Annotated in this window: 413 protein-coding genes, 5 tRNA genes, 1 other RNA gene and 4 pseudogenes (1 of these 423 cut by a window edge); 234 read left to right on the top strand and 189 right to left on the bottom strand. The window is 70.5% G+C overall.

From position 1 onward, the window contains the following. The 3 genes from AAH991_RS02385 to AAH991_RS02375 form a co-directional block, all read right to left on the bottom strand. Positions 1-115, bottom strand: partial view of a lysine N(6)-hydroxylase/L-ornithine N(5)-oxygenase family protein gene (locus tag AAH991_RS02385; protein ID WP_346223809.1) — the start only. It extends 1,241 nt beyond the left edge of the window; 115 of the gene's 1,356 nt are visible here — the first part of the coding sequence; its start codon is at positions 113-115; the stop codon falls past the left edge of the window. Continuing rightward, positions 102-1,598 carry a pyridoxal phosphate-dependent decarboxylase family protein gene (locus tag AAH991_RS02380; protein ID WP_428833918.1) on the bottom strand — a complete coding sequence of 499 codons (1,497 nt, stop codon included), beginning with the start codon at positions 1,596-1,598 and terminating at the stop codon, positions 102-104. The genes AAH991_RS02385 and AAH991_RS02380 overlap by 14 nt, the downstream gene beginning before the upstream one ends. 86 nt (positions 1,599-1,684) lie before the next feature. Then, positions 1,685-2,728 carry an ABC transporter substrate-binding protein gene (locus tag AAH991_RS02375; protein WP_346223807.1) on the bottom strand — a complete coding sequence of 348 codons (1,044 nt, stop codon included), beginning with the start codon at positions 2,726-2,728 and terminating at the stop codon, positions 1,685-1,687. Between the two features lie 101 nt (positions 2,729-2,829). On the opposite strand from AAH991_RS02375, the gene AAH991_RS02370 reads away from it, so the two are divergent. From AAH991_RS02370 to AAH991_RS02345, 6 genes are all read left to right on the top strand, one after another. Continuing rightward, on the top strand, positions 2,830-3,906 hold the full coding sequence (locus tag AAH991_RS02370) for a FecCD family ABC transporter permease (protein WP_346223806.1): 1,077 nt from the start codon (positions 2,830-2,832) through the stop codon (positions 3,904-3,906). 94 nt (positions 3,907-4,000) lie between these two features. After that, complete coding sequence (locus AAH991_RS02365; protein WP_346223804.1) at positions 4,001-5,029, top strand: FecCD family ABC transporter permease; 1,029 nt, start codon at positions 4,001-4,003, stop codon at positions 5,027-5,029. After that, entirely contained in the window at positions 5,026-5,889 is an 864-nt protein-coding gene (locus tag AAH991_RS02360) for an ABC transporter ATP-binding protein (RefSeq protein ID WP_428833917.1), read from the top strand. The genes AAH991_RS02365 and AAH991_RS02360 overlap by 4 nt, the downstream gene beginning before the upstream one ends. 19 nt (positions 5,890-5,908) lie before the next feature. After that, positions 5,909-8,101 (top strand): penicillin acylase family protein, encoded by a 2,193-nt coding sequence (locus AAH991_RS02355; protein ID WP_346223803.1) that lies wholly within the window; start codon positions 5,909-5,911, stop codon positions 8,099-8,101. Positions 8,102-8,240: 139 nt separating this feature from the next. Further along, positions 8,241-8,777, top strand: coding sequence for a GNAT family N-acetyltransferase (locus tag AAH991_RS02350; RefSeq protein WP_346223802.1), 537 nt, complete (start codon positions 8,241-8,243; stop codon positions 8,775-8,777). A 14-nt stretch (positions 8,778-8,791) separates the two neighbouring features. Next, positions 8,792-9,499, top strand: coding sequence for a (2Fe-2S)-binding protein (locus tag AAH991_RS02345; RefSeq protein WP_346223801.1), 708 nt, complete (start codon positions 8,792-8,794; stop codon positions 9,497-9,499). A gap of 8 nt (positions 9,500-9,507) precedes the next feature. On the opposite strand, the gene AAH991_RS02340 is transcribed toward AAH991_RS02345, so the two are convergent. From AAH991_RS02340 to AAH991_RS02325, 4 genes are all read right to left on the bottom strand, one after another. Further along, complete coding sequence (locus tag AAH991_RS02340; RefSeq protein WP_346223800.1) at positions 9,508-10,425, bottom strand: RNA polymerase sigma-70 factor; 918 nt, start codon at positions 10,423-10,425, stop codon at positions 9,508-9,510. Continuing rightward, the gene (locus AAH991_RS02335; RefSeq protein WP_346223799.1) at positions 10,425-11,651 is read right to left on the bottom strand and encodes an NAD(P)/FAD-dependent oxidoreductase; all 1,227 of its coding nucleotides are present in this window, start codon (positions 11,649-11,651) and stop codon (positions 10,425-10,427) included. The genes AAH991_RS02340 and AAH991_RS02335 overlap by 1 nt, the downstream gene beginning before the upstream one ends. Positions 11,652-11,768: 117 nt before the next feature. Then, on the bottom strand, positions 11,769-12,290 hold the full coding sequence (locus AAH991_RS02330) for a P-loop nucleotide/nucleoside kinase family protein (RefSeq protein WP_346223798.1): 522 nt from the start codon (positions 12,288-12,290) through the stop codon (positions 11,769-11,771). Continuing rightward, positions 12,287-12,502, bottom strand: coding sequence for a hypothetical protein (locus AAH991_RS02325; protein WP_346223797.1), 216 nt, complete (start codon positions 12,500-12,502; stop codon positions 12,287-12,289). Before AAH991_RS02325 ends, AAH991_RS02330 begins: the two co-directional genes overlap by 4 nt. Positions 12,503-12,619: 117 nt before the next feature. Between AAH991_RS02325 and AAH991_RS02320 the strand changes: the two genes are divergently transcribed. Continuing rightward, positions 12,620-13,234: a DUF6461 domain-containing protein gene (locus AAH991_RS02320; RefSeq protein ID WP_346223796.1), complete on the top strand. Its 615-nt coding sequence runs from the start codon at positions 12,620-12,622 to the stop codon at positions 13,232-13,234. Positions 13,235-13,249: 15 nt separating this feature from the next. On the opposite strand, the gene AAH991_RS02315 is transcribed toward AAH991_RS02320, so the two are convergent. From AAH991_RS02315 to AAH991_RS02290, 6 genes are read right to left on the bottom strand one after another with little or no spacing between them, the layout of a single operon-like run. Continuing rightward, the gene (locus AAH991_RS02315; protein ID WP_346223795.1) at positions 13,250-13,918 is read right to left on the bottom strand and encodes a response regulator; all 669 of its coding nucleotides are present in this window, start codon (positions 13,916-13,918) and stop codon (positions 13,250-13,252) included. Further along, positions 13,915-16,497 (bottom strand): sensor histidine kinase, encoded by a 2,583-nt coding sequence (locus AAH991_RS02310; protein WP_346223794.1) that lies wholly within the window; start codon positions 16,495-16,497, stop codon positions 13,915-13,917. The genes AAH991_RS02315 and AAH991_RS02310 overlap by 4 nt, the downstream gene beginning before the upstream one ends. Before the next feature lie 6 nt (positions 16,498-16,503). Further along, positions 16,504-17,367: a potassium-transporting ATPase subunit C gene (locus AAH991_RS02305; protein WP_346224078.1), complete on the bottom strand. Its 864-nt coding sequence runs from the start codon at positions 17,365-17,367 to the stop codon at positions 16,504-16,506. 14 nt (positions 17,368-17,381) lie between these two features. Further along, positions 17,382-19,493: a potassium-transporting ATPase subunit KdpB gene (gene kdpB / locus AAH991_RS02300; protein WP_346223793.1), complete on the bottom strand. Its 2,112-nt coding sequence runs from the start codon at positions 19,491-19,493 to the stop codon at positions 17,382-17,384. Continuing rightward, positions 19,493-21,154, bottom strand: a complete 1,662-nt coding sequence (gene kdpA, locus AAH991_RS02295) for a potassium-transporting ATPase subunit KdpA (protein WP_346223792.1) — start codon at positions 21,152-21,154, stop codon at positions 19,493-19,495. Before kdpA ends, kdpB begins: the two co-directional genes overlap by 1 nt. Further along, positions 21,154-21,243, bottom strand: a complete 90-nt coding sequence (locus AAH991_RS02290; RefSeq protein ID WP_169983891.1) for a potassium-transporting ATPase subunit F — start codon at positions 21,241-21,243, stop codon at positions 21,154-21,156. The genes kdpA and AAH991_RS02290 overlap by 1 nt, the downstream gene beginning before the upstream one ends. 313 nt (positions 21,244-21,556) lie before the next feature. On the opposite strand from AAH991_RS02290, the gene AAH991_RS02285 reads away from it, so the two are divergent. Both AAH991_RS02285 and AAH991_RS02280 read left to right on the top strand, forming a co-directional pair. After that, complete coding sequence (locus tag AAH991_RS02285) at positions 21,557-21,916, top strand: hypothetical protein (RefSeq protein ID WP_346223791.1); 360 nt, start codon at positions 21,557-21,559, stop codon at positions 21,914-21,916. Positions 21,917-22,068: 152 nt separating this feature from the next. Further along, positions 22,069-22,446 carry a DUF3147 family protein gene (locus AAH991_RS02280; RefSeq protein ID WP_346223790.1) on the top strand — a complete coding sequence of 126 codons (378 nt, stop codon included), beginning with the start codon at positions 22,069-22,071 and terminating at the stop codon, positions 22,444-22,446. A gap of 20 nt (positions 22,447-22,466) precedes the next feature. On the opposite strand, the gene AAH991_RS02275 is transcribed toward AAH991_RS02280, so the two are convergent. Then, the gene (locus tag AAH991_RS02275) at positions 22,467-23,072 is read right to left on the bottom strand and encodes a dihydrofolate reductase family protein (protein ID WP_346223789.1); all 606 of its coding nucleotides are present in this window, start codon (positions 23,070-23,072) and stop codon (positions 22,467-22,469) included. A gap of 308 nt (positions 23,073-23,380) precedes the next feature. On the opposite strand from AAH991_RS02275, the gene AAH991_RS02270 reads away from it, so the two are divergent. The 6 genes from AAH991_RS02270 (at position 23,381) to AAH991_RS02245 (ending at position 29,363) form a co-directional block, all read left to right on the top strand. Continuing rightward, positions 23,381-24,517 carry an RICIN domain-containing protein gene (locus AAH991_RS02270; RefSeq protein ID WP_346223788.1) on the top strand — a complete coding sequence of 379 codons (1,137 nt, stop codon included), beginning with the start codon at positions 23,381-23,383 and terminating at the stop codon, positions 24,515-24,517. A 154-nt stretch (positions 24,518-24,671) separates the two neighbouring features. Then, the gene (locus AAH991_RS02265) at positions 24,672-25,946 is read left to right on the top strand and encodes a cytochrome ubiquinol oxidase subunit I (protein WP_346223787.1); all 1,275 of its coding nucleotides are present in this window, start codon (positions 24,672-24,674) and stop codon (positions 25,944-25,946) included. Between the two features lie 82 nt (positions 25,947-26,028). Beyond that, positions 26,029-27,036 carry a cytochrome d ubiquinol oxidase subunit II gene (cydB, locus tag AAH991_RS02260; RefSeq protein WP_346223786.1) on the top strand — a complete coding sequence of 336 codons (1,008 nt, stop codon included), beginning with the start codon at positions 26,029-26,031 and terminating at the stop codon, positions 27,034-27,036. 97 nt (positions 27,037-27,133) lie between these two features. Then, complete coding sequence (locus tag AAH991_RS02255; protein ID WP_346223785.1) at positions 27,134-28,003, top strand: MEDS domain-containing protein; 870 nt, start codon at positions 27,134-27,136, stop codon at positions 28,001-28,003. Continuing rightward, positions 27,993-28,793 carry an STAS domain-containing protein gene (locus AAH991_RS02250; protein ID WP_346223784.1) on the top strand — a complete coding sequence of 267 codons (801 nt, stop codon included), beginning with the start codon at positions 27,993-27,995 and terminating at the stop codon, positions 28,791-28,793. The genes AAH991_RS02255 and AAH991_RS02250 overlap by 11 nt, the downstream gene beginning before the upstream one ends. A 27-nt stretch (positions 28,794-28,820) precedes the next feature. Next, complete coding sequence (locus tag AAH991_RS02245; RefSeq protein WP_346223783.1) at positions 28,821-29,363, top strand: hypothetical protein; 543 nt, start codon at positions 28,821-28,823, stop codon at positions 29,361-29,363. Between the two features lie 12 nt (positions 29,364-29,375). On the opposite strand, the gene AAH991_RS02240 is transcribed toward AAH991_RS02245, so the two are convergent. Continuing rightward, positions 29,376-31,196: a glycoside hydrolase family 15 protein gene (locus AAH991_RS02240; protein ID WP_346224077.1), complete on the bottom strand. Its 1,821-nt coding sequence runs from the start codon at positions 31,194-31,196 to the stop codon at positions 29,376-29,378. Between the two features lie 220 nt (positions 31,197-31,416). After that, positions 31,417-31,812: a winged helix-turn-helix transcriptional regulator gene (locus AAH991_RS02235; protein WP_346223782.1), complete on the bottom strand. Its 396-nt coding sequence runs from the start codon at positions 31,810-31,812 to the stop codon at positions 31,417-31,419. A gap of 44 nt (positions 31,813-31,856) precedes the next feature. On the opposite strand from AAH991_RS02235, the gene AAH991_RS02230 reads away from it, so the two are divergent. Continuing rightward, positions 31,857-32,753, top strand: a complete 897-nt coding sequence (locus AAH991_RS02230) for an NAD(P)-dependent oxidoreductase (protein ID WP_346223781.1) — start codon at positions 31,857-31,859, stop codon at positions 32,751-32,753. A 337-nt stretch (positions 32,754-33,090) separates the two neighbouring features. On the opposite strand, the gene argG is transcribed toward AAH991_RS02230, so the two are convergent. The 8 genes from argG to AAH991_RS02190 form a co-directional block, all read right to left on the bottom strand. Then, entirely contained in the window at positions 33,091-34,539 is a 1,449-nt protein-coding gene (gene argG / locus AAH991_RS02225; protein ID WP_346223780.1) for an argininosuccinate synthase, read from the bottom strand. Between the two features lie 144 nt (positions 34,540-34,683). Further along, positions 34,684-35,769: an ROK family protein gene (locus AAH991_RS02220; RefSeq protein WP_346223779.1), complete on the bottom strand. Its 1,086-nt coding sequence runs from the start codon at positions 35,767-35,769 to the stop codon at positions 34,684-34,686. Positions 35,770-36,100: 331 nt separating this feature from the next. Then, entirely contained in the window at positions 36,101-36,928 is an 828-nt protein-coding gene (locus tag AAH991_RS02215; RefSeq protein ID WP_346223778.1) for an SDR family NAD(P)-dependent oxidoreductase, read from the bottom strand. A gap of 88 nt (positions 36,929-37,016) precedes the next feature. Continuing rightward, complete coding sequence (locus AAH991_RS02210; RefSeq protein WP_346223777.1) at positions 37,017-37,577, bottom strand: histidine phosphatase family protein; 561 nt, start codon at positions 37,575-37,577, stop codon at positions 37,017-37,019. 10 nt (positions 37,578-37,587) lie between these two features. Next, entirely contained in the window at positions 37,588-38,328 is a 741-nt protein-coding gene (locus tag AAH991_RS02205; protein ID WP_346223776.1) for a CbtA family protein, read from the bottom strand. Positions 38,329-38,337: 9 nt separating this feature from the next. After that, complete coding sequence (locus AAH991_RS02200) at positions 38,338-38,526, bottom strand: CbtB domain-containing protein (RefSeq protein WP_346223775.1); 189 nt, start codon at positions 38,524-38,526, stop codon at positions 38,338-38,340. Positions 38,527-38,731: 205 nt separating this feature from the next. Next, positions 38,732-39,037, bottom strand: coding sequence for an STAS domain-containing protein (locus AAH991_RS02195; protein ID WP_346223774.1), 306 nt, complete (start codon positions 39,035-39,037; stop codon positions 38,732-38,734). Then, a complete protein-coding gene (locus AAH991_RS02190; RefSeq protein WP_346223773.1) occupies positions 39,037-43,209 on the bottom strand; it encodes a SpoIIE family protein phosphatase in 4,173 nt (1,390 codons plus the stop codon). Before AAH991_RS02190 ends, AAH991_RS02195 begins: the two co-directional genes overlap by 1 nt. Positions 43,210-43,486: 277 nt before the next feature. On the opposite strand from AAH991_RS02190, the gene AAH991_RS02185 reads away from it, so the two are divergent. Next, positions 43,487-43,819 carry a YnfA family protein gene (locus AAH991_RS02185; RefSeq protein ID WP_346223772.1) on the top strand — a complete coding sequence of 111 codons (333 nt, stop codon included), beginning with the start codon at positions 43,487-43,489 and terminating at the stop codon, positions 43,817-43,819. Here the strand turns inward: AAH991_RS02185 and AAH991_RS02180 are convergent. Together AAH991_RS02180 and AAH991_RS02175 are read right to left on the bottom strand one after the other, a co-directional pair. Continuing rightward, positions 43,797-44,975: an aromatic ring-hydroxylating oxygenase subunit alpha gene (locus AAH991_RS02180; protein ID WP_346223771.1), complete on the bottom strand. Its 1,179-nt coding sequence runs from the start codon at positions 44,973-44,975 to the stop codon at positions 43,797-43,799. The genes AAH991_RS02185 and AAH991_RS02180 overlap by 23 nt on opposite strands. Before the next feature lie 79 nt (positions 44,976-45,054). Next, entirely contained in the window at positions 45,055-45,648 is a 594-nt protein-coding gene (locus AAH991_RS02175) for a TetR/AcrR family transcriptional regulator (protein WP_346223770.1), read from the bottom strand. A gap of 378 nt (positions 45,649-46,026) precedes the next feature. On the opposite strand from AAH991_RS02175, the gene AAH991_RS02170 reads away from it, so the two are divergent. Next, positions 46,027-46,461 (top strand): hypothetical protein, encoded by a 435-nt coding sequence (locus tag AAH991_RS02170; RefSeq protein ID WP_346223769.1) that lies wholly within the window; start codon positions 46,027-46,029, stop codon positions 46,459-46,461. A 72-nt stretch (positions 46,462-46,533) separates the two neighbouring features. Here the strand turns inward: AAH991_RS02170 and AAH991_RS02165 are convergent, their stop codons facing one another. After that, positions 46,534-48,819, bottom strand: a complete 2,286-nt coding sequence (locus AAH991_RS02165; protein WP_346223768.1) for a heavy metal translocating P-type ATPase — start codon at positions 48,817-48,819, stop codon at positions 46,534-46,536. A 426-nt stretch (positions 48,820-49,245) separates the two neighbouring features. Here AAH991_RS02165 and AAH991_RS02160 point away from each other — a divergent pair, with 426 nt between their 5' ends. Then, complete coding sequence (locus tag AAH991_RS02160) at positions 49,246-50,067, top strand: DUF2382 domain-containing protein (RefSeq protein WP_346223767.1); 822 nt, start codon at positions 49,246-49,248, stop codon at positions 50,065-50,067. 192 nt (positions 50,068-50,259) lie between these two features. On the opposite strand, the gene AAH991_RS02155 is transcribed toward AAH991_RS02160, so the two are convergent. Together AAH991_RS02155 and AAH991_RS02150 are read right to left on the bottom strand one after the other, a co-directional pair. Continuing rightward, on the bottom strand, positions 50,260-50,409 hold the full coding sequence (locus AAH991_RS02155; protein ID WP_346223766.1) for a hypothetical protein: 150 nt from the start codon (positions 50,407-50,409) through the stop codon (positions 50,260-50,262). A 110-nt stretch (positions 50,410-50,519) separates the two neighbouring features. Continuing rightward, positions 50,520-51,059 (bottom strand): DUF4396 domain-containing protein, encoded by a 540-nt coding sequence (locus AAH991_RS02150; protein ID WP_346223764.1) that lies wholly within the window; start codon positions 51,057-51,059, stop codon positions 50,520-50,522. Positions 51,060-51,345: 286 nt separating this feature from the next. Here AAH991_RS02150 and AAH991_RS02145 point away from each other — a divergent pair, with 286 nt between their 5' ends. Beyond that, the gene (locus tag AAH991_RS02145; RefSeq protein WP_346223763.1) at positions 51,346-52,791 is read left to right on the top strand and encodes an MFS transporter; all 1,446 of its coding nucleotides are present in this window, start codon (positions 51,346-51,348) and stop codon (positions 52,789-52,791) included. A gap of 17 nt (positions 52,792-52,808) precedes the next feature. After that, a complete protein-coding gene (locus tag AAH991_RS02140) occupies positions 52,809-53,441 on the top strand; it encodes a TetR/AcrR family transcriptional regulator (protein WP_346223762.1) in 633 nt (210 codons plus the stop codon). A 24-nt stretch (positions 53,442-53,465) separates the two neighbouring features. On the opposite strand, the gene AAH991_RS02135 is transcribed toward AAH991_RS02140, so the two are convergent. Both AAH991_RS02135 and AAH991_RS02130 read right to left on the bottom strand, forming a co-directional pair. Continuing rightward, entirely contained in the window at positions 53,466-53,702 is a 237-nt protein-coding gene (locus tag AAH991_RS02135; RefSeq protein WP_346223761.1) for a hypothetical protein, read from the bottom strand. An 80-nt stretch (positions 53,703-53,782) separates the two neighbouring features. Beyond that, a complete protein-coding gene (locus AAH991_RS02130; RefSeq protein ID WP_346223760.1) occupies positions 53,783-54,403 on the bottom strand; it encodes a DUF305 domain-containing protein in 621 nt (206 codons plus the stop codon). 544 nt (positions 54,404-54,947) lie between these two features. Here AAH991_RS02130 and AAH991_RS02125 point away from each other — a divergent pair. From AAH991_RS02125 to AAH991_RS02090, 8 genes are all read left to right on the top strand, one after another. Next, positions 54,948-55,223, top strand: coding sequence for a heavy-metal-associated domain-containing protein (locus tag AAH991_RS02125; protein ID WP_346223759.1), 276 nt, complete (start codon positions 54,948-54,950; stop codon positions 55,221-55,223). 107 nt (positions 55,224-55,330) lie between these two features. Beyond that, positions 55,331-55,612, top strand: coding sequence for a metal-sensitive transcriptional regulator (locus AAH991_RS02120; RefSeq protein WP_346223758.1), 282 nt, complete (start codon positions 55,331-55,333; stop codon positions 55,610-55,612). A gap of 362 nt (positions 55,613-55,974) precedes the next feature. Continuing rightward, positions 55,975-56,238, top strand: a complete 264-nt coding sequence (locus tag AAH991_RS02115; RefSeq protein ID WP_346223757.1) for a hypothetical protein — start codon at positions 55,975-55,977, stop codon at positions 56,236-56,238. 346 nt (positions 56,239-56,584) lie between these two features. Then, positions 56,585-56,914 carry a PadR family transcriptional regulator gene (locus AAH991_RS02110; protein ID WP_346223756.1) on the top strand — a complete coding sequence of 110 codons (330 nt, stop codon included), beginning with the start codon at positions 56,585-56,587 and terminating at the stop codon, positions 56,912-56,914. A gap of 2 nt (positions 56,915-56,916) precedes the next feature. Beyond that, positions 56,917-57,330 carry a DUF1048 domain-containing protein gene (locus AAH991_RS02105; RefSeq protein WP_346223755.1) on the top strand — a complete coding sequence of 138 codons (414 nt, stop codon included), beginning with the start codon at positions 56,917-56,919 and terminating at the stop codon, positions 57,328-57,330. Then, positions 57,330-58,139 carry an ABC transporter ATP-binding protein gene (locus AAH991_RS02100; protein WP_346223754.1) on the top strand — a complete coding sequence of 270 codons (810 nt, stop codon included), beginning with the start codon at positions 57,330-57,332 and terminating at the stop codon, positions 58,137-58,139. Before AAH991_RS02105 ends, AAH991_RS02100 begins: the two co-directional genes overlap by 1 nt. A gap of 9 nt (positions 58,140-58,148) precedes the next feature. Beyond that, positions 58,149-58,910 (top strand): ABC transporter permease, encoded by a 762-nt coding sequence (locus AAH991_RS02095; RefSeq protein ID WP_346223753.1) that lies wholly within the window; start codon positions 58,149-58,151, stop codon positions 58,908-58,910. Positions 58,911-58,975: 65 nt separating this feature from the next. Then, positions 58,976-60,184 (top strand): cytochrome P450, encoded by a 1,209-nt coding sequence (locus AAH991_RS02090; RefSeq protein ID WP_346223752.1) that lies wholly within the window; start codon positions 58,976-58,978, stop codon positions 60,182-60,184. A 26-nt stretch (positions 60,185-60,210) separates the two neighbouring features. On the opposite strand, the gene AAH991_RS02085 is transcribed toward AAH991_RS02090, so the two are convergent. Beyond that, the gene (locus tag AAH991_RS02085) at positions 60,211-60,618 is read right to left on the bottom strand and encodes a hypothetical protein (RefSeq protein WP_346223751.1); all 408 of its coding nucleotides are present in this window, start codon (positions 60,616-60,618) and stop codon (positions 60,211-60,213) included. A 49-nt stretch (positions 60,619-60,667) separates the two neighbouring features. Here AAH991_RS02085 and AAH991_RS02080 point away from each other — a divergent pair, with 49 nt between their 5' ends. Next, positions 60,668-61,999, top strand: coding sequence for an NAD(P)/FAD-dependent oxidoreductase (locus AAH991_RS02080; protein ID WP_346223750.1), 1,332 nt, complete (start codon positions 60,668-60,670; stop codon positions 61,997-61,999). A gap of 260 nt (positions 62,000-62,259) precedes the next feature. Continuing rightward, positions 62,260-62,622, top strand: a complete 363-nt coding sequence (locus tag AAH991_RS02075; protein ID WP_346223749.1) for a nuclear transport factor 2 family protein — start codon at positions 62,260-62,262, stop codon at positions 62,620-62,622. A gap of 169 nt (positions 62,623-62,791) precedes the next feature. Here AAH991_RS02075 and AAH991_RS02070 read toward each other — a convergent pair whose 3' ends face one another. Further along, positions 62,792-63,253 (bottom strand): TspO/MBR family protein, encoded by a 462-nt coding sequence (locus AAH991_RS02070; protein WP_346223748.1) that lies wholly within the window; start codon positions 63,251-63,253, stop codon positions 62,792-62,794. Positions 63,254-63,645: 392 nt separating this feature from the next. Then, on the bottom strand, positions 63,646-63,756 hold the full coding sequence (locus AAH991_RS40635; protein ID WP_507185132.1) for a hypothetical protein: 111 nt from the start codon (positions 63,754-63,756) through the stop codon (positions 63,646-63,648). Between the two features lie 152 nt (positions 63,757-63,908). On the opposite strand from AAH991_RS40635, the gene AAH991_RS02065 reads away from it, so the two are divergent. Genes AAH991_RS02065 through AAH991_RS02055 form a run of 3 tightly spaced genes read left to right on the top strand, consistent with a single transcriptional unit; the run spans position 63,909 to position 66,644 of the window. After that, on the top strand, positions 63,909-64,787 hold the full coding sequence (locus AAH991_RS02065; protein WP_346223747.1) for a potassium channel family protein: 879 nt from the start codon (positions 63,909-63,911) through the stop codon (positions 64,785-64,787). A 60-nt stretch (positions 64,788-64,847) separates the two neighbouring features. Continuing rightward, entirely contained in the window at positions 64,848-65,993 is a 1,146-nt protein-coding gene (locus AAH991_RS02060) for an FAD-dependent monooxygenase (RefSeq protein WP_346223746.1), read from the top strand. A 27-nt stretch (positions 65,994-66,020) separates the two neighbouring features. Then, complete coding sequence (locus AAH991_RS02055; protein WP_346223745.1) at positions 66,021-66,644, top strand: TetR/AcrR family transcriptional regulator; 624 nt, start codon at positions 66,021-66,023, stop codon at positions 66,642-66,644. Positions 66,645-66,671: 27 nt separating this feature from the next. Here the strand turns inward: AAH991_RS02055 and AAH991_RS02050 are convergent, their stop codons facing one another. After that, on the bottom strand, positions 66,672-66,842 hold the full coding sequence (locus tag AAH991_RS02050) for a hypothetical protein (RefSeq protein ID WP_346223744.1): 171 nt from the start codon (positions 66,840-66,842) through the stop codon (positions 66,672-66,674). Between the two features lie 176 nt (positions 66,843-67,018). Here AAH991_RS02050 and AAH991_RS02045 point away from each other — a divergent pair, with 176 nt between their 5' ends. Together AAH991_RS02045 and AAH991_RS02040 are read left to right on the top strand one after the other, a co-directional pair. Further along, a complete protein-coding gene (locus AAH991_RS02045; protein WP_346223743.1) occupies positions 67,019-67,462 on the top strand; it encodes a CBS domain-containing protein in 444 nt (147 codons plus the stop codon). After that, positions 67,459-68,751 carry an ArsB/NhaD family transporter gene (locus tag AAH991_RS02040; RefSeq protein WP_346223742.1) on the top strand — a complete coding sequence of 431 codons (1,293 nt, stop codon included), beginning with the start codon at positions 67,459-67,461 and terminating at the stop codon, positions 68,749-68,751. The genes AAH991_RS02045 and AAH991_RS02040 overlap by 4 nt, the downstream gene beginning before the upstream one ends. A gap of 30 nt (positions 68,752-68,781) precedes the next feature. On the opposite strand, the gene AAH991_RS02035 is transcribed toward AAH991_RS02040, so the two are convergent. From AAH991_RS02035 to dnaA, 11 genes are all read right to left on the bottom strand, one after another. Further along, positions 68,782-70,131: a TrkH family potassium uptake protein gene (locus AAH991_RS02035; RefSeq protein ID WP_346223741.1), complete on the bottom strand. Its 1,350-nt coding sequence runs from the start codon at positions 70,129-70,131 to the stop codon at positions 68,782-68,784. Then, a complete protein-coding gene (locus AAH991_RS02030; RefSeq protein ID WP_346223740.1) occupies positions 70,128-71,357 on the bottom strand; it encodes a cation:proton antiporter in 1,230 nt (409 codons plus the stop codon). The genes AAH991_RS02035 and AAH991_RS02030 overlap by 4 nt, the downstream gene beginning before the upstream one ends. 285 nt (positions 71,358-71,642) lie before the next feature. Next, positions 71,643-71,719 (bottom strand) — tRNA-Ile (locus tag AAH991_RS02025). 169 nt (positions 71,720-71,888) lie between these two features. Further along, on the bottom strand, positions 71,889-72,599 hold the full coding sequence (locus tag AAH991_RS02020) for a DUF3566 domain-containing protein (protein WP_346223739.1): 711 nt from the start codon (positions 72,597-72,599) through the stop codon (positions 71,889-71,891). A gap of 196 nt (positions 72,600-72,795) precedes the next feature. Continuing rightward, on the bottom strand, positions 72,796-75,297 hold the full coding sequence (gene gyrA / locus AAH991_RS02015) for a DNA gyrase subunit A (protein ID WP_346223737.1): 2,502 nt from the start codon (positions 75,295-75,297) through the stop codon (positions 72,796-72,798). Between the two features lie 28 nt (positions 75,298-75,325). After that, positions 75,326-77,272 carry a DNA topoisomerase (ATP-hydrolyzing) subunit B gene (gene gyrB / locus AAH991_RS02010; protein ID WP_346223736.1) on the bottom strand — a complete coding sequence of 649 codons (1,947 nt, stop codon included), beginning with the start codon at positions 77,270-77,272 and terminating at the stop codon, positions 75,326-75,328. Between the two features lie 355 nt (positions 77,273-77,627). Beyond that, positions 77,628-78,161, bottom strand: a complete 534-nt coding sequence (locus AAH991_RS02005) for a DciA family protein (protein ID WP_346223735.1) — start codon at positions 78,159-78,161, stop codon at positions 77,628-77,630. Then, the gene (gene recF / locus AAH991_RS02000) at positions 78,151-79,338 is read right to left on the bottom strand and encodes a DNA replication/repair protein RecF (protein ID WP_346223734.1); all 1,188 of its coding nucleotides are present in this window, start codon (positions 79,336-79,338) and stop codon (positions 78,151-78,153) included. Before recF ends, AAH991_RS02005 begins: the two co-directional genes overlap by 11 nt. 113 nt (positions 79,339-79,451) lie before the next feature. Next, entirely contained in the window at positions 79,452-80,396 is a 945-nt protein-coding gene (gene gnd / locus AAH991_RS01995; RefSeq protein ID WP_346224076.1) for a phosphogluconate dehydrogenase (NAD(+)-dependent, decarboxylating), read from the bottom strand. Positions 80,397-80,512: 116 nt separating this feature from the next. Further along, positions 80,513-81,652: a DNA polymerase III subunit beta gene (gene dnaN, locus AAH991_RS01990; RefSeq protein ID WP_169983596.1), complete on the bottom strand. Its 1,140-nt coding sequence runs from the start codon at positions 81,650-81,652 to the stop codon at positions 80,513-80,515. Positions 81,653-82,176: 524 nt separating this feature from the next. Further along, on the bottom strand, positions 82,177-83,832 hold the full coding sequence (gene dnaA / locus AAH991_RS01985) for a chromosomal replication initiator protein DnaA (RefSeq protein ID WP_346223733.1): 1,656 nt from the start codon (positions 83,830-83,832) through the stop codon (positions 82,177-82,179). 433 nt (positions 83,833-84,265) lie between these two features. Here dnaA and rpmH point away from each other — a divergent pair, with 433 nt between their 5' ends. From rpmH to AAH991_RS01945, 8 genes are all read left to right on the top strand, one after another. Continuing rightward, positions 84,266-84,403: a 50S ribosomal protein L34 gene (gene rpmH, locus AAH991_RS01980; RefSeq protein WP_015772801.1), complete on the top strand. Its 138-nt coding sequence runs from the start codon at positions 84,266-84,268 to the stop codon at positions 84,401-84,403. A 65-nt stretch (positions 84,404-84,468) separates the two neighbouring features. Further along, the gene (gene rnpA / locus AAH991_RS01975) at positions 84,469-84,846 is read left to right on the top strand and encodes a ribonuclease P protein component (RefSeq protein ID WP_346223732.1); all 378 of its coding nucleotides are present in this window, start codon (positions 84,469-84,471) and stop codon (positions 84,844-84,846) included. After that, positions 84,843-85,157, top strand: a complete 315-nt coding sequence (gene yidD, locus AAH991_RS01970) for a membrane protein insertion efficiency factor YidD (protein WP_346223731.1) — start codon at positions 84,843-84,845, stop codon at positions 85,155-85,157. Before rnpA ends, yidD begins: the two co-directional genes overlap by 4 nt. A 4-nt stretch (positions 85,158-85,161) precedes the next feature. Beyond that, complete coding sequence (gene yidC, locus AAH991_RS01965) at positions 85,162-86,112, top strand: membrane protein insertase YidC (protein WP_346223730.1); 951 nt, start codon at positions 85,162-85,164, stop codon at positions 86,110-86,112. Between the two features lie 18 nt (positions 86,113-86,130). Continuing rightward, the gene (locus tag AAH991_RS01960; protein ID WP_346223729.1) at positions 86,131-86,625 is read left to right on the top strand and encodes a Jag family protein; all 495 of its coding nucleotides are present in this window, start codon (positions 86,131-86,133) and stop codon (positions 86,623-86,625) included. A gap of 210 nt (positions 86,626-86,835) precedes the next feature. Continuing rightward, positions 86,836-87,516, top strand: coding sequence for a 16S rRNA (guanine(527)-N(7))-methyltransferase RsmG (gene rsmG, locus AAH991_RS01955; protein WP_346223728.1), 681 nt, complete (start codon positions 86,836-86,838; stop codon positions 87,514-87,516). 319 nt (positions 87,517-87,835) lie between these two features. Next, positions 87,836-88,609: a ParA family protein gene (locus AAH991_RS01950; RefSeq protein WP_346223727.1), complete on the top strand. Its 774-nt coding sequence runs from the start codon at positions 87,836-87,838 to the stop codon at positions 88,607-88,609. Between the two features lie 272 nt (positions 88,610-88,881). After that, positions 88,882-89,868: a ParB/RepB/Spo0J family partition protein gene (locus tag AAH991_RS01945; protein ID WP_346223726.1), complete on the top strand. Its 987-nt coding sequence runs from the start codon at positions 88,882-88,884 to the stop codon at positions 89,866-89,868. A 613-nt stretch (positions 89,869-90,481) separates the two neighbouring features. Here AAH991_RS01945 and AAH991_RS01940 read toward each other — a convergent pair. Then, complete coding sequence (locus tag AAH991_RS01940) at positions 90,482-91,432, bottom strand: D-alanine--D-alanine ligase family protein (RefSeq protein ID WP_346223725.1); 951 nt, start codon at positions 91,430-91,432, stop codon at positions 90,482-90,484. Between the two features lie 294 nt (positions 91,433-91,726). Then, positions 91,727-92,959 (bottom strand): aminotransferase-like domain-containing protein, encoded by a 1,233-nt coding sequence (locus tag AAH991_RS01935; RefSeq protein WP_346224075.1) that lies wholly within the window; start codon positions 92,957-92,959, stop codon positions 91,727-91,729. Between the two features lie 353 nt (positions 92,960-93,312). On the opposite strand from AAH991_RS01935, the gene AAH991_RS01930 reads away from it, so the two are divergent. Next, positions 93,313-93,933 (top strand): GNAT family N-acetyltransferase, encoded by a 621-nt coding sequence (locus AAH991_RS01930; protein ID WP_142573380.1) that lies wholly within the window; start codon positions 93,313-93,315, stop codon positions 93,931-93,933. Between the two features lie 95 nt (positions 93,934-94,028). Here AAH991_RS01930 and trxA read toward each other — a convergent pair whose 3' ends face one another. The 8 genes from trxA to AAH991_RS01890 all read right to left on the bottom strand — a co-directional run bounded on the left by trxA (position 94,029) and on the right by AAH991_RS01890 (position 103,296). Then, positions 94,029-94,352 (bottom strand): thioredoxin, encoded by a 324-nt coding sequence (gene trxA / locus AAH991_RS01925; RefSeq protein ID WP_310741774.1) that lies wholly within the window; start codon positions 94,350-94,352, stop codon positions 94,029-94,031. 78 nt (positions 94,353-94,430) lie between these two features. Beyond that, the gene (trxB, locus tag AAH991_RS01920) at positions 94,431-95,360 is read right to left on the bottom strand and encodes a thioredoxin-disulfide reductase (protein ID WP_346223724.1); all 930 of its coding nucleotides are present in this window, start codon (positions 95,358-95,360) and stop codon (positions 94,431-94,433) included. Between the two features lie 151 nt (positions 95,361-95,511). Next, entirely contained in the window at positions 95,512-96,435 is a 924-nt protein-coding gene (locus AAH991_RS01915; protein ID WP_346223723.1) for an anti-sigma factor family protein, read from the bottom strand. After that, positions 96,425-97,015, bottom strand: a complete 591-nt coding sequence (gene sigM, locus AAH991_RS01910; protein WP_346223722.1) for an RNA polymerase sigma factor SigM — start codon at positions 97,013-97,015, stop codon at positions 96,425-96,427. Before sigM ends, AAH991_RS01915 begins: the two co-directional genes overlap by 11 nt. Before the next feature lie 60 nt (positions 97,016-97,075). Beyond that, positions 97,076-98,578 (bottom strand): protein kinase family protein, encoded by a 1,503-nt coding sequence (locus tag AAH991_RS01905; RefSeq protein WP_346223721.1) that lies wholly within the window; start codon positions 98,576-98,578, stop codon positions 97,076-97,078. Between the two features lie 272 nt (positions 98,579-98,850). Further along, positions 98,851-100,449: a murein biosynthesis integral membrane protein MurJ gene (gene murJ, locus AAH991_RS01900; RefSeq protein ID WP_346223720.1), complete on the bottom strand. Its 1,599-nt coding sequence runs from the start codon at positions 100,447-100,449 to the stop codon at positions 98,851-98,853. A 35-nt stretch (positions 100,450-100,484) separates the two neighbouring features. Beyond that, on the bottom strand, positions 100,485-102,713 hold the full coding sequence (locus AAH991_RS01895) for a hypothetical protein (protein WP_346223719.1): 2,229 nt from the start codon (positions 102,711-102,713) through the stop codon (positions 100,485-100,487). A gap of 46 nt (positions 102,714-102,759) precedes the next feature. Further along, positions 102,760-103,296, bottom strand: coding sequence for an aminoacyl-tRNA deacylase (locus AAH991_RS01890; RefSeq protein WP_346223718.1), 537 nt, complete (start codon positions 103,294-103,296; stop codon positions 102,760-102,762). 142 nt (positions 103,297-103,438) lie between these two features. On the opposite strand from AAH991_RS01890, the gene AAH991_RS01885 reads away from it, so the two are divergent. Continuing rightward, positions 103,439-104,875: a CCA tRNA nucleotidyltransferase gene (locus AAH991_RS01885; RefSeq protein ID WP_346223717.1), complete on the top strand. Its 1,437-nt coding sequence runs from the start codon at positions 103,439-103,441 to the stop codon at positions 104,873-104,875. A 4-nt stretch (positions 104,876-104,879) separates the two neighbouring features. On the opposite strand, the gene AAH991_RS01880 is transcribed toward AAH991_RS01885, so the two are convergent. Continuing rightward, positions 104,880-106,178, bottom strand: coding sequence for an MFS transporter (locus AAH991_RS01880; protein ID WP_346223716.1), 1,299 nt, complete (start codon positions 106,176-106,178; stop codon positions 104,880-104,882). 101 nt (positions 106,179-106,279) lie between these two features. Here AAH991_RS01880 and idi point away from each other — a divergent pair, with 101 nt between their 5' ends. Beyond that, positions 106,280-106,879 carry an isopentenyl-diphosphate Delta-isomerase gene (idi, locus tag AAH991_RS01875; RefSeq protein WP_346223715.1) on the top strand — a complete coding sequence of 200 codons (600 nt, stop codon included), beginning with the start codon at positions 106,280-106,282 and terminating at the stop codon, positions 106,877-106,879. A 72-nt stretch (positions 106,880-106,951) separates the two neighbouring features. On the opposite strand, the gene AAH991_RS01870 is transcribed toward idi, so the two are convergent. Beyond that, positions 106,952-108,031, bottom strand: a complete 1,080-nt coding sequence (locus tag AAH991_RS01870) for an inositol-3-phosphate synthase (RefSeq protein ID WP_346223714.1) — start codon at positions 108,029-108,031, stop codon at positions 106,952-106,954. 13 nt (positions 108,032-108,044) lie between these two features. Beyond that, on the bottom strand, positions 108,045-108,683 hold the full coding sequence (locus tag AAH991_RS01865) for a PadR family transcriptional regulator (protein WP_030508612.1): 639 nt from the start codon (positions 108,681-108,683) through the stop codon (positions 108,045-108,047). Between the two features lie 125 nt (positions 108,684-108,808). On the opposite strand from AAH991_RS01865, the gene AAH991_RS01860 reads away from it, so the two are divergent. From AAH991_RS01860 to AAH991_RS01845, 4 genes are all read left to right on the top strand, one after another. Further along, positions 108,809-109,192: a DUF5318 family protein gene (locus tag AAH991_RS01860; RefSeq protein WP_346223713.1), complete on the top strand. Its 384-nt coding sequence runs from the start codon at positions 108,809-108,811 to the stop codon at positions 109,190-109,192. Between the two features lie 390 nt (positions 109,193-109,582). Next, on the top strand, positions 109,583-112,153 hold the full coding sequence (locus tag AAH991_RS01855; RefSeq protein WP_346223712.1) for a transglycosylase domain-containing protein: 2,571 nt from the start codon (positions 109,583-109,585) through the stop codon (positions 112,151-112,153). A 1,030-nt stretch (positions 112,154-113,183) separates the two neighbouring features. Then, entirely contained in the window at positions 113,184-114,548 is a 1,365-nt protein-coding gene (locus AAH991_RS01850) for a glycosyltransferase family 87 protein (RefSeq protein ID WP_346223711.1), read from the top strand. A 113-nt stretch (positions 114,549-114,661) separates the two neighbouring features. Continuing rightward, on the top strand, positions 114,662-115,912 hold the full coding sequence (locus tag AAH991_RS01845; RefSeq protein WP_346223710.1) for a glycosyltransferase 87 family protein: 1,251 nt from the start codon (positions 114,662-114,664) through the stop codon (positions 115,910-115,912). A gap of 43 nt (positions 115,913-115,955) precedes the next feature. Here the strand turns inward: AAH991_RS01845 and AAH991_RS01840 are convergent, their stop codons facing one another. Continuing rightward, positions 115,956-116,747, bottom strand: coding sequence for a deoxyribonuclease IV (locus AAH991_RS01840; protein WP_346223709.1), 792 nt, complete (start codon positions 116,745-116,747; stop codon positions 115,956-115,958). 185 nt (positions 116,748-116,932) lie between these two features. Between AAH991_RS01840 and AAH991_RS01835 the strand changes: the two genes are divergently transcribed. Beyond that, entirely contained in the window at positions 116,933-117,109 is a 177-nt protein-coding gene (locus AAH991_RS01835; protein WP_193203926.1) for a hypothetical protein, read from the top strand. An 11-nt stretch (positions 117,110-117,120) separates the two neighbouring features. Here the strand turns inward: AAH991_RS01835 and AAH991_RS01830 are convergent, their stop codons facing one another. Beyond that, on the bottom strand, positions 117,121-117,453 hold the full coding sequence (locus tag AAH991_RS01830; protein WP_346223708.1) for a hypothetical protein: 333 nt from the start codon (positions 117,451-117,453) through the stop codon (positions 117,121-117,123). A 181-nt stretch (positions 117,454-117,634) separates the two neighbouring features. Between AAH991_RS01830 and rpsF the strand changes: the two genes are divergently transcribed. The 7 genes from rpsF (at position 117,635) to AAH991_RS01795 (ending at position 122,018) form a co-directional block, all read left to right on the top strand. Further along, on the top strand, positions 117,635-117,925 hold the full coding sequence (gene rpsF, locus AAH991_RS01825) for a 30S ribosomal protein S6 (protein ID WP_142620127.1): 291 nt from the start codon (positions 117,635-117,637) through the stop codon (positions 117,923-117,925). A gap of 102 nt (positions 117,926-118,027) precedes the next feature. Next, positions 118,028-118,567, top strand: coding sequence for a single-stranded DNA-binding protein (locus AAH991_RS01820; RefSeq protein ID WP_346223707.1), 540 nt, complete (start codon positions 118,028-118,030; stop codon positions 118,565-118,567). An 84-nt stretch (positions 118,568-118,651) separates the two neighbouring features. After that, positions 118,652-118,888: a 30S ribosomal protein S18 gene (gene rpsR, locus AAH991_RS01815; protein WP_030508621.1), complete on the top strand. Its 237-nt coding sequence runs from the start codon at positions 118,652-118,654 to the stop codon at positions 118,886-118,888. An 18-nt stretch (positions 118,889-118,906) separates the two neighbouring features. Beyond that, positions 118,907-119,353, top strand: coding sequence for a 50S ribosomal protein L9 (gene rplI / locus AAH991_RS01810; RefSeq protein WP_346223706.1), 447 nt, complete (start codon positions 118,907-118,909; stop codon positions 119,351-119,353). 171 nt (positions 119,354-119,524) lie between these two features. Next, positions 119,525-120,406 carry an ABC transporter substrate-binding protein gene (locus tag AAH991_RS01805; RefSeq protein ID WP_346223705.1) on the top strand — a complete coding sequence of 294 codons (882 nt, stop codon included), beginning with the start codon at positions 119,525-119,527 and terminating at the stop codon, positions 120,404-120,406. Continuing rightward, positions 120,403-121,278 (top strand): amino acid ABC transporter permease, encoded by an 876-nt coding sequence (locus AAH991_RS01800; protein WP_346223704.1) that lies wholly within the window; start codon positions 120,403-120,405, stop codon positions 121,276-121,278. The genes AAH991_RS01805 and AAH991_RS01800 overlap by 4 nt, the downstream gene beginning before the upstream one ends. Beyond that, positions 121,275-122,018 carry an amino acid ABC transporter ATP-binding protein gene (locus AAH991_RS01795; protein WP_346223703.1) on the top strand — a complete coding sequence of 248 codons (744 nt, stop codon included), beginning with the start codon at positions 121,275-121,277 and terminating at the stop codon, positions 122,016-122,018. The genes AAH991_RS01800 and AAH991_RS01795 overlap by 4 nt, the downstream gene beginning before the upstream one ends. 2 nt (positions 122,019-122,020) lie before the next feature. On the opposite strand, the gene AAH991_RS01790 is transcribed toward AAH991_RS01795, so the two are convergent. Beyond that, a complete protein-coding gene (locus AAH991_RS01790) occupies positions 122,021-123,349 on the bottom strand; it encodes an MATE family efflux transporter (RefSeq protein ID WP_346223702.1) in 1,329 nt (442 codons plus the stop codon). Positions 123,350-123,683: 334 nt separating this feature from the next. Between AAH991_RS01790 and dnaB the strand changes: the two genes are divergently transcribed. Further along, entirely contained in the window at positions 123,684-125,006 is a 1,323-nt protein-coding gene (gene dnaB, locus AAH991_RS01785) for a replicative DNA helicase (protein WP_346224074.1), read from the top strand. Positions 125,007-125,094: 88 nt separating this feature from the next. Here the strand turns inward: dnaB and AAH991_RS01780 are convergent, their stop codons facing one another. After that, the gene (locus tag AAH991_RS01780) at positions 125,095-125,649 is read right to left on the bottom strand and encodes a PadR family transcriptional regulator (protein ID WP_346223701.1); all 555 of its coding nucleotides are present in this window, start codon (positions 125,647-125,649) and stop codon (positions 125,095-125,097) included. Between the two features lie 95 nt (positions 125,650-125,744). Between AAH991_RS01780 and AAH991_RS01775 the strand changes: the two genes are divergently transcribed. Together AAH991_RS01775 and AAH991_RS01770 are read left to right on the top strand one after the other, a co-directional pair. Next, entirely contained in the window at positions 125,745-126,302 is a 558-nt protein-coding gene (locus AAH991_RS01775) for a hypothetical protein (RefSeq protein WP_346223700.1), read from the top strand. A 36-nt stretch (positions 126,303-126,338) separates the two neighbouring features. Continuing rightward, positions 126,339-127,643 (top strand): carotenoid oxygenase family protein, encoded by a 1,305-nt coding sequence (locus AAH991_RS01770; RefSeq protein ID WP_346223699.1) that lies wholly within the window; start codon positions 126,339-126,341, stop codon positions 127,641-127,643. Positions 127,644-127,665: 22 nt separating this feature from the next. Here AAH991_RS01770 and AAH991_RS01765 read toward each other — a convergent pair whose 3' ends face one another. The 5 genes from AAH991_RS01765 to AAH991_RS01745 all read right to left on the bottom strand — a co-directional run bounded on the left by AAH991_RS01765 (position 127,666) and on the right by AAH991_RS01745 (position 131,536). Beyond that, positions 127,666-128,400 (bottom strand): metallophosphoesterase, encoded by a 735-nt coding sequence (locus tag AAH991_RS01765; protein WP_346223698.1) that lies wholly within the window; start codon positions 128,398-128,400, stop codon positions 127,666-127,668. Between the two features lie 103 nt (positions 128,401-128,503). Then, positions 128,504-128,968, bottom strand: coding sequence for an SRPBCC family protein (locus tag AAH991_RS01760; RefSeq protein WP_346223697.1), 465 nt, complete (start codon positions 128,966-128,968; stop codon positions 128,504-128,506). A gap of 94 nt (positions 128,969-129,062) precedes the next feature. Further along, positions 129,063-129,845, bottom strand: coding sequence for a helix-turn-helix domain-containing protein (locus AAH991_RS01755; protein WP_346223696.1), 783 nt, complete (start codon positions 129,843-129,845; stop codon positions 129,063-129,065). Positions 129,846-129,914: 69 nt separating this feature from the next. Further along, a complete protein-coding gene (locus AAH991_RS01750) occupies positions 129,915-130,664 on the bottom strand; it encodes an ABC transporter permease (RefSeq protein ID WP_346223695.1) in 750 nt (249 codons plus the stop codon). After that, positions 130,661-131,536 carry an ABC transporter ATP-binding protein gene (locus tag AAH991_RS01745; protein WP_346223694.1) on the bottom strand — a complete coding sequence of 292 codons (876 nt, stop codon included), beginning with the start codon at positions 131,534-131,536 and terminating at the stop codon, positions 130,661-130,663. The genes AAH991_RS01750 and AAH991_RS01745 overlap by 4 nt, the downstream gene beginning before the upstream one ends. A gap of 132 nt (positions 131,537-131,668) precedes the next feature. Between AAH991_RS01745 and AAH991_RS01740 the strand changes: the two genes are divergently transcribed. The 3 genes from AAH991_RS01740 to dnaN (AAH991_RS01730) all read left to right on the top strand — a co-directional run bounded on the left by AAH991_RS01740 (position 131,669) and on the right by dnaN (AAH991_RS01730) (position 134,962). Beyond that, entirely contained in the window at positions 131,669-133,165 is a 1,497-nt protein-coding gene (locus AAH991_RS01740; protein ID WP_346223693.1) for a sensor histidine kinase, read from the top strand. After that, positions 133,156-133,803 carry a response regulator transcription factor gene (locus AAH991_RS01735; protein WP_346223692.1) on the top strand — a complete coding sequence of 216 codons (648 nt, stop codon included), beginning with the start codon at positions 133,156-133,158 and terminating at the stop codon, positions 133,801-133,803. Before AAH991_RS01740 ends, AAH991_RS01735 begins: the two co-directional genes overlap by 10 nt. Positions 133,804-133,870: 67 nt before the next feature. Then, positions 133,871-134,962, top strand: a complete 1,092-nt coding sequence (dnaN, locus tag AAH991_RS01730) for a DNA polymerase III subunit beta (protein WP_346223691.1) — start codon at positions 133,871-133,873, stop codon at positions 134,960-134,962. Positions 134,963-135,039: 77 nt separating this feature from the next. Here dnaN (AAH991_RS01730) and AAH991_RS01725 read toward each other — a convergent pair whose 3' ends face one another. From AAH991_RS01725 to upp, 6 genes are all read right to left on the bottom strand, one after another. Next, positions 135,040-135,729 (bottom strand): FadR/GntR family transcriptional regulator, encoded by a 690-nt coding sequence (locus AAH991_RS01725; protein ID WP_346223690.1) that lies wholly within the window; start codon positions 135,727-135,729, stop codon positions 135,040-135,042. Between the two features lie 151 nt (positions 135,730-135,880). Next, the gene (locus AAH991_RS01720) at positions 135,881-137,146 is read right to left on the bottom strand and encodes a helix-turn-helix domain-containing protein (RefSeq protein WP_346224073.1); all 1,266 of its coding nucleotides are present in this window, start codon (positions 137,144-137,146) and stop codon (positions 135,881-135,883) included. Between the two features lie 195 nt (positions 137,147-137,341). After that, positions 137,342-137,872, bottom strand: coding sequence for a PH domain-containing protein (locus AAH991_RS01715; protein ID WP_346223688.1), 531 nt, complete (start codon positions 137,870-137,872; stop codon positions 137,342-137,344). Next, entirely contained in the window at positions 137,869-138,045 is a 177-nt protein-coding gene (locus tag AAH991_RS01710; protein WP_179155058.1) for a hypothetical protein, read from the bottom strand. Before AAH991_RS01710 ends, AAH991_RS01715 begins: the two co-directional genes overlap by 4 nt. A gap of 71 nt (positions 138,046-138,116) precedes the next feature. Further along, positions 138,117-138,335 (bottom strand): hypothetical protein, encoded by a 219-nt coding sequence (locus AAH991_RS01705; protein ID WP_079314255.1) that lies wholly within the window; start codon positions 138,333-138,335, stop codon positions 138,117-138,119. 176 nt (positions 138,336-138,511) lie between these two features. Continuing rightward, on the bottom strand, positions 138,512-139,150 hold the full coding sequence (gene upp / locus AAH991_RS01700) for a uracil phosphoribosyltransferase (RefSeq protein ID WP_346223687.1): 639 nt from the start codon (positions 139,148-139,150) through the stop codon (positions 138,512-138,514). A 138-nt stretch (positions 139,151-139,288) separates the two neighbouring features. Here upp and AAH991_RS01695 point away from each other — a divergent pair, with 138 nt between their 5' ends. From AAH991_RS01695 to AAH991_RS01680, 4 genes are all read left to right on the top strand, one after another. Then, entirely contained in the window at positions 139,289-139,780 is a 492-nt protein-coding gene (locus tag AAH991_RS01695; RefSeq protein ID WP_346223686.1) for a tRNA adenosine deaminase-associated protein, read from the top strand. A gap of 15 nt (positions 139,781-139,795) precedes the next feature. Then, positions 139,796-140,278 carry a tRNA adenosine deaminase-associated protein gene (locus AAH991_RS01690; protein WP_346223685.1) on the top strand — a complete coding sequence of 161 codons (483 nt, stop codon included), beginning with the start codon at positions 139,796-139,798 and terminating at the stop codon, positions 140,276-140,278. Next, on the top strand, positions 140,275-140,769 hold the full coding sequence (gene tadA, locus AAH991_RS01685; protein WP_346223684.1) for a tRNA adenosine(34) deaminase TadA: 495 nt from the start codon (positions 140,275-140,277) through the stop codon (positions 140,767-140,769). The genes AAH991_RS01690 and tadA overlap by 4 nt, the downstream gene beginning before the upstream one ends. A 61-nt stretch (positions 140,770-140,830) precedes the next feature. Continuing rightward, positions 140,831-140,915 (top strand) — tRNA-Ser (locus tag AAH991_RS01680). 114 nt (positions 140,916-141,029) lie between these two features. Here AAH991_RS01680 and AAH991_RS01675 read toward each other — a convergent pair. From AAH991_RS01675 to ypfJ, 4 genes are all read right to left on the bottom strand, one after another. Next, entirely contained in the window at positions 141,030-142,229 is a 1,200-nt protein-coding gene (locus AAH991_RS01675; protein WP_346223683.1) for a tetratricopeptide repeat protein, read from the bottom strand. Beyond that, the gene (locus AAH991_RS01670) at positions 142,226-143,584 is read right to left on the bottom strand and encodes an AAA family ATPase (protein WP_346223682.1); all 1,359 of its coding nucleotides are present in this window, start codon (positions 143,582-143,584) and stop codon (positions 142,226-142,228) included. The genes AAH991_RS01675 and AAH991_RS01670 overlap by 4 nt, the downstream gene beginning before the upstream one ends. Before the next feature lie 84 nt (positions 143,585-143,668). Next, positions 143,669-143,965, bottom strand: coding sequence for a type II toxin-antitoxin system VapB family antitoxin (locus AAH991_RS01665; protein ID WP_346223681.1), 297 nt, complete (start codon positions 143,963-143,965; stop codon positions 143,669-143,671). Between the two features lie 58 nt (positions 143,966-144,023). Continuing rightward, positions 144,024-144,884, bottom strand: a complete 861-nt coding sequence (ypfJ, locus tag AAH991_RS01660; protein WP_346223680.1) for a KPN_02809 family neutral zinc metallopeptidase — start codon at positions 144,882-144,884, stop codon at positions 144,024-144,026. Positions 144,885-145,018: 134 nt separating this feature from the next. Between ypfJ and AAH991_RS01655 the strand changes: the two genes are divergently transcribed. Beyond that, entirely contained in the window at positions 145,019-146,557 is a 1,539-nt protein-coding gene (locus AAH991_RS01655; RefSeq protein ID WP_346223679.1) for a dolichyl-phosphate-mannose--protein mannosyltransferase, read from the top strand. Here AAH991_RS01655 and AAH991_RS01650 read toward each other — a convergent pair. The 3 genes from AAH991_RS01650 to AAH991_RS01640 all read right to left on the bottom strand — a co-directional run bounded on the left by AAH991_RS01650 (position 146,554) and on the right by AAH991_RS01640 (position 149,533). Continuing rightward, positions 146,554-147,666, bottom strand: coding sequence for an alpha/beta hydrolase family protein (locus AAH991_RS01650; RefSeq protein ID WP_346223678.1), 1,113 nt, complete (start codon positions 147,664-147,666; stop codon positions 146,554-146,556). The genes AAH991_RS01655 and AAH991_RS01650 overlap by 4 nt on opposite strands. Positions 147,667-147,813: 147 nt before the next feature. After that, positions 147,814-148,644, bottom strand: coding sequence for an MBL fold metallo-hydrolase (locus tag AAH991_RS01645; protein ID WP_346223677.1), 831 nt, complete (start codon positions 148,642-148,644; stop codon positions 147,814-147,816). Positions 148,645-148,660: 16 nt separating this feature from the next. Further along, positions 148,661-149,533, bottom strand: coding sequence for a LysR family transcriptional regulator (locus tag AAH991_RS01640; RefSeq protein ID WP_346223676.1), 873 nt, complete (start codon positions 149,531-149,533; stop codon positions 148,661-148,663). Between the two features lie 106 nt (positions 149,534-149,639). On the opposite strand from AAH991_RS01640, the gene AAH991_RS01635 reads away from it, so the two are divergent. Continuing rightward, complete coding sequence (locus AAH991_RS01635; protein ID WP_346223675.1) at positions 149,640-150,365, top strand: SDR family oxidoreductase; 726 nt, start codon at positions 149,640-149,642, stop codon at positions 150,363-150,365. Between the two features lie 79 nt (positions 150,366-150,444). Here the strand turns inward: AAH991_RS01635 and AAH991_RS01630 are convergent. Continuing rightward, a tRNA-Ser gene (locus tag AAH991_RS01630) sits at positions 150,445-150,530 on the bottom strand. A gap of 84 nt (positions 150,531-150,614) precedes the next feature. Between AAH991_RS01630 and ffs the strand changes: the two genes are divergently transcribed. The 10 genes from ffs (at position 150,615) to AAH991_RS01580 (ending at position 159,248) form a co-directional block, all read left to right on the top strand. Continuing rightward, positions 150,615-150,710: signal recognition particle sRNA small type (gene ffs, locus AAH991_RS01625), an RNA gene on the top strand. 43 nt (positions 150,711-150,753) lie between these two features. Further along, entirely contained in the window at positions 150,754-152,934 is a 2,181-nt protein-coding gene (locus AAH991_RS01620) for a DNA polymerase III subunit gamma and tau (protein WP_346223674.1), read from the top strand. Positions 152,935-153,121: 187 nt separating this feature from the next. Beyond that, complete coding sequence (locus tag AAH991_RS01615) at positions 153,122-153,472, top strand: YbaB/EbfC family nucleoid-associated protein (protein WP_079320096.1); 351 nt, start codon at positions 153,122-153,124, stop codon at positions 153,470-153,472. Positions 153,473-153,475: 3 nt separating this feature from the next. Beyond that, positions 153,476-154,075 (top strand): recombination mediator RecR, encoded by a 600-nt coding sequence (recR, locus tag AAH991_RS01610; protein WP_169983653.1) that lies wholly within the window; start codon positions 153,476-153,478, stop codon positions 154,073-154,075. Next, on the top strand, positions 154,068-154,598 hold the full coding sequence (locus tag AAH991_RS01605; protein ID WP_346223673.1) for a DUF5063 domain-containing protein: 531 nt from the start codon (positions 154,068-154,070) through the stop codon (positions 154,596-154,598). Before recR ends, AAH991_RS01605 begins: the two co-directional genes overlap by 8 nt. Before the next feature lie 86 nt (positions 154,599-154,684). Further along, positions 154,685-155,959: an aspartate kinase gene (locus tag AAH991_RS01600; RefSeq protein ID WP_030508661.1), complete on the top strand. Its 1,275-nt coding sequence runs from the start codon at positions 154,685-154,687 to the stop codon at positions 155,957-155,959. After that, a complete protein-coding gene (locus AAH991_RS01595) occupies positions 155,956-157,023 on the top strand; it encodes an aspartate-semialdehyde dehydrogenase (protein WP_346223672.1) in 1,068 nt (355 codons plus the stop codon). The genes AAH991_RS01600 and AAH991_RS01595 overlap by 4 nt, the downstream gene beginning before the upstream one ends. A 143-nt stretch (positions 157,024-157,166) precedes the next feature. Continuing rightward, positions 157,167-157,814, top strand: a complete 648-nt coding sequence (locus tag AAH991_RS01590; protein WP_346223671.1) for a TetR/AcrR family transcriptional regulator — start codon at positions 157,167-157,169, stop codon at positions 157,812-157,814. 58 nt (positions 157,815-157,872) lie between these two features. Further along, the gene (locus AAH991_RS01585) at positions 157,873-158,823 is read left to right on the top strand and encodes an LLM class F420-dependent oxidoreductase (RefSeq protein WP_428833913.1); all 951 of its coding nucleotides are present in this window, start codon (positions 157,873-157,875) and stop codon (positions 158,821-158,823) included. 74 nt (positions 158,824-158,897) lie between these two features. After that, positions 158,898-159,248 (top strand): YkvA family protein, encoded by a 351-nt coding sequence (locus AAH991_RS01580; protein WP_346223670.1) that lies wholly within the window; start codon positions 158,898-158,900, stop codon positions 159,246-159,248. Here the strand turns inward: AAH991_RS01580 and AAH991_RS01575 are convergent. The 3 genes from AAH991_RS01575 to AAH991_RS01565 form a co-directional block, all read right to left on the bottom strand. Next, entirely contained in the window at positions 159,245-160,441 is a 1,197-nt protein-coding gene (locus tag AAH991_RS01575; RefSeq protein WP_346223669.1) for an amidohydrolase family protein, read from the bottom strand. The genes AAH991_RS01580 and AAH991_RS01575 overlap by 4 nt on opposite strands. 69 nt (positions 160,442-160,510) lie before the next feature. Next, positions 160,511-161,296, bottom strand: coding sequence for an SURF1 family cytochrome oxidase biogenesis protein (locus AAH991_RS01570; protein WP_346223668.1), 786 nt, complete (start codon positions 161,294-161,296; stop codon positions 160,511-160,513). A 49-nt stretch (positions 161,297-161,345) separates the two neighbouring features. Then, entirely contained in the window at positions 161,346-161,813 is a 468-nt protein-coding gene (locus AAH991_RS01565) for a winged helix-turn-helix transcriptional regulator (protein ID WP_346223667.1), read from the bottom strand. Positions 161,814-161,893: 80 nt separating this feature from the next. Here AAH991_RS01565 and AAH991_RS01560 point away from each other — a divergent pair, with 80 nt between their 5' ends. Genes AAH991_RS01560 through AAH991_RS01550 form a run of 3 tightly spaced genes read left to right on the top strand, consistent with a single transcriptional unit; the run spans position 161,894 to position 164,490 of the window. Next, positions 161,894-162,424, top strand: coding sequence for a GNAT family N-acetyltransferase (locus tag AAH991_RS01560; RefSeq protein ID WP_346223666.1), 531 nt, complete (start codon positions 161,894-161,896; stop codon positions 162,422-162,424). Further along, entirely contained in the window at positions 162,421-163,011 is a 591-nt protein-coding gene (locus tag AAH991_RS01555) for a TetR/AcrR family transcriptional regulator (protein ID WP_346223665.1), read from the top strand. The genes AAH991_RS01560 and AAH991_RS01555 overlap by 4 nt, the downstream gene beginning before the upstream one ends. Next, positions 163,012-164,490 carry a DUF7059 domain-containing protein gene (locus AAH991_RS01550; protein WP_428833922.1) on the top strand — a complete coding sequence of 493 codons (1,479 nt, stop codon included), beginning with the start codon at positions 163,012-163,014 and terminating at the stop codon, positions 164,488-164,490. A 260-nt stretch (positions 164,491-164,750) separates the two neighbouring features. On the opposite strand, the gene AAH991_RS01545 is transcribed toward AAH991_RS01550, so the two are convergent. Beyond that, positions 164,751-167,759 carry an AfsR/SARP family transcriptional regulator gene (locus AAH991_RS01545; RefSeq protein ID WP_346223663.1) on the bottom strand — a complete coding sequence of 1,003 codons (3,009 nt, stop codon included), beginning with the start codon at positions 167,757-167,759 and terminating at the stop codon, positions 164,751-164,753. Between the two features lie 227 nt (positions 167,760-167,986). Here AAH991_RS01545 and AAH991_RS01540 point away from each other — a divergent pair, with 227 nt between their 5' ends. Then, a complete protein-coding gene (locus AAH991_RS01540) occupies positions 167,987-168,520 on the top strand; it encodes a hypothetical protein (RefSeq protein ID WP_346223662.1) in 534 nt (177 codons plus the stop codon). 62 nt (positions 168,521-168,582) lie between these two features. Here AAH991_RS01540 and AAH991_RS01535 read toward each other — a convergent pair whose 3' ends face one another. Both AAH991_RS01535 and AAH991_RS01530 read right to left on the bottom strand, forming a co-directional pair. After that, positions 168,583-169,239 carry a GNAT family N-acetyltransferase gene (locus AAH991_RS01535; RefSeq protein ID WP_346223661.1) on the bottom strand — a complete coding sequence of 219 codons (657 nt, stop codon included), beginning with the start codon at positions 169,237-169,239 and terminating at the stop codon, positions 168,583-168,585. Between the two features lie 136 nt (positions 169,240-169,375). Further along, positions 169,376-170,950, bottom strand: a complete 1,575-nt coding sequence (locus tag AAH991_RS01530) for an FAD-dependent oxidoreductase (RefSeq protein ID WP_346223660.1) — start codon at positions 170,948-170,950, stop codon at positions 169,376-169,378. A 72-nt stretch (positions 170,951-171,022) separates the two neighbouring features. Between AAH991_RS01530 and AAH991_RS01525 the strand changes: the two genes are divergently transcribed. The 4 genes from AAH991_RS01525 (at position 171,023) to AAH991_RS01510 (ending at position 174,878) form a co-directional block, all read left to right on the top strand. After that, complete coding sequence (locus AAH991_RS01525; protein ID WP_346223659.1) at positions 171,023-171,652, top strand: TetR/AcrR family transcriptional regulator; 630 nt, start codon at positions 171,023-171,025, stop codon at positions 171,650-171,652. 746 nt (positions 171,653-172,398) lie between these two features. Continuing rightward, a complete protein-coding gene (locus tag AAH991_RS01520; RefSeq protein ID WP_346223658.1) occupies positions 172,399-172,866 on the top strand; it encodes an HNH endonuclease signature motif containing protein in 468 nt (155 codons plus the stop codon). A gap of 229 nt (positions 172,867-173,095) precedes the next feature. Continuing rightward, a complete protein-coding gene (locus tag AAH991_RS01515) occupies positions 173,096-173,854 on the top strand; it encodes a glucose 1-dehydrogenase (protein ID WP_346224071.1) in 759 nt (252 codons plus the stop codon). 16 nt (positions 173,855-173,870) lie between these two features. Next, a complete protein-coding gene (locus AAH991_RS01510; RefSeq protein ID WP_346223657.1) occupies positions 173,871-174,878 on the top strand; it encodes an LLM class flavin-dependent oxidoreductase in 1,008 nt (335 codons plus the stop codon). Positions 174,879-174,909: 31 nt separating this feature from the next. Here the strand turns inward: AAH991_RS01510 and AAH991_RS01505 are convergent, their stop codons facing one another. The 8 genes from AAH991_RS01505 to AAH991_RS01470 all read right to left on the bottom strand — a co-directional run bounded on the left by AAH991_RS01505 (position 174,910) and on the right by AAH991_RS01470 (position 181,906). Continuing rightward, positions 174,910-175,296: an SCO5389 family protein gene (locus AAH991_RS01505; protein WP_346223656.1), complete on the bottom strand. Its 387-nt coding sequence runs from the start codon at positions 175,294-175,296 to the stop codon at positions 174,910-174,912. A gap of 96 nt (positions 175,297-175,392) precedes the next feature. Beyond that, complete coding sequence (locus AAH991_RS01500; protein ID WP_346223655.1) at positions 175,393-176,337, bottom strand: ATP-binding protein; 945 nt, start codon at positions 176,335-176,337, stop codon at positions 175,393-175,395. Positions 176,338-176,421: 84 nt separating this feature from the next. Continuing rightward, the gene (locus AAH991_RS01495; protein WP_346223654.1) at positions 176,422-177,879 is read right to left on the bottom strand and encodes a serine/threonine-protein kinase; all 1,458 of its coding nucleotides are present in this window, start codon (positions 177,877-177,879) and stop codon (positions 176,422-176,424) included. 38 nt (positions 177,880-177,917) lie between these two features. Then, positions 177,918-178,310, bottom strand: coding sequence for an RrF2 family transcriptional regulator (locus tag AAH991_RS01490; protein WP_346223653.1), 393 nt, complete (start codon positions 178,308-178,310; stop codon positions 177,918-177,920). 29 nt (positions 178,311-178,339) lie between these two features. After that, positions 178,340-179,302, bottom strand: coding sequence for a sulfate/molybdate ABC transporter ATP-binding protein (locus tag AAH991_RS01485; protein ID WP_346223652.1), 963 nt, complete (start codon positions 179,300-179,302; stop codon positions 178,340-178,342). Further along, positions 179,292-180,089 (bottom strand): sulfate ABC transporter permease subunit, encoded by a 798-nt coding sequence (locus AAH991_RS01480; protein ID WP_346223651.1) that lies wholly within the window; start codon positions 180,087-180,089, stop codon positions 179,292-179,294. Before AAH991_RS01480 ends, AAH991_RS01485 begins: the two co-directional genes overlap by 11 nt. Beyond that, the gene (gene cysT, locus AAH991_RS01475) at positions 180,082-180,876 is read right to left on the bottom strand and encodes a sulfate ABC transporter permease subunit CysT (protein ID WP_346223650.1); all 795 of its coding nucleotides are present in this window, start codon (positions 180,874-180,876) and stop codon (positions 180,082-180,084) included. Before cysT ends, AAH991_RS01480 begins: the two co-directional genes overlap by 8 nt. Positions 180,877-180,886: 10 nt before the next feature. Further along, entirely contained in the window at positions 180,887-181,906 is a 1,020-nt protein-coding gene (locus tag AAH991_RS01470) for a sulfate ABC transporter substrate-binding protein (protein ID WP_346223649.1), read from the bottom strand. A 226-nt stretch (positions 181,907-182,132) separates the two neighbouring features. Here AAH991_RS01470 and AAH991_RS01465 point away from each other — a divergent pair, with 226 nt between their 5' ends. Further along, positions 182,133-183,077: a hypothetical protein gene (locus AAH991_RS01465; RefSeq protein ID WP_346223648.1), complete on the top strand. Its 945-nt coding sequence runs from the start codon at positions 182,133-182,135 to the stop codon at positions 183,075-183,077. A 10-nt stretch (positions 183,078-183,087) separates the two neighbouring features. On the opposite strand, the gene AAH991_RS01460 is transcribed toward AAH991_RS01465, so the two are convergent. Continuing rightward, positions 183,088-184,512, bottom strand: coding sequence for an LCP family protein (locus tag AAH991_RS01460; RefSeq protein WP_346223647.1), 1,425 nt, complete (start codon positions 184,510-184,512; stop codon positions 183,088-183,090). 209 nt (positions 184,513-184,721) lie between these two features. Here AAH991_RS01460 and AAH991_RS01455 point away from each other — a divergent pair, with 209 nt between their 5' ends. Further along, complete coding sequence (locus AAH991_RS01455) at positions 184,722-185,222, top strand: hypothetical protein (RefSeq protein ID WP_346223646.1); 501 nt, start codon at positions 184,722-184,724, stop codon at positions 185,220-185,222. A gap of 3 nt (positions 185,223-185,225) precedes the next feature. On the opposite strand, the gene AAH991_RS01450 is transcribed toward AAH991_RS01455, so the two are convergent. Continuing rightward, the gene (locus AAH991_RS01450; protein ID WP_346223645.1) at positions 185,226-186,239 is read right to left on the bottom strand and encodes a LacI family DNA-binding transcriptional regulator; all 1,014 of its coding nucleotides are present in this window, start codon (positions 186,237-186,239) and stop codon (positions 185,226-185,228) included. Between the two features lie 201 nt (positions 186,240-186,440). Between AAH991_RS01450 and AAH991_RS01445 the strand changes: the two genes are divergently transcribed. From AAH991_RS01445 to AAH991_RS01405, 9 genes are all read left to right on the top strand, one after another. After that, on the top strand, positions 186,441-188,207 hold the full coding sequence (locus AAH991_RS01445; protein ID WP_346223644.1) for an ABC transporter substrate-binding protein: 1,767 nt from the start codon (positions 186,441-186,443) through the stop codon (positions 188,205-188,207). Positions 188,208-188,272: 65 nt separating this feature from the next. Next, a complete protein-coding gene (locus AAH991_RS01440) occupies positions 188,273-189,265 on the top strand; it encodes an ABC transporter permease (protein ID WP_346223642.1) in 993 nt (330 codons plus the stop codon). Next, a complete protein-coding gene (locus AAH991_RS01435) occupies positions 189,262-190,116 on the top strand; it encodes an ABC transporter permease (protein ID WP_346223641.1) in 855 nt (284 codons plus the stop codon). The genes AAH991_RS01440 and AAH991_RS01435 overlap by 4 nt, the downstream gene beginning before the upstream one ends. A 1-nt stretch (position 190,117) precedes the next feature. Further along, the gene (locus AAH991_RS01430; RefSeq protein ID WP_346223640.1) at positions 190,118-191,062 is read left to right on the top strand and encodes an ABC transporter ATP-binding protein; all 945 of its coding nucleotides are present in this window, start codon (positions 190,118-190,120) and stop codon (positions 191,060-191,062) included. Next, on the top strand, positions 191,063-191,980 hold the full coding sequence (locus tag AAH991_RS01425) for an ABC transporter ATP-binding protein (RefSeq protein WP_346223639.1): 918 nt from the start codon (positions 191,063-191,065) through the stop codon (positions 191,978-191,980). Then, on the top strand, positions 191,977-194,361 hold the full coding sequence (locus tag AAH991_RS01420) for a glycoside hydrolase family 2 protein (RefSeq protein ID WP_346223638.1): 2,385 nt from the start codon (positions 191,977-191,979) through the stop codon (positions 194,359-194,361). Before AAH991_RS01425 ends, AAH991_RS01420 begins: the two co-directional genes overlap by 4 nt. Positions 194,362-194,396: 35 nt before the next feature. Then, complete coding sequence (gene manA / locus AAH991_RS01415; protein WP_346223637.1) at positions 194,397-195,518, top strand: mannose-6-phosphate isomerase, class I; 1,122 nt, start codon at positions 194,397-194,399, stop codon at positions 195,516-195,518. Between the two features lie 97 nt (positions 195,519-195,615). After that, positions 195,616-196,671: a polysaccharide deacetylase family protein gene (locus tag AAH991_RS01410; RefSeq protein WP_346223636.1), complete on the top strand. Its 1,056-nt coding sequence runs from the start codon at positions 195,616-195,618 to the stop codon at positions 196,669-196,671. A 39-nt stretch (positions 196,672-196,710) separates the two neighbouring features. Next, positions 196,711-197,496 (top strand): CPBP family intramembrane glutamic endopeptidase, encoded by a 786-nt coding sequence (locus AAH991_RS01405; RefSeq protein WP_346223635.1) that lies wholly within the window; start codon positions 196,711-196,713, stop codon positions 197,494-197,496. 532 nt (positions 197,497-198,028) lie between these two features. Here AAH991_RS01405 and AAH991_RS01400 read toward each other — a convergent pair. Then, a complete protein-coding gene (locus tag AAH991_RS01400; protein ID WP_346223633.1) occupies positions 198,029-198,745 on the bottom strand; it encodes a maleylpyruvate isomerase family mycothiol-dependent enzyme in 717 nt (238 codons plus the stop codon). A gap of 200 nt (positions 198,746-198,945) precedes the next feature. Between AAH991_RS01400 and AAH991_RS01395 the strand changes: the two genes are divergently transcribed. After that, entirely contained in the window at positions 198,946-199,815 is an 870-nt protein-coding gene (locus tag AAH991_RS01395) for a hypothetical protein (protein WP_346223632.1), read from the top strand. A gap of 4 nt (positions 199,816-199,819) precedes the next feature. Here the strand turns inward: AAH991_RS01395 and AAH991_RS01390 are convergent, their stop codons facing one another. Together AAH991_RS01390 and AAH991_RS01385 are read right to left on the bottom strand one after the other, a co-directional pair. Beyond that, entirely contained in the window at positions 199,820-200,602 is a 783-nt protein-coding gene (locus AAH991_RS01390) for an ABC transporter permease (protein ID WP_346223631.1), read from the bottom strand. Next, complete coding sequence (locus AAH991_RS01385; protein WP_346223630.1) at positions 200,599-201,531, bottom strand: ABC transporter ATP-binding protein; 933 nt, start codon at positions 201,529-201,531, stop codon at positions 200,599-200,601. The genes AAH991_RS01390 and AAH991_RS01385 overlap by 4 nt, the downstream gene beginning before the upstream one ends. Positions 201,532-201,662: 131 nt before the next feature. On the opposite strand from AAH991_RS01385, the gene AAH991_RS01380 reads away from it, so the two are divergent. The 3 genes from AAH991_RS01380 to AAH991_RS01370 are packed head-to-tail and all read left to right on the top strand — an operon-like array spanning position 201,663 to position 204,938. Continuing rightward, positions 201,663-202,835 (top strand): sensor histidine kinase, encoded by a 1,173-nt coding sequence (locus AAH991_RS01380; RefSeq protein WP_346223629.1) that lies wholly within the window; start codon positions 201,663-201,665, stop codon positions 202,833-202,835. Further along, positions 202,832-203,512 carry a response regulator gene (locus AAH991_RS01375; protein WP_346223628.1) on the top strand — a complete coding sequence of 227 codons (681 nt, stop codon included), beginning with the start codon at positions 202,832-202,834 and terminating at the stop codon, positions 203,510-203,512. The genes AAH991_RS01380 and AAH991_RS01375 overlap by 4 nt, the downstream gene beginning before the upstream one ends. Positions 203,513-203,525: 13 nt before the next feature. Next, on the top strand, positions 203,526-204,938 hold the full coding sequence (locus AAH991_RS01370) for a dihydrolipoyl dehydrogenase family protein (RefSeq protein ID WP_346223627.1): 1,413 nt from the start codon (positions 203,526-203,528) through the stop codon (positions 204,936-204,938). Positions 204,939-204,945: 7 nt separating this feature from the next. Here AAH991_RS01370 and AAH991_RS01365 read toward each other — a convergent pair whose 3' ends face one another. The 3 genes from AAH991_RS01365 to AAH991_RS01355 are packed head-to-tail and all read right to left on the bottom strand — an operon-like array spanning position 204,946 to position 206,791. Beyond that, positions 204,946-205,578 (bottom strand): TetR/AcrR family transcriptional regulator, encoded by a 633-nt coding sequence (locus tag AAH991_RS01365; protein ID WP_346223626.1) that lies wholly within the window; start codon positions 205,576-205,578, stop codon positions 204,946-204,948. Between the two features lie 2 nt (positions 205,579-205,580). Continuing rightward, a complete protein-coding gene (locus tag AAH991_RS01360) occupies positions 205,581-206,165 on the bottom strand; it encodes a nuclear transport factor 2 family protein (protein ID WP_346224070.1) in 585 nt (194 codons plus the stop codon). Continuing rightward, positions 206,165-206,791, bottom strand: coding sequence for a nucleoside/nucleotide kinase family protein (locus tag AAH991_RS01355; protein ID WP_346223625.1), 627 nt, complete (start codon positions 206,789-206,791; stop codon positions 206,165-206,167). The genes AAH991_RS01360 and AAH991_RS01355 overlap by 1 nt, the downstream gene beginning before the upstream one ends. A gap of 129 nt (positions 206,792-206,920) precedes the next feature. On the opposite strand from AAH991_RS01355, the gene AAH991_RS01350 reads away from it, so the two are divergent. Next, the gene (locus tag AAH991_RS01350; protein WP_346223624.1) at positions 206,921-208,309 is read left to right on the top strand and encodes a cytochrome ubiquinol oxidase subunit I; all 1,389 of its coding nucleotides are present in this window, start codon (positions 206,921-206,923) and stop codon (positions 208,307-208,309) included. A gap of 12 nt (positions 208,310-208,321) precedes the next feature. Beyond that, complete coding sequence (gene cydB, locus AAH991_RS01345; protein WP_346223623.1) at positions 208,322-209,296, top strand: cytochrome d ubiquinol oxidase subunit II; 975 nt, start codon at positions 208,322-208,324, stop codon at positions 209,294-209,296. 63 nt (positions 209,297-209,359) lie between these two features. Here the strand turns inward: cydB (AAH991_RS01345) and AAH991_RS01340 are convergent, their stop codons facing one another. Continuing rightward, positions 209,360-209,767, bottom strand: a complete 408-nt coding sequence (locus tag AAH991_RS01340) for a pyridoxamine 5'-phosphate oxidase family protein (protein WP_346223622.1) — start codon at positions 209,765-209,767, stop codon at positions 209,360-209,362. A 108-nt stretch (positions 209,768-209,875) separates the two neighbouring features. Beyond that, positions 209,876-211,288: a methylation-associated defense system protein kinase MAD6 gene (gene mads6 / locus AAH991_RS01335; protein WP_346223621.1), complete on the bottom strand. Its 1,413-nt coding sequence runs from the start codon at positions 211,286-211,288 to the stop codon at positions 209,876-209,878. A gap of 198 nt (positions 211,289-211,486) precedes the next feature. Here mads6 and AAH991_RS01330 point away from each other — a divergent pair, with 198 nt between their 5' ends. Then, the gene (locus AAH991_RS01330; RefSeq protein WP_346223620.1) at positions 211,487-212,533 is read left to right on the top strand and encodes an NAD-dependent epimerase/dehydratase family protein; all 1,047 of its coding nucleotides are present in this window, start codon (positions 211,487-211,489) and stop codon (positions 212,531-212,533) included. 23 nt (positions 212,534-212,556) lie between these two features. Further along, positions 212,557-212,805: a hypothetical protein gene (locus tag AAH991_RS01325; RefSeq protein WP_346223619.1), complete on the top strand. Its 249-nt coding sequence runs from the start codon at positions 212,557-212,559 to the stop codon at positions 212,803-212,805. A gap of 855 nt (positions 212,806-213,660) precedes the next feature. Here AAH991_RS01325 and AAH991_RS01320 read toward each other — a convergent pair. Together AAH991_RS01320 and AAH991_RS01315 are read right to left on the bottom strand one after the other, a co-directional pair. Beyond that, entirely contained in the window at positions 213,661-214,101 is a 441-nt protein-coding gene (locus tag AAH991_RS01320) for an ATP-binding protein (protein ID WP_346223618.1), read from the bottom strand. An 82-nt stretch (positions 214,102-214,183) separates the two neighbouring features. Then, on the bottom strand, positions 214,184-214,558 hold the full coding sequence (locus AAH991_RS01315; protein ID WP_346223617.1) for an STAS domain-containing protein: 375 nt from the start codon (positions 214,556-214,558) through the stop codon (positions 214,184-214,186). A 190-nt stretch (positions 214,559-214,748) separates the two neighbouring features. Here AAH991_RS01315 and AAH991_RS01310 point away from each other — a divergent pair, with 190 nt between their 5' ends. Next, positions 214,749-215,930 carry a carboxylate-amine ligase gene (locus tag AAH991_RS01310; RefSeq protein ID WP_346223616.1) on the top strand — a complete coding sequence of 394 codons (1,182 nt, stop codon included), beginning with the start codon at positions 214,749-214,751 and terminating at the stop codon, positions 215,928-215,930. Between the two features lie 3 nt (positions 215,931-215,933). Here the strand turns inward: AAH991_RS01310 and AAH991_RS01305 are convergent, their stop codons facing one another. Together AAH991_RS01305 and AAH991_RS01300 are read right to left on the bottom strand one after the other, a co-directional pair. Further along, positions 215,934-217,385, bottom strand: a complete 1,452-nt coding sequence (locus AAH991_RS01305) for an aminotransferase class I/II-fold pyridoxal phosphate-dependent enzyme (RefSeq protein WP_346223615.1) — start codon at positions 217,383-217,385, stop codon at positions 215,934-215,936. A 150-nt stretch (positions 217,386-217,535) separates the two neighbouring features. Beyond that, positions 217,536-218,012 (bottom strand): STAS domain-containing protein, encoded by a 477-nt coding sequence (locus tag AAH991_RS01300; protein ID WP_346223614.1) that lies wholly within the window; start codon positions 218,010-218,012, stop codon positions 217,536-217,538. A gap of 422 nt (positions 218,013-218,434) precedes the next feature. On the opposite strand from AAH991_RS01300, the gene AAH991_RS01295 reads away from it, so the two are divergent. Continuing rightward, on the top strand, positions 218,435-218,803 hold the full coding sequence (locus AAH991_RS01295) for a hypothetical protein (RefSeq protein ID WP_346223613.1): 369 nt from the start codon (positions 218,435-218,437) through the stop codon (positions 218,801-218,803). A gap of 9 nt (positions 218,804-218,812) precedes the next feature. Here AAH991_RS01295 and AAH991_RS01290 read toward each other — a convergent pair whose 3' ends face one another. Next, positions 218,813-220,720 carry a beta-galactosidase gene (locus AAH991_RS01290; RefSeq protein ID WP_346223612.1) on the bottom strand — a complete coding sequence of 636 codons (1,908 nt, stop codon included), beginning with the start codon at positions 220,718-220,720 and terminating at the stop codon, positions 218,813-218,815. A 56-nt stretch (positions 220,721-220,776) separates the two neighbouring features. Here AAH991_RS01290 and AAH991_RS01285 point away from each other — a divergent pair, with 56 nt between their 5' ends. Beyond that, positions 220,777-222,918, top strand: a complete 2,142-nt coding sequence (locus AAH991_RS01285; RefSeq protein ID WP_346223611.1) for a glycosyl hydrolase family 95 catalytic domain-containing protein — start codon at positions 220,777-220,779, stop codon at positions 222,916-222,918. Positions 222,919-222,969: 51 nt separating this feature from the next. Here the strand turns inward: AAH991_RS01285 and AAH991_RS01280 are convergent, their stop codons facing one another. Continuing rightward, positions 222,970-225,120 (bottom strand): cellulase family glycosylhydrolase, encoded by a 2,151-nt coding sequence (locus AAH991_RS01280; protein WP_346223610.1) that lies wholly within the window; start codon positions 225,118-225,120, stop codon positions 222,970-222,972. Between the two features lie 431 nt (positions 225,121-225,551). On the opposite strand from AAH991_RS01280, the gene AAH991_RS01275 reads away from it, so the two are divergent. Then, positions 225,552-226,532, top strand: a complete 981-nt coding sequence (locus AAH991_RS01275) for a LacI family DNA-binding transcriptional regulator (protein ID WP_346223609.1) — start codon at positions 225,552-225,554, stop codon at positions 226,530-226,532. A 61-nt stretch (positions 226,533-226,593) separates the two neighbouring features. Here AAH991_RS01275 and AAH991_RS01270 read toward each other — a convergent pair whose 3' ends face one another. Genes AAH991_RS01270 through AAH991_RS01260 form a run of 3 tightly spaced genes read right to left on the bottom strand, consistent with a single transcriptional unit; the run spans position 226,594 to position 230,155 of the window. Next, positions 226,594-227,505: a carbohydrate ABC transporter permease gene (locus AAH991_RS01270; protein WP_346223608.1), complete on the bottom strand. Its 912-nt coding sequence runs from the start codon at positions 227,503-227,505 to the stop codon at positions 226,594-226,596. Further along, positions 227,502-228,494 carry an ABC transporter permease gene (locus AAH991_RS01265; protein ID WP_428833912.1) on the bottom strand — a complete coding sequence of 331 codons (993 nt, stop codon included), beginning with the start codon at positions 228,492-228,494 and terminating at the stop codon, positions 227,502-227,504. The genes AAH991_RS01270 and AAH991_RS01265 overlap by 4 nt, the downstream gene beginning before the upstream one ends. Then, on the bottom strand, positions 228,491-230,155 hold the full coding sequence (locus AAH991_RS01260; protein WP_346223607.1) for an extracellular solute-binding protein: 1,665 nt from the start codon (positions 230,153-230,155) through the stop codon (positions 228,491-228,493). Before AAH991_RS01260 ends, AAH991_RS01265 begins: the two co-directional genes overlap by 4 nt. Before the next feature lie 466 nt (positions 230,156-230,621). Between AAH991_RS01260 and AAH991_RS01255 the strand changes: the two genes are divergently transcribed. The 9 genes from AAH991_RS01255 (at position 230,622) to AAH991_RS01215 (ending at position 239,090) form a co-directional block, all read left to right on the top strand. Next, positions 230,622-231,113 carry an NUDIX hydrolase gene (locus AAH991_RS01255; protein WP_346223606.1) on the top strand — a complete coding sequence of 164 codons (492 nt, stop codon included), beginning with the start codon at positions 230,622-230,624 and terminating at the stop codon, positions 231,111-231,113. Positions 231,114-231,503: 390 nt separating this feature from the next. After that, on the top strand, positions 231,504-232,151 hold the full coding sequence (locus AAH991_RS01250; RefSeq protein ID WP_346223605.1) for a hypothetical protein: 648 nt from the start codon (positions 231,504-231,506) through the stop codon (positions 232,149-232,151). An 8-nt stretch (positions 232,152-232,159) separates the two neighbouring features. After that, entirely contained in the window at positions 232,160-232,957 is a 798-nt protein-coding gene (locus AAH991_RS01245) for a glycosyltransferase family 2 protein (RefSeq protein WP_346223604.1), read from the top strand. After that, positions 232,954-234,177, top strand: a complete 1,224-nt coding sequence (locus tag AAH991_RS01240; RefSeq protein ID WP_346223603.1) for a 2-phospho-L-lactate transferase CofD family protein — start codon at positions 232,954-232,956, stop codon at positions 234,175-234,177. The genes AAH991_RS01245 and AAH991_RS01240 overlap by 4 nt, the downstream gene beginning before the upstream one ends. Next, complete coding sequence (locus tag AAH991_RS01235) at positions 234,174-234,836, top strand: HAD family hydrolase (protein WP_346223602.1); 663 nt, start codon at positions 234,174-234,176, stop codon at positions 234,834-234,836. Before AAH991_RS01240 ends, AAH991_RS01235 begins: the two co-directional genes overlap by 4 nt. After that, the gene (locus AAH991_RS01230) at positions 234,826-235,581 is read left to right on the top strand and encodes an NTP transferase domain-containing protein (RefSeq protein ID WP_346223601.1); all 756 of its coding nucleotides are present in this window, start codon (positions 234,826-234,828) and stop codon (positions 235,579-235,581) included. Before AAH991_RS01235 ends, AAH991_RS01230 begins: the two co-directional genes overlap by 11 nt. Beyond that, positions 235,569-236,846 carry an MATE family efflux transporter gene (locus AAH991_RS01225; RefSeq protein WP_346223600.1) on the top strand — a complete coding sequence of 426 codons (1,278 nt, stop codon included), beginning with the start codon at positions 235,569-235,571 and terminating at the stop codon, positions 236,844-236,846. Before AAH991_RS01230 ends, AAH991_RS01225 begins: the two co-directional genes overlap by 13 nt. Then, on the top strand, positions 236,843-238,105 hold the full coding sequence (locus AAH991_RS01220; RefSeq protein ID WP_346223599.1) for a glycosyltransferase family 4 protein: 1,263 nt from the start codon (positions 236,843-236,845) through the stop codon (positions 238,103-238,105). The genes AAH991_RS01225 and AAH991_RS01220 overlap by 4 nt, the downstream gene beginning before the upstream one ends. Positions 238,106-238,163: 58 nt before the next feature. Continuing rightward, on the top strand, positions 238,164-239,090 hold the full coding sequence (locus tag AAH991_RS01215) for a glycosyltransferase family 2 protein (protein WP_346223598.1): 927 nt from the start codon (positions 238,164-238,166) through the stop codon (positions 239,088-239,090). Here the strand turns inward: AAH991_RS01215 and AAH991_RS01210 are convergent. Next, complete coding sequence (locus AAH991_RS01210) at positions 239,006-239,812, bottom strand: hypothetical protein (RefSeq protein WP_346223597.1); 807 nt, start codon at positions 239,810-239,812, stop codon at positions 239,006-239,008. The genes AAH991_RS01215 and AAH991_RS01210 overlap by 85 nt on opposite strands. A gap of 115 nt (positions 239,813-239,927) precedes the next feature. On the opposite strand from AAH991_RS01210, the gene AAH991_RS01205 reads away from it, so the two are divergent. Both AAH991_RS01205 and AAH991_RS01200 read left to right on the top strand, forming a co-directional pair. Next, positions 239,928-242,219, top strand: a complete 2,292-nt coding sequence (locus AAH991_RS01205; protein WP_346223596.1) for a polysaccharide lyase 8 family protein — start codon at positions 239,928-239,930, stop codon at positions 242,217-242,219. Between the two features lie 31 nt (positions 242,220-242,250). Continuing rightward, positions 242,251-243,234, top strand: coding sequence for a small ribosomal subunit Rsm22 family protein (locus AAH991_RS01200; protein ID WP_346223595.1), 984 nt, complete (start codon positions 242,251-242,253; stop codon positions 243,232-243,234). Here AAH991_RS01200 and AAH991_RS01195 read toward each other — a convergent pair. Together AAH991_RS01195 and AAH991_RS01190 are read right to left on the bottom strand one after the other, a co-directional pair. Beyond that, positions 243,231-243,542 (bottom strand): STAS domain-containing protein, encoded by a 312-nt coding sequence (locus AAH991_RS01195; RefSeq protein ID WP_346223594.1) that lies wholly within the window; start codon positions 243,540-243,542, stop codon positions 243,231-243,233. The genes AAH991_RS01200 and AAH991_RS01195 overlap by 4 nt on opposite strands. Further along, positions 243,539-247,729, bottom strand: coding sequence for a SpoIIE family protein phosphatase (locus tag AAH991_RS01190; RefSeq protein ID WP_346224062.1), 4,191 nt, complete (start codon positions 247,727-247,729; stop codon positions 243,539-243,541). The genes AAH991_RS01195 and AAH991_RS01190 overlap by 4 nt, the downstream gene beginning before the upstream one ends. Positions 247,730-247,956: 227 nt before the next feature. Here AAH991_RS01190 and AAH991_RS01185 point away from each other — a divergent pair, with 227 nt between their 5' ends. Together AAH991_RS01185 and AAH991_RS01180 are read left to right on the top strand one after the other, a co-directional pair. Beyond that, positions 247,957-249,261, top strand: a complete 1,305-nt coding sequence (locus AAH991_RS01185) for a PP2C family protein-serine/threonine phosphatase (protein WP_346224061.1) — start codon at positions 247,957-247,959, stop codon at positions 249,259-249,261. After that, the gene (locus tag AAH991_RS01180) at positions 249,251-249,610 is read left to right on the top strand and encodes an STAS domain-containing protein (protein ID WP_346224060.1); all 360 of its coding nucleotides are present in this window, start codon (positions 249,251-249,253) and stop codon (positions 249,608-249,610) included. The genes AAH991_RS01185 and AAH991_RS01180 overlap by 11 nt, the downstream gene beginning before the upstream one ends. Before the next feature lie 2 nt (positions 249,611-249,612). On the opposite strand, the gene AAH991_RS01175 is transcribed toward AAH991_RS01180, so the two are convergent. The 5 genes from AAH991_RS01175 to AAH991_RS01155 form a co-directional block, all read right to left on the bottom strand. After that, positions 249,613-249,948, bottom strand: a complete 336-nt coding sequence (locus AAH991_RS01175; protein ID WP_346224059.1) for a hypothetical protein — start codon at positions 249,946-249,948, stop codon at positions 249,613-249,615. 124 nt (positions 249,949-250,072) lie between these two features. Next, positions 250,073-250,450: a hypothetical protein gene (locus AAH991_RS01170; RefSeq protein ID WP_346224058.1), complete on the bottom strand. Its 378-nt coding sequence runs from the start codon at positions 250,448-250,450 to the stop codon at positions 250,073-250,075. A 104-nt stretch (positions 250,451-250,554) separates the two neighbouring features. Continuing rightward, entirely contained in the window at positions 250,555-250,941 is a 387-nt protein-coding gene (locus AAH991_RS01165) for a hypothetical protein (RefSeq protein ID WP_346224057.1), read from the bottom strand. Next, the gene (locus AAH991_RS01160; RefSeq protein ID WP_346224056.1) at positions 250,941-251,315 is read right to left on the bottom strand and encodes a hypothetical protein; all 375 of its coding nucleotides are present in this window, start codon (positions 251,313-251,315) and stop codon (positions 250,941-250,943) included. The genes AAH991_RS01165 and AAH991_RS01160 overlap by 1 nt, the downstream gene beginning before the upstream one ends. 117 nt (positions 251,316-251,432) lie before the next feature. Next, the gene (locus AAH991_RS01155) at positions 251,433-253,718 is read right to left on the bottom strand and encodes a glycoside hydrolase family 43 protein (protein ID WP_346224055.1); all 2,286 of its coding nucleotides are present in this window, start codon (positions 253,716-253,718) and stop codon (positions 251,433-251,435) included. Between the two features lie 220 nt (positions 253,719-253,938). On the opposite strand from AAH991_RS01155, the gene AAH991_RS01150 reads away from it, so the two are divergent. Genes AAH991_RS01150 through AAH991_RS01120 form a run of 7 tightly spaced genes read left to right on the top strand, consistent with a single transcriptional unit; the run spans position 253,939 to position 261,516 of the window. Then, positions 253,939-255,114, top strand: coding sequence for an ROK family transcriptional regulator (locus AAH991_RS01150; RefSeq protein ID WP_346224054.1), 1,176 nt, complete (start codon positions 253,939-253,941; stop codon positions 255,112-255,114). Next, on the top strand, positions 255,114-255,914 hold the full coding sequence (locus AAH991_RS01145) for an ABC transporter permease (RefSeq protein ID WP_346224053.1): 801 nt from the start codon (positions 255,114-255,116) through the stop codon (positions 255,912-255,914). The genes AAH991_RS01150 and AAH991_RS01145 overlap by 1 nt, the downstream gene beginning before the upstream one ends. Continuing rightward, on the top strand, positions 255,911-256,696 hold the full coding sequence (locus tag AAH991_RS01140; RefSeq protein ID WP_346224052.1) for an ABC transporter ATP-binding protein: 786 nt from the start codon (positions 255,911-255,913) through the stop codon (positions 256,694-256,696). Before AAH991_RS01145 ends, AAH991_RS01140 begins: the two co-directional genes overlap by 4 nt. Further along, the gene (locus AAH991_RS01135) at positions 256,693-257,691 is read left to right on the top strand and encodes an aliphatic sulfonate ABC transporter substrate-binding protein (protein WP_346224051.1); all 999 of its coding nucleotides are present in this window, start codon (positions 256,693-256,695) and stop codon (positions 257,689-257,691) included. The genes AAH991_RS01140 and AAH991_RS01135 overlap by 4 nt, the downstream gene beginning before the upstream one ends. Continuing rightward, positions 257,688-259,169, top strand: coding sequence for a sulfatase family protein (locus AAH991_RS01130; RefSeq protein WP_346224050.1), 1,482 nt, complete (start codon positions 257,688-257,690; stop codon positions 259,167-259,169). The genes AAH991_RS01135 and AAH991_RS01130 overlap by 4 nt, the downstream gene beginning before the upstream one ends. Then, positions 259,166-260,584, top strand: a complete 1,419-nt coding sequence (locus tag AAH991_RS01125; protein WP_346224049.1) for a sulfatase family protein — start codon at positions 259,166-259,168, stop codon at positions 260,582-260,584. Before AAH991_RS01130 ends, AAH991_RS01125 begins: the two co-directional genes overlap by 4 nt. Before the next feature lie 2 nt (positions 260,585-260,586). After that, a complete protein-coding gene (locus AAH991_RS01120) occupies positions 260,587-261,516 on the top strand; it encodes a formylglycine-generating enzyme family protein (protein ID WP_444875224.1) in 930 nt (309 codons plus the stop codon). 14 nt (positions 261,517-261,530) lie between these two features. Here the strand turns inward: AAH991_RS01120 and AAH991_RS01115 are convergent, their stop codons facing one another. Together AAH991_RS01115 and AAH991_RS01110 are read right to left on the bottom strand one after the other, a co-directional pair. After that, entirely contained in the window at positions 261,531-263,084 is a 1,554-nt protein-coding gene (locus AAH991_RS01115) for an SMI1/KNR4 family protein (RefSeq protein ID WP_346224047.1), read from the bottom strand. A gap of 119 nt (positions 263,085-263,203) precedes the next feature. Beyond that, positions 263,204-264,916: a fibronectin type III domain-containing protein gene (locus tag AAH991_RS01110; RefSeq protein WP_346224046.1), complete on the bottom strand. Its 1,713-nt coding sequence runs from the start codon at positions 264,914-264,916 to the stop codon at positions 263,204-263,206. A gap of 213 nt (positions 264,917-265,129) precedes the next feature. On the opposite strand from AAH991_RS01110, the gene AAH991_RS01105 reads away from it, so the two are divergent. After that, positions 265,130-266,614, top strand: coding sequence for an AAA family ATPase (locus AAH991_RS01105; RefSeq protein WP_346224045.1), 1,485 nt, complete (start codon positions 265,130-265,132; stop codon positions 266,612-266,614). A gap of 23 nt (positions 266,615-266,637) precedes the next feature. On the opposite strand, the gene AAH991_RS01100 is transcribed toward AAH991_RS01105, so the two are convergent. The 3 genes from AAH991_RS01100 to AAH991_RS01090 are packed head-to-tail and all read right to left on the bottom strand — an operon-like array spanning position 266,638 to position 269,824. Further along, positions 266,638-267,540, bottom strand: a complete 903-nt coding sequence (locus tag AAH991_RS01100; RefSeq protein WP_346224044.1) for a carbohydrate ABC transporter permease — start codon at positions 267,538-267,540, stop codon at positions 266,638-266,640. A 2-nt stretch (positions 267,541-267,542) separates the two neighbouring features. Next, the gene (locus AAH991_RS01095; protein ID WP_346224043.1) at positions 267,543-268,457 is read right to left on the bottom strand and encodes a carbohydrate ABC transporter permease; all 915 of its coding nucleotides are present in this window, start codon (positions 268,455-268,457) and stop codon (positions 267,543-267,545) included. Between the two features lie 2 nt (positions 268,458-268,459). Next, entirely contained in the window at positions 268,460-269,824 is a 1,365-nt protein-coding gene (locus AAH991_RS01090) for an extracellular solute-binding protein (protein ID WP_346224042.1), read from the bottom strand. Positions 269,825-270,165: 341 nt separating this feature from the next. On the opposite strand from AAH991_RS01090, the gene AAH991_RS01085 reads away from it, so the two are divergent. The 3 genes from AAH991_RS01085 (at position 270,166) to AAH991_RS01075 (ending at position 274,719) form a co-directional block, all read left to right on the top strand. Further along, a complete protein-coding gene (locus tag AAH991_RS01085) occupies positions 270,166-272,601 on the top strand; it encodes a beta-xylosidase/alpha-l-arabinosidase (protein ID WP_346224041.1) in 2,436 nt (811 codons plus the stop codon). Further along, complete coding sequence (locus AAH991_RS01080; protein WP_346224040.1) at positions 272,585-273,607, top strand: LacI family DNA-binding transcriptional regulator; 1,023 nt, start codon at positions 272,585-272,587, stop codon at positions 273,605-273,607. The genes AAH991_RS01085 and AAH991_RS01080 overlap by 17 nt, the downstream gene beginning before the upstream one ends. A gap of 128 nt (positions 273,608-273,735) precedes the next feature. Next, on the top strand, positions 273,736-274,719 hold the full coding sequence (locus tag AAH991_RS01075; RefSeq protein ID WP_346224039.1) for an AraC family transcriptional regulator: 984 nt from the start codon (positions 273,736-273,738) through the stop codon (positions 274,717-274,719). Positions 274,720-274,734: 15 nt separating this feature from the next. Here AAH991_RS01075 and AAH991_RS01070 read toward each other — a convergent pair whose 3' ends face one another. The 4 genes from AAH991_RS01070 to AAH991_RS01055 form a co-directional block, all read right to left on the bottom strand. Next, positions 274,735-275,175 carry an ATP-binding protein gene (locus tag AAH991_RS01070; protein ID WP_346224038.1) on the bottom strand — a complete coding sequence of 147 codons (441 nt, stop codon included), beginning with the start codon at positions 275,173-275,175 and terminating at the stop codon, positions 274,735-274,737. Between the two features lie 171 nt (positions 275,176-275,346). After that, positions 275,347-275,757, bottom strand: a complete 411-nt coding sequence (locus AAH991_RS01065; RefSeq protein WP_346224037.1) for a MerR family transcriptional regulator — start codon at positions 275,755-275,757, stop codon at positions 275,347-275,349. Between the two features lie 318 nt (positions 275,758-276,075). Beyond that, positions 276,076-276,303 (bottom strand): hypothetical protein, encoded by a 228-nt coding sequence (locus AAH991_RS01060; protein ID WP_346224036.1) that lies wholly within the window; start codon positions 276,301-276,303, stop codon positions 276,076-276,078. Between the two features lie 236 nt (positions 276,304-276,539). Next, on the bottom strand, positions 276,540-276,986 hold the full coding sequence (locus AAH991_RS01055) for a MarR family winged helix-turn-helix transcriptional regulator (protein WP_346224035.1): 447 nt from the start codon (positions 276,984-276,986) through the stop codon (positions 276,540-276,542). A 55-nt stretch (positions 276,987-277,041) separates the two neighbouring features. On the opposite strand from AAH991_RS01055, the gene AAH991_RS01050 reads away from it, so the two are divergent. Next, positions 277,042-277,407, top strand: coding sequence for a VOC family protein (locus tag AAH991_RS01050; RefSeq protein ID WP_346224034.1), 366 nt, complete (start codon positions 277,042-277,044; stop codon positions 277,405-277,407). A gap of 130 nt (positions 277,408-277,537) precedes the next feature. Here the strand turns inward: AAH991_RS01050 and AAH991_RS01045 are convergent, their stop codons facing one another. Then, positions 277,538-277,954 carry a hypothetical protein gene (locus tag AAH991_RS01045; RefSeq protein ID WP_346224033.1) on the bottom strand — a complete coding sequence of 139 codons (417 nt, stop codon included), beginning with the start codon at positions 277,952-277,954 and terminating at the stop codon, positions 277,538-277,540. A 54-nt stretch (positions 277,955-278,008) separates the two neighbouring features. Beyond that, the gene (locus AAH991_RS01040) at positions 278,009-278,698 is read right to left on the bottom strand and encodes a TetR/AcrR family transcriptional regulator (RefSeq protein ID WP_346224032.1); all 690 of its coding nucleotides are present in this window, start codon (positions 278,696-278,698) and stop codon (positions 278,009-278,011) included. Between the two features lie 168 nt (positions 278,699-278,866). On the opposite strand from AAH991_RS01040, the gene AAH991_RS01035 reads away from it, so the two are divergent. Beyond that, positions 278,867-279,349 carry a DUF1707 domain-containing protein gene (locus AAH991_RS01035; protein WP_346224031.1) on the top strand — a complete coding sequence of 161 codons (483 nt, stop codon included), beginning with the start codon at positions 278,867-278,869 and terminating at the stop codon, positions 279,347-279,349. A gap of 48 nt (positions 279,350-279,397) precedes the next feature. Here the strand turns inward: AAH991_RS01035 and AAH991_RS01030 are convergent, their stop codons facing one another. The 4 genes from AAH991_RS01030 to AAH991_RS01015 are packed head-to-tail and all read right to left on the bottom strand — an operon-like array spanning position 279,398 to position 283,655. Beyond that, positions 279,398-280,153 carry an amino acid ABC transporter ATP-binding protein gene (locus AAH991_RS01030; RefSeq protein WP_346224068.1) on the bottom strand — a complete coding sequence of 252 codons (756 nt, stop codon included), beginning with the start codon at positions 280,151-280,153 and terminating at the stop codon, positions 279,398-279,400. A 53-nt stretch (positions 280,154-280,206) separates the two neighbouring features. After that, positions 280,207-281,115 (bottom strand): amino acid ABC transporter permease, encoded by a 909-nt coding sequence (locus AAH991_RS01025; protein WP_346224030.1) that lies wholly within the window; start codon positions 281,113-281,115, stop codon positions 280,207-280,209. A 1-nt stretch (position 281,116) separates the two neighbouring features. Then, complete coding sequence (locus tag AAH991_RS01020) at positions 281,117-282,073, bottom strand: ABC transporter substrate-binding protein (protein WP_346224029.1); 957 nt, start codon at positions 282,071-282,073, stop codon at positions 281,117-281,119. 13 nt (positions 282,074-282,086) lie between these two features. Continuing rightward, the gene (locus AAH991_RS01015; protein ID WP_346224028.1) at positions 282,087-283,655 is read right to left on the bottom strand and encodes an amidohydrolase; all 1,569 of its coding nucleotides are present in this window, start codon (positions 283,653-283,655) and stop codon (positions 282,087-282,089) included. Between the two features lie 111 nt (positions 283,656-283,766). Between AAH991_RS01015 and AAH991_RS01010 the strand changes: the two genes are divergently transcribed. Together AAH991_RS01010 and AAH991_RS01005 are read left to right on the top strand one after the other, a co-directional pair. Beyond that, complete coding sequence (locus AAH991_RS01010) at positions 283,767-284,642, top strand: LysR family transcriptional regulator (RefSeq protein WP_346224027.1); 876 nt, start codon at positions 283,767-283,769, stop codon at positions 284,640-284,642. A gap of 142 nt (positions 284,643-284,784) precedes the next feature. Further along, the gene (locus AAH991_RS01005; protein WP_346224026.1) at positions 284,785-286,008 is read left to right on the top strand and encodes an amidase; all 1,224 of its coding nucleotides are present in this window, start codon (positions 284,785-284,787) and stop codon (positions 286,006-286,008) included. A gap of 4 nt (positions 286,009-286,012) precedes the next feature. On the opposite strand, the gene AAH991_RS01000 is transcribed toward AAH991_RS01005, so the two are convergent. Continuing rightward, positions 286,013-287,053 carry an Lrp/AsnC family transcriptional regulator gene (locus tag AAH991_RS01000; RefSeq protein ID WP_346224025.1) on the bottom strand — a complete coding sequence of 347 codons (1,041 nt, stop codon included), beginning with the start codon at positions 287,051-287,053 and terminating at the stop codon, positions 286,013-286,015. Positions 287,054-287,359: 306 nt separating this feature from the next. Between AAH991_RS01000 and cuyB the strand changes: the two genes are divergently transcribed. Together cuyB and AAH991_RS00990 are read left to right on the top strand one after the other, a co-directional pair. After that, positions 287,360-288,052 carry a cysteate racemase gene (cuyB, locus tag AAH991_RS00995; protein ID WP_346224024.1) on the top strand — a complete coding sequence of 231 codons (693 nt, stop codon included), beginning with the start codon at positions 287,360-287,362 and terminating at the stop codon, positions 288,050-288,052. A 184-nt stretch (positions 288,053-288,236) separates the two neighbouring features. Beyond that, complete coding sequence (locus tag AAH991_RS00990; RefSeq protein WP_346224023.1) at positions 288,237-290,723, top strand: SpoIIE family protein phosphatase; 2,487 nt, start codon at positions 288,237-288,239, stop codon at positions 290,721-290,723. A 49-nt stretch (positions 290,724-290,772) separates the two neighbouring features. Here the strand turns inward: AAH991_RS00990 and AAH991_RS00985 are convergent, their stop codons facing one another. Further along, on the bottom strand, positions 290,773-291,315 hold the full coding sequence (locus tag AAH991_RS00985; protein ID WP_346224022.1) for a CGNR zinc finger domain-containing protein: 543 nt from the start codon (positions 291,313-291,315) through the stop codon (positions 290,773-290,775). Between the two features lie 139 nt (positions 291,316-291,454). Here AAH991_RS00985 and AAH991_RS00980 point away from each other — a divergent pair, with 139 nt between their 5' ends. Next, complete coding sequence (locus AAH991_RS00980; protein WP_346224067.1) at positions 291,455-292,717, top strand: MFS transporter; 1,263 nt, start codon at positions 291,455-291,457, stop codon at positions 292,715-292,717. Here AAH991_RS00980 and AAH991_RS00975 read toward each other — a convergent pair. Both AAH991_RS00975 and AAH991_RS00970 read right to left on the bottom strand, forming a co-directional pair. Continuing rightward, on the bottom strand, positions 292,680-293,918 hold the full coding sequence (locus tag AAH991_RS00975) for an MFS transporter (RefSeq protein ID WP_346224021.1): 1,239 nt from the start codon (positions 293,916-293,918) through the stop codon (positions 292,680-292,682). The genes AAH991_RS00980 and AAH991_RS00975 overlap by 38 nt on opposite strands. Before the next feature lie 141 nt (positions 293,919-294,059). Further along, the gene (locus tag AAH991_RS00970) at positions 294,060-294,815 is read right to left on the bottom strand and encodes an Atu4866 domain-containing protein (RefSeq protein WP_346224020.1); all 756 of its coding nucleotides are present in this window, start codon (positions 294,813-294,815) and stop codon (positions 294,060-294,062) included. A 215-nt stretch (positions 294,816-295,030) separates the two neighbouring features. Between AAH991_RS00970 and AAH991_RS00965 the strand changes: the two genes are divergently transcribed. Beyond that, a complete protein-coding gene (locus AAH991_RS00965) occupies positions 295,031-295,561 on the top strand; it encodes an Atu4866 domain-containing protein (protein WP_346224019.1) in 531 nt (176 codons plus the stop codon). Here AAH991_RS00965 and AAH991_RS00960 read toward each other — a convergent pair. Further along, positions 295,507-296,493 carry an NAD-dependent epimerase/dehydratase family protein gene (locus tag AAH991_RS00960; protein ID WP_346224018.1) on the bottom strand — a complete coding sequence of 329 codons (987 nt, stop codon included), beginning with the start codon at positions 296,491-296,493 and terminating at the stop codon, positions 295,507-295,509. The two genes, AAH991_RS00965 and AAH991_RS00960, sit on opposite strands and share 55 nt — an antisense overlap. 172 nt (positions 296,494-296,665) lie before the next feature. Between AAH991_RS00960 and AAH991_RS00955 the strand changes: the two genes are divergently transcribed. Together AAH991_RS00955 and AAH991_RS00950 are read left to right on the top strand one after the other, a co-directional pair. Then, complete coding sequence (locus AAH991_RS00955) at positions 296,666-297,118, top strand: MarR family winged helix-turn-helix transcriptional regulator (protein WP_346224017.1); 453 nt, start codon at positions 296,666-296,668, stop codon at positions 297,116-297,118. Positions 297,119-297,416: 298 nt separating this feature from the next. Then, positions 297,417-298,100: a DUF2637 domain-containing protein gene (locus tag AAH991_RS00950; protein WP_346224016.1), complete on the top strand. Its 684-nt coding sequence runs from the start codon at positions 297,417-297,419 to the stop codon at positions 298,098-298,100. A gap of 134 nt (positions 298,101-298,234) precedes the next feature. Here AAH991_RS00950 and AAH991_RS00945 read toward each other — a convergent pair whose 3' ends face one another. Then, positions 298,235-300,547, bottom strand: coding sequence for a phosphoketolase family protein (locus tag AAH991_RS00945; protein WP_346224015.1), 2,313 nt, complete (start codon positions 300,545-300,547; stop codon positions 298,235-298,237). A 210-nt stretch (positions 300,548-300,757) separates the two neighbouring features. On the opposite strand from AAH991_RS00945, the gene AAH991_RS00940 reads away from it, so the two are divergent. The 7 genes from AAH991_RS00940 to AAH991_RS00910 all read left to right on the top strand — a co-directional run bounded on the left by AAH991_RS00940 (position 300,758) and on the right by AAH991_RS00910 (position 307,948). After that, the gene (locus AAH991_RS00940) at positions 300,758-302,872 is read left to right on the top strand and encodes a bifunctional acetate--CoA ligase family protein/GNAT family N-acetyltransferase (protein ID WP_346224014.1); all 2,115 of its coding nucleotides are present in this window, start codon (positions 300,758-300,760) and stop codon (positions 302,870-302,872) included. Beyond that, positions 302,773-303,414 carry an acetate--CoA ligase family protein gene (locus AAH991_RS00935; protein WP_346224066.1) on the top strand — a complete coding sequence of 214 codons (642 nt, stop codon included), beginning with the start codon at positions 302,773-302,775 and terminating at the stop codon, positions 303,412-303,414. The genes AAH991_RS00940 and AAH991_RS00935 overlap by 100 nt, the downstream gene beginning before the upstream one ends. 78 nt (positions 303,415-303,492) lie before the next feature. Next, positions 303,493-304,596, top strand: coding sequence for a 4Fe-4S dicluster domain-containing protein (locus tag AAH991_RS00930; RefSeq protein ID WP_346224013.1), 1,104 nt, complete (start codon positions 303,493-303,495; stop codon positions 304,594-304,596). Then, complete coding sequence (locus tag AAH991_RS00925) at positions 304,593-305,402, top strand: FAD/NAD(P)-binding protein (RefSeq protein ID WP_346224065.1); 810 nt, start codon at positions 304,593-304,595, stop codon at positions 305,400-305,402. Before AAH991_RS00930 ends, AAH991_RS00925 begins: the two co-directional genes overlap by 4 nt. Before the next feature lie 65 nt (positions 305,403-305,467). Continuing rightward, a complete protein-coding gene (locus tag AAH991_RS00920) occupies positions 305,468-306,229 on the top strand; it encodes an NADH-quinone oxidoreductase subunit B family protein (protein ID WP_346224012.1) in 762 nt (253 codons plus the stop codon). After that, positions 306,226-307,515 (top strand): Ni/Fe hydrogenase subunit alpha, encoded by a 1,290-nt coding sequence (locus AAH991_RS00915; protein WP_346224011.1) that lies wholly within the window; start codon positions 306,226-306,228, stop codon positions 307,513-307,515. The genes AAH991_RS00920 and AAH991_RS00915 overlap by 4 nt, the downstream gene beginning before the upstream one ends. Then, positions 307,505-307,948, top strand: a complete 444-nt coding sequence (locus AAH991_RS00910; protein WP_346224010.1) for a hydrogenase maturation protease — start codon at positions 307,505-307,507, stop codon at positions 307,946-307,948. Before AAH991_RS00915 ends, AAH991_RS00910 begins: the two co-directional genes overlap by 11 nt. 90 nt (positions 307,949-308,038) lie before the next feature. Here AAH991_RS00910 and mgtA read toward each other — a convergent pair whose 3' ends face one another. From mgtA to AAH991_RS40425, 5 genes are all read right to left on the bottom strand, one after another. Continuing rightward, positions 308,039-310,555: a magnesium-translocating P-type ATPase gene (gene mgtA / locus AAH991_RS00905; RefSeq protein ID WP_346224009.1), complete on the bottom strand. Its 2,517-nt coding sequence runs from the start codon at positions 310,553-310,555 to the stop codon at positions 308,039-308,041. A 434-nt stretch (positions 310,556-310,989) separates the two neighbouring features. Continuing rightward, positions 310,990-313,524: a cation-translocating P-type ATPase gene (locus AAH991_RS00900; protein WP_346224008.1), complete on the bottom strand. Its 2,535-nt coding sequence runs from the start codon at positions 313,522-313,524 to the stop codon at positions 310,990-310,992. A 127-nt stretch (positions 313,525-313,651) separates the two neighbouring features. Then, the gene (locus AAH991_RS00895) at positions 313,652-314,524 is read right to left on the bottom strand and encodes a hypothetical protein (RefSeq protein WP_346224007.1); all 873 of its coding nucleotides are present in this window, start codon (positions 314,522-314,524) and stop codon (positions 313,652-313,654) included. A gap of 7 nt (positions 314,525-314,531) precedes the next feature. Then, positions 314,532-315,542, bottom strand: a complete 1,011-nt coding sequence (locus AAH991_RS00890; RefSeq protein ID WP_346224006.1) for a zinc-dependent alcohol dehydrogenase — start codon at positions 315,540-315,542, stop codon at positions 314,532-314,534. 99 nt (positions 315,543-315,641) lie between these two features. Further along, the gene (locus tag AAH991_RS40425) at positions 315,642-316,067 is read right to left on the bottom strand and encodes a glyceraldehyde 3-phosphate dehydrogenase NAD-binding domain-containing protein (protein WP_428833921.1); all 426 of its coding nucleotides are present in this window, start codon (positions 316,065-316,067) and stop codon (positions 315,642-315,644) included. A gap of 237 nt (positions 316,068-316,304) precedes the next feature. On the opposite strand from AAH991_RS40425, the gene AAH991_RS00880 reads away from it, so the two are divergent. Continuing rightward, positions 316,305-316,730 carry a CBS domain-containing protein gene (locus tag AAH991_RS00880; protein ID WP_346224004.1) on the top strand — a complete coding sequence of 142 codons (426 nt, stop codon included), beginning with the start codon at positions 316,305-316,307 and terminating at the stop codon, positions 316,728-316,730. Beyond that, a complete protein-coding gene (locus tag AAH991_RS00875; protein WP_346224003.1) occupies positions 316,667-317,092 on the top strand; it encodes a BON domain-containing protein in 426 nt (141 codons plus the stop codon). Before AAH991_RS00880 ends, AAH991_RS00875 begins: the two co-directional genes overlap by 64 nt. A 42-nt stretch (positions 317,093-317,134) precedes the next feature. Here AAH991_RS00875 and narI (AAH991_RS00870) read toward each other — a convergent pair whose 3' ends face one another. The 6 genes from narI (AAH991_RS00870) to AAH991_RS00845 form a co-directional block, all read right to left on the bottom strand. Continuing rightward, complete coding sequence (gene narI, locus AAH991_RS00870) at positions 317,135-317,869, bottom strand: respiratory nitrate reductase subunit gamma (RefSeq protein WP_346224002.1); 735 nt, start codon at positions 317,867-317,869, stop codon at positions 317,135-317,137. Continuing rightward, a complete protein-coding gene (gene narJ / locus AAH991_RS00865; RefSeq protein ID WP_346224001.1) occupies positions 317,866-318,501 on the bottom strand; it encodes a nitrate reductase molybdenum cofactor assembly chaperone in 636 nt (211 codons plus the stop codon). Before narJ ends, narI (AAH991_RS00870) begins: the two co-directional genes overlap by 4 nt. After that, the gene (narH, locus tag AAH991_RS00860; protein ID WP_346224000.1) at positions 318,498-320,153 is read right to left on the bottom strand and encodes a nitrate reductase subunit beta; all 1,656 of its coding nucleotides are present in this window, start codon (positions 320,151-320,153) and stop codon (positions 318,498-318,500) included. Before narH ends, narJ begins: the two co-directional genes overlap by 4 nt. Continuing rightward, on the bottom strand, positions 320,153-323,806 hold the full coding sequence (locus AAH991_RS00855; RefSeq protein ID WP_346223999.1) for a nitrate reductase subunit alpha: 3,654 nt from the start codon (positions 323,804-323,806) through the stop codon (positions 320,153-320,155). The genes narH and AAH991_RS00855 overlap by 1 nt, the downstream gene beginning before the upstream one ends. Further along, positions 323,806-325,026 carry an MFS transporter gene (locus AAH991_RS00850; protein ID WP_346223998.1) on the bottom strand — a complete coding sequence of 407 codons (1,221 nt, stop codon included), beginning with the start codon at positions 325,024-325,026 and terminating at the stop codon, positions 323,806-323,808. Before AAH991_RS00850 ends, AAH991_RS00855 begins: the two co-directional genes overlap by 1 nt. Positions 325,027-325,223: 197 nt before the next feature. Continuing rightward, positions 325,224-326,090, bottom strand: coding sequence for a universal stress protein (locus AAH991_RS00845; protein WP_346223997.1), 867 nt, complete (start codon positions 326,088-326,090; stop codon positions 325,224-325,226). A gap of 189 nt (positions 326,091-326,279) precedes the next feature. Here AAH991_RS00845 and AAH991_RS00840 point away from each other — a divergent pair, with 189 nt between their 5' ends. From AAH991_RS00840 to AAH991_RS00825, 4 genes are all read left to right on the top strand, one after another. Then, positions 326,280-326,693, top strand: a complete 414-nt coding sequence (locus AAH991_RS00840) for an Hsp20/alpha crystallin family protein (protein WP_346223996.1) — start codon at positions 326,280-326,282, stop codon at positions 326,691-326,693. Positions 326,694-326,890: 197 nt separating this feature from the next. Next, positions 326,891-329,152 carry a formate C-acetyltransferase gene (pflB, locus tag AAH991_RS00835; protein ID WP_346223995.1) on the top strand — a complete coding sequence of 754 codons (2,262 nt, stop codon included), beginning with the start codon at positions 326,891-326,893 and terminating at the stop codon, positions 329,150-329,152. Beyond that, positions 329,152-329,937: a pyruvate formate-lyase-activating protein gene (gene pflA / locus AAH991_RS00830; RefSeq protein ID WP_346223994.1), complete on the top strand. Its 786-nt coding sequence runs from the start codon at positions 329,152-329,154 to the stop codon at positions 329,935-329,937. Before pflB ends, pflA begins: the two co-directional genes overlap by 1 nt. A gap of 91 nt (positions 329,938-330,028) precedes the next feature. Further along, entirely contained in the window at positions 330,029-330,340 is a 312-nt protein-coding gene (locus AAH991_RS00825; protein ID WP_346223993.1) for a hypothetical protein, read from the top strand. A gap of 158 nt (positions 330,341-330,498) precedes the next feature. Here AAH991_RS00825 and AAH991_RS00820 read toward each other — a convergent pair whose 3' ends face one another. The 3 genes from AAH991_RS00820 to AAH991_RS00810 form a co-directional block, all read right to left on the bottom strand. After that, on the bottom strand, positions 330,499-330,726 hold the full coding sequence (locus AAH991_RS00820; protein WP_346223992.1) for a hypothetical protein: 228 nt from the start codon (positions 330,724-330,726) through the stop codon (positions 330,499-330,501). Between the two features lie 63 nt (positions 330,727-330,789). Next, positions 330,790-331,653, bottom strand: coding sequence for a universal stress protein (locus AAH991_RS00815; protein WP_346223991.1), 864 nt, complete (start codon positions 331,651-331,653; stop codon positions 330,790-330,792). Positions 331,654-331,783: 130 nt separating this feature from the next. After that, the gene (locus AAH991_RS00810) at positions 331,784-332,290 is read right to left on the bottom strand and encodes a flavodoxin domain-containing protein (protein ID WP_346223990.1); all 507 of its coding nucleotides are present in this window, start codon (positions 332,288-332,290) and stop codon (positions 331,784-331,786) included. Positions 332,291-332,566: 276 nt separating this feature from the next. Here AAH991_RS00810 and AAH991_RS00805 point away from each other — a divergent pair, with 276 nt between their 5' ends. Then, a complete protein-coding gene (locus AAH991_RS00805; RefSeq protein WP_346223989.1) occupies positions 332,567-333,166 on the top strand; it encodes a hypothetical protein in 600 nt (199 codons plus the stop codon). A gap of 215 nt (positions 333,167-333,381) precedes the next feature. Then, a pseudogene (locus AAH991_RS00800) lies at positions 333,382-333,603 on the top strand (histidine kinase); the annotation flags it as partial. 215 nt (positions 333,604-333,818) lie between these two features. Here AAH991_RS00800 and AAH991_RS00795 read toward each other — a convergent pair. The 3 genes and pseudogenes from AAH991_RS00795 to AAH991_RS40420 all read right to left on the bottom strand — a co-directional run. Continuing rightward, positions 333,819-334,460: a response regulator transcription factor gene (locus AAH991_RS00795; RefSeq protein WP_346223988.1), complete on the bottom strand. Its 642-nt coding sequence runs from the start codon at positions 334,458-334,460 to the stop codon at positions 333,819-333,821. Positions 334,461-334,822: 362 nt separating this feature from the next. Further along, on the bottom strand, positions 334,823-337,072 hold the full coding sequence (locus AAH991_RS00790) for a DEAD/DEAH box helicase (RefSeq protein ID WP_346223987.1): 2,250 nt from the start codon (positions 337,070-337,072) through the stop codon (positions 334,823-334,825). Between the two features lie 109 nt (positions 337,073-337,181). Next, positions 337,182-338,018, bottom strand: a pseudogene (locus AAH991_RS40420) (DEAD/DEAH box helicase family protein); the annotation flags it as partial. 416 nt (positions 338,019-338,434) lie between these two features. Between AAH991_RS40420 and pglW the strand changes: the two are divergent. From pglW to AAH991_RS00755, 7 genes are all read left to right on the top strand, one after another. After that, positions 338,435-343,045 (top strand): BREX system serine/threonine kinase PglW, encoded by a 4,611-nt coding sequence (gene pglW / locus AAH991_RS00785; RefSeq protein WP_346223986.1) that lies wholly within the window; start codon positions 338,435-338,437, stop codon positions 343,043-343,045. Then, positions 343,042-346,659, top strand: coding sequence for a BREX-2 system adenine-specific DNA-methyltransferase PglX (gene pglX / locus AAH991_RS00780; protein WP_346223985.1), 3,618 nt, complete (start codon positions 343,042-343,044; stop codon positions 346,657-346,659). Before pglW ends, pglX begins: the two co-directional genes overlap by 4 nt. A gap of 21 nt (positions 346,660-346,680) precedes the next feature. Beyond that, positions 346,681-350,547, top strand: coding sequence for a BREX-2 system ATPase PglY (gene pglY, locus AAH991_RS00775; protein WP_346223984.1), 3,867 nt, complete (start codon positions 346,681-346,683; stop codon positions 350,545-350,547). Further along, positions 350,547-353,384 carry a BREX-2 system phosphatase PglZ gene (gene pglZ, locus AAH991_RS00770; RefSeq protein WP_346223983.1) on the top strand — a complete coding sequence of 946 codons (2,838 nt, stop codon included), beginning with the start codon at positions 350,547-350,549 and terminating at the stop codon, positions 353,382-353,384. Before pglY ends, pglZ begins: the two co-directional genes overlap by 1 nt. Continuing rightward, positions 353,384-354,703 carry a BREX system ATP-binding protein BrxD gene (gene brxD / locus AAH991_RS00765; protein WP_346223982.1) on the top strand — a complete coding sequence of 440 codons (1,320 nt, stop codon included), beginning with the start codon at positions 353,384-353,386 and terminating at the stop codon, positions 354,701-354,703. Before pglZ ends, brxD begins: the two co-directional genes overlap by 1 nt. Continuing rightward, positions 354,703-356,829 carry a DEAD/DEAH box helicase gene (locus AAH991_RS00760; protein WP_346223981.1) on the top strand — a complete coding sequence of 709 codons (2,127 nt, stop codon included), beginning with the start codon at positions 354,703-354,705 and terminating at the stop codon, positions 356,827-356,829. Before brxD ends, AAH991_RS00760 begins: the two co-directional genes overlap by 1 nt. A 227-nt stretch (positions 356,830-357,056) precedes the next feature. Next, a complete protein-coding gene (locus tag AAH991_RS00755; RefSeq protein WP_346223980.1) occupies positions 357,057-358,130 on the top strand; it encodes an IS110 family RNA-guided transposase in 1,074 nt (357 codons plus the stop codon). Between the two features lie 177 nt (positions 358,131-358,307). Here the strand turns inward: AAH991_RS00755 and AAH991_RS00750 are convergent, their stop codons facing one another. Both AAH991_RS00750 and AAH991_RS00745 read right to left on the bottom strand, forming a co-directional pair. Next, positions 358,308-359,237, bottom strand: coding sequence for an inositol monophosphatase family protein (locus AAH991_RS00750; protein ID WP_346223979.1), 930 nt, complete (start codon positions 359,235-359,237; stop codon positions 358,308-358,310). Between the two features lie 19 nt (positions 359,238-359,256). Then, positions 359,257-360,396 (bottom strand): hypothetical protein, encoded by a 1,140-nt coding sequence (locus AAH991_RS00745; protein ID WP_346223978.1) that lies wholly within the window; start codon positions 360,394-360,396, stop codon positions 359,257-359,259. Positions 360,397-360,885: 489 nt separating this feature from the next. Between AAH991_RS00745 and AAH991_RS00740 the strand changes: the two genes are divergently transcribed. The 15 genes from AAH991_RS00740 (at position 360,886) to AAH991_RS00670 (ending at position 372,197) form a co-directional block, all read left to right on the top strand. Continuing rightward, on the top strand, positions 360,886-361,239 hold the full coding sequence (locus AAH991_RS00740; RefSeq protein ID WP_346223977.1) for a hypothetical protein: 354 nt from the start codon (positions 360,886-360,888) through the stop codon (positions 361,237-361,239). Between the two features lie 53 nt (positions 361,240-361,292). Continuing rightward, entirely contained in the window at positions 361,293-361,634 is a 342-nt protein-coding gene (locus AAH991_RS00735; RefSeq protein ID WP_346223976.1) for a hypothetical protein, read from the top strand. Beyond that, positions 361,606-361,890 (top strand): hypothetical protein, encoded by a 285-nt coding sequence (locus AAH991_RS00730; RefSeq protein WP_346223975.1) that lies wholly within the window; start codon positions 361,606-361,608, stop codon positions 361,888-361,890. The genes AAH991_RS00735 and AAH991_RS00730 overlap by 29 nt, the downstream gene beginning before the upstream one ends. A 464-nt stretch (positions 361,891-362,354) precedes the next feature. Next, positions 362,355-362,831, top strand: coding sequence for a hypothetical protein (locus AAH991_RS00725; RefSeq protein WP_346223974.1), 477 nt, complete (start codon positions 362,355-362,357; stop codon positions 362,829-362,831). A 2-nt stretch (positions 362,832-362,833) separates the two neighbouring features. After that, positions 362,834-363,670 (top strand): hypothetical protein, encoded by an 837-nt coding sequence (locus AAH991_RS00720; RefSeq protein ID WP_346223973.1) that lies wholly within the window; start codon positions 362,834-362,836, stop codon positions 363,668-363,670. A 3-nt stretch (positions 363,671-363,673) separates the two neighbouring features. Further along, on the top strand, positions 363,674-364,363 hold the full coding sequence (locus tag AAH991_RS00715) for an SAF domain-containing protein (RefSeq protein WP_346223972.1): 690 nt from the start codon (positions 363,674-363,676) through the stop codon (positions 364,361-364,363). Beyond that, a complete protein-coding gene (locus AAH991_RS00710; RefSeq protein WP_346223971.1) occupies positions 364,357-365,073 on the top strand; it encodes a CpaE/TadZ family protein in 717 nt (238 codons plus the stop codon). Before AAH991_RS00715 ends, AAH991_RS00710 begins: the two co-directional genes overlap by 7 nt. Beyond that, a complete protein-coding gene (locus AAH991_RS00705; protein WP_346223970.1) occupies positions 365,073-366,374 on the top strand; it encodes a TadA family conjugal transfer-associated ATPase in 1,302 nt (433 codons plus the stop codon). Before AAH991_RS00710 ends, AAH991_RS00705 begins: the two co-directional genes overlap by 1 nt. Further along, complete coding sequence (locus AAH991_RS00700; RefSeq protein ID WP_346223969.1) at positions 366,365-367,192, top strand: type II secretion system F family protein; 828 nt, start codon at positions 366,365-366,367, stop codon at positions 367,190-367,192. The genes AAH991_RS00705 and AAH991_RS00700 overlap by 10 nt, the downstream gene beginning before the upstream one ends. Beyond that, the gene (locus AAH991_RS00695; protein ID WP_346223968.1) at positions 367,189-368,070 is read left to right on the top strand and encodes a type II secretion system F family protein; all 882 of its coding nucleotides are present in this window, start codon (positions 367,189-367,191) and stop codon (positions 368,068-368,070) included. Before AAH991_RS00700 ends, AAH991_RS00695 begins: the two co-directional genes overlap by 4 nt. 24 nt (positions 368,071-368,094) lie before the next feature. Continuing rightward, complete coding sequence (locus tag AAH991_RS00690) at positions 368,095-368,307, top strand: hypothetical protein (RefSeq protein ID WP_346223967.1); 213 nt, start codon at positions 368,095-368,097, stop codon at positions 368,305-368,307. A gap of 16 nt (positions 368,308-368,323) precedes the next feature. Further along, the gene (locus tag AAH991_RS00685; protein WP_346223966.1) at positions 368,324-368,674 is read left to right on the top strand and encodes a TadE/TadG family type IV pilus assembly protein; all 351 of its coding nucleotides are present in this window, start codon (positions 368,324-368,326) and stop codon (positions 368,672-368,674) included. 89 nt (positions 368,675-368,763) lie between these two features. Continuing rightward, positions 368,764-369,165: a TadE/TadG family type IV pilus assembly protein gene (locus tag AAH991_RS00680; protein WP_346223965.1), complete on the top strand. Its 402-nt coding sequence runs from the start codon at positions 368,764-368,766 to the stop codon at positions 369,163-369,165. Continuing rightward, positions 369,165-369,581 (top strand): pilus assembly protein TadG-related protein, encoded by a 417-nt coding sequence (locus tag AAH991_RS00675; protein ID WP_346223964.1) that lies wholly within the window; start codon positions 369,165-369,167, stop codon positions 369,579-369,581. The genes AAH991_RS00680 and AAH991_RS00675 overlap by 1 nt, the downstream gene beginning before the upstream one ends. Further along, positions 369,582-372,197 (top strand): AfsR/SARP family transcriptional regulator, encoded by a 2,616-nt coding sequence (locus tag AAH991_RS00670; protein ID WP_346223963.1) that lies wholly within the window; start codon positions 369,582-369,584, stop codon positions 372,195-372,197. It begins immediately after the preceding gene. 381 nt (positions 372,198-372,578) lie between these two features. Here the strand turns inward: AAH991_RS00670 and narI (AAH991_RS00665) are convergent, their stop codons facing one another. Together narI (AAH991_RS00665) and AAH991_RS00660 are read right to left on the bottom strand one after the other, a co-directional pair. Next, on the bottom strand, positions 372,579-373,289 hold the full coding sequence (gene narI / locus AAH991_RS00665) for a respiratory nitrate reductase subunit gamma (protein ID WP_346223962.1): 711 nt from the start codon (positions 373,287-373,289) through the stop codon (positions 372,579-372,581). A 301-nt stretch (positions 373,290-373,590) separates the two neighbouring features. Then, positions 373,591-374,085, bottom strand: a complete 495-nt coding sequence (locus AAH991_RS00660; protein ID WP_346223961.1) for a hemerythrin domain-containing protein — start codon at positions 374,083-374,085, stop codon at positions 373,591-373,593. A 288-nt stretch (positions 374,086-374,373) separates the two neighbouring features. On the opposite strand from AAH991_RS00660, the gene AAH991_RS00655 reads away from it, so the two are divergent. From AAH991_RS00655 to AAH991_RS00645, 3 genes are read left to right on the top strand one after another with little or no spacing between them, the layout of a single operon-like run. Then, on the top strand, positions 374,374-375,486 hold the full coding sequence (locus tag AAH991_RS00655) for a DUF8744 domain-containing protein (protein ID WP_346223960.1): 1,113 nt from the start codon (positions 374,374-374,376) through the stop codon (positions 375,484-375,486). After that, entirely contained in the window at positions 375,468-378,089 is a 2,622-nt protein-coding gene (locus AAH991_RS00650) for a multicopper oxidase domain-containing protein (RefSeq protein ID WP_346223959.1), read from the top strand. Before AAH991_RS00655 ends, AAH991_RS00650 begins: the two co-directional genes overlap by 19 nt. Then, positions 378,086-378,523: a DUF2269 family protein gene (locus AAH991_RS00645; RefSeq protein WP_346223958.1), complete on the top strand. Its 438-nt coding sequence runs from the start codon at positions 378,086-378,088 to the stop codon at positions 378,521-378,523. Before AAH991_RS00650 ends, AAH991_RS00645 begins: the two co-directional genes overlap by 4 nt. A gap of 190 nt (positions 378,524-378,713) precedes the next feature. Here the strand turns inward: AAH991_RS00645 and AAH991_RS00640 are convergent, their stop codons facing one another. Then, positions 378,714-378,848, bottom strand: a complete 135-nt coding sequence (locus AAH991_RS00640) for a hypothetical protein (RefSeq protein WP_346223957.1) — start codon at positions 378,846-378,848, stop codon at positions 378,714-378,716. Between the two features lie 710 nt (positions 378,849-379,558). Between AAH991_RS00640 and AAH991_RS00635 the strand changes: the two genes are divergently transcribed. Continuing rightward, positions 379,559-380,434 carry a CPBP family intramembrane glutamic endopeptidase gene (locus AAH991_RS00635; protein ID WP_346223956.1) on the top strand — a complete coding sequence of 292 codons (876 nt, stop codon included), beginning with the start codon at positions 379,559-379,561 and terminating at the stop codon, positions 380,432-380,434. A gap of 133 nt (positions 380,435-380,567) precedes the next feature. Here AAH991_RS00635 and AAH991_RS00630 read toward each other — a convergent pair whose 3' ends face one another. The 3 genes from AAH991_RS00630 to AAH991_RS00620 are packed head-to-tail and all read right to left on the bottom strand — an operon-like array spanning position 380,568 to position 384,312. Beyond that, a complete protein-coding gene (locus AAH991_RS00630; protein WP_346223955.1) occupies positions 380,568-381,401 on the bottom strand; it encodes a slipin family protein in 834 nt (277 codons plus the stop codon). After that, positions 381,398-382,012: a hypothetical protein gene (locus AAH991_RS00625; RefSeq protein ID WP_346223954.1), complete on the bottom strand. Its 615-nt coding sequence runs from the start codon at positions 382,010-382,012 to the stop codon at positions 381,398-381,400. Before AAH991_RS00625 ends, AAH991_RS00630 begins: the two co-directional genes overlap by 4 nt. Then, entirely contained in the window at positions 382,009-384,312 is a 2,304-nt protein-coding gene (locus tag AAH991_RS00620) for a nitric-oxide reductase large subunit (RefSeq protein ID WP_346223953.1), read from the bottom strand. The genes AAH991_RS00625 and AAH991_RS00620 overlap by 4 nt, the downstream gene beginning before the upstream one ends. A 221-nt stretch (positions 384,313-384,533) precedes the next feature. Between AAH991_RS00620 and AAH991_RS00615 the strand changes: the two genes are divergently transcribed. Continuing rightward, the gene (locus AAH991_RS00615) at positions 384,534-385,007 is read left to right on the top strand and encodes a hemerythrin domain-containing protein (RefSeq protein WP_346223952.1); all 474 of its coding nucleotides are present in this window, start codon (positions 384,534-384,536) and stop codon (positions 385,005-385,007) included. A 29-nt stretch (positions 385,008-385,036) separates the two neighbouring features. Here AAH991_RS00615 and AAH991_RS00610 read toward each other — a convergent pair whose 3' ends face one another. Beyond that, positions 385,037-385,678 (bottom strand): carbonic anhydrase, encoded by a 642-nt coding sequence (locus AAH991_RS00610; RefSeq protein ID WP_346223951.1) that lies wholly within the window; start codon positions 385,676-385,678, stop codon positions 385,037-385,039. Positions 385,679-385,938: 260 nt separating this feature from the next. On the opposite strand from AAH991_RS00610, the gene AAH991_RS00605 reads away from it, so the two are divergent. Beyond that, positions 385,939-386,358, top strand: a complete 420-nt coding sequence (locus AAH991_RS00605; protein ID WP_428833920.1) for a hypothetical protein — start codon at positions 385,939-385,941, stop codon at positions 386,356-386,358. Further along, a complete protein-coding gene (locus AAH991_RS00600) occupies positions 386,309-388,045 on the top strand; it encodes a sensor histidine kinase (protein WP_346223950.1) in 1,737 nt (578 codons plus the stop codon). The genes AAH991_RS00605 and AAH991_RS00600 overlap by 50 nt, the downstream gene beginning before the upstream one ends. A gap of 16 nt (positions 388,046-388,061) precedes the next feature. Here AAH991_RS00600 and AAH991_RS00595 read toward each other — a convergent pair. Together AAH991_RS00595 and AAH991_RS00590 are read right to left on the bottom strand one after the other, a co-directional pair. Then, positions 388,062-388,148 (bottom strand): annotated as a pseudogene (locus AAH991_RS00595) (DNA-binding response regulator); the annotation flags it as partial. Positions 388,149-388,730: 582 nt separating this feature from the next. Further along, positions 388,731-389,171, bottom strand: a complete 441-nt coding sequence (locus AAH991_RS00590) for an ATP-binding protein (RefSeq protein ID WP_346223949.1) — start codon at positions 389,169-389,171, stop codon at positions 388,731-388,733. Positions 389,172-389,731: 560 nt separating this feature from the next. Here AAH991_RS00590 and AAH991_RS00585 point away from each other — a divergent pair. Continuing rightward, positions 389,732-390,559 carry a helix-turn-helix domain-containing protein gene (locus tag AAH991_RS00585; RefSeq protein WP_346223948.1) on the top strand — a complete coding sequence of 276 codons (828 nt, stop codon included), beginning with the start codon at positions 389,732-389,734 and terminating at the stop codon, positions 390,557-390,559. Then, positions 390,541-390,768, top strand: a complete 228-nt coding sequence (locus tag AAH991_RS00580) for a DUF397 domain-containing protein (RefSeq protein WP_205831194.1) — start codon at positions 390,541-390,543, stop codon at positions 390,766-390,768. Before AAH991_RS00585 ends, AAH991_RS00580 begins: the two co-directional genes overlap by 19 nt. Positions 390,769-390,911: 143 nt before the next feature. Here the strand turns inward: AAH991_RS00580 and AAH991_RS00575 are convergent, their stop codons facing one another. After that, positions 390,912-391,397, bottom strand: coding sequence for a TrmO family methyltransferase domain-containing protein (locus AAH991_RS00575; protein WP_346223947.1), 486 nt, complete (start codon positions 391,395-391,397; stop codon positions 390,912-390,914). 75 nt (positions 391,398-391,472) lie between these two features. After that, positions 391,473-392,828, bottom strand: a complete 1,356-nt coding sequence (locus tag AAH991_RS00570; protein WP_346223946.1) for an NsdA family TPR-like regulatory protein — start codon at positions 392,826-392,828, stop codon at positions 391,473-391,475. Between the two features lie 171 nt (positions 392,829-392,999). On the opposite strand from AAH991_RS00570, the gene AAH991_RS00565 reads away from it, so the two are divergent. From AAH991_RS00565 to AAH991_RS00445, 25 genes are all read left to right on the top strand, one after another. Continuing rightward, positions 393,000-393,878 carry an HAD family hydrolase gene (locus AAH991_RS00565; protein WP_346223945.1) on the top strand — a complete coding sequence of 293 codons (879 nt, stop codon included), beginning with the start codon at positions 393,000-393,002 and terminating at the stop codon, positions 393,876-393,878. Further along, a complete protein-coding gene (locus tag AAH991_RS00560; protein ID WP_346223944.1) occupies positions 393,875-395,722 on the top strand; it encodes a hypothetical protein in 1,848 nt (615 codons plus the stop codon). The genes AAH991_RS00565 and AAH991_RS00560 overlap by 4 nt, the downstream gene beginning before the upstream one ends. After that, positions 395,719-396,675, top strand: coding sequence for a thymidylate synthase (locus AAH991_RS00555; protein ID WP_346223943.1), 957 nt, complete (start codon positions 395,719-395,721; stop codon positions 396,673-396,675). The genes AAH991_RS00560 and AAH991_RS00555 overlap by 4 nt, the downstream gene beginning before the upstream one ends. Positions 396,676-396,683: 8 nt before the next feature. Further along, positions 396,684-398,402 (top strand): carbamoyltransferase family protein, encoded by a 1,719-nt coding sequence (locus tag AAH991_RS00550; RefSeq protein WP_346223942.1) that lies wholly within the window; start codon positions 396,684-396,686, stop codon positions 398,400-398,402. After that, positions 398,399-399,451, top strand: coding sequence for a glycosyltransferase family protein (locus AAH991_RS00545; RefSeq protein WP_346223941.1), 1,053 nt, complete (start codon positions 398,399-398,401; stop codon positions 399,449-399,451). Before AAH991_RS00550 ends, AAH991_RS00545 begins: the two co-directional genes overlap by 4 nt. A gap of 96 nt (positions 399,452-399,547) precedes the next feature. Next, positions 399,548-400,060, top strand: coding sequence for a P-loop NTPase family protein (locus AAH991_RS00540; protein ID WP_346223940.1), 513 nt, complete (start codon positions 399,548-399,550; stop codon positions 400,058-400,060). 31 nt (positions 400,061-400,091) lie between these two features. Continuing rightward, on the top strand, positions 400,092-400,937 hold the full coding sequence (locus tag AAH991_RS00535) for a class I SAM-dependent methyltransferase (protein WP_346223939.1): 846 nt from the start codon (positions 400,092-400,094) through the stop codon (positions 400,935-400,937). Then, positions 400,934-401,698, top strand: coding sequence for a phosphotransferase (locus AAH991_RS00530; RefSeq protein WP_346223938.1), 765 nt, complete (start codon positions 400,934-400,936; stop codon positions 401,696-401,698). Before AAH991_RS00535 ends, AAH991_RS00530 begins: the two co-directional genes overlap by 4 nt. Next, the gene (locus tag AAH991_RS00525; RefSeq protein WP_346223937.1) at positions 401,695-402,351 is read left to right on the top strand and encodes a histidine phosphatase family protein; all 657 of its coding nucleotides are present in this window, start codon (positions 401,695-401,697) and stop codon (positions 402,349-402,351) included. Before AAH991_RS00530 ends, AAH991_RS00525 begins: the two co-directional genes overlap by 4 nt. Next, positions 402,348-403,184 carry an aminoglycoside phosphotransferase/kinase family protein gene (locus AAH991_RS00520; protein WP_346223936.1) on the top strand — a complete coding sequence of 279 codons (837 nt, stop codon included), beginning with the start codon at positions 402,348-402,350 and terminating at the stop codon, positions 403,182-403,184. Before AAH991_RS00525 ends, AAH991_RS00520 begins: the two co-directional genes overlap by 4 nt. A 32-nt stretch (positions 403,185-403,216) precedes the next feature. Further along, positions 403,217-404,218 (top strand): NAD-dependent epimerase/dehydratase family protein, encoded by a 1,002-nt coding sequence (locus AAH991_RS00515; RefSeq protein ID WP_346223935.1) that lies wholly within the window; start codon positions 403,217-403,219, stop codon positions 404,216-404,218. A gap of 26 nt (positions 404,219-404,244) precedes the next feature. Next, positions 404,245-405,366, top strand: a complete 1,122-nt coding sequence (locus AAH991_RS00510; protein ID WP_346223934.1) for an adenosylhomocysteinase — start codon at positions 404,245-404,247, stop codon at positions 405,364-405,366. 4 nt (positions 405,367-405,370) lie between these two features. Further along, the gene (locus AAH991_RS00505) at positions 405,371-405,937 is read left to right on the top strand and encodes an NUDIX hydrolase (protein ID WP_346223933.1); all 567 of its coding nucleotides are present in this window, start codon (positions 405,371-405,373) and stop codon (positions 405,935-405,937) included. A 23-nt stretch (positions 405,938-405,960) separates the two neighbouring features. Then, complete coding sequence (locus tag AAH991_RS00500) at positions 405,961-406,776, top strand: 3-deoxy-manno-octulosonate cytidylyltransferase (protein ID WP_346223932.1); 816 nt, start codon at positions 405,961-405,963, stop codon at positions 406,774-406,776. A 475-nt stretch (positions 406,777-407,251) separates the two neighbouring features. Next, the gene (locus AAH991_RS00495; protein ID WP_346223931.1) at positions 407,252-409,156 is read left to right on the top strand and encodes an ATP-binding cassette domain-containing protein; all 1,905 of its coding nucleotides are present in this window, start codon (positions 407,252-407,254) and stop codon (positions 409,154-409,156) included. Between the two features lie 659 nt (positions 409,157-409,815). After that, entirely contained in the window at positions 409,816-410,634 is an 819-nt protein-coding gene (locus AAH991_RS00490) for a hypothetical protein (RefSeq protein WP_346223930.1), read from the top strand. A 668-nt stretch (positions 410,635-411,302) separates the two neighbouring features. Further along, positions 411,303-411,701, top strand: a complete 399-nt coding sequence (locus AAH991_RS00485) for a hypothetical protein (protein WP_346223929.1) — start codon at positions 411,303-411,305, stop codon at positions 411,699-411,701. A 38-nt stretch (positions 411,702-411,739) separates the two neighbouring features. Further along, complete coding sequence (locus AAH991_RS00480; protein ID WP_346223928.1) at positions 411,740-412,168, top strand: hypothetical protein; 429 nt, start codon at positions 411,740-411,742, stop codon at positions 412,166-412,168. Between the two features lie 13 nt (positions 412,169-412,181). Continuing rightward, positions 412,182-412,481: a hypothetical protein gene (locus AAH991_RS00475; RefSeq protein ID WP_346223927.1), complete on the top strand. Its 300-nt coding sequence runs from the start codon at positions 412,182-412,184 to the stop codon at positions 412,479-412,481. A gap of 72 nt (positions 412,482-412,553) precedes the next feature. Then, complete coding sequence (locus AAH991_RS00470; RefSeq protein WP_346223926.1) at positions 412,554-413,636, top strand: DUF4192 domain-containing protein; 1,083 nt, start codon at positions 412,554-412,556, stop codon at positions 413,634-413,636. Positions 413,637-413,641: 5 nt separating this feature from the next. Continuing rightward, positions 413,642-415,138, top strand: coding sequence for an ATP-binding protein (locus tag AAH991_RS00465; RefSeq protein ID WP_346223925.1), 1,497 nt, complete (start codon positions 413,642-413,644; stop codon positions 415,136-415,138). 88 nt (positions 415,139-415,226) lie between these two features. Beyond that, positions 415,227-415,436 (top strand): hypothetical protein, encoded by a 210-nt coding sequence (locus AAH991_RS00460; protein WP_346223924.1) that lies wholly within the window; start codon positions 415,227-415,229, stop codon positions 415,434-415,436. Between the two features lie 250 nt (positions 415,437-415,686). Beyond that, on the top strand, positions 415,687-416,247 hold the full coding sequence (locus AAH991_RS00455) for a hypothetical protein (RefSeq protein WP_346223923.1): 561 nt from the start codon (positions 415,687-415,689) through the stop codon (positions 416,245-416,247). Positions 416,248-416,381: 134 nt separating this feature from the next. Then, the gene (locus tag AAH991_RS00450; protein ID WP_346223922.1) at positions 416,382-417,410 is read left to right on the top strand and encodes a DUF932 domain-containing protein; all 1,029 of its coding nucleotides are present in this window, start codon (positions 416,382-416,384) and stop codon (positions 417,408-417,410) included. 252 nt (positions 417,411-417,662) lie between these two features. Continuing rightward, positions 417,663-418,145, top strand: coding sequence for a hypothetical protein (locus AAH991_RS00445; protein WP_193209123.1), 483 nt, complete (start codon positions 417,663-417,665; stop codon positions 418,143-418,145). 121 nt (positions 418,146-418,266) lie between these two features. On the opposite strand, the gene AAH991_RS00440 is transcribed toward AAH991_RS00445, so the two are convergent. The 8 genes from AAH991_RS00440 to AAH991_RS00405 form a co-directional block, all read right to left on the bottom strand. After that, positions 418,267-418,884, bottom strand: coding sequence for a prepilin peptidase (locus AAH991_RS00440; protein ID WP_346223921.1), 618 nt, complete (start codon positions 418,882-418,884; stop codon positions 418,267-418,269). 97 nt (positions 418,885-418,981) lie between these two features. Further along, on the bottom strand, positions 418,982-420,253 hold the full coding sequence (locus tag AAH991_RS00435) for a C40 family peptidase (protein WP_346223920.1): 1,272 nt from the start codon (positions 420,251-420,253) through the stop codon (positions 418,982-418,984). Then, positions 420,250-421,080 (bottom strand): replication-relaxation family protein, encoded by an 831-nt coding sequence (locus AAH991_RS00430; protein WP_346223919.1) that lies wholly within the window; start codon positions 421,078-421,080, stop codon positions 420,250-420,252. The genes AAH991_RS00435 and AAH991_RS00430 overlap by 4 nt, the downstream gene beginning before the upstream one ends. Continuing rightward, a complete protein-coding gene (locus tag AAH991_RS00425) occupies positions 421,077-423,506 on the bottom strand; it encodes a type IV secretory system conjugative DNA transfer family protein (RefSeq protein WP_346223918.1) in 2,430 nt (809 codons plus the stop codon). The genes AAH991_RS00430 and AAH991_RS00425 overlap by 4 nt, the downstream gene beginning before the upstream one ends. Further along, complete coding sequence (locus AAH991_RS00420) at positions 423,506-425,275, bottom strand: VirB4 family type IV secretion system protein (RefSeq protein WP_346223917.1); 1,770 nt, start codon at positions 425,273-425,275, stop codon at positions 423,506-423,508. The genes AAH991_RS00425 and AAH991_RS00420 overlap by 1 nt, the downstream gene beginning before the upstream one ends. Then, the gene (locus tag AAH991_RS00415) at positions 425,272-426,207 is read right to left on the bottom strand and encodes a PrgI family protein (RefSeq protein WP_346223916.1); all 936 of its coding nucleotides are present in this window, start codon (positions 426,205-426,207) and stop codon (positions 425,272-425,274) included. The genes AAH991_RS00420 and AAH991_RS00415 overlap by 4 nt, the downstream gene beginning before the upstream one ends. Further along, a complete protein-coding gene (locus tag AAH991_RS00410; RefSeq protein WP_346223915.1) occupies positions 426,204-427,691 on the bottom strand; it encodes a conjugal transfer protein TrbL family protein in 1,488 nt (495 codons plus the stop codon). Before AAH991_RS00410 ends, AAH991_RS00415 begins: the two co-directional genes overlap by 4 nt. Positions 427,692-427,972: 281 nt before the next feature. After that, the gene (locus tag AAH991_RS00405; protein ID WP_346223914.1) at positions 427,973-429,175 is read right to left on the bottom strand and encodes a hypothetical protein; all 1,203 of its coding nucleotides are present in this window, start codon (positions 429,173-429,175) and stop codon (positions 427,973-427,975) included. 381 nt (positions 429,176-429,556) lie between these two features. Here AAH991_RS00405 and AAH991_RS00400 point away from each other — a divergent pair, with 381 nt between their 5' ends. The 3 genes and pseudogenes from AAH991_RS00400 to AAH991_RS40415 form a co-directional block, all read left to right on the top strand. Next, positions 429,557-429,976, top strand: a complete 420-nt coding sequence (locus AAH991_RS00400) for an XF1762 family protein (RefSeq protein WP_346223913.1) — start codon at positions 429,557-429,559, stop codon at positions 429,974-429,976. After that, positions 429,973-430,995: a DNA-methyltransferase gene (locus AAH991_RS00395; RefSeq protein WP_346223912.1), complete on the top strand. Its 1,023-nt coding sequence runs from the start codon at positions 429,973-429,975 to the stop codon at positions 430,993-430,995. The genes AAH991_RS00400 and AAH991_RS00395 overlap by 4 nt, the downstream gene beginning before the upstream one ends. 543 nt (positions 430,996-431,538) lie before the next feature. After that, positions 431,539-432,636: pseudogene (locus tag AAH991_RS40415) on the top strand (recombinase family protein); the annotation flags it as partial. 466 nt (positions 432,637-433,102) lie between these two features. Here AAH991_RS40415 and AAH991_RS00385 read toward each other — a convergent pair. Further along, positions 433,103-433,188 (bottom strand) — tRNA-Leu (locus tag AAH991_RS00385). A gap of 211 nt (positions 433,189-433,399) precedes the next feature. Between AAH991_RS00385 and AAH991_RS00380 the strand changes: the two genes are divergently transcribed. The 3 genes from AAH991_RS00380 (at position 433,400) to AAH991_RS00370 (ending at position 437,728) form a co-directional block, all read left to right on the top strand. After that, positions 433,400-434,695 carry a M20/M25/M40 family metallo-hydrolase gene (locus AAH991_RS00380; protein ID WP_346223910.1) on the top strand — a complete coding sequence of 432 codons (1,296 nt, stop codon included), beginning with the start codon at positions 433,400-433,402 and terminating at the stop codon, positions 434,693-434,695. Between the two features lie 111 nt (positions 434,696-434,806). After that, positions 434,807-435,433: a hypothetical protein gene (locus AAH991_RS00375; protein WP_346223909.1), complete on the top strand. Its 627-nt coding sequence runs from the start codon at positions 434,807-434,809 to the stop codon at positions 435,431-435,433. Between the two features lie 204 nt (positions 435,434-435,637). Then, positions 435,638-437,728, top strand: coding sequence for a chaplin family protein (locus tag AAH991_RS00370; protein WP_346223908.1), 2,091 nt, complete (start codon positions 435,638-435,640; stop codon positions 437,726-437,728). A gap of 336 nt (positions 437,729-438,064) precedes the next feature. Here the strand turns inward: AAH991_RS00370 and AAH991_RS00365 are convergent, their stop codons facing one another. Further along, on the bottom strand, positions 438,065-438,256 hold the full coding sequence (locus AAH991_RS00365) for a DUF5703 family protein (protein ID WP_211592314.1): 192 nt from the start codon (positions 438,254-438,256) through the stop codon (positions 438,065-438,067). A gap of 262 nt (positions 438,257-438,518) precedes the next feature. Between AAH991_RS00365 and topA the strand changes: the two genes are divergently transcribed. Beyond that, positions 438,519-441,197: a type I DNA topoisomerase gene (gene topA / locus AAH991_RS00360; protein ID WP_346223907.1), complete on the top strand. Its 2,679-nt coding sequence runs from the start codon at positions 438,519-438,521 to the stop codon at positions 441,195-441,197. Positions 441,198-441,257: 60 nt separating this feature from the next. Here topA and AAH991_RS00355 read toward each other — a convergent pair whose 3' ends face one another. Continuing rightward, positions 441,258-442,409 carry a cellulose binding domain-containing protein gene (locus AAH991_RS00355; RefSeq protein ID WP_346223906.1) on the bottom strand — a complete coding sequence of 384 codons (1,152 nt, stop codon included), beginning with the start codon at positions 442,407-442,409 and terminating at the stop codon, positions 441,258-441,260. Between the two features lie 255 nt (positions 442,410-442,664). Between AAH991_RS00355 and AAH991_RS00350 the strand changes: the two genes are divergently transcribed. The 6 genes from AAH991_RS00350 to AAH991_RS00325 all read left to right on the top strand — a co-directional run bounded on the left by AAH991_RS00350 (position 442,665) and on the right by AAH991_RS00325 (position 450,565). After that, entirely contained in the window at positions 442,665-443,975 is a 1,311-nt protein-coding gene (locus AAH991_RS00350; RefSeq protein WP_346223905.1) for a metallophosphoesterase, read from the top strand. Positions 443,976-444,126: 151 nt separating this feature from the next. After that, positions 444,127-446,196, top strand: a complete 2,070-nt coding sequence (tmk, locus tag AAH991_RS00345) for a dTMP kinase (RefSeq protein ID WP_346223904.1) — start codon at positions 444,127-444,129, stop codon at positions 446,194-446,196. Between the two features lie 6 nt (positions 446,197-446,202). Beyond that, on the top strand, positions 446,203-447,381 hold the full coding sequence (locus AAH991_RS00340; protein ID WP_346223903.1) for a DNA polymerase III subunit delta': 1,179 nt from the start codon (positions 446,203-446,205) through the stop codon (positions 447,379-447,381). 85 nt (positions 447,382-447,466) lie between these two features. Then, positions 447,467-447,979, top strand: coding sequence for a SigE family RNA polymerase sigma factor (locus tag AAH991_RS00335; RefSeq protein WP_346223902.1), 513 nt, complete (start codon positions 447,467-447,469; stop codon positions 447,977-447,979). Then, a complete protein-coding gene (locus tag AAH991_RS00330; RefSeq protein ID WP_346223901.1) occupies positions 447,976-449,574 on the top strand; it encodes a hypothetical protein in 1,599 nt (532 codons plus the stop codon). Before AAH991_RS00335 ends, AAH991_RS00330 begins: the two co-directional genes overlap by 4 nt. 139 nt (positions 449,575-449,713) lie before the next feature. Next, positions 449,714-450,565: a PSP1 domain-containing protein gene (locus AAH991_RS00325; protein ID WP_346224064.1), complete on the top strand. Its 852-nt coding sequence runs from the start codon at positions 449,714-449,716 to the stop codon at positions 450,563-450,565. 220 nt (positions 450,566-450,785) lie between these two features. Here AAH991_RS00325 and AAH991_RS00320 read toward each other — a convergent pair whose 3' ends face one another. The 3 genes from AAH991_RS00320 to AAH991_RS00310 all read right to left on the bottom strand — a co-directional run bounded on the left by AAH991_RS00320 (position 450,786) and on the right by AAH991_RS00310 (position 454,595). Beyond that, entirely contained in the window at positions 450,786-452,576 is a 1,791-nt protein-coding gene (locus AAH991_RS00320) for a family 43 glycosylhydrolase (RefSeq protein ID WP_346223900.1), read from the bottom strand. A 292-nt stretch (positions 452,577-452,868) separates the two neighbouring features. After that, positions 452,869-454,140, bottom strand: a complete 1,272-nt coding sequence (locus AAH991_RS00315) for an OmpA family protein (protein WP_346223899.1) — start codon at positions 454,138-454,140, stop codon at positions 452,869-452,871. Positions 454,141-454,190: 50 nt separating this feature from the next. Beyond that, positions 454,191-454,595 carry a hypothetical protein gene (locus tag AAH991_RS00310; protein WP_346223898.1) on the bottom strand — a complete coding sequence of 135 codons (405 nt, stop codon included), beginning with the start codon at positions 454,593-454,595 and terminating at the stop codon, positions 454,191-454,193. 107 nt (positions 454,596-454,702) lie between these two features. On the opposite strand from AAH991_RS00310, the gene AAH991_RS00305 reads away from it, so the two are divergent. Next, positions 454,703-455,647 (top strand): Gfo/Idh/MocA family protein, encoded by a 945-nt coding sequence (locus tag AAH991_RS00305; protein WP_346223897.1) that lies wholly within the window; start codon positions 454,703-454,705, stop codon positions 455,645-455,647. A 5-nt stretch (positions 455,648-455,652) separates the two neighbouring features. On the opposite strand, the gene AAH991_RS00300 is transcribed toward AAH991_RS00305, so the two are convergent. Then, the gene (locus AAH991_RS00300) at positions 455,653-457,182 is read right to left on the bottom strand and encodes an alpha/beta hydrolase (RefSeq protein ID WP_346223896.1); all 1,530 of its coding nucleotides are present in this window, start codon (positions 457,180-457,182) and stop codon (positions 455,653-455,655) included. Positions 457,183-457,607: 425 nt separating this feature from the next. On the opposite strand from AAH991_RS00300, the gene AAH991_RS00295 reads away from it, so the two are divergent. The 3 genes from AAH991_RS00295 to AAH991_RS00285 all read left to right on the top strand — a co-directional run bounded on the left by AAH991_RS00295 (position 457,608) and on the right by AAH991_RS00285 (position 461,296). Further along, positions 457,608-457,684: transfer RNA gene (locus AAH991_RS00295), tRNA-Thr, on the top strand. 1,539 nt (positions 457,685-459,223) lie between these two features. Further along, a complete protein-coding gene (locus AAH991_RS00290) occupies positions 459,224-459,793 on the top strand; it encodes a hypothetical protein (RefSeq protein ID WP_346223895.1) in 570 nt (189 codons plus the stop codon). An 882-nt stretch (positions 459,794-460,675) separates the two neighbouring features. Continuing rightward, positions 460,676-461,296 carry a hypothetical protein gene (locus tag AAH991_RS00285; protein WP_346223894.1) on the top strand — a complete coding sequence of 207 codons (621 nt, stop codon included), beginning with the start codon at positions 460,676-460,678 and terminating at the stop codon, positions 461,294-461,296. The last annotated feature ends 77 nt before the right edge of the window (positions 461,297-461,373 follow it).

Here is a 461,373-nt window from a genome sequence, read left to right as displayed (position 1 = left end):
AGCCGGGCCGCGCCTCCAGGAACACGCCGTCGAGCTCGGCGATGGGCTCGGTCAGGCAGGCCAGGCCCAGGTTGAACGGCCCCAGCCCGATCGCGACGAAGTCATGCGTGGACATGCGTGACTCCCGGATGGTCGGCGGGCGGGGCGAGCTCGTCCACGTAGCGCCGGGCGTGCCCCGCGAGGAGGTCGAGGACGTGCGCGATGTCGTCCAGCGTGGTCTCGGGGTTCAGCAGGGTGAACTTCAGGTAGTGGCGGCCGTCGACCGTGGTGCCGGCGACGACGGCCGCGCCGGAGGCGGCCAGCGCCTCGCGGGCGTACAGGTTGGCGTCGTCGGCGAGTTCGCGGCCGGGACCTTCCGGCGGCAGGTAGCGGAAGACCAGCGTGCTCAGCTGCGACCGCGTGACGACCTCGAACCGCGGGTCCGCCGTGATCAGGGCGTGCGCCTCGGCCGCGCGGTCGACGACCTCGTCGAACAGCTCGCCGACCGCGTCCGGGCCCATCGTCCGCAGCGTCAGCCAGAGCTTGAGCGCGTCGAAGCGGCGGGTGGTCTGCAGGCTCTTGTCCACCTGGTTGGGGATGCCCCGCTCGGCCATCCGCAGGGGGTTGAGGTAGTCGGCGTGGTGGGCCGTGTGGCGCAGGACCGCGCCATCGCGCACCAGCACGGCGCTGGAGCTGACCGGCTGGAAGAAGGACTTGTGGAAGTCGACGGTGACCGAGTCGGCCCGCTCGATCCCGTCGAGCAGGTGCCGCCGTCTGCGGGAGACCAGCAGCCCGCAGCCGTAGGCCGCGTCCACGTGCAGCCACGCCCCGGCGGATTCACACAGATCGGCGATCTCGGGCAGGGGGTCGATCGAGCCGAAGTCGGTGGTGCCCGCGGTGGCCACCACGGCCATGACCACCAGCCCGGCGCGGCGGCAGCGGTCGAGCTCGCGGGCGAGCGCGGCCGGCCGCATCCGCCGCCGCGCGTCGGTCTCCACGGTCACGACCGCGTCCGGGCCGAGGCCGAGCAGGTTCGCCGCCTTGCGGACGCTGAAGTGCCCGGCCTCGGAGGTGATCAGGCGCAGGCGCGCCGGCGAGGCGGCCGTACGGGCCTCCTCGCGGGCGAGCAGCAGGGCGTGGAGGTTCGACTGGGTGCCGCCGCCGGTGAAGACACCGTCGGCGGCGGGGCCGAAGCCGATCCGGCCGGCCGTCCACTCGATGAGGCGGCGCTCGATGAGCGTGCCGCCCGCGCTCTGGTCCCACGTGTCGAGCGAGGAGTTCACCGCCGACAGGACCGCCTCGCCCAGCAGCGCGGGGATCACCACGGGACAGTTGAGGTGCGCCAGGTAGCGGGGGTGGTGGAAGTAGACGGCGTCGCGCAGGTAGACCCGTTCGAGCTCGTCGAGGACGGCCGCCTGGTCGCGCAGCGGCCGTTCGAGGTCGATCGCGGCGATCCGCGGCGCGAGCCGTTCGGGGGACACGCCGCTGAACGGCCGGTCGGCGCGCCGGATCCGCTCCGCCACGCGCTCGGTCCCGGCGGCCATCGCCCGCCGGTATCCCTCCACCGTGCGGTCGTTGAACAGGTACGCCCGCGCGGCCCCGGCATGGGGGTAGGTCATTGTCATCCTTACCGTGAAAGTTAGGTTAGGCAAACCTAACTTGTGAGAGTCGGCACGTGTCCCCGGGTGGTTTCTCCGGCGTGTGGTCAGCCGAGCTTCTTGGCGTCGCGGATCGCCGTCGCCAGGTTCTCCAGGATCGGGGCGGCTCCGGCGTACGAGAAGCGCGGCACGGGGTCCCATCCGACGACCTGGCCGGCCTTCACGGCCGGCAGCTTGACCCAGGCCGGCTTGGACGTCAGGTCCTTGGGCTGCAGCGCGGTGCTCCGGTTGTCGAGCAGGATCAGGTCGGCGTCGTACTTGTCGGCGTTCTCCCAGCTCAGGTTCTCGTAGTAGCCGCCCTCGCCGGGCTTTTCCGGCTGGACGATCTCGACCCCGAGCTGGGCGAAGTACATGAGGTCGGTGTTGACCTGCGGGTTGGACACGTACAGCACGTCGGGGCTGCCGGAAGCGGCCAGGACCTTGATCCCGGGGTTGTCCGCGACCGCCTTGCGCACGCTCTCGGCGGCGGCCTCGAACCTGGCCTTGGCGTCGGCGACCTTCGGGGCCTTCAGGTCCGCCCCGAGCGACTCGGCCAGCGCGGCGTAGCGCTCGATCGGCTGGGTCATCGGGACACGGGCGGCGCTGACGGCGACGGCCGGGGCGAGCTGGACGATCTTTTCCTTGCTCTCGTCCGGGACGTACCACAGGGCGCCGGGGTCGTACATGTGCGTGACGAGAAGCTCGGGGCGCAGCCCGGCGTACTTCTCGATGTTGAACTCGCCCCAGACGTTGCCGAGGATCGTCACCTTGTTCACGTCGAGGTCGCCGGCCTGCGGGTCGGGCGAGCCGTCGGCGCGCTTCGTCTCACCGAACACGCCGACGATCTTGTCCTGCACCCCGTAGTCGGCGAGCGCCGCCGCCGCACCGGTGAACGCCACGACCCGCGACGGGACGGCCGCGGCCGTGACCGCCTCCTTCCTGTCGTCGGTGAAGGACCACGACGCCGCGCTCCGACCCGCCGTCGCGCCCTGCCCCTCGGCGGAGGGCGCCGGGTCGCTCGACCCGCAGGCGGCGAGCGCCAGCGTGAGGACGGCGGCTCCGCCCGCCGCAAGGAGACCGCGGCGGGGCATGGTGATGTTCAGGTTTCGCACGGTTCGTCTTTCTCTCGTGGGGCACGGGTTCTGCCGACGCCGCCCCTTGGGGTTGATCGCTAGTTAGGTTACCCTTACCTAAGTTCTTGTCCAGAGGGGCGATGAAATTCGTCCCCGGCCCCCCACCGGAGCAGGTCGTGGTCGTCACAGAGTCCTCGCAGATCAGCAGGCCTGCGCGGGCGCCCGGAAAACGCGCGGAAAACGGCCGGCGCGCGGCGGCGCTGCTGGGCTCGGCGATCGCGCTGGCCGCCGTCCTCGTGCTCAGCCTCGGGCTCGGCGCCCGGCAACTGTCGCCGGTGGAGGTCTGGCACGGGCTCGTGGACGCCGACTCGGCCGCCTACACGGTCGTCCACCAGATGCGGCTGCCGCGCACCCTCCTCGGGCTGCTCGCCGGCGCCGCGCTGGGGGTCGCGGGCGGCGTCATGCAGGCGCTGACCCGCAATCCGCTGGCCGACCCCGGGCTGCTGGGGATCAACGCGGGCGCCTCGGCCGCGGTGGCCACCGCCGCGGGACTGCTCGGCGTGGCGTCGTTCCAGGGCCGCGTCTGGTTCGCCCTGGCCGGCGCGGCGGCCGTGTCGGTGCTGGTCTACGCGGTGGGCGGCGGACGCACGGCCACCCCGGCCCGGCTGGCGCTCGCGGGAGCCGCCGTCAACGCGGCGCTCTACTCGTACGTGAACGGGACCATGCTGCTCGACTCCGCCTCGCTGGAGACCATGCGCTTCTGGACCGTCGGTTCCCTCGCCAGCGCGCAGGGCGGCACCGCGGCCATGATGGCGCCGTTCATCGCGGCGGGGCTGCTGCCGGCCATGGCCCTGGCCCGGCCGCTCAACGCGCTCGCGCTCGGCGACGACTCGGCGCGCTCGCTCGGCGCGCACCCCGCCCGGGTCCGCGCGGGGGCCATCGTCGCGGTGACGCTGCTGTGCGGGGCGGCGACGGCGGCCTGCGGGCCGATCGTGTTCGTCGGGCTCATGGTGCCGCACCTCGTCCGGGCGCTGACCGGCCCGGACCAGCGCTGGATGCTCCCCTGCTGCGCGCTGCTCGCGCCCGTGCTGCTGCTCGGCGCCGACGTACTCGGGCGGCTGGTGGCCCGGCCCGGCGAGCTGCAGGCGGGCATCGTCACGGCGGTGCTGGGCGGCCCGCTGTTCCTGTACTTCGTGCGGAGGAAGGTCCGGGCATGAGCGAGCGAATCGGTGAGCACGCCGTGCTGCGCTGCGGAGTCACCTGCGCGCCTCCGGCACGGCGAAACTCCGAGCCGGCGGGCGAGGAGGCGTCATGAGTGTCGTTCGGCCGGTGACCGCCGGCCCCGTGATCGTCCGGCCCAGGGCCGTGGCCGTGGGAGCCGGCTGCCTGCTGCTCGCGGTCGTGTTCGGCGTGCTCGCGATCGGCGGCGGCGACTACCCGATGAGCCCTTCCGACGTCGTACGCACCGTGCTGGGCGGCGGCAGCCCGGCCGAGGACTTCATCGTGCACGGGCTCCGGCTGCCCCGCGTGGTCACCGCGCTGCTCGTGGGCGCCGCCCTCGCGCTGGCCGGCGCGGTCTTCCAGTCGCTCGTACGCAACCCGCTGGGCAGCCCCGACCTGCTCGGGTTCACCCAGGGCTCGGCGGCCGGGGCGCTCCTCGTGGTCGTCACGGGCGGGAGCAGCGCGGCGCTCGCGGGCGGCGCGGTGGTCGGCGGCGTCGTCACCGGAGTGGTCGTCTACGCCCTGGCCTGGCGCGGCGGCCTGCACGGGCACCGCCTCGTGCTGGTGGGCATCGGCGCCACCGCGATCCTCACCGGCGTCAACGGGTACCTGCTCACCCAGGGGCGCCTGATGGAGGCGGCGCGGGCCATGCTGTGGCTCACCGGCAGCCTGGACGGGCGCGGTTGGGAGGACGTCGTCCCGCTGCTCGCCGCGATGGCGGTGCTGGCGCCGGTGGTGCTGCTCGGCTGCGCGCGCCCCCTGGCGATCACCGAGATGGGCGACGACCTGGCGCGCGGCCTCGGCGTACGGGTGCAGGGCATGCGCCTGGTCCTGGTGGGGGCGGCCGTGCTGCTCACGTCCCTGGCGGCGGCGGCAGCCGGGCCCGTGTCGTTCGTCGCGCTCACCGCCCCGCACCTGGCCAGGCGGATGACCGGAACGCCCGGGCCGAACCTGCTCGCCGCGACGTGCACGGGCGCGGCGCTGCTGACGGGCGCCGACCTGGCCGCGCAGCGGCTGTTCGCCGGCCACCAGCTGCCGGTCGGGGTGGTGACGGGGGTGCTCGGCGGCGGTTACCTCGTCTGGCTGCTCGCCGCCCAGCGGAAGGCGGGACGGATATGACCGAGACCATCGTGGACGGGAAGGCAACGGCAGGCATGCACGAGGACGGGCCGCGTCTGAGCGGCAGCGCGCTGACCCTCTCCTACGACAAGAGGGTCGTCGCCGAAGGCCTCGACGTCGTCATCCCCGACCGGTCCTTCACGGTGATCATCGGGCCGAACGCCTGCGGCAAGAGCACGCTGCTGCGGGCGCTGGCGCGCACGCTGCGGCCCGCCGCCGGGACCGTGCTGCTCGACGGGCGTGACATCACGTCCCTGCCCGCGAGGAAGGTCGCCAGGACCCTCGGCCTGCTGCCCCAGACGTCCGTCGCGCCCGACGGCATCACGGTCGCCGAGCTGGTCGGCCGCGGGCGCTATCCCCACCAGCGGCTGCTGCGCCAGTGGTCGGCCGACGACGAACGGGTGGTGCGCGAGTCGATGGAGGCCACCGGGGTCGCCGACCTGGCCGGGCGCCTGGTCGACGAGCTGTCCGGAGGGCAGCGCCAGCGCGTGTGGATCGCGATGGCACTGGCCCAGGAGACGCCGCTGCTGCTCCTGGACGAGCCGACGACCTACCTGGACATCGCCCACCAGATCGAGGTCCTCGACCTGTGCGCGCGGCTGCACGAGGAGCGCGGCCGCACGCTCGTGGCGGTGCTCCACGACCTCAACCACGCCGCCCGCTACGCCAGCCATCTCATCGCGATGCGCGACGGCCGGGTCGTGGCCGCCGGCGCGCCCGGAGAGGTCATGACCGCCCCCCTGGTCGAGGAGGTCTTCCGGCTGCCCTGCCGGGTGATCGACGACCCCGAGACCGGCACTCCGCTGGTCGTCCCCGCCGCCCGCCGCCGCGCCGGGTCCGTGGCGAGGGCCGCGTCGTGAGCACCCCGGCGCCGGTGTCATGAGCAGGGTGTACCGGGACGCCTTCGGCATCCCCCACCTGCGCGCGGACGATCCGTACGAACTGGCCTTCGCCCAGGGACGCGTCACGGCCCTCGACCGGGCCTGGCAGATCGAGGTGGAGCGGCGCCGGGCGACCGGCACGTCGGCGGCGGTCCTCGGGCCGGACGCCGTGCCCTGGGACCGCTTCGCCCGGCAGGCCCGGCTGGCGGACACCGCCGAGCGCTGCCTGCACGCGCTGGACGGCGACACGGCGGCATGGGTCCGCGCCTACGTGGACGGCGTCAACGCCGGGCTCCCCGAGGGGGCGCGCCGCGCGCCGGAGTTCGCCACCGCGGGGGGAAAGGCACCGCGGGAGACGACAGGACCCGAGGCGGCCGGCCCCGACGTGTCTGGCCCCGACGCGACCGGACCCGACGTGCCTGGCCCCGACGCCGCGGGGCTCGCGCCGGGCCGGTGGGAGCCGTGGACGCCGATGGCGGTCTGGCTGTCCCACCACATCCTCTTCGCGCACTTCCCGGCGAAGCTGTGGCGCGAGGCGGTGGCCGGACGGCTGGGTCCCGACGCGATCGCGCTGTTCGCGGCCGACGGATTGGGCACCTCGGGCAGCAACGGCTGGCTCGTCCCCGGCGATCGCACCGTCACCGGCGCGGCCCTGATCGCGGGTGATCCCCACCGGTTCATCGAGGACCCCGGCTTCTACCAGCAGATCCGCCTGGCCTGTCCCGAGTTCGACGTGGCGGGGCTGGCCGTGCCGGGCGTTCCGGGCATCGCCCACTTCGGGCACGCCGGCTCGGTCGCCTGGGCGATCACCAACGCCATGGCCGACTACCAGGACCTCTACCGGGAACGGCTCCGGCGCGTGGCGGGCCGCGTCGAGGCGCTCGGGCCGGACGGCTGGCGTCCGTGCGCCGCCCACGTCGAGGTCGTCGAGGTGGCGGGGGAGAGCCCGGTCGAGGTCGAGGTCGTCGAGACCGGGCGCGGCCCGGTCGTCGTGCCCGGCGGGTCCGGGCGGGAGAGCGCGTGGGAGGCGGTGAGCCTGCGGTATCCGCCCCGGGTGCGCCGCGACCTGGGGTTCGCGGCGCTGCCTGCGCTGCTGCGGGCCAAGACCGTGGCCGACGTCGACCGGGCGCTCGACCGCTGGGCCGAGCCCGTCAACGTCGTGCTCGCGGCGGACGTCGAGGGCGGGCTGCTGCACCGGGTCGCCGGTGTGGTGCCCGTGCGCCACCCGGACAACGCGCTGCGGATCGTGCCCGCCTGGGAACCGGGGTACGAATGGAGCGGCCGTTATGCCCCGATGCCGCGCCGCGCGGTCTCCGGCATCACGGTCATGGCCAACGAGCGCGGGCTCGCCGCGCCCCTCGGCGTCGAGTTCGCCGCGCCGTACCGCGCCGCCCGGATCAGCGGCCTGCTCGGCGGCTCGCCGCGCTGGTCGGCGGGGGAGATGGCGGCCGTCCACACCGACACGCTGGTGCCGGGCGCGGGCCCTCTCCTGGACCTGCTCGCCGGGCTGGACGGGCTCGGCGTCGAGGCCGCACGCCTGCGGGACCGGCTGCTCGGCTGGGACCGGCGCATGGACGCCGGCAGCACCGGCGCGGCGGAGTACGCCGCCGTCCGGGCGGAGGTGGTGCGGCGCCTGGCGGCCCACTCCGCCCTGGCCGCCCTCGCCGGTGTGGACGCGGAGGTGCCCGAGGTCTTCCGGCCGTGGCTCGCGCTCACTCCCCGCGTCGCGTACGCCCTGGAGAACCTGCTGACGACCGACCGGCTGCCCGGGCTGGACCGGGCCGCCCTCGCGGACCTGGCCCGGGCGGCGCTGGAGGACGTGACCGCGCGCGGCGAGGCGACCGGCGTCCGGTGGGGCGACCTGCACCGGCTCGACCCCTGGCGGGCGGTGCCGTTCCCCGCGGCCCCGGACGCGGCGCCGGCGGAGGCGGGACTTCCCGGCGACCACGACTGCGTGCTGTCCACGTCGAGCGTGCCCGGCGTCACCCACCACTTCGCCCGGGGGCCCGCCGCGCGCTACGTGTGGGACCTGTCCCGGCGCGACGGGAGCCTGTGGATCGTCTCGTTCGGCGCGAGCGGCGTGCCGGGCGACCCCCATCGGCGTGACCAGCACCCGTTGTGGCTGCGCGGTGAACTCGTGCCGGTGGTCACGGACTGGGACCTACTCACCGAGGAGCGGCATGACCACTGAGCCACCGACCACTGAGCCACCGACCACTGAGCCACCGACCACTGAGCCACCGACCACTGAGCCACCGACCACTGAGCCACCGACCACTGAGCCACCGACCACTGGGGCGCACACCACGGCCTCCGCACGGCGCGAAGCCGTGTGGGAGCAGGCGGTCGGGGGATTCGGGACCGTCCGCGTCGTCCCGGTGGACCCGCCGGCCGACGCCGACCTTATCCACTCCTGGGTCACCGAGGAACGAGCGCGGTTCTGGGGCATGCTGGACGCGAGCCGCGACCGGGTGCTGGAGACCTACGACCACCTGGACGGTCTCACCACCCACCACGCCTATCTCGTCCACCGCGACGACCTGCCGGTGGCGCTCTTCCAGACCTACGAGCCCGGGGCCGACCCGGTCGGGGAGTGCTACGACGTCCGGCCGGGCGACTTCGGGGTCCACCTGCTCCTCGGGCCGGCGGCGGGGGAGGGCGAACGCGGCTTCACCGGCGCCCTGCTGTCCGTGCTCGTCGCGTACGCGTTCTCCGACCCGCGCCACACCCGGATCGTCGCAGAGCCGGACGCCCGCAACGACAAGGTGATCGCCCGGATGCTGCGTACCGGCTTCACCCTCGGGCCCGAGGTCGACCTGCCGGACAAGCGGGCCCGGCTGTGCTTCCTGACCAGAGACGACCGCTGACACAAGGAGTGCGAGTGCTGCTCGACGCCCTTTCCGACCATCTGGAAGGCCTCGCGGCCGAGCGGGACGGCGTGCTGGGGGTCCTGCCCAGGCTGATCGCCGACGACTCCCCCGGCTGGATCCCCGCCGCCTCCCTCGTGCGGGAGCCGTACGAGGGGCTGCTCGCGCTGGTCGACGAGACGGCGGCCCGCTGGAGCGCGCCGCGTCACGTGGCGGCGGCGCTGCTGTGGAAGACCTACGGCTACTGGCACACGATGCCGATGGCCCTCGGCTGGGCTCTCGGCCGCCGGGTGCCGCTGATGCGCCTGCAGGACACGCTGCTGCGGCCGTCCGCGGCCGGTGTGACGGTGGCGGCGTCCCGGGTGACCGTGGCCGTGCTCCCCGGCGACCCGCTGGCCGGGGCCGACGGCACCGTCGTCGTCCCCGACCTCGCTGCGGCCATCGGGGAGGCGCTCCTCGAGAGCCAGTATCCGTTCGTCAGAGCCCTCAGTGCCGCGACCAAGGTGGGCGAGCGCACCCTGTGGGGGTCCACCGCCGAGGCGTTCGCCCATCCGCTGCTCACGCTCGGGTCGTACGCCGAGGCGGCCCGGCTGCTCGACGAGATCGGGCCGCCCGTGGCCGGGCTGCTCGTGCCCGACGGCGACGGATACCGCCGCCGCACGTGCTGCCTGTGGGTGACGCTGCCGGACGCCGACCCCTGCTCCACCTGCTGCGTACGCTGAGCCGGCGCTCACCGGGTTCCGAGGCTGCGGGTGGTGCCATCGGCGATCGCCTGGAGTTTGTCCGGGTTGGCGACGTTGTGGATAGTGGTGATCCGGCCCTCGGTGTCGAAGTCGAAGGTGACGGTGGCGATCACGCGACCCTGGCCGCGGAAGACGACGCCCGGCCCGCCGTTGACCTCGGCGAGCTCGGCGGTCATGTCGGCGGGCTCGACACCCTGGTAGGCGACGGTGCCGATGGCCGCGAACCAGGCGGCCACCGTCGCCGCGCCCACGACCGGGCGCAGGGCCTGGCGGACCTTGCCGCCGCCGTCGGTCCACAGGGTGACGTCCGGGGACAGCAGCTCCATCAGGGCGTTCACGTCACCGCCGGTCGCGGCGGCGAAGAACCGCTCGGTGACCGCGCGCTGCCGCGACCGGTCGGCGGCGAAGCGCGGCCGCCGGGCCCGCACGTGCTCGCGAGCGCGGTGCGCGGCCTGCCGCACCGCGGCCTCGGAGCGCTCGACCGCCTCCGCGATCTCGGCGTGGCTGAAGCCGAAGACCTCCTTCAGCACGAACACCGCGCGCTCGAGCGGGCTCAGCGTCTCCAGCACCACGAGCATCGCCATCGACACCGACTCGGCGTCCGTGACGGCCTCGGCGGTGTCTCCGCTGGTGAGGATCGGTTCCGGAAGCCACGGCCCCACGTAGGCCTCACGCTTGCGCTGGGTGGAGCGCAGCCGTTCCAGCGCGACGTTCGACACGATCCGCGTCAGGTACGCCTTCGGGTCGGCCACCCGCGAACGGTCGGCCGCCGCCCAGTTGATCCAGGCGTCCTGGACCGCGTCCTCGGCGTCCGCCGCGGTGCCGAGGATGCGGTAGGCCACCGAGAACAGCAGGTTCCGATGCTGAACGAACACCTGCTGGTCGAGGTCGGGAGGCTGGGTCATCACGCCTCCCGCATCCGGGTGAAGCGGCCGCCGCGGGGCCAGAACGCGCCCGAGGCCGGCATCTTCTTCATGCGGCCCCACGTGGCCCAGGGGGAAGCGGTCACCGTCTCCTTATAGCGGACCGCCACGCGGCCGGTCAGATACAGCCGCCGGGGGCTGTCGTCGGGGTGGGTGAACTGCACGACCGCGTCGTGCCGGCCCAGGCTGACCGGCGTGTGGTAGTAGCCGAAGCGGAACGGCTTGGGCCGCTTGCCCTTCAGCGTCCGGACGATCGACACCGCGGCGTGCACACCGGTCGGCATGCCGCCCTGGCAGGTGCCGTGCATGACGCCGTAGCCCTGACGGATCGCCGCCGCGTCGCCCACGGCGTACACGTCGGGGTGGGACACCGAACGCAGGGCGGCGTCGGTCACGATGCGGCCATGAGCGTCGACGGTCAGCCCGGCGACGGCCGGCAGCGGCGACACCCGCGTGCCGCTCGTCCACAGGACGGCGTCGGCCGCCACGGTCTGCCCGCCGGCCAGCTCGACCGCGCCGGGCAGCACCTTCACCACCTCGGCCCCGCTCCGCACGTCGACGCCCAGGCGCTCGAGCGCGGACCGCAGATACGCCCTGGCCTTCGGATTCATGGCCGCGCCCGGTTCGCTGCGGCCCAGCAGCACGACGTTCAGCTCCGGGTGCCGCTCGGCGATCTCCGCCGCCGACTCGACGCCGGTCAGCCCGCTGCCGACGACCGCCACCGTGCCGCCACCCGTGCCGCCGCCCGTGCCGCCGCCGAGCCGCGACAGCCGGTCGGCCAGCATTCCGGCGTCCTGGGCGCCGTCCAGGGTGTACGCGTGGTCCTCGGCGCCCGGCACCGCCGCGGTGTCGGCCACGCCGCCCAGCGCGTACACCAGGGTGTCGTAGGGCAGGACGCGCTCGTCGTCGATCCGCACGGTCTTCGCGTCCGCGTCCACCGCCGTCACCCACCCACGCTCGAAGCGGGCGCCCGTGCCCTCCAGCAGCTCGGGAATGCTCAGCTCGGCGAGCGGCTGCCCGGTCGCCGACATGTGCAGCCGCAGCCGCTCGGTGAACCGCTCCTGCGCGTTCACCAGGGTCACGTGCACGTCGCCGCTCCGCTTGACCCGCGACGCGAGCTGGATCGCCGCGGACAGGCCCGCGTACCCCGCTCCCAGGATCACCACCCGGTGTGTGGCCGCCACGCCGTTCTCATGCCGTGCGCTCATCGCTTCCGCCTCCTCGTTTCGACGCTGACGCACACCAGATGGAAGCGGCCCGCCCGTACGTGACACGCGCCCGATGTGACGCTCGCCACATCTCCCTGTTGAATGGCCCCCGGCGGTTCAGGGCTGGTCGGGGGCGACGGTGGCGGCGATGTGTGCCGCGACGCCGGCAGGCGGGATGCCGGTCGTGTCGACGAGCCGGCCCTCGCGGCCGAGCCAGGGGAGGGCGTCCTGGTAGGCCGTCAGATGGTCCAGCCTCCACCGCGAGTTCGACGGCGTGTCCCCCTCGATCCTCCGCAGGAGCGTGGCCCGGTCGGCGTGGAGCACGAAGTGGCGCAGCGGGACGCCGGCCGTCTCCAGGCCCGCGCGGATCTCCCGCCAGTATTCCTCGACCAGGACGGTCTGCGGCAGGACGAGGACGCCGCCGACCTGGTCGGCCAGCCGGGTGACGGTCTCCACGACGATCGTCCGCCACAGCGTCCAGTCCTGGAAGTCGCCGACCTTCGGCAGGCCCGTGGCATGCGTGAGCATGACGCCGACCTGTTCGGGGTCGAAGAAGTGAGCCCGCGGGATCGTTCGCACGAGTTCCGCCGCCGTGGTGGTCTTGCCCACGCCGAACGTCCCGTTCAGCCAGATGATCACAGATCGGGCCCGGGCCGGCTCTGCTCCGGCGCCACGGATTCGCCGCGGCGTACGGCGGCGGCCCGGGCGGCGAGGAGCACGGACAGGGCCTCGCAGTCGTCCGGGGTGAGCGGCGCGAAGGGGAGCAGATAGAGCCTGCCCCCGGGACCGTCGACCAGCTCGACCGGCAGGGAGCGGGTGGGCACCTCGATCGGCGCGGTGGTGGTGGTCATGATGAGAGCGATTCTTCCGCACCCGACCGACATTCCCGCCCCCTGCGACGGCCGGGAGGCCGGACGCCGAACGTTGATCGCTGCCATGATGTCCGGCAGCAGATGAAAGAGGTCGCCGTGTCGGACATCGACGTGAAATTCGGCTGGTTATCCGGGGACGGGCCGCTGGGCGCCATATTCGGGGTGTCCTTCGTGCGCGGGCTCGCGCCCCGGGAGGTGCTCGTCCGCCTGGGCGTGGACGAGAGCACCATCGACGAGATGACGTTCGAGGAGCTGGACGAGAACGCGGAGGAGTCCCTGGAGAGCTCGGACGGCATGGACGCCGCCTGGGCCGGCGCCGTGCGGATGGGCGACTGGACCGTGCTCGTCGAGCCCGGCGGCTGGCGGGTCGCCGCCGAGGCGGGCGTGCTCGAACGCGTCTCGCGGGGCACCGAGGTCGTGGCGGTCAGCAGGCACGATTACGCCTCCGACGACTTCGCCCACGCGATCGACGGCCGGGTGATCACGCGGTTCGAACCCCTGGCGCCGCATCTGCGGTCCGGCGACGACCCCGACCGGTGGATCGGCGAGATGCGCGACGTGGGGCTCGGCCGCGACGGCTTCGACGACCCCATGCCGCGGGACCCGATCGCCGCCGCGTTCGCTCTGGCGGGCGTCGTCACCGGGGTGGACCTGTCCCCCGCCCTGCTGGAGATGACGTTCCTCGCGGGCACGACGAACCCCGACGACTGAGCCCCGCTCAGGGCGTCAGGGGACGAAGCGGTAACCCATGCCCGGCTCGGTGATCAGGTGGACGGGATGGGCGGGATCCCCCTCCAGCTTGCGCCTGAGCTGGGCCATGTACTGGCGCAGGTAGTGCGTCTCCTTCACGTACCGCACGCCCCACACCTCGCTCAGCAGCTGCCGCTGGCCGATCAGCTTGCCGGGGTTGCGGACGAGGAGTTCGAGGATGCGCCACTCGGTCGGGGTCAGCCGTACGTCGCCGGAGACGGTCTTGCCCGCCAGGTCGACCACGTGGTCCCCGATCCGTACGCGGGCGGGCTCGCTCTCCCGGGGGCCGGCGCGCCGGGTGACCGCCCGCACCCGGGCGAGCAGCTCGTCCACCCCGAAGGGCTTGGTGACGTAGTCGTCCGCGCCCGCGTCCAGCGCGTCGATCTTGTCCTGGTTGCCGGTGCGCCCCGACAGCACGATGATCGGCACGCTGCTCCAGCCGCGTACGCCGTGGATGACCTCGACTCCGTCCATGTCGGGCAGCCCGAGGTCGAGCACGATCAGGTCGGGACGCCGGTCGGCGGCCTCGCGCAGCGCCGAGCCGCCGTCCGCCGCGACGGCGACCTCGTATCCGCGCGCGGCCAGGTTGATCCGCAGCGCGCGCAGGATCTGCGGCTCGTCGTCGACGACGAGGATGCGGCTCACGGCGCTCCGCCGCCGAGCTCCAGCGGCAGCCCGGGCACGTCGCCGGTGTGTACGGCGACGGGCAGGGTGAGGACCATGGTGAGCCCTCCCCCGGGGGTCTCGTCGGGTGACAACCGCCCTCCCATCGCCTCGGCCAGCCCGCGCGCCAGGGCCAGCCCCAGCCCGACCCCGGTGTGGTTGTCCCGGTCCCCCAGCCGCTGGAAGGGCAGGAAGATCCGGTCGTAGGCGTCGCGCGGCACACCGGGCCCACGGTCGATTATCCGGATCTCGGCCCGGTCGCCGTACCTGCTGGCGGTGACGAGCACGCTCTCCCCTGCCGGGGTGTAGCGGACGGCGTTGGCGACGACGTTGGCGAGCACCCGTTCCAGCAGCGCCGGGTCGGCGACGACCTCGGGCAGGTCGGGCGGGATGTCGATCCGCACCTCGGCGGCGAGCGGCCCGAGGTCGTCGACCGCCCGGGGCACGATGTCCTCGACGGCGACCGGCTGGGCGGCCACGCCGAGCACCCCGGCCTGCAGACGGCTCATGTCGAGCAGGTTCGCCACCAGGCGGTCGAGTCTGGCCAGCGACTCGTCGGCGGTCTCCAGCAGTTCGGCGCGGTCCTGCGGGGACCACTCGACGTCGGTGGCGCGCAGGCTCTCCACGGCGGCCTTCGCGGCGGCGAGCGGAGTGCGCAGGTCGTGGCTGACCGCCGCGAGCAGCGCGGTGCGCATCCTGTCGGCCTCCGCCAGCGGCCGGGCCTGCCCGGCCTCCTCCTCCAGCCGTTCCTGCCGCAGAGCCACGGCGACCTGCGCGGCGAACGCCTCGATCACGCGGCGTTCCGAGGCGTCGAGCAGCCGGCCGCGCGCGGCGAGCACGAGGTCGTCGTCGATGTCCACGTCGGCGTCGGCGGCGCCGGGGCAGACGCACGGCTCTCCCCCCGCCGTGGCCACGATCCGCCAGGAGCCGGGGTCGGACCGGTCGTCCGGACCCTGCCCCGCCTCGGGGCGCCGTTCCAGCAGCGTGACCGCGGCCAGGCCGAACGTCTCCCGCGTACGCGCGAGCAGGGAGGGCACGGCGGCCTCGCCGCGCAGCACGTGCCCGGCGAGCGCGGACAGGATCTCGGCGTCCGCCCCCGCGCGGGCGGCCTCCCGCGTACGGCGGGCCGCCACGTCCACGATCATGCTGACCGCCGCCGCGACGAGGACGAAGACGACCAGGGCGAGGAGGTTCTCCGGATTCGCGATCGTCAGGGTGTGCAGCGGCGGGGTGAAGAAGAAGTTCAGCAGCAGGGAGCCGGCGACCGCCGCCGTGATCGCCGGCCACAGGCCGCCGATCAGCGCCACACCCACGACCGTGGTCAGGAACAGCAGGATGACGCTCGGCAGGGCCAGCGTGCCCCGGAAGGGGAGCAGCGCGGCGGTGAGCAGCGGCAGGCCGCCGGCGGCGACGGCCCACCCCGCCAGCCTGCGCCGCCGGGTGAGCGCCGCCCGCGACCACCGCGGACGCTCCCGTCCCTTGTTGACGTGCTCATGGGTGATCATGTGGACGTCGATCGAGCCGGACCGCGCGGTCGTCTCGACGCCCACCCCCCTGCTGAAGATCTGGGCGAACCGGCCGCGCCGGGAGGCGCCGAGCACGAGCTGGGTGGCGTTGACGCCGCGCGCGAACTCCAGCAGCGCCCGCGGCACGTCGTCGCCCACCACCTGGTGGTAGGTGCCGCCCATGCTCTCCACGAGGGCGCGCTGGCGCGCCAGCAGCGCCGGGTCGCCGCCGCCGAGCCCGTCCGCGCGGGTGACGTGGACGGCGAGCAGGTCCGCGCCCTTGGTGCGGGCGGCGACGCGGGCCGCCCGGCGCACGAGCGTGTCGCCCTCGGGTCCCCCGGTGAGCGCGACGACGACCCGCTCGCGCGCCTCCCACGTGTCGGCGATGCCGTGCTCGGCGCGGTAGCGGTCGAGCTGCTCGTCCACCTCGTCGGCGAGCCACAACAGGGCCAGCTCGCGCAGCGCGGTGAGGTTGCCGACGCGGAAGTAGTTGGCGAGGGCGGCGTCCACCTTCTCCGGCGTGTACACGTTGCCGTGCGCGAGCCGCCGCCGCAGCGCCTCCGGGGACATGTCGACCAGCTCGACCTGGTCGGCCCGCCGTACGACCTCGTCGGGCACGGTCTCGCGCTGCGGGACGCCGGTGATGTGCCGCACGACGTCGTTGACCGACTCCAGGTGCTGGATGTTCACTGTGGAGATGACGTCGATCCCGGCGTCGAGGAGCTCGTCGACGTCCTGCCAGCGCTTGGCGTTGCGCGAGCCCGGCACGTTGGTGTGCGCCAGCTCGTCGACCAGGGCGACCCGCGGGCGCCGGGCGATGACCGCGTCCACGTCCAGTTCGGGGAAGGCCGCCCCCCGGTACGTCACGCTCCTGCGGGGGACGATCTCCAGCCCCTCCAGCAGCCGCGCGGTGCGCACCCGGCCGTGGGTCTCCACGAGGCCGACCACGACGTCCGTGCCGCGCTCCCTGCGGCGGTGGCCCTCGCACAGCATCGCGTACGTCTTGCCGACCCCGGGTGCCGCGCCGAGGTAGATCCGCAGCCGCCCGCGTGGCATGGCCGCTCACCTCTCCCTGTCGAGGGCCAGATTGAGCTCCAGCACGTTCACACCGGGCTCCCCCAGGAAACCGAGGGCACGGCCGGTCGTGTGCTCGGCGATCAGTGTGCGCACCCCGCGCACGTCCAGCCCGCGTTCCCGCGCCACCCGGGGGGCCTGCAGCTCGGCGTACGCGACGGAGATGTGCGGGTCGAGGCCGCTGCCGCTCGCCGTCACCGCGTCCGGCGGGACGACCGCCCGGGCGTTTCCGCGGACCGGCACGGTACGCCCTGACGAATAGTCCTCGCCGGGCCTGCCGCACTCGACCCGCACGCCCTGGTACGTGGCGACGAACGGCGCCGCCGGGCACGCCTGGTTGACGCTGACGACCCTCGTGGCCCTGCCGACGGCGGGAAAGACCTTCAGCACCGCGCCCGTTCCGTCCGCGGTGCAGTACGGCCTGGCCCCGCTGACGCCTTCCCGCTCGCCGATCGCCTTCGAGCGCGCGCACACCTGGGTGAGCAGGGAGACCCTGCCCTTCCGCGCGGCCTCGCCGGTCCCGTGGGGGTCGGGCAGGCGGTCGACGACGTCCTGCGGGCCGAGGTTGCTCGCTCCCGAGGCCGCCGGGTCGTAGCCGCCCGCCGAGGGGCGGCTCTGGAAGTATCCGCGCACCGGGCGGGCGGACCGGTCGGTGAAGGACTGGCCGATGAGGGCGCTGCCCACGTCCCTGCCGTCCGCGCGGACGATCGAGCCGCCGGCGCGGTGGGGGAGCAGGACCCGGGCGACACCGGTCACCAGCAGGGGATACAGGACGCCCAGGACCAGCGTGAACACGGCGACGGCGCGGACCGCCGCGAGGTGCCGGCGGAGCGTGTTCGGCAGGCGTTCCATCACGTCTCCAGCCATCAGGACATCCCCGGGAGGAACCGGACCAGCAGGTCGATGAGCTTGATTCCGACGAACGGCGCGAGGACGCCGCCCAGGCCGTACAGGCAGAGGTTGCGGCCGAGCAGCGTGGACGCGCTGGAGGGCCGGTAACGCACCCCGCGCAGGGCGAGGGGGATGAGCGCCACGATCACCAGGGCGTTGAAGATCACCGCGGACAGGACGGCCGACTGCGGGCTGTGCAGCCGCATCACGTTCAGCGTTTCGAGGCCGGGGTGGACCGCCGCGAACATGGCCGGAATGATCGCGAAATACTTCGCGATGTCGTTGGCGATCGAGAACGTCGTCAGCGCTCCCCTGGTGATCAGCAGCTGCTTGCCGATCTCGACGATCTCGATGAGCTTGGTCGGGTTGGAGTCGAGGTCGACCATGTTCCCGGCCTCCTTGGCGGCCGAGGTGCCGGTGTTCATCGCCACTCCCACGTCGGCCTGCGCCAGCGCGGGGGCGTCGTTGGTGCCGTCCCCGGTCATCGCGACCAGCCGCCCGCCCTCCTGCTCCTTGCGGATCAGCGCGAGCTTGTCCTCGGGGGTCGCCTCGGCCAGGAAGTCGTCCACTCCGGCCTCCCTGGCGATGGCTCCGGCGGTCATCGGGTTGTCCCCAGTGATCATCACGGTGCGGATGCCCATCCGGCGCATCTCGTCGAACCGCTCCCGCATGCCCTGCTTGACCACGTCCTTGAGGTGGATCACGCCGAGCACCCGGGCCGTGCCGCCGCCGACCTCGCCCACCACCAGCGGCGTGCCGCCGGAGGCGGAGATCCCGTCCACCAGGTGCCCGACCTGCCCGGTGGGGTGGCCGCCGTTGTCCCGCACCCACTTCATCACCGAGGTCGCGGCGCCCTTGCGGACCTGCCGTCCGTCCACGTTCACCCCGGACATGCGGGTCTGGGCGGTGAAGGCGATCCACTCCGCGTGGGCGAGCTCCCCCGGCCGGCGTTCACGCAGGTCGTAAACCTGCTTCGCGTGGACGACGATCGAACGCCCCTCGGGGGTCTCGTCGGCGAGGCTCGCCAGCTGCGCCGCCTCGGCCAGGTCGAGCTCGGGGACGCCCTCGGCCGGGACGAACTGCGACGCCTGGCGGTTGCCGAGGGTGATCGTGCCGGTTTTGTCGAGCAGCAGAGTGGTGACGTCACCCGCGGCCTCCACCGCCCGCCCGCTCATGGCCAGCACGTTGCGCTGCACCAGACGGTCCATGCCGGCGATGCCGATGGCCGACAGCAGCGCCCCGATCGTGGTCGGGATCAGGCAGACCAGCAGCGACACGAGCACCACCCCGCTCACCCCGTCGGCGCCGAGCGCGGGCGTGTCCGGTACGCCCGGGTTCTGGGCCTTGGAGTAGATCGCCAGCGGCTGCATGGTCACGGCGGCGACCAGGAAGATCATCGTAAGTGCGGCCAGCAGGATGTTCAGCGCGATCTCGTTGGGGGTCTTCTGCCGGTCCGCCCCCTCGACCAGGGCGATCATCCGGTCGACGAAGCTCTCGCCGGGCCTCTGGGTGATCCGTACGATGATCCGGTCCGACAGCACCTTCGTGCCGCCGGTGACGGCCGAGCGGTCGCCGCCGGACTCGCGGATCACCGGCGCGGACTCCCCCGTGATCGCCGACTCGTCCACGCTGGCGATGCCCTCGACCACGTCTCCGTCGCCCGGGACGACCTCTCCGGCCTCGACGACCACGTGGTCGCCCTGGCGCAGCTCCTGGGCGCCGACGACCTCCCACCGGGCGGGGTCGCGCGGATCCGCCAGGCGCCGGGCCACGGTGTCGCGCTTGGCCGCCCGCAGGGTGGCGGCCTGGGCCTTGCCGCGGCCCTCCGCCACCGCCTCCGCCAGGGTGGCGAACAGCACCGTCAGCCACAGCCAGACCGTGATCGCCCAGGCGAACGCCGAAGGGCCCGCGATCGCCAGGCCCGTGGTGAGGAACGCGCCGATCTCGACGACGAACATGACCGGGTTGCGCCACAGCGTCGCCGGGTTCAGCTTGCGTACGGCGTCGGGCAGCGACCGCACCAGTTGCCGGGGATCGAGCAGGCCGCCGCCGATGCCGCCGCTCGCGCGCCGCGCTGACTTGGGCATCAGGACAGTCCTTCCGCGAGCGGCGCGAGCGCGAGGGCCGGCAGGAACGTGAGGGCGACGAGGACGACCGTGACTCCGGCCACCATCCCGACGAACTGCGCGCGGTGGGTGGGCAGTGTCCCGGCGGAGACCGGCACCGGCGCCTGCCGGGCCAGCGACCCGGCCAGGGCGAGGATGAAGACGATCGGCAGGAACCGGCCGAAAGCCATGCACAGGCCGAGCGCGACGCACCACCAGGGCGTGCCCGCCGAGATCCCCGCGAAGGCCGAGCCGTTGTTGTTCGCCGCGCTGGTGAAGGCGTAGAGGATCTCCGACAGCCCGTGCGGCCCGCCGTTCAGCATGGCCGCGAGGCCGGCCCGGTTGCCCATCGCCACGGCCGTGCCGGCGAGCACGAGGGCCGGGGTGACCAGGAAGTAGAGCGAGGCCAGCTTGATCTCGCGCGCGCCGATCTTCTTGCCCAGATACTCCGGCGTACGGCCCACCATGAGACCGGCGACGAAGACGGTGATCACGGCCAGCACCAGGATGCCGTACAGGCCGGAACCGGCGCCGCCGGGCGCGACCTCGCCCAGCATCATGTTCAGCATCGTCATCATGCCGCCGAGCGGCGTGAAGGAGTCGTGGGCGGCGTCGGCGGCGCCGGTCGAGGTCAGCGTGGTGGCGGCGGCGAACGTCGCGGAGCCGGGCACGCCGAAGCGGACCTCCTTGCCCTCCATCGCCGCGCCGGCGGCCCGGGGGACCGCGGCCCCGCCGGAGAGCTCGAAGACGTTCGTCAGCAGCACGCTCACCAGCGCGATCACCGCCATGACGGCGAGGATCGCGTGTCCCTGCCGCACCTGGCCGACCATGCGCCCGAAGGTGCGCGGCAGCGCGATCGGGATCGCCAGGAGCAGGACGATCTGCAGCCAGTTCGTCCATCCCGCCGGGTTTTCGAAGGGATGGGCGGAGTTGGCGTTGTAGAAGCCGCCGCCGTTGGTGCCGAGCTCCTTGATCGCCTCCTGGCTCGCCACCGGGCCGCCGGGGATCGCCTGGGGGGCGCCGGTCAGCGTCGTCACCGTGTGCGGCGACGCGAGGTTCTGCACCACGCCGCCGGCGACCAGCACCAGCGCGGCGACGAACGCGATCGGCAGCAGGACCCGGAACGTGCCGCGCACGAGGTCCACCCAGAAGTTGCCGATGGTGTCGGCCTGCCTGCGGGCGAAGCCCCGCACGAGCGCGACGGCCACGGCCATGCCGGCCGCCGCCGAGACGAAGTTCTGCACCGCCAGGGCGGCCATCTGCACCAGGTGGCCCATCACGGTCTCGCCCGGGTACGCCTGCCAGTTGGTGTTCGTCACGAAGCTGACGGCCGTGTTCCAGGCGACGTGGGCGGGGACCGGGGGCCGGCCGAGACCGAGGATCAGCCTGTCCTGCAGGCGCTGCATGCCGTACACGACCAGCACCGAGACCGCGGAGAAGGCCAGCAGGGCGCGTGCGTAGACCGCCCACGGCTGCTCGGCGTCCGGCCGCACGCCGATCAGGCGGTAGACGAGGCGCTCGGCCGCGCTGTGCCGGGTGCCGGTGTAGACCCGGTAGAGGTAGTCGCCCAGCAGCAGGTAGACGACGGCGAGCACCGCGACGACCGAAAGCACGAGCACGGCCCCTGCCGCTGCCGCGCCCATCAGAAGCGCTCCGGGAACAGCAGGGCCGCCACCATGAACACCAGCAGGGCCGCGGCCACTCCGAGGCCCACGGCGTTGACCACGCTCACAGGCGCTCCACCGCCCGTACGACGAGCCCGACGATCGTGAAGACCGCGATCGTCAGGGCGACGAAGACGACGTCCGCCATCCCCACTCCTCGGTTGTGATTGCTTCGGCGCTCTCAGCACAAGCAAAGTCCGAGATCGGGGGCATATGACCGCTCTTGACGGCTTCCATACGGGTTCGAACCGAGTATTGACGCCCCCTGTACGCGGGCGACGACGGGGGTTTCGGGCGTTCGCGTGCCGGAAATCAACGCGGTTCAACCGGCGGAGCGGCGCCCCCCGAACATCCGTGCCGGTTCCGGGGAGGGGACGCGGCGTGGGCGACGGAAGTGACGTGATCCTGAAGGTCGTCCTGAAAGCCCTGGCCGGCGGCGTGTTCGTGCTGGCCTTCGCGGCGCTGGCCGAGACGCTGACGCCCAAGCGGCTCGCCGGGGTCTTCAGCGCCGCCCCTTCCGTGGCCCTGGCGAGCCTCATCGTCACCGCGGGCATCGCCGGTGTCCCGGACGTCCTCGCCTCGGCTCGCGGCATGTGGATCGGCGCGGCCGGTTTCGTGCTCTACTGCCTGGTCGCCGCTCCCCTTCTGGGCAGGTGGGGCGCCTGGTGGGGGGCGCTGGCCGCGCTCGCGGTCTGGGGCGCCACGGTGGCCGCCGGGTACGCGCTGGCGCCGGAACCGTGAGCGCCGATCGCGACGGTGGCCGGTCTCATGGCGACGGCCGCTCTCGTGACAGTGGCCGCTCTCATGGCGACGGCCGCTCTCGTGACAGTGGCGGCTCTCGTGACAGTGGCGGCTCTCGTGACAGTGGCCGCTCTCGTGACGGCGGCGAGAAGGTGCGGCTGCGCGTCGGCGAGCTCAGGCGGCCGCCGCCGCGCGACTGGGTGGTCCGCTTCGCGTTCGGCGCCGGGGTGTCGGCGCTCGCCGGCGTGGTGTCGGAGCTGGCCGGTCCGCGCGCCGGCGGGCTCTTCCTCGCGTTCCCGGCGATCCTGCTCGCGAGCGTCACCCTCATCGCCAAGGAGGACGGCGTACGCCAGGCCGGGCAGGACGTGTGGGGCGCGACCTTCGGCGCCCTCGGCCTGATCGGCTTCGCCGCCGTGGTGACGACCACGGTGGCCGTCTGGCCCCTGTGGGTGTCCCTCACGGCCGCCACCGTGGCCTGGGCCGCCGTCTCCCTCTCCCTGTACGCCGCCGCGACCCGGCTGCGCCGCTGAGCCGGGTCGCGGACGCTCGATCACCCCCCGGCGGTCGCCTCGGCCGCCCGGCGTGCGGCGGCCGGGTCGGCGAGGCCCTCGCCGGTCGGCTCGTAGGTGAGCAGCACCACGCCGGAGGAGAACGCCTGCGTGCCGGTGAGCCGCAGCGTGGCGGGGCCCGCGGAGTCGTCGTCGAACAGGCGGGCGCCGCGACCGGCGAGCACCGGATAGACGGCCAGGCGCATCTCGTCGAGGAGGTTCTCCCGCAGCAGCCACCGCACCAGCGCCGCGCTGCCGAAGACGAGGATGTCGCCGTCCACCTCCTTCTTCAGGGCCTCGATCCGGGCCGCGGCGTCCGCGCCGATGATCGTGCTGTTGTTCCAGGCGGCCTCGGTCAGCGTGGTCGACACGACGTACTTCGGCAGGGTGTTCATCGCGTCGGCGTAGCCCACCTCGTCGGTCATCGACGGCCAGGAGGCCGCGAAGCCCTCGTACGTGACCCGTCCGAGGAGCAGTGCCCGCGCCGCGCGGATCTGGTCGAGGCCGGCCTGCATCGAGTCCTCGCTGACGAATCCGAAAGCCCACTCGTGCGGGTTCTCGATGATGCCGTCAAGGGTGGTGAAAACAGACAGAACTATGCGTCCCATGGTTCGTATCCCTCATGTCGAATGAGATGCGGCGACGGACGTGCGCCCAGTCGGCCGGGAAGAATGCGTGCGCCGCCACCCGGTGCCGGGATGGGCGGTCACGTCCGCCGCCACGGCGCCCCCGTGACGCCACCGAGCACCTGCGTGCTCCGGCGCCGACGGGCCGTTGTGCAAGGCCACCGTGGCCCGGCCCGCGGGCTCACGTCCACACGTCGGCGGTGTCCCGGACACTTCCGGACGATCTCGGACACCCGGAAAGCGTGCATAGGCTGCCGGGGAGCACAGGGGATCTACGGGATGGAGTGAGCGTGACCGACACCCGGCCGCAGCCGCGGACCGCCGCCACGCCCGCGGAGTTCGTCGCCCTGATGAGGCGGCTCCGGGCGTGGAGCGGGTGCAGTTACCGGCAGCTCGAACGCCGCGCCGAAGCCGTGGGGGACGTCCTGCCGCGCGCCACCCTGGCCGGCGCGCTCAGTCGCCGGGATCTGCCGCGCGAAGACCTGCTCGCCGCGTTCGTACGGGCATGCGGGGCGGGCGACGACACCGTCGCCGAGTGGCTGGACGCCCGCCGGCGCCTGGCCGTCGCCCGCGAGGCGACCACCCCGCTGCCCGGTGACACGCCCGCCGCCCCCGGGGGTGGGACGCACCTCGTGGCCTCCGATGGGACGCGGGCGGCGCCGCCACCCGCGTCCACCCCGCCGGCTCCCGGACATGACGTCTCCCGGCCGGACGAGACCCTCGACATCGGCGCGGGCGGGAGGAACACCGGCCGGGTCCCGGCCTCGCCCGCCGTGGGCGAGGCCCCCGGGCGGAAGGCCCCGGCCCGGCGACTGGTGGCGGGCGCCGCGGCCGCGACCCTGCTCTGCCTGGTCGGAGCCTGGCAGTTCGACCGCATGGCCACCGGGGAGGCGGCCTCCCGCCCCTCCGCGTCGATCCCGGCCGCCGCACCGTCCGGCCCGGTGGGCGGATCGGTGGGCGGACCGGGAGGCGGATCGGTGGCGGCCCGCAGGTGGGTTCAGGTGCGGCCGGCCGCCGATCCGTCCCTGTGCCTGACGGCGGGGCGGGCCAGGGACGTCTCGTACGATCCCGAGGTCGCCGTCCTGGGCCCCTGTGCCACCGCGGTCCCGCCGCGGACCTTCCTCACCCCGGCCGGTGGCGGGCTGGTCCACCTGCAATGGGATCACCCCGACCCGGCGAAGGGCGTCGGCTGCCTGACGGTGATCCCGGCCGGCCCCACGGCGGGCATGCTGCAGCCCTGGAGCGACTGCACCGGCGCCAGGCCCAACCAGCGCTTCCGGCTCGAACCCGTCGGCGAAGACGGCTACCGGATCCGGCCGGCGTCGAGCGACCTGTGCCTCTCAGTCGACGGCGCGCCCGGGGCGGAGGCCGTCGAACGGCCCTGCGCCTCCGCGCCCGGACAGACCTTCCTCATCGGCCCCGAATAGCCATCGCGGCGCGGGTGGAGGGCCTCGCTCCGGCGAGAGGTGGATCAGAGATATGATCCGTCCACTCTTGCGGACTTTGCGAGAAAAGGGCTGATTTGTCGCTTCACCACGCGTCCGGGGCCTCCCTCCTCCGGGCTACGGACGACGGACGCCGATGACGGACGAGACGCTGGCGCGCCTGCAGTTCGCGACCACGGCCGGCTTCCACTGGCTGTTCGTGATGCTCACCCTCGGGCTCGCCCCGCTGATCGCGGTGACGCACACCCGGCACGCCCTCCGCGGTTCACCGCTCACGGAGCGCATGACCCGGTTCTGGGGCCAGATCTACGTCGTGAACTACGTGCTGGGCATCGCCACCGGCCTGGTCATGGAGTTCCAGTTCGGGCTCGCCTGGAGCGGGCTGTCGGAGTACGCGGGCAACGTCTTCGGCGCTCCGCTCGCACTCGAGACGATCGTCGCCTTCTTCGCCGAGTCGACCTTCCTCGGCATGTGGATCTTCGGCTGGGGCCGGCTGCCGAAGGCGGTGCACGTCACGCTGATCTGGCTGGTCACGCTCACCGCGTACGCCTCGGCGTACTGGATCATGGTGGCCAACGGCTTCCTGCAGCATCCGGTGGGACACGAGGTGCGCGACGGCGTGGCCCGGCTCACCGACTTCGGGGCCATGCTCACCAACCCCAACGCGATCAACGCGCTGGTGCACGCCGCGTCCGCCGCCCTGATGACCGGCGGGGTCTTCATGGCGGGGGTGAGCTCCTACCACTTCCTCAAGCGCACGGCCGAGCGTGCGTTCTTCCGTGCCTCGCTGCGCCTCGGCCTGTTCACGGCGGCGCCCGCGGCGTTCGTGGCGCTCTACTACGGGTTCGTGCAGATCCCGACGCTCGTGGAGACCCAGCCGATGAAGGCGGCGACCCTGCGGGGCCATGTCGACGACATCGGCTCCCTGCGGGTCGAGGACGTGCAGGCCCAGCTGGTCCAGCGGTTCGGCGCGGGCGACTACCGGCCGCCCGCCTGGATCGCCACCGCCTTCGACGTCATGCAGGACGTCGGCTACCTGATCCTCCTGCTGATCGTCGTGGCTCTGGTCCTGCTCCACCGGGACCGGTATCTCCGCTTCCGCCCGGCGGCGTACCTGATGCTCGTCGCGGTTCCCCTGCCCTTCGTCGCCGCGCTCGGCGGATGGCTGCTGCGCGAGGTGGGACGCCAGCCCTGGGCGGTGTACGGCGAGCTCACGACCGCGGCCGCGCGGTCGCACGTCGGCTCGATGCTGACGTCCCTGGTCCTGTTCGGCGCGGTGTTCCTCGCGCTGGCGATCGCCGACTGGGCCCTGATCATCCGGTACGCCCGCCGCGGCCCGGCCGACACCGACCTGGGCGGAGCGCCTCGCGACGGGCACGCGGAACGGCCTGCCACGTCGCTCGCCCTGTAGCCCGACCGTCGGCCCGTCCCGTGACTCGTCCTATGGCTCGTCCCGTGACTCGGCCTGTGGCTCGACCCGCCAAGAGGAACCCGTGACTCTCGAACTCGTGTGGCCGGCCCTGCTCGGGCTGCTGCTCGCCGGTTACTTCGTCCTGGCCGGCCTGGACTACGGCGTGCAGCTGCTCGCCCCCACGCTCGGCCGCGACGACGGTGAGCGCCGGGCGCTGCTCAACGCCTTCGGCCCGTTCTTCCTCGGCAACGAGGTCTGGCTGGTGGCCGCGGCGGGGGTGTTGTTCGGCGCCTTCCCCTTCCTGGAGGGGCGGCTGCTGTCGGGGATGTACTTCCTGTTCGCGGCGATCCTGGCCGGGATCGTCGTCGGCAACACCGCCGTGCAGGTGCGGAGCCGCCACCGGAGCGCCTCGGCGCGCCGGGTCTGGGACGGGCTGATCTTCCTGGGTGGGCTGGTGCCCGCCACGGGATGGGGGCTCGTGACGGGCCGGCTGCTCGCCGGGGTGCCGCTCGACGCGCGGAACGCCTTCTCGCTCGGTCCGGCCGACCTGCTCGACCCCTTCGTGCTGCTGTGCGGCGCCACGACCACCGCGGTGTTCCTCGCGCACGGCGCGTCCTTCCTGGCCTGGCGGACCGGCGGCGAGACGGGCGCCCGGGCGGCGCGGGCCGGTCGGCGCGCCCTGTTCGCGGCGGCCGGGGCGGCGGCGGCCGTCCTCGTCGCCGGCTCCTCGGCGCGCCACGCCGTCGTCAACTCCCTTCCCGCCCTCGCGGCCGGCGCGGCCCTGGTGGTCGCGCTCCTCGCGGGGGCCGCCCTGCTGGGCGCGGGACGCACCGGACGGGCCTTCGCCGCCACCTCGTGCGCGGCCGCCCTGCCCGTCGTCGCCCTCGGCGCGGGCCTGCACCCCTTCGTACTGGTCTCCTCCGGCGCTCCCGGCACCGGCCTGCGCCTGACGGAGGCGATGGCGGAGGCGGCCACGCTGCGGATCCTGGTGGGCTTCGCCGCGGTGATGGTGCCCCTGATGCTCCTCGCCCAGGCGTGGAACTGGTGGCTGTTCCGCCACCGGGCCGGCCGTACGCCGACGTACCTGTAGCCCCGTCACCGAGACCGATTCTTGACGTATGCCCATCACTACGATGGGTACCTCGATGAGGCGGTGGGCGGCGGGACCGCCTGAGGATGGTGGCGCGGTGACGGTCAGTGCCGAGGTGCAGATCACTGATTTGACGATCAACGATCACGCGTGTCTGACCTTCGGCGAGCCCGAAGAGCTGCTCGACCTCACCGCGGCGTACGTGCGTGACGGGCTGTCGGGAGGGCTGCGGGTCGTCTGGCTGTGCGAGGAGCCCCAGGGAGCTGCGGCCGAGCTGAGCCGCCGCGGGATCGCCGTGCGGTCCGCCACCGCCGACGGACGGATGGACGTCGTCGCCTCTCAGGACGGCCTGCTGTCCGGACAGGCCTTCAGTGTGGATCACGCGATGGGATGGCTGAGCTCCCAGATCGAGCTGACCTCACGCGAGGGCTACTCGGGCCTTCGGGTGGCCCTCGACATGGGCTGGGCGCTGCGGCCGGTCCACGGTGTGGAGCAGCTGCCCGCCTTCGAGGAGAAGATCGCGACGGTCCTTTCCGACAGCAGCGTGTCGGTCCTGTGCCAGTACGACCGGGAACGCTTCGACCCGGTCACCCTCGCCTCGGTCTCCCCGTTCCACACCCGGGCGGTCGCCGCGGCCACCTACTACGACGACCCGCTGCTGCGGATCTGCCGCCAGTACGCGCCGCCCGGCATCCGGATGGCGGGACAGATCGACCGCGCGGCCGAGGACGCCCTGGCCCTGGCACTGAGCGAGGCGATCAGGACGGACGGCCCCCTCACGATCAACATGGCCGAGCTGTCCTTCATCGACCTGTCCTGCACCCGGACGATCATCGACGTGGCCCGGAGCCTCGCGCCGGCCCGTACGGTCGTCCTGCGGTGCAACCCCGCCATCGTGCCGCGGTTCGTGCTGCTCGGCGCTCAGGGCATTCCCGGGATCAGCCTGGTGACCGCGCATGAGCGATGACGCGGCCAACCTTGCCTCCCCCGTCGCCGCGGGCCCCGGCAGCGGAAATCGGAACGCCGGGACGTCGGTGCTGATCCTCGACCACGCGTTCGACCGCGGGTCGCTCTACCCCCTGCGGGAGACGCTGCAGGCACACGTCGTCCACGCCGGGCTCCCGCACGGGCGGTCCGTGGACCTGGTGCTCACCGTCCACGAGCTCGCCACCAACGCGGTCTTCCACGGCTCCGGAACCGGACGGGCGAGGATCCGGCAGCTCGGCGGCGTGCTGCGGTGCGAGGTCGGCGACCCCGGCTCGTCGGGGCACGACACCGCCGCGTGGCCGGTCAGGCACGGGCACGGGCTGTGGCTCGCCCGCTACCTGTCGGACCGGTTCACGATCGATTCCGGCCCGGACGGCACCCTCGCCACGGCCGACTTCGCCCTCCCCGGCCCCGCGTCGTCATCCGCCACTCCACGGCTGCGCCGTCTCCGGTCGCACACGGTTCTGGAGCTGGACGGCGCCCTCGACGAGCAGGCGGCCCCCAAGATCACGGCGGCGATCGGCGAGGTCGTCTCCGGCACACCGGAGCCGGGGCTGGTGATCGACCTCTCCGCGGTGACCTACTGGGACAGCACCGGCATCACCGCCCTGATCATGGCGCACCAGCGCGTGTCGGAGACGGCGGCCGGGATGCTGGTCCTGACCGGCCTCGCGGCCGGGTTCGCCGAGCGCCTCGACGCGCTCAGCCCGGTTCCGTTCACGACCCGGGAGACGCCCGCGAAGGCGGCCCATCTGTTTTCGCCTTCCTGACACACCCGCATCTGCTGAAATGTGGCGGTGAATCGGGCGAGGCAGTTGCTGGGCGACATGTTGATCCATTGGTACGTGCTCGTCCTGCTCACCGGCGTCTACCTCGCGTTCTCCTATGTGCCGAGCGGTGAGACGGTCTCCTACACCGGCGGCTACGAGCCGCTGCGGGGCGTCCCGATGTCCGCCGCCTACCACTCGGTCCTCGACATCAGCTTCGACGACCACGGCGGGCTGATCGCACGGCAACTGCATCACCGCTTCCAGATACTGCTCGCCCTGGGGACCGTCGTCTGGGCACTGCTCGGCCGGTACCGGTACGCGCTCCCGGTGCTGGGCCTGGCCGCGCTCGGCGCACTCGCCGGCTTCGGGTCCGCCGACGACCTCCTGTCCGGAACCTTCCTGGCCCGGGTGCCGATCCCCGTGTGGTACGGCCTGCACCTCGTGGTGGCGCTCGCCATCGGCGCCCTACTGGTGGTCTCCTCGCGCCGGGAGGCCGCCAGGCAGCCCAGGACGGCCGGCTTCGTGGCGGCGGGCCTCGGTCTCACCGCCGTGCTGCTCCTGTGGCAGTGAACCGGAGAGCCGTCACGAGTGCCCGCTTCCGACGTGGTCGCGGCCGCGCGCGACGTGCTCGGCGGGCCGGGCGCCGGACAGGTGACGGGCGGAGTTCACCAGCCCGACGTGGCTGAACGCCTGCGGGGTGTTGCCGAGCTGCCGGCCGGTGGCGGGGTCGCACTCCTCGCTCAGCAGGCCGAGGTCGTTGCGGAGGCGTAGCAACCGTTCGAACAACTCGTACGCCTCCCGGTGGCGGCCGATGCCGTACAGGGCGTCGGCGAGCCAGAACGTGCAGGTGATGAACGCTCCCTCGGTGCCGGGAAGGCCGTCCACATCGCCGTCGGCCCGCGGCCGGTAGCGCAGCAGGAAGCCGTCGGAGCACAGCTCGCGCCGCACCGCCTCGACGGTGCCCGCAACCCGCGGGTCGTCCCAGGGCAGGAACCCCACCCGGGGGATCAGCAGCAGCGCGGCGTCCAGCCCTCTGGAGCCGTAGAACTGGGTGAACGTGCCCCGCCCGGGGTCGTAGCCGCGGTCGCAGACCTCGGCGTGGATCGTGTCGCGGGTCGCGCGCCACCGGTCCACGGGCCCGTCCAGGCCGAAGCGTTCGACGGCCTGCACGGCCCGGTCCAGGCCGGCCCACGCCATGACCTTGGAGTGCACGAAGTGGCGGCGGTCGCCGCGCACCTCCCACAACCCGTTGTCCGGGTCGTCCCAGTGGCCCTCCAGGAAGTCCAGCAGCGCCCGTTGCAGATCCCAGGCCGGCTCCTCGGCGTGAATGCCGGCCGTCCTGGCCAGATGCAGCCCGTCGAGGACCTCACCCCACACGTCGAGCTGGAACTGCCCGGACGCCGCATTGCCCACCCGGACCGGAGCCGAGCCCTCGTAACCGGCCAGCCAGTCGACTGGGTATTCCGGCAGACGGCGGGCGCCGTCGATCCCGTACATGATCTGCAGGTCGGCCGGGTCTCCGGCGGCGGCCCGCAGCAGCCACTCCCGCCATGCCTTGGCCTCGGCGACGAAGCCGGTGCCCAGCAGCGCCTGCAGCGTGAACGTCGCGTCGCGCAGCCAGCAGAACCGGTAGTCCCAGTTGCGCGGGCCGCCCGGCCGTTCCGGCAGCGACGTGGTGACCGCGGCGACGATGCCGCCGGTCGGCGCGTAGGTCAGCGCCTTCAGCACGACCAGCGACCGGCGTACGGCCTCCTCCCAGCGGCCCCGGTATCGGAAGCCGCGCATCCACGACGTCCAGTACGCCTCCGTGTCGGCCAGGGCCTTCTCCGCGTCCACGGAGCGCGGCACGCGCTCGTGCGACGGCCGGTAGGTCAGCACGAACGGCACCCGCTGCCCGGCGGCCACCTCGAAGTCGGCGTAGGTGGTCATGTCCTCGCCCCGGAGCGGCACCGGAGTCTCCAGCCAGGCGGCGTCCGGACCGGCGACCGCCGCGAGCCGCCCGTCCTGCTGCCGCACCCAGGGCACGACGTGCCCGTAGTCGAACCTCAGCCGCAGCGCCATCCGCATCGGCACCCGCCCGCTGACGCCTTCCACGACCCGCACCACGTCGGCCGCCTCGCCGCGTGGCGGCATCGCGTCGATCACGCGTACGGACCCTTCGGGAGTCTCCCACTCCGTCTCCAGGACGAGAGAGTCGCCGCGGTAGCGGCGGCGCGTGCAGAGCCCGCCGGCGGCGGGGGCCAAGCGCCAGAATCCCGCCCGGTCGTCGCCGAGCAGGGCGGCGAAACACGCGGGCGCGTCGAACCGGGGCAGGCACAGCCAGTCGATCGACCCGTCTCGCCCCACCAGCGCGGCCGTGTGCAGGTCACCGAGCAGCCCGTAGTCCTCGATCCGCAGTGCCACCACGCTCCCCCCTCGGGGGTCGATCTCGCGAACAAGGCCGCGCTACCCGCGCAAAGGGAACGTATGCACTGTGCAAAGAAGTGTCGGCTGCCGAAGGTGTGCGGCCTACCCACCTTTTTGTGGGTACTTGTCCGCGCTGCCGAGGCGGCGTGAAGCTTGGTTGCGGGCGGCAGGAGGGCCGGCCCGGCTTTTCAGGCGGAACGGGGGTGCCGGCGGTGTGTCAGGAGACCGATCGGGACTTCGCCGGCTCCTCCGGGACCGGCGTCTCCTGGGCCGGCGTCTCCAGGGCCAGCTTCTCCAGGCGGCGGTGTCCCCAGTCGGACAGCGGCGCCAGCGCCCGGGACAGCTCACGGCCGAACTCGGTCAGTGAGTACACGGTCTTCAGCGGGCGGCCCTCGTGCACCTCGCGGTGCACCAGCCCGTCGGCCTCCATCTCCCGGAGCGTCTGAGTCAGCACCTTCTCGGTGAGGCCCGGCAGCCGCCGGACCAGCTCGCCGGGACGACGCGGCGCGGATTCCAGGAGCCAGAGCAGGATCGTCTTCCACTTGCCGTCGATCACCGCGATCGCGGCGGTCACCCCGCAGACGTCCCGGTCCCGGGCACGGCTACGCGTCATCGTCCACCCCGTTCAGCACTCTCTCATCGTCATGGAGTCGAGACATGATCCAGCACACCGACCAGTCTGCCGTCACCGTGCTCGGCCTGGGCCCGATGGGCCGGGCCCTGGCCGGCGCCTTCCTGGACGCCGGCGTCCGGACCACGGTCTGGAACCGGACACCGGGCAGAGATCGCGAGCTGTCCGAGCGGGGCGCGGTAAGCGCCCCCACGCCGGAGGCGGCGGTCGCGGCGAGCGGGCTGACCGTGATCTGTGTGGTGAACTACGACGCGGCGGACGCCGTCCTCCGGCGCGACGCGGTCACCGGCGCGCTGCGGGGACGCACGCTCGTGAACCTGACCGCCGACACGCCCGGCCGGGCCAGGAGCACCGGGGCCTGGGCGGCCGAGCACGGCATCGGCTACCTCGACGGCGCGATCATGACGCCGACCACGACCATCGGCACCCCGGCCGCGGTGTTCCTCCACAGCGGCCCGGAGGAGCTCTACCGGCGGCACCGCCCGGTGCTGGACGCCCTCGGCGGCACGCACACCCATCTGGGCGAGGAGATCGGCCGCGCGGCGGCCTACGACATCGCGCTGCTCGACGTCTTCTGGACCGCGATGGCGGGCTACGCGCACGCGCTCGCGGTGGCTCGGGCCGAGGGGGTGACGGCTCGCGAGCTGGCGCCGTTCGCCAAGGGCATCGGCGCGATCCTGCCGCCCCTCTTCGAGCAGGCGGCGCGGGACGTGGACAGCGGCGCGTTCCCCGGCGAGGGCAACCCGATCACCTCGGCGGCCTCGTCCATGGCCCACATCGTCCACGTGTCCGAGGCGCACGGCATCGACGCGAGCGTGATGCGCGCGGCCGAGGGCTGGGCGCGCCGCGTGATCGGACAGGGCCACGGCGCCGACGGGTTCATCCGCATCACCGAGATCCTCGATCCCCGAGTCCACGTCTGACCCGCCGCCCCCGGCGAGCACCAGGCCTCTGGGGAACGAACCGCAATCGCGCCGTCCGAGCGATCACCGGGCGCTGGGGGGGAACCGCAATCGCGCCGCCCCCGGCGATCAACGGGCTCCTGGGAAGCTGAACGCAACAGCGCCGTCCGAGCGATCACCTCAATCGCGCGCAGCCCACGGCGATAACCGGGCGTCTGGCGGGGCGGAATCGCAGGCGCGAGGACGGGGCGCCTGCCCGCGCGGTGGCCGATCCCGCCGATCCCCGTGGTCACGGCGATCGGCGAGGACGTGCCGAGGGCGCCCGGCATGCCGGGCGCCCTCGGCGAACGTCGTGGCCTCAGTCGGTGCCGAGCTCCATCGCGGCCTGGTCGAGCAGCTCCTCCTCCGTGGGAGCCTCGCCGCGAGACGCGATCGCCTCGGCCCCGCCCTCGGCCATCGCGCCGATCAGGCCGGTCGAGGCCGCCTGCGCCGCGCCGATCAGGGCCGGCTGCTGGGTGCCGACCATGCCGAGCCTGGCGTACTGCTCCAGCTTCGCGCGAGAGTCGGCGATGTCGAGGTTGCGCATCGTCAGCTGCCCGATGCGGTCGACCGGGCCGAAGGCCGAGTCCTCGGTGCGCTCCATGGAGAGCTTGTCCGGGTGGTAGCTGAACGCCGGTCCGGATGTGTTCAGCACGGAGTAGTCCTCACCGCGCCGCAGCCGCAGGGTCACCTCGCCGGTCACCGCCATACCGACCCAGCGCTGCAGCGACTCGCGCAGCATCAGCGCCTGCGGGTCCAGCCAGCGGCCCTCGTAGAGCAGCCTGCCCAGCCGCCGCCCCTCGTTGTGGTAGGCCGCGAGGGTGTCCTCGTTGTGGATCGCGTTGACCAGCCGCTCGTAGGCCGCGTGCAGCAGCGCCATGCCCGGCGCCTCGTAGATGCCGCGGCTCTTGGCCTCGATGATCCGGTTCTCGATCTGGTCGGACATGCCCAGGCCGTGCCGGCCGCCGATGGCGTTGGCCTCCAGCACCAGATCGACGGCGGAGGGGAACTCCTTGCCGTTGATCGTCACCGGACGCCCCTGCTCGAAGCCGATCGTGACGTCCTCGGTCGCGATCTCGACGGCGGGGTCCCAGAAGCGCACGCCCATGATGGGATCGACGATCTCGATGCCCGTGTCGAGGTGCTCGAGGGACTTGGCCTCGTGCGTCGCACCCCAGATGTTCGCGTCGGTGGAGTAGGCCTTCTCCACACTGTCCCGGTAGGGCAGCCCGTGGGCGAGCAGCCACTCGGACATCTCCTTGCGCCCGCCGAGCTCGTTGACGAAGTCGGCGTCCAGCCACGGCTTGTAGATCCGCAGCGAGGGGTTGGCGAGCAGGCCGTACCGGTAGAACCGCTCGATGTCGTTGCCCTTGAAGGTGGAGCCGTCCCCCCAGATCTGCACGCCGTCCTCGAGCATCGCGCGCACCAGGAGAGTGCCGGTGACGGCCCGCCCGAGCGGCGTGGTGTTGAAGTACGTGCGGCCGCCGGACCTGATGTGGAACGCCCCGCAGGCCAGGGCGGCGAGCCCCTCCTCGACCAGGGCGGCCCGGCAGTCGACCAGCCGGGCGATCTCCGCGCCGTACGCGGTGGCACGCCCCGGCACCGAGACGATGTCAGGTTCGTCGTACTGGCCGACGTCTGCGGTGTAGGTGCACGGCACTGCACCCTTCTCCCGCATCCACGCGACCGCTACCGAAGTGTCGAGGCCACCGGAGAAGGCGATCCCGACACGCTCGCCGACAGGCAGAGAAGTGAGCACCTTGGACACGACTAGAATATATACACGGGAATGCATGATCATGCAATCCGGTGTGTAGGGGATGTCGCCGGCGACCCGGGTCCTGGGGTACGAGTGCCGGGGGCGCGTGCGCCGAAGGTGCCGGGGGTGCGGGTGCCCTGATGCGGGCCCCGGTCACCCGGCGACCCCGTAGACCTCCTCACTCACGAGTCTGGCCGCGCCGATCACGCCGGCCTGCGGGCCGAGTTCGCTCATCATGATCGGCAGGTTCCTGGTGGCGAGCGGCAGTGAGCGCCGGTAGATCGCCCCGCGGATCTCGGCGAGCAGGACGTGGCCCAGCAGCGTGAGCCCGCCGCCCAGCACGATGAGGCTCGGGTTGAAGAACGACACCAGGCCCGCCAGCACCTCGCCCACCCGCCGTCCGCCGTCGCGCACCATCTGGACGGACGCCGCGTCCCCGGCGCCGACCGCCTCGCCCACATCGGCGGCGGTCAGCGTCCCGGTGCGTTCGAGCAGTTCCCGCAGCAGGGGCGAGCGCCCCGACCGGGCCGCGGCGAGGGCGTCGCGAGCGAGCGCGTCGCCGCCGAAGGACGCCTCCAGGCATCCCGTGTTGCCGCACGCGCAGACGGCGTCCGAATCGGCGACCGGGATGTGGCCGATATCTCCCGCACACCCGTCCATACCGCGATAGAGCTCACCCTTGGCCACGATTCCGCAGCCGATGCCCGTGCCGACCTTGACGAACAGGAAGTTCTCCACGATGCCCGCCGCACCGGCGTGTTGTTCGCCCAGCGCCATTACATTCGCATCGTTGTCCAAAAAAACCGGACAATCGAACCGCCCGCCGAGCAGATCGCGGACCGGATAACCGTCCCACCCCGGCATGATCGGCGGCGACACCGGGATACCGCGGGAGAAGTCCACCGGGCCGGGCACGCCCACGCCGACTCCCAGCGGCCTGTCCACTCCCAGTTTCAGGAGCAGCCGGCGGCTCTGTTCCACGGCGAGTTCGAGCACCGGCTCAGGTCCCCGGCGCACGTCGCATTCGGTGCGTTCGAACGCGAGAACGCGCAGCCGGCCATCGGTGACCGCGGTGGAGACGGAGGTCGCGCCGATGGCGATGCCGACGAACCGGACGCGACCGGCGAGATCGATGACGGTCGAACGGCGGCCTCCGCGTGAGGCGGCCGGTCCGATTTCCTCGACGAGCCGGAGTGCCGCGAGCCGGCCGAGTTCGGTCCCGATCGTCGTTCGTGACACTTCGAAGTGTTCCGACAGCTGAATGCGAGATTGCGGACCGGCGTCCCGCAATCGCGTAAGGATTTTTGCCTGGAGCCGTGTTTCCGCTCGCCCTGGCACCGAAGTCTCCACATCCCAAGTTTCTCATCGGGTGACGCCTCATTCATCATCCGCGCGAAACTCCCGGCCCGGCCGGAAATCCGCCGTACTCACTCATCGGAAGAAGGATTGGGAAGAAGTCCGGCCGGATCCCGCGCACGTCCGGCGCGAAAAATCGCATTCGCGCATGTCGGCGGAACTCGGCGGGCCCGCGGGAGACACCGGGCGCCTTTCGGCAGGCGCCCGGCCGAAGTCAGCCGTCGGCCGACTCGGAGAGGGATCGCCATTCCCGCCAGGTGTCCAGCCGTCCGGCGTAGACCCGCTCGGCGATCGGCAGGCAGAAACCACCGAGGAACAGGCGCAGCGGGGGCCGTTCCGCGTCCACGAGCGCGAGGACCGCCTCCGCCGTGACCTCGGGGTCGATCGGGGTCCTGCCCGCCGCGCCGGCCCGGCGCGCCTCCCTGACGTCGTCGTACGCGGGGATCGGCTCGGTGTGGACGGCCGACGAACCGCTCCAGTCGGTGCCGTAGGGCCCGGGTTCGACGATGGTCACCCGGATCCCGTGCGAGGCGACCTCCTGGGCGAGTGACTCGCTGAACGCCTCCAGGCCCCATTTCGACGCGTGGTACAGCCCGAGCATGGGGAACGCCGCGACGCCCCCGATGCTCGACACCTGCAGGATGTGGCCCCGCCCGCGCTCCCGCATGCCGGGAAGCACCGCCTGGGTGACCCAGAGCGCGCCGAGCAGGTTCGTCTCCAGCTGCTGTCTCGCCTGGGCCTCGGTCACCTCCTCGACCGCGCCGAACAGGCCGTACCCCGCGTTGTTGACGGCGACGTCGATGCCGCCGAAGCGTTCGACCGCGCGGGCCACCGCGGCGAAGGCGGCCTCCCGGTGGGTGACGTCGAGCGACAGCGGGAGGACGGCGTCGCCGAACTCGTCGGCGAGGGGTTTCAGGGCGGAGACGTCCCGGGCCGTCGCGACCACGCGGTCACCGCGCCGCAGCGCCGCCCGCGTCCACACGTTCCCGAGGCCGCGGGATGATCCGGTCACGAACCAGGTGAGTGTGTGTTGGGTAGTCATGCGGACGACACTGCCCAGCACGCCGGCGAGTAGCCCGTGCCGTGGGGTGACCACCGTCCTCGCCGGGCTCGCCGCATTCACCGCCGGCTCACTGCGGGGCCTTCCTGTTGACGTAGGCGACCCGCCAGCCGTCCCGCGTGGCGAGCAACTCGGTGACCGACAGCGGCGCGAGATCGAAGAGGGCGGCGCCCAGCGGATCGAGCCCCAGGGCATGGCCGATGGCCGCCCGGATCGTGCCCGCGTCGCACACGGCGACGACCCCCGGCTCCGCGCGCACCAGGTCGAGCCAGCGGGCGACCCGCCCGGCGTGCGCGGTCAGGCTCTCACCGCCGTGCGGAACCACGTGCGGGTCGGTCAGCCAGCTCGCCAGGGCGTCCGGCTCCTCCCGCGCGACCCGCTCGTACGGCAGGCCGCGCCACCGCCCGACGTCCACCTCGGCGAGCGCGGGCGCAACCCGCGCCTCCAATCCGATGGCGGCGGCGGTCTGGCGCGCGGCGACGGCGGGCCCTGTCCATCCGGCCGAGCCCGCCGTCATCGGAGCCAGGGCGGCGGCGGCCCTCGCCAGGCTCGCCGGGTCGGCGTCCCGATCGGGCAGGGGGAATCGGGCCGCCCGCGTCTCCGGCGTGGTGGCGTGCCGGACGAGCAGCACCGTGCCCGGCTCAGATCGGCGTGGCGGCGGCCGGGACGGCCCGCGCACGACGCGCCGCCCGGTCGCTCACCCACCCGAACAGCACGCCGAAGGCCGCCCAGAAGACCAGCTGCGTCCCCAGCGACGCGAGCCTGAACTGCCACAGCAAGGTGGCGGGGAAGCCCTCGGGCACCTCGTCGACGGTGGGCAGCAGAGTCCAGGCGGCCACGACCGGGACCAGGAACGCCGCCACCGCCGCGGTCCACCGTGCCCAGGGTCCCGCGGTGACCCTGCGCGCGGTCGCAACCGCGATCACCGCCGAAGCGAGCCCGACGAGGACCATCACCACGTAGAGCACGGTGCGGCTGTTGATCGTCTCCGAGTCTCCGACGGCCGGCGGGTTGGCCGGATATTTCACGAATGGCACCAGAATCATCGCCACGAACGCCGTCCCGGCCGCGGCCAGTGCCAGCCCGCCCTCCGACCGAGGGCCGACCCGTCCGCGCAGTCCCGCGTACGCGAGGGCGAAGATCCCTCCCACGGCGAGCCCGTACAGGCCGGTGGCGAGGAACAACCCGGCCTTCTGCACCGGTCTGCCGACCATCTCCTCCTCGCCGTGGTCGTGACCGTGCGCGTCGTGCGCGTCGTGGGCCTCCTCCAGCGCGATCGCGCTCTCGATCCGCGGCTCGCCGAAGGCGAAGGCGAAACCGCCCGCGACGAAGCCGGCCAGCAGGCCCAGAAGCAGGCCCCTGACCACCAGGGTGCGTACCACGCCCCGCGCCTAGTGACAGGGCACGCCGAGCAGATGACGCCCGTCGTGCATGAGCTCGTGCAGATAGGCGCCGGTCTGCGAGATCGCCCCGTTGTCCATCAGGACCAGGTAGGCGATCAGCAGCAGCACCGGCACGGCAAGCAGCCAGAGCCTCAGCCGAGGGATCGGGATGACAGAAGGAGTGGACATTCCACTCATACAGGCCTCCTCAGGGATGACGCGTCCCACCATGCGAGGTCACGAAGGCCCAAGCGACCTGGCTCCCGGGATCTGCGTCCCGGATACAGTGGCGCGTCCGCACCGGCATCTCACCGGATTTCCCTTGGACGATCGTGAAATCTACCGGAACGTATCCCTTCCTCCCGTTCGCGTCAACCCTTCACCGATTTGCCCGCCGACCGCCTCAACGGACGCCGGGACCACCACCGTCCCTGACGTCGGCGAGGTCGGCGAGCCCGGAGATGGTCAGGACGGGGGTCAGCAGGGGGTTGGCGATGAGGGTGATGCGGTCGGCGTGGGCGAACAGGACGCTCAGTCCCGCGCTGTCGAGGTATTCGACGGAGCTCAGGTCGAGGACGACGGGGCCCGGCGTGCGGTCGAGGGCGGCGGCCAGGGTGTCGGTGTTGCTCATGTCGATCTCACCGGCGACGGTCAGCAGGGCGGCGCCGTCAGGGCCATGGCCGGGGGTGAGGGTGAGCGGCGTGGTCATCAGGCGATCCTCATCTGCATGTCGACGGTGGTGCCGGACGGGCCCGGGGTGATGGTGACCTGCTGCATCATGGCGCGCATGAGGGCGACGCCGCGGCCGCGGTGGGTGTTCACCTCGGGTTGCGGAGCCTTCCAGCGGCCGGTGTCGGCGACGGTGAGGCGCAGGTTGTCGACGGACGCCTCGGCCCGGAGGCGGACGATGTCGCCGGGAGTGTGGCGATGGCCGTGCTCGATGGCGTTGGCGCACGCCTCACCGGCGGCGACCAGGACGTTCTGCACGATCTGGGCCGGCAGGTCGCACTGGCCGAGCCAGCTCCGCAGCGCCTTGCGAACGGGCGCGAGCTGCGACGACTCCGCGGGGAACGTCATCTCCAGCGGGGCCGGGTGCCGGTAGAGCAGCAGAGCGACGTCGTCGTCGTAGCCGTCGGCGGGCGCCAGGCGGATCATCACCTGCGTGGCGAGGTCGTCGACCGCGACGTTCCTGCCGTCCTGGACGGCCTGACTGGCCTGGTCGATGCCCGAATACAGCGGACGGCGGCGACGCTCGACCAGGCCGTCCGTGTAGAGCATGAGCGTGGCACGCGCGGGGATGACCGTCTCGCTCTCGGGACGCGTCGCGCCCGGCCGGACGGCCAGGGGAACGGACCGTCCGCCGTCGAGCAGGCCGGTGCTGCCGTCGGGATGGGCGAGGATGCCCGGAGGGTGTCCCGCGCTGGAGTACGACAGGTGCCCCGTCTCCGGGTCGAGTACCCCGCAGAAGACCGTGGTGCACCGGGCCCCGGGGACACCGGCGGCGAACTGGTCGAGTGCCATGAGCACGCGGGCCGGGCTGTCGTCCTGCAGGAGCAGCGCGCGGCAGGCGCTGCGCAGCTGTCCCATGACGGCGGCGGCCTCCACCCCGCGTCCGACGCAGTCGCCGACGACGATGCCGATGCGTCCGCCCGGCAGGGCGATCGTGTCGTACCAGTCGCCGCCGACCTCCAGGGGCCGGGTGGCGGGCTCGTAGCGTACGGCGAACCCGTCGGGCAGCTGGGCGGGGCCGAGGATGGCGCGCTGCAGCGCGATCGCGGTCTCGCGTTGCTGGTCGATCTGGTGGGCGCGGACCAGTCCCTGGGCCAGCCGCCCGGCCAGCAGCGACAGCAGCAGCTGGTCCTCGGCGGTGAACGACCGGTCGCCCAGGTCGACCCACAGCGCCATCGGGCCGTCGGGGTGCTCCAGGAGGACGCCGACCCCGTCGCGCTCGGCGACCGGGGTGAGCAGCGGCCGCTGCGGCATGCCGGCGAGCGTCCGGCGGCGTCCGGCGGGCAGCCCCTGCCAGTCCACGGAGGGGTCCGTCGTGGTCAGGGCCGGCTCTTCGTCGCCCGGGCCGAAGACGGCGGCCAGCACGGACTTCGCGCGCCACAGATTCCGCAGTTCCTCCAGCGCGCCGCTCAGCGCGTCGGACAGGCTCCCCGCCTGGGACAGGCTGGTGCTCAGGGAGGCGAGGGCGCTCTCGCGCTGGATGGCGTAGTGCTCCGCCGTGACGTCGCGAAGGGTGCCGACGACGACACGGCGTCCGGTGTCGGGGTCCTGCGCCTGGTTGAAGGTGACACTGACCCACAGCCGGTGCCCGTCGCTGTGGGTGACGGGGATGGTGTAGCTGCCCTGCCCGGGGCCGAGGAGGCCGCTGAACGCGTCGGCGACCTGCTGGTGGGCCTCGGGATCGCCGGCGGCGTCCGGCCACCAGGGGTGGATCGGCGTGTAGGGCAGGTTCTCGGGGCCGTAGCCGAGGATGTCGGTGAACGCCTTGTTGATCTCGACGACGGCGCCGTCCTCGTCGCAGACGAAGAACCCCTCCTGCAACGAGTTCACCAGTGCCGTACGCCAGCGCGCCTGGTGCTGGCGCAGCCGCGCCATGTCCATGGTGGCCCGCAGCCGCGCGAGCAGCTCCGCGGCGGCGAAGGGCTTGACCAGGTAGTCGTCGGCCCCGGCCTGGAGTCCCTCGATGGACGCCTCCTGGCCCGCCCGCGCCGACAGCAGCACGACGGGCACGGTCGCGGTGCGTGGATCGGCCCGCAGCGCCGCGACCAGGGACAGGCCGTCCAGGCGGGGCATCATCACGTCGCTGACCACCAGGTCGGGGGCGTCCGCGTGGATGGCGTCCAGGGCCTCCATCCCGTCGCCCGCGGTGCTGACCAGGTAGCCGGCGCCCTCGAGGAGACGGACGAGGTAGCCGCGCATGTCGGCGTTGTCGTCGGCGACCAGCACACGCGCCTGGGCCGCGGTGTCCCCCGAGCGGGCCGCGAGGCCCTCGTGGGACACCATCTCCATGGCGGTCCCGGCGGGCTCGCCCCGGTCGTCCGCGGGCAGCCAGCGCAGGGCCTCTTCGACGTAGGGGTCGGCGACGGTGCCGGTGGCGCCGGCGCCGGCCGTCGTGATCGCGTCCTCGGGCAGGTGCGCCGCGCCGTACGGCAGGCGGATGGTGAACCGGGTGCCCTCGCCCTCGGTGCTGTCCGCGGTGATCGTGCCGCCGTGCAGGCCGATCAGCTCCTGCACCAGGGCCAGCCCGATGCCGCTGCCCTCGTTGGACCGCGAGCGGGCGTTCTCGATGCGGTGGAACCGCTCGAACAGTCGCGGCAGCTCCGCCGCGGGGATGCCGATGCCCGTGTCGGTGATGGTCACCACCGCGTGGGCGCCCTCCCCGCGCACCTCGACGCCGATCGAGCCCTCGAAGGTGAACTTCAACGCGTTGCTGAGCAGGTTGAGCACCACCTTCTCCCACATGCCGCGGTCGATGTAGACCGGCTCGCCCAGCGGAGAGCACTCGACCCGGAACTCCAGCCCCGCCTTGTCGATCGCGGAGCGGAACAGGCTGGCCAGTTCGGCGGTGACCGTGGCCAGGTCGACCGGTTCGTAGCTGGCCTGCATCCGGCCGGCTTCGATGCGGGAGAAGTCCAGCAGGGTGTTGACCAGCTTGCCCAGCCGCAGCCCGTTGCGGCGGATGACCTCCAGCTCCTCGCGCACCTGCGCGTCGGCGTCCTGGAGACGGCCCCGCAGCTCCTCCACCGGCCCCATGATCAGCGTCAGCGGGGTGCGGAACTCGTGACTGATGTTGGAGAAGAAGACCGTCTTCGCCCGGTCGAGCTCGGCCAGTTCCTCCGCCCGCCGCTGCTGGGCCTGGTAGCTGCGCGCGCTCGCGACGCCCGCCGCGACGTGCCCCGCGGCCAGCTCGATGAACCCGCGGTACGCGTCGTCCATGCGGCGGTAGCGGTTGAGCGCGGTCACGAGGAACCCGTACGGCGCGCTGCCCTGCTGGAGCAGCGGCACCACCAGCGCCTGTACGGGCGGCTCCGGCCAGTCTCCGGACGGGAGACCGGCGTACGCGGCGCCGTCGAGCGGGACGAGCACCGGCTCTCCCCGGGCCAGCCTCGTCGAGGGCCATATCGCGTCCGGATCGTCGGCCGGCAGGGTGAGGGGGGCGGCCGGATGCCCGGCGGCGATCCCGGTGACCCCCGCCAGCCGCGCGCCGCCGCCCTCCTGGTACAGGTAGGTCAGGGTGAACGGCAGGTCATGCAGGTTGCGGCCGAGCTGCCGGCAGGCGAAGGCCAGCATCTCCTGCTCGGTGCGGACCACGCTGGGATCCGAGCCGAGGTCCCGCAGGGTCGCCATGCGCCGCTCGCCGATGACCCGCTCGGTCTCCTCGCTGACGACGCACAGCATGCCGACCACCGCGCCGGAGTCGTCCCGCAGGGGACTGTAGGAGAACGTGTGGTACGTCTCCTCCGGGTAGCCGGCCCTTTCGAGGAACAGCAGGAGCGCCTCGTCCCAGGTCGCCTTCCCCGTGGCCAGCACGTTCTCGATCCGCGGGCCGATGTCGCCCCAGATCTCCGCCCAGACCTCGCTGGCGGGCCGGCCCAGCGCCCACGGGTATTTCCGGCCCAGGGTGTCGCGGCGGTAGGCGGCGTTGCAGAAGAAGGTCAGGTCCGGCCCCCACGCCATCCACATGGAGAACCGGGTCGACAGCAGGATGCTCACCGCCGTCTGCAGGCTCTGCGGCCACTCGTCCGGCGGCCCCAGGGGCGTCGCCGCCCAGTCCACCGCCGCCAGGTCCCGGCCGATCTCGTCGTCGACGGCGAACACCCCGGCCCCGGCCGCTGCCCGCGGCTGCTGCTCAGCGTCCTCGCAGCGCGTCACTCGACACCCCTCCGTTCACGCCGAGCCCAGCTCACCCGCGCCGGACTCCCGTACCGTGCCGTTGCCACGCGGCGGGCCCGCCGATGTCCGGGGGAAGTCGGTGACAGTGCGCAGCAGGATACCTCTGCCGAAGGAACAGGGATGAACCACCATAGAAAGCACATTGGGGAGTCGCATCCCGGTACGAGACGCACGCTTGCCGCCGGCCTGAGCGGGCGGGTCCTCCACGGCCGCCGCCGAAGCGGGAGACCGTGACCGTTCCTCTACAGTCGCAGCCGTGACCGTCGCGCGTTCTCTCCTGCTGTTCGTCGTCGCCGCGCTCGCCGAGATCGGCGGTGCCTGGCTCGTCTGGCAAGGAGTGAGACAGCAGCGCGGGCTGCTGTGGGTCGGGGCGGGGATCGTCGCCCTGGGCCTTTACGGATTGGTGGCGACCTTCCAGCCGGACGCCCACTTCGGCCGGATCCTCGCCGCCTACGGAGGGGTGTTCGTCGCGGGCTCGCTGGTCTGGGGCATGGTGGTGGACGGCTTCCGCCCCGACCGCTGGGATCTGATCGGGGCGGCCGTCTGCCTGCTGGGTGTCCTGGTCATCATGTACGCGCCGCGCGGCTGAGTCGTGTCCCGGCGGCGGTCCCCTCCACCCACGACCGGTAGGCGTCGAGCACGAGACCGTGGAAGTGGTGCACGCCGTGCTCGGACAGCCCCGAGCCGGCCGGGTCGTAGACGATGCGGCCCTGATCGAAGGCCGGGGTGTTCATGCCGCGCTGGACGCTCTCCACGATCGTGATGTCCTGCTGCTGCAGCACCTCGTCGATGTACCGCACCGCCTCCACCTCGGCGTCCATGAGCTCGGGCGTCTCGAAGTAGAAGTCCCAGGTCTCCAGGGTCCGGTCGGGGCCGGCCGGAATCACCTGCAGGACCATGAAGTTGCCGCGGCCGGGGTAGCGCAGCAGACAGGTGTTGGGCCACAGCCACCAGACCGCGTGCTCCGTGACCGACGCGCCCGCGACGTCGTACGCGGCGTTCTCCTGCTTGCCGGCCTCGGCGAAGTGGCTCGACCAGATGCCGTGCGTCTTCACCTCGTAGGTGTCCATGTCGACGAGGTCGACGAACTCCTTGTGGGCGACGTGGCAGTGGTAGCACTCCAGGAAGTTGTCGATGACGTTCTTCCAGTTGGACGCGATGTCGTAGGTCAACCGCTTCGCGAGGGTCAGCTCGGCCACGTCGGGGGCCCACCTGGCGATCTCGGCCGCCAGGTCCCCGGCCTGTTCGGCCAGGGGCGCGGCGCCCGGGTCCAGGTTCACGTAGACGAAGCCGCCGAACTCCTCCACCAGGACCTGGTCGAGACAGATCTCGCTCTTGTCGAAGTCCGGCATCCTGTCGGCGCGGCGGGCCGCCTTCAGCTGCCCGTCCAGGCCGTAGGTCCACGCGTGGTACGGACAGACGATGGTGCGCGTGGTGCCCGAGCCCGTGAGCAGCTCGTGGGCGCGGTGCTTGCAGACGTTGTAGAAGGCGCGCAGCGCTCCGTCACGATCGCGCACGACCGCGATCGGCATGCCGGCCACGGTGGCCGACACGTAGCTGCCGGGTGACCGGACCTTCTCCACGTGGCAGACCCACTGCCACGTGCGGGCGAAGATCGCGCGGACGTCGGCCTCGAGCCACCGCGGGTCCGTGTACGCCTCCGACCGCAGCGAGAACGACCGTCCGGGGTCAGGGTGGAAACCGGCGCCGACGCGGCGTACGTCGGCCATCGTGACTGGTGCCATGGTGGGAGCATACGAGCGCCTGAACGATCGTTCAATATGCTTCTGAACGTTCGTTCAGAACCGTCGTGGTCGCGGACGGTCAGTCGGCGAGCGCTATCTCCTCACAGCGACGGACGCTCCTGCCGATCGAGTCGCGGTCGAGCCCCAGCAGGGCCGTGAGCCAAAGGCCGTTCTGGATGACGTCGACGTCGGCGGCCCGCTCGGCGCACTCGCCGGGCGACAGCCCGGGGCGGGCCGCCTGGATGAGGGCGGCGAGCCCGGCGCGGTAGCGCTTCTGGGCCGCCGTGTTGATCCGCTCGAAGTCCTCGTGGGCCTGGGCGAGCGCCCAGAGCTGGAGGCGCAGGGACAGGTATTCCGTCGTCAGGAACTCCGGGTCGGCCACCCGCTTCAGCGCGGCCCGCAGCCGCTCTTCCGGCTCCAGGGTGAGGTCCGGCTCGACCAGCGCGATGTCCTGCTCCTCGATGCGGTGCAGGGCCGCCCGGATCAGGCTCGTCTTGTCCTCGTAGTGGTAGTTCACCAGCCCCAGCGAGACCCCGGCCTCACGTGCGACGGCACGCATGCTGACTCCGGATATGCCCTGCAGGGACAGCAGCCGGAGCGCCGCCTCGAGGATCCGCGCCTGCCGGTCGACTTTCTCCTCTGCGTCCACCGCGCGCACCGGCCTCGGGCTCACGTCCACAACCTTAGTAGCGGCAGGAAGGTCCCACCGACGAAGCGCTCCAGGGCCTGGTCGTCAGGGGGAGGCCGGCGGCCCTGCCGTCCTCAGCACCAGCCGCCGCCGAGTAGCGAAGCGCTGAGGTTCAGATCGTACGACTCCCCGCCGTCCGGCCCGGGAACCGTGATCGAGAAGTAGACCTCCTGCCCGGATTGTCTTCGTTCACCTGTCAGAGGCTTTAAGTGGCCGGCCGTTACCGATCGCCTCGACGGGTACGCCGCGATCCGTGAGTGCGCCGGGGGAGTTCGGTACCGCACCGGGTCGTGAGCCGGGCCGGGGAGATGGAGGGGCGTGGTGTTGGGTCTGCCCTTGCACCCACTGTTCGCTCATGCCGTCGTGGCGTTCGTTCCGCTGGCCGCGCTCGGCACGATCCTGATGGCCCTGTGGCCCGCGGCGGCGCGCCGGTTGTGGCCGGCAGTGCTGTTCGTCGCCACGATCGGGCTGATAGCCGTTCCTCTGACGGTCAGCAGCGGCGAGACGCTGGAGGAACAGGTCGGAGAGAGCGAGCTCGTCGAAGCGCATGCCGGGCTGGGTGAGCTGGTGCTGCCGTTCGTCATCGTCCTGTGGCTGGCCGTCGTCGCCACGTGTGCCCGGACCTACGTCACCGGGCGGAACGGCCGGGCGCCGGGCAAACCGTCGAGTCCCAGGCCATGGTGGCGGATCGCGGCAGCAGTGGCCTTGACCGTCCTGGCTCTGGTCGGCGGGGTGGGAAGCACTGTCGCGGTTGTGGCAGCGGGCCACAGCGGAGCGAAAGCCGTCTGGACGAAGTGAGGACACAGATCATCGGTCGCGCCTTCGGGCGTCTGGCATGCGAACAGCGTTGACGTCCCACACCCCCGGCGGTCAGGGGGCGAGGGAGAAGTAGTTCTCCTCCTCCTGCACGAAGTGCAGCCGCAGCACCGAGTGCAGCCCGTACAGGCAGGCGCGTAGATCCTCCAGTTGCTCGGGCCGCAACTGGCCGGCGGTGTCGGCGACTTTCACGTGCGTGGCGATCCGGCGGGCCAGGCGATCGATCTCGCTGTGGGCCCGGCTCATGGTCGCGGTCGCCTCTACTCCGCCGAGGGGATCGGCCAGCGCCGGGTAGAGCTCATGCTCTTCGGCGTACTCATGCGGCAGCAGCCGTTCGGTCAGCAACCGGTCGACCTCCCGCACCGCGCCCAGCACCCGTGGCCCGTGCTCGGTCGCCAGCAGGCCCGCGGCGTCACGCACGGCGTCCAGCACGTCGGCGAGATCGTCATGCTCGGCGGCGAATCGGCGGATCAGGTCCTCGGTGGCCGGCTCCAGCACCGGCCGGGCGCCTCGCCGGGGCAGCACGGCACGCAGCGCGTTGACGATCACCACCACATCGATCCCCTCCTGCAGCAGCGCCCCGGCCGCGGGCGGCAGCCAGCCCAGCAGCGCGGCCGCCATGGCCACCAGCGACATGGCCATGCCGCCCGCGGCCGACTGTACGGCGATCCGCCGGGTGCGCACCGCGATCTCCATGGCGTCGGCGAGCCGGTCCACCCGGTCGGTGACCAGCACCACGTCCGCGGCCTCGGAGGAGGCGGTGGACCCGCGCGCTCCCATCGCCACCCCGACGTCGGCCGCCGACAACGCCGGGGCGTCGTTGATGCCGTCGCCGACCATGACCGTCACCGCCCGTGGGGTTTCCGCTCTGACCGCGGCGACCTTGTCGGCGGGCAACTGCTCGGCCCGTACCTCGTCCAGCCCGACCACCGCGGCCACCTCACGGGCGGGCTCGGCGCGGTCGCCGGTCAGCATCAGCAGGCGGTCGATGCCCGCCGAGCGCAGCCGTCGCAGCGTACGGGGAGCATCGTGACGCAACGGGTCCAGCAGCAAGATCGCGCCGGACAGCACTCCGTCGACGGTGAGCCAGGCGACGGCGGCGCCGTCCAAGGCGGCCCGGTTGTCGGCGGCGCGAGCCCAGCCGGGACGGGCCTCGACGGGTATCACCGTCTTACCGACGCTCACGCGCTGTCCGCCCACCGTGCCGGTCACGCCGCGGCCGGGCTCCTCGGTCACCTCCCGGGGGGCCGACAGCGCCAAGCCGCGGGCTCGCGCTTCCGCGACGATCGCCTCAGCCAGCACGTGAGCGGACATCTGGTCGAGTGACGCCGCCAGCCGCAGCACCTGCGACGGTGTCAGGCCCGGAGCGGCGGCCACCTGCAGAACCCGGGGACGGCCCGTGGTCAGCGTGCCTGTCTTGTCGAGCAGCAGAGTGCGGGCTCGCCCCAGCCGTTCCAGCGCGCCACCGTCCCGGACGATGACGCCCTGGCGCGCCGCCCGCGACAGCCCCGACACGATCGCGACCGGAGCGGCCAGCAGCAGCGGGCACGGAGTCGCCACCACCAGGACCGCCACCGCCCGCACGGCAGAGCCGCTGATCAACCACGCCGCCCCGGCGACCCCCAGGGACAGCGGCAGGAACCAGGCGGCGTACCGCTCGGCCAGCCGCACCACCGGCGCCCGCTGCGCACCCGCCTGCTCGGCCAGCCGGACGATCTGCGCGTAGGTGCTGTCCTCGGCGGTAGCCGTCGCCTCGACGTCGACCGCACCGCCGGCGTTCACCACCCCACTGCGGACCGCCTCGCCGATACCGCGTTCGACGAGGGCCGACTCCCCGGTCAGCGCGGCCTCGTCCAGCATCGCCGGTCCGGTCAGCACCCGGCCGTCCACGGGCACCACCTCGCCCGGGCCGACCACCACCACGTCCCCCGCCCGCACCTCCGCCAGGGCGACGACGACCACGTCGCCGCCGCTGCGGCGGCGGGCGGAGCGCGGCGCACGCTCCAACAGCGCGCGCAGGTCACGCGACGCCCGGCGCTCCGCCGCCGCGTCCAGCGCCCGACCGGTGGCCAGCATCACCGCGATCAAGGCTCCGGCCAGGTACTCCCCGACCGCCAGGGTCCCGGCCAGCGCCAGCGCCGCGATCAGGTCGACACCCGCCCGTCGCTTCCGCAGGGCGGCGAACACCCACACCACCGAAGGCACGACGGCCACCGCGGTCCCCGCCGTCCAGAACCCGTCCGCGACCCCCGAAGCCCCGGCCATCCAGGCCACACCGCCGCCGACCAGCGCACCACCGGTCACCGCCAGGAACACCCGCTCGAGCACCCGATCATCCACGGCACTGAGGAAACGCCACATGGAGGGCCTCCAGACGTCAGGGGCGACGATGGTTCTCCCCTCCATCCGAACGTCCAGCCCCTTTCGGCCGATAGAGCCCAACGGCCCGCACATCTCCGTCCATCGGCGGCAGCGAGCCGCGGGTGCGGCAGGCCGAGGGAGAACGCGGCGCGAAGACGGCCAGGCCGAGGGACACCGCCAGTGCCGGGTTCGTGGTCACGCTTGCCATGCCGGCCAGCGACGTCAAGCCGAGGACCGGTGCGAGGACCAGCACGGCGAGGGTCGCCGGCAGTCGCGCCAGGACGGCGAACGCCTGCGGAGTGTAGGCCGAGATGTCCCGAAAAATGTCTAGAGAAATTGTTTCCATCCTCAAGTGAGCGGTATGTCGGCAAAGGACCGATCAAGCGACAACGCAAGGAGAAGCACGTGATCACTCACGAGCAGATCCCCATGGTGCTCGACCACCCGGTCTACGACCTCAACGGCGACAAGATCGGCGAGGTCAAGCACGTCTTCCTCGACGACGCCACCGGGCAGCCGGAATGGCTGTGCGTCAAGAGCGGCCTGTTCAACATGAAGGAGACCTTCGTCCCGCTGCGCGACGCGGACCTGGTGGCCGACCACGTCGAAGTCCCCTACGACAAGGACCGCATCAAGGACGCCCCCGACGTCGACCTCGACGCCGACGGGCACCTGCCGCCCGAGCAGGAGCGGCGCCTGTACCGCTACTACGACATCGACTGGGACTCCTCCTGGAAGCGCGCCAACCAGCCGGGTGAGACCGGCTGGGCCGACACCGGCGGACGCCGGGAGCGCGAGCGCCTGGGCATCGGCGACGACGCGATGACCCGCTCGGAGGAGCAGCTGCAGGTCGGCACCGAACGGCACCGGACCGGCCAGGCCCGGCTGCGCAAGTACGTGGTCACCGAGCACGAGCAGGTCGACGTACCCGTGACCCGGGAGAAGGTACGGATCGAGCGTGAGCCGATTACCGACGCCAACCGGGACGAGGCACTGAGCGGCCCGGACATCACCGGCTCCGAGCACGAGATGACACTGCACGAGGAGCGCCCCGTGGTCGACAAGCGGGCCGTGCCGGTCGAGCGGGTCCGCATGACCAAGGACCAGGTGACCGACCAGGAACGAGTCGGCGGCGAGGTCCGCAAGGAGCGCATCGACGTCGAGGGCGACGCCGACGAGACCGGCCGCGCCTACGGATCCGGCGACGGCTACGGCTCCACCCGCTGAGCTCGTCCCCCTTTCCGCTCCTCAACCGGCTCCGTTGCCCCGGTGCAGCTCCAGCGCCGCCGGGGCAACGGCGTGCCCGGCCACACGGCAGGGGGAACAGCGGGGGAAGAGCCGGACCGCGAAGCTCGTGGACGGCGGCGACGCCGGCACGCGCCGCCAACGCTGATCGCGGGGGCGGTCCGGCCGCCTGTGTCAGGAGGCGGCGCGGGCGGGCCGTATCGCAGCGGCCGGCGGCTCCTGGTCGTGGTCTTCGCCGCGGTCGATGTGATCGGCGTGGAACAGGCCTTCGGCCAGCAGGCGGCGCACGTGCTCGTCCGCGGCGCTGTAGTAGACCGTCCCCATCGTGATCGCTCTGGCCCGCCGCGCCCGCCGCCTGGCGACGCGCCGCCGGCGAGCTCGCCGAACGCCGGCCCTGATTTTTCTTGGCGGGCACACGCCGCGCACACCGCTGCTCAGTGGTGGTAGGCGTGGACTACGGCGTGTCCCTTGCCCTTGCCGATGATCCACTTGTTGATCGGCGTGGTGACCAGGAAGGCGACGAGCAGGGCAAGCGCCAGAGTGCCCCAGAACAGCGCGGACGTCAGGGTAGCGGTCATGGCGCCCGGGACGGCGAGCATGACGCCGTTGTCCACGATCTCCATCACGATGATGGAGACGGTATCGGCCGCCAGCGCCAGTTTGATCGCGCTGCCCCAGCCCACTCCAGCCCTGCGGAGGGGGAGCAGGGTCAGCAGGTAGCCGAAGAAGAAGGCGAGCACGACGGCCAAGGCGACGGACAGGCCGGTGGTCCAGCCGAGCGCGGTGGAAATCACCAAGCCCAGCACTTCGCCGATGGCGCACCCGGTCAGGCAGTGCAGCGTCGCGGACGCAGCCGTCCGCCAGGACGCTCTCGTTCCGGCCGCGCCGTGATGCGGATGGGCTGCGTGATCCGTGGTCGGCGGGTGCTCGCCGGACTCGCGCTCCATCTGGTCGTGGTGGTGCCGCTCGGTCATCACAACTCCAACCCGTGTGGGTAGCCTCGCTGGCCCCCGAGGGTAATACCCCTAGGGGGTATTGGCAAGACCGCAAGCGGGGCCCGGGCGAAGCGGCGGCCGTGAGTCGCCGCCGCCGACCGGGCGAGGCCGGGCCTGCCGATTCATCGCGGCGATCCACCGCCACTCGAAGTCGTACATCATTGTTCGGGTTATTGGGCTACGCTAAGCCGTACACGCATGTTCGACTTATCCGGTGCGCTCGGGTTCGTCGTGCAGCCTTCACGTCCCCTTCCGGAGGTCGCTCGTGAGCCATCCCGTCTCTGCTCGCCATCCGCATGACGTGCAGGCCCATCCCGAGACCCCACCCGACCGGCGCCGCTGGGCGGCCCTCGCGTTGGTTTGCCTGGCCCAGTTCATGTTGATCCTCGACGTCACCGTCGTGAACGTCGCGCTGCCCAGCATGACCGCCGGCCTTCACTTGGACCGCGAAACGCTCACGTGGGTGGTCACCGCCTACACCCTCTGCTTCGGAGGGCTGATGCTGCTGGGCGGCCGGCTCGCGGACGCGCTCGGCGCGCGACGGACCCTGCTGGCCGGTCTCGCCGTCTTCACCCTCGCGTCGCTTGGGACGGGCCTGGCCGCGAGTGGACCAGTGCTGATCGCAGGTCGTGTTGCACAAGGAGTCGGAGCGGCCCTGCTCTCCCCGGCGGCGTTGTCCATCGTCACGACCGCCTTCCACGGAGCTGAGCGCAACAAAGCGCTGGGCGTCTGGGCCGCTCTGGGCGGCATCGGATCGGCGGCGGGAGTCATCCTGGGCGGCGCGATAACGGCCGGCCCCGGCTGGGAATGGGTGTTCTTCATCAACGTCCCTGTCGGCGTCGTGGTGCTGATCGCCCTGCCGTTCACCGTTCCGGCCCCGGCACGCCACGCTCGGCGGGGGCGGATCGATCTGCTCGGGGCGTTGCTGGTCACCGGGGCGACCGCCTCCCTCATCTACGGACTGGTCGAAGCGGGCGACGCCGGCTGGGGTGGGACCACGACGCTCGTGGCGCTGATCGCCGCCCTGGCGCTGTACGCCGGGTTCGCGATCGTGGAAAGGCGGGTTCGCGCGCCGCTCATGGACGTGCGCATGCTCTCCCGGCGTCCCGTCCTCGCGGGCGCATTCCTCATGCTGGTCGCCAGCGCGTTGCTGATCGGCTTCTTCTTCCTCGGTTCCGTCTACCTGCAGCACGCCCGGGGATACAGCGCCCTCGGCACCGGTCTCATGTTCCTGCCCGTCGCGGTGGCCACCGGCATCGGTGCGCATGTCGGCAGTCGTCTCATCGGGCGCACCGGCAGCCGTCCGATCGCCGCCGCGGGGTTGGCGCTCGCCGCCGCCGGCGCCTGGCTGCTCACCGGCCTGTCCGCCGAGGCCGGCGTCTGGGCGGTCCTGGTCCCGGGCTTCGCCGTGGCCGCGGCCGGCCTCGGCGCGGTGTTCGTCGCAGCCACCACCTCCGCGCTCGGCTACATCTCCCACCAGGAAGCCGGGCTTGCGTCCGGCGTGGTCAACACCTTCCACGAGGTCGGCGGGTCGGTCGGCGTCGCCGTCGTCTCCACCGTCGCAGCCACGGGCATCGAGACCGGCACGATCACCGGCTTCGGCACCGCCTTCATCGTGAGCGCCGTCAGTGCCGCTCTCGGCGTCCTCGTCACCCTGGTCCTGGTCCCACGCGGCAGACCACACCACGTCGCAGGGCCGCACGCGCACTGAGGACCTAGGCTGCATCCATGGTCACGGCACGCGACACCCGTACGGCGGACGGGCGGCGGGACGAGGACGACTCGCCCCGCCGGGCCGACGCCGAGCGCAACATCGCCACCATCCTCGCCACCGCCCTGGATCTGTTCGGCAGGAACGACAACGTCAGCATGGCCGACGTCGCCCGCGCCGCCGGGCTGGGCCGGGTCACCGTCTACGCGCACTTCCCCTCCCGGGCGGACCTGATCGACGCGCTGGTCGTGCACGCGATCAGTAAGGCGGAGCAGGCGACGGACGACTGCCTGGCCCGCTCCCACGGCTCGGCGGACCGGGCGTTGGCGGACCTGATCGATTCGACCTGGCAGGTACTGAACCACTACCGGCGGCTGCGCACCCACGCGATGGCCACGTTGGGAGCCGAGCGGCTCAACCGGCACCACGACCCGGTACGCCACCGCGTCGAACACCTCGTCGCCCGGGGACAGGAGGAGGGCGTCTTCCGCAAGGACCTGCCGCTCGACTGGATGGTTACCAGCCTGTTCAGCCTGATCCACACGGCGGCCGACGAAGTAGAGGCGGGCAAGGTCACGCAGGATGCCGCTCCCCGTCTGCTGACTTCGACGCTGCTCGCCATGCTTCGGCCGCAATTCCCCGCACAGTGAAATCGACATGTCTGCCGTAGACGCTCAGCAAGCAAGTGGCGGCATCATGACGCCCAGGGTCGCCAGTACGGCGGGGACGCCGACCGCAGAGGCGACGGCGAGCTTCCGCAGCGCACCGATCAGGGAAGCCCTTCCGTGATGGTGTGCCGCGTGGTCGTCGGCGGCCAGTTCCAGCAGGCCGGGCGCGCGCAGCAGCAGGGGGCCCGCGAGGTGCCCGAGCAGGAACACGCATCCGGCCAAGGCGATGAGTGCGGCGACCACTCCCGGTTCTCACCTTCTCGCGCCTGGGATCCGAGGAACGGGTGGGCGATGAGGGACCCGTCGCCCACCCGCCGGGAGTCCTACTTCAGGAGCTTCTTCATGGTGCTGATCTCCGCGGACTGACCGGGGATGATGGAGTCGGCCATCTGCTTGGCAGGTTCGTGGACACCGGCTCCCTGCTCCTCCTTGGCCATGGTGATGGCACCCTCATGGTGCTGGATCATCATCGTCAGGAACGCCTTGTCGAATTCGGCGCCCTTGAGGCCTTCGAGCTTCCTCATGTCCTCGGCGGACATCATGCCGGGCATGCCGTGGTCCATATGGTCCATCGGCATGCCGTCCTCGCCGGGAGCCTGAACGCCCCAGCTCTCGAGCCAGCCGGTCATCGTCCGGATCTCGGGATCCTGGGCGGCTTCGATCTGCTTGGCCAGCTCCTTGACCTTGCTGCTACCAGCCCGATCCTCCGCCAGCTTCGCCATTTCAAGGGCCTGATGGTGGTGCGGGATCATCATCTGCGCGAACCGGATGTCCCGGTCGTTGTGGTCCGCGGCCGGGCTGGTGGCAGGAGCCGGCGATTCGGCAGGCATCGCGGACATCGACGACGTGGCGGACATGTCGCGGCCCGCGGTGTCCGTGGAGCCGCAGGCACTGACCAGCAGACCGGCCGAGAGCAGGGCGGCGGGAATGGCAAGACGCTTCATGGATGAACACTCCCCGTGTATAGGTGAAGACAGGTCGCTGCGACTCGACGGCGAGGCGAACCGTCGAGTGCGCCCTCTACACCCGGATCACACAGAGTTGCGTGAGAGTCGGACCTCTGGGACGGGCGGTCGGCCCGCGGGGGAGGGACGACTGCAGGAACAGCCGGATCGGCGGGGCGCCGAAACGGCCTGCACCCACTGAGACGAGGAGAAGTAGCAGGACCGACCCGGCCAGGGCGAGACAGACCTGGCCACCGGCGTGACCCTGGTGGGAAGAGCCGGGTTCGCCGCCGCGCCGGTCGTGGGGTCCGGCCATCGGCATCGCCGCGTCATCGATTTGAGCGGGATGCAGGGCCAGGACGGCGGACAATACCGCCCGGTGGTCCTCCCGGCCATGGCGAGGGAGGGCGCCGGTCATATAGGGCGAGGACGGCCTACAGCCCTCGCCCGGCTCTGTCCAGAAGAGGAAGACTAACCCCTTGGGGGTATGCTACGGTCTCACGACATACCCCCCTGGGGTAGGCTTTAGCGAAGGAGGATGGACATGTGCACTGCATGTGCGTGCGGTACGGAGTCGGCTCAGGTCGAGGCGACCGCTGAGGCGGGTGCGGCGGACGGCAAGGTCTATTCGGTGAGCGGGATGACCTGCGGCCACTGCGTCTCGTCCGTGTCCGGGGAGATCGGCAAGGTCGGCGGCGTCACCGGGGTGGCCGTCGACCTGCCGACCGGCGCGGTCACCGTCAACGGCGAGGGATTCACCGACGAGGAGATCCGCGTCGCGGTGGAGAAGGCCGGCTACGAGTTGGCGAGCCGGTCCTAGCGGATCGAGGCCCGGAGAAGGCCGCGGCCTGCACCCCCGCGCGAAATACCCAACGGGGGTAGGGCGTTGGGCGGGGTCAGCAGACCTCGGCAGAGCGAGGCGGGGAGATGGCCGGATACACGGGGACCAGGGAAGACCACCTCAGGCGACTGCGCCGCGTCGAGGGACAGATTCGCGGACTGCAGCGGATGGTCGAGGAGGACAAATACTGCATCGACATCCTCACCCAGGTCTCGGCCGCCAACAGAGCACTCCAGGCGTTCGCCCTGGAACTCCTCGAAGAGCACATGGCGCACTGCGTCGCCGAGGCCATCGCCAAGGGTGGCAACGAAGCCGACGTCAAGATCAAGGAAGCCTCGGACGCCGTCGCCCGTCTCGTCCGCACCTGACCGATCGAACGAAGGAGAAGCGTCACACCGCCACCGGCATGACCTGCGGCCACCGCGTCAGCCCCGTCAAGGAGGAGGTCGGTCGAGGCGGTGGACGCGCGTAAGAAGGGCCTCCGGCGACACGTCCGGAGGCCCTTCCGCTTCGGAGGGCCTCGTCCCGGACGAACGACGGTCATGCCGTCTCGACTGCATCAATCGGTAGCCCACGGCCACGCGTGTGCCATTCCTTGCGTGAACCCCGGCACAAAAATCTTCTACTCGGTGTGGATTTTTCTCCCGCCGCCTCCATCCCGGCCGTACGGGAGGATAAAAACACACCCCTCGCATCTCGCAGTGATCATGACCAGATAGCGTTTACGCACGTGAACAGGCTCCCCGAACCCCGGTCGCACGATGGTTGGCGGATTCTGCGGAGCGATGCCGGACGGTTGTGGGCGACCCGTGACCGCCCCTTCGGCCGTGCGGCGGAAATGGCAGGCGCCTTCCGTACCGTCGACGCCGACGACCTTGGGCAGCTGCACGCCAAGATCGCGCAGCAGGAACGCATCGCCGACACGGCCCTGTCGGGGAGCGAAGGCATCGCCAGAAGCGACACGTCGGTGAACCCGCAGGCCCTGCCTCACTGACGAGCCCGTCGGCCGCGCGCCCGGACGTCGTCGAAACGCCGACCGTACGGCACGCCGGCGCCAAGCCACCCGTGATCATCGATGGAATCACAGGCTTCGGGCGTCCATTTCCTGCGTCTCGTGTCAGCGGCCGCGTCAGGCCGGTGACGGCGCCGTATCAGCGTGTTCGGCGATGGTGGACTGGATGGGGCGTTCGGGCATCGCGCCATTCAGGCGACGGGCTCGCTCACAAGCAGTGATCAGGGCACATCCATGCCCGAACTACTTGGTGTTGCTTAGTACCGGTAGTCAGCGTTACTGTGTACCGGTACTCAGCAACACCAAGTAGCTGAAAGGGGGCGTCTCCATGGGCAAGCAGGCGACCGAGATGCTCAAGGGAACGCTGGAGGGCATCGTCCTGGCGATCCTGTCCGGCCGGCCCGCGTACGGCTACGAGATCACGGCGTGGCTGCGGGACCAGGGCTTCTCGGACATCGCCGAGGGCACCATCTACGCGCTGCTGGTCCGGGTCGAGCAGCGCGGCCTGGTCGACGTGGAAAAGGTCCCGTCCGAGAAGGGGCCGCCGCGCAAGGTGTACTCCCTGAACGCCCAGGGACGGGAGTACCTCGAAGAGTTCTGGAGGACCTGGAGCTTCCTCGCCGAGAGGCTTGAACGGCTCCGCGAAGGAGGTAAGTAGACATGGCCACAGGGCCGGACGAGTCGAAGAGCCGCTATCTGCAGTACCTGGAGAAGGTCACCGGGTCGCTGGAGGACAAGCGGCGCTACCGGCAGTACAAGGCGCGCATCAAGCAGCTTCCCGAGAGCTACCGAACGGCGGCCGAGGCGATGGAGCGCTACCTGATGCTCCTCGGGCCGGCCGACGGCGCCGGTGCGATCGCGATGTACGAGGACCTGGCCGATCTGTTCGAACAGAGCGCTGCGGACGGAACTCCGATCCGCGACCTCTTCGGGGAGGACCCCGTGGAGTTCGTGGAGGCGTTCGCGGCCAACTACCCGCTCGGACAGTGGAGGAGCCGGGTGCGCAACCGCCTCATCAGCGCCGTCGAGCGCGCCGCCGACGAGGAGCCCGGAAGACAGGACAGGAGCACGTGATGACGACGCAGCAAGCCCCGGCGATCGAGGTGCGGGGCCTGGAGAAGTCCTACAAGGAACTGCGGGTGCTGCGCGGTGTGGACTTCTCCGTGGCGCGGGGCAGCATCTTCGCCCTGCTCGGCTCCAACGGGGCGGGCAAGACCACGGCCGTGAAGATCCTGTCCACGCTGCTCAAGGCCGACGCGGGCACGGCCCGCGTCAACGGCTTCGACGTCGCCACGGAGGCGGCCGACGTACGGAAGTCCGTCAGCCTCACCGGACAGTTCGCCGCCGTCGACGAGATCCTCAGCGGGCGGGAGAACCTGGTGCTCGTCGCCCGGCTGCGGCACCTCGGGAACCCGGGCAAGGTCGCCGATGACCTGCTCGCCCGTTTCTCGCTGACCGACGCGGCCGGGCGGAAGGTGGCGACGTACTCCGGTGGCATGCGCCGCCGCCTCGACATCGCCATGAGCCTCATCGGCAACCCGCCGGTCATATTCCTCGACGAGCCGACGACCGGGCTCGACCCCCAGGCACGCATCGAAGTGTGGCAGGCCGTCAAGGAACTCGCCGCCCAGGGGACGACCGTGCTGCTCACCACGCAGTACCTGGACGAGGCCGAACACCTCGCCGACCGAATCGCGATCCTCCACGAGGGCCGGATCATCGTCAACGGCACCCTCGCCGAGCTCAAGAAGCTGCTCCCGCCCGCCAAGGTCGAATACGTCGAGAAGCAGCCGACCCTCGAGGACGTCTTCCTCACCCTCGTCGGTACCGACGGCAGGAACGGCGCCGCCCGGCCAACACCCCAGGTCAGTACGGACCAGTAAGGAACCACGATGGCCAAGCATTTCTTCGGCGACACCGTCGTCCTGCTGGGACGATCCTTACGCCACATCACGCGCAGCCCCGACACCATCATCACGACCGCGGTCATGCCGATCGCCATGATGCTGATGTTCGTCTACGTGTTCGGCGGCGCGATCAGAACAGGGTCGGACTCGTACGTGAACTACATGCTGCCCGGCATCCTGCTCATCACCGTCGCCTCGGGCATCGCCTACACCGCGTTCCGGCTCTTCATGGACATGAAGGGCGGCATCTTCGAGCGCTTCCAGTCCATGCCGATCGCACGCTCGTCCGTGCTGTGGGCGCACGTGCTGACCTCGCTGGTCGCCAATCTGATCTCACTCGTGGTCGTCGTGCTCGTCGCCCTGCTCATGGGCTTCCGCTCGGCGGCGGGGGCGCCCGCATGGCTCGCGGTCGCCGGCATCCTGATCCTGTTCACCCTGGCACTCACGTGGATCGCCGTCATCCCCGGCCTCTCGGCCAAGACCATGGAAGGCGCGAGCGCGTTCTCCTACCCCCTCATCTTCCTGCCCTTCCTCAGCTCGGCCTTCGTGCCCACCGGCACCATGCCCGGCCCGGTGCGCGCCTTCGCCGAGCACCAGCCGGTGACCTCCATCGTCAACGCCATCCGCGCCCTGTTCACCCAGCAGCCGGTCGGAACCGACATCTGGACCGCCCTGGCCTGGTGCGTCGGCATCCTCGTCGTCGCGTTCGCCTTCGCCATGCGCACCTACCGCCGCAAGATCTCCTAGGCCGTCGCCGTTCATCGCGGCACAGCCTTGGAGCTTCATGAACGCCTAGGAATAGGGAGAAAGACATGGCTGAATCCCTGCACACCGTCACGACGATGCCGACGGCGCGCCGGCCCGGCTGTCCCTTCGACCCGCCCGAGGAGCTGATCCAGGCCCGCGAGCACGGCCCGATCAGTCGCTTCCCCTTCCCGGACGGGCACCAGGGCTGGCTGGTCACCGGATACGACCTGGTCCGGTCGGTTCTCGCCGACTCGCGGTTCAGCTCACGCAGGGAGCTCATGCGTCACCATCCGCTGGTCGACTACGGCGACATCGAGGTCCCCCCGGCGCCGCCCGGCGAGTTCCTGCTGATGGACGATCCGCAGCACGGCCGCTACCGCAAACCGTTGGTGGGCAGGTTCACCGTACGGCGGATGCGGCAGCTCACCGAGCGCGTCGAACAGGTCACCGCCGAGCACCTGGACGCGATGGAGAAGGCCGGCCCGCCGGCGGACCTGGTGACCGCGTTCGCCAAGCCCATCCCCTCCGTCATCATCTGTGAGCTGCTGGGCGTGCCGTACGAGGACCGGGGCTCATTCCAGGAACACATCGACAAGTTCCTCGGCGGGGAGGCCGGCGACGAGGAACTGTTCGCGGCTTACACCGCGACCCAGCAGTACCTCGCCGAACTGGTGGCCGCCAAGCGCGCCACCCCCACCGACGACGTGCTCAGCGACCTCACCGACAGCGATCTGACCGACGAGGAGCTGAAGGGGGTCGCCCTGATCCTGCTGTCGGCCGGGTTCGACACCACCGCGAACATGCTGGCGCTGGGGGCCTTCGCGCTCCTGCGCCACCCGGAGCAGCTAGCCGCGTGGCGCGCCGATCCCGCGCTCACCGACCGAGCCGTGGAGGAGCTGCTGCGCTATCTGAGCGTCGCCAAGACGTTCATGAGGACGGCGCTGGAGGACGTCGAACTGGGCGACCACACCATCAAGGCCGGTACGACCGTCATCCTGTCCTACAACACCGCCAACCGCGACCCCGAGCGCTTCCCCGATCCCCACGTGCTCGACCTCCGCAGGCAGGACGGCGGGCACCTGGCCTTCGGCCACGGCATCCACCAGTGCCTGGGCGCGCAGCTGGCCCGCGTCGAGATGGGGGTCGCGTTCCCCGCGCTGATCAACCGCTTTCCCACGCTGCGCCTGGCCGTACCGGCGGAGGATGTCGACCTGCGCCCGGAGCTCGCGGACATCTACGGGGTGAAGAGCCTTCCGGTCACCTGGAACCCGTGACGGAAGCGAGCGAGGGAGACCGACCGTCACGAGCAGGCCAGGCCGGTTCGCTGTGAGCCGGTCCGGGAGGGGGAGGGCATTTCGAGCGCGGCCGCGGCGACGACGGCGATGCCGGCCGCAGTCCAGGGGATGGGGAAGCCGACCAGCTTCAGTGCGAAGAAGTGGTGGAGCCACGGGGTGGCCGGCACGGCCATGAAGGTGGCGAGCGTTTCGAGTTCGGGGGCGTGCTCACGCCGTACGTCAACGACGGCAGGGTCGAGAGCATCGACATCAACGGGCGTCTGGTGGTGATCGCAGCCGCCGACGAAACCGGGCGCCGCATGGGCCACCGCGCTCACCGGCCCGCCCGGGTTCATCACCGCACCCGACGAACGCACCGTCATCGCCGACCGGCTGCCCGGTTCCGGCGATCCGCTCGCCGGCCGGTTCGACACCGAACGGGACATCGGCATTCTCGCGATCGAGCCGTCCAGCCGGAGACGGATGCGAGTCAACGGTCGCGCTCGCGGCGACGGAAATCAGCTCCTGGTGCACACCGAGCAGGTGTACGCGAACTGCCCGAAGTACATCCAAACCCGCACCTACGTCGACCACTCACCCACGACAAGCAGGACCACGCTCGTCACCGGCCAGCTGACCGCCGAGCAACAACGGTGGATCGCCGCCGCCGACACGTTCTTCATCGCAATCGCCGGTGCCGGTCTAGCCGGGCTGACCGCCGCGCGGGAACTCCGCCGCTTCGGATATGACGGCGTAATCAGCATGGTCGGCGCCGAGCGCCACCGGCCCTACCGAAGGCCGCCCCTGTCCAAGGAATACCTTGTCGATCGCGGCGCCGACGTCGGCCTCACCGGCACCGACGAACTCGGAGCGACCTGGCTCCTGGGTCATGCGGCCACCGGCCTCGACCTGGCCGGCCGCCGACTGCACCGGGGCGCCCTGCCGCCAGTCGCATTCGACGGTCTGGTCATCGCCACCGGAGCACGGGCCAGAACGCTGCCGGGTATCGGCGGTCTCCGGGGCGTGGTCACGTTACGCGGGCTCGACGACGCCCGGGCGCTGCGCGCCGCCCTCGGCACCCGTCCCCGCGTAGTGATCGCCGGCGCCGGGTTCCTCGGCTCGGAGCTCGCCGCCACACTGCGTGGCCTGGATCTGCGGGTCACCCTGGTGGAATCCGACCAGGTGCCGCTCCGCCGGCCCCTGGGTGAGCGCCTCGGCGCCGTCATCGCGGACCTGCACCGGGCTCACGGCGTCGACCTGCGGCTCGGCCGCCGCGTCGTCACCGCTACCGGCTCCGGTCAGGTGGAGCACGTGCACCTCGACGACGGCACGGTACTACCGTGCGACCTGCTTGTCGTGGCTCTCGGCGCAGAACCGGAAATCGACTGGCTGCGCGGTGGCGGCCTACGCCTCGACCGTGGTGTCGTCGTCGACCACCTTGGGCTGGCCGCGCCGCAGGTGGTCGCGGCCGGAGACGTCGCCCGCCGGCCATCCGTCCTGCTCGGTGGGGAGCTCATCCGGGTGGAGCACTACAGCAACGCCGTCCAGCAGGGCGCGCACGCGGCCCGGTCACTGCTCGGCATCGCTGCCCCATTCGACCCGGTCCCGTCGTTCTGGTGCCACCTGTACGGCCACAGGCTGCAGTCCGTCGGCTTCACCGGCGCCGGCTACCAGCTGCGCCTGATCAACCTCGAACCCGATGGTCGATTCCTCGCCGAATACCACCGTGACGGACGCGTCGTCGGCGCGGTGACCGCCGGCTTCGTACGCCACCTGACCTCCTATCACCACCTACTGACCAATGAGTACGCATGACTCGTCCAACCGTCCCGTCCTCCACCGCCGAAACGGCCCGCACCAAGGTCCAGGCCGCCGAGGATGTTCCTCCGTCACGATGCCAGGCGGCTGGCCGAGTTTGAGGACCCCTTCGACGTCGTGTTGGACGGCGGCTACTGGTCCACGTCATCGATCCGACCCGGACGCGGCGACGAGATCCCCACCCTTGCGCTAGTTGTACGCCATCCTTCGCCCCGTATCGTCCCCCTCAGTGATCCCGTCTGTGAGAAGGGACCGGCATGTCCGACGATGAGGTGCGACGCGTTTTCCGATCAGTGGATTCGTTCGATCCTGAGGAGTTCGGGCGACTGCTGGCCGAGGATGCGACGCTGGTGTTCGGCAATGCCGAGCCACTGGTGGGGCGTGGGGCCATCGTCGCCGGGCTGCGGGAGTTCTACTCCACCATCGGCGGCCTGCGGCACCGGCTCGTCCGCGACTGGCGGGTGGACGCCGACATCATCGCCGAGACCGAGGTGACCTACCGGAGGCTCGACGGCAAGGACGCGAGCGCCGTGGCCGTATCCATCTGGCGCACCCGCGACGACGGCCTGATCTCGGACTACCGCATATTCGTCGATCTCGCGCCCGTCTACTCGCCCTGACAGCACCCCGACGGCCGGCGCGGCGTTGCAGTAGACGACCCGCTGGGCACGGATGTCGAAGCCGGCGACAGTCACCCGAAAGGCCGTGGGCCGGCAACGTGCAGCGCCGTACTCCAGTCCGGTGGCGATTGCTCGCTTAGCGAGACCACGGCCCCGCAGATCATGTTCCTCACTGCTTGGAACGCGACGTTCTCCAGAGCGCGGCGGTCCAAGCGATGTCGTAGACGACCCACAGAGCGTAGACGAGCAGCAGCACCAGGGATACGAAGTCGTGTCGTGCCGCGATGATCAGGGCGGACAGCGGGGCGGCGAAGGCCAGCATGCCGGTGAAGCCGGCCAAGGTGCTGCGCAGGCCGAAGAAGACGGCGTTCCACGCCTCATTGGCGACGATGACCACGATGGCCCAGATGATCGCGGACAGATCCTGACGATCCAGGGCCCGGTACAGGACGGTCGCGATGAGCGCGTAGTAGATGAGGCCGACGGCGATGAAGACCCGGTACGGCACCAGCCAGCGCGGCCAGGGCAAACCGCGGAACCAGGCCAACGCCGACGCGGGGATGAGCAGGTTGCCGACGATGGCGGCGAAGAGTGTGATGGCGGCGGTGACCGTGGCCGCGTACCAGTTCATCGTCCTCGCTCCGATTCGGCGGGGGTGGCCGCGAGGACGCGGAGGTCGTCCATGCTCCACTGATCGTCGGTGTGGCGACCGTGGTGGACGGCCGGGACGGTCCCGCCCGGCGCGATGAGGAAGCCGCCCGGCCGCCTGAGCATCCGCGCGCCCGGCCGGGTCCCGCCGGGGTGTCGTCGACGGCTCCCAAATTCTGACATGATCTATAATTTGACAGCGACTATCGTTTTGGTCAACACGCTGCGGCTTCGCCACCGCGGTCCCGAGGTGACAGAAGGGCCCATCCCGACATCGTGCAAGCGGTGATCGCCTCGTCCCGCTTGCGCCAGCCATGGGATCAGCGGTCGCGGCTATTCGCCGGACGGAGCGGGACGGTGGCCACGTATCCGATCTCATCGGGCCAACAGTTTGGGGAACTCGCGTGCCACGAAGCCGTACATGTCGCGCATCAGTTCCAGCCGAGCCCGAGCGATGGGGACATCGCGGGGCTGGCTGCTGCGCACCCTGTACGCGCCCAAGAGCGGCTACACCTGCCGCTCATACGGCGAGTCTGCATCCACCTACAGGGCGTGCAACCTAGGCTCCAAGCGCGGGCCGGTTACGGCCGCCACGAGCCGCCCCGCCGCTTCACATGAGGTAAGCGTGGGAGAGACGAATGGAGTGGTTGGTCTCGCTGCTCGGCGCAGCGCTGATCATGGCCGCCCTTCGAGACCTGTTCCACACGCTCTGGCACCCCACCCGCCATGGAGGCCTGAGCCGACTCGTCATGACGGCGTTGTGGAAACTGGCCCGGCATCTGCGAGCGCGCAGGCGAGTGGTGGGGCTCGTCGGCCCGCTCGCCATGGTGACGGTGGTCGGCATGTGGGCCTTCATCATCATCCTGGGCTGGGCCATCGTCTACTGGCCCCACATGCCCGAGGCGTTCGCTTTCGCACCTGGTTCCGGGCTGTCGCAGGAGCCGGAGCTACTCGATTCCATCTACCTGTCGCTTGTCATGGTCGCCACCCTCGGGCTCGGGGACATCGTGCCTGCCGAAGGCTGGCTCCGTGTGGCCTCGCCTCTGGAGGCTCTCATCGGCTTCGTCCTCCTGACGGCCACCGTCTCCTGGGTGCTGGAGATCTACCCGACGCTGACCCGCCGACGGGTGCTCGCCATCCGGTTGGCGCTGCTGCACCGGTCGGACCCGTCCGTGCAGCAGCTCGACTGCGCTGTGGGTGCCTCGTTGCTGGAGAGCCTGGCCACCGAGGTGGTGCGTGTCCGTATCGACTTCACCCAGTACGCCGAGGCCTACTACTTTCACGACGGCGAGGATCACTCCTCTCTGGCGGCCGAGATCGGCTATGCCGTTCACCTCGCTCAGCGCGGGCAGGCGGCCCGGCGGGCAGATGTGCGTCTGACGGCCACCGTGCTCACTGATGCGCTGAAAGACCTCGCCGGCATCCTCGACCAGCGTTTCCTCCACACGAACGGAACGCCCGCGGAGGTGTTCGCCGCGTACGCGGCCGACCATGGCCGCGCCGTCACTGGGTCCTGATCGCCGGGTTGAAAACATAATTTTAATCTGTTTTTATAGACACAGAAGGGAGAGTGCGACATGCGCGCGATCATCAGTGGAGCAGGAATCGCCGGACTCGCCGCCGCGCTGCGGTTGGCGCAGGCGGGGTGGGAGATCCTGGTGGTCGAGCGGGCGCCGGAGCGCCGCGGCGGCGGCTACGGCGTCACCTTCGGGGGAATCGGGTACGACGGCGCCGAGCGGATGGGCATTCTGCCGGCCCTGAAGGAGCGGGCCTTCGTCACCCGGGAGCTCGTCTACCGCAAGCCCAACGGCGAGCGCCGGTTCGCGGTCGGCGGCCAGACGATCGCCGCCACCATGGGAAACAGATCGTTCAACATCCTGCGCGGCGACATCGAGTCGGTGCTGTACGAGGCGGCGAGGAACACGACCCCGATCCGTTTCGGCACGACGATCACCGCCGTCGACCAGGACGCGGACGCGGTGCGCGTCACCTTGAGCGACGGCGCCGTCGAGTCGGCCGACCTGCTCATCGGCGCCGACGGCCTGCACTCGGCCACCCGCGCTCTGGTTTTCGGCCCCGAGGAGAACTACCGCCTGGACATGGGGCACAGGGTCGCGGTCTACATGATGAAGGAGCGGCCTGCCGGACTGCCGGAAGGGACCACGAGCTCGATCAGCGACAACGGCCGGACGTTCGCCATGATGAGTGTGGGCGACGGCCGTACGGCCGCCTTCTTCGGCTACCGCACCGACCAGGACGGGACAGGGAGTGCTCTGCGGGAGTTGCAGGACGTCTACGGCGACATGGGCTGGCTGGTGCCCCAGGCGCTGGAGGGCCTGAAGCACGCCGACTCGGTCTACTTCGACAACATCGCCCAGATGGTGGTCGACCGGTGGAGCCGCGGCCGGGTCGTCCTGCTGGGCGACGCCGCATGGTGCGTCACGCTGTTCGCCGGATACGGCTCCTCACTCGCCGTCGGCGGCGCCGATCTGCTCGGCGCCGCCCTCGAACGCCACGGCGGCGACGTCATCACCGCGCTGGCGGAGTGGGAGGCGCAGGTGCGGCCGGAAGCCGAGAAGAAACAGAAGCTCGGCCGCCGGGTGAAGGGCGTCTACGCGCCGCGCAACCCCGTCGTACTGGAACTCACCCAGCTGCCGCTGCGCCTGTCGTCGTGGGGCCCGGTACGCCGGATGATAGAGCGCAAATTCCAGCTGCAGGGCTAGGACCGCGAATCTGAAAGGACGAAGCCCGTGCCTCCCGCCTTCTCCGCCGAGGAGCGCGCCCGCATCACCGGGCTCCTCCTGGACAACGGCCGGCGCCTGTTCACCACCCAGGGCCTGCGCAAGACCTCGCTGGAGGATCTGGTCGCAGGCACCGGGATCGCCAAGAGCACCTTCTACGTCTTCTTCGACTCCAAGGAGGCGCTCTATCTGGAGCTGATGCTCGCCCAGATGGCCGAGGTCAAGCGCAAGGTCATCGACCACGCACTGCTGAGCGAGTCCGACATCCGCGCGGGGCTGCGGCGCTTCCTCCACGCCACGCTCGCCGAGCTGGAGAGCAATCCCCTGTACGGCAGGCTGATGACGCATCCCGAGGAGATGGATGCCGTAATCAGGAAGCTCGACCCCGCCCGGGTGACGCAGGCGCAGGAGAATCCCGTCACCGCTCTGGCGGCCTTCCTCGCACAGCACGACGAGGACCTCGTGAACGCCGACCCGGACGTGATCACCGGTGTGCTGCAGGCCGTGCTCCTCATGCCGATGCACCGGAACCGCCTGGCGACCCCCGACCTGTATCCGAAGATCCTCGACCTGCTCATCGACGTCGTCGCCACGGGCCTCACCCAGCCGTCGGAGGATGCTCACGTAGGTTGATCGCCGGTCTCGACGAAACCGGGTGGATCATCGCCCGGGCCGACCAGCCCGGCAGGCCGAGCGCATGCTTATGAGCAGGCCGAGCAGGGCCGCCTGGATCGCCAGTAGTACCGACCGCACGGCCGCGACCGCGAACTTGGCCGCGACGATCGCCATGCGGGTGGTGGGCAGGGCCGGCAGCCACGCGCCGGTGCTCAAGGTCACCTCGTCGGCTGCGGCGACGTCACCGTGCCTTCTTGCTCAGAGCCGAGACGTGGACAGCGGGCACGGGCCCACTCTGCACCAACCAGGCGATCACCGGTAGGGTGGCCACCGGTGAGCCGGGAAGTCTGGTCGGCACGTTCTGTCCCCCTTATGTCGCGAAGGACGTGTACGTGCGCGCCCGAGATCTGCTCGCCCCCTTCCCCACGGTCGGCCTGGACACGCCCGTCCCCGAAGCCGCCGGGCTCCTGGCGCACCAAGACCTGCCCGGCCTCGTCGTGGTCGACGAGACAGGGGCGCCGATCACCATCCTGCCCGGCCCCGAAGTCCTGCGCCTAGCCGTTCCCGCCTACTGCCAGGACGACCCGGCGCTGGCCCGTGTCGTGGACGAGGCGCACGCCGACACCTTCCTCAAGGGCGCGAACGGCCGCAGAGTGCGCGACGCCCTGCCGGATCCGCCCAGGAAACTACCGGTCACCGATCCTGACGCCACTGTGCTGGAACTGGCCGCGCTGATGGCCCGCACCCACAGTCCCCTGGTCGCAGTGACAGAGGACGGTCGGCTGCTGGGCGCGGTGACCCTGCAGGCCCTGCTCGACCGGGTGCTCGCCGCATGAGCATGCTCGCCTGGGTCACCGTGGCGGTGTTCCTGTCGGCCTACGCGCTGATCGCCACAGAGAAGGTCCACCGCGTCGCGGCCGCCCTCGGCGGCGTGGGGATCATGCTGCTCGTCCATGCCACCGATGCCGAGGCGGCCTTCTTCTCCACGCACTCCGGCATCGACTGGAACGTGATCTTCCTACTGCTCGGCATGATGATCATCGTCGGGGTGCTCAAGGAGACCGGGATCTTCGAGTACCTGGCCATCTGGGCGGCCAAACGCGCCAGAGGCCGGCCGTTCCGGCTGATGGCCCTGCTGGTGGTCATCACCGCGTGTGCCTCGGCCCTGCTCGACAACGTCACCACCGTGCTGCTCATCGCGCCGGTGACGTTCCTGGTGTGCGAGCGTCTCGCGCTGCCCGCGACGCCGTTCCTGATCGCCGAGGCGATGGCCTCCAACATCGGCGGCGCCGCCACACTCGTCGGTGACCCGCCCAACATCATCATCGCCAGCCGGGGCGGGCTGAGCTTCAACGACTTCCTCGTCCACATGGCCCCGCTGGTCATCGTGCTGATGCTGGTCTTCATCGGGCTATGCCGGTTGATGTTCGGGCGCTCACTGCGCTACGACCCGCAGCGGGCCGAGGAGGTCATGGCCCTGAACGAGCGCGAGGCGATCTCCGACCGGCGGCTGCTGTGGCAGAGCCTGGCGGTGCTCGCACTGGTCATGGCCGCGTTCGTGCTGCACCCGGTGCTGCACTACGAGCCGTCGGTGGTCGCACTACTCGGCGCGGGCGTGCTCGTGGCGGCCACGAAGATCACCACTCAGCAGGCCCTGGCCGAGGTGGAGTGGCCCACACTGGTCTTCTTCGCCGGGCTGTTCGTCATGGTGGGCGGCCTGGTGGAGACGGGCGTCATCGAGCGGCTGTCCCACACCGCTGTGGAGGCGACCTCCGGACGTACGGAGCTGACCACCATGGGCTTGCTCGGCGCTTCGGCGGGACTGTCGGCGATCGTGGACAACATCCCGTACGTGGCCACGATGAGCCCGATCGTCGCCGATCTCGTCCAGGCGAACGGTGGCGGCGGGCCCGCGCAGGTGCTGTGGTGGGCGCTGGCCTTCGGGGCCGACCTGGGCGGCAACGCGACCGCCGTCGGCGCCGCCGCCAACGTCGTCGTCCTGGGCATCGCCGCGCGCAACGGCACCCCGATCAGCTTCTGGCAGTTCACCAAATACGGACTCATCGTCACGGTGGTGACCGTCGCCCTGGTCGCGCCGTACCTGTGGCTGCGTTATCTGATGTGACCGCCGATGCCTTGAGCGTGCCCGTGCTCGTCAGCCGACGATCATGCCTTCCTCCGGGAGTTCGTACCGCCGCGTGCGCTCTTTCAGGGCGAGCGCGGAGCCCAGCGTGAGCGGGCCGATCCGGCCGACGAACATCAGAGCGACGAGCAGCAGGTGCCCGGCCGGCGGGATGGAGGCGGTGATGCCCGTCGACAGGCCCGCCGTGCCGAAGGCGGAGACGACCTCGAAGAGCACCCGGTCCAGACTGTGCGGAGTGAGCACCAGCAGGATGTAGGTCGAGAACGCGACCAGGCCCACGCCGAGCACGGTGAGGGAGACCGCCTGCCGCTGCGCCGCCTCGGGCAGGCGGCGGTGGCCGATGTTCACCCGGCTCTCGCCGCGCATCTCGGTCCAGACGATGAACATCAGCAGGCCGACAGTGGTGACCTTGATGCCGCCGGCGGTGCCCGCGCTGCCGCCGCCGACGAACATCAGCAGGTCGGTGACCAGCCAGCTGGACGGATGCATCTGGGCGACATCGAGGCTGTTGAATCCCGCGGTCCGCGGCATGACGGCGGTGAAGAACGCCGCCAGCAGCTTGCCCGGCCCGTCCAGCTTCCCCAGGGTGCGGGGATTGGACCATTCGGCGCCGAGGAAGACCAGCGTGCCGCCGACCAGCAGAACCGCGGTCACCGCGAGCGTGACGCGGGTCAGCAGTGACCACCGGCTGGGACGGCGCCAGGAACGGCGCAACTCGAACAGCACCGGAAAGCCGAGCCCGCCCACGATCACCGCCGCCGCGATGGTCAGGCAGATCCACGGATCACCGACGAAGCGGACCAGGCTGTCGGGCCACAACGCGAAACCGGCGTTGTTGAACGCCGAGACCGCGTGGAAGACACCGAGGTAGGCGGCATGACCGGCCGGCTCCGCATATCCCGTCACCAACCTGAGCGTGAGTACGGACGCCGTCACCGCTTCGGACGCCAAGCTGAACAGCACGACCTTGGCCACCACGCGCCGCAGGTCACTCGCGCTGAGCGCCTTGGTCTCCGCCTGCGCGGATAATCGGGCGCGCAGGCTCAGCCTGCGGGAGATCAGCAGGGTGAAGACGGTCGCGAGCGTCATGATGCCGAAACCGCCCACCTGGATCAGGGCGGCGATGACCACCTCGCCGAACGCCGACCAGTGGGCGGCCGTGTCGACGACGGTCAGCCCGGTCACGCACACCGCCGATGTCGCGGTGAACAGGGCCGTGATCCATCCCGCGGGCTTCCCCGAGGTCGTGGCGAGCGGGGTGGACAGCAGGAGGGTCCCCAGGAGGACCGCCGCCCCGAAACCGGTCGTGATGACCTGCGTCGGATGCCGGAACCACCCCAGAACACCCCAGGCCCGCATCATGACTCATTACTGCGGCGTACGTGTCCGCGCAGCCGGCGGGCGGCACCATACCAGGCGGGGACCTCACGCTCGTCGTCGAACCAGCGGGCCACCAGGATGTCGGTGGAGGAGTGCAGCAGGATCGACGCGACGATGGTCACCGCGACGAGCTGGAAGACCTGCTGGGCGGCGACGATGCCCGAGCCCAGCACGATGAGCCCGTAGACGACCGAGGCGAAGCCCTTGGGCCCGAACCAGGCCGTCGCGGCCTGCTCACGCACGCCCAGGCCCGAGCCGAGGAAGGACACCCAGATGGCCACCGGCCGGGCCACAACCAGCGCCAGAATCGCGAACACCCAGCCCACCCAGCCGACCGAGCCCAGCAGCGCCGGGCTGATCAACGCGCCGAACACCAGCAGGGCGCCCAGCTTGAACAGCTCGGCGATCAACTCGCCGAAGTGCTCGAACGACTCGCGCTGCCGCTCGCCGAAGGTCGCCACCGTGATGCCGGCGCAGAAGGCGGCCAGGAACAGGTTGCCGTGCGTGGCCTTGCCGAGCGCCAGCACCAGCAGGCCGATGGCCAGCGCGTTCAGCGGCTCGTAGGCGGTGGAGGCGGAGAACCAGCGAGTGCGCTCCAGTTTGATGGCCAACCACGGGACGGCCACGCCGATCAGCACCCCGACGGCGAGCTCCAGTGCGAGCTCACCGAGGTGCAGGTTGTGCGAGCCCGCGGCGACCGCGAGGAACACCATCACGAACGGCAGGGCCAGCCCGTCGTTGACGCCCGACTCGACGTTGAGCAGCCGGCGCAGCCGGGGTGGCACCTTCTCGTTGCCGACCAGCGCGGCGGCGAACACCGGGTCGGTGGGCGAGAGGATCGCCCCGATCAGCAGCGACTCGATCCAGCCCAGCCCGACCAGGTAGTGCGCGCCGACCGCGGTGATCACCAGCGTGAGCGGCAGGCCCCAGCCGAGCGCCCGCCCGGGCAGCTTCCATGCCTCGCGCAGCTCTGTCCAGCCGACCCGCATGCCGTCGGTGAACAGCACCGCGAACAGCGCGAGCTCCGCCAGCGTGCCGACGATCTCGTCGTCCGGAGCGATCGGCATCACGCCCAGCACGCCATTGCCCAGGACGAACCCGGCGACCAGGAACAACGCCGCGGTGGACAGGATCGTGCGGTTGGCCAGGCTGGACAGCAGCACGGCCAGCAGCAGGACACCGGCGAACGCCGGCAGCAGAGCACTCATCGAACGTCGGCCTCGATGTGGTGCCTACAGGCCGTCATGTGTGCCACCGAGAACCTCCGCCGAGTGCAACGCTGAAAGACGTTGCCGACCAGACTTCCCGGCGCACCGCGGCCTACCGTAACAGCACAATCGGAACCGAGGTATACGGGGCTCTTCCTGCCGGCACAGACGCGAGCAGGTACCGTGAGAACCGGCTTGAACGCATCAGTGCGGGGTCACGACGGTTTGATGACGGCCAAAAGGCCAGGTCCCGGACGTGGGAACTGGCCTCTGAGTAGTGCTTCGTGGTGGGGCTACCAGGACTTGAACCTGGGACCTCTTCCTTATCAGGGAAGCGCTCTAACCGACTGAGCTATAGCCCCGCACCGCGCAACGAACGTTACCGCATCCCGTTTCCGGTGGCGAATCCGTCGTTCCGAACGAGGAAAAGCTTACCGTGTCCGGGCCCCTGGTCGTGCCAGCGGGCGCGGCTCCGTACGGCGGGCCGCTCGGATGGGGCGGCCAGCCGTACCGTGCCTGCTGCGGCCGGGGTCACTCCGCTTCGCTGAAGGTGACCTCGACACCGCCCACGAGGTCCGCGGAGATGTTGTAGATCACCGCGCCGAGGGTGGAGAGCGCGGTGATGAGCACGACGTTCAGCGCGCCCAGCAGTGCCGCGTACCCGAGGATGCGGACCGGCTCGAACCAGCTGCCGATGTCGATGGTGCCGACCCCGTTGCCGGCGGCGCCACCGCTCGTGGTGAGCTGCGTGACGGTCTCGGTGATCGAGGAGAAGACGCCGAGCGCCGACAGCACGCCGTACAGCACGGCGACGGCCACGAACAGCACGACGAAGCACACCAGCGACACGACGAAGCTGAACTTCATCGCCGACCACGGCTCGATCCTGCGCAGGACCAGGTGGGCCTTGCGCGGCGGGCGCAAGCCGGACTTCTTGTTCTTGTCCTTCTCCTTCGGCGACTCGGCGGGGCGGTCCCCGGCGGGGCCGAAGCTCAGCCCGCGTACGGATCCGCCGTCCACCGAGGGCCGGGCGTTGTCCACAGACGGGCGCCCGTTGTCCACAGAGGGTGTGGACGTACCGAGGCCCGTGGGGCGGGGATACTGCGCGGTCGCCCCGCCGACGTCGGACCTGCCGTTCTCGGACGCGCCGTCCGTGGCCGCCTGCCGCTTCCATGGCTGATCGGCGGCCGACGTCCTGATGCGCATGGTGTCGTCGGCCTTCGCCTTGTCGGCGGCGGTCACGTCATCTCCTTCGGAAGCCACCTTGGCGACGCTACCGCCATCGTGCGCCCGCGCGGTAACCCCGTTCGGGGACGACGCCGGGCGGGCGCCCGTCGGTCTCTGCTTGCCGCCGGGTGTCCGCGGCCCGCCGGTGTCACTCATGCCACGCCCTCGCCTGACGCCACGCTGTGCTGGTCGAGTCGCTCTTTACGCTCGCTCATGCCTCGTCTCCTGCCCCGTTGTCCTCGGTCTCCAACGACTCGGCGTTGCGAGCGAGGGCGACAACGCTGTCACCCTCGGCCAGGTTCATCAGGCGGACGCCCATGGTCTGGCGGCCCGACTGCTTGATCTCGCCGGCGCTGGTACGGATCACCCCGCCGGCAGAGGTGATCGCGAAGACCTCGTCCTCGGGACGCACCATGACGGCTCCGACCAGCTTGCCACGGGCACTGACGATTTTCGCCGTCAGCACGCCCTTGCCGCCCCGGCCCTGGACCGGGTACTGGTCGGCGGGTGTCCGCTTCGCATACCCACCTTCGGTCGCGATCAACACGTCGTCGCCGTCGCTCATGACGTTCATCGCGAGCAGCTCGTCACCGTCCACGAAGCGCATGCCGATCACTCCGCTGGTGGCCCGGCCCATCGGGCGCAGCGCGTCGTCGGAGGCGGTGAACCTGATCGACTGCGCGTTCTTCGACACGAGCAGCAGGTCATCACCCTCGGAGACGAGACGGGCGGCGATCACCTCGTCATCCTCGCGCAGGTTGATCGCGATCAGGCCACCGGATCGCGGCGAATCGTATTCGGACAGCCGCGTCTTCTTCACCAGGCCGCTGCGGGTCGCCAGCACCAGGTACGGCGCCACGTTGTAGTCCCGCAGGTCGAGGATCTCCATCACGTGCTCGTCGGGCTGCATGGCGAGCAGGTTGGCCAGGTGCTGGCCACGGGCGTCCCGGCCCGAGTCCGGCAGCTCGTACGCCTTGAAGCGGTAGACCCGGCCCTTGTTCGTGAAGGCCAGCAGCCAGTGGTGCGTCGTGGTGACGAAGAAGTGCTCCACGATGTCGTCCTGGCGGAGCTGCGCTCCCCTGACCCCCTTGCCGCCGCGCCGCTGCGCGCGGTAGAGGTCGGTGCTCGTCCGCTTGGCGTAGCCACCGCGCGTGATCGTGACGACCACGTCCTCCTCGGCGATCAGGTCCTCGATGGACATGTCGCCCTCGTACGCGGTGATCTCGGTCTTCCGTTCGTCGCCGTACCTGGCGACGATCTCCCCGAGCTCGTCCGACACGATCCCGCGCTGCCGGACCTCGGAGGCCAGGATGTCCTGGTAGTCGGCGATCTGCGCCATCAGGCCGTCGTACTCGTCCTGGATCTGCTGCCGCTCCAGCGCGGCCAGCTTGCGCAGCTGCATGTCGAGGATGGCCTGCGCCTGGACCTGGTCGATGTCCAGCAGCGTCATCAGGCCGCCCTGCGCCTCGGCCGCCGACGGCGACCGCCGGATCAGGGCGATGACGTCGTCGAGCCGGTCGAGCGCCTTGAGCAGACCACGCAGGATGTGCGCCCGCTCCTCGGCCTTGCGCAGCAGGAACCGGGTCCGCCGGACCACGACCTCGATCTGGTGGGTGATGTAGTGGCGGACGAACTGGTCGAGCCGCAGCGTCCGCGGCACGCCGTCCACCAGCGCGATCATGTTCGCGCCGAACGTGGTCTGGAGCTGGGTGTGCTTGTAGAGGTTGTTCAGCACGACCTTGGCGACCGCGTCGCGCTTGAGGACGATCACCAGCCGCTGGCCGGTGCGCGACGACGTCTCGTCACGGACGTCCGCGATCCCGGTGACCTTGCCGTCCCTGACCAGCTCGGCGATCGTGAGCGCCAGGTTGTCCGGGTTCACCTGGTACGGCAGGGCCGTGACGACCAGGCACTGCCGTCCCTTGGGGTCCTCCTCGACCTCGACGACGGCCCGCATGATGATCGAGCCGCGGCCCGTGCGGTAGGCGTCCTCGATGCCGCGGCGGCCGACGATCAGCGCGCCGGTCGGGAAGTCGGGGCCCTTCACCCGCGCGAGCACCCCGTTGAGCAGCTCCTCGTCACTGGCCCCGGGGTTGTCGAGCGCCCACTTGACGGCCTCGCCGACCTCGCGGAGGTTGTGCGGCGGGATGTTGGTCGCCATGCCGACCGCGATGCCGGCCGAGCCGTTCACCAGCAGGTTCGGGAACCGCGACGGGAGGACGACCGGCTCCTGCGACCGCCCGTCGTAGTTGGGCTGGAAGTCGACGGTCTCCTTGTCGATGTCCCGGAGCATCTCCATGGCGATCGGCGCGAGGCGGCACTCGGTGTACCGCATCGCGGCGGCCGGGTCGTTGCCCGGCGAGCCGAAGTTGCCCTGGCCGTCGACCAGCGGGTAGCGCAGCGACCACGGCTGCGCGAGCCGTACGACGGTGTCGTAGATCGACGTGTCGCCGTGGGGGTGGTAGGAGCCCATGACGTCACCGACGACGCGCGAGCACTTGAAGTAGCCGCGGTCGGGCCGGTAGCCGCCGTCGAACATCGCGTACAGCACGCGACGGTGCACGGGCTTGAGGCCGTCGCGGACGTCGGGCAGCGCGCGGGACACGATGACGGACATCGCGTAGTCCATGTAGCTGCGCTGCATCTCGGCCTGGATGTCGACCGGCTCGATGCGATCGGCGGGAGGCCCAGGCGGCGTGTTCACTTCCGTCACGAAAAGTCCTTCTGGTCGGCCACGCTGCTCAGACGTCGAGGAAGCGGACGTCGCGTGCGTTGGTGATGATGAAGTTCCTGCGGGCCTCGACGTCCTCGCCCATCAGCACGCTGAACAGGTCGTCGGCCTGGGCGGCGTCGTCGAGGGTGACCTGGCGCAGCACCCGGGTGTCGGGGTTCATCGTGGTGTCCCACAGCTGGGAGGCGTTCATCTCGCCCAGACCCTTGAACCGCTGCACACCGTCGTGGAGCCGGGGGTCGCGCCGGCCGCGGGCGACGCCGTCCTCGATGATCGCGTCCCGCTCCCGGTCGGAGTACGCGTACGAGGCGTCCTCACCCTTGCGGTCCCACTTGATCTTGTACAGCGGCGGCTGCGACAGGTAGACGTGCCCGGCCTCGATCAGCGGGCGCATGAACCGGAACAGCAGCGTCAGCAGCAGCGTGGTGATGTGCTGGCCGTCCACGTCGGCGTCCGCCATCAGGATCAGCTTGTGGTAACGCAGCTTCGAGATGTCGAACTCGTCGTGCACGCCGGTGCCGAGGGCCGTGATGAGCGCCTGGACCTCGTTGTTCTTGAGGACCTTGTCGATCCGGGCCTTCTCGACGTTCAGGATCTTGCCGCGGAGCGGGAGGATCGCCTGGAACTTCGGGTCGCGCCCGCCCTTGGCCGAGCCGCCGGCCGAGTCGCCCTCGACGATGAACAGCTCGCACTTCTCCGGCTCCGACCACTGGCAGTCGGCCAGCTTGCCCGGCAGACCGCTGCCGCTCTCCAGCAGGGACTTGCGCCGGGTGAGGTCGCGGGCCTGCCGTGCCGCGATGCGGGCGCGGGCCGCCTGGAGCGACTTGTTGATGATCTCCTTGGCCTCGCCCGGGTTGCGCTCGAACCAGTCGCGCAGGTGGTCGTTGCAGGCCTTCTGGACGAACGACTTCGCCTCGGTGTTGCCCAGCTTGGTCTTGGTCTGGCCCTCGAACTGCGGGTCGGCCAGCTTCACCGAGATGATCGCGGCCAGGCCCTCGCGGACGTCGTCGCCGCTGAGGTTGTCGTCCTTGCCTTCCTTGAGGAACTTCTGCTCGCGCGCGTACCGGTTGACGATGGTGGTCAGCGCCGCGCGGAAGCCCTCCTCGTGGGTGCCGCCCTCGGCCGTGTTGATCGTGTTGGCGAACGTGTAGACCGACTCGCTGTAGGTGGCGTTCCACTGCATCGCGATCTCGACCGAGATGCCGTCGCCGTGCTCCTCGAAGTCGATCACCGAATTGTGGATCGCGTCCTTCTTCGAGTTGAGGTGCTTCACGAAGTCGGACAGGCCGCCCTCGTAGTGGTACGTGAGCACCTTGGGCTCGCCGTCGATGATGTGGTCGGGCCGCTCGTCGGTGAGCGTGATCTTGAGACCCTTGTTGAGGAAGGCCATCTCCTGGAACCGGCGCGCGAGCGTCTCGAAGTTCCAGGCGGTCGTCTCGAAGATGTCCGGGTCGGGCCAGAAGCTGATGGTCGTGCCGTGCTCGTCGGTCGGCTCGCCCTTCTCGAGCGGCGCCGTGGGCTTGGCGGTCACGTACTTCTGCCGCCACACGTGGCCGTCGGTGCGGACCTCGACCTCCAGGCGCGTCGACAGCGCGTTGACGACCGAGGCGCCCACGCCGTGCAGACCGCCCGAGACGGCGTACGACTTGCTGTCGAACTTGCCGCCGGCGTGCAGCACGGTGAAGACGACCTCGACGGCCGGCCTGCCCTCGGCCGCGACGATGCCCACGGGAATGCCGCGTCCGTGGTCCATCACGCGCACGCCGCCGTCGGCGAGCAGGGTGACCTCGATCAGGTCGTTGTAACCGGCCAGCGCCTCGTCGACGGCGTTGTCGACGATCTCGTAGACCAGGTGGTGCAGTCCGCGCTCACCGGTGGATCCGATGTACATGCCGGGGCGCTTGCGGACCGCTTCCAGCCCCTCGAGAACGGTGATAGAGCTAGCGTCGTAGGACAAGTGCGAAATCCTCCTGCCGCGGACACGCGGCGGGCGGCACCGTGGATTGGCTGCCCCTGCCGTGCCCGTCACCGTCGTGAGTGCCCCGATGCGGCACCCAGGGGAGTCGGCCCATGAGGCCGGGGTGACGCAAACCGGACGTGTCCTTGAGTCCGTTTACATTCTACCGGTCCGACCGACAACAGGTGGCATTCACGGGGGCTGTGATGCCCTGTCGCTTGACGATCATGTTTCCGAGCACCCCCCACACGGAATGGGGGTCGGAGCCTCACACGCGATTTTGGGCCGGTTCGGGCTCTCCACGGGTCGGTCCGGCGCTCGTCACGGCCCTCGGGACGCGTCCACGGCCCCGCGATCAGCCGTACGTGTCGCCGGGCCCGCGGCTCCCGCGTACGCGCAGGCCGCCCTCCGGGCGGTGCCCGGCGCCGGGGCCGTGCACCTTGACCCGGGTCACGGTGCCGTCGCCGAGCTCCTCGTTCAGCCGCCTGACCAGGGTGGACGCGAGCAGCCGCACCTGCGTCGCCCAGGCGGTGGAGTCGGCGGCGACCAGCACCTCGCCGTCCTCGAAGCTCTCCGGCCTGGTGTGGGCGGCCAGTTCCGGGCCGACGATCTCCCCCCAGCGGCCGAACACGCCGCCGACCGCGACCGGCTGTTCCCATCCCCGGGCGGCGAGCAGGTCGCGGATCGCCCGCCCGAACGGCAGCGGGTCACCGGAGTCCCGCCGTGGGGCGCCCGCCCCGGAGCGGCGGCGCGGCTCGGCCCGCGGAAGCTGTCCCCGCTTCAGCGCGTCGGCCTTCGCCTGGGCCAGTTTCTCCCGCGCGAGCGCGGCACCCCGCGCGACCGCACCCTGCGGCGACTGTCCACCGGCTGTGGATATCTCATCGGACACGGGACACGCTCCCTTCCATCACGTCGAACCGGGCGCCGGTCAGCTCGGGGGGCACGTCGTCCGGCACCGCCGCCGTGATGAGCACCTGCTCGGCCGGAGCGACGATCTCGGTGAGGCGCCTGCGCCGCTGGCCGTCCAGCTCGGCGAAGACGTCGTCCAGGATCAGCACGGGGTCGCCGCCGTCCGCTCTCAGCAGGTCGTAGGCGGCCAGCCGCAGCGCGAGCGCGAACGACCACGACTCGCCATGGCTCGCGTAGCCACGGGCCGGCAGCTCGCCCAGCCGCAGCAGCAGGTCGTCGCGGTGCGGGCCGACGAGGGTCACGCCTCGTTCCAGCTCCGACTGGCGAGCCTCCGCGAGGCCCGCCCGCAGGTGCTCGGCCAGCAGTTCCCGGTTTGTCCCCAAGGTGGGGATATCTGTGGATAACCCCGATGGCCGGTATTCGAGATCGGCGAGCCCCGACGACGGGGCGAGAGTGGCGTACGCCTTCGCCACGAGGGGGCGCAGCGCGTCCACCAGGCGCAGCCGCGCCGCCAGCAGTTCCGCGCCGTGACGCACGAGGTGGGAGTCCCAGACCTCGAGCGTGCTCATGACGTCACCCGCGCCCGCCGCGGCGAAGGCCACGTCGTCCTCCTGCCTGCGGCCGCCGCGCCGCCGTCCCGCCCGCGACGCCGCGGCCGTACGGAGGAGGGCGTTGCGCTGCTTGAGCACACGCTCGTAGTCGGCCCGCACGCCGGCGAACCTGGGGACACGGGCCACGAGCAGGTCGTCCATGAAACGGCGGCGCTCCGACGGGTCGCCCTTCACCAGCGCGAGGTCCTCCGGGGCGAACAGCACGGTCCGCAGCAGTCCGAGTGCGTCGCGCGGCCGGGGGACGGGCGAGCGGTTCACCCTGGCGCGGTTGGCCCGGCCCGGGTTGATCTCCACCTCGATCAGCGCGCGCCGGTCGTCCCTGACCACCGCCCCGCGCACGATCGCCCGCTGCGCGCCGTGCCGCACGAGCGGCGCGTCGGTGGCCACGCGGTGGCTCGAGTGGGTCGCGAGGTAGCCCAGCGCCTCGACCAGGTTGGTCTTGCCCTGCCCGTTCGGCCCGACGAACGCCGTCGCCCCCGGTTCCAGCACGAGTTCGACCTCCGGGTACGACCGGAAGTCGGTGAGGGACAGGCTCGCCACGTGCACCCCGCCAGGCTAGTGCCGGTGCCCGGCCTTCGTGTCCCGGCCACGACGCACTGTGGACAAGCGGGTGGGTACGGGTCGGTGATCCACAGGCTGTGGAGAACCGGCGCCGTGGGTCAGCGCTCGGTCTCCACCGGCGGGGTGACGTCGGCGCCGGGGGCGTCGGCTCCCTTGCCGCTCTGACCCTCGGTGGAGGCGACCGCGTGCCCGCCGAACTGGTTGCGCAGCGCCGCGACCATCTTCATCGCGGGGGAGTCGGCCTGGCGCGAGGCGAAGCGGGCGTACAGCGCGGCCGTGATGGCCGGCAGGGGCACGGCGTGGTCCACGGCGGCCTGGACCGTCCAGCGGCCCTCCCCGGAGTCCTCCGCGTAGCCCTTGAGCTCGGTGAGGTCGGGGTCCTCCTCCAGCGCCCGCACCAGCAGGTCGAGCAGCCACGACCGGATGACGGTGCCGTGGCGCCAGCTCTTGAACGTCTCGGGGACGTTGGTCACGGCGTCGCTCGCCTCGAGCAGCTCCCAGCCCTCGGCGAAGGCCTGCATCATGCCGTACTCGATGCCGTTGTGGACCATCTTCGCGAAGTGACCGGCGCCCACCCCGCCGGCGTGGACGAAGCCGTCCTCGCCCTCGGGCTTGAGCGTGTCGAAGATCGGCATGAGCCGGCGGACGTGCTCCTCGTCCCCGCCGACCATCAGCGCGTAGCCGTACTCCAGCCCCCAGACGCCGCCGCTGACGCCCACGTCGACGAAGCCGATGCCGCGGGTGGCGAGGTCGGCCGCGTGCCGCTGGTCGTCCAGATAGTGCGAGTTGCCGCCGTCGATGACGACGTCACCCTCCGACAGCAGGTCGCGCAGCTGCTCGATCGTGCTCCGCGTGGGGGCCCCGGCGGGGACCATGACCCAGATCGCGCGCGGCGCCTGAAGCCTCTCCACGAGGTCCTTCAGGCTGCCGACGTCGCTGACCGAGGGATCGCGGTCGTAGCCCACGACCTCGTGGCCGCCGCGCCGCAGCCGCTCGGCCATGTTCCCGCCCATTTTGCCGAGCCCGATCATGCCGATCTGCATCTGAGCCACCCCTCAACCTCTGCGTCGTCCACAGCGTCGTCCACCGAGGCACGCGTACCCATGCATCGGGGGTCCATGCCCGCAGGAGATCGTACGCCCGGGGTGTCAGGGCCGGGTCAGCTGGACAACCGGATGGGCATGATGAGGTAGCGGTAGTCCTCGCTTCCGCCGTCGTCCACAGGCTTGCCCCCGGTGAGGATGGCGGGCTTGGTCGGCGTGGTGAACTGAAGCCGCGCGACGTCGGAGTCGATCGCCCCCAGGCCCTCCAGCAGGAACTGGTGGTTGAAGGCGATGTTGATCTCGTCGCCGTCGAACTCGACCGGCAGCGCCTCCACGGCCTGCGCCTCGTCGCCGCTGCCCGCCTCCAGGACGACCTCTCCGCCGCGGAAGGCCAGCCGTACGGGGGTGTTGCGCTCGGCGACCAGAGCGACGCGCTTGACGGCCTCGACGAACGAGGCTGTGGACAGATCCGCGCGCGCGGAGAACTCGGTGGGCAGCAGCGAGCGGTACTTGGGGAATTCGGGGTCGAGCAGCCGGGTCGTCGTCCGCCGCCCCGAGCTGGAGAACCCGATCATGCCCTCGCCGGTGCCGCCGGCCGAGCTGAGCGCGATCTCGACCTCGGCGCCGCTGCCGCCCAGCGCCTTGGCGGTGTCCGCCAGCGTCCGGCCGGGGATCATCGCCACGGCCTGGAAGCCGGGCTGCTCGGGCTGCCACTTCAGCTCGCGTACGGCGAGGCGGTAGCGGTCGGTGGCGGCGAGGGTCACGGTGTCGCCCTCGATCTCCATCCGCACGCCGGTGAGCATCGGGAGCGTGTCGTCCTTGCCCGCGGCGACGGCGACCTGACCGACCGCCGAGGCGAACACGTCGCTGCCGACCCGTCCGGCGGCCGGGGGCATGGCCGGCAGGGAGGGGTAGTCCTCCACAGGCATGGTGAGAAGTGTGAAGCGTGCGCTGCCACAGGTGACGACGGCCTTGGCTCCGTCCACAACCAGCTCGACCGGCTGTGCGGGAAGCGCGCGGGTGATCTCGGCGAGGAGCTTGCCGGAGACGAGGACCACGCCCGGCTCCCCGGTCTGCACCTCCAGGGTCACCTCGGCGGAGACCTCGTAGTCGAAGCCGGACAGCTTCAGCCTCTGGTCGTCGGTCACCTCGAGCCGCATGCCGGCGAGCACCGGCACCGAGGGACGGGCCGGAAGGCTTCGTGCCGTCCACGCCACGGCCTCGGCGAGCACGTCGCGATCGATCCGGAACATCACGTGGATCAGCCTCCTGGGTGTCGCTGCTTCGTCAAGTCTTCACTCTCCCGCACCTGTGTGCCTCCAGAACCCCTTCTATGGTTCTTGAGTTCTTTAGAGGGAGAGATACAAGTCGTCTCATTAGGCAGTGTGGATATGTGGATGTCGAGCATTTTCGCAGCTCACGGGAGCTGATTCATCCACTGCCGGTGTGGGGGAGAGGTGGACGGACCCCCTGTGGATTGTGGGTGGACCCGCTGTCCCCACACCCGTTCCCCAGGCGGAGGGCCCTCTGTCCACGAGTAATCCACCATGTTTCCACCGGTTGTCCACGGGGTAAAAGGGACAGCCGAGTCGGCTGTGACGAGTACGCACAGGGCGTCCCCAGCTCGTCCACGGGTGTTCCCCAAGTAGTCCCCAGCTTTTCCCCAAAGTTGTCCCCAAGTGGGGACGGCGTGTTGGAGAGCCGGAGAGGGTGTGGGTATCGACGCGGCGGCCGCCGAGGGCCGAATTTTTTGATCCACAGAGTTATCCACAGCTGTGCACTAAGCGTTGCGTGCGCGCTGCTTGATCCGTGTCGTCAACTCGTTGACCTGGTTGTACATCGAGCGCCTCTCGGCCATGAGCGACCGGATCTTACGCTCCGCGTGCATCACGGTGGTGTGGTCGCGCCCGCCGAACTGCTGGCCGATCTTCGGCAGGGACAGGTCGGTCAGCTCACGGGCCAGATACATGGCGATCTGCCGGGCGGTGACGAGGGCCCGCGAGCGTGAGCTTCCGCACAGGTCGTCGAGCGAGACGCCGAAGTACTCGGCGGTCGTGGACATGATGAGGGAGATGGTGATCTCCGGGCTCGCGTCCTCGCTGATGAGGTCCTTGAGGACGATCTCGGCGAGCTGGATGTCCACGGACTGCCGGTTGAGGCTGGCGAACGCGGTGACCCGGATCAGCGCGCCCTCCAGCTCGCGGATGTTCGTCGCGATGCGGCTGGCGATGTACTCCAGCACGTCGGGCGGCGCGGCCAGCCCCTCCTGAATCGCCTTCTTGCGCAGGATCGCGATGCGGGTCTCCAGCTCGGGCGGCTGGACGTCGGTGATCAGGCCCCACTCGAACCGGTTGCGCAGCCGGTCCTCCAGCGTCACGAGCTGCTTGGGCGCCCGGTCGCTGGAGATGACGATCTGCTTGCTGGCGTTGTGGAGGGTGTTGAAGGTGTGGAAGAACTCCTCCTGCGTCTGCTCCTTGCCCTCGAGGAACTGGATGTCGTCGACGAGGAGGATGTCCACAGCGCGGAAACGGGAGCGGAACCCGTCGGCCTTGTGGTCGCGGATGGAGTTGATGAAGTCGTTGGTGAACTCCTCGGAGCTCACGTACCGCACCCGGGCGCCGTCGTACAGGCTCTGCGCGTAGTGGCCGATCGCGTGCAGCAGGTGGGTCTTGCCCAGCCCGGAGTCGCCGTAGATGAACAGTGGGTTGTACGCCTTGGCGGGGGCCTCGGCGACCGCGACGGCGGCGGCGTGCGCGAAGCGGTTGCTGGCGCCGATGACGAAGGTCTCGAAGGTGTACTTGGCGTTCAGCCGGGCCGGCTCGCCGGAGGTGCGGCCGCCCCGGGCGTCCCACCGGTTCTGCCCGGCACCGGGTACGGGGCCGGACACGGGGCCCGGCCCGGGAACCGGCTCGGGCTTGGGCGCGGGGGGCGGCTCGGGGGAGTAGCCGCCGGGCCGCTGCGGGCGGTCCGGCGGGGACATGTGCTGTGGAGGCTGTGGATACTGCTGGGCCTGTGGATAGTGCTGCCCGTGCGGCTCCGCGTCGCGCCGGATCGGGCCGTCCTCGCCTAAGGGGAAGCGGGGAGCCTGCGAGCCGGCCTGTGGATAACCTGTGGACGGCGACTGTGGACGATGGTCCGCCGCCGGTGCGGGGGCGGGGTCGGACGGGGCGGACATCCCGGCGCCGGGATCCACCATCACGGCGATCCGCACGGGCCGGCCGAGCTCCTGCGACAACGCGTGCACGATCAGCGGGCGCAGGCGTACCTCGATGACCTCCTTGGCGAAGTCGTTGGGGGCCGCCAGGAGAATCGTGTCGTTGATGAGGCCGGAGGGCTGCGTCATCTGCAGGAACGCCCGCTGCTGCCCCGAGACGCCCTCGTCGAGCAGGGTCCTGAGCGCCCGAGCCCATACAGCGTTGAGATCGACGCCTTCCATGGCTCGGCCCCTCCTCCCGTTGCGCGGCCCCGCTCGCCCGCCGCGATCCGTGTCGTGTCAGTCCCGTACGCCTCGCGGCACCGGCCCTCGTCCGCATGCCATCCACATATGATCCACATGATGTGCACAGCCCGCGCGTCCTCCCCGGGCACGTTCACGCTGGTGGGGGGAAGAGCCGGACGGCCGACAGTAGCGGTGTGCGCAACCTGCGTTCAAGGCGTTGTCCACAGCCTAATGGGCCATGGTCGCTCGCCGTACTCGCTTGGCGGCACGGGTGCCGGTTTGACCTGACGTACGGTGGACCCGTAACGTGTCCCGGTCGGCTAATCACGCGACGGCTATTTCGCATGCCCGCGCATCTGACGAGCCGTGACCATGGAATGTACCGCGCCCGCGGAACGCCGCGGACGTACTTGACGCCTGGAGCCCACCCGTGAGCAAGCGTACTTACCAGCCGAACAACCGTCGCCGCGCGAAGACCCACGGCTTCCGGCTGCGCATGCGCACCCGGGCCGGCCGCGCCATCCTGGCCGCGCGCCGCCGCAAGGGCCGCGCCGAGCTGACGGTCTGACAACCACACGCCGCCCGCCCGTGCCGAGCGGAGCGGGCGGCCGTACGTCGATCGAGGAAGGCCCGGTGCTGCCGTCCGCGTCCCGCATGCGGCGGGGTGACGAGTTCGCCGACGCGATTCGCCGTGGGCGGCGCGCCGGGCGTCCCACCCTGGTCGCACACCTGAACCTGCGCGACGCCGACGAGCCACCGCTGGTCGGCTTCGTCGTGAGCAAGGCAGTCGGTGGCGCCGTGGTGCGGAACCAGGTCAGGCGCAGGTTGAGACACCTCGTGCGGAACCGCCTGCCGATGCTGCCGAGAGGTAGCCTTCTGGTGGTACGCGCCAATCCACCGGCTGCGTCCGCGCGCAGCGAGCACCTGGCCGCCGAACTCGACGTCGCGCTGAGTCGTTTACTCCGGCGGCGCGGGTCCGATTCCCGGGCCCCGACGGATGGACGGTCATGACAGCGCAGCAACCGACCCCGGCAGTGGTGCCCGGGGAGGCCGGCCGGCCCGCGACCGGGCCGGTCGCTCGCGTGCTGCTCGCGCTCATCAAGTTCTACCGTGCCTTCATCAGCCCGATGCTGGGGCCGAGGTGCCGGTTCGAACCGTCCTGCAGCGCCTACGGGTTGGAAGCCGTCGCCGTTCACGGAGCGGCGCGCGGGGTATGGCTGACCGTCAGGCGCATCGGACGGTGTCACCCGTTCCATCCCGGAGGTTTCGACCCGGTGCCCCCACGCCGAGTCCGGTCTCACGACGAAACGCAAGGGAGCTAGCTCGGTGGAGCTGCCATTCCTGAACTGGCTGTATACGGCTGTGGCTTGGGTGATCACCCACATCCACGCCGGCTACAGCACATTCATCCCCGCCAGCAGCGGTCTCAACTGGGCGCTGACCATCATCACGCTGACCGTGCTGATGCGTTTGTTGATCTTCCCGCTCTTCATGAAGCAGATGCGCTCGTCGCGCAAGATGCAGGAGCTCGCGCCCAAGGTCCAAGAGCTGCGCAAGAAGTACAAGAACGACAAGCAGCGCATGAACCAGGAGGTCATGCGGCTGTACCAGGAGGCCGGCGCCAACCCGCTGGGGGGCTGCCTCCCGATCGTCGCGCAGTTCCCGATCTTCATCTCGATGTTCACCGTGCTGCGGGCCATCGCGGAGGACCGGGCCGTCTTCGGGATGACCGAGGAGCTCGTGGAGAGCGCCCGGCACGCGCACGTCTTCGGCGCTCCGCTGCCGGCGACCTTCTTCACCAGCGCGGCGGACATCGAGAAGTTCAGCGCCGATCCGCTGGTCACGAAGATCGTGCTGGCGCTCTTCGTCGCCGTGAGCTCGCTCACCACCTTCCTCACCGTCCGGCAGAGCGTGAAGCGCTCGATGGCGCAGATGCCGGACAACCCCATGGCGCAGCAGCAGAAGATCCTCATGTACATCTCGCCGCTGTTCGCCGTCTTCAGCCTGAACTTCCAGCTCGGTCTGATCCTCTACTGGGTGACCACCAACCTGTGGACCCTCGGCCAGCAGCACTGGTTCTACAGCCGCCACCCCATGCCGGTGGTGGACGAGAAGGGCAACATCACCACTCCCGAGCCGACGAACGGGATCTTCACCAGGCTGGTGGGGAAGCCCAAGGCGGCGGAGCAGCCCGAGCCGGCACCCGCCCCCAAGATCGTCCGTCAGCAGCCGACGCGCCAGCCTCGCAGCAAGCGCACCGGCAGCAAGAAGTCGTAGGAGAAGGAGAGTCCGGACGTGACCGAAGCTGAGGAGACCCTCAAGCCTGCTCCCGACATCGACGCCCTCGAACAGGAGGGCGAGATCGCGGCGGACTACCTTGAGGGCCTGCTCGACATCGCCGACCTGGACGGCGATATCGACATGGACGTCGAGGGAGACCGTGCCGTCGTGTCGATCGTGGGCATCAAGGGCGATGAGCTCGTGGGTCCCGGCGGAGAGGTGCTGGAGGCGTTGCAGGAGCTGACGCGCCTGGCCGTGCACCGCCAGACGGGGGAGCGTTCGCGGCTCATGCTCGACGTCGGCGGCTATCGGGAGCGGCGCCGGGCCGAGCTCACCAAGGTGGGCGCCGCGGCGGCCGACGACGTCAAGCGCACCGGCGAGCCGAAGGCGCTCAAGCCGATGACGCCCTTCGAGCGCAAGATCGTGCACGACGCCGTCGCGGCGGCGGGCCTGCGCAGCGAGTCCGAGGGCGAAGAGCCCCGCCGCTTCGTGGTGGTCCTGCCCGCCTGACCGCTTTTCACAGTTCCGACGCGGGGAAGCCGCCGGTCCCACATCCGGGACCGGCGGCTTTTCCGTCCCGTACGTGCCTGTGTCCCTTCCCCTCCTGCTCCCCTCCGGTCGGATCCGGGTGGCCGGCGGACGTTCGTATGCACGGCTGGCCGTCGCCGAGGGGGTAAGGACGGTTACCCTTGGCCCAGAGCGTTCATGAATGAGTGAGTGATGACGGAGAGCAACGAGCTGCCCGAGGCGCCCCCGGTGGCGCGAGAGATCTTCACCGGCGAGGCGTTGGAGCGGGCCCGGCTGTTCGCCGAGTTGCTCGCCGGGCCGGGCGTGGTGCGGGGACTGCTGGGGCCGCGTGAGGTGCCCCGCATCTGGGACCGGCACCTGCTGAACTGCGCGGTCGTGGAGGAGGCGGTCCCGCCGGACTCGACCCTCGTCGACATCGGCTCGGGCGCGGGCCTGCCCGGGCTCGTGCTCGCGATCGTCCGCCCCGATGTGACGGTGACCCTGCTGGAGCCGCTGCTGCGCCGGACCGTGTTCCTGTCCGAATGCGTGGAGGCGCTCAAACTCGACAACGTGGAGGTGCTGCGCGGACGGGCGGAGGAACTCGCCCGAAAGCGCGTCTTCGACGTGGCCACGGCCCGTGCGGTCGCGCCGCTCGACCGGCTGCTGGCATGGTCGATGCCGCTGCTGCACGAGGGGGGAGAGCTGCTCGCGATGAAGGGCGAGCGGGCGCAGGAGGAACTGGACGCCGCCCGTCCCCAATTGGAGGCGTTCGGGGTGAGGCACGTCGAGTTGATCACAGTGGGGCACGGTAGGGTCGAGCCGCCCGCGACCCTCGTTCGCGTCGTCGCCGGACGGTCACCGCGAACGGACACGCGGAGGCGACGAAAGAGGTGAGCCGGTGGCGGACGCCGGATCAGGCGGTGTGACAGCGGGCCTGGGTTGGCCGGAGACCCGGCTCCCCCTACGCTGGGAGATCGCGACAGCGGGCCGGTCCTCCGGGGTGGGCTGGCCTCGTCCCTCCGCTTCGCCGGTCGAAAGGACGACGACCGTGTCCCAGACCCCCCTTAGCCCTGGCGATTCGCCGCTGGTACGAGAGGCACTGAGTTCTGTGGTTTCACGTGAAACAGCCGCACCCCCGCAGGCGGCTGCGCCTTCCGTCGGTTACTCGACGCGCGACGAGGGGGCCTGGCCCCGGCCTTCCCGGTGCCGCGTGATGACGGTGGCCAACCAGAAGGGCGGCGTGGGCAAGACCACCACAGCCGTCAACCTGGCGGCCGCGCTGTCCATGCACGATCAGCGCGTCCTCGTGGTCGACCTCGACCCGCAAGGCAACGCGTCCACCGCGTTGGCGACGGAACACCGGTCGGGGATGCCGTCGGTGTATCAGGTCCTCGTGGACGACATGGCACTGTCGCAGATCGTGAAGCCGGTCCCCGACATGCCGAACCTCTACTGCGCTCCCGCCACCCTCGATCTCGCGGGCGCGGAGATCGAGCTGGTTCCGATGGTCGGCCGGGAGACCCGTCTGCGTCGGGCGCTGGCTTCGTTCGACGCGATGGAGTTCGACTACATCCTCATCGACTGCCCGCCGTCGCTGGGGCTGCTGACCGTCAACGCCATGGCGGCGGCGCAGGAAGTGCTGATCCCCATCCAGTGCGAGTACTACGCCCTGGAGGGGCTCACTCAGCTTCTGCAGAACGTGGAACTGGTGCGCGCGCACCTCAACCAGACGTTGTCGGTCACGACCATCCTGCTCACGATGTACGACGGCCGGACCCGCCTCGCTTCTCAGGTGGCCGAGGAGGTGCGATCCCACTTCGGCGACACCGTGCTCGACGCCGTCATCCCCAGGAGTGTCCGTGTCTCCGAGGCCCCTAGCTACGGGCAGTCGGTCATGACGTACGACCCGGGCTCGAGCGGAGCGCTCGCGTACATGGGCGCCGCGCGTGAGATCGCCTACCGTGCGGCGGCCCTCGCCGGCGCCTGACAACGCCACACAGGGCCGCGTACGGGCGGCACCACGGACCCGAAGCATGCCGTTCATCGGGCCGCGCCGCTGCTCCTTCGCTGCGGTCCTCCCTCCCGCCCGCTCAGCTCCTCCCCGGCGACAGGGAGCGTCGGGCGGATTGTGCACAGCTCGATGCGCGAGACTCATGGGGACGCCGCCACAGCGGTACTCTCTCCTGGTGTGTGCGTGCCGGTGCCCAGTGACCCCGAGTCGCTGGGCACCGCCTTCTGTGCGGGTATGAGGGAGCAGCGGTGAGCCAGCAGCGTCGGGGACTGGGCAAGGGTCTTGGGGCTCTGATCCCCACAGGGCCGATCGTCGATCCGGCGTCCGTGGCGAGCGTTTCGCCCGCCGGCCCACCGGCGGCTGGGCCGGGTGTGGACGTGGCGGGCCTGCGTCCCGTGGAGGGCGCCTACTTCCAGGAGATCGAGGTCGACTCCATCTCCCCGAACCCGCGGCAGCCGCGTGAGGTGTTCGACGAGGACCGTCTCGACGAACTCGCGGCATCCATCAAGGAGGTCGGCCTGCTGCAGCCGGTCGTCGTCCGTGCGGTGGAGGGCGGTCGTTTCGAGCTGATCATGGGGGAGCGGAGGTGGCGCGCCTCGCAGATCGCGGGGCTGGACCGCATTCCCGCGATCGTCCGGAGTACTCAGGACGACGAGATGCTCCGTGAGGCGCTCATCGAGAACCTCCAGCGGGAGCAGCTGAACGCACTGGAGGAGGCGGCGGCCTACCAGCAACTCCTGGACGACTTCGGTGCCACCCACGAGGTGCTCGCCGGAAAGGTGGGGCGGTCCCGCTCGCACATCAGCAATACCCTGCGCCTACTGAACCTTCCGCCCGAGGTGCAGCGCCGGCTGGCGGCCGGAATCATCAGCGCCGGGCACGCGCGGGCGCTGCTCGCGCTCAACGACCCCGCCGCCCAGGAGCGGCTGGCGAGCCGGATCGTGGCGGAAGGGCTGTCCGTACGGACCGTCGAGGAGATCGTGGCCCTGGGCGAGGCGACGGCGGGACCGGCTCCGCGGAAGGCCCGGGCGAAGAAGCCGACCGCTCCGGCGCTCCGCGACCTGGCGGACCGGCTCTCTGACCACTTCGAGACCAAGGTGAAGGTCGACCTCGGTAGCCGGAAGGGCCGCATCGTCGTCGAGTTCTCCACGATCGACGACCTGGAGCGGATCATCGACACGATGGCGCCGGATGCCGCCAACGCGATGCGCAGTAGAGGTATCACCGCCGAATAGGGCGCTGCCCCCAGTCTCGCCGGTCGGGGAGCGGAGCCGAAGGGAGCGAGGACCGCAGCGAAGGTCCAGCGGAGCGGACTTCGCGAGGACCGGAGGCTCCTTCCGGCGCAGTGACCACCCCGCCCAGAGCTCGTCGACACCCGAGGGCCACCTGTTTCACGTGAAACACAGGCCTGAGGGCGGCGTGGGTGAGCTGGGTTGCCGGCACCCCCTCGCCCATGTGCTCACGACGCTCATGGGCCGGGGAACGGAGCGGAAGGGAGCGAGGACCGCAGCGAAGGTCCAGCCCGGGCCCTGCGGAAAGTCTGAGCCTGCGAGGGATTTTCGTGGGTGGAGCGGAGCGGACTTCGCGAGGACCGGAGGTTCCTTCCGGCGCAGTGACCATCCCGCGCAGAGCTCGTCCGTACCGCCAGCGTGCCAAGTTTCACGTGAAACACGTGCCCGGAGGCGCTCAAGACGCAAGGTGAACCCGGTTCTCGGCACCCACGGTCAAGGTCAGCGGTAGTGAACGACCCGGCTCAAGGTCGTGGACGTCAATGCCAAGCCGTTCTTCGTGCCCCTCCAGGCGGAATCGCGGCCTGGAGGGGGTGTTTCACGTGAAACGGCGGCGAGATCAGGCTCGGGTGGCGGCGAGCTCGAGGAGTCCTTTGCACAGCGTGCCGAGGTCTCGGCCCGCCGCTTCTGCGGCCATCGGCAGCAGGGACGTCTCCGTCATGCCGGGTGCCACGTTGACCTCGAGGAAGTACGGCTTGCCGGAGCCGTCGACGATGAGGTCGGTGCGGGAGAGGTCGCGCAGGCCGAGGGCGGTGTGCGCGGCGACCGCCATCCCGGCGCATGCCTCGGCGACCTCGGGGGAGAGCCGGGCCGGCGCGAAGAACTCCGTCTGGCCGGCGGTGTAGCGGGCCGCGTAATCGTACACACCCCGATCGGGCACGATTTCCACCGGCGTCAGAGCGACCGGGCCGTCGCCGAGATCCACCACGGAGACCGCGACCTCCACGCCCTGGACGTACCGCTCGATGAGCGCGGTGTCGCCATAGGCGAAGCAGCCGACCATCGCGGCGGGCAGTTCCTCCGCTGTGCGGACGATGGACGCGCCCAGCGCGGAACCGCCGCGGGAGGGCTTGACGAAGAGCGGCAGGCCGAGCCGGTCGATGATGCGGGCGAGCACGGCCGAGGCGCCGAGGTCGTGGAACGTCTCCTTGGGCAGCGCCACGGAGTCGGGCGTGTTCAGCCCCCAGGAACGGACGACCGCCTTCGCCGTGGGCTTGTCGAAGGAGACCCGGCAGGCGTCTGGCGTCGCCCCCACGTACGGCACGTCGAGCAGTTCCAGCACCGACCGGATGGCGCCGTCCTCCCCGGCGCCGCCGTGCAGCGTGACGAACACCGCGTCCGGCGGGTCCGCCAGCACGGCGGGCACGAAGGTGGCGTCTGCGTCGCGCGTCTCCACGTCCACACCGACCGCCCGCAGAACCTCCGCGACGCGGCGTCCGGAACGGATGGAGACCTCACGCTCGTAGGAGAGCCCTCCCGCGAGGACGAGCACGTGGCCCAGATCGCTCATCGCGCCTCACCGCCCATGCGGACGGCGGCACCGGTTCCGGTCCGCGCCCCCCTCCACGGACGCACGGGGGGCGATCCTTGGGTCATCGTTCGCTCGCTCACGAAGAGGGCCTTTCTCGCCTCGAGAAGTCAGTACGGCCAGCCTGAACAGGCTAGTGCCCCGCCCGCGCCGGTGCGTCCCCCGGTACGCCAAGCCATCCCCGGCAGACGTCGCGCACTTCCATCCATAGCGTAGGAGCCGCCCATGAGGTCCCATGGGCGGCTCCGAAATCGCGGGGGCAGCGGCCTACGCGCTCTAGGCGAGATCCGGGCTGGGAGTGTCGACGCCGGCGTGTCCCGGCGCGGAGCCGGTGCCGAACGTGTCCCGCAGCCTGAGCTCCTGCTCGATGACGCCCGCCAGGCGGCGCACGCCCTCCTTGATGCGGTCCGGCTCGGGATAGCAGAACGACAGGCGCATGTTCCGCGAGCCGCCGCCGTCGGAGTAGAAGCCGGTGCCGGGCACGAACGCGACCCGCTCGGCGACCGCACGGGGGAGGATCGCCTTGGAGTTGAGTCCCTCCGGCAGCGTCATCCAGACGAAGAACCCGCCTGCGGGGCGGGTCCAGGTGCATCCGGGCGGCATGAGCACGTCGAGCGCGCCCAGGAGCGCGTCACGCCGCTCGCGGTACAGCTCACGGAACGACTTGATCTGCTCGCGCCACGGCTGGGTGGCGAGATACTGGCCGACGGCGAGCTGGGTGAAGGACGAGTGCGACAGCACCGCCGACTCCATGGCCAGGACCAGCTTGTCGCGTACGGCGTGCGGGGCGAGGGCCCAGCCGACGCGGAAGCCGGGGGCGAGGGTCTTGGAGAACGAGCCGAGGTACACCACACCCTCGGCGTCGTCGGCGCGCAGCGCCCGCATCGGTTCTCCGTCGAACCCGAGCAGGCCGTACGGGTTGTCCTCCACCACGAGGACACCGGCCTTGCGGCAGATCTCCAGCACCTGGCGGCGGCGCACCTCGTTCAGCGTCACACCGGCCGGGTTCTGGAAGTTCGGGATCGTGTAGAGGAACTTGATCCGGTTGCCGGCCGCATGGAGCGCGTAGATGGTCTGGGCGAGGGCTTCGGGGATGAGGCCCTGGTCGTCCATGGCGATGTGCACGACCTTCGCCTGGTAGGCGCTGAACGTCCCGAGCGCCCCGACGTACGAGGGCCCTTCGGCGAGCACGACGTCGCCGGGGTCGATGAAGATCCGGGTGATCAGGTCGAGCGCCTGCTGCGAGCCCACCGTGACGACCACGTCGTCGGCGTTCGCCTCGATGCCCTCCATGCGCATGACCTCGCAGATCTGCTCGCGCAGGGCGGGGTCGCCCTGCCCGGAGCCGTACTGCAGGGCAACGGAGCCGCGCGTGCTGACCAGATCGGCGACGAGCTCGCTGACCAGGTCGAGGGGGAGCGCGTTGACGTACGGCATGCCGCCGGCGAGCGAGACCACCTCGGGCCTCGACGCGACGGCGAAGAGAGCTCGGATCTCGGAGGCGACCATCCCGGCGGCGCGGGCGGCGTACCGGTCGACGTAGGCGTCAATGCGCGACCCGTGGGCCGCGTTAGTCCGACCGTGATCAAGCTCTTGTGCCACGGTCCACCTCCGATCACGTAGCCAGGAAATCCAGAGTACGGTAACGCGCCACGCCCATCACAACTGGGTATTGACCATCAATGGCCCCTTTTCTTGCATTCCTGTCCCACTGGTTTCGGCCCGGCCAACCCCTTTAATGGTCGTGGGCGGCTGTTCGTGGCGCACCCGCTCCTGCCCTTCCGCTGGGTTACGATGCGACCTGGAGACGCCGTTTTCGCGCGCTTTTCTGGCAGGACTCCTGACGGGGATTGGGGCATCACGTGTCGCGTCGGCTGGTCAACGTCACCCTCGACAATCTCGATGACCTGCCGCGCCGGTGCCGGCGGTGTGTGTTCTGGGAGCTCGACCCCGTCAGCGGCGAGCGCGCGGTGGAGGCGGGCGACCCGGGGCTGGAGAAAGAGGCGTGGATCTCCGCGACCCTGCTCGAGTGGGGGAGTTGCGGAAAGATCGCCTACGTCGACGGGGTGGCGGCCGGATTCGTGCTCTACGCTCCGCCGCTGTACGTCCCACGCTCGGTGGCGTTCCCCACGTCTCCGGTCAGCTCCGACGCGGTGCTGCTGATGACCGCGCACATCGTGCCGGAGTTCACCGGCGGGGGCCTGGGCCGGATGCTCGTGCAGGGCGTCGCCAAGGACCTGACCCGCCGCGGCGTACGGGCGATCGAGGCGTTCGGCGACCTGAAGTGGGAGCAGCCGGGCGGCTGCGTGCTGCCCGCGGACTACCTGCTGTCGGTCGGGTTCAAGACCGTCCGCCCGCATCTGCGCTTCCCCCGGCTCCGGCTGGAGCTCAAGACGGCCGTGTCGTGGCGCGAGGACGTCGAGGTGGCGCTGGAGCGCCTGCTGGGCTCGATGTCCCCGGAGAGGGCCCTGCGGCCCGTCTGAGGCGATCTCAGCGGTCCGGGTGGCCTCTGAGGACACAGGAGCCCCCCGCGCGAGGGGCGCGGAGGGCTCTGCTTCCGGTGGTGCCGCCGGCGGCGTCAGATGACGCCGTCGAGTTCGCGCAGCAGCATGGCCTTCGGCTTGGCGCCGATGATCTGCTTGACGACCTCGCCACCCTTGTAGACGTTCATCGTCGGGATCTGGAGCACGCCGTAGTCCCGCGGCGTGACCGGGTTCTCGTCGATGTTCAGCTTGACGATGGTCAGCTTGTCGGCGTGCTCGGTGGCGATCTCCTCGAGGATCGGCCCGACCTGACGGCACGGACCGCACCACTCGGCCCAGAAGTCGACCAGAACCGGCTTGTCGCTCTTGAGGACCTCGGCCTCGAAGCTCGCGTCCGTCACGCTCTTGATCGCGCCCACGGTATCTCTCCCCTTGCGTGAGTGGTGTGGCGGTGCAGACAACCGCGGGGACGGTCCCCGCATTCCCGGTGCCGGGACTCAGGCGTTCAGCGTCAGCCAGCGCTCGGCGTCGAGCGCCGCCGCGCATCCGGTCCCGGCCGCCGTGATCGCCTGACGATAGGTGTGGTCGACCACGTCCCCGGCCGCGAACACGCCGTCGATGTTCGTGCGCGTCGACGGGGAATCGACCGTGATGTACCCCTCCTCGTCGAGATCGACCTGACCCTTGACGATGTCGGTGCGGGGCTCGTGCCCGATGGCGATGAAGACGCCCCCCACCGGGAGGTCGGTCTCCTCGCCGGTCTTGACGTTGCGCACCCGGACTCCGGACACCCGCTCCTCGCCGAGCACGTCGGCGACCTCGCTGTCCCAGACAAAGCGGATCTTCTCGTTCGCGAACGCCCGATCCTGCATGATCTTGCTGGCGCGCAGCGAGTCGCGGCGGTGGATCACCGTCACCGACTTCGCGAACCGGGTCAGGAAGATCGCTTCCTCCATCGCCGTGTCGCCGCCGCCGACCACCACGATGTCCTGGTCGCGGAAGAAGAACCCGTCACACGTGGCACACCAGGAGACGCCCCGGCCGGACAGCCGCTTCTCGTTGTCCAGTCCCAGCTCGCGGTAGCTCGAGCCGGTGGCGAGGATGACCGCCTTGGCGTAGTAGGTGTCGGTGTAGGTCTTGACGACCTTCGGGTCGGCCCGCAGGTCCACCTCGACCACGTCGTCGGCGACCAGCTCGGCGCCGAACCGCTCGGCCTGCTTGCGGAAGTTGTCCATCAGGTCCGGGCCCATGATGCCGTCCGGGAACCCGGGGAAGTTCTCCACGTCGGTGGTGTTCATCAGGGCGCCACCCGCGGTGACCGAGCCCTCGAAGACGAGCGGCTTGAGGTCCGCGCGCGCGGTGTAGACGGCCGCCGTGTAGCCGGCCGGCCCCGACCCGATGATGATCACGTTTCGAACGTCGCTCAACGGACCCGCCTTCTTCGATCCCGGTGGATGTGCAGTGCCGTCAACAGATCCTAGGCCCCGGTCATTCCCGGGCCGACCCCTGTCATGACGAAGCCCCCCGGAGGTCGCGGGGGGCTTCGTCACTGCTGATGGTACGGCTCTCGCCGCGTGGTCACTTCCAGGAGGCCAGACCCTCGGGGCGCAGCTTGCGGCACCCGGAGTCCACGACGACCACCCGGACGGCGTTCATGCTCTTGTCCTCCCAGAACGCCATGATGGTGGCCTCGTTGCCGTTGTAGAGGGCCTTGTCGACGCCGATGGGCGTGCGGTCGAGCTCGTTCGAGAACCGCTTGACGCAGGTGTCGAGGTCCTCGTCGTCGTTGGTGCCGGAGCCGGGCGCCACGCCGAAATACCCCAGCAGCGGCCCGCGCAGCTCCCGGCTTGTGTAGTTGTGGCCGCTGGCGTAGGTCGAGTAGGTCAGCGCCTGGACCTTGGCCGGGCTCTGGCCGGGCTCGCCCTGGCTCACCACCTGCTGCGCCGGCGAGTCGCCGAACGAGAGCAGCCCGGTGGCGAGACCGCCGCTCCCGATCACCACGGCCGCGGCCGCCGCGGCCACGGCAGGCATGGCCCAAGCGCGCCGTCTGGACGCCTTCCCGCCCGCCGTACGCGTCCCGGAGCGGCGCCTGGCCGGCCGGATCGTGCCGTCGTCGGCGACGACTCCCAGTGGAGCGACCGGCGCGGGCTCGCGCTCCGGCTCCGCGGAATCGGCCACCGTGCTTTCGACCAGAGGCTCGACCGTCTCCCACGGGACGCTCTCCAGTGGAGCGCTGTCCCAAGGGGCGTCCCGCATGATGCGGTCCCAGTCCGGAGCCTCGGCGGCCAGTGCCCGGTCGATGCGCTTGGCGACGCCCAAAGGCATCGCCGGCACCGGCACCGCCGCCAGGACCTCGCGGACCGCGGCCAGGTCGGCAAGGCTCTCCCCGCAGGGGTCGCAGACCGCGAGATGCTCGCGGACCCGCCGGGCCGTCATGTCGTCGAGGAGACCCTCCGCCAGCTCGGCGAGAACCTCCAGGTCGTAGTGCGTGTCACCCGTCACGAAGTTCTGCTCCCTTCCCGGATGAGACGCGAGTGAGGTCGGATCGGTTCCGTAGATGCGAAAGAATCGGGGCGAGTTTCGCGCGGCCCCGCGCACAGCGGCTCTTCACGGTGCCCGGAGGGACCCCCAGCACCGCCGCCGCGTCGTCCACCGCGTACCCCATCATGTCGACCAGCACGAGAGCCGCCCTCTGGTCGGGCGGCAGCAGCTTGAGCGCCGCCGTGACCTCCAGGGACACCTCGCGCTCGCCCGCGTGGTCGGTGGCCGGGGCGTCGCGCTCCGCGGCCTCGATGAGCTCGTCGTCGGCGACCGGGCGCACCGACTTGCGGCGCATGCGGTCGAGACAGGCGTTGACCACGATGCGGTGGAGCCACGTCGTGACCGCCGCCTCGCCGCGGAAGCTGTCCGCCTTGCGGTAGGCCGAGACGAAAGCGTCCTGAACCGCGTCGGCCGCCTCGTCGGGATCGCCGAGCGTACGCAGGGCGACCGCCCACATCCGGTCGCGGTGCCGCCTGACGATCTCGCTGAACGCGTGAGGGTCACCGCCGAGGTGGCGGGTCAGCAGATCGGCATCGGACATCGCGCGCAGCGCGTGCTCAGCCGTCGGGGGATTGTCTGGTGGGGAATTCACAAGTCCCTGCTATGCCGATCCGGGGGAATGCACCGTTACGTCGTAGATAGTGCCACGATACTGGCCGTTGTAGGGGGGAAGTCGGGTGAACCAGATCAAAACGTACTGGCCTGTGGTGGCCTTTTCCGGCGTGAGCGTCACCGAACCCGACGCGCCCTTCTTCTCCGCCACGGTCCTCAGCGAGGACAGCTCCGCCGCGTCGCCCACCTTGAGCTGCACCGTCGCGCCGCCGCCGTTGCCCAGGGAAACGACCACGTCGGCGATGGGGACCGGCTTGCCCATGTCGAGGATGAGCCCGACACCGTCCTTGAGCCGTCCCAGGTCGGCACTGCTGTAGCTGTCGGTGTGCCAGTCGGTGGACGGCTTGCCGTCGATGGCGAGCGGGGCGATCTCCGGCTTCTCGGCGCGGTCGGAACCGAGGGGGTCGAATCCCGCCGCGCTCACCGGCTTGACCGTGACCGGCTTGACCGAGGGGGACGGGGACCGCGCGGCGTCCGACTGGGCCACTCCCCTCGGGGTGTTGCCGAGGTTCTTGCCCACGGTCCAGGCGCCGACGCCGACCGCGGCCATCACGAGCAGGACGATGACGGTCAGCAGGATCTTGCTCGCGGTGCCCGTCTGCGGGCGCGGCGGGGGGACCATCGTCATCTGGGACTGCATGCGCGGCGGCATGGTCGACATGCCCACCCCGTCCGGCGCCTCGCTGTGCAGGTTCAGCGCGGGCGGCGCGGTGGTGACGGGGGCCGGCGCGGGGCGGGGCACCTCGGCGAGGGCCTCGGCCACCTGGGCCGGGGTGGCCAGCGGGGGCTGCCCCCGCCGGGACTCCTGCAGCAGCGCGCGGCAGGTGATGGCATCCAGGTAGCCGGGGACTCCCGCGGTGACCTGTCGTGGCGTGCAGACCTTGCCGTCGTCCAGCGGTGCGGCGGGCAGTCCGCAGTCGGAGTCGCCGGGCCAGTGCCCGGTCAGCGCCGCGTAGAGCAGACGGCCCAGCCCCTCGGCGTCCTCCCGGGCGGGCTCGTCGCTGCTCAGGTCGAGGATCGCGGCGTCGACGGCGAGCCCGAGGAGCTTGACCGTGCCGCCGCTCGTCCAGACCAGGCGGCCGGGGGTGAGGTGCAGGTGGGGGAGGCCGGCCGCGTGCGCGTGCGCCAGGGCCTCGGCCGCCTCGGCGACCAGGGCCGCGCCGCGCTCGGGCTCGACCGGCCCGCTCTCCAGCAGGTCGAGGAGCGAGTCCCCGCTCACCCACTCGCTCACGACGTACGCGGTGCCGTCCTCGTCGGCCGCGTCGAAGACCTGGGTGAGGCGGGGGTCGGTCAGGCGGCTCGCCAGGCGGGCGGCGGTGACCACCTCCTGGACCCGGGGGAAGTCGGGCGCGAACGTGTGGACCGCGACCGGCCGGGCGAGGATCTCGTCCAGGGCCTTCCACAGGGTCGCGCCGGCGGACTCGTGCACCCGGTCCTCGAGGCGGAACCGATCCGCCAGCCGGGTCCCCGGTTCGACCGTGGACATGCTCATACGGCCGCCCCGCTCCGCGGCCCGTCGGCATGCCTCAGCCGATGCCGGGTGGTTCCGCCCACGCCTTCCCGCTTCCGCTCGCCGGTCCGATACTCCAGATCGCGTCCCTGAGACCTCCTGCCTGCCGCCTCCACCGGTCGGACAAGATCTGCGGGACGCACTCCCTGGCGCACCATGCTAGTGCCGTGCCGCTTGTGCCCGCCTTCCCGATGGAAAACGTCCGAATCGGACTTCTGGGTTACCTTCCAGTTGCCGGTCGCTCTTGAGGACTCTTACCGTCCTACCCGGCTTGCGACAAGTCCAATGATGGAGCGGACCTCGGGCACCCGCAGCCGGTGCGCGGCCACCATGTACAGCAGCAGCCCGGCGCCGCCGCCCACCGCGAGCACCACGGCCGAGCTCACCGCGGTGATCGAGGTGATCTCCCGGGCCAGCCACAGGACCGCCAGCGCCAGCGCGGCGGCCGGGATCGCCGCCGCGTACATCCGGCCGAGGCCGGCGGTGACCTCGCGGCCGCCGAGCCCGCCGACCTTCCGGCCGGCCAGCACCCACGCGACGACGCAGAGCACGACGTAGGTGATGAGGTAGGAGAACGCCAGCCCGATGATGACGTACCGGTCGGGAAGCGTGAAGTAGGCGACCAGGCTGAGCGTCGCGTTGATCGCCACGTTCACCCCCGCCATGATCGCCGGCGTCCGGGTGTCGCCGAAGCTGTAGAAGACCCGCAGCAGGAGCTGGAAGATCGAGAACGGCACGAGCGCGACGCCGAACACCTGCAGCACGTGGCCGATGTAGATCGCGTCGGTCGTGGTCATACGGCCCCACGAGAAGATCAGCGTGGTGACCGACGGGCCGAGGACCATCAGCAGCAGTCCCGCGGGAACGATCACGGACGAGACCAGCCGCACCGCCGAGGCGAACTCCGTGCGCACCGAGTCCAGCTCGCCGTCGGCGACGTGCCTGCTCATCCTCGGCAGCATCGCCGTGATCACCGACACCGCGATGATCCCGTACGGGAGCTGGAAGAGCTGGAAGGCGTACGCCCACGCGCTGTTGCCCGCGCCGGGGGCCCGTGCGCCCGCACCGGTCGCGAGCTTGGTGGTGACCCAGAAACCGATCTGCGTGATGCCGGTGTAGGCGAACGTCCACACGGCGGCCCTGGCCGCCTCTCCCAGCCCGGAGCCGCGCAGCCCGAGCCGGGGACGGAACCGGAAGCCCGCCCGGTGCAGCGCGATGATCAGAACCACCGCCTGCGCCACGATGCCGCCGGTCGTGCCGAGACCGAGCAACGCGAGGTCGCGATCGCTCACCTTGTCGATGTCGGACGACGCGACGGCGTAGTAGGCGGCCAGGACTCCCATGACCACGATGTTGTTGAGCACCGGCGCCCACATCGGGGCGGCGAACCTGTCCCGGGTGTTGAGGATCGCCCCGGCCAGCGAACCGATCCCGAAGAACGCGATCTGGGGGAGCATGTACCTGGCCAGCGTGGCGGCCACCTCGACCTTGTGCTCGGTCCAGTTCGAGGCGGTGTAGAGGTCCATGATCGGCCGGGCCAGCAGCACGCCGACGAGCGCGACGGCCGTCAGCACGATCACCGCCAGCGTCATCAGCCGCTGTTCGAACGCCTGCCCCCCGTCCGGGTCGCGCCGCTGCGCCCGGACGATCACCGGCACGATCACGCTGCTCAGCACGCCCTGGAGCAGCAGGTCCAGCAGGATGTACGGGATCATGTAGGCCGCGTTGTACGCGTCGCCCAGGGCGAAGGTCCCGATGGCGGCGGCGAGCATCGCCGTACGGACGAAGCCGGTGAGCCGCGAGACCATCGTCCCGGCCGCCATGATCGCGCTGGCCCGCAGCATCCTGCTCATGGTGTTCCTGGCCGCCTTCCTCCGGATGGTCCCAACTACGGTGACTGGGTGCGCTCGGCCGGGACGGCTCCCGGCCGGTCCCCGGGCGGGCCCTCCTCGTCCTTCGGCCCGGCGAACGGGAACGCCTTGCGCGACCTGCGGCGCAGGACGCGCATCACCACGGCGGCCAGCATGATGACCACGGCCGCACCCACGATGACGAGGGCGATGCCGGTGTAGCCGGTCGCGCGCACGACGACGCGCACCGCGCTGCCGTACTTCTCGTCCTCGTCGGTCAGCAGCTGCACGGAGATGCTCGCGTCGCCGCCCTCGTTGCGGACGATCACCGGGACGTTCACGAGCTGGCTGCGCCCCGCGAGGATCCTCGTGGTGGGGGTCACGTAGACCCCTCCGGGACGGTCGATCGCGAGCCGCGACTTGCTGGCCGAGGTGACCCGGACCTTGATCTGGATGTCCTTGTCCAGGTTGTTGGCCACGCTCACCGGGACCTGGCCGTTGCTTCCCGCGACCGCGCGCGGGGTGTCGAGGACGGACACGTGGCCGATGCGGTCGTCGATCGCCTTCTGCACCTGGCCGGCGAAGGAGACCGCCCGCTTGCCGTCGCCTCGCCAGGAGGCGGAGGCCAGCCGGAGTATGGCCGTGTGGAAGACGTCCGTGTGCTCCTCCGTGACGGTGGCCACGGCGTCGGCCTTGCGCTCCAGCTTGCGTACGGTGGCCAGGTAGGAGCGGCCCAGTTCGGCCTGGCGGTCGCGATCGGTGTAGGTCAGGTCGCCGCGCGGCGTCCCGGCCCGGCCGGGCTTGACCGACTCGAGCGGGGTCATGCGCAGCCAGGGAGCGCCGGAGACGGCCTGCAGGAGGCCGGAGACGAACGCCGGGTCGGGGGTCCACAGGTGCGACTCGGGCGCCGCGATCACCGTGCGGGAGGCCGTCTTCGCCGTCGTGTCCTGCCCGGTCTGCCCGGTCTGCCCGGTCTGGCCGAAGTTACCGGTCTGCAGGCTCTGCTGCTCGAAGGCGATCATCGCGGTCTCGGCGAGGAACCGCTGCCGCGCGAGCATCGCGGCCCCGGGAGCGGACACGTCCCCGCCGAGGAGCTTGCTGAGCGTGGGGTCGGCGAGCAGCGCGGTGACCGGGTTCTCCGCGACGGTGTCGAGCCTGGCCGCGGCGTCGGGAGTGGCCGGCGCCGGGGGAAGGACGGGCTGCCCGTCCTGCGGGGCGGCCCGCGGCGGCAGCGCGTCCCCCGACAGCAGCACGGACGTGACGCCCGACATCGCCAGCTCGTCCACGGCGTCACGGTCGATCTTGCCGCCGGCCGGCCACGCGGTGGTGCCGCGGATCTCCCGGCCGAGCAGTTCGGTCGCCAGCGCGGCCCCGCGCTGCACGGACGCCGCGGCCTGCTTGTCGAGGCCGTGGTGCACGAGCGCCGTCACGTCCGGGTCGGCGTACGGCGTGGCGACGACGGTCTTGTCCGTCAGCGCGCTGCGCAGTCCGTTCAGCCACTGGCCGGCGGCGGGGTCGGCGTTCTTGCGCGTGCCCTTCACGCTCCGGGGGCCGGAGGACAGGACGCGGACGTCGTCGAGCAGGGCGGGGTCGACGAACCAGGTCACCCCGTCGCCGGTGTCCTGCGCGGTCTGGAGCAGCGACGCCAGGCGGCCGGATGCGAGCGAGCCGGACAGGTCGTCGTCCATGAACGTCGCGTCGTCGGCGCGGTGTGGCCGGTCCACGAGCGGCAGGGCGACGGCCAGCTTGACCGTGGGGATCTGCTCGCCCTTGGGGGCGTACGTCAGGAAGGTCCGCTCGATGCCGAGCCGCTGGCCGGTCGCCGCGTCGGTCACCTCGACCTCGAAGGGGTAGACCCCCGGCCGGGGCAGGCCCAGCTCCTGAGGGGTCACGGTGAACCGGAAGGGGAGCTTCCCCGACTGGTCGAGCGGCGTGGCCTGGATCCTGGTGCTCCAGTTGGTGGTTCCGTACCCCTGCTCGGCCAGGTAGGCCGCCATCTCCGTCCGGGAGGCGAACGGCCGGCCCCGGGAGTAGCGGACGGCGACCCGCACGGAGGACCCCGGCGTGCCGGACACGGTTCCCGCGACCGTCACGGGTGCGGCGGCGGTGCGCACGACCTCCGGAGTGATCTCGCTCACGAGGAGCGGATCGGCCGGAGCCGCGGCCGCGGCACGACCCGGAGGCGCCGCGACAGCCGTACCGGCCATGCCCGCGGGGGATGCGAGCAGGGCGGTCAGCAATGTCAGCAGCGCGGCCTTACGGATCATGTGCCGGCCGGCGGTGAGGTACGGCGCACGCCCAGAATGCTATGGCCTATGCCGTCCGCATAGGACTCACCAGGCTCGCGAGACCCCTCCTTTGGGCGGTGCTCAGGTCGACGGGCTTGGCCGCCACCAGGTCGAACAGGTGGATGGCACGCAACCGCAACGCGGTCCGGCGCTCGCCGGTCGCGGTGTGGACGACCTCGTCGGGATCGATGCGCTCCATCAGCCGCTGGTCCACGAGAACGGTCAGATCGTCGGGCAGCAACAGCGGGCAGACCAGGCCGTGCGCGTAGTCGGTCGCGGAGTTCACGGTGAAGGCGGACGCGGGGGTTACCCTGTGGGCGCGCAGGACGGCGCCCACCTCCGCCGGCCCGGGACAGGAGTTCACCGCGCTCACCACGGCCACAGCGTGTGCCCGTCCGCGCGTCGACACCTCGAACAGCGACACGCACAGGCACGTCTCGGGAGTGACCCCCAGCACCTCGGGAAGCTCGTCCGAGCATGTCAACGGGCGCGGAAGACGTACGATCTCATGGTGGATCTGGTGGGCGAGGAGCCAGCGGTGAATCGCGAGAGCGTCTTTCATCTCGTGTGCTCCTTGCGTCGTCCAGCGCCCCCGAACCGTCCGTGGCCTGGTGATCGCTAAGTGTGTCTCCCCTGGGTGACACCCGAACACCTGGGCCATCGGGGGAGAGTTTCTGTTCCGTGACCGAAGGACCTACCCAGCCTTGTCCGTTTCAAATCTGAGCGACAGCCAGCAGCGCGCCGTGAACGAACTGTTCCGCCGGATCGCCCCGGTCGCCGACGAACTCGGTGAACTGTTCTCGGCCCGGGGGCACGAGCTGGCCCTGGTCGGCGGCTCCGTCCGCGACGTCCTCCTCGGCCGTGCGAGCAAGGACCTCGACCTGACCACGGACGCCCGTCCCGAGCGGGTGCTGGAGATCGTCAAGGACTGGGCGGACGCCGTCTGGACGATCGGGATCGACTTCGGCACCGTCGGCGTCCGCAAGGGCGGGTGGCTGCTGGAGATCACCACCTACCGCAGCGAGTCGTACGATCCCGCCTCGCGCAAGCCCGAGGTGATGTACGGCGACTCGCTCGACGGCGACCTCGCCCGGCGCGACTTCGCGGTCAACGCGATGGCCGTACGCCTGCCGCAGCACGAGTTCGCCGACCCGTACGGCGGGCTGCCGGACCTCGCCGCGAAGACGCTGCGGACACCGGGCAGGCCCGAGCAGTCGTTCGACGACGACCCGCTGCGGATGCTGCGCGCGGCGAGGTTCGCCGGTCAGCTCGGATTCACGGTCGCGCCCGAGGTCGTCGAGGCCATGACCGCGATGTCCGGCCGCATCGAGATCGTCTCGGCCGAGCGCATCCGCGACGAGCTCGACAAGCTGATCCTCGGCGCGTACCCGAGGGCCGGGCTGGCGCTGCTGGTGGAGACCGGGCTCGCCGCCCACGTCCTGCCGGAGCTGCCCAAGCTGCGGCTGGAGATCGACGAGCACCATCGGCACAAGGACGTCTACGAGCACACGCTGATCGTGCTGGAGCAGGCGATCGGGCTGGAGTCGGCCGGCCCCGACCGGGTGCTGCGGTGGGCCGCCCTGCTGCACGACATCGGCAAGCCGAAGACCCGGCGCAACGAGCCCGGCGGCCGGGTGTCGTTCCACCACCACGAGGTGGTCGGCGCGCAGATGGCCAAGAAGCGGCTCACCGAGCTGAAGTTCCCCAAGGACGTGGTGTCCGACGTGTCCAAGCTCGTGGAGCTGCACCTGCGCTTCCACGGCTACGGGACGGGGGAGTGGACCGACAGCGCGGTGCGCCGCTACGTCCGCGACGCGGGACACCTCCTCGAGCGCCTGCACAAGCTGACCAGGGCCGACTGCACCACCCGCAACAAGCGCAAGGCGCAGGCCCTGTCGCGGACCTACGACCAGCTGGAGGAGCGCATCTCCCGGCTGGCGGAGGAGGAGGAGCTGGCCAAGATCCGGCCCGAGCTGGACGGCAACGAGATCCAGGAAATCCTCGGTGTGTCGCCGGGCCCGGTCGTCGGCAGGGCTTACAAGCACATGCTGGAGATCCGCATGGACCAGGGCCTGATCGGCAAGGAGGCGGCGAGGGACGCCCTGCTCGCCTGGGCCCGCGACACCGGAATCCTGTCGTAGGCGGTCAGTCGGCGGCGGGGACCGGCGGCCTTCGTGCCGCGGTGGGCAGCACCACCCGGTACAGCACGGCGCCGAGCAGGTAGCCGACGCCGATCACGGCGAGGGCGACATAGGACCTGCCGTCGGGCGGCAGCAGCGCCGCCGCCAGCACCGCGCCGAGGACGGTCATGCCGTTGAACAGCATGTCGTACACGGAGAACGCGCGGCCGAGATAGGCGTCCTCGACGTCGCGCTGCACGACGGTGTCGGCGCAGATCTTCACGCTCTGCCCGGCGACGCCGATCACGAGCCCGGCGGCCACGAACGCCCACTCGTGGAACGTCGCGCACAGCGCGAACTCCAGGACGCCGCAGGTCACGAGCATCATCGGGACCCAGGTCTCGATCCGGAACCGCTCGGTGGCCCACGGCGTGACCAGCACCGCGGCGAAGCTGCCCACGCCGACGGCGCCCAGCACGAGCGTGATGCCCTTCAGCGCGTCGTCGGGGTTCGTGGTGAAGCTGTAGCGGTAGAGCATCACCACCGCCGCCGTCGAGATGCCGAACATGAGGCGGTGGCTCGCCATGCCGGTGAGGGCCGCCGCCGCCGAACGCCGGTGCGCGAGGTGCCGCGCGCCGTCCACCAGGCCGGTCAGCACGTTCCGTACGGCCTCGCGGGCCTGCGGGAGGTCCGGGTCGTACGCGGGACCGAGCAGGGAGCGTCCCATCGTGCGGGCGATCAGCGCGCTCAGCCCGAAGACGACGCCGGAGCAGACCAGCAGCACCGCCACGCCTCCGTCGCCGGATCCGGCGACCGTACGCAGCAGGACGCCGGCGCCCATCCCGAGGAACGTCGCGATGGTGCCCGACGTGGGCGTCACCGCGTTGGCCATCATCAGGTGCTCGTTCGGCACGACGTGCGGCAGCGACGCGCCGAGGGCCGCGAGAAAGAACCGGTTGACCGCGAGGACGCCGAGCGCCGCCGCGTAGAAGACGCCGTCGGAGGCCCCCGCCGCGACGAGGCCCGCGGCCAGCACCAGCAGCGTCCCGCGTACGACCGGCGCGATGACGAGGATCTGCCGCCTCGACCAGCGGTCGATGAACACCCCGACGAAGGGCCCGAGGACGCTGTACGGCAGGAGCAGCACGGCGAGGCCCGCCGCGATCGCGGTCGCGCTGGCCTGCCGGTCCGGACTGAAGAACGCGTAGCCGCCCACGGCGAGCTGGAAGATCCCGTCCGAGAACTGCGAGACGAGCCGAGTGGCGAAAAGCCGCCGGAAGTTCGACCCCCGCAGGACCACCCGCAGATCGGAGACGTAGGACACGGCGCACAGCCTACGCGGGCGATCTCGGCGGAGCATCAGGATCAACCCTGATAAAGCCCCTACGTCACACCGGCATCGAGGTGATCACGTACTCTCGCAGAGTGACCTCACAGGAACATGTCGTGCTGGTCGACGGCGAGGGCAACCCGATCGGCACCGCTCCCAAGTCCTCCGTCCACACCGCTGACACCCCGCTGCACCTGGCGTTCTCCAGCTACGTCTTCGACCGGCGCGGCCGCGTGCTGCTGTCCCGGCGGGCCGGCACCAAGTTGACCTGGCCCGACGCGTGGACCAACAGCTGCTGCGGGCACCCGCTGCCGGGCGAGCCGCTGTCGTCGGCGGTGATCCGCCGCCTCCGGTTCGAGCTGGGCCTGGCCGTCGAGTCCGTCGACCTGATCCTGCCGGGCTTCTCCTACCGGGCGGTGATGGACAACGGCATGGTGGAGAACGAGCTGTGCCCCGTCTACCGCGCCGTGGTCTCGGAGGAGGCCGCGCCCAACGCCGAGGAGGTGGGCGCGGTCCGGTGGGAGCCCTGGACGCGCTTCGCCGCCGAGGTGATGAGCGGAGAGCTGGACATCTCGCCCTGGGCCCGCAAGCAGGTGCCCCAGCTTGTCGCGCTCGGGCCGGACCCGCTGGCCTGGCCGGTCGCCGACCCCGCGGCCCTGCCGCCGGCCGCGCGCCCGCTCAGTACGAATCCCTGAAAGCCGCCGTGACATGCGACCGCCCCGGTCCGATCGACGGAACCGGGGCGGGACGCCCGTGGACGACGGACGTCAGCGCTCGAGCGTGCCGCGGATGAACTGCTCCACGGCCTCGCGGGCGGCGTCGTCGGAGTACTGCTCCGGCGGCGACTTCATGAAGTAGGACGAGGGCGACAGCAGCGGGCCGCCGACGCCCCGGTCGAGGGCGATCTTGGCCGCGCGGACCGCGTCGATGATGATGCCGGCCGAGTTGGGCGAGTCCCACACCTCGAGCTTGTACTCGAGGTTGAGCGGGGTGTCGCCGAACGACCTGCCCTCGAGGCGGACGTAGGCCCACTTGCGGTCGTCCAGCCACGGCACGTGGTCGGACGGGCCGATGTGGACGTCGGCCTTGGCCATCTCGTGCGGGATCTGCGACGTGACCGACTGGGTCTTGGAGATCTTCTTGGACTGGAGGCGGGTGCGCTCCAGCATGTTCATGAAGTCCATGTTGCCGCCGAAGTTGAGCTGGTAGGTGCGCAGCAGCTCGACTCCGCGGTCCTCGAACAGCTTGGCCAGCACGCGGTGCGTGATCGTGGCGCCGACCTGCGACTTGATGTCGTCGCCCACGATCGGGACGCCGGCCTCGGTGAACTTGGCGGCCCACTCGGGGTCGGAGGCGATGAAGACCGGCAGCGCGTTGACGAAGGCGACCTTGGCGTCGATCGCGCACTGCGCGTAGAAGCGGTCGGCCTCCTCCGAGCCCACCGGGAGGTAGGACACCAGGACGTCGACCCGGGCGTCCTTGAGCGCCTGGACGACGTCGACCGGCTGCTCGTCCGACTCCTCGATGATCTCGCGGTAGTACGTGCCCAGCCCGTCGAACGTCGGGCCACGCTGCACGGTCACGCCGAGCGGCGGCACGTCGCAGATCTTGATCGTGTTGTTCTCGGAGGCGACGATGGCCTCCGACAGGTCGCGGCCGACCTTCTTGGCGTCCACGTCGAAGGCCGCGACGAACTCCACGTCGCCGACGTGGTAATCGCCGAACCGCACGTGCATGAGGCCCGGCACACGGCTGCCCGGATCCGCGTCCTTGTAGTAGTGGACGCCCTGCACCAGCGATGAGGCGCAGTTGCCCACACCGACGATGGCTACGCGCACCGAACCCATAGCACTCGCTCCTTTACCTATCTGCCTCGGGCGTGTCCGCCCTCTGGGTCTCTTCCTGTACGGCCTGCGCGGGATCCGGGGGGTGATCCCCCTCGCCGGGAGCCGATCGGCTCCGTCGTTCCGAGTCGATGAGCTCGTTGAGCCAGCGGACCTCGCGTTCGACCGACTCCAGCCCGTGGCGCTGGAGTTCAAGCGTGTAGCTGTCCAGGCGCTCTCTCGTACGGGCGAGAGCCTCGCGGACACGGTCGAGACGTTCCTCCAGGCGGCTGCGGCGGCCTTCCAGGATGCGCAGGCGCACCTCCGCCTCCGTATGGCGGAAGAAGGCGAAGTGGATGCCGAAGCTCTCGTCCTCCCAGGAGGACGGGCCCGACTGGCTGAGCAGCTCCTGCAACCGCTCCTTCCCCTCCGCTGTGATCTTGTACACGATCTTCGACCTGCGGCCGAGGACCGTGTCCTCAGGAGGCTCCTCCTCGGCGATGAGGCCCTCGTTCAGCAGGCCCCTGAGGCAGGGATACAGCGAGCCATAGGAGAACGCACGGAACATGCCGAGCAGCGTGTTGAGCCGTTTGCGCAGCTCGTAGCCGTGTAGCGGTGTTTCGTGCAGCGATCCCAGGACGGCGAGCTCCAGCACACCTCCACGAGAGCCCGTCACTGGAACCACCTCCTGTGTCCGACCGATGTATCGACTCGATACATCCGCAGGATACGTCGGGGCGTCATAGATGGCAACGGGTCAACGGTTGGGCAAGATTTGGCAAAGGGCCGTAATCTGGCCGTATGTGGTCACAGCGGTCGGTCGTGGACTACGGCCTCGCAAAGCGGGCGGCCGTGCAGTCCGTCCGCACCGGCCGCATGCGGGCGCGGGACGTGTGCGACGCCCACCCTTATCTGCTGCGCGCGGCTCGGTTCCATGGAGAGCCCACGAGCCGCATCTGCCCCATATGTGAACGAATGAACGTGACCAACGTCACATACGTATATGGGGAGGAACTAGGACGAGCGGCCGGCCAGGCCAAAGCGCCGGCCGAGCTCACCGCGATGGCCCGTGAATACCGCGAATTCCGGGTCTACGTGGTGGAGGTCTGCCAAGGTTGTTCCTGGAACCACCTGGCGGTGTCGTTCGTCCTCGGAACAGCCGATCCCCCGGGCCCTTCTTCGTAGGCGACCTCCACCACCAGGAGGACCGCCCGCCGGCCTGCCGGCCGACGTCGAATAATTCCCCGAAACACCTGACGAGGACGCGTGACTAACAGCAGCTACGGACCGGAGCCGACCGGCCGTCCCGAGGACGCCTCGGGCTCCGGTGGATCATCCCGCCCAGGGCGCCGTCGTCGCTCGCCCCGGGAATCCGACGAGTACGGCGAGCCCGCTCCGCCGCGACAGCCCGGCAGGGGCCCGGCTCCGCAGCCGCCGCGCGGCGCGCGGCCCGGAGGAACGGAGCAGCGCCGGCGGGAGGCGGCGGCCTTCGAGGACACCGCCGCCATGAACGCGGTGCCCCCGGGTCCACCGCAGAGACCCGCGCAAGGACCGCCGCAGGGAGCCCGTGGACCGGTGGGCCGTGACCCGCGTTACGCCGCCGGCCCCGGTGGACCCGGTGCTCCCGCCGGCCGCCCCGGCGTGCCCGGCGCCGATGAGCGCACCCAGGCGATGAGCATGCCGGCCGGTGGCCGCCGCGGGGACGCCGACGGGCAGAGCACCGAGGCGATCCAGACCGGCGGCCGCCGGCGCAGGCCCCCGGGCCGCGGCGGCCGAGGTCCCGGCGGCCCGGGTGGACCGGGAGGCCCGGGCGGCCCCGAGGGGCCCGGCGGGCGCGGCCCCCGGGATCCGCGCGACTTCGGCGACTTCGACGAGGACGACGAGAAGCCGCGCCGTACGGGCTGGAAGCGCTTCCTGCCGAGCTGGAAGATCCTCGTGGCGGCCTTCACCGTGCTGGCCGTCGGCGCCTTCGGCATGATCGCGGTGGCGTACGCCAACACCCCGCTGCCGAAGGCGACCCAGGCGGAAGCGATCTCCGAGGGCAGCGCCATCTACTACAACGACGGCAAGACGCTGATCGCCAAGGTCGGCACCCCGCGCGTCATCGTGAACGACATCAACAAGGTGCCGCGGCACGTCCAGGACGCCGTCATCGCGATCGAGAACAAGACGTTCCGCGAGGACTCCGGCATCTCCATCCCCGGCATGGTCCGGTCGGTCTGGATGACCGCGACCGGCCAGCAGCTCCAGGGCGCCTCGACGATCACCCAGCAGATGGCCCGCAACTACTACGACGGCCTCAGCCAGGAAGTCTCGATCAAGCGAAAGTTCAAGGAGATCTTCGTCGCGGTCAAGCTCGACCAGGAGATGACCAAGAACCAGATCCTGCTGCAGTACCTCAACACGGTGAACTTCGGGCGCGCGTACGGCATCGAGGCCGCCGCGATGGCGTACTTCAAGAAGCACGTCGACCAGCTCACCCCGGAGCAGGGCGCCTATCTCGCCGCGCGCATCCAGACGCCGGCGCTCGACGCCGACTCCCCGCAGCTGCAGGGCCGGTTCAAGGACGTCATCAACGCCATGGCGGGTCTCGACCCGGGCAAGTACGGAAACCTGCCGAGCACGGCCAAGTTCCCCAAGACCGCCCCCGCGCGCAACAGCAACGACCTGGGCGGTCTCAAGGGCTACATGGTCACCCAGGTCATGAACGAGCTGGAGTCGCGCATGAACCTGTCCGCGGACCAGGTCAGGAGCGGCGGCTACAAGATCATTTCGACCTTCGACAAGAAGCTCATGCAGGCCGCCAAGAAGGCGGTGACCGCCACCATGTCCTCGATGTCGAAGGAGTTCCACGCCGGTCTGGCCGCCGTGGATCCCGAGACGGGACGGGTGGTCGCCTTCTACGGCGGCAACGACTATCTCAAGGACCCCTGGAACGAGCCGTTCCAGTCCAGAAAGCAGGCCGCGTCGGCGTTCAAGCCGTACGTGCTGGCCGCTTGGCTGGACGCCGGATATAGCCTGAACAGCTTCCTGCCCGGAAACCAGACCGTGCCGGAGAAGCTGCCGGGCTTCGAGAAGGGCATCACCAACGGCCACTCGGTGCCGAGCGCCATCAACGCGATCTACGCGACCTCGCACTCGATCAACACGGCCTTCGCCTCCATGGCGTACAAGCTCGACGAGGCGAACGGCACGATCGGTCAACTCAGCGCGGTGAAGCAGATCGCCGAGGAGGCGGGGCTCAGCAAGGAGAGCCTGGACAAGGACATCGCGGACCACAAGTACCAGTTCTCCATCGGCAGCGCCGGCGTGACCCCGGTCGAGCAGGCCGCCGGCTACTCGATCTTCGCCAACGAGGGCAAGCACGTCGACTACCACGTGGTCAAGGAGGTCCGCAAGGACAAGGAGGTCGTCTTCGCCGAGCGGCGGGACGTCAAGCAGGTGATCACGCCCGAGGCGGCGGCCGACTCCGTGGTGGCCATGGAGGAGGTCCTCAAGTCGGGCACGGCGGCGGGCAAGGGCATCGGCCGCCCGGCCGCAGGCAAGACCGGCACCAACAACGACGAGAAGGAAGCCTGGTTCGTCGGCTTCACCCCGCAGCTGTCGGTCGCCGTGGGCATGTACCGCGAGCAGTGCGTGACCAAGAGCGGCAAGATCGTGCAGCCGCTGTACTCCAACTGCCCGACCACCCCGGGTGGAAAGCCCAGCAAGAAGTACGGCCCCAACAACCCGTACACCCACGTCAAGGAAGTGTCGCTGGGCTTTGAAGGCGCCGGCCCGCCGACCACGATCTGGCGGACGTTCATGATGGAGGCGCTCGCGGGCAAGCCGGTCGAGCAGTTCCCGCCCAAGGCCGGCGTGGGCACCCCCGAGAACCTGGTGCCGAGCCCGACGCCGTCGCCGAGCCCGGATCCGGACGAGGGCGGGTTCCCCAACGACATCCCGGACGACTTCCTCGACGACGACGGCTGCTACGACGGCGGCCCGGGATGTGACAACGGCGGCGGTGGCGGCCGGGGCTTCGGCGACGACCCGGGCCAGGGCGGCCAGGACGGCGGCCCAGGAGCCGGCAACGACGTCCCGCTGAACATCCCCGCGGCGATGCCCTCCGGGCCCGGCACCGGCAAGGACGGCAGCGGCGCCTGAACCTCGATCCGCGACTCGGCGCAATCGAAGGGTCGTCTCAACACGGTGGCCACTGTCCGGCGGCAGTCGCGTAGCGAGCCGACTGGGTTTCCGTATTCCTCGGCACTGCGGGGGACGGAAACCCAGGCCGGAAGCCGGCGGATCGCCGACATAGAAAGCTGGCCAAGGTCAGGCGGGTCCGGCGATCTCGGCTGGTGACGGAGATTCTGGTCACGCGATGTCGGGCGGAGCCCGCGCCGAATAAGGGATACGGACATCCTGTGATCGTTGTCACACTCGCTGGGGCGGAATGACGTGGCCGCCGTGCGGGTCGGTGTGGTTGATCTGAGCAAACTTCGAGGAGTGCAAGGAAAGTTACCTTGCCATGTAAGTTATGTCATCAGACGAGTCAAGATCTTTCAGTTGATGATCCAGCGGGCCATCTTGAGTGAGCAGGAAGGCGATCACAAGCCGCCGTCGGGGGGACGTCCCCTCGTCAACGGCACAGTGATCTCCCCCGTTTCGAGGGCTCCCCTCGACCGTCGAAGGGCTTAGGTTTGTTCACTCTCAAGCGCTTGGCCATTGGCACGGCTGTCGCTGCCGCCGCCTTCGCTCTCCCCGCCACGGCGGAGGCAACCACAACCCAGGCCGCTGCCCCCGCAGTTGCCGCAGGGTGGGTAACGCACAGCGGCCCCTACTCGAGCTGGTCCATGTGCGAGACAGCGGCTCTGTACTTGTATGACCTCGACACTTGGGCCTGTCCGGAGGGACCGAAGGGCCGTTGGTACCTGTTGACCTGGCAGTAGCCGACAGACCTGAAGCGGTCCGCATCCGCATCAGGATCTGACCGCTTACCAGACGGCCCGTCTCCGTCTCGGGAGGCGGGCCGTTCGCGTCCTCGACACGCCAACCGCGCCGATGTCCGCTGCCGCCCTCCGACGAACGGACCGGTTTCCGGATCGGGATGGTAGCTCCCGCCGCGGGTCCCTTCCATGCGCGGCTCCATGCGCGGAGTCGCCAATCGGAGGCGTTGGATGGTGCAATACCGAGCATGACGACCCGGACCACGAACGACTCCGCCCCGCTGCCCGGGGTCGCCGCGCGGGCGGTGCCGTACCTGCCTCTCGGGCTTCTCGCGGGGCTCGGCGCGGTTCTCGCGTACCTGTGGAAGTACCCCTGCCGGTTCGGCGGGGCCTGGAACGGCGGTGTCGGGCAGTTCACCCACTTCTGCTACACCGACATCTATCCGCTGTTCTGGGCGGAAAAGCTCAACGAGGGCAAGATTCCCTACGTCGACTACCCCGTCGAGTACCCGGTCGGCATCGGCGGGATCATGGAGCTCGCCCGCCGGCTCGCGGGCGGCGACGGGATCGTGTTCTACGACGTCACCGTGATCCTGATGGGAATCTCGCTGGTCGTGGGCGTGCTGCTGACGGCCGCGCTGGCCGGCCCGGCCCGCCGCTGGGACGCCCTCTGGTACGCCGTCGGCCCGGCCGTCATCCTCACCGCGTACATCAACTGGGACCTGGCCGCGGGGGCTCTGGCGCTCGGCGGCCTGCTGGCCTGGGCCAAGGATCGGCCGTGGCTCGCCGGCGTGCTGCTGGCGCTCGCCGTGGCCACGAAGTTCTACCCGCTCATGTTCTTCGGCGCGTTGTTCCTGCTCACGGTGCGTACGGCCAAGTGGGTGCCGTTCCTGAAGACGGCGGCCGCGGCGGCGGTGACGTGGCTGCTGGTGAACGTGCCGATCATGCTGGTCAACTTCGAGGGCTGGAAGCGGTTCTACGCCTTCAGCAGTGAGCGCGGCGCCGACTGGGGCGGGCTGTGGTTCTTCTTCCAGAAGACCCAGTGGTTCGGCATGGAAAGGCCCGGCTTCCTGGCCTTTCTCGGCGACCCGGAGAAGCTGAACATCATGGCCATGGCCGCGCTGGCGGTGCTGCTGCTGGGCGTCGCCGTGCTGGCGCTCGCCGCGCCGCGCCGGCCGCGCCTGATGCAGCTGTGTTTCCTCGCCCTGGCCGCCTTCATGATCACCAACAAGGTGTGGTCGCCGCAGTACGTCCTGTGGCTGGTGCCGTTCGCGGTGCTGGCCAGGCCCAGGTGGGGCGCGCTGGCCGCCTGGCAGGTCGCCGAGTGCTGGTACTTCTTCTCGATCTGGCTCTACCTGGTCACCCAGACCGGCGAGCCCGCCCTCGGCATCGGCGACGATTCGTACTTCCTGTCGGTCTGGGCCCGCGCGCTCACCATCGTCATCCTCATGGCGCTCGTCGTCCGCGACATCCTGCGGCCCGAGCACGACGTCGTACGCCAGGCGGACGCCGACGACCCGTCGGGCGGGGTCTTCGACGGCGCCGAGGACCGCCTCGTCCTGCGCCGTTCGCTCCTCGCGCGGGGCGCGCGGCAGCAGCCGGAGACGGTGTGAGGGCCTGAAACTTACATCGGATTTGGCGGCCGTCGCGGCGGGCGGGAGCCGTCCGAGCCGGGGCGTCGCGTAACGTCGCGTGAGAGTGCGTGCGACGAACGGGGGAGACGGCGATGCGCCGGAGGCCGCCATGGCTCCTGCTGCTTGTCTGGGCGGCGACCCGGGGGGCGCTCCTCCTCGTCGCGACCCAGACCATCCCCACAGGGCACGGCGAGGCCTTCACCAACGACGTCACGCTCTACCGCGACTGGTCCGGCATCCTGGCCGAGGGAGAGTTCCCGGCGGGGGACGAGAAGTGGCAGTATCCGCCGTTCGCGGCGCTGCCGCTGCTCGCCCCCCGCCTGGTGCCGCTGGACTACCACGTCGCCTTCTCCCTGCTGGCGCTGCTGTGCGACCTCGCGGTCCTGCTCCTGCTGTGGCGGTTCTCCGCCTCGCGATCCTTCGGCCCGCGCCGCGGCGGCGGCCGTACGGGTCCGTGGGCGTGGACCGTCGGCGCGGCCCTGCTCGGCCCGGTGCTCCTCGCCCGGTACGACCTCATGGTCACGCTCGTGGCGGTGCTGGCGCTGACGACGTCGGCCGGCCCGGCGGTGCGCGGGTCGCTCATCGGCGTCGGGCTCCTGGTGAAGGCGTGGCCGGTCGCGCTGCTCGCCGGCCTGCGGCGCTGGCGCGAGCTGCTGACCGCGTCCGGGCTCACGCTCGCCGTCGCCGTGGCGGGATGCGGGGTGACCGCCCTGCTCGTGCCGCACGCGCTGGACTTCCTGACCGCGCAGGAGGAGCGGGGCCTGCAGATCGAATCGCTGGCCGCCACGCCGTTCGCGCTCGCCCGGGCCCTCGGCTGGTGGGACGGCTACACCACCTACCAGCACGGCGCGATGGAGGTCGTGGGCCCCGGCGCGCACGCCGCGGCGCTGGTGAGCCTGGCCGCCACCCCGGTGGCGCTGGCGCTGATCGGTGTGTGGTGGCTGCGCGCGGCCCCGAGCCCGCGGTCGTATCACGACGCCGCGCTCACCACCGTGCTCTTCCTGGTCGCCACCAGCCGCGTGCTGTCGCCGCAGTATCTCGTGTGGGTGGTCGGCGTCGCCGCCGTCATCCTGTCGGTGCGGCGCGACCGGCGCGGCCCGACGCAGCGGCCCGCCGCCCTGCTCGTCCTGGTCGCGGCGCTGCTGACGGGGGTCATGTACCCCTGGATGGAGCTGGACTACAGCTGGACGGGCTCCCTGCCGGGGACGCTCGTGCTGGTCGTGCGCAACCTCGTCGTCCTGGCCGCGGCGGTCACGTCGTACGTGCAGCTGTGGCGCGCCACGCGCAGGCCCCGACGGGTACGGGGCGAGTGGAGCCTTCAGGCAGCGGTACCCACTGCCTGAGGTTCTCAATCCGCAGAGTTGTCCACAGGCTGTGGACGGTCGTCTACAGGTGCTTGCGCAGGTACGCGATGTCGTCGGCCTGGCCCTCGAACGGCGTCTCGACCACGATCGGCGCCCCGGCCGTCCGGCAGACCTCCAGGATCAACTCGGGGTCGATCTGCCCGCTGCCGAGGTTGGCGTGCCGGTCGGCGCCGGAGTCGAAGGCGTCCCGCGAGTCGTTGCAGTGGATGAGGTCGATGCGGCCGGTGATCGCCTTCACCCGCTCCACGAGCCCGGCGAGCTCCTCGCCGCCCGCGTGGAAGTGGCAGGTGTCCAGGCAGAAGCCGACCACCGAAGGGTCGGGGGCGCCGGCCGTCACGGCGTCCCACAGCCGGGCGATGCGCTCCAGCTTGCGCGCCATCGCGTTGCCGCCGCCGGCCGTGTTCTCGATCAGCACCGGGATCGGGCACTCGGTGCGCTCGAAGACCTTGCGCCAGTTGTCGAAGCCGGTCTGGGGGTCGTCGCCGGCGTTGACGTGCCCGCCGTGGACGATCAGGCCCTTGGCGCCGATGGCCGCCGCCGCCTTGAGGTGCGCGTCGAGCAGCTTGCGGCTCGGAATGCGGATGCGGTTGTTGGCCGTGGCCACGTTGATGACGTACGGCGCGTGCACGTAGACGTCCACGTCCGACGCGCGCAGGGCGTCGGCGGTGGCGGGCGTCGCCGGGCTCTTCCACCCCTGGGGGTCGCCGAGGAAGAACTGCACCACGTCGGCGTCGCGGGCGGCCGCGTGCGCGAGCGGGTCGTCCTGGTCGACGTGGGCCCCGATCCGCGGGCGGGCGCCGATGTGGCTGTCCATGCCGTTCCTCCAACACTGCTTGCCTGGATGAGAAAGGGGGCCGCCGACGCGAAGGGCGAACTCTAGGCGCTCTCCAAGAGCGTTTCAAGAGGGCGCGCTGTTTCAGAGGCGCGAATCAGGGCAGTCGCGTGTCACGCGCCCCCAGAACCCGCGCGCGATACTACTTCGTCCTCAAGGAGACGAGCATGAGATATCGCTTAGGCAGCTTCATCCTCCTCATCTACATCCTCGTCGGGCTCTACGTGGCCTGGCTCCACGACTACATCACCCCCACTCTCCTCAAGCAGGTCGCCCAGGCCCTGATCGCGGTCTTCCTGTGGTTCCTCGTGCTGCTCGGCGTCGACCTGCACATCGGCGGCTGAGCCGCCGCTTCTCAGCCGCGCAGTGAGAACCCGCGGGGGAAGAAGCCGCCGTGCGCAATCCCCAGCGCGGCGCCGACGAACGACCCCACGACTCCCACGATGATCAGCGCGCGCTGTCTCGTGGTCGACGAGACGAACTGGGCGTACAGCCCGCCCCAGAACCCGATCGCGCCCACCCATGACGCGATCATGTGGGCCGTCACGATGAAGCCCGTGACGAACGCCACCAGGCCGCACACCAGCGTCGCGATCGTCATCGCGTTCTCCGCCGGGTGCGGCCTGCCGTCCGTGTTCAACGTGAGGTGGACGGGGTGCCCTCTTTTCCGGCCGACGGCGTCTGGCATCGCCTACCCCCTCTCCGACCTCCAGTTTCGCTCTTCGGAACGGGTGAGGCCAAGGGGCTGGTAGCCTTATTCGACTGCGTCTGATAAGGGCCGGGGGCATCGCCGCCCGGCCGAAGCGCAGGGTCCTCCTGTCACGGCAAGGCGTCGTGACCGCAAGAGTCCAGAGGAGGTTGGATCACTCATGCGTCGCTACGAGATGATGGTCATTCTCGACCCGTCCCTCGACGAGCGCACCGTGCAGCCGTCGCTCGACCAGTTCCTCAGTGTCGTCCGCAACGACGGCGGCACCGTGGAGAAGGTCGACGTCTGGGGCCGTCGCCGCCTGTCCTACGACATCGCGAAGAAGTCCGAGGGCATCTACGCCGTGGTCGACCTGACCGCCGAGCCCGCCACCGTGAAGGAGCTGGACCGCCAGCTCAACCTGAACGAGGGCATCCTCCGCACCAAGGTCATCCGCCCCGAGCTTCACTGAGCTCAACTGGCACAACCCCGAAGCCCGGCGGTTTGTCGGGCCCGGGCCGTACTCTGAGCCCTTGACGGCTCAGCTGACGGGATAGGAAGGCGAAAGCGACCGATGGCAGCAGGCGACACACAGATCACCATCGTCGGCAACCTTGTCGACGACCCGGAGCTGCGCTTCACCCCCACGGGGCAGGCCGTGGCCCGGTTCCGCATCGCGTCCACTCCGCGGTTCCTCGACAGGCAGACCAACGAGTGGAAGGACGGCGAGGGCCTGTTCCTCACCTGCAACGTCTGGCGGCAGGCGGCGGAGAACGTCGCCGAGAGCCTCCAGCGCGGCATGCGGGTGATCGTGCAGGGACGGCTGCGCCAACGGTCGTACGAGACCAAGGAAGGCGAGAAGCGCACGGTCTACGAGGTCGAGGTCGACGAGGTCGGCCCCTCGCTCCGCAACGCCACGGCGAAGGTCAACAAGACCACGCGCCAGGGCGGTGGTGGTGGCGGCGGCTTCGGCGGCCCGGCGAACGACCCGTGGGCGACCGCGGCGCCCGCTCCCCAGGGGGGCTTCGGCGGCGGCGGTGGCGGCGGCTTCGGCGGCGGCCCGCAGGGCGGTGGCGGCTTCGGCGGCGACTTCAGCGACGAGCCGCCCTTCTAGGTCGGGCCCTTCCGGTCCCAACCACTGTAAACACAACCGAGCGACCATTCCCGCTTCATGCGGGGCTCTGAGAGGAGCACCACGATGGCGAAGCCGGCGATTCGCAAGCCAAAGAAGAAGGTTTGCCTTTTCTGCCACGACAAGATCTCCTACGTCGACTACAAGGACACGGGGCTGCTGCGGAAGTTCATCTCCGACCGCGGCAAGATCCGTGCCCGCCGGGTGACGGGCAACTGCACCCAGCACCAGCGCGACGTGGCGACCGCTATCAAGAACGCCCGTGAGATGGCCCTGCTGCCGTACACGAGCACCGCGCGCTGAGAAAGGAGACTCAGGACAATGAAGCTCATCCTCACCACTGAGGTCTCCGGCCTCGGCGCCCCCGGCGACATCGTCGAGGTCAAGGACGGCTACGGCCGCAACTACCTCATTCCCCGTGGCTTCGCCATCCGGTGGACCCGCGGCGCCGAGTCGCAGGTCGCCTCGCTGAAGAAGGCGCGTGCCGCCCGCGAGATCCGTGACCTGGGCTCCGCCAAGGAGGTCGCCGGCCAGCTCGGCGCCCTCAAGGTGCGGCTCAAGACCCGCGCGGGCGAGTCGGGCCGGCTGTTCGGCTCGATCACGACCGGCGACATCGCCGAGGCCGTCAAGGCCGCCGGCGGTCCGCAGCTCGACCGCCGTCGCATCGAGATCGGTAACGCGATCAAGAGCGTCGGCACCCACAAGGTGAGCGTCCGGCTGCACCCGGAGGTCGCCGCCACCCTCGATGTCGAGGTGGTCGCGGGCTGACACCCGCAGCAGTCCGTCGAGGGCCCTTCTCCGCACGTCGGAGAGGGGCCCTTCGCGGTTCCGCCGAGGCGGGGGAGATTCCCCTCAGGTAAACAAGGGTTATACGGAACGCTAGTATCTTGCCGTCCGATTCAGCGGATTTCGTGGTAAGTCCCCCCGATGGAGGCTGTGATGCGCCGTCCTACTCTCCTGCTGGCGTCCGGCGCCCTTGTGCTGGCGGCCGCCGCCTGCGCACCGGCGAACGACACCTCCACCACCGCGAGCGGCGCCGCGAGCCCGGCCGGATCCGCGGCCGCGAACGCGTGCGCCAAGGAGAGCCTGAAGCTCACCACCCCGGGCAAGCTCACGATCGGCACCGACAAGCCGGCGTACGAGCCGTGGTTCAAGGATGACGATCCCGCCAACGGGCAGGGCTTCGAGAGCGCGGTCGCCTACGCGGTGGCCGAGAAGATGGGCTTCACCAAGGACGAGGTCGCCTGGACGGTCGTGCCGTTCGACTCGTCGTTCGCCCCAGGGCCCAAGCAGTTCGACTTCGACGTCAACCAGGTCTCCATCACCCCCAGCCGGGCCAAGGCCGTCGACTTCAGTCAGGGCTACTACACGGTCAAGCAGAGCGTGGTGGCCCTCGGCGGCACGAAGTTCGCCTCCGCCACGAGCCTCGCCGAGCTCAAGGACGCCAAGATCGGCGTGCAGGCCGGCACCACCGCGCTGGAGGCGGTGCGGTCGGTCATCCAGCCCGCCAAGGACCCGAGCGTGTTCAACCAGCAGGTCGACGCGGTCAACGCGCTGAAGAACAAGCAGATCGACGCCATCGTCGTCGACCTGCCGACCGCCTTCTACGTCACCGCCGCCCAGGTGGAGGGCTCGAAAATCGTGGGCCAGTTCGCCGCGAACGGCGGGCAGCCCGAGGAGTTCGGCCTGCTGTTCCAGAAGGGCAGCCCGCTGGTGAGCTGCGTGGACAAGGCGCTCGGTGAGCTGAAGTCGTCCGGTCACCTCGCGCAGATCGAAAGCCAGTGGCTGACCGCCGCCGCGGGCGCGCCGGAGCTGAAGTGACCGAGGGGGAGGCCGCCGGCTCGCCCTTGTGGGTGAAGAGCGAGCGGCAGCGTCGCCGGGAGGCGGAGCTGCGCGCCCGCGGGCGGCGGTCGGTCTCGGTCGCCACCGCGTCCACGATCGTCGTGGTGGTCGCCCTGGTCGTCGTGATCACCAAGTCGCCCGGCTGGCCGCGGGTGCAGGCGACCTTCTTCAGTCCCGAGGCGTTCGCGAAGGCACTGCCCGACGTGCTGCGCGGGTTCCTGCTCAACATCGAGATGTTCCTCGTCGCCGAGGTGTTCATCCTGGTGCTGGGGCTCCTCGTCGCGCTGGTCCGCGGCCTGCGGGCGCCGGTGTTCTTCCCGCTGCGCGCGCTCGCCGTGCTCTACACCGACGTCTTCCGCGGCATCCCGACCATCCTGCTCATCTACCTGGTCGGGTTCGGCATCCCGGCACTCGAACTGCAGGGCACGCCGCGCGACCCGGTCACGCTCGGCATCATCGCGCTGGTGCTGTCTTACAGCGCGTACGTCGCGGAGGTATTCCGTGCGGGGATCGAGTCGGTGCACCCGAGCCAGCGGGCGGCGGCGCGGTCGCTGGCGCTCACACAAGGGCAGACCCTGCGTTATGTGGTGCTGCCGCAGGCGGTGCGCCGGGTGGTTCCGCCGTTGCTCAACGACTTCGTCTCGCTCCAGAAGGACACCGCTCTGGTCTCCGTGATCGGCCCACTGGAGGCGCTGCGGCAGGCCGGGATCCATGCCCAATACGACTTCAACTACACGCCCTATCTGGCGGCCGCGCTGCTGTTCATCGCGCTGACGGTGCCGATGGCCCGGTTCACCGATCATCTCGCCGCCCGGGCCGTCCGGCGCCAGACGGGAGGCGGAACGGCATGAGCCTGCTCAAGGTCGAGGGCGTCTGGAAGCACTATCACGGGCTGAGCGTGCTGCGCGGCATTGACCTGGAGGTCGCGCCGCACGAGGTGGTCTGCCTGATCGGAGCCTCCGGCTCGGGCAAGTCGACGCTGCTGCGCTGCGTCAACCTGCTGGAGTCGATCGACGACGGTGCCGTCTACCTCGACGGCACCGAGATCACCGACGTCCGCACCGACGCGGACGACGTCCGCCGCCGCATCGGGATGGTGTTCCAGGCCTACAACCTGTTCCCGCACATGACCGTGCTCGACAACATCACGCTCGCGCCGCGCAAGGTGCACGGCGTGCGGCCGGAGGAGGCCGAGGCCCGGGCACGGGAGCTGCTCGACCGGTTCGGGCTGGCCGACAAGGCGGGGGAGTATCCCGACCGCCTGTCCGGTGGTCAGCAGCAGCGGGTGGCCGTCATCCGCGCGGTCGCGACCGGCCCCCGCCTGCTCCTGCTCGACGAGGTCACCTCCGCGCTCGACCCCACGCTGGTCACCGAGGTGCTCGGCGTGATCCGCGAGCTCAAGGAGACCGGGATGACGATGATCCTGGCCACTCACGAGATGGGCTTCGCCCGGGACATCGCCGACACCGTGTGCTTCCTGGAGGGTGGCGTGCTGCTGGAGAGCGGTCCGCCCGAGCAGATCTTCAGCTCGCCGGAGCACCCTCGCACCCGGGCGTTCCTCCAGCGCGTGCTGGAGGCCCGCCGCATGTGAGATCAGGCGGCGGTCCGCGAGGCCCCGGTGACCATCCAGGCGGTTCCGTACGCGCGGAGGGAGAGCGTGACGAGCCGGGCGGCCATCCAGGCGCCGAGCGCGAGCCACAGGCCGACCAGGCTGCCGGCGACGGCGGCGAACGGCAGGTAGGCCAGCGTCGTCCACAGCCCCGCCCAGGCCAGGTAGCGCTGGTCGCCCGCCCCGATGAGGACCCCGTCCAGGACGAACACGACGCCCGCGACCGGCTGCAGCAGCGCGACCGGCCACAGCACGGCGAGCAGCTCGGCGGCCGTCTCGCCCTGCGCGTCGAACAGGGCGGGGACCAGCGGGCGCGCCAGCAGGACGGCGGCGCAGAAGACGACGCCGCACGCGACGCCCCAGATGACCATGCGCCGGGTGGCCGCGCGGGTGCGCTCGGTGTCGCCCGCGCCCAGCGCCCGGCCCGTGATGGCCTGCCCCGCGATGGCGATGGCGTCGAGGGCGAAGGCGAGGAACGTCCAGATCCGGGCGGCGATCGTGTGCGCGCCGATCTGGTCGTCGCCCATCCGGGTGGCGAGCGAAGTCGCGACCAGCAGCACGGCCTGCAGGCATGCCGTACGCACGACCAGGGCGAACCCGGCGGCGCCCGCGGCCCGCACCCCGGGGAGGTCGGGCAGCAGCGAGGCGCCGTGCGCGCGGGCGGTCCGCACGACCAGCGTGAGGTAGGTAGCGGCGGCCAGGGACTGGGCGACGACCGTGCCCCAGGCCGACCCGGCGATCCCCCAGCCCAGGCCGAGCACGAACCAGATGTTGAGCAGGCCGTTGAGCGCGAACGACGCGACGGACACGGCCAGCGGCGTTCGGGTGTCCTGCAGCCCGCGCAGCACGCCGGTGCCGGCGAGGATCAGCAGCATGCCGGGGGTGCCCAGGAGGCTGATGCGCAGATAGGTGACGGCCTGCGCGGCGAGCTCGCCCGTCGCTCCGAACAGGTGTACGATAAACGGAGCAAGAGGCCAGCACGCCACGCTGACGGCCAGACCGATGATCGCGGCCAGCCACAGGCCGTCCATCCCCTGGCGCATCGCCTGCCTGACGTCCCCCGCCCCCAGCCGCCGTGCGACCGCGGCCGTGGTGGCGTACGCGAGGAACACGCACAGCCCGACGAGAGCGGACAGGGCCGCGCTGGCCACGCCGAGAGCGCCGAGCGCAGGATCGGGGAGGTGGCCGACGATGGCGGAGTCGGTGAGCAGGAAGAGCGGCTCGGCTACCAGTGCCCCGAACGCCGGGATCGCGAGCCTGAGGATCTCCCTGTCGTGGGCACGGCCGTGTCCCGTTCCGGAGGTAAGTGGCATAAGCCTATTTTGCGGCTTACGGAGCCATGCTCGATCGGTATCAAAAACTTCGATGAGTTTCTTCCTTCCACAGGCCGTGGATACCGAAATCCCAGGTGGGAGCGGGCTTCCGGGCTGCGGCCACATCTCTGTCCACAGGGTCGTCCCCAGGGTTTTCACATGTCGCACGCACGGACTGCACACGTTGTCCACAGGGTTGTCCACTGGTCAAGTTGCCGCTCACCCCTGCGCTTGGGGAGACTTGCGCACCGGGTTGGTGATGCTGTGACCACCGGGCAGGGGGTGTGAGGTGAGCGTGCTCGACTTCCCGGGGGGACCGGGAGGCTCCGACTCGATGTTCGAGCGGACGCCGCCGCACAACATCGAGGCCGAGCAGTCGGTGCTGGGCGGCATGCTGCTGTCCAAGGACGCCATCGCCGACGTGATCGAGGTGCTGCGCGCCGACGACTTCTACCGGCCCGCCCATCAGATCGTCTTCGAAGTGATCACCGACCTGTACGGCCGGGGCGAGCCCGCCGACTCGGTGACCGTCTTCGACGAGCTGCAAAAGCGCGGCGAGGTCGCCCGCGTCGGCGGCGGCGCCTACCTGCACACGCTGACCGCGATCGTGCCCACTGCCGCGAACGCCGGCTACTACGCGAAGATCGTCCGGGAGCAGGCCGTCCTGCGCCGCCTCATCGAGGCGGGCACCCGCATCGTCTCCTACGGGTACGGCGGCCAGGGCGAGGAGGTCGACGACCTGGTCGACCGCGCCCAGGCCGAGATCTACAAGGTCACTGAGCGCCGCACCTCCGAGGACTACCTCCCGCTGGCGGAGATCATGCCGTCGGCGCTGGACGAGATCGAGGCCATCGGCAGCCGGGGCGGACAGATGGTCGGCGTCCCGACCGGCTTCCAGGACCTCGACGCCCTGACGAACGGCCTCCACCCCGGCCAGATGATCGTCGTGGCCGCCCGTCCCGCAATCGGAAAAAGCACCCTAGGTCTGGATTTCGCCCGATCCGCGGCGATCAAGCATGGGATGACCACGGTCATCTTCTCGCTGGAGATGTCGCGCAACGAGATCACCATGCGTCTGCTGTCGGCCGAGGCGCGGGTGGCGCTGCACACCATGCGCTCGGGCATGATGAGCGACGACGACTGGACGCGGATGGCCCGCCGGATGGGCGAGGTCGCCGAGGCGCCGCTGTTCATCGACGACTCCCCGAACATGTCGATGATGGAGATCCGGGCGAAGTGCCGCCGCCTGAAGCAGCGTCACGACCTGCGCTTCGTGATCGTCGACTATCTCCAGCTCATGAGCTCGCCCAAGAAGACCGAGAGCCGCCAGCAGGAGGTCTCCGAGCTGTCCCGGGCCCTGAAGCTGCTGGCCAAGGAGCTGGAGGTGCCGGTCATCGCGATCTCCCAGCTCAACCGTGGTCCCGAGCAGCGTACGGACAAGCGCCCACAGGTGTCGGACCTGCGTGAATCGGGGTCCATCGAGCAGGACGCCGACATGGTCATCCTGCTGCACCGGGAGGACGCGTACGAGCGGGAGTCACCGCGTGCTGGCGAGGCGGACCTGATCGTGGCCAAGCACCGTAACGGCCCGACGGCCACGGTCACGGTGGCCTTCCAGGGCCACTACAGCCGCTTCGTCGACATGGCCACCCACTGACGACCGGGCCGAGGCGCCCGGCCGGCCCGCAGCGCCCGAGGCGCGGCGGCGCGGGGCGTCGGACGCCGCCGGGCCCGTGGAGGTTTCGTCACTCGGCCGTGGTGTGCCCGGCTTTCTGCTGCTCCAGCGCCGCCACCCGGGCGGCCGCCCACTCGGCCCAGTCGCGCTGCGCGGCGGTCAGGCGCAGACCCCACTCCAGCGCGATGTCGCCGTACAGGCGCAGCGCGTCGTCGCCCTCGCTGATGACGAACTCGCGGATGCCGCGGAGCTGGTCGTGCTCGTGGACGGCCCGCTCGGCCAGCCGCTCCAGGTAGCCGCGGGCGGCCTCGGCGTCGACCTGGTCGAGGAAGAAGACACGCAGCAGCATGTCGCTGCGCCGGGTCTGGTTGGGTGACACCTCGACGAGCCAGTGGCGCAGCTCGGCGTGACCCTCCTCGGTGATCTCGTACTCCTTGCGCCCGCGCGGGCCCTCCGCGACGACCCGCACCAGGCCCTCCTTCGACAGCCGGCCGAGCTCGGCGTAGAGCTGGCTCTGGGTGGCGGGCCAGACGCTGGCCAGGGAGATCTCGAAGGTCTTCAGCAGGTCGTACCCGCTGGCGGGCCCGGCCGAGAGCAGGCCGAGCATGGCGTGACGAAGGCTCATGGGTCCGATCGTACATTCCTGTGTTGACATGTCGCCAGTGGAGGTTCTACTTTCGACATGTCACTTATGGAACGTCGAACCTAAGGAATCCCCCGGTGCTCCGTTACGTCCTCACCTTCCTCCCCTGGATCGCCTTCGCCGTCCTCAGCACGAACGGTGAGGCCAGGATCGGTGCCGCGGCCGCGCTCCTCGTCTCGGTCGTGCTGCTCGCGGCCGACCGCCGGGCGGGGCGCGGCTGGGACGAGTTGGTCATCGAGCTGAGCTCGGGGGTCTTCTTCGCCGGTCTCACGCTCATCGCGTTCACGGTCTCGCCGGCGCCCTTCGGCGAGTACGGCCCGGCCGTGTCGGTGGCCTGGCTGGCCCTCACCGCCTGGGGGTCGCTGGCCATCGGCAAGCCGTTCACGCTGGGCATCGCCCGCCGGACCACCCCCGCCGAGGTGCACGCGACCCCGCTGTTCCAGCGGGTCAACGCCGTCATCACCGCCGTGTGGGCCGCCGGGTTCACGCTGAACGCGGCCGGCCTCGCCCTGCTGTTCGCCCTGGCCCCGCACGCCACCGCCGCGATCATCGCGGTGAAGGTCTGCGGCTTCGCCCTGCCGGCCCTGTTCACCATCCGCTACCCCCAGATCGTCCGCGCCCGTTACGCCGCCTGAAGCGCCCGCTACGCCGCCTGAAGGGAGTCCCCCGACATGACAGAGCCGACCGCCTCCTACCTGACCGGCCGCCTCGCCCCGGTCCCCGACGAGATCGACGCCCTCGACCTGCCCGTCGAGGGGACCCTGCCGCCCGAGCTCACCGGCCGCTACTTCCGCAACGGCCCCAACCCCCGTCCCGGGGAGGACCCGGGGCACTGGTTCGTCGGCCACGGCATGATCCACGGCATCCGGCTGCGCGACGGGCGGGCCGAGTGGTACCGCAACCGCTGGGTGCGCACCACCCGCTTCGACGGCGCGCCCTACGTGCACGAGCGCGGCGTGGACCTCGCCGCCGTTCCCGCCAACACGCACGTCATCCGGCACGCCGACAAGATCCTCGCGCTGGTGGAGAACGGCCTGCCGTACGTGATGACGCCGGAGCTCGACACGGTCGGCCCGTGCGACTTCGGCGGGCGGCTGGCCACGGCGATGACCGCGCACCCGAAGGAGGACCCGGTCACCGGGGAGCTGCACTTCTTCGGGTACGGCTGGGCCGAGCCCTACCTCACCTACCACCGCCTGTCCGCGGGCGGCGAACTGGTGGAGAGCCGGCCGGTGGACGTGCCCGGGCCGACCATGGCCCACGACTTCGCGATCACCGAGAACCACGTGGTGTGGCTCGACCTGCCGGTCGTCTTCGACTTCGACCTGGTGGGCCGGGGCATGCCGTACCGGTGGGACGACTCCTACGGCGCGCGGCTGGGCGTGATGAGCCGCAGGACCGGCGACGTGCGGTGGTTCGAGATCGACCCCTGCTACGTCTTCCACGTGGGCAACGCGAGCGAGGACGAGCACGGGCGCGTCCTCGTCGACGCCGTGCGCTACTCGCCGGGGGCGTTCTGCGGCTTCTGGCCGACCATCGGCGGCACGGCCAACCCGGCCGCCCACACCGGGGGCGCCGCCCTGCACCGCTGGATCCTCGACCCCGCCACCGGTGTCGCCAAGGACGAGCAGCTCGACGACCTGGACGTCGAGTTTCCCACGATCAACGAGGCGCGCACCGGTCTGACCAGCCGTTACATCTATGCCGTCAGCAAGGGCGCGATCCTGAAGTACGACACCGCGACCGGCGTGAGCCGGGCGCACGAGACCGGCGAGCGCGCGCCCGGCGAGGCCGTGTTCGTCCCCGCCTCGGACGCGAAGGCCGAGGACGAGGGCTGGCTGCTGTCGATCGCGGGCACCGAGCACGGCGCGGAGCTGCTGGTGCTCGACGCGTCGGACCTGGCCCGGGTGGCGTCCGTACGGCTGCCGCGCCGGGTGCCCGCCGGGTTCCACGGCTCGTGGATTCCGGACGCCTGACGGGTCGTCAGGGCACGGGTCGTCAGGGCACGGGCCGGTAGTGCGTGATGATCCGGCCGTCGTCGAGCACGTGCAGGGCGATGGCCGGCGGCAGGTCGTGGTCGACCGGCGGGTGTGCCGAAGTCTCGGACGGCAGCAGCGCGGTGCTGACCACTCCCGGCGCGACCAGCAGCGGCAGCCCGGCGAACGTCGTGGCCGCGGCCGTGTGGGCGTGCCCGGCCAGCACCGCGATGGCGTGCGGGTGGCGGCCCAGGACCTCGGCCAGCCCTTCCGGCCGCCCGAGCCGGATCCCGTCGACGTACGGGATGCCGAGCGGGACGGCGGGGTGATGCATGCCGACGAAGGCCGGCACGCCGGGCGTGGCGGCGAGCACGGAGTCGAGCCAGGCCAGGGTGTCGTCGTCCAGCGCGCCCTCGGGCCGGCCGGGGATGCTGGAGTCGCACAGCGCGATCGTCGCATGGTCGAGGTTGAGCGCCTGGTTGACCGGGTGGTCGCCGTCCTGCTCCAGCAGGACCTTGCGGAGGTGGCCGCGCGCGTCGTGGTTGCCGGGGCACAGCACGAGCGGCACGTCGTCGCCGGAGAGCAGCTCGCGGACGATCTCGTACTCCTCCATCGCGCCGTGGTCCGCCAGGTCGCCGGTGAGCACGATGGCGTCGGGCCGCAGCGAACGGGCATAGGTGAGCGCGCGTGCGGCGCGCGAGGTGTTCCGCTCGCTTCCGTCGATGTGGATGTCGCTGACGTGCGCCAGCACGAGCATGTGCTACCTCCGGGCGATGGTGGGGACTCCAGCTTCTCACGCGAGAGGGCAGCGGTCAGGGTGGCGAAACGTGGCGACGGACCCTCGGGGCGGGTGACGCCGTTCAGGAGCCGTTCGCAGACCTCCCGGAGAGCCGTTCCGCGAGGATCCGGGCCCGGGCGAGCTGGACCTTACGTGCCTGGCCCGCCGCGAAGCCCAGCAGCAACCGGGACGCGCTCACGTCCAGCCGGTCGTCCATCCGGGTGCCGCCGTCCTGCGGGGACAGGTCGAACCGGTATCCCAGCTGTACGCCACCGGGGCTGCGCACCTGCCCGCGTACGGACAGGCCCCCGGCCGTGCGCTCGGTCAGCAGCGTGACGGCGATCGGGTTGTCGTACGACAGGCCGAGGAAGCGGAACCGCTCGACGGAGGTGTACCGCACGACCCCCGGCTCGGACCGGTCGACGTCACGCACGGCCACCACGAGCGGCGACAGGCCTACGTAGCTCTCGGGCGCCGTGAGGTGCTCGAAGACATCCTCCGGCGCGGCGTTCACGTGGAACGTGTTGGTCAGCACCCGTGTGGGCACCCTGCCCTCCCCCCACCCCGGCCTCCCCTTCATTCGGGTCTGGCTCGATGGGGGAATTGTGGCAGGGCCGCATCGCCGGGCGGACGCCGGTTGATCACGAAAGGAGGACGGCGGCCGTCGCGGCGTCGGCCGGATAGAACGACTCGATGGCCAGCTCGGAGACCGTGATGTCGAGCGGGGTGCCGAAGGTCGCCACGATGCTGAAGAACGACAGCTCCCGCCCGCCCCGCCGCACCCGCAGCGGCACCAGGATGTCCCCGGGGCCGGGCAGCTCCACTTCGGGCTCGGGCTGGTCGCAGGGGTAGTCGCGCAGCTCGGCGTACAGCTCGGAGAGCCGGGGATCGGCGGTGAGCGTGATCTGCCGGCGCAGCCGCCCGAGCAGGTGCGCCCGCCACTCGCCGAGGTTGAGGATGTGCGGGGCGAGCCCTTCCGGGTGCAGGCTCGCCCGCAGCACGTTGCTCAGCAGGTCGGGGTCGATCCCCTCGGCGAGCAGGGAGATGCCCTCGTTGGCGTCGACGAGGTCCCAGGCGCGGTCCACCACCACGGCCGGATAGGGGTCGTGGGCCGACAGCAGCCGCCGGACCGCGTCGTACACCGCGGCCATGCCCGGCGAGTCGAGCGGCGACTCGGTGTAGACGGGGGCGTATCCGGCGGCCAGCAGCAGGTGGTTGCGCTCGCGGAGCGGAAGATCGAGATGCTCGGCGAGGTGGAGCACCATGTCGCGGCTGGGGGTGGCCCGGCCGGTCTCCAGGAAGCTGATGTGCCGCGTGGAGATCTCGGCCTGGTTGGACAGGTCGAGCTGGCTCAGCCGCCGGTGCTCGCGCCACTGACGCAGGAGCTCGCCGAACGGCCGTTGATGAAGCGTGGCGACGGTCACGACACCGACGCTATCCGCTCGCCGAACGGCCCGGCGATTACCCGTGAGGTAGCCGCGGGGCCGCGGGGGCTAGTGCCAGCGGAACAGGCGGGCCGCGGCGAGGCCGGCGGCCAGTGCCCAGCCCGCCAGTACGGCGAGGTGGAGCGGCTGCGGGGCGTGCCCGCCCAGGGCGTCCACGAGGCCCTGGCCGAAGGCGCCGGTGGGGGTGAAGTCGCTGATCCGGCGCAGGACCTCGGGCATGAGCGCCCGGGGCAGCCACATCCCCGCGAGGAAGAGCAGGGGGAACATGAGGGCCGCCCCCGCGCCCTGGACGACCCGGGAGTTCGGTGCCACGGAGGCGAGCAGCAGCCCGAGGGCGAGCATGGCGACCGAGCCGAGGACGAAGACCATCGCGAACGCCCAGGGCGCCTTGGGCAGCGGCACCCCGAGGACCAGGTGGCCCACACCCAGCGTCAGCGCGGTCGCCACCACCGACGCCGCCACGTTGACGAGCAACTGGGCGGACAGCAGCGACGCCGGCCGTACCGGCGTGGTGGACATCCGCCGCAGCACGCCGCGCTCCCGATAGAGCACCAGGGCCGACGGCAGCGCGCTGAGCGCGAGCGTCACGATCGACAGCAGGATCATCATGCCCGTGAACGGCGCGTCCACGAAGCGCTGCCCGCCCAGCGACGGGTCGGCGTCCCGGAAGCCGGGAATCGTGCTGCCGAGCGCGAGCAGCAGGCCCACCGGCAGCACGACCACGAAGAACACGGCTGCGGGCTCGCGGAGGAACAGCCGGGCCTCCACCGCCGCGAGCTTTCCGAACGCCTTGGTCATGACTCCTCCTGGCCGGTGAGAACGAGAAACGCGTCGTCGAGGGTGGTGCGCTCCAGGCGCAGGTCCCGCATCCGGGACGCGGGCAGCACGGCGGTGACGGCGCTCAGCAGGTCGGCGGAGCCGGTGACCGTGACCTCCGCGCCGTTCCCGTCGCCGGTCACCGTGACGGACGTCACCTCGGGCAGCGCCCGAAGGCCGTCGACGGGCTCGCCGGTGTGGAAGACCAGGCGCTGCTCGCCGCCCGTGCGGGCGACGAGCCCGGCGGGCGTGTCCACCGCCCGCACGCGCCCCCGGGAGATGACCGCGACCCGGTCGCACAGGCGCTCCACCTCTTCCATGAAGTGGGTCACGAGCAGGACCGTCACGCCGCGGTCCCTGATCCGGGTGACCAGGTCCCACGTCTCGCGGCGGGCCTGCGGGTCGAGGCCGGTCGTGAGCTCGTCGAGTATCGCGACGCGCGGGTTTCCGACCAGCGCGAGCGCGACCGACAACCGCTGGCGCTGCCCGCCCGACAGCTTCGCGAAGGGCACGCGGAGGTCGAGCCCGGCCTCCGCGGCCAGGGCCCGCCAATCGGCCGGGCGGGAGTAGAACGAGGCGTAGAGCGCAAGCGCCTCCCCGACCCGGATCTTGTCGGGCAGCGAGCACTCCTGAAGTTGCACGCCGACCTGTTCCTTCAGGTCCGCGTCCACGGTGACCGTGCCCGCGGTGGGGGTGCGCAGCCCGGCGACGCACTCGACCGTCGTCGTCTTCCCCGCCCCGTTGCGGCCCACGATGCCGAAGACCTCGCCCTCCTTCACGGAGAACGACACGTCCTCGACCGCCACCCGCGTGCCGTACGTCTTGCGGAGGTGGTCCACGGTGATGATTGCCATGCCGACGACGCTAGAAAGAGGGCGGGCGGCCCGGAATGCGCCTGCGAACCCGGTGGGGGTGCACTTTTCCCCACCCCCATCGGGTGGCTCGGGCCACTGTGCCGGCCCGGCGCAAGCCCGCAAACTGGGTGCATGACCTCAGCTCGCCCGACTCTCGTCGCCCTCGGCAGGGGCGCCGCCCTCGCCGGCCTCGCCCTGCTGGGACAGGTCGCGGGCCTGGCGGTGCTGACCGCCATGCTGCTCACCTTCCTGGTCGGCCTGGTGATCGTCTTCCCGCCGGCCGTACGGCTCGCGCGGGCCGTGACCCGCACGCAACGGGGGCTGGCCGCGCGATGGTCGGGCATCTCGATCGACGAGCCCTATCTGCCCGCGCCGCCCCCACCGGTCCCGCAGGCCGACGGCTGGTACCGGGACGGCCGCACCCTGTACAAGAAGCCCACGATCCCGGCCTTCAACCTGCGGTGGAACTGGATGACCAAGGATCCGGCCACCTGGCGCGACTTCGCCTTCCTCATGGGGGATCTGTGGATGGGCGGCCTGCTCGTCGCCGCACCGCTGCTCGCGACCGCGTACGGCGCCGTCCGCCTGGCCACGGGCGACCCTTTGGGCGCGGCCTGGATCCTGCTTGCGGTGAGCACCGCGTACTGGTACGCCCCGTGGGCCGTGCGGGCGCACGGCAGGATCGCCGCCGCGCTGCTCGGGCCCACCGAGAAGGCCAGGCTGGCCCAGCAGGTCAGCCGCCTGGACGCGGCGCGCACCGAGGTCGTCGACTCGCAGGCCGCCGAACTGCGCCGGATCGAGCGCGACCTGCACGACGGCGCCCAGGCCCGCCTCGTCGCGATCGGCATGACGATCGGCGCGGCCGAGCAGCTGCTGGACAGCGACCCGCAGGCCGCCAGGGCGCTGCTGGGCAAGGCGAGCGAGGCCTCGGCGACCGCGCTGCAGGAGCTCCGGCGGCTGGTGCGCGGCATCCATCCCCCGGTGCTGGCCGAGCGTGGTCTCGGTGACGCCGTACGCGCCCTCGCCCTGGACAGTCCGCTGCGCGTCCACGTCACGGTCGACCTGCCGGAGCGCGCCTCCGCACCGCTGGAGTCGGCGGCGTACTTCGCGGTCAGCGAGCTGCTGGCGAACGCCGCTCGCCACGGGGACGCGAGCGAGGTGTGGGTGGACGTGAGCGCGCAGGGCCCGGCGCTGCGCGTGACCGTGACCGACGACGGCCATGGCGGCGCGGACCCCGAGCGCGGCACCGGCCTGCACGGCATCGAGCGCAGGCTCGGGGCCTTCGACGGCGTCCTCGCGGTGAACAGCCCTGTGGGCGGTCCGACCACGGCCGTCATCGAGCTGCCCCGGGCGTTCCGGGTGCGGTCGGCGCCGGTGTCACCGTGGCGCTACTTCGGCCGGATCTGCTGGGCGCTGTGGCCGATCGCGCTGTTCCCGCAGGGGCTGGTCGCGATGGTGTTCAAGCTGGTGGGGTCGCCGGTGAAGTCCTGGTTCCTCGGCCTGTACGTGCCCGAGCCCTTCCAGTGGCCGGTCATCGTCGGCATGATTGCGCTCGGCGGCGGCCTGCTGGCCGTCGCGCTGACGACGACGATGCGGGGCAGGGAGACGGAGGCCGGCGGGTGCGGGTAGTGCTTGCGGAGGACCTGCACCTGCTGAGGGAGGGCCTGGTCGCCCTGCTGCGCGCCCACGGCTTCGAGGTGGTGGCGGCGGTCGAGTCCGGCCCGGAGCTGCTCGCCGCGCTGGTCGGCGAGCGTCCCGACGTGGCCGTCGTGGACGTACGGCTCCCGCCGACCTTCACCGACGAGGGCCTGCAGGCCGCCCTGGCCGCGCGGCGGCGGGTGCCGGGCCTGCCGGTTCTCGTGCTGTCCCAGCACGTCGAGCAGCTGTACGCGAGGGAGCTGCTGGCCGACGGGTCCGGCGGCGTCGGCTACCTGCTGAAGGACCGGGTGTTCAACGGCGAGCAGTTCGTCGACGCCGTACGCCGGGTCGCGGGCGGGGGAACGGCGATGGACCCCGAGGTGATCGCCCGGCTCCTGGCGAGCAACGCGCGCAACGAACCGCTCGGCCGGCTCACCCCGAGGGAGCGCGAGGTGCTGGAACTGATGGCGGAGGGCAGGTCCAACGCGGCGATCGGGCAGCGGCTGTTCCTCAGTGACAGCGCGGTGGGCAAGCACACGGCGAGCATCTTCGCCAAGCTCGGACTGGCGCCCTCCGACGACGACAACCGCAGGGTCCTCGCGGTGCTCGCCTTCCTCAACAGCAAGTAGCGCCACGGGGATTGTCGGTGCGGCCCGCTACCTTGGGAGCGAGTCGTGGCGCAGGCAGGAGGTCGGCATGAAATTCCAGGTGAACCGCGACGTCCTGGCCGACGCGGTGGCGTGGGCGGCCAGGGTGCTGCCCGCCCGGCCCGCGGTGCCCGTTCTCGCGGGCCTGCTCCTGGAGGCGGGAGACGACCTGCGGGTGTCCGCCTTCGACTACGACGTGTCGGCCCGGGCCGACGTCGAGGCCGACGTCGCCGAGCCGGGGCGGGTGCTGATCCCCGGCAAGGTCCTGGCCGAGATCACCCGGAGCCTGCCCGCCCGGCCCGTCGAGATCGCCACGAGCGGGTCCGAGGCGGTGCTCGCCTGCGGCAGCGTGGAGTTCAATCTGCTCACCATGCCCGACGAGGACTTTCCCGCGATGCCGCCGATGCCGCCGAAGGTCGGCGCCGTGGGCGGCGGCGTGTTCGCCGACGCGATCCGCCAGGTCGCGGCCGCGGCCAGCCGTGACGACACGCTGCCCATGCTGACGGGCGTCCGCGTGGACATCGAGGGCGTCCGGGTCGCGATGGCCGCCACCGACCGCTACCGCATCGCCGCGAGCGAGTTCCTGTGGCACCCCGAGCGGGAGGACGTGCGGCACGGCGTGGTCGTGCCGGCGCGGGTCCTGGTCGAGGTGGCCCGGTCGCTGCGCGGCGGCGAGGTGGCGATCGGGCTCGGCGACAACGTGGCCGGCTTCGAGAGCCAGGGCCGCACGACCACCGTGCGTCTGCTGGACGACCAGTTCATCGACTACCGGTCCCGGTTGACCGGCGAGTGGGGCATCCACGCCGACGTGGCGGTGGCGCCGTTCGTGGAGGCCGTCAAGCGGGTCGTGCTGGTCGCCGAGCGCAACACCGCGGTCCGGCTGTCGTTCTCGCAGGGGCAGGTGCAGATCAGGGCCGGGGGCGGCGACATCGGCAGGGGCTCGGAGATCGTGGACGCCGAGCTCGATGGGCCGGACATCGAGATCGCCTTCCAGCCCCACTTCCTGCTCGACGGGCTCGAAGGCGTCGGGACCGAGCGAGCGCGGATTCACCTGGAATCCCCGACCCGTCCCGCGCTGATCACCGATGAGGGGGAGGACCCCGGGTTCCGCTACCTCGTCATGTCGCTGCGGCTCGGCTGACCGCGCTCACCTGAAGGGCCCCGCGGGTGCCGTGGGGAACGGACCCGCCGGGCGGGAGGGGTTCGGGGAGGCGAGGCTCAGGAGGTGAGGGTGGCGGAGTCGGTGAGGGCGATGAGGATGTGCTCCATGCACGCGTGGCCGGCCCGCTCGGCCGCGGTGGCATCGCCGGCGACGATCGCGCGCACGATCGCGTCGTGGGGGATGTAGTTCTGCTCCAAGGAGCCGCCGGCCGCCGCGATGCTCGCTCGCAGCGCCGCCGAGAAGTCGACGTAGAGGTCGATCAGCACCCTGTTGTGCGTGGCCTCCACGACCGCCACGTGGAAGGCGAGGTCGGATTCGACGAACGCCTCGGGGTCGCCGTCCGCCCACGCCTTCTCCCGCGCGGCGAGCGCGGCCTCGATCGACGCGACGTCGCCTTCGGTCCGCCGCGTCGCCGCGAGCCGGGCCGCCTCGACCTCAAGGGCGCGACGGACCTCGAGGATCTCCAGCTGCTCGGCCGCCCGCAGGCGCCTGGCCATCGCGCCGGACAGCTCGCTGGTGGCCCGGACGTAGGTCCCGTCGCCCTGGCGGCACTCGAGCAGCCCGGCGTGGGTCAGCGCGCGGACCGCCTCACGAACCGTGTTCCTGCCGACTCCGAGGTGCTCGGCGAGCACCGTCTCGGTGGGAATCTTGGCGTGCATCTGCCATGAGCCGGAGGTGATCTGCTCCTTGAGCTGGTCGATCACCTGGTCCACGAGAGACGCCCGCTGCGCCGTCCGCAGGCTCACGTCAGCCTCCTTTGGGTTGCCAATCATCCGATGATGGAATGAGTGGTAGACCCTTATTATTCCAGAGCCTCCAGAACAAGTTCGGAGGCCCCGGGAGGCTGGTGCCCCTCCCGCCAATCTTTGCCCCAGGCAAATCTTGTCGGTCGCGGCACTATCGAGCGAGCACCGTCGTGTTCATGGCGCCCGGTATGTTCACCCGGATCCCGACCGCTTCCAGGGCTCTACGATATGCCCCTGACTGCCGGTCGAGGGCGCCGGCCTGGCCCCAGAGGTCGCCGAGCATGCGCCAGGCCCGGGCGGTCTCCCGGTCGGGCGTCACGGTGTCCAGCAGGTCGTGTGCCCGGTCCAACAGGGCAGCCGGATCTTCGGACCGTGCCAACGCGATTTCGGCCAGAACCATGTTCGCGGTGGCCGCGGTGGTCCCCTTGGCGCCGTTCAACAGATGCAGTGCCCGATCGGCGAGTTCGGCTGCGGATTCCGTGTCTCCGATCCGGAACCGTACGGAACTCAGCACCACGAGGCTCCGCGCGTGCTCCTGCCGTTCGGCCGGGAACTCCGCGAAGACCTCGGACGCGGAGCGCGCGAGCGCGTTGGCTCGGTCCAAATCGGCGCCTTCGGGATTCGACGCGGTGAGGCGAGCCCAGTGCATCGCGATGCGGGCGCGGCGGACGGCGATCCGGGCCGGACGGCCGGCGGCGAGAGCGTCCTCGGCGAGCTGCACGGCCAGCGCCGAGTCCTCGCCTTCGGCCGCCGTCACGCTGGCCTGCCACAGCGCGAGGATCTCGGTGCTGCGGTCGCCGGCGCGCTCCGGGCCCGCCGTCGACAGCACCCGCTCGACATACGGCAGGCCGGTCTCGGCCTCGACGAGCGCCAGCGCCAGCTCCACGGCCAGCTCGCCCTCGATCACGCCGAGCCGGTCGACGTGGCCGAGCGCGTGTGCGCCGAGGTCCCGCGCCCGGAGCCGGTCGCCTGCCCGCTGGTAGCAACGGCACAGCGCGATGGTCAAGGGCAGGTCGGCGAGGCGCTCGGGGTGCGCGGCGGCCTCGCGGCGCAGCCGCTCGTACGCCTCGACGGCCCGGCCGACGCGGCCCTGCGCCTCCAGCGCCCGCGCCACACCGAGCCGGGCGTGGGCGGCGAGCATCGCGTTGTCCTCACCCGCCGCCTTGACGATCTCGCCGAAGCGGTCGGTGGCCACGGCGGGATCGCCGTGATAAAGCTCGAGCTCGGCATGTCGGAGGCCGAGCTCGGTGTCGATGCGCTGCCGGGGTTCTATCCCGTGGAGCAGGAACTCGGTGGTGCAACCGAGCCGCTCGGCAAGCAACCGGGCGACGACCGGCGTTGGCGTCCGCTTTCCGGACTCGATGAGTGAGACGTAACTGTCGGATAGGTCGGGTCCGGCCAACTGGGCCTGCGACATGCGCCTGCTCAACCGCAATCCGCGGACGCGGTCACCGATGGTTCCCTGACTCGGCATCTGATCTCACAGGGCGGGGGAAGGGTCAATAGTGTCGCCATAATGGCACGAAGCGACCGAATCGTGTAACCCTCCGTCAAGAATCACGACGGTGAAGGTTCGATCACGGTGACGAGATACCGGACGGTCGGATCGCCGTCAGTCGTCGTCCCCATCCTTGCTGGGGAAGATCATCTGACAGACCTCGAGGTACAAGGTCTCGGGATAGGGGATGTGGGGGACGGTGCGCAGGGCCTGATCCTGGCCGGCCGACTCCATCACGAACTCGCCGTAGCCGAGCATGCGGCCGAGGAGCGAGCGCTGGAAGCTCATGTCGGTGACCTTGCTCAGGGGCATCATCGCGACCTTGCGCGTGATGAGGCCGGTGGTGAGAAGCATGCGCTGGGAGGTGACCACGAAGTAGTCGACCGACCACTCCGCGACCTTCCATACGAAGCGGACCAGCAGGAGGAGCCAGGCCCACCAGACGAGGGCGAGGGCCTGGCTCGCCCCGTTGTCGCTGAGGAACTTGCTGAGGACTCCGGCGAGGACGAGCCCACCGAAGATCTCGGCGACCGGGCGCAGGAGCACGGCGGGGTGGCGCCGCACCATGATGACTTGGTGTTCGTGGGGGAGGAGGTAACGGTTGACCGACGACGGGGCGGAGTCCCCGTGGGTCACAAGTCTCATGTCAGGGTGGCGAAGAACTGCGCCATCGAGTCGGCCGCGCTGACGATTCCGTTGAAGGCTCCGTGGACTGTATGGGCCGCGTCAGTCGGTCTTGTGAGCAGGTAGAACCCTGCCGACACGATGAGCGTCCACTTGATGACTTTCTTCGCTTGCACCGCCGTCACCACTCCCATGACCAATACATTACCCAGACGCCCCGTTTGGTAAAGCGGCTAACCGCGAACGGGTTGAGAGACCGACGGCGTCATCCCCGCTCCGCCGCGGCGGTCGCCAGGACCCGCAGGTGCTTGCGCGCGATGCGCTCGACCAGTGCGGGGTGCGCGTGTCCGGTGACCTCGATGGCGCCGTGGTGGGCGGCCTGAACGCACCGGGTCACCGTCGCGGGCGGATGGACCCCCGCGAACTCGTCCCTGAGCAGGGCCTCGAGCTGTTCGTAGTGCTCGCCGGCCGGATGCTGGATCATCGCTCTCCCTGGTGGCGCGCCGCTCGCGAGAGCGCGAGGTGACGTCGTCATCACAGTGAGTACCCTACCGGGCGCGGAGTGTAACCAAGGGTGAGATGTGGACGGACCGCGCGGAAAGGAAAGGGAAATCGAACCGCGGGGAAATCAGAGCGGGGGCAATACGGACCGGAGGGAGTTCAGACGACGCCGTACAGGCGGTCGCCGGCGTCGCCCAGCCCGGGCACGATGTAGCCGTTCTCGTTCAGCCGCTCGTCGAGGGCCGCCGTCACCACCCGGATCGGCCGGTCGCCGCCGCGGAACGCCTCGTCCAGGTACGCGACGCCCTCGGGGGCGGCCAGCAGGCAGATCGCGGTGACGTCCCGGGCCCCGCGGTCGAACAGGAAGTCGATCGCCGCGGCGAGGGTGCCGCCCGTCGCGAGCATCGGGTCGAGCACGTAGCACTGCCGGCCGGACAGGTCCTCCGGCAGCCGGGTGGCGTACGTCTGGGCCTGCAGCGTGGACTCGTCGCGGATCATCCCGAGGAAACCCACTTCGGCGGTCGGCAGGAGCCGGGTCATCCCGTCGAGCATCCCCAGCCCGGCGCGCAGGATCGGGACCACGAGCGGCGCGGGCCGCGCCAGCCGTACGCCGCTGGCGGGGGCGAGCGGCGTGTCGACCGTGACGTCGGTGACCCGTACGTCCCTGGTGGCCTCGTAGGCGAGCAGGGTGACCAGCTCGTCGGCCAGGCGGCGGAACGTCGGCGAGTCGGTCCGCACGTCGCGGAGGGTGGTGAGCTTGTGGGCGACGAGCGGGTGGTCGACGACGAGGGTCTCCATGGGGACAAAAGTTACCGTCTCCTGGGCGAACCCTCGACGCCGGCTGAGTCTTTGATCACGATTTGGAGTGAGCGCCGTACGGTGGGACTCCGATTCTGCAACGATTGCCTGCGTGAAGAGCGCGCGGTGGGGAAGACGATGACAGACGTGGACACTCTTGACTTCGCCATCGTCGTCTATCGCGAGGAGGACCGCTGGGAGGCGGAGATGCTCCCGGTGGCGCTCACCTCCGATCTGGACGGCCTCATTCACGCCCTCCGCCAGACCCCCAGCATGGGCACCACGATTGGCATGGTCGCCGTAGGGGATGACTTCTTCGTGGCGTTACGGGTCTTCGGCGAGCAGGTGGACGTCTTCCTCTCGGACATCACGGCCGCTTGGGAGTGGCCGCTGGCGCAGCAGGTTCTCGAGTACCTCGACGTGCCCGTGCCCGAGGAGGAGGAGGAGCTCGACAGCGTGCTGCCCGCCGGGGACCTGTCCATCTTCGCCGACCTCGGGCTCGACGAGATGGAGCTGGGCGCGCTGTCCGGCGACCTCGACCTGCTGCCGGACGAGGTCCTGTCCAGCATCGCCGCGCGGCTGGGCTTCTCCCAGCCGTTCGAACGCGCCGTCGACGCCGCCATCGGCTGACCTGGGGAGACGGCAATGCCCTCCAGATCCAACCTCTTCTCCGCCGGCTTCGCCCGCATCGACGGCCGCTGGAGCGGCGCCGAGGTCGACCTCGGCGAGGCCGAGATCGCCGATGACCTGAGCGACGCCCTGCAGGAGTCGCTCGGGCTGAGCGGCGACGAGCTCGCCCTGCTCTGCGTCGAGGTCGAGGACGAGTGGTTCGCGATCGTCCGTTATGAGGACGACCTCGACCCTCGCGTGTACATCTCCGACGCGCACGCCGTGCAGAACGACCCGCTCGGGGAGATCTTCGCCGAGCTCGCCGGCGCCGTGGTGGACAAGGACGCGCCCGACCTCGGCATCCGCCCGGTGGGCGACCTCGAGCTGCTCGGTGACTTCTCGCTGAGCGCGGAGGAGCTCGTGGAGCTCAGCATGGAGGAGGGCGTGCTGCCCGCCGACATCCTCTCCCTCATCGCCGAACGGCTCGGCTTCGCCGACGAGCTCGACCGCCTGCGGTGACCGGCTCGCCGCGGCCGGAGGCGTACGAGGCCGCCATGCGGCTGGCGCTGGCGGAGGCCGTACGGGCGGGCGGGCGCGGCGAGGTGCCGGTCGGCGCCGTGGTGCTCGGCCCGCCGCGGCCCGGCTCGGCGGCACCGCAGGAGGTGCTGGCCGCGGCGGGCAACGACCGCGAGGCGAGCGCCGACCCCACGGCTCACGCCGAGGTGCTCGCCCTGCGCGCGGCGGCGGCCGCGACCGGCGACTGGCGGCTGACGGGCTGCACCCTCGTCGTGACGCTCGAACCCTGCACGATGTGCGCCGGCGCCGCGGTCCTCGCCCGGGTGGACCGCGTGGTGTACGGCGCGGTGGACGAGAAGGCCGGGGCCGCGGGATCGCTGTGGGACGTCCTGCGGGACCGCAGGCTCAACCACCGGCCCGAGGTGGTCATGGGCGTGCTGGCCGCCGAGTGCGCGGCCGTGCTCACCGACTTCTTCTCGGGCCGCCGCGCCTGACCGGGCGGGCGGACGGAAACGGATGCGCGCGCAGTGGTGTTCGTCCGGTAAGCTGCTGCGCGGTGGAGTCGCCTAGTGGCCGAGGGCGCACGCCTCGAAAGCGTGTGTAGGGCAACCTACCGTGGGTTCAAATCCCACCTCCACCGCTCGCCGGAAGAGCCGCCGATCCCGATCAGGGGCCGGCGGCTCTTCCGCGTTCAGGGCCTGTCAAAGCTCAGGGCCTGTCAAAGCGCAGGGCCCGTCAAAGCTCAGGTGTCAGGTCAGACGGCGTTCGTGGCCCGGGTCCGGGTCAGCCGCCGTACGCCCGCGGCCACCCAGATCCCGGCCAGCCCGGCGTAGGCGGCGAGCAGCGCGGCGGTGGCGGAGGACAGGAGCGCCGCCAGGGCGGCGGCCAGTCCCAGGAGGATCGCGTAGCCGTACAGGACGGCGCGGGCGCGCGGCGCGCTCGTGTGCGCCGCCTCCTGCACGGGGGTGACCAGCGCCATGACCGCCGCGCCCGCCACTCCCACCGCCTCCTGGGCGGTCGCCACGCCCGTGACGAGCAGCGCCGCTCCGGCGGCCGGCAGGCAGCAGCACACGAGGGCCGTGCGCGCCTGCCCGCCGTCGAAGAGCAGCCGGGTGGCCGTGGCGCGGGCCAGGCGCAGGGTGGTGACCGCTTCGGCGACCCAGGCCGCCCAGTGCAGCAGCGCGATGAGGACGAACAGGGCGATCACGGGAGGCACGGCGGGCAGCAGGAACAGCATCCGCCATCCGCCCGAGAACCTGCCGCGCAGCCGCGCGAGCAGGCGGTAGACCGGGTTGCGCCGCTTGAGCGCCGCCACCAGGAGGTCCCTGGCCTGGTCGAACCCCGGAGACAGGCGGAGCACCTCGCGGAACGCGTGGGCGGCCTCGGCGGGCGAGCCGAAGGCGAGCTGCGCGCGGCCGTGCGCGAGGTGGGCCAGGGCGCTCTCGGGGTCGAGTCCCAGGGCCCGCCCGGCGGCCTCCTTCGCCCCGGCGGCGTCGCCGTGCCCGGTCAGGGCCACCGCGAGCAGGGCGGCCAGGCCGGCGTTCTCGGGATCGACGGCGAGCCCGCGGCGCGCCGCGTCGGCCGCCTGCGGCCACTGCTCGGCGTGGACGTGCGCCCGGGCCAGCAGTTCCCACGCCGGCGCGTGCTCGGGGTGGAGCGCCAGGCACGTCCGCGCGGCGGCGACGGCCTCGTCCGGATACCCCGCCCGGTGGTACGCGTGCCCGCTCACGTAGTGCGGGAACCAGTGGTCCGGGGCGAGCCGTACGGCCTCCGCGGCCTCGCCGATCGCCTCCGCCGCCCTGCCCTGCCGGGTCAGCGCCACGGACAGGAACGCGTGCCCGTCGACGTTCTCCGGCTCCTGGGCGAGCAGGCCGCGCAGTTCCCGCTCGGCCTCCGCCGGGCGGTTCAGCCCCAGCAGCGTCCGCGCCCGATCGAGCGCCGCCGCCGTGGTCACCACTTGGCGTTGCCGCGCTTGCCGTCGATCCAGGGCATCAGCTCGTCCCAGGCGCCGGAGTCGTTGGCGTGCAGGACGTAGTTGCGCGCCGTCCCGAGCCACTCCTTCACGGCCGTCGGCCGCGTCGCCCGGGCCACCGCGAGCAGGTCGTGCGTCGTCAGCGGGAGGGGACGGCCGGCGGTGATCGACTGATGGAGCTTGGTCTCCACCGCGCGGTCGACCACTCCCTTGAGGTCCGCGCCCACGAACCCGTCCGTCACCTTCGCCACCGCGTCGAAGTCCATCTCGGCCAGCGGTTTGTCACGGCAGAGGATGCGCAGGATGGCGGCGCGGGCCGCGGGGTCGGGCGGCGGCACGAACACCAGCTGGTCGAACCGCCCGGGACGCCGAAACGCCACGTCGATGTACCAGGGCGCGTTGGTGGCCGCCAGCACCAGGACGCCCTCGTTGGCGTTCTCGTCCACGCCGTCGAGTTCGGCGAGGAACTGGTTGACCAGCTGCCGATGGTGCGCCTGCCGCATGTCCGACCGGCGCGCGGCGAGCGCGTCGACCTCGTCGAAGAAGAGCACGCACGGCCGGTTGCGGCGGGCCATCTCGAACATGGCCCGCAGGTTGCGCTCGCTGGAGCCGATGTACATGTCCAGGATGTCGGCCAGCCCGACGTTGACGAACGCCGCGCCGAGCTCGCCCGCCGCCGCCCTGGCCAGGTGCGTCTTGCCCGCGCCGGGAGGGCCGTACAGCAGCACGCCGCCGCCCGCCCGCTTGCCGAACGCGGCGAACAGTTCGGGCTGCTGGACGGGGAGCAGGAGCTTCATCCGCAGCGCGTCCTTGACCGCCTCCATGCCGGCCACGTCGGCGAAGCTGACGCGGGAGCGCTCGACCTCCGCGTCGGCGCCTCCGCCCGCGTACGGCGCACCGGAGGGGGCGGCCTGCGGCGGAGGGGACGGGACGGGCTGCGGCGCGAGCCGGGCGGCCAGAGCCGGGTCGGACAGCGAGGGGTCGCGGGAGACCGCGTCGTGGTACCGGCGTGCCGCGCCGGTCACGTCGCCCTCGCCCAGCAGCGCCCTGGCGGCGATCACGCCGAGGCGTGGCGCGTGGCCGGGATCCGCCAGGAGCGGTTCCAGCACCGAAAGTGCCGGGCCGTGGGCGCTCTGCCGTACGAAGGCCTCGGCGAGGCCGGCGACGACGTCCGGATCCTGGGGCGACAGCACGAGGGCGGCGCGGAACTCGGCCTCGGCCTCGGCGAGGTAGCCCTTCGCCAGAAGCTGCTCGGCGAGATGGCGTCGCAGGGGAAGGTTGTCGGGAGACAGCCGAGCCGCCTCGCGGAGGGCGTGGAGTCCGGCGTCGTCGAGCACCGCCCGGCTCCCTTCTGTCGGGATCAGGTCACGTCAAATGACCGTAAGGTTACCGAAGCGGTCAGACAGTCCGATCTTGCGCCGTCAGGCCTGCAGCTCCAGCACGCGGGCGTGCAGCACCGAACGCTGGTGCAGCGCGGCGCGCAGGGCCCGGTGCAGGCCGTCCTCCAGGTACAGCTCGCCCTGCCACTGCACCACGTGCGGGAACAGGTCGCCGTAGAAGGTCGAGTCGGCGGCGAGCAACGAGTGCAAATCCAGCACTGCCTTCGTGGTGATCAGCGTGTCGAGCCGGACCTGCCTGGGCGGGATCTGCGCCCACTCCCGGGACGACAATCCGTGCTCGGGATAGGGCCGTCCGTCGCCGACCAACTTAAAGATCACGGTACGTAGTTTAGAAGACGGCGCAAAGACTCGCGTCCGAGGCTCCTCCGGGGGGTGCTCAGATGCTGCCCGAGAAGGTGTCGCAGCGTGCCGGGTCACCCGAGGAGTAGCCGTTCGTGAACCACTTGGTCCGCTGGGCCGAGGTGCCGTGCGTGAACGCGTCCGGGTTGACCCTGCCCTGGGCCTGCTCCTGGATGTGGTCGTCGCCGACGGCCGCGGCGGCGCTGAGCGCCTCCTTGATGTCGGCATCGGAGAACGGCTCGGCGTAGAAGCCGGTGTCCACCGCGTTCTTCGCCCACACACCCGCGTAGCAGTCGGCCTGCAGTTCGAGCCGCACCGAGCCGCTCTCCGCGCCCTGGTCCTGGCCGACCCGGTTCATCGTGCCGAGCAGGTCCTGCGCGTGGTGGCCGTACTCGTGGGCGATCACGTACGCCTGCGCGAAGGGGCCGCCCTTGGCCCCGAACCGCGACTGCAACTCGTCGAAGAACGACAGGTCCAGGTAGACGTGCTGGTCACGAGGGCAGTAGAAGGGGCCGACCGAGGAGTCCGCGGCGCCGCAGCCGGTCTGCACCCCACCGGAGAACAGCGTGGTCTTCGCGCCGGTGTACCCCTGGATCTGCTCGCTCCAGTACTTCTGGATGCTGTTGACGACGCCCACGACCCGGCACTTCTCCGACTGGTCGGCGTCGGCGCCGGTCTTGCACTGCTGACTCAGATCGCTGGTCGGCTGCAGACCGGCGGGCTCGCCCCCGCCGCCCGTGATGTTGCCGGGGTTGATCCCGAAGATCAGTGCCACGATGAGGGCGATGATGCCGGCGGCTCCGCCGCCGATGGCCAGGCCTCCGCCGCGGAAGCCGCCTCCACCGCCGACGTCCTCGACCTGTGAGGTGTCGAGCTGCGCTCGGTCATCGAAATCCATCTGCGACGCTCCCGGTAGGGTTCCCGTCTCTCGCCGGGCCTACTGCCCCGGATAGGGGTGATCATGCCAGCGGTCCTGCCATGCCGGATCCGTCTTGCCCTGATCATCGTGATTTGCCGAGTTAGGATCACCAGGTGCCTCGCAGCGCCTTACCCCGGCTGGTGCCGCCGATGCCGGGCGGGCGGGGGTGGCTCGGCCCGCTGGTTGTGGCCGCTTTCGGGGGGTTCCTTCGGTTCGACCGGCTCGGCGTCCCGCACGCGTTCGTCTTCGACGAGACCTACTACGCCAAGGACGCCTACTCGCTGATCAGGTTCGGCGTCGAGCGGCAGTTCGCCGACGACGTCGACCCGGCGATCCTGCGCGGCGGCACGGACGTCTTCAAGACGTGCGGGACGTTCGAGGAGTGCGGCGCCTATGTCGCCCACCCCCCGCTCGGCAAGTGGCTGATCGGCGCGGGAGAGTGGCTGTTCGGCCCGACGCCCTTCGGGTGGCGGTGCGCGGCCGCGCTCGTGGGCACGCTCAGCGTGCTGGTCCTGGCGCGGACCGCCCGCCGGATGACCCGCTCGACCCTCCTCGGCTGCCTCGCCGGCCTGCTGCTGGCGCTGGACGGCCTGCACCTCGTGCTGTCGCGCTCGGCACTGCTCGACGTCTTCCTCGCGTTCTGGGTGCTGGCGGGCTTCGCCTGCCTGGTCGCCGACCGGGACGCGGCCCGCACCCGCCTGACGGAGTGGTACCGCACCTCCGCCCTGACCGGGCCCGCCCCCCGGCTCGGCCCGCGGCCCTGGCGGCTGGCGGCCGGTCTGTGCCTGGGCGCGGCGGCGGCGACCAAGTGGACCGGTCTGCTGTTCGCCGTGGCATTCGCGATCATGACCCTCGTCTGGGACTGCGGGGCAAGACGCGCCGTCGGCCTGCGCCGGCCGTACCGGCAGGCGGCCCGCCACGACTGGCCGCTGGGCCTCGCCTGGCTCGGGGCCGTGCCGCTCGCCGTCTACGTCGCGTCGTTCGCCGGATGGTTCGCCTCGGCCGGCGGGTGGGGCCGCAACTGGGACCGTGCCACCTCGAACGGCTGGGCCTACTTCGTCTTCGACTCGCTGCGTTCGCTGGTGGACTACCAGAGCCAGGTGTTCGGCTTCCACCAGGGGCTGAGCGCGCACCACGACTACCAGTCGGACCCCTGGGGATGGCCGCTGCTGCTGCGGCCGACCCTGTTCTTCTACCAGGCGCCCCCCGGCACGTGCGGTGCGGCGTCCTGCTCGCGGGCGATCCTCGGGACCGGCACCCCGGTGATCTGGTACGCCGCGCTGCTCGCGCTGCTCGCGATGGTGGTCCGGTACGCGGCGACCCGCGACTGGCGGGCGGGGGCCGTCCTGCTCGCGTACGCCGCGGGCTGGCTGCCGTGGTTCTACTTCGCGCTGGCCGACGACCGCACGATGTACCTGTTCTATCTGCTCCCGGCGGTGCCGTTCATGATCCTCGCGATCGTGCTGGCGTGCGGGCTCGTGCTCGGGCCGGCGGGCGCGTCGAATGCCCGGCGGTCCACGGGCGCGGCGCTGGTGGGCGCGTTCACGCTGCTCGCGCTGGTGAACTTCTGGTGGTTGTCGCCCGTGCTCACCGCCGTGCCCGTGCCGTACGACGCCTGGCTGAGCCGCATGCTGCTGCGGAGCTGGATTTAGCGGCGGCGGAAGAGCCGGTCGGTCCACTCGCGCACCCGCGTGGCGATCGCCGGCAGCAGCGTGATGTGGTCGGCGCCCTCCACCGGGACGAACGTGACGTCGGTGCCCGCCGCGCGCAGCTGCCCGGCCGTCATCCGGCTGAGCGCGATCGGGATGACGTCCTCGGTGCCGTGGACGACGTACACCGGCCGTGGATAGCGCGCCACCGGGATCTCGTCGTCGGCCAGCGCCCGGCCGAACGCGTCGGTGGCCGCCGCCGGGTCCTTGAGCACGTCGCCGTTGGTGAGGCCGGCGACCGCCTCGATCATCTCGCCGATGCAGGCCCGCCCGGCGAGGTCGACGAGTTCGAGCCCTTTCGGGGTGAACCAGTCCGCCGCCCGGAAGCCCGGGGTCGTCAGCGGCATCGTGCGGCCGTTGTAGGGGATCGTGTGGTTGACCGGCTTCGCCGGGTCCCGGAACGCCGGGTCTGCCGTCTGCACTCCCCACTGCGTGATCGGGGCCATCGCGATCGTCCCCATGTGCCGCAGCGAGGGGGCGTACGAGGCGGCGAGGGCGCCCGCGAACAGGGCCGCGTGCCCGCCCATCGAATAGCCGACGGACGCCCAGTTCCGGCTCACGGGCGCGACGTGGCGGGCGGCGCGGACGATGTCCACGAGGTCGTACGCCTCGGACCGCCCGTCGATGCCGGGGCTGTCGCCGGGTGTGCCCAGCCCCTCGTAGTCGGTCACCGCCACGGCGTAGCCCGCCGCGAGCAGCGTCTCCTGCACGGCGCGCTCCCAGGGGCTCGGGCCCGTATGGGAGGGGGCGCAGGCGTCGGCGATCCCGCCGAACCCGTGACCGAAGCTCACGACCGGCCAGCCGCCCGCCGGCGGGCGCCCGGCCGGCAGCGCCAGCGTGCCGCTCACCACTGTGGGCCGCCCGTCGTGGCCGGTCGACCGGTACCGGATCGCCAGCGACGTCCCCGCCCCCGCCAGTCGGAGGCTCTCGGCCAGCGGCTCGGTGCGTACCGGCGTCCCCGGCGCCTTCGGCGGTGGCGACGCGGACGCGGGAGCCGGCAGGACGAGCGCGAACGCGGCGGCGAGCGCCGCGGCCTTACGGGAGATCGCCATGGGTGTGTGTCTCCAGAGTCCGTCGGCCGGGCCTGTCCGGGCCGCAGGACCGGAGTGTCCCAGCCACGAACCGGTGGTCAACCGCCGGCGCCCGCCGCCCCGACGGGGCGTGCGACGACGGGCCGCCGGAGCTGAAACTTTCGCGGATCAGCCGGCGTAGACGATGAAATCGGGATAGACGTGGACGCCCGGGCGTCCGCCGATCTCCGTCACCGCGTCGCGGATCTCCCGCAGGTGGCCGACCGTCATCTGCAGCGGCGGCTCGTCGGGCTGGTAGGTGGTGCGGATCGGGTAGTCCACGCCGGGCACGTTCGTCATCTCGATGTGGCAGCCGAGCACGTGGGTGACCGGCCGGTCCGCGGCGAACCTCACCAGGCGGTCGATGGTCCGCTCGAACGCCGGCCAGTCCTCGACGTACAGCCGGCCGCGGTAGACCGTGTCCCCCGTCAGCAGCAGGCCGGTGGACCGGTCGTAGAAGGTCACCGCCGACCTGTGGTGCCCGGGGCTCGACAGCACGTCCAGGACGCGGCCGCCGAGATCGAGGGGGACGGGCACGTCCAGGTCGTCGCCCAGGCCGAAGAACTCGCGTACGCGCTCCGGCGCGGGATGGACGATCAGCGTGTCCGGGCGGCCGGCGAACTGGGCGTCCCCGGCGATGTGGTCGCCGTGGCCGTGGGTGTGGGCGACGAGAAGCCCATAGCCCTCGCGGGGGTGCTCGTCCAGCCAGCCCCGCACGATGGCGTCCACGGTCCGGCGCAGCGGGAAGAACCGGGCGGACGCGGTCGCGCCGGTGTCCAGCAGGAGGGCCCGGGCATCCCCGAACAGCAGGAACATGAAGGGCGCCTCGTAGTTGATCGCCTTGTTCTGGCGCAGGACGAAGGTGTGCTCGTCGTACCGGTGCACCTGGATGTCCGGATCGGCGTTGTGCTTGGCCGACTCGGAGCCGTGGATCCAGCGAGGGAAGTCCATATGTTCCATCCGGCCACGATCCTGTCTACGTGGACGCGAGGCAAGGCGGCTGGAGGCGGGTGGCTGCCCGGACCAGCCCGGCGAGGGCACGGGAGCGGCTGTGCGGCGGCCAGGCGATCACCGTCGTCACCGCCGGCGCGTCCGGCACCGGCACAGCGGCGAGGTCGGGGTGGAGAAAGGCCCGGCACGACTCCGGCAGCACCGCCGCGGCCCGGCCGAGCGCGATCAGCTGGAGAAGCTGCGCGTGGTCCCGGACCTGCGGGCCGGGGCCGTCCGGGTACGTGCCGTCGAGCCTGGGCCAGCGTGGCATCGGCAGCCCGGGCAGCGCGGTGACGTCGGCCATCCGCAGATGTGCCCGGGCACTGAGGGGATGCCCGGCCGGCAGGACCACGACCTGCCCCTCCGTGCGCAGCTCCTCCACGTCGAACCCGGCCGTCGAGTCGAACGGCCGGTGCAGCAGCGCCACGTCGGCCCGCCCGTCGCGCAGCAGCCGCTCCTGCTCGCCGATGCCGCACAGGAGCACGTCGACGGCGACCGCGCCGGGCTCCGCGGCGTACGCGTCGAGCAGCTTCGGCAGCAGGTCGCCGGCCGCTCCGGCCTTCGTGACGAGGACCAGGCCGGGGCTGCCGGCAGCGGCGAGTGCGGCGCGGCGGGCACGGCGCTCGGCGGCCTCGACCGCGTCGAGCGCCGCCCGGCCCTCGGTCAGCAGCACCGACCCGGCCTCGGTCAGCGTGACGGAGCGGCTGGTGCGCTCCAGCAGCGCCACCCCGAGCCGCCGTTCGAGCTGACCGATCGCCCGCGACAGCGGCGGCTGCGCGATCCCGAGCCGCTGCGCGGCCCGCCCGAAGTGCAGTTCCTCGGCGACGGCGACGAAGTAGCGCAGCTCTCGCGTCTCCATGCCGTCACGCTATCTCCCGGGCGCCCGGGATTGATACCCGGGAGGTATCGCCGGCCACCCGATCGGTGTTGGAGGTTCCGGCGCGGTCACGGACAGGATGAGACGCATGAGCGAACAGACGATCGCGCTGGTCACCGGCGCGAACAAGGGGATCGGATACGAGATCGCGGCCGGCCTCGGCGCCCTCGGCTGGCGGGTCGGCGTCGGCGCCCGGGACGACGAGCGCCGGGATTCCGCGGTGGAGAAGCTGCGCGCGGAGGGCGTCGACGCGTTCGGCGTGCCGCTCGACGTGACCGACGACGCGAGCGTGGCCGCCGCCGCCGCACTGATCGAGGGGCGCGCGGGACGTCTCGACGTGCTCGTCAACAACGCGGGGATAACCGGCGGCGCGGCACAGATGCCCACCACGGCCGACCTCGCCGCGGTGCGGGCCGCCGTGGAGACCAACGTGATCGGCGTCATCCGCGTCACCAACGCGATGCTGCCGCTGCTGCGCCGCTCGGCGTCGCCGCGGATCGTGAACATGTCCAGCGCCGTCGGTTCTCTCACCCGGCAGACCACTCCCGGCGCCGAGACGGGCCCGATCGCCGTCGCCTACGCGCCGTCGAAGACGTTCCTCAACGCCGTCACCGTTCAGTACGCCAAGGAGTTGCGCGACACGAACATCCTGATCAACGCCGCCTGCCCCGGTTACTGCGCGACCGACCTCAACGGTTTCCGCGGCGTCCGCACCCCCGAACAGGGCGCGGCGATCGCGATCAGGCTCGCGACCCTGCCCGACGACGGCCCGACGGGCGGGTTCTTCGAGGATGCCGGTCCGGTGCCCTGGTGACACATGACTGGGGTCCGGACACACGAAAGGCCCGGTTGGATGGACCGGGCCTTTCGTGTTCTTGCTGCTCAACCAAGCGCGGAGGATAGGAGATTCGAACTCCTGAGGGGTTGCCCCCAACACGCTTTCCAAGCGTGCGCCCTAGGCCAACTAGGCGAATCCTCCGTCGGACAGCTTAGCTCACTTCCCGCGTGGTTTCGACGTGTCGTGACACGGCCCGCGCACACCTGTCGAGTGGCTAGACTGTCCTAGGACCCCTCGCGCGGCGTCATCCTGTGAACCTCCCCAGGGCCGGAAGGCAGCAAGGATAAGCGGGCTCTGGCGGGTGTGCGAGGGGTCTCTTCAGTTAGCGGGAACGCCGGCCGGGTCGACCCCCCGAGGAGGCGGCATGAGTCTTGCGCTGTACCGCAAGTACAGACCCGGGACATTCGCCGAGGTCAAGGGGCAGGAGCACGTCACCGACCCCCTGCGCCAGGCGTTGCGCAGCGGCCGGATCCACCACGCCTATCTCTTCAGCGGCCCGCGCGGCTGCGGCAAGACCTCCAGCGCCCGCATCCTCGCCCGCTCCCTGAACTGCGAGAAGGGTCCGACGCCCGATCCCTGCGGCGAGTGCGAGTCCTGCGTCGCGCTGGCCCCCACCGGGCCGGGCCACCTCGACGTGATCGAGATCGACGCGGCGTCCCACGGTGGCGTGGACGACGCCCGCGACCTGCGTGAGCGGGCCTTCTTCGCCCCCGTCTCGGCGCGCTACAAGATCTACATCATCGACGAGGCCCACATGGTCACCCGTGAGGGCTTCAACGCGCTGCTGAAGCTGGTGGAGGAGCCGCCGCCGCACCTCAAGTTCGTCTTCGCCACCACCGAGCCCGAGAAGGTGATCGGGACGATCAAGTCCCGCACCCACCACTACCCCTTCCGGCTCATGCCGCCCGCCACCTTGAAGCGGCTGATGGAGGAGATCCTCGACTCCGAGTCCGTGCCGTACGAGCCGGCCGCGTTACCGCTGGTCGTACGGGCGGGCGCGGGCTCGGCCCGGGACACGCTGTCGATCCTCGACCAGCTGCTCGCGGGCGCGGACGAGTCCGGCATCACCTACCAGCGGGCGGTGTCCCTGCTCGGCTACACCGACGGCGACCTGCTGGACGAGGTGGTCGACGCGTTCGCCAAGCGGGACGGCGCGGCCGTGTTCCACGCCGTGCACCGGGTGATCGAGGGCGGTCACGACCCCCGCCGCTTCGCCACGGACCTGCTCGAACGCTTCCGCGACCTGGTGATCCTGTCCAACGTCCCCGAGGCGGCGGGCAGCGGCCTGCTCGACCGGCCGGACGACGAACTGGAGCGCCTCCAGGCGCAGGCGGCGTCCATGGGCCCCGCCGAGCTGACCCGGGCGGCCGAGGTGTTCAACGCCGGACTGACCGAGATGCGCGGCGCGACCTCACCCCGCCTGCTGCTGGAACTGATGTGTGCCCGCGTGCTGCTGCCCGGGGCCGACCAGGGCGAGGCGGCGCTGCTGACGCGGCTCGAACGGCTGGAGCGCGGCGTCGCGGCCGGTGTCCACACCGCCGCGCCCGCACCGGCGGCCCCTTCGGCCCCCGCAGTGGCCGCGCCGACGGCCCCGGCGGCCCCGGCTCCGGCGGCCCCGGCTCCCGCCCCGGCTCCCGCGCCGCAGGTTCAGGCCGCCGCGCGGAGCGCGGACGACTGGCCCACCCCCGTACGGCCCGGGTCCGGGTCGGCTGCCGCACCGCCTTCGCAGGCGCCGCAGGCCCAGGCGCCCGCGGCGGGCGGAGGACCGGTGCAGCAGGCCTGGCCGCAGGTGCTCGAAGCGATCAAGAACCGCCAGCGGGTGGCCTGGATGATCCTCAACGCCCAGGGCAGGCTGCTCGGCGTCGAGGGCAACGTCGTCACCGTCGGCTTCGAGAAGCCTGGCGACGTGCAGGGCTTCCTCAAGGGCAAGCGTGACGAGGTGGTGGCCGCAGCGCTCGGCGACGTGCTCGGCGGCACCTGGCGCGTCGACGTGGTGGTCGGCGGCCCGGGACCCGGCCCGGCCGGTCCCGCCACCCGCGGGCCGTCGGGCCCGCCGGCGCCCCAGACGCCGCAGACGCCGGCGCCGCCTCCTCCGGCTCCCCCGGCTCAGCCCTCCGCACCGGCCGCGCCGCCCACGCCGGCTCCGGCGGCCATGCCGCCCACGGGCGCCACGCCCGCTCCGGCTCCGGAGCGGAAGGCCGCGGCGCCCGCGGCGACCGACGAGTCGTGGCCGGACGCGCCGTCCGACGACTACGACTCGCCGTCCCCGTCCTCCCCGTCCCCGTCCTCGCCGTCACCGGCCTCGCGGTCCGCGCCGAGTCCCGGCCTGGCCGCGGCGCGCTCGGCGGCCAGGGCCGCCGCCCAGACGGGCCCCCGGCAGGCCTGGCCGGAGACGGTGCCGGCCCGTACGGGCGGGACCGCACGTCCGGACGACGATGTGGACCCGCTCAACGACGACGACGCCGACGTGAGCGAGCTGTCCGGCATGGCGCTGATCCAGCGTGAGCTGGGTGGTCGCGTCATCGAAGAGATCGATCACTCCTGAGCGCCTTCCCCGCCGCAGGGACGGCCGCCGCATGGACGGAGACTGGTTGGGTAACCGGTGTCCGTCCGCCCGCGACAGGCCGGCGACCCGCGTGGAACACGCACGCCGCGCCGGTGCGGAAACCGGGGCGACACCGTAGGCTCGGTCGCGACGAACATGTCGCTGGACGCTGAGGAGCGCAACCATCGTGAATCCAGGGGATGTCAACCTCCAGCAGTTGCTGGAGCAGGCTCAGCTGATGCAGCAGCAGCTCGTCACCGCGCAGCAGGAGCTCAGCGACGCCGAAGTGGAGGGCAGCGCCGGGGGCGGCCTGGTCGTCGCCACCGTGAACGGCAGCGGCGAGCTTCTCGAGCTCGAGATCAGCCCGCTGGCCATCGACGCGAGCGACCCGGAGGAGACCGCGCAGACGATCGCGGACCTCGTGCTCGCCGCCGTTCGGGACGCCGTACGCGCCGCGGGGGAGCTGCAGCAGGAGAAGCTGGGCCCGCTCGCGCAGGGACTGGGGGGCGGCCTCGGCGGTCAGCTGCCGGGGTTCTAGAGCATGTACGAAGGGGTCGTCCAGAACCTGATCGACGAGCTCGGGCTGCTGCCCGGCGTCGGTCCCAAGAGCGCGCAGCGGATCGCGTTCCACCTCCTCGCGGCCGACCCGGCCGACGTCAAGCGGCTCGCGCACGCCCTGCTCGAAGTGAAGGAGAAGGTGCGCTTCTGCCGGGTGTGCGGCAACGTGGCCGAGGAGCAGGAGTGCCGGATCTGCCGGGACCAGCGGCGCGATCCGCACGTGATCTGCGTGGTCGAGGAGTCGAAGGACGTGGTGGCGATCGAGCGGACCCGCGAGTTCCGCGGTCGCTACCACGTGCTCGGCGGGGCGATCAGCCCGATCGACGGCATCGGCCCGGACGACCTGAAGATCCGCGAGCTGATGACCCGGCTGGCCGACGGCCAGGTGACCGAGCTGATCCTCGCGACCGACCCGAACCTCGAGGGCGAGGCGACGGCCACCTACCTGGCCAGGCTCGTCAAGCCCCTGGGATTGAAAGTGACCCGACTGGCCAGCGGCCTGCCTGTGGGCGGTGATCTCGAGTACGCCGACGAGGTCACTTTGGGCCGCGCTTTCGAAGGACGGAGGCTGCTGGATGTCTGACGAGTGGAACGACCTGGCCGCACGCGTCGCCGGACACGCGCAGAACTTCATCGACGGCCTCACCCGCCTGGCCGGCGGTGAGGGCGGCGACGCGACGCTGCCGCTTCTCCTGGTGGAGGTGGCCCAGGTCAGTCTCGCGGGCACCCAGCTCGGGGCCGCCCAGGACGTGATCCTGCAGGGCAACGTCGAACCCGCGCTGAGCGACGACCCCGACATCGACCCCCTCCGTACGGCTCTCGCCGCCCGGCTCGGCCCGGTGGACGACTACGCCGAGGTGTTCGACCCCTACAAGGACACCGTCGTCACGCCGTACCGGCTGTCGGACGACCTCACGGCGGTGGCGGCCGACCTCATCCACGGGCTGCGGCACTACCGGGCGGGCCGTCCGCTCGAGGCGCTGTGGTGGTGGCAGTACTCCTACTTCAACACCTGGGGCAACCACGCCGGTGCGGCGCTGCGGGCCCTGCAGGCGCTGGTCGCGCACACCCGGCTCGACGTCGTCGAAGAGGGCACCGCGGTCTGACCGTCCACATGCTGGTCGCTGCCGGTCTCGGTTTGGGACGTCCAAGTACACTGTGAGCTCCACGTCCTGATTCGTTGGAGATTCCAGTGGCGCTCGTTGTGCAAAAGTACGGTGGTTCCTCCGTAGCCGACGCGTCCTGCATCAAGCGGGTCGCCCAGCGGATCGTCGCGACGAAAAAAGCGGGCAACGACGTCGTCGTCGTGGTGTCCGCGATGGGCGACACCACCGACGAGCTGCTCGACCTGGCCCAGCAGGTGTCGCCGCTGCCGCCCGGCCGCGAGCTCGACATGCTGCTCACCTCGGGTGAGCGGATCTCCATGGCGCTGCTCGCGATGGCGATCGCCAACCTGGGTCACGAGGCGCGCAGCTTCACCGGCTCGCAGGCCGGTGTCATCACCGACTCGACGCACGGCAAGGCGCGCATCATCGACGTGACGCCGAGCCGCATCCAGGAGGCCGTCGACGCCGGTCAGATCGCGATCGTGGCCGGGTTCCAGGGCGTCTCCCAGGACAGCAAGGACATCACGACGCTGGGCCGGGGTGGTTCCGACACCACGGCCGTCGCCCTCGCGGCGGCGCTCGGCGCGGACGTCTGCGAGATCTACACCGACGTGGACGGCATCTACACCGCCGATCCCCGCATCGTCCGTACGGCGCGGCAGATCCCGCGGATCTCCTACGACGAGGCCATGGAGATGGCGGCGTGCGGGGCGAAGATCCTGCACCTGCGTTGCGTGGAGTACGCCCGCAGGTTCGACCTGCCGATTCACGTCAGAAGCTCGTTCAGCACGAGGGAAGGCACCTGGGTCGTCTCCGACCCCTACAGCGAAGGAACCGAAGTGGAGCAGCCCATCATCTCCGGGGTCGCGCACGACCGGAGCGAGGCCAAGATCACTGTGGTCGGGGTGCCCGACAAGGTCGGAGAGGCCGCCGCCATCTTCCGCACGCTGGCCGACGCCGAGATCAACATCGACATGATCGTGCAGAACGTGTCGGCCGCGGCGACCGGGCGCACGGACATCTCCTTCACGCTGCCGGCCAACGACAGCCAGACTGCCCTGACGGCGCTGAAGAAGATCCAGAACCAGGTCGCGTTCGAGTCGCTGCTGTACGACGACCAGATCGGCAAGGTCTCCCTGATCGGCGCGGGCATGCGCTCGCACCCGGGTGTCACCGCCAAGTTCTTCGGCGCGCTGGCCGACGCCGGGGTGAACATCGAGATGATCTCGACCTCGGAGATCCGCATCTCCGTCGTCGTGGGACAGAACGAGGTGGACACCGCGGTCGCCGCCGCCCACCGCGCGTTCGACCTCGACGCCGACCAGGTCGAGGCCGTTGTGTACGGAGGTACCGGACGATGAGCCGCAAGCCCACCCTCGCCGTCGTCGGCGCGACCGGTGCCGTCGGCACCGTCATGCTCGACATCCTGACCAGCCGCCGCGACCTGTCCGACGCGTACGGCGAGATCCGGCTGATCGCCTCGCCGCGCTCGGCGGGCAAGGTGCTGAGCGTGCGCGGCGAGGACGTCGTCGTCCGGGCGCTGTCGCCGGAGGCGTTCGACGGCGTCGACATCGCGATGTTCGACGTGCCGGACGAGGTCTCCGCCGAGTGGGCGCCGATCGCCGCCTCGCGCGGCGCGGTGGCCGTGGACAACTCCGGCGCCTTCCGGATGGACCCGGACGTGCCGCTCGTGGTGCCCGAGTGCAACCCCGAGCAGGCCCGCAACCGGCCCAAGGGGATCATCTCGAACCCCAACTGCACGACGCTGTCGATGATGGCCGCCATGGGCGCCCTGCACCGCGAGTACGGCCTGCGCGAGCTGGTCGTGGCCTCCTACCAGGCGGTGTCCGGGGCCGGGGTGGCCGGGCCCGAGCGGCTCTACAGCGAGATCGAGGCCGTCGCCGGCGACCGGACGATGGGCACCGTCGCGGGTGACGTGCGCAAGGCCGTGCCCGACCTGGCGGACTCGCCGTTCCCCGCCCCGCTGGTGCTCAACGTGGTGCCGCTGGCGGGCTCGCTCAAGGACGGCGGCTGGACCTCCGAGGAGCTCAAGGTCCGCAACGAGTCGCGCAAGATCCTCGGCATCCCGGACCTGAAGGTCTCGGCGACCTGCGTCCGCGTCCCGGTGGTGACCACCCACTCGCTGGCCGTCCACGCGACGTTCGAGCGGGAGGTCACGGTCGAGGGCGCCCGGGCGCTCCTGGACGCCGCGCCGACCGTGGTGGTGCTCGACGACCCCGCGAACGGCGTGTTTCCGACCCCGGCGGACGTCGTGGGCACCGACCCGACGTACGTCGGCCGGATCCGCCAGGCGCTCGACTTCCCGAACACGCTCGACCTGTTCCTGTGCGGCGACAACCTCCGCAAGGGCGCCGCGCTCAACACCGCCGAGATCGCGGCGCTGGTCGCCACCGAGTTCGCGTAAGGTCTGCCCACACCTCTGACGGCGCGGCGCGGTACAGTGCCGCGCCGTCGGCGCGCGTGCGCCGGTAGCGCGGTTTGCCGCCACGCGTGGATCATCTTGTCGGTTCATGACCGGACGCGGGCCCGACCCGTACAGTGACGAGCGTGGCCGAGAAGACACGGGAGCTGATCGTCGAGACGGCCCTCCGGCTGTTCAGGGAGCGGGGGTACGAGGCGACCACGATGCGCGCCATCGCCGCGGAGGCGGGCGTGTCGGTGGGCAACGCCTACTACTACTTCAGGTCCAAAGAGCAGCTGATCCAGGCGTACTACGACCGGGCGCAGGCGACGCACGAGGCGGCGTGCCGCGAGGTGTTCGCCGCCGAGCGGTCCTTCGCCGGACGGCTCGGGGGCGTGCTGCGGGAGTGGGTGCGGATCTCCGAGCCGTACCACGAGTTCGCGGTGAAGTTCTTCAAGCACGCGGCGGAGCCCAGCAATCCCCTGAGCCCGTTCAGCGCCGAGTCCGCCCCCGCGCGCGAGTCGGCCGTCGCGCTCTACCGGGAGGTGGTCGAGGGTTCGGCCGGGCGCATGGACGACGAACTGCGCGAGGAGCTTCCGGAACTGCTGTGGCTGCTGTGGATGGGAGTCGTGCTGTTCTGGGTCCATGACGACTCGCCGGGGTGTGCGCGCACCTACCGGCTGATCGACCGGGTCGTCCCGCTCGTCGACCGTCTGGTCGGTTTGTCGCATCTGCCCGGCATCAAGGGCGTGGCCAGGGAGGTCATCGAGGTGGTCCACGAACTCCGGGCGTGACCGCGACGCCATACCGTCCGGTTGGTATGGTCGGGGCGAGACCTTGGAAGGGGTGGCCGTGGACCGCTGGGGCATGACGATTCCGTTCTTCGGGCAGACGCCGGTCGAGTCGAAGGAGCTCATCGCCGAGCTGCCCGCACTGGGCTACACCGACGCGTGGTCGGCCGAGGTGGGCGGCACGGACGGGTTCGTCCCGCTGGCCCTGGCGGCCGAATGGGCGCCGTCCCTGCGCCTGGGCACCGCGATCGTCCCCGTCTACACCCGCGGCCCGGCCCTGCTGGCCATGTCGGCGGCCACGCTGGCCGACGTCGCCCCGGGCAGGTTCGTGCTGGGCATCGGCGCGTCGTCCCCGGTCATCGTGGGAAACTGGAACGCCGGCGAGTTCGACAAGCCGTACGCGCGGGTCCGCGACACCCTGCGCTTCCTGCGCGCGGCGCTGGCGGGGGAGAAGGTCACCGAGAGCTACGAGACCTTCGCCGTGAAGGGCTTCCGGCTGGAGAAGGCCCCCGCGACGCCGCCGAAGATCGTGCTGGCCGCGCTGCGCCCCGGCATGCTCCGCCTGGCCGCCCGCGAGGCCGACGGCGCGATCACCAACTGGTTGTCGCCCCAGGACGTACGGAAGGTCCGGGCCGAGCTGGGGCCGGAGACCGAGCTCACCGCGCGGCTGTTCGTCGTGGTGACCGAGGACGCCGCGAAGGCGCGGGAGATCGGCCGCCGGCTGCTGGCCTCCTACCTCACCGTGCCGGTGTACGCGGCCTTCCATGAATGGCTCGGCCGGGGTGAGGCGCTGCGGCCCATGCAGGAGGCCTGGGCGGCCGGGGACCGCAAGGCCGCGCTCACGGCGATCCCCGACGAGGTCGTGGACGACCTGATCGTGCACGGCGACGCGGCGACCTGCCGTGCCCGCGTCCGGGAGTACGTCGCCGCGGGGCTCGACACGCCCGTGCTCGCCCCCCTGCCTCACGGCGACGTGGCCCAGGCCGTACGGGACCTCGCGCCGGGCTCCTGACGGAACCGGGGGAGCGCCGCCGGACGTTATCGGGAAGGCAAAGCGGGCAGGGGAATCCACCTGGAGGTGTCCTCATGGTGAAGGCAGGACGTGCGGCGGCCACCTGGCGCGCCTACCGCGAGGTCTCCAAGCCCGGCTCGCCGGGGCTCGGGGCCCGCATCCGGGCCGTGCCCCGGATGCTCCGCGCCGCGATCAAGGGCGACTACCCCGGTATGACCAAGGGCAAGCTCGCCATGCTCGGCATGGCCGTGGCGTACATCGTGTCGCCGATCGACGTCGTCCCCGACTTCCTCCTGGGCATCGGCGTCGTCGACGACTTCGGCGTGTTCCTGTGGCTGGCGACCGCGCTGCTCGGCGAGAGCGGCCAGTTCGTCGACTGGGAGCACGGCGACCGGCCCGTCCACACCGGCAAGGTCCGTCGTTAGAGCTGCTCCTGCCGCAGCCAGGCCCGCGAGGGCAGGGGGTGGCCGAACAGGCGTGCGGCGTTGCCGTACGAGACCCTGGCGATGTCGGCGGGAGGCAGGCTGCCGAGGTTGCGGGCCACCGCGCGCTGGGTGTCCGGCCAGGTGGACTCCGCGCGCGGGTAGCCGGTCTCCAGCATCACCCGCTCCATGCCGACGGCGAGCCGCACCGAGCTCAGCGCGCTGTCGTCGAGCGTGCCGAAGAAGAAGTTGCGCCGCAGCACCTCGCTGGGCTTCAGGCCGCCCTCCCAGCTCGGCTCGCCCGCGACCGGGTGGTCGAGCGCGTAGTCGGCCCGCTCGGCCAGCATCGGCAGCCACCCGACGCCGCCCTCCACGATGAGGACGCGCAGCTTGGGGAAGCGCAGCGCCACCCCCGACCACAGCCAGTCGGCGCAGGCGAACATCGCGCTGGCCGGGATCAGCGTGGTGATCGCCTCCACCGGGGTGTCGGGCGACGGCACCGGTGCCCAGGAGGACGCGCCGGTGTGCAGGCACACCACGGTCCCCGTCTCCTCGCAGGCGGCGAAGAACGGGTCCCAGTGGCGGCTGTGGATCGACGGCAGCCGCAGCCGGGTGGGGAACTCGGGGAACACGACGGCCTTGAACCCGCGTGCGGCGTTGGCCCTGATCTCCTTCGCCGCGATCTCGGGATCGGGGAGCCAGGGAAGCTGCAGCGCGATCATGCGCTCGGGGTAGGTGCCGGCCCACACGTCGACGTGCCAGTCGTTCCAGGCCCGCACGAGCGCGAGCCCGAGATCCTGGTCGCGGGTGCGGCCGAACGCCACTCCGGCCTGGCTCGCGAGCATGCCGGGGAAGCACAGGGCCGCCCAGATCCCGGCCCGGTCCATGTCGTCGATCCGGGCCTCGATGTCGTAGCAGCCCGCCCGCATGTCCTCGAAACGGACGGGATCGAGCGTCCACTGCTCCTTGGGCAGGCCCGCGCCCACGTCCAGCCCCGCGCAGGGATAGGTGGCGCCACCGTACCGCCACACCTGGTGGCCCGAGTCGGTCTCCACGACCTTGGGCGCGAGGTCCTTGTACTTCTCGGGGAGGCGGTCCTCGAAGAGATCGGCCGGCTCGATCAGGTGATCATCGACCGAGATGATCACGAAGTCCCGCCGCCTCGGCTCTGGGTCGGTATGCAGCGGCGTCGTCACGGTAGTAAACGGTAGGGCCAAGGGATAACACGGTACAAGCTGCGAGGTCTCCGGTTGGTATCCGTTCGCTCACCTTGCGGCGCGTACGGTCACGCCCTGTGACTCCCGCTCCGTCCGGAGGTCGCGGGCCTCGCGGCGCACCAGCAGCACCCAGCCGCCCACCGCGATGCCGATGAACAGCCACCACTGCACGGCGTAGGCCAGGTTGAGCCCGCCTCCGCCGCCGACGTCCGGCGGGGGCAGGAGCTCCGGCGCCTCGGCCGGCATGGGAGTCTGCGCGGTGAGCTCGACGAACCCCCCGAAGACCCCGTACGGCAGGCCCTTGGCGAGGGCGGGCGTGTCGATCAGCAGGATCTGGCCGGCGGGCAGCCCGGAGCGGTTCCTGATGCCGGTGTTCTCCCGGGTCTCGGCCGGGCGGAGCCGTCCGGTGACCGTCACCTCCCCGGTGGGCGGCGCGGGCACCCGCGGCGGGGCGTCCGCGGTCGCCCCGGCCGGGACCCAGCCCCGGTTCACCAGCACGGCGCCCTGCGGCGTGACGAGCGGGGTGATCACGTAGAACCCCACCCGGGTGTTGAGGGTGCGCCGGCGCACCACGAGCTCGTGGGCGGGGTCGTACCGGCCGGTGGCGGTGACGATGCGGTACCTGTCCCGCTCCGGCACGGTCGCGCCGGGCCGGCCCAGCCGGTCGATCGGCACGGGAGCGGCGCCGAGGTTGGCGGTGATCAGGGCGCTGGTGGCCGACCGCTCCTCGAACCGTCCCCACTGCCACTTGCCCAGGAAGAAGAAGGCGGGGATCAGCGCGAGCACGAGCAGATGCAGCCCGACCCAGCGGCGCGTGAGGAGGAACCGGTACACGCCACCAGCCTAGGCAGCGCCACGACCGGTCCTGCTGTCAGGACGTGTCTCAAGCAGGGGTGCTCAGCCGGGCGCCGGGGCCGGGGCGGGGGGTCACCTCGCGCGGACCCCCGATTTCGTGGCCCTCCTCGCACACGAGGTGCAGTGCGACGGGCGCGCCGCAGTCGCGGTGGGTCACCACGACCGGCGGTCCCTCGGGATCGGCCACATAACGGTCACCCCAGTGCATGAGCGCGATCATGATCGGGTAGAGGTCGAGGCCCTTCTGGGTGAGCCGGTACTCGTCGCGCTGGCGCTGGCCGGGCTCCTGGTAGGGCACCTTGCGCAGCAGGCCCTCGTCGACGAGCCGCGACAGCCGCGCGCTCAGCACCTGCCGGGGCGCACCGGTGCGCGTCTGCAGGTCGGCGAAGCGCCGGATGCCGTTGAACGCCTCCCGGAGGACGAGGAAGGTCCACTTCTCGCCCAGAACGGCGAGGGTTCGCTCGATGGAGCAGTTGTCCACCCGATAACGCCGCATGTCGCGCATCGTAACCACAACCTCCCGCAGACATCTAAGTCTAGTTGACAGACTCAGGTGCGACGGGGGACGCTGAGTCCATGTTGGGAACTCAGGCGAGACCCGTCGTGGACATCCGTGCGGCGTGCCCGGACGACGACGAGGAGCGGGTGCGGCTCTTCCTGCAGGGCCTGTCGCGGGCCACGCTGACGAACCGGTTCTTCGTCGGCCCGGGCCGGCCGAGCGCGAGCCTGGTCCGCGCCATGGTCGCGCGGGACGACAGGCGGGACGCGCTGCTCGCGCTGCACGGCGACGCCGTCATCGGGCACGCGATGAGCCACCTCGCCGACGGCGACGGCGGAGTCGAGGCCGAGATCGCGGTCGTGGTGGACGACCGGTGGCAGAACCTCGGCATCGGCTCGCGGCTCGTGCGCACCCTCCTGCGCCGGGCGTCCGTGCGCGGCGCGGTCGTCGCCGGCATGGACGTCATGACCGAGAACCGGCGGGTGCTGGCGATGGTGCGAAGGACGTGGCCCTCTGCCACAATCGTCACACACGGCCCATCCGTCGAGATCAAAGCGCGCCTCGCATTTGCAGAACAAGGTTCTGTTGGTTCACCATTGACTATGTGAAGAACGCGAAGAGCGCGCGGGACGGCAGGGCCAGGATCATCGAGGGCGCCCTGCGCAGGTTCAGCCAGAGCGGGGTGTCGGCCACCACCCTGGCCAGCCTCCGGCAGGAGAGCGGCGTCAGCGTCGGCAGCTTCTATCACCACTTCACGAGCAAGGAACACGTCTTCGGCGTGCTCTACGCCGAGATCCTCGACATGTACCAGGACGCCTTCGTCGGCGAGCTCGTCCGCCACGAGGACGCCCGCGCCGGCATCGAGGCGATCGTCGCGATGCACATGGCGTGGTGCGGCGAGCACCCCGAGCGCGCCCGCCTGCTGATCAGCGAGCGTCCGCCCCGGCGCAACGAGCCCGGCGGCCCGGAGGTCGCGGAGTCGCGGCGCGAGTTCTTCCGGCAGGTCTCCGACTGGTGGCGGCCGCACATGAAGGACGGCGTGCTCCGTCCCGTCCCCGCCACCATGTGCTACGTGCTGTGGCTCGGCCCGGCGCAGGAGATGTGCCGCCTGTGGTTCAGCGGCGCCCACCAGCCCACGCAGGAGGAGATCCGCGAGCTGGGCGAGGCCGCCTGGAACAGCCTGAAGATGCCGTAGATTCGATCTGTGGACGCCCCTTCTGACCTGGTCCGGCGGCTTCGCGACAGGTTCGTGGAGACCGGATACACGATCGACGGCGTGCGTGAGCGGCTGGGTGACATGGCCGCCTCCGCCCTGGCCCGCGAGGAGGTCGTGCCCGCACTGCGGGCCACCAGGGACGCCGACCCCCTCGCCGCGCTGATCCGCCTGTGGTGGCTGGGCGTCCCGGTCAGCATGGCCGCCGCCGACCTCCCGCTGCAGGACCTCATCGAGGCCGGGCTGCTGGTGCGCCTGGGCGACTCCGTGCAGGCCACCGTGCATCTCCAGCCGTGGGACACCGGCACGGGCGACCCGGCGTACGTGGTGTCCGACCGCAAGGTGCGGCCCGGCGACCCCTCGCTGCGGCCCGACCACGTGGTGGGAGCGGGCGGGGCCTCGGCCAACCTCGCCCAGCTCGGCTGGACCGCGCCGGTCGGGCGGGCGCTCGACCTCGGCACCGGCTGCGGCGTGCAGGTGCTGCACCTGGCGCCCAGGGCGGAGGACGTCGTCGCCACCGACGTGAACCGCAGGGCGCTGCGGCTGGCCCGCCTCAGCTGGGGCCTGTCCGGCGTGACCGGCGTCGAGGCGCGCGAGGGCTCGATGTACGACCCCGTGGACGGCGAGCGGTTCGACCTCGTGGTGTCCAACCCCCCGTTCGTCATCGCGCCCGAGGCCAGGTACACCTACCGCGAGGCGGGACGGCGGGGCGACGAGTTCTGCCGCGACCTCGTACGGCGCACGCCCCGGCACCTCGCCCAGGGCGGGCACGCGCGCTTCCTCGCCAACTGGCTGCACGTCAAGGGCGAGGACTGGCAGGACAGGGTGGGCGGCTGGCTCGCGGAGACCGGCTGCGACGGCTGGGCCGTGCAGCGCGACGTGCAGGACCCGGCCGAGTACGTCGAGCTGTGGCTGCGGGACTCCGCGGAGCACGGCACGTCGGCCTACCGGGAGCGCTACGACGAGTGGCTCGGCTGGTTCGAGTCGATGGACGTGACCGGCGTCGGCTTCGGCTGGATCGCCCTGCACGACTCCGGGTCGCTCGGCCCGCTCGTGCGGGTGGAGGAGATGACGCAGCCGGTCGAGCCTCCGTCCGGCGCGCTGGTCGAGGAGGTCCTGCGCGCGGCGCGCACCGCCCACGAGTTGTCCGACGAGGACCTGCTCGACGCGCGCCTGAAGCCCGCCGAGGGGGTGGTGGAGGAGCGGGTCGGGCAGCCCGGCGCCGACGACCCCTCCCGGATCGTGCTGCGGCAGACTTCGGGCGCGCGCCGTACGGTCACCGTCGGGACGGTGGAGGCGGCCCTGGCCGGGGTGTGCGACGGCGACCTGCCCACGCGGCCGCTGCTCGCCGCGATCGCCGAACTGACCGGCGAGGACCCGGACGCGGTGCTGCGCGACGCTCCCGCGGTGCTGCGCTCCCTGATCTCCGAGGGCTTCCTCCGGGTTGCAAGCCCACGTTGATCGGAGTTTGAACGGCCGGGCCGACAGTGGTCCTGAGCGGGCTTCGGGGGGGTTCGGAGCCCGCGCAGAAAGCCCGGCCGGTCGCCGACGTGAGGCGGCGAGTCGTCACGGGGCGCACCGGTAAGGATCCGGGCCCCCTGCGCGTCCCAGTGACGACGGGCGACCGGCCGGGCGGTTCACGCCCCCACGATTGGGAATCGGTGATCGATGTGATCAACCATGTCCGGATGAGCCGGCTCGACGACGACCTGCGACTCGACTCACGTCTCGACCTGTTCGCGCAGGAGCGCCCGGATGTCGTCGGCCTCGGGCGAGCCGAGCCGGGTGAAGATGTCGAGGGCCTTGACCAGGGCCTGCCTGCCCCGGCCGGTCTCTCCGAGACTCGCGAGGGCCTTGCCGAGGGCGGCCAGTGACTGCGCTTCGCCGTACGGGTGGGTGATCTCGCGGCTCACGGTCAGGGCCTGCTCGGCGTGCCGGGCGGCCTCGGCGAACCGCCCGGCGGCGATGAAGGTGGCGGCCAGCCGGTAGCAGACCCGCTGCTCCCAGACCCGCTGGTTGCTCGCCCGGAAGAAGGCCAGGCACTCGGCGTGGTGGACGACGGCTTCGTTGAGCCGCCCGACATGCGACAGCACGTTGCCGAGGTGGTAGCGGGCCCGCGCCACCCCCGCGCCGCTGCCGATCTCGGTGAAGACCGCGAGCCCGCGCTCGGCCGCGGCGATGGCGTCGCCGGGCCGCCCGAGGCCCAGGTGGTCGCGGGCCGAGTAGCACGACGCCAGCGCCTCGCCCGCCGGGTTGCCCACCTCCCGGTAGACCGCCGTCGCCCGGTCGAACCATTCGAGCGCCTCGGTGTGACGCCGCCGCCGGCCCGCGACGACCGCCAGCGCGTTGCACGTCTCGCCCAGCACGATGTGGTCGCCGGTCTCCTCGCCGAGCGTCCGCGCGGCGAGGAAGTGCGACTCGGCCTCGGCCAGGCGGTTCGCGCCGAACAGCACCCGGCCGAGGACGTAGCGGCAGCGCATCTCGCCGCACCGCTCGCCGGTCCGGCGGGTCGCCGTCAGCAGGGCCGAGGTGCGCTGCTCGAAGTCACGCTGGCTGGTGCCCGACTCCAGCAGCGGCTCCAGCGCCAGCAGCAGGTCGGCCGCCGCGAGCAGGTCCCCGCCCGACTCCTGCGCCTCGGCCGCCTGGGCCACGGCTCCGAACATGTCCTCCGCCTCGGCCGACAACCAGGCCACGGCCTCGTCCGCGGAGGAGAAGGAATGGCCGAGCACGCCCAGGTCGCTGAGGTTGTCGGCGATCGCGCTGCCCTCGTACGCCAGCCGGTGGGCCGCGCCCGCCGACGCCAGATAGAAGCCGAGCAGCCGCCGCAGGGCGAGCGCGCGGGCCTCGGGCTCCTCCGCGTCCTCCGCCTGCCGCCGGGCGAACAGCTTGAGCAGGTCGTGGAATCGGTAGCGGCCCGGCGCGGGCGCCTCCAGCAGGCTGGCGTCGACCAGCGACTCGATCAGGTCCTCGGCCTCGGCCGGGGTGAGGCCGAGCACGGCCGCCGCCGCGAAGGCCGAGATGCCCGAGCCCGCCGGCAGTGACAGCAGCCGGAACGCCCTCGCCTGCCGGGCGTCCAGCTGGCCGTACCCGAGGGCGAACGTGGCCGAGACCGCCAGGTTGCCGATCTTCATCTCGTCCAGGCGGCGGCGCTCGTCGGCGAGCCTGGGGACGAGCGAGGCCACCGTCCACGACGGGCGGGAGGCGAGCCTGGCGGCGACGATGCGCACGGCCAGCGGCAGGAAACCGCAGGCGGCGACCACGTCCATGGCGGCCGCCCGTTCCGCCGCCACCCTCTCGGGACCCGCGACCGCCGCGAGCAGCGACAGCGCCTCCTCGGGCTCCATGACATCCAGGTCGACGAGCCGGGCCGCGGGCAGATCGGCCAGCTTGCCCCTGCTGGTGATGATCGCGGCGCAGCCGGGCGCGCCGGGCAGCAGGTGCTCGACCTGCTCGGCGTCGCGGGCGTTGTCGAGCAGCACCAGCATCCTGCGCTCGGCGAGCAGCGAACGGAACAGCGCGGAGCGCTCGGCCAGGCCGTCGGGGATCACGTCCATCGGGATGCCGAGGGCGCGCAGGAACGCGACCAGCGCCGTCTCGGGCGCGGTGGGCTCGGTGCCGTATCCGCGCAGGTCGGCGTAGAGCTGGCCGTCCGGGAACAGGTCCCCGGCGAGATGGGCCACGTGGACGGCCAGCGTCGTCTTGCCCACGCCGCCGATGCCCGACATCGCCGCGATCGGCACGCCCTCTCCCGCCCCCTCTCCGCGCAGCAGCGCGAGCAGCCGGTGCACCAGGCCGGTGCGTCCGGTGAAGTCGGAGACCGCCGCCGGGAGTTGCGCCGGCCTCGGCATCTCGATCGCGGGGGCGGTCGCGGCCGTCGCGGCGTCATCGTGGCCGTCGGGATGCGAGAGCCGTACGGGAGGGGGTGTGTGGGCGAGGGTGGGATCGGCGGCGAGGATGCGCCGGTGCAGGCCGGCCAGCTCGGCCCCGGGCTCGATGCCGAGCTCCTCCACCAGCGCCTGCCGGGTCTCGGTGAAGACCGACAGCGCCTCGGCCTGCCTGCCGCAGCGGTAGTAGGCGAGCATGAGCTGGGCGCGTAACCGCTCGCGCAGCGGGTGTTCGGCGGCGAGCGCGACCAGCTCGGAGACGATCTCCGCGTGGCGGCCCAGCTCCAGGTCGAGCTCCATGAGCGTCTCGACCGCGCTCATCCGGCGCTCGGCCAGCCGGTCGCGCTGGTGCTCGGCGTACGGGCCGACCGCGCCGGTCAGCGGCTCGCCCGACCACAGGCGCAGGGCCCCGCGCAGCCGCCGGGCGGCCTCCCCGGACTTGCCCGTACGGCGGTCGGACTCGGCGGCGGCGCACTCACGCTCGAAGACGGCGAGGTCGAAGCGGACAGGGCCGGAGTGAGCGGAGTCGAGCCGCAGCGCGTACCCTCGGCCCACCGAGGTCAGCAGCCGCGGCGGCGTCCTCGGGGAACGGTCCGGCTCCAGGACGGTGCGCAGGCGGGAGACGTAGGTGCGCAGCGCGCCGAGCGCGCGTGGGGGCGCGTCCTCGCCCCACACGCCGTCGATCATCTCGTCGGGCGTGACCGGGTGCCCCTCCCGCAGCAGGAGCATGGCGAGGATGGAGCGTTGCAAGGGCGTGCCGAGGTCGAGTTCGTCGCCGTCGCGCCAGGCCAGGACGGGTCCCAGCACGGCGAAGCGCAGGCCGTCCGCGGCGGCGTGATCAGGCATGTGACCTGTCTCCCAATGGCAAGATTTCCGACCAAATGATAGATCGTGTAGCGCGACGGCAGTAGGACCGGGCGCGCCGGTTCAGTCTGCGTTCAGGTGCTTGAAAGCAACCTGCAAACGACGGTGTGATCACTGAAAGCGAGTTGCAGGCAGGCGGGCCTATCACTGAGGTGCAACCCCGACAGCACCCCGCGATCGGGGGATCGTCCTCGAACAGGAGAACCGAAATGCGACGCTCCATCACCCTCGGTCTCGCCGCCGCCACCACCGTCGCCGCCCTCGGGCTGCCGGCCCTCGCGACGGCCGCCAACGCCGCCCCCGCCTCCGCCGCCTCCTCCTCGCACCACGACGACTGGGACTACGACGGCTGGTGGGGCACCTACTGGTCGTCCAACCACCTCGCCAGGGCCAAGGGCTACGTCGACGTGAACTACAACGACGAGGAGTCGAACCGGGTCCACATCACCGGCAAGCTGTACGACAACGACAACCGCACCTACGGGCAGGGCGGCAAGTGCGCGTACATCAAGTTCCGGGTGTCGTCCTGGGACGACGACGAGGACGACTGGTCCTCCAGCTACAAGTCGTACAAGTACTGCGGCGCCGGCGGCTACAAGAACATCAACTTCTGGCGCTACGACGTCGCCCAGGTCCAGGCGAAGGTCTGTCAGATCGGCCTGCACAGCAGCCAGCCCGTCAAGTGCGGCTACTGGCGCGACATCTACAACGCCTACGAGGACGAGTACGGCTACGACGTCTGACCGTCCCCGCACGACGCGGCCCGTCCCTTCCGGGACGGGCCGCTTTGTTGCCTACAGGACGATCACGCTGCTTCCGACGCCGCTTCCATCATGCCCAGCCTCGCGCGAAGACGTTCGCGTACGGCCGGCCACTCGGGACTCAGGATCGAGTAGTACGCGGTATCTCGGACCGTGTCGTCGGCGCCTCGGCTGTCCGCTCGTCGCACACCGTCGAGGTGTGCGCCGAGGGCCTCGATGGCGGCCCGGGATCGGGTGTTGCGTACGTCTGCCTTGAGGGTGATCCGGTGCACCTGCCAGGTCTCGAAGGCCAGGGAGAGCAGCAGATACTTGCTCTCCCTGTTGACACCGGTGCCCTGGGCCGACGCGGCGAGCCAGGTGTACCCGATGTCCGCGACGGACGGGACCTCGCCCACCGCGCCCTTGGATCCCGGCGGCCAGGGCATCGGGCCCTGCCAGTACTCCAGGTTCATCAGACGGGTGGCACCGACCACGCGGTCGGTGTGCAGCCACCGGATGGCGAAGGGCATCGTGCGGCCCTCCGCCTGCTCAGCCATGGCGGCCTCCACGTAGGAGACCATCTCGTCCCGGCCGGCGGGAACCCGAGTGAAGGCGTATGTCGAACGGTCTTCACTCGCCGCGGCGACGAGGTCGTCGAGCACCGCGAGGCTGAGCGGTTCCAGGCGCACGGAGCGCCCGGACAGGGTGACAAAAGCGGGCATGAGCACATGATGGGGGCTGCCGAACACGGCCGATACCAAATGACACGAGACATCTTGGCGGGGGTCTGGTTAAGGGGGGTGACCCCGTAAGAAACCGCAGGTCAGACGGGTGAATCGGGAGTTCTGGGGCGAGCGCTCAGGGTAAAGATTCGGTCAGTGATCCACGCGGTCCGGCGGGCGGGTCCGGCGGCGGCCCGAACCAGGTCTCCAGGGCTGTCTCGAGCCCCTCGCCGCCGGCTCCGCGCGGGTCCCGCGCCCAGGCGACGAACCCGTCCGGGCGTACGAGAAATGAGCCGGGAGCGTGCGGGTCGCGCACGGCCGTCGTGATGGTGGCGACCCGGTCGTCGTAGCCGTCAAGCCCGATCTCGCCCTGGCTGACGAGAAGGCCCCGGCCCTCGTGGAGGTGGTCGGCGACGCGTGAGCCGTCCTCGAACTCGTAGTCGGGCACGCTGCGCCCCACCAGCGGGTGTTCTCCGGCGCCGGGCATGTCGTAGCGCTGCCGGACACCCGAGATCTTCTTGACGAAGTAGGTCGTGCCGGTGACCGTCTCGATCAGGTCGGCGACCACCGCCCGGGCCGCCCGGGCGTGGGCGTCGGGGCGCATGAGGGCGATCTGGGCGCGCGTCCAGTCGAGCACCCAGGCGCCGATCGGGTGCCGCTCCCGCGTGTAGGTGTCGAGGAGCGCCTCCGGCCCCCGCCCTCGTACGACGGCCGCGAGCTTCCAGCCGAGGTTCACGGCGTCGCCCAGCCCCAGGTTCAGCCCCTGGCCGCCAAAGGGCGAGTGGACGTGCGCGGCGTCGCCGGCCAGCAGCACCCGGCCGAGCCGGTAGGTCGCCGCCTGCCGGGCGTTGTCCGTGAACCGGGTGGCCGTCCTGATCTCCTTGACGACCACCTCGGCGCCCGTCACGTGCCTGACGGCGTCCTGCAGCTCCCGGGCCGTCACCGGCGTGGTCCTGCCGTCCCTGCCGGGCGGGGCGCCGTCGAAGCGCGCGACGAGCACGCGGCCCGGAACCGGTCCGTGGGAGTAGACCCCTGTCGGGGTGGCGTGCCACCCGACGCCCAGGTGTTCGGTGCCCTCCATCTCCGCCACGGCCTGGTAGGCGGTGATCTCCGGATCCGTGCCGGGGAACGGGAATCCGGCCAGCCTGCGTACCGTGCTCCTGCCCCCGTCACAGCCCACCAGCCAGTGGCCGTGCACCGGGCCGCCGGTCGTGGTGACCGTGACCCCCTCACCGTCGTCGGTGAAGCCGGTCACCTCCGTGCCGCGCCGCACCTCGACCCCCAGCTCGGCCGCGCGTACGGCGAGGATGTGCTCGAGCTGCTGCTGGGACACCAGGCCGATCCCGGCGGCAGGTCCCTGACCGGACAGATCCGGGTCGTGGGCGTCCAGTCGCTCCGCGCTCAGCATGATCCCGGCGAAGTGACCGGCGAACCTGGGCGGGACGCGGCGTGATCCCTCCGCGGGGCCTCGCCCGCGCATGAAGGCGGCCATCAGCTCCAGCGTCCGGTCGTGGGCCTCCTTGAGCGCCGGCAGCAGGCCGCGCCGGTAGAGCGCCTCGACACTGGGCGTGTTGAGCGCGCCCGCCTTGATCGTCTGGTCGATCCCGGTCAGCCGTTCGAGCACCACGACCGACGCGCCGCCCAGCCGCAGCTCGCAGGCCAGCATCAGGCCGACCGGCCCCCCGCCGACCACCACCACGTCGTACGACATTCGTCCTCCCCGTAGTTGCCGTGGCTAAAAAATTACTGTCAATAAAAGTTTTTAGCAACTAGGGTGGGGCAGGTGGCGGAGACGTTGGGGCTGCGGGAGCGGAAGAAGCGCCAGACTCGATCGCTCATCTCGGACGTGGCCTCGAGCCTGTTCATCCAGCGCGGGTTCGACAACGTGACGGTCGCCGAGGTCGCCGAGGCGGCCGGAGTCTCGACCAAGACCGTCTTCAACTACTTCCCCCGCAAGGAGGACCTGTTCCTCGACCGCTTCCCCGAGGCGGTCGAGCTGGTCACCCGTGCCGTACGGGAGCGTGCCGAGGGGGAGGGCCCGCTCGCCGCGCTGCGCCGGCTGTTCCTCCGCATGCTCCAAGAGGGCCACCCCATCGGCGGCATCAGCCCGGGATATCAGGTGTTCTGGCAGGTGGTCGTCGACTCACCCGCGCTCAGGGCGCGGGTGAGGGAACTGGTCGAGGAGTTCGAGGACGTGCTCGCCGGCTTGTTCGCCGAAGCGGCCGGAGCCGACTCCGTGCAACCGTCCCAGCGGCTCGCGGCCGCCCTGCTCGTCGCCGCCTACCGCACCGTGTACGTCACCAGCGTCGGCAGGATCCGCGCCGGTGACCCCGCGGACGACGTGCTCGCCGACCACATCGCCCTGCTCGACCGCGCCATGGAAGCCGTCGACCGCGCCCTCGCCGGTTTCTGAAGCGTCGGTGCCGTCATCCCCTTTTCGGTTGACCTGCAACTCCAACTATTCAGTTCTCGCGGGTTGCTCGCGCTGAAGCTGGAGTGAAAAATTCACACAGGCTTTCGAATCTAAGTAGTGGGTGTGATGGATCTGTTCGATGTGGATCCCGACCACCCTCGTCGTTCGAACAACACCGACGGCGACTGGTGGGACCGGTTGACCGCCCATTCCCCCCTGTGGTCGACGGAGGGTTCACTCGCCCGCGACGACATCGTGGAAAACGACACGGCCACCGCGACAACGGGCAGTGAGGCCACCGATGGCCGCGCCGCCGGCGCCGTATCCGACGGTGCCGCCGATGATGCCGGCCCAGGTCTTGGGGGGCCGGGTTCTGCCGGGGCGGATACCGCCGGCGCGGACACCGCTGGCGCGGGTGATCGGAGGCGGCCGGGAGCAGCCCTGTCGCCCGGCACACCGAGGAGGCGGCCGTCAACCGGGGCGGCGAGGACGCGCAGGGCAACGAGTCACACTGGAGCACGCCGCAGCGGCAGGAGCCGCAGTCGTGGTGGTCCCGGTGGGGCGAGTGGCGATCATCTGATCCTCCCGGGGATACCTGTGCCCCTCACACCCACGCCGGGCCTCGACCTGCGGGGGACTGCCACCATGCGCAGATTCCGGGAGCGCCCGGCGCGCGGGGACCAGAGCCGGAGGCATCACCGGGACCGGAACCGGGAGCGTCGACCGGAGGTCTGGCGGGAGATCAGGTGGGGGCGCTGCTGGGCGCGGCGTTGAGAAGCGCGTGGGGGACGGTGCCGGGGTTGCTGCTGGCGACCGGGCAGGTGCTGCCCATCTCCAGCCTGCACCGGCTGGCCCGCACCTCCACCCTCGTGCGCCTGGTCATAAACGCCGAGGGACAGGTCCTGGACATGGGCCGCAAGGTCAGATTGGCCACCCCCGCCCAGCGGCGGGCCATCTACGCCCGCTACGCCACCTGCTGGATCGACGGCTGCCCCCTGCCCGCCACCCGATGCCAGATCGACCACGCCGACAACTGGAGCAGCGGCGGGCTGACCGACCTCAAACTGCTCGGCCCGGCCTGCCAGTTCCACAACCGCGACCGCTACCACAACCCCGACCGCTACACCCGCCACAAGGTCGGCAAGGACCGCTGGGCCTTCACCTACCACCGCCGGCCGGGAGCCCGGCCGCTGCGGATCTCGTGCTGTGCGTAGACCCGCTCACCGGGCTGGAGGGAGCGGAATTGGAGAAACGGGACTGGAGGGAGCGAAGCGACTTCGCGAGGACCGGAGGTTACTTCCGGCGCAGTGACCGACTTGGCCAAGCATCGCGGCAGCGATCGACCACGCCAAGGTTCACGGCAGGGAGCATGACCCGCAGGGAGGAGCATGACTCGGAGTAGGTTGCTGTGATCGGATCCTGGTGAGGAGGCATGCGATGTCGATGTCACGGTTCGTCGGGAAGTTCGCGGTGGTCACGGGTGCGGCGCGGGGGATCGGGGCGGCGATCGCACGTCGGCTGGCGGCGGAAGGTGCGGCGGTGGCGTGCGTGGACCTTACGGCGGACCGGTGCGCCTCGATCGTGGACGAGATCACTGTGACCGGGGGGAGGGCGGTCGCGTTCGGATGTGACGTCTCCGACAGTGGTCAGGTCGAGGCGCTGGTGGCGGGCGTGATGGGCGAGTTCGGGCGGATCGACGTGCTGGTGAACAACGCCGGGCTCACCCGCGACAACCTGCTGTTCCGTATGTCGGAGGAAGACTGGGACAAGGTCGTGGACGTGAACCTCAAGGGCGTCTTCCTCATGAGCCGGGCCGTACAGAAGCACATGGTGGAGCAGCGGGCGGGAGCGATCGTCAACCTGTCGAGCCGGTCGGCGCTGGGGAACCGGGGGCAGGCCAACTATTCGGCGGCCAAGGCGGGCATCCAGGGGCTGACCGCGACCATGGCGATCGAGCTGGGCCCGTTCGGCGTGCGGGTGAACGCGGTCGCGCCCGGGTACGTCGCGACGCCGATGACCGAGGCGACGGCCGTGCGACTCGGGGTGACGCCGGAGGAGCACCAGGCCACGATGGCGCAGGCGGTGCCGTTGCGGCGGGTAGCACAGCCGACCGAGATCGCGTCGGTGGTGGCGTTCTTCGCCTCGGACGACGCGTCGTACGTCACGGGCCAGACGTTGTACGTCAACGGCGGCCCGCGGTAGGGGCGCGGCCGTAGGCATGAGGATCGGGGTCTTCCTCGTCGCGGCAGGTTTTCCGGGCAGGGCGCCCGGGGACGTGCTGCGCGGCACGGTGGAGGCGATCGAGGCCGCCGAAAGGGCCGGCTTCGACGACGCCTGGATCGCCGAGCACCACTTCATGTCGTACGGCGTGTGCCCGTCGGCGGTGACGCTGGCGGCCGTGGCGCTCGGCCGGACTTCACAGATCACGGTGGGGACGGCGGTCAGCGTGCTGTCGGCTCAGCATCCGATCGCGCTGGCGGAGCAGGCGGCGATTCTCCATCACGTGTCGGACGGCAGGTTCCGGCTCGGTGTCGGGCGTGGGGGCCCGTGGCTGGAGCTTGAGGTCTTCGGCACCGGCACGGCGAGGTTCGAGCGGGGTTTCCCCGAAGCGCTCGATCTGCTGTGCGCGGCCCTGAACGGCGGCCCGGTGGCGGCGGACGGCGAGTTCTTCCGGTTCCGGGAGGTCTCGATGGTCCCGCAGGCCCGGATGTCGCCGGTCGTCGCCTGCACGTCGGACGGCACGGTCCGGCTCGCCGCCCAGCGGGGGCTGCCCATGCTGCTCGGCTTGCACATCGGCGACGAGGAGCGGGCGGAGATGGTCGCCGCCTACGACGCGTACGCCGCCGACGAGGCGCCCCCGGCAGCCCATGTGGGAGCCGCGCTCGGCTATGTCGCGGACACGACCGAGCAGGCCGTACGGGAGATGCGGGAGTCGTTGCCGCGCTGGCTCGGGCCGGGACTGGCCGGATACGTTCCCGTGGACGGCCGGCCGCCGCCGCGGCGCGACATTCCGGAGTACGTGGACCTGCTGTGCCGGATCCACCCCGTGGGATCCGCGGAGCACTGTGTGGAGAAGATCACCACGACGGTGGCGCGGACCGGGCTGCGGCACCTCATCCTGATGGTCGAGGGCGCCGGGGACCGCGTGCGGACGCTGGAGAACATCGCCCGCCTCGGCGCCGAGGTGCTTCCCGCGGTGCGGCGAAGCGAGCCGGGGGCGGTGTGAACCGGAGCGCCGCCCCCGGCCGGACATCAGGTCAGCAGTCGACCAGTTCCGGGCTCTGGTTCAGGATCTGCGCGCGGGGCGTGACGAACTCGCGGTAGGCGTCGGTGGCCTCCGGCCGGAACACGGCGACGCGGTGGCAGTTCTGGAAGGCCAGCCGTACGCCGAAGTGCCTTTCGAGGGCGCCGCGCATCGCGTCGCTGGCCAGGCAGCGCAGCAGCTGACCACGGGCGGTCTCGTCGGGCGGCGGCACCTGGTTGTCGGCGAAGTCGGCGCCGGACCGGTCCCGCCGCTCGACCAGTGCGGTGATCGTCGCCCAGGCGTACGGCAGGGAGTCGCGGACGCAGGCGACGAAGGCCGCGTCGTCCACCTCACCGGCGCGGGCCTGGTCGAGCAGGTCGTTGGGCACGGACAGCGACATGAGCTGTTCTCCTCTCGGCGTCTGCTCAGAGAGCGGGGACGCAGTTGACGGTAGATCGAACGCGCCGGGTCTCCATGTGGCGCGGAGGCGACACGTTCATTGGGTGGCGACGGCGGGGCCGTACACGAAGCCGGGGTCGATCTGTGCGGCCAGGTCCTGTCCGGTGGCGCGGTTCGCCCACGCGTGGGCGTTCCTGAGGTGGAATTCGGCCGCCTGCCTGCCGAACTTCGGCCAGTCCTTGGGCTGCGCGTCGAGCCGGTCGAGCAGGGTGGCGAGGGCCTGGCGGCCGGCGGGCTCCAGGTCGTCGAGCGTGAACGGCCGGCCCTGCTCCATGCCGCGGATGGCGGGGGAGTGGCCGAACCAGGTCAGCAGGTCGTCGCCGACGTGCTCGCGGAGGAAGCCGACGTCCTCCGGCGAGTGGACCTTGTTGCCCACGACGGCGATCTGGACGTCGAACCCGGCGGCGTGGTCGCGATACTGCCGGTAGACGCTCACGCCCTGCCGGGTCGGCTCGGCGACCAGGATCGTGAGGTCGAACCGGGTGAACAACCCGGAGGCGAAGGAGTCCGCCCCGGCGGTCATGTCCACCACGACGTACTCGCCGGGGCCGTCGACCAGGTGGTTGAGGTAGAGCTCGACCGCGCCGAGCTTGGAGTGGTAGCAGGCGACGCCGAGGTCGTCCTCCTCGAACGGGCCGGTGACCATGAGCGAGACGCCCTCGACACGGCGGGACGGGAAGAACGGGTCGTCCAGCCGGATCAGCCGCGAGCCGCGCCCCGGCGGGGTCGTCTTGACCATGGAGGCCGCGTCGCGGATCAACGGATTGTCGCCGCGCAGGTAGTCCTTGATCTCGGTGAGCATCCCGCCCAGCGGAGGCGGTGGCTCGGCCGCGTCCACAGGCAGGCCCAGGGCCAGGCCGAGGTGCTGGTTGATGTCGGCGTCGATGGCGACGACCGGCCCTCTCCGCGTCGCGTATCTCGCGAACAGCGACGACAGCGTGGTCTTGCCGCTTCCGCCCTTGCCGACGAACGCCACTCGCATACGGCCCCCCAAGATGAAATGAAAACCGTTGTCACTTTCACTCGTGCGTCATCATGACACAGCAGGGAACGGCGCGGGCGGATTTCAGGCCGGTCGGAAGAGCGAGAGCACCTTGGCGAGCGTGGGCCGCAGGGCATCCCACCCGGCGGCGGGGGTGGTCCAGGTGAGCACGCTCGTCGTCGTGCCCGTGGAGATCACCCGGCGGTACTGGCGATACTCCACTCCCTTGGCCAGATGGTCCCGGGCGGACGCCTTGCGCGGAATCCAGGCGAACTCCCAGTCGGCGGCGGGACCGTGCTCGTCGCTCACGGACTCGAGCCGGAACCGCCGGTAGGACTTGGCGGCCGGGCGGAGAATCTCCTCCGCCTCGCCGAGCGCCGCCAGAGGGTCGGTGCCGCGCTGCGCGGTCACCTCCACCGTGAACGCCGCCGCGCCGTCCGGCGAGCGCCACGAGGTCGAGTACGGCCCCTCCTCACGGGTCCAGCCGCGGGGCACGCCGGCCCGCCACCCGGCGCCGGACGTGTGCCACCTCAGCTTCAGCCGCCGGCCGGACGCCGGCGAAGTGACGGACGCCGGCGAAGTGACGGACGCCGACGGGGAGACGGGGGAGGCGACCGCCCCGGTCCCGGCCCGGCCTTCGTGACCGCCGGGCCGCAGCACCGCCCATCCCCCTACCGCGCACGCGACCAGGACGCCCGCCGCCAGTCCGGTGAGGAGCCGGGTACGGCCGGGCCCCCGGCGTACGGGCCGGTCCGGGGCGGGCGGTTCGACCTCGGCGAGCAGGCGGTCGGCGGTCTCCGCGTCGATCCGCCGCCGGGGCTCCCGGGCCAGCAGCCCGGTCAGCACCGCGCGGAGCTCCTCGGGCGTCTCCTCGAGCGGTCCCGGAGGGACGGACGGCGGCCGGCCGGTGACGGCCAGGTGGAGGGTGGCGCCCAGCGACCACAGGTCGGCGGCGACCGTGCGCGGGCCGCCGGCGGCCCGTTCGGGGGCGAGGTACGTCCGGGGCCCCCGGTCGCCGGTCTCCGGAGCGCGGGCGAACGCCGGGTCGGTGGCCGGGATCGACACGCCGAAGTCGGCGAGCAGCACCCGCCCGTCGTGCGCGAGGAGCACGTTGGCCGGCCGGACGTCGCCGTGCCGTACGCCGTCCGCGTGGGCGTGCGTGAGCGCGGACAGCACCGCGCGGGCGATGCGCGCGGCCTCGGCGGCGGGCAGGGGCCCGTCGCCGGAGACCACCCCGTCGAGTGAGCGCGAGGGAACCAGTTCCGTCACGACGTACGGCGTGTCGTTCTCTTCGGCGACGTCGTGGACGGCGGCGATGTGGGGATGGCGCAGCCGTTCGGCCTGGCGGACCTCGCGGGAGATCCGCTGGACGAGCCGCAGCCGCGCGGTCTCGCTCAGATCGGGGGGCAGCAGGATCTCGCGGATCGCGACGGGCCGGTCGAGCAGCGTGTCGCGGCCCTCCCACACCAGCCCGGCGCGGCCGTGGCCGAGGGCGCGGACCAGCCGGTATCGCCCGACGATGAGCTGCCCAGCAGTACCCATAGCGGAGTCTTGCACAAACCGGGATCAGAGGGGCGCCGTCAGAGGGGTGGCAGCGCTCCCGTCGCGATGTGGGCGAGTGTGACCTCGGTGAGCGTCGCCTGCTCGTGGTCGCGCAGCGCCGTCCAGACGTATCCCAGCGGTTCGGCGACGCCGTGGAAACCCTCGCTGTCCTGCGGCGCCCCCTCCATGATGAACACGACGTCGGCGAGCGTGATCTGCTCGGCGGGCCGCGCGAGCCAGTAGCCGCCGTCGGGCCCGCGCTGGCTGTTGATGAGGCCGGCCCGCCGCATCTGCAGCAGGATGTTGTCGAGGAACCGCCGCGGAATGCGCTGCGCGGCCGCGATCCGCTCGGCCGGAACCGGCCCCGGCGCCGCCGCGGCCAGTTCGGCGGCGGCGCGCAGGGCGTACTGGGTCCGTACGGAAAGCCGCATGGCTCACACAGCGTCCGTCATTGTGTCCGTCACAGCGCGAGGGCCAGGGACCGGGCGCCGGGCGCGGGCCGCAGGTGCACGGTGTCGCCCGGCCCGAGACCGAGCCGGTCGGCCTGCTCCCGCGTCACCTGGACCCACGCGTCCTGCCCGCCGATCTCCACCTCCACGCGCACCTCGAAGCCGAGCCGTACGACGCGGGAGACCACGGCGGGCGAGCCGCCCTCGACGGGGTCCTGGCTGATCTCGATGTCGTGCGGGCGGACCAGGTTGCCGCCGAGCTCGGTGACCGGGCCCAGGAAGCGCATGACGAACGGGTTGGCCGGGTTGTCGTACACCTCGCCGGGGCTGCCGGCCTGCACGACCTCGCCCCCGGCCAGCACCACGATCGTGTCGGCGACCTCGATGGCCTCCTCCTGGTCGTGGGTGACGAACACGGTGGTGACGTGGACCTCGTCGTGCAGCCGGCGCAGCCACGCCCGCAACTCCTTGCGCACCTGCGCGTCCAGGGCGCCGAACGGCTCGTCCAGCAGCAGCACCTCGGGCTCCACCGCGAGCGCCCGGGCCAGGGCCATGCGCTGGCGCTGGCCTCCCGACAGCTGGGACGGGTAGCGGTCGGCCAGTTTCTCCAGGTGGACCAGCTCCAGCAGCTCCATCACCCGCTTGCGGATCTCGTCCTTGGGCCGCTTGCGGATCTCCAGCCCGAAGGCCACGTTGCGGAAGACCGTGAGGTGCTTGAAGGCGGCGTAGTGCTGGAACACGAAGCCGACGTTGCGCCGCTGCGGGGACAGCCGGGTGGCGTCTACGCCGGAGATCCGGACCGCGCCGGTGTCGGGCCGTTCCAGACCGGCGATCACCCGCAGCAGCGTCGACTTGCCCCCGCCGCTCGGGCCGAGCAGCGCGGTGAGCGACCCCGCGGCGACGTCCAGCGACACGTCGCGCAGGACCGGCGTGGCCCCGAACGACTTGTTCACGTCGCGTACCTCAATTGCCATGAGACCGATCCTTCGGGCGCAGGAGCTTGGTGAGCAGCAGGGTGACCACGGCGATCAGGGCGAGGGCCGTGGCGGCGGCGAACGCGGCCGGCTGGTCGAAGTTCTGGAACCGCTCCTCGACGAACAGGGTCAGCGTCTGGGTCTGGTCCACGAGGCGGCCGGAAACCACCGCGACCGCGCCGTACTCGCCGAGCGAACGGGCCAGGCAGAGCACCACCCCGTAGGCGAGGGCCCAGCGGATGCCGGGCAGCGTGATGCGGGCGAACACCTGGAGGCGGCCGGCGCCCAGCGTGTGCGCGGCCTGCTCCTGCTCGTCGCCGAGCTCCTCCAGGACCGGCACGATGGCACGCACGACGAGCGGCAGCGCCACGAACACCGTGGCAAGCACCATGCCGGGGGTGGAGAAGATCACCTGGATTCCCCAGCTCTCCAGGAGGCCGCCGACGGGGGCGAAGCGTCCGTACACGAGGACGAGCGCGAGCCCGACGACGACCGGCGAGACGGCCATCGGCAGGTCGATGAACGCCCCCAGCAGCCGCTTGCCGGGGAACTCGTGCCGGACGAGCAGCAGTGCGGCGCCGACCCCGAAGATCGTGTTCGCCACGACGGCCCACCCGGCGACCGTGAGCGTCACCTTGAACGCGTGCAGGGCCGACGGGGAGGTCAGCGCCTCGGCGAACGGGCCGAGCCCGTCGCCGAAGGTCCGCCAGACGATCAGCCCCACGGGCAGGATCAGCAGGAACAGGACGTAGACGACCGCGACCAGGCGCAGGACGTGCTTAGCCACGGCGGCTCCCCCAGCGTTGCAGGACGTCGAGCGCGATCAGCGCCACGAGGGCCACGACGAGCAGGACCGTCGAGATCGCGGCCGCGCCCGTGGTGTTGTCACCCTCGATCTGGCTGAAGATGTTCACCGCCGCGACCTGCGTCTTGAACGGCAGGTTGCCCGAGATGAGCACGGTCGAGCCGAACTCGGCGATCGCCCGGGTGAAGGCGAGGGCGGTGCCCGACAGCATCGCGGGGATCAGGTTCGGCAGGATGATCCGGCGGAAGGTCTGGAACGGCTTCGCGCCGAGCGAGGCCGCCGCCTGCTCCATCTCCGTGTCGAGCTCCAGCAGGACCGGCTGCACCGTACGGACGACGAACGGCAGCGTGACGAACATCAGCGCCAGCACGACTCCGGCCCTGCTGTAGGCCAGGTTGATCCCGAGGGGGGACTGCGGGCCGTACAACGCGAGCAGGACGAGACCGGCGACGATGGTCGGCAGCGCGAACGGCAGGTCGATGATCGTGTCCAGCACGGCCCGGCCGGGGAATCGGTCGCGGACCAGCACCCAGGCGATGACCGTGCCCATGACCAGGTTGACCAGGGCGACGAGCGCCGAGGCGCCGATGGTCAGGGTGAGCGCGGCCCAGGCGTCGGGGGTGGTGACCGAGCGCCAGAAGTATCCGGGCCCCTCGTCCGCCGAGCGCCAGACCACGGCGGCCAGCGGGATCAGCACGATGAGGCTCAGATACAGGACCGCGATGCCGAGGCCGGCGGCGGTGCCGCCGGCCACGCGTGACCGTCTCACTTCTCCGTCGTCACTTCTCTGTCGCCACGCCGAGCTTGCGTTCGATCTCCGCGACCTTGCCGGTCTTCGCGTCGAAGAACTCGGTCGTGATCTTGTCCCAGCCACCGAGGTCCCGGATCGTGAACAGCTGCGGCGGGGCGGGCCAGTCGAAACCGGTCACGCCGTCGACGACCGGGCGGTAGCCGTTCTTGGCGAAGATCGTCTGAGCCTCGACCGAGTAGAGGTACTTGAGGAAGGCCGCGGCCTCCGCGGGGTGGGCGCTGTTCTTGGTCACGGCCACCGGGTTCTCGATCAGGAGCGTCGAGTCCGGAATGACGTAGTCCAGCTCCTGGCCGTTCTGCTGGGCGAAGATGGCCTCGTTCTCGTACGTGAGGAGCGCGTCGCCCTTGCCGCCGGTGAAGGTCTGCAGCGCCTTGCGGCCGCTGTCGTCCTGGACCGGCACGTTCTTGAGCAGCGCGTCGAGGTACGTGAGCCCGGCGGCCTGGTCGGCGCCCTTGCTCGACTTGTAGCCGTAACCCGCGAGGAGGTTCCAGCGGGCGGCACCGGAGGTGAACGGGTTGGGCGTGATGACCTCGACCTCGGGCTTGACGAGGTCGTCCCAGGTCTTGAGGCCCTTGGGGTTGCCCTTGCGGGTGCCGATGACGACGACGGACTTCGTGAGGATCCCCCCGGTGGGACCGGAGTTCCAGTCCTCCGCGACGATGCCGGCCTTCACGAGCCGGGTGATGTCGGTCTCCAGGGAGAACTCGACGATGTCCGCCTTGAGGCCGTTCGCCACGGCGCGGCTCTGGTCGCCGGACGCGCCGAACGACTGGGTGAAGGTGATGTTCTTGCCCTCGGGCGTCTTCTGGAACGCCTTGATGATGTCCTCGAACGCCGCCTGGGGGGTGGAGTAGGCGACCAGCGCCAACCGGACCTTGCCGCCTCCGCCGTCGCCCCCGCCGGCGTCGCTGTCTCCCCCGCAGGCGGTGACCAGGGTGGTCGTCGCCATGACGGCGGCTGCGATGGCCCCGAGCCCGCGCACTCTCATGCCGTGTCCTCTATTCCGAGAGAATCCTACCAAGTCAGTCGGTTTAGTCGATATTCAAGACCGTTCCAGCAATCCCGTCAAGTCCGATGGGTTTGCGGGGTTGTTGTGCCGATGACAAGCCGGCTCCCAGCGATTGTTGTGAAATTTCCAGACAGGACGTGTCGACAAGTGCTAGGAACGGACGCTATTGGGACATGACCCAAAAGCCCACCGAGGAAGGACCTTCATGCGCGACCCGGCCACCGAGGACGCCTACGAGCAGGACGGCTCGCTCAGCCGGCCGTACATCACCGGCGAAGGCCGGCACGGCGGGGAGGGAGACCGGTTCTGGTCCGAGGAGCACGATGACCAGGCTCTCGGCGCCGCGCCGGGCGACCGGGGCGACGTGCTGTCGGAGGACTGGCGGCCGGACCAGCCCGCGCTGACCCCCGCCGACCACGCCGACCAGGATGACTACTACGCCGCCGGGCGCACCGCTCAGTTCGGGTCGGAGGATCCGGTGAGCGAGGGCGACACCGATCCGCGCGGCTTCCTCGGCTCCGGCTGGCGCAACGCCCCCGATCCCGAGGAGGACGAGACCGAGGGGCCGCGGCGCGGCGGGCTGCTGCTGCGGACGGGCCTGATCGCCGCCGGGGTCCTGGGCGCGATCTGGGCGCTGGCGCTGTGGGTCGGCCAGCCGTCCGGAGCGGACTGCGCGGACGGGGCGTCCTGCGCCGCCGGGGCCGGCCCGGCCGCGACCGCGCCGGCCTCGCCGGCCGCCGACGCGCCCACGGACACGCCGGCCGACGAGGTGAGCGAGGGGCCCGGCGACGTGCCGAGCCAGGCGCCCAGTGAGGCTCCCACAGCCCGGCCCGAACGGTCCCGGCCCGCGACGTCCGGGACCTCGGAGCCGGCCGCGTCGCCCGCGCCCTCGCGCGCCGATCGGCCCCGTACGCAGGACTCCGGCTCCAGGGGGACCGCCTCCCCGCACCCGTCGCGCGTGTCGATCGACGCCCAGCCCGGCGAACAGGCCGGTGGGAAGGCCGGAGGGAAGGACGCTGCCCCGGCCGAGGAGCAGGCGGCCACGGCCCCCACCGCCGGGGCGGCCACCGAGCAGCCGACTAGCGCGCCCGCCCCCACCCAGGAGGAGCCGCGCCAGGGCGGCGGACTGCTCGGCTGGCTCTTCGGTTAGAAGTCCTCTCTCAGGAGGCCGTGCAGCTGTCCTGAGTGGCGTCGAAGCCCTCCACGTCGTCGAGCGTCCTGGGGGGCTTCATTCCGTTCCAGTCGGCCCCGATCCCCAGCACGAGGGTCTGCGTGGTGGCCGTGGGCACCAGGCGGGAGCGCGACTTCTTGAGTTCGCGGTACAGCCGCGACGCCCGGCTCTCGCCGTTCTTCGAGTACGCCACCACGGTCTTGGCGTACGGCCGGGGCGCCTGCTCGACCTTGACGATGTGGTAGCCGCGCTGCTCCAGCTCCGCGGCCACCTGGGTGCCGAGCCCCTGCTGCCCACTGCCGTTGCGCACCAGGATGTGGATCTGCGACTTGGGGATCTTCTGCTCGCCGCTCTTGACGTTCTTGGCGATCTGGTCGGCGGCGACCATCCTGAACAGCCGCTGGGCCTGCGGCTGCACCCACTCGACCCGCCCGGGGTTGGTGATGGAGTAGCGCCAGGGCGTGGTGACGAAGCGGATCTGCCCGGCGGTCAGGCCCTGCGCGCTCGTCGCGAGGTCCTTCATCACGCCGATCGTGAGGTCGGGGTCGGTGGTGATCGACTTGGTCACGGCGTCGAGGAAGCCGAACAGAGTGGCGGGGTTGGTCAGCGTCTCGCCGCTCATGGCCTTCTTGGCCATCGAGGCGAGGAACATCTGCTGACGCTGGATCCGGCCGATGTCGGAGCCGTCGCCGAGGCTGTAGCGGGCGCGGACGTACCCGAGCGCCTGCTCGCCCTTGAGCACCTGCTTGCCGGCGGGCAGGTCGAGCAGCGCCTTCTTGTCGTGGACGGCCTGCGGCAGGCAGACCTGCACGCCGTCCAGCGCGTTCACCATCGCCTTGAAACCGGTGAAGTCGACCTTCACGAAGTGGTCGATGTGGATGTTCGTGAGGCCCTCGATCGTCTTCCAGGTGCAGCCGATGCCGCCGGAGTTGAACGACTCGTTGATCATCCCGACGTGTGGCCGCTGGCCCGGCAGGTTGCCCTTGGCCGGGCAGGCGGGGAGGGCGACGAGCGAGTCGCGCGGGAAGCTGATCAGCACCGCGCCGTCCCGGTTGGGGGAGATGTGCGCCAGGATGATCGTGTCGGTGCGCTCACCGGGGAACCTGCCGTATTTGGCGTTGGCGCCGTTGCGCTGGTCCGAGCCCACGATCAGCACGTTGAGCGCCTTACTGATCTTCTGTGGACGCGCCTCGTCGCCCCCGAGATCCTTCTGGGTCACCGTCTCGTGCTTGACGTTGCCGGTCAGCTTGACGTACCCGCCGACGGCGAACGTGGCGGCGCCCGTGAGCACGCCCAGCGCTCCCGACAACGTGACCCACAGCCATGCCCGCCACTTGGGGGGCGTCCGGGGCGGCGGCGGCGCCGGGAGGTCCTCCTCCGCCGGGGGCGCGGGACGGACGTCGACGTGACCCACTGTCGTGCTCCTGAGGGGGTCGGACCAGGCGTTTCTCACCAGGTCGCAAGCCAGTAGCGGCAAACGGGGCCAAGTGTAGCGATCTCCCCTGAACGTCACCTTTCAAACGGAGTAACCACTGCGCCAGCAGCAGTAAGCACGGTGCAAGTACCGATCAAGCCCGTCCGCCTATCTCTAGGACGTACGAGAAAGCGGAAGGGTTGCGAACAATGTCGCGTACTGTCCTTATCATCGGGGCCGGCATCGGCCTCGCCATGCTCCTCGCCGGCATCTACGGGATCGGATCGATCGACACCATGTCGTGGGGCATGCCCGCCTTCATCGTCGGGATGTTCCTGGTGATCGGCGACCTCGTCTTCCTGGCCACCAAGCTGATCGGCGGCGGTGGCCCCGCCACCGGCGTCTTCGGTCAGATGAAGAGCTTCCTGGGCACCGGCAACCAGGAGCTCGTCGGCACCGGCCTGCCGGCGACCGCCCTGGTCACGAGCATGCGGGACACGGGCACGATGGTGAACGACCAGCTGGTCGTCGCCTTCGACCTGCGGGTGCAGCCCGCCTCCGGCGCGCCGTACGTGGTCGCGCACCGGCAGATCCTCCCCCGGCTGCTGATGGGCGCCGTGCTGCCGGGCCGGACGGTCCAGGTGTGGACCGACCCCGCGGACCCGCAGCGCCTGGTGATCGACTGGTCGGCGCTCCCCGCGGCAGCCTGAAGATCAGGCGGGAGGCGCGGTGCTGCCGCGGGTGGTCAGGCGGGGGGCCTGGTCCTCCAGCGGCCTCGCCTCCACGCCGTCGATCAGCGCGAGCAGCCGCTGCGCCGCGTGCGCGCCGTACGCCGGGATGTCCCGGGTGAGCACGGTCAGCGGCGGGCGGACGACCTGACAGAGCGGGGAGTCGTCCCAGGCCACGACGGACAGCTCGGCCGGCACGTCGAGTCGCATCTCCTGGGCGACCGACAGGCCGGCCACGGCCATGATGTCGTTGTCGAAGACGATCGCCGTGGGCCGTTCGGGTGAGCTGAGCAGCCGCCGGGTGGCCCGGGCCCCCTCCTCGCCGGTGTAGTCGGTGTGCACGATCGGACAGCCGTCCAGGCCGAGGCCGGCGCAGACGTCGCCGAACGCGCGGTCGCGGATGGCAGTGTGCGACAGCCGGGGCAGCCCGGCGACGCGGGCGATCCGCCGGTGCCCGAGCGCGACGAGATACTCCACCATCTCGCGGACGGCCGCGCTGTCGTCGGCCCAGACCGGCACGAGCGACCCGGCGGCCGATGGGTGCCCGAGCACGACGACGGGCATGCCCATCTCCTCCACCTGCGGCACGCGGGGGTCGTCGAGGTGGAGGTCGACGAGGATCGCGCCGTCCACCCGGCCCTCTCCCCACCAGCGGCGGTAGACGCCCATCTCGGCCTCGTGGTCGCCGACCACCTGGAGCAGCAGGGCGTACGAGCGGGCGGACAGCTCCGCCTCGATGCCGCTGATCAGCTCCATGAAGAACGGCTCCACGCCGAGGAAACGGGCGGGCCGGCACAGGGCGAGGCCCACGGCGTGCGCGCGGGCGCCGTTCAGCGCCCGGGCCGCGATGTTCGGGCGCCAGCCGATCTCGTTCGCGATCGCCAGGATGCGGGCCCTGGTCGCTTCGGACACTCCGGGCTGGCCGTTCAGGGCGTACGAGACCGCGCCCTTGGAGACCCCCGCCTGCCGTGCGATGTCCGCGATGGTCGGTCTTCTCACGTGTCCCCTCGGCTGAACCGGTCCAGTGACCCTCACCTTACTACCGTTACTTTGCCTCCATCTTCTTCCTATTGACACCGGATACATGGGGATTTTACGGTCTCGGTACTTATCCGGTTCAGCAATAGCGAGCCGAACATCATCGGGGCCTGGCAGTAGTGCGGACCCCGCGCGGTGTCGCGTGGGGGAAGGAGAGTCACCATGCGAAACCGATCGCGGTTTCTTATACCGGTGCTGGCGGCCGGCCTGTTAAGCGCGGCCTGCTCCGGAGGCAGCGGGTCGTCGACGCCGGCCGCCCCCGCGGGAGATGCGGCGGGAGGCGGCGCCGCCGCCCCGGCGGGTGGCGGGGCGTTCCCGCGCAACGAGACCCTCTACACCAGCGGCACGCAGTGGGGCCCGCCCGCGAACTGGAACCCCCTGCGCGAGTGGGACTTCGCCACCGGGACCAAGGGCCTGGCCTACGAGACGCTGTTCATGTACGACCCGAACACCGACAAGTTCTCGCCGTGGCTGGCCGAGAGCGGCGACTGGACCGGTGACCTGGAGTACACCCTCAAGCTGCGCCAGGGCGTCACGTGGTCGGACGGCAAGCCGTTCACCGCCGACGACGTGATCTTCACGTTCGAGCTCGGCAAGATGGAGACGGTCCCCTACCACCCGCTGTGGGACTGGATGAAGAGCGCCGAGAAGGTCGACGACCACACGGTCAAGTTCACCTTCGCCACGGCGAACCACCAGGAGTGGGCCAACCACCTCTACAGCCGGGCCATCGTCCCCAAGCACCTGTGGGAGGGGCGGTCCGAGGACGAGGTGATGAACGGGGTCAACGAGAAGCCCGTCGGCACCGGCCCGTACGCCTACCAGTCCCACGACCAGGACCGCATGGTCTGGGTCAAGCGCGACGGCTGGTGGGCGACCAAGGCGCTGAACAAGGACGTCAAGCCCAAGTACATCGTCGACATCGTCAACTCCAGCAACGAGGTCGCGATGGGCCTGCTGCTGCAGAAGGGCCTCGACCTCAGCAACAACTTCCTGCCGGGCATCGCCAACCTGGTCAAGGGCAACTTCGGCATCAAGACCTTCTACGACCAGCCGCCGTACATGCTGTCGGCCAACACCACCTGGATGTGGTTCAACACGGCGAAGAAGCCGATGGACGACAAGGAGTTCCGCAAGGCGGTCGCCTACGCCATCGACACGAAGAAAATCGTCGAGGGCGTGTACGGCAACCTGGTCAAGGCGTCCGACCCGTCCGGCCTGCTGCCGCAGTGGGACAAGTACGTCGACAAGAACGTCACCTCCACGCTCGGCTTCTCCTACAACCCGGACAAGGCCAAGCAACTGCTCGCCGACGCCGGTTACAAGGACCGCAACGGCGACGGGCTGGTGGAGTCGCCGAGCGGCGCCAAGATCTCGCTGAAGCTGATCGTGCCCGCCGGGTGGACCGACTGGATGGAGGCCGCCCGGGTCATCAGCTCCAGCGCGAAGGCCGCGGGCATCGACATCGAGGCCGACTTCCCCGACTACAACGCGCTCGTCGACGTGCGCAACCAGGGCAAGTTCGACCTCGTCCTCAACAACGACAAGCAGCTCGCGAACACGCCCTGGCTGTACTACGACTACCTGTTCCGCCTGCCGGTGCAGAAGCTGCAGTCCACGACGAACTACGGCCGGTACGAGAACAAGCGGGCGTGGGAGCTCACGCAGCAGCTCGACCAGGTCAAGCCCGAGGACCTGCCGGGCATGCAGAAGATCGCCTCGGAGCTGCAGAAGATCCAGCTCGAGGACATGCCGGTCGTCCCGCTCTGGTACAACGGCCTGTGGTCTCAGACCACGAACGGGGCCTGGAAGAACTGGCCCAGCAGCGCGCCGAACACGCCCAAGTACCCGCCGACCGTGTGGCGCAACTGGCTGGAGATGGGCGGCACGCTCATGCTCACAGAACTGCAGCCGGCCTCCGGAGGCTGATCTTTTCGCGCCCCCTGCCACCCGGACGGGGCAGGGGGCGCCGTTCCGCGACCGGGAGGTCGATCTTGCGCCGCTATTTCGGCAGAAAGCTTCTCATCTACGGCCTGACGTTCTTCGTGGCCGTGACCATCAACTGGATGATCCCGCGGTTCATGCCGGGCGACCCCGTGTCGAGCATGCTGTCGCGGGCCAACGTCGCACAGCCGGCGGCCGTCGAGGCCATGCGGGCGCACTACACGGCGATGTTCGGCTTCGACCTGCCGCTGTGGCAGCAGTACCTGAACTTCTGGGGCGCGCTGCTCAAGGGTGACCTCGGCATCAGCATCTGGCTGTTCCCGACGCCGGTCACCGATGTGATCGTCCGGGCGGTCCCGTACACGCTGGGCCTGCTGATCCCGTCCATCCTGCTGAGCTGGTTCGCCGGCAACCGGTTCGGCGCGTTCGCCGCGCGGCGCAAGTGGCTCGACAACAGCGTGCTCCCGATCGGCTACGTGCTCACCGCGACGCCGTACATGTGGCTGGCGATCCTGCTGGCCTGGGCGCTCGGCATCGTCGCGGGGATCTTCCCGGTCGCCGGGGCCTACGGCTTCGACCTGCAGGCGTCCTGGTCGTGGACCTTCCTCGGCAGCCTCGCGCAGCACTGGTTCCTCCCGTTCGCGTCACTGTTCCTGGTCGCGTTCGGCGGCTGGGCCATCGGCATGCGCAACATGATCACCTATGAGCTGGAGGCGGACTACGTCAACTACCTGCGGGCGCTCGGCGCGCCGATGCGGCTGGTGCGGCGCTACGCCTTCAGGAACGCGATCCTGCCCCAGGTGACCGGCCTGGCCCTGCAACTCGGCGTGCTCGTGGCCGGCGCGCTCGTCACCGAAATCGTCTTCAGTTATCCCGGGCTCGGGCACCTGATCCTCCAGGCGATCCAGAACCAGGACTTCTTCCTGCTGCAGGGCGCCTTCCTGTTCATCGTCATCGGTGTGCTGATCGCCAACTTCGTCATCGACATCGCGTACGTCCTGGTGGACCCGCGCACCCGGACCGGGATGGGAGGAACGGCGTGAGCAACGGCGTGAGAAACGAGGCGCTGCACTTCGCGCTGCGCAACCGCAAGCTGGTCGTCGGCACGATCGTCATCGCCGTGTTCCTCGTGGCCGGCCTGGCGGGGCCGCTGATGTTCGACCACGGGCCGAACGACTACGTCGGGCCGGCCATGGCGCCGCCGTCCGGGGAGTTCTGGTTCGGCACCACGACGTTCGGCCAGGACGTCTTCGCCCAGTTCGTGTACGGCCTGCGCGCGACGTTCCTCGTGGGCGTGCTCGGCGGCGTGCTGGCGGCGGCCGTCGGCATGGTCGTGGGCTTCGTCGCGGGCTACCGCGGCGGTTGGGTCGACGAACTGCTCAACATGCTCACCAACATCGTGCTCGTGCTGCCCGCGCTGGTGGTGCTGCTGATCATCAACGCCTACCTGGGCGTGCGCAGCATCGGCGTGCAGGCGTTGTTCATCGGCCTGACCTCGTGGCCGTGGGCCGCGCGGGCGATCAGGGCGCAGACGTTCTCGCTGCGCTCGCGCGACTTCGTCGACCTCGCCCGGCTGAGCGGGGTGCGCACGCCGAAGATCATCCTTCGGGAGATCGCGCCGAACATGAGCTCGTACCTGTTCCTGACGTTCATCCTGCTGTTCGGCAGCGCGATCCTGGTCGCCGCCTCGCTCGACTTCATCGGCCTCGGCCCGACCCAGGGCGTCTCCCTCGGGCTGATGCTCAACAACGCCGCGCGGTGGAGCGCGCTCCAGCTCGGCCTGTGGTGGTGGTTCATCCCTCCGGGCGCGGGCATCACGGCGATCGTCGGCGCGCTCTACGTCATGAACGTCGGGCTGGACGAGGTGTTCAACCCGAAGCTGAGGGAGATGTGACGTGGCGCTGAATGTCACCGACCTCCGGGTCTACTACCGGACGCTGCGCGGCGAGGTGCAGGCGCTCGACGGCGTCACGTTCTCCGTGGCGGACGGCGAGATCATGGGCCTGGCGGGGGAGTCCGGGTCGGGCAAGTCCACGCTCGCCAAGAGCCTGATCCGCCTGGACGGCCGGATGCGGCACGTCGGCGGCACCGTCGAGCTGGACGGCAGGGAGATGCCCCTGTCGGACGACGGCGCGATGGACGAGTTCCGCTTCCGCGAGGTCTCGCTCATCCCGCAGTACTCGATGAGCGCGCTCAACCCGACCAGGAAGATCGGCAAGATGGTCGGCGAGCTGCTGGAGGCGCGCGGCGAGCGGCCGGACAGGGCCGAGCTGGAGCGGCGGCTCGCGCTGGTGGGCCTGTCGAAGGACGTGCTCGACCGCTATCCGATCGAGCTGTCGGGCGGCATGAAGCAGCGGGTGGTGATGGTGATCTCCACCCTGCTGAACCCCTCGCTGCTCATCGCCGACGAGGTCACCAGCGCACTCGACGTGTCCAGCCAGAAGGCCGTGGCCACGACGCTGCTCGGGTTCCGCGACCGCGGCCTGGTCACGAGCATGATGGTGGTCACCCACGACATCTCGCTCGTCTACCAGATCGCCGACACGATCATGGTGATGTACGCCGGGCGGCTGGCCGAGAAGGCCCCGGCCGACGTGCTCGTCACCGCCCCGAGGCATCCGTACACCAAGCAGCTCATCTCCGCGCTGCCCGAGGTGGGGGTGCGGTACGAGGACCGCCGGCTGACGGGCATCCCCGGCAACCCGCCGTCCCTGCTGAAACCGCCGGGCGGATGCCGGTTCCGCGACCGCTGCCCGCTCGCGTTCGACCAGTGCGCCGAGCAGCCGCCGTTCGCCGAGGTGGCCCCCGGCCACTTCGTCGCCTGCTGGAAGGCCGAGTGAATGCTGAAACTCGATAGCGTCTCCAAGGTCTACCGCGTCGGCGCCTTCGGCGGGGGCGAGATGAAGGCCGTCTCCGACGTCGGCTTCGAGGTCGGCGAGGGGGAGGTGGTCTCGCTCATCGGCGAGAGCGGCAGCGGCAAGAGCACGCTCGGCCGGATGATCCTGCGCCTCACCTCGGTCAGCTCCGGCACGATCACCCTCGACGGCAGGGACATCTCCTCGATCAGGGACCGCAAGGAGTACTACCGGCAGGTGCAGGGCGTCTTCCAGGACCCCTTCAGCTGCTACAACCCCGTCTTCCGGGCCGACCGCGTCTTCGCCATGCTCAAAGAGCAGTACTTCCCCCGGGCCGGGGCGGCCGAGTGGCGCACACGCGTGGAGGCCGCGCTGGACAGCGTGCGGCTCGACCCCGGCAACGTGCTCGGGAAGTATCCCCACCAGCTCAGCGGCGGGCAGCTCCAGCGGATGCTGATCGCCCGCGCGGTGCTCCTCGACATCCGGCTGCTGGTCGCCGACGAGATCATCAGCATGCTCGACGCGTCGACCCGCATCGACGTGCTGAACCTGCTGGCCGACCTGCGGGCGCGCGGCCTCGGCATCCTGTTCGTCACGCACGACCTGTCGCTCGGCAACTACGTCAGCGACCGGACTGTCGTGCTCCGGAACGGGAAGATCGTGGAGATGGGCCGGACAGACCTCGTCTTCGGCGCTCCGGCGCACCCCTACACCCGCTCGCTGCTGGCCTCGGTCCCGCGGCTGCACGCCAAGTGGACGGACGAGGTCGTCGAGGACGTGCCGTGTGCCTATCACGAGGCGCCGGAGGACAGCCGGAATCGCCCAGGGCTGGCCGAGGTCGAAAGTGATCACTACGTGGCGTGCTCCGGCTGCGCAGGATCGAGAATTAGGGAGAAAGCGTGAGCTCGTACCGTCCCCTGCACGACGGGTGGACCGTCACCGCCGTGTCGTCGACCGGGCAGCTCCGTCCGGTGGTCGCGGGACTGCCCGCGATCGTCCCCGGTTGCGTCCACACCGACCTCCTGGCCGCCGGGCTGATCGAGGACCCGTACCTGGACGACAACGAGGACCGGCTGACCTGGATCGGGCGCACGGCGTGGTCGTACGAGACCACCTTCACGTGGGACGGCACCGACGACGACCGGGCGGACCTCGTCTGCGAGGGTCTCGACACGGTCGCCACGCTCGTGCTCAACGGCATCGAGATCGGCACGACGGCCGACATGCACCGGTCGTACCGCTTCCCCGTGCGGCACCTGCTGCGCGCGGGCGAGAACGCGCTGAAGATCCTGTTCGACCCGCCGTACGGGTACGCGGAGGCGCAGAAGGCGGCCCTCGGCGACCGCCCGAGCCCGTACGACGAGCCGTACCAGTTCATCAGGAAGATGGCCTGCAACTTCGGCTGGGACTGGGGACCGACGCTGGTCACGGCGGGGATCTGGCGGCCCATCGGCATCGAGACCTGGAGCACCGCCCGCCTGGCCGAGGTGCGTCCGCTCGTTCACGGAGACGGCAGGGTCGAGGTGCACGTGACGGCCGAGCGCGCCGCCGAGCGGCCGCTCACGCTCACCGCCTCGGTGGGGGGCGTGACCGAGACCGTCACCGTCGGCGCCGGGCAGCGCCGGGCCGTCGTCACGCTGACCGTGCCCGGCCCGGAGCTGTGGTGGCCGCGCGGGTACGGCGAGCAGCCGTTGTACGACCTGACCGTCCGGCTCGAGGACGACGAGTGGACCGGCCGGATCGGCTTCCGCTCGGTGGAGCTGGACCGCACCGACGACGCTTTCACGTTCGTGATCAACGGGACGCCGGTCTTCGTCAAGGGCTTCAACTGGATCCCCGACGACTGCTTCCCCTCCCGCGTCACCCGGGAGCGCCTCGCCGAGCGGTTCGCCCAGGCGGCCGCCGCGGGCGCCAACTGCCTGCGGGTGTGGGGCGGCGGCATGTACGAGAGCGAGGACTTCTACGACCTCGCCGACGAAATGGGCCTGCTTGTCTGGCAGGACTTCCCGTTCGCCTGCGCGGCCTACCCCGAGGAGGGCCGCTTCGCGGCGGAGGTCGAGGCCGAGGCCCGCGAGCACGTCGCCCGCCTGGCCCGCCACGCCGGCCTCGTCCTGTGGTGCGGCAACAACGAGAACATCGAGGGCCACGCCGACTGGGGCTGGCAGGAGACGCTGGAGGGCCGCAGCTGGGGCGCCGGCTTCTACTACGACGTGCTGCCCCGGGTCGTCGCCGAGCTCGACCCGACCCGGCCCTACTGGCCGGGCAGCCCGTACTCCGGAGCGCCGGACCTGCCGCCGAACGACCCGTCCAAGGGCACCGTCCACATCTGGACCGTCTGGAACACCCACGACTACACCCACTACGGGACCTACACGCCGAGGTTCGTGGCCGAGTTCGGCTTCCAGGGGCCGCCGACGTACGCCACGCTGCGCGCCGCGGTCTCCGACGACCCGCTGACGCCGGTCTCCCCGGGCGTGACCCACCATCAGAAGGCCATCGACGGCAACCTCAAGCTGCTGCGCGGTCTCGGCGAGCATCTGCCGCGGCCGGACGGGTTCGACGACTGGCACTACTACACGCAGGTCAACCAGGCCAGGGCGATGGCGTACGGCATCGAGCGGTTCCGGGCGCTCGCGCCGTACTGCATGGGCACGATCGTGTGGCAGCTCAACGACTGCTGGCCGGTCACCTCCTGGGCCGCCGTGGACGGCGGCGGGCGGCGCAAGCCGCTGTGGTACGCCCTGCGCCGGGCCTTCGCCGACCGGTTGCTGACCTTCCAGGGCGACGCGCTGGCGGTCGTCAACGACACCGACGAGCCGTGGTCGGGCGAGCTCGCGGTCGAACGGCTCAGCCTGGCGGGGGACATCCTGGCCAAGGAGCGCTTCGACGTGGCGGTCCCGGCGCGCGGCACGGCGTCCGTCGAGCTGCCGGAGGGGGTGACGCGGGCCGGGAACCCGGCGGGCGAGGTGCTGGTCGCGACCCTCGGCGACGCCCGGGCGCTGCGGTTCCCCCGTGAGGACCCGGATATGGACTACCCTCCCGCGGAGATGGACACGACGGTCGAGGAGTTCGAGGGCGGGCTGCGGGTGCGCGTGACCGCGCGGACGATCGTGCGCGAGCTGGCGATCTTCCCCGACCGGCTCGACCCCCGCGCGACCGTGGACGACCAGCTCGTCACGCTGCTGCCGGGGGAGACCGCGGTCTTCCACGTGACAGGCGGCAGCCCCGACCCGGGCGCGCTCGTACGTCACCCGGTGCTCCGATGCGTCAACGAATCCCGTTAGTCTCGGAAATCCCCCTTGACGCCCGAAGGACGCACGTGGACCTGCTCACCAACCCCATAAAGGACTACCCCTGGGGCTCCCGCACGGCCATCGCCGAGCTGACCGGGCGGCCCGCCTCGGGGCCGGAGGCCGAGATGTGGCTGGGTGCCCACCCCGCCGCGTCCTCCCGGCTGACCCGGGACGGGGCCGAGACCACGCTCGCCGACGCGGTCGCCGCGGACCCGCTGGGGACCCTCGGCGAGGCGGTCGCCGGGCGGTTCGGGCAGCGGCTGCCGTACCTGATGAAGCTGATCGCGGTGGACGCGCCGCTGTCGCTGCAGGTCCACCCCGACGCCGGCCAGGCCGCCGCGGGGCACGCCCGGGGCGATGCGAACTACACCGACCCCTGGCACAAGCCGGAGCTGGTCTGCGCGCTCACGCCGTTCACCGGGCTGGCCGGGTTCCGGCCGCCCGGGCAGGCGGCGATGCTCGTCGAGCGGCTGCACGTGAACGCGCTGCAGCCGGTGGTCGCGGCGCTGCGCGCCGGCGACGTGCTCGCCGCGCTGCGGGCGCTGCTCGAGTGGCCCCGATCCGGGGGCACGTCGCGGCGGGAGCTGGTCGAGTCGGTGGTGTGGGCGGCCTCCGCCTGCCACACGCCCGACTACGCGCTCGTGGTACGGCTGGCGCGGCGTTACCCGGAGGACCCGGCCGTGCTGGCGCCGCTGCTGATGCGCCGCCACACGCTCGCCCCCGGCGAGGCGCTGTTCCTCGGGGCCGGGGTGCTGCACTGCTACCTCGACGGCCTCGCCGTGGAGATCATGGCCTGCTCCGACAACGTGCTGCGGGCGGGACTGACCGGCAAGCACATCGACGTGGAGGAGCTGCTGCGGATCACCGACGCCGAGGCGCAGCCCCTGGCGGTGGAGCCGGTCGGCGGCGCGTACGTCCCCCCCGTCCCGGAGTTCGTGCTCCGCAGGGTCGGGCCCGGCGCGGGGGAGACGCTCCCCGGAGGGCTGCCCCGGATCGTGCTGTGCACCGAGGGCGTCGTCAACGTCCGTACGGCGTCCGGTTCGGAGGCGAAGCTGCGTTCGGGAGAGTCGGTGTTCGCCGCCGCGTCCGAGGGCCCGGCCGAGATCGGCGGCGACGGCGTCGCGTTCTGCGCCGAGCCCCGCATGTGACGCACTTAGCGTGATGTTTGTCCTACTCAACGTGACGTGAAGACGTCGCGCGGGTAGGAGCCCCTCATCGTCAAGCGCGGCCCGACGAGGGGGATCCATGGGGCGCTTCAGGGTTGCCGGCATCGCCGTGGTGTCGTTGGGGGCGGTGGCGCTGTCCGCCTGCGCGGCCGGCGGGGGCAAGCACGCCACACAGGCGAGCCCGGCCGGCCACCGGCAGAACAGGGCGGCCGCCGATGCGACGCTTCGCAAGTCCGAGACGGCCGCCGCCGCCCAGGCGAAGGCCAACGAACTGGGGCAGATCCCGGTGATCATGTATCACCGGATCGTCAACAACCCGCCGCCGGGCGACGACCGCAGTCCGAAGGACTTCCGCGCCGAGCTGGAGCGGCTGGCGGCGGAGGACTACGTGCCGGTCACCGCGGCCGAGTACGTCACCGGGAAGATCGACATCCCGGCGGGCAAGCACCCGGTGGTGCTGACCTTCGACGACTCCTCGCCTTCCCAGCTCACTCTCGACGGCATGGGCAATCCGGCGCCGGACTGCGCGGTCGGCATCCTGATGGACGTCGCGAAGAAGCATCCCGGCTTCCGTCCGGTGGCGACCATGTACGTGATCAAGGACCTGTTCGGGAAGGCCCGCCAGGAAGAGCAGATGCAGGTCCTGCAATGGCTCAAGGACCACAACTTCGACATCGGCAACCACACGCGCGACCACCTCAACCTGCTCGGCAAGCCGAAGGACGACGTGGAGAAGCAGATCGCGGCCGGACAGACCCTGATCACCTCGCTGGTCAAGACGCCGCCGGTCACGCTCGCCCTGCCGTACGGCAACCAGCCGCACGAGAAGAAGTGGGCGCTGCGCGGCGCGTCCGGCGGCACCCGCTACGACTACAAGGGGGTGTTCCTCGCGGGCTACACCCCGTCGCCGTCGCCGTTCACCAAGGACTTCGACCCCGTGGGCATCCCGCGGATCAGGTCGAAGGAGAAGGTCGGCGACTGCAAGCAGTTCTGCTCGATGGCGTGGCTCGACTGGCTCAAGGCCAACCCGACCGACCGCTACACCTCGGACGGCAACCCCAACACGGTGGCCTTCCCGAAGTTCAAGGCGGCGTTCGTCGCCCCGTCGTTCACGTCCCGTGCGCTGCCGTACTGACGGGACGGACGAACGTGCGGGGGCGGCTACCCTGCCAGCATGGACGACGCCACCGCCGACGCCACCGCCCTGCGCGGTCTCACGCCGCGGCTGATCGGCCCGGAGATCTTCGCGGTCTTCGCGGTCTCGCTCGGCGCCAGCGCCCTGCTGTCGCTCATCCGCCTCGTCGGCGCACTGACCGCGCCGAAGGACCTGGGCGACCAGCACGCCGTGCTCGTCGGCTCGCTGGCCCCGGGCCGCCCGTGGCTGGATCTGACGCTGCACCTCGCGGGGATCGCGGTGAACGTGGCGCCGGTGGGGCTCGTCGCCTATCTGCTGGCCCGATCGGGCGAGTCCATGCGCACGATCGGGGCCGACTGGCGCGAGCCCGGCCGCGACACGCTGCGCGGCGCCGTGCTGGCGGCGGCGATCGGCGGCACCGGTCTGGTGTTCTACCTGTTCGCCTTCCGCTCCGGGATCAACCTGAACGTCGTGCCCGACAGCCTGCCGGACTACTGGTGGCGGATCCCGGTCCTCGTCGCCGAGGCCGCCCAGAACGGCGTGCTGGAGGAGGTGCTGGTCGCCGGGTATCTGCTGCACCGGCTGGGGCAGCTCGGCTGGTCGCCGTGGCGCGCGGTGGGGGCGTCGGCCGTCCTGCGCGGGTCCTACCACCTCTACCAGGGCTTCGGCGGCTTCGTCGGCAACATCGCGATGGGCGTGGTCTTCGGCCGGCTCTACCAGCGCTGGGGCCGGACCATGCCGCTGATCACCGCGCACACGCTGATCGACGTGGTCGCCTTCGTCGGGTACGGCCTGCTGCGCGGCCGCGTCTCCTGGCTGCCCTGATCTCCTGTCTAATCGGGCGGAAAGCGTTCTCTCCGGCGCGCCTGATTGATTTTGGCCCGATCCCGGTGCATCGTTGACGGGCCGCCGCACGTCTGGATCCCCCCGGGCAAAACCGGCCTGTCCTGGCCGCATTTCATTCGGGGAATTCGCATGAGGCGTTTATCGACACGCATTCCATATCCGGCGCGCCGGCGCGCCGCCGTCGACCGGCGGCCCGGGGGGCCCACCCGGCCGCCCGGCCGCAGACGTCCGGTCAGCCCGCCGTACCGGTGCCCCGTGGGCGGCGGGGCGGGCACGCAGGGCTCCGCCGTACCGGCCGGCGCGGTCGCCGTGACCGTCCGCACGATCACGCTCGTCCGGCCCGCTCCCGGGCGCACCCGCTCGTGGGCGGCGGTCCCGCCGAGGCGGGAGACGAGCGGCTTATTACCACCGGTGCCGAGGGCACGGTCCGATCCCTTATGTCACGCACGCCGGGCGCCCCACGGGGCGCCCGGCGTCTTTTCGCCGCCCAGGCGAGTGCTCGGGCGAGTGCTCAGGCGAGGCAGCGCAGGGCGCCGCGGACGCGGGCGTCGAGAGGATGCCCGGCGGGCAGCCGGCCGACGGTCGCCTCGACGAACTCCTCGGGGGAGAGGTCGGCGGTCAGGCCGTCGCCCACCTGCACCTGCAACCGGCCGCAGGCGCCTTCGACCCGCGCCTTGGGCCCCTGCTCCTCCAGCACGAACACGCCGACGCGGACCCGCCAGTCGAGGCGGTCGCCGGCCTCGTCCCGGGTCACCGGCGCCCCGACGTCGTCGGCGTGCGTGGCGTACTCCGAGTCGTAGTGGAAGGTCTGCAGGCCCGCCGGGTAGGGGCCGGCCGACGTGTGGAGCGTGCCGTCGCGGCCGAGGGCGCGCATGCGCGCCCGGGTCTCCCTGTTCCTGGTCCGCCACTCGTCGAGCACCTCCTCCACCGGCAGGGCGCGCCGCTTGCGCACGCACCACTCGTTGAAGCCGTCGAAGCCGCCGCGCACGCCCTCGTGGTCGAGCAGTTCGAAGAACCCGTCGATGTCGTCGTCCAGGCACGCGTGGTTGTACAGCTCCTCGCCGGCCAGGTGCGCGAGCACGTCGCGCACCGTCCAGCCGTCACACCGGGAGGGGCGATTCCACCCGTCGTCGTCGAGGGAGGAGAAGAAGCGCTCCAGCCGCGCCGCCTCGGTGTCGAAGATGTCGAAGGGGTCGAGCCCCGCCAGTTCGTCCCGTGCTGAGGTCATGCCTGAGCCGTACCCGGAGGGGTTCAGCCCTCACTCGGGCGGTGTCGGGACATTTCCCGCAGAAAGCGGACATTCAAACGAGGAGCGGCCTCAACAAAGCGTAGGGGAAGGGAAAAACCGGCTCTTGGCCCGTTTGTCCGATGATCGACGCGGAAACCCCGAGATCGGTAAGCGCGGTGTTTTATCAGGGGGAAAACGAAATGGCAAAAAGCACGAGCGTCGCCGGGATCCTCGCGATCGGCGCCGTCATCGCCGGGGGCGCCGCGATCGGGGGCGTCTCTCTCGTCGCCACACCGGCGGGGGCCGCCACGATGTCCGCCACGATGTCCGCACAGCACGGCCTCGTCCGCTTCGGTCATCCGCACGCGCGGGGGCAGCGCAACCGCCAGAAGAACGGGCAGCGGCACAACCAGCGGCTGCGGGAGCAGCAGCGCCAGCACCAGTTCCTGATGCGTGACCTCACGCTGGTCCTCGTCCCCTACCAGAAGGACTCGACGGACGCGCGGGCGCTGCCGTACAACTGGCAGAACGACAGCGTGGTCGCGCAGCAGTACGGCAACCAGGACCGGCTGTCCACGCAGGAGAACGCGCCCGATGCGGCCGAGATCAACCTCGACGGCGAGGAGCACGACAACAAGACGACGGTCTCCCCGCGCGTGCAGAAGCACGAGGTCGAGGTGGATCGGTCCGGCGACGTGGACAAGACGGACGGACCGGTCCCGTCGTACGCCGACCCCGGCGGCCGGCAGGGCGACGTCGTCGGATCCGTGCCCGCCGTTCCGCCGGCCACGGCGCCCGAGCCCCAGCTCAATGCCGAGCCCGATGCCCAGCCCGATGCCCAGCCCGCCGCTCAGCCGGTCGTGGAGCCCGTGGCCGACCCGGCCCCGGCATCGGCGCCCGCGGCGTGCGCTTCCGCCCGCACGCCCGCTCTCACCCTGCCCCTGACCCTCTCGCTCACGGCCACGGTGTCCCTCGACGCCACGCCCGAGGCCGCGACGCCCGAGGCCGCGACCACCGCGACCACCGGGTCCACCGAGTCCACCGGGGCCTGTCCGCGAAGCACGCCCTGAGCCGTCAGGCGTCCCTGCGGGCCAGCAGGACCGCGGCCACGCCGTACGGCACGGCCACGTAGGCGGCCATGACCGCGAGTGCGGCGAGCGGCGACAGCAGCGCGCCGGCGACCGAGTCGGGGTTGCCCGTGCCGGCCAGCTGGCCCGCCAGGGCGCCGGGCAGGATCGAGCCGACGCGCTCGCCCCAGGGCGCCGGCAGGTTGTAGCCGACGATCGGGAGCACGTACCAGACCGCCACGAGGACGGCGATGGCGGCGACGGCGGATCGCGTGATCGCGGCCAGGCACAGGCCGAGGAGCGCGAACATCAGGATGGACAGGCTCATCGCCAGGAAGTGCGGGAGTTGGCTGCTCAGCGGCTCGGCCGACTGCCCCCGGATGGGCCGGTCGCCGATGATGAGCCGCCCGGCGGCGTACGTCGCGAGCACGGCCGTGAGCCCCGTGCAGGCGGCCACGACCGCGACGACGCCCGCCTTCGCGGCGAGCACCCGTCCACGCGCGGGCAGCACGGTGAGCGTCGTGCGGATCATGCCGGTGCCGTACTCGCCGGAGAAGGCGAGGACGCCCAGCACGGCCAGGCACAGCGAGGCGAGCATGTGCGTCACCTCGGGCAGCGACGACACGGCGAGGTGGTCGCGCTGTCCGGGCGGCAGACCGTCCCACAGGTGGGCGGCGTACCAGGCCAGCAGGGCCATGAGACCGACGACGACGGCGACGACGCCGAGGACCACGGAGGTGGACCGGAGACTGCGGAGCTTGAGCCATTCGGCGGCGAGAGCGTCGATCACCGGCCCGCCTCCTTCGCCGTGAACTCCGCCGTGAACTCCGCCGTGAACTCCGCCGTGAGCCCGGCCGTGAGCCGCATGTAGGTCTCCTCGAGGGAGGCGCCGCGCGGGGTGACCTCGTGGAGGGGGATGGCGTGCCGGGCGGCGAGGTCGCCGATCTCCGCCGGGTCGAGGCCGCGCACCGACAGGCCCCCGCCGTCCTCCGCCGCGACCGTCCCGCCCGCGGCCGACAGCGCCGTGGCGAGGTCCGCGGCGCGGCTGCTGCGGACGAACACGTCCCGTACGGCGGTCAGCTCCCGCATGGAGGTGTCCGCGATGAGGCGCCCGCGGGCGATGACGACCAGATGGTCGGCGGTGAGCTCCATCTCGCTCATCAGGTGGCTCGACAGGAGCACGGTCCGGCCCTCCGCGGCGAGGCTTCGGAGCAGTTCGCGGATCCAGCGCACGCCGTCCGGGTCGAGGCCGTTGACCGGCTCGTCCAGCAGCAGCACTGCCGGGTCGCCGAGGAGCGCGGCGGCGATCCCGAGGCGCTGCCGCATGCCGAGCGAGAAGCCCCGGATCCGCTTGCGTGCCACGCCGGCCAGCCCCACCTGCTCGATGACGGACACGACCCGGTCCCGGCCGATGCGGTTGGCGCGGGCCATCCAGCTCAGGTGCCCCAGTGGCGTACGGCCGCCCTGGACGGCGCCCGCGTCCAGGAGCGCGCCCACCTCCCGCATCGGATGACGGAGGCTGTCGTAGCGGCGGCCGCCGATCAGCGCCTCGCCGCTCGCCGGGCGGTCCAGACCGAGGACCATCCGCATGGTCGTGGACTTGCCCGCGCCGTTCGGTCCGAGGAACCCGGTGACCCGGCCTGGTTTCACGTGGAACGTCAGACCGTCCACGGCGACCGTGCGCCCGAAGCGCTTGGTCAGGTCTCTGACTTCGATCATGTCCCGACGGTCTCGCGAAGCCCCCGCCCCGCGCGTCGGAGCGACGTGCGATACACGGGACGTGCCTCAGACCGTGGCATGACAGACCGGGGCAGGAGGCGGGCGCGCGCACATATGGCTAGCGTGGGCGCGTGGACGATCCGGAGGTGCGGCCCCTGTTCCCCCGGCCGTTGCGCCCCCGTGAGCTGGTCGCGCTCGACGTGCTGGCCGGACTGGGATACGCGTTCGTGCTGGTCGTCAACCCTCCACGTGTGCACCACCCGGCGGCCTGGGTCCTGATCGCCGCGATGACGCTGCCGCTCGCGGCGCGGCGGCGGTGGCCGCTGCCGGTCTTCTGCGTCGTCGCGGCCGCGTCCGTGGCGGCCATGGCGCTCGGCGTCGTGCGGGAGCCGCTGGCCGCCGCGGCGTACGCGCTCTATGCGGTCGCGCTCACGACGCGGCGGCGCCGGTGGGAACCGACGGCGGCGATTGGGGTGCTGACCGCCGGGGCGCTGCTGCTCGCGGCGTTCGGCGGCGTGTCGGCCGAGCCCGAGGTCAGGCGGGTCGTGGAGACCGCCGTGCTGGCCGCGCTCGCGCTGGGCGGCGCCTGGACGATCGGCCGGGCGGTGCGGGAGCGCCGGGCGTACGCCGCCCGCCGGGCCGCACAGGCCGCCGAGCAGGCCGTCACCGAGGAGCGGCTGCGCATCGCCAGGGAGATGCACGACGTGGTCTCCCACACGCTCAGCCTGATCGGGGTCAAGGCCGGGGTCGCGGCGCACGTGGCCGACCGGCGGCCGGAGGAGGCGCTGGAGGCGCTGCGGGTCATCGAGACCACGAGCAGGCAGGCGCTGACCGAGATGCGGCACATGCTCGGCGTCCTGCGCACCGCTCCCGGCGCCGGTTTCGATGGTCTGTCTCCCATGCCGGGCCTCGCCGCGCTGCCGGACGTCGCCGAGCGCGCGGCGGCCGCGGGCGTACGGGTGGACCTGGACGTCCGGGTGACGGGCGGCCTGCCCGAGGCGCTGGAGCTCGCGGTCCACCGGATCGTCCAGGAGTCCGTCACCAACGTGGTCAGGCACGCCGCCCCGGCCCGGTGCCGGGTGCGGGTGGACGACGAGGGGGGACGGTTGAGCGTCGAGGTGACCGACGACGGGCCGGGCCGCCGGGTTCTGCCTCCCGGCCCGCCCGGGCACGGTGCTGGGCATGGTGTGATCGGCATGCGCGAGCGGGTCACGGCGTACGGCGGAGACTTCACGGCCGGTCCGCTGCCCGGCGGCGGTTTCCGCGTGCACGCCCGCCTGCCGCTGCGGGGGGAGGAGCGGTGAACGAGCCGGGTCCGATCCGGGTGCTGCTCGCCGACGACCAGGAACTGCTGCGCGGCAGCCTGCGCCTGCTGGTGGACAGCACCCCGGGGATGGTGGCGGTCGGCGAGGCGGGCACCGGGGCACGGGCCGTCGAACTGGCCCGCGCGGAGTGCCCCGACGTCGTGCTGATGGACGTGCGCATGCCCGGCATGGACGGCATCGAGGCGACCCGGCGTATCTGCGCCGAACGCCTCGGCACCAGGGTGCTGATCCTCACCACGTTCGACCTCGACGAGTACGTCTACGCGGGGCTGCGGGCCGGGGCGAGCGGTTTCCTGCTGAAGAACACCCCGCCCGCCGACCTGCTGGCCGCGATCCGCGTCATCGCCGCGGGGGAGGGGCTGCTGGCGCCGAGTGTGACGCGGCGGCTGATAGCCGAATTCACACGGACCGTCGCGGACCGGCCTCGATCCGGGCCCCTGCTCGACGGCCTCACCGTCAGGGAGCGTGAGGTGCTGACGCTCGTCGCACGCGGCCTGTCCAACCTGGAGATCGCGGCGAACCTGCACGTCAGCACGGCCACCGTGAAGACCCACATCGGCCATCTGCTCGCCAAGCTCGGCGCCCGCGACCGGGCCCAGCTGGTCATCGCCGCGTATGAAGGGGGGCTCGTCTCCACCTCGCGCCCGCGGGGATGACAGGGTGGAGCCCGTGGACGTCTTCGATGTGATCGTGGTGGGTGCGGGCCCGGCGGGTGAGGTCGCCGCGGGACGGGTGGCCGCGTCCGGTCTGAGCACCGTCATCGTGGAGAACGAGCTGGCGGGAGGGGAGTGCTCCTACTGGGCCTGCATGCCGAGCAAGGCACTCCTGCGGCCGGTGGACCTCGCGGGTGAGGTGGGCCGGGTCACGGGGCTGCGGCTCGGCGGCCCGATCGACGCCGCCGCGGTGCTGGCCCGGCGTGACGCCGTGGTCTCGCACTACGACGACGCCGGGCAGGCGCGGTGGCTCGACTCGGCGGGCGTGACGCTCGTACGCGGCACCGGACGGCTGGCCGGCCCCCGGCGGGTCGAGGTCACGACGGCCGACGGCGGCACCCGCACGCTCGTCGCGAACCACGCCGTCCTGCTGGCCACCGGAAGCCGCCCGGTGATCCCGCCCGTGGCCGGCCTCGCCGCGGCAAGGCCGTGGACGAACCGTGAGGTCACCGGTGTGCGTGCCGTGCCGGACCGGATCGTGGTGATCGGCGGCGGCGTGGTCGCGTGCGAGATGGCCCAGGCCATGCGGGGGCTCGGCGCCAGGGAGGTCACGATGCTCGTCCGGGGCGGCGAGCTGCTCGGGCGTACGGAGCCCTTCGCCGGGGAGATGGTCGCGCGGTCGCTGGCCGACCAGGGGATCGACATCCGCATGCACGAGAGCGCGGAGAAGGTCGAACGGCCGGAGCCGGGCGGCGAGGTCACGGTGCGGCTCGCGAGCGGCGGAACGGTCACGGCCGACGAGATCCTGGTCGCGGCCGGCCGCCGGGCCGCCACGGACGACCTCGGCCTGGCCTCGGTGGGGCTGCCGGAGTCCGGCCCGATAGAGGTGGACGAGAGCATGCGGGCCAGCGGCGTGGCGGACGGCTGGCTCTACGCGATCGGGGACGTGAACGGCCTCGCGCTCCTCACGCACATGGGCAAGTACCAGGCGCGGGTGGCCGCGGACGTCGTCGCCGCCCGTGCGCGCGGCGAGGCGGACGACCGGCCCGGGATGCGCGACCGCGCGGACCGCGCCGGGGCGCCGCAGGTGGTCTTCACCGATCCGCAGGTGTGCGCGGTGGGCCGCACCGAGGCGCAGGCCCGTGCGGAGGGCTTCGACGTGCGCGTGGTGGAGTACGACATGGAGCAGGTGGCCGGCGGCTACCTGCTCGGTGACGGCTATCGGGGCAAGGCCAAGGCGGTGGTCGACGAGCGCCGCCGGGTGCTGCTCGGTGTGACCTTCGTGGCCCCCGGGGCGGCCGAGCTGCTGCACGCCGCGACGATCGCGGTCACCTCGGAAGCGACCCTCGACGACCTGTGGCACGCCGTCCCGGCCTACCCGACCGTCAGCGAGGTGTGGCTGCGCCTGCTGGAGGCGTACGGGCTCTGATACTGGATCAGGCAGGTGTTGCTATGTCCCGGTGCACCACCCTTGCCACTTTCTCCAGGTAGTCCTCGCCGATCTCCTCGCGTAGCACGCATGCTCGCCAGTAGATGAGACCGACGAGCATGTCGAGGGCCAGTTCGAGGTCCGCATCCGCGCGGACGTCACCACGTGTTCGAGCCGACTCCAGAATGCGGCGAATAGTTCTACGACGCGGTTCCGCGACGTGCTCGATCAACGCACGAGCCATGCTGCTGCTGCGGACGCCTTCGGCGATGAGGTCGGGAACGATACGGCTCACCAGAGGTTCGGTCAGCCACTCATGGATCCCGCGGGCGACCGTCAGCAGGTGATCCAGCAGGTCGCCTCCATCGTCGTCGCCGGGGATCGACGCCTGACTCACCGTGGTGATCGCGTCCAGCGCCATCGCGCTCTTCGACGACCACCGCCGGTAGAGTGTCGATTTGCTCGATCCGGCTCGCTGAGCGACCCCCTCCATGGTGAGCCGCCCGTATCCGACCTCCGCGAGTTCCGCGAGCACCGCATCGAGCACCGCATCGGTGACATGCGGACGCAGCCTCGGGCGGGAGATGGCCGCGGGTTGCGACTCTCGGCGACCGTCATGCCCGGACGGCGGCTGCACCACTGTCAGGCGTCCCGACGCTGCGCTTCGGCCTCGGTGACGACCTGAAAGCGCTCCGGGTTGAAATACTCCCGGTAGCTGACGATCCGGCCGTTCGCGACGTTGATCACAGTGATGTAGTGCTGGTCGTAGGTGACACCGCTGCTCCTGCCGTGACCGAGCGCCTTCATCTCGATCACCACAGGGCCGGCGCCCTGCGCGTGGTGAACGTGCTGGACGTCGATCCGGTCGACCGCGAACAGCGACGAGACGCCACGAAGGTAATCGGTCACCCGGTCGCGGCCGCTGATCGTCGAGAAGGCGGGGTCGGCGGCGTAGGGAAACTCGAGGACGACGTCCTCGCTCATCATCTCGATGAAGGTCGTCGCGCTCTGATCGAGCTGAGCGCCGAGGGCGTCCTTCAGCACGACGGTGAGCTCCGGGAAGGGATCAAAGGATGCCATGACTCGTCTGCTTTCGTTGAACAAGTGAACAGATGAACAGGTGAACTGTCGATACTGCACCGTATCGGTACGCCATCGTATCGGTACGCTACCGTATCGACAACTCGACATGGCCGTCACCCGACCGCTCTGGACCGTGGTCACCATCACACCGTGAGCATGGCGGGGTGGCGCGGGTCCTCGACGCGGACGGCCACGTCCGCGGTCCGTGCCGGGTCCGCCTCGCGTTCGTACCGCTCGTAGGCGGGCAGCGTCCACCGCTCCCCGGGCGGCGTGCGGCGGGCCAGCGCGGCGGCCGACATGGACAGGTGGACGGTCAGGTCGAACGGCAGGCCGCGCCCGAGCAGCAGCGCACCGTCGACGAGCACCACCCCGCCCGGCTTCAGCATGACGTAGCCGGCGCGGGTGGCCCGGTCGCGCACGCTGTCCCACAGCGAGGGCAGCACCCGGCCCGTACGGCCCGGCTCGAGCGGGCCGAGCACCTCACGGCGGAGGCCGCTCACGTCCAGCCACTCGTCGTGGAACACGTCGGGGTCGGTCCGGCCGAACTCCAGCCGCAGCGAGGCCGGGCGCAGGAACCCGGCCGCGGGCACCCGCAGGACGTCCCGGCCGCGCAGGCGCAGCGGCCCCACCAGGTCGTCGGCCAGCCGTCCGGGCTCGGCGGGGGGAGCTCCGTCGACGGCGACGCGCACCCACGCGTCGCGCGGCCGGGCGGCGATCAGATCGGCGAGTTCCTCCACGAGCAGGGAGGGGGAGACGGGACGGGCACGCACACTCCTATCTTCGCCAACAGTCCCGGCCGGATCGTGACCAAGGTCCTTTCCTGCCGGGTCCGGTAGCCCTGGGGGCGTGATCGCGTCTCGGTCAGGCTTCAGACGTCCCTTCATGACTGTGGAGCCCCCATGGACGTCCTGGATCTGTCCCGGTGGCAGTTCGGCATCACGACCGTCTACCACTTCCTGTTCGTGCCCCTCACGATCGGCCTGTCGGTTCTCGTGGCCGGATTCCAGACGGCCTGGCACCGTACGGGCGACGCGGCCTACCTGCGGATGACGAAGTTCTGGGGCAGGCTGTTCCTGATCAACTTCGCGATGGGCGTCGTCACCGGCATCGTCCAGGAGTTCCAGTTCGGGATGAACTGGAGTGCCTACTCGCGGTTCGTCGGGGACGTGTTCGGTGCGCCGCTGGCGATGGAGGGCCTGATGGCCTTCTTCCTGGAGTCCACCTTCCTCGGCCTGTGGATTTTCGGCTGGGACAAGCTGCCGAAGAGGGTCCACCTGGCCACGATCTGGCTGGCCGCGATCGGCACGAACATCTCGGCGTACTTCATCCTCGCCGCGAACTCGTGGATGCAGCACCCGGTCGGCTACCGGCTCAACCCGGCCACCGGCCGGGCCGAACTCACCGACATCTGGGCCGTGCTGACGAACGTCACCACCCTGGCGACGTTCCCCCACGTCATCTTCGGCGCGTTCGTGACGGCCGGGGCGTTCGTCATCGGTGTGAGCGCCTGGCAGCTCGCACGCGAGCGCGAGACGGACCTGTTCCGGAAGTCGGCCCGCGCCGCGCTGGTGGTCACGCTGGCCGCCTCGGCCGGGGTCGCCTTCAGCGGCCACTGGCAGGCGCAGCTGATGACACGGCAGCAGCCCATGAAGATGGCCGCCGCCGAGGCCCTGTGGGAGGACGAGACCTCCGCCGGCTTCTCCGTCTTCGCGGTCGGCGACGTGGAGAACGGCCGCAACCACATCAACCTCCAGATCCCCTACGGCCTGAGCCTGCTGTCCACCAACACCCTGGACGGGAAGGTCGAGGGCATCAACGACATCCAGGCCAGGTACGAGAAGACGTACGGCCCCGGCGACTACCGCCCCGTCGTCGGCCTCGCGTACTGGTCGTTCCGCCTGATGATCGGGTTCGGCGCGCTGGCCGGGCTGCTGGCGCTGGCCGGGCTCTGGCTGACCCGGCGCGGACGGATGCCGGCCGGCCCCTGGTTCCACCGGGCCGCCGTGCTCGGCATCGGCCTGCCGTTCCTGGCCAACACGCTCGGGTGGATCTTCACCGAGGTGGGCCGCCAGCCGTGGACCGTGTTCGGCATGATGCGGACCGCCGCCGCCGTCTCCCCGGGTTCCGACGTCGGCGAGGTCGCCACCACCCTGGTCGGCTTCACGCTGGTCTACGCCGTGCTCGCGGTCATCGAGGTCCGCCTGCTGCTCAAGTTCATCCGCAAGGGGCCCGAGCTGGAGGACGCGGTCCACGAGGACGAGCCCGCTCTCCCCGCCCTCTCCTACTGAAGGACCGCCGTCATGGAACTCACCACCGTCTGGTTCCTGCTCATCGCCGTCCTGTGGACGGGCTACTTCGTGCTGGAGGGATTCGACTTCGGCGTCGGGATCCTGCTGCCGGTCCTCGGCCGCGACGAGGCCGAGCGCGGCACGCTCGTGCGCTCCATCGGCCCCGTCTGGGACGGCAACGAGGTCTGGCTGCTGGTCGCGGGCGGTGCGACGTTCGCCGCCTTCCCCGAGTGGTACGCCACTCTGTTCAGCGGTTTCTACCTGCCGCTCTTCCTGATCCTGCTGGCCCTGATCGTGCGCGGGGTCGCCCTGGAGTACCGGTCGAAGAGCGACGGCACCCGGGGCTGGGACCGCGCGTTCTTCTGGGGCTCGCTCGGCCCGGCCTTCCTGTGGGGCGTGGCCTTCGCCAACATCGTGCGCGGCGTCCCGCTGGACGCCGCGCACGAGTACACCGGCGGCCTGCTGACCCTGCTCAACCCGTACGCGCTGCTGGGCGGCCTGGCCACGCTGGCGCTGTTCACCCTGCACGGCGCCGTGTTCACCGCGCTGAAGACGACCGGCGAGCTGCGCGACCGGGCCAGGACGGCCGCCCGGTGGGCGGGCCTGGCCGCCCTCGTGCTGGGCGGGGCGTTCCTGCTGATCACACAGCTCATGACGGGCACCGCGGGCACTTGGGTGAGCGTGGCGGTCGCCGCCGCCGGGATCGCCGGTGCGCTCGTCGCGACGCTGCGCGGCAGGGACGGCTGGGCCTTCGCCGCCAACGCCGCCGCGATCGTCGCGGTCACCGTCACGCTGTTCGGCGGCCTGTGGCCGGACGTCATGCCCGCGCTCGACCCCGCCAACAGCCTGACCGTCCACAACGCGGCGTCCACGCCGTACACGCTGGGCGTGATGACCTGGGTCGCGGCGATCTTCACTCCCGTGGTCCTCGCCTACCAGGCATGGACCTACTGGGTGTTCCGCCGCCGCCTCACGGTCACCCGGTGACATGCGGGTGACATGCGGGAACGCCCGCCTCGGGGAACGAGGCGGGCGTTTTCCGCACGGGCGCTACCTGGTGAGCCGGCGGCCGGAGATCTGCTCGGGGGCCATGACGATGAAGTGGTCGCGGTTCCCGGGCACCCACGGCGTGAGCGGCAGCGCCGACAGGCGGGCGATCTCCTCCGGTTCCGAGACCGCGCGGGCCGGACCCACCGCGGTCACCGACCACCCCGTACGGCACGACACGTCGAAGTCGTCGGCCTCGAAGGCCACGATGGCGTTGCGTGCCGCGGCGGCGAGCTTGGAGCCGGCGGCGGTGCGGATGACGATGTTCCCGTCGAGCAGGCAGAAGTTGACCGGCTGGACGGCGGGGAGGGCGCGATCGGTGAAGACGATCCTGCCGATGGGGGCGGAGGCCAGCAGGTCCAGGCATTCTCCTCCGCTGAGGATCTCCAGGCCGGCCGAGTCGAGCTTCATGTCTGCAAGCCTGCGCGATCGACCGGCGGGCGGGTTAGGGACGAAGGTCCCGTCATCGACGTCGATCGGCCTCCCGGCCCGGGCCGGGAGACCGGATCGACTCGCAAATCACCGGTGCGCGGGGCGCGACAGGCGGCGCAGGGCGTTCCTGAGCCTGCCGCCGAACGGCGCGCGCCGCCGGGGCTGGGCGTCGCGGGCCACCCGCAGCTCGGCGAGGGCCGTGACCGCGTCCGGGCGCTTGGCCGGCGTGGGGTCGCGCATCCGCCGCACGAGGTCCATGACCTCGGGGGCGACGCCGCCGGCGTCCGGCTCGGCGTCCACGCCGGGCATGGGCAGCTCGCCGGTCAGGAGCTGGAAGGCGATCACCCCGGCCGAGTACACGTCCGCGGCGGGGGTCATCCGGTCGGGGCGGGCCCGGCACTCGGGGGCGACGTAGTGGACGTCGAGGATGTTCGGCAGTTCGTTGGCCACGGTGTGCTTGCGCGGGCCGGGCTTGGCGTAGTCGAAACCGGTCAGCATCGCGTTGCCGTCGTCGGTGACGAGCACGCAGGCGGGGGTCAGCGACCGGTGGATGACGTTGTTGGCGTGGACGTGGGCGAGGCCGTCCAGCATGTCCTCCATCACGCCGAGCTTGGCGTCGATGCCCAGCTTCCGCCCGGTCAGGTGCAGGTGCAGGGCCTGCCCGTGCACGTCGTCGAGCACGAGCACGAACCGGCTCTCGTCGTCGATGGCGAAGAAGTCCCGCGAGCGTACGACGCAGGGATGCGGCGGGATCTTGGCGAGCGACTGGTAGGCGTTGGCGATCCGGCGCTGCTCGGCCACCCGCCGCCGCTGCTCGGCCAGCGGGTCGGCGCGGTAGACCCGCAGCAGCACGGTCCCGCTGGTCGGGGCGGTCGCGTTGACGGCGCGATACTCCGTGACCCGGCTGTCGCCGCCCAGTTGCTCCTCCACCTCCCAGTTGCCGAAGCGCGGCGGCGCGGTCGAGCGGCGCACGGTGCCGTTCAGCGCCTCGATGATCGCGGTCCGGTACGGCCCGGCGTCCCGGCTGCATCCGTGCCTGACCCGGGACACGTCGCTGAGCATGGGGATGAGCCCGGCGATGGTGGTGACGTGGCGGGCGTCGCGGCCGCTGGGGTCGACGAGGACGGCTCCGGGGGCGGTCAGCACCACCACGTTGTCGACGTACAACCGCTCCAGCTCGCGGTGCTCCTCGATCAGCAGGCCCTTCAGCGCCCGCGCGGTGCCGCGCAGCTTGGCCACCGGCGAGCCGAACGCCTCCCGGTGCTGGGGGAACCACCGGGTGCCCGACACCTCGAACCGGCCCCGGGCCCCCTTCACGTCGATCACCACGAGGGAGTGGCCGGTGAGCACGACCACGTCCACCTCGAACAGGTCGGCGCCGCGCGGCACCTCGATGTTGTGCAGCAGCAGCCAGTCGTCAGGGGCGTTGTCCCGCAGGTGCGCGATGACCCTTCGCTCGGCGTCATTGACGGGGCGTCCGCCACCGACGATCTGAGCCATCTCCGCTACTCCGCCTCTCTGACCAGTATGAGAACTTAATCCTCCTAGGTAGCGGTATTCCCGCGCCACCACTGATTCCCCCGCATTGTCCCAGGGGAAATCTGGAGCTCCCGCCTGATCGCCACCGCGCCGGAAAGCGGGCCGTACGGCGGTCGGCAACCGGTTTGCACCGGCGAGTGTCCGGAAACGGAGTATTTCATGCGAGTTGTCGTGATTGGTGCAAGCGGGAACGTCGGCACGAGCGTGCTCACCGCCCTCGAGTCCGAGACCAGCGTGACCTCGATCGTCGGGGTGGCCAGGCGGATGCCGGGCTGGCGCCCGGCGAAGACCGAATGGCGTACGGCCGACGTCTTCCGCGACGACCTCGACCCGATCCTCGCCGGCGCCGACGCGGTCGTGCACCTGGCCTGGCTGTTTCAGCCCACCCACGACCCGGTCACCACGTGGAGGTCCAACGTGCTCGGGAGCACGCGCGTCTTCGACGCCGCCGCCCGGGCCGGGGTCTCCGTCCTCGTCCACTCCTCGTCCGTGGGGGCGTACTCCCCCGGGCCCAAGGACCCGCCCGTCGACGAGTCCTGGCCGACCCACGGCTGGCCGAACGCCGCGTACGGCCGGGAGAAGGCCTACGTCGAGCGCGTGCTCGACATTTTCGAGCGCGACCACCCGGACATCCGCGTGGTGCGGATGCGGCCGGGGTTCATCTTCAAGGAGGAGTCGGCGACCGAGCAGCGGCGGCTGTTCGCCGGGCCGTTCCTGCCGCAGCGGCTGGTGCGGCCGGAGCTGATCCCGTTCGTGCCGGACATGCCGCGCCTGCGGTTCCAGGCGCTGCACTCGCGGGACGCCGGCGAGGCGTTCCGGCTGGCGCTCACCCGCGACGTGCGGGGGGCGTTCAACCTGGCCGCCGACCCGTTGATCGACCCTGCCGTGCTGGCGGACCTGCTCGGCGCCCGGCGGGTGCCCCTCCCGTCCGCGGTGGTGCGTACGGCGGTGTCGGCGGGCTGGCACCTGCGGCTGATCCCCGCCTCGCCCGGCATGGTGGAGATGGTCCTGCAGATCCCGATCATGGACACCACCCGCGCCCGTGAGGAACTGGGCTGGCAGCCGCGGCACAGCGCGGTGGACGCCCTGCGCGCGGTCATCGAGGGCATGCGGCGCGGTGCGGGCATGCAGACCCCGCCGCTCGCGCCCGACTCGGGCCGGGAGCGGGTCAAGGAGGTCACGACGGGCGTGGGCACGCGTCCGTGAACGCCGGCCGAAAGGGAGGCGCGATGGCGCTGCTCGACCCCGACTGCGTACGCCGGCTGCTGGAGTCGGCCGACCCGGACGTCGCGCTGGTCTTCGTGCGGGGCGAGTGCCTCGTGCTGCCGATCGACGAGATCGACGAGAGGCACCGCAAGCTCGTGGTGGTGCGCCGCGCGGACCTGCCCGAGGCCCACAGCGACGAGCCGGTGACCGAGGAACGGGTGGAGACGCTGACCCGCTGCCTGGAGAACGCCGTACGCGACTTCGGCGCCTGACCGCGCCACCCACCCCAGGTGCGTGACGGCGACGTCACTTTCGGTAACATCGTCTCCGGCATCCCCCATCCACATGCGGTATCCGGGCGCCCTGCCCGGGTGTCGCGGGCGCCCGGATATGCCGCCCGATGCCGTCCTCTGAGACAAATGACGGCGTGTCGCGCGCTGACCCAAAATTCCGGAAAGGGCCGCGGACAAACCGGACAGACAACTACGCGTCGCCGGACAAATCAGGATCAAAAGCTATCGCAAGCTGTGATCTGATCGTCACTCTTCGTACGGATCCTCGAATGGCGCTCGTTTTCGTTGCGTGCACGGTGGGTCACCTGTGAACATCGGGGAAATGGTCCGGAATCCCTCCTACCGGGTCGGCGGCGCGACGGCGGCGGGGATTCCGCCCATGGCGCGCTTCGGACCGGCCGGGAACGGATTCCTGATCGGGCCGATCGAATGTCCGGGACATCGCTCTCGGACAGCGCATATGGGGAGGGGGCCCCGATGACTGCTATCAGGCCCCGCGGGAGCGCGGGACGCCGTATCGAAGGGCGGATTCACGACCCGGAGTTCGGCTCGTGGATCGGCGAGGTGGCCAGAGCGGTCCGGGACGTGGTCGACAGCACACCCCGGACCATCCGCCTCTGCGCCCTGATCGCGGTTGCCGCCGCGTCATGGGCATTCCTCAGGTAGCCGTCCAGCAGCCGTGAGGAGGTGGTCGCGGACCCAGGTTAAGGCGGCCGGGGAGCCCTGGAGACCAGGTTTACGGGATCGGGACGATGCCCTGGGCCAACCGGGGCTCAACCGGGCCCGGCCAGGGCCGGCCGGGGTGCTTTCCTGGGTCCGCGACGGGCCGTCCGCTCAGGCCGAGTGAGCGCCGCGCAGGGAGGCGGCGCTCCCGCCGGTGGCCGGGTCGCCGTCGTCCACCCGCATGGACAGCCGGACGGTCGACTGACCGGGGATCTGGTCGATGGTCACCGTGTCGCACAGCTCGCCCATGAGCCACAGGCCGAAGCCGCGGTCGGCGCGGCCGCCGGGCCGCTCGGTCGGCACCGCGCCCGGCGGCAGGACGCCGACATGGTCGGCGACGTCGACGGCGAGCACGCCGCCGTCACACGAGATCGCCAGCGTGCCGGCTCCTCCACCGTGCTCCAGCACGTTGATGGCGGCCTCGTTGGCGGCGATCACGAGGTCGTCCAGCCGGGGGCCGGTGAGGCCCGCCTGCACGGCGTACCGCTGGATGTTCTCGCGCAATGCCGCGAGATCATCCGTGATCGGCCACTGCCGGCGGTGATCCACCACCTGTCCTCCTCGCCGCTGCCTTCCGGCTGGGTCTGCCGCCCGGTATCTCCGAGGCTACCGTCTCGTTACTCGTCCGATGCCTTCACCTGGGGGTCGACCGCGCGCCGACCATGTCGACGGCCTCCGCGAGGCCCGGTGCGACGGCGAAGGCGTTGATCAGCCCGGTTGTCCTGAAGATCCTCGCGAGCCGCGGATTCAGGCCCGCCAGCGTCACGGTGCCGTTCCGCTCCTGCAGCAGCTTCCGCACCGACAGCAGGATGCGGATGCCCGTGGAGTCGCAGAAGTTCAGCAGGGTCAGGTCGAGGACGAGCTCGCGCCGCTCCTCGCCCAGGGCCGCCTCGACGTCTTGCCGGAGCCGCTCGGCGTTCGTGTAGTCCAGGGCGCCGTCGAGCGCGACGACCAGCACGTGGTCGGCGACAGGGGCGGACACGGGGGTCAGTACGACGGCGGCGGTCACGAACACACCTCGGCGGACGGTGAGAAGGGGGACGGCGGGGGCGGGGGAGACGGTGTCAGTCTAGGGCAGCGACGCCGTGGGGCCGGGCATACGGGCGGAGGGTCAAGAAACGCCATTTGTGGTTTTTCGCCTCATGGTCCGGGGGAATGGGGGATTGACCGACTGGACCCTCCTCCAAAGAAGATCGCTCATGCCGGACGTGACAAGGGAGGTCCAGTTCGACACCGTGCACGGACCCTCCCTCGTCGCGCAGGCAAGCGTGAGTTCGGCGACGCTCACGCTCGGGGTCGAGGAGGAGTTCCTGCTCGTCGACCCGCGAACCGGACGGGTCGTCCCGGCGGCGCGGGAGATCCGCGAGAGGGCGGCCGGGGCGGGGGCGGACCGGCTGGTGTTCGAACTGACACAGTTCCAACTGGAGAGCAACAGCGCGGTGCACGCCACCCTGGGGGGCCTGCACGGCGACCTGCTCGAGATGCGGCGCGCCGCCGCCGGGGCCGCCGCGGGCGCGGGGCTCGCGCTCCTCGCGTGCGGCACGCCCCTGGACGGCAACGCGGGGGTGCCGCCCCTGTCGCCGTGCCCCCGCTACCAGGCCATGCACCGCGAGTTCGGGGCCGTCATGCGGGGCCAGGGGGTGTGCGGCTGCCACATCCACGTGGGCATCGCGGACCGCGAGGAGGCGTTGCGGGTCAGCAACCACCTGCGGCCCTGGCTCCCGGCCGTGCAGGCGCTCGCGGCCAACTCGCCGATCGCGGACGGCCGCGACACCGGCTACGCGAGCTGGCGGGCGCTGATGATGGGCCGATGGCCGAGCGCGCAGCCGCCGCCGTTCTTCCGGTCGCTCCGCCACTACGAGAGCCTCGTCGACGGCATGCTGGCCGGGGGCTCGATCATGGACCGGGGAATGATCTACTGGCTCATCCGACTGTCCGACCACGTGCCGACGCTGGAGATCCGCGCGGCCGACGTCTGCCCGACCGCCGGCGAGGCCGTGATGCTCGCCGGACTGGTGCGGGGGCTGGCCGAGACGGCGCTGCGTGACGTCCGGGCGGGAGTGCCCGCCCCCGACGTCGAGGACACCCTGCTGCACGCGGCCTACTGGCGGGCCGCCCGCGACGGTGTGGACGGCCACGCCCTCGACCTGCTCGCCGGAGTCCGCGTGCCGGCCTGGCGCCTGGTGGACCGCCTGCTCGAGCACGTGCGGCCGGTGCTGGAGGAGAACGGCGACTGGACGCCGCTGACCCTCCAGCTCGACCGCCTACGGCACAGCGGATCGGGGGCGGCGCGTCAGCGGGCGGCGTACGCCCGGCACGGCCGCCTGCGTGAGGTGACCGAGCTGCTCATGACACAGACGGCCGCCTCCTGCTGGGCCTGACCCTCACTCCGCGACGACGCGCAGCGTCTTCAGGCTGGGGTCGCTCACGTCCGGGATGTTCATGCCGCCTTCGAGCCCGCTGGTCAGATAGCTCAGCACCGGCTTCGTGATGCGCTCGCCCGGGCACAGGGCGGGCGCGCCGGGCGGGTACGGCGTGACCATCTCGGCCACGATGCGGCCCACCGCCTGACCGGTGGGCACGATCTCGACCTGCCCGAAGAAGGCGTCCCTGGGCAGCATCGCGACGTCCAGCTCCAGCTCGCCGGGCTCGGGCACGTCGATCCTGGCCGCCGGCGGCAGGTCGGCGGCCGACGACGACAGGGTGCGCAGCGCGTCGAGCAGCACGCCGACCGTCTCCTCGCTGTCGGCGACGGTGATCTCGGCGCTGATCCGGCGATGGTCGCTCAGCGAGAAGTTGACGTGGCAGCGCTCGCGCAGCCAGTCGGAGGCGTGGTAGCCGTCGACGCCGAGCTCCGACACGTCGATCACGATCTTGAGCGGATCGACGTCGAAGGCCCCGGTGTTCTCCTTGCTCAGCACCCACAGGCCGTGCATCTTGTCGATCTCCCCGCGGGCCGACTCCGCGAGCTCCAGCGTACGGTCGAGCAGGTCCTTGCCACGCTCCACCATCTGCCTGCGCCAGCCGTCGAGCGCCGCGTAGATCAGCGTCGAGGGGCTGGTGGTGCCGAGCAGGTCCTCACGCGCCTTGAGCACGGCCGGGTCCACCCGGTTGCCCTGGAGGTGGAACACCGAGCTCTGCTCCAGCCCGTTGCCCATCTTGTGGACGCTCGTCACGCAGAGGTCCGCACCGGCGTTCATGCCCCACGTGGGCAGGTCCTCGTGGAACGGCAGATGGGCGCCCCACGCCTCGTCCACGATGAACGTCCGGTCGTACCTGCGGCACACCTCGTTGATGCCCGCCAGGTCGCCGCAGGTGCCGTAGTCCACCGGGCTGGCGACGATGACGCCCTTGGCGTCGGGGGCGGCCTCGAACGCCGCCTCCACCGCCTGCGGTGTGGGGGGATACGACATGTGGAGATCGCCGTCCCAGTCCCCGTGCACCCAGACGGGCTCGACGCCGCTCAGGATCAGCGCCGAGATGACCGACTTGTGGGAATTGCGGGCGACCAGCAGTTTCTCCCCCGGCCCGGCCACGGAGAGCATGGCGCTCTTGACGGACAGGGAGCTGCCGCAGGTGGAGAAAAATGCCTTCTCGGCGCCGACGGCCTCCGCCATGAGCTGCTGGGCCTCCTCGAGCACGCCGTTGCTCTGCAGCCGGTCGTCCAGGCCGTTCATGACCATGACGTCGTCCCGGAAGAGGTCCTTCCCCAGGACTTCCAGGACCCGTGGGTCCACCCCCCGCCCCTGCTTGTGGCCGGGAGGCGTGAAGTTGAGGTCTCCCCGCCGGCGATAGGCGGCGAGCGCCTCCAGCACGGGTACGCGGGACTGATCCATGTCCGTGTTCCTCCCCTGAACGACGTGGGGCCGTTCCCCCCGGACGCGCGTACCCGGACCTGACCGGCACAAACGACCGCGGCGGGCGGTCGAAGGCCCCCGCCCCGGATGCGGGGCGGGGGCCGGCGGTCAAACGGTCAGACCATGGAGTCAGACCATGGACACGTCGCGCGAGGCGGTCACCACCATGGCGGCGACAGCCTCGACGGGCGTGCCGTCGATGATGAACGTGTCGCGCAGCCGGGTCGCCTCGAGGACGATCTTCAAGATGCCGTGAACTCCGGTGAGCCGCATCGAACCGGCGGCCTTCTGGATGTCGTCCCGGGCGTCCAGCAGCGCCTCCAGGCCACTGGAGTCGCAGAACCGCAGACCGGACGCATCCACCACGATCTTCGCGCGACCCTGGCGGACAAGATTCCCGATCGCCCTCCGGAACGTGTCTCCGCTGGCGATGTCGAGTTCACCGCGCAGCGCGACCACGACGGCCGGCTGGTGATCGCTCACAGTAATCTCGAGCTGCTGCGTTGTCATATACGCGCCTTCATCCATATTTTTCGGGCGTACTGTCTTGAACGACGCTACCCGGCGGAGTGTCAGGTCCCGGTAATGCGCGACGGTCGATGGCATGCGAGTCCGTCCGGCAATCCCACCTGTGCACCAGAATGTGGCAAATAGGTAAAGATGCGGGGCTTCGTGGCGATCTCTGGAGAGGTGTCCCGAACGGTCCCGGTTCGCGGGAAACCCCTGTCCTCCAGGGGGTTCCGGCCTGCGGGTGATCGCCGGAGGCGGGTACCCGGGCGCGATGCCGGTGCGGGCCGCCCGGTCTCTCGGGGGCGGAGACTGGACTGCTTCAAACATACCAGCCAGCCAGACAAATGACACGTATCCAGTGTTTCTCTGAAAATGCTTACCTTTCCTGGCCTCCCTTGGCGAACGCATCACCGGCCGTGCCGATCCCGTCGCCCGCGGGTGCTTGTGCCGCTGGTGTGGGCTGTCCGTGCGTGGGTAGAGGGCGCGTTCGCGGAAGTACGGCGAGCGGGAGGATCGGCATGGCGGACGAGATCGCCGAGGGCAGGAACGCGGCGCGGGCGCTGGCGGCCAGGACGCCCGGCTGGATGGTCTGGTACGGCGAGCGCACCGGAAGCTACTGGGCCGTCCCCCGAGTGACGACGGTGGTGGTGCCGCGCATGCTGGAGGCGCCGACGGCGGACGACCTGGAGAAGGAGATCCGGCAGGTCGAGGGCCGCCCGGTTCGGACGCAGGCGCGGGAGCAGGCGCAGGACGAGCCGCGGCCCGGGCAGCCGGAGGGGGCGCGGCAGGAGACGCGGCAGGAGACGCGGCAGGAGACGGCGGAGGCCGCCCGGCACCGCCGGCCGGCCGCCGAGGCGCCGGCGTCCCGGATTCCGGCGGCCCGCTGACGGCCCGGCCTACCGCGCGCTCCGCACCACGACGCACTGCCCGGGTCGCAGGACGCCGGTGACGGGCCTGCCCGTGATCAGATCGGTGCCGTCGATCGGCACGGGCTGCTCGTCCCCCGTGTGGTTGAGGGCGAAGACGTGATCGCGCCGCCGCACGATCTCGACGCCGGGGACGCCGCCGCCCGCCAGGCCGGCGGCGGCCAGCAGCCGGGCGTAACCGGGGTCGTCGAGCCGCGTCGAGACGTACCAGGCCGTGCCGCCGCCGTAGCGGTGGCGGGTGACCGCGGGCCCGCCGCCGGGGTAGCGGGCGACCGCCTCGGCCCCGGCCAGGTGGACGACCTCGCTCCACACCGTCGCGCGGCCGAGTTCCGGCAGCTCCACCTCGTCGGCGAGCGGGCGGAATTCCTCCACGCGGATGCCGAGGACCTCGCGCAACGCCCCCGGGTAGCCGCCCGTCCGCACCCGGGTGTGCTCGTCGGCGATCCCGCTGAAGTGCGACACGACGAGCGTGCCGCCGCCCTCGACGTACGCCGCGAGGTTGCCGGCGGCCTCGTCGGAGACGAGGTAGAGGCTCGGCACGAGGACGGCCCGGTACGCCGGCAGATCGTGCGACGGATGGGCGAAGCAGGCGGTCACGCCCTGCCGCCACAGCACCCGGTGGGCCTGCTCGACCGCCGCGAGGTAGTCGATCTCGGTGGACGGCAGGCCGGGCCCCTGGACGGCCCACCACGCCTCCTCGTCCCACAGGATCGCGGCCTCCGCCTCGACGAGGGGCCCGCCGGGTGGTGCGGGGATCCGGCGCAGCGCCTCGCCCAGGGCGCAGACCTCGCGGAAGACGCGTGAGTCCGGGCCCGCGTGCGGGACCATGCCCGGGTGCCACTGCTCGGCGCCGCCGCGGGAGGCCCGCCACTGGAAGAACAGCGCGCCCGTCGAGCCGCGGGCGACGTGCTGCAGGCTGTGCCTGGCGATCTCCCCGGGCTCCTTGGCCGCCATGCGGGGGCCCGTCACGTACCCCGTGGCCTGCTCCATGAGCAGCCAGGGCCGCCCGCCCGCCCACGACCTGGCCAGGTCGGCGGCGAAGGCGCTCTGCTCGGCCGCCGCCATGCCCTGCCCCGCGGGATAGTGGTCGACGGCGACGAGGTCGACCTCGCGGGACCACTTCCAGTGGTCGACCGAGGCCCAGCCGGCCAGCACGTAGTTGGTGGTGACGGGCACGCCGGGGGTCAGGCCGCGCAGCAGGTCGCGCTGCTCGCGGAAGTGGGCGAGCATCTCGTCGGAGACGAACCTGCGGAAGTCGAGCGCCTGCGCGGGGTTCTGGAGATACTGCGTCGCCCGGGGCGGGGTGATCTGCGCCCAGTCCGAGTAGTGCTGGCCCCAGAACGCCGTCGTCCACGCGTCGTTGAGCGCGTCGAGGTCGCCGTACCGTTCCCGCAGCCAGGCCCGGAACGCCGCCGCGGCGTGGTCGCAGTGGCAGGGCGTGCCGTACTCGTTGTGCACGTGCCACATCGCCAGCGCGGGGTGGTCACGGTAGCGCTCGGCGAGGGCGCGGGTGATCCGCAGCGACGCCTCGCGGTAGGCCGGGGCGCTCACGCAGTAGGTGTCGCGGCTGCCGTGCGTGAGCCGTACGCCGTCCCGGGTGACGGTCAGGGCGTCGGGGTGCGCCAGGGAGAACCACGGCGGGGGAGAGGCCGTCGGGACGGCGAGGTCCACCCGGATCCCGCCCTCGGCGAGCAGCCCGAGCACGCGGTCGAGCCAGCCGAAGGTGTGCCGGCCCTCGGACGGCTCCAGCCGTGCCCAGGAGAAGACGCCCACGGTCACGAGGGTGACTCCGGCCCGGCGCATGAGCGCGACGTCCTCGGCCCAGACCTCCTCGGGCCACTGCTCCGGGTTGTAGTCCCCGCCGTACCAGAGCGGCATGCACGTGCCCTTCTTCAGGCTGGCCCTTCTTTAGGCCGGATGCCAAACTAATTCGGGTGGATCAAGGAGTCAACGGCTTCGTCTCGCGCACCCGTACGGGTGACTGGGAGCACGCGCTGATCAGCGGGAACGGCCGGCAGGGCGCCCTGGTCTACGGCGCGGGCCCCGAGATGCGGGTCACGCTGTCGCACGAGCGGCTGTTCCTGCCCACGCTGCCGCCGATCGACCCGCCGCACACCGCCCGGATCCTGCCGGAGCTGCGCGCGCTGCTCCACGCGGGGGAGTTCCGGCGGGCGGCCGAGCGGGTGACGGAGGTGGCCGTCGAACAGGATCCCGGCTACGCCGACCTGCGCTGGGTCGACCCGCTGATCGGCGCGGGCACGCTGACCTACACACACGGGACGGCGCCGGAGGGCTACGGGCGGAGCTGCGACTTCACGACCGGGCTGGTGACGCAGGAATGGCCCGGGGTCCTCAGGCAGGAGGTCTTCGTCTCCCGCGCCCGCGACGTCGTGGTGATCCGCCTCCTGGGCGAGGTCTCGGGGACCCTCGCGCTCGCGCCGGTCGCCGGGGAACCCCCCGCCCCGGTCACGTACGCGGCACTGGCCGCCCCCGACCGGCTGGAGCTGACCGGCGACTTCTCCCGACGGCGGGCCGTCACGGGATACACCGTCGAGTGCCGTGTCCACGCCGCGGGCGGCCGCCTGCGGGCGGGCGGCGGCGTGCTGGAGGTGCACGGCGCGCGGGAGGTCACGATCCTCGCCCGGACCGTCGTCCACCCCGCCCCGGCCGAGCCGTACCCGCTGGACCGGATCGTCCCCGACGCCGCCCGGCTCCTGCGGGACCACGCCGCGATCCACGGCGACCTGGCCGGACGCGTACGCCTCCGCCTCGGCGGCCGCGACGCGCGCCCCGCGAGCGAGGACCTGCTCGCGCGCGGCGGGCCCGAGCTGGTCGAGGCCGTCTTCGCGGCGGCGAGGTACGCGATCGTCTCCAGCGTGGGGGAGCTGCCGCCGACTCTGCAGGGCGTGTGGAGCGGGACGTTCCGGCCGCCGTGGCAGTCCGGCTACACCCTCGACGGCAACCTGCAGGCGGCGGTCGCCGGGCTGCTCGCCACCGGCACGCCCGAGCTCCTGCTCCCGGTCTTCGACCTGCTCGAACGTCTCCTGCCCGACTTCCGGGACAACGCCCGCGGGCTGTACGGCTGCCGGGGGATCCTCGTACCGGCCCACGTCTCGACCCACGGCAGGCACAACCACTTCGGTCCCACGTGGTGCCTGACCTTCTGGACGGCGGGGGCGGCCTGGCTGTCGCGGCTCTACTACGACTACTACGACCACACGGGCGACCTCGGCTTCCTCCGGGACCGTGCGCTGCCGTTCATGACCGAGGCGGCCGAGTTCTACGAGGACTTCCTGGACGAGCACGGGAACTTCGCGCCGTCCTACTCGCCGGAGAACGCCCCTTCCGGCGGCGACGCCCAGGCGTGCGTCAACGCCACGATGGACATCGCCGCCGTACGCGACCTGCTGCGCAACCTCGTCCGGGCGCACGGGGAGCTGTCGCTCGGCGCGCACCGGTGGCAGGCCCTGCGCGACCGCCTGCCGGCGTACCGGATCGCGCCCACGGGCGAGTTGTCGGAGTGGGCGCCGCCACCCGGTCTCACGCTGGAGGACAACCACGCCCACCGGCACGCCTCGCACCTCTACCCGTTCTGGTACGACACCGGTGAGGCGGCCGACCCGGCCCTGCGCGCCGCGGGGGCCGAGGCCGTACGCCGGCGGCTGGAATGGTGGCGCGGAGCGGAGTCGGACGAGATGGCCTTCGGGCTGGTCCAGCTGGGCCTGGCCGCCGCGAACCTCGGCATGACGACGGAGGCCTCGCAGGCCCTCGACCTGCTGGTCACCCGTTACTGGCGGGCCAACATGGTCTCCACCCACAACCGCGACGCCATCTTCAACGTGGACGTGTGCGGCGGGGTCCCCGCGCTGGTCGCCGCGATGCTCGTCCGGTCGGAGGGCGACCGCCTCGACCTGCTCCCGGCCTGCCCCTGGCCGTCCGGCGAGGTGCGCGGCCTGCGCGCCCGGCGCGGCGTCGTCGTCGAGCGCCTGACCTGGTCTCCCGAGGGCGTCGAAGCCGTCCTGTCCGGCGCCGCCTCCCGCCGCCTCACCGTCACCACCCCCGAGACCCGCCGCTGACGACGTACGGGTGCCGCGGCCGGTGCGGCCGCGACACCGGTACGTCGCTCGTCAGGTGGTGCCACCGGTCACCGTGGTGCCGGACTTGGTGATGTAGTAGGTGATCTTCGTGCCGCTCCAGAAGTGGAAGGTGAGGGTCACGCGGCCGTCGTTCACCTCGTTGAAGAACTCGGGTTTCAGGATGATGGTGTTCGCGGTGTAGTCGGGCTGGAAGGACGCCCAGAACTCCTTGTACGAGGTCCAGTTGGCCGGTCCCGCGGGGCTGCCGTCGGCGTACTTGGCCTCCATCGTGGCGAGCTGGTCGCCGCGGAACTGAGTGGGGATGGAGAACGAGGAGGTCGTGCCGGTGGCGGCGGCCTGGGTCGGCGGGTCGGAGGTGATGACGCTGATCTGCCAGGGTGCGCCCTGGGAGAAGCGGGCCTCGATGGTGGCGTTCACGCCGTAGGCCCGGTTTCCGGCCAGCCGGGTGAGGGCCGCCGCGGTGAGGGTCAGCGTGTTGCCGGACACGGTGTAGTCCGCGCCGTTGGCGAGGGTGGCGCTGCCCTGTCGCAGGCCCTGGAACGAGGTGCCGTTGAGGTTGAGCGTGAGCGTCTTGGCGGTGATCGTGCCACTGCGTGGGAGATACACCTGATCGGAGGAGGCCGTGCCGGATCGCATGGTCCAGCTGGCCTTCATCATCTCGTAGATGCCCTGGTCCCGCCATCGCAGCTCGTTGCGGTCCAGGAACGAGCCCGCGTCCCAGAGCATGGTGGTGAGCTTGCGGATGCGGGCGTTGTAGCCGACGGCCTCGATGAACTTCAGGAACTCGCCGCGTTCGATGATGCCGGGCCGGGTGTAGTCGTAGGCGAGCAGCGCCCACTCTCCGACGATCACGGGGATCCCGCGGGACACGAACGTGTCGTACACCCGGTCGAAGCCGCTGACCAGGTCGCTTTCGACGTTGCTGTCGTAGCGGGTGCCGCCGGCGATGTTGGCGCTGAACGGCCACCAGCCGTAGAAGTGCACCGTCGCGGCGAGGTTGGGGTCGTGCAGTTGGTCGAAGGTGCCCGCCAACGCGTCCAGCCGGGCCTGCTCGGAGCTCGTGTACAGGGTGGGCAGGACGAGCAGCCGGGTGGCGTTGCCGCCGCCGGACGCGCGCACAAGGCGGACGAACGCGGTGTTGAGCTCGTTCAGCACCTGGTCGCTCTCGCTGTCGCCCGAGGTGCCGGTGAACTGCGGCTCGTTGACGCTTTCGAACACCAGCTTCTGGGAGTAGTCACGGAACGTGCCGGCGAGCTGCCGCCACAGCGCGTCGTACCGGTTCATCACGGTCGTGCGGTCACCGGGGTATCCGTTGATCCACTGCCAGGAGTCGTGATGCATGTTGATCATCACGTGGAAGCCCTCGGCGAGCGACCAGTCGACCACCTGGCGGACGCGGCTCAGCCAGGCGGCGTCGAGGGTGTAGTCCGGCGCCGGGCCGTGGTGGTTGCTCCAGGTGATCGGGATGCGGATGCTGTTGTATCCCTGGGACCGCACGTAGTGCAGCATGGCCTGGGTCGTCGTCGGGTTGCCCCATGAGGTCTCGTCGGGGATCGCGTCGAAGGTGTTGCCCAGGTTCCAGCCGGGCTGCATGGCGGCCACCCTGGCCATCGCGTCGCCCGGCTGCGGAGACGCCGACGGCGAGGGAGACGGCGACGGGCTGGGCGAGGGAGACGGCGAGGGGGATCGCGACGGGCCGGCCGACGGCGAAGGGCTGGGGGACCGCGACGGACTGGCCGACGGCGAGGGCCCGGCGCTCCCGGTGCACGCGACGCCGTTGAGCGTGAAGGTGTCCGGCGCGGTGTTGGCGCCCGACCACGACCCGTTGAAGCCGAAGGAGACCGTCGCGCCGGTCGCGATGGCCGCGTTCCAGCTTTCGTTCACGGCGGTGACCTGCGCGCCCGACGCGGTGATCGTACTGCTCCACGCCTGGGTCACCCGCTGCCCGGACGGGAACGTCCAGGCCAGACGCCAGCCGTTGACCGGGTCGCCGAGGTTGGTCACGTTCACGTTGGCGGTGAACCCGCCGGGCCACTGGGCCGAGACGGTGTACGCCACGCGGCAGCCGGCCGCCGCCTGGGCGCCCACGGCCGTCGAAATCCCTGCCAGCAGCAGCGCGACCACGACGCCGGCGATCGCGCCGGCCCGCAGCCGAGCTCTTCGTAACCTGTGCAGATTCACCGTTGCTCTCCCTTGTGCGCGTCAGCCGTGGACTGCGCCGGCCGATCTCGACTGCGAAACAAGTCGGCTCATTTGCCGGAAAACTTTCCGATAATTCGCCGGAAACATAACAGCCCGATCTGTCGAGGGCCACTGCCTCACGCATGGGCCTCGAACGGGCGCGCAGGGACATGCCCGATGACGGCGATAATTTGTTGGATAACCAGCGGAAAACGAGGCTGAAAGTTTCACTGCGCCGGCGGTCGCGCACGCGGGCGACCGGCGCGGCCCGACGGGTTATCCTTTCGCCGTGAGCGCGCCCGCGACGTTCGACGGGCGGGACGGCAGGACGCGGCGCCGGGCCGGCAAGGAGGGGGACCGAGTTGTCGTATGCCGGGCCGGACGGACCCGTTGCCGGCCGGGAACGCCCGAAAGGCGATCCGGCGCGGCCCGTGACCATCTCCTACATCGCCGAGACCGCCGGGGTGTCGATCCCCACGGTGTCCAAGGTCGTCAACGGCCGTTCCGGCGTGTCGGCGGACACCCGCGCCCGCGTCGAGGCGCTCATCCACGAGTACGGGTACCGCAAAAGCAACCGCAGGAACCTACTGGAACTCGTCTTCGGACAGCTGGAGGACCTGTGGGGGATCGAGATCATCCGCGGGGTCGAGCGGGTGGCTCGCGAGCACCGCGTAGGGGTCGTGCTGACGGAGTTCGGTCCGCGGCGTGACACGGGGGACCACCCGATCGACGACACGCTGGCCCGCCGCCCCGCCTGCGTCGTGACCGTGGCCCAGTTGACGGAGGAGCAGCGCGACAGGCTACGCGCCAACGACATCCCCTTCGTGGTCTTCGACCCCACGACCGAGCTGCCGGACGGCGTCCCCTTCGTCGGCGCGACGAACTGGGCGGGCGGCCGGTCCGCCACCCGCCACCTGATCGGGCTGGGCCACCGCCGCATCGGCATGATCTCCGGACCGGACGGGGTCCTGTGCTGCCGGGCCAGACTGGACGGCTACCGCTCCGCCCTGGAGGCCGCCGGGCTCGCGATGGACCCGGACCTCGTGGTGCGTGCCGACCTCACCAGGCAGGACGGCCGGACCGCCGCGCTCGCCCTGCTGGACCGAGCGGACCCTCCCACGGCGGTCTTCGCCTGCAACGACCTGCAGGCGCTCGGCGTCTACGAGGCCGCGCGGGAGCTGGGACTGCGGATTCCGGCGGACCTGAGCGTGGTCGGCTTCGACGACCTGCCCGTGGCCGCCCTGGTCGATCCGCCGCTGACCACCGTCCACCAGCCGCTCGCCGAGATGGCGGCGGCCGCCACCGAACTGGCGCTCGCCCTGGGGCGCGGCGAGCCGACGCCGCAGGTCGGTCTCGAACTGGCCACCACCCTCACCGTCCGGCGGAGCACCGCCCGGCCGGCGGATCACTGACCCGAGCGTGGCGACGCCCCGCCGGTGGGAGGCGCGGCGGGGCGTCGGTCGGAGGAAGGGCTCAGCCCTTGATGGCGCCGATGATCACGCCCTTGGTGAAGTGCCGCTGCACGAACGGGTAGATGAGGAGGGCGGGCAGCACGGCGATGGCGACGATGGCCATCTTGATGGCCAGCGTGGGGGGCGCGACGTGCCCGAAGCCGCTGACGCCCACGGTGGCGGTCGGCAGGGGGTTGGAGTCCACGACGTACTGCCGCAGGATCAGCGCGAGCGGCCACTTGCGGGTGTCGTCGATGAACAGCGTCGCGTTGAACCACGCGTTCCAATAGCCGACCGCGTAGAACAAGCCGATGACCGCCGTGACCGCCTTCGACAGCGGCAGCACGATCCGCCACAGGATGCGGAACTCCCCGGCGCCGTCGATGCGGGCGCTGTCGAGCAGCTCGTGCGGGATGTTCATGAAGAACGCCCGCAGCACGACGATGTTGAACGCCGACACGGCCGACGGCAGGATCAGCGACCAGTACGTGTCCTTCAGCCCGAGCGAGGCGACCATCAGGTAGGTCGGGATCAGCCCGGGGAAGAACACGAACATCAGCAGGACGCAGAACAGTATCGGCCGGTGGAACAGCGACCCCGGCCGCGACAGCGCGTACGCCCCGAGGACGCTGACGGCGAGGCTGACCGCCGTGCCCACGACGGTGACGCCGGTGCTGACCAGCACCGCGCGGCTGACCACGCTGTCGGAGAAGATCTGGCGGTACGCGTCGAGCGTGATGCCGTCCGGCACCAGCACCAGGCCGCCCACCCGGTTCACCGTCTCGGCCGACGACAGGCTGGTCAGCACGATCGTGTAGAGCGGCAGCAGCACGGCGAGCACGATGAGCGCCAGCGCGCCGCCCTTGCCGACCCGGCCCGCGAGCGATCCCGGCTCCTCCCAGGGCGCGAGCCCGGAGACCTTCTTCCTGCTCATGATCGCGAGTACACCCCCCGCTCGCCCAGCGCGTGCGCCACCCGGTTGGCCGCCAGGATGAGCACCAGCCCGACCAAGCCCTTGAACAGGCCGGCCGCCGCGCCGTACCCCAGGTCTCCGGTGCGCAGGCCGGACCAGTAGACGAAGGTGTCGAAGACCTCCGACACCTTGCTGCCGACCGCGCTGCGCTGCAGCATGAACTGCTCGAAGCCGACGTTGAGCGCGTCGCCGAGCCGCAGGATCAGCAGCAGCACGATGACCGGCCGCAGCCCCGGCAGCGTGATGTGCCACATCCGGCGCCACCGGCGGGCCCCGTCGACCGCGGCGGCCTCGTACAGGTTGGGGTCGATCGTGCTGAGCGCGGCGAGGAACACGATCGTGCCCCACCCGGCGTCCTTCCAGACCGTCTCCGCGGTGACCAGCAGGATGAACGTGTCGGAGTTCGTCATCCAGTCGATCCCGGAGTGCCCGTGGTCGCGCAGGATCTGCGCGATCAGCCCGGCGCCGCCGAACATCTGCTGGAAGATCGCGACCACCAGCACCCACGAGAAGAAATGGGGCAGGTAGACGATGCCCTGGACGAGGGCCCGCAGCCGCCCGGAGACCACGCTGTTGAGCAGCAGCGCGAGCGCGATCGGCACCGGGAAGTAGAAGACGAGCTGGAACGCGGTGATGCCCAGCGTGTTCACCACCGCGCGGATGAACTGCGGGTCGCCGAACAGCTGGGCGAAGTTGGTGAACCCGATGATCGGGCTGCCCAGGATGCCGCCGGTGAACGGGTTGTAGTCCTGGAAGGCGATGACGTTCCCCAGCGCCGGGATCCACCAGAAGCCGGTGACCAGCACCAGCATCGGCGTGGCCATGACCAGCAGCGGCCAGTCCCGGCGCAGCCGGTCCCCGAAGGCGCTTCGTCGTGCGACGGCCGGCCCGGCCTGGGCCGTCCCGGGCCGGGCCTCCGTCACACTCCTCGTGTCCGCGTCGGCGCTCACAGCCGGCCGTTCTCCCTGGCGACCTTCATGTAGAACTCGCGGGCCTCGTTGCCGCCCTGCTCCTGCCAGTCCTTGACGATCTGGGCCCACTCGGAGATCGGCCGCTTGCCGCGGAAGATCTCGTTCATCTTGTCCTCGGTCGGCTTGACCAGACCCGCCATCTTGGAGGGCACCTCGACCCGGATGCCGACGAACGGGTCGTTCTCCAGGTACTGCGAGGCCGTGACCTGCCAGCCGTGGTACGCCTCGACGTAGCCGGGATACTGGTTCTCGGTGATCGCGCCGGGCCGTCCGGACAGGAACATGTACGTCGGGGCGAACTCCTTGCGGCCGAGCGCGGTCTGCTGGACCTGCCCGTCCTTCAGCGTGAAGTGCTTGCCCTCGACGCCGTTGTTGACCAGGTCGAACTCCTGGGTGCCGTACGGCGCGGAGCACCAGTTGGCGATGCCGATCAGCTCGCGGGTGCGGGCGTCGCCGAGGTCCTTCTTGATGAAGCAGAACATGCCGGCGGGCTCGTTGCGCCACACGATGACCTTGCCGCCCGGGTGGGCCGGGTAGGGGTCCACCGCCCGCACATCGAACTTCGGGTTGCTGGGCAGGAACCGCCCGAACAGCTCGTGGATGGCGCCGATCCCGTCCTTGTACATGACGAGCTGTCCGGCGCCGAAGGGCTCCTTGTGGTCGGCGAACTGGTTGGCCACGACGTCCGGGTGGACGTACCCGGCCTCGAACAGCTTGGTATTGAACTCGATGGACTGCAGCCACTCGGGCGTCTCGTACTTGTAGATCAGCGTGCCGTCGGGCTGCTTGCGCCACTCGCGCGGGGCGCCGAACGCCCGCTGGATCTCCTGGTCCATGCCGCCGAACGCCCAGCGCTTCTTCTTCGGGTCGGTCAGCTCCTTGCCCAGCGTGAGCAGGTCGTCGGCGCTCTTGGGGTGGGACAGGCCGAACTCGTCGAGGATGTCCTGGCGAATGATCGTGGCGAACGGGTAGGGCGCGTTCTGCCACGGGATGCCCTGCAGGACGCCGCCGAACACGCCGTACGACCAGGCGGCGGTGTCGTAGTTGGCCAGCAGCGGGAACTCCTTGGCCTTGTCGCCCGCCAGGTAGGGCGACAGGTCGGCGAAGAGCTTGTTGGCCGCCTCGGTGAAATGGGCGATGGTGATCAGGTTCCAGCCCGGAATCTGGATCAGGTCGGGCACGTCGCCGCTGGCGAGGAGGGTGTTCAGCTTGTCGACGTAGGTGTTGCCGTCCGAGATGTTGAACCGGACGACCCCGCCGAGCCGCTCGTTGACGGCGTCGAAGTAGGAGTTCTCGCCGAGGCCGGGGGGAACGGTGCCCCACAGCGGGGTCATCACCTTCACCTCCGTGCCGCTGGTCATCGGCTTGGCGGTGACGGCCCGGACCATCGTGCCCGGCCTGGACAGGAAGCCGGGTTCGACGAATTCGGCGCCCGGCAGGTCGGGCGACAGGCCCGGCACCTGGAACGGCACCCGGGTGGGCACGAGGCCCTTGAGCTTGTCGGCGGCGACGGCGGTGCCCTTGGGCAGCTCCTTCTTGGCCGCGCAGCCGGTGAGGCCGGCGGCGGCGAGCGCGCCCGCGCCGACGATCCCGAGGAATCCGCGGCGGCTGGTCAGGGGGCCGCCGGGGGGTTGGCTCATTGGTGCGATCCTTCCGGAAAAGGTTCCTCGACGCAGTTAGTTCGTCAGGTGACCAAACAAATTAACCGGTTCACGGGGGTGGCGACAAGGTTTCATGAAACGTTCACGCCGTCCCCGGAATCGCTCGTACGGGCGATCCGCCGATCCGCCGGGCCGGCGATACTGCTGCGCTGTGTCACTCTCGTCCCTGAGGGCCGGTTGCGGAGCCGGTTCCGGGACCTTCCCCCGCCCGTCGTGGACGCGGCCCTCGTGCTGGCGGTGCTCGCCGCGCAGTCCGCGCCCGAAGCCCACGCTGCTGGACAAGATGTTCACGCTTCCGGAGGACGTGCCGATGTACGACGGCAACGATCTTCTCGGTGGGCTCGACCACCAAGGGCGATTCGGCCATGCTGCAGACCGTGGGACTGGCCGCCTCCGCCTCCTGAAAGCTCGTGAGCGAGGCGTTTTCCGAACACGAGGAGTGGGCGTGAGCGGTGCGATGGCGGCGGACGAGGCGGGAAACGAGCTGACCACGTTCCACCGGGTGGCGGAGCGGGCGATGTTCTCCGACGCTCCGACGCCGCTCGCGCTGGTCGCCGCCTGGCACCGGCACGCGCACCTGGACCGGCTGCTCCTCGTCTTCAACCGCTACCGGCAGTGCTGGGAGCTGCCGGGCGGCCTGATCGATCCCGGCGAGACGCCCCGGCAGGCGGCCGTACGGGAACTGCGCGAGGAGTCCGGGCTGCGGGCCGAGGGCCTCACGTTCGCGGGGTACGCACGGTTCGTGCTGGGGCCCGAGCGGCGCGCGGAGTACGCCGCCGTGTACGCCCTCCGCGTCGCGGGACCGCATGACGGGTTCGCGCCCAACGACGAGATCGCCGCGATCGGATGGTGGGACGGCACGACCCCGATGACGGGCCGGGTCCAGAAGCTGGACATCCTCCTGGGCCGGCTGGCCCGGGAAGCCCTTTTCGGCTGAGATGCGGGTCGATCAAGGGCGGACCGAAAATGGGACTGCCCGAAATTGACATGCGCTCGCAAACGGGATTGACAGTGACCGTAACGCCGCGAATGGCGCAATATTCAATTACCTGCGAGTATCTCCTCTCTGCTCTGAACCGGCGCTGACCAGCGGATATGGCGTAAATATCGCTGCCTGTGACTCAATATCTGATATTGCGGCCGCAATTCCGGATGTAGATGACATAATGCGTGGGAGCGCTCCCGCGCCATCGGCTGCTATCTCCGCAGCGCCATCCGGCACGCCTGCCCACGGGGCACGTTGGAAGGAAGGTGCCGCGTCTTCATGACGGCATTCGGCAAAAGTCCTCCGTCCGGGCCGCAGATCGACGGAAATGTTTCGGCGGACATGGTCCGCGCCGGCTCCCGCCCCTGGGCGCCCCATCTGTGGTGGATGGCCCTGGCGGTCGGGGCGGCCGGCTTCGCCTTCGTGTGGCTGGCCACGCCGCACGCCAGGGAGATCGGCTCGCCCTGGGAACTGGTGGCCAAGCTGTTCGCGTTCGCCTGCCTGTGCGTGGCGATCGCGGTGTTCCCCTGGGTGTCGCCCCGGCTGAACTGGCTGCTCTACGTCCCCTTCGTCTTCTTCACCGGTTACCTGATCCCGCGCGTCAGCTGGTTCTACTACGGGGACGGCGCGCGGGCCCAGGGCGACAGCTTCTACACGCACCTCTACCTGCTGCTCTATCCGGGCATCGTGCTCACGGTCGCCGCCGCCTACCGCATCGGCGGGGGCACCCCGGGCCGCTGCCTGAAAATCATGGTGAGCGGGGTCCTCATCGTGTTCTCGGGCTTCCTCGACCTCATGTGGTTCGTCGTCAACCCGGTCGAGATCCCCGAGGTCATCGACGCGCCGCACATCAACCTGTTCACCGGGGGGCCGATCTCGTTCGGCGCGACGATCGTGTTCGCGCTCGCGCACGTCCCGGTCATCGTCGGGGTCAACCTGCTTCCCCTGGACCGCTGGATCGGCCGCCTGCTGGGGGCAGGTGACCCGTGAGCACTGCCGTGAGCACTGCCGTGAACATCTCCGTGGCCGCGCCCGCGTACAACGAGGCGGAAACCATCGCGGCGGTGGTGGGCGAGTGGCAGGACTACCTGGACGGCAACCCTGCCGTGGGGGACTGGGAGATCGTCGTCTGCGACGACGGGAGCGGTGACGGGACCGGCGAGATCCTGGCCGCGCTGCGGGCGCGATGCCCGCGGCTCGTCGTGGTCACGTTCGACCGCAACCGCGGCGCGGGAGCGGCCATCGCGGCCGCCATCGCCCACACCCGGCTGGACTGGGTCGTGCTGCTGGACTCCGACGGCCAGTTCCCGATCGCCAACCTCGACCGCGTCCTGCCGCGCGTCCGGGCCGGGGAGGCGCTCGCGTTCTCCGGAGCCCGGATCAGGAAGGCCGACGGCCTGGCGTACCGCTGGGGATCGGCGGCCAGCGGCGCGGTCAGCAACCTGCTGCACGGGACGCGCTACCGCGACTTCAACTCGATCTTCAAGGTGGTGTACGGCCCGCTCTTCCGCGCGCTGCCGCTGGAGTCGGGCGGGATGAACTGCTCGACCGAGATCACCGCGCGGGTCGCCGAACTCGGGCACGAATGGGTGGAGGTGCCCATCGAGCACCGGGAACGCGGCGGCGGCAGCCGCGGCTGGCGATACTGGCGCGGCGCCCGCGACCGGGCCCTGTTCGTCGCCTACCTCGGCCTGCGCCACTGGCTGCTGCGCCGGGGCGTCCTGCGCCGTACGGCGCCCCAGCCGGACGAGCGGGTGCCGGAGGCGGTCGCGGCGGCCGCCGAGGAGGCCCGATGACCGTCGCGGTGACGATGTTCAGCGGTGGCCGGGGGGCGGCCGGCATCGCGAGGGGCATGCTGGGCACCCCGGGCGCCGGCCTGTCGCTGGTCGTCAACGGCTACGACAACGGCCTGTCCACCGGCGCGCTGCGCCGCTACCTGCCGGGGATGCTGGGGCCGTCGGACTTCCGCAAGAACCTCCTGCTCCACCTCGATTCCGCCGACCCGGCGCAGGCCGCGCTGGCGGCCGTCGTCGAACACCGCCTGCCGGCCGGGACGACGCCCGCCGGGCTCACCGCCGTCATCGAGGCGATCGCCCTGCGGCGCGGCCGGTTCGCCGCGTTGCCCGAGGCGGCCCGCGAGGCCCTCACGGCGGACCTGCGCGTGTTCGCCCGGCGGCTCGCGGCCCATCCGCACGGCCTCGACCTCGCCGACTGCGCGCTCGGCAACCTCGTGTTCGCCGGGGCCTACCTGCGGCTCGGCCGGGACTTCAACGCCGCCATAGACGCCTGCGTCCGCACGTTCGGCTCACCCGTACGGCTGCTCAACGTGACCAACGGGGAGAACGCCTTCCTGACCGCGCTCAGGAAGGACGGCGGACTGCTGGCCGACGAGGCCGACATCGTCGCGCCGCAGGACCCGGGCACGATCACCGACCTGTTCCTGCTGCGCGAGCCGGTCGGCGCGCGGCGGCGGGCCGAGCTGGAGGCGCTGCCGCCCGAGTGGACCAGGCGGATCCTGGGCCGCGAGCGCGCCGAGGTGACGCCGAACCCGCGGGCGCTCGAGGCGATCCGCGAGGCCGACCTCGTCGTCTACGGCCCGGGCACCCCGCACTCCTCGCTGCTGCCGAGTTATCTGACGCCGGGCGTGGCGGACGCCGTCGCGCGGAGCCGGGCGGCGGCCAAGGTGTTCGTCGTCAACACCCGCGAGGACCACGACAGCCGGGGGCTGACCGCGCCCGACCTCGTGGACCGCACACTGGCCCACCTCGGCGACCCCCGCAACGAGCGGCGGCTGGTGACCCACGTGCTCAGCCATCGCACGCCGGGCCCGGACGCTCCCGCGGTGCCGGAGGAGATCCTCGATCGCGGCGAGTGGGCGGGGGCCCGCTGGGTCACCGCCGACCTGACACACCCCGACCGGCCGGGCGTGCACCACGCGGAGCGTACGGCCGGGGCCCTGCTCGCCATCAGGGACGAGGCGGTCAGGGACGAGGCGGCCTTGGCGCGGGTCCGATGACGGCTCTCCTGGCGGACGCGTGCGCCCGGCGCGTCTGGCTGTTCGACCTCGACGGCACGCTCGTGGACTCCTGTCCCGCCCACGAGGCGGCCTTCCGGCAGGCCATCGCCGAGGTCGCGCCCGATCTCCTCGCCTCCTTCCGGTACGCCGACCACGCGGGCGCGAGCACCCGCGAAGTGGCGGTGCGCCTGCTGGGCGACACCGGGGAGGCGTCCCGGCTGGCCGGGCTGAAGCAGCGGCTGTACCGCGAGCGGGCCGGCGCGGTGGCCGTGTTCCCCGGCGCGCGGCGGCTGCTCGGCCACCTCGTCGCCGGGGGCCGCGACGCGTACCTCGTCACCAGCGGCAGCCGGGCGTCGGTCGAGCGGGTGCTCGCGGCCTCCTCCCTGAATGCGTACTTCCGGGGCGTGCTCACCAGCGACGACGTCCCGGCGAGCAAGCCCGACCCGGCGTTCTACGCGTACGCGTGCGACCACTGGGGCCTCGACCCCGGCGCGGCGGTGGTCCTGGAGGACTCCTCGCACGGAGTGGCGTCGGCGGTCGGCGCGGGCCTGCCGACCCTGCACGTCCACGTCGCCGAGCCCGCTCCGGGGGCGGTCGCCGTGCGCGACCTGGAACAGCTCGTGTCTCTCCTGGACCCGGAGGTGTGCGGTGCCGGCTGAACGCGTGTGCGCGGTGATCCCGGCGGCCGGGCGGGGGACCCGCCTGGGCCTCGGCATCCCCAAGATCATGGTGGAGATCGCCGACGGCGTCACCGTGTGGCATGTGCTCCACGAGCGGCTGCGGCCGCTCGTGGAGCACATCCACGTCGTGATGTCGCCCGAGGGCGAGGGGCCGTTCCGCGCGCTGGCGGCCGGGCGGATCGAGAGCGGCGCGGTCTCGGTGAGCGTCCAGGGAAGGCCCACCGGCATGGGCGGCGCGATCTTCGGCGCCGCCCCGCACTGGGACGCCCACGGCACGATCCTCGTCGTCTGGGGCGACCAGGCGGGCCTGTCGCCGGTGACGGCCGGCCGTGTCGTCGAGGCGCACGAGAAGGGGCTCACGATCCCGCTGGTGCCGATGCCCGACCCGTACGTGGAGTACGAACTGGACGACGACGGGACGCTGCTGCGGGTGCGCCAGTCGCGGGAGGGCGACGAGTGCCGCCCCGGCGGGCTCAGCGACGTGGGCGTGTTCTGCCTGAGCACGGAAGGGCTCCACGAGGCGTGGACGCGCTACCTCGACGAGGCGGCCCCCGGCGCCCGCACCGGAGAGGTCAACTTCCTGCCGTTCCTGCCCTACCTGTCGCGGGAGCGGGGCTGGCCGCTGACGGTGGTGCCGGTGACCGACCCCGACGAGGCGCGCGGCGTCAACACGGCCGACGACCTCGCGTTCGCCCGGCGGGCACACCAGCGGTGGGCGCGCTGACGGATCGGGCGGCCGGGCTCCTGGCCGCCCACCGCTGGGCCGCGGGGCCCACGCTGGTGAGCACCGTGGCCAGCGGCACGGCCGCCGCCACCACGCTCGTCATCGCACGAGGGGTGGGCGCCGCGGCGTTCGGCCACTTCACCGTCGTCCTGTCGATCGCGCTGATCGTCACGGTCGGCATGCTGATGAGCCTCAACTCCGTCATGTTCCAGGAGCTGCCGCGGGCCGAGTCCGCCGCGCGGCCGGCCCGGCTGAGGACGGAGCTGGTGACGACGGCGTTGTCGTGCACGCTCGTGCTGGGCGCGGCGGTGTTCGCCGTGGGGATGCTGGCCGCTCCCTTGCTGACCGGCGTGCTCGGCGTGGACACCCGCACGCTGGCCTTCGCCCTGGCGCTGGCGCTGTCGATGACGCTCAACCAGCTCACCGAGAGCTTCCTGCGCGGGCTGAAGAGGTTCCGCCTCGTCGCCGGGCTCAAGCTCGCCGTGGCCGTCGCCTATCTGGGCGGGGCCGCGTTCTTCCTGCTGGTCCTCGGCCTGCGGGACGCCGAGCCCTACCTGGTCGCGCTGATCGGCACCAACCTGGTCTTCGCCCTGCTGTCCTTCGCCGGGTTCGAGGTCGCGCCGCGGGCCTGGTCGCGGGCGCTGGCCCGCTCGATCTACCGGCACGGCGCGTACGTCACCGTCATCGGCGCGCTCACGGCGGTGGTCTTCGGGGTCGACGTCATCTTCCTCAACCACTGGGCGCCCCGGGCCGGCGTCGGGGTCTACTCCGTTTACAACGGCTTCCCCAAACGGCTGCTCGGCGTGGTGTTCACCGACGGCGTCGGCCTGGTGCTGCTGCCCACGCTGGCGACGTCCGACAAGCCCGCCGTGATGCGGCGCATCGCCCGGCTCGCCCCGGCCGTGTTCGCCGCGACCGCGGTGTTCGCGTTCGCGGCGAGCACGGTGTTCTTCCTGCTGGTGGGGGGCGAGTATCCGTACTCGCTCGGCCTGATGGCGCTGTCGGCGATCGGGATCGGCGCGCACACGGTCTTCAACCTCCAGCAGGTCGCGCTGACCATGGACGGCGTGCGGGGCGCCAGGGTGCTCATCGGCTGCCTGCTGGCCGGGACCCCGCTCGCGCTCGCCTGTCAGGCTGCGCTGATCGCCTGGCAGGGGCTGGCCGGCGGCCTGGTGGCCTTCGCCCTGAGCAATCTCGTCCTCGTGGCCGTCGTGACGGCCGTCTCCGCCCGGCTCTACCGGCCTGCATTGGAGGTGCGCGGGTGAGGATCGCCCACGTCATCAACCAGTTCCCGCCCAACATCACGGCGGGGCTCGGCCGGTACGCCGAGCTGATCGCGCCGCACCTGTCCCGGCGCCACGAGATGGCGGTCCTCACCGTGAACGACGGCCGCCTGCCGGTGTGGGAGCGGACCGGCGGCATCACGGTCTACCGTCCGCGCGGGCGGCTGCTCGGGCTGCTGGTCGGGGCGATCGCCCGCCGCAGGCGGCTCAACCGCACCCGCGGCGTGGAGTTCCTCCTGCTCGCGCTGACCGTCGTGGTGAGCAACTGGCGCTACTTCCTGCTCCTGCGGCGGCTGCGCCCCGGCCGGCGGCCCGATCTCGTCGCCGTCCACGACTCGACGAACTTCCTGTGCGGCCTGCTCTGCCACTACCTGCTGCGCCTTCCGGTCGTGTTCCACGTCCACACCACCGAATACGGCGTTGCCCCGCAGCGCAGCATCGCCGACCCGCTCAACCTGTTCGCCGCGCTGGAGAGGTGGCTCGCGCGGATCTCCCGGCGGGTCGTGGTCGCCACACCGGAGGTGCGCGAGCAACTGCTGAGGGCGGGCTGGGACCGCTCACCGATCGACGTCGTCCGCCTGGGCGGCACGTACGAGCGGGTGGTCGCCGACCCCGCGTTCGACCACGGCAAGCTGCGCCTCGGCGCGTTGGACCTGCGCGCCCGGCTCGGCATCGCCGAGGGGGACCGGGTGCTGCTGTTCGTCGGGCGGATCGAACGGCAGAAGGGGATCTACCAGTTGCTCGAGGCCATGCCCCGCATCCGCGCGGCGGTGCCGGACCTGCGCCTGGTGATCGTGGGCGAAGGCGACGAGGCCGGCGTCGCGCGGATCACCGCCGAGGCGGGGCTCGGCGACCGGGTGCTGACCTCCGGCGGCTGGGTGTCGGGGCAGGAGCTGCGGGAGTACTACGCGATGGCCGACGCCTGCGTCTTCCCCTCGCTCTTCGAGCCGTTCGGACTGGTGGCGACCGAGGCGATGGCCCTGGCGCGGCCGGTGATCCTGGGCGACGGCTTCTCCAGGATCTTCCTCGGCGATCCCGCGGAGCCCGCCGTACGGTTCGTGCGGGCGGCCGACCCCGGCGACATCGCCGGCGGGGTGATCGAGGTGATGACGGACGCGGACCTGCGCCGGGCGCTCGCCTCGCGGGGCGAGCGGCTGGTGCGGGAGACGCTGAGCTGGAGCCGCGCCGCGGAGGAGACGCTCGCCGTCTACGCGAAGGTGCTCTCGGGGACGGCGCGATGATCTCGCTCGTCGTGCCCTGCTACAACGCGGCCAGGACCTGCGGTTGTGCCTGGAGTCGGTGCTGGCGCAGACACGCGTGCCCGACGAGATCGTCGTGGTCGACGACGCGAGCACCGACGGCTCGGCGGAGATCGCCGAGGAGCTGGGCTGCCGGGTCGTCCGTCTGCCGGAGAACCGGGGCGTGTCGGCCGCCAGGAACGCCGGGATCGACGCCACCACGGGGGATGTGATCTTCTTCCTCGACTCCGACGTCGCGCTGCGGCCCGACGCCGTCGCGAACGCGACGGAGCTGCTGGAGCACGACCCCGAGGTCGGCTGCGTCCACGGGGTCTACGACACCGTGCCGCTCATCGACGACGGGCCGGTCGAGTGGTATCGCATCCTGCACGCCGTGCACTGGCGCCGCCGCCATCTCGGGGAGGTCAACAGCGTCGTGTTCGCCCTGGCCGCCATCCGCCGCGACGTGGTGCTCGCCGCGGGCAGGCTCGACGAGCGGCTGCGCGACTGCGAGGACGTCGAATACAGCAGCAGGCTCGCCGTACGCAGCCGGATCGTGCTGACCGACACGGTCGTCGGCCGTCACGACGACGGCAGCCGCCTGCTGCCGATCCTGACCGAGCAGTGGCGGCGGGCCCTGCCGCTGATCCCGCTCGCGCTGACCACCACCCGGCGCGGCGCGGCCAAGCCGGAGCACGCCAACAGCCCGGGGGGCATCCTCTCCTGCGCCCTGGCCCTGGCGGGCCTGGGGCTGGTGCTGCTGAGCCTGCCGTTCGGGCTGTTCCACCCCCTGCTGCCGGTCGTTCCCGGCGTGTTCGTCGCCGGGTTCGTCCTCGCCGATCCGGAGCTGGTCGGGTTCGTACGGCGGCAGCGGGGGCCGGTCTGCCGAGACCGCGTGAGACGTCAGGCGCAGCCCACGCGGCCGGTGCTCAGCGCGATGTCGTCGAGCCACAGGTCGTACGCCGCCGGTGAGGGGTTCGGCTGGTAGAGCTGCCAGCCGATCTTGACGGTGTCGAAGCGGGGGAAGACGAAGTCGACGTCGTTGCCGCCGTGGGCGCGGGTGGAGACGGTGAGGTCGGGCTGGGCCACGCCGTCGAACCAGACCGAGATCGTGTTGTCCGCGGGGTCCATCCGCCACTCGACGCACTGCCACACCCCGGCCCGGGAGGGGGCCGACTCGCGCCAGTTGGTCCAGTCGCCCGTGGGGCCGCCGTCCGCGCCGACTCCCCACAGGTCCTTGCGCAGGGTGGGGACGTACTGGCCGCCGAGCGGCCGGACGATCTCCGGGCCCGCGCCGGTGGCCTCGATGAGCGTGTAGTGGGCCCAGTCGGGCGCGGTGGGAAACGCCTTGACGCGCAGCCGGACGCGGCCGTAGAAGCCGTTGCCGGGCGGGGCGAAGTCGTCCACCTTGAGGAAGGCGCGCCCGTTGCCCTCGGTGTGGACGTGCAGCACCTTCTGGCCGCGTTCGGCGTGCTCCACGGTGAGTGTGCCGTGCTTGGTGTCGACGCCCCACCCGAGGCTGGCCGCGCCGCCGACCGGCAGCGACTGGAAGTCCTCGCAGAACAGCGTGCCGCCCTTCGCGCAGGTCCCCGGCCCGTGACCCGGCCCGTGACCCGGCCCGCGATCCGGCCCGGGAGACGCGGAGGCGGCCGGGGCCGCCGTCAGCGGCAGCAGCAGGGCCAGACAGGCCGCGGGTAACAGTCGTCGCACGACGCGCTCCTTTTCCCGGTGACAGGGCACTCGTAAGGTACGGCAACTGGGAGCGCTCCCATAAGAGGGGTGCCGAAGATCGATGAAAGGGCCGGATCGCGCGGATAATCTACACGTGAAAGGACCTTCCCGGCGATTATTTCTCCAGTTCAGCGGGCTCGCCGCGCTGCTCGCGGCGTGCGCTCCCCCCAAGGACAGCCGCGAGGAGACCCACGCCGGAGCCTTCGCCCTGCTGCGCCGCCGCTGGCGGGAGAGCGCGCTCGGCCACCCGGGCATGTTCGATCCGGCGCGGGAGCCGTACCGGACCCGGCTGGCGCGGCTGGGCGCGCAGGCGCGCCGGCACCGCGACGCCATGGCGCCCACCGCGGGATCCCTCTGGCCGGACCTCCCCTTCCCCTCCCTCGGCGCCACCCCGGCGCGGCTGCGGGCCATGGCCCGCGCGTACGCGCTGCCGGGGACCGGGCTGACCGCGGAGCCGGGCCTCGGCACGGCGGTCGGCGCGGGGATCGAGCACTACGTGCGGCACGTGTACGCCGCGGACGCCGAGCAGACCGGCAACTGGTGGGACTGGCAGATCGGGACGCCGAGGTCGCTGCTCGACGCCGCCGTGCTCGCCGCCCCGCACCTCACGGACACGCAGGGCGCGGCGCTGTGCGAGGCGGTGGACACGTTCGTCCCGGAGAGCCGCCTGGACGACTACGTGGGCAACAGCACCGGGGCGAACCGGGTCGACCTGTGCACGGTGACGCTGCTGCGGGCGATCGCGGGCGCGGACCCCGGCCGGGCCGCGCTCGCGGCCGCCGCGCTCTCCCCGGTCTTCCGGTACGTCACCGAGGGCGACGGTTTCTACCGGGACGGCTCCTTCGTCCAGCACGGGTCGGTCCCCTACCAGGGCGGGTACGGCGCGGTGCTGCTGACCGGCCTCGCGACGCTGTTCGCGGTGCTGCGCGGCACACCGTGGGAGATCACCGACCCGGCGGCGCGCACCGTCCTCGACGCCGTGGACCGGGCGTTCGCCCCCTTCGTCCACGACGGCGCGTGCATGGACCTCGTACGCGGACGCGGCGTCGACAGGCGCGCGTTCGGCGACCACCGGAGGGGCAGGGAGATCGCCGCGGCGGTCCTGCTGCTGGCCGAGACCGCCCCGGAGGCCGAGCGGGCCCGATGGCGGGCCATGGTCAAGGGCTGGGCCGTGCGGGACACCGTGAAACCGATGCTGGAGGCGGCCGAGGGGGCGGCCGAGGCGAGCGACCTGGCGTTCCACGCGCGGCTGTCGGCCGTGCTGGGCGACGCGACGGTCCCGGCCGCCGCCGAGCCCGCCGGGCACCGCCTGTTCCCCATGAGCGCCCGCGCCGTCCACCGCGCCTCCGGATGGTGCGCGGCGCTGAGCATGGCGTCCTCCCGCGTCGCGCACTACGAGCACGGCAACGGCGAGAACCTGCGCGGCTGGCACACCGGCTCCGGAATGCTCTACTGGTGGGCGCGCGGGCACGGCGACCACTACTCCGACGCCTTCTGGCCCACCGTGGACCCGTACCGGCTGCCGGGCACGACGGTCTCCACGCGGCGCCTGCCCGGCGGCGCCGGCGGCGAGTGGGGCGACACCTGCCCGCCGGCCAGGTGGGTGGGCGGCGCGACCGACGGCGTGTACGCCGCCGTGGGCCAGCACCTGTTCGGCCTGGAGAGCACACTGGAGGCGTTCAAGTCGTGGTTCTTCCTCGACGACGCCGTGGTCTGCCTCGGCGCGGGCATCACCTGCCGGGACGGCGTGCCGGTCGAGACCGTCGTGGACAACCGCAGGACCGGCGCCCGGCTCACCTCCGGCACGGGGTGGGCGCACCTGGAGGACCACGGCGGCTACGTCGTGCCCGCCGGGCAGTCGCTGCGCACGCTGCGCGAGGACCGCACGGCCACGGGGGTCACCAGGGCCTACGCGACACTGTGGCTGGACCACGGCGTGGACCCGGACGCGGCCGGTTACGTCTACCACCTCATGCCGGGGGCGGGCCGGGCCGCGACCGCCGCCCGCGCCGCCGATGCCGGCTGGGCCCGGGTGCTCGCCAACACCTCCGCCCAGCAGGGGATCGAGGTCCCGTCGCTGGGTGTCACCGCGGTGAACTTCTGGACGGATGGACGCGCCGGAGGACTGGCGGCCTCCGATCCGTGCGCGGTCCTCGTGCGCGATCTCGGCGACGGCACGGCCACGGTTACCGTGGCCGATCCCCGGCGCGAGCTGGACGGGCTGACCGTGACATGGGACCGCCCGGTGGCCGCGGTCACGCGCGGGCACCCGCTCCTGGACCGCGCGGAGACCGGCGCCCGGCTCACGCTCACATTCGGCGCACTGGCCGATAGGGAGGGCGCCTCCTGCACGGTGACCGTACGGCTGAGGGCTTCGGTGGCGTGAGCGGCGTGAACGGCGTGTCATCATGAACGCCGTGTCCACCCTGCCCGATGACCTGGACGGCGCGCTGGAGGAGTCGCTCGGACGATTCCCGATGGCCGAGCTGACGCGGAGCGTGCAGACGCTCATCCGGCAGTACCGGGAGGGCTTCGACCGGAGCGTGCCCGCGCTGAGCTCGGAGGTCGCGGTCGCCGCGTACGCCGGGTATCGCATGCCCGCGACCTACAGCGCCGTGAGCGCCGCGCTGCGTCAGGTCGCCCTGCTGGCCCCCGGTTTCGCGCCGGAGACCCAGGTGGACGTGGGCGGCGGCACGGGCAGCGCGCTGTGGGCCGCGAGCGCGGTCTGGCCGACGCTGCGCACGGTGACCGTCCTGGAGCAGTCCCCCTCCGCCATCGCCTTCGGGCGGCGACTGGCCGGTCGCGCGCCCGCGGCGGCCGTACGGGAGGCGCGCTGGCAGCAGGCGGTCGTCGACCGGAGCGTGCCCGCGCCCGCGGCCGACCTGGTCACGATGTCCTACGTGCTCGGCGAGCTGTCGCCCTCCGTCCAGGAGGACGTGGTCCGGTCAGTCGCCCGCGACGCCGGCATGCTGGTGATCGTCGAGCCCGGCACGCCCGGCGGGTACGCCCGGATCGCGGCGGCCCGGCGAGTGCTGGCCGGGCTGGGCCTGCACGTGGTCGCGCCCTGCCCGCACGACGGCGAGTGCCCGATCGTCCCGGACCGGGACTGGTGTCACTTCGCGGTCCGCCTCAACCGCACCGCGCTGCACCGGCGGATCAAGGACGGCACGCTGAGCTTCGAGGACGAGAAGTTCTCCTACGTCGCGGCGTCGGCCCGGCCGTGGCCGCGCGCGCAGGGCCGGGTCCTGCGCCATCCCCTCAAGCGCAAGGGGCTCGTCACGCTGCGCCTGTGCACGGCCGAGGACGGGCTGGCCGACCGTGCGGTCTCCAAGCGGCAGGGCGAGACCTACCGCGAGGCGCGCGACGTCGTCTGGGGCGACGCCTGGCCGCCCGCCGGTTAGGTCCTGTCCCCGAGGCTGTGGACGGTGGTCATGTCCGCGAGCCCGGAGATGGTCAGGACGGGGGCGAGCAGCTCGTTCGCGACGAGCTCGATGCGCGCGGCGTGCGCGAACAACACCGTCAGACCGGCGCTGTCGAGATACTCGACCGCGCTCAGGTCGACCAGGAGAGCATGGCCGCCGGCGCCTGCGGCATCGGTCAGGGCGGCCTCCAGCTCGCCGGCGTTGCTCATGTCGATCTCGCCGCTGACGGTGAGGACCGGGGTGCCGTCGGAACGGCGAGACGGAGCCAGGGTCAGGGGAGTCGTCATCGGGAGATCCTCGCGTGCATGTCGACGATGGTCCCGGCGACGCCGGGCTGGATGGTGACGTGCTGCATCAGGGCGCGCATGAGGGCGACACCCCGTCCGCGGTGCGTGTTGGCCTCGGGCTGCGGAGGCTTCCACCGGCCGCTGTCGGTGACGGTGAGGTACAGGTCGCCCGCGGTGGCGACGGCCCGCAGGCGGACGGTACGCCCGGGGCTGTCGCGGTGGCCGTGCTCGATCGCGTTGGCACAGGCCTCGCCCGCCGCGACCAGCACGTTCTGGACCATCGACGCGGTGATGTCACATCGGTTCAGCCAGTCCCGCAGGGCCGTACGGACGGGGGCGAGCTGGCTGGACTCGGCGGGGAAGGCCACATCCAGCGGCGCGGGCTGGCGGTAGAGCAGGAGGGCGACGTCGTCGTTGTAACCGGTGTCCGGCGTCATCCGCGTCATGACCTGCGTCGCCAGGTCCTCGATGGGGGCCGAGCGGCCGTCCTGCACGGCTGCGCTCGCCCGGTCGATCCCGGCGGTCAGCGGGCTGCGGCGGCGCTCGACGAGCCCGTCGGTGTAGAGCAGCAGCGTGGAGCGCGGCGGCATCGTGCAGGTGCTCTCGGGCCGGGGATGGCCGGGACGCACCGCGAGCGGGGTCGAACGGCCGCCCTCCAGCAGCTCGGTGGTGCCGTCGGAATGGGCCAGGATGCCGGGCGGGTGCCCCGCGCTGGAGTAGACGAGGCGGCCGGTCGTGGTGTCGAGGACGCCGCAGAACACGGTGGTGCACTTGGCCCCCGGCACCAGTGCGGCGAACTTGTCGAGCGCGCTCAGCACCTGTGCGGGACCGGCCTCCTGCAGCAGCAGGGCGCGGCAGGCGCTGCGGAGCTGGCCCATGACGGCGGCGGCTTCCAGGCCGCGTCCCACGCAGTCGCCGACCACGATGCCGATGCGGTCGTCGGGCAGCGGCACGATGTCGTACCAGTCGCCGCCGACCTCCAGGGGCCGGGTGGCCGGCTCATACCGTACGGCGAAGCCCTGGGGCAGGTGGGACGGCCCGAGGATGGCCCGCTGGAGCGCCACCGCGGCCTCGCGCTGCTGGTCGAGCTGGTGGGTCCGGTGCAGGCCCTGGCCGAGATGGCCGGACAGCAGCGCGAGCAGCGTCTGGTCCTCGGCGGTGAAGGGCCGGTTCTGGCCGAGGTCGATCCAGAGGGTCACGATCCCCTCGGGATGCTCCAGCGTGATGCCGGCCCCGTCCGCGGCGCTCGCCACCGGGCGCAGCGGCGGGAAGTCGCGCAGTTCGGTGAGCCTGTCCCGCAGGTCGTCCGGCAGAGACCGCCAGGAGGCCGCGGGGTCCGTGCCGAACAGCACCGGCTCCGCCTCGCCGTGCCCGGCGGACTCGCCCTGCCCCGCGGACTCGCCCTGCCCGGCGGCACCACTCTGCCCGGCCGACCCACCGTGCCACAGCGCGGCGGTCACCTGCCGGGCGCGCCAGACGTCGCGCAGCTCCAGCATCGCTCCGCTGAGCGCCTCCTCCACGCTGTTCGCCTCGGAGACGCGCACGCTGAGCGCGGCCAGGGCCGTCTCGCGCTGCACGAGGTAGTGCTCGGCGGTGACGTCACGCAGGGTGCCGACGACCCTGCGCTCGCCGGTGCTGGGATCGGCGACGTCGTTGAACGCGGCCGCCACCCAGATCTGGTGTCCGTCCCGGTGGGAGACGGGGATCACGCAGCTGCCCCGGCCGTGGCTCACGAGCTGCTCGAACGCCTCGCCGACCATCCGGTGCGCCACGGGGTCGTCGGCCTCGCGGGGCCACCAGGGGTGCAGGGCGGTGTAGGGCAGGCCCTCGGGGCCGTACCCGAGGATGTCGGTGAACGCCTGGTTGATCTCGATGACCGAGCCGTTCTCGTCGCAGACGAAGAACGCCTCCTGCAGTGACTCGAGCATGGCGGTCTGCCACCGCATGTGGCGCCCGCGGATGCGCGCCAGCTGCACGTTGGCCCGCACCCGCGCCAGCAGCTCGGCGGCGGAGAACGGCTTGACGAGGTAGTCGTCCGCGCCCGCCTCCAGCCCCTCGATCGAGGCCTCCTGGCCCGCACGGGCCGACAGCAGCAGCACCGGGACCCCGGCGGTGCGCGGGTCGGCCCGCAGCGCGGCCACCAGCTGCAGGCCGTCCAGGCGCGGCATCATGACGTCGCTGACGACGAGGTCGGGAGCGTCGGCGCGCACGGCATCCAGGGCCGCCTGCCCGTCGTTCACCACGGTGACCCGGTAGGACGGCCGCAGCAGGCGCGCGAGGTAGTCGCGCATGTCGGCGTTGTCGTCGGCGATCAGGACCCGGGGCGGGGGACCGTCCCCCCGGGGGCCGATGGACGCCGCCGCCTCTCCCGAGCCGGCCCTCTCCTCCGGAGGCAGCCAGCGCAGGGCCTCCTCGACGAACGGGTCGGCGGTGGCCGACACCACGTCCCCCCGGCGGGCCGGCACGACGCCGTCGGACGGCAGGTGCGCCGAGCCGAAGGGCAGCCGGATGGTGAACGTGGTGCCCGCGCCCTCGGCGCTCTCGGCGGTGATCGTCCCGCCGTGCAGGCCCACCAGCTCCTTCACCAGCGCCAGCCCGATGCCGCTGCCCTCGTTCGAGCGCGACCTGGCGCTCTCGATGCGATGGAACCGCTCGAACAGCCGCGGCAGTTCGTGCCGCGGGATCCCGATGCCGGAGTCGGCGACCGTGACGACGGCGTGCCCGTCCTCGGCGCGCAGCGCGACCCGGATGGAGCCGTCGAAGGTGAACTTGAGGGCGTTGCTCAGCAGGTTGAGCACCACCTTCTCCCACATGCTCCGGTCGACGTACACCGGTTCGCCCAAAGGAGGGCAGTCCACCTCGAAGGCGAGCCCGGCCCGGTCGATCGCGGAGCGGAAGACGCCGGCCAGCTCGGCGGTGACGGCGGCCAGGTCCACCGGCTCGTACGTGGCCCGCATGCGCCCGGCCTCGATGCGGGAGAAGTCCAGCAGCGTGTTGACGAGCTTGCCCAGCCGCAGGCCGTTGCGGTGGACCACGTCGAGGTCCTCGCGCACCTGCTCCCCGGCGTCGGCGAGCGCGGTGCGCAGGTCCTGCACCGGCCCCATGATCAGCGTCAGCGGGGTGCGGAACTCGTGGCTGATGTTGGAGAAGAAGGCCGTCTTCGCCCGGTCGAGCTCGGCCAGCTCCTCGGCCCTGCGCTGCTGGAGCTGGTAGGCCACGGCCGCGTTGACCAGCGCCGCGGTCTGCCGCGCCACCAGGGCGAGGAACGACTCGTACGCCTCGTCGAGCACCCGGCCCGCGCTGGCCGCCAGCACCATCACCCCGACGGTCTGGCCGCCGGTCTCACCGGCCAGCGGCAGCACCACGGCCTGCGCCGGCGGCGTCTGCCAGCCCCCCGAGGGCAGTGCGCCGAAACGCTCCGCCACGTCGGTCACCACGACGGGGGTCGCGCTGCGCAGCACCTGCTCCACCGGCCAGTCGCCGGGCCCGCCGGGCAGGGGGGACACGGCCGCGCCGCGCGGGCTCGTCACGGTCGGCACCAGCTCGTCCGTGCCGGGACGGCGCAGGTAGACGGCCGCGAACGGCACGTCGTGGCCCGACCGCTCCAGCACCTCGGCGACCAGCTCGCACGCCTCCTCCACGCTGCGGGCACGGCCCGCCTGGGCGCCGAGGTCCTGCAGCACCGCCAGGCGCCGCTCGCCGATGACCCGTTCGGTGGTGTCGCTGACCGCGGTGAACACGCCCCGCACGCCGCCGTCGTCGTCGTGCAGCGGGCTGTAGGAGTACGTCCAGTACGTCTCCTCCCAGTAGCCGTGCCGGTTCATCGGCAGCAGCAGGTCCTCCGACCAGGTCGCCTCGCCGGAGGCCATCACCGACCTCAGCATCGGGCCGATGGTGTGCCAGATCTCCGTCCACACCTGGTCGCCCGGCTTGCCCAGCGCCGGATGCTTGGAACCCAGCAACGGCAGGTAGGCGTCGTTGTAGAGGAACCGCAGCTCCTCCCCCCACCACACGATCATGGGGAACCGGGAGGTGAGGCAGATCCGGCACGCGGTGCGCAGGCTCGTCGGCCAGGTCGCCGGGTCTCCCATGGAGGTGCCGGACCACGGATGGTCCCGCATCCGCCGCGCCATCTCGCTGTCTCCGGGAAACAGCAGCTCCACCGGCCGGCCGTGCTGAACAGACATCGGTTCCGCCGCCCCGCTCATCGCTTTCGCCTTCTCCTCAACGGCCGGTGCGTCGTGGGCCGGATCTCGTGCGTGCCGGGCCTCCGCGCGGCTCCGGCAGGTCAGGGAAGGAACAGTTCAACGGTTTCGTAGGATAGGGCAAATCATCGACCGGCCACGCGAGCCCCGGGCCGCGGGCGGGGGACGGGAAGGAGCCCGAGGTCAGCACCGTCGACGAAGCGCCGGGCATGCCGATGCCGCTCGCCTCCGCCGCGGAGGCGCGCCGCCTCGCGGCCGTGCGCCGCTACGCGGCCCTGGACACCGCCTCCGGCGCCGCGTTCGACCGGGTGGCCGCCCTGGCCGCGCGAATCTTCCACGCCCCTTTCGCCACCGTGACGATCGTCGGCGACGACACGGTCCGCGTCATCGCCGCGCACGGGCCGCCACCGCGCCGGGCGATCATCGAGAGCCTGTGCGCCGCGGCCGTACGGCACGCTGGCCCGTTTGTCGTCGACGACGTGCTGCTGGACCCGCGGGCGGCCGGCGACCCGGCGGTGCGCGGCGAGCCCGGCATCCGCTTCTACGCCGCCGCGGTGATCACGACGGCCGACGGCGAGGCCCTGGGCAGCGTCAACGTCATGGACACCCGTCCCCGGCAGGCCGGCGAGGAGGAACTGGCCTGCCTGCGGGACCTGGCCGCGCTGGTCATGGACGAGCTGGAGGTGCGGCTGACCACGCACCGTACGGTCGAGGTCGAGAGGGAGCTGCGCGCGGGAGCCGAGCGGCTGGCCCGGACCCTGCAGCGCACCCTGCTTCCGCCGGCGCTGCCCCGGGTGCCCGGGCTGTGCGCGGCCGCCGCCTACCACCCGGTCTCCGCCGACGAGGTCGGCGGCGACTTCTACGACCTCTTCCCGCTCGACGGCGACCGGTGGGCGTTCTTCCTCGGCGACGTCTGCGGCAAGGGCGCCGACGCCGCCGCACTGACGTCCCTGGTCCGTTACACCCTGCGCGCCGCGGCCGTCTACGACGCCGACCCGCACGCGGTGCTGGCCAACCTCGACGCGGTCCTGCAACAGGAGCACGCGGGCGGCGAGGCCCCCGTGCCGTACTGCACCGCGGTCTTCGGCGTCCTGCAGCCCGACGGCGACGGGTTCGGCGTCACGCTCGCCACCGGAGGGCATCCCCCGGCGCTGGCGGTGCGGGCGGACGGCACCGTCGAGCCCATCCACCCGGCCGGGGGACAGCTGATCGGCATCCTGCGCAATCCGCACTTCGCGCAGGTGAGCGCTCGGCTGAACGCCGGCGACGCGCTGCTGCTGTACACCGACGGCCTCACCGAGGCGCGGACGCCGACCGGTTCGATGCTCGACGAGGACGGCCTGACCGCGTACCTCGCCGCGGCGGGACCCACGAGCGCCGACGCCCTCCTGACCACCGTGCACGACCTGATCACGGCCTTGGGCACGGGGGTGTCAGACGACACCGCCGTTCTCGCCCTGTCCGTGCCGCCCGCCACTCGAACGCCGTCCTCCGGGAGTCTCGGTGCCGCATGACAACAATCTGACCGTCACCCTTCAGCCGCACGCCTCCGGTCCGCGCCTGCTGGTCGTGGCCGGGGACCTGGACCATCACACCACTCCGCGCCTGCGGGCGGCTCTGGAGGAGATCGAGTTCGGCCCGGGCGCCGACCTGGTGATCGACCTGTCCGGGCTGACCTTCTGCGACTCCACCGGCATCGCCACACTGGTCGCCGCCCACCAGCGCGCCCACGACGCGGGCGCCGCCCTGCTCCTGGCCGGTCTCGACTCGGACATCTCCCGCGTCTTCCAGATCATGGGCCTGGACCGGCTGCTCGCCTTCTACGACAGCCCGGAAGAGGCCGTACGCGCCCTGAGCAAGTAGCCCTACAGGGGCGCGGCGACGGTGACCGCGATGTTCTGCCTGATGTCGCAGTTCCCGACCCGGCGGCAGAAACCGTCCGCCACGCTGGTCGCACCGCCCGCGGTGCTGGCCGCGGTGTGCTGGTGACCGCGGTTCCGGGTGGGGCTGTCCAGCTGGACGATGTTCCGGTTGCGGGTGCCGTTCCCGACGGAGGCCGGACCGTCCCCGGCCGCCCGCCCGGACCGCGCGCTCGCGGGGGCGGCGAGGAGGACCTGCGCGGCGGCCGCCGTGGACAGGACGGCGGCGAGGACGGCGGCGGACGACGGGACAAGCCGGGACGCGCCGCGTGAGATGAGCATCCGCCCCCGCCTTTCGCCCATGCGCCGCCCGTCGGCGCGCGTGGTCACACCGTAGCTTCCGCGATGGCTCGGCGGTGGTCAGCGGCGCGCGTGTCCCGTGACGTTCCCGTCGTCCGCGCGCGCCTCAGCGTCCGTTGATCACGGTGCCGTTCGTCCTGGGGGAGCTCTGGTTGCGGCCCCGGAGATTCTGGGAGCCCCTGCAGCCGGGACGGTGCGTGCAGTTGGCGGCCTGCGTGTTCACCGAGGCGTCCACGCCCGTGATGACCTGCTGAGCGCCCGTCGTGTTCCGCTGACTGCCGACGAGCAGGGAGTTCAGGTTGTTCTGGCCGTTGTTGATCACATACCTGGAGTTGGCGCCGTTCCCGTCGCCGCCGCCCCATCCCCGGCCCCGGCCCGTCGCCGCGTCCGCGCTCACGGGGGCGAGCGCGAGGCCGGCGCCCGTGAGAGTCAGCGCGGTCAGCGCCAGCAGTCGAGCCCTGCGACGAGCCCTGTGACGAGCCATGATCGTGTGCGCCTTCCCCGATGTCCGTCCTGGAGATCCGTCCGTACGGACCTGCCGGGCATCTACCCCGGGCGGACACGCCCGTCACGCTGTCTGATCGAGGATTAACCCGCCTGTGGGGATATGGCGGTTCTTCTGGCGGCCCGCCGGATTCGCGCATCCGGGCTCAGCAGCTCGATCTGCCGGTCCGACGCCCGTATCCGCTGCGTCACATCGCAGGAGCGGGACCTCCGCCCGCAGATCGTGCTCTGCGCGTTCGCGACGCCGCTGACGCCGACCGTCCTCTGCTGGATGCCGGTCCCGTTCCCCGCGCTGCCCACCGTCAGCTGACCGACGTTGCGGATCCCGTTGCCCACGCGGACGGTGGTGCTGTTGCCGTTGCGGTCGCCGGCCGTACGGGTGACCGCCGCGAGACCGGCGGCGGGAGGCCGTGCCGCGACGAGTCCCGCCGCCGCGATCGTGACCGCCACCAGGGCGAGACCGGCGCGCATCAGCGGTCCGCCGCCCGCCGGGCCCGGGGCTCGGCGCTTCGGGCGCGGATGTCCTGTGACAGCGCGCAGCGGCGGGCGCGCGGCCTGCACAGGCCGCCCTGCACGCTGCTCAGACCGCCCACTCCGGCCGAGAGCTGGTGGAGGACGCCACGCAGCCGGGTGCTACCGATCGCCACCATGGTCCGGTTGGCCGAGCCGTTGCCCACGCGTACGGCCGAGCGGTTCCCGTTCCCGTCTCCGGCCGCCGCCGCATACGCGTTCACCGGCGCGAGGGCCAGTACGGCCGCGAGCGTGACCGCGACCGGCGCGGGCCGTCGCGGCCGGCGGCCGGGGGATCGCGGGAGGGCCCGGATTTTCGGCATCGTGATCGGCATCGACGTGCCTCTACCCCGCCCGTGGGCCCGCGTCCCGGCCCCCGGCGGAAACCGGGCCGGATCATGGCCCGCACCTTGACCGGCCGCCCCTCGCGCGAAGGGGCGGCCGGTCGCCGGTCATCGGCTGGTCACCTCGTACGTCCGCAGGTAGTCGAAGGTGGCCGTGGCGCCAGCCGTGTTCATCGAGATCAGGCCGATCCGCACCGGGCCGGTGCGCGGGAGCGACCAGCTGCCGCCCCAGATCCAGTGGGTGCCGTCGGTGCTCGACGCCATCCGGACGTCGTGCTCGCCGTTCTCCTCGTCGTAGTGGTAGAGCAGCCGCAGCCAGGTGGTCCGCGCGGCCGGGCCGCCGAACATCGGCGCGTTGGCGACCGCGGTGGGCGGGGTGGCGCCCGGGCGCGGGCCCTCCTTGCCGAACTCGGTCTGGTGCAGCACCGCGCCGTTGCCCTGGTTGAGGGGCAGGACCGTGTGCGTCAGTTTGAGCCACCGGTCGTCGTTCTCGTACAGCAGCAGGCCGGCCTGCTGGTTGCCGCGCGTGCCGTCGAAGGTGAGCTTCGTCTCGACGGCGAAGTCGCCCTGCGGCGCGTCGCGCAGCAGGATCGACGCGGTGTTGGTGCCCTGGAACAGCTCGGCGTTCTGGGTCGGCCAGACCAGGGAGCCGTTCGACAGGGTGGCCGACGGGTTGCGGACCCGCGCCCAGGCGGTGGGCGTGCCCGTGCCGTCGAACTCGTCGGAGTACGCCGTGAGCCGCTCGCCCAGGACGGGATCGGCCACCCGCTCGGTCACCGGCGTGTACAGCGGAGCCGCGCCCACGTTGTCGGCGTCGGCGGCGCCGCGCGTGGTCACGCCGATGGCGCCGGAGGTGGGCGCGCCGCCGGGCAGCGTCGTTGCGACCGTCGCCAGCGGGTCACCGAGCCGGTCGGCGGACACCGACACGACCAGCGCGTTCCCGCGCCGCTCGGCGGCCACGTTGTGCCAGGAGCCGTAGTCGAACGAGGCCGGCAGCGGGCTGCTCGCCGTCGTCGTCTTCCCGTTCACCTTGGTCGTCACCACGAGCGCGCCCTGCTCCCGGTCGAGCCACGCGGTGATGTTCCGCGCGCCGTTCTCGCGGGTCACGAAGAGCCCGGCGGCGCTGCCGCCCTCGCCCAGCCGCAGGTCGGCCTCCACCCGCACGTCGCCCTGGACGGTCTCGTCGCTGAGCTCACTGGTCGAGCCCTTGCCGGTGAGGTGGCCGAGCGAGTCGGGGTCGGAGGCGGGCTTCCACGGCCCCTTCCACCCGTCCGTGCCGGAGTTGAACGTGCTGCCGACGCTCCACGTGGTGACCGGCGCCGGCTGCTCGCCCGTGGACGGCCCGGCCCCGGCCCGTACGACCGGCCAGCCGTCGATCCAGTCGAGCCGGTCGATCATCAGCGGGCGGCGGGCCAGGTTGGCGATCGTCGTGCCCCAGGTCGTCGTGACCGGCCCGAACTCGGGAGCCGACGACGGGATCGCGTGGTACACGAGCCAGTCCTGCCCGCTGAGGTCGGTCTGGATGGCGTTGTGGCCCGGGCCGACCCAGCCGTTGCCGTTGGCCGCCAGGACGATGCCGTCCTTGCTGGTCAGGTCCATGAGGTCGACGCCGGTGGGGGTGGTGAACGGCCCGAGCGGGTTGTCGGACCGGCCGACCTTGACCGTGTAGCCGCTGAACGCGCCGTCGCAGCATCCGGCGTCGGAGTAGAAGAGGTAGTACCAGTCGTCGCGCCGGACGACGAAGCCGCCCTCCATGCGGCGACCGCGGCCGATCTGCGTGACCTCGCCGGTGACCTCGGTCGCGTCGGCGTTCATCTTCGCGACGCAGATCGTGTCGTAGCTGCCCCAGTAGAGGTAGTTGTCGCCGTTCACGTCGGTGTAGACGGCCTGGTCGATGTTGTTGGTCGGGCAGCCGCTGCCGCCCGCCGGGACTATCCGGCCGCGGTCGGTCCACGGCCCGGTCGGGTGCGGGCTGGTGGCGAGCCCGACACCACTCGTGGAGAGCGAGTACGTCAGGTGGTAGTTCCCGTTGACATACCGGATGTCGGGCGCCCAGGGACGGGCGCCGTTCGGCCACCACGAGGGGTGGTCCTCCCCGGTGTAGACGTCCCCGGCGTACGTCCAGTGGACCATGTCGGCCGACGTGAGCATCGGCAGGATGTGCTCGTTCTTCCCGTCGATCGGGTTCGTGGTGCCGTAGGCGTACCAGAGGCCGTCCTTGCCCCGGATCATCGCGGGGTCGGGGAAGGTCCGCACGGCGTCGCCGCTGACCGGGTTGGAGTAGGTGGCGGGGGTGGAGGAGGCGGGGCCGGTCGCCGGCGCTGCTGCCTGTGCGGGCGGCGACGTGACCACGGTGGACGCGAGGAGTAAGGCTCCGATCACCAGTTGTCTCACGGCGAGCACCGTAGACAGGCCGAATTTTTCCGTCGAGACGCCGTCGAAATCCGGTGTCCCACCTGTCGCAGAAGGCGTCGGCCGATGCGGCAGGATGCCTGGGAGCTTGTCGAGGGGGTGTCCACGCTGGTCAGAGGTTTCGTCAGGATCCCGGACGAATCTACCGATTCTTTTTGCCGGATGGTTGACGTAAAAAACAGACGAACCTTAGGTTGCCAGCGTGTCAACGACCCCCAACGGCGTGCACGCACTCGTGCGCCGCTCCCATGAGGAGCGGGTGCTGCGCGTGCTCCGCCAGAACGGCGCGCAGAGCCGCAACGAGATCGCGGCCCGGGTCGGCCTGTCACGCACCACGGTCTCCGAGATCACCAGCGATCTGCTCGGCCGGGGTGCCATCCGCGTCGTCGACACCGACGCCGTGGAGCGGGTGGGCAGCGGCCGGCCGGCCGAGCGGCTCGCGCTGGACCCGGCCTCCGGGCAGTACATGGGCGTCGACTTCGGCCATCGCCGGGTGAACGTCCTGGTGGCCGACGCCGCGCACGAGATCATCGCGTCCGGGACCGCGCGCTACGAGGAGTCGGCGCAGTGGCCCGAGCGTCTCGACGCCGGGCTCGCCCTGATCGACCGGCTGAGCGCGGAGACCGGCGTCCACTACGGCGCACTGCAGGCGATCGGCATCGGCGTGCCGGGGTGGGGCGACCGATCCCGGGCCGACGGCGTCGCGGAGGTGTTCGCCCAGCGCTTCCACGCCGCGGTGACCGTCGACAACAACGTGCGCTTCGCCGGGCTGGCCGAGGCGCTGCACGCCCAGTCGGACTCCGTACGCGATCTCATCTACCTGCGCCTGTCCGACGGGGTCGGCGGCGGGCTGGTGGTGGGCGGCCAGCTGGTGCGCGGCTCGCGCGGCTACGCGGGCGAGCTCGGCCACGTGACCGCCGTGGCCGGCGGCGCGCAGTGCCGCTGCGGCAAGCGCGGCTGCGTGGAGACCGTCGCGTCGGCGCCGGCGATCCTCGCGCGGTGCAGGGAGCTCGGCGTGCCCGTGGACACGCTGGACGACCTGAAGGGCGCGGTGGACATCGCCCACCCGGTCGTCGACCAGGTGCTCCGCGAGGCCGGCACGGCGGTCGGCCGGGTGCTCGGCACGGCGGTCATGACCCTCAACCCGGACGAGATCGTGCTCGGCGGCGAGATCATCCAGATCGCTCCGGCCCTGCTGCGGCAGGTCGCGGACACGGTCACCTACGAGCTGTCGTGGTGGACCGACGCGGCGCCCGTGATCCGCCCCGCCCTGCTGTCGGACGACGGCGGCGCGCGCGGGGCCATCGCGGCCCTGTTCCACGAGTCCCCCCTGCTCGCCGGATACGAAGCGAACGTCACGACGGACGGAGGCCGATAGTGGCCGTGACCACCGCGGGCGCCACGAGGGACGGCAACGCCCCCGCCCGGCCGCGCAAGAACAGGACCTTCCTGGTCCTCAACATCATCTCGATCGTGGCCGGGATCGCGATCTGGTGGGGGCTGTCCCTGTCGGGACTCCAGTTCCCCACCCCGGGCGAGGTCGTCGCGGCCGCCTGGAAGATGATCGGGGACGGCACGCTCGCCACCGACGTGGGCGCCTCACTCGGGCGCGTGCTGGCCGGGTTCGCCCTCGGCTCGATCGCGGCGGTGATCGTCGGGTTCGTCATGGGGTGGTACACCGTGGCCCGCGGCCTGTTCGAGCCGTGGATCCAGTTCTTCCGCACGATCCCGCCGCTGGCGATGCTGCCCCTGGTGCTCGTCCTGATGGGCATCGGCGAAAGCCCGAAGATCTTCGTCATCTTCCTGGCGGCGTTCCTGTCCTGCGTCATCTCGACCTACCAGGGCGTGGTGAACGTGGACAGGACGCTGATCAACGCCGCGCGGGTGCTCGGCGCGGGCGACGGGACCATCTTCGGCCGCGTCGTGGTGCCGGCCTCCACGCCGTTCATCCTCGTGGGCATGCGGGTCGGGCTCGGCTCGGCCTGGGGCACGCTGGTGGCCGCGGAGCTCCTGGCCGCGCAGGCCGGGCTCGGCCACCGGATGCAGAGCGCGCAGCTCTACTACGACCTTCCGACGATCTTCGTCGGCATCATCGCGATCGGGGTCCTCGGCCTGATCATGGACCGGCTGCTCATGATCGCCGGCAACAAGCTGACGGCCTGGCAGGAGAACCGATGAGCACTCCCAAGATCTCCGTACGCGACGTCGAGAAGGTCTTCCCCGTCGGGAAGGAGCCGTTCGTCGCGCTCGGCGGCGTGTCGCTGGACATCGCCGACAACGAGTTCGTGACCGTCGTCGGCCCCTCCGGCTGCGGCAAGAGCACGCTGCTCAACATCCTCGCCGGGCTGGAGCAGCCCACCGGCGGCACCGCACTGGTGGACGGCAGGCCGGTCACCGGCCCCGGCCCCGAGCGCGGCGTGATCTTCCAGCAGTACGCGCTGTTCCCGTGGCTGACCGTCCGGGAGAACGTCGAGTTCGGCATGCGCACCGCGAAGGTCCCCAAGAGCGAGCGGCGGGAGCGCGCCGAGCACTTCATCCGCCTGGTCGGCCTGGAGCAGTTCGCCGACGCCCTGCCCAAGACGCTGTCGGGCGGCATGAAGCAGCGCTGCGCGATCGCCCGGGCGTACGCGGTGAACCCGTCGATCCTGCTCATGGACGAGCCCTTCGGCGCCCTGGACGCGCTGACCCGGGTGCGTCTCCAGGAGCAGCTCCTGGAGACCTGGAGCAAGGAGCGGCGGACGGTCATGTTCATCACCCATGACGTCGACGAGGCGGTGTTCCTCGCCAACCGGGTGGTCGTCATGGCCGCCCGGCCGGGCCGGATCGCCGAGGTCATCGAGGTCGACCTCCCCTATCCGCGGGACGAGGACATGCGGCTGAGCCCCGAGTTCGGGGCGCTGCGCAACCGCGTCTGGCATGCGGTGTACCACCAGCGGCAGATCAAGGAGCCCGCGCAATGAAGAAGACAATCCTGGCCGCCGCGGCGGTCGTCGTGGCGCTGTCGGCGGCCGCCTGCGGGTCGGACGACTCCGGCGACTCCAGCGCCTCGGGCGGCGGCACGACGCACGTGGACTTCGGCTACATCGCCGACTTCAACGGCGCGAGCCTGCTCGCCGTCGCCGACAAGCAGGGCCTGTGGAAGAAGCACGGGCTCGACGCCAAGGTCAGCGTGTTCACCAACGGCCCGCTGCAGATCCAGGCGCTGGGCACCGGCGACCTCGACTTCGGCTACATCGGCCCCGGCGCCATGTGGCTGCCCGCCTCCGGCAAGGCCAAGGTCATCGCGCTGAACACGCTCGGCAACGCCGACCGCGTCATCGCCCAGGCCGGCATCACCTCGCTGGAGGGCCTGAAGGGCAAGACGATCGGCGTGCCCGAGGGCACCTCCGGCGACATGATCCTCACGCTCGCGCTGAAGAAGGCAGGGCTGACCAAGGACGACGTGAAGATCGTCCCGATGGACGCGTCCACGATCGTGTCGGCGTTCACCTCCAAGCAGATCGACGCGGCCGGCTTCTGGTACCCGGCCATCTCGACGATCAAGAAGACCGTCCCCGACCTGGTCGAGCTGGCCAAGAACGAGGACTTCGCCGACACCGTGTCGTTCCCGACCGCGTTCGTCGGCGGCAACGACGTCGTCGCGAACGAGAAGGACAAGACCGAGAAGGTCATCGGGGTGCTGCGCGACGCCATCCAGTACCGCAGCGAGCACCTCGACGAGACCGTGGCCGCGACCGCCGAGATGCTGAAGCTCCCGGCCGACCAGGTCAAGGCCGACGCCGCCAACTCCAAGGTGCTGTCGCTCGCCGACCTGGACGGCTACAGCAAGGACGGCACCATCGAGAAGTGGCTGAGCGGGATGGGCGACTACTTCGTCGGCGCGGGCAAGCTGCCCTCGGCCGTCGACCCGAAGACGTACTACACCGGCGACCTGTTCACGGGCGCGGCCCAGTGACGAGCCCTGTGAACATCCTGTTCCTGATGACCGACCAGCACCGGGCCGACACCCTGGGCGCGTACGGCAACCGCCTCGCGGCCACCCCGGTGCTGGACGAGCTGGCCCGGACCGGGACCAGGTTCGACCGCTGGTACACCCCGACCGCGATCTGCACGCCGGCCCGGGCGAGCCTGCTGACCGGGCAGGCGCCGTTCCGGCACAAGCTGCTCGCCAACCACGAGAGGAACGTCGGCTACATCGAGGACCTGCCGGACGGCCAGTGGTCGTTCTCGGAGGCCCTGCGCGGCGCCGGGTACAACTGCGGGCTCATCGGCAAGTGGCACGTCGGCCACCACCGGCGGGCGGCCGACTTCGGGTTCGACGGGCCGGACCTGCCGGGGTGGCACAACCCCGTGGACCACCCCGACTACCTGGACTACCTCAAGGTGAACGACCTGCCGCCGTACGAGATCCACGACCGCATCCGCGGGACGCTGCCGAACGGCGGGCCGGGCAACCTGCTCGCCGCGCGGCTGCGCCAGCCGGTCGAGGCGACGTTCGAGCACTACCTCGCCACCCGGGCGATCGAGATGCTTGAGCGGTACGCCGCCGACCCGAAGCCGTTCTTCCTGCAGCTCAACTTCTTCGGCCCGCACCTGCCGTACATCGTGCCGGACGAGTACTTCGACATGTTCGACCCCGAGCTGGTCGAGCTGCCCAAGTCGATCGCCGAGACCTTCGCCGGCAAGCCGCCGGTGCAGGCCAACTACAGCGCGCACTGGACGTTCGACACCATGCCGCTGGAGGTGACGCGCAAGCTCATCGCGGTCTACTGGGGCTACGTCGCGCTCATCGACATGGAGATCGGCCGGGTCATGGACGCCATGCGGCGCCTCGGCCTGAACGACGAGACCGCGGTGTTCTTCACCTGCGACCACGGCGAGTTCACCGGCGCCCACCGGCTGCACGACAAGGGCCCGGCGATGTACGAGGACATCTACCGCACGCCCGGCCTGCTGCGGATCCCCGGCCAGGAGCCCGGGGTCGTCAGGACCGAGTTCGTCAGCCTGCTGGACTGCACGGCGACGATCCTGGACCTGGCCGGGATCGACCCCGCCCCGGCGGTCGACTCCCGCAGCCTGGTGCCGCTCGCCTCCGCCCGCGAGGTGCCGTGGGAGCAGGACATCGTCTGCGAGTTCCACGGGCACCACTTCCCGTACCCGCAGCGGATGATCCGGACCGACCGCTACAAGCTGGTCGTCAACCCCGACTCGACCAACGAGCTGTACGACCTGTTCACCGACCCGGACGAGCTGCTCAACGTCTACAACCATCCCGAGATGGCGGAGGTGCGCGGGCGGCTCATGCGGCGGCTCTACCAGGTGCTGCGCGACCGGGGCGACAACTTCTACCACTGGATGACCTCGATGTACGACGTCGGCGAGGTGTCGTACGACCCCACCCTGAGCGGGCTGGACGAGGCGACCTACCGATGAGCGGGCGCCCGAACATCGTCATGATCCTGACCGACGACCACGCGTCGCACGCGGTCGGCGCGTACGGCTCGGTCGTCAACCGGACGCCGCGGATCGACGAGATCGCGGACCTCGGCGTCCGGTTCGACAACTGCTTCGCGACGAACGCCCTGTGCTCCCCGAGCCGGGCCAGCATCCTGACCGGCACGTACTCGCACGTGAACGGCGTGTCGACACTGGTCACGCCGATCGACGCGGCGCAGCCGACGTTCGTGAGCCAGTTGAAGGCGGCCGGATATCGCACGGCGATCGTCGGCAAGTGGCACATGGGGGACGGCCCGGGGCACAACCCCCAGGGGTTCGACTACTGGGACGTGCTGATCGAGCAGGGGGAGTACTTCGACCCCTCGTTCCTGTCGGAGGACGGCCTGCGCACCGTCCCCGGCTACGCCACCGACCTCATCACGGACATGGCGCTGAGCTGGGCGGACTCGCTCGACGGCGACGATCCGTACTGTCTGCTGATCTACCACAAGGCGCCGCACCGCCCGTGGGAGCCCGACGACAGGCACGCGGGGATGTACACCGATCCCATCCCTGTTCCGTCCACGTTCGGCGACGACTACGCGACGCGCTCGTCGTCGGCCCGGCGGGCCGCCATGCGGATCGCCGAGCACCTCAACGCCGAGGACCTCAAGCAGGACCCGCCCGAGGGGCTGTCGTACGAGGAACTGGCGCTGTGGAAGTACCAGCGCTACATGGAGGACTACCTGGCCGTCGTCGCGTCGGTGGACGACAACGTCGGCCGGGTGGTCGACTGGCTGCGCGAGCGTGGCGACTTCGACGACACGCTGCTGATGTACTGCTCCGACCAGGGCTTCTTCCTCGGCGACCACGGCTGGTTCGACAAGCGGTTCATGTACGAGGAGTCGCTGCGGATGCCGCTCGTGCTGAGCTACCCGCGGCGCATCCCGGCCGGGCAGGTGCACGACGGCATCGTCACCAACGTCGACTTCGCGCAGACCGTGCTGGACGCGGCCGGGGTGCCGCACCATCCCCGGATGCAGGGCCGCAGCTTCCTCGCCGACCTGACCGGTGAGCCGGGGACGCCGCCGGCGGAGGGCATGTACTACCGCTACTGGGAGCACGACGACGTCTTCCACAAGGCGCCGGCCCACTACGGCTACCGGACCGATCGCTACAAGATCATCTACTTCTACAACGACGGCATGGGCATCCCCGGCACGGGCGCGTTCACCTATCCGGGCGAATGGGAGCTGTACGACCTGGAGGCGGATCCGGAGGAGCTGCGCAACGTCTACGACGACCCGGCCTACCGGGAGATCCGCGAGGAGATGAAGGTCCGCATGTGGCACGCCCAGGCGGCGGTCGGCGACGAGCCGCATCCCAGCCAGCCGGTGCCGAAGGGAATCTGACCATGTCGGGGAGTTGCTGCACACCCGCCACGTCCGGGCAGCCGATGGAGCCCGTCCGTTTCACGGCGCACGGGCTCCACGGGATCGAGCAGGTACGCCTGCCCGGCGGTGAGTTCCGCATGGGGGACGCGACCGGCGACGGCAACCCCGGCGACGGCGAGGGGCCCGTGCACGCGGTCACCGTGGCGCCGTTCTCGATCGACGCCACGACCGTGACGGTCGCGGATTTCGCGGCCTTCGCCGAGGCGACCGGCTACCGCACGGAGGCGGAGGAGTACGGCTTCTCCGCCGTCTTCCACCTGGCGATGCGCGCCCACCCGGACGACGTGATGGGCCCCGTGCCCGGCACGCCCTGGTGGGCCGGCGTGCGCGGCGCCGACTGGCGGCACCCCGCCGGCCGGCTGTCGCAGGCGGAGCCCGACCACCCGGTGGTCCACGTGAGCTGGAACGACGCGATGGCGTACTGCTCCTGGGCGGGCAGGCGGCTGCCCACCGAGGCCGAGTGGGAGTACGCCTCCCGGGGCGGCCTCGACGGCGCGCGCTACCCCTGGGGAGACGACCTGCACGGTGACTCTTCGGCCGACGAGTGGCGGGTCAACATCTGGCAGGGCGTCTTCCCCACGGAGAACACCCTGGACGACGGTCATCTCACGACCGCCCCGGTCCGGACGTACGCGCCCAACGCGTACGGGCTGTGGCAGACGGTCGGCAACGTGTGGGAGTGGTGCGCCGACTGGTACGCGCCCGACTACTACGTCTACTCGCCCTCCGACAACCCGCGCGGCCCGTCGCGCGGCGGTGCCCGGGTGCTGCGCGGCGGCTCGTTCCTGTGCCACGACTCCTACTGCAACCGCTACCGCAACTCGGCGCGCTCGTCGAACACCCCCGACTCCTCCATGGCCAACGCCGGCTTCCGCACCGTCGCGCTTTGAAGGAAGGGCCTGTGTCACACGGGGAGGCTGCCGGTGGTGCGGAGCGCGTCCCCGGTGTCGAGGCCGAGACGGGCCGCCCAGGTCAGCGCCTCGGCGAGGGAGGCGTCGTCGTCCGCCAGACGGGCGGCCGCGAGAGTGGGCGGCACCGCGCCCTCGTCGAGCAGGGTGGTCCACTGCCGCGCGCTGAGGGCCAGGTAGCGCAGGTCGGGCAGGTCGGCCACGATGGCCAGGTCGCGGACGACGGCCCGGGACAGGTCCAGGCCGCGCAGGTTCGGGACCGTGCGCAACGGGACGATGTCGATCGCGGTGGTGGTGCCCAGTTCCAGGGAGGTCAGGTGGCGGTGGCCTTCGAGCGGGGTCAGGTCGCCGCCGTCCAGGGTGACGCGCAGAGACTCGACGGGCAGCCCGCGGATCGGCGTCAGATCCGTGGTGGCGCAGTGATTGAGGTGCAGCAGCCGCAGGTTCGCGGCGCCGGTGAGCGGGGCCAGGTCGACCGGGCTCGTCACGTCGTTGACATGGATGGCCTGGAGGCCGGCCGGGACCTCGCCGGGGATCTCGCCGATGATCCTCTCGGGGCCGTGTCCCGGCTCGGGGCCCGCCGGCTCGATGTGGTCGTCGTCCTTCTCGTAGGCGCCCTGTTCCAGCAGTTCCAGGTGGCGGCCGAGTAGCGCGGTCACGGAGTCGGCGACGTATACCGGGCACTCGTCGTAGTCGCGGCCCATGCGGATGATCTGGCCCGGGCGGCCGTTCCCGGCCGGGGCCAGGTCCACCGCCAGGTAGTTGCCGTCCTCGCCGCTGGCGAAGGGCACCCAGGCCGGGTGTCCGCCGACCCGCCGGACGGTGCCGGGAGGATCGGCGTCGAAGACGACCGAGTTCCACCCCAGGTCCCAGCCGTGCCAGACCGGTTCGGACAGGGCGGCGTGGACGGCGACCATGTCCTCCAGCGCCAGCCAGGCGTCACCTCCGAGCAGGTAGCGGTGCTCGTGGTCGATGGCGTCGCCGTTCGCGATCAGGTACAGCGCACGCAGGTCGGCGGGCAGCGGGCGGCCGATGACGCGCTCCGCCCGGTCGAGCGCGGCGGCCGACGCGGGCGGCGGCAGCCGTTCGGGCCGTCCCAAGATCTCAGCCCGCCGCTCCATGTACGCGCGGAACCGCGCCACGGCAAGCTCCGGATCGCCCGCCGGGGCGGCTGTGCTCTCCTGTCCCGGAGAGGACGGAGGCAACCGGTAGCCCGGGTCCAGGACGGCCTGGAAGCCGCCACCCAGTCCACGCAGGCTGGTGATCCCGTCCGCGAACGCGACCAGCTCGTACTCCCCGGATGGCCGGCACACGATCTCGACAGTCGTGGGATCCCAGTCCCGGACCTTCCGCACCGCCTCAGCGAGGCCGCTCAGCTCCGCGAAGAGGCGGGGCAACGAGCGCAACCGGGTCGCGCCGGGGACGGCGTAACCGCCGGACACCGAGGTGCTGCCACTGCCCGCGCTGCCTGCCACCACCACCCGCGTCCAGCCTGCCGGCGCACTCGTGACGACCTTCTCGGCGATCCGCCGCGCGGCCTGCTCCACCATGTTCCGCTCCCGTCCCCCGCACTGCCGCCGATCATCGCACCCGGCGATGACATGACGCACATCTCGCCCTGGACGCCCCGTACCTCGCGTACGGGGCGTCCGCGCGGGTCGGAGAAGGGTCAGGGCAGGGTGGCGAGGAACGGCTTGACCGTCCTGGAGAAGTTCCAGTTGTTCGAGGCGTCCCAGTTGATCGACCAGGTCATCGCGCCGCGGATGTCCGGGTAGGTCCGCGACGGGACGAACGAGCCGCAGTTGGTGCGCCGGGCCAGGCAGTTCAGCGCGTTGGCGACCGTGGCCGGCGAGACGACGCCGCCGCCCGCCGCGCCGGGGCCCGCGGGCAGGCCGAGACCGACCTGGTCGGGGCGCAGGCCGTTCTCCAGCTGGATGCAGGCCAGCGAGGTCATGAAGTCCACCGACCCCTGGCTGTAGACCTTCTGGTCGCACCCGAGCATCGCGCCGGAGTTGTAGTACTGCATGTTGACGACGGTGAGGATGTCCTTGATGCTCAGCGCGAGCTTGAAATACTCCATGCCGGTCGACTGCATGTCGATGGTCTGCGGAGCCATCATGATGATCAGCCCGGAGCCCGCCTTCGCCCGCAGTTCGCGCAGCGCCTGGGCCATGTAGGTGGCGTTGAGGCCGTTCTCCAGGTCGATGTCGACGCCGTCGAACCCGTAGGTCTGCATGATCGAGTAGACCGAGTTCGCGAACGCCGTGGCCGCCGTCGAACCGGCCACCTGCACGTGGCCCGCCTCACCGCCGACGCTGAGGATCACCTTCTGGCCACGCTGCCTGAGCGCCTGCACGTCGGCCTTGAACTGGGCCTCGGTGTAGCCGCCGACGGCGGTGGCCAGGCCGGGGTCGAGGGTGAACCTCACCTGGCCCGGCGTGGTGGTCGCCTCGCCGAACGCGATCGCGACCACGTCGTAGTCCCGCGGCACCTGCGACAGCTTCAGCTCGACCGCCGGGTTGACGAAGTTGTGCCAGTAGCCGGTGAGGATGTGCCTGGGCAGCGCCCCGCCCGAGGAGCACCCGGTGGTCGTGCCGGTGACGGCGGCGCTCGCCGCGGACTCGCCCGCCGAGTTGTACGCCCTGACGGTGTAGGTGTGCGTGGTGCAGACGCCGAGCGAGCCGATCGTCGCGGTGGTGCCGGTGACCTGGGCCCGCTGGGTCGTGCCCTCGTAGACGCGGTAGCCCGTCACGGTCCCGCCGGAGGCGGTCCACGACAGCGAGATCGACGTGTCGGTGCTGCCGGTCACCCGGGGGGCGCCGGGCTGCCCGGGCGTGCCGGTGCCCGCGCCGGTCGTGGCCGAGACGGCGGTGCTCGCCGCCGACACGTTGCCCGCCGCGTCCCGTGCCCTGACCGTGTACGCGTACGTGGTGCCCGAGGCCAGCCCGCCGTCGGTGTACGCCGTCCCCGTCACGGTCGTGACGAGCTGCGAGCCGCGGTAGACCTGGTAGCCGGTCACGCCGACGTCGTCGGCCGAGGCGTTCCACGCGAGCGACACGCTGCTCGAGGTGGTCCCGGTCACCCGCAGGCCGGCCGGGACGCTCGGAGCCGTGGTGTCGCCGCCCCCGCCCGCGAGCGCCTTCCACAGCGCGGGGACGATGGGCGGTTCCCACCCGGTCAGCGAGGTGTGCGCCTGGATGCACTCGTAGTCGGTGCCGTTGTAGGTCACCCGCGCGCCCACGGCGTACCAGGTGTTCGGTGCCCAGGCCGCGTACGCGAGGACCGCGGCGGACTGCGCCGACGCGGGGACGGGGCCGGCCCCGACCCCTGCCAGACAGAGGCCCAGCGCGAGCAACAACGCGCTGAGCAGCCGTTTCTTCATCAATGCCGTCCTTCCGGGGTGCCGATCGGCGTCCGCGAGGAGGCGTCGGGTGACACGACGGCCGGTCGCGTGGCCTTCCCTTCGCTTAGGAAAGTTTCCTAATAGTTTTGGCGTGAGCGTAGCCCCGGAAAGACGCCCGTTCAAGACTCCGAGAAGGACTGAGAAACAAACATAGTTCCACCTATCATAGTTGCGGCTATCATTCGCGGCGCGGTGAGGGAGCGGCTTGTGCTGGAGAAACCGGAGCGCTTGTTCGGCCGGGACACCGAGTGGGACAACCTCGCGGATTTCGTGGCCTCCCCCATGCCCGGGGCGACGCTCGGGCTTGTGTACGGCCGACGACGCCAGGGCAAGACCCTCATGCTCGAGCTGCTGGCGCAGCAGACCGGCGGGTTCCTGTTCGGCGCGACGCAGCAGACCGAGGCGCAGACCCTCGCCGACCTCGGGGCGGCCTATGCCGCTCATCGGGGTCTGCGCCAGCCCGTCGTCTTCCGTACGTGGCGCGAGGCGCTCGACGAACTGCTCCGGCTGGGTGAGGGCGCAGCCACGCCGCTGATCATCGACGAGTTCCCCTACCTCGTCACGGCGACCCCCGGCCTGCCCTCCTATCTCCAGCAGGCGCTCAGCCCGTTGAGTTACGCGAAGCAGCACACCCGAACCCGCGTGATCCTGTGCGGCAGTGCGTTGACGACCATGGCGCAACTGCTCTCCGGTGGTGCGCCCCTGCGCGGACGGGCGGGCATGGAACTGGTGGTGCGCCCCTTCGGGTTCCGTGAGGCCGCGGCCTTCTGGGGTGTCGGCCACGATCCGGAGCTTGCGTTCCGGCTGCACGCCCTGCTTGGCGGAACTCCTGCCTACCTGGAGATGAGCGGGGGATCGGGGCCGGCCGGAATCGCGGAGTTCGACCGATGGGTCCAGCGGCGCCTGCTGAACCCGGCCTCCGCGATGTTCCGTGAAGGCGCCCTGCTGCTCCGGGAGGAGCCCTCGATCGCCGATCCGACCTCGTACTCGGCCACGTTGAGCGCCATAAGCGCCGGCAACCATAGGCGTTCGGAGATAGCGGCGGCGTTGGGACGCCCCAGCAGCGCTCTCGCCCACCTGCTGTCCGGCCTGCAGGACATCGGGTTGATTCAGCAGATCGACGACGCTCTGCGTGGCAAGCGCAGCGTCTTCCGGATCACCGAACCCGTCGTGCGCCTGCACCAGCTCCTCATCCAGCGCCACGAGGCCGAACTGGTCGCGGGCCGGGCCGAGCGTGTCTGGAAGACCAACGCGGACACCGTCGCCGCACAGATCTACGGCGCGCACTTCGAGGATCTCGCGCGGCAGTGGTGCTTCGAACACGCCTCTGCCGACACTCTCAGCGGGATCGCGAGCGCGGTGCGCCCGACGGAGCTTCCGTGCCGGGAGCATCGGCGGGGGCACGAGCTCGACGTCGTCGTCACGGAGTCCACGGCGTTCGCCGCCGACCGGATAACTGCGATCGGTGAGGCCAAGGGCACCGGCGCTCCTGTCGACGTCCCTCAGCTGGAGCGCCTGGAACATCTGCGCGGGCTGCTGCCCAGCGACAAGGTCGGTGCCCTGCCCAAGCTGCTCCTGTTCGCCCGGTCCGGGTTCTCGGACGCACTGGTCCGGTACGCCGAAAGACGGCCCGATGTCGAGCTCGTCGACATGGGCCGTCTGTACGGCGGAGCGTGAGGCCGTTCCTTCTCGGTCCCGGGCTACTTGCCGAAACCGGCGGTCAGGCCGCTGAGCAGCTGACGGCGGCCGACCGTGTAGAGGATCAGCATCGGCAGGATGGTCAGCACGACGGAGGCGAGCACGGCGGGCACGTTGACGCCGTACGGTCCCCCCTGGAACGCCGCCAGCGCCAGCGGCAGCGTGCGCTTGTCGGGGCTCTGAGTGAGGATCAGCGGCAGCAGGAACCCGTTCCAGACCTGCAGCGCGTTGTAGATCGACACCGTCACCACGGCGGGCCGGGTGAGGGGGAAGGCCAGGCCCCACAGCGTCTTCCACTCGGTCGCGCCGTCGAGCCGCATCGACTCGAACAGCTCCTTCGGCACGTCCCTGATGAAGTTGGACAGCACCAGCACCGACAGCGGGATCGCGAAGGCGATCGACGGCAGGATCAGCGCCGTCAGCGAGTCGTAGAGCTGCATCTTGATGATCAGCAGGTAGACGGGGATCACCGTCGCCTGCAGGGGGATGGCCAGGCCCATGAGGAACAGCGAGTTGACCCCGCGCAGGAAGCGGCTGGCGCCACTGCTCCGGACGATCGCGTACGCCGCCATGAACGAGAACAGCACCGACGGGATCACCGTGCCGATGGCGACGATGATGCTGTTCAGGAAGTACAGCGGGAAGTCCATCTCGATCACGAGCCGGTAGTTGTCCAGCGTCGGATCGGCGGGCGGCGCGAACGGGTTGGTCAAGTAGTAGTTGGACTGCGTCTTCAGACTGGTGACCACGATCCAGTAGATCGGGACGATCACCACGGCCAGCCACAGCCAGCCCACCAGCCCACCCAGCCAGTTCGGGCGCTGCCGGCTCTTCGCCGGATGGCGTCCGTGCGCCCCGGACGTGGCGGGGCGCTTGGCTGCCCTCGAGGTGTGGGTCGCGGTCACGGTCAGGCCCCTTCCAACTGACTTGCGTAGGGGTCGCGGCCGCCGATACGGCGTAGCAGCAGCGCCAGAGCGAGGCCCACGAGGACGAGGATGACACCGATCACACAGGCCGCTCCCATGAGGTTGGCCTGGAAGCCGCGCTTGTACATGTCCAGGGCGAGCGCGCGGGTGGCGTCGCCGGGACCGCCCTCGGTCAGCACGAAGATCAGGTCGAAGAAGGTCAGGGAGCCGACGAGCATCAGCGTCGAGGACGTGATGATCGTGTACTTGAGCTGCGGCAGCGTGATGCTGAAGAACATCCGGACCCGCCCCGCCCCGTCCAGCTCCGCGGCCTCGTAGAGCGAACGCGGAATCTGCCGAACGCCGCCCTGGTAGAGGAGCGAGTGGAACGGGATGTACTGCCACGACACCACGAAGATCACGACGCCGAAGGCGAGGCCGGGCTCGCCGAGCCAGTCCTGGGTGAGGAAGTCGAGGCCCAGCCCGGCGCCGAGCCCGAAGTTCGGGTCGAGCAGCGCCTTGAAGGTGATCGCGATGGCCGCGGAGCTGAGCAGCAGCGGGATGAAGTACAGCACCGCGAGCAGCTCGCGGTAGCGCTGGCGGCCCGCCAGGAACACCCCGATCAGGATGCTGGCCGGGGTCTGGAAGGCCCAGGAGAGCAGCATGATCAGGAACGTCACCCACAGCGCGTGGGGCAGGCCGGGGTCGGTGAGTACGGACTTCCAGCTCTCGAGCCCGCTCAGCTGGATCTCGCCCAGCGTGTCCCAGGACGTGAAACTGAGCAGCAGGACCCCGATGAGCGGAATCAGCGCGAAAACGGCGAAGGCCACCAGGGCCGGCAGGGCCAGCCATGGCAGGACGCCGCCGCCGCGCGTGGCGGCGGCGGACGACGTCCTTCGAGCGGAGATAGCCGACATGTTTACTTACCGATGACCGCGTTCATGTTCGTGGCGAACTGCTGGGGCGAGATCGACAGCTGGAAGAGCTTGGCGATGTTGTCCAGCAGCACCTCGGCCGCGGTCGGGCTGAGGGCCTGGTCCCACGACTGGGCGAAGACCTTGGCGTTGCTGGCGACGCCGTAGACGAAGTTCAGGAACTCGGCGTCCTTGGAGCCGGCGAACAGCTTGTCGGAGCCCTTGACGATCGGCACACCGCCGGTCTCAACCCACTGCTTCTGCTCTGCGTCGTCGAGCACGCCGGTGGCGAAGAACTTCTTGGCGATCTCCTTCTCCTCGGGCGTCGCCTTGGAGGAGATCGACAGGTACTGGCCGGGGTTGCCGACGGTGTTGCTCGGGTCGCCCTTGCCGCCGTCGACGCCGGGGAAGTTCATCCAGCCGAGGCCGCCGCTGGAGACGATGTCGCCGCCCTGCTCCTGCTGGATGCCGTACGACCAGCTGCCGTGCAGCATCATCGCGGCCTTGCCGGTGTACAGCAGCGCCTGGTCGGCGTTGGAGTCGGCGGTGACGGAGGAGAAGCCCCTGATGAAGCCGTTGGCCTTGATGAGCTCCTGCATCTTGGTCAGGGCCTCGATGGAGGCGGGGTTGTTCCAGGCGTCCTTCTCACCGTCGAAGACGGCCTGGAACACCTCGGGGCCGCCGATGCGGTCGAAGAGGAACTCCAGCCACATCATGTTCGTCCAGCGCGACTGGCCGGCCAGCGAGAAGGGCGCGATCCCCGCCGCGTTGAACTTCTTCACCAGGTCGAGGATGTCGCCGTACGACTGCGGCGGCTGGACGCCGACCTTCTCGAAGACCCTCTTGTTGTAGAACAGCACGATCGGCTGCACGGTCTCGCACGGCATCGCGTAGATCTTGCCGTCGATCGTCGCGGCGCCGAAGGCGCCGGGGAACAGCCGGTCCTTCACGGCGGCGTTCTCGCCGAACCACGAGGTGAGGTCCTCGACCTGGCCGGCCTGCACGTAGCTGCGCAGACCGCCGCCGCCCCAGCCCCAGATGATGGTGGGCGCCTGGTTCGCGCCGATCGCGGTCTTGATCTTCGTCTTGTACGCGTCGTTCTGGATCGTGGTGATCGCGATCTGGCCGTTGGGGTTGGCCTTGTTGAACCGCTCGACGGCCGCGGTACGGGGGGCCTCACCGGGCGGGCCCTGGAGGAACCAGTAGCTGGCCTTGCCTCCGCCGCCGCCGTTGCCGCCGGCGGCGCCGCCCGAGGCGCCTCCGCCGGACGGAGCCGGGCCGGACGTGCCGCAGGCCGCTAACGCGGCACCGAGGGGAAGGCCCATCGAAAGGCTGAGGAAGGTGCGGCGGGATGGTGTCCTGGACTCCACGCTGATCTCCGTACGTCGAATGCCGAGGCTGGCCGCGGCTCTTTTGAAAACGACTCGGACGCGGCCGGGGGGCGATGTGGATCGGCACCCCGGTGCCACTGTCCACTCCTTCTTGAATTCAGCTCGTTTCGAAACATTTCGACACAAGCCGCGTGGCACGCCAATCTAGATTTGCGGTACCTGACTGTCAAGAGCGCTCTCACGACCCCTCCAGCTCAGCGTGAGGCCTGTGTAAAGTACCGGCGAACAGGCGTCTACCGCATGATCTTGATCGGACTGAAACATCGAGCACGAAATCGCCGCAGACGCCGAAATGTTTCGAAACATCTTGAGGAGAGCAGATGACGGCCCCAGATCGGACGCACACGGCGGACGGGACGCTCCGGGCATGGCAGGACCCGGCACTTCCCGTGGCCGACCGGGTCGAGGCCCTCCTCGCGGAAATGACCCTTGAGGAGAAGATCGGCCAGCTCGGCAGCCGGTGGATCGGAAACGACATGCAGCCCGAGCAGGAGGTGGAGCCCGACGGCGCGCACAATGTCGCCCCGATGCAGGACGTTTTCGCCGCCTCCGGGACGGTGCCGATCGAGGAGGCGGCACGTCACGGTCTCGGTCACCTGACGAGAGTTTTCGGCAGCACTCCGGTGACCGCGGCGGAGGGCGCGGCGGAGGTCGTGCGGCTGCAGCAGGAGGTGGTGAAGCAGTCCCGCCTCGGCATCCCGGCGTTGGTCCACGAGGAGTGCCTGACCGGTTTCACCACCTATGGAGCGACCGTATATCCGGCCGCCATCGCCTGGGGTGCGACGTTCGACCCCGAGCTGGTGGAGCGGATGGCCTCCGCCATCGGGCGGGACATGCGCGCCGTGGGCGTCCACCAGGGCCTTTCGCCGGTGCTGGACGTGGTGCGCGACTACCGCTGGGGCCGGGTCGAGGAGACGATCGGCGAGGATCCGTACCTCGTCGCGACGCTCGGCGCCGCCTACGTGCGCGGCCTGGAGCGCGCCGGGGTCATCGCCACGCTCAAGCACTTCGCCGGTTACTCCGCCTCCCGCGCGGCCCGCAACCACGGCCCGGTGCCCATGGGCAGGCGCGAGCTGATGGACATGATCCTGCCGACGTTCGAGACCGCCATCGCCGAGGGCGGCGCCCGTTCGGTCATGAACTCCTACTCCGACGTGGACGGCGTCCCCGCCGCCGCCGACCCGTGGCTGCTGACCGAGGTGCTGCGCGACGAGTGGGGGTTCACCGGGACGGTCGTGTCGGACTACTGGGCGATCGCGTTCCTCGCGAAGATGCACCAGGTCGCCGCGGACCACGAGGAGGCCGGGGTGCTCGCGCTGACCGCGGGCCTCGACGTCGAACTGCCCGACACGCTCGGCTTCGGCCAGCACCTGGCCGAGCGGGTGCGGCGGGGCGAGCTGCCGGAGTCGCTGATCGACCGGGCCGCGCGCCGCCTGCTCACCCAGAAGGTGGAGCTCGGGCTGCTCGACCCGGACTGGACGCCGGAGAAGTCGGTGGCCGGGGCGGACGCCGTGGACCTCGACTCGCCGGACAACCGGGCGCTGGCCCGGGAGCTGGCCGAGCGGTCGATCGTGCTGCTCGACGCCGGCACCGCGCTGCCGCTGCTGGGCGAAGGGCGGACCGGGCCGCGGCGGCTGGCGTTGGTCGGGCCCTGCGCCGACGACCCCCGCACGTTCATGGGCTGCTACGCCTTCCCCAACCACGTCCTGCCCCGCTATCCCGGGCTCGGGCTGGGCCTGGAGGCTCCCAGCCTGCTCGACGCGCTGCGGGCCGAACTGCCGGACGCCGAGATCGTCCACGAGCGGGGCTGCGACTGGCGGGACGAGGACCGCTCCGGCTTCGACGCCGCGATCCACGCGGCTCGCGAGGCCGACCTGTGCGTGGCCGTCGTCGGCGACCTGGCCGGGCTGTTCGGCAACGGCACCTCCGGCGAGGGCTGCGACGTCGAGGACCTGCGGCTGCCCGGAGCGCAGGAGGACCTGCTGGTCGAGCTGGCCGCCACCGGGACGCCGGTCGTGGTGGTCGTCGTGTCGGGCCGGCCGTACGCGCTGGGGCGGGTGCGCGACCGGGCCGCCGCGCTCGTCCAGGCGTTCATGCCGGGCGAGGAGGGCGGGGCGGCGATCGCCGGCGTCCTGTCCGGCCGGGTGCAGCCCAGCGGGAAGCTGCCGGTGCAGATCCCGCGGTCCCCGGGCGGGCAGCCGGGCACCTACCTGCAGCCGCCGCTCGGCTCCGACAGCCACGGCATCAGCAACCTCGACCCGACGCCGCTGTTCCCGTTCGGCCACGGCACGTCCTACACGACGTTCGAGGTCGACGACCTGGAGATCAGCGGCGACGAGGTGCCCACCGACGGGGAGTTCACCGTGTCGGTGCGCGTGCGCAACACCGGCGGCCGGGCGGGCGAGGAGGTCGTCCAGCTCTACCTGCACGACGTGCTCGCCCAGGTGACCCGGCCGGTGCGGCAGCTCGCCGGGTTCGCCCGGGTGCGCCTGGAGCCCGGCGAGAGCGCGCGGGCGACCTTCGCGGTGCACGCGGACAGGACCGCCTTCACCGGCCGGGACCTGCGCCGGGTCGTCGAGCCCGGAGACGTCGAGGTGTTCGTCGGCACCTCCGCGTCGGACCTGCCCTGCCGGGGCCGCGTACGGCTGACCGGCCCGCTGCGCCACGTCGGCCGCGGCCGGCGGCTGGTCACCCCCGTGGTGGTACGCCCGGCGGCGGGTCCCGAGCAGGGAGGAACAGATGCCGCCCAGTCGTAGGCGGGCCACTCTCGCCACGGTCGCGGCCTCCGCGGGGGTGTCGGTCGCGACCGTGTCGAAGGTGCTGAACGGCCGCAGCGACGTCGCGCCGGAGACGCGTTCCCTGGTGCTGTCGCTGCTCGAGCAGCACGACTACGTCGCGCCGCCGCAGCGCCGGGGCGAGCCCGCGCCCGACACGATCGAGGTGGAGTTCGACGCGGACCTCAACGCGTACTCCACCGAGATCGTCCAGGGTGCGGTGCAGGCCGGGGCCGATCTCGACGTGGCGGTCGTGGTCAGCATCCGGCGCAACGCCGACCGCACCGCGGCGTGGGCGCGCGACCTGGTCGCGGCCGGACGGCGGGCGCTCGTCGCCGTCACCGGCGAGCTGACCTCCGGGCAGCTCGCCGCGCTGGCCCGGGCGCGGCTGCCCCTGGTCGTGATCGACCCGCTGAACCTGCCGCGCACCCGGGTGATCAGCGTCGGCTCGACGAACTTCGCCGGTGGCCTGGCCGCGACGCAGCACCTGCTCGCGCTGGGCCACCGGCGGGTCGCCTATCTGGGCGGCCCGGCCACCGCGACCTGCAACCAGGCCCGGCTGCACGGTTACCGGGCCGCCATGGAGGCGGCGGACGCGCCCGTCCTGCCCGGGTACGTACGGACGGGACACTTCCACTACCACGACGGCCTGGCGGGCGGGGCGGCGCTGCTCGACCTGCCCGAGGCGCCCACGGCGGTCTTCGCGGGCTGTGACGACATCGCGCTCGGCGTGCTGGAGGCGGCCAGGGAGCGGGGGCTGCGGGTGCCGGAGGACCTGAGCATCGTCGGTTTCGACGACACCCAGATCGCCCGGATGGCCTCGCCGCCCCTGACCACCGTGCGGCAGCCGCTGCGGGAGATGGGCGCCGTCGCGGTGCGTACGGCGCTGCGCCTGGCGGCCGGGGAGCGGATCGAGTCCCACCACGTCGAGCTCGCCACGGAGCTCGTGGTGCGGGGCTCGACCGCCCCCGCCGCCAGGGGCCGGTAGGCCCGGCGAGGCGATCACCCGGCCCGGTCCTCGCCGTGGCCGCGTTCCGCTCGCCCGGCCGCGCGCATAGGCGTGTATCACGCCCGCCACCTGCGGGAACGGGGGGCCTGCCCACGTGGGGAGGCGATATGGCCGAACAGCCGCTACCACTCGCCGCGCATCGGCGGGTGCACACGCACGACGTCGACGAGGCCCGTACGCGGGTCGGGGACGACCTCGGTGTGCACGGGCTGCGCCCGGTGGACGCCGGCATCCGGCTCGACGCCCGCCTGAACGGACTGACCTTCGACGGGGTCGGGCTCTACTCGCTCGGCTACGGCACGGAGGTGCTGATCACGCCGCAGCCGCTGGACGAGCACCTGCTCGTCGAGATCCCTCTGATCGGTGCCGCCGAGGTGTCCCACGGCCGCGAACGGATCGTGTCGACGCCCGAGTGCGCCTCCGTACTGTCGCTGACGCGTCCCGTGTCCATGCGCTGGGCCCCGGGCCACGCGCAGCTGGTCGCCCGATTCGACCGGGCAGCGCTCGAAGCCCACCTCGGCAAGCTCATCGGGCGGACGCCGCGCAGGCCGCTCACCTTCTCCCTCGGCATGGACCTCACCCGGCCCCCCGCACGATCCTGGCTGTCGGTCGTCGACCTGCTGAGGCGGGAGGCGGAGTGTGGCGGCGCCATGCTGGAGCAGCCCGTCGCGGTCAGGCAGCTGGAGGGGCTGCTGATGACGCAGTTGCTGCTGGCCCAGCCCAGCAACTACAGCGAGGCGCTGTCGGAGGGGCAGTCCCGTGTCGCGCCGACGGCCGTGCAGCGGGCCGTGGACCTGATCGAGGCGCACGCCGCGGAGCCGCTCACGGTGGAGGAGATCGCCGAGGCCGTGGGCGTCGGCGCGCGGGCGCTTCAGGAGGGCTTCCGGCGCCATCTGGAGACGACGCCGATGCGATATCTCCGGGAGGTGCGCCTCGAGCGGGTCCACTCCGAGCTCACGGTCCAGGACCCGGGCGCCGCCACGGTCACCGACGTCGCCTATCGCTGGGGGTTCGTCCACCTGGGACGGTTCGCCCTCGCCTATCGCCGGCGTTTCGGGGAGTCTCCCTCGGAGACCCTGCGCCGCTGCTGAAGGCGGGCGTACGGCTCAGCGGGCCGGCAGGTCCGCCCACCACGTGGTGGTGCCGGAGGGGCGGTTCAGCGAACCGTGCCGGAGGGCGAGGGCGTCGACGACGACGCCGCCGCGCCCGCTCTCGTCCGGAGACGGCTCGGTCCCCGGCCACACCGGCGCCTCCCCGGCGTCGGTGACCTCGACCCGGATGACCGGGCGGTCGCCGTCGGCGTACACGAAGAGCCGGAGCTCGGCCGGCGGCATGGCGTGGAGGACCGCGTTGGTGACCATCTCGGAGATCACCAGCATGGCCTCCTCGGCTGCGGCCCCGGGCGTTCCCCAGTCCGCCAGCACACCGAGCGCACGTCGCCGCACGCCGCTGACCGCCTGAGGAGAGTGCGGGACCGGACACGTGTATACGGAAGTGACCGCCTCGGCCGCGGAGACGTCCATGCGGTCCATGGTCTGCGAGTTCATCGTGTCGTGCTCCTTGGTCACCATCGGGCGGGACTCACGTGGAGAAGCGCCCCTACGCTCCGCACGTGGCACGCCATACGGTCGGAAAGAGCGTCACTTACCGCAGGCTATGCGGGTTGGCCGGGGGCTTGCTATCCCCAAGGCGAGGGCGGGTATCCGTATAACGAACCATTACCCGGACACCGCGCGGACGGCCGCGGCCTTCGGGGCCTCGACCCGCTGGCGGCGGAGCTGCTCGGCGAACTCCCTGGCCATCGCGAGCTGCTCGCGGAGCCTGTCGGCGCGTTCTGCCACCGCCTTCTCGAACAGTCGCAACCGGGCGAGCAGGCCGGTGTCGTCGTCGCCGCGGGCCAGCCGGTCGGTGATCTCCAGCAGGTCGCGCATCTCCTCCAGCGTGAACCCCAGCGGCTTCATCCGCTTGATCAGCGCCAGGCGCTGCACGTCTTCCTCGCTGTAGAGGCGGAAGCCCCCCTGCGTGCGGGCGGGCACGATCAGGCCCATCTCCTCGTAGTGGCGGATGGTGCGCAGGGACAGCCCGAGCCGTTCGGCGACCTCGCCGATCTGCACCAGACCTTCAGGCATCGCTCCGCTCACCCTTCCTGCCCCCGCGGCCGCCGCGCGTGCGCGGTGCCGCCGCCTCCCCTCACGCGAGGGACCGTTCCGCGGCACAGCCCGCCGAACGCCTCGGTGACCATACCTCTCGCGGGGTTCTCGCGTGCCGGGATCCCACCGCGACGGCGCGCCCGGCGAGGGGGAAGGGCCGGGCGGGCCGTGCGGTGGCGTTGACGCCTGCGATGGGCGGCACGCGGCGAAGCGGAGTCCCACCGCAAGCGGGGCAGACTCTACTCTCACGGAAGGTTGGAGAGCAATGACGGATGCGGCCGGAGACGAGCGTCCGGGTCAGTAGGCGCTGGGCCCCGGCCTCTCGACGTTCCAGGTCACCGTGCCGTCCTCATGGACGCACCGTCGGCGGACCCGGGTGACCAGCTGGGCCGGCACCTGGAGCGCCGCCACCCAGGACCCGTTCCTGCTCCGCTCGAAACAGACGTTGTCGCCGTTGACGACGACGCGGTCGGCCGTGAGGGTGCGCTGAAACCCGCTGTACATCCTGACGCGGTAGACGGACATCGTCCTCCCTCTGCGCGTGCGGTCTCCGGTGCCGGCGGACCGCCGCGGGGGAAGCTCCCGTGCGGGCCGCCCTGGATCCCCGGCCTCCCGGTGGCCGTGACGCGGGGTGCGGGATGCCGCGGGACGGCGGCGCGTCGGCCGGGAGACCACGTGACCAGGATCACCCTACTCTGACGTCAGAGTAGACGAACCCCGGAGGCGGCTGCCCGAGCGCTTCCGGCGTACCGCGCGGGCGGTCACCGGCCCTCCAGGGCGCGGGTCATCCGCTCCAGGTGGCCCAGCAGGAGCTCGGCCTGCTCCGCGTCGAGGTGGGCGGTCATCCGCCGTTCGATCTCCAGCACGTCGCCGCGCGCGGCGCCGAGCCGGGCTCTGCCTTCGGCCGTGAGCGTGGTGGGCAGGGCTCTGCCCTGCGGCGCGGACGCCGGCCGTTCGACCAGCCCGGCGTCCTCCAGGTTGCGGAGCAACACGTTCATCGACTGCCGGGTGACGAAGGCGCCCCTGGCCAGCTCGGCGTTGGACAGCCCCGGCCGCTGGTCGAGCAGTTCCAGGCAGGCGTACTGCGGAGTGGTCAGGTCGTGGCGGCGCAGCGCGGCGTCCATGGTCGAGCGCAGCGCCGCCTGAACTCGTTTCAGCTGGTAGCCCACCAGGCGGCCGAGGTCCATGCCATCGCTCTCTTGCCTCATGTCAACATTCTGACATACAGTCCTCGATGTCAAAGTTCTGACAATGGAGGAAATCATGACGATCACCGGAGTGGACTTCGTGGCGTTGCAGGTGCGCGACCTGGAGGCCGCGGCCGCGTTCTACGAGAAGCGCCTCGGGCTGCGGCGTGACCCCGCCGGGCCGCCGCACGCCGTGGTGTTCGCCACCACGCCCATCCCGTTCGCGGTGCGCGAGCCGCTGCCCGGCGTCGATCTGGACGCGGCCCCGCGTCCCGGTCTCGGGGTGGCGCTGTGGTTCAAGGCCGACGACGCCCAGCGCCTGCACGACGAGCTCGCCGCGGCCGGGGTGCCGATCGTGTCCGCGCCGGTCGACGGGCCGTTCGGCCGGACGTTCTCCTTCGGCGACCCCGACGGGTATGTGGTCACCGTCCACGACAGGTGACGGGGCCCACGCGGGACGTGGCGGGCGCTTGCCCGCCGCCGCCCCGCGTGGGCCCCGTGGCGCACTCTCCCGCTCTCGCGTACCCCGGGAAGCGGGTGGCATGCACAGCTTCGCGGACCGGTCGCCCCGATCAGTTCGTCAGCAGGCCGATGCCGAGTGTCAGCACGCCCGCCGCCAGGCAGAGCGCGCCGAGCCAGAGCAGGATGATCAGACGGTTCGGCCGGGTCACGTCCCGTCCGAGGGACGACAGGAAGAATCCGGCGGACATCAGCGCTGCGGCGGCCGGCACGCCGAGCCGGGCGATCCACAGGGCGACGCCGTCGAGGCCGGTCGCGTCGACGAAAAGGAGGCACACCAGCCCGAGGGTGACCAGCACCCCCGCGTGCGCGTGTCCGGCGCGGGCGAACGTCTGCTGGAAGGGCGTCATCGGCACCGCGCCGCGGACGACGCGGGTAAGGAACCACCCGCCGAACTCGATGGTCACGACGGTCAGCAGGACGGCGCCGGCGATCAGCTGGGTCGGCTGACTGAGCTGCAGGGGGGTCATGGGCTCTCCTGTTCGGACATCATCAGGTCGTACGGGGGCGGTGGTGGGTGAACGTCAGCGGCCGGCGCCCAGGGCGGCCTCGGGAAGACCGAGTGCGCGCGCGAGGTCGGTCAGCTCCGCCTCGAACAGATCGCCCTCCTCGTCGCCGATGACCCGCGGGAGGCCGAGCGACTCCAGGCAGACCATCGCGTAGAGCCGCATCCAGCAGCGGGTGAAGGCGGCCGCGGCGGCCGTGGAGGGCATCGTGATCTTCAGCATCCGGACGAACCGCTCGGCCAGCGGCTCGATCCGGGGCTCGCGGGGCCAGGGAGCGGGGGAGGCGATGCCGTAGTCCCGCCATGCCTCGACGAAGATCTCCCCGAACAGCCTGCCCACCTGGCCTCGCGCACGGCCGACCGCCTGGTTGTCCTCCTCCGGAGGGGACGCGACCAGGGAGAGATGGAACTCCCGGGGGTGCTCGACCCCCCAGCGCCGCAACGCCCTGCTGGCGGCCACGAGCCGCCCCGCCGTGTCCGTCTCGGCCACCTCGCCGACCCTGCCGGCGACGAACGCGGTGAGCTCGTCCAGGATCGCCACGATGACCGCGTCGAGGAGGGCGCGGTGGCTGTCGAAGTAGCGGTAGACGCCGGGCGGGGTCATCCCCATCTCCCGGGCGACCGCCCGGATCGTCAGCGCCTCGACGCCCTGGGCCGTCAGGATCTCGCGGCTCACCGAGATCAGCTCACGCAGTGTGGCGTCACGCACCCTCTGGCGTCGTGAAGGACCGGTCGTCGAGGACCCCTCCATCGGTCTGTCCTCCCCTCTTGTGTTTACGCGTGTTAACTGTAGCGTCTTGCGTTAGCTAAAGCGTTTATGCGACGCTTTCGTTATCCACAATCGCGGAGATGGTCTGCCCGACTCCTGGAGGCCCCCTTGACCACCGACTCCGGCACAGCGCTGGGCTCCAGGCCCGCCGCCGCCCCGGCCGCCGCTCCCCGGGCCGGCGCCGCCGACCGTGACCGCGCCGTCGACCTGCTCGGCGACGCGTTCGCCGCCGGCTACCTGACCAAGGAGGAGTTCGACGAGCGCCTCGACATCGCCACGCGCGCGCGGCACCGCGGCGAGCTCGACGCTCTTGTCGCCGACCTGCCGGCCAGGCTGCGCACGTCGAGGGACCGGGCGCGGCGCCGGGCCCGGAAGGCAAGGGCGGCCAGGCTCGGGGTGCGTATCCACGCCGGCGTCTATGCCGGCACGTCGCTCCTCCTGGTGGTCGTCTGGCTCGCCGTCGGCCGGGCGACGGACTTCTGGTATCCGTGGCCGATCTGGCCCGTCCTCGGCTGGGGCGTCGGAGTGCTGGGCCACGCCGTACCCGTGACCCTGGCGATCCGCGCCCGCGAGCGCCGCAGAGACGTCTGAATCGATCGCGGGAGTTCGCACCGGCCGAGGGACACGCGACCGGCGCGCTCACTGCGCGGAGGAGTCCTCCTTACCGCCCAGGACGCTGGACAGGAACGCACGGGTGCGTTCGTGCGCAGGGGCGGCGAGAAGGTCGCGGGGACGGCCCTCCTCCACGACCACGCCGTCGGCGAAGAAGGTCAGCCGGTCGCCGACCTCCCGCGCGAAGGCGATCTCGTGGGTCACCACGACCATCGTCATCCCCTCGGCGGCCAGGCCCTTCATCACCTCGAGGACCTCGTCCACCAGTTCGGGGTCGAGGGCGGAGGTCGGCTCGTCGAACAGCATCAGCGTGGGCTTCATCGCCAGCGCCCTCGCGATGGCCACCCGCTGCTGCTGGCCGCCGGAGAGCTGGTGGGGCCGCTTGTGCGCGTGGTCGGCCAGGCCGACGCGGTCCAGGTGCTCCATCGCCAGCGTCCGCGCCCGGTTCTGGGACATGCCCAGCACGTGAACGGGCCCGCACGCGACGTTCTCCAGCGCGCTCTGGTGGGCGAACAGGTTGAATCGCTGGAACACCATGCCGATGTTCCTGCGGAAGGCGGCGAACTCCTTCGGAGACCAGGGGTGGTACCTGCCGTCGCGCAGCGTGTGGCCGACCTCCTCCCCGAGCACGCGGAGGCTGCCGCCCAGCACGGGCTCCAGGCCGTTGACGCAGCGCAGGAACGTGGACTTGCCCGAGCCCGACGGGCCGATGATGCAGCTCACCTCCCCGGAGGCGACGGTGAAGTCGACCCCGTTCAGCACCTGCACGCCGTTGTAGCCCATCCGGACGTCCGACGCGACCACGACCGGGGCCGCGCCGCGGGCCTCCCCGGCGCTCACGCGGCCACCTTCGGCAGGACCTTGGCCGCGACCCCGCCGCCGCGCACCAGGCGTACGGCGTCGGAGCCGAACCGGCGCTCCAGCCGCCCCTGCAGGAACGTCGCCACGGCGGTCATGAGCATGTACCAGACGCTCGCCACGATCAGCAGCTCCATGATCCGGTTGTTGGCCTTGTAGATCTGGCTGGCGTTGGTCATCAGGTCGTGCCCGGCGACGACGTACACCAGCGAGGTGGTCTTCAGCATGGAGATGAACTCGTTGCCGGTCGGCGGGATGATGATGCGCAGTGCCTGCGGCAGCACGATGATCCGCATCCGCTTGGCCGGCGTCATGCCCAGCGAGTACGCCGCCTCGGTCTGGCCCCGGTCCACCGCCTGGATGCCGGCGCGCACGGTCTCGGCGAAGTACGCCGCCAGGTTCAGCCCGAGCCCCAGCATGGCCGAGGTGAAGCCGGTCATCACCTGGTTGGTGTCCCACTTGAGACCGATCGCCGTAAAGGGGATCTTGAGCACCAGTTCGGGGAAGAGGAACGCCAGGTTGTACCAGAAGATGAGCTGCACCAGCACCGGCGTGCCGCGGAAGAACCAGATGTAGAACGTGGCCAGCCCGCTCAGCACCGGGTTCTGCGCCAGGCGCATGACCGCGACCAGGACGCCGAGCACCAGTCCGAGGGCCGTCGCCAGTACGGAGATCTCGATGGTGACCAGGACCCCGGACAGGATGCGCTCGTTGAACAGATACTCGGCGACCTTGCCCCAGTCCAGGCGCGGGTTGACCACCACCAGGTAGGCCAGCCAGCCGGCGACCGCGAGCGCGGCGGCCGCGGCGAGCCAGCGGCCCCAGTGCCGGGTGCGCGCGACGGGGACCGGCGTGCCGGCCCCGTCGACGATGGGTTCGGTGCGCACGTCACTTACCGCCGTTGACCACGGCCGACTCGACGGCCAGCGCGTCCAGGTTCCAGGCCTTGAGGATGCTGCCGTACTCCCCGCTCTTGATGAGGGAGTCGAGTGCGCCCTTGACGGAGTCGATGAGCTCCTTGTTGTCCGGCCTCATCCCGATGCCCCAGGGGCTCGCGGTGCCGTCGAGGGCGATGGCCTCCATAGCGAGCTTGGGATCGGCCGCCTTGTACGCGGCGACCACGTAGTCGGTGACGCTCGCCTGCGCACGGCCGTTGCTCACCTGCATCATGGCCTCCGTGTCGCCGGGGAACTTGAGGATGTCCACGGCGGGCTTGCCGTCCTTCTTGCAGTCCTCGTCGTAGCTCTCGGCCAGCTCCATCGAGGAGCCGTTGTCGACGACGGAGACGGTCTTGCCGCACAGGTCCGCGGGCCCGGTGATGCCCGCCGGGTTGCCCTTCTTGACCAGCAGCGCGGCGCCGGCCTGCACGTAGTCGACGAACGTGACCTGCTCCTGCCGTTCCGGCGTGTCGCTCATGGAGGAGATGACGAAGTCGTAGCGGCCGGTGAGCACGCCGGGAATCTGCGAGTTGAACTCCTCGTCGGTGATGGTCACCTTGACGCCGAGCTTCCTCGCGATGGCCCGCGCCAGGGCGGGGTCGAAACCGATCGCGGTCTTGCCGTCGCTCGCGAACAGCTCCATGGGCGGGTAGCCGATCGAGGAGACGACCTTGAGGCCGTTCGACTTGAGGCTCGCCGGCGCCTTGGCCGCGAGCTCCTGGTCCGGGGTGATGGCGTTGATGACGTCGGCCGCCTTCTCCTCGGCGGGGGCCTCGTCGAGGACGACGGCCGGCGGCGCCGAGGCCGCCGCGCCGGAGTCGCCGGCGTCCAGAGACTGGGCGCCGCAGGCGGCGGTCGCGGCGAGCAGCCCGCCGACGGCGAGCGTGGTGAGGATCCGGGTGTTCACAGGGGGTGCTCCTTCAGATGCGCCGCCAGCGGACCTCGCCGCCGACGACGGTGGTCAGAACCTTGGTGCGCAGCACCGCCTCGGGCGACTCCAGGTAGGGGTCGGTGTCCACCGCGATGAAGTCGGCGAGTCTGCCGGGCGTGAGGATGCCCTTGCGCTCCTCCTCGCCCGCGGCGTAGGCCGCGCCCAGGGTGTGGGCGGTGACGGCCTCGGCCATGCTCAGCCGCTGCTCCGGCTGCCACCCGCCGACGGGGGTGCCGTCGGTCCGGGTGCGGGTCGCCGCGGCGTACAGCGCGGCGAAGGGGTTGGGGTGCTCGACGGGGGCGTCGGAGCCGAAGGCCAGCGCGACGCCGACGTTGAGCATCCCCCGCCAGGCGTAGGAGGCCAGATCGTGGCCGGCCAGCAGGTGGTCCACCAGGTCGATGTCGCTGGTGCAGTGCACGGGCTGCATCGAGGCGACGATGCCCAGCCGCGCCATCCGCGCCAGGTCGCCGGGCCGCAGGTGCTGGGCGTGCTCGATGCGGTGCCGCAGCCCCGGCGTCTGGCCGAGCGCCTCGTACGCGTTGATGACCAGGTGGTTGGCCAGGTCGCCGATCGCGTGCGTCGCCACGGCGATGCCGGCTCCGGCCGCCCGGGAGAACAGCGCGACCAGTTCCTCGTACGGCGTGACGGCGATGCCGTTGTTGCCGTGCTCGCCGGCGAAGGACTCGCTCATGTGACAGGTGTGCGAGCCGAGCGCGCCGTCGCTGAAGATCTTCACGGGGCCGGTGCGGACCCAGTCGTCGCCCTGCCCGGTGCGGCGGCCCTCGGCGATCGCCGCCTCCAGGTGGACCATCGGGATCGCCTTGTGGACGCGCAGCTTGAGCTCGCCCGCGTCGCGCAGCTGCAGGTAGGCGGCCCGGCAGTCCTCGCCGTCGATGTCGTGGACGCTGGTCAGGCCGAGCGCGAGCAGCTCCTCCTGCGCCGCGCGGAGCAGGTCGCGCAGGTCGGGGGAGACCATGAGGTCGCGCAGCGGGTACGAGGCCGCTTCGCGCAGGATGCCGGTGGGCTCCCCGTTCGCGTCCCTGACGATCTCGCCGCCCACGGGGTCGGGCGTGCTCGCGTCGATGCCGGCCAGCCGCAGCGCGGCCGAGTTGGCCCACACGGTGTGACCGTCCACGCTGGGCAGCGCGACCGGCAGGTCCGGGCACACGGAGTCGAGCGCGTACCGGTCCGGCTGGGCCGGCGGGTTCCAGGTGTTGCTGTTCCACCGTCCGCCGAACAGCCAGGCGCCCGGCCGCAGCCGCGCCGCGTGCGCGGCCACCGCGGCGAGGGCCTCGTCCAGGGACCGCACGTCGCGCAGGTCCACCGCGCCGAGGCTCTGGGCGTACTGCGCGGTGTGGATGTGCGCGTCGTAGAGGCCGGGGAGCACGGCGGCGCCGTCCAGGTCGATCAGCTCCGCGCCCGGGCCCGCGGCCTCGCGCACCTCCGCCTCCGTGCCGACGGCGAGCAGCGTCTCGCCGTCCACGGCCATGGCCTGGGCGGGTGGGGCGCCGCCGGTCCCCGTGTGGATGGCGGCATTGCGGTACACGCGGCTGCTCATGTGACCTTCAGAAGGATTCGGGAACGGTGGCCCATCACTGTAGAAGTGGCGAAAAGAAGTAGGAAGCGCTATAAACACGACATTTGGCAGCCCTGAGAGCAAGGAACGCTAATGCTCAAGCCGGAACATCTCCGCACTCTGCGCGAAGTGGTGCAGTTCGGCTCCTTCGCCGCCGCGGCGAACCGGCTGGGGTACACCTCGTCCGCCGTCTCCCAGCAGATGGCCGCGCTGGAACGGCAGATCGGCGTCCGGCTGTTCGAGCGGTCCGCGCACAGCGTGCTGCCCACCAACGCCGCGGAGGTGCTGGCCAGGCACGCGGCGACCGTGCTCGGCGACATGGAACGCATGATCGCCACTGTCCAGGCCGTCCACCGCAACAGCGAGCGGCGGATCCGCCTGGGGATCTTCCCCAGCTTCGCCGACAAGCTGACCGGCGTGCTCGGGCGGATGGAGGACGAGGACCGGGCCGGCGTCAAGGTCACCGTCGCCGAGCCCTCCTGGCTCATTCCGCGTCTCGGCGCCGGAGGCGAGCTGGACGCGGCGATCGTCTACCAGGTGGGGAACTCCGGCCTCTCGTGGCCGTCGGCGCTGGGCCGCCGCTGGATCGCCGAGGACCGCTACAAGCTCGTCCTTCCCGCCCAGTGGTGCGACCTGGCGCCGTACCGGGCCGAGCAGCTCGTCGACCTGCCGTGGATCACGCACCATCCGGGCAGCAGCGACGCCTCCTTCTTCGAGGGCGTGTTCGCCCGCTGGGGCCTGCACCCCCGGGTGGCCGGGCACTCCGACGACTTCAAGATCATGCTGGCGATGGTCGAGGCGGGGATGGGCGCCGCGTTCGTCACCGATCTCGCGCTGCACGGGCACGGCCCGGGCGTTGTGGTGGCCGACGTGCCGTGGCTGAACACCAGCCGCAGCATCTTCGCCCTCGCCCGCCCGGAGCGGGAGAGCGCCCGTCTGCTGTCCCTGCTGGACGCTCTGGCGGTCTGACGCTAGGTGGCGGGGTTCGACGCAAAAGGGGAGCTATGTCAGCATTTGCCGGATCTCGGTGCGGCTGGTGACGACTCCGCCGCGCCGTCCCCGCCGGACGGCTCCCCGCCGCCGGAGCAGGCGTTTGAGGAGGCCCCCGACCATGGAACGCGAGCCGCAGATCATCGGGCCGGCCGAGGCGGCCGCGGAACGCGACGCGGCGATCGCCCGGTCCGCCGAGGCGATCCGCCGGCACGCCGATCACGCCATCCTCATCGAGGCCGGCGCCGAGCCGGTCATAGAACGGCTCGCCGGCCGGGAGCGTGCCGCGCCCGGCGTCCCGCCGGAGCTGTGGGCCTGGACCTTCGTCGTCAAGGACATGATCGACGTCGCCGGGCTCCCCACGACCCGCGGTTCCGTCCTGTACGGAGGCGAGGAGGCGCTGACCACCGCCCCCTGTGTCGAGGCGCTGGAACGCGCGGGGGCGCTGCTGGTGGGCAAGGCGAACCAGCACGAGTTCGCCTGGGGCGTCACCAGCGAGAACCCGCACTGGGGCGACGTGCGCAACCCGTGTCACCCGCACCTGTCTCCCGGCGGATCGAGCGGCGGCACGGCGGCCGCCCTCGCCGCGGGCATCGCCAGGTTCGGCCTCGGCACCGACACCGGCGGCTCCGTACGGATTCCTGCGGCCTGCTGCGGCGTGGTCGGCCTGCGGCCCGGAGCCGGCGCCGTACCGGCCGGGGGAGTCGCGCCGCTCGCCCCCATGTTCGACGTCGTCGGGCCCATGACCACCTCGGTCGCCGACTGCGCCCGCGTGTGGCGGGTGCTGTCCGGCGAGGCGGTCGAGCCGCCGGACGCGCTGCGGGGACTGGTCGTCGGCGTCGCCGAGGGATGCGCGCAGGCCGGGGAGTTCGCGGATCTCGGCGCCGAGGTCCGCGAGATCGCCCTGCCGTACGACATCCTCCCGCCCTACTGGACGATCGTGGGCGCGCAGGCCCGCCGCACGCACGAGGCCACCTATCCGCGGGCGGCCGGGAGCTACAGCGAGGGGGTGCGGCGGAAGCTGGACGGCGCCGGCGGGATCGGCCATCGGGAGTACCGCCGGGCGGTCGAGGAGCTCGACGCGGTCAGGGCCCGGTTCTCCACGGAGACGTCCGGGATCGATCTCCTGATCATGCCGACGCTCGGTGGCCCCGCGCCCCGGTTCGGGTGCGACGAGGCCGCCGTGCGCGGCGAGGTCGGCCGCCTCACCGCCGTCGTGTCCGCGCTCGGCCTGCCCGCGCTGGCGGTCGGCGACCTGCAGATGGTGGGACGCCGCGAGGCGGACGTCCTGCGCGCCGGGCTCTGCCGGGAGGCGCGGGGCGGCGGCGTCCCCGAGCCGCGCTGACCCTTCAGGCGGGCCGCGGCAGGGCCCACGGGTCGACCGGGACGACGGCCGTGCAGCGGCCGAGCCGGTCGAGGACCCGGCCGTACAGCTTGGCCTGCCGCAGCACGATCTGCCGGTCGGCCACGATCACGTGGGGAAACCGCTCCTCCAGGCGGACCACCAGCGGGTGCAGGTCCGAGACCTCGTGCAGGCCGACGGTGAGGAGCATGTTGCGGGGGCCCGCGAGCGCCGCGCAGGTGCGGGTCTCCGGCCAGCCGAGCAGCGCCCGGCCCGTCTCCTCCAGCAGACCGTCCGGCATCCGCAGCCACAGGACCGCCGAGGAGTGCCAGCCCGCGTGCGAGCGCGCGAGGTCGCAGCGGAAGTCGATGTCCCCCGTCGCGACCAGCCGGGACAGCCTGCGCTGCACCGTGCGCTCGGACACGCCGACGGCCCGGGCCAGCTCGGAGTAGCCGGCCCGGCCGTCCGGCAGCAGGGCCTTGAACAGCAGGCGGTCGAGCGCGTCCATCCGCCTCGTCGACTCCGGCGGGCCGGGCCGGCGCGTCAGGGCGGCCGCCGTACGAGGGGACAGCACGCGCAGCCGCCAGTGGCGCGAGGCCTCGAAGACGCGCGTCGCGACGTGGGTGCGCACCTTCGCCACCCCCGGCATCCGCGGCAGGTCCGCGAGCAGGTAGTCCGCGAGCGCCGGCATCGACGCGGCCACGGCGATCACGAACAGGTCGTGGCCCGCGGCGACGTGCTGCACGGTGATGAGATGCCCGGCCGTGGCGAGCCGGCCCGCGACCTCGACCGCGGCTCCGGCCGCACAGTCGATCTCCAGGAACGCCATGCTCATCTCGTGCATCTGGCGCCGGCCGAGGGCGACCGTGGTCCAGGCCTCGCCCGAGGCGTTCAGCCGCTGCCAGCGCCGCGCGGCCGTCGCCGGATCGGCGCCGATCGCCGCCCCGATGTCCACCCAGCTCGCGCGGGGGTTGATCTGGAGCGCGTCGATCAGTTCGAGGTCGGCCTCCGACAACAACCGAGACTGCTCCGTGTCGGAATCCTGCACGCATGCCCCTCGAATGACTTTTTGCTGCATTTTTGCGCTCGAAACACCTTATAGACCGATCCTTGTGCGCGCGGCCGTCCCGGCTCGCCCGACCGGCCGTACGGCGCCGGCGCCTGCGGCTTGGACGGGCCCGTGGCACGGACGGGCCTTCGGGGCGGCGCGGGGGACGACACGGGGAGCCCACGGCGAGGCGGGAGTCTCCGCGCGATCGTGCGGCGGAACCCCGTCGGATTCGGGGAGAGGACGAATCTCGATGACTCGGTTCTGGGGCACCCGGCGGGTCCGCGGCCTGGCCGGAGGCGGCCGGTGAGCGAGCCCCGTCTGGTCGGCGTCCTGGGCGGCATGGGACCGGCGGCCACGGTCGACTTCTACGGCAAGCTCGTGGAGGAGACGCCCGCGGCCTGCGACCAGGGCCACGTGCCCGTCGTCATCTGGGGCGACCCCCGCGTCCCCGACCGATCCCTGAGCCTGATCGGCGACGGCGAGGACCCGACCCCATACCTGCGACGCGGCATCGAGGGCCTGAAACGGGCCGGGTGCCAGGTGCTCGCCGTGCCGTGCAACACCGCCCACGCGTTCGTCCCCCGCCTCGCGGACGAGGCCGGGCTGGAGCTGGCCAGCATCATCGAGGTCACCGCCGACGCCCTCGCCGCCGACGGCGTACGCGCGGCGGGCGTGCTCGCCACGACGGGCACCCTGCGCGCGGGCCTGTACGCGGAGGCGCTGCGGCGGCGCGGCGTCACGGTGATCGAGCCGGGCGAGCCCGGCCAGTCGCGGGTCATGGCGGCCATCGGCGCGGTCAAGAGCGGCGCCGCCGGCCCGGCCCACCGGCTGGGCCTCGAGGAGGTCTCGCGCTCACTCGTGGACCGCGGCGCCGAGCGGGTCGTCGCGGCGTGCACCGAGATCGTCCTGGCCCTGGACGCCTCCCGCGTCCCCGTCCCCGTCGTCGACCCCGCCCGTCTGCTCGCCCGCCGGGTCGCCGAACTGGCGCTCCGCTGACCCCGCCCGCCCCGGCCGTCGTGGGGCCCGCGGCCGCTCCCTTCCGGCCGCAGGGAGTCATAGTCGTAGGATGACGAATTAGACGATATTCCTGCTGGTCACGAGGCATGCCATGCGGGTGAGCGGTTCGCGTCGCACACGGTGGGCTGAGGGAAAAGGCGGACTGACCCGGCGCACGATCGTGGTGAGCGCGCTGCTCCTGGGTCTCATCAGCGGTGCCTTCGCGTTCCTCCTGCCGGCGATCACGGGTCTTCGTGAGGCGGTGGAGCTCGCGAACCACTCCAGGCAGGTGCTGACGACCGCGAACCACCTCCAGAGGCTCGTCGTCGACCTCGAGACCGGTCAGCGGGGGTTCGTCATCGCCGGACAGGAGAGCTTCCTGCAACCATGGAAACAAGCCCGCGCCTCCATCCCCGAGCAGGCGGCCACCCTGGAGCGTCTCGCGACCTCGCACAGCGCCGCACAGGGAGACCGGGCGCGCCGGATCAAGCAATCCATCGAGGCCTACGTCCGTGACTATTCGGTGCCGATCGTGGCGGCCGCGCGGCGAAATCCGGCATCCGCCCGAACCGCGGTGGTGACGGAAGAAGGAAAGCGCCGTGTCGACGCGATCAGGGGCCAGTTCGAGCGCTTCGTGACCTTCGAGGACCAACTTCTCGCGTCGCGACAACAGCGTGCCGCCGACGCCGCTGTCCTGGCCACGGCGGCGGCGTCGGCCGGTGTGGCGGGATCGGTCCTGCTCATCCTTCTCTTCGACGCCTACCTGATCCGGTCGATCGTCCGGCCGGTCCGCAGAGCGGCCGCCGTCGCCTCCCGGCTCGCCGACGGAGACCTCACGGCGCGCATGCCCGAAACCGGTGCCGGCGAGATCGGCGAGCTCGAAGTCGCGTTCAACAGCATGGGACGCTCGCTGGAGGAGAGCCGCAGTCTGACAGAGCAGGCGCACAGACGCCTCAAACTGCTGTACGACGCGAGCACGGCGGTGGGCACCACCCTCGATGTGCGGCGGACGGCGGAAGAACTGGCGGAGGTGGTGGTCCCCGAGTTCGCCGACTTCGTCACGGTCGACCTGGTGGTCGCCGTCCTGCGCGGCGATGACCACCACCCGGACGAGGGCGAGACGCTGTGCCGGGTGGCGATCGCAGGCATCGGGGACACCGCGTCGTTCCAACCGCCCGGCTCGGTGATCAGGTGGGCCCCGTCGATGCCGCAGGCCCGCAGCTTCGACTTCGGCGTCGCCGTGATCGAGCCCGATCTGCGGGCTTCCACCGCGTGGCGGACCCGGGATCCGGAAGAGGCCGCCCGGATACTGGACCGCGGCATCCACTCCCTGATCACGACGTCGCTACGTGCCCGCGGGATGCGGATGGGCGTGGTCAGCTTCTGGCGCTCGCGTCCGCCCGGACGATTCGGCGAGGAGGACCTGTCCTACGCGGTGGAACTGACCGCCAAGGCGGGCGTCGTCATCGACAACGCCCGCCGCTACACCTGTGAACGCAACACCGCGCTGACCCTGCAGCGCAGTCTGCTGGCCCAGCGGCTGCCCATGCAGCCCGCGGTGGAGATCGCCTCCCGTTATCTGCCGGCGAGCGTGCAGAGCGGGGTGGGCGGGGACTGGTTCGACGTGATCCCGCTGTCCGGCTGCCGGGTCGCCCTCGTCGTCGGGGACGTCGTCGGTCACGGCATCCACGCCGCCGCCACCATGGGCCGGCTGCGCACCGCCGTACGCACCCTGGCCGACGTCGACCTGCCACCCGACGAGCTCCTCACGCACCTGGACGACCTGGTCATCCACCTCACCAGCGATGAGCAGCTCGGCATGACGGAAGGCCACACGGCCGCGTTCGCCGAGCTGGGCGCCACGTGCCTGTACGCCGTCTACGACCCCGTCTCACGCGCGTGCACCGTGGCCACCGCCGGTCACCCGATGCCTGTTCTGCTCACTCCCGACGGCACCACGGAACTGGTGCGGGGGTCGGTCGGCCCTCCTCTCGGCGTCGGCGGCCTGCCCTTCGAAACCACAGAGCTGCGCCTGACCGAGGGCACCGTCATCGCCCTGTTCACCGACGGCCTGATCGAAGCCCGCGACCGGGACATCGACCGGGGCCTCGCCGAGCTGCGCCGCGCCCTGGCGCTGCCGGCGGCATCACTCGAAGACACCTGCGACGCGGTGACCGGCGCCCTGCTCGACGGCCGTGCGGCTGACGACGCGGCCCTTCTTCTCGCGCGCACCGAAGCCCTCTCCCCGGACCAGATCGCCACGTGGGACGTCCCCGCCGATCCGGCTCTGGTCGCGCCCACCCGGAAGCTCGCCATCGACCAGCTTCTCGTATGGGGACTGGCCGAGATGGAGTTCGTCACCGGCCTCGTGGTGAGCGAGCTGGTCACCAACGCCGTGCGCCACGGGACCGGGCCAATCCAGCTGCGATTGATCCGCGACCGCACACTGATCTGCGAGGTCTCGGACGGCAGCAACACCGCACCGCATCTGCGCCGGGCCCGCGTCTACGACGAGGGGGGCCGCGGACTGCTGCTGGTCGCACAGCTCACGCAGAGCTGGGGCACGAGGCAGACGACTCGCGGCAAGACCATCTGGTGCGAACAGGCCCTGCCTCCTCCCACGCCGAGCTCAGACGGGGCACCTGGCGACGAAGTCTCCAGGGCGGCATGAGGCGCCACTCTCACCACAGGACTCACAGGCATTCGGATGCCGCTGCGGATCAGTCGGTTGCGGGCCTGCGACGGGCGGCGTACGCGCGGGCCTTGGCCCGGTTGCCGCAGACGCTCATGGTGCACCAGCGCCGGGTGCGGCTGCGGGTGCCGTCCCAGAACACCCACTCACACGAGTGGTCCGGGCACATCTTGAGACGCCGCCACTCCCCGTTGGCCACGACCAGGGCCCAGGCGGCGCCGATCGAGGCGAGCGGACCCTCGCCCATCAGCGGGTCGCCGGGCTCCGATGCCGCCCCCAGCCGTACTCGGAGGGGCAGCGCGTCCAGCACGGTCTGCGCCTGACCGATCGCCCGGGCCGCTTCCGGGGTGCCGGGAGCGCCGATGTTGTTGGTCAGCAGGCGCGCGCGCAGACCGGCGCGCAGCGCGATCGCCTGGGTGTGCGTCCGTTCGTCCACGTCGCCGGCCAGACCCCGATCGCGCGCCCAGGTCGTCAGCCCCTCCATCGTGGCGATCGCGTCCGTGCCGTCTTCGACGTCGATCGTGTTGGCGAAGTCACGGATCAGCACCGCGTGGGCCGATGGGTCTGTCATCGCTCTGCTCGTTCCTCCGGGAGTGCCCCGCATTCCAGCTATCAGGATAGTTGGAAGAAAGTCTCCAGCTATCGGGATAGCTGGTTTATTATCCAACCGTCTAAAGCAATAGACGGTTGGAGGTGGCGTGGCCTTGACGGTGACCCGCGGAGTACCACGAGACCGGGCGAGCCGCCGGAACGAGACCGTGCTGGTGGGCTTCACCGCGGTCACCAACCTGGCCGACGGCGTGGTGAAGATCACGCTTCCCATGCTCGCCCTGGCGGCCGGTGGCTCCGCCGGGCAGGTGGCGGGAGTCGGGCTCACGCTCACCCTGCCCTGGCTGCTGGTGTCGCTCCCGGTGGGCGTGCTCACCGACCGGACCGATCGCCGCCGGCTGGTGGTCGTCGCGAACCTGATCCGGCTGGCGACCGTCGCCGTGCTGTTCGCCGCCTCGCTCACCACGGGCGCGTCCGGGCCGCCGTTGCTGCCGGTTCTGTACGCCGTGGGGTTCGTGATCGGAGTCGCCGAGGTGGTGGCCAACACCGCCGTCGGCGCCGTCGTTCCCGCGGCCGTCCCGGCGGAGCGCCGGTCCGGAGCCAACGCGTGGATCGCGGGGGTGGAGACGCTCGCCAACGAATTCTGCGGGCCGGCGGTAGGGGGGCTGCTCGTCGGCGTCGGGGCCGGCGTCGCGCTCGGCTCCACCGTCGCCGCGTTCGCCGCCGGTGCCGTGCTGATGACCCTGCTGGCCGGCCGGTTCCGGCCCGGCCCCGGGCCGGGGCCGGGCGAGGAGCGCGTGAGCCGGGCGAGCCTGTTCGCCGACGTGCGCGAAGGACTGAGCTTTCTGTGGCGCCATCGGCTGCTGCGCACCCTTTCGCTGACGATCGCCGTTCTGGCGGGATGCTGGAGCGCCTGGCTCGCCCTGCTGCCGTCCTACGCGGCGTCCGTACTGGAGCTGGATGCGGCCGGGTACGGCCTGCTGGTCAGCGCGATCGGCGCGGGCGGCCTCGTCGGCGCCGTGCTCACGTCGGCGATCAACCGGCTGCTCGGGGTGCGGTGGGCGCTGTTCGCCGATCTCGTGGGGACGTTCCTGATGATGGCCGTGCCCGCGCTGCTCCCGGCCGCGTGGGCGGTCGGCGCCGCCGCCTTCGTGGGCGGCATGGGCGGAACCCTGTGGACGGTGAACGCGCGGACCATATCCCAGGCGCTCGTGCCCGACCGGCTACTCGGCAGGTACGGCGCCGCCGCGCGCCTGCTCGGCTGGGGCACCCTTCCACTCGGCGCCGCCCTGGCCGGGCTCCTCGCCGAGGCATTCGGTCTTCACCTGGCGTTCGCCGGGTTCGCCCTGGCGGTCGCCGCGCTCACCGTGCCCTTCCTGCGCACCGTCACCCCCGCCGAGCTGCGGGCCGGCGGCCGAGGGTAGGCAGAGCCAGGAGGACGCCCAGGACGAGCACCGCGGCGACGACGAGCAGGATGCCGCCGAAGCCGAGCCCGGTGAGAGCACCGGTGAGCTGCGGGCCCAGGCTGGCGCCGACGAACATGCTGCATCCGTAGAGGGCGACCGCCGCGCCGCGTGCGTGCGGGGCGTCGGCGTTGACGGTCTCGACAACGGCGGGTGCCGCTGCCGCGACGGCGGCCACGAACAGCAGAAGGGCGATGGCCAGTGGCACGGTGTGGCCGCCGAGGAAGGAGCCCGCGGCGACGGTGAGGGCGGCCAGGGCGAAGGCGAGGACCGCACGCAGAGGCGCGCGGAGCCGTTGGAGCACGGGGGCGAGCAGGGGGACGGCGACCAGGGAAGGCAGTGCGCTGGCCCGCAGGGCGAGGATCGCGGAGGAGTCACCGGCGATACTCGGCGGTCCGGCGATGGCCACCGCCGTGTAGAGGGCGACGAAGGCGGACATCAGGGCGACGGTGGACAGGTACAGAGCGCTCAGCCGAGGCTGGCGCAACAGCCGTGGCATCGCCGCGAATGCCTGAAGCAGCCCGCAGTCGGTGCCGTGGCGCGGGGTGGGCCGCAGCACCCGGCGCACCGGAGCCAGGCTCAGGGCCATCAGGGCGGCACCGAGCCAGAAGACCGCGCGCCAGCCGATTCCGGCCGCGACGGCCTGGGCGCCGATCTGCATGACGACGGCGGCGGCGAGCATGCCGCTGGTGATGCAGGCGAGGGCAGTGCCGCGGCGCCGCGGCGCGACGTGGTGGACGACGTAGGAGAGCGCGGAGGGTGCGAAGGTCGCGGCGGTCAGTCCCTGCAGGCTGCGCAGGGCGATGGCCGTGGGGAGGTTGGGGGCGGTGCTGACCGCGGCGGTGGTCGCCGCGGCGGCCACGAGTCCCGCGGTGATCACGGCGCGTGGTCCGTAGCGGTCGGAGAGCGGACCGGAGAGGAGGAATCCGGCGGCGTAGGCGAAGCCGAACGCGGTCGCCGTCCAGGTGGCCTGCGCGGGTGTGGTGCCGAGTGCAGCGGCCATGGGGTTCAGCAGCGCCAGGACGGTGTACATCTGGCCGACCATCAGGACGCCGAGCACGGTCAGCAGGACGGTGGCCGGGGCGGCCGGGGCCCAGTTCGACGGTTGGCCGGGCGTGCTGCTCGTGGCTGTGCGCCTGGGGGTTGTGGTGGGGTGGGACATGGGAGCTCCAGAAGGGGCGTGTAGCGGCCCCGTGTGGTCGCGCGCGACGCGATCGGCCGATGGCACGCCGGTGGCGGTGGGGTCCCCGGCCGGTCGAGACCGGCCGGGGGGCCGGGGACGTCTCGTCTCTTCGTACGGTGGTCAGCTCAGCTTCATGACGTAGCCCGCGTGGTGCAGTTCGTCGCCCCTGAACTCTCCGTAGGCCCAGAAGCCGAGGTCGTCCAGGTAGTCGATGCGGTCGCCGTCGATCCAGAACCGGCCCTGATAGGCGTGTGGACGATCGCCCCGGGTCTCGTCGTAGCGGCCGTCCGCGGTGAGCTCCTGGTGCAGGAAGTCCTTCCGGTCGATCCAGACGCCGACTCGTGGGCTGCCGGTCAGGTCCGGTGCGGCCGGGATGCCCGCCTCGGGGGCGGTGGCCCGGCCGGGGGCGTCGGTGCCGGCCCACAGGACGGGCCTGCCGGCCGCGACCAGTGCGCGGACCTGCTCCGGCCTGGACGTGAGGGTGGCTACCGCACTAGGCACGTCGGCGGCGAGTTCGTCGGGCACCACCAGAAAGTCGGCGGTGCTACCCGGGGTCAGCGTCGCGACGTACTCCGAGCGACGGCCGCGTCCGCCGGCCAGCGCGACGGTGTCCACGACGGCGGGCACGACGGTCATGCCCGTGCAGTCGACGACGATGGCGTTGTCGTCCTCCGCCGCGGTGACGATGGCGGGGCCGACCCCCACGATCAGGGAACCGACGAACAGGATGTCGGCGCCGGTCACGGTGCCGATCAGCGGGTCCATCGTCACGATCCGGGCGTTGGTGAACAGAACGGGACGGCCACCGTCGTTCGCGACGATTTCGTCGAGCGCCTGCGGGTTCCAGCTCACGGTGTCGTTGCGGTTGATGCTCATGGTGATCCTCAGGGGACTTGGGCTCATCGGTCTGCCCGGCGCATGAAGCGGGCGCCGGTGCTGCTGCGTGGAGATGCTCGGCAGTCGCAGCAACTGCGTGACCACCAGGTTCGTCGTGCGGCGGAGTCGGAACCAGGCCGCCGTACCCCCAGGAGGCCCGCACCTGGGCAGACGGCGGCCTGGTCGCCGTCGTCCGCCGCGCCGACCATGGAGCCATGACCAGCAACGACACGGCCCGCAACCCTCACCCGTACGTCGGAATGTGGGTGACCGCGGACGGATTCATCCGCCAGGAACTGCTGCCGGACGGCCGCTACGACGAGGCCCGCGGAAACCGTCAGAGCGCCTACACCGGCCGCTACACCGTCACCGGCACCCACATCGACTACGTCGACGACACCGGCTTCACCGCCACCGGAGACATCCGCGACGGCGTTCTCTTCCACGAGCACCTGGTGCTCTATCGCGAGGGCGACGAGCGCGCCCAGACCCTCGACGTCATCGGCCTGAAGACCGCCTGCCACGTCGCCGCCGGCACGCCGGACCCGAACGTCCAGGCGTTCGCCGCCGCGCTCAAGGAGCAGGACATCGACAAGGGCAAGCTCGGCACGACGACCGGGGAGGGACCGCGTACGGGAAACGCGAGGCACCGCATCAACGGCGAAGGCGGGGAGACCGCGAGGTCGTCACCTCACGAGAAGCGCATCTCCGCCAGGCCCTTCTCCAGCGTCACGTCAGGCGAGTAACCCAGCTCCTTCCTCGCGGTGGTGATGTCGTAGGAACGGTCACGCCCGGTGAAGCTCACGAGCCAGTTCGTCAGCGGCGGCGCCGACTTCCGGCGAAGCAGGCGTGCCGTGCGGTCCATCATCGCCGCCAAGGGCGCCGCCATCGCCAGGGGGACGCTGCGGCTCTTGGACAGATCCACGCCGCGGGTCACCAGCAGGGGAGTGAGGAAGTCCCGGATGGGCATCGGCGTGCCGTCCGTCACGTAGTAGACCCCCTTGTGGCGGCCCCGCGTGAGCGCGAGGATCGCGGCACCGGCCAGGTTCTCGACGTGCACGAAGTCGACGATGTGCTTGCCGTTGTCGATCCAGGCGAACCGTCCGGCCTCGGCGACCTCGACCATCTCGTTGATCGTTGTCATGCCGCGGCCCCAGATGAACGGCGGGCGCAGCACCACCAGCTCGGTTTTCCCGCTGCGGGCGTTCAGAAGTGCGCGCTCGGTGGCCAGCTTGACGCGGCTGTAGGCGATGTTCGGCCGGCCTTCCGGTGTCGACTCGTCGACGACGGGGCGGCGTTGGCTGCCCGTGGAGACGGACGCGGCGCTGATGAGCACGAAGCGTCGCACCCCGGCCGCGACGCTCGCGGTGTGCAGGGCGACCGTCGGCACGTGATTGGCCTGTTCGAAGAGCGAGTCGGGCCCCCAGAACTCCATCTGCGCCGCGACGTGCACGACCGCGTCGACCTCGCGCAGCTTGGCGAGCCACGTCGGCGCGGGGGAGCCGGCCCGGCTGAGCTCGGCGAGATCGCCGGGGACGGGATCGGCTCCGGCGGCGCGTACCCGCTGGATGCTCGAGTCCGATCTGGCCAGTGCCATGACCTCATGTCCTTCGGCGACGAGGCGATGGACGAGGGTTCCGCCGACGAATCCGCTGCCGCCGGTGATGAAGATCTTCATTTTTCGACTCCTGGTGATTGAGAACGCACTCTTCGTGCAAGCCCGGTTTCCGCTGTCGCTCGGCACGCAACCGGCCGCTCCGCGTATATACATCGACGCCAAATGGTTTGATATCAATGTATTGACGTCAATGTAACCTCGTACTATGGGTGCGTCAAGTGGGAGGTGGGCGATGCCACACGCGAACCAGGGCCTGACCGCGGCACAGGTCGCCGACGAGTTCAGCCGTACGGCGAAGGTTCTCGTACGTCACTTCAACGAGCGTCTGGGCGAGCACGGGGTGTCGACGCCGCGGTCCCGATTGGTGGTGGAGGTGGCGCGTTCGCAGCCTGTCCGGCTGACCGAACTCGCTCTCGCGGTCGGCATCGCCCAGGGGACCGCCTCCACCCTGGTCGACGCGCTCGTCCGCGACGGCCTGCTCGAACGCCAGGCCAGTGCGGACGACCGCCGGTCCGTACTCCTCCGAGTAACGGAGGAAGGGGCCGCCCTGGCCCAGGACTGGACGACCAGCTATGAACTGGCGGCCGAAGAGCTGTTCAGACCCCTCACTCCCGAGCAAGTGTCGACGCTGGTCGACATCCTGCGGATTCTCGGCGCCGATGGGGCGCCGGCCGCCGGCGACTGAAGAAGGCCGGCACATGGATTGCCGGAGTGTCGCCCGCCACTGATGACCTGCGATCGGGAACCCGCAGGTTGCCCGTGCGAGGACAGAGCCATCAGCGAGGCCCCGGTCGATCTCAAGACGCCGGTCTACCAGCGCCTCGGTCTGCGGCCGACCGGTCCGGAAAAACAAAAGTGAGGGCCGAGATGATTCTCAGCCCTCACATGTTGAGAGGTTTGTGTCCGAGGGGGGTCTGGAACCAAATCACTATGCGCGGATCGCTGCCGCTGACCTCTCCCTGGACGAGGAGGCCTGAGCAGCGATGGCCCCGAACTCCCTTGCGGTACGCCGCATCCAGCGTACGACGATCGCCGGTGTTTTCCTCCTGGCGGCGATCGCCGCGGTCGTCTCGTTCAGGCACATGCACGAGCTTTGCCTGCGGCACGGTGAGGATCACCTGGCAGCGGTGCTCATCCCGCTCGCGGTCGACGGCCTGATCGTCGTCGCCTCGATGTCCATCCTGTTGGCTAACCGGTCCGGCTCCCGTGGCGGCCTCCTGGCCTGGAGCCTGCTCGTGGTCGGCAGCCTGGCCAGCCTCGGAGCGAACGTCTCCATCGCGGAACCCAGCCTGATCGGCCGAGTCATCGCCGCATGGCCGTCCCTGGCCCTGATCGGCAGCTACGAGCTCCTGATGTCTCAGATCCGTCGCTATGCGCGGGTGCAGCCAGAAGCTAATGATCTCTCTGCTCTCGACCCTGATCTTGTCGCCGCTGTGGATGCTGACCACGAAGACCTGCAAGACGATCGGGAGGAAGACCCCGAGCCCTCCGCTGAGCACATCGGGAACGGCCGGACACTGCAGCGAGAGGCTTGGCAGTGGGCGCAGCAGAACCGTCAGGCAGACGGTGATCTACCCAGCGGCGTCGCCATCGCCCGGGCCTTTGCCCGTAGCCCCCGTTGGGGCCGCCTGGTCAAGAGGGCCGGCCTCGCCGGCGAGTTCAGTTGACGCTGAACGTCGTACTCCGGCAGCCGACCTTCTCTGCTGGTCATCCCTGCGGGCGCGGGGCCGACAACAGCACGACGCCGGGCCGAAGGCCGTGGCTCTTGGCTTCCGGCCCGGCACCCTGCTGGAGCTCGGCTCTACTGTCTCCACGTCCAGTCGCGGATTTCGATGGGGTCCTCGCCATATTCGCGGGTGTGGGCACGGGCGCGCTGGCGGGCGTCGGCCATCCGCTGGCGCAGGTGGGCGGCCCGGCTGCCCAGGCCGGGCACCTGATCGATCACGTCCATGACCAGGTGGTAGCGGTCGATGTCATTGAGCATCGCCATGTCGAACGGCGTGGTGGTGGTGCCCTCCTCCTTGTAGCCGCGTACGTGGAGGTTGTCGTGGCCGTGCCGGCGGTAGGTGAGGCGGTGGATCAGCCAGGGGTAGCCATGAAAGTTGAAGATGATCGGCCGGTCGGTGGTGAACAGCGCGTCGAACTCGGCGTCGCTCATCCCGTGAGGGTGTTCCGACGGCGGTTGGAGCCTCATGAGGTCGACGATGTTGATCACGCGCACCTTCAACTCGGGCAGGTGCTCGCGCAGTAACGCGGCGGCGGCGAGGGTCTCCAGCGTGGGCACGTCACCGGCGCAGGCGAGCACGACGTCGGGGTCGGCGTCTCCGTCGTTGGAGGCCCAGTCGAGGATGCCCAAACCCCGCGTGCAGTGAGCGATGGCCTGCTCCATGGTGAACAGGTCGAGTACGGGCTGCTTGCCCGCCACGACCACATTGACGTAGTCGCGCGAGCGCAGGCAGTGGTCGGCGACCGACAGCAGCGTGTTGGCGTCCGGCGGCAGGTAGACCCGGACGACCTCGGCCTTCTTGTTCATCACCACGTCGAGGAAGCCGGGGTCCTGGTGGCTGAAGCCGTTGTGGTCCTGCCGCCACACGTGCGACGACAGCAGGTAGTTCAGCGACGCCACCGGCCGCCGCCACGGGATCCGGCGCGACGCCTCGAGCCACTTGGCGTGCTGGTTGAACATGGCGTCGACGATGTGGATGAACGCCTCGTAGCAGTTGAACAGCCCGTGGCGGCCGGTCAGCAGGTAGCCCTCCAGCCAGCCCTGGCACAGGTGCTCGCTGAGCACCTCCATAACGCGTCCGCCCGCGGCCAGGTGGTCATCGGTGGGCAGCGTGGCGGCGTTCCAGGCGCGCGAGGTCACGTCGAATACGGGTGACAACCGGTTGGAGGCGGTCTCGTCCGGGCCCATGACCCGGAAGTCCGTCGGGTTGGCGGTGATCACATCGCGCAGGAAGGCACCCAGTACGCGGGTGGGCTCGCTGGGTCCTGTCGCGGGTGATTTGAGCTCCACGGCGTAGCCGCGGAAGTCCGGCAGGGCGAGCGGACGCAGCAGCTCGCCGCCGTTGGCGTGCGGGCTGGCGCTCATCCGGCGCGGGCCCTGCGGCACCGTCTCCAGGATCTCGGCGACCGGTCGGCCATCGCCGTCGAACAGTTCCTCCGGACGGTAGGAGCGCATCCACTCCTCCAGCATCGCCAGGTGTGCCGGGTTGTCACGCACGCCGGCGAGCGGCACCTGATGGGACCGCCAGGTGCCTTCCACGGGCAGCCCGTCGACTTCGCGCGGCCCCGTCCACCCCTTGGGGGTGCGCAGGACGATCATCGGGAGCCGGCCCTCGCCCTGCTTGTAGTCGGCGATCTCGTCGAAGACCCTGTCAAGGGTTTCCGCCATGAGTAGGTGCATCGCTTCCGGCTCTTCGCCGGCCACGATGTGCGGGCGATAGCCGTACCCCTCGAACAGCTTGACCAGCTCCTCCTCTGGGATCCTGGCCAGAACGGTGGGGTTGGCGATCTTGTAGCCGTTCAGGTGGAGGATGGGGAGGACGATGCCGTCGCGCTGCCGGTCCAGGAACTTGTTGGAATGCCAGCTCGCGGCCAGTGGTCCGGTCTCCGCTTCCCCGTCACCGACCACGCAGGCCACGACCAGTTCAGGATTGTCGAAGGCCGCGCCATACGCGTGGGCGAGCGCGTACCCGAGTTCGCCGCCTTCGTGTATCGACCCCGGCGTCTCCGGCGCCACATGACTGGGGATGCCACCGGGGAAGGAGAACTGGCGGAACAGCCGTTGCATGCCGATCGTGTCCTGCGAGACATCGGGGTACTTCTCGGAGTAGCTGCCCTCCAGCCAGGCATGGGCGACTGCCGCCGGGCCGCCGTGCCCAGGGCCGGCGATGTAGATCATGTCCTGGCCTCGCTGACAGATGACCCGGTTGAGGTGAGCGAAGCAGAAGTTCAGACCCGGAGTGGTGCCCCAGTGCCCGAGCAGCCTCGGCTTGATGTGCTCAGGCGCCAGAGTCTCGGTCAGCAGCGGGTTGGCGAGCAGGTAGATCTGCCCGACCGACAGATAGTTGGCGGCCCGCCAGTACGCGTCGATGCTCTTCAGCTCGTCCATGAGCTGATCTTCCCCGTGATCGGTGTGACCTGCTAGTGACCTTGGTCGCAGCATCTGGGTAACAGAGGGCCCGACCGCCGAGCGTGCCGACCTCGGCGTGGTCGCAGGAAGGACAGCCCGGCTGGCGGCACGTGGCTCGGGACCAGGGGCCCGGGCAAGACGGGGAGGAAGCCTCTTGGGGGGTGCTCGGCGGTCGTGGAGTTTGGAGACATGGCTCGAACCGTTGGCGAAGCGTGCGACGTCCTCCTGCGTGACGGCGGGGTGGCGCATATCCGGCCGTTGCGCCCGTCCGACCGGGAAGCCTTGCACGAACTGATCGCCAGGTCTTCCCCGCGCTCGGCGTATCTGAGGTTCTTCACCGGCGGCGCCGCCTCGGCCCATGCGTACATGGACCGGATCACGGACTCCGGCTACCACGGGTATGCCCTGGTCGCTCTGGTCGGCGGTCTCATGGTCGGGGTGGCGGAATACATCGCCGATCCGGACGGGTCGGAGGCCGAGGTGGGGATCCTGCTGGATGACGTGGTGCACGGCCACGGGCTCGGCACGCTGCTGCTCGAACACCTCGCGCTGGACGCGGCGGATGCGGGAGTCGAGGAACTCGTCGCCACCGTCCTGCCGGAGAACCGGGTGATGCAGCGCGTCCTGAACGATCTCGGCCTGCCAGTGGAGAGGCGGTATGAGGCGGGGCAGGTCGAGATTCGCATCGCCACGCGGGCCACGGAGCGACTGGTGAGCGAGATCGAGGCCCGGGCGCACGAGGCGGAGCGCAACTCCATTGCACACGTGTTCACCCCGCAGTCGGTGGCCGTGATCGGCGCCAGTCGCGCCCCGGACCGCGTGGGGCACCGTGTGCTGCGCAACCTGATCGACGGCGGCTTCCCCGGGCCGATCTACCCCGTCAACCCGTGGGCCGCCGAGGTGTGCGGTCTGCCCGCCTACCCCGACGTCGCCTCGCTGCCGGGGCCGGCGGAACTCGCCGTGATCGCCACCCCGGCGCCCACCGTGCTCGGCGTCGCCCGTGAGTGCGCCCGTCACCAGGTGCGCGCCCTGGTCGTGCTGACCGCCGGGTTCGCCGAAGCGGGGAATCGCGAAGCAGAACGAGAACTGCTGGGCGTCTGCCGAGAGGCAGGCATGCGGCTGATCGGGCCCAACTGCCTCGGCGTGGTGAGCACGGCAGCTCGCTTGAACGCCGGTTTCTTGCCCACATCTCCTCCTGCCGGTCCGCTGGGGCTGATGTCGCAGTCGGGCGCGGTGGCCGCCGCCGTGATCGAACGTGCCGGACAGCTCGGCCTCGGCGTCTCCTCCTTCGCGTCGGTGGGGAACAAGGCGGATGTCAGCGGCAATGACCTGCTCGAATACTGGGAGGACGATCCGGCCACCCGCGTCATCGGTCTGTATTTGGAGTCGTTCGGCAATCCACGAAGGTTCGCCCGGATCGCCAGAAGGATCAGCATCCGCAAACCGATCATCGCGGTGAAGAGCGGGCGCAGCACCGCGGGCAGCCGGGCGGTCCGCTCGCACACGGCCGCTGCGGCGACGCCCGATGTGGCCGTGGACGCGCTGTTGCGCGCCTGTGGTGTCATCAGGGAGGACAGCGTCCAGGATCTGCTCGACACCGCCCGGCTGCTGGCTTTCCAGCCGCTGCCGGTCGGTCCTCGGGTGGCGATCGTGGGTAATTCCGGGGGCCCGCAGGCGATGACCGCGGACGCCTGTGAGCGGCTCGGCCTGGTCGTGCCGGAGTTGTCCCCGGCCACCGCGGAGGCGCTTCGCGCCCGGCTCCGGCCGGCGGCGGCCGTCGGCAACCCCGTCGACCTCACGGCCGAGGCCGACGCCGGAGACATCGCCTTCGCGATCGCGGCGGTCCTGGCCGACCCGGGCGTCGACGCCGTGCTGACCGTCTACACGCCGCCGTTCGGCTCGGGTCTGGAACCGACTCGGGAAGCGATCGCGGCAGCCACCGAGAGCGCGGCGAAGCCTGTGCTCGCCTGCCTCGCCGGGCACGACGAGCTCATCGACGGCCGGGTGCCCGCTTACGCCTTCCCCGAGCAGGCCGTGCACGCCCTCGCCCGGGGGCCGGGCATGCCGCCTGGCGCGCCCGGCCGACGGCACCTCCGGAGGACCTGCCCGGGATCGACGTCGCCGCGGCCCGGCGGATCGTCGCCGTGGACCTCGCCGCTCACCCACGTGGACGATGGCTGGACGAAGGAACGACGACCCGGCTCCTGTCGGCGTACGCCATTCACACAGCCGAATCGGTCTCGGTTGACGGGCCGGAGAAAGCAGCGGAGGCTGCGTCAATCGTCGGACTGCCCGCCGTGCTGAAGGCCGTCGGCCCCGGGCTGCTCCACAAGTCCGACGTCGGTGGTGTGCGGCTCGGCCTGCGGACGCCCGAGCAGGTCGGGCAGGCGTACCGGGAGATGGCCACTCGCCTCGGCCCCGCGATGACAGGCGCGATCGTCCAGACCATGGCTGGCGAGGGGGTTGAGATGATCATAGGCGGCGTCGCGCATGAGACATTCGGTCCGCTGATCATGGTAGGGCTTGGCGGTGTCGCGACCGAGCTGCTCGCCGATCGCGCCTTCCGGGTGCCGCCGATCGACAAGGCCGAGGCCGCCCGCATGATCGCGGAGCTGCGTTGCGCGCCGCTCCTGTACGGCTATCGTGGACGGCCCGCGGCCGATGTCGCGGCGCTGGAGGAGCAGATCGTCCGCGTCGGTCGGCTCATGGACGATCTGCCCGACATCGCGGAGCTTGATCTCAACCCGGTGATCGTGACGCCGGACGGGGCGGTGGCCGTGGACTGCCGCGTGCGGCTCGCCCCTGCCTCGCCGCTCCCCTCGCCCTTCCGGCGCCGTCTCCGCTGACGTACGGGCCGCCATCCTGGGCATTTGGTCCAGATTGGGGTATATGCCCGTCGAACAGGGGTGTCGGGGGGATCGCTGATGGACACCGTTGTGATCGACACACTGGATCCGCTCATCGTGGTGCTCCGGTCGGCGGGCTACACCGTGGTCGGCCCCACGGTGCGGGACTCGGCCGTGCGGATGGCCGAGATCTCCTCCGCCGCCGATCTGCCGACCGGTGTCGGCGACGCCCAGCGGCCGGGCAACTACCGGCTGACCGAGCGGGGCGGCGAGATGATGTTCGACTTCGCCGCGAGCCCCGACTCGGCCAAGCGCTTCACCCAGCCGCCTCGCCAGACGCTGTTCCGGATGCGCGGCCAGACGGTCGAAGAGCCCCGGGAGGAGGCGCCGCGCGTTGCGCTGCTCGGGCTGCGTGCCTGCGATCTGGCCGCGATAGCCGTACAGGACCGGGTGTTCCTGGGCAGGCACCTCGATCCCGCCTACCGGCGGCGGCGTGAGGCGCTGTTTTTGATCGCGGTGAACTGCGCAGTGCCGGGCGGCACCTGCTTCTGCGTCTCGATGGGGACCGGGCCGAAGGCGACCACTGGCTTCGATCTCGCGCTCACCGAACTGGCGTCGCCGCACCGGTTTTCGGTCGAGATCGGCAGTGAGCGGGGAGCGGAGATCGCCGCGGCGATCCCGAACCGGGCCGCCGGCCAGGGTGATCTCAGCGAGGCGGGGGAGGTGTCGCGCGTCGCCGCCACCCGGATGGGCCGTCGGGTGGACACCGAGGACATCCAGCGGTGGCTGCCCGCCGCGCACGACTCCCCGCGCTGGACCGACGTGGCCTCCCGCTGCCTGAGCTGCACCAACTGCACCATGGTCTGCCCCACCTGCTTCTGCACCACTGTCGAGGACGGCACCGACCTCACCGGCGGGTTCGCGGAGCGCTCCGAGCGGTGGGACTCGTGCTTCTCGCTCGACTTCACCGAGCTCAGCGGCCAGCCGCCGGTGCGGAGCTCCGCCCTGGCCCGCTACCGGCAGTGGCTGACCCACAAGTTCGCCACCTGGTACGACCAGTTCGGCACGTCCGGCTGCGTGGGCTGCGGCCGGTGCATTACCTGGTGCCCCACCGGAATCGACGTGACCGAGGAGCTGTCCGCCATCCGTGCCGCTCCCGGGGAGACGTCGTGCATCCGATGACCCCGGTGCCGTACCGGGTCCGGTCGCGGCGGCCGGACCGGGCCGACACCGTCACCCTGGCGCTGGAGCCGACGACCGGGCCGTGCCCGGCCTTCCTGCCGGGCCAGTTCACGATGATCTACGCGCGCGGCGTCGGTGAGATCCCGATCTCGATCAGCGGCCGGGGCCGCACCGGGACGCTGGTGCACACGATCCGGGCCGTGGGCGCGGTCAGCGACGCGTTGTGCCGGGCCCGGCCCGGCGACCTCGTCGGAGTCCGCGGCCCGTACGGCACCGCGTTCGACGTGCCGGGGGCGGCTGGGCTGGACGTGGTCGTGGCGGCGGGCGGCCTTGGGCTGGCGCCGCTGCGCACGGTCGTCCGGGAGCTGATCGCCCACCGGTCGCGCTACGGCAGGATCAGCGTGATCGCCGGCACCCGGACCCCGATGACCCTCATGTATCCGCGGGAGCTGACCCGCTGGCGGGAGACGCACGGCATCGACGTCCAGGTCATCGTGGATCACCCCGACCACGTCTGGCCGGGCCCGGTCGGGCTGGTCACCAGGCTGATCGACCGGATCGTCTTCGAGCCGCGCAGGACCGCGGCCTTCGTCTGCGGCCCCGAGGTCATGATGCGTGCCGTCGCCGGCGGCCTGGTCGCGCGGGGCGTCCCCGCCCGGCGAATCATGCTGTCCCTCGAGCGCACCATGAAATGCGGAGTCGGCCGGTGCGGGCACTGCCAGCTCGGCCCGCTGCTGCTGTGCCTGGACGGGCCCGTGGTCGACTACGAGCGGGCGGGCCGCCTGCTCGCCGTACGGGAGCTGTGATGGGCACGCGCAAATCGATATCCGAACCGCGGCCGCGTGGGTCGGCCTCCCGGCCTCGGCTGGCGGTGTGGAAGTTCGCCTCCTGCGACGGGTGCCAGCTCACCTTGCTCGACTGCGAGGACGAACTGCTGTCCTTCGCCGCCGAGGTGGAGATCGCCTACTTCCTGGAGGCGTCCAGCGCTCCGGGCCCGGGGCCGTACGACCTGTCCCTGGTGGAGGGGTCGGTCACCACACCGGAGGACGCCGAGCGCATCCGGCACGTACGCCGGGTGTCGAAGCGCCTGGTGACGATCGGGGCCTGCGCCACGACCGGCGGCGTCCAGGCCCTGCGCGACTTCGCCGACGTGCGCGAGTTCACCTCCGTCGTGTACGCGCGGCCGGAGTACATCGCCACCCTGGCCACCTCCACCCCGATATCGGCCAACGTGCCGGTCGACTTCGAGCTGCGTGGCTGCCCGATCGACAAACGGCAGCTGATGGAGGTCGTCACCGCGTTCCTGGCCGGCCGGCGGCCCGTCGTCCCCAGCCACAGCGTCTGCGTCGAGTGCAAGATCCGCGGCAACGTCTGCGTCCTGGTGGCCCATGGCACGCCGTGCCTCGGCCCGGTCACCCAGGCCGGCTGTGGGGCGCTGTGCCCGGCGTTCAACCGGGGCTGCTACGGCTGTTTCGGCCCGGCCGACACCGCCAACTCCCGGGCGCTGAACGCGAAACTGCGCATCCTCGGCATGAGCGACCCCGAACTGGTGCGGGTCTACCGGACCTTCAACGCGACCGAGGAGCAGTTCATGCAGGCCGCCGAGGAGGCCTCGGGGGAGGCCGACGGGTGACGCACAGAACCGTCCGCATCGGCGGCCTGTCCCGGGTCGAGGGCGAGGGCGCCCTGCTGGTACGCGCCCGCGGCGGCCGCGTCATCGACCTCCGGCTGAAGATCTACGAGCCGCCCCGGTTCTTCGAGGCGTTCCTGCGCGGCCGGGCGTACGACGAGCCCCCCGACATCACCGCGCGCATCTGCGGCATCTGTCCCGTGGCGTACCAGATGAGCGCCTGTCAGGCCATCGAGTCGGCCCTCGGTGTGGCGGTCACCGGGCCGCTGCGGGACCTGCGGCTGCTCCTCTACTACGGCGAGTGGATCGAGTCGCACACGCTGCACATCTTCCTGCTGCACGCGCCGGACTTCCTCGGCTACGACAGCGGCATGGCGATGGCCGCCGACCACCGCGAGCACGTCGAACGCGGCCTGGCGGTGAAGAAGGCGGGAAACGAGCTGGTCGCGACGCTGGGCGGACGGGCGATCCACCCGGTCAACGTACGGCTCGGCGGTTTCCACCGCGTGCCCCGGCGGCAGGAGCTCGCTCCGGTGGCCGAGCGGCTGCGCCGGGCGCGCGAGCACGCGCTGGCCACCGTGACCTGGGTCGCCGGGTTCGACTTCCCCGACGTCGAACACGACTACCGGTTCCTCGCGCTCCGGCACCCGGACGAGTACGCGATCCTGTCCGGCTCGCCCGCCGTGAGCGACGGATCCTCCTTCCCCGTCGAGGACTGGCCGGACCACGTGGTGGAGGAGCAGGTCCAGGACTCGACGGCGCTGCACGCCCGGCTGGACGGGACCACCGGCTACCTGACCGGCGCCCTCGCCCGCTACGCCCTCAACTCGCCGCGGTTGTCCGCGTTGGCCCAGGAGGCGGCCCGGGACGCCGGTCTGGGCAAGATATGCCGCAACCCGTTCCGCAGCATCGTCGTCCGGGCCGTCGAAGTCGTGCACGCCTGCGACGAAGCGCTGCGGATCATCGACGGCTACGTCGAGCCCGAGGTGCCGGCCGTACCGGTGGAGCCGGCGGCGGGAGTCGGCCACGGCGCGTCGGAGGCGCCGCGCGGCACCCTGTACCACCGCTACCGCATCGGCGCGGACGGGCTGATCACCGAGGCGGCCATCGTGCCCCCCACCTCGCAGAACCAGGCCCGGATGGAGATGGACCTGCGCGAACTGATCGAGCCCCGGCTCGGTCTGGCGCAGGCCGAACTGGCCGCACTGTGCGAGCGGGCGGTGCGCAACCACGACCCGTGCATCTCCTGCTCCACCCACTTCCTGGACCTGCGGCTCGATGCCCGCTGATCCGGTGGTGATCGGGATCGGCGGCGACGCGCGCGGCGACGACGCGGCCGGTCTGGAGGTGGTGCGCCTGCTGCGCGGCAGGCTCCCGCCCTCCGTCGTCCTCACCGAGAGCTGCGGAGATCCCATGCACCTGGTCACGGCCTGGAACGGCGCACGCCTGGCGATCGTGATCGACGCGGTCCGCTCCGGCGTGGAGCCGGGAACCGTACACCGCGGCCTGCCGCCCCATCCCGGGGCCGGCCGGCACCGGAGCTCGCACGCCCTGGGCCTGACCGACGCGATCGCGCTCGGCCAGGCGCTCGGCCGGCTCCCGCACGAGCTGGTCTTCTTCGGTGTCGAAGGAGGCGACTTCGCCCTCGACGCCCCCGTCACTCCGCCGGTCCGGGCGGCGATCCAGGAGACGGCCGAGGCCGTACGGCAAGCACTTCGATGAATCCCGCAAGGCTCGGGCCGTGCGCGCGGTCGTTCAGCGTTCGAACGGGGCCCACCGCATTTCACGACCTGGCAGTCACTACCGCGGTGGTCAGCTCCCTGACACGGACCTGGCCAGACCATGCCGGACCAACCGCGGCCTGCGGCTGAACGGGGTGGCCCGGCGGTGCACGTGGTGGTGGGGCGGCAGGTGCCGCTCGCGTGGGGCGGGCACGGTGCGGAAGCGCCGTTTGACGGCCTCGACGAGTGCCAAGTAGACGATCAGGACGACGGCGATGGTGCCGAGAATGGCCGGTGGGATGGGCGCCAGCCCCAAGTCGGATGCGAAGGGCGCATAGGGCAGGGCGAGTCCGGCCGCCACCACGACCCCCACGGCGATCACGAGGGCCGCGGCCGGCCGGCTTCGCCAGAACGGCGTACGGCGGGTCCTGACGATGAAGATCACCAAGGTCTGGGTGGCGAGGGACTCCACGAACCAGGACGCCCGAAACAGCGGCGGCGCGGTGTGGAAGACCCGAAGCAACAGCGCGAACATGGCGAGGTCGAACATCGAGCTGAGCGGTCCGAAGACCAGCATGAACCGGCGGATGAGCCCAAGGTCGAAGCGCGCGGGCCGGGCGAGCTGCTCGCGGTCGACGGCGTCGGCCGGGATGGTGAGCTGGCTGGCGTCATAAAGCAGGTTGTTGAGCAGCACCTGGCTCGGCAGCATCGGCAGGAACGGAAGCACCGCCGAGGCCGCCGCGGCGGAGAACATGTTGCCGACGTTGCTGGCCGTACCCATCAGGAGGTACTTGATGGTGTTGGCGAAGATGCGGCGGCCTTCGACGATGCCGTCGGCGAGCACGCCCAGATCCTTCTCCAGCAGCACGACGTCGGCGGCGTCCCTGGCGACGTCGGCCCCGGTGTCGACGGAGATGCCGACGTCCGCGCGGTGCAGGGCGAGCGCGTCGTTGACGCCGTCGCCGAGGTAGGCCACGTCCAGGCCGCCGCTTCGCTGGATGCCGACGATCCTGGCCTTCTGCTCGGGGCTGACTCGCGCGAACACAGTGGTCGCCGGCAGGGCATCGGTCAGGGCGGCGTCGTCGAGACCTTCGATCTCCTCACCGGTCAGCACTCCGGTGACGGGCAGGCCGATCTTCTCGCACAGGCCGGTCGCGACTGTGGGGTGGTCACCGGTGAGGATCTTCACGGTGACTCCGAGCGCGGCCAGGCGTTCGAGCGCCTGCTCCACGCCGGGTTTGGGCGGGTCGCTGAACACCAGGAACCCGGCCAGATCGAGATCGGACTCCACCAGCTCGCGTTCTCCTGCGCGTACGGCGACCGCGACCAGGCGGGCGCCCTCGGCGAACAGCCGCTCGGCGAGCGCGCGGGACTCCTCGGGCACGGTCCGGCACCGGGCCAGTACCGCTTCCGGGGCTCCCTTGACGATGGTCAGCGTCTCGCCGGCGGGGTCCTCGACCAGTACGGATGCCATACGCCGCTCGTGGTCGAACGGCTTGGCATCGATGCGCCGGTAGCTTTCCGGCGTCCACTCCCGCATGGCACCTGCATCGTGCAGGGCTTCGTGGAGGGCGTCGTCGAGTGGTGTGGAGCCGGGCGGGTCCGCGCACAGCACTCCGAAACGGAACGGGCCGTCGGCGTCACCCTGGTCGGGGGTCCCGTCGGGGCGGACGGCCTGGCGCAGGGCGATCCTGGCTTGGGTCAGCGTGCCGGTCTTGTCGGTGAACAGCACCTCGACGTCGCCGAGGTCCTCGATGGCGACCAGGCGTTTCACGAGTACCTTCATCCGGGTGAGGCGGCGCGACCCGGTGGCGAGGCTGGTCGTGACGACCGCGGGCAGCAACTGCGGGGTGACGCCGACCGCGATGGCGAGCGAGAACAGCATCGCGTCGAGCAGCGGGCGACCCATGACCAGGTTCGTGGTGAACACCCCGGCCGTCAGCGCCGCGGCGACCCACACCAGCAGTCCGGAGAACCTGCGCAGCCCGATCTGGAAGGCCGTCTCCGCGTGCTGCTCACCCAGGCCCGCGGCGATCGCGCCGAAAGCCGTACCGGCGCCGGTTCGGGACACGGTCCCGGTCGCGGTTCCCGCAGTGACGACCGTGCCCATCAGCGCCGTGTCGCCGGGCTTCCTGCGGACCGGCAGCGACTCCCCGGTCAGCACCGACTCGTCGCACTCGAAGTCCCAGGACTCGGCCAGCTCGATGTCCGCGGGGACGACGGCGCCGAGCCTCAGCTGGACCACGTCGCCGGGGACCAGGTCGGTAACGTCACGCTCAACCAGGGTGCCGCCCCGCAGCACACGCGCCCGGCTGCGCATGTGCTCGTGCAGCGCCTCCACCGCGCGCTCGGCGCGATACTCGTTGGCGAAGCCCAGCCCGACGCTCAACGCGACGATCACACCGATCACCACCGCGTCGGTCCGCTCCCCGACGAAGAACGACACGGTGGCGGCGACCAGCAGCAGTATCAGCAGCGGGCTGCGCAGTTGCCTGGCCAACACCGCGACGGGGCGCGCACGGTGGCTGCGGACCGCGTTGGGGCCGACTCTGGCCCGGACAGCCGCGGCCTGTTCGTCGGTGAGCCCTGTCACGGCAGGCTCTGTCACGGTGATTCCTTTGGCGTCGGCGGGTCCGGTCATCGCAGCGGTCCCGTCCCCCCGGATCGAGAGTTGTTCGGCCCGCGCTCGGCCGGCCGCCTGAACGCTAACTCCACGCTCGGTCCGGTCAGATCTCGCACAATGGGCTCCATGCCCTGAAGCAGATCACTCAGGCGTGTGGGGTGGCCGCAGGCCAAAGGCATCCTGCCAGGGGACCTTCGGCCCATGATGCGGGGAACCACATCTTCAGTTCGAGACGGCGTCGAGCTCTCGGGCGGGCGGCCGGCACAGCGACGTCGTCTTCGAACACGCCGTCCCTGCGAGGAGCGCGTCGCACAGGTGTGGCAATGGTGCGGTGGCGTGGACGGTGGCGAGTTGGCTCAGTAGCCCTGAGTCGAGTTCCCCCTGTTGATGTTGCCAACGTAGGGCGTATAGGGCGGCGCCTATGCGGTGGGCGTAGTGAACGGGTGGGGAGAGGGCGCTTGGCCTGTCGCTTCGCTCCCGGTACGTCCGCCGCCGCCACTGCCGCGGGGGCGCACCCCGTCGCACGCCAGCGCCGAGAGTACGGCGGCGCCCAGCGCCATCGCCCAGCCGGCGGGCGGCAGAGGCACCAGCGCGAGCGGCGCGCCCAGCGCCGGAATCACCGTCACGAGCACCTGCAGCGCCGCGGTGGCGGTCACCGCGACAAGTACCGAACGGCCCCGCCACCAGCCGCGCTCGAAGGTCCGCCGACGGGCCCGGACGACATAGGCGAGGGTCAGGCGGGCGAAGACCAGTGCGAGCACGGCCTGGCTGCGGACCTGTTCCTCGCTCCAGCCGAGGCGGCGGGCGACCTCGACGGCCGCGAAGACGAGCGCGCCGACGGCCACCGCACGCAGCGCGATCCGGGTCAGGACCGGCCAGGAGAGCAGGCCGCCGGTGGGCCGCAGCGCCAGCGGGTCGCCTGCGGGCCGGTCGACGCCGAGCGCGATGGCGGGAATGCCGTCCAGCACCAGGTTGATCCACAGCAGCTGCACGGGAAGCAGTGGCACGACCAGATCCGGCCAGGCGATCAGACCGATCAACACGATCAGGATCTCCGCGAGGTTGCCGGTGAGGAGATATCCGACCATCGAGGCCACGTTGTGGCGCAGGCGGCGTCCCTCGCGCACCCCCGCGACGATGGTGCCGAGGTCACCGTTGGTGACGACAACGGCGGCCGCCTCCCGGGCCACGTCGGTTCCCTCCTCGCCGGCCATGGCCACCCCCACGTCGGCGTTGCGCAGTGCCGGGGCGTCGTTCACGCCGTCGCCGGTCATCGCCACGACCTGGCCGTCCTCGCGCAGGGCTCGTACGAGGTCGAGCTTGGTGCCGGGGTCGACGCGGGCCAGTACGGCCGCCTCGCGCAGCCGGGCGTACCGTTTCGAACGCTCGTCGTCCGGGCCTGCGAGGGTCTGGAGTGCGGCGCCCGTGACCACCGGGTCGGCGTCGATGCCCACCTCCTCGGCGATGGCGCGGGCGGTGTCGGCGTGGTCGCCGGTCACCATCATGACGCGGATGCCCGCGGCGCGGCAGTCCGCCACCGCCCGCGCCGCCGAGGGGCGGATCTCGTCACTGAGCGCGACCAGGCCGAGCGGACGCAGCCCCGCGGCTTTCAGGTCCGCGGTGTCCTTGTCGGCGAGCGCGAGCACTCGCAGGCCCTGATCCGCCAGGCCAGGCACCGCTCGCGCCAGCCGTTCGGTCTCGGGGCCGGGGACGCAGCGGGCGAGCACCACCTCCGGGGCACCTTTGACGGTCAGCAGAGGCCCGTCCTCGTTCGCCGTGGTGATCACGGCCATCGATCTGGTTTCGGCGTCGAACGGCCGGGCGGCCAGGCGTTCCTCACCGGGCCGCAGCCGTACTCCATGCCGCTCGGCGGCCACGGCGAGTGCCACGTCGACCGCGTCCCCCAAACCGTCGCGAGCGTCGTTACAGCGCAGCGCGGCCCGCCACAGGTCGCTTCCGGACACCGCCACCTGGCCCGTCACGGTCAGATGCCCGGTGGTCAACGTGCCTGTTTTGTCCGTGGCGATGACGGTCGTCGCGCCCAGCGCCTCGATGGCCGGCAGCCGCCGGACGATCACACCGAGCGCCGCCATGCGCTGGGAGCCGAGCGCCAGCGCCGTGGTGACCGCGGCGGCCAGGCTTTCCGGCACGGCGGCGATGGCCAGCGCCACTCCAGCCAGGATGATGTCGAGGAGCGCGGCCTCGCCCCGCTGGACCCGGGTGAGTCCGATGAGAATCATCACGACGCCCGCCATGACGGCGATCAGGCCGATTCGTCGTGACACCCGTGCGAGTTCCACCGCCAGCGGGCCCTTGACGCCGCCGCCCAGCGCGGAGGCGATGCGCCCCATCTCGGTGCGGGCACCGGTGTGGGTCACCTCCGCGAGGCCCGAGCCCCGGACGACGAGAGTCCCGGCGAACAGCTCGTCACGGCGATCCGCGAGCGTGCCGCCGGGGCACTCCGCTCCCGCGGCTCGCTTGTCGGACGACAGCGACTCGCCAGTGAGCATCGACTCGTCCACGCCGAGCGCGTTCGCCCGCAACAGCCGCGCGTCGGCGGGTACGCGGTCCCCGGCCGCGACCTGCACGACATCGCCCGGTACGACCTCGGCCGCGGGAATCCTCCGTACGACGCCGTCGCGGACGACCTTGGCCATGGGCGCGGTGAGGGTGCGCAACGCCCGTACGGCATGGTCGGCCTTCGTCTCCTGGCTCACTCCGATGACCACGTTGACCAGGAGAATGGTCAAGATGGCCGCGCCCTCGGGAACTTCGCCGAGGGCGACCAGGGTGACCAGCCCGGCGATCAGCAGCAGGATCGACATCGGGTCGGCGAGCTGGCGGGCGGCCCGGATGGGCAAGCGTGGCGGCCTCGGCTGCGCGAACTCGTTCGGCCCGCACTCGGCCAACCGCTCCGCTGCCGCCTCCGCGCTCAGTCCGGTCGGCTCTCGCACGCTGATCTCCATGCCCTCAAGCAGATCATTCAGACGTATGGGGTAGCCGCAGGCCAAAGGCATCCCGCTGGGGGACCTTCGGCCCACGCTGCCGAATGCTGGTGAGGCGGCTCGCGAGACCGGGACCTTAATCGGAGGGGCCTCTCCCTCTGGGGAGTGGCCGCATCAGGCCGGCCAGGACGGCGAGGCAGGCGATGGTAATCGCCAAGATGGGTGGAAGTACGGCCCACGCGGGTTCGTCGCCGCGGGCTTGCGCGACGAAGGGCGTAACCATGATCGGTAGTCCGGTCAGCGCGAAGAAGACCAGCAGGCCGGGCGCGGCCGTGTAGGCCCATGGCCGGTCCCGGAGGAGCAGTACTCCGGTAACGAAGGCGGCGGGCAGGAAGAACGACAGGTCGAGCACGTGCACCGGGCTGGACGGCAGGGCCAGCTCGCTCACGCTCCCGGGAAGGCGGCCGGCCAGGATCGCGGGCACGATCTCCTTCAGCCACAGCAGCGTGAACAGCGTGGCCACGATGACGAGGAGCCATCCCGCCGGCCGTCTTGGCGCCCGGTCGAACCGCGCCGCGACCGCTTGTCCGTCGAGTGCCCTCAGGCCGCCAATGAGGGAGAACGCGGACAGCCCGAGGACAGCGACCCAGACCAGGAAAAGCGGCCCGACGTGGACCGACAACGTGTAGATGACGTAGTTGTAGATGATGAAGGCCACGGCGCCGAGCCACATCAGGTACGCGCGGAGCGAGCCCCGGCGGGCGAGGAAGGCGAATACGGCGATCGCCGGTGAGACCACGGCGAGATTGACGGCGTCCTGGGCTATCGCCTGGTTGACGAAGGCGCTCGTCTCTCTGCCGTAGATGCCTTCCAGGTCGAGCAGCGCGTAGATGTTGCCTGCGGCGGCCAGGAGCGCCGCCGTAACCGACAGCCGTAGCCAGACGCCGACGGCCCGGCCGGCCCATGCCGGTGAGGCGGCAGGGGCGGGCCGGGAAGCCACAGAGGTCATGATCGTCTCACAGTTCGAAGACCAGCCGGGCGGGGATCCGGCCGGCGAGGATGTCCTCGAAGGACTGGTTGATGTCGTCCAGTTTGCGGGTCTCGTACTTGACCGTCGTGCGGCCCGCGGCGTGCAGGCGGAAGACCTCGGCGAGGTCGGCGCGAGTGCCGACGATGGACCCGATCACGCTGATGCCGCCCAGTACCGTCTCGAAGATGGGCAGGCTCATCGCGTTGTCTCGGGGCAGCGAGACCAGCACCAGGCGCCCCCCGCGACGCAGCGACGCGTGCGCCTGCTGCAGGACGCGCGGGTCGGCCGCCAGGACGACGGCCACGTCGGCACCGCCAAGGTCGCGAATCACTCGCACCGGGTCGTCGGCCGCGGCGTTCACGACGTGAGTGGCGCCGAGTTCACCGGCGAGGAGGAGCTTTTCGCCCGTCACGTCGACCGCGACGGTCTCGGCACCGAAGATCTGCGCGTACTGTTGCGCCAGATGCCCCAGCCCGCCGATGCCGAAGATCGCCGCACGCTCGGCCGGGCGGAGCCCGGACACCTTGATGGCCTTATACGTTGTCACCCCCGCACAAGTCAGGGGAGCGGCGTCGAACGAGCTCACGGCTTCGGGCACGGGGACAACGTGGCTGGCATAGGCCGCGACGTATTCGGCGTGGCAGCCGTTCAGACTGTAGCCCGTGTTCAGCTGGGACTCGCAGAGCGTCTCCCGGCCGCTCACGCAGTAGTCGCACGTACCGCAGGCATGCCCGAGCCACGGGACTGCGACCCGCTCCCCGACGGCCCGGCCGGTCACGCCGGCGCCGACCTGCTCGATCACGCCGATGCCCTCATGCCCGGGCGTGAACGGCAGAGCCGGCTTGACCGGCCAGTCTCCGCGGGCGGCGTGGATGTCGGTGTGGCACAGCCCGCTGGCCTCGACACGGACCAGCACCTGGTCAGGTCGCAGCTCCGGGACCGGAAGGTCGCGGATCTCGATCGGGCCGTCGAATCGGGTGACCACCGCTGCACGCATTGCCTTCTCCTCTCCACTGGGGGCTTCCAGCGTCCTCCCGCGGCGTCTGCGCCGGCAGAGCCGGACGGGCCACCGTCGTGGGCCGAAGTACCGTCCGGATCAGTGGCCCAAGGTCCCTGCACCCCCACGCGACGGGCCACCGCACCGCGACGGGACGGTCGTCGGCGTCGGTGAAGGCCCGGTCGACCTCCTGCACCCCCGCGGGGCGGGAGCACCACGGCGAGGTCGGTGAGCGAGCCGTCCTCGACCGGAACGCGGGCGCCGCCCTTGAGTGGCGGGCCGCGTCGTCCCGGGTGCGGAACCTGCCGGTAGCTCGATCGCCAGATCGGTGCCATGGCTGGCCCAGTCGATGTACGCCGGATCACTGTGAGCGGTGACTGGGATGCTTCGGTTGTTCACGTCCATGGAGGAGGCGCTCGCGGTCACCGGCACGCCCAAGGGGCCGTGCGTGGAGTCGAACCTGAGCAGATGGGCGAGGGTCGCCGCGTCCGCGAGGTCGTTGATCGCGATGACCTCGATGCCCATGGGCAGCGCGCGGCGCAGCGCAGCCCTGCCGATCTGCCGAATCCATTGATACCGATCCTTATGGTGATCCTCCTCAGCGTTGCCTGTGCCGCCATCGTTCGTTCCGGCACGAAGCGGCCGTAGAGGCGTAAGTGCCGGGAGACAGAGGCGCAACAGCCCCCGCCCGAAGGCCTTCCGCCTCTCCGCCTGCGTGGAGTGGCGGCGATGGGATGGGGGAGGTGCCACGAGGAGGAACAGATGCGTGTGAAGGTCGCCCAGGTCATGGCTCGCGACGTCCCTGTGGCGGAGAGGGACACGCCGTTCAAGACCGTCGCCCAGGTGCTGATCGCCGCGGACCTGGGCGCCGTGCCCGTGGTCGACGCCGACGACCGGATCATCGGCGTCGTCACGGATGCGGACCTGCTGCTCAAGGAGGAGTTCAAGGATCAGTACCCTCGCGAGGGCTACCGGCTGCCGCTGCGCGCCCGGCTGCGGCGCCTGTTCGGCCGGATGGGGCGCGGCTGGCGCGAGAAGTCGCGCGGTGACACGGCCGCCGAGCTGATGACGTCCCCGGCCGTCACATCGGCCCGGGAACGGCGGTGGTGTTCGCCATCCGTCTCATGGACCAGCACGGCGTCACGCACCTGCCCGTCGTCGGGGAGGACGGCACACTCGAGGGAATGATCGGCCGGCACGACCTGCTGCGGGTCTTCACGCGTCCGGACGCCGACATCGCCCGCGATATCACGATCGACACGTTCGGCCGTTCCCTGTTCCGCGACCTGGCCATGGTGACCGTGACAGTCGACCAGGGCGTCGTGACGCTGACCGGTCGCCTGCACTGGCACAGCGACGCGCTGACGGCCACCCGGCTGGCGCGCGGCGTCAACGGCGTGGTGGACGTGATCGACCACCTGCAGTGGGAAGAGGACGACAACGCTTCGGTGAGGGTTACCCCGGGCCCGGCGCTCGCCAGCGCCGGGCCCGGCGATGGTGAGCGAACCCACGGCCATACGGCTGGTCGAACACCCTTCAGCCGCCGTTAGGCTGCCGTGCAGCCGGGCCCTGCCGGTAGTCGTTTCTGATGGTCAGGGGCGGCCGGCGGGCTCCCAGCCGCGGCGCGGCGGGCGGGAGCCGCGCTGGTCGTCGCGGCTGCGGTACACGATGTACGGCCTGGTCAGGTAGCCGACGGGCGCCGTCAGCATGTGCACCAGCCGGGTGAACGGCCAGACGGAGAACAGGACCAGCGCGCTCAGCGCGTGCAGCTTGAACAGGATCGGCGCGCCTGCCATCAGCTCCCCCTCCGGCTGGAGGTAGAAGACCGACCGGAACCACGGCGAGATCGTCGTGCGGTAGTCGTAGCCGCCGCCGACGATGTTGGCCATGACGGTGGCGGCCAGCCCGAGCGCGATCGTCAGGGCGAGCACCGCGTACATCAGCTTGTCGTTGCGGGTGGTTGCGGTGAAGACCGGGCCGACCGTGCGGCGGCGGTAGACGAGGATCGCCAGGCCGGCGACCGTGCAGATGCCCGCGATCGTGCCGAGCACGACCGCCGTCAGGTGGTAGGTGTGCTCGCTCACCCCCACCGCCTCGGTCCAGGTCTTGGGGATCACCAGGCCGCCCACGTGGCCGAGCGCGACGACCAGGATGCCGAAGTGGAACAGCGGGCTGCCGATCCGCAGCAGCCTGGATTCGTACATCTGGGAGGAGCGGGTCGTCCAGCCGAACTTGTCGTAGCGGTAGCGCCAGACGTGCCCGAGCACGAAGATCGTCAAGGCCACGTAGGGAGCGACCATCCACAGCGTCACGTCGAGCGCGTTCACCGCGATCCTCCCGGCATCCCAGCCTGCACCGGGATGAAAGCCTCATGCCCGTACGGCTCCAGGCCGACCTCCTCGGCCGGCGGTCCCTCCTCGGCCAGCCGCAGCGCGGCCTGGCGCTCCCGCTCGGTCGGCGGCGGCAGCGTGGCCAGCACCGCCGCCACGACCTCGGCGTACGGCGAGCCCTCCTCGCTCAGCGCGCGCAGCAGCGTCTCCAGACCGGCCCGGTGCTCGCGCAGCAGCCGCACCGCCTGCTCGGTGGCGCCCCGGCCAGACAGCTCGCACACCACCCCCAGGTGGTCGGGCAGCTCGTCGGCGACCTCGAACCCGGCCGCCTGGTAGGCCTGCTTGAACCGCAGCAGCGCCATCCCGCGCCGCCGCGTGTCACCGTACGTGTAATAGGTCAGGTACGGGCAGCAGCGGCGTTTGAGGTCGAACGTGGCCACGTAGTGCTCGGCCAGCTCCGGCAGCGGGGTGGCGGCCACGTGGTCGAGGAAGGCGGCCAGCCGCCTGGCCGGCTCGCCCGGCCCGAGTCCCGCCACCGTGGCGTTCAGCACCGGCAGCGCCTCGATCAGCCGCTCGTCCGGATACGACAGCAGCACCGAGGCCGTCAGATGCACCGCACGATCGGTCACGACTTGTCCTTCCGCTTGGGGAACAGCCCATCCGGAGTCCCCTTGCCGTCCCAATTGAGCAGGTTGACCCGGCCGCGCAGCTCGCTCGCCCGGTCCAGGTCGTCGGCCTCCTGGCGTTCCTTCAGCGCGTGGAAGTTCTCCACCGCGACCGGGGCGGGCAGGCCGGACGCCTCGCCGAACGGGCCGCCCATGCCGGGGCCGCCGTCGTAGTCGAGGCTGCACCCGGTCGCCAGCTCCTCCAGCCGGGCGCCCTCCTCGGCGTGCGCCTTGGGGATGACGTACCGCTCGCCGTAGGGGGCGATGGCCAGCAGCCGGTACATCTCCTCGATCTGGTCGCCCTTCAGTCCCACGGCGGCGGGGATCGACTCGTCGCGCTCCCCGGCGAGGTTGATCCCCCGCATGTACGACCGCATCGCGGCCAGCTTGCGCAGCACGGCGCGTACGGGCTCGGGGTCGCCGGCGGTGAACAGCTCGGCGAGGTAGCCGATCGGGATGCGCAGCGCGTCGATGGCGCCGAACAGGTTGCCGGCCTGCTCGCCGTCGTGGCCGGTCTCGCGCAGCACGTCGACCACGGGCGACAGCGGCGGGATGTACCAGACCATCGGCATCGTCCGGTACTCCGGATGCAGCGGCAGCGCCACGCCGTAGTCGAAGATCAGCTTGTGGATCGGGGAGTTCCTGGCCGCCTCCAGCCAGTCCTCGGGGATGCCGGCGGCCCGCGCGGCGGCGATCACCTCGGGATCGTGGGGGTCGAGCATGACGCTCTTCTGCGCCTCGTACAGGGCCTTCTCGTCCTTGACCGAGGCGGCCTCTGCGACGCGGTCGGCGTCGTAGAGAACGAGCCCGATGTAGCGCAGCCGGCCGACGCAGGTCTCTGAGCACACGGTCGGGATGCCGACCTCGACCCGGGGATAGCAGAACGTGCACTTCTCGGCCTTGCCGGTGCGGTGGTTGAAGTACACCTTCTTGTACGGGCAGCCGGTGACGCACATCCGCCAGCCCCGGCAGCGGTCCTGGTCGACCAGCACGATGCCGTCCTCGGCCCGCTTGTACATCGCGCCGGACGGGCAGGAGGCCACGCACGACGGGTTGAGGCAGTGCTCGCAGATGCGCGGCAGGTAGAACATGAAGGCGCGCTCGAACTCCAGCTTGACCTGGTCGGACACCTTCTTCAGCACCGGGTCGGCGGGGGCCAGCTCGGGCGCGCCGGCCAGGTCGTCGTCCCAGTTGGCGCTCCACCTGATCTTCGTCGGCTCACCGGTGATCAGCGACCGGGGCCGGGCCACCGGGGTGTCCTCGGTGACCGGCGCGGAGAACAGCCGGTCGTAGTCGTACGTCCAGGGCTCGTAGTAGTCGCCGATGGACGGCATCAGCGGGTTGGCGAAGATCGTGGTCAGCTTCCTGAGCCGTCCGCCGGCCTTGAGCTGGAGCCGCCCACGCCTGTTGAGCTCCCAGCCGCCCCGCCACTTCTCCTGGTCCTCGTACGTGCGGGGGTAGCCCTGGCCGGGCCGCGTCTCGACGTTGTTGAACCAGACGTACTCGGTGCCAGCCCGGTTGGTCCACGCCTGCTTGCAGGTGACCGAGCAGGTGTGGCAGCCGATGCACTTGTCCAGGTTCATCACCATCGCGAGCTGAGCCATCACGCGTGTCATCAGTAGTCCACCTCCTGGGCGCGGCGGCGGATCACCGTGACCTCGTCGCGCTGGTGGCCCGTCGGCCCGAGATAGTTGAACGCGAAGCTGAGCTGCGCGTATCCGCCGATCAGATGAGTCGGCTTGATCAGCAGCCGGGTGAGGCTGTTGTGGATCCCGCCGCGGCGCCCCGAGGTCTCGCTCTTCGGCACGTCCACCACCCGTTCCTGTGCGTGGTACATGTACACCGTCCCGGCGGGCATGCGGTGCGAGACCACGGCCCTCGCCACGACCACGCCGTTGCGGTTGACCGCCTCGACCCAGTCGTTGTCGTGGATCCCGGCCCGCGCGGCGTCGTCCGGGCTCATCCAGATCGTCGGCCCGCCCCGCGACAGCGTCAGCATGAGCAGGTTGTCCTGGTACTCGGAGTGGATGGACCACTTGGAGTGCGGGGTCAGGTAGCGCACGACGATGCCCTCCCCGTCCGCTCCCGCCGCGAGGGCAGCGGTGTTGAGCGGCGGCCGGTAGACGGGCAGCGCCTCCCCCGCCTCCTGCATCCAGTCGTGGTCGAGGTAGAAGTGCTGGCGTCCGGTGAGGGTGTGCCAGGGCTTGCGGTGCTCGACGTTGATGGTGAAGGCGGAGTAGCGCCGCCCGCCGGTCTCGCTGCCCGACCACTCCGGCGAGGTGATCACCGGTGTCGGCCGCGCCTGCGTGTCGGCGAAGGTGATCCGCCGGTGCTCGTCGGCCAGGCCGTCCATGTCCGTCCCGGTGCGGCGGGCCACCGCGGCGAAGCCCTGCGCGGCCAGCCGCCCGTTGGTAGTGCCCGACAGCGCGAGGATCGTCTCGCACATCGCGACGTCGGTGGCGAGCGAGGGCCGGCCGTCGGCCGCTCCCCCGCGCACGGTCCCGTTCACCCTGCCCAGCCGCTCGACCTCCGCCGCCACGTCGAACGTGACGCCCTTGGTCGTGGCGCCCAAGCGCTCGGCGAGCGGGCCGAGCGCGGCCAGCTTGTCGGCGACCGCGCCGTAGTCCCGCTCCACCACCACGATCTTGGGGAACGTACGGCCGGGCACCGGCTCCTCGCCGGTCTCCCGCCAGTCGCGGACCCGGCCGTGCGGGCTGGCCAGCTCGTCCGGCGTGTCGTGCAGCAGCGGCACGGCCACCACGTCCCGGCGTACGCCGAGGTGCTCGCGGGCGAGCGCGCTGAACGCCCGGGCGATGGCGTGGAAGGCGGCGAAGTCGGTGCGGGTCTGCCACGGCGGGTCGATGGCCGGGGTGAACGCGTGCACGAACGGGTGCATGTCGGTCGACGACAGGTCGTGCTTCTCATACCACGTGGCCGCGGGGAGCACGATGTCGGAGAACAGCGTGGTCGAGGTCATCCGGAAGTCGAGCGACAGCAGCAGGTCGAGCTTGCCCTTGGGCGCCTCGTCCCGCCAGGTCACGTCCTCCGGCCGCCGGTCGGGGCCGTTCTCCTCGGCTCGTACGGCGTTGCCGGTGCCGAGCAGGTGGCGCAGGAAGAACTCGTTGCCCTTGGCCGAGGAGCCGAGCAGGTTGGCCCGCCACACGGTGAGCACCCGCGGCCAGTTCTCCGGCGCGTCCGGGTCCTCGCAGGCGAAGCCGAGGTTCCGCGAGCTCACCTGGTCCACGATGTACGGCGCGACCTCCTGGCCGGCCAGTTCGGCCTCGTCGGCCAGGTCGAGGGGGTTGCGGTCGAAGGTGGGATAGGACGGCATCCAGCCCATCCGGGCGGACTGCGCGAGCAGGTCGGCGCTGGTCCTGCCGACGAAGGTCCCGCCGCCGGTCGGCGAGGCGACCGTGTCCGCGGTGTGCTCGTCGTAGCGCCACTGGTTCGTGTGCAGGTACCAGTACGCGGTGCCGATCATCTGGCGCGGCGGGCGGACCCAGTCGAGCCCGAAGGCCATCTGCGCCCAGCCGGTGACGGGACGGCACTTCTCCTGGCCGACGTAGTGCGCCCAGCCGCCGCCGTTGACGCCCTGGCAGCCGGTCAGCGTGACCAGGGCGAGGAACGACCGGTACATCGTGTCGGAGTGGAACCAGTGGTTGGTCCCCGCCCCGAGGATGATCATCGACCGGCCGCCGGACTCCTCGGCGTTGCGGGCGAACTCGCGGGCGATCCTGGCCGCCGCCTGCGCGGGCACCGAGGTGATCGGCTCCTGCCAGGCCGGGGTGTACGGCTCGGCCGGGTCGTCGTAGCCGGACGGCCACTCCCCCGGCAGCCCGTCGCGGGCCACGCCGTACTGCGCGAGCATCAGGTCGAAGACCGTGGTCACCAGGTGGCCGCCGACCCGGCGGGCGGGCACGCCGCGCCGCATCACCCCCGCGCCGGGGTCGTCGAACCTGTCGTCGAACCGGGGCAGCGCCACCTCGGCCGCCTCCCCGAATCCGAGCAGGGTGAGCACCGGGTCCACCTCGCCGAGGTCGAGGTTCCAGCGGCCCTCGCCCTCCGCGGAGAACCGGAAGCCGAGCGACCCGCCGGGCACCACCGGCTCGCCGTCCCGGGAGTCGAGCAGCACGGTCTTGAACGCCGCCTCCTCGCCCTCCTCGCCCAGGTCTGCCGAAGTGAGGAACTTGTCCGGCACGTACCCGCCGTCGTGCTCGCGCAGCCGCACCAGGAAGGGCAGGTCGGTGTAGCGCTTGACGTAGTCGGTGAAGCGGGGGGTGTCCCGCTCGACGAAGAACTCCTTGAGGATCACGTGGCCCATGGCCATGGCCAGCGCGCCGTCGGTGCCGGGGTGCGGGGCCAGCCACTCGTCGGCGAACTTGGCCGCGTCGTTGTAGTCGGGGGCCAGCACCACGACCTTCTGCCCCCGGTAGCGGGCCTCGGCCATGTAGTGGGCGTCCGGGGTGCGGGTGACCGGGACGTTGGAACCCCACAGCATCAGGTAGGCGGCGTCCCACCAGTCGGCCGACTCCGGCACGTCGGTCTGGTCGCCGAACACCTGCGGCGAGGCCACAGGAAGGTCGGCGTACCAGTCGTAGAACGACAGCATCGTGCCGCCGAGCAGCGAGACGAACCGGGCGCCGACGGCGTGCGAGACCATCGACATGGCCGGGATCGGGGAGAAGCCGGCCACCCGGTCCGGACCGTACGTCTTGATCGTGTGCACGTGCGCGGCGGCCACGATCTCGGCCGCCTCCTCCCAGGAGACCCGGACCAGCCCGCCCCGGCCGCGCACCTCCTGGTAGCGGGCCCGCTTGACCGGGTCGCCGGTGATCTCCGCCCAGGCGGCCACCGGGTCGCCCAGCCGCGCCTTCGCCTCGCGGTACATCTCCACCAGCACGCCCCTGGCGTACGGGTAACGCACCCGGGTCGGCGAGTAGGTGTACCAGGAGAAGGCCGCGCCGCGGGGGCAGCCGCGCGGCTCGTACTCGGGCCGGTCGTCCCCCACGCTGGGATAGTCGGTCTGCTGGGCCTCCCAGGTGATGATGCCGTCCTTGACGTACACCTTCCAGGAGCACGAACCGGTGCAGTTCACCCCGTGCGTGGAGCGGACCACCTTGTCGTGGCTCCACCGGTCCCGATAGAACACGTCCCCCTGGCGCCCGCCAATCTGGTGGAGGGTGCGCAGGTCCGGCGACACCTCGCCCCGGCGCAGGTGCCGGCCCAGCCCCAGCAGGGCGTCGCTGAGCGGCCCGTCGATTCTCGACATCAAATTCCCTCTTCCTGGGTCAGGCGGGCGGTCCGGGACGGCCGCAGGACGAACCAGCAGTAGACCAGCGCCGCCGCCGCGACGGCCGCCAGCAGCATGAGTCCGATGGCGTACGAACCGGTGGACTGGTAGATGAGGCCCATGACGATGGGCGGCAGGAAGCCGCCGAGGCCGCCGACCGCGCCGACCACGCCGGTGGCGCTGCCGATCATGTTGCCCGGCACCGCCCGCCCGAGCAGCGCGAAGATCGCGCCGTTGCCCAGGCCGAGCGCGGCGGCCATGGCCAGGAAGCCGGCCGTCGCCGGCGGCATCGGCGGCGCGAACGACACGGCGACCGCGCACACCACCGCGACGGCCAGCGCGCCGGCCAGCACGATCTCGCCGCCGAAGCGGTCGGCCAGCCAGCCGCCGACCGGGCGGGCCAGCGTGGCCAGCACGACGAAACCGGCCGCCCGTGCCGCGGCGTCCGCCGTGGACAGACCGTAGACCGCCTTCAGATACAGCGGCAGGTAGGCGCCGAATGCGACGAACCCGCCGAAGGTCAGCGCGTACATCGCGGCCAGTTCGCGGGTGACGCGCAACCGCCCCGCGGCCAGGAACCTGGCGAGGAACGGCTCGGTCGCGCGACGGGTGCCGGGCGCCTCCCGGCCGAACGCCAGGAATGCCAGCCCGACGACCACCAGCGCGGCGGCGACCACGAAGAACGGAACGGCTCGGCCGTACCGGTCGGCTAGCCAGGGAGTGGCGAAACCGGAGATCGCGGTGCCGATGTTACCCATTCCGAAGAGCCCCAGGGCCAGGCCCCGGCGCTCCGGCGGGAACCACGCGTTGACGAACGGCACGCCGATGGCGAAGGTCGCCCCCGTCAGGCCGAGCACGAACCCGCCGATCAGCAGCGCCGGGTAGCTCTCGGCGAAGGCCAGGAAGACCACCGGGATCACGCCGAGCATGCTCGCCACCGCGAACATCAGCCGCCCGCCGTACCTGTCGGTCAGCGCGCCGAGCACGATCCGGCCGAGGGAGCCGACGATGACCGGGACGGCGACCAGGATCGACGCCTCGAACGGGGTGAGCCGCAGCAGTTCCTTGTACGTCGAGCTGAGCGGGCTGAGCAGCGCCCACGCCCAGAAGCTCACCGCGAGCCCCGCGGTCGCCAGTATCAACGCGGTCGTCCGGCCGCCCTTTCGCATCTCCTGGGAGGCTGCCGTGCCGACTGTCATTCCATTCCTCCGGGGGGAGAGGATCTTCCGTCCTCACCCTCTCGTTGGAGACGGTGAGGACGCCAGGGATCTTGGTTCCCCTGGCATTGCGCAGAAGATTACTCGTTACCCCCGAATCTCGGACATAACACATTGCGCTCCAGAAGCACACCGCGCGTTGTATGCAGGGTCATGTTGCAGGGAGAGGAACCACTGCCTCATCGGCTGGCGCGGACAACGGCCACGGGAACCGTCGCGTAGTGGAGCAACGCCTGACTGACCGAGCCGAGGAGCAGACCGCTGAACTCCCCGTGGCCGTGAGAGCCGACGACCAGCAGGTCCGCGCCCTGCGACGCCTGCAGCAGCGCCTCCACGGGGTGGCACCGGATGACCCACTCGGTGACCTGCAGGTCCGGGTACAGCTCCCGCCGTCCGGCGAGGGCCTCGGCGACCATCCGCACCTGCGTCTTTTCGTCGTCGAAGTCGTCGGGCACCGGCGCCAAGCCGCGGCCCGCGTCCAGAGGGCTGTAGGCGTGCACGACCCGCAGGCCGACACCGCGCAGCGCCGCCTCCGCGAAGGCGAAGTCGAGCACGCGCGCGGAAGCGGGTGATCCGTCGATGCCCGCGACCACCTCTCCTCGCGGGGCCTCGGAAGGCTCCCGTACCACGACCACGTCGCATGGGGCGTGCCCGGCCACGCCCTGCGCGACCGAGCCGAGCAGTAACCCGCGGAACCCACCAAGGCCGTGGTTGCCGATGACCAGCAGATCCGCCCCTGTGGATGCCTCGATGAGCACCGGGCGGGGGTCGCCGGCCAGGATCGCGGTGTCCACCGTAATCCGGGGTGCCTCCGCGCGGACCCGTTCCAGGGCGGCGGCAAGCGTGGCGGCGGCGCCGTCGCGCATCCAGGCCGCGATCTTCGCGTATCGGCCCAGTCCGGTGCCGGAGGCGGCCCAGGCGGGGATGGCGTTGGCCACCCGGAGCGGGACGCCGCGCAGATCGGCTTCCCGGGCCGCCCATGCGGCGGCTTCCAGCGCGGCATGCGAACCGTCGACGCCTACCAGGATCATGTTGTTCTCCTTCATTTCGCATGCTCCTTACATAGGACACCTTGTCCTGCCGGGGTTTGCAGCGCTGAAGGTCCCGCCGGGCCGAGACCTATGGCCCGAGGGCGGCCGGTGGTGTGAGGCCCTGCGGCTGGGACGTTCTGCTCTGCCCCGTAGGCCGCAGCAGGTGTGTGCTTGGTGCGTCGGCATCGAGACAAGGAGGTCACGATGACCCTGATGGAGCGGAGTCCGGGCCGGCTCTTCTTCCCGGAACTGCTGGAGCTGCTGGAGAGCCCGGTCTACGGATTCCGGCCGTTCGGCCAGATCATCCGAGTGGAGGACTTCGTCGCGGACGGCCGGTACGTGCTGCGGGCGGAGCTGCCGGGCATCGACCCCGACAAGGATCTGGAGGTCACCGTCGGGCACGGCGTGCTCAACATCCGGGCCGAGAAGACCAAGGAGGCCAAGGAACCGCGCCGCTCCGAGATCACCTACGGCGCGTTCTCCCGCTCGGTCACGCTTCCCCCGACGGCCAGGGAACAGGACGTGACGGCCGCCTACCGAGACGGAGTCCTGGAGGTCACGGTCGGCCTGGAGGAGGAGCACAAGACGGCCGACCGCAGGATCGTCGTTCAGCACTGACCGCGAGGCAAGGCCCTCGCACACCACCGAGGCCGTACGAGGCGGGCGGGGAGCCATGCGCTCCCCGCCCTTTCCCATTGCCCCTCCGGCCCGCACATCGCCGATGACTTTGGTCCCGCTGATCGATGACCTCCGCGCGCGGAGCCGAACGGGGCGGCGCGTGAGAGTGGAAGCGGACACCGACGAAGGGGGTACCGATGACAGTCACAGCGGTCCGGGAACAGGCTGCCGGGGACGTGGCGTGGCGCGGTTTCCGCGGCACGACCTGGCGCAGGCAGGTGGACGTGCGCGACTTCATCCAGGCCAACTACACCCCATACGAGGGCGACGAGTCGTTCCTGGCCGGCCCCACCGAGCGGACCCGCGCTGTGTGGGCGGAGGTATCGGACCTGTTCGGAGAGGAGCGGCGGCGCGGCGTGTACGACATCGACACCGCCACGCCCTCCTCGATCACCGCGCACCGGCCCGGCTACATCGACCCCAGCCGTGAGCTCATCGTCGGCCTGCAGACCGACGCCCCGCTGAAGCGGGCGATCATGCCCGCCGGCGGACTGCGGATGGTCGAGAACGGCCTGGCAGCCTACGGGTACACGCTCGACCCCCGGGTCAAGGAGATCTTCACCAAGTACCGCAAGACGCACAACGACGGCGTCTTCGACGCCTACACTCCCGAGATCCGGGCGGCCCGCCGCGCGGGGATCATCACCGGGCTGCCCGACGCGTACGGCCGGGGGCGCATCATCGGCGACTACCGGCGCGTCGCGCTGTACGGCGTGGACCGGCTGATCGAGGCCAAGCGAGCCGAACTGCGGTCGCTGGACGGGGACTTCTCCACAGACGCGGTGATCCGCGACCGGGAGGAGCTCGCCGAGCAGATCCGCGCGCTGGACGAACTGAAGCAGATGGCCGCCTCCTACGGTCACGACATCTCCCGCCCGGCCGGCACGGCACGCGAGGCCATCCAGTGGCTGTATTTCGCCTACCTGGCCGCCGTCAAGGAACAGAACGGCGCCGCGATGTCCCTGGGCCGCACCTCCACCTTCGTGGACGTCTACTTGGAGCGGGACCTCGCCGAGGGCCGGCTCACCGAGCAGCAGGCCCAGGAGCTCGTCGACGATTTCGTCATCAAGCTGCGCATCGTCCGCTTCCTGCGCACCCCCGAGTACGACCAGCTGTTCTCGGGGGACCCGACCTGGGTGACCGAGTCGATCGGCGGCGTCGGCGCCGACGGCAGGCCGTTGGTTACCCGCACCAGCTACCGCTACCTGCAGACGCTGCGCAACCTCGGCCCGGCCCCGGAGCCGAACCTCACGGTGTTCTGGTCGCCCCGGCTGCCCGAGCCGTTCAAGCGGTTCTGTGCCCGGCTGTCCATCGAGACCAGCTCGATCCAGTACGAGAGCGACGAGCTGATGCGGCCGGCGTACGGCGACGACACCGCCATCGCCTGCTGCGTGTCCGCCGCTCCCGTCGGGAAGCAGATGCAGTTCTTCGGCGCCCGGGTCAACCTCGCCAAGGCCCTGCTGTACGCCGTCAACGGCGGGCGGGACGAGATCAGCGGCGAGCAGGTCGGCCCCGCCTACCCGGCGCTGACCGGCGACGTGCTCGACTACGAGGAGGTGGCGGCGGCGTTCGACCGGATGATGGACTGGCTGGCGAAGACGTACGTGGACGCGCTGAACGTCATCCACTACATGCACGACAAGTACGCCTACGAGCGCATCGAGATGGCGCTGCACGACTACCCCGTCAAGCGCACGCTCGCCTGCGGCATCGCGGGCCTGTCGGTGGCCGCCGACAGCCTGTCGGCCGTCAAGCACGCGACCGTCCGGGTGCTGCGTGACGAGAGCGGGCTGGCCGTGGACTACGTGGTCGAGGGCGACTACCCGGCGTACGGCAACAACGACGACCGTGCCGACGCGATCGCCGTGGACCTGGTCAGTTCGTTCATGGACAAGATCCGCCGCCACCCGTCCTACCGGGGCGCCGAGCACACCCAGTCGGTGCTCACCATCACCTCCAACGTGGTGTACGGCAAGCACACCGGCAACACGCCCGACGGGCGCAGGGCCGGCACGCCGTTCGCCCCCGGCGCCAACCCGATGAACGGGCGTGACCGGCACGGCCTGGTCGCCTCGGCGCTGTCGGTGGCCAAGCTCCCCTACGAACAGGCACGGGACGGCATCTCGCTGACCAGCACGGTCACCCCGGACGGGCTGGGCCGCACGGCCGAGGACCGGGTGACCGACCTGGTGGGCGTGCTCGACGGCTACTTCGACGCGGGCGGCTTCCACATGAACGTCAACGTGCTCGACCGGGCCACGCTGATCGACGCGATGGACCACCCCGAGAAGTACCCCCAGCTCACCATCCGGGTCTCCGGCTACGCCGTGAACTTCGTCCGGCTCACCCGCGAACAGCAGCAGGACGTCATCGACCGCACCTTCCACGGGCGGCTGTGATGCGCGAGCCCCTGCTGCGGGACACCGCCGCCGAGCTCTGCCAGACCGAGTCGGCGGCCGGCTCCGGCGTCATCGAGTCGTGGGACCTGTCGGTCGGCGTGGACGGTCCCGGCACCCGCTTCGTGGTGTTCACCTGCGGCTGCCCGCTGCGCTGCCTGTACTGCCACAACCCGGAGACCTGGCGGATGCGCGACGGCCGCCGGGTCACCGTGGACGACGTGATGACCGAGGTGGACCGCTATCGGCGGTTCATCTCCGTCGCAGGCGGCGGGGTGACGGTCAGCGGTGGCGAGCCGCTGCTGCAGCCCCGCTTCACCGGCGAGTTGCTGCGCCGGTGCCACGACAGCGGCCTGCACGCCGCATTGGACACCTCCGGCTTTCTCGGCGATCGGGCGAGCGACGCGCTGCTGGCCGACACCGATCTCGTGCTGCTCGACATCAAGTCGTCCGACCCCGAGGGCTACCGCCGACTGACGGGAGGAAGCCTGGAGCCGACCCTGCGCTTCGCCCGCCGGCTCGCGGACCTCGGCCGCCCGGTCTGGGTGCGGTTCGTCCTGGTCCCCGGCCACACCGACGACATCGAGAACGTCGAAGGGCTGGCCCGGTTCGTCGCAATGCTCGGCAACGTCGAGCGGGTCGACGTGCTGCCCTTCCACCGCATGGCCGCCGGCAAGTACGCCCGGCTCGGGCTCACCTTCCCCCTGGCTGACGTCAAGCCCCCGGACCGGGCCCTGCTGGAACGCGTGCACGCCCAGTTCGCCGCGCACGGCGTCCACAGCGTCTGACCAAGCCTGGGTGTCGGAAGCGACGACCGTCGCGGGGACCGGGGACCTTCGGCCCTCCCCGCGCAGGGGCAGCCGGCGGGACGGTTGAGTCATGACGATTCTGAGCACAGAACCCCATCCGATCCCCCGGCGACAGGGCGGCGGAAAGGACCGAGACGAGGCCACGGGTCCGATCGCACGGCTCGCCGTCCGAGAGGCCCTGCAGCAGGCGTTCACCGACGTGGTGGACGACGTGCGCCTGGTGGAGGTCGACGGCATGGTGCACGTCTACGTGTCCATCCGCCCCGCCACCAACGCATGCCCGGAACACATCCGCGCAACTGCCCGTGAGGCGTACTGGGCTGTTCACGGCGAGCCGGTGGTCGCACATGTGGCCGCGTCCTGCTTCACTGACGGACGTTGACGACGTCCAAACACCCCAGCGGGTGCACAGCGGGATCGGGGGCGTACGCCGTCCAGCCCGCCTCCTCGCAGGCGGCGGCTATGAGGAACACGGCGAACAGCAGCGGGACCTCGACCAGCGCGAACCGCGGCCCGGCAGTGACCGGCCCAGCATGACCATCACCGCGTTGGAATCGCCGTTACACCCGGCGGCATCCTGATCGCAAGCACATACCAGCCGAAACGGGGGACGGTGTGCCGGTCCGCGACGCGCTTCAGCAGCAGTTTCAAGGCGCCGCGCGTCTCATGACGGCGGACTAGCACCATCGCCACCAGCAAGGGCAACGCGTTATCAGCGTGCTTACGGGCAGGTTCGCCGACAGACGGCAAGCCACGGTTCCAGACCACGCTGATCGTGATCCGCGCGGCGTCTGCCTCCTTCTGGCATATCCGGAGATGTCGTAGGCGTCCTCACTCTTCCGTGGTGGAAGGGCGTACGACGGCGACGGGGCAGCGCGCATGATGCAGGACGGCCCGGCTCACCGATCCGAGCACCACCGAGCCGATGGCACCGTGTCCGCGGGACCCGACCACGAGGAGATCGGCCTTCTCGCCTGCCTCGACGAGCACGGGGACGGGGTGCCCGCACACAGCGCGCATCTCGGCGTCCACGTCGGGGTAGCGCTGCCGGTAGGTCGCCAGCACAGCGGCCACGTGCTGCTCCTGGGCCTGCCGCACCTCGTCGATGTCGTAGGCGATCTCCGGTGCGTACGCGTGCACCGGAAGCTGCCAGGCGTACAGGCCGAGCAGGCGGCAGCTACGCAGCCGCGCCTCCTCGAACGCGTAGGTCAGCGCCGCCTCCGCCTCATCGGAGCCGTCGAGGCCGACCACGATCAGACCGTGGGGGGCCGACGATTCGGGCCGCACCACCACGAGGGGGACGGGGACCTGGCCGGCGAGATGCGTGCTGACCGATCCGAGCAGCATGCCGGCGAACCCGCCATGGCCTCTGCTGCCGATGACGATTTCTGCACCATGGGCGGCCTCCCGGCGCAGCACCTTGACCGGCTCGCCCTCCAGCAGGGCGGTGGTGACGCGGAGAGCGGGGTGGGTCTCCCGGACAGCTTGCTCGGTTTCCTCCAGGACGCGCCGTCCTGCCCAGGTGAGCTGGTCATCAGTGGGGACGGGGTAGCGGGCCAGCTCGTACGGCAGGCGGTCGACGGCGTGCACGACGCGCAGCGGCAGGCCCTTGCGTGCGGCGTCGCCGGCGGCCCACTCCACCGCGGCGGTCGCCGCAGGTGAGCCGTCGGTGGCGACGATGACGGGTTTGATCATGACTCCTCCTTGTGTCCGCCCCCATTCGATCTCCTGCACTGAGCGGACTGCAGGGCCACTGGTCACCGCCGCACGGGACCTTGCGCCCAGCTCATCCATGGCCCCGGACCCGGGTGCCCGGCGGCGCCCGTCAGGCCTCCGTCCGGTTCGTGGCCGCGACGTGCGCGGCGATATCTTGCGCCCAGGCACGCACCTCATCCGGATCGCGATAGTCGCCTCCGGACCTTTCGGCGATCTTCGAGGCGATGAAGCCCTCGGTGTCACGAGCGAGCCGTCCACCGAATGTCTGGTGCCCGCGTGCGCCGAGAGCGTCCAACGCCCGGGCCACCTGGGGAACTGGCGGGATCCCGGCCTCCTGCGCGGACCGGTCGAGCGGCCCGCTGCTGAACAGCCACACCGGCCGTCCGGACAGGGCAGCGGCGTGCCGCCGGGCGAAGCGCCGGGCGTCCTTGTGCCAGCGTCCCGCATACAGTGCTCCGCCCAGCACCACCGCGTCGTACGGCGTCACGTCGCGGACCGATCCAGCGTCCGCGACATCTGCCTCGATCCCCTGGCCGCGTAGGGTGTCACCAATCCAGCCTGCGATCTCCGCGGTCGAGCCTCGCTTGGATCCATAGGCGATCAGCACTCGTGTCATGGCCGGACCTCCTTCATGGGGGACTGTCGATCGCAGCCTCCCTCTGCTACGACCGGGCGGGTAGAGACTCAGGACCTGTCGCCACCAGTCGTAGGGCTGGACGCCAGCCGCCGCCTTGAAAGCCTGATGTGACCGGACTTGGACCGAAAGTCCCACGATCACGGGACTTCGAGACGAGCGCGGCATGCCGTACGGCTCCTGTGGCCCGACCGGTGATCGCGGTTTCCTTGAGGTGTCGAAGAGAAGAAGACGCAAAGACGTTGAAAGGGGCCGGTCATGGCCATCACCGAAGGGCGCAACCAGAGGAACCACCGCCTCCACGCCGCCGCCCCCGTCACGATCACCGTCCCCGCCGCCCGCGCGCACGGCGAGGCGATTCCCGCCACTCGCCCCGGCCCCGCCCCCTACGCCTGGGCCGCCGCCCGGATCGCGATCGGCTGGGTGTTCCTGTGGGCCTTCCTGGACAAGCTGTTCGGCTGGGGCTTCGCCACCCCTGCGGGCAAGGCGTGGATCAACGGCGGCAGCCCGACCACCGGCTTTTTGAAGGGCACCGCCGACCACACCTTCGGCGGGGTGTTCAACACCCTGGCCGGGCAGGCCTGGGTCGACTGGCTGTTCATGATCGGCCTGGCTGGCATCGGCGCCGCCCTCGTCCTCGGCATCGGGATGCGGATCGCCGCCGCCACCGGAGGCCTGCTCCTGCTGATGATGTGGGCCGCCGAACTGCCGCTGACCACCAACCCCTTCATGGACGAGCACATCGTCTACGCCATCGTCCTGATCGGCCTGGCCCTCGCCCACGCCGGCGACACCCTCGGCCTCGGCCGCATCTGGGCCGCAACCCCGCTGGTCCGCCGCCTCCCCATCCTCAAGTAGACCTACCGCCCATCGGCTTCAGTGCCCGCCCCCTGCTCCCTGGGGGGTGGGCACTGGCGTGTATTGGATGTGAAACTTCGCACCATGACCGGAGAAGGAGCCCGGTTCGCTGATTCCCAGCATGCGGTTGGATGACTCGGGACCGCCCAGGATGACGCCGGTGGCCGGCACGCCCCAGCGGGTGCACAGCGAATCGGTGGCGTACGCCGTCCAGCCGGGTGCACGCACTGCTGGAGGCCGTCGTCTCGGTGGGCAGCGACCTCGACCTGGAGATCGTCCTGCGGCGCATCGTGCAGACCGCGACCACGCTGGTCGATGCCACCTACGGGGCGATGGGCGTGATCGGCGAGGAGAACACCCTCGTCCGGTTCGTCCCGGTCGGGCTGAGCGAGGAGGAGATCGCCAGAATTGAGCATTGGCCGCACGGGCTCGGCCTGCCACCATCCGGCAGATCCGCCGTCCAGGCCGGGGACGGGCGGCTGACCCTCGTAGTGGGGGACAACGGCGTCGGCATCCCGGCCGAGGGCCGCCGCAGCGGCCCGCGGAACCTCGCCGACCGGCCCGAACGGCTCGGCGGCGCCTTCACTCTCACCTCCCCTGAGGCCGGCGGCGCCCGCCTGGAGTGGAGCGTCCCGCTGGGCTGATCTCCTCGTCACTCCTGGTGTTCGGCTTTGAGGCGGGCGGCCAGGGCGGCGGCCTGGGTGCGGCGCTGCATGCTGAGCTTGCTCAGCAGGTTGGACACGTAGTTCTTGACCGTCTTCTCGGCCAGAAACATCCGCTCGCCGATCTGGCGGTTGGTCAGGCCCTCGCCGATCAGCTCCAGGATCTGGCGCTCCTGGTCCGACAGCGCGGCCAGCGGGTCCTTCCTGGTGGCCTGGTCGCGCAGCCGGTGCAGCATGGCGGCCGTGGTCTGCGGGTCCAGCAGCGACTGCCCGCCGGCCACCGTACGCACCGCACCGACCAGATCCGAGCCGTGGATCTGCTTGAGCACATAACCGGCCGCCCCGGCCATGACCGCGTTGAACAGCGCCTCGTCGTCGGCGTAGGAGGTCAGCATCAGGCAGGCCAGACCGGGCACCTTCGAGCGGACCTCACGGCACACGTCCACCCCGCTGCCGTCGGGCAGGCGCACGTCGAGCACCGCCACATCCGGCTTCAGCGCGGGGATGCGGGCCACCGCCGACTCCGCCGTCCCCGCCTCGCCGACGACCTCGATGTCGTCCTCGGCGTCCAGTAACGCCGCCACCCCACGCCGTACGACCTCATGATCGTCCACGAGAAACACGCGAATCATGACCCATACGCTAAGCCCCGTATCGCCCGGCAGTTGAACGAACGGCGCATCCCGGGTCCGTCCCGAGTGGACCGCGCACGAAACCCGCACAGGTCGGGGGAGGAAAGAAGGCCGGCCTCGCTGGCGAACTGAGTTAAGTCATGAGCAGTCGAGTCTCAACTACCCGACAGGGCTGCGTAAGTGGGCTGTGTGGATGGCGGCTGCAGCGGCCGGACTGATCCGATCGAGTGGCCCGCGACCAAAGCGGTGGTGACCAAGCCCGGCCGACGGCAAGTGAGCACCCTCTCGTCCAGATTACGAGAGGGTGCGGCTGGGAGATCGAACACCGCCGTCCTCGGTCGCGTTTCCAGGAATCCTCGGAATTAGTTGTTGCAGTACACCTCGAAGTGCGCCGCAGCGATCTCGCGTAGGTAGACCTCCGTGCTTGCGAGCAACTCCAACTGCTTGAGGCTGGCCCTCGATTTACTCATGCCAGGTTGCGCTATGGCTACGGTGAGTTTGGGCTTACGCGTCCTGGCGGTGTCACGTAACTGCACGAGGCGCTCGAAGCTGCCCAGCTCAAGGCCGCTGAAGGATCTACTCTTCTGCCTGTTTCGCGCACGCCTGATCAAGCTGGTCAGCATGCTGGTGACGTCGCGCCGATGGCTCGCCGACTTGCTCGCCTGCCCGCATACCTCGTAGAGGTCCTCCACACGGGCGCCGGGGGTGCTCTCTGAGGAGTACTTGCAGTGAACGAAGAGAATGTGTAAATCACGTTCGGTTTCGCGGATTGCGACGATGTCGGCGACCTCTCCAGCCCCGTCATCGTCGATGACGACATCCCAGGGCCCTCGGTCGAGGACATGCTGAATCATTCGCGCCTGGATCGAATCGGCATGACGCTCTTCTGTCTGGGACTCCTTTTTGATGTCGATGTCTGTCCAGTCGGGCACCTGGAGTCGGGAGGCGTCGAAAGGCGGGATGTCCCGAACCGGATGCAGCAACCTGGCAGGCGCGCACACCAGGGTGTCGTTCTCGAAGAGGACCTGTAGAACGTTGTCGCGGCGACCGAAAAACTCGGCCGCAGACATCTCCCGACGCGGGGTCACGACTGTCACTTCGTCGTCCTCGGCCGACCGGATGCGCATCTGCCCTTCCTCGATGGAGATCATGTAGGGCACTCTCCAACCGGGCGTGCGAATCGCGAAGTGAACCGCATCGGTCGGTACGTGCGGCGTCACCTCGAGTTCAGCGTCCAAGAACGAGTAGGAGCTCCCGCGGAAGGCCAGCTGCAAAGTGTCCTCGTTGCGGGCCAGCAGGGCTAGGGGCCATTCAACGGCCAGCACGGTGAGTTCGGGCCAGTCCTCCAGGTCTTCTGGATGGATGAAGTTGTCCATGACATGGGCGATGTTGATGCTGTTGTCCAGCAGTTTCTGCCCAACTTCATCACACCAGTCGACCCATTGTTTGAGAGAGTCCGCGATGCGGTGGCTCCACACTCGGCCCTTGAGGGAGGCGCCGATGCTGGTTCTTACGCCTGCGGCGTACCCTGTGGCGAAGATGTTGGTCTGCGCCTTGGTGTGCTTCTCCGCGTCGGTGAACCCTTCGGCTACGTCGGCTCCGACATGCATAGAGAAACGCCGGTTGTGGTTTCTTACATCCAGCACACCAACGTTGGTGGGGACGAGCCGATCGATACCACCCATGACGCGGTAGACCTGCTTACCGGAGATGCGCGTCGCCGTCTGGCCACAGACGGCCATAGCGAGATCTTCATGCACGCTGTCGTTGTTGGTGCTGTTGATGTACAGCAGACCGCGGGCGTTGTCCCAGTACATGACGTATAGCGAGTGGATGACTTCTTCGACCGCCGGTAGGCGGCCCCACTGAACCGGGTCGCGCTCCTCCGTGACGAACCACAACACATGGTCCCGGGAGTTCACTGCGATTGGGTAGGTGAGCAGAGCCTCCTCGGGAAAGATGTTGTAGACGTTGGTCGGCGCCCAGTCTTCACAATCGGTCTTGTAGGCGACCGCACTCATCTTCGGCAGCACCGACTTGATGGATACCTCTTCGGGGCCGGAGCCGAACCCTGCCTCGAAGGCGCTGACGTCCTCCTGTTCATCGACTGCTGTTTCCGACAAGTCTCGGATGATGAGGTTCCAGTCGGCGTCCTCGGCGTAGAGCTGGCGAAGCCGCTCGTCAAATGGTGCGTCGGAACGGGATGCGACTACGGTGGCTGCGCCGACCGCCGAGGGCGAGACCCGGGCGAAGCGGCCTACGAACTGTAGGGTGATTCCAAGGCTTTTGTGGGTGTCGTGCAGTGCTGCGATCTTGAGCTGGGGGAGGTCGAATCCCTCTCCAAGCATGCCTACGCAGATGACCGCGCGGCAGGCTCGCTGGTGTAGTGCATCGAGAGCTGACTTGGCTTGCCTGCCGGTGAGCTTGCTGTGGATGACCAGCGGATTCAGATCCGGGGCCAGTTCCTTGTAGAGAGCCAGAAGCGCGTTGGCTCGGTTGATGGACCGAGCACGAGCCATAAGCAGGTGGTCCAACCCGGTGTTCAGGTCGGCGCGGAGTCGTGCCAGGGCCTGCTCGGCGATGTCCCTGTCGGGATCGTCGAAGCTCAGCACTGAAATGTAGTTGATCGGCGAGAAGTAGTTCTGGGCTTGGGCCCTCCCGCAACGGGAAGGTGTAGATGATCCGGCCGCCGATGGGACGGCCGTCGGTCCGAAACGGTGTGGCTGTGAACTGCACCACTGGACGGCCGTCGAAGCCGTCCCGAAGGCGGATCCAGGTAGTGGCGGCCACGTGATGGGCCTCGTCGATGAACAGGTGGCTGAATTCGTCCAGGAAGGCCTGTCGTATGGACTCGTCGGACTCGGACAAGGCCGAGGGCGTGGCCACCACGACGTTGCACGCTCGCACAAAGGCGCGTGCAGCGTCCACGGACTGGAAACCATGGCCCACGCGCCCGACTACGGGCCGTTTGGCCCAATCGCTCACGACTCCAACCTCGGGGAGCACGCCGAGGGTTTCGAATTTACCCGCAGTCTGGCTGCGCAGCACATCGGAAGGCACGAGCACGAGCAGACGTTCGGGGCGTTCGGCTGCGAAGACGGCGACCATGGTGTCCGTCTTCCCGGTGCCGGTGGGCATGACGACCGTCGCGGGCTGCCGGCTCCCAGTTGTCCAGTGAGCGAAGATCGCAAGGAGCGCCCCGATCTGCGGGGCCCGCAGGCCTCGGTGAGTCGGTGATGGGGAGCCGAGGGCGGGCAACCGGAAGGCGTCTTCAAGAGACGACCGAACTTCGGCTGGCGGATTGGCTGGTTTGTTGCCAGCCCACGCCAAACCGCCGCCCTTCCTCTCGATCAGGTGAGTGTGGTCGGAGGCGGGTGCTGGAGCGATCCGCCAGCGATGCCCGTCAGCGACTGCCCACGCTGATCCCGTTTCGGTTACCACGCCCGCTTTTCGCGATGGAGCCAGAAGCTGACGCGCGCTGTTCTTGTCGAACTCGATCGGGTCGGACCACAACGCAGGCAGCTCTATGGACCGTTCCTGGACCTCTGCCTCGTTCATTGGCCTCCCATCCACAGCCACAGGAGGCGCTGCTTTGTCAGGAGCCTCACAGGTGCCAGTCGTCATAGTAGGCCTGAGACGTCCAAATTTCCCGCCCACTGCTGCGAAATAGCCATAGAGTGGTTGTCCTCAGTCCGGCTGAGCTTAGAGTTCTAGAACGTTCCACTTCTAAAGCCCGACCTCCACCGGGATGTCCAGGTCGGCGGCGACGCCCCGGACGCGAACGCGCGCTGGCGAGCAGCACCTGGCAGAGCAGTTGCAGGCCGTAGGTGCTGCGCGGCGCGCCCGCCAACTCCAGAGGAGGTGACTTCTTGAGCTCCTATCCGGGGTCACACCTCGCCGATAAGCTTTGACCCAAAGATCCGGCCTCAGGCCAGCGGCCGGCCAGGAAGAACATCAACAGGCGGAGTTGACGCATGCTCGAAGGCCGGTGGACCACAGTCACCGAGTCTGAGTTCGATCATGAGCGTCGTGGCCTGGAGGCCATCCGCGAGAAGCTGCCCGACTCCGAACCCTGGCGGGCTTGGTCGAACTTCACCTTCACCGCACAGGCCGGACACGTACGGGAGGTCGACCTGCTGGTCGTCGCCCCCGGTGGCGTTTACCTGATCGAGCTGAAGGACTGGCACGGCAGCGTCGCCACCGAGAACGGCACGTGGGTGCAGACGAGCCCGAGTGGCCGCCGTGTTCCGCACGGCAATCCTCTGCACTTGACCGACAAGAAGGCAAAGGAACTCGCCGGGCTGTTGGGCAGGCACGGCAAGCGCGTCTGGGTCGGTGCAGCAGTCTGCTTCACCGACTCGTCCCTCCGCGTACGGCTGTCTCCGAACGACCAGAACGGCGTCTACACGATCAGCGAGCTCGTGAAGATGCTGCTGGAGCCTGCCCGGGACGACCGGCGACGGATCACCCCCACCGATTCCAGGGAGATCAAGTCCACCCTGGAGCAGATTGGCATCCGCCGCAGCGACGCCGAATACAAGGTCGGCCCCTACCTACTCGAACGCAAGTCCTTCGACACCGGCCCGACCTGGGCCGACTACCTGGCTCGTCATAGTGAGCTGCCCGAACTGGCGCGTGTACGCATCTATCTGCGCGAGCGCGGTTCGGACGCCTCCATCCGGCAGTCGGTCGAAAACGCCGCCCGGCGCGAGGCCGCCATCCTGCGACGCTTCCGCCACCCAGGGGTCGTCCAGCTGAAGCAGTACGACCCCTCAGGGCACTCGGCCGGCCCCGCACTGATCTTCGACTACCACCCGCACACCCTGCGCCTAGACGAATACCTGGTCCAGTACGGCGACAAGCTCGACATTCTCGGCCGGATGGCCCTGGTCCGGCAGCTCGCCGAGACCATGCGCTCAGCGCACTCCAGCCGCATCCACCACCGCGCCCTGGCCGCGCGCTCGATCCACGTGATCCCGCGCAATCGGGGCCCTGAAGGCCAGACCGTCGGCGAGGAGGCCGCCTGGCTCTCCCCGGGCCTGCAGATCTCCGATTGGCACATCGCCACCCAGCGCAGCAGCGGCCAGTCGCAGGGCATGACAAGGTTCGCCCCGACCGCGCTGTCGGCGATCCACCTGGCCGAGGGCTCCGATCCCTACCTCGCCCCCGAACTGACCGCGCTCAACGCCGACCCGATCGCTCTTGATGTGTACGGGCTTGGCGTGATCACGTATCTGCTGGCTACGGGCCAGCCTCCGGCAGCGAGCCAGGCCGAGCTGCTGGCCCGGTTGGAGGCGGGGGAGGGGCTGCGGCCCAGCGCCCTAGTGGACGGCCTCTCACAGGACATTGATGAGCTGGTGCAGGCCGCCACCGCCTACCGGCCCGCCCAGCGGCTCTCGTCCGTCGACGAGTTCCTGGAGATGCTGGAGTGCGTCGAGGACTCGCTAACCGCACCCGAGCCAGGTACGGCTGAGGCTGATCACCACACCCAGGCGCCGGAGAAGGACCCTCTCGAGGCCGTCGCAGGTGATGTCCTGGCCGGCCGTTGGGAAGTCCGGCGGAGGCTGGGCACCGGTTCGACCAGCCGAGCCTTTCTCGTACGCGATCTGCTGGCTAAGGCACGAGGCGGCTTCGCTGTACTGAAGGTGGCCCTGTCCGACAACCGCGGTGACGTCCTGGTCCGCGAGGCTGAGGTGCTGGGGCGGCTACGGCCCGACTCGCGGATCATCCGGCTCGTGGAGCCCGAGCCACTAATCATCGGTGGCCGCACAACGCTGGCCTTGGAGTACGTCGGCGACGAGCGCGACCCCGATGCCGCGATGGAGCCGGGTGGCGTGGGCCGCCGTCGCGAGGAGACCGTGGCGCGACAGCTCCGCGAGGGTGGTCGCCTCCAGGTCGACCAGCTGGAGGCCTACGGCGACTACCTGTTCGGCGCGGTCGACTTCCTGGAGGGCGAAGGCGTCTGGCACCGTGACATCAAGCCGGACAACATCGCGATCCGGGTGCGTCCCAATCGCACCCGCGAGCTGGTGATGATCGACTTCTCGCTGGCCGGATACCCGGTGCAGGAGACCGACGCGGGCACGGATGGCTATCTCGACCCGTTCATCGGGACGCTGACCCGCTCGGTCTACGACGCTCATGCCGAGCGCTATGCCGTCGCCGTGACCCTGCATGAGATGGCTTCGGGCGAGCTACCGCAGTGGGGTGACGGCAAGGTCTCCGCCCGCCAGACCGACCCGAAGGATCACCCATTCCCGTCGATCGCCTTAGACGCCTTCGACCCCGCGATCCGCGACGGGTTGGCTGCCTTCTTCCGGAAGGCCCTGCACCGTGATGTCGCACAGCGATTCGCTGAGCTCAAGCCGATGCGGGACGCCTGGAAGAAGATCTTCCTGGACATGGCGGAGACCACGCCATCCGTGCCTCGGATCTCCCGGCATCCCTCGTCCGATGACGTCCCTGCCCCGTCGATCGCCGACGCCGAGCCGGAGTCCGCCGAGCAGCAGCGCGATCGGCTCGCCGCCGAAGCCACCCGCGACACACACCTATCAGCCGCGGGCCTCACCCCGGCCGCCGAATCCTTCCTGTACGGCTTGGGCGTCACCACGGTGGGAGGGCTGCTCGACTTCAGCCAGCGCAACCTGGTCAACGCTCCCGGCTTGGGAGCGAAGACCCGCAACGAGATCCAGCGCCGTCAGCGTGAGTGGGGCGAGCGGCTGCGCCTGATCCCGGTCTCCCCGCTCAGCCCGGAGGGGCGCCGAAAGGCCGACGAGGAGCTGAAACAGCTCAGTGCTGTAGAGGCCTCCCTCGTGAGCACCCTGGCCACGGGCGAGAACGCCGACATGCTGCCCCAGCGCACCCTGCGCTCGGTCAGCCTCGACACCCTGGCCACGCTGTTCGTTCCCCAACTGAAGAAGAACGGGTCGAACGGCAACGAGGTGGAGATGGTGCGGCTGCTGCTGCGCCTGCCCAACGAACACGGCCAACTGCCCGGGCACATCGGTGTGTGGCCCAAGCAGAAGGACGTCGCGGAGGCGCTGGGGCTCAGCGCCGGCCGTATTCCGCAGATGCTGAAGACCCAGCGCCTGCGGTGGCAGAAGCTCCCGGCTGTCGCCGCGCTGCGGGAAGAGATCCTTGAACTGCTGGCCGGGATGGGACGGGTGGCCTCCGCCGCTGAGATCGCCGACACGCTGGCGGTACGGCGAGGCACGCGTCTGCAGGGGCGCGAGCGACGCAGGGCGCTGGCGCTTGCGGCAGTCCGGGCCGTGGTCGAGATTGAGCAGCTCGATCCGGCTAGCAGTCAGTTCCAGCACCTGCCCAACCGTGAGGCCACGCACGAGGCACTGGGTGCGGGCCTGCTGGCCCTGGAGGTCGGGGACAACGAAGATCCCGACACCCCTTCCGCCCCCGGCCTGCTCGACTACGCCCAGCGGCTGGGCAAGGTCGCCGACCGGCTGGCCAAGCTCGACACGCTGCCGACAGCGACCATCGTGCTGAGCGAGCTCGGCGCGATCACCCCGCCGCCCGGCACGATCGAATGGGATGAGCGCCGCATGGTCGCTCTGGCCGCCGCCGCGTCACGGAACGCAGCTGCCACACCTCGGCTGGAAATCTATCCCCGTGATCTGCCACTGGTGCGGGCGCTGCGGCTTACGCAGGCGGGCCTGGTCCGCCTCATCCCGGGCGTGCCCGAGGAGCGCCAGCCTGGCCTGACTGTGGCTGATGTCCATGAGCGGGTGCTCGCGCGGTTCCCGGAGATCACCTATCAGGGTCAGCCGGACCTCCCCACCGGAGGTCTGCTGACCAAAGCTCTGCGTGAGGCGGGATTCGAGCTCACGCTGTCCACCCGTGAGGACACCAGGACGGCCCGCTATTTGCCTACCCGCATGGATCAGGCTTCCAGCTACCTGTCGGTCGGTGCCTGGCGGCTGGCGACGCGACTGAGCGCTGCCGACCGGTACGCCGACGATCCGCAGCTCGCGAATGCGGTGCGCGCGGAGGAGCGCCTCACCATGTCGTCTCGGCGGGACGGGTTCCGGGTCCTCACCGTGCGGGCCGGACTGAGCCAGGTGGCGGTGGCCGAACTCACAGGTGACAGGTTCGGAGCCGAGGTCACCTCGGTGACGGAGCTGTTCCTTGAGGTCATGCACGATTTGGTGCCGCCGGGAACCAAGCCGACGTGGGAGACGATCCTGCGAGCCGATGCCGCTGAGTCTGGCACGAAGGCGGCGCTGAAGTTCGCCGAATACGCACGCACGGCCTGGGGCCGGATCGAACCGCAGATCAAGGACCAGCTCGACGATGGGTCCGGGCCGGTACTGCTGACGGACGCCGGAGCGTTCGCCCGGTACGACGCGATGGGCGTCCTGGACCGACTGGCGGCCGCGGCTCGCCTGGGCCGGCGGGGCTTGTGGCTGTTGTGTCCGCAGAGTGATGCTGCGCGGGAGCCGCGGCTCGGCACGGTGGCCGTGCCGTATCAGGCCGGGCTGGGTGAGTGGATCGAGCTGCCGGACTCGTGGGTGCGGAACACCCATCGAGGTGGCGAGCACTTAAGGACGATGCGATCGGGAGACGCCAAGTGATCGACAGTGAGCGGCTGCGGGATGACCTGAAGGCACAGGTCAAGGCAGCCGAGGCCGACCTCGCCAGGCAGGTCAAGGCCGTGTCGGAGGTCGGGGCGCGGCTGCGGGCCGAATACGACGAGGCCCGGAAGCTGGGGCGGACGGCTGCGACCTGGGGCTCCTGGCTGGACGAGCGGGTGACGCAGGTCGCGGTGGCGTGGGTGCTGGGCACGGTGTTCGTCCGCTTCTGCGAGGACAACCGGCTGATCCCCGAGCCGTACCTGACGGCGCCCGATGCTGAACGGCGTGATCTCGCGCAGGCCCGGTACGAGGCATATGTCGAGGAGGACCCGGACCCGACCTATCGCGGATGGTTGGAGCGGTCCTTCTTCGAACTGGGGGAGGGGCAGGCGGGCGAGCTGCTGTTCAGCCGCAGGCACAACCCGCTGTTCCAGATCCCGTTGTCGCACGACGGGGCGCGCGAACTGGTCGAGTTCTGGCGCGAGCGAGACGAGACAGGCGAGCTGGTCCACGATTTCACCGATCCGCTGAACGAGGACGGCACCGAGGGCTGGGACACACGGTTCCTCGGCGACCTGTACCAGTGGATGTCCGAGGACGCACGGAAGACGTATGCGCTCCTTCAGACCCCCGAGTTCGTCGAGGAGTTCATCCTTAACCGGACTATGGACCCGGCGATCCGGGAATTCGGGTATGAAGAGCTGAAGATGATCGACCCGACCTGCGGCTCCGGGCACTTTGTGCTCGGCGCCTTCCGGCGCCTTATCCGGCTGTACGGCGAGCGCCAGCCCGGCCGGGACCGGCACGAGCAGGTGAGGGCTGCGCTCGACTCGGTTCACGGAGTGGACCTCAACCCGTTCGCGGTCGCTATCGCTCGGTTTCGGCTGTTGGTTGCGGCGATGGCCGCTGCCGGCGTGCGGACGATGAAGGAGGCCGCCAAGTACGACTGGCCGATCCACTTGGCCGTCGGCGACTCGCTGATCAAGGCTCGGCAACTAGCGCTGACTTTGGGTGACGAAGTGCCGGGTGATCCGCTCGCCGATTTCGCATACGCGACGGAGGACGTGCACGAGCACCCTCGCATCTTGGAGCCGGGCCGCTACCACGTGGTGGTGGGCAACCCGCCGTACATCACGGTCAAAGATAAGAAGCTGAACGGGCTCTACCGGGAGCTGTACGACGCCTGCACTCTTCAATATGCGCTGTCCGTGCCGTTCGCGCAGCGCTTCTTTGAACTGGCCAAGCAAGGCGACGAAGATGGGCGCGGATACGGAATGGTCGGTCAGATTACTGCGGACTCGTTCATGAAGCGGGAGTTCGGCACAAAGCTGATTGAGGAATTCTTCGCACACAAGGTGGAATTGACTGAGGTCATCGACACTTCGGGCGCCTACATCCCCGGGCATGGCACGCCAACGGTCATTCTTATCGGCAAGCGTCGGACGGGTAGCGGTCGTTCGGAGACGGTCCGTACTGTCCGGGGAATTCAGGATGAGCTATCTATTCCGGAGAACGGTGAAGACGGACCGGTCTGGAGCGCCATCGTTGACCAGATCGACAAACCGGGTTCAGTTAGCCAGTGGGTGTCTGTGGACGACCTGGGTCGAGACCGCTACTTCGGGAAGCAGCCGTGGATTCTCGTCGATGGCGGTCTGGAGATGGTCGAGCAGCTCGGTTCAGCTTCGGTTGATCGACTGGCTAGTCAACGTCGAGCTATCGGCCGTTACACGCATACTGGCAATGACGCCGCCTACTTTGGTCCTGTCGGCTCTTGGAAGCGATATGGCGTAGACAGCTGCCATGTAGTTCCCCTGGTCGAGGGCGACGCTGTTCGGGACTGGAACGTCTCGTCGGAAACCGAGTCGTTGTTCCCGTACGGGAGCGACCTCAAGGCCGAGTTGACCGGTGACATAGAGCCGCTTTTTTGGAGCTTTCGCTCTCTTCTGCGGCAACGACGGGAGCCAGGAGGCACCCATGAGGAAATCGGTCTTACTTGGTATGAGTGGAGTCGCTGGCATCCTGAACGATATTCGGTGCCGCTAGGCATCGCGTTCTCGTTCGTGTCGAGGTTGAACCACTTCGTGTTGGACCGAGGCGGGAAGGTGTTCAAGCAGTCCGCACCGGTGATCAAGCTCCGGGAGGGGGCGAGCGAGGAGGAACACCTGCGTTTGCTCGGCCTTCTCAACAGCTCCACCGCTGGCTTCTGGCTCAAGATGGTGAGCCAGGCGAAGGGGGGCATGGACAACAACAGCGGAGGCGGCAATCGCTGGGTGTCCGAGGCGTGGATGACGCATTACGAGTTCACTGGCACCAAACTTCAAGAGTTCCCACTTCCTGCCGGATACCCCACGGAACTCGCCACTGCCATCGACGCTCTCGCGCAACAACTCGCCACGACCACTCCCGCTGCGGTGGTCGCCGCTGGAATTCCCACCGCCGGGGCCCTGCGTGAGGCCAAGGCCAGGTGGGAGTTCATTCGCAGCCGCATGATCGCGCTACAGGAGGAGTTGGATTGGCAGGTCTACGCACTCTACAATCTGCATTCCGAGGATCTGCGCGCTACTCAAGGCGATGTGCCTGACCTTACCCTCGGTGAGCGTGCCTTTGAAATTGTGCTCGCTCGTCGCGTAGCCAAGGGCGAGGCTTCAGAGGGGTGGTTCAAGGGATACGGCTTCACGTCCGTTGAGGAGATCCCAGCTCACTGGCCGGAGCCATACAAGCAGATCGTCCAAAAGCGGATCGAGGCCATCGAGTCATCCCGAGCGATCGGAATGGTAGAGCGGCCGGAGTACAAGCGGCGGTGGGCGACCGAGGGCTGGGACGCGCTTCAGGAGAAGGCGCTTCGCTCATGGTTGCTGGACCGGATCGAAGCGCGCGAGCACTGGTACGACGAGAATGGGCAGCCGACCATCCTCACCCTGCCGCGCCTGGTTGACACACTCTCCCGGGACGACGACTTCGTCTCCGTCGCCGCCCTCTACGCCCCGCGCCGGGATCTACTCGCGGTCGTCTCCGAACTGCTCTCCACCGAGCACGTTCCGTTCCTGGCCGCGCTCCGCTACAAGCCGAGCGGGCTGAAGAAGCGGGCCGACTGGGAGGAGGTCTGGGATCTGCAGCGTCAGGAGGACGCCGCGCCCGAGTTCTCCAACGACCCCCAGATTAAGACCAAGCGGCAGATCCGGGATTCGATCCCGGTTCCGCCGAAGTACACCTCGGCCGACTTCCTGCGCGGCTCCTACTGGTCCGCGCGCGGCAAGCTGGATGTGCCGAAGGAACGGTTCATCTCCTACGGAATGGTCAACACTCAGACCCCGGACTTGTACGGCTGGGCGGGCTGGGACCATCGGGAGCAGGCACAGGCGTTGGCCACGTACTTCACCAACCACGCCCTGTCCACCGAGGAGATCACCCCGTTCCTGGCCGGCCTGCTCGAACTCCAGCCATGGCTCTACCAGTGGCACAACGAGTTCGACATCATGTACAGCGGCTCCCCGGCGGACTTCTTCGCGGCCTACCGCCAGCAGATCCAGGGTGAGCACGGGCTGACCGACGACGACCTGCGCAAGTGGATGCCGGCCAAGCCGGTCCGCGGCAGCCGTACGAAGAAGAAGTAGACGAGGGAGAGCGACCTACCCATGGCACAGCAGCCGTTGCTCCGCGACGTCATCGACATCAAGGAGTCGATCTCCACCTCCGACTTCGTGCTGCGTCTTGCCGAGGCGGTGACTCCCGAGGGCGCCGAGCACGCGCTCAAGGAGTACGTGGTCACCGAGCGACTGCTGGAGAACTTCGACGAAGCGCTCGGGCTGATCAAGTCGGCGCTCGACGGGCACACGTCGAAGGCGGCCTACCTGCACGGATCGTTCGGCTCGGGTAAGTCGCACTTTATGGCCGTGCTGTACGCGCTGCTTAGCGGCAACCGGACGGCCCGCGCCATGGGGGAATTCGACAAGGTGCTGACCAAGCACGAGTGGCTGGTCAGCGACGGCAAGAAGTTCCTGCTCGTGCCGTACCACATGCTCGGCGCGAAGGCCATGGAGCAAAGGGTGCTGGGCGGCTACGTCAGCCACATCAAGAAGTTACACCCCGACGCTCCGACGCCGCAGGTCTACCGGACCGACGCGCTTTTCACCGACATCCGCGCGATGCGCGCTCGGATGGGAGACACCGCGGTCATCAGCGGCCTCGGTGGCGACGACGGTGAGGACGACGAGTGGGGAGAGTCGTTCGCCTGGACACCCGAATTGCTCGACCAGGCGCTGGCCGCGGAGGAGTCGCACGACGGCGGCGAGGCGCTGAACCTGGTGCACCCGACCACCCCGGCAGAGCTGCGGGCCAAGCTGGTGCAGGACGCGAGCACGAGCCTGCTGCCGGGGTTCGCGCAGAAGGCGGCCGAGGATGAGCACGGCTTCATCTCGCTGGACGCCGGCCTGTCCGTGATCGCTCAGCACGCCAAGTCCCTCGGCTATGACGGTCTGATCCTGTTCCTCGACGAGTTGATCCTCTGGCTGGCGACGCTCATCCATGACCAGAAGTTCGTGGCCCGCGAAGCCAGCAAGATCACCAACTTTGTGGAAGGCGGAGACGCCCGGCGCGCGATCCCCGTAGTGTCGTTCATCGCGCGCCAGCGTGACCTGCGGGAACTGGTCGGCGAGGAACTGGACGCCGGTGCCGCGGAGGCGTCGATCCAGGACACGCTGAACCTGGCCTCTGGACGCTTCGACAAGATCACTTTAGAAGACCGTAACCTCCCGCAGATCGCCCACGCTCGCCTGCTCAAGCCCAAGGAGGGTAAGGCGGCGCTGATCGACGAGGCTTTCGCGCAGACCAAGAAGGTCGGTCTGCAGGTGTGGGACACGCTGCTGGGGTCCGAGCAGGGGACGACAGGGGCGGACGAGGAATCGTTCCGCCTGACCTACCCGTTCTCGCCCGCCTTCATGGACACCCTGGTCCATATCTCCTCGGCCCTGCAGCGCTCTCGCACTGGTCTGAAGCTGATGGGCCAGCTGCTTGCAAACCATCGCGACGACCTGCGGCTGGGGCAGCTCATCCCGGTGGGCGAGCTGTACCCGGTGATCGCCGACGGTGGCGACAAGCCGTTCGTCGACAGCCTGAAAGTGGTCTTTGAGGCCGCCGACAAGCTGTACAAGACCAAGCTGCGGCCCTACCTGCTGACCTCCGCGGGGGTCACCGAGGACGAGGTCGAGCAATACCTGCACCGGCCCGAGACCATCACCGACCCGCAGCTTGCCCAGCGCTGCAAGGTGTTCGTCGGCGACAACCAGCTCGTGTGCACCCTGCTGCTGTCCGCGCTCGCTCCCAGCGTCCCCGCGCTCAGCGACCTGACAATCCGCCGCCTCGGCGCGCTCAACTACGGCTCGGTGACGGCGCCGATCCCGGGCAGCGAGGTCGGCATCATCAAGAACAAGGTGGCCGAATGGGCCGCTCGCTTCCCCGAGATCAAGGAGACTGGCGCCGGCGCCAACGCGGGGGTGCGGCTGGAGCTCGCGGGCATCGACGTCGACACGGTCATCGCCAATGCCGCCGTCAACAACAACCCCGGCAACCGGATCGCGCTCGCCAAAAAGCTGCTCATCGAGGAACTGGGTGTCGACCACCCCGACGGCCGGCTCGGTGCCGACGAGCTGCGCTTCGTGTGGCGTGGTTCCAACCGCTCGGTTGAGGTCATCTTCGGGAACATCGCGGACGAGGACGAACTGCTTGACCATGATCTGCAGCCGCAGATCGATGGCCAGTGGCGGATCATCATCGACCTGCCTTTCGACGAGAACGACTACGGTCCGGTCGATGACATCAACCGCTTGCGTGCCCTGGGCGAGCGGCAACGCGAACGCACCCGGACGGTCGCCTGGGTGCCGACGCACCTGTCGGCCCAACGGCTGGACGACTTCAAACGGCTCGTGATCATCGACAAGGCGCTCTCGGATGACAAGCGGTTCGCCACGCAGTACGCGGCACACCTTAGCCCGGACAACCGGGCCCGGGCGAAGGGGCTTCTGGAGAGCCAGAAGCTGGCGCTGCTCAAGCATGTGAAGGGGGCCTTCAAGCAGGCGTACGGTTTGGCCAAGCAGATGGAGGCCGATGTCGAAGTGGGCTTCGACGACCACCTTGTGTCGTTACGTGACGTTGGCAATCTGACCCTTTCGTTCGGGCAGTCGATGCATGAGGCCATCCGGGCGGTCGCCGGCAAACTACTGGCTGCCCAGTTCCCGGAGCATCCGAATCTCGACCCGGACGGCAGCAGGGTCGCGGTGAAGCCGAGCGACGCCAAGACGGTCTTCACGTACGTACGGGCCGCTGCGGAGGCGCGGGACGGGCGTGTGGAAGTGCCGCTGAAGGACCGCAAGCTGATGGAGCGGGTGGCAGGGCCCCTCGGGCTCGGACAGCAGAAGGAGGCGTACTTCGAGCTGTCCCACCGCTGGGCTGACCATTTCCGGCGTATGGCGCAGACCGAGGGCATCACCGGGGATCTGAGCCTGATTCACCTGATCGACTGGATGGACAAGCCGGAAAAGCGTGGCCTGGAGCCGTTCCTGGCCAACCTGGTTGCCGCCTCCTTCGCCGAGATGGACGACCGGGTGTGGGTACGCGGCGGAGTTCCGCTCGACCCCGCGCCCGAACTGGCGCAGATCAAGCCAGGAGACGCGCTGCGCAGCCAGCCACTGCCCAGCGAGCATGACTGGAACACCGCGCGGGAGCGATACGAGACCATCTTTGGTGACAAGGCACCGACGCTCCGGCGTGGCCGCATGGTGCACCAGTTCGCCCGGCAGATCCTCACTGCCGCGCGGCAATACCAAGAGACGGCCGCCAGGCTGGTTGAGCAGTTGGAGCACCACACCGCGTTCCTCGGCTTGGATGAAACAGACGAGAGCGGACGGCTCGTCATCGCCCGCCGCTCCCTTGAGTTGCTCAAGGCGCTTGTGGCTACCGGACAGGCAGGCGCCGGGGCGTCCTCGGCGAAGAAGACCATCGAGACGCTGGCCCGTTTCGACCTCGACCCCGTGAGTCCGGACCGGTACGGCACGTCCATCAAGAAGGCCAATGCCGTCGCCCAGGCTCTGGTCGGGGCCGCATGGGACACGCTGGACCTCGCATCGGGGCAGGGCACCGAGGGTCAAGCCCTGCTGGAGTCGCTGCGTGGGGTGGCCCGTGCTGACCAGCGAACGGCTGACCTGGTCGAAACATTGGACCATACTCGTCGTGAGGTCACCGCGCTGATCAAGCGCAACCAGCAGGATCGGCAGCCCACGCCGCCTTCGCCCACCCCCACTCCGCCCTCTCCCGGACCCGAGAACGTGGACCTGACTACGGTCACCAGCGACCCGCGGGTGCCGGTGGACAACCCGGAGCGCCGGTCGAGTGGCCGGCGCAGGACGACAGCCGCCAGAGCCGCCGCTGACCTGCAGGCCGAACTGTCGGATCTCGCCGCCCAGCGGCCTGGAGCCACCATCGAGATCAGCTGGCAGGTCGTAGATTGATGAGCACCGCGGGCGCCACCCTCGGAACGGTACGGCTGAACACTACGACCGTCACCCAATACCTGACGTCGCAGTCGTCTCTGGCCTCCTCGTTGACGGGTGAGGGACGACGGCGTGTCGTCTTACTGCGCTCCACACCCCATTGGGATGGCCCCGCCGAGATAGTCTGGGGCTCCGGTCAACGAGTCCAGGTCGCGACCGCTTCCTCTCCGCTGGCCGTACACGAACTGGTGCTCGCGCATATGAAGGCAGGTGCCGACGCGCCCGCGGTTCTGGTCGTGCTGACCGATCGTGAACAACCCGAGCTGGATCCGGCGATCCTCGCCCGTGTGCACAAACAACGCATCGAGACCGTCGACAGCTGGAACGTCGTGCGGGAGGCGTTCGGGGCCGAGCAGATCGATCCCCGGCTGCGGGACATCAACTGGGCGGCCGAAGCGCTTCTTGACGCCACCCCACCAGGGGGCTGGCCTCCGCTGGCTGGGGGCCTGCTGTCCCGACGGGCGGCGCTCGCCGAGCTCGCCCTCCGGCGGCTCCGGCTCGGACGCTACGACACTGACCACGATCAGGTGCTCGGCGACAACCTGGACATCTATGCCCTGCTGTCATGGTCGATCAGTCCGGGGGGGCCGGAGCGGCTACTCGCCTTGCGGGGGCCGGAACGCGAAGGGCTGGCCGCCTTCCTCGGAGAGGAGGACCAGGCGGGAGCAGCAGGGAAGGCGCTCATGGCGCTGGTGACGGCCGAGCACGGAGCCGATGCGGTGCCGTACGGGCTGGTGTGTGCGGCCCTGTGGCAGCATGCCGAGGCCGACGCGCAGACCTACCGGGCGAGGGGGCGGGTCGAACGGTGGCTTGGCGAACAGCCACCCGCAGTGGGCGAAGCCCTGGACGGGCTGGTGGCCGCGTTCGGGCGGGCCTGCGAGGAGTTCGTGACGGTGCTGCTGGGCATGAGCCGTACCGACGCAGATGAGAAAACGGCGCGCGAAGCACGTCGGATCACCAGCATGGTGCTGGACCGGGCGGAGGCGCTTGCACGGCAGTTCGGCGCCGAAGCCGAAGCGGCGGCTAGCCCCGTGATGGCCGCAGGGCTGAAAGCGCGCTTCGTCGCGGCGGGGCAAGCCCTGGCTACCGGAGAGCCGCAGGTGATCGCGAAGGCCGTTCGGGCGCTGGACGCCCACCACCTGGCTGTGGATCCGGATGCCCGAGTGCGGATCGAGCGTGCTCGGATGGGACAGCGGCTGGCCCAGTGGCTCGCGACCGATCCGGTTATCGAAGTCGAGACGGTCGCGGCGGCCGTGCAGCGACACGTTGCCGAAACGGGCTGGGTGGATCAGGCTCTAGAGCACATCGAGTCAGGAGGCGACCCTGAACCGGTGCTAAAGGCCGCCTACGACACGCTGGGCGCTCGTGCTCGCGAGCAGAGGAGAAAAATCGACCGGTCGTTCGCCACGACACTGGCCGGGTGGACCGCGGCGGGCACCGACCCCGGCTCCTTGCTGACGGTCGAGACGTTTTTGAGCCGGGTGGTCCGCCCACTGGTGGCACCCAAAGCGGGGCGCCGGGTGCTGCTTCTGGTCTTGGACGGCATGAGCGCCGCGATCGCCGCCGAACTTGGTGAGGAATTGCGCAGGCAGTGGGCTGAATACGACCCGGTGTCCAATGCGGAGGGTCAGCCGCGACGCCGTGCCATGGCTGCGGCGCTGCCCACGTTGACCGCTGTGTCGCGCACATCGCTGTTCGCGGGCAAGCTCACGAAGGGGAACCAGACCGACGAGAAACGGATGTTCCCCGCTCACCGGTTCTGGGGTGGGGCTCCGGCCGCGGTCTTTCACAAGGACGACCTGCGCGGCGAAACGGTCGGCGATTCGTTCGGGCCTGAACTGACCGCTGCTCTCACCGATCAGCACACCCATGTCGCGGTCGTGCTGAACACCATTGACGACCGGCTCGCCAAGGAACAGAAGCTGGGCGACGGATCCTGGCGGCTCGATCAGATCGGCAAGCTGCGAGAACTGCTGCGGATCGGCGCAGAGCAGGGGATGACGGTGATCATCACCAGCGACCACGGACACGTCGTGGACCGCCACGGGATGAAGATCGACGGCGAGGGCTTTGGCTCCGCCCGCCATCGGACGCCCGGGGGGCCGCTGGCGGAGACTGAGATCGCGCTGTCTGGTCCACGAGTGGTGTGGCCGGAACCCGGTGGCGAGATCGTGGCGCTGTGGGACGCGGACTCTCGGTACACCGCACAGAAGGCCGGCTACCACGGTGGTGCCTCGCTCGCCGAGTTCGCCATTCCAGTTCTGGCATTCCTGCCGTTCGGCGCCGATCCTCCGAAAGGGTGGCGCGAACTCGGCGACCAGCGCCCAAAGTGGTGGTCGCTCCAGGCCGAACCGCTACGGCCGGTGGCCACAGAACCCAAGAAGCCGGCTAAGCCTTCCAAGCGGGTGAAGTCGCAACCGGCCGCAAGCGAAGCGCTGTTCGAGATGGACCTGACCCGGCAGGCCGCCCCTCCGGTGCAGTCGGCCCGTGATGCCCTCGTTGACGCGCTGCTCGCCTCGGTGATCTTCAAGGAGCAGGTTAACCTGCTGGCACGCAAGCCCCCCATGGACAAAGTCCAAACGGCCATGTGTGCGCTGCTCGACACCGGCACGCTTCCCGTTACCGCGCTCGCGCAGCGGATCGGTTACCCAGCCGTCCGTGCCGACGGCTTCGCCGCGGTGCTGCGCCAGCTCCTGAACTACGACGGCGTACAAGTTTTGGAGACCCTGCCCGACGGAAGGACGCTACGGCTGAACACCGGCCTGCTCCGGGATCAGTTCGAGCTGGGACACTGATGGGCGTGGGTAACGTTCGGTCGTCACAGGTCAGCGCGACGCGACGGCGTGCGGTGATTGACGCGCTGCGGCGCGGAGCCGTACCCGAGAGCGGTCTCGACCTGCTCGCCACCGGCCTGGATCGCTTCGAGACGGCGCTTGACGCAGAGTTGGAGGCCGTCGCCTCCGGGGCATCAGTGTTCAAGGCTGTTCGGGGAGAGTACGGCTCGGGCAAGACATTTTTCACGCGCTGGCTGGGGGAACGTGCCAAGCGGCGCAACTTCGCCGTCTCGGAGATCCAGATCTCCGAGACCGAAACCCCGCTGCACAAGCTGGAGACCGTCTACCGGAGGCTGACCGAGCGGCTCACCACCGCCAGCTTCCCGCCGAGCGCGCTGCGGCCGGTGGTGGACGCGTGGTTCTACGCACTGGAAGAGGACGCCCTGGCTGCTGGAGCCACCGAGGAGGAGCTCCCCTCCGAGGTGGAGAAGCTGCTGGTCGCTCGGTTGGCTGAGGTGTCTCGACACGCACCGTCCTTCGCCACGGCATTGCGTGGCTATCGGAACGCGTTGGTGGGCGGGGACGAGGCGACCGCTGCCGCTGTGCTTGCCTGGCTCGGTGGACAGCCCCACGTGGCCGCCGCCCCTCGCCGGGCAGCTGGGGTACGCGGAGACCTTGATCACTTCGGGGCGCTCGGATTCCTGCAGGGGCTGCTGACCGTGTTGCGCGACACCGGCCATCCCGGGCTCTTCGTCGTGCTGGACGAGGTCGAGACCCTGCAGCGGGTGCGTTCCGACGCCCGCGACAAGGCGCTCAATGCGCTGCGTCAGCTCATCGACGAAGTGCACTCCGGCCGTTTCCCCGGCCTGTATCTCGTGATCACGGGAACCCCGGTGTTCTTCGACTCCCAGCATGGCGTGCAGCGTCTCGCCCCGCTGGCTCAGCGTCTCGCAACCGACTTCACGACGGATCCGCGCTTCGACAACCCACGTGCGGTCCAGCTCCGGCTCCCCGGATTCACGCTTGAGTCGCTGGTCGACCTCGGGGCGACCATTCGCGACCTGTACGCCATCGGATCTTCTGAGCGGGTCAAGATTCTCGCTGACGACGCGTACATCGCCGACTTGGCGCGAGCGGTTGGCGGGGCGCTCGGCGGCAAGGTCGGAGTGGCGCCCCGATTGTTCCTCAAGAAGCTCGTTGGCGACGTACTCGACCGAATCGACCAGTTCGAGGACTTCGACCCACGCCAGCACTATCGGCTGACCGTGACCAGTGGCGAGCTCACCGACGTCGAACGAAACCTCGCCGCATCTGCCGACGACATCGAACTGGACCTGTGATGGCGGACCCGCTGGATCGGCTCGATCCAGTTGTGCTGCATCACATCGTCAATACTCTCGGCTGGCCGGACCTGCGTGAACTGCAGCGGGCGGCGATCGAACCGCTGATGGACGGTGACGACGCGGTGCTGCTCGCCCCTACCGCTGGGGGCAAGACGGAAGCGGCGTGCTTTCCGATGCTGTCCGCGATGACCCGGAAGCGTTGGACCGGGGTGTCGGTGCTGTACCTGTGCCCGCTGAAGGCGCTCCTCAACAATCTGGCCCCACGAGTTGACTCCTACGCCCAGTGGGTTGGGCGGCGGGCCGCGCTCTGGCATGGCGACGTTCGTGAATCGCAGCGGCGCCGGATCCGTCTTGATCCACCGGACATTCTGCTCACCACCCCGGAGTCGCTGGAGGCGATGCTGATCGGGGTGAAAACCGATCACTCATACCTGCTGGGACAGGTCCGGGCGGTGATCGTGGACGAGGTACATGCCTTCGCCGGCGACGACCGCGGGTGGCACCTGCTGGCCGTACTGGAACGGCTGGAGCGGGTGACCGGGCAACCTATCCAGCGAATTGGGCTGTCGGCGACCGTCGGCAATCCGGAACACCTGCTCAGCTGGCTGCAGGGGGCCCGGGCGGGCAAGCGGAACGGTCGGGTGGTCGCCCCGGACCCGACGCAAACGGCTGGGGCATCACGCCCAGCCGGTGAAGTCGAACTGGACTACGTGGGCTCGCTCGGCAACGCCGCGAAACTGATCGCGACACTGCATCGAGGCGAGAAACGGCTGGTGTTCTGCGACTCGCGCCGGCAGGTGGAACAACTGGGGGCCGCACTGCGCGCCCGTGAGGTAACGGTCTTTCTATCGCACGCCTCTCTATCAGCGGAGGAACGGGCTCGATCGGAGCGGGCATTCGCCGAGGCCCGTGACTGCGTCATCGTGTCCACTTCCACCCTCGAACTCGGCATCGATGTCGGAGACCTGGACCGAGTGATTCAGATCGACTCTCCGAGCACGGTCGCGTCGTTCCTCCAGCGGATCGGGCGAACCGGGCGGCGGGCGGACAGCGTGCGTAACTGCTTGTTCCTCGCGACGCGGAAGGACACTCTGCTCCAGGCCGCCGGTCTGTTGCTGCTGTGGGGGCGCGGCTGGGTGGAACCGGTGATCCCACCGCCGGAACCGCGTCACCTGGTCGCGCAACAACTGTTGGCGGTTACGCTCCAGCAGCTCAAGATCGGTGATCAGGCGTGGGCCGAGGAGTGGAACGGGCTGACACCCTTCGACCGCTCTGCTGCCCCTATCCTGCGCCACCTGGTCAGCGAGGGGTACCTCAACGAAGACAGCGGGCTTCTGTTCATCGGGCCCGAGGCCGAGCGACGCTTCGGGCGACGGCATTTCATTGAGCTGACCGCATCGTTCACCGCGCCGCCGCAGTTCACCGTCCTGGCGGGCCGGCAAGAGATCGGGCAGACCGACACTTCGGTGCTGACCGAGCACCGGGAAGGGCCGCGCCTCCTGCTCCTGGGTGGCCGGAGTTGGCGAGTGAACTTCATCGACTGGATCCGCAAGAGGGTCTTCGTCGAACCGGCCGACAGCGGCGGCATCGCCAAGTGGACCAGCGGAGGGATCTCTGGCCTGTCGTTTGAGCTCACCCGTGCTATGCGCGATGTGCTACTCGGCGATGACCCACCGGTGTCACTTACCCGCCGGGCACAGGGCTGCCTTGCCGAATGGCGAGAGGATGAGGCACCGAGCATCGTGCATCCCGGCGGGACGCTGGTAACTCGCGCAGGCGATGACGTTCGATGGTGGACCTGGGCCGGCTACCGAGCCAATGCGACGTTGGCAGCCACGCTGCCCTCGATCGCCGATCCTGTGCAGCGACCGACCGACTTCTATGTGCGGCTGCGCGAAGACTTGACGTTCGCCTCTTGGCGCAACGCTCGTGAAAGCGCGGGTAACGGCGAACTCCTGGTGTTGCCAGACGTCGATAGACGAGCCGTCAGCGGTCTGAAGTTCGCCGCTGTTCTGCCGGAACGGTTGGCGGTAGCGACGGTCGCAGCCCGACTGGCCGACTTCGACGGGGCACGTGCCGCCTTGTCTGAACCAGCTCGCCTCCAGCTCGGGGACGCCCACTGACAGTGATGATGTAGGTGAGTGCCTCCCGGCGGGGTTTGACCCAGCGACTGACTGACCCTGGGTCCTCAACGGGATCTGTCGGCCCTGGCCGGGAGGCGCTCATGTGCACTCACCGGACCTGGCGGAGTGACCTAATAAGAGCCTGGCCAGAGGCCCCATCACTGTCTTGTCCGCATCGCCCGGCTGGTGCGTGCCGCCCTGCCCACGGTCAAGACGACAGGACGACGATGACCCCCATTACACCGCATGACACCGCGATCATTGAGATCGCCGGTGGAGTCGATACCCATCAAGACACCCACACCGCAGCCGTCATCGACATGGTCGGACGGGTACTGGGCAGCGAGCAGTTCCCCGCCACCATGGCCGGATACCAGGCGCTACTCAGTTGGATGCAGGGATTCGGGCACCTGGTGCGGGTCGGGGTCGAGGGCACCGGTGTCTACGGCGCCGGGCTGGCCCGGCTGCTACGCGAGCGGGACGTCTGCGTGGTCGAGGTCGATCGCCCCGATCGCAAGGCTCGCCGATTCCAGGGCAAGTCCGACCCCATCGACGCCATCGCCGCCGCGAAGGCGGCCCTGGCCGGACAACGGACCGGCACCCCCAAACAGCGGGACGGCCGGATCGAGGCGCTGCGTAATCTGCGAGTGGCACGCCGGTCCGCGATCGATCAGCGCGCCGATGTCCAGCGCCAGATCAAGGCCCTGCTGGTCACCGCTCCCGAGGACCTGCGCGCGCTCCTGCGCGGCCTGTCCGCCACGAAGCTGATCGCCGCATGCGCGGGCCTGCGCCCCGACCCCGGCGATGCCGCCGCACCCGCCACCGCCGCCCAGATCGCCCTGCGCTCGCTGGCCCGCCGCCACCAGCAGCTGACGGCCGAGATCGCCGACCTGGACGAGCTGTTGCAGCCCTTGGTGGCCGCGATCAATCCCCGCCTCGTCGCCGCCCACGGGGTGGGGACCGACGTCGCCGGCCAGTTGCTGGTCACCGCCGGTGAAAACCATGACCGGCTGCGTTCGGAGGCCGCCTTCGCCATGCTCTGCGGCGCCGCCCCCATCCCGGCCTCGTCCGGCAAGACCACCCGGCACCGGCTCAACCGCGGCGGCGACCGCCAAGCCAACGCCGCCCTCTACCGCGTCGTCCTGTGCCGCCTGCGCTGGGACCCACGCACCCACGCCTACATGGAACGACGCACCAAAGACGGCCTCTCCAAGAAAGAGATCATCCGCTGCCTGAAACGCTACATCGCCCGCGAGCTCTACCGGATCATCACAGCAGATGATCACGAAATCGCGGCTTGACAACCATAAGAGCATCCGCCGGAATCAAACGTCCTCGCTGCAGCAGATGCCGTCCGCCTGCTGGAGAAGGCGGTCGAGACGGCGCGGGATGGCTTTAAGCCCAGGGGGCGTCCAGGGGCGTGGGCCTCGATGTTGAGTTGTCCCGATCCGGAGCCGGCTTTGATCACACAGCGAGGATCAGCGCCGGATCACGTCAAGAATGTCCCGAGCCAGAGACAGGCTGGACGCGGCGACGAACTTCCGGCGTTGGTCCATCGCCTTCTGGATGTCGGCCACAGTGCCGAACTGGTAGTCCAGTGGGATCGGGTGACCCTGGAGATCGAGGACTACCCCGCCGGCCGCGGTGAGAATGTAGTGCCCTGGCGCGAGGTCCCAGATGGCGAAGCCTTTCGCGAACTCGATCACCGCGTCGGTGAAGCCGGCTGCGACATGGCAGAGTCCGATGGAACCGAAGTCGACTCCGATGCGGCCTCGGCGAGCGCCGTCCTGGGACGACTGGCTCAATTCCTCCAGCAGGCGGGTCTGCTGGGCGAGCGGCGTGAAGCGCTCGGCGGGCTTCATGAAGTAGTTCGTGATCAGCGCCTCTGACAGCGAGACGGTCCGGTCCAGCCTCAGCGGGTGCGGGGTCATGTCGTCCGTGAAGAGGAGGGCGTGGTCGTGTCCGGAGGCGTCGCGGGCTGCGAGATAGATCGGAAGGTGGTGGAAAATGTCGCCCACCACGGCCGCGATCGGGCGGGCGAGGCTGCGTGAGTAGACCAGCACGTGCGTGTAGCCGTACAGGGCTCGGACGGCGAGTTCGCTCGTGTCGAGCGGATCGACCAGGACGCACAGGTCAGGGTCCGGATCGTCTCCTATGACCTGGGGATCGGCCTCCTCAGAGGCGTAGACGTACGACGGGATGATCTCAGTGAGCAGGTGCCGGTAGCGATCGTGCATCCACAGGTCGTATTCCGATAGAAAGTTGTCGGCGTGCCGTAGGTTCCGACTCTCGGAGCGGTTGCCCGACAACGCCGCTTCGACGAGACGAGGCCGGATCTCGCTGATCATCTTCGCGACCAGTTCGGCGAGGTCTTGTGCGAGGCCGGATAGAAGGGGTTGGGATGTCACGACTGAGGCCTCCGTCGCGTCAGCGTAGTTCGAGGGGCGGTTCGATGCCGGGAGGGCTCATGGTCGCGGCGATGAACACGGCCTTGAAGTCGGCGGCTCGTATGATGCCCGCGCCGGTCAGGTCGTCGAAGCTCCCCACTTCGAGGTTCGAGTCCTTGGTCATGGCGCCGAATACCGCGAAGTAGATCTCCGCCCTCGGGTAGCGAGCGCGAATCTCGCGAGTGACGAATCCGACGACGTCGGCATGCTTGACCTCGAAATCGCATAGGACGATCGCGGGGGCCTCTGGCAGGTCCGGGTACATCGAGGCCGGGTCGAGAGTGATGAAGTCTCGGCTCTTGTTGCATTTGAGGTAGCCGATGGGGCATCGCCCGAATTGGGCGGAGGCGAGGAACGTCGCCATCGCCAAGCCGGCTTCGTTGATTCCGAAGCAGGCGTCCACGTCTATGCGGCGCCCGACGTTCTTGATCTGTTGGATGAGCCGCTCGATCCCGTATCCGAACGACGCCCAGCTCAGGTTCAGCAATTGGCCGGGCTTAGGGTTGGGTAAGGAGTACAGGCAGATCTCTGGGTTTCCGTACTCGACGGTCGGGACGGTCAGACTGAAATCGGGGCCGATGGCATCGACTCCATCGGGGATCGGTGAAACCGGGCTAGTCGGATGCCCTTTTGGTGCCGTTTCCGGCTTGGATGGCTTGGTGGGGGTGTTGGTGGAGGTGAAGCTCTTCAGCGAGAGCTGATCTTCAGGTGCGAGACGTTCGTACGCTTCCGCGACCAGGTCGCTGGGGGAGATGTGCTCGTTCGTCACGCCCAGTGGGCCGCTGCTGTAGGCAATGGCGAGTGTCAACAGGCTGGAGAAGGACGGAGGAGATCCAGCTCCACCGCGGAGCCGTGCCCATGTCTCCCAGGCGTTGATGGAGGTGCCTCCCAGCATTGTCTGATGCCCGGTCGTCTCGTTGTATCTGACCGCGGCTTGATCCTGGGAAAGACCACACGCGTAGCGGTGCGCCTGAAGGCTCGGGATGTCGGGGTACCTATTCATCAGCTCGACGGCGGCTTGCTTGACGGAGCCGCTCTCCTGCCATAGTTGACGCCCGATACGTGCCAATTCACGCCCTCGTGCCTGAGGGCTTCCCCCGGGCTTAGTCTGAGCACGCATGGCACCTCCTTTTGGCTGCCGCGCTCGATTGCCCATCCTGATGGGCAACCATCGCAACGTCAATAGAAAATGCCAGGTCAGCGTTGCCCGGAGATCAGAGCGGTTGTGGACTCTCTCATAGGTGTGAGAGCGGCATACGAACTCATACCGTCGCCCCGTGGCTCCCACACAGACCTCGTCAGCCAGTACGCGCCGTGCCGAAGAGACCTTCTCTGAGCGGGCCGCCCGGCAGCGCGAGGAGACTCTGACCCTTGTCCAGCAGCCGCTGAACGCGCGAGGGGCGCGCAAGAGCCAGGGGCAAACGGCTGACGTTCGAGACGCCGCGAAGCCGCGGCGCACAGCCGTCCCGCGCGCCGACCTGATCGCGTTCGAGGGTGGGGAGCCGTACGGCTCGGCCTGTGCGTATGAGCTGGAGCGCGTCTGTGACCGGAAGTTGGACCTGCCGGAAGCCGCACCCGCTGTGGCGGCACTGGCTATCGGAGGCACGCGATGAGCTGGGTGGGTGCGCCGGCCGGGTTGTCGATCGCCGGACAGGTGGCCGAGCGGCTTCGCCTCGAGTTGAGGCAGCTGGGGATCGTCGCCGATCTTCACGAGGGCAAGGGCTTGGCGCTGTTGTCCGTGTGGGTTGATCTGGTCGTCTGGTGCGAGCGGGGGGTGGAAGGCTGGCGGTACCGCTGGTGGACCGGCCGCGTCTCCGACCAGACGGGACGGCGGATCTACACCGGATGCCGGGCGGACGCGGTCAAGACGGCCGGGCAGCGGATCGCCGGGCGATACGCCGAACTCCGGCGCGTCCACCCCTTGTCACCCATATTCGCCGAGATCGGTGCGGCACCTGAATGATGTCGCGCTGAGCGACCTGATCTCTTCATCACGGCGGACGGAGGAAACGTGGCATGAACGACCAGAGGAACACCTTGTTGGGTGTGGGGGTGCACGGCGGGCTAGAAGTGGAGTACCAGGCGCGCGCAGGGGTGGTGTACGTCCGCGATCCGGATGATGAGGAGCGGGCGTCGGTCCGAGTGAGCCAGGCGCGGTGGAGCCGTTTCCTCGCCTCCGTCAAGGCGGGCCAGTTCGTCCCGCAGCAGGAGGGTGACGTGATCACGATCGCGATCGGCGACCTGTCGCACGCCGGGATCGTGCAGCGCCCGAGTTTCGTGACGACCACCCGACACACCTGGGAGATCTTCGTCAAGGCCGCCAAGGGCGGTGAATTCGACCGACTGGGTGCTCAATGAGCTCGGAGACTTGTCGGATGCGATGCCGAACGAGGACGACGTACCGGCACTGACGGCCGATGACCTGCGAGACGCGTGTCAGACGCTCGTGTGCCTCCATGAGGCCGTCGCCGAGGTGGTGGTGCGCGAGAACCGGAGTCCGCAAGGGCTGGTCACGGCCGATGGGCGGTTGAGTCGCGCGGGGGTGGATGCCGCGCTTACGGTGCTGGGCCTGCCGCTGGTGTCGGATGAGGAGTGGTGGGCTCTCGGTGGTTAGGCGTCGCGCGGATACCTCGGGCTGACTCTGCGGGGGCGCTACTTGGGGTCACTACTTGCAGGACGGTAGGGACCAAGGCCAGCACCAGGCCCCATGGTCGGCTTGCCGCGCAACTCAGGAGTCCGGAGCGAATCTCATCCTTGACCTCTATGTGAGAACGACAACGAGGCATCGCTCACCTTGATGAGGAAAGAGGCAATCTCGATATGAATGGGTGGTAGCGCATCGGATAAACGGTAGATCTCTTTGAAGTTGTTTTCGCCACCGGGGCAGGCCTTGGTGGCTACTTCAATGTGTCCTTCTGGTTAGTTTTCTTCTCTGGCCTCACCGAGGCTTGCCATCTAGCCTGTAGCTCTCCGCAATGATCTGATTGCTGCGAGTAAAGGGCGCTGGTAATGGCCTTAGTTCGGCGATATTCCAAACGGCTTGTACTGGCCGCTCTCGCGCTGTCGGCTTCGGCCTGTATGGCAGACGAGGGGGCACTGCCGCGGCCGTCTCCCACGGCTTCGACGACCGTCTCGCCGAAGCTGGCTGCTACAGCGGAAGAGGCCGTGCTTATCGCCTACAAGAGCATCTACGCTGCTGGCCAGCGGGCCGAGCGCACTCCTGATGGGCAGCGGAAGCCGGTCCTCGCTCCGTACGTGACTGAGCCCCTGTTGAGCAGGATGCTCCGCGGCATCGTCGCGCTTCGGGCCACCGGGAGATTCACGTGGGGGTCGCCGGTGGTTCATCCCTTCGGCATCAAGGTCAAGGGGCAGAAGGCCACGCTGCACGACTGCCAGGACAACCGGAATACCGGACAGATGGACGAGAAGACCTCGAAGCGGGTCCTTTATGGCAGTGAGAACACCCATCTCGTCGCGACGCTGCTCTTGGTTGAGGGCACGTGGAAGGTCTCGACGCTTGCGCATGTGAGGGCGCCGTGCTCGGTCGGATCTTGATCGTGAGCGTACTGCCCGTTATAACGGTGCTCACGCCCTCGCCGCCGCTGGACGAAAATAGGGTTCAGACGTCCCCTTTGGGCTATTTCTTGACAGTCGACAAGGATCCGCGCTCTGGACAGCAGGTCAAAGGCACCAGGGGGGCTCATCGCGGACCCGGTGTGACCTGCTCCTACACACCCTGGCATGCCAATGGGATGCAGAACGGCGGTCTGGAATGGGTCGACCCGGGTTCGAACCCCGACAGCGCAGCGAAGGGTAAGGGTGCCTACTACCTGGTGAAATGTTCCGACGGCTTCCGCGATGTCCGCTGGGTGCCCGACCGGTCGCCCGGAACTCCCCATGCGACGCCCGAGCAACTGGCCCGGCAGGCGTGGGCGCTCATTCCGGTGCACGAGCCGAAAGTGCTCACCGCGCCGCCGCGAGGCTCCACCGGCCTGGTCGGTCTGGACGAGTGGGTCTATCTCGCAAAGGGGGAGTGGAACCCGAAGCACAAGCTGGTGGAAACGGCCGGGGTCTGGGCGGAGGCGACCGCGCGTCCCCAGAAGATGACGGTCGATCCCGGCGGCGGTCTCAAGCCCGTCACCTGTGATGGGCCCGGCACGCCCTACGACCCGAAGCTTCCCGCGAGTCGGCAGAAGCCGAGCTGTGCGGTGAAGTACCTGCGGCCGTCGCTCGGGCAGGGGCAGGGCGACGCCTACCGGGTCACAGTGACGGTCACGTGGAGCGGCACGTGGAGGGGCTCCGGCGGGACCGGTGGCACGCTGCCGCCGATCACGCGATCCACCTCGTTCCCGCTCCGTGTCGCGGAAGCTCAGGCACTGATCAGCAAGGACTAGCGGATGCTCCAGCGAACGATGGCGGCCCCGAACGGTTCGCCGCCGGTACGACCCGTGCCCGGCAAGCGCCGTCCCGCGATGGCGGTCGTCGGTGTCCTGGCGGTCGCGTTGAGCGCGGTCACGATGCTGCAGCTGTATCAGGTGGCCGCGCATCGCACGCAGGTCTTGGTGATGGCCCATGACGTTCCGATCGGGCAGGTCATCGAGCCCCAGGACCTGACCAGCGTCGGGGTCGGGGTGGTGCCGGGAATCCAGTGGACGCGCGCGCAGGACCGCGACGGCGTCATCGGCAAGCGAGCCACAGCCGACCTCAAGGCCGGGACGCTTCTCGCGCCCTCCCAGTTCGGCACGGCCCTCACCCCCGATAATGGCCAGCAGATCGTGCCGATCGCGCTCAAGGCGACCCAACTCCCCGCACGCGGGCTCAAGCCCGGCGACCTGGTCGTCGCGGCAGCCGTTCCCGAGGAAGGGCGGCAAGGCGTCGAGTACCGCGCGCTGGTCGACAAGGTCGGGCAGCCTGACGCCGATGGGACCGTGGTCGTGGACTTCCTGGTACCGGCCACGACAGGTACGGCTCTGGCCCGCCTGGCCGCGGAGGGGAAGATCGCGATGGTTCTCGGTTCGAGGGCCGGCCGTGCCGCCTTCGCCACGTCGACCTGCCCGCCCACCTCGGCACCAGGGGCGCCATGCTGACGGTGATGTGCTCAGGCGGGCATGCCGCCGGTACGACGACCAGTGCGCTGGCGGTCTTCCTGGAGTGGCCGCGCCCGGTGCTGCTGGCTGAGGCGGATCCCGGGGGCGGCACCATCCTGTCCGGCTATCTGGCCGGTACGCCGCGCGACCGCGGTCTCGCTGAGTGGGGTGTGAAGATCCGCCGGGGAGTGGCTGCGGCTGAGGCAATGCGGGATCAGCTTTATGCGGTCCAGGAGGGGAAGCTGCTGCTGCCGGGGCTTGCCGAGCCGAAGCAGGCCGAGGCCCTGCACCCGCTGTGGACGGACATCGCGAGTTGCCTGACGGCCCTGGATGAGGACGTCATTGTGGACCTGGGCCAGGTGGGTCGGCCGGACACGCCTAATGACCTGCTGCTCCGGGCCGATCGCGTGTTCGTCGTCACCCGGCCCACGCTGGTCCACCTGCATGCCACGACCTCCGTCGTACGGGATGTGAAGGCGCTGCGTGGGCATCTGCCGGAGCCGGAGCTGATTGTGGTGGGGGACGGGCCGTACCACCACAAGGAGATCGCCAAGACGCTCGGCGCCGAGGTCGCGGCATGGATGCCGGCCGACAAATGGTCCGCGCCGGCGCTCGCGTACGGCGTCGGCCAGGTCCGGCCGAAGTCGCCCCTGATGTGCAACGCCCGCGCGTTCGCTGCCGCCCTGGTGAACCAGGGGGTGATGGTGTGATGGACGACCAGGACTTTCGCCGTGCCGTACGGGAACTGCAGCAGCAGGTCAACAAGGCGCTGGATGAGTCGGGCGTCACGGGGGCGGAGGCGACCCTGCAGTACGGCAAGGCCGTCATCACGAACGTCGTCCGCACCTACGCCGACAACCTCGCCCTGCTGGGTCGGCCCGCTCCGAGCCTGGATGAGGAGGAGCAGCTCAAGAAGGCCGTCGAAAACCGGATTTTCTATCTGGGCGACCTGCAGCCGTTGGTGGATGATCCCGAGGTCGAGAACATCGACGTCAATCGGTATGACCAGGTCTGGGTGACCTACACCGACGGACGCAAGGTGGCCGGCCCGCCGGCGGCCGACAGCGAGGACGAGCTGATCGAGAACGTCCGCCGCTGGGGCATCTACCAGGGCCAGAACGCCCGCGACTTCTCCACGGCCAGGCCGATCCTGCACAAGGCGCTGTCCAACACGGTACGGCTGGCAGCGGCGACCGGCATCACCCCGCACACGGCGTTCTCCATCCGCAAGCACGGCATGCTGGATGCCACGATGTCGGACCTCGCTGCGGGCGGGACGATGTCCTGGCTGGTGCGGGGCTTCCTGCACGCGGTGATGAACGTCCCGATGAACGTGATCGTCGCGGGGGCGATGAACTCGGGTAAGTCCACCCTGGTCCGTGCCCTGGCCGGGGACATCAACCCGTTCGAGCGGCTCATCACGGTCGAGAACGAGCGCGAGCTGTTCCTGCACCTGATGCCCGAGCGGCACCACGACGTGCTCAGCTTCGAGGCGCGTGCCGCCAACTCCGAGGGCGAGGGCGCGGTCACCATGCGCCAGCTGATCGACGACGCGTTCCGCTTCAACGGCCGCCGCATCCTCGTCGGCGAGGTACGAAGTGACGAGCTGGTCCCCATGCTGGTCGCGATGAACTCCGGCGGTCGCGGGTCGATCTGCACCATGCACGCCGACTCGGCGGAGGAGATCTTTCCTCGCATGGAGATCCTCGCCGGGACGATGCCCGCCGACGCGCTGTTCCGCCTGGTCGGCAAGGCCGTCGACTTCATCGTCTACCTCCGGCACGAGGTGAGCCACGACCCCGACGCCCCGATGAACGTCCGCTACATCTCGGAGATCTTCGAGGTCCTGCCGCCTGCCGATTCCGTCGTCCCGGCCGTCAACCGCGTCTTCGTCCCGGGGCCGGACGGGCGGGCGGTACCGAACATCATGCCCCAGTGCATGGACAAGCTGGTCAAGGCGGGATTCGACGCCACCATGTTCATCCCGAGAGCGGGTGGGCTGTGGAACTGATCGCCGCCCTCGCCGGAGGAGCCTTCGCCGCCGGGATCCTCCTGGTCATCGCCGGCCTGCGCCGGCTCCCGGTACGGCATTCCCGGCGTGCACGACGGCACGTGAAACTCCCGGGCCTGCCTCTCGCGTTGGCCATGGGAGCAGCGGCCATCGTGTTCTGGCTGACCGGCTGGCCCGTCGCCGCCTTCTCGGCCGGGGCTGCCGTGTTGCTCCTGCCTCGGGTTCTGTCCGGCCGGGAGGTGGCGCGCCGGATCGCCCGGCTGGAGGCGATCGAGACATGGATTCGCCAGCTCGCGGACGCCCTGTCCGGGAGCGCGGGCATCGAGGAGGCCCTGGCCATCAGCGCCCGCAACGCACCGGAGCCGATCGCCGCCGAGGTCACCGCGCTCGCCCGCCGCCTGGCCCTGCGAGTACCGGCCGACACCGCCCTGCGTGCCTTCGCCGACGAGCTCGACGACCTGGTCGGTGACATGGCCGCCGCCTCCCTGATCCTCGCCACGGAGTCTCGGGGACGCGGTCTGCGGGAGGTGCTCCTGGGACTCGCCCGGACCATCGGCATGGACGTGTCCGCCCAGCGTGAGGTCGAGGCTGAGCGATCCCGGCACCGCACCACCGCCCGTTGGGTCATCGGCGCGCTGCTCGGCTACACCGGTTTCGCCCTGCTGAACCAGGAGTACGTGGCGCCGTTCGGCAGCTTCTTCGGACAACTCGTCCTCGCGGGAGTTGCCGGGCTGTACGCCGTGACGTTCTGGTGGATCCACCGCCTCGGCAGCGCCCCGGAGACCGACCGTTTCCTGAACGAGGAGGCTGCGGGATGACCTGGGCGGTGCTCGCCGCCGGAGGCACGATGGGCCTCGGCCTGTTCCTGATCCTGCTCGCCGTACGGCCCGGCCCACCCGAGCTGGCCGCCTCGCTGGCGCGCCTCCAGCCCGGCGGTGGTTCGGTGGAGGTGTACAGCCTGCCCGAACGCGTCCGCCGCACGGCCATCGGCGTGCTTGGCTCGTCCTGGCTGGGGAGCCGGGCGAAGAATTCCGACCTGGCCATCGTCGGCAGGAGCCGGGAGACCCATCTCGGTCGGAAGGCGCTGCTCATGGCCACTGGCCTGTGCGGACCGGCCCTCCTGTGGACGTACGGCTGGCTGCTCGGCGTCACCTTCCCCGCGATCATCTTGTGGGCGGCGTCCGCCGTCTTCGGCGCCGTGATGTTCACCGCGCCCGAGCTGTCGCTGCGGGTGGAGGCCGCCACCGCGCGGCGGCGATTCCGCAGGGCGCTGGTCTGTTATCTGGACCTCGTCGCCCTGTGCCGACTGGCCGGACGCGGGCCGGCCGATGCTCTCGACTCCGCCGCCCGCGTCGGGAAGGGGCAGACGTTCAAGCGGCTCTCGTCCGCGCTCGACCCGGCCTTCCGCGGTACCGGCTCCGCCTGGGATGAGCTCGCCCGCCTGTCGCGGGAGCTCGACGTACCAGAGCTGGGCGAGGTCGCCGCGATCGCCAAGATGGCCGGCACCGAGGGCGCCAGCATCCTCGACACCCTCAAGGCCAAGGCGGCCAGCCTGCGCGAAAGCGAGATGGCCGCGCTGCTGGCGAGGGCGAAGAGCCGCACCGAAACCATGACCGTCCCCATGTCCCTGACCGTCGTCGGCTTCATGATCTTGCTGGGCTACCCGGCCCTGGCCCGGATGACCGGTGGTGGATGACCGTATGAGAGAAGGGTCCTTCGCATGCTGCACATCTACGGTCGCATGTTGGCGGTCGGCGCGTGGATCAACACCAAGGTCCCGCTCCTTCGGCGGCTTCGCCCCCGACCGGGGGCGGACGCCGGAGAGGGGCCACTGGGCTTCATCGTTCTCGCCGCGGCGATATTCCTGCTGGCTGTCGCGGTCGCAGCCAAGATCACGCAGGTGGTCAACGACTACATGGGGAAGATCAAGTGATCGCGGGTCGGCGCCGTTGGAGGCGGCCATCCTCTATCCGGTGGTCCTCACCCTGACCCTGGTCCTGGTCAACACGGCGCTGTGGTTCCACGCCCGAAACGTCGCGCTCGCCGCCGCTCAGGAGGGTGTACGGGTCGCCCGGGCGTACGGCTCCAACCTCTCGGCCGGCACGGCCGTCGCCGAGAGGTTCGCCCAGCGGGTCGGCGGGTCCTTCCTACTCTCGCCACACGCCAGCGCCGGCCGTACCGGCGGCACGGTGTCGGTGACCGTGCAGGGGGAGGCGCTCGCGTTGGTGCCGCTGATCAAGCTGACGGTGACCCAGGTCGCCCACGCCCCCATCGAACGATGGTCAACGCCCACCCAATGAGCGGCGTACGACTTCATCGTGATCGGGTTCATCGCTCTAACCGGGGACGCGTCTGGGTTTCCTCTGGAGCCGCCGCCGAGCGCGGGTCGATGACGGTCGAGCTGGCTGTTCTCGCGCCCGCGCTCGTCTTGGTGCTCGTAGCGATGATCGCGGCCGGTCGAATCGTGATCGCGCATGGCTCGGTGGAGGCGGCGGCCCGCGATGCCGCCCGGCAGGCGTCCATCTCGCGTGACGCCTCCTCCGCGCGCACTGCGGCGCTGACGAGCGCGCGAGCAGCGCTGGCCCGTGAAGGGCTTGAATGCGCGCCGTCGGTCTCGGTGGACACGGGCGGGTTCTCCGCTCCTGTGGGACGACCGGCCACGGTGTCCGCGACGGTGACCTGCGAAGTACAACTCAGCGACCTCGCCCTGCCCGGAATCCCCGGCTCCAAGGTCCTGACCAGCCAGTTCACCAGCAGCCTTGACCCGTTCCGCGCCCGAGGAGACCGGTGATGCTCCACGGCGACAGGGGATCGATCTCGGGATTCGTCGTGGTCGTCATGCTGGCCGCCTTGGTGTGCCTGGGCCTGGTTGTGGACGGCGGGCAGAAGATCCGCGCCTATCGGGAGGCGTACGCGGTCGCGGAGGAGGCCGCACGAGCGGGGGCCGGTGTCGTCGACGTCGACCGCGCATACGCCCAGGGCGGCCGGTTCGAGCTGGACAGCGGTAACGCGCTGGCCGCCGCCCGCGCGTACCTCGCCTCGTCGGGGCACCGGGGGAGCGTCGCGATGACGGGCGGGCGGACGCTGCTGGTCACGGTGAACGTGTCCCGGCCGACCGTGCTGCTGTCACTGATCGGCATCGGTGACGTGACGGCCACCGCGAGCGCCTCCGCCCGGATGCTGCAGGGAATCGAGCAGGGAGAGTAGATGCACAGCCACCGCCCGACACCTGCCGCCGTCTACTCGGCACTGGCACTGGTGGCGCTGATCGTCGGGCCGCCCGTCGTCCTGCTCGGCTTCCTCGATCCGCCGCACATTCCCACGGGGGCGGAGCTGGCCACGCCAGGCGATCCGGCATTCCTGGTGAACGCGCTGCTGGCCACGGCATGGCTGTGCTGGCTGATGTTCACCTGGTCGGTGCTCGCCGAGGTGATGCGCCGCCTGCGGAATGTGCGTGAGCGTGCCGTGCTCCGGACGCCGTTCCAGCGGCTCGCCGCGCATCTCATCACGACGATCGCGATCTCGTCGGTCGCTCCGGCTCCCCAGGCAGTCGCCGCCACGGTCACCGTCGCCGCCACCCCCGTGGACGCTCCTCAGATCGCGCAGGAGGGCGTTGTCTCTGAGGCGGTTCAGCACACGATGTACCGGGTCAAGCCGCACGACACCCTGTGGGAGATCGCCAAAACGCATCTGGGCGACCCCATGCGATACCGGGAGATCGTAAAGCTGAACGAAGGCCGCCAGATGACCGACGGAGCTACCTTCACCTCCGACGGCTGGATCCGCCCCGGCTGGGTCATCCGGATGCCGTCGGACGCCAAGGAGCCGGAGCTGCAGCACACGCGGGTCCATGTCGTACGGGAAGGCGAAAGCCTGTGGGACATCGCCGAACGACACCTGGGGGATGGCAAGCGCTACCGGGAGATCTTCAAGCTCAACAAGGGCCAGCCCCAGCATGATGGCAGGCAGCTCACCCATCCAGGCGAGATCGAGGCCGGGTGGCGTCTCCGACTGCCGGAGAAGGCCCCGCCGGACAGGGCTGCCGAGCAGGCCGCAGTCCGAGAGCCCGCCCCTGCACACCAGGAGACCGTGACACCGAATGCCATCGAAACCCCGGCGGCACTTCCCGCACACCCCACACCGCGGGTGAGCATCGCCCTACCAGAGGGAGGAGTGGTCGGCCTGTCGTTCGCGGCGGGCATCGCCGTCGCCCTGGCCGCCGCACGCGTACGGCAACGCGTCCGGCGACCGATCCCGGGGGCGTCGGAAGCCGTTCAGATCGTGGCCCTGCCCAAGCCGGAGCCAGCAGTCCAGGCGGTTGACGAAGAGTTCCGGCAATCCACCGACCCGGTCCCGGACGACTACGACCTGGTCAAGGACTCCTTCACCACCAAGCCCCCTGCCACGCTGGATGTCGGCATACGCGCCGACAGGGTCGTCGCCGTGAACCTGCCCGGCCTGAACCTCTGCCTGAACGGGGACGGCGCAAAAGACGTCGTCCGGGCGCTGTTCACAGCTCTCGTCGCCCAGGCCGAGGCGCATCGTGTCGAGCTTGTCCTGTCTCGGGACGACGCGATCGAGCTATTCGGCGACGACTGGGACGCCCTCGCCATGCATCTGCCCGGCCTCACACTCACACCCACCTTCGACGACGCCGTCACGCACGTCGCCAGCGAGCACATCCACCGCACCGAACTGCTGCAAGACGCCGAAGTCGGCGACCTCGCCGCGTTTCGGGCCAGCAGGCCGGATGAGCTGGTCCCGGAGTTGGTGTTGGTCGGCCGGCTGACGGGCCGGGACCCGTCGTACCTCGAGTCGTTCATGGAATACGCCCCCCGCCTCGGAATCGGCGCCATCCTGCTCGGGACCCGGCTCGCGGAGGCCGGATGCGAGGTCGGGACGGACTTCCGAGCCGTCGGCGGCGACCTGGACGGCACCGACCTGTTCCACCTCTATCAGCAGGAAGCGATCGTCTTCCAACGCAGAATCGCGATGCAGCACGGTTATGAGGAGCCCGCTGAAGACGAGCCCGCGGCCGAGATTTCCGTCGTGGAGAACGCCCCGGCCACGACCCGCATCCGCCTGCTCGTGCTCGGTGAGGTACGCGTGGAGATCGACGGAGAACCGGTCGACATCCCAACCGCCAAAGGCATGGAGATGCTCGTGCTCCTCGCGGTTCATCCAAACGGCCGGACCCGGGAGGAGATCTGCGCCGAACTATGGCCCGATGTCGGCGAACCCCAGGCCGGGTACCGCTTCCACGCCGCACTCAGCGATCTGCGCAAGCGACTCTGGGCTGCCACAGGCACGACCCGCAAGGAGACGAACTTCATCGAAGCGGAAAGCGGGACCTACCGGATCGACCGCCAGCACGTCTGGATCGACCTCTGGGAGTTCCACCGCGCACTCGCCGAAGCGAGGAAAGCCACAGACCCTGAGGCCAAGACCGCCGCCCTGGACAGAGCCGCTGAGGTCTGCCGAGGCCACCTCGCCGACGGGGCACCGTATCTCTGGATCGACCTCGACCACAGAGACCCGCTCACCCTCGCCTCCGTACGGGCGCTCCTCCAGCTTGGAGGCATCCATGAGAGGGCCGGAAGACCGAAGCGGGCTCTGGAAGTCATGGAGCGGGCGCTGACGCTCGATCCCATCAACGAGGCCGCCGCGGCCGCCGTCATCCGCCTGCTCATCGAACTTGGCCGCCGAGACGAGGCACGCCTACGCGCCCAGCACCTCAACACCCACCTCGCCAGCCTCGATCTTGAGCCGAGGTGCGAGACTCAGGCGGCCTTCAAACGGCTCAACGTTCGCCAGCGATCCTGAAGGGGAGTGCCAAGAAAGGCTCGCCCTCGGCGACTATCAGGACGGCCAGATCGACGTCATATGAAACTGCTACGCCAGCGAGTGCTGGCATACGCAACTCCGTCTGAGACCCAGCGAGCATGGCCTGCCAGTCACGGACGACCATACCCGGGTCGAAGAGGTGATCGTTAGGACATTGAAGGAAGCGCTGCCCCACCACGACTCCAACTGGTAGCACCGCTTCGGTGAGGGTTACCGAGAAACCGACCCGGGCCCGGCGCTCGCCGAGCGCCGGGCCCAGCGATGATACGCGAACCCACGGCCCACATGGCTGGTCGAACACCCGTCAGTCGCCGTTAGGCTGCCCTACAGCCGGGTCCTGTCGGTAGTCGTTTCTGATGGTCAGAGGCGGCCGGCGGGCTCCCAGCCGCGGCGCGGCGGGCGGGAGCCGCGCTGGTCGTCGCGGCTGCGGTAGACGATGTACGGGCGGGTGAGGTAGCCGACGGGTGCGGTGAGCATGTGCACGAGCCGGGTGAATGGCCAGACGGAGAACAGGACGAGCGCGCTGAGCGCGTGCAGCTTGAACAGGATCGGCGCACCTGCCATCAGCTCGCCCTCCGGCTGGAGGTAGAAGACCGACCAGAACCACGGCGAGATCGTCGTGCGGTAGTCGTAGCCGCCGCCGACGATGTTGGCGACGACGGTGGCGGCCAGCCCGAGCGCGATCGTCAGGGCGAGCAGCGCGTACATCAGCTTGTCGTTGCGGGTGGTGGCGGTGAAGACCGGGCCGACCGTGCGGCGGCGGTAGATGAGGATCGCCAGGCCGGCGACCGTGCAGATGCCCGCGATCGTGCCGAGCACGACCGCCGTCAGGTGGTAGGTGTGCTCGCTCACTCCGGCCGCCTCGGTCCAGGTCTTGGGGATCACCAGGCCGCCCACGTGGCCGAGCGCCACGACCAGGATGCCGAAGTGGAACAGCGGGCTGCCGATACGCAGCAGCCGCGACTCGTACATCTGGGACGACCGGGTCGTCCAGCCGAACTTGTTGTAGCGGTAGCGCCACACGTGGCGGCCGTGATGGCCGCCGTCGTTGCGGTCGCCCTTGGCCTTCATCGAAGGCGGATGGTGACGCAACGTGGGTCGAACGACCCGGTCGAGGCCGGGATATGAACAAGCGGGACAAGCATCGGCCTGTCCCGCTGCAACGCGCTGGGTGTGACTCCCGGGACGTGCCCGGCAGAAGACACCTCGGAGACCCCTTCTGCCGGGTGATCCAGGCTTGACAGCTCACGACGCAGGCGGTCCGGCCCCTGCCGGAGCGGCGAGTTCAGCGCCGTCCGAGCCGCGACCGAGGAGTGCGAGCGTGTCGTCGCCCGGCCGCTGGTCGCGGCGGAACGTCGACGGGCCGTGCGCGTCAGGCGCGTCGTGCGCGGACGGAGCCGGCCCAGGTGAGAAGGTCCACGTTCTTTTCCAGGGCGGCCTCGCGGACGGCCAGGATGTCGAGCACGTCGTCCTGCGGCAGCGTCTCCACCATGATGGACAGGCCGTCGCAGTCACTGACGTGCGGGAGGATTTGCCGGGTCAGTTCGATGCCGCGCTCGGCCTGGGCCTGATCGATCTGCCCGTGGTCGGCGAGCTCCACCAGCTCGCGGAGGTTGCGGATGGCGCCGTCGTGATCGGCGATCAGCTTCCCGACGTACTCCTCGCCGAAGATGGGCACCAGCCGTGGATACATCGACTCTTCCTCGTACCGGAAGTGCGGGCCGGTCGCCGTGGCGATGGCGGAGACGACATGGCGAGCCGTCGTCGCGTCATGCGCGGTGAAGGCGTCGATCAGGGTGAACAGTAGGTTCCGGACCTCGCGGTGCTCATCACGGAATGTCTCAGTAAAGACGTCGGAAATTGCCAAGGAAACCCCTCCTGGCGGTGACAGGCGCCGTATCGCGACACCATTCCTTCGGATCGACGACAGTACAGCCGCGGCCCGTTCCGCCCCTCCAGTGACGAAGGTCCCGTCGTGACGGGGCGACAGTCGGTCCTCGCCCCGTCAGGAACGCGCGACGCCGTACTGAGGACCTTGGTCCCGCCGATCGTGGACTTTACGGCCGTCCTCCGGACCGGGGCGTTCCATAGCGTGCTGCTGGCCCGGTAGTCGTGGCCGACCGTCGGCGGGTGGGGACCGGAAGAGGGGGTAGGAGTGCGATCCACGGCGCTCTCACGGTCGGTTCACCGGCTTCCGTTCCTCGCCGGAGCGATTCTCGCCGCGCTGACCGGCATGTACGGCGGGCTCGCCCTGCTGTTGGGCGGGTCGGCCGCGGCGGGGGGCCTGGCCGAGCGGCACGGTCCGATGATGGTCTTCGGCTTTCTCGGGACGTTGGTCTGCCTGGAGCGCGCGGTGGCGCTCCGCACGGGATGGGCCTATGCCGCTCCGGCGCTCGGGGCGCTCGGCTCCGTCGCGCTGGCCGCCGCGCCCGGCCTTCCGCTCGGCGCGCCGATGCTCGCCGGGGCCGCGGGCTGGCTGGTCGCCGTCTACGTGACATTGCTCCGGCGCCGTCCGGGGACGGAGATGGCCCTCCAGCTGGCCGGTGCGGTCGCCTGGTACGCGGGCGGGCTGTCATGGCTCGCGGGCCGCGGGGTGCCGGAGCTGGTTCCGTGGTTCGCCGCCTTCCTCGTGCTCACGATCGCGGGCGAGCGGCTGGAGCTGGCCCGCATCGCGTTCCTCACGCGGAAGGCGGCGGGCGGACTCGCGGTCGCGTGTGCGGTGATCATGGCAGGTGCCGTCGTCTCGGCCGGCGACGTGGACCTGGGGTGGCGGCTCTGCGGCCTCGGGATGCTCGTCACCGCCGGCTGGCTGGCCGTACATGACGTGGCGCGGCGTACGGTTCGCGGTCGCGGCGCGGCTCGCTATGCGGCCGTCTGCCTGCTGGCCGGGTACGTGTGGCTGGCCGTGGCCGGAGTCGTCTGGACGGTCGCGGGACTGTCGCCGCTGTCCGAGGTGTACGACGCGGCGGTGCACACGCTGTTCCTCGGATTCGTCGTGTCGATGGTGTTCGGGCACGCGCCGGTCATCCTGCCCGCCGTGCTGCGGGTGCCCCTGCCGTACCGGCGGATCCTGTACGTCCCCTTGGTCTTGTTGCACGTGGGGCTGACCATCCGGGTGCTGGGCGATCTGGGGGGCGCCGGTGCGGCGCGTACGACGGGTGGCCTGCTCGGCGTGGTCGCACTGCTGGTGTTCGCGGGATGCGCCCTGGCCATCGTTGCAGCCGCTGTCGGTCGAAGGAGAAAACAAATATGGGACCCGTCACGGTGACGATCGGGAAGAAGGGCGACACAGAGCCCCCGCCGCCGCGGGCGTCGTGGCATCTGCGCGCCAATGCGATCGTCGTCGCCTGGATCGCACTGGCGATCGCGGCGGCGGTGTCGCCGGGCGTGTTGCCCGCGCCGCGGTGGCTGGTGATCCATGTCTTCCTGCTCGGCGCGGTCACCACCGCGATCGTGATCTGGAGTGAGCACTTCGCCGCGGCGCTGCTGCGCGTCGGCGCGCCCGAGCGGCGGTGGAGCATCACCCGGCTGGCCACGCTGAACGCCGCGACCGTGGCCGTGCTGTACGGCGTGGCCGTCGGACCGTGGCCTGTGGCGGCTGCCGGGGCCGCGGCGGTGGTCGGCGTGGTCGTCTGGCATGCCACGGTGCTGGCCGGGATGCTCAAACGGGCGCTGCCCGGTCCGTTCGGCCATGTCATCGGCTGGTATCTGGCGGCCGCGGGTGCGCTGGCGGTGGGCGGCGCCTTGGGTGGGCTGCTCGCCGCGCACGTGGGGAACGGCCCGATGTACGAGCGGCTGCACGCCGCGCACGCCGAGACGAACCTGTTCGGCTGGGTGGCCCTGACGGTGCTCGGCACGCTGTTCACGCTCTGGCCGACGGTCCTGCGGGCGCGGCTTTCCCCGTTGACCCGGCGCTGCTCCCGCCTGGCGCTGCGGCTTGCCGTGGCGGGTCTCGGTCTGATGCTGCCCAGCCTGCTGCTGGGGCTGCGCTGGGTCGCGGTGGCCGGGCTGGCGGTGTATCTGGCCGCGGCGGCCGTGGCGTTGACCCCTCTGGCGGAGACGCTGCGGCGGCGTCGGCCGCACACGGGAGCGGCCTGGACGCTGGGGGCGGGGGTGGCGTGGTTCGGGATCGCGCTCATCACCGATCTCGTGCTGGTCGCCATCCGTACCGCTGACGACCTGCCGGCGGCTCTGGAGCCGCTGCTGCCGCTGGTGCTGGCCGGGTTCGCCGCCCAGGTGCTGCTGGGGTCGCTCATGCACCTGCTGCCCGCGGTGCTCGGGGGCGGGCCGGCCCGCTTCAAGCAGAACGCGGCTCTGCTGGAGCGGGGCTGGCCCTACCGCCTGGCGGCGGCCAACCTCGGGGTGCCGCTTCTCTCGCTGCCGGTGCCCGAACCCCTCGGCCTGCTCGGCTGGGCGCTCGTCCTCGCCCCCGCGGTCGCCTTCGTCGCGCTTGCCGTGACCGCGCTCCTGCTGGCGCGTCACCCGCAGGGCCGGGTGTCGCCCGCTCCCCTCGGCGTGGTCGTCGGCTGCCTGCTGACGGCCGCCGCCGTCGCCGTCGCCATGTCCGGGGGCGCCGGGTCGGCCCGGCTGGACGTCGTTCCCGGTGCGCAGAGAACGGTCGAGGTGACGCTCGCCGCGATGCGCGTACGGCCCGCGGTCGTCAACGCCCCCTCCGGCGCGCGGCTGACGCTCCGGGTGACCAACGCTGACGCCCAGCGACACGACCTGAGGCTGTCCACCGGTGACCGCACTCCGATGCTCGCCCCCGGCGAGACCGCCGTGCTGAAGCTCGCCCCGCTGGCCGGACCGGTGGAGGGCGCGTGCACCGTCGCGGGGCATAAGGCGGCTGGCATGACCATGCGCATCGTGCCCGCTCCGGCGGCTGCGAGCGCCGAATCCTCCTATGCGGGACACTCGCAGCATATGGGACATGCGGGCATGGACCTTTCTGGCACGGCTGGCACCGGACAGCCGAGCATCGCCCGGCCGGAAGCGACCGCCCTCGACCCCGGCGCGCCGATGTCGGCGGGGTGGACGCCGTACGACGCCACCTTGAAGCCCGCGGCGGGGGGCAAGGAGCACCGGGTCGAGATCCGGGTGAAGGAGACCGATCTCGAGGTCGCGCCGGGCGTGCGCCGCCGCATGTGGACCTTCGACGGCTCGGTTCCCGGCCCGACGCTGCGCGGCCGGGTGGGAGACGTGTTCGTCGTGACGTTCGTCAACGACGGGACCATCGGTCACGGCATCGACTTCCACGCCGGGGCCGTCGCCCCCGACGGGCCGATGCGGACCATCGACCCCGGGCAGCGGCTCACCTACCGCTTCCGCGCCGACCGGGCCGGAGCCTGGCTGTACCACTGCTCCACCATGCCCATGAGCCTGCACATCGCGAACGGCATGTACGGCGCCGTCGTCATCGACCCGCCGGACCTGCCGACGGTGGACCGTGAGTTCGTGCTCGTCCAGGGCGAGCTCTACCTCGGGCGACCCGACCAGGACGACCTGGGCTCGCGGATCCTCGAGGGCCGGCCGGACGGATGGATGTTCAACGGCACCGCCGCCGGTTACGACCACGCCCCTCTCACGGCCGAAGCCGGCGAGCGGGTGCGCATCTGGGTGGTCGCCGGCGGTCCGGGGACGGGAACCGCCTTCCACGTGGTCGGCGTGCCGTTCGACACCGTCTACAAGGAAGGCGCATATCTACTCAAGAGGGGCGACCCGGGCGGCGCTCAGGTGCTGGACCTCGCCCCGGCCCAGGGCGGCTTCGCCGAGCTGGTGTTCCCGGAACCCGGGCACTACCCCTTCGTCGACCACACGATGCCGCGCGCCGAGGCCGGCGCCCACGGGCTCTTCGCGGTGAGCGCGCCATGACCTGGTGGTCGGTCATCCGGTTCCTGCACGTGCTCGGCGCGGCCCTGTGGGTCGGCGGTCAGCTGGCGGTCTCGCTCATCCTGCTGCCGCTGGCCCGTCGGCTGCTCGACGCCGAACGGCGGGCCGCCGTGCTCAGCGCGGTCGGGCGGCGGTTCGGCCTCTTCACGGTCACGGCGTTCCTTCCCCTCCAGCTCGTCACCGGGGTCGCCATGGCCGCGCACAAGGGCGTCACCTGGACCTCGCTCGCGCAGCCGGGTTACGGGCGGATCCTCGCCGCGAAGCTCCTGCTGTTCTGCGCGGTGATGCTGACGGCCGGACTGCACGGCTGGGCAAGCGGCACCGGGCGGCCGGCCGCCGCGCGGGCGCTCGCCACCGCCGCGCTCGTCGGCTCGCTCGGTGTCGTGCTCCTGGCCACCGCCCTGCCCGGGACGTAGCCGTGACCGCCCCGGAGCGGACCAGTGCGGCACAGCGGAGCGGACCCGGTTGTTTCCTGTGCCAGGTCGAGCGCGGCGGTGGCCGCGCCGGCATACCGGCGCGGCCACGAGCGGCCGTGCCGGGACGCCGACCGCTCGTGGCCATCGGCGTCCGTGAACGCGAGGCGGCGCCGCCGGGCCCGGCTCTGGATCAGCGTGCGCCGGTCCCCTGCAGGATGCGGTCGACCACGTCGGCGGCCGAGTAGTCGTCCGGCAGACCGCTGAGGAAGCCGGTGTCCTGGCCGAGGGTGAGCAGCGGGGCTCGAGATAACCGTCCAGATGGCACTGTCCGAGACCGATCACGGCGAGCAGCCCGTTGCACAGGCACCGGCGCCCGGCGGTCTCCTCGATGCGACCGCCCTTGCGGACGTAGGTCTCCACTGGTTCCGCCGGGCAGCGGTAGCCGACCCCGCCGTCCGGCTTCTGATAGGGCGTACGCAGGTGGCCCAGGTCGCACAGCCGGGGCCGCTCCGCGTAAACGCCGGCGTCGGACAGCGTCCCGGGCACCTGGGCGACCTTGAAGGGATGACCGGCAGGGGATGCCTGTGGGTCGTTGCGGACCTCCAGGGCGCCGTCGGCGGCGTCGCGCAGCAGCGCACCAGCAACCGATCCTTCTCCCTGACCGGCAGACCCTCAATCCATGCGGCCAGCTCTCGCGCATCATCACGAATGGAGACGAGCGGTGGGCTCGCCTCGGCCGCGACCGCGAGCAGGTCGGCATCGAGACGCAGGAAGCCAACCAGGTGCAGTAGCGGCGATGCATATGGACCGGCTGGTGGACGACCTGTCCAGTGCCGAGGCAGAGCATGCCGGTGCGGGGTACGTTTCAGTCGCCAGAGGTGCTCGTGCTCGTCTCGACTGAAGCGGACATGCGGGTGACCATGGGAGGCAGCGGCCGTTGCCGCCGAGGACGGAAGCAGAGCGGCCGCATCAGCGGTCGGTGGAAGTGACCTTGGTCTCTGGCCTACCCAGAGGAGACACGCTGCCATAGCGAGTATGACCGGTCGCACATCCCCTGCCCCCGCCATCGCCACAGGCCGCACCGCCAGGCCCTTGCGGTGGTTCTTCGTCTTGGCCTATGCGCTGTCCTGGCTGTGGCTGGTCCCGATTGCGCTGTCCGGCGGAACCGTCATCGGCGGGCACGGGTGGCCGACCCACTTTCCCGCCCTCGCCGGCCCTGCCCTGGCCGCGGTCTCGGTCACCGCCGCCTACGGCGGCCGCCGTGGGCTGGCCGGGCTGGGCCGGCGCATGCTGGCGGTGCAGGTGCCGGTGCGGTGGTGGTCGGTGGCGCTCAGCCCTCTGCTACTGCTGCCCGTGGTCCTGGCGGTCACCGCCGCCACCGGGCAACCCTTGCCTCCTCTCGCGGACTTCGCCGTGATCAACGGTGTCCCCGCTTCCTGGGGAGTGGCCGGGGTGGCCCTCGCCGTGCTGCTGGTCAACGGCTTCGGCGAGGAGACAGGGTGGCGTGGTTACGCGCTGCCCTGCGCCCAGGCTCGGTGGAGTCCGCTGAGGTCCACACTGGTCGTCAGCGTCGGCTGGGCGGGCTGGCACGCCCCGATGTTCCTGGTGCTCCAATCGTTTCGCGGCTTCACCGCCGTCACCGTGGTGGGCTGGTTCATCGGTCTACTGTGCGGAGCCGTCGTACTGACCTGGCTGTACAACCGCAGCGGCGGCAGCATCGCACTGGTCGCTGTGTGGCACGCCGCCTACAACATGGTCTCGGCCACCAAAGCCGCCGAGGGACTGCTCGCCGCGACCAGCACCACCCTCGTCATCACGGCCGCGTTCTTCCTTATCGCCCTGGAGCTCTTCGCAGCGCGTCGCGGCACCCCCAGCGTTCTGGCTCCACCAGCCGGCACCGGCCGTCCCTGAACAACCCTCACACCTGCCGGGCGACATGTGTTACGGCAGCACGGACGCGTCACCTGACCCGGCATGTACGTGCCTCTGCACATGGAGGGTGCACGCTGTGGAGGATGCTGGACCAGGCCGCGTGGCCTCGGTCTCAGGAGGGCCGCGGCTGCCGCCGCTCCTGTGCGCAGGCGCAGCCGTATGGCATGCGGGCAGCGGCGGCGAGCGCGGCGGGAAGCTCGGGTGACCGATCGGCCCCGGGCGAGGGGGTCGGCAGGTCGATCGGCACCGGGTAGACGATGGTCGAACGGCCTTCGCCGCCCAGTTCGAGCAGGGTCTGCAGGTAGCGGAGCTGGATGGCGGCCGGGTCGGCCGACAGGGTCCGTGCGGCGTCGCGCAGGTTCTGCGCGGCCTGGAGCTCTCCCTCCGCGTTGATCACTTTGGCGCGGCGTTCGCGTTCGGCCTCGGCCTGACGGGCGATGGCGCGCTGCATCGCCTCGGGGATCTCGACGTCCTTGATCTCGACCAGGTCGACCTTCACGCCCCAGGGCTCGGTGTGCTCGTCGAGGACCCTCTGCAGGCTCTCGCCCAGCCGGTCGCGTTCGGCAAGCAGGGCGTCGAGGTCGTGGCGGCCGAGTACGGAGCGCAGGCTCGTCTGGGCGAGCTGGGAGGTGGCGACCGCGTGGTTCTCCACCTCGTTGACCGACCGGACCGGGTCGACGACCTTGAAGTAGGCGACCGCGTTGACCCGGACGGGGACGTTGTCCCTGGTGATCGCCTCCTGCGGCGGGATGGTGAGGGCGATGGTCCGCAGGTCGACGCGGACCATCCGGTCGGCCAGCGGGACCAGGACCACGAGCCCGGGTCCTCGCAGGGGCAGGAGCCGGCCGAGCCGGAAGACGACGGCCCGTTCGTACTCGCGCAGCACCCGCACTCCTGTCAGGGCGCCCGCCAGGAGAAGGGCCGCCACGGCGGTCACCCAGATCATGACTCCGACCTCCAGATGGTGGTGTACCGGTCGCGGTTCGTCGATTTCTGTCCGGGTTCGGGGAAGGGGCCGGGGAAGCAGGCGGGGGTGGCGCGCAGGTGGCCGGTCAGCCACCATCCCGTCATGGCGGTGGCCGCGAGCGCGGCGGCGGCCAGGGCGAGGTCGGGCCACGCGGGGTGACGCACCGCCTCGATGAGCGTCAGCGAGGCGGCCAGGGCGACCAGCACGAGGGCGATCCCGCGATGGAAGCGCCCCGCTTCGGAGTGCGGCCAGGGCCGCAGTGCCCGGACGATCTCGCGCCCGTGGCGTGAGGGGGTGCAGTCGGGCTTGCGGGGGCAGGCGTTGCAGACCGAGGGCCTGGCGCGGTAGAGCCGGTGGTGCCGGTCCTGGCCGACGGGCCAGAGCATCTGGTCGGCCGGGCACACCCAGGCGTCGTGTTCGGGCCGGTAGGTGAAGCCCCCAGTGCGGTGGCCGGTGTGGTGGCCGGTGCGGTGGCGTTCGGATCGCTCGGCGACGTGGCGGGCGAGGCGGTCCAGCGCGGCGGCGGTGACGAGCAGCCCGGCCGCGTAGCCGTCCGCCAGGACCGTCTCCGTGGTGAAGGGACCGATCATGCGGTGTCCACCGGTTCCCTGATGTCCGATAGCCGGGGGGCGGGGGTGAGCCCGGTGGCCGGGTCGGCCGTGGCCCGGCGGCCCCGATGGCGTACGCCGAGCCAGGCGATCCAGCAGAAGGGCAGGACGCCGCCGACGATGAACAGCGCGTCGCCGGGCAGCCGCAGCCACTCCAGCAGGGTGTTGGTTCGGCCGGTGAGGTAGCCCAGCGAGCGCGCCTCGAAGTAGCCGGAGGCCACCGACTCGTAGAGTTGCAGGAGCCCGAGCGGCAGCAGGGTGGCGAAGCACATCCAGGCCAGGCCGATGTTGAGGGACCAGAAGGAGATTTTGGCCCACTTCTCCGGCCACCGGTCGGCGGGGATCAGGTAGCGCAGCGTGAACAGGCCCAGGGCGATGGCGAGCATGCCGTAGACGCCCATCATCGAGGCGTGCGCGTGGTTGGCCGTCAGGCCGGTGCCGATCTCGTAGTAGGAGACGATCGGGAGGTTGATCAGGAAGCCGAATACGCCCGCGCCGAGGAAGTTCCAGAAGCCGACGGCGACCAGGAACATCACGGCCCAGCGGTGCGGGAACGGGGTGGGTGACTCCATGTGCTGGCGCGCCCCGAGCTGCACGAACGACCACGCCTCCACGGTCAGGAAGGTCAGCGGCACGACCTCCATCGCGGAGAAGAACGCGCCCAGCGCGAGATGCTCCACGGGTTCGCCGCTGAAGTACAGGTGGTGCATGGTGCCGATCACGCCGCCGGCGGAGTACAGGATGATGTCGAGATAGATCACCACCAGGGCGACCCGTTCCCGTACCACGCCGAGCTGGACGAACATGTAGGCGACCATGGCGGTGGTGAACAGTTCGAGGAAGTCCTCCACCCACAGGTGCACGACCCAGAATCGCCAGAAGTCGGTGACGGTGAAGGTGTCGCCAGGGCGGGCCAGCAGCCCGACCGCGTAGACGCCGGGGATCGCCAGGCCGGACAGGAAGAACATCCAGGGCAGGTTGCCGCGGCTGTCCCTCGCCAGGGCCGTACGCAGCACCCGCCACATCATCACCGCCCACAGCGCCATCCCGGCGGCCAGCAGGATCTGCCAGACGCGGGGGAGGTCGAGCCATTCGAACTGCTGGCTGCCCCAGAAGTTGCCCGGCCGGACGAACCCGTGGATGCTCAGCCCCTCCGCGATCAGGGAGCCGAACGCCACGACGGCCAGGGCCGCCAGGAGCGTCCAGGCGAGCCTCCCGTGCCCCCGCGGCTCACCTCCGGCCATGAGCGGAGCCAGGAAGATGCCGGCCGCGAGGAAGGCGGCCACCACCCAGAACAGCGACAGTTGCAGGTGCCAGGTGCGGGCCAGGTTGAAGGGCAGCAACTCGGCCAGGTTGAGGCCGAAGAAGCTCGTGAGATCGGCCCGATAGTGCTCCGTCGCACCGCCCAGCAGCACCTGGGCGAGGAAGAGCAGCGCGACGACGAGGAAGAAGAACGCGGTGACCCGCTGAGCGGGCGTGAGCGCCACCTGGTCGGGGGAGCGGAAGACGATGGCCTCCGCCTGACGGCCGCGCCAGCCCAGATGACCGCCCCATCGGCCGACCGCTCCGAACAGCGCCCCGATGCCGACCAGCAGGGCGATCAGCGACACCACGCTCCACAGCACGGTGTCGGCGGTAGGCGCGTTGCCGACCAACGGCTCGCCAGGCCAGTTGTTGGTGTAGGAGTATCCCGTGCCGGGGCGTTCGGCCGAGGCGATCCAGGCCGTCCAGGACAGGAACGCGGTCAGCTGACGAACCTGCCGCGGGTCGGTGATCGCCCGCGGTCGCAGCCCCTTGTCGGTGCGGGGGTCGGCGAAGTAGTCGCGATAGTGCCCGACGAGAGCGGTGAAGGCGTCCGCCTGTGCCCGCGTGTAGGTCAGCACCCCGGAACGGGGGTCGTAGCGATTGGCGCGGAACTCCTTTCTGACCTGCTGACGAGCGCGGTCGCCGCCGCCGTGGGCCCGGAGGGCAGCGGTGGCGGCGCGCCGCAGGTAGTCGGCCGTGTAGTCCGGCCCGAGGTAGCCCCCGTGCCCGAGCACGGACCCGTACTGCATCAGCCCGTTGGCCAGGAAGACCTTCTGCCCGTCGGCGACGTCGCGGCCGGTGTACAGCTCCTGCCCGGACTCGCTCACCACGAGCCGCGGCACGGGCGGCCCCGCGGTGTACGTACGGAAGGCGAGCACCCCCATGACGAAGAACCCGAACACCGCCACCAGCGCCGCGGCCTGAATCCAGCGCCTGGAGACCAGAACATCTCTGCGCGTCCCCGTCCCCGGAACCATCGATCACCGATCTCGATCAGGAAGGGGAGAGGTTCCTACTCCTACCGGGCACCGGCCGTACCGGTCGACAAGACACGCCCACCCGAGGCAGGGTCCGTGGCACCCGGGTGACACGGGACCCGTACAGACAGGTCCAAGGTCCCTGTCCACTCGGTCCAAAGGCCGGGCAATGTTGGAGGAGCGGAAAGCGACATCGAGTACGTATCGAGGATCGGAAGCACATGTGTGAGTACTGCGGCTGCCAGGCCTTGGCCACAATCGACGAACTGACACGTGAGCACGATGTGGTGGTCGACCTGATAGGAGACGCGCGCACGGCGCATACAGCCGACGACGTGGACGCGATGGCCGCAATCGCCAGGCGAATCGCCGTGGTCCTCGCCCCGCACACCGAGGTCGAGGAGCACGGCCTGTTCCCGGCCATGGCCGTGGAGTTCCCCGACCATATCGCGGGGCTGGAAGCGGAACACCGGCTCATCGAGGCCGTCCTCGGCGAGGCCGAGCACGGCACACCTACCGACCCTGGCTGGCCACTCCGGCTGCTCGACATCATGAACCTGCTGCGCGCCCACATCCTCAAAGAACAGGACGGAGTCTTCCCAGCGGCGCTGGCCTGCCTGAGCACCGCCCAGTGGGAAGCCGTCGAGGCGGTCCGCGCGCGAGTCGGCACGCCAGCACAGTCCGTTGTCGGCTGAACGAAGCCCGAACTACGCCGCAGCTCCGGTCACGATATGGAGTCGGCGGTGACGTCGAGGCCGCGGGCTGCCACCACCTGAGCGCTGCCGTCGGCCAGGCGATAGCACAGGCCCACGACGGCGGCCTCGCCCGCGCCGACCCGTTCGGCGAGCACCCGAGAGCGGTCCAACAGCAGGTCGACCGTGTGCCTCACGTGCTCAGCCAGGATCTCGTCGGCCTCCACGCGGCCTGCGGCCCGCGCCGCGAGCACACTGGGGGTCACCCGCTCGACGACGTCCCGGACGTACCCGGCTGGCGCTATCCCGTTCTCCAGTGCGGCGCACGCGGCGCCCACCGCACCGCACGAGTCATGGCCGAGGACCACCACCAGCGGGCAGTCCAGCACATCCACCCCGTACTCGATGCTGCCCAGCACCTCCGTACCCGTCACGTGGCCCGCGGTGCGCACCACGAACAGGTCACCCAAACCACGGTCGAAGATGATTTCTGCCGCCAACCGGGAGTCGGAGCACCCGAACAGGACAGCGAACGGGCGCTGGCCCGGTGCGATCTCGGCGCGACGTGTCGCGTCCTGGTTCGGGTGCTCCGGGGCGCCCGCAACGAAGCGCTGGTTACCAGCGAGCAGCAACTCGAAGGCTTCCCCGGGAGTCGGAGAGATGATCTCGGCCATGGCCGCAGGATAGGCCAAGCCCTCGGCCGTCGCGCTGCCCGGCCTTCCCAGCGCCCGCCGAGGATCTCGTCGTCACCCTCAGGGGCTGGGCTACCGGCCCTACGACCGGCCCTCGGCATACACCGGCACTGTCCCTGCTAGTTGTCGACGCGGTGGAGACGGGCTTGGACCGAAGGTCCGACGATCGCGGGCCTTCGGGGGCCCCGCAGCGTGCCGTACGGCTCCTGCAGCCCGGCCGCTGATCGCGGTTTCCTTGATATGTGGGCCAGACCTGGGTCGACTGGCTGTTCATGATCGGCCTGGCCGGCATCGGCGCCGCGCTCGTCCCCGGCATCGGGATGCGGATCGCCGCCACCACCGGCGGACTGCTCCTGCTCATGATGTGGGCCGCCGAACTGCCCCTGACCACCAACCCCTTCATCGACGAGCACATCGTCTACGCCATCGTCCTGGCGGGCCTGGCCCTGGCCGGCGCCGGCACCCCCTTCGGACTCGGCAAGTGGTGGGCCGCCACCCCCTGGTCCGCCGCTTCCCGATCCTCAAGTAGACCTACCGCCCATCGGCTTCAGCGCCCGCCCCCTGCTCCCTGGGGTTGGGCACTGGCGTGTATTGGATGTAAAACTTTGCACCATGACGGACAAGGAGCCCGGTTCGCTGATTCCCAGCATGCGGTTGGATGACCTGCTGGCCGAGCTGCAGACCCGCCTGGAGGCGGTGCTGGCCACTCGGGACCGGGTGCACGCGCTGCTGGAGGCCGTCGTCTCGGTGGGCAGCGACCTCGACCTGGAGATCGTCCTGCGGCGCATCGTGCAGACCGCGACCACGCTGGTCGACGCCACCTACGGGGCGATGGGCGTGATCGGCGAAGAGAACACGCTCATCCAGTTCGTCCCGGTCGGGCTGAGCGAGGAGGAGATCGCCAGAATCGAGCACTGGCCGCACGGGCTAGGCCTGCTCGGCCTGCTGATCAAGGAGCCGCAGACGCTGCGGCTGGCCGACATCTCCCAGCATCCCGAGTCCTACGGATTCCCACCCGGCCATCCCCCGATGGGCAGTTTCCTCGGCGTGCCACTCCGGGTACGCGATGAGGTGTTCGGCAACCTGTACCTGACCGAGAAACGCGGTGGCGGGCAGTTCGACGAGGACGACGAAGCCATTGTCGTGGCCCTCGCCGCTGCCGCCGGTGTGGCAATCGAGAACGCCCGCCTCTATGAGGAGAGCCGTCGCCGGGAAACCTGGCTGCAAGCCTCGGCTGAGATCACCACCCATCTACTGTCCGGCGCCGAGTCACGAGAGGTGCTCACTCTGATCGCGCGCCGCGCTCTGCAGATGGTCGGCGCAGACGGCGCGGCGATCCTGCTGCCGAGCAAGGGCGGTGAAATCCTGCGGGTGACTCTGGAAGAGGGCGAGCTGTTCGAGGACGGCGCACCAACCACAGGAGAAGGGCAGCCGAGTGGATTGATTGGCGGCACGGTACCGATCGAGGGGTCGTTCGCGGGCTGGGCCTTTCTCAGCGGTGAGCCGCTCACGCTCGACGACCCCAGCAGCACCGAACTCGTGCTCACCTACGCCGACACTCTACCGGTGGGACCGCTGGCCGCCGTACCGCTTGGCGCGCCACAAGCCGTGCGCGGCGTGCTGGCGCTCATGAGACGCTCTGGACGGATGCCGTTCAGCCAGTCCGAGCTGCGGACGTTGCACGCGTTCGCCGGGCAGGCGGCCGTCGCGCTGGAGCTGGCCGACGCCCGCAGGGACGCCGAGCGGCTCGGCCTGCTCGAAGACCGCGACCGGATCGCCAAGGACCTGCACGACGTGGTCATCCAGCGGCTGTTCGCGGTGGCGATGACGCTGATGAGCGCCGTGCGGCTGGTCGAGCGGCCGGAGGCCTCCTCCCGGCTGCAGAGCGCGATCGACGAACTGGACACCACCATCCGGCAGATCCGTTCGACCATCTTCGCCCTACAGACCCCGCGCGAGGAGGCCGCGCCCAGCTTGCGCACCCAGGTGGTCGATCTGGTCGAGGGCGCCCGCGGTCACCTGGGCTTCATGCCGGGCCTGAGCCTGGAGGGCCGGCTCGACAACGACGTGCCCGCCGAGGTCGCAGAACACCTGCTCGCCGTCCTGCGCGAGGCCCTCTCGAACCTCGTCCGCCACGCCAGGGCCACCCGCGCCGACGTCGCCGTCCATGCCGGGGACAGGCGGCTGACCCTCGTGGTGGAGGACAACGGCGTCGGCATCCCGGCCGAGGGCCGCCGCAGCGGCCTGCGCAACCTCGCCGACCGCGCCGAACAGCTCGGCGGCGCCTTCACCCTCGGCTCCCCTGAGGCCGGCGGAACCCGCCTGGAGTGGAGCGTCCCGCTGGGCTGATCTCCTCGTCACTCCCGGTGTTCGGCGTGCCCACCAGATCCGAGCCGTGGATCTGCTGGAGCACGTAACCGGCCGCCCCGGCGATGACCGCGTTGAACAGTGCCACGTTGGTGGGCAAGGGCGGTTCCGGTCGGGGAGCCGGCCATCTGGATCACGTCTTGGGCCTCGGCCGGCTGGCTTGTGACCCTCATCCCTCTGAGGCCAGCGCGCCCGGGTGCTGCCGACAGGAAGCCGGACAAGGGCGATCAGTCCATCGATTCGGCGACTTCTAATCCGAGCTTTGGCCGGGGGCTCGACGATCCCCAGGCGGCAAGCGTGGTGGAGACAGCTCTAACCTGCCTGTACACCGCGCGGCCGTCTGCTCACTGACGTTCGTCATTCCACTGCTCACCGCACCACCGGGGCTCTTTTGGCAGGGCGCGACGGTACGGGCGATACGGGGGCTTGACCGTACCGTCGCGCCGGGGCCTGCCGCGCGTCAGAACGCGTGCGAGCAGGTCCCTATGGCGGCTCTGCTATGGGGGAAGGCAGAGACCGCGACCGTGCCGCCGTAGTTGGGGGTGCACATAACGGCACGGAGCTTCACCGAGTCATCTCACCAGGCGCCTGGCCGGATCTGTAGCGCTGTGCCGTAGCGACCCGGGGGAACGGACAGGGCGCCGCTCCTGCCGTGACCACCGGTCTCTCATGAGGCAGCGGCAGCGTTCGAACATGAAACGGCATGCGCTATAGCCGGGCGTGTGCCCATCCGGAACCAGACCGCGTTCCCGGCCTCGTCGTCGTGGTGGAAGCCCCAGGCGTCCGCCATCGCGTTCACCATCCACAGGCCCCGCCCGCCGTCGCCTTCCAGGGACACCTCACGGATAACCGGAACGCTGGTGTCGGATCCGTCATCGATGACCTCGCAGTATGTCGCGCCATCTCCGACAGCCAGGAAAACGGTGACCTGTCCGCCTGGCCTACGACCGGACTCCGAATGCACGACGGCATTGGTGAACAACTCGCTGAGCAGGAGCACTGCGGACTCCCGCACGTCGTCGGCGACCTGCCCGTCCAGCAGCCCGTTAGCCCACGCCCTCGCGGCACCAACCGATACGGCCTGCCCGGCGAAGTCTGCCTGTCCCACGCCGTGCAAGTCTTGATTGGCCACACATCGAGGCCGGCGGCCTGCTCCCAGCTTGGCCTTTTTTTGAACCTTCATGCACTTACCGCCACCTTGGCTTTTATGGCCGCTTTCTCCTCGGGTATCCCGGCCGATTCGTTCCGTCTCCAAAAGCGCGACCAGGAATGGGGCCTGCCGGTCACCTGCAGGGTGTCCAGGGCGTGGAGTGCTGCTGGGAGAAGAACAACAGCGGTGGCGATCCCCAGGTTTCGCAGATCCCAGGTGGGCTGCACCGGGTAGATGAGGTGCTTCTGAGTGTGCAGCGCATTCCCCGAAGCCATTGGTTCACCTCCCGATGGATACATCGACGCTCCGATCACGGCTGACGCATAGACAAGCGGCCAGAGGTTTTGTCTGGTTGTTGTCATTGATCAGTCGTGGAGTAAACATCTGGGATTAGATTCCCTCAGTTTCGGTGGACGTGTAGCCGCAATCCATCGACAATCGGACGACAGAAACTTTCGCTAGGTGTAGCGGTCTGTCAGAACGTGTCATCACATCAGGAAACCGAGGAGAGGAAGGGCATGGCGAACGACCTCGATCCCCGTCTGACGCCCGTTCAGCGCTTCGGGCGTGAGCTGGCACGGGCCCGCAAGCAAGCCGGTCTATCCCAAGAGCGGCTCGGCACACGTTTGGGAGTCTCCGGGTCGCTCGTGGGGCACATCGAGATCGGCAACCGGACGCCCAAGCCGGACCTGGCAGCCCGGTGCGATGAGGTGTTCGGGACGGGCGACCTCTTCGCCCGGCTCTGCCGGAACATCACCTCACCGTCGGCGCCCCACTGGTTCCTCGGATGGTCGGATGAGATCGAGCCCCGAGCGCAGGTACTGCGAAGCTGGGATCCGCTGCTGATCCCCGGGCTCCTCCAGACCGCGGACTACGCGCGAGCCGTCTTCCGCGGTGACCTCGCTACCTCCGAGGACGAGATCGAGGAACAGGTCGCTGCCCGAATGTCCCGTCAGATCATCCTCGATCGAGACCGCCCACCCGCCCTATGGGTTTTGCTGGATGAGACGGTCTTGGACCGTCTCATCGGCGGTCCTGAGATCATGCATGAGCAGCTCAGCCGTCTCGTAGCCCTTGCGGGCCGACAGAACATCAAGATCCAGGTCGTTCCACGGGATACGTCGTGCACATCCGGCCTGCTGTCGAGCTTCATCATCGCGGAGTTGCCGGACGCCCCTACCTCCGTCTCCATAGAGTCGTCCGCGACCGGCGAGGTATCGGCAGACCATGAAGTGGTGTCTCTGGTCTGGGCCAGATATGACAGGATTCGCGCTGAAGCCTACCGGCCCAGCCAATCGCTGGACATCATCAAGGAAGCGGGGATTCGATGGAAGTCAATGATCTAACCGGCATCGACCTCTCCAAGGCCGCCTGGAAGAAGAGCTCGCTCAGTGGTGGTGGCGGGGGCAACTGCGTCGAAGTCGCAGCGAACCTTCCCGGCGTAGTCGCCGTTCGTCACAGCAAGAACCCTGATGGCCCCAAGCTGCTCTTCACTCCCGCGGAGTGGCACGCCTTCATTGGGGGAGTGAAGGACGGCGAATTCGACATCGCGTGAAGGCGAAGCGAATCGAGTGCTCGACCAGGCACTCCATTCCGCCCCGGCATCTGACCACTCCTAGGAAACGTCGACGCTGGCCGGCACTGGCGACGAAAGTATCAACCCCCCTCGTTCGGATTGATGCCAGCGCCCCATCCGGATCAGCGTTCGGAAGCGTCTCGCCAGTAGTCCTTCAGCATCTCGCTGGGCCAAGACGGCTGCGTGACAGGGCCTCGAGGGAGCATCTCCTCGAAGACCGCTACCAGATCCACCACGAGCGTGCCGTCATCCGCGTCGAGATCAGTGACATGCAGATCCCGTCCATCGACACGGAGCAGGCGAGGGAACGAGGTCGCCAGCCGTGCTGGCCGCCGGTGATTGTGGTGCACGAACGTCCCTGTCGCCGGCCACGCCGGATTGTCGCGTGGACTACGGGCGTGAAGAGCGACGTCATCAGGAGATCCGAAGTTGAAGAACCAGGTGACCTGGAGGTGGGAGAACTCCTCGATCCCCTGCAGCGTCTCCAACGGGTAGTCCGGGCGCAACCTGATGATCGATTCCACACCGCCCTTGAAGTCGTCGAGCCGACCGGTGTGACCTCCAACCACGGTGGCGATCACAGGCACTTCGATGGACTGTGTGGACACGAGTTTCCCCTTCTCGGCTTCGAGTAGGGCGGGAAGCACGGCTGCACCGTGCTCATCCTCGCCATCACGGCGCTGTCAGGCTACTCGTTTGAGTACGGCCTTGGCTCGCTCGTCGATCTCCGCTACCACGTTGATCCCGCGGTTCCGGAAGGGAGACAACACTCTGCGCATGTTCACGACGGCCTCACGTGCTCTTCCCGACTGAACGCCTTCCATGGCGTCAAGAGCCTGGGCCCACGTGTGGCAGGCTGCCTCGACGTTGCCCTGCTTGGCCTGCACGGTGCCCATGTAGCCGAGTGTCACGGCGTGGGTCCGGCTGAACGCCTCGGCCTTCCTCGTCACCACGCTGTTGTGGAACTCGCGAAGTGCCCCTTCGAGATCGCCGAGGGTCCAGAGGGTGCGTGCGGTCTCGTGGGCCAGCGAGGCCCGCTGGAAGAACCAAACCCGCTGTGGGTCTTCGTCGCCCGGTCCCGCCGCGGCCAGGTCGTCCTCCGCGCGGAGCAGGGCGGCGATCGCTTCACGCCTCTGCCCGTCGGTCGCGAGGCTGCGTGCCTGTACGACACCGAGCAGCGCGCGCTCGCGAGGAGTCGCCAGGGTGTAGCGCTTTCGGTCGACAGACGCCGCCGCGAGCCGCACACCCGCCCCGGGGTGACCCAAGTCGATCGCCTGGTGGGCCATGGCCCGCAGGATGTGACCAGCCAGCGGGGCCTCATCGGCCTCCGCGGCGAGTTTCAGGGCGAGTGTGAAATAGCGGCGCGCTGCTTCGTGTTCCGAGGCGTCGAAGCTCATCCAGCCCGCCACATATACGGCCTCGGAGGCTGCGGCAAAAAGAGAACAGCGTGTCTCTTCGCTGGTGAAGACGCCGCCGAGGTATCTCGCGACGTCGTCGTGGATGTAGCGGCAGAGAGCGGTGCGGCCATCCATCCCGCCGTGCCGTTGATCGCGCTTCGAGAAGAACTCCGTCATCTCGCGGACGGCGTTGACTTCGCCGATGCCGATGCGGCGGCTTGTCGTGGCCGGCCGGGATCTCGCTCGCTCTGGAGCGTCATCCCACCACTGCTGTCCGGGTAGCACCAGGCCGCCTATCGAGTAGGCGGCGCCAGCCAGTAGTTGGCGGCGTCCCAAGTCCATGTCGCTTCTCCCCAGATCCACCAGCGCGGTCAGCGTATCGACGCGCCATTCGGATGCCGGGTCGGCATCGGGGGTCGATACCGAAAGCCCGATTTCCGCCAGTGTGACCGGGCGTTGCAGCCGCCGAGACAACGTCTCGCACAAGATAAGGGGTGCCCTGCCGGTGGGACGGGTTCCGGAGATCCACATCGCGATGTGGGAACGCGTCGTGCTGAACAGTTCACTGGCACCGACCTCGGCGGCAACCCTTACTACCGCTGCGGCGACCTTGGGCTGCGACCAGCCGGTCTCCGCGATCACAGAAGCCAGTCGCTCGTTCCTGTGTGCCATTCTTCGGCCCCGTTCACAAGAGAACGATCTTTGACGGGTTTGACGGCATCGCGGACCGGCCGGGGATACCTACCCGTCGTCATTCACGGTTCACTCAAGGTCAACGAAACCACCATCTGCCTTTGCCGGGGAGGAAATCCGGTGAAGACCAGCCTCTGTCTCGTTTCGGTGATGGCCGACAGCCGGACCATGCGCCCCACCGAGGACGAAACCGGTAAGCGGGTGCTCGCTTTTCATCAGGCGCCCGGAACCGACCGTCGCTTTCTGACCCTCGTCATTCCCTCTTTGGAGACCTTCATCATGCCTCCTGAATCACTTCCCTCTGATTCGTATACCGTGTCGGGGAGCGAGGCCGACTGCGGTTCGTTAGTACGGCGTAGCCTCCTCTTCGATTTGGACGGCGTTCTCGTCGACACGCGTCCTGTGATGGAGAGAGCGTGGCACGCGGTCCAGGAAGCCCATGGCCTCGACGTGCCCTTCGAGGCGTACCAGGAACACCTCGGCCGCCCCTTCGGCGACATCATGGGACGTCTCGGTCTGGCCAACGCTGGGGAGATTCACCGGACGTACGGGGAGGCGTCTGCGGCAGCGTCCGATCTGGCCCGAGAGTTCGACGACATCACAGGCGTCCTTCTCTCGGCCGCCGCTGCCGGCTGGTCCCTCGGAGTCGTCACCTCCAAGCCGTTGTCCAGGACAAACCCCCTCCTTGAGCGGCTCGGCTGCCCGTTCGCCACCGTGCGCGGGCCCGATGGGCAGGGGCGGGGTAAGCCGGCACCGGACCCGATCCTGCTCGCCTTGGTCGACCTCGGTACCGACCCGGCCGATGTGACGTACGTGGGCGACATGGGGGTCGACCAAGAGGCGGCGCGGCGCGCCGGCGTCTCCTACATCCACGCGGGCTGGGGATACGGCCGCCCGATCGGGCCGTCCCCCGTGGTCGCCGAATCGCCCAAGGACCTGTTGCGCCTCCTCGGCATCAGCACCGCACAGACCCCGCTCATTGAAGGCGGCTCGTTGTGAAGGCGGTTGGGCAGAGCGCGCTCGGCCTTGTCCGGAGCGGTTTCGAGGGGCAGCCGTCGTGGGCCTTGGTGGGAGAGGGCGCTCTCGCCACGATGCGGGCGGAGCAGATCACCACGCGAGACCTGGAGGCCCTGCCGCTCGATTCGGGCGAGGTGCGTGAGGAAGTCAATCGGATCATGGGGGCACTTGAGACGTACGGCGCGCATCTCGCCGCTACGCCGGGCGGCGCGGGATGGCTGTACGTGCAGCACGTGCCGGTGCGGCGCCTGGTGGAGCGGCTGGTACGCAAGCTGATGGCGCTCAGTGCCTGGGAGCCGTTCAAGAAGGCCCCCGGCGCGATAACTCTCGCACCGTATGAGGGGCTCGTCGGCGTGCGGTCGAGCAGCTCGCGGGAGTACCGGTCCTATACCGTCACCTGGTCCGGCGTGGCCTTCGTACTGGGAGCCCCGGTCTCCCACAATCCGTTGCGATCCGCACAGTCGCCTACCCGTCCCGCTGTTCACGTGGCCGCTGCGCATCCGCCCGCGTCCGAGGTGCGCCGAAGTGATGTGGTGGCGCTGTCGTGGTCGTCCCGTCACGCGGCCACGTTGCTCCCCGTGCTCGATGTCCTCGCGCGCGACGGGCGAAGGAGTCTGCTGATCGACCTCGCCACCGACGCGGCGGAGCGGAGTCCGGCTCCTCGAGCCGAGGAGGTGAGGCTGTATTCGCCCCCCGCCGGCCTTTTCGGCCGCCGCGGTGCCGTGGAAGAGCTCCGGCGGCAGGACGACGGCGCAGTCGTTCAGGTGAAGGAGCACAGCGTCCATCTGGGTCGGTTGCTCCGGCTCGTCTCGGTGCTGTTGGAGACGAGCGGGGGATGCACCCAGCCGTCGTGGCGATCCGTCGTGGAGGCGGAAGCGTGGTTGGACGATGTCCTCGCCGTGGCCCGGCCGCACGCCGTGCTGGTCAGCAACGACACCAGCCCGCTGGGAGCGCTCGCTGTGCACGCGGCCGAGCGCCACGGCATCAATACGGTGCACGTCCAGCACGGTGCTTGGACAGCGGAGTCGGTCGCGTGGCCGGCTCTCCACAGTCGTCACATCGTCGTCATGGGGGAACGCGACGCCCCCCTCGCACGGGCCTGGACGCGGCATCCCGACGCCGAAGTCCACGTCCTGGGCCAGCCTCGCTTCGACAGCCTGGCCCGTTGCGACCGCGAGGCCCAGCAGCGGTACCTGGCACAGCTCATCGATGCCGCCGCCGGAAGGGAGCCCACCCGGATCGTGGTGTGGGCCTGCCAGCCCTTCGGTCCTGATCGTCTCAGGGCCCAGGCCGACCTGCTCTTGGACGGGCTACGTAGGGCCGACGGTGGCTGGGGCCTCGTCATCGCCCCCCACCCCGCGCAGAGCGCCGACGCGTTCTCCGCCCTGGTCAGGCGGGATGACGGAGCACTCGTGGCCGTGACCGACCCGCGGGTCGGAGCACGCGGTTGCTTCGCCGGTGCCGATGCCCTGGCGAGTGCGTACTCGACATGTGGCATCGAAGCGGCCCTCCTGAACGTGCCGGTCCTCGAAATCGGCGCGGCCGGTGAGCGCACGCTCGGTCTGGCCGAGCACGGCCTCGCCCGGCGCTGCATCAGCGCGGACGACATCGCCGACGCCCTCTCGTCGCTGGCCCGCCCCAACCGGCCCGCCGTCCAGACGACGCCGGACGCGGTGTGCCGGTGGCGCGGAGACAGCGCCGCCGACGTCGCGCACCTCATCCTCGGGCGCGCCGACGACGCTGCCACGCGCCTGGTCCCCATCCACCACGATGCCCCTGGCGCTGATTCCGCGCTGTCGCGGGGCGAAGGAGCCCGTGCCCGATGACACACCTGATCGGCGACAGCGTCGCCGAACTCTTCGCCGGGGCGGTCACCCTGGCGAAAGACGGCGAGAAGGTCGCGCCTCGCGGCATGGGGACCCGTGAGGTCCTCGATGTCCACATGCGGCTGACCCGGCCCCGAGCCCGACTGCTGTACGCGCCGCCGGCCCGGATCCTGAACCCCGCGTTCGCGGTCGCGGAGACCGTCTGGCACCTCTCCGGCTCGGACGACCCGTGGATCTTCGACTACAACGCGCAGCTACGGCAGTACGCCGATGACGGTGTTCTTCGCGGCGCCTACGGCCCACGCATGCGGAACTGGGCAGGCGTCGTGGACCAGTTGCACCGCGTCCTTGAGATCCTCACGGAAGACCCCGACTCCCGCCGAGCCCTGATCCAACTGTATGACCCGGCTCGGGATGCCGCTGGGCACAAGGACGTGCCCTGCACGCTCGGTTTCGCCTTCCACCTACGCGCCGGCCGCCTGCACATGTCGACCACCATGCGCGGCCAGGACGTGTGGATCGGCATGCCGTACGACCTGTTCTTCTACACGGTCCTGCACGAGCTGGTCGCCGGTTGGCTCGGCGCCGAGCTGGGCGACTTCCACCACTACGTGGGGTCCCTGCACATCTACGAGCGCCACCTCGACCAGGCCGAGCACCTCGCCTCTCTCACCGCGAGCGCGATCATGCCGGACCTCACCACCGAGTGGGAGGGCTTCGACACGCTTCTCGACCAGGTCCGAGCCGGAGCGGTGACAGGGCATCCGGGATGGGACGGCATGGCCGAGATCCTGCGCAGCTACCGGCTGTGGAAGGACGGCCTGCGCGATCAGGCGTGGCTCGTGGCCGAAGGGGTCGACGGGCCACTCGGCCAGGCGCTGACCGGGTGGTACGGCGAGTTGAACCGGCGCGCCAGGACCTCGACCACCCCCGCAACGGCAGGGGTGAGGTGACGCACGACATGGACCGAATTCCCTCTGTCATCCTCGGCCTATGCTCCTACACCCATGACTCCGCCGCCGCGCTGCTGGTCGACGGGGAGCTGATCGGCTTCGTGGAGGAGGAGCGCCTGTCCCAGCGCAAACACACCAAGGACTACCCCCGCCTCGCGGTCGAGTGGCTGCTGGGAGAAGCAGGACTCACCGCCGGTGACGTGGAGGCTGTCGCGTACAACTTCCAGCCCGCCCGGTATCTCCTCGAGTCCCCGGCCGCCCTGCGCCTGGCTCTGTCGGCGATCACGCGTGATCGGGCGCTGGCTCGGGCCAGGGGCTTCGCCAAGGTGGCGCTGCGCACCCAGCAGCGTGTTCGCACCCTTGGGCAGCTGTTCCCTTCAGCCCGTGTGGTGTCTGTCCCGCACCATCGAGCCCACCAGCTGGCTGCCTTCGCAGCGTCCGGGTGGAACGAGGCGGCGGTGCTCGTCGTCGACAGTCTCGGCGAACGGCAGACCACCACCATCGCGCACGGTCACGACACGCTGCGCCCCCGCACCCGCATCGTGGAGGCAGTCCACGACCCGGCTTCGCTCGGGTACGTGTACGGCGCGGTCACCGAGCACCTGGGCTGGCGCCGCGGCGACGAGGAGGGCACCGTGATGGCCCTCGCCGCCCTCGGCGACCCCAAGCGGTTCCGTCACCTGTTCGCCCGGGCTGTCCGCACCACCCCGACCGGCTTCTCCGTCGACCCCGCCTATTTCCCCCCTCGCACCCTGAACTCCGGGTATCCGAGGACCTCTCGTCGCTTCATCAGCGAGACATGCCCTCAGCGTCACCCGGACGAACCGCTCGCGGACGTCCACCGAGATCTAGCCGCGGCGCTCCAGGAGCGCACCGATCAGGTCATGCTGCATCTGGCCCGCCGGGCGCGGACGCTCACCGGATCCCGTCGCCTGTGTGTCGGTGGCGGAGTCGCCACCAACTGCGTGAGCATCGGCCGGATCATCGAGGCCGGCGTCTTCGATCAGGTGTTTGTCCCGCCCGCCCCCGGTGACGCCGGCACCGCGATCGGTGCCGCCGTCGCTGTGCACTGTGACAGCGGCAGCCGGCGGCTCGTGGCCGGCGTGGCCCGATCCTGCTACCTGGGTCCGTCGTTCCAGGACCAGGACCTCGATCTGACCGCCTGGCCGCGACTTCGGCAGAAGACCATGGGCATCGAACCCGCCGAGTTCCTCGCCGACCAGCTCGCCGACGGGATGATCGTGGGCTTGTTCCGAGGTCGGGTGGAGGCCGGTCCGCGTGCCTTGGGCAACCGCTCGATCCTCGCTTCTCCCCTGGAGCCAGGGGTAGTGGAGCGGCTGAACGCCACCGTGAAGTACCGGGAGCCGTTCCGGCCCTTCGCCCCGATGGTCCTGGCCGAGCGTGCTGAGGAGTTCTTCACCCTGGGCCAGGAAGCGCCCTACATGTCGATGGCCTCCGGCGTGACAGCCGCGGCGCGCGAAAAGGTACCGGCCATCGTGCACGCCAACGGCACCTCCCGCCTCCAGACCGTCACGAAATCGCAGAACCCGTTCATGCACGCGGTTCTGACGGCCTTCGCACGCCGCACCGGGGTCCCGGTGCTGATCAACACCTCGCTCAACATCAAGGGCAAGCCGATCTGCGGGACACCGGCCATGGCCCTGGACTGCCTGGCCGAGTCCGGCCTGGACGCCCTGCTGCTGGAAGGCCGGTGGATCACCAAATGAAGATCGGGTACAGCTTTTGGGGCTTCCTGGGCAACGGGATCACCGACACTCCGGACGGGGGCCGCAGCCACCGCCGCCCCTTCATCGACGCCCTCCTCGCCCGCGGGCACGAGATCGTCTTCCTCCAGGCCAACCGCGACCTGATGGAAGCCGGCGACGACCTCGGCGGCGCCTACGTCTTCGATACCGGGGTTCCGGCGATCGACGTCCTGTTCCTGGAATGGCGCTGGGCGATCACCGGGCGCAACACAACCGCGTGCGGTACCGAGGGCCACACATGTGACCTGCACCGCCAGGCCGAACTTCTCACGCACTACACCGCACGACGCGGTATGCCGACCGTGATCTGGGACAAGGACCGCAAGCTGCGGCCTGAGGGTGTGTGGCGCGGCACTCTACGGACCGCCGTGTGCGAAGCGGCCCTCGAACCCTCAGCGGGCGCCCACCGCCTGCTCTTCCCGGTCGACGACCGGCTCCTGGACCGCGCGGATCCGATCGCGCTCGCCGCGACACCTCGAGATCTCGCGCTCGGTTACGTGGGCAACCAGTACGACCGCGACGCGCATTTCGACCGCTACTTCGCCCCCGCCGCCGCCCGCGTCGCACACCTGGTCGGTGGCAAGTGGACCCGGACCGATCGCTGGCCGCATGTCCGCTTCCTCGGACGGGTCCCCTTCGAGCAAGCCCACGAGCTGTACAGCAGGTCCCTGGCGACCATCCTCATGCTGCCGGAGCGGTACGCCGCGGTCGGGCAGATGACGCAGCGGATCTTCGAGGCGGTGCTCGCCGGCTGCCTGCCGCTCGCTCCGGCCGACATCCGCCACGTCGACCAGTTCGTGCCGGCCGAGTTGATCGTGTCCTCCGGCCGCGAGGTGATCGAGCGCCTCGGCTTTCTCCAGCGGATTTCCGGCAGCCAGCAGCACGTGGACCTGATCGCGGCGTGTCTGGACCGCCTGGACCTCTTCCGCCTGAGCAGGCAGGTCGACGTCCTGGAGACCGTGCTGAACACGATCACGAGTCCCGACGTGGCCGCACGAGGAGTGGCCTGATGCCACAGATCCGCCAGGCCCCCGCGCTTGGATCCACCGAACGTGTCCCGGCGGCGCGCCCACCCGGGCGTCCGAGCGACTCTAGGCTGGAGCACTGTGAAGAAGGTAGCCATCGTCGGCTGCGGAGGCAGCGGCAAGTCCTACCTGGCCCGAGCGCTGGGGAAGATCCTCGACGCACCGGTGACGCACCTGGACGCCGCGTTCTACGACGACGAGTGGAACGAGCTGCCCATGGAGAAGTTCGCCGAGCTGCAGCGGGAGCTGGTCGCACAGCCGCGATGGGTGATCGACGGCAACTACAACTCGACGCTGCGAATCCGGCTGGAAGCCTGCGACACCGTGGTCCTGATGGACGTGTCCACGGCCGCCGCGTTGTGGGGGATCTTCTCCCGGCAGCTGAGGCACGGGGCCGGGCACAAGGGCAACGGGGTGCACAACCGCATCCACTGGGGTGTGATCAAGTACGTGGCGACGTACCGCCGCAGGATGCGCCCCCGCGTCATGGCGAAGATCGAGGAGTTCGCCTCCGGCCGGGCCGACGTGATTCTGCTGGCCAATCGGCGCCAGACGCGCCGTTGGCTGCGCAAGGTGGCCGCCGAGCACCGCTGAGCCGTCCGCGCCCGCGAAGGGAGGGCGCGGTATGAGCGGTGCCAATCCGTTTCTCGACCCCGCCCGGCAGGCGGACCTGTACGGCCACGCCTCCCGTCTCGCCGGCCGGTCAAACGCTCTGATGCGGGCCAAGACCTCCGGCCGGCCCGTTCCGGACAGGATCGTCGAGCTGGTGCGATCCCATCACGCGCGAGCCGACCGTCTCGGTGTGGTCCTGGACATCGGCTGCGGTCGCGGTACGAGCAGCGTGGCGCTCGCCAGTCTGCTGTGCCCGCGGCGTGTCGTCGGTCTCGACGCGGCTCCAGCCCTGATCGACCAGGCCCGTGAGCGGACCCGCCATCTGCCGGGCGTGCAGGTGAGCTTCCTTCAAGGAGACTTCCATCGGCTGCCCCTGCCCGCCGGGTCGTGCGACCTGGCGGTGGCCGCGTTCTGCCTGTACCACTCTCCTCGCCCGGAGACGGTCGTCGCGGAGATCGACCGCGTCCTCGCCCCCGGAGCGCTGGCAGTGCTGGTCACCAAGAGCCTCGACAGCTACCGGGAGCTGGACCAGCTGGTCGCCACGGCGGGCCTCGATCCTCACGCCGAGCGGCACGAGAGCCTGTACGTCTCGGCGCACAGCGGCAATCTCGCCGAGCTGGCAGCGACGTCGCTCGACGTGGTGACCACCGAAAACGAGGAGCACATCTTCACCTTCGACGGCCACGACCACATCGCTGAGTACGTGGCGACCAACCCGAAGTACGGCCTAGCCCCGGGCCTGTACGGGAATTCGGGAGCACTGGCAGCCGTGCTTCACGAGTTCGTGCCGGACCGGCCGCTCACCACCCGGTCCGTCATCACGTTCGTCGTGGCCCAGCCCAGGGAGGGCCGATCATGACGAGCGGCGACTTCACCAAGTTCTATGAGACTCCCGGCCAGGTCTCCGCCGCTGTTCGTCATCACTCGTGGATCAGGGAACATGCCTGCCCCTTGCGACTGCCGGCGTTCGTGGTGATCGGGCCGACCAGCCTGACCTACCAGCGGGTCGAAGGACGCCCAGTCCAGCGGAAGGATTTGCTCGCGCTGGCGGCGCTACTGGGCCATGCGCATGGCTCCGCCTGGGCGAGCGACCTGCGAGCTGCCGACTTGGCCACGCCGCACCGATTCCAGGACGGCACCGCCTTCGCCGACTACCTCGGCCCCCGCAAGGCCGCCCTCCAGCACCGGCTGGAGCAGGGTTACTTACCCAACAAGGCTGCTCTGCACGCGATGCAGGCGTTGCTGGAAAGCACGGCAGAGGGCCCCACGGCCTTCTACAAGGACAGCAATCCCCGGAACTTCCTCATCACCGATGCCGGGGCTGTCTTCACCGTCGACACCGACGACCTCACACTGGCGCCGATGGCCTACGACCTCGCGAAGCTGATCGCCACGCTGCTCCTGACGTACGGACCGCTCTCGGATCAGGCCATCGACGCGGCTCTGGACGCCTACAACGAGGCCGCAGGTCACCACGACACCCGCCTCGGTGCCACGGACCGCGATCGCCTCGACGACTTTCTCGTCCTGCACGCCGTCCTGACCGCCCCCTACATCGGACGCAACGGCTACAGCCACGACTGGCCACCCAACTACCCCCGACTCCGAGGTCGAGCGTGATCATCACCGAACTCGTCTTCGTCCGCCACGGCGAGGCTCAGTGCAACGCCGACGGACTGGTCGGAGGACCGCTGACCTGCACCGGACTGACCAATCGCGGCTACGCCCAGGTGGAGCAGGCCGCATGTCGGCTCGCCGACGAACACCGGGACAAGCCGTTCGACGCGCTCTACGCCGGACCGCGCCTGCGCCTGATCCAGACCGGCGAGATCCTCAGTCAGTCCCTTCGGATCCCGCTCATCACGGACGTGCGGCTCGACGGCCCGATCCACGGCGACGCCGACGGCAGACCCTGGGCCGAGGTGAAGACCGCCGCCGATGGCGGGCCTCATGCCCACCCGGACACACCCTGGGCTCTGGGATCCGACACCTGGAACGGATACCTGAAAAGGGCCGGTGCCCACCTGGCACAGCTCATCGAAGAACACGAAGGCGACCGCGTCCTGTTCGCCGCACACGGCGAGACCGTGATCGTCGCCCACACGCTGCTCCTGGGCATCCCGCTCGGCTCCCCCGCGGGTTTCACGGTCACCCACGGAGCCATTACGCGCTGGCAGCATCACCGCAACCGGCTGGACCAGACCCGATGGATCCTCGACAGGCACAACGACACCTCGCACCAGGCCCTCCCGGCGAAGGAGGCCAGCTCGTGATCAGAGCCTTCGTTGATCCGCGCCTGGAACTGGCCCGCGACAGGGTCGGCTGCGTCCGCGTCCTACCGGATCCGTCCCTTCCGCCGCGCCTGCTCCAGCTGGCCGATGGCCAGGGACGGAGATACTTCGCCAAGCGGCACGACAACCGATCAAGGTACGTCCAGGAGGTCCAGGCGTACCGCACCTGGTCGCAACATCTCCAAGGGCATGTGCCTGAGTTGGTCGGCTGTCATGACAGCACGCGCACGCTGCTGGTGACCGCGCTGTCCGGCACGCGGGCGGACGCTGTGACGCCAGGATCGCCCGAGGAGGAACTGGTCCACCACGAGGCCGGTCGCATACTGCGACTGCTCCACCAGGCCACCCTCATCCCGCGCTCCGGAGCCGTCGGCCCCGGCCTTGCACAACGCCTTGCTCGTTGGATCGACCGGGCGGATCAGGCCGGTCTCATTTCCGCCGACGAACGCGAACTCCTGACCGCCCACCAGGACGTACTGGCGGGCACGCCCATGGACAGCGCGGTGTGCCACCTCGACTACCAACCACGGAACTGGAACATAGGCGAGTCCTTCGGCCTCTACGACCTGGAACACATGCGGCGCGATGCCCGCGTCCGTGACTTCGCCCGTCTCGAATTCCGCCGCTGGCAGGCGGCTTCCCATCTCCGGCACGCGTTCTACTCCGGATACGGGCGCCAGCCCACCGACATGGAGCAATGCCTGCTCGAATCCTTCGGCGCCATCGAGGCGGTCACCGCCCTCGTGCGCGGATACGAGCAGGAGGATCTCGCCCTCTCCGCCCACGGCCGCGCCGTCCTGGCCCGGCTGAGCTGAAACGCCGACACCACCGCTTCTGGAGACGCACCGTGACACAGCAGTTGACTCCTCAGAGCACCCACTTCCCCCGCCGCGCCGTCGTGACCGGCGCCGCCGGCTTCATCGGTTCCCATCTCGCACACGCCCTCGTCCAGGCCGGGACCGTCGTCATCGGTGTCGATCGTCGTGACCTCTCCACCGACCAGACCGCCGCGGCCAACCTCACCCCTCTGCGATCACTCCCGGGGTACATACACGTCACAGCCGACCTGATCGGCTGCGCCATCGACCCCCTCCTGATCGACGCGGACGCGGTCTTCCACCTCGCCGCCATCCCCGGTGTCCGCCCCTCCTGGGGACCGCAGTTCGGTGACTACGTCGCCTCCAACATCCTGGCCACCAAGCGCCTACTCGACGCCGTCGGGCGCATGCGCGTTCCCCGCCTGGTCGTCGCCTCCTCCTCCAGCGTCTATGGCGCCACCGATGGCGGACACAGCGTCGAGACCGACCACCCGCGGCCCGCGTCACCGTACGCCGTCACCAAGCTCGCCGAGGAGCAACTCTGCCTCGCCCACGCCGCGCAGCCCCACTGCCCCACCACCGTCGTCGCACTGCGATACTTCACCGTTTACGGCCCCCGGCAGCGCACCGACATGTTCACCCACCGCGCTCTGCTGGCCGCCCTGACCGGCCAGCCGCTGCGCCTCTACGGAGACGGTCACCAGCGCCGGGACTTCACCTACATCGACGACGCGGTCGCCGCCACCATCGCCGCGGCCACCGCTCCTGCCGCACACGGGGTGATCAACGTGGGGGGAGGCTCGAACGCCTCCCTCCTCGAAGTGATCAGCATCGCCAACAGCCTGGTCGGCCGCGATATCGAGGTGCGTCAGGAGAACCCCCGCCACGGCGACGTCCTCACCACCCGCGCCCACCCCGGTCGCGCCCACGAAGTCTTGGGCTGGCAGGCGCGGGTCGACCTCCACAGCGGCATACGCGCCCACATGCAAGCCCTGGCCGCCGAGCCCAGCGTGTACAGCCGAGCCGCCTAACCAGACGGAAGCCAGGAGGAACTGCTGTGGAGAGTCCTGAGCGAGCACGACTCGACGCCTTCTTCCGGCGCGTCACCGAGCAATTCCCCGCCGGCGGCCCGATCACCTCACTCATCATCACGCACCTGCTCTCCGAGCGTCCGGCATTCCTGCGCGCGATGGCCACGACCTCGACAGTCGGTGCCGTACTGCCCAAGCCCAAGTCCGTCGACCAGCAGACGCTGGAAGTGGTCCAGAGCGTCTACACCGTCAACCACCTCAGCAGGGAACTGTTCGCCGACTCCACCCGTGCGCTGGACTACGTGGAGGACACGGCAGGCGGGCAGGACGTCGTCCTAGTGGACATCGGCGGTTACTTCGCTCCCAGCCTCAGCACGCTGGTCGAGAAGTTCTCCGGCCGTGTCCTCGGCGTCGTGGAGGACACGGAGAACGGGCACCAGCGGTACGCGGCGCTCGGCCACTTACCGTGTCCCGTCGTCTCGGTGGCCCGCTCCCCCCTCAAGGACTGCGAGGACCACCTCGTGGGCCGGTCCATCGTCTTCTCCGCCGACGCTCTGGTCCGGGCCCGCGGCGACATCCTGACCAGCCGAAACGCCTGCGTCCTCGGCTTCGGTAAGGTCGGGCGCGCCATCGCGCAGACACTTCGGGCCAATGACCTGCGGGTCACGGTCTACGACACGGACCCCGTCCGGCGGGTGCAGGCGCACTCCCAGGGCTTCCACACGACAGCGACCACCGCCGAGGCGGTCAGGGACGCCGAACTCGTCCTGTGCGCCACCGGAAACCTCGCACTGCGCCAGCACGACTTCGCCGCCCTGCGCAACGGCGCCTACCTCGCTTCGGTGACCTCCTCGGAAGACGAGCTGGAACTCACAGCCCTCCACGAGCTCTACCAGCGCATCCCCGTGGGGGAACAGCTGACGCGCTACGAGATCACCGGTCACTACTTCTACGTGCTCGCCGACGGCGGCGCCGTCAACTTCGTACATGGAGCAGCCGTCGGCACCTACATCCACCTCGTCCAGGCCGAGATACTCGCCGCCACCGCCGCCCTCAGCCACGGCCGCTTCCAACCCGGCCTGCACAGCATGCCCACGACCGACCGCCAGGCCATCGCCAAGATCTGGCTCGACCACTTCGACAGGTGATCTCATGCCGCCGTCCCCGGACCACATACGCGCCACAGCGAAGGCCTACCTCGGCCGGCACCCCGGGGAGCGGCAGCTTCTCGAACCGCTGTTCACCGCTCTGGCAGACGCGCTGGACCCCACGCACCGCAAGACTTTCCCAGCTCACGTCACCTGCAGCGCCATCGTTCTCGACGACGCCGACCGAGTGCTCCACATCCGCCACAACGCGACAGGCAAGTTCCTCGCACCGGGGGGACACATCGAACAGGGCGACCAGGACCTCGTTCACGCCGCCCTGCGCGAGCTCTCCGAGGAGACCGGCATCCCCAGCGACGCGGTCGTCCCCCTACGGGGGTTTGAGACGGTTCCCCTCGACATCGACGTACATGAGATCGACGCCAACCCCGCCAAGGGCGAACCGGGACACCAGCACGTCGACTTCCGCTTCGTCTTCCGGCTCAAGGCGCAGCGCTCGCTGACGCTCAAGACCGAGGAGGTCAGCGGCTACGAGTGGCGGTCGTTTCAGGGAGCCGCCTCACCGACCGTCCGCGCCAAGCTGGCCCTCCTTCCACGTCCTGCACGTTCCTGAGACCCGATCGACGGGAGTACGCCATGGTCGCCGATCCAGCAGCACAGCCACGCACCGTGCGTCGCCACATAGCGATCATCCCTTGCCGGTGGGGGGCCTCGCGCTTCCCCGGCAAGCCCTTGGCCCCGCTGGGGGACAAGCCTCTGCTGTGGCATGTGCACCAACGCTGCATGGAGGCCACGCGTCTCGACGGTGTGCTGGTCGCGACAGACGACGAACGCATCGAGGCCGTTTGCCGCGAACTGGGCATCGAATGCATGCGCACTGGAGAACACCTCACCGGCACCGACCGCGTCGCGGAATGCGCTGCACGCGTTTCCGCCGACGCCTACATCAACGTCCAGGGCGATGAGCCGTTCATCGCGCCGGCCGCGATCGATGCCGTCTCCGACGCTCTCCACCACCTCACCGTCGGCACACTCGCGGTGAACGCTTACACGGAACTGGACGACGCCGGCGCCGTCCTCGATCACAACGTCGTGAAAGTCGTGCTGGGAGCCGGTGGAAACGCCTTGATGTTCTCGCGCCAACCGATCCCCTATCCGCGAGGGGCCCGCCCGACGTATCTGCGTCAACTGGGGCTCTACGGCTTCACCGGTGAGGCTCTCCGCCAGTTCCGGCAGCTCCCGCAAGGGCCGCTGGAGCGAACCGAGGGTGTGGAGATGCTGCGCTTCATCGAGCACGGGTACGGCGTTCGGATGCTTCCCGTTGCCGACGAAGGCGTGGCAGTCGACACACCCGAGGACCTCGCAAGGGCGTTCAAACTCCTATGTAACCGAATCGATGAGCCAGACGATGCCGCAATGAGTATTTCACAGGTGGCCCCACCGAGACGATAGAGACCTCTCCAGCGACGATCGGCGATTGCAACTATGGGCGCTGCAGGAAGAACCTGCGGATGTGAAGATCAGTTCGGTGCTCATCATCGATCGCATCGCGGCATCGTCAACTCTAGAAAGGAAAGCGGATCTCGGAAGTCGGGGACATGAGTTTAAAGCTCCGAGGTGTCTTCCCCTTCTCGCAGTTCCGCCGGACTATAGGCAGATTCGCCCCCACTCGGCGAGCATCGCAATGCGCACAGGGCAATGAACTACGAGCTTTTGTCATCGGATGGGAGGTGATGTCCCTACACCGGGTCGAAGAGCAAACAGCCGGAATCCAGTACGTAGCCGCTCCGTCGAACCCACGCGATCCCTTCAGACGAGATCCCCGTCCTTGCCCCACTCTCCCCGTCCGACCTGAAGGTCCTTGCCGACCAGGCGCGCCCGCTTCGCCGGCCAGATTCCTCCCGATCGTGGAACAGGAGCCGCTGACGTGGCCGACGAGACAACCGTCACCGACAACGAAACCGGCCCTGAACAGCACAGCGAGGAGCTGAGGTTCAACTACAACGGCGGCGACACCAGCGAGTTGGCCCAGCACCTGACCGGGCGCAGCCTTAGCGCCCGCCTGCCCACGCTGGTCCGTCGCTCCTTCTCCCTGGCCTGGGCGGTGGATCGGCGCTCGACGCTCGCTCTGCTGGCCTGCCAGGTCGTCTCAGGCCTGTTGGAGGCGCTCGGCCTGTTCGCGACCACCACGGCGCTCAGCGCGCTGATCCAGTCCGCTCAGGACCCCGCTCAGCTGCGCGCGGCCGTGCCCTCCGTGGCGATCCTGGGCGGGGCGGCCGGTTCACGAGCGGTCCTGGGCATCGCGATCCAGTCCTTATCGCACCGGCTCGCGCCGCGGATCTCGCGTGAGGCGGAGTACCGCATGCTGGAGGCGGCCACCAACGCCGAGATGGCCGCCTACGACCACCCCGGCTTCAACGACCGCTACGACAAGGCCGACCGGGGAGTCGAGGTCAGCCGCGACATGATCGGCCAGTCACAGAACCTGGTCTCCTCGGCGGCCACGCTGATCGCCGCAGCCGTGGTCATCGCCGCGCTCGCCCCGATCCTGCTGCCGCTGCTCGCGCTCACCGCGGTGCCCCAGGCCGCGGCCTCCGTAGCGGGCGAACGGGTCGCCTATTTGGCGACGCTGAGGACGTTCCACGATCGCCGCATGCTGAACATGCTGCGCTGGCACCTGACCCACAAGGACCAGGCCGACCAGATCCGCACCGACACCCTGGCCCCCTACTTGCTGGACAAATACCGGGCCAGCGGCGTGCGGGTGGACCGCACCAACGATCAAGCCGCCTGGCAGCGCGCCAGGATCAACCTTGTGGGTTCCGCCGTCAGCGGCCTCGCCTCGGCGCTGATGTGGGCCGGCGTGATGCTGCTGCTCGGCACCGGTCATATCAGCGCCGCTGCCGCCGGCACGCTCGTCTTCACGCTACGCTCGGCTTCCCGCGGCCTGTACGGCATCGTCGGGTACGGAACCGATCTGATGCGCACCGGCCGATACATGGACGACTGGGAGTCTTTCGTCGAGGAGGCGGCCGGGCAACGTCTGGACCGGGGGGACATCGTGCCGGACCGTCCCCGGCATGTCGCCCTCCACCAGGTGACCTTCCGTTACCCTGACGCTGATCGCGACACTCTGCACGAGGTGGAATTCGAGGTCCGGCGGGGAGAGATCGTCGCCGTGGTGGGCGAGAACGGCTCGGGCAAGACCACGCTGATGAAACTGCTGTCGGGGCTCAACCTGCCCACCTCCGGGGTGGTCACCTGGGACGGGGTCAGCACCCGTGATCTGGACCCGCACGCCTTGTGGAAGCAGTGCGCGGTCGTGCCGCAGGAGTTCGCCCGCTGGCCGATGACCGCGCGGGAGAACATCCACCTCGGCCAGCCCCAGCCTGAGGGAGACGACGCGGTACGGCGGGCGGCTACCGCCAGTGGCGCCGACTCGGTGATCAGCGTGCTGCGGAGCGGCTTGGACACGCTGCTTGCGCGTGAATGGTGGGGCGGTCAGGCCCTGTCCTCCGGGCAGTGGCAGCGCATCGCAGGCGCCCGGGCGATCCACCGAGACGCCGGCCTGCTGGTGATGGACGAGCCCACCTCCGACTTGGACGCCCGAGCCGAGCACCGCATCTTCACCGGATTGCGTCAGCTCGCCCGAGACCGAGCGATCGTGCTCGTCACGCACAATCTCGCCAACACGGTCGTCGCCGACCGGATCGTGGTCATGGCAGACGGGCGTGTGACGGCCGAGGGTCCCTTCTCCGAACTAATCTCCCAGCCCGGGCTCTTTCGCGACCTCTGGCTCCTGCAGCAAGACCGCGGAAACCCCGCCATATAGGAGAGCACGACATGACCATCGAGCCTCAAAACGCACGCTGTCAAACACAGCGGGAGAGGCGAGGCCAACTGGGTGCGCGGGCAGAGTGGCGTGCCGCATCGATAAAATCGGGTCGTCGTCAGCTCTGAGAAGGTGCGGGGTCTCGGAAGTCGAGGAGTGTGCGTTCGCCTTCCGAGTAATTTCAACCATGCCATAACCGGAGGCGTACATAGAGGGTGGCCAATCCATTGGCCAATGCTCGGCCAATGGTGCGCCACTTATGATTGGTCATGATCCCCATGGCGTTTTCCCTGGTCAGCGGCCTGCGGCGAGGCCTCTTGCTGGCCCGACTGTATCGGTGATCCCTATGATCGAAGGGCTGGGAGGGGCGCCGTGCTGATTAATTTGGCCCGGCTTCCGCATTTGCCCGTCACTGTTTCTCTGATTGCCTTTATTGCTGGCTTTTCGCTTCAGTGTGAGTGATTGTCTCTTCTTGGCATTCTCCTTGTAACCCGCTCGTGCCTCTTGGGGCTTTCTCTACGACCCGCTCCCTCCTCTTGGTCGGGGAAAACATGGTAAAGACGCGCGGGATTTCATTGTGCCGGTCTCCGTCTCGTGTTTCAATTGAATTGCCAAAAGAGAAGGGCGGCGCGAATCGCGTCGCGGAGATCGGAGAAAACATGTCGAACGGAGTTCCCGGTAAGTGCGTCCCTTCCAACGTTCCGGGGGAGAAGCTCACGCCGGAAGACATGGCGCGCGTGACGCCGGACGATTGGGCGGAGATTCAGCGGCTCGCACGCGGCTACTGTCGTACGGTCGACGCCACCCGTTCCCGTAAGCGCATGGATGGAAGCGCGACCATCGTTAAGCAGGGGCACGCGCCGTACGGGACGGACGACGTGTCGGACGATGTCACGCAGGACGCGGTACTTCTGTTCGCTCAGCGTCTGCGCGATGTCCTGGCGTCCTGCGCCCCTACCCCTGACAGTGGCCCTACCCGGGACACTCAGGCGTGGATCTACGTCCGCAGGGACGGCGGAGAGTTGACCATCACGCGGACGACGCTGCAGCGGTGGGCGGTTCGCGATGCCGCCGCGCGCAACGGTTACCGGATCGATGTTCCGGCCGATGAGATCGACGCCACGCCGGGGGCTCAGCTCATGCGCGGTGTCCCGCGTACGGAGATGGTCACGGGGGCCGCCGTCGCGTTCTGTGTGTCTCAGCACAGCGCGGAGATGTTCCGTCAGGCGTTCGGGGACGGTCGGGACTTCCCGACCATCGGAAGCATGATCGATATCGCGTCCAATGCTCAGGATCTCGGGCGGGCGGGCGTCTTCAGCAGCGTTGCTCAGGCACGCTACGGGGGCGCGTACGGCTCTCGCCGGAACGTGATCCGGGTGCGGGAGGCCGCACGCGCGGAGTGGCGGGAACTGTCGGAGCGTCTTGACGACGTCAGGAGCACGATGGTCCACGGCGGCATATGTAGCGCAGAGGACTAAGGAAAGCTCGCGAGAGGGCCCCAGAGAGCGTTCTGGGGCCCTTTCTTATTGCCGTGAGAACGCGTCATCACCCCACGTGAGACGACAAAGAATCTTGAGAGGAGTGGACGCTCGGACCGATGCGCGCCCCGTATTTAAGTGAGAACGGAATCCGCCGGTGCGTCTCTGACGTGTTCGGTGTGATGTTCGCTCTCACCTCGTGTTCTGCGTTGTGCGCTGTCACATCCCAGAACGGTTGCGGGCCGGAGCCTGCCGACTGTTCGCACAGTGCGCGGTGACGTTGGTAAAACGTCGCCGGGCGCGGACGGTCGGGCCGTTCCGGTCACCGTATTTAGGTGAGAGCGAAATCCGCCGGTGCGCGTCTGACGCGTTCGGTGCGATGTTCGTTCTCACATGTTGTTCTGTGGTTCACGTAGCCGTAGCCGCAGGACGGCGCGGGGCCGGAACGGTCGGCTGTCGGTGCGGCGTGCGCGGCAATGCTGCGGAAATGTTGCCGCGTGCGGACGGTCGGGCCGTTCCGGCCACCGTATTTAAGTGAGCGCGATTCGCACCGCGAGAGCGCCGGACACACCGGACTCCGCCATACGTGAACCGCCGTCCTGATTCCCGCATCCGCCGGACCGTACGGAAGGCCGCCGGACAGGCGCCGCGAAAAGGGAGGCAATCGTATGGAGGTGAATTCTGCCGTCCGGGCCGGCTGGTCCGTGGGAGACCTGACGGTCTGCGACGGGGGCCGCGTGATGCGCGTGGCCGCGTTGGGTGAGGTCCGCCCGGACACCGCGACTCTGGTGTCCGCCGCTGATCCCGGCAGCACGCGTGAGTACGTGGTGACGGTGGCGCTCACGCCGATGCCCAAGGATGCCGAGGTCATCACCTGTCTCGGCTGTCTGGCCAAGACCCATCTGTGGGTCGACGCCACGCACACCAACCGGGCATCGGGGGCGCGTGTGCGGCTGATCCGCTGCTCACGCTGCTACACCGATGCCCTCGACTTCCGGGACTGCGAGATCCACGTGGTCAGCACGACCGTACGACCGCATCACCTGAGCCGCCGTCGCCGGTACTGACGGCCGCCATTCCACCTTCCTGAACTTTTGGAGTCGCCATGGTGATGACGCATGCCTTGACCCTGCCACCCGCGTGGATCATCAGTTCCCGGCTGGTGCCCGCATGGCAGATCGACACCGATCACCTGTTGGAGGTGGAGGCCGCCGGGCGGACCGATGAGGGCCGGATCCGCTGGCGGTACCGGCTGTCTCGGCGCCGCCGGACCATCTTCAGCGGGTCCGACATCTGCTCGGGTGTCGGCGCGGTTCTGACGCCCGGTGAGCTGATCAGCGCGGCCCGGACGGTTCTGAACTACCTCACGCTGCGACCCGGCGACACCGACGCCGACTATTTCGACTCCTACACCCGCGCGCAGCTGGAGTGGCGCGACCGGTACGCCGAAGATCTGTCGATCTACGCGATGGACGAGTGGTGCGGCTACTGCGGTGGCGACCACTTGTCGCCCGGCTGCCCGGCCCGCACCTAAAGGGGGCACGATCATGGGACGTTGGTTCGGATTCTGGTCCGGTGGCAGCGGGTACGGCCCGCCGCAGCCGGATGACCTGGAGGAGTTCACTTCCCTGGCCGATGCCCGGCGCAAGCTGGTCGATCGGCACCGGTACGGCTACTGGCAGCGCTCGCACTTCGCGTTCACGCATCGCGAGGCCGCCGACGCGCTCACCCCATGCGTGGGGGACGACTGCGCGATCACGCTGTACGGCTCCGCCGACGGGCTCGACTACCCCGATCGGCGGATCTTCCTCGGACCGCGCGGCGGCGTCCGCATCGAGCGCTGCTGACCCTGACCGTCTTCGTTTCCATCGCCCTCGGCTGATCGCGCCGGGGGTTTCTTCATGCTCAGGAGGACACTCATGACCTCTGGTCTGGATCACACGGTACGGCTGAGCCGTCCGGCGGACTTCATCGCGATCGTGCCCTACATGCTGGGGTTCCATCCGGATCGAAGCATCGTCGCGATGGCGTTCGAACCCAGCGCGGAACCTGGCAGCACCGCCCGAGGGCTGCGGTTCAGCATGCGTTTCGACCTGCCGGACAACTCCGAGGACACTCCCGACCTGGCCCGGCGCTTCGCCGAGTTGCTCACCCGCAACGGCACTGAGCGGGCGATCCTCATCGGGTATGGGCCCGGCTGGCACGTCACACCCGTGATGGACGCCATACGCGGCTCACTGTCGGATGCGGGGATCGACACGATCGACGCGCTCCGGGCCGAGGGTGGCCGCTACTGGTCGTATATGTGCCCCGATCCCGACTGCTGTTCACCGGATGGCGTGCCGTACGACGCGGGGACCAACCCGGCTGCGGCTGCTGCTGTGTTCGCCGGGTACGTCGCCCAGCCTGATCGGGCGGCACTCTCGGCGACGCTCGCCCCGGTGGGCGGGCAGGACCGGGAACAGGTGCGGGCCGCGACGCGCGAGGCCTGCGCTCAGGCGCGCACTCTGTTGGCTGCTGGGGACGATCACGGGTGGTATCACGAGGGCCTCGATCAAGTTGCCGCCGCGCTGGACCGCACCCAGGCCGGGCAGGAGCTGTCCGCCGACGAGGTCGCCTGGCTCGGCGTGCGGCTCACCGCGATCTGCGTCCGCGACGCGGCCTTGACCTTGATCGGCCGATACGACGGCGACACGCACATCAAGTTGTGGACCCAACTCGCCCGCAGGGTGGAACCGGACTTCGCCGCCCCTCCGGCCGCCTTGCTGGCGTTCCTCGCACTGTGCACCGGAGATGGGCCGCTGGCGCGCGTCGCTGTGGAGCGGGCGCTGTCGGTCGATCCCGGTTACCGCCTGGCGGGGCTGATCCGGACGGCCCTGGACTGTGGACTGCCGCCGGAGACGGCCGCCGGGATGGACTGCGCGGGTATGGCCGACGAGATCGCTGACAAGGCCGCCCAGTGCCCGGACTCCGCGCGGCCGGTGCTGCCGGTGGGGTGGTGAACGGGATGGGCTACGCCTCAACCCGGTCGGTCGCCCTGATCGGTGTCACCGCGCATGTCGTCGACATCGAGGCCGATGCCGCACCCGGCGACGCGGAGCTGTATTTGGTCGGCCTGCCGGAGCTATCGGTTTGGCCTGCCCGCGCGCGGATCCGGGCCGCGATCCGCAACAGCGGAACGTCCTGGCCGGACGCGCGGATCACGGTGAGTGTGTCACCGGTGATCCCGCCGGTCTACGACGCGGCGGCCGATCTCGCGCTGGCCGTGGCGCTGCTGGCCGCCGCCGGTGTCGTCCCGGCCGAGCGGGTCGCCGGGCGGGTGTTCCTGGGTGAGCTGGCGCTGGACGGTGGGATACGCCCCGTCAGAGGCGTCCTGCCGATGGTGGCTGCCGCTGTCCGTGCCGGAATCAGCAGAGTCGCTGTCCCGGCGGAATGCGCGCGGGAGGCGGCGCAGGTCCCCGGCGCCGTGGTGATGCCCGTAACCAGGCTGGCCGACGTGGTCGACCAGCTCCGTCACGGGGCATTCCGCGATCATCACGACCAGGAACCGGAGTCTGCGCCGTCATCGTCATTCGCCGTCGACCTGGCCGACGTGCCGGGCAACCAGGCGGCCCGCCGCGCACTGGAGGTCTGCGCGGCGGGCGGGCACCACCTGTTCCTGTCCGGCGACGGCCCGGCCACGATGCTCGCCGAACGCCTTCCGGGCATCCTGCCGCCGCTGAGTGAGCAGGCCGCCCGGGAGGTCGCCGAGATCTACTCGCTGGCCGGACGCTTCGACAGAGCGCCGGGGGTCACGCCCCCGCTGTCCGCGCCGCATCACACGGCGACCCCTACGGCTATCTTCGGCAGCGTGGCGGCCAATCGCCCCGGTGCGGTCTCGCTCGCCCATCACGGCGTGCTGCATCTCGCCGACGCGCCGGAGTTCGTCCGCCCGGTCCTGGACAGCCTGTGCCGGCCAATGGACAGCGGACAGGTCCACCTCACCGGGATGGGCCGGAGCGTCCGCTACCCGGCGCGGTTCATCCTGGTTGTCGACGCTCGGCCATGCTCGTGCCCCGATGGGCGGGAGGAGTGTGCCTGCACACCGGAGGCGCGGCGCCGCTACCGGGCACGCCTCGCCATGCTTCTGTCGCACGTCGCCGCACGCGCACCTGTCGAGCAGGAGGATCGCGCCGCCGGGACGGGTGAGTCAAGTGCGGCGGTGGCCGCGCGGGTGCTCGCAGCGCGGGTACGGGCGGCCCACCGGCTGGCCGACACACCATGGCGGACCAACGCCGAGATACCCGCACCGGACCTGCACACGCGCTTTCCCGTCGCACCAGAGGCCGCAGAACTGCTCGGATCGGCGGTCAGCACCGGGCTCGTGACGGCCGACGGGCTGCCCCGGCTGCTGCGCGTGGCCTGGACACTGGCAGACCTGCGCGGCGCCGACCGTCCACAGCTCGACGATGCGGCGGGTGCCCTGGAGTTGTGGAAGGGGGCAGATGGCGATGGAGCCAGGTGACCGCGTCCTGGTCCGGCCCTCCTTCCACATCCCGGTGCGGCCGTGGTGGACGGAGTCTTATCAGTCTCCGTTTTACTACCCGGGCAGGGTGACCAAGGTCAACGAGCAGCGCGGACGCGTTCACGTGGAACTGGACGAGTCGCTCTATCCCACACCATGGCAGGCCCGCGTCCAGGTTTTTCACATCAGTGAAATCCACAGGTACGGCTGTCGCTGCCAGGAGTGCGCCAAGCCCGGCAGGGACATCTACCGGTTCCGTGCTGAGCAAGAACGTATGCGCGACGAAGAGCAGCCATAAAGCCAACTCCGGACCGGCGGGCGCTGTCCCGTTTCAAAGCGCCCGCCGAATCCGTTGCATCCGTACCGTCGCTGCAGACCAGCGCGGATGACGGTCTCGGTAGGCGGACGTTCGGGCCGTACCGTCGTCCGTATTTAGATGTGAGCTTCGATCGAAGTGATAACGCTCGGTCGGAAATCTCAAATGCTTCTGCGGTGCCAGATTGGCCCGATTTCAATTCGTCAACTAATTATTCGAAAGGAGTCAGTGGGTGAACGAATGGGAAGTCGAGGAATTGGTGATCGAGGTCGCCGAGCATCTGGAGGGCTTCAGGTCCCTGGTGCGGCCCGGCCATCCGGCCTACCTGACTGGACCCGCCGGTGCCCGGCTCGTCGTGCATCCGATCTGGAACCAGCGGGGACGGATCAGGGTGCTCGGTGTTTACCCCGACGGCAGCAGGGGAACATGCCCTGACCTGCGACGGCATGAGATCACGGTGACAGCGGCGCGAGGGGCGAAGTTCGTCGCGAAGAGGATCGAGCGCCGCCTACTGCCCGACTATCGACGGGACCTGATCGCCTGCTTCGAGCGGTTGGCGAAGAGGGCGGCCGAGAACGGCACACGGGCCGAGATCGTCGAAACCCTGGTGGAACTGCTGCCGGAGGCCTCGCTCACCGAGAAAGAGCGAGAGACCGTCGTCCGGTGGCGACTGGAGGCCGCGTCCGGCTCGTTCACCGTCCACGGCGACGGCACGAGCACCATCGAGATTCGCGTAGCCGATCGTGAACTGACCGAACGCGTGGCCTACGCCGTACAACAGCGCTCCACGTGAGTTCGCCCGAACTCCGGCGCTTTCGCTGGAGGATGCGGCAGATATGGTAATTCTCCTTACCAACATCACCTACGACATCGACGGCATCGGCCAACGGCCGGTGCCTTTCTCATTTCCACCGAGGGGAGACAGACATGTCCAGGGAGTCTCTGGAGTGGCTGAACGCCAACACCTTGATCGGCTTCACCGAGAAGCGCGGTACGGCCTGGCACTACCGCGCGAGCATGCAGGCCGAGGAGCCGAACCACTACCTCGGCCCGATCCCCGTGGACGACGTCAAGCGTCGGCTGTTCGGCTGGGAGGCGCTGAGCAGCCCGGTCTACGTGGAAGACCCGCGCGGCGGGCTGGCCCAGGTGCCCGGACGACAGGCCATCGTGCGCAGCGACAACGGCCATGTCATGGGCATCTTCTCCGACGGGTACGAGCCGCATCCCTACGTCGAATGGCTGATCAACACCGTCTCCAGGCTCCTGGACGCCGATCTGTCGATCGGATCCGCCGGACTGCTCAAGGGGGGAGCGGTCGCCTGGGTGTCGGTCGAAGTGCCCGACAACGTCGTCACGCCCGAAGGCGTCGAGTTCCGGCCCCACCTGTTCGGTGCGACATCCTTCGACGGTTCCCTGGCCACGACGTTCAAACGGGCCGTGACCCACATCGTCTGCGACAACACGATGGCCGCCGGCCTCGCCGAGCGCGGACAGCAGGTCAAGATCAAGCACTCCCGGCACTCGAAGCTGCGGCTCGCCGAGGCCCGCGAGGCGCTGAACATCGTGTACGCACTGGCCGACGAATTCTCGACGGCGGTACGCGACCTGTGCCGGGTCGATGTCACCGAACGGCAATGGCAGGCGTTCCTGGACGCCCACACACCGATGCCACGGGAGCGAGGCCGCAGCCGCACCATGGCGGAGAACAAGCGAGACACCCTGGCCAAGCTCTGGAACCACGACCTACGCGTAGCCCCGTGGCGTGGTACGGCTTGGGGCGTGGTGCAGGCGGTGAACACTTTCACCCATCACGAGCAGAACGTACGCGGCGCCGAGCGAGCCGAACGCAACATGCTCCGTGCCATCACCGGCGGCATCGACGAACTCGACCAGGGAACCCTGCTCACCCTGTCCAAGGTGCTCGGCGAAAACGTGATCGCTCGCCTCCGTCCTTAGTCCCGGGACGGCGCGAGGGCTGTGGCGCTGCTGAGAGCGGAGCATGGGCCTTCGCTCTCAGGAACGCGAGTCACATAGGCGGGTTACCACCGGGGGTGCGGTCTGGGAGGAGAAGCGCGTCGGCTCTACTCAGGCGTTGTCACCGGCGACGAGGCGAGCGTGGATGGTGGATTAAGAGGCTGACAGGGCCGAGTGGGGCCATAGGGTGTTCTCGGCGGTGGTCCGCGTCTACATCACGGGAGGAGAAACAGGGTGAATGCCGAGACGGCGAACCTGCTCTTCGACGTGGTTGAGCGCCTGGAGAAGAGCATCGTCGCTCGTGACTGCCCCGCGGTCGTCGTGCTGGATGGGGAGCGCCGTCTCGTCCTCAGCGACTACGACTACCTGCGCGATCGAGAGACCGCCGTTGCCTTCGAGCGCAGAGCCGCCGCGAAGGCCGGTGAGATCGGCGTGAGGCGCTGGGTCCTCGCGGTGCCGCAGGTGTGGATCTTCGAGCCGCCGAGCACCGTGGCCACGCGCGCGGTCTCGAACCATGCACTCCGCGAAGGCGAGCAAGAGGCAATCACCTGGATGAGCTTCGACCGTGATGACGGTGTCGACTACGGCCGCGTAGCCTATGCGCGCCGCCCCAGCGGGGAACCGGTCTTCGAAGAGCCGGAGATGTTCGAGGTCGGCGTACGGCCGAGGGAGATCATGCCGGGGTTCACGCTGCTGCGGGAACTCCTCAACGAGTAACGGGGCCGCCCCCGAAAGGGAACGGCCCCTGACCGGTTTCACTTCCTTCGCCAAAAGAGAAGGTGAGATCGGCCATGTCCAGCTTACGGCCCCAGCGTCGGTGGTGGAGAACGTTCGGCGGTCACGTCGCGAGGACGGCCACAAGGCAGCCGGCGAACATGAACGGTCCATACGGTATGAGGGTGGATGCGGAGCCCTTCCGGCTGATCAGCATGGTCACCGCGTATAGCGCCGCCAGTATGAGCCCCGCGCCGATCCCGACGACCCAGGCGTGTACGCCGATGGTCCCGAGGATCCCGCCGACAAGACCGGACGCCTTGACGTCTCCCGGCCCGAGTGCGGTGTTCATCCGGCGGAAGCACCAGTAGAGCGAGAAGGCGCCCATCGCGCCGAGGACCAGGCCCACGGTGACCGCTCCGTCCCTGCTCACTATCCCGCCGACGGCCACGAGCGCCAGGAGGACGACGTACGAGGGCAGCGTGAGCGCGTCCGGCAGTCGTCGCGTCCGCAGGTCGATCACGCTGAGCGCTACTCCAGCAGTGGCCGTATAGAGGTACGCGGGGAGAAGCGGAGCAATACCGATCCGCCACCCGAGCAGCCCGAACACCGCCGCAGTGATGATCTCGATTGAGTACCGCATGTCTTTTCGCGGGGCGAAGTGGTCGGTGACGATCCGGGCGATTCGCCCGATGAGGAGGCCGACGGTGGTGGCCCCCAGGGCAACGCCGATCGTCGACACGATGTCCCTCGCTCAACAGTGCTCGCGTGAGCTGCTCTTTCCGCGCAGCGAGAGCAAAGGATAGCTGTGTGTGATCGACCATGTTCAAGCTGTTTCGCTAAGACGGTCGTACGGCCCCGGCGTAGTCGCTTCGGGACATCGGCGCGATCTGCACGTGGCTGCCGGTGTGCGGGGCGTGGACCATCTTCCCCTTGCCGATGTAGAGGCCCACGTGGTGGATCGTGCCGGGATTTCGGGGGTTGTAAGCGAAGAAGACCAGGTCGCCTGGTTGGAGCTGGGAGCGGTCGACGTGCTTGCCCGAGTGCCACTGGGGGCCGGTGGAAGATCCGATGCTGACTCCTGCCTTGCTCCACGCGTACTCCGTGAGGCCGCTGCAGTCGAAGCCCTTGGTCCCGGCCCCGCGGCCGGTGCCGAAGCTCGGCCCGCCTGGCCCGCCGCCGCCCCAGGAGTAGGGCACGCCGATCATGCCTAGCGCGGCTCTGACCGCGATCGCACCTCGCCCGGCAGGGTTCTCGATCAGCACGCTTCCGTCGGAGGCCGTCTCGTCGGCAGGGTTGTCCGCCCTGAGTTTCAGTTCCTTACAGAGCTGGCCAGCGACGGCGGTCACGATGTCGTCGGCGCGCTTCCTGATCTCATCCGGATCGGGTTGCTCACCTGATTCCTGACCGGCCAGGTCTGCCGCGATGCTGGCCACGAGTTCGTCACGTGGAACACCGAGCCCGGCTGCGGCTTGAATACTGACCCGCATGTCGTCCCTCGTGGCCGTGTCCACGGCCGCTCGCCTGGGCGATCCGCCTTTCCACAGCAGGGCGACCAGTGCCTTGGCACGCGGTTCGTGCTTGGCGTAGGCGTCCCGCAGGTCCTCCCGGGGACGCTGGACGAGCGCCGCAGCCTTGGTGAGCGGCATGTGCTCCCAGCCGGGGATCTTGATCAGGCGCGTGTAGAAGGAGCGGGCCGCGTGGGATGGGGTGGTGACTTGCTGCTTCGTTCCCCAGGCTTGGGACGGCTGCTGCTGGAACAGCCCGTACGAGCCGCTGCCGGTCCTTAAATTTGTAAGACCGCTTTCCTGAAGCGCGGTGCCGAGGGCGATCTCGGCGGCTCGCTTGGGCAGCCCCAGCCTGGCGGCGACGTTAACGATCTCCCGGGCGTTCGCGATCTGCTGCGAGGAGAGCCCGAAGCGGGCAGCGGGCACCCGCCGTACCGCGTTCGGCGAGGCCGAGTAGGCGCAGACCGCAGCTCGGAGCTTAGCCGTGTCGCCAGCGGTGAAGGCGTACTTGGCTCCGCCCCCGATGGCGGCGATGACGACGACGCCGCATACCAGGCAACCGCCCGTCGCGATGAATTTGCCGGCCCCGAGCTCTGTGATCAAGGGCGCGCCTGCTGGCCGAAGTGGCGCGCGAGTTCGGCGAGGCGGAGCCGTCCTTCCGTCCGGTTGCCTGGTAGCCATATCGCCTCGTGCGGTTCCTGGCCCTCGGTGGCGGTCGCGACGGGTACTGACACGAGAGCGCCTCGGAGTCGCAGCCGGTCATGCAGGTTGGCCTCACGCCGCGCGCCGCTGGTGAGGAACAGCACCGGGGTGTCGATGCCGCTGACGGCGGCCAGGGAGGCGTATCCGCCGAGTTTCGCGGCGACTCGGTCGAGTGTTTCGGTGCCGGTGTCGTATTCGAGGAAGAAGTCCAGGGTGAGGCCGTTGTCGGTCCATCGGCCGTAGGCGTCGGGCCGTACGTGTTTGCCCCACATGGCCTTGCACCGTGTCTCTGTCCACCAGGCGTCCAGGCGGCACCCGGAGGTGCGGCGTGCGTGGCCGGATAGGGCGGCGAAGATGCCGTTCACGCCGATGGTGTGCGCGAGGCGCTGGCCGTAGGCGATGGACAGGGCCTGGCCGCGCCGGTAGCCGAATTCCGACAGGGTGACGCCGTCTTCCAGGGCCAGGACGGCGGCGCCGGCCTCGCCCAGGACGTAGTGCCAGGGCGCGGAGCCGAGAGGGAGCCGGGGACGGAAACGGTCGAGTGCGCCGAGGCGGTTCAGCTTGACCAGGCGGTGGCGGCCGGTGTGGTCGTTGTCGAACGCAGCCTGGAGGAGTTGGTGGGTGGTCAGGACCTCGTGGGTCCAGACCATGCGGAGCAGGCGCCGGTCGTGGCCGCTGAGCCGCATGACGAGCGAGTCGAGGACGCGAGGCGTGTAGTGCTGGTTCATGATTCTCCTTTTGGTTGGGTGCGGGGGTCTCCTTCCGGGAGGGGGTCGGTGGCGGTGGGGTGTCGGCCGTGGGCGCGGGCGGCGGCGAGCCGTACGCGTGCGGCGAGGTCGGGGTCGGGTTCGGGCAGGGGCCGGGTGCGCAGGGTGAAGGGCGGGGTTTCCGCGGAGCGCACCACGAGCCGGGCGGCGGCTTGGAAGGCGCCGAGGTTGGCCAGGTCGTGCCGGGTCAGGTAGGGGCTGAAGTGGTGCTCGACTTCGCGGGCGTCCTCGGGTGAGAGCGAGAAGTAGATCTTGTTGCGGGCGTCGGAGCTGATGGCCTGGCACAGGTCGCGGGGGAGCTGGGCCAGGTGCTGGTGGGCGAGCACCATCGACAGCCGGTAGGCGCGGGCCTCGGCGAGCATGTCCGCCAGCGCGTGCGGGAGGTTCAGGAAGTTCTGCGTCTCGTCCACGTACAAGGCGGAGGGCGAGCGGGTGTGTCCGAGCCGGGCGCGGTGGGAGGCGGCCTGCCAGACCTGGGCCAGCAGAAGCGAGCCGAGCAGGCGTGCGGTGTCGTCGCCGAGGACTCCCTTGGGGAGGCGGGCGAGCAGGATCTTGCCGTCCAGGACGTCGCCGACGTCGAAGGTGGACCGGGCCGAGCCGAGGATGTCGCGGACGAACGGGCGGAGAAGGAACGCCCGCAGCTTGTTCATGATGGGCGCGGTGACGTGGGCCTGGGCCTGCTCGGACAGGTGCTCGTACCAGTTCCAGAATCCCAGCAGGAACGGGTCGTCGAGCCGTTCGGTGAGGTCTTTTCGGTAGAGGGGATCGCTGAGCAGGGCCGGGATGTCGGCCAGGGTTCCGCCGTTGCGGGACAGGGTGAGGGCGCAGCCGCGCAGGATGTCGTCGCTGCGCGGTCCCCAGGAGTCGGCGTAGATCTTGTGGAAGATGCCGACGAGGTTGTCGGCGAGGGTTTCCCGGTCCGGGCCGCTCAGCACGTTGAGCGCCGGCCGGGGATGGCGGTCGTCCGGGTCGATCAGAGCCAGACGCTCGCCCGCTTCTTCGGGGATGAGGCCGAGCAGGTCGGTGACCAGGTCTCCCTTGGCGTCGACGACGGCGACGCCATGGCCGGCCTCGATGTCGGACAGGATCATCTGGGCCAGCAGCGTGCTTTTGCCGGTGCCGTTCGGGCCGAGGACGTGCACATGGTGGAACGAATCGGCGACGCGCAGCGCGACCGGCCGCACGTGCCCGGCATCGCAGAAGCCGAGCACCTTGCCCTTCGCGGCGACCTGCGGCGCGGGCGGCACCGACCTGGCCCCGGCACGACTCAGACCCGGTACGGCGGCATCCAAGGGAAGGTGCGCCAAAGCGGCGATTTCGGGCACCGACAGCAGGAACCCGCGCCGGAGCATCCGCGAGGCCACCCGCTCGGCGGGCAGGGCGAGCCGGTGCCGTTCCAGCCGGTTGTGCCCGGCGAACAGGGCGAACGACGAGGCGACCGCATGCGCCCGGCCCCGGATGGCGCTGCGCCGGGCCTCACGGGCCTGCTTGCGGTCGCGCTCGTCCCCCGACGTGGGGTCGTCTGCCTGTACGGCGTAGCGGATCGCTACCTCGTACCGGGGACGCTGGGCTTTGTCGCGGATGGCCCGTGCTTCGGCCGATTCCTCCAGCCGGGCGGCACGATTGGTGGGGCTGAGATGCGCTGGATGGAGCCGGGGGTGCATCGGGCCGGGGGTGACGAAGTCCAGAAAGCCGCGCACCAGCCCGAGCGGTACAGCCAGCCCGCCCCTGCTGGTCACTCCAGCGGGGCCTCCGCTGATCAGCTGGGCGAGGCGGCGGCCGGTCGCGGGGCGGGCGAGGATCTGCACCGCTGCGTGCTGCCAGGTGGGCATGCCCACGGCGGCTCCGAGCAGGGCGCGGAGCGGGTCGTGGTCATGGGAGTGGCGGATCGGCAGCAGCTCGCTACGGGCGATCACCAGGTGCCCGCCGGTCGCCTGCCCGCCGAAGGGGACCGGCGGGGCCGCCTCCACGACCGCGGTACGCGCCGATGGCCAGGCCGATTCGATCGCGTGCTCGACCAGGTGTTGGGGGACGGTGCCGGGGACCCACAGCCGGATCCGTACGCCGCCGACGCCGAAGACGTACTCGAAGGCCAGGTGCGGCTGACCGAACAGCAGCCGCTTCCAGGCCGGGCGTAGCAGCCCCATCAGGTTGGTCCACAGCGCCTCCGACCCCGCCATGTCCGCCACCGGAGGCGCGAGGATCTCCACGCACCGCGCCCCCTTCGTCGCGGCGCGGTGGCGCAGCCGTACGACCAGGGCGCTGAGCAGTTCAAGCACGATCGCAGCGGCCGAAACCCCGAAGGTGAGCCACCAGACATGGGTGCTCACCCAGGTCAGGAACATCTCGATGAAGGCATCGGGATTATAGAGAAGGTTCTGGAGCATCAGAACTCGTCCTCCTCGTCTGCCGTGAGGTCTCCATAGGCGGCCAGCTCGGAGGGTGATGACGTGGCCAGGCGGTGTTCCTGCTCGCTGGCCAACACCTGGAAGGCGACCCGGGACGCGCCGGAGTCGGAGGCCAGGAGCCCAAAACCGCGCTCGGCCGACAGCAGGAGCTGGCGTTCGCCATCGGACAGGCGGAAGGCGGCGGCGACTCTGTCGATCGCCTGGGGTGCCTGGCGGAGCAGGATCTGGGTGGCGGAGTTGGCGATGATCGCCTGACCGATGTCGGAGCCGAGCAGGTCGGCGGCGTCCTGGGTGACCACCGACAGCCCGGCCCAGTGTTTGCGGGCGCTCTTGGCCATCCGCAGCAGGAACTTCGCGCCCTCCGGGTCCCGCATGAGCAGCCACGCCTCGTCGACCACGACGAGACGGGGGCGGCGATTGCCCGGGTCGGAGACGCGCCGCCAGACCGCGTCCAGGGTCAGCAGGGTGCCGACCGCCTTGAGCTCTTCGGGTAGATCCCGCAAGGAGAACACGATGAGGTGGGAGTCGGGCCGGGTGGTGGTGTGGCCGTCGAAGAGCCGGCGGTGGCTTCCGGTGACGTACGGTGCGAGCCCGGCGGCCAGTTCCCTGGCCTTGGGGTCGTCGTCGGTGGCCAGTGCGTCGGCGAGGTCGCGCATGAGCGGCGGGCGGCGTTTCCAGGTACGCCGGTCGAAGGTGATTCCCGCGCTCTTGTAGGCGGCGATGATGGCCCGGTCGAGTGCCGCCTTGCTGGCCTTGTCGAGCGGTTCACCGAGTATGACCGCGACCAGGGTGTGCAGGAACAGCGAGCGTCGGGTGAGCGCGTCGCCCTCCCGCTGATCGGGGGCTGGTAGGTCGAAGGGGTTGAGGCGGACGTTCGCCGCGCCGAGTTGCAGGTAGGCGCCGCCGACGGCCGCGCACAGGCGGGCGTACTCGTCTTCGGGGTCGATGACGGCGACCTCGACGCCGGTGTAGAGCGAGCGCAGTGCTTCCAGCTTGGCCAGGTAGGACTTGCCGCCGCCGGAACAGCCCAGGATTGTCGAGTTGTGGTTGGGCTGGGCGAACCGGTCCCAGGCCACCAGGGAGGAACTGGCTGCGTTCGCGCCGTACAGAACGGTCGTCGGGCCGAGATCGGCGGTCAGGTCCGGACTGGTGAAGGGGAAGGCCGCCGCGAGCGCCGGGGTGTCGAAAGTGCGCCGCATCTGCAGGTTGTCGTACGCCATGGGTAGCGCCGACACCCAGCCCTGGAGTTGCCGGAAGGTGACCACGCGCGCGTCCAGCAGGAGGGAGGCGGTCAGGGCGCGGACCTGGGCGCAGGCGTCCTCCAGTTCCTCTGCCGTGGTGGCGTGGACGGTGAGGTAGATCGAGGTGCGGAACAGCTTGGCCTGGCCGCGCGCGATCCGGGAGGCCAGCTCCTGGGCGTCTTCGGCAGCGACCTCCGCGCTGGGGTCGATGAGCCGGCCGTGCTGCTGGTCGCTGCGCAGGCCGGATTCCAGCCGGGCGAGCTGTTTGCGGAGCCGGTCGGAGGCGACCAGGGACGGCACCGGGTCGACGTGGAAGGACACATCCAGCCGCCCCGGGTAGGTGAGCAGGGGTTCCAGCCAGCCGGGTGTGACCTCGCGCGGGTAGCCGGTGACGGCGAGCGTCGCGCAATGGTTGTCGCCGACCTGCAGGCTTCGGGCCCGGACTTCGACCGCGTCGGGGCCGAATCCATGTCCGAGTCGTGAGTTACGGCGCGAACTGAGTTTCACCAGTTTTCTCCCCTCGTGATGACCTGGTCCGGGGCCGCCATCTGGGCGGCGGGCAGCGGCGGCGCCGCAGGGTCGAAGCAAGCGGTCAGCAGGCGGGAGGCTGCCGCCTCGTCCAGGAGCCGTACGGTCAGCCCGCACGCCGACAGCAGCCGGGATGCCTCCTCCAGTCGCCGCAGGGCACGGGCCGCCGAGGCCTCCCGCGCCTTACCTGCCGCTGGCTCGCGCACGACCAGCAGGACTTGGCGGCGCAGCAGGTCATGCCGTTCCGCGAGGCCGGCGAGGAAGCCGGCGTGCTGGAGCGCGGCAGCCGACAGCGCCGGGTGTGGGAGTTGGCGGGCGTTGTGCTCGAGGGAGGTGATCGTGTCGGCGAGGTTGACCCGTTCGGCGCGTACGAGGATCTGGACCGGGCCCGACAGCGAGTTGAGCCAGCGCCCGAACACCGCGACCAGCGCGTCCTGCTCCTCGGGGGCTCGCAGGGCGAAGCTGACCGTGGACACCTCCGCGATGACCGCGACACCGTCCGGGCCGAGATCGAGCAGCCCGTCCCCGGCCATCCCCTGGACGGGAAGGCGCAGCGGCGCGGGAGCGGGGCCGGGCCTGGCGCCGATCCAGGAGGGAGGCGGTGGCACCTCCTGCGGAGCGGAGACGAGGCGTTTGGGTGCGCGCAGGTGGCGGACGACGGCGAGCAGGTAGCGGTCGAGCGGCAAACCGTCGTGCCGGGCAGTCGCGAGCAGGATCCCGGCCACCGCGACCGGCAGCGCCACCGCGGCGCAGACCACGAGCGGCACCCGGTCACCAACAAGCACGTACGCGGCATAGAGCAGAGCGCCGGTGCCGACGAGAATGACCACCTGCCTGGCGGTGAACCCGGCGACGATCTTGTCCTCTTGATCCACGTCGGCGGGGATGCGAACCGGCTGCACCCAGCTCATCGGCCCTCATCTCCTGTGGCGTTGGGGGGCGGAGTACGGCGATCCGCTGTGTCACCCGCGCGTCCGGCCACGCCCTGCGAGGGGTAGACGGGAGGCCGGAACATGACCGGCGGGACCGGTGGACGCGCAGGCCGTGAAGGGCTGTTCTGGGTGCGGAGCCGGTACATCTGGGCCAGCCCGGCCGGGCCGTTGGCGTAGTAGGTCTCGCGCGGGTGCCCGTACACCGGCGTCGTCGAAGCAACCGGACCGGACGGCCGCGGCGGCCTCCGGTACTTGCCCTGGACAGCAGGAGCAGACGGAGCGTGCTTGACCGGGGCGGCCTCCCAATCCGCCGGAATTACTGGGCGGCGGGCGGCCACGGGAGCGTGCTTGGCAGGGCCGGGCCCACCTCGGGCCGCGGAGGCGGCGGTCCCGGTCACGGCAGTCACGCCGGCAGCGGCAGCCGTACCAGCAGGACCGGTGGCGAGCGCCGGAAGCGCTCGGCTGGCCATCGTTCTCCCGGCCATCGCGTGGGCGGCGGCCACGTTCCCGGCGGCCCGAGGCGTGCTGCTCCGGCGTCCACCCGGGAGGAGGTGCAGGGCGGCCAGGACGGGCGAGGTGAGCTTGTAGGCCAGGGCGTACTTGACCATCCGGCCGATCGTCGAGTGGCCGCCGACCCCGGCGAAGATCCGGCGGGAGATCCAGCCGGGAATGCGGATCAAGATGATCAGCAGGCACAGGGCGAGTACCAGGTTGACGAGCTGGCCGGTCGGGACGATGCCGAGCAGCAGTCGGCCGTCCTGGTTGAAGAAGATCCGCACCGCCAGGACGAGCGTGAGCGACTGGGTGACCTGGATGAGCAGGAGCCCGGTGAAGGCCCGCCACCAGAACCGGGCCAGCCCTTCGGTGTACGGCAGAGCCAGGCAGGCCAGCGCGAGCGGCGAGGCGACCGTCAGCAACAGCACCAGCGCCGCCCGCATGACGAACGTGATCAGCAACAGCAGCAGCAAGACGACCGCGACCAGGGCGAGCAGGACGTAGAAGATCTGCTGCGAGGCGCCCGGCGCGATGATCAGCAGCTGGAGGGTGGCGGCGGCGCGGCGGCCGTCGAAGTCCTGCCCGAGCAGTGCCTTGGACAGGGCGTTGGCGATCTCGATGACCTTCCCGCACAGCAGGAAGCTGGTGTTGGCGGCCAGGACGGCGATGAACAGCCGGGGCAGGACCTCCTTGACCGCGTAGCGCGTCTGCACGGTCTGGTGGCCCATCGCGCTGATCGCACCGACGGTGGACAGCAGGACGAACCCGGTGTTGGCGATCGCGGCGGTCGCCTTCCACAGGTCGAAGACCCGGCCGCTGCCGGAGACATCCGGGGTGGCCAGCAGCGTCACCGCCAGCAGGTCCAGCAGCGGCTTGATCGCCAGGTACACCAGGCCGGCGAACCAGGAGTTGATCTGACCGGTGATCCAGTCCCCGATACCGAAGCCGATCCCCGTCTCCTCCGGCACCGGCAGATCACCGGGAGCGGACGGGGACGGCCCAGGAACAGGAGAGGGCAGAGGCGTCGGGTCCGCGTGAGCCGTGATCGCGGCGACCACTACGACGGCGCAGGCACCGACAACCAGGCCGGCAGCGGCAACGACGCGGATTGCCGCTCGTGAGGCAGCCCCAGCCGGTCGCCTTGCCGTGCTGCCAGCCGGTATGAGGTTCCGGGCGCGTGCGGCTGTCGTAGGCAGTCGGTGGCGGTAAGCCGCCGCCGCGAGCTTGTCGCGAATCGGGGGCATGGGACTCACCCGCCCACGACGCGCTTGAGGATGCTCACGAACAGCGGGGCCAAGACGGCAAGGGCGTAGCCGAAGGCGGCGGCCTTCAACGCGGCCTTGGCCTTTTGGACCTCGCCGGGGTCGCCGCCCGCCACCAGGTAGCGCAGCCCGCCGAGGGTCAGCATCAGCGTGGCCAGCGTCGCCAGCAAGCCGATCAGCCAGTTCCGCAGGTTGGTGAAGACCGTGTTCAGGTCCGACGGAGCGGCGATGACCGGCGAGGCCAAGGCGCTGGTCGCCGCAGCGGCAACCAGCGGCACGGCGCCGGCCAGCATCGGCAGGAGGCGGAAACCGATCACTCGCGCCGCCCGCTGCCGCAACCTGCCGTACGGCAGCACATTCCAGCGGCGAGCGGCCCGGGTGGTGCCGCGCGTGGCAGAAGGCTGGGGATGGGAGGAAATCCGCGCGGAGCCAGGGGTAGTGTCCCTGCCTCCCTTCGGGTCGGTTGCGGTTGCTGCATCCGGAGTTCCCTGGCTCCGCGCGGAAGCCGTAGGCGCTTCCTCATCGGGTGAGGAAGCAGGGGGCGGGGGAGTCGCGCCGGGCGGTTGCCGCAGCGGCATGCCGCCCAGCCGGGTCAGGAGGATCAGTTCGGCGTCCTGCTCGCTGAGCACGCCGAGGGCCACCGAGTCGGCCAGCACCAGCTCAGGGCAGGAACGGGGAAGTTGGCGGGGAGGGGACTCGGTCGGCAATTGCCGTCGCCCCGCCGTTGAGACGATGTGCCGTACGGCACGCTCGCCCGCGCACCGGGCCGCCTGGCACAGCCGGGCCCGTACGTCGGTGGTGTCGAGGTCCAGGCGGCGCAGGGCCCGCAGGTAGCCGCCCAAGATCTCCGAGTCGACGTCGACCGGGTCCCCGTAGGAAAGGTCCCGGGTGAGCGCCGCGGCGATCATACGCAGGGCGGGCATCGCCATCCCGACAGCGGCGACCGTCCACGCACCCTTACGCACCCGTGCCCGCGTGACCAGCTCCCGCCAGACGGCGTCACGCGTCTCATCGCCGACGTGCCGGCTGGTGAGCAGCATCCGCAGCTCCGCCAGGTTCACCTCACCTCTGGGGAGGGCGGGGGCGAATGTCGTGCAGTCCAGGGACAACGCGCCCGGCCCTGTCGTCAGCAGCCGGAACGAGGTCTCCGCAGTGTCCAGCGGGGAACCGGTGACGGGATCGGTGCTCATTTTCTTGCTCCAGTCCGAGAGGAATTCGTTGGTCTCGGAAACTGGTCTACGCACCGCCTCAGAATTTGCTCATAGCTGATTCAGAGTTTCGCCGCAGAGTTTTCGCATAATCCGCTGCCCGGGACCTCTGAGTCGTTCAGAGTCGGCGTCTCCCGGCTCAGATCCGGCTCTGAGGGCTCGCTCTCTGAGGGCTCTCTGAGTCGATGGCTATCCCTGGTCATGCGCCTCGGGCCGCCCGGCGGACCGGTGGCGCACGCATCCGGAGAAACGTGTCCCGACTAGACGATGGAAAGCAGGAATGACAAGAAGACAATCGCCAACGAGTGCGAGGGCCTGAACAGCCCGGAGCGTCTGGAGAATCGTCGGCTGGTGATTTTGCCGGTGCCGATTCAGACCGCGCGGGCATTCGTCGCCTGGACCCAGCCCCGCCTCGCTCCGTCGGCCGGTTCCGCGTTCGCTCTCGGTGCCCAGGCCGGTGACGGCACGCTCGTTGGTGTCGTGCTCATCAGCTGGCCCACCGCCGAGGTCTTCGACGATGGCGACACCGCCGAGGTCCTCGCCCTGGCCACCGACGGCACACCTGATGCTGGCCGGACGCTGCTCAGCGCGGCCTGGACTGCGGTCCGCGAGATGGGCTACCGGCGCCTGATCGCCTACACCCGCATCGAGGAATCCGGCACCGATCTGTGGGACGCCGGGTTCCGTGTCGTCCCCAGGCCACTCGGGTGGCACACCGCCGGTCGAGCCGAGGACGTTGCACGCGTCCTGTGGGCGGCCCGGGCCTTCGGGGGCGGCCGATGAGCGGGCTGCGTGAGCCGTACTGGCGTGAAGGGCAGACGGCGCTCTACCACGGGGACGCGCGCGAGGTGCTGGCCGAGATAGACGAGGGTTCGGTGGACTGCATCGTCACCAGCCCGCCCTACTGGGGGCTGCGGAACTACTGCGAGGGCCAGTACGGGCAGGAACCCACACCGGAGGCGTACGTGGAGAACCTGCGGGCCACCTTCGCCGAGGCCCGCCGGGTGCTGGCCGATGACGGCACCTGCTGGCTGAACGTGGGCGACTGCTACGCGGCCAACTCCGACGGCTGGTCCCGGGGCAAGGACTACAACCCGCGCCAGCCCGAGGTGCGGCCTAAGGCCCGGCTGGCCGTGCCGCCGAAGAACCTGCTCGGCATGCCGTGGCGGGTCGCCTTCGCCCTCCAGGAGGACGGCTGGATCCTCCGCAACGCCATCGTGTGGAGCAAGCCGAACGCGATGCCGCAGTCCGTCCGGGACCGGATGTCGAACCGCTACGAGCTGATCTTCCTTCTCGTCAAACAGCAGCGGTACTGGTTCGACCTCGACCCGGTCCGTCAGCCCTACACCGGCGACCGTCCGATTTCCAGGCGGGCACGAGCCGGGGGCAACAAGCCGAACAGCATCACGACGGCCTGGCCCCCGAGCGGCAAGTACGGGGAGGACCCGGCCGGCCCGCGGCACGGCGCGGCAATGCGGCCCACGGGTGAGCGGCATGCCGCCGCGCACCCCAACGGCAGGAACCCCGGGGACGTCTGGTCGATCCCCACCCGGCCCCTGCGAGCCGCGCACTTCGCGGCGTTCCCGGTCGACATCCCGCTCAGGGCCATTGCCGCCGGCTGCCGCCCCGGCGGCACCGTCCTGGACCCCTTCACCGGCAGCGGCACCACCGGCATTGCCGCCCGGCAACTCGGCCGGAAGTTCGCCGGCATCGAGCTCAACGCCGACTACTGCCAGCTGGCCCGAACCCGGCTCCTCGGTGCTGCGGGTGCGGCAATCCCGGCAGGAGGCGAGGGTGACTGAACAGCCACAAAGGGCCTGCTCAGGGCCTCCCAAAGCAGGTTCACTGCCTTACCCTGCAGGGTCTGGGTCAGCAGCGGCACTGCCGCGGCAGACAGGTCCGAAGAGAGGTGGTGAGTCAGGAGGTGGAGCCGATCAGGCGGGGCGCGAGTGCCATCGTGATCTGGGTGCGCAAGACGCGGCCTCCGCGGATGGCGTGCAGTCGGACCGCAACGAGATCGAGGTCGAACTGCCGGAGCTGCCTTCCCGGTTCCCTCCGGGGGTCGGACGCGCGCTGTTGCGGATCCTCCTGGACGTCCGTGCGGCACGTGCCCGCCCCAGCCCGGGCGGGTGACGGTCACCGCTTCCGCGCCCCTCCCTGAGGACTACGGTCACCCCTCCGTCGGTTTTTGACCTCCTGTCTTCACCGCCATACGGGCGACCTTCCGCTCTGGGAGGTCGCCCGCTCACCTTCAGCAGATTGGAGAAAGAGTGACATCGTTCGCCTTCTGGGGCCGGGTCTCCACGGAGGACCGGCAGGACCCGGAAGCGTCCCGAGCGTGGCAGATGCGCCGCGCACGGATGCTGATCGAGCCGCGAGGCGGCGAGATCGTCGCTGAGTACTTCGACGTCGACAAGTCACGATCCATCCCGCCCCAGCGTCGGCCTGAGGCCAGCGCCTTGCTCGCCGAGTTGAGGAATGCACGGCGGGCCTTCGAGGCGGTCGTCGTCGGCGAGCCCCAGCGGGCGTTCTACGGGAACCAGTTCGGTAACACCTTCGAACTGTTCAACCACTTCGGGGTGCCCCTATGGGTGCCCGAGGTGGGCGGCCCGATCGACCCGACCAACGAGGCGCACGAGCTGATCATGCTGATGTTCGGCGGAGTCAGCAAGGGCGAGCGCAACCGGATCAAGGTCCGGGTCCGGACGGCGATGGCCGCCATGGCGGAGATCGAGGGAAGGTATCTCGGCGGACGCCCACCGTACGGCTATCGCCTGATCGACTTGGGACCGCACCCGAACCCTGCCAAGGCCGCTGATGGCAAGAGGCTGCGCGGTCTCGACCTCGATCCCTACGCAGGCCCGGTCGTCCAGCGGATCTTCCGCGAGTTCCTCGAAGGCAAGGGACTGTTCGCCATCGCCGAAGGGCTGACCCGCGACGGCATCCCCAGCCCCTCTGCCCACGACCCGAATCGCAACCGCCACCGGTCCGGGATCGCCTGGTCCAAGAGCGCCATCCGGGCGATCCTCACCAACCCCCGCTACACGGGCCGTCAGGTGTGGAACCGGCAGCGCAAGGATGAGGTGCTGCTGGACGTCGAGGACGTCACACTCGGCCACACCACCAAGCTCCGGTGGAACGACTCCGAAAAATGGATCTTCTCCGAACGGGTCGTCCATCCACAGCTTGTGGATGACGTGTCGTTCCGAGACGCGCAGGACATGCTCGCCGGGCGGGGGCGCGGCTCATGCGAGCACGCCCCGCACCGCTCCCGCCACCCCTATGCCTTCAAGGGCGTCATGATCTGCGGCATCTGCGAGCGGAAGATGCAGAGCCAGTGGGTGAACGAGGCTCCCTACTACCGCTGCACGTTCCCGCGGGAGTACGCCCTGGGCAACAAGCTCGACCACCCGCGCAACGTCTACCTGCGTGAGGACGCCATCCTCCGGCGCGTCGACCGCTGGCTGTGCAAGGCGTTCGCGCCGCATCGTGTCGCCCAGACGATCGACGAGATGTACGTGGACCAGGCGGACACCGGGCACGACGCGAAGGCCGAGATCGCCAAGGCGAAGATCGCTCAGGCCGAGACCAAGATGGCCCGCTACCGAGCCGCGCTCGAAGCTGGAGGCGACCCGGAAGAGATCGGCAAGTGGATCGCCGAGGCCAAGGCCGAGCGGGTCAGGGCCGAGGCGGAACTCCGTACGACCACGAGGAGCGCCCGCATGTCCCGGGAGGAGATCACTGCCCTTGTCGCCGAGATCGGCGACATGGCCAGAGCCATCACCGAGGTCCCGACCGACCGCAAGAGCGAGGTCTACCAGCGCCTCGGCCTACGGCTGACCTACCACCCAGGCAAAGCAAAAGTGAGGGCCGAGGTGAATCTCAGCCCTCACATAGTGAAAAGGTTCGTGTCCGAGGGGGGACTTGAACCCCCATGCCCATCACTGGGCACTAGCACCTCAAGCTAGCGCGTCTGCCTATTCCGCCACCCGGACGTGGTGCCTCACGCAGGATCGTCATCCCGCGTCGGCGGATACAGGTTAGCACTCTCTCCGCCGTGCTTCATACCGGGAATCCGCCCCGCGCGGCTCGCGGCGGCCCGGGGGTGAACGTCACGCCCGTACGGCGGCAGGATGGAGGCGCGAGCCGTACGACGTGAAAGGGCGGGCCGGACCTCGGACGGATCCGCCGGCAGGAGGAGGCGCAATGACCCCACGCTACGGGGAGGACGAGGTCGCCGAGCTGTGCCGCGACCTGATCCGCATCGACTCGGTCAACGCGGGGGACAACGCGGGGCCGGGAGAACGTGAGGCCGCGGAGTACGTGGCAGGGAAGCTGTCGGAGGTCGGCCTGGAGCCGCGCATCCTCGAATCGGACCCCGGGCGGGCGAACGTGGTCGCCCGGGTGGAGGGCGCCGACCCGAGCAGGGACGCCCTGGTCCTCCACGGCCATCTGGACGTCGTGCCGTTCGACGCCGCCGACTGGACCCATCACCCGCTGAGCGGCGAGATCGCCGACGGGTGCGTCTGGGGCCGCGGCGCGGTCGACATGAAGGACATGGACGCGATGATCCTCGCCGTGATGCGGCAGCGGCTGAGCGAGGGGCGCAGGCCGCCCAGGGACGTCGTGCTCGTCTTCACCGCGGACGAGGAGGCCGGGGGGCACTACGGCGCCCAGTGGCTGGCCGAGCGGCACCCGGACGTCTTCGAGGGCTGCACCGAGGCCGTCGGCGAGGTCGGCGGCTTCAGCGTGACCACCGAGAAGGGCCGGCTGTACCTGATCGAGGCGGCGGAGAAGGGCATCGCCTGGATGCGCCTGACCGCCAAGGGCAGGGCCGGGCACGGCTCGATGCTCAACGACGACAACGCCGTGACCGAGCTCGCCGAGGCGGTCGGCAGGATCGGCCGGCACAAGTGGCCGGTGCGGCTCACGCCCACCGTGCAGGCGTTCTTCGAGGAGGTCTTCGGCACGGAGATCAAGGCGGAGGACGCGGAGGCGGCGGTGGCCACCCTCGGGCCGCTGGCCCGGATGATCGGCGCGACTCTCCGCAACACGACCAACCCGACCATGCTGCAGGCCGGGTACAAGGCGAACGTCATCCCCCAGATCGCGAGCGCGCACGTGGACGGCAGATTCCTGCCGGGTTACGAGGACGAGTTCTTCCAGACCGTGGACGAGCTGCTCGGGCCGAACGTGACCCGGGAGTTCGTCTATCACGACGTGGCGGTCGAGACCCCCTTCAAGGGCCCGCTGGTCAAGGCGATGGCGGACGCGCTGCACGAGGAGGACCCGGGCTCGCGGGCCGTTCCGTACACGCTGAGCGGCGGCACCGACCTCAAGGCGTTCAGCCGCCTCGGCATCAGCGGCTACGGCTTCGCGCCGCTGCGGCTTCCCGAAGACTTGGACTTCTCCGGGATGTTCCATGGCGTCGACGAGCGGGTTCCGGTCGATTCGCTCCGCTTTGGCGTCAGGGTCCTTGACCGTTTCCTCGATTACTGCTGAGAAAGCTCTTGCGATCACGTGCCGTGCCGCTACAGTAACTCTCCGTTGGGGGTTGGATCCGCTCCGGGTTGACCCGGCGGGCTGTTCGACTCAGCGGTTTGGGGAGGTCGCGTGACGCGCACGTCGCAGGAGCAGTGGGGGGCCGGCAGGCCCGCCGCCGCTCCCGGCGTGCGCGTCACGTCTCCCGGCTCCGTCGAGCGGGGCCGGATGGCGCGGTTCGCGGCCGGTTCCCGTCTGGGCCGCCTGTTGGTCATCGGCGGGCTGATCGCCGCCGGATGGCTGCTCGGCGTGATCTTCGGCGTCTTCGGCACGGCGACGTCCGTGGCCGGGGCCGCACCCTCACATGATGTCGCCGGGTCGGTTCTCCCCGACCGTCTCACAGGTCCGGACCTCGGGCTGACGTCCTCACCGGGCGCGGCCGGGTCCCATGGGGAGAGCACCGACGGTTTCCCCACGGCGGCAAACGACGTCTCGGTGAACGCCGAGGCGATGGCGGGGCGCACGGTCGACGGGCTCACGAGCCAGTCGAAGCCTCTGCTCCCGCCGCCCTCCACCGCGGATCACGCGCCCGCAGACCAGGGCCTGGTCCCGCAGTCGAGCGGTGGAAACATCCTGTTCGGGGATGTCGCGCGGGACGTGTTCGAACCGCGCTTCACCAAGCTGCCCGCCCCTCTGGCGGCGGTTGTTCCCCCGGTGGTCCGCACAGCGGCGGACGACCCGTCTTTCTCTCCTGACTGATCCCGCCTTCGTGCCGGTCCCCGTCGTACGGCGACCGGTGCCATCGCCTGCCCTCGCTCGTGGTGCCCGGGCGGCAGGCTCCCGCGGGTGACGCGGAATCTCCCATCCTCGTGACCGTCCACGGCTCCGCTGTGCTCATACAGCCTGGACATGCGTCGCGAGCTGTCAGGTAACCCCCTAGAAGAACCACTAGGAGCATCCATCATGCGAACGTGGGCGAAGGGCTCGGCTTCCGCGGCGTTTCTGGCCGCCGGCGTCATGGCCCTTGGCAGCGGTACGGCTTTCGCCGACACCGACGGCAGCCATTCCGTGCTCGGCGGCAACCAGGTCGACATCCCGGTGACCCTGCCGATCGACATCAGCGGCAACGCGGTGGCGGTCGTCGGCGAGTCCCGGGCCTCCTCCCTGGGCGGCGCGGCCGTGCAGGGCGCGGGCGTGGGCGCCGGGCAGAACAAGACCTCCGGAGCGGGCAGCATCCTCGGCGGCAACCAGGTGGTCGCGCCGATCAACGCCCCGGTCAACGCCTGCGGCAACGCGGTGTCGGTCATCGGGCGGTCCGACGCGAGCTGCCGCGGCGGCGCGGCGGTCAAGGGCTCGGGACAGCGCGCGAGCGCGGGCGGCAACCGCACCAGCGGCGTGCACAGCATCGGGGGCGGCAACCAGGTCGTCGCGCCGGTCACGGCGCCGATCAACCTGTGCGGCAACTCGATCGCCGTGTTCGGCGACGCCACCGCCGGATGCCGCGGCGGTGCCTTCGTCGGCGGCGGCCGTGACGGCGTCCGCGCCGGCGGCAACCGCACCAGCGGCCGTGGCTCGATCCTGGGCGGCAACCAGGTGGTCGTCCCGATCACCGCGCCGATCAACGTCTGCGGCAACTCCGTCGCGGTCATCGGCGAGGCGTTCTCGGGCTGCCACGGCGGCTCGTCCGTGGGCGGCTCCGGCGGCCACGGGGGTCACGGTCACGGCGGTCACGGTGGCCACGGCGGGTACGGCGGTCACCACGGGGGCGGTCACACGCACCGCCCCGGCTCGACGGGACACGACAACGACGGCCGCTTCTCGGTGGGCAGCGGCACCCAGGTGGTCACGCCCATCGTCACGCCGGCCGACGTCTGCGGCAACGGCTCGGGCAACTGCCAGGGCGGTTCCAAGCCCGGTCACGGCGGCAAGGGCGGCTACGGCGGTCACGGCGGCCACGGGCACGGAGGTCACGGGCACGGCGGGCACGGCGGCTGGTCCGGCGGCGGTGCGGGCGGCAACGTCACCAGTGGGGTGCACAGCGTCGGCGGCGGCAACCAGGTGGTCGCGCCGATCACCGTGCCGATCAACGTCTGCGGCAACGCCGTCGCGATCGTCGGCGACGCCTTCGCGGGCTGCCGCGGCGGCGCGACCGTGGTCGGCGGCTGGAACAAGCACGGCGGCCGGGGGGCCGGCGGCAACGTCACGTCCGGTCGTGGCTCGATCCTCGGCGGCAACCAGGTGGTCGCCCCGATCACTGCCCCCGTCAACGTCTGCGGCAACGCGGTGTCGGTCATCGGCCGGTCCCAGGCGGGCTGCCGGGGCGGCGCCTCGGTTCTCGGCGGCGGGGTCGGCGCGGGCGGCAACATCACCTCCGGCAAGCACGGGATCCTCGCGGGCAACCAGATCGTCGCCCCGATCACCGCGCCGATCAACGTCTGCGGCAACTCGGTCGCCGTGCTCGGCGACGCCGCCGCGGGGTGCCTGGGCGGCGCCCAGGTGGGCGGCGGCTGGAAGCACCACGGCTACCCGCAGCACAAGGCCGCCCGTGGCGCGGTCATGCCCGCCATGCCGGGCGCGTCGGTGCTGTCCGGCAAGCACACGGTGCAGCCGATGAGCGCCGCCGCCGCTCCCTCCGCTCCGGTCATCGGCGACCTGCCGAACATGCTCGGCCTGCCGGAGACGCCGAGCCTGCCCGGCGCCCCCGCGAAGAAGGGGAACAAGGGCGGCAGCACCCCGGCGGCCGTCTCCAAGGCCGGCGGCGCGCTCGGCGACGCGACCCGTACGCTGCCCACCCAGCAGACGCTGGAGGACGCGACCGCCTCGCTGCCCGTCGCCGACACGGCGCGCAGCCTCCCGACCGGCGACCTGAGCAAGAGCACCGGCGTGCTGCCGCTGGGCGAGCTGAGCAGCCTCAAGCTGATGAGCGCCGAGCAGCCCGTCGGCCTGACCGGGATGAACCCGGCCTCGTTCCTCGCTCTGGCCCTCGGCGCCATGTTCGCCGCTTCGGCGAGCCTGTTCGCCGTCACCCGCCGCTTCCGGTTCGGCCGCAAGTAGCCGTACGGCCGCGCGTGTCAGCGTGGGAACCCCTCCGGCGGCGACGGCCGCACGGATGTGACCCGGCGGCGCGCGGCTGACGGAGGCGAGGGATATCACTCGCCCGCGCCAGGGAGTGTTCGACAGATGCTCCCGGCGCGGGCGACCAGGACGCCTTCCCACCGCCAGTGGATGGAGGCACGAACGCTTTGCCCGTTCCGGGGGCGCGGCCCGGGACGGGCAAAGCTCATTTGCCGAGTAATCTTCACAAGACGGGTCGGCGCACGTTCGATGCGCGCGCCGACGGACCGGGAACGGCAAAGCCCTTTTGACCGTGCGCGTCCGCGTCCCGGCGGCTCACATGGTCCTGGCGGCCCGTATGATCTTCCGACGCAGCCGGACGCGTCTGCTGCCGTCGGGATAAAGGCGTAGCCGCTCCAGTTCCCAGTCTCCGTGCTCGGCATGCTCGGTGAGCATCTGCCTCGCCACCTCACGAGGGGTGTCCCGGGGGAGATACAGGTCCAGGTAGGAGTAGTCGAGCACAGCCATTGGTCTCCGGGGCGTGCTAGGGAACTCGTTGGGCTCTATTCTGCGTCTCCGTGGATAACAGCGCCAGGCGGGTTACATTCCCGGACATAACCGGGTAGCCCGAGGGGGAGGAACGTGCGGCGGCAGGTACCTTCAAAGCGGCGCCTCCTCGGCGCCCCAAGGGGGTAATCGCCTCCGGCCCGGACGACGAGGGTGTCATGAGCCGGGAGCACGAAGCCCGGCAGCACGGGGAATGACAGCGGACAGCGAGGTAGGAAGCAGCGTGCCAGCCAACAACGGCAACGCCGGCGGAACCCGCCTGGTGATCGTGGAATCGCCCGCGAAGGCGAAGACGATCGCCGGGTACCTCGGGCGCGGCTACATCGTCGAATCGAGCATCGGCCACATCCGTGATCTTCCGGAGAAGGCCGATGACATCCCGGAGAAGTACAAGAGCGAGGCCTGGGCCCGCCTCGGGGTGAACGTCGACCACGAGTTCGAGCCGCTCTATGTCGTGAACCCGGACAAGAAATCGCAGGTGTCCAAGCTCAAGCAGCTTCTCAAGGAGGCCGACGAGCTCTACCTCGCCACCGACGAGGACCGGGAGGGCGAGGCCATCGCCTGGCACCTGCGCGAGGTGCTCAAGCCCAAGATCCCGGTGCACCGCATGGTGTTCCACGAGATCACCCCGCACGCGATCAGGGACGCGGTCTCCAACCCTCGCGACCTCAACCTCCGCCTCGTCGACGCCCAGGAGACCCGGCGCATCCTCGACCGCCTCTACGGCTACGAGGTCAGCCCGGTCCTGTGGAAGAAGGTCAAGCCGCGGCTTTCCGCCGGCCGTGTCCAGTCGGTCGCGACCCGGCTGGTCGTGGAGCGCGAGCGGGAGCGGCTGGCGTTCACCGCCGCCAACTACTGGGACCTGCAGGCGCTGTTCGACACCGGCCGCGCCGGCGACGACCCCCGGACGTTCTCCGCCACCCTCACCGGTGTGGACGGCAGGCGCGTGGCCCAGGGCCGCGACTTCGCCTCCACCGGCAGGCTGAAGGGCTCCGACGTCCTCCACCTCGACGAGGCCGCCGCGAGGGCCCTCGCCGGCCGCCTCGAGGGTGTGTCCTACGCGGTGCGGTCGGTCGAGCGCAAGCCGTACACGCGCAAGCCGTACGCGCCGTTCCGGACGACCACCCTGCAGCAGGAGGCGAGCCGCAAGCTGGGCTTCTCCGCCAAGTACACGATGCAGGTGGCCCAGCGGCTGTACGAGAACGGCTACATCACCTACATGCGTACCGACAGCATCACGCTGTCGGAGACCGCCGTCGCCGCCGCCCGCGGCCAGGCGATCAAGCTGTACGGCTCGGCGTACGTGCCGGACAAGCCGCGCGTCTACACCAGCAAGGTGAAGAACGCCCAGGAGGCGCACGAGGCGATCCGGCCCTCCGGCGAGGAGTTCCGCACGCCGGGCGAGACCGGACTGTCCGGGGACATGTTCCGGCTGTACGAGCTGATCTGGCAGCGTACGGTCGCCTCCCAGATGAAGGACGCCGTCGGCGAGTCGGTGTCGGTCAAGGTCGGCGGCACGTCCAGCGCCGGCGAGAACGTCGAGTTCAGCGCCACCGGCCGGACGATCACCTTCCACGGCTTCCTCAAGGCGTACGTCGAGGGCGCGGACGACCCCTCGACCGACCGGGACGACTCGGAGAAGCGCCTGCCCACGCTGGCCGAGGGCGACCGGCTCACGGCGGCCGAGCTGACCGCGCTGGGGCACTCGACCAAGCCGCCCGCGCGCTACACCGAGGCGTCGCTGGTCAAGGAGCTGGAGGACCGCGAGATCGGGCGGCCTTCGACGTACGCGTCGATCATCGGAACGATCCTCGACCGGGGCTACGTGTTCAAGAAGGGCACCGCCCTGGTGCCGTCGTTCCTCGCGTTCGCCGTGGTCAACCTGCTCGAACAGCACTTCGGCAACCTGGTCGACTACGACTTCACCGCCGACATGGAGAAGGTCCTCGACGACATCGCCAACGACCGCGCCGAGCGGGTGCCCGAGCTGCGCAGGTTCTATTTCGGCGGCGGGGACGGCGACGAGGGCCTGAAGGAGATGGTCACCGACCTCGGGGAGATCGACGCCAAGGAGATCAGCTCGTTCCCGATCAAGGGGACGGACATCGTGATCAGGGTCGGCCGTTACGGGCCGTACCTCGACCGCGACGGCGCCCGGGTGAACATCCCCGAGGACATGGCCCCCGACGAGCTGACCGCCGAGAAGGCCGAGGAGCTGTTCTCGCGCCCGAGCGGCGACCGCGAGCTGGGCGTCGACCCGGCGACCGGCCGGACGATCGTGGCCAAGGACGGCCGGTTCGGCCCGTACGTCACCGAGGTCCTGCCCGAGGAGCCCGCGCCCGCGGAGGGCAAGAAGCGGACGAAGAAGGCGGACGTCCCCAAGCCACGGACCAGCTCGCTGTTCAAGACGATGTCGCTGGACACGATCACGCTGGACCAGGCGCTCAAGCTGCTCCAGCTGCCCAGGGTCGTCGGCGAGATCGACGGCGAGGAGGTCACCGCGCAGAACGGCCGGTTCGGGCCCTACATCAAGAAGGGGACCGACTCGCGCTCGCTCGCCTCCGAGGAGGACCTGCTCACGGTCACGATCGAGCAGGCCAAGGAGCTGTTCGCGCAGCCGAAGGCGCGCGGACGCGGCCGTGCCGCCGCCGCTCCGCCGCTGCGCGAGCTGGGCGAGGACCCGAACTCCAAGAAGCCGATCGTGGTGAAGGAGGGCCGCTTCGGCCCGTACGTCACCGACGGCGAGACCAACGCGTCCCTGCGCAAGGGCGACACGGTCGAGGACATCACGCTGGAGCGGGCGGCGGAGCTGCTGGCCGAGCGGCGGGAGCGGGCGCCCGCTCCCAAGCGCACGACCCGCGCCAGGACGACCGCCGCGAAGAAGCCCGCCACGAAGTCGTGATCGACGGCCCCGGGCGGCGGCCGACGGCCGCCGCCCGGGCGCTGTCCGCGCGTGCGCAGGTCAGGCCGTGGTGCATGTCGTGCCGTTGAGCGTGAAAGCGCTCGGCGGGGCGGAGACGCCGGTGTGGGAGGCGTTGAAGCCGATGCGCGTGGACGCGCCGGGGGCGAGGGTGGCGTTCCAGGGCAGGCTGGTGGCCGTGACCGTGCTCCCCGGGGCCTGGCTCCAGTCGGCCGACCAGCCCTGGACGATGCGCTCACCCGCGGACGGGAAGGCGAACCGCAGCGTCCAGCCCGAAATCGGCGTGGCGCCCGTGTTCCTGATCACCACATCGGCCGTGAGGCCCGTGCTCCACGCCGACTGGCTGTAGCCGACCTCGCAGGAGGCAGCGGGAGTCACCGAGGGGCTCGCTGGGGGTCTCGGCGACGGGCTGTAGGTGGGGAACCCCTGCTGGGCCACAGTGGTGATCGGGTCGGACGGCAGGCTGAGGTTGCCGGCCGCGTCCCTGGCCACCACCACGTAGGTGTACTTCTGGCCCGTCACCAGGTTGCCCTCCATGAAGTAGGGGGAGGACGTGGCGCCGGCCCGCACCCAGCCGGTCTCGGTCAGCCGGAAGACGACGTAACCGGTCACGCCGACGTCGTCGGTCGACGCCGACCAGCAGAACCCCGTGCCGGGGAAGTCGGCCACGCAGCCGTCGTGCAGCCCGGTGGGTTTGCCGGGCGGGGTGGTGTCTCCGGTGACCGGGCTCGGGCTGACCACCATGCCGGTCACCGCCTGCGCGTTGATCAGCGCCGTCGGCGGGCTGGTGTGGCCGTCGGCGTCCTTGGCCACGATGTAGAACGTGTAGGTCCGGCCGTACGCCAGGCCGCCCATCACGACGGTGGTGCCGGTGGTCGACGTCGCCTTGACGAAGCCGTCGGCCGTGAGCCGGTAGACCTCGTAGCCGGTGACGCCGACGTCGTCGGTGGACGCGCTCCAGCACAGGCCGACGTATCCCTCGGTGGTGCCCGCCGGCACCGGCGGCGGGCACAGCCGCACGTTCGGCGGCGTGGCCGGCACAGCCGGATCGCCGTTCGGCGACGGGCTCACGCTGGTCCGCGGGGTGGGGGAGGGCGTGGCGTCCAGCGCTGCGGCGGGCGTGCCGTGGAGCGCGATCGCCGCGACGGCCACCCCTCCTGCGGCCATCCAGGCCAGATGCCGGGGACTTCTCATGTGTCACCTCGTGTCGTCCGCCCCCGGAGATCTGCCGGAGGCATCGTCTCCAGGACGCTTCCGCCGCGATCGTCCGCCCGTTCTCCGCGGGGGGCAAAGATCACCGGTGGTGGTACGGCATGAGGCCGACTCGACGGTGAAAATTTCAGCGGGCGCTGATTCCCGCCGTCGCACCCGGAAACGCGGCTTCCGGTGTGAGCTCGTAGCATCGTCGTCGGCCGGCCCTTGATCGCCAGCCGGTCGAGGGGAGATCTCGTGGGGTTCGTGGGCATGATCCTGACGGCCGTGGTCGTCGTGCACTTCTACCTGTGGCGGCGGCTGGTCAGGGCGTCGACGACGCCGGGATCGCGTTCGCGCCGGGTGCTGACGTGGGTGCTCGTGGCCCTGGCGGCCCTGATGGTGGTGACCTTCGTCGGCAGCCGGTCCGCCGGTATGGACGTCGAGCGCGTCGTGGCCTGGCCCGGCTATCTCTGGCTGGCCATGATGTTCTACCTGTTCGTGTTCGGGCTGGTCATGGAGGTGCCCCGGGCGGTCGCGACGTTCCTCGTGTCCAGGCGCCGCCGTACGACGGCCCTGGCCGAGGGGGCCGAGGGGGAGGCTGCGCCGGTGGACGAGGCGGTCCTCGCCGGTGCGGCAGCCCAGGGAGGTTCCACCGCGCCCGGCACGCCCATGACCGGCAGGCCGGAGCCGGAAGGGACCGCGGCAGACGTGCCGGCGATCGACCGGCGGCTGTTCATCTCCCGTACGGCCTCCGCGGTCGTGGCCGCGGGTGCGCTCGCGACCGTGGGCTACGGCGTGACCCGCGCCCTCGGCGACCCGGTGATCGAGCGGGTGCCGGTCCGCCTGTCCCGGCTCGACCCCCGGATGAGCGGCCTGCGCATCGCGGTCGTCAGCGACATCCACCTCGGCCCGCTGACCGGCCGGGGCCACACCGAGCGGATCGTCCGGATGATCAACGGTCTGGAGGCCGACGCCGTGACGATCGTGGGTGACCTGGTGGACGGCACGGTCGCCGAGCTGGGCCGTCTCGCCACGCCTCTGAGGTCCCTCGAATCCCGTTACGGCGCGTATTTCGTGACCGGCAACCACGAGTACTACACCGCGGGAGGCCCTCTGGAATGGATCGAGGAGCTGCGCTCGCTGGGCGTCCGGCCGCTGCGCAACGAGCGGGTCGAGATCCGTCACGCGGGAGCCGTGCTCGACCTCGCGGGGGTCAACGACCTGAACGGCGTGCCGTCGGGCGACGGCCCGGACTTCGACCGGGCCCTCGGAGGCCGCGACGCGAACCGGCCCGTCGTGCTCCTGGCCCACCAGCCCGTCCAGGTCACGCAGGCCGCCGCCCACGGCGTCGACCTTCAGCTGTCCGGGCACACCCACGGCGGTCAGATGGCTCCGTTCAACCTGCTGGTGACGCTGCAGCAGCCCGTGGTGGCGGGGCTGGCGAGCGTGCCGCGCACGGGCGGCGGCGACACCCAGGTCTACGTCACGCGCGGCGCGGGCTTCTGGGGGCCGCCGGTGCGGGTCGGCGCGCCACCCGAGATCACCCTCGTCGAGCTGCGGGCCTGACCGCACCCCCGGAACGGGGAATCGGGCAGAACATTGCCGCCATCTCGACAGCGAGGACGAGGCGGACGTAATACCCTCAGGCGACGAGCAGGCCCCGGTGGCCCGTTCGTCCGTCTCCCAAGCCCAGCGAGCACCTGGATACGCTGACATCATGAGCATCCCTGGCCGTGCCGCCGCCGCGCGACGCAAGCAGCCGCACGTGCTGGCGAACGCGCCGTTCCGCCGGCTCTGGACGGCGATGGCGACGTGCAGCCTCGGTGACTGGCTCAACATCATCGCGCTGACCGCCCTGGCCGGTAACCTCACCGCCGGATCCGGCTTCCAGGCCCAGAGCCTCGCGATCGGCGGCGTCTTCGTCGCCAAGATGCTGCCCGCGATCCTGCTCGGCCCGCTCGCGGGCGCGGTGGCCGACCGGTTCGACCGCAGGCTGACGATGGTCCTCGCCGACCTCGCGAGGTTCGCGGTGGTGCTGTCGATCCCGCTGGTCGGCGCCTACCAGTGGGTGATCGTCGCGACGTTCCTGGTCGAGTGCGTGAATCTCTTCTGGGTGCCCGCCAAGGACGCCACCGTGCCCAACCTCGTGCCCAAGGAGCGGCTCGAGGAGGCCAACCAGCTCAACCTTCTCGTCACGTACGGCACGGCCCCCGTGGCCGCGGCGCTGTTCGCGATCGTGTCGGCCGTGGTGACGACGATCTCGGCGGCCGTCCCGTCGTTCACCGTCGCGGCCACCAGCGTGGCGCTGTACGCCAACGCGCTGGCCTACCTGGCCTCCGCCGCGATGGTCTTCACGCTGCGGGCCATCCCGAAGAACCACGTCAGGCACGTGACCGCGCCGTCGGTGCTCCGGCAGATCACCGAGGGCTGGCGGTTCGCCGGCGGCAACCGGATCGTGCGCGGCCTGATCATCGGCATGCTCGGCGCCTTCGCCGCCGGAGGCGCGGTCGTCGGTGTGGCCAAGGCCTACGTGCAGGCCATGGGCGGCGGCGACGCGGGGTACGGCGCGGTGTTCTGCGCCGTCTTCCTCGGCATGGCGTTCGGCATGTTCTTCGGCCTGCGGCTGCTGAAGGGGCTGTCCAGGCGGCGGCTGTTCGGGCTGTCGATCGTGCTCGCGGGGCTGACGCTGGCCGCCGTCGCGCTCATCCAGAACCTCGTGGTCGTCGTCGTGCTGACCGTGGTGCTGGGCGCCTGCGCAGGCATCGCCTGGATCATCGGCTACACGGTGATCGGCCTGGAGGTCGAGGACGGGCTGCGCGGCCGTACGTTCTCCTTCCTGCAGTCGCTGGCCCGGGTGGTGCTGCTGCTGGTCGTGGCGCTGGCCTCCACCCTCGCGGCGCTGTTCGGCGCGCACGTCGTCCGGATCGCCGGGCTCAGCTACCGCTTCGACGGCACCAACCTCGTGTTGCTCCTGGGCGCGCTGCTCGCGATCGCCGTCGGGGTGGTCGCGCTGCGGCACATGGACGACCGTCCCGAGGTCCCCATCGGGGTCGACCTGCTGAACGCCCTGCGCGGGCGGCGGTTCGTCCAGGAGGAGGAGGCGCACCCCGAGCGCGGGCTGTTCATCGCCTTCGAGGGCGGCGAGGGCTCGGGCAAGACCACCCAGTCGCGGCTGCTCGCGATCTGGCTGCGCGACCAGGGCTTCGACGTCGTGCAGACCCGCGAGCCGGGCTCGACCAAGGTCGGCATGCGGTTGCGGGCGATCCTGCTCGACGCCGCCCACCAGGGCCTGTCTCCGCGGGCCGAGGCGATGCTGTACGCCGCGGACCGGGCCGAGCACGTGGAGAAGGTGATTAGGCCCGCGCTGCGGCGCGGCTCGACGGTGGTCTGCGACAGGTACGTCGACTCGTCGCTGGCCTACCAGGGCGCCGGGCGGTCGCTCGACCAGGAGGACGTCGCGAGGATCAACAGATGGGCGACGGGCGGGCTCGTCCCCGACCTCACCGTGCTCATCGACGTGCCGCCCGCGGTCGGGCTGCGGCGGATGGCCTCGCCGGCCGACCGCATCGAGGCCGAACCGCTCGAGTTCCACGAGCGGGTGCGGCGGGAGTTCCGGGCGCTGGCGGCCGCCGCCCCGGACCGCTACCTCGTGGTGGACGGCACGCTCGACCAGCGGGAGGTGACGCGCCTGATCCAGGACCGGGTGCGGGAGATCCTGCCCGACCCGGTGCCGCAGGAGGCCGAGGAGGCCACCGGCACGATGCCCGCCATCCGCGACTTCGGATAGCCGCGCATGACCGTTTTCAGGGATCTGATCGGGCAGGACCGGGCGATCGACGTCCTGGGGCGGGCCGCGTCGGCCGCCGCGGAGGTCGTCGCCGGGGGCCGCGGCGCGGGCATGACCCACGCCTGGCTGTTCACCGGGCCGCCGGGATCGGGGCGGTCCACGGCCGCCAAGGCGTTCGCGGCGTCGCTGCTCTGCGCTCAGCAGGGGTGCGGCCACTGCGACGCCTGCCACCAGGTCGAGGTCGGCTCGCACCCGGACGTCACGTTCGTACGGCCCGAGGGGCTGTCGTACAGCGTGCGGCAGACCCGCGAACTCGTGCTCAAGGCGGCGGGGGCGCCCACGCTCGGCCGGTGGCGGATCGTGCTGTTCGAGGACGCCGACCGGGTGACGGAGGCGGCGGCGAACGCGTTGCTGAAGGCCATCGAGGAGCCGCCGCCGCGGACCGTGTGGCTGCTGTGCGCGCCCTCCCCGGACGACATGATCATCACGATCCGCTCGCGCTGCCGGGTCGTGACGCTGCGCACGCCCTCCACGGAGGCGGTCGCGAACGTGCTGGTGACCCGGGACGGAGTCGCCCACGACGTGGCGCTCGACGCCGCTCGGGCGGCCCAGGGGGACATCGGCCGGGCGCGGCGGCTCGCGCTGGACGAGGAGGTGCGGCGCCGCCGCGACGACGTGCTGTCGATCCCCCGGTCGCTGACCGGCGTGGCGGAGTGCATCACCGCCGCCGAGCGGCTGGTGAAGACCTCCACCGAGGACGCAGACGCGGCCACGACCGCGCTCAACGAGACCGAGACCGCCGAGCTGCGCAAGGTCTACGGTGAGGGCTCCTCGGGCAAGGGGCTCAACAAGGGCCTCGTGCGGGGCGGCGCGGGAGCCCTCAAGGAGCTCGAGACCATGCAGAAGTCCCGGGCCACCCGCATCAAGCGCGACTCCCTCGACCTCGCGCTGCTCGAACTCGTGGCGTTCTACCGCGACGTGCTGGCCGTGCAGTTCGGGGCCCCGGTCGAGCTCGCCAACGAGGACCGCAGGCACGAGGTGGAGACCATCGCCCGCGCGTCCACTCCCGAGCAGACGCTCCGCCGTACGGACGCGATCATGAAGTGCCGGGAGCGGCTGGCGGCCAACGTGAACCCGCAGATCGCGGTCGAGGCCATGACCCTCGCCCTCCGCTCGCCCGCGTAGGACGCAGGCAACCCCGGCGGGCGTACGGCGTCTCTGGTACATGAAGGCCGAAACGCTCGATCTCGATCAGCAACCCGGGGGGCCCGTGCCCGTCCCGCCTCTGTCGGCGGGCGCCGACGACACGATCAGCGGTCTCTACGCCGAGCACGCCCTCGGCCTCACCCGGCTGGCCCTGATCATGGTCGGCGACCGGGAGAGCGCCGAAGACGTGGTGCAGGAGGCCTTCCTCGGTCTGCACCGGCGCTTCGACGGCCTGCGTGACCGGGACAAGGCGCTCGTCTACGTGCGCGCCGCGGTGCTCAACAACGCCCGCACGGTGCTGCGCAGGCGACGGCTGCCGTCCTGGTTCGCCGGCACGTACGACCCGCCCGTCTGGTCGGCGGAGTCCGCCGCGATCCTCGGCGCGGAGCGGCGGGAGGTCATGGAGGCCCTCCACCGCCTGCCCCGGCGCCAGCGGGAGGCCCTGGTCCTGCGCTACTACGCCGAGCTGTCCGAAGAGGAGACGGCACGGGTCATGAAGATCAGCCGGGGCACCGTCAAGTCCACCACCTCCCGGGCGCTCGACGCGCTCGGCCGCCTCCTGGGAGAGACCCGATGAACGACGTCATCCGCCGGTTGCAGGACGCCGCCCACGCGGTGGGGGAGACGGTCGACGCCGTCCCGCCGTTCGTCCCGGCGACCACCCCGGTCCGCCGCCGTACGCGCGTGGGCGCCGTGCGGGGCAGGACATGGCTGATGCCGCTCGCGGCGGCGGCCGCCGTGACGCTCGCGGTCGCGGGCGGCGCGGCCGTCGCGCGCCACGGCGGCGGGACCGGCGACACCGCCGCCGGCATCGCCGTCGGCCCGGCCGCCGCCCCCGCCTTCCTCGCCCACATCGGCGACCCCGGCGACATCACGATCAGGAGCGTCACCGACGGGCACAGCACCGACGTGGTGCCGAGGCCCGCGACCGACGAGGGATTCTCCGCGGTGCAGGCGACGCGCGACAACCGGGTCTTCTATGCGGCCACCATCTCGGACGGCTGCCGCTCGCGGCTGTACCAGTTCACGCTGGACGGGGAGGGGAGGGTCGCCTCACATGGCGAGCTTCCGTACGCGCCGCCGGAAGGCACCGAGATCACCGCGCTCGCGGTGAGCGGCGACGGTGCGACGCTCGCGTACGGGCTGTCTTCCTGCGAGCCGGAGCAGCCGCGCGTGTCCCTCGTCGTGACCGACACCGCGACCGGCGGCAGCCGTACGTGGACGTCGACGCGTCCGGGGAGCATCCGGGATCTCTCCCTGACCGAGGACGGACGCCGCGTGCTCCTCACCAGGGCCACGGGAACGGTTTTCGGCATCTCGAATGCACCCCGGCCTTCCATGTCGGAGCCCCCGGACTCGGGCGCGGAGCCTTCACCGGTCGCCACGGCCTCGTCTGCGCCTGATGCGGAGACGAGTGTGGCTACCGAGTCGGCATCCGCCGATCCCGCGGCGACGCCCGCCGGGACCGAGGCGGGTGTGGCCGCGGGCCGCGAGGCGGGAGAGCCGGCCGGAACCGAAACCGGAGCGCCCCTCGCGCCGGACTCGGGAGCGCCCGGCGAGGCCGGTGCGTCGCCGGTGCCCTCCGCGCCGGACGGCCCCGGTGCCGACGTCGCCGTCCCGGCGTCCGATCTCCCCGGGTCCCTGCCGGAGGGATGGGGATGCAGGGCGCGGTCGACGGGCGCGGAGCCCAGTGGCTCTCCGGACGCCACTCCGGATGCGAAAATCGTCTGGACCTGCTCGGGTTCGCAGACTCCGGCGCTGCTCGACACCGGCGTCGCCGGCACTCTCGACGACGCTCGCGTGATCGCACTGACTCCTACGACAGAGACGCCCCCGGCCCTGATTCTCGGGGTCACGATCACACCCGACGGGTCGCGAGTGATCGCCGCGCAGACGACCCTCAATCTGAGCACGGCCGGGGAGGACGCGATGAAGTACGACGTCGACGGCATCGTGGCGTACGACCTCGAAGGGCGCCAGATCGACGTTCTCCATGCCCGCGGCGGCAGAGGGGTGATTCCGACCGGGATGCTCGACGTGGACGGCACCGGCCGGAACCTCCTGGTCTCCAGAGCCGGCGAGCTGGGCGAGATCACCACGTCCGGCTACCGGACGCTGTACTCCTACGGCATTCCCCCGGAGGGCGCGCCCGTCGGCAGAGTGGCCTGGTAGGCACACCACTTCGGCGGGGCCGGGTCTCCCGGCCCCGCCGGAGGTTTGTCCACAGGCCATGATTGCCGGCGCCGTACGACACGTATGGTGGGTTCGGACGCGTTAGCCGTACAGGATCGAGGAGGGCCGGCGCTTGGGCATGATGATGGCGGTGAGCTTCACCCGCTACGGACGGCTCTACTACCTCGATCCCGGCGGTCACTCGCCCAAGGTGGGCGACAAGGTCCTCGTGCCCACCGACTCGGGCCCGGAGGTCGCCGAGTGCGTGTGGGCGCCGCAGTACGTGAGCGAGGACGTCGAGGGCCTGCCCGTCTGCCAGGGCATCGCCGGCGAGGAACACCTCAGCAGGGACGAGACCAACCGCCGCCGCAGGGCGGAGGCCAGGAGCGTGTCCAAGCGCCTGATCAAGCGCCACGAGCTGCCGATGAAGGTCGTCGGCGTCGACTACCTGGACGCGGACAACGTCTACACCGTGTACTTCTCCGCGCCGCACCGGGTCGACTTCCGCGCGCTCGTGCGTGACCTGGCCCGCAACCTGCGGGCCCGGGTCGAGCTGCGGCAGATCGGCCCGCGCGACGAGGCAAGGCTCCAGGGCGGCATCGGCCCCTGCGGCCGCGACCTGTGCTGCGCGACGTTCCTCAAGGACTTCGAGCCGGTCTCCGTACGGATGGCCAAGGACCAGGACCTCCCGGTCAACCCGCTCAGGATCGCGGGCGCCTGCGGCCGGCTAATGTGCTGCCTGAAGTACGAGCACCCGCTCTATCAGGAGTTCCGGGCGTCGGCGCCGCGCGCGGGCCTCGCGGTGGACACCCCGCAGGGCCCGGGCACGGTGGTGGGTCACAACGTGCCGTCCGACTCCGTCATCGTCCGCCTCAACGAGGGCGGCCGCCGCTGCGCGTGTTCCAAGGCCAGCGTCTGCGCGCCCCGCAAGGCCCACGACTCCATGTACGGCGAGGCGCAGCCGGTGCCCGGGGGCGCACCCGAGGGCTGACAAGCACCACCGTCGCGCCGGCCGGGCCGGACCCCGTCCCGGCCGACGGCGGCGAGCCCACGGTGTCCGGCGGCCACAACGGCGTCCGGCGGCGGTGAAGCGGTGCTGACGGCGGCGAACCCACGGCCCCGCGCGCTCGGGGAGCTCCCGGGTCCGTGGGTTCGCCCCTTCGTCCTTCAGCGGCCTCCCGCTGTCGTGCTCACGGACTCGTCCGTCGTGCTCACGGGCTCGTGCAGGTGAGGGACGGCGTCGACGGCGTGCCACCGGCGGTGAAACCGAAGGTCGTCGAGGCGGAGGCCCCCAGCGAGCCGTTGTACGAGACGTTCTTCACCGACACGGCCGAGCCGCTGGTGCTCAGCGTGCCGTTCCAGACCTGGCTGATGCTCTGGCCGTTGCTGAGGTTCCACTTGACGGTCCAGCCGTTGATCGGCGAACCGCCGGCCGTCACCGTGACCTCGCCCTGGAAGCCGCCGCCCCACGAGTTGGTGGTGCGGTAGGTCGCGCTGCAGGCGCCGCCGGCCGGCGACTGGGCCGGGCTGGGCGACGGTGACGCCGGGGGGGTCGGCGACGGCGACACCGGCGGCGTGGGCGACGGCGAAGTCGGGGGCGTGGGGGAGGGCGAGGACGTCGGACCGCTGCCGCTGAACTGCCACCAGTTCACGTTCATCAGGTAGCCGCTCCCGCCGGTGAACCTGAGATACAGGTCGTGGGTGCCGGTCGCGCCGGTGACCGGGCAGGAGACGGTCGTCCAGGTCTGCCAGCCGCCGGTGCCCGGGACGTCGCACGTCCCCATGAGCGTGCCGCTGACGCCGTCCCGCCGCACCTCGATCTTGCCGCCGGCGGAGCCCGAGGCGACCCGCGCGCTGAAGGACCTGGCGCCGGTGCCGAAGGCGACGCCCTTGACCTTGATGTAGTCGCCGTTGTCGATGAACCCGACGTTCATGCCGCCCTCGTTGGACGGCTCGGTCTCGACGCCGGACTCCCAGGCGATGGTCTCCGCCTCCTGCCGGACGTACGGGTCCAGCGTGCCCACCTGGGGCGCCCCGGTGGTCGTCATGTTGATCGTCGGGATCGTGCCGTCGGCGTTGTAGCTGAACTTCTCCACGGCCACCGAGCGGGTGAAACCGCCGCCGCCCGGCAGTGCGCCGTTGTGGTAGAAGAAGTACGAACCGCCGTTGAAGTCGACGATTCCCGGGTGGTTGGTGAAGCTGCCGCCCTGCGTCGGCATGACCGTGCCCCGGTAGGTCCACGGCCCGGTGGGGCTGGTGGCCGTGGAGTAGGCGATGAATTCGGAGCAGCACTTCGCGGCGAACACGTTGTAGTACAGGCTGCCCCGCTTGTAGACCCAGGGTCCCTCTTCGTACAGGGTCGGGCGGCTGGCGTCACCGGTGCGGGTGCCGAACCCGGCGGTCGTGAGGTTGACCTTCGTCGGACTCCCGGAGTAGGAGATCATGTCGCTGTTCAGCTTGACGTACCACAGGTTCGGGTTGCCCCAGTAGAGGTAGGCCTGCCCGTTGTCGTCGATGAAGACGGTGGGGTCGATCTCGCCGTTCTCCACCAGCGGGCGTCCCAGGGCGTCCTTGAAGGGGCCGGTGGGGCTGTCGGAGACGGCGACGCCGATCGCCATCCTGCCGGACGCCCGGCTGGTCGTGGGGACGTACCAGTAGAACTTGCCGTTCCGGTAGATGGCCTGGCCCGCCCATGCGTCGGACTTCGCCCAGCTGAAGCTGGAGACGCTCAGCGGGGAGCCGTGGTCGGTCCAGTTCACCATGTCGGCCGACGACCAGACCCGCCATTCGTTCATCGTGAACCACGTCGAGCCGTCCTCGTCGTGGCCGGTGTAGAGGTAGACCCGGCCGTTGTGGACGAGCGGTGCCGGGTCGGCGGTGTAGATGGTCTGAATTATGGGGTTGTCCGCCCTGGCCGCGGTGGCCGGGAGTAACGCCAGCATGCACAGCAGGCCCACGATCCAGGTCGCGGTGCGCCTGGACAGTGAAAACGCGTATCTCACATGCGCCTCCTGAAGTGGTGGTCGCTCACCGTGCGCGTCGGGCCGTCGACACCCTCATGTGAGCGGTAACGTCACCTATAGATGTGAGCGCTAACAATTCACGGTCGGCGACCGTGGTCATGCGGCGGAGCCAACCTCAGGCGCGGGGGGACGGTCAAGGTCGCGGACCTGAAGCGGGCCCCGTGCGCCTCGCGGCCGCCGATCCGCGCAACGGCGCTGAGCTGGCTCCGGAGCGTCGCCGGGCGAGCCGCCGACCCCCGCCCTGTTGTGAAACTTTCACCCCCTGCGGGAGTTAACGTACGGGCACGTCGTCGATCCTGCCGAAGGGGCCGGCGTCGAAGGTCACGCCGGTGACGCCCGGCGGCGGCGCCGGCACGTAGAAGAAGCCGCGGTTGGCCGTGCCCGGCGTGACGTTGAACGTCGCCCAGCCCGGGTCCACGTAGTCGTCGGGACCTCGCGGATCGTCCGGTCCCATCCGTACGGCGCGGTAGACGGTGCGCGACGCCGGATCGACGACGGAGAAGGCGGTGTACCACCCGCCGATGTAGGCGACGTCCCCTCCGTATCCCGTGCCGGCACCGAGGTCCCCCGGGCCGAGGTTGACGATGTCGAACACCGCGACGAGATAGGCGCCGTCGCGGTAGAAGGGCTTCACGTCGATGCGGAGCCGCTGCCCGGAGGGTTGCCGGGTGGAGGTCCGGCTGGCGACGGTCTCGCCGTCATCGGCGCGGAACGGAGCCGGCCGTCCCCCTTCCGTGCCGCCGGCTTTCGCGGCACCGGAGTCACCGGTACGCGGCCGGATCCGGTAGGAGATCTCGACGCGCCGGTTCCCGGCACGGGCCTCCTCGTCGTTCACCCCGCCTTCCCTGGCGACGGGCTCGGTCTCGCCCCTGCCCGTCGCGCGGTACCGGTACGCGCCGCCGAGGCGGGCCGCCAGCTCCCCGCGTACGGCCTGCGCACGCCGCAGGGACAGCGCCATGTTGTACGCGTGCGTGCCCTTGCCGTCGGTGTGGCCCTCGACGAGGACGGGAGACGTGCCCGGATCGGCCTTCTTCCGGATCTCCGCCGCGACGTCGTCGAGCACGGCCTCGGCCCGCGCCGTGAGTTTGTCCGAGTCGAAGGCGAACAACACGTCCGTGCGCAGGCCCACGGTCTCGTCGCTGCCGCTCGCGGCAGTCGTCCTGTCCGCGCCCTCGACGATGCCGTACAGGTCCTCGACACTGCTCGTGACCTGCCCGGACGGCTCCCGGACCGGCCAGGACACCGTGGCGCCCGGCGCCGGCGTGCTGCCGGGGGCTGCCTCCGGCGCAAGAGGGCCGCCGAAGGCGGCATTAGGCGACACAGGGCCGCCGGGGGCGGCCGTAGGCGACACAGGGCCGCCGGGGGCGGCCGTAGGCGACACAGGGCCGCCGGGGGCGGCCGTAGGCGACACGGCGCCGCCGGAACCGGTCCCGTTCACGACGGGCACCCCGGTGAACTCGCCCGCCGTTCCCGCCGTGATCGCGGTGACCGTACGGACGTCCGCCGGAATCGGTGGGTAGTGGACCACGGTCTCGTAGCGCACGCCGGGCTGGTATTACCCGGGCCTGCTGCCCAGCGTCCCCACCTGATCGGTCAGGGGGTGATAGACCTTGCGGCCGACCGGGTCGACGAGAGGGATGCGGTAGCTGCGAGGTCGCCGGCCGCCGTCCCGAACGAGTTCCCGGCGTGGCGCGCCTCGTCCTCGAGCGAGGTGACCGTGAGACGGAGGACGGATCTGTCGCGAAGCCGCTCGACGGCGCGTATCTCCACCCGCGCGTGCAGGGGCCGGGTGAGGCCGAACCAGCCATCCTTGACCAGGCCCGCGTCCGCGACGGTGACGGACGGCGAGGGCCGCGCCGGTGGTGTGCCCGCCGAAGAGGCCGCCGGAGGGGCCCCCGCGGGACCGCCCAGCACGCCGCATCCGGACACCGCCAGGGCCGTGACCATGGTCACTGGAAGGGTCAGCCCGTGTGAGCGGCGCCGGTAAGGATCTTCCATGCGCTCGCATTGTAGGGACACGGACAGGCGGCCCGCCCGAAAAAAGGGTTGAGGACGGATCTGTACTCACCTGTACGGTTGAGCGTCGAGCGAGGAGGGCGGCCTTCATGGGGGATCGGGTCAGGGTCGGGTTCGTCGGGCTCGGGATCACCTCCCGCAGTCACTTCGCGGTGCTCGAGCAGCGGCCCGAGGTCGCCCTGGAGTTCACCGTCGACCCCAAGGTCACCGAGCCGCCCGCGTTCCGCGAGACCACCGCGGCGCACTACCGCGACCTCGCCGAGGCGCTGGACGCCCATCAGCCGGACCTGCTCGTGATCGCCACGCCGACGCCGTCCCATGTGGACCTGACGGTGCGGGCGCTGACGCTGTCGTCGGCGACGGTGCTGGTGGAGAAGCCGCTCGTGCACGACCTCCCCGCGCTCGCCCGGCTCCGCGAACTGGACGGGGAGGCCGACGTGCGCGGCCGGGTGTTCACCGCGCACCACTTCGCGTTCGCGCCCGAGGTCCGCTGGGCGGCCGAGCAGATCGCCGGGCATCCCGAGTGGGGCCCGATCACCCGGATCACCTCGGCCTTCTACGACCCGTACGTCCTGCGGGGCGAGCAGGCCTTCGCGTCCTACGTGTCGAGCTGGACGGACTCGGGGGTGAACCAGCTCAGCATGCTCGCCCGCTTCGCCGAGCCGGCCGCGCTGACCTCACTGCGCGAGATGGACGGCGGCGCGAGCGCCTGGGCCACGTGCGAGTTCCGCTCCCGCGGCAGGACCGGCCTGGCCTCGCTGCGATCGAGCTGGCTCACGGGCGAGAGCAGCAAGGGGACGACGCTCACCCTCGGCGAGACCGACGTCGAGGTGGTCATCGACCACACCGCGAACACCGGCTTCGCCGCGCGGGCGGGCACCCTGCTCGCGGCGTATGGCCATGACGGCCGCACGCCCAGGAAGACGGCGCGGCACCGGCCGCTGTACGAGAGCCTGCTGTCCGGCGCCCCCGATCCCGTGCTCGGCTTCGACACGACCGCGAAGATCACCGAGCTGCACCATTCGAGGCCCTGAGAGGATCAGCCCGTCTTCGGGCAGACCGTGCCGTTCTTGGGCGAGCGCAGCGCGAGCAGGTAGTCGTCGACCGCGTTGTCCACACAGGCGGAGCCGCTGCGGTAGGCCGTGTGCCCGTCGCCGTCGTAGCCCAGGAGCACACCCGAGGTCAGCTCCTTGGCGAGCCCCTGCGCCCACTCGTACGGCGTGGCGGGGTCGCGCAGGGTGCCGACGACGAGGATCGGCGGCGCGCCCTCGGCCTTGAGCGGCTTGTCGGCGCCGACGGACTTCGCGGGCCAGTAGGCGCAGGGCAGCGAACCCCACATCACGAACTGCCCGAAGTGCGGGGCCGCCTTGGCGGCCTCACCCGCGGCCCGCCGGTACGCGTCGAGCGCCTTGGGGTAGGGGTGGTCCACGCAGTTGACGGCCATGTTGGCCTCGGTCTGGTTCGAGTACGAGCCGTTGGGCCGGCGGTCGACCAGCAGGTCGGCCATCTGGATCAGGTCCGTCCCGTCGCTCTCGTTGATCGCCTTGCCCAGGGCCTCCCGCAGCCGGGGCCAGGCCGCCCGCTCGTACAGCGGGGTGGCGATGCCGATCACCGTCCACGCCTCGTTGACCTTCCGGCCGTCGCCGAGGTCGTTCTTCAGCGGCTGCCGGTCGGCCTTGACCAGCAGGTCGCTGATCTCCTGCAACGCGCCGTCCACCGTACGGCTCTTGAACGGGCAGGAACGGCTGAGGAGGCAGTCGTCGACGAAGGCCCGCAGCGCCACCTCGAAGCCCTTGGCCTGCACCTCGTTGGACTTCAGCGACGGCACCGCCGGGTCCACCGCGCCGTCGAGCACGAGCGCCCGGACACGCTTGGGGAACAGGTCGGCGTACATCGCGCCGAGGAAGGTGCCGTACGACTTGCCGAGATAGGTGAGACCGGGGTCGCCGAGGACGCCGCGCAGGACGTCCATGTCCCTGGCCGCGTCGGCCGTGCCGACGTGGGGGAGCAGGCGGGCCGCCTTGGCGCCGCAGCTGTCGGCGAACTCCTTGGACGCCTTGTCGAGCGCCGTGACCTCCGCCGGCGTGTCCGGGCTCGAGTCCATCCCGACGTACGCGTCGAGCTGGGAGGCCGTCATGCACGTGACGGGGGTCGACTCGCCCACGCCGCGGGGGTCGAATCCCACGACGTCGTACTGCGCGCGCACCCTGTCGCTGACCACGGACCGGGCCGCCCGTGCGTACTGGATGCCCGAGCCGCCGGGCCCGCCGGGGTTGATGAGCAGGGAGCCGGCGCGCTTGCCGGTCGCCGGCAGGCGGATCACGCTGAGGTCGATGCGCTCGCCGGTGGGCTTCTCGTAGTCGAGGGGTACCTGGATCTTGGCGCACTGGAAGCCGTCGCCGCAGTCGCGCCAGGCGGGCCGCTGGGCGTAGAACGGCCGCAGCTCCGCCGTGGGGGCCTCGACCGGCGGCTGCGCCTGCGCGCCCATGCTCGGCTGCTCGGAGGTGGCCGGCGTGTGGGTGGAGCACGCCGTGAACGGCAGCAGCGCGGCCAGCGCCGCGATCGCCATTCGCCGGCTCGGACCGCCGCCGTACCGCGTACGAGACGCTGTGAGCTTCGCTTTCTGTCCGGCCGATCGCATACCCGTCGTTTCCCCTGCCGTCGCCTGCGTGACGAAGACCAGCATGCCGCCTGCGGAGGACGGGCGGCGACGTACCGGCAACGGTGGCGAAGGATGAGGTCAAATGTCTGGCGGCTCGTCGGCACCGTGCGGCGGGACAGGGCGATCCTCCTGTGACAGATGCGTCTGGTACGCCCCGTTTCCGCTGGCCGTACGGTAAAGGGAGGGCCGTCGGACGGCTGGGGAAGTTTTACCGGTCCTCATGGAGCCTGCCCGGCCCGGACCACGGCCCCGAGAGCGCGCCGCTCCGGGGCGGCGACGGGTGCACGAGAACCGCGATGACCCTGTAGACTGTGCGAAGCCGTTCGCGGCGTGCCGCCTTAGCTCAGTCGGCCAGAGCACTTCACTCGTAATGAAGGGGTCAAGGGTTCGATTCCCTTAGGCGGCTCCACCACAGAGGCCCTCCCGGACCATCCGGGAGGGCCTTTTCCGTTGCCGTACAGCAGTTCGGGGAGCGGAAGCGAGGCAGCAGAGCCGCCCGTCCGGGTCGTGTCCCCGGTGGAGGAGACGGCCTCGTCCGCGCAGGTCAAGCCGAGGACCTTCCCCGCTGACGGCCGAGCACAGTGTGAGCGCGAAGGGCTGCCACGACCGGCGCAGCCAGACCGCCTTGTGTGGCAAGACGAACAGCTACCACCAGTACGAGGCCCGTGCCCATCGCCGCCGCAGGTCAGGGTGACCTTGACCAGCTTCATGCGGCCGTTGTCGTCCTGGATCAACAGCATGGTGTCGCCGTCCTGGTCCCGCTTGATCTCACGGGTTTCCATGCTGACCCGACGAGAACGGGCGGCCTTGGCGCAGGTGCAGTGCAGCTTCGGCACCGCCTCAGAGATGGGACCCAGTACGCATGATTTGTAGTGGAGCTGCCCATCTAGGGCTATCTATGGATAATGCGTATTATTTCAAGGGCGAGCTATTGATAAAGCGACAAGCGGGCAGCCAAGAGTCTCTTGTCACGGTTTGTTTCCTCTTTTTGTGGGACATCAAGGCGATGCAATAGTCCGCAACGGGGTTATCGGGTGCACATTTCTAGCCTCATGCCGGAATGCCGCAATTGCCCCGAGTGGATCGTCGTTGAGGGGGAGTGGGGTTGCCCAAGTTGAATAGCCTTGCGGGGGTCTTCGCGGTCGGGGCCGTGGTGATCACCACTGCCGCCACCGTGGGTGCCGCCGGTGGCGTGTCCGCGAGCGCCGTCAGTGGAAATGTGTCCGGCGGTGACGTGGTTCTTCGCCAATCAGTCTCGCCGGGGCCGGGCGCTTCGCACGGTCGGTACAAAAGCAGGCAGAAGAACAGGAACAAGAACAGGCAGTGGCAGCATGGGCGGGAGAGTGAGACGCAGAACCAGCATCTGCTGCGGGACTTCACCCTTGTGGTGACTCCGTTCCAGAAATCGCCGGTCGACTCGACCGCAGCGCCCTACAACTGGCAGGTCGCGGATTCGAAGTCGGTCCCCTCCAGCAACCAGGTCGGGAAGTCGAGCGGCACCGAAGCAGGTGAGGAGAAGCAGACGCGGCAGGTCTCGCGGCCCAGGCCGGCACCGTCGCCGTTTCAGGCGAAGGCGCCGTTGCCGACGCCGACGCCAACGCCAACGCCAACACCGTCACCGACAGCGTCACCATCACCCTCACCGACAGCGTCACCGTCACCGACAGCGTCGCCCTCACCGTCGCCGACGGGGTCGCCATCGCCAACGCCCCCTGGGCCGCCGGTCTGCGACCGAGGGAGCGGTGACCCCCGCACCGCGTACACCGCGCTGCCCGCGGACGTGCTCAGGTGCACCCCTCCGCCCAGCCAGGGCTTCGAGGCTACTCAGACGAGTGAGTTCGGAGACGAAGTGGGCCTTCGAGATGGAGGCGGCCAACTCGGATCGCTGCGGGTGATGTTCTCAAGCTACGGATGCAGCCTGAGCGGGCACTGGAACAACGGTGACTGCGTGACGGCACCGGGGGCGACCTTCTCCCACCCGATCACGGCGAACATCTACGCGGTGGACAACTCCACCGGCACGCCGCGTCCGGGCCCGCTCCTGGCCACCATGACTCAGACCTTCAACATTGCGTTCCGGCCCTCGGCCGACCCTGTGAACTGCACGGGAGCCAACGCCGGCAAGTGGTTCAACCCGGACACGGGCGTCTGCCAGAACTCGATTCAGCAGCTCCTCACGTTCAACTTCCCGGCGGGCATAACGCTCCCGTCGCAGGTCATCTGGACGGTGGCGTTCAACACGACGCACTATGGGAACCCCCCGATCGGTGACGGAGCCGCCTGCTTCAGTTCTCCGGTCGGGTGCGGGTACGACTCGCTCAATGTCGCGGCGTTCACCTATCCGGGTGCTCCGTATACCGGGACCGACGTCGATCCGAACGGCGCGTTCCTGAATTCCAGCTGGGCTGCCGCCTACTGTGACGGCGATGCGGGCGGCACCGGCACACTTCGATTGGACACCAAGCCGACCGACTGCTGGGCCGGATACACCCCAATGGGGGAGATCAGATACGCCTAGGGATCGCCTGTGCGCACGACCACAGACGGCTCCGTGAAGGCTCGCTAAACAAGCGAATCAAGGAAGAGAGAGCGGCCTGCCGAACACCATTTCGGCAGGCCATTCCCATGTCCGAAAACACTCACCAATCGTGATTTATATAGCTATCTACTCAGTGGGGCGGGCCGTCGATGTGGACGGCATCCCTTGCGAGTTGTCAATAGGGTCACAAGGGTTAGGGCAAGGGTGTTCGATTTCCGCTTGTGGCCGCAAGCCGCCGCAAACGGAAGGCGGCAGATTGTTCGCCATCTGCCGCCGAGGTGTTTGGCCGGCATCAGGAACTCCGGGATCAAATGATTTTTAGGGAGAATCGGCTTGCCCAAGTTGAGCAACCTTGTTGGGGTCCTCGCGGCCGGAGTCGCGTTCACGGCCGGCACCGTCGCTATGGCCGATGGTGCGAGCGCCACCATGCCGAGGATTCAGGAGGTGGGCGTGGTCACTCGTGGCGCCGTGCCGCCTCCCGGTCCGTCAGCTTCACTCGCCCAGGACGGCGACAGCCAGCAGAACCGTGATGCCCGGACTGGCCGCACTTCTGCGGGGTCGACGCAGTACACCGCGGAGGGCGGGGCTTCGAAGCCGATCCTCCTCGACGATCAAGCCGATGCCGCGAGCCGTACGGCGGATCAGCGGGGAGCAGATCCGCGAGATCGCGCATCGGATCGGTGGCCGCGGACATGTGAACGTGGCGGGTTCAGTCGCAGGATCGCCTACACCGCGATGCCGTTCGGCGTCGCACGGTGCGAATACGGGCCGAGCCTGGGCTTCGAGGCCACTCAGACGAGTGAGTTCGGAGATGAGGTGGGTCTTCGCGGCGGAGGCGGCCCGCTCGGGTCGCTCCGGGTTATGTTCTCCAGTTATGCCTGCCAGAGCGGGAACTGGTCCACCGGCGACTGCACTACTACTCCCGGAGCGACCTTCTCGCACCCGATCACGGCGAACATCTACACGGTGGACAATTCCACCGGCACGCCGCGTCCGGGCGCGCTCCTGGCCACCGTGACCCGGCCCTTCGATATCGCCTACCGGCCCTCGGCCGACTCCGTGAACTGCACCGGGACCGACGCGGGCAAGTGGTTCGACCCGGTCCTGAACGTGTGCCACAACGCCGTCCAGCAGCTGCTCACGTTCAACTTTCCCGGCGGAACGCGACTGCCTTCTCAGGTCATCTGGACCGTGGCGTTCAACACGACGCACTACGGCTACAGTCCGATCGGTGAGGGCGCCGCCTGCTTCGGCTCCGCCGGTGGCTGCCCGTACGACTCGCTCAACGTGACGGCGAAGACCTTTTCGGGAGCTCCGTACGCCGGAACCGACGTCGACCTGAACGGCGCGTTCCTGAATTCCAGCTGGGCTGCCGCCTACTGTGACGGCGGTGCGGGCGGAGTCGGTTCGCTGCGGTTGGACACCGCGCCGTCCGACTGCTGGGCCGACTACAAGCCGCTGGGCGAGGTGAGGTACCGCTGAAGGGCGGTGCTTTCAGCCCCAGAAGGGCGGTCGGCAAGCCGGAAAACGGGTGAATCGGGGTCCCACTGGCGATAAAT

It is taken from the genome of Microbispora sp. ZYX-F-249, assembly GCF_039649665.1.
GTDB classification, from domain to species: Bacteria; Actinomycetota; Actinomycetes; order Streptosporangiales; family Streptosporangiaceae; genus Microbispora; species Microbispora maris.
The sequence above is the reverse complement of the archived record's forward strand: the minus strand, read 5'-3'. Positions and strand labels throughout refer to the sequence as shown.

Coding starts and splice junctions, on each gene's coding strand:
- AAH991_RS01565 (WP_346223667.1), bottom strand. CDS start 161,813: ATGCGGCGTTATCGGGTGGACAACTGCTCCATCGAGCGAACCCTCGCC.
- AAH991_RS00715 (WP_346223972.1), top strand. CDS start 363,674: ATGCTCCAGCGAACGATGGCGGCCCCGAACGGTTCGCCGCCGGTACGA.
- AAH991_RS01120 (WP_444875224.1), top strand. CDS start 260,587: ATGTCGGGGAGTTGCTGCACACCCGCCACGTCCGGGCAGCCGATGGAG.
- AAH991_RS01175 (WP_346224059.1), bottom strand. CDS start 249,948: ATGCTCATCTCACGCGGCGCGTCCCGGCTTGTCCCGTCGTCCGCCGCC.
- AAH991_RS00490 (WP_346223930.1), top strand. CDS start 409,816: ATGTCGAACGGAGTTCCCGGTAAGTGCGTCCCTTCCAACGTTCCGGGG.
- AAH991_RS00855 (WP_346223999.1), bottom strand. CDS start 323,806: ATGTCGAGAATCGACGGGCCGCTCAGCGACGCCCTGCTGGGGCTGGGC.
- AAH991_RS01235 (WP_346223602.1), top strand. CDS start 234,174: ATGACGGCTCTCCTGGCGGACGCGTGCGCCCGGCGCGTCTGGCTGTTC.
- AAH991_RS00845 (WP_346223997.1), bottom strand. CDS start 326,090: ATGAAGGAGAACAACATGATCCTGGTAGGCGTCGACGGTTCGCATGCC.
- AAH991_RS01745 (WP_346223694.1), bottom strand. CDS start 131,536: ATGGCAATCATCACCGTGGACCACCTCCGCAAGACGTACGGCACGCGG.
- AAH991_RS02035 (WP_346223741.1), bottom strand. CDS start 70,131: ATGATGCGGGCCTGGGGTGTTCTGGGGTGGTTCCGGCATCCGACGCAG.
- AAH991_RS01485 (WP_346223652.1), bottom strand. CDS start 179,302: ATGGCAATTGAGGTACGCGACGTGAACAAGTCGTTCGGGGCCACGCCG.
- AAH991_RS01400 (WP_346223633.1), bottom strand. CDS start 198,745: ATGACCTCAGCACGGGACGAACTGGCGGGGCTCGACCCCTTCGACATC.
- AAH991_RS00970 (WP_346224020.1), bottom strand. CDS start 294,815: ATGAGCATCAACCGCAACGACACCGTGAGCTGGAACCCGCAGGCGCTC.
- AAH991_RS01490 (WP_346223653.1), bottom strand. CDS start 178,310: ATGCGGCTTTCCGTACGGACCCAGTACGCCCTGCGCGCCGCCGCCGAA.
- ypfJ (WP_346223680.1), bottom strand. CDS start 144,884: ATGGATTTCGATGACCGAGCGCAGCTCGACACCTCACAGGTCGAGGAC.
- dnaN (WP_346223691.1), top strand. CDS start 133,871: ATGAAATTCCAGGTGAACCGCGACGTCCTGGCCGACGCGGTGGCGTGG.
- AAH991_RS00805 (WP_346223989.1), top strand. CDS start 332,567: ATGGCCATCACCGAAGGGCGCAACCAGAGGAACCACCGCCTCCACGCC.
- AAH991_RS01835 (WP_193203926.1), top strand. CDS start 116,933: ATGAGATATCGCTTAGGCAGCTTCATCCTCCTCATCTACATCCTCGTC.
- rpsF (WP_142620127.1), top strand. CDS start 117,635: ATGCGTCGCTACGAGATGATGGTCATTCTCGACCCGTCCCTCGACGAG.
- AAH991_RS00760 (WP_346223981.1), top strand. CDS start 354,703: ATGGCGGACCCGCTGGATCGGCTCGATCCAGTTGTGCTGCATCACATC.
- AAH991_RS02180 (WP_346223771.1), bottom strand. CDS start 44,975: ATGGCACCAGTCACGATGGCCGACGTACGCCGCGTCGGCGCCGGTTTC.
- AAH991_RS02090 (WP_346223752.1), top strand. CDS start 58,976: ATGGCTGAATCCCTGCACACCGTCACGACGATGCCGACGGCGCGCCGG.
- AAH991_RS00645 (WP_346223958.1), top strand. CDS start 378,086: ATGACCTGGTGGTCGGTCATCCGGTTCCTGCACGTGCTCGGCGCGGCC.
- AAH991_RS02230 (WP_346223781.1), top strand. CDS start 31,857: ATGATCCAGCACACCGACCAGTCTGCCGTCACCGTGCTCGGCCTGGGC.
- AAH991_RS01165 (WP_346224057.1), bottom strand. CDS start 250,941: ATGCGCGCCGGTCTCGCCCTGGTGGCGGTCACGATCGCGGCGGCGGGA.
- AAH991_RS00470 (WP_346223926.1), top strand. CDS start 412,554: ATGACCTCTGGTCTGGATCACACGGTACGGCTGAGCCGTCCGGCGGAC.
- AAH991_RS01560 (WP_346223666.1), top strand. CDS start 161,894: ATGTTGGGAACTCAGGCGAGACCCGTCGTGGACATCCGTGCGGCGTGC.
- AAH991_RS01890 (WP_346223718.1), bottom strand. CDS start 103,296: ATGAAAGACGCTCTCGCGATTCACCGCTGGCTCCTCGCCCACCAGATC.
- AAH991_RS02200 (WP_346223775.1), bottom strand. CDS start 38,526: ATGAGTGGAATGTCCACTCCTTCTGTCATCCCGATCCCTCGGCTGAGG.
- AAH991_RS00630 (WP_346223955.1), bottom strand. CDS start 381,401: ATGATCTGGGTGACCGCCGTGGCGGCCCTTCTCCTGGCGGGCGCCCTG.
- pglY (WP_346223984.1), top strand. CDS start 346,681: ATGGCACAGCAGCCGTTGCTCCGCGACGTCATCGACATCAAGGAGTCG.
- AAH991_RS00735 (WP_346223976.1), top strand. CDS start 361,293: ATGAACGACCAGAGGAACACCTTGTTGGGTGTGGGGGTGCACGGCGGG.
- AAH991_RS00465 (WP_346223925.1), top strand. CDS start 413,642: ATGGGCTACGCCTCAACCCGGTCGGTCGCCCTGATCGGTGTCACCGCG.
- AAH991_RS01850 (WP_346223711.1), top strand. CDS start 113,184: ATGACGACCCGGACCACGAACGACTCCGCCCCGCTGCCCGGGGTCGCC.
- AAH991_RS00890 (WP_346224006.1), bottom strand. CDS start 315,542: ATGCGTGCAGCGGTGGTCACCCGATTCGACGGCCCGATCGAGATCCGC.
- AAH991_RS01860 (WP_346223713.1), top strand. CDS start 108,809: ATGTGGTCACAGCGGTCGGTCGTGGACTACGGCCTCGCAAAGCGGGCG.
- AAH991_RS02155 (WP_346223766.1), bottom strand. CDS start 50,409: ATGGGGACGGTCTACTACAGCGCCGCGGACGAGCACGTGCGCCGCCTG.
- AAH991_RS00530 (WP_346223938.1), top strand. CDS start 400,934: ATGACGAGCGGCGACTTCACCAAGTTCTATGAGACTCCCGGCCAGGTC.
- AAH991_RS00930 (WP_346224013.1), top strand. CDS start 303,493: ATGGACACCGTTGTGATCGACACACTGGATCCGCTCATCGTGGTGCTC.
- AAH991_RS00925 (WP_346224065.1), top strand. CDS start 304,593: ATGACCCCGGTGCCGTACCGGGTCCGGTCGCGGCGGCCGGACCGGGCC.
- AAH991_RS00555 (WP_346223943.1), top strand. CDS start 395,719: ATGACACACCTGATCGGCGACAGCGTCGCCGAACTCTTCGCCGGGGCG.
- AAH991_RS02140 (WP_346223762.1), top strand. CDS start 52,809: ATGGTCACGGCACGCGACACCCGTACGGCGGACGGGCGGCGGGACGAG.
- AAH991_RS01050 (WP_346224034.1), top strand. CDS start 277,042: ATGACGATCACCGGAGTGGACTTCGTGGCGTTGCAGGTGCGCGACCTG.
- AAH991_RS01425 (WP_346223639.1), top strand. CDS start 191,063: ATGCTGAAACTCGATAGCGTCTCCAAGGTCTACCGCGTCGGCGCCTTC.
- AAH991_RS02100 (WP_346223754.1), top strand. CDS start 57,330: ATGACGACGCAGCAAGCCCCGGCGATCGAGGTGCGGGGCCTGGAGAAG.
- AAH991_RS01545 (WP_346223663.1), bottom strand. CDS start 167,759: ATGCCTGATCACGCCGCCGCGGACGGCCTGCGCTTCGCCGTGCTGGGA.
- AAH991_RS01905 (WP_346223721.1), bottom strand. CDS start 98,578: ATGAGCATGTCCACGGTCGAACCGGGGACCCGGCTGGCGGATCGGTTC.
- AAH991_RS01330 (WP_346223620.1), top strand. CDS start 211,487: ATGCGAGTTGTCGTGATTGGTGCAAGCGGGAACGTCGGCACGAGCGTG.
- AAH991_RS02325 (WP_346223797.1), bottom strand. CDS start 12,502: ATGACCACCACCACCGCGCCGATCGAGGTGCCCACCCGCTCCCTGCCG.
- AAH991_RS02030 (WP_346223740.1), bottom strand. CDS start 71,357: ATGAGTGCTCTGCTGCCGGCGTTCGCCGGTGTCCTGCTGCTGGCCGTG.
- AAH991_RS01055 (WP_346224035.1), bottom strand. CDS start 276,986: ATGAGGCAAGAGAGCGATGGCATGGACCTCGGCCGCCTGGTGGGCTAC.
- AAH991_RS00945 (WP_346224015.1), bottom strand. CDS start 300,547: ATGGACGAGCTGAAGAGCATCGACGCGTACTGGCGGGCCGCCAACTAT.
- AAH991_RS00960 (WP_346224018.1), bottom strand. CDS start 296,493: ATGAAGATCTTCATCACCGGCGGCAGCGGATTCGTCGGCGGAACCCTC.
- AAH991_RS02060 (WP_346223746.1), top strand. CDS start 64,848: ATGCGCGCGATCATCAGTGGAGCAGGAATCGCCGGACTCGCCGCCGCG.
- AAH991_RS01110 (WP_346224046.1), bottom strand. CDS start 264,916: ATGAAGAAACGGCTGCTCAGCGCGTTGTTGCTCGCGCTGGGCCTCTGT.
- AAH991_RS02040 (WP_346223742.1), top strand. CDS start 67,459: ATGAGCATGCTCGCCTGGGTCACCGTGGCGGTGTTCCTGTCGGCCTAC.
- AAH991_RS01705 (WP_079314255.1), bottom strand. CDS start 138,335: ATGATCCAGCATCCGGCCGGCGAGCACTACGAACAGCTCGAGGCCCTG.
- AAH991_RS01080 (WP_346224040.1), top strand. CDS start 272,585: ATGCCGCCCAGTCGTAGGCGGGCCACTCTCGCCACGGTCGCGGCCTCC.
- AAH991_RS01325 (WP_346223619.1), top strand. CDS start 212,557: ATGGCGCTGCTCGACCCCGACTGCGTACGCCGGCTGCTGGAGTCGGCC.
- AAH991_RS01795 (WP_346223703.1), top strand. CDS start 121,275: ATGAGCCTGCTCAAGGTCGAGGGCGTCTGGAAGCACTATCACGGGCTG.
- AAH991_RS00705 (WP_346223970.1), top strand. CDS start 365,073: ATGGACGACCAGGACTTTCGCCGTGCCGTACGGGAACTGCAGCAGCAG.
- narH (WP_346224000.1), bottom strand. CDS start 320,153: ATGACACGCGTGATGGCTCAGCTCGCGATGGTGATGAACCTGGACAAG.
- AAH991_RS01295 (WP_346223613.1), top strand. CDS start 218,435: ATGGCGGACGAGATCGCCGAGGGCAGGAACGCGGCGCGGGCGCTGGCG.
- AAH991_RS01840 (WP_346223709.1), bottom strand. CDS start 116,747: ATGGACAGCCACATCGGCGCCCGCCCGCGGATCGGGGCCCACGTCGAC.
- AAH991_RS01360 (WP_346224070.1), bottom strand. CDS start 206,165: ATGGTGACCACGGTCCAGAGCGGTCGGGTGACGGCCATGTCGAGTTGT.
- AAH991_RS01635 (WP_346223675.1), top strand. CDS start 149,640: ATGAGCGAACAGACGATCGCGCTGGTCACCGGCGCGAACAAGGGGATC.
- AAH991_RS01535 (WP_346223661.1), bottom strand. CDS start 169,239: ATGCCCGCTTTTGTCACCCTGTCCGGGCGCTCCGTGCGCCTGGAACCG.
- AAH991_RS02070 (WP_346223748.1), bottom strand. CDS start 63,253: ATGAACTGGTACGCGGCCACGGTCACCGCCGCCATCACACTCTTCGCC.
- AAH991_RS01170 (WP_346224058.1), bottom strand. CDS start 250,450: ATGGCTCGTCACAGGGCTCGTCGCAGGGCTCGACTGCTGGCGCTGACC.
- AAH991_RS00600 (WP_346223950.1), top strand. CDS start 386,309: ATGACGGACAAGGAGCCCGGTTCGCTGATTCCCAGCATGCGGTTGGAT.
- AAH991_RS00545 (WP_346223941.1), top strand. CDS start 398,399: ATGAAGATCGGGTACAGCTTTTGGGGCTTCCTGGGCAACGGGATCACC.
- dnaB (WP_346224074.1), top strand. CDS start 123,684: ATGTTCGAGCGGACGCCGCCGCACAACATCGAGGCCGAGCAGTCGGTG.
- AAH991_RS00405 (WP_346223914.1), bottom strand. CDS start 429,175: ATGAGCACCGATCCCGTCACCGGTTCCCCGCTGGACACTGCGGAGACC.
- AAH991_RS00880 (WP_346224004.1), top strand. CDS start 316,305: ATGCGTGTGAAGGTCGCCCAGGTCATGGCTCGCGACGTCCCTGTGGCG.
- AAH991_RS00310 (WP_346223898.1), bottom strand. CDS start 454,595: ATGGAAGATCCTTACCGGCGCCGCTCACACGGGCTGACCCTTCCAGTG.
- AAH991_RS01340 (WP_346223622.1), bottom strand. CDS start 209,767: ATGAAGCTCGACTCGGCCGGCCTGGAGATCCTCAGCGGAGGAGAATGC.
- AAH991_RS02370 (WP_346223806.1), top strand. CDS start 2,830: ATGAAATTCGTCCCCGGCCCCCCACCGGAGCAGGTCGTGGTCGTCACA.
- AAH991_RS00395 (WP_346223912.1), top strand. CDS start 429,973: ATGAGCGGGCTGCGTGAGCCGTACTGGCGTGAAGGGCAGACGGCGCTC.
- AAH991_RS01445 (WP_346223644.1), top strand. CDS start 186,441: ATGCGAAACCGATCGCGGTTTCTTATACCGGTGCTGGCGGCCGGCCTG.
- AAH991_RS00505 (WP_346223933.1), top strand. CDS start 405,371: ATGCCGCCGTCCCCGGACCACATACGCGCCACAGCGAAGGCCTACCTC.
- AAH991_RS01515 (WP_346224071.1), top strand. CDS start 173,096: ATGTCACGGTTCGTCGGGAAGTTCGCGGTGGTCACGGGTGCGGCGCGG.
- AAH991_RS00625 (WP_346223954.1), bottom strand. CDS start 382,012: ATGATCGGTCCCTTCACCACGGAGACGGTCCTGGCGGACGGCTACGCG.
- AAH991_RS01135 (WP_346224051.1), top strand. CDS start 256,693: ATGAAGAAGACAATCCTGGCCGCCGCGGCGGTCGTCGTGGCGCTGTCG.
- AAH991_RS01030 (WP_346224068.1), bottom strand. CDS start 280,153: ATGGGCTACAACGGCGTGCAGGTGCTGAACGGGGTCGACTTCACCGTC.
- AAH991_RS00895 (WP_346224007.1), bottom strand. CDS start 314,524: ATGACCTCTGTGGCTTCCCGGCCCGCCCCTGCCGCCTCACCGGCATGG.
- AAH991_RS01820 (WP_346223707.1), top strand. CDS start 118,028: ATGGCAGCAGGCGACACACAGATCACCATCGTCGGCAACCTTGTCGAC.
- AAH991_RS01950 (WP_346223727.1), top strand. CDS start 87,836: ATGACGGTGGCCAACCAGAAGGGCGGCGTGGGCAAGACCACCACAGCC.
- AAH991_RS01780 (WP_346223701.1), bottom strand. CDS start 125,649: ATGAGCCTTCGTCACGCCATGCTCGGCCTGCTCTCGGCCGGGCCCGCC.
- AAH991_RS00580 (WP_205831194.1), top strand. CDS start 390,541: ATGGAAGTCAATGATCTAACCGGCATCGACCTCTCCAAGGCCGCCTGG.
- AAH991_RS00585 (WP_346223948.1), top strand. CDS start 389,732: ATGGCGAACGACCTCGATCCCCGTCTGACGCCCGTTCAGCGCTTCGGG.
- AAH991_RS01640 (WP_346223676.1), bottom strand. CDS start 149,533: ATGGAGACGCGAGAGCTGCGCTACTTCGTCGCCGTCGCCGAGGAACTG.
- AAH991_RS00975 (WP_346224021.1), bottom strand. CDS start 293,918: ATGTCCCACCCCACCACAACCCCCAGGCGCACAGCCACGAGCAGCACG.
- AAH991_RS01845 (WP_346223710.1), top strand. CDS start 114,662: ATGCGCCGGAGGCCGCCATGGCTCCTGCTGCTTGTCTGGGCGGCGACC.
- AAH991_RS02360 (WP_428833917.1), top strand. CDS start 5,026: ATGACCGAGACCATCGTGGACGGGAAGGCAACGGCAGGCATGCACGAG.
- AAH991_RS01350 (WP_346223624.1), top strand. CDS start 206,921: ATGGACGTCCTGGATCTGTCCCGGTGGCAGTTCGGCATCACGACCGTC.
- rsmG (WP_346223728.1), top strand. CDS start 86,836: ATGACGGAGAGCAACGAGCTGCCCGAGGCGCCCCCGGTGGCGCGAGAG.
- AAH991_RS00325 (WP_346224064.1), top strand. CDS start 449,714: ATGATGATGGCGGTGAGCTTCACCCGCTACGGACGGCTCTACTACCTC.
- AAH991_RS01715 (WP_346223688.1), bottom strand. CDS start 137,872: ATGAGACTTGTGACCCACGGGGACTCCGCCCCGTCGTCGGTCAACCGT.
- AAH991_RS40425 (WP_428833921.1), bottom strand. CDS start 316,067: ATGGGCATCGAGGTCATCGCGATCAACGACCTCGCGGACGCGGCGACC.
- AAH991_RS02065 (WP_346223747.1), top strand. CDS start 63,909: ATGGAGTGGTTGGTCTCGCTGCTCGGCGCAGCGCTGATCATGGCCGCC.
- AAH991_RS00340 (WP_346223903.1), top strand. CDS start 446,203: ATGACCGTTTTCAGGGATCTGATCGGGCAGGACCGGGCGATCGACGTC.
- AAH991_RS01395 (WP_346223632.1), top strand. CDS start 198,946: ATGGCAAAAAGCACGAGCGTCGCCGGGATCCTCGCGATCGGCGCCGTC.
- AAH991_RS00745 (WP_346223978.1), bottom strand. CDS start 360,396: ATGCGTGCTCAGACTAAGCCCGGGGGAAGCCCTCAGGCACGAGGGCGT.
- AAH991_RS00755 (WP_346223980.1), top strand. CDS start 357,057: ATGACCCCCATTACACCGCATGACACCGCGATCATTGAGATCGCCGGT.
- AAH991_RS00695 (WP_346223968.1), top strand. CDS start 367,189: ATGACCTGGGCGGTGCTCGCCGCCGGAGGCACGATGGGCCTCGGCCTG.
- AAH991_RS00635 (WP_346223956.1), top strand. CDS start 379,559: ATGACCGGTCGCACATCCCCTGCCCCCGCCATCGCCACAGGCCGCACC.
- AAH991_RS00955 (WP_346224017.1), top strand. CDS start 296,666: ATGCCACACGCGAACCAGGGCCTGACCGCGGCACAGGTCGCCGACGAG.
- AAH991_RS01455 (WP_346223646.1), top strand. CDS start 184,722: ATGTCGCGTACTGTCCTTATCATCGGGGCCGGCATCGGCCTCGCCATG.
- AAH991_RS02075 (WP_346223749.1), top strand. CDS start 62,260: ATGTCCGACGATGAGGTGCGACGCGTTTTCCGATCAGTGGATTCGTTC.
- tmk (WP_346223904.1), top strand. CDS start 444,127: ATGAGCATCCCTGGCCGTGCCGCCGCCGCGCGACGCAAGCAGCCGCAC.
- AAH991_RS00485 (WP_346223929.1), top strand. CDS start 411,303: ATGGAGGTGAATTCTGCCGTCCGGGCCGGCTGGTCCGTGGGAGACCTG.
- AAH991_RS01015 (WP_346224028.1), bottom strand. CDS start 283,655: ATGAGCAGCCGCGTGTACCGCAATGCCGCCATCCACACGGGGACCGGC.
- AAH991_RS01500 (WP_346223655.1), bottom strand. CDS start 176,337: ATGCGAGTGGCGTTCGTCGGCAAGGGCGGAAGCGGCAAGACCACGCTG.
- AAH991_RS01010 (WP_346224027.1), top strand. CDS start 283,767: ATGCTCAAGCCGGAACATCTCCGCACTCTGCGCGAAGTGGTGCAGTTC.
- AAH991_RS01260 (WP_346223607.1), bottom strand. CDS start 230,155: ATGAGCCAACCCCCCGGCGGCCCCCTGACCAGCCGCCGCGGATTCCTC.
- AAH991_RS01290 (WP_346223612.1), bottom strand. CDS start 220,720: ATGCCGCTCTGGTACGGCGGGGACTACAACCCGGAGCAGTGGCCCGAG.
- AAH991_RS01595 (WP_346223672.1), top strand. CDS start 155,956: ATGAGCCGCAAGCCCACCCTCGCCGTCGTCGGCGCGACCGGTGCCGTC.
- brxD (WP_346223982.1), top strand. CDS start 353,384: ATGGGCGTGGGTAACGTTCGGTCGTCACAGGTCAGCGCGACGCGACGG.
- AAH991_RS01250 (WP_346223605.1), top strand. CDS start 231,504: ATGGTCCGCGCCGGCTCCCGCCCCTGGGCGCCCCATCTGTGGTGGATG.
- AAH991_RS01940 (WP_346223725.1), bottom strand. CDS start 91,432: ATGAGCGATCTGGGCCACGTGCTCGTCCTCGCGGGAGGGCTCTCCTAC.
- AAH991_RS02335 (WP_346223799.1), bottom strand. CDS start 11,651: ATGAGCGCACGGCATGAGAACGGCGTGGCGGCCACACACCGGGTGGTG.
- AAH991_RS01770 (WP_346223699.1), top strand. CDS start 126,339: ATGACAGAGCCGACCGCCTCCTACCTGACCGGCCGCCTCGCCCCGGTC.
- AAH991_RS01895 (WP_346223719.1), bottom strand. CDS start 102,713: ATGATCCGTAAGGCCGCGCTGCTGACATTGCTGACCGCCCTGCTCGCA.
- kdpA (WP_346223792.1), bottom strand. CDS start 21,154: ATGGGCGCGGCAGCGGCAGGGGCCGTGCTCGTGCTTTCGGTCGTCGCG.
- AAH991_RS01750 (WP_346223695.1), bottom strand. CDS start 130,664: ATGACCAAGGCGTTCGGAAAGCTCGCGGCGGTGGAGGCCCGGCTGTTC.
- AAH991_RS02095 (WP_346223753.1), top strand. CDS start 58,149: ATGGCCAAGCATTTCTTCGGCGACACCGTCGTCCTGCTGGGACGATCC.
- AAH991_RS01830 (WP_346223708.1), bottom strand. CDS start 117,453: ATGCCAGACGCCGTCGGCCGGAAAAGAGGGCACCCCGTCCACCTCACG.
- dnaA (WP_346223733.1), bottom strand. CDS start 83,832: ATGGAAGGCGTCGATCTCAACGCTGTATGGGCTCGGGCGCTCAGGACC.
- AAH991_RS01270 (WP_346223608.1), bottom strand. CDS start 227,505: ATGAGCAGGAAGAAGGTCTCCGGGCTCGCGCCCTGGGAGGAGCCGGGA.
- AAH991_RS02195 (WP_346223774.1), bottom strand. CDS start 39,037: ATGACCACGCCGCTCACCCTCACCCCCGGCCATGGCCCTGACGGCGCC.
- AAH991_RS02340 (WP_346223800.1), bottom strand. CDS start 10,425: ATGACCCAGCCTCCCGACCTCGACCAGCAGGTGTTCGTTCAGCATCGG.
- AAH991_RS01060 (WP_346224036.1), bottom strand. CDS start 276,303: ATGTCCGTCTACCGCGTCAGGATGTACAGCGGGTTTCAGCGCACCCTC.
- cydB (WP_346223623.1), top strand. CDS start 208,322: ATGGAACTCACCACCGTCTGGTTCCTGCTCATCGCCGTCCTGTGGACG.
- AAH991_RS00450 (WP_346223922.1), top strand. CDS start 416,382: ATGTCCAGGGAGTCTCTGGAGTGGCTGAACGCCAACACCTTGATCGGC.
- upp (WP_346223687.1), bottom strand. CDS start 139,150: ATGGAGACCCTCGTCGTCGACCACCCGCTCGTCGCCCACAAGCTCACC.
- AAH991_RS02310 (WP_346223794.1), bottom strand. CDS start 16,497: ATGCCACGCGGGCGGCTGCGGATCTACCTCGGCGCGGCACCCGGGGTC.
- AAH991_RS01185 (WP_346224061.1), top strand. CDS start 247,957: ATGCCGATGCCGCTCGCCTCCGCCGCGGAGGCGCGCCGCCTCGCGGCC.
- kdpB (WP_346223793.1), bottom strand. CDS start 19,493: ATGCCCAAGTCAGCGCGGCGCGCGAGCGGCGGCATCGGCGGCGGCCTG.
- pflA (WP_346223994.1), top strand. CDS start 329,152: ATGCGCGAGCCCCTGCTGCGGGACACCGCCGCCGAGCTCTGCCAGACC.
- AAH991_RS01140 (WP_346224052.1), top strand. CDS start 255,911: ATGAGCACTCCCAAGATCTCCGTACGCGACGTCGAGAAGGTCTTCCCC.
- AAH991_RS00480 (WP_346223928.1), top strand. CDS start 411,740: ATGGTGATGACGCATGCCTTGACCCTGCCACCCGCGTGGATCATCAGT.
- AAH991_RS00475 (WP_346223927.1), top strand. CDS start 412,182: ATGGGACGTTGGTTCGGATTCTGGTCCGGTGGCAGCGGGTACGGCCCG.
- AAH991_RS02150 (WP_346223764.1), bottom strand. CDS start 51,059: ATGACCGAGCGGCACCACCACGACCAGATGGAGCGCGAGTCCGGCGAG.
- AAH991_RS02235 (WP_346223782.1), bottom strand. CDS start 31,812: ATGACGCGTAGCCGTGCCCGGGACCGGGACGTCTGCGGGGTGACCGCC.
- AAH991_RS01410 (WP_346223636.1), top strand. CDS start 195,616: ATGGGGCGCTTCAGGGTTGCCGGCATCGCCGTGGTGTCGTTGGGGGCG.
- AAH991_RS00950 (WP_346224016.1), top strand. CDS start 297,417: ATGGCCCCGAACTCCCTTGCGGTACGCCGCATCCAGCGTACGACGATC.
- AAH991_RS01085 (WP_346224041.1), top strand. CDS start 270,166: ATGACGGCCCCAGATCGGACGCACACGGCGGACGGGACGCTCCGGGCA.
- AAH991_RS00815 (WP_346223991.1), bottom strand. CDS start 331,653: ATGATCAAACCCGTCATCGTCGCCACCGACGGCTCACCTGCGGCGACC.
- pglZ (WP_346223983.1), top strand. CDS start 350,547: ATGAGCACCGCGGGCGCCACCCTCGGAACGGTACGGCTGAACACTACG.
- AAH991_RS00550 (WP_346223942.1), top strand. CDS start 396,684: ATGGACCGAATTCCCTCTGTCATCCTCGGCCTATGCTCCTACACCCAT.
- AAH991_RS00740 (WP_346223977.1), top strand. CDS start 360,886: ATGAGCTGGGTGGGTGCGCCGGCCGGGTTGTCGATCGCCGGACAGGTG.
- AAH991_RS02125 (WP_346223759.1), top strand. CDS start 54,948: ATGTGCACTGCATGTGCGTGCGGTACGGAGTCGGCTCAGGTCGAGGCG.
- AAH991_RS00365 (WP_211592314.1), bottom strand. CDS start 438,256: ATGGCTGTGCTCGACTACTCCTACCTGGACCTGTATCTCCCCCGGGAC.
- yidD (WP_346223731.1), top strand. CDS start 84,843: ATGACAGCGCAGCAACCGACCCCGGCAGTGGTGCCCGGGGAGGCCGGC.
- AAH991_RS01510 (WP_346223657.1), top strand. CDS start 173,871: ATGAGGATCGGGGTCTTCCTCGTCGCGGCAGGTTTTCCGGGCAGGGCG.
- AAH991_RS00535 (WP_346223939.1), top strand. CDS start 400,092: ATGAGCGGTGCCAATCCGTTTCTCGACCCCGCCCGGCAGGCGGACCTG.
- AAH991_RS01740 (WP_346223693.1), top strand. CDS start 131,669: ATGACCTCAGCTCGCCCGACTCTCGTCGCCCTCGGCAGGGGCGCCGCC.
- AAH991_RS00985 (WP_346224022.1), bottom strand. CDS start 291,315: ATGACAGACCCATCGGCCCACGCGGTGCTGATCCGTGACTTCGCCAAC.
- AAH991_RS00940 (WP_346224014.1), top strand. CDS start 300,758: ATGGCTCGAACCGTTGGCGAAGCGTGCGACGTCCTCCTGCGTGACGGC.
- AAH991_RS01695 (WP_346223686.1), top strand. CDS start 139,289: ATGACAGACGTGGACACTCTTGACTTCGCCATCGTCGTCTATCGCGAG.
- AAH991_RS00850 (WP_346223998.1), bottom strand. CDS start 325,026: ATGACAGTCGGCACGGCAGCCTCCCAGGAGATGCGAAAGGGCGGCCGG.
- AAH991_RS02105 (WP_346223755.1), top strand. CDS start 56,917: ATGGCCACAGGGCCGGACGAGTCGAAGAGCCGCTATCTGCAGTACCTG.
- AAH991_RS00670 (WP_346223963.1), top strand. CDS start 369,582: ATGCACAGCCACCGCCCGACACCTGCCGCCGTCTACTCGGCACTGGCA.
- AAH991_RS00285 (WP_346223894.1), top strand. CDS start 460,676: ATGTTCTCCAGTTATGCCTGCCAGAGCGGGAACTGGTCCACCGGCGAC.
- AAH991_RS01160 (WP_346224056.1), bottom strand. CDS start 251,315: ATGCCGATCACGATGCCGAAAATCCGGGCCCTCCCGCGATCCCCCGGC.
- AAH991_RS00650 (WP_346223959.1), top strand. CDS start 375,468: ATGGGACCCGTCACGGTGACGATCGGGAAGAAGGGCGACACAGAGCCC.
- AAH991_RS00825 (WP_346223993.1), top strand. CDS start 330,029: ATGACGATTCTGAGCACAGAACCCCATCCGATCCCCCGGCGACAGGGC.
- AAH991_RS01005 (WP_346224026.1), top strand. CDS start 284,785: ATGGAACGCGAGCCGCAGATCATCGGGCCGGCCGAGGCGGCCGCGGAA.
- AAH991_RS01065 (WP_346224037.1), bottom strand. CDS start 275,757: ATGCCTGAAGGTCTGGTGCAGATCGGCGAGGTCGCCGAACGGCTCGGG.
- AAH991_RS00380 (WP_346223910.1), top strand. CDS start 433,400: ATGACCCCACGCTACGGGGAGGACGAGGTCGCCGAGCTGTGCCGCGAC.
- AAH991_RS00690 (WP_346223967.1), top strand. CDS start 368,095: ATGCTGCACATCTACGGTCGCATGTTGGCGGTCGGCGCGTGGATCAAC.
- AAH991_RS00725 (WP_346223974.1), top strand. CDS start 362,355: ATGGCAGACGAGGGGGCACTGCCGCGGCCGTCTCCCACGGCTTCGACG.
- AAH991_RS00425 (WP_346223918.1), bottom strand. CDS start 423,506: ATGCTCCAGAACCTTCTCTATAATCCCGATGCCTTCATCGAGATGTTC.
- AAH991_RS01300 (WP_346223614.1), bottom strand. CDS start 218,012: ATGCCATCGACCGTCGCGCATTACCGGGACCTGACACTCCGCCGGGTA.
- AAH991_RS01765 (WP_346223698.1), bottom strand. CDS start 128,400: ATGCTCGTGCTGGCGCACGTCAGCGACATCCACATCGACGGAAGCGAG.
- AAH991_RS01690 (WP_346223685.1), top strand. CDS start 139,796: ATGCCCTCCAGATCCAACCTCTTCTCCGCCGGCTTCGCCCGCATCGAC.
- AAH991_RS01805 (WP_346223705.1), top strand. CDS start 119,525: ATGCGCCGTCCTACTCTCCTGCTGGCGTCCGGCGCCCTTGTGCTGGCG.
- AAH991_RS02250 (WP_346223784.1), top strand. CDS start 27,993: ATGAGCGATGACGCGGCCAACCTTGCCTCCCCCGTCGCCGCGGGCCCC.
- AAH991_RS00300 (WP_346223896.1), bottom strand. CDS start 457,182: ATGGCGATCGCGGCGCTGGCCGCGCTGCTGCCGTTCACGGCGTGCTCC.
- AAH991_RS00710 (WP_346223971.1), top strand. CDS start 364,357: ATGCTGACGGTGATGTGCTCAGGCGGGCATGCCGCCGGTACGACGACC.
- mads6 (WP_346223621.1), bottom strand. CDS start 211,288: ATGGCTCAGATCGTCGGTGGCGGACGCCCCGTCAATGACGCCGAGCGA.
- sigM (WP_346223722.1), bottom strand. CDS start 97,015: ATGTCCGATGCCGATCTGCTGACCCGCCACCTCGGCGGTGACCCTCAC.
- AAH991_RS00500 (WP_346223932.1), top strand. CDS start 405,961: ATGGTCGCCGATCCAGCAGCACAGCCACGCACCGTGCGTCGCCACATA.
- AAH991_RS00795 (WP_346223988.1), bottom strand. CDS start 334,460: ATGATTCGCGTGTTTCTCGTGGACGATCATGAGGTCGTACGGCGTGGG.
- AAH991_RS01540 (WP_346223662.1), top strand. CDS start 167,987: ATGCGACGCTCCATCACCCTCGGTCTCGCCGCCGCCACCACCGTCGCC.
- narI (WP_346223962.1), bottom strand. CDS start 373,289: ATGAAGGCCAAGGGCGACCGCAACGACGGCGGCCATCACGGCCGCCAC.
- AAH991_RS02110 (WP_346223756.1), top strand. CDS start 56,585: ATGGGCAAGCAGGCGACCGAGATGCTCAAGGGAACGCTGGAGGGCATC.
- AAH991_RS00305 (WP_346223897.1), top strand. CDS start 454,703: ATGGGGGATCGGGTCAGGGTCGGGTTCGTCGGGCTCGGGATCACCTCC.
- rpsR (WP_030508621.1), top strand. CDS start 118,652: ATGGCGAAGCCGGCGATTCGCAAGCCAAAGAAGAAGGTTTGCCTTTTC.
- AAH991_RS01495 (WP_346223654.1), bottom strand. CDS start 177,879: ATGGGTACTGCTGGGCAGCTCATCGTCGGGCGATACCGGCTGGTCCGC.
- AAH991_RS00675 (WP_346223964.1), top strand. CDS start 369,165: ATGCTCCACGGCGACAGGGGATCGATCTCGGGATTCGTCGTGGTCGTC.
- AAH991_RS01075 (WP_346224039.1), top strand. CDS start 273,736: ATGGCCGAACAGCCGCTACCACTCGCCGCGCATCGGCGGGTGCACACG.
- AAH991_RS02215 (WP_346223778.1), bottom strand. CDS start 36,928: ATGACTACCCAACACACACTCACCTGGTTCGTGACCGGATCATCCCGC.
- AAH991_RS01790 (WP_346223702.1), bottom strand. CDS start 123,349: ATGCCACTTACCTCCGGAACGGGACACGGCCGTGCCCACGACAGGGAG.
- AAH991_RS01045 (WP_346224033.1), bottom strand. CDS start 277,954: ATGACCCCCCTGCAGCTCAGTCAGCCGACCCAGCTGATCGCCGGCGCC.
- AAH991_RS00355 (WP_346223906.1), bottom strand. CDS start 442,409: ATGAGAAGTCCCCGGCATCTGGCCTGGATGGCCGCAGGAGGGGTGGCC.
- AAH991_RS01070 (WP_346224038.1), bottom strand. CDS start 275,175: ATGAACTCGCAGACCATGGACCGCATGGACGTCTCCGCGGCCGAGGCG.
- AAH991_RS02080 (WP_346223750.1), top strand. CDS start 60,668: ATGCGAGTCAACGGTCGCGCTCGCGGCGACGGAAATCAGCTCCTGGTG.
- AAH991_RS01645 (WP_346223677.1), bottom strand. CDS start 148,644: ATGGAACATATGGACTTCCCTCGCTGGATCCACGGCTCCGAGTCGGCC.
- AAH991_RS00415 (WP_346223916.1), bottom strand. CDS start 426,207: ATGAGCTGGGTGCAGCCGGTTCGCATCCCCGCCGACGTGGATCAAGAG.
- AAH991_RS01870 (WP_346223714.1), bottom strand. CDS start 108,031: ATGGGTTCGGTGCGCGTAGCCATCGTCGGTGTGGGCAACTGCGCCTCA.
- recR (WP_169983653.1), top strand. CDS start 153,476: ATGTACGAAGGGGTCGTCCAGAACCTGATCGACGAGCTCGGGCTGCTG.
- AAH991_RS01115 (WP_346224047.1), bottom strand. CDS start 263,084: ATGGTGGAGCAGGCCGCGCGGCGGATCGCCGAGAAGGTCGTCACGAGT.
- AAH991_RS02265 (WP_346223787.1), top strand. CDS start 24,672: ATGACGGACGAGACGCTGGCGCGCCTGCAGTTCGCGACCACGGCCGGC.
- AAH991_RS00430 (WP_346223919.1), bottom strand. CDS start 421,080: ATGAACCAGCACTACACGCCTCGCGTCCTCGACTCGCTCGTCATGCGG.
- AAH991_RS01125 (WP_346224049.1), top strand. CDS start 259,166: ATGAGCGGGCGCCCGAACATCGTCATGATCCTGACCGACGACCACGCG.
- AAH991_RS00875 (WP_346224003.1), top strand. CDS start 316,667: ATGGACCAGCACGGCGTCACGCACCTGCCCGTCGTCGGGGAGGACGGC.
- AAH991_RS01195 (WP_346223594.1), bottom strand. CDS start 243,542: ATGACGACTCCCCTGACCCTGGCTCCGTCTCGCCGTTCCGACGGCACC.
- gnd (WP_346224076.1), bottom strand. CDS start 80,396: ATGCAGATCGGCATGATCGGGCTCGGCAAAATGGGCGGGAACATGGCC.
- AAH991_RS01305 (WP_346223615.1), bottom strand. CDS start 217,385: ATGGATCAGTCCCGCGTACCCGTGCTGGAGGCGCTCGCCGCCTATCGC.
- AAH991_RS02355 (WP_346223803.1), top strand. CDS start 5,909: ATGAGCAGGGTGTACCGGGACGCCTTCGGCATCCCCCACCTGCGCGCG.
- AAH991_RS00370 (WP_346223908.1), top strand. CDS start 435,638: ATGCGAACGTGGGCGAAGGGCTCGGCTTCCGCGGCGTTTCTGGCCGCC.
- AAH991_RS01720 (WP_346224073.1), bottom strand. CDS start 137,146: ATGTCGCAGGCCCAGTTGGCCGGACCCGACCTATCCGACAGTTACGTC.
- AAH991_RS00680 (WP_346223965.1), top strand. CDS start 368,764: ATGACGGTCGAGCTGGCTGTTCTCGCGCCCGCGCTCGTCTTGGTGCTC.
- rplI (WP_346223706.1), top strand. CDS start 118,907: ATGAAGCTCATCCTCACCACTGAGGTCTCCGGCCTCGGCGCCCCCGGC.
- AAH991_RS00965 (WP_346224019.1), top strand. CDS start 295,031: ATGACCAGCAACGACACGGCCCGCAACCCTCACCCGTACGTCGGAATG.
- pflB (WP_346223995.1), top strand. CDS start 326,891: ATGACAGTCACAGCGGTCCGGGAACAGGCTGCCGGGGACGTGGCGTGG.
- AAH991_RS01650 (WP_346223678.1), bottom strand. CDS start 147,666: ATGGCGATCTCCCGTAAGGCCGCGGCGCTCGCCGCCGCGTTCGCGCTC.
- murJ (WP_346223720.1), bottom strand. CDS start 100,449: ATGAGCAGGATGCTGCGGGCCAGCGCGATCATGGCGGCCGGGACGATG.
- AAH991_RS01505 (WP_346223656.1), bottom strand. CDS start 175,296: ATGTCGCTGTCCGTGCCCAACGACCTGCTCGACCAGGCCCGCGCCGGT.
- AAH991_RS02275 (WP_346223789.1), bottom strand. CDS start 23,072: ATGGGACGCATAGTTCTGTCTGTTTTCACCACCCTTGACGGCATCATC.
- AAH991_RS00910 (WP_346224010.1), top strand. CDS start 307,505: ATGCCCGCTGATCCGGTGGTGATCGGGATCGGCGGCGACGCGCGCGGC.
- AAH991_RS00840 (WP_346223996.1), top strand. CDS start 326,280: ATGACCCTGATGGAGCGGAGTCCGGGCCGGCTCTTCTTCCCGGAACTG.
- AAH991_RS01605 (WP_346223673.1), top strand. CDS start 154,068: ATGTCTGACGAGTGGAACGACCTGGCCGCACGCGTCGCCGGACACGCG.
- AAH991_RS02365 (WP_346223804.1), top strand. CDS start 4,001: ATGAGTGTCGTTCGGCCGGTGACCGCCGGCCCCGTGATCGTCCGGCCC.
- AAH991_RS02305 (WP_346224078.1), bottom strand. CDS start 17,367: ATGGAACGCCTGCCGAACACGCTCCGCCGGCACCTCGCGGCGGTCCGC.
- AAH991_RS02380 (WP_428833918.1), bottom strand. CDS start 1,598: ATGACCTACCCCCATGCCGGGGCCGCGCGGGCGTACCTGTTCAACGAC.
- AAH991_RS01310 (WP_346223616.1), top strand. CDS start 214,749: ATGCCGGACGTGACAAGGGAGGTCCAGTTCGACACCGTGCACGGACCC.
- AAH991_RS01095 (WP_346224043.1), bottom strand. CDS start 268,457: ATGTCGGCTATCTCCGCTCGAAGGACGTCGTCCGCCGCCGCCACGCGC.
- AAH991_RS01935 (WP_346224075.1), bottom strand. CDS start 92,959: ATGGTCGCCTCCGAGATCCGAGCTCTCTTCGCCGTCGCGTCGAGGCCC.
- AAH991_RS00330 (WP_346223901.1), top strand. CDS start 447,976: ATGAACGACGTCATCCGCCGGTTGCAGGACGCCGCCCACGCGGTGGGG.
- AAH991_RS01465 (WP_346223648.1), top strand. CDS start 182,133: ATGCGCGACCCGGCCACCGAGGACGCCTACGAGCAGGACGGCTCGCTC.
- AAH991_RS01580 (WP_346223670.1), top strand. CDS start 158,898: ATGGTGAAGGCAGGACGTGCGGCGGCCACCTGGCGCGCCTACCGCGAG.
- AAH991_RS00610 (WP_346223951.1), bottom strand. CDS start 385,678: ATGGCCGAGATCATCTCTCCGACTCCCGGGGAAGCCTTCGAGTTGCTG.
- AAH991_RS00615 (WP_346223952.1), top strand. CDS start 384,534: ATGTGTGAGTACTGCGGCTGCCAGGCCTTGGCCACAATCGACGAACTG.
- AAH991_RS00810 (WP_346223990.1), bottom strand. CDS start 332,290: ATGACACGAGTGCTGATCGCCTATGGATCCAAGCGAGGCTCGACCGCG.
- AAH991_RS01530 (WP_346223660.1), bottom strand. CDS start 170,950: ATGTCGTACGACGTGGTGGTGGTCGGCGGGGGGCCGGTCGGCCTGATG.
- AAH991_RS01405 (WP_346223635.1), top strand. CDS start 196,711: ATGGACGACGCCACCGCCGACGCCACCGCCCTGCGCGGTCTCACGCCG.
- AAH991_RS02120 (WP_346223758.1), top strand. CDS start 55,331: ATGGCCGGATACACGGGGACCAGGGAAGACCACCTCAGGCGACTGCGC.
- AAH991_RS02130 (WP_346223760.1), bottom strand. CDS start 54,403: ATGAAGCGTCTTGCCATTCCCGCCGCCCTGCTCTCGGCCGGTCTGCTG.
- AAH991_RS01385 (WP_346223630.1), bottom strand. CDS start 201,531: ATGATCGAAGTCAGAGACCTGACCAAGCGCTTCGGGCGCACGGTCGCC.
- AAH991_RS01620 (WP_346223674.1), top strand. CDS start 150,754: ATGAGTCTTGCGCTGTACCGCAAGTACAGACCCGGGACATTCGCCGAG.
- AAH991_RS00620 (WP_346223953.1), bottom strand. CDS start 384,312: ATGGTTCCGGGGACGGGGACGCGCAGAGATGTTCTGGTCTCCAGGCGC.
- AAH991_RS01710 (WP_179155058.1), bottom strand. CDS start 138,045: ATGGGAGTGGTGACGGCGGTGCAAGCGAAGAAAGTCATCAAGTGGACG.
- AAH991_RS01240 (WP_346223603.1), top strand. CDS start 232,954: ATGACCGTCGCGGTGACGATGTTCAGCGGTGGCCGGGGGGCGGCCGGC.
- pglW (WP_346223986.1), top strand. CDS start 338,435: ATGCTCGAAGGCCGGTGGACCACAGTCACCGAGTCTGAGTTCGATCAT.
- AAH991_RS01190 (WP_346224062.1), bottom strand. CDS start 247,729: ATGTCTGTTCAGCACGGCCGGCCGGTGGAGCTGCTGTTTCCCGGAGAC.
- AAH991_RS01470 (WP_346223649.1), bottom strand. CDS start 181,906: ATGAGAGTGCGCGGGCTCGGGGCCATCGCAGCCGCCGTCATGGCGACG.